General features: G+C 59.6%; 392 protein-coding genes, 6 pseudogenes and 1 riboswitch (2 of these 399 only partly in view). Of the genes and pseudogenes, 195 read left to right on the top strand and 203 right to left on the bottom strand.

The window, feature by feature from the left end; translation table 11 throughout:
* On the top strand, nucleotides 1–310 hold the 3' portion of the coding sequence (locus Pan181_RS03780) for a DUF1559 family PulG-like putative transporter (RefSeq protein ID WP_145245557.1). 698 nt of this gene lie to the left of the window's left edge; the window shows 310 of its 1,008 coding nt (coding positions 699–1,008); its start codon lies off the left edge, out of view; its stop codon occupies nucleotides 308–310.
* 137 nt (nucleotides 311–447) lie between these two features.
* Here the strand turns inward: Pan181_RS03780 and Pan181_RS03775 are convergent, their stop codons facing one another.
* Nucleotides 448–1,155 carry a cytidylate kinase-like family protein gene (locus Pan181_RS03775; RefSeq protein ID WP_145245556.1) on the bottom strand — a complete coding sequence of 236 codons (708 nt, stop codon included), beginning with the start codon at nucleotides 1,153–1,155 and terminating at the stop codon, nucleotides 448–450.
* A 705-nt stretch (nucleotides 1,156–1,860) separates the two neighbouring features.
* Here Pan181_RS03775 and Pan181_RS03770 point away from each other — a divergent pair.
* From Pan181_RS03770 to Pan181_RS25885, 3 genes are read left to right on the top strand one after another with little or no spacing between them, the layout of a single operon-like run.
* Nucleotides 1,861–2,499 carry an RNA polymerase sigma factor gene (locus Pan181_RS03770; protein ID WP_197528886.1) on the top strand — a complete coding sequence of 213 codons (639 nt, stop codon included), beginning with the start codon at nucleotides 1,861–1,863 and terminating at the stop codon, nucleotides 2,497–2,499.
* Complete coding sequence (locus Pan181_RS03765; RefSeq protein WP_145245555.1) at nucleotides 2,453–3,133, top strand: hypothetical protein; 681 nt, start codon at nucleotides 2,453–2,455, stop codon at nucleotides 3,131–3,133. The genes Pan181_RS03770 and Pan181_RS03765 overlap by 47 nt, the downstream gene beginning before the upstream one ends.
* A 30-nt stretch (nucleotides 3,134–3,163) precedes the next feature.
* The gene (locus tag Pan181_RS25885; protein ID WP_197528885.1) at nucleotides 3,164–3,316 is read left to right on the top strand and encodes a hypothetical protein; all 153 of its coding nucleotides are present in this window, start codon (nucleotides 3,164–3,166) and stop codon (nucleotides 3,314–3,316) included.
* A 149-nt stretch (nucleotides 3,317–3,465) separates the two neighbouring features.
* Here Pan181_RS25885 and Pan181_RS26850 read toward each other — a convergent pair whose 3' ends face one another.
* Nucleotides 3,466–4,035 carry a hypothetical protein gene (locus Pan181_RS26850; protein WP_315861137.1) on the bottom strand — a complete coding sequence of 190 codons (570 nt, stop codon included), beginning with the start codon at nucleotides 4,033–4,035 and terminating at the stop codon, nucleotides 3,466–3,468.
* Nucleotides 4,036–4,466: 431 nt separating this feature from the next.
* On the opposite strand from Pan181_RS26850, the gene Pan181_RS03755 reads away from it, so the two are divergent.
* Nucleotides 4,467–5,159: a tetratricopeptide repeat protein gene (locus Pan181_RS03755; protein WP_197528884.1), complete on the top strand. Its 693-nt coding sequence runs from the start codon at nucleotides 4,467–4,469 to the stop codon at nucleotides 5,157–5,159.
* Here Pan181_RS03755 and Pan181_RS03750 read toward each other — a convergent pair.
* Nucleotides 5,156–6,433 (bottom strand): glycosyltransferase, encoded by a 1,278-nt coding sequence (locus Pan181_RS03750; protein ID WP_145245553.1) that lies wholly within the window; start codon nucleotides 6,431–6,433, stop codon nucleotides 5,156–5,158. The two genes, Pan181_RS03755 and Pan181_RS03750, sit on opposite strands and share 4 nt — an antisense overlap.
* 114 nt (nucleotides 6,434–6,547) lie before the next feature.
* Between Pan181_RS03750 and Pan181_RS03745 the strand changes: the two genes are divergently transcribed.
* Together Pan181_RS03745 and Pan181_RS03740 are read left to right on the top strand one after the other, a co-directional pair.
* Nucleotides 6,548–7,030, top strand: coding sequence for a hypothetical protein (locus Pan181_RS03745; protein ID WP_145245552.1), 483 nt, complete (start codon nucleotides 6,548–6,550; stop codon nucleotides 7,028–7,030).
* Between the two features lie 103 nt (nucleotides 7,031–7,133).
* A complete protein-coding gene (locus tag Pan181_RS03740; protein ID WP_145245551.1) occupies nucleotides 7,134–7,883 on the top strand; it encodes a sulfite exporter TauE/SafE family protein in 750 nt (249 codons plus the stop codon).
* Between the two features lie 32 nt (nucleotides 7,884–7,915).
* Here Pan181_RS03740 and Pan181_RS03735 read toward each other — a convergent pair whose 3' ends face one another.
* Nucleotides 7,916–9,691, bottom strand: a complete 1,776-nt coding sequence (locus Pan181_RS03735; RefSeq protein ID WP_145245550.1) for a DUF885 domain-containing protein — start codon at nucleotides 9,689–9,691, stop codon at nucleotides 7,916–7,918.
* A gap of 178 nt (nucleotides 9,692–9,869) precedes the next feature.
* Here Pan181_RS03735 and Pan181_RS03730 point away from each other — a divergent pair, with 178 nt between their 5' ends.
* From Pan181_RS03730 to Pan181_RS03715, 4 genes are all read left to right on the top strand, one after another.
* The gene (locus Pan181_RS03730; protein WP_145245549.1) at nucleotides 9,870–10,994 is read left to right on the top strand and encodes a c-type cytochrome domain-containing protein; all 1,125 of its coding nucleotides are present in this window, start codon (nucleotides 9,870–9,872) and stop codon (nucleotides 10,992–10,994) included.
* A gap of 104 nt (nucleotides 10,995–11,098) precedes the next feature.
* Nucleotides 11,099–12,250 carry a glycosyltransferase gene (locus Pan181_RS03725; protein WP_145245548.1) on the top strand — a complete coding sequence of 384 codons (1,152 nt, stop codon included), beginning with the start codon at nucleotides 11,099–11,101 and terminating at the stop codon, nucleotides 12,248–12,250.
* A 2-nt stretch (nucleotides 12,251–12,252) separates the two neighbouring features.
* On the top strand, nucleotides 12,253–12,984 hold the full coding sequence (gene nfi / locus Pan181_RS03720) for a deoxyribonuclease V (RefSeq protein ID WP_145245547.1): 732 nt from the start codon (nucleotides 12,253–12,255) through the stop codon (nucleotides 12,982–12,984).
* Between the two features lie 2 nt (nucleotides 12,985–12,986).
* Nucleotides 12,987–13,415 (top strand): VOC family protein, encoded by a 429-nt coding sequence (locus tag Pan181_RS03715; RefSeq protein WP_145245546.1) that lies wholly within the window; start codon nucleotides 12,987–12,989, stop codon nucleotides 13,413–13,415.
* 169 nt (nucleotides 13,416–13,584) lie between these two features.
* Here the strand turns inward: Pan181_RS03715 and glgP are convergent, their stop codons facing one another.
* Together glgP and Pan181_RS03705 are read right to left on the bottom strand one after the other, a co-directional pair.
* Complete coding sequence (gene glgP / locus Pan181_RS03710; RefSeq protein ID WP_145245545.1) at nucleotides 13,585–15,780, bottom strand: alpha-glucan family phosphorylase; 2,196 nt, start codon at nucleotides 15,778–15,780, stop codon at nucleotides 13,585–13,587.
* Nucleotides 15,781–15,995: 215 nt separating this feature from the next.
* Nucleotides 15,996–16,286, bottom strand: a complete 291-nt coding sequence (locus Pan181_RS03705; RefSeq protein ID WP_145245544.1) for an RNA recognition motif domain-containing protein — start codon at nucleotides 16,284–16,286, stop codon at nucleotides 15,996–15,998.
* A 383-nt stretch (nucleotides 16,287–16,669) separates the two neighbouring features.
* Here Pan181_RS03705 and Pan181_RS03700 point away from each other — a divergent pair, with 383 nt between their 5' ends.
* Nucleotides 16,670–17,941, top strand: a complete 1,272-nt coding sequence (locus tag Pan181_RS03700; RefSeq protein WP_145245543.1) for a molybdopterin-binding domain-containing protein — start codon at nucleotides 16,670–16,672, stop codon at nucleotides 17,939–17,941.
* A 36-nt stretch (nucleotides 17,942–17,977) separates the two neighbouring features.
* Here Pan181_RS03700 and Pan181_RS26470 read toward each other — a convergent pair whose 3' ends face one another.
* A complete protein-coding gene (locus Pan181_RS26470) occupies nucleotides 17,978–18,454 on the bottom strand; it encodes a Dabb family protein (protein WP_231943742.1) in 477 nt (158 codons plus the stop codon).
* A 330-nt stretch (nucleotides 18,455–18,784) separates the two neighbouring features.
* On the opposite strand from Pan181_RS26470, the gene Pan181_RS03690 reads away from it, so the two are divergent.
* Together Pan181_RS03690 and Pan181_RS03685 are read left to right on the top strand one after the other, a co-directional pair.
* Nucleotides 18,785–20,998 carry a hypothetical protein gene (locus tag Pan181_RS03690; RefSeq protein WP_145245542.1) on the top strand — a complete coding sequence of 738 codons (2,214 nt, stop codon included), beginning with the start codon at nucleotides 18,785–18,787 and terminating at the stop codon, nucleotides 20,996–20,998.
* A 225-nt stretch (nucleotides 20,999–21,223) separates the two neighbouring features.
* Nucleotides 21,224–22,882 carry a formylmethanofuran dehydrogenase subunit A gene (locus Pan181_RS03685; RefSeq protein ID WP_145245541.1) on the top strand — a complete coding sequence of 553 codons (1,659 nt, stop codon included), beginning with the start codon at nucleotides 21,224–21,226 and terminating at the stop codon, nucleotides 22,880–22,882.
* Between the two features lie 20 nt (nucleotides 22,883–22,902).
* Here Pan181_RS03685 and Pan181_RS03680 read toward each other — a convergent pair whose 3' ends face one another.
* The 6 genes from Pan181_RS03680 to Pan181_RS03660 form a co-directional block, all read right to left on the bottom strand.
* Complete coding sequence (locus Pan181_RS03680; protein WP_145245540.1) at nucleotides 22,903–23,295, bottom strand: hypothetical protein; 393 nt, start codon at nucleotides 23,293–23,295, stop codon at nucleotides 22,903–22,905.
* Entirely contained in the window at nucleotides 23,292–23,456 is a 165-nt protein-coding gene (locus tag Pan181_RS25880) for a hypothetical protein (protein WP_197528883.1), read from the bottom strand. The genes Pan181_RS03680 and Pan181_RS25880 overlap by 4 nt, the downstream gene beginning before the upstream one ends.
* A 22-nt stretch (nucleotides 23,457–23,478) precedes the next feature.
* Nucleotides 23,479–25,464: a cytochrome b N-terminal domain-containing protein gene (locus Pan181_RS03675; protein ID WP_145245539.1), complete on the bottom strand. Its 1,986-nt coding sequence runs from the start codon at nucleotides 25,462–25,464 to the stop codon at nucleotides 23,479–23,481.
* 124 nt (nucleotides 25,465–25,588) lie between these two features.
* On the bottom strand, nucleotides 25,589–26,158 hold the full coding sequence (locus Pan181_RS03670) for a QcrA and Rieske domain-containing protein (RefSeq protein ID WP_145245538.1): 570 nt from the start codon (nucleotides 26,156–26,158) through the stop codon (nucleotides 25,589–25,591).
* A 99-nt stretch (nucleotides 26,159–26,257) separates the two neighbouring features.
* Nucleotides 26,258–27,250 carry a DHH family phosphoesterase gene (locus tag Pan181_RS03665; RefSeq protein ID WP_145245537.1) on the bottom strand — a complete coding sequence of 331 codons (993 nt, stop codon included), beginning with the start codon at nucleotides 27,248–27,250 and terminating at the stop codon, nucleotides 26,258–26,260.
* On the bottom strand, nucleotides 27,250–28,209 hold the full coding sequence (locus Pan181_RS03660) for a bifunctional riboflavin kinase/FAD synthetase (RefSeq protein ID WP_145245536.1): 960 nt from the start codon (nucleotides 28,207–28,209) through the stop codon (nucleotides 27,250–27,252). The genes Pan181_RS03665 and Pan181_RS03660 overlap by 1 nt, the downstream gene beginning before the upstream one ends.
* Before the next feature lie 141 nt (nucleotides 28,210–28,350).
* Between Pan181_RS03660 and Pan181_RS03655 the strand changes: the two genes are divergently transcribed.
* The gene (locus tag Pan181_RS03655; RefSeq protein ID WP_145245535.1) at nucleotides 28,351–28,686 is read left to right on the top strand and encodes a DUF433 domain-containing protein; all 336 of its coding nucleotides are present in this window, start codon (nucleotides 28,351–28,353) and stop codon (nucleotides 28,684–28,686) included.
* Nucleotides 28,686–29,024 (top strand): DUF5615 family PIN-like protein, encoded by a 339-nt coding sequence (locus Pan181_RS03650; protein WP_145245534.1) that lies wholly within the window; start codon nucleotides 28,686–28,688, stop codon nucleotides 29,022–29,024. Before Pan181_RS03655 ends, Pan181_RS03650 begins: the two co-directional genes overlap by 1 nt.
* Before the next feature lie 101 nt (nucleotides 29,025–29,125).
* On the opposite strand, the gene Pan181_RS03645 is transcribed toward Pan181_RS03650, so the two are convergent.
* The gene (locus tag Pan181_RS03645) at nucleotides 29,126–30,007 is read right to left on the bottom strand and encodes an NAD(P)H-hydrate dehydratase (RefSeq protein WP_145245533.1); all 882 of its coding nucleotides are present in this window, start codon (nucleotides 30,005–30,007) and stop codon (nucleotides 29,126–29,128) included.
* Nucleotides 30,008–30,148: 141 nt separating this feature from the next.
* On the opposite strand from Pan181_RS03645, the gene Pan181_RS03640 reads away from it, so the two are divergent.
* The 8 genes and pseudogenes from Pan181_RS03640 (at nucleotide 30,149) to hisS (ending at nucleotide 39,531) form a co-directional block, all read left to right on the top strand.
* Nucleotides 30,149–30,919, top strand: coding sequence for a hypothetical protein (locus Pan181_RS03640; protein WP_145245532.1), 771 nt, complete (start codon nucleotides 30,149–30,151; stop codon nucleotides 30,917–30,919).
* Nucleotides 30,920–31,392: 473 nt separating this feature from the next.
* Entirely contained in the window at nucleotides 31,393–32,553 is a 1,161-nt protein-coding gene (locus Pan181_RS03635) for a tetratricopeptide repeat protein (protein WP_145245531.1), read from the top strand.
* 138 nt (nucleotides 32,554–32,691) lie between these two features.
* Nucleotides 32,692–33,960, top strand: coding sequence for a serine hydrolase domain-containing protein (locus Pan181_RS03630; RefSeq protein ID WP_145245530.1), 1,269 nt, complete (start codon nucleotides 32,692–32,694; stop codon nucleotides 33,958–33,960).
* Nucleotides 33,961–33,998: 38 nt separating this feature from the next.
* Nucleotides 33,999–35,405, top strand: a complete 1,407-nt coding sequence (locus Pan181_RS03625) for a sulfatase-like hydrolase/transferase (protein ID WP_197528881.1) — start codon at nucleotides 33,999–34,001, stop codon at nucleotides 35,403–35,405.
* A 57-nt stretch (nucleotides 35,406–35,462) separates the two neighbouring features.
* Nucleotides 35,463–36,593 carry a hypothetical protein gene (locus Pan181_RS03620; protein ID WP_197528880.1) on the top strand — a complete coding sequence of 377 codons (1,131 nt, stop codon included), beginning with the start codon at nucleotides 35,463–35,465 and terminating at the stop codon, nucleotides 36,591–36,593.
* A gap of 111 nt (nucleotides 36,594–36,704) precedes the next feature.
* Nucleotides 36,705–37,151: a YkgJ family cysteine cluster protein gene (locus Pan181_RS03615; protein ID WP_145245527.1), complete on the top strand. Its 447-nt coding sequence runs from the start codon at nucleotides 36,705–36,707 to the stop codon at nucleotides 37,149–37,151.
* 174 nt (nucleotides 37,152–37,325) lie between these two features.
* Nucleotides 37,326–38,074 (top strand): annotated as a pseudogene (locus tag Pan181_RS03610) (IS5 family transposase).
* Nucleotides 38,075–38,196: 122 nt separating this feature from the next.
* Nucleotides 38,197–39,531, top strand: coding sequence for a histidine--tRNA ligase (gene hisS, locus Pan181_RS03605; RefSeq protein ID WP_145245526.1), 1,335 nt, complete (start codon nucleotides 38,197–38,199; stop codon nucleotides 39,529–39,531).
* A 64-nt stretch (nucleotides 39,532–39,595) separates the two neighbouring features.
* Here hisS and Pan181_RS03600 read toward each other — a convergent pair whose 3' ends face one another.
* Entirely contained in the window at nucleotides 39,596–39,967 is a 372-nt protein-coding gene (locus Pan181_RS03600; protein WP_145245525.1) for a hypothetical protein, read from the bottom strand.
* Between the two features lie 519 nt (nucleotides 39,968–40,486).
* Between Pan181_RS03600 and Pan181_RS03595 the strand changes: the two genes are divergently transcribed.
* Together Pan181_RS03595 and Pan181_RS03590 are read left to right on the top strand one after the other, a co-directional pair.
* Nucleotides 40,487–41,536, top strand: coding sequence for a hypothetical protein (locus tag Pan181_RS03595; protein ID WP_145245524.1), 1,050 nt, complete (start codon nucleotides 40,487–40,489; stop codon nucleotides 41,534–41,536).
* A gap of 310 nt (nucleotides 41,537–41,846) precedes the next feature.
* A complete protein-coding gene (locus Pan181_RS03590; protein WP_145245523.1) occupies nucleotides 41,847–42,377 on the top strand; it encodes a hypothetical protein in 531 nt (176 codons plus the stop codon).
* Between the two features lie 125 nt (nucleotides 42,378–42,502).
* On the opposite strand, the gene Pan181_RS03585 is transcribed toward Pan181_RS03590, so the two are convergent.
* Complete coding sequence (locus Pan181_RS03585) at nucleotides 42,503–43,429, bottom strand: ABC transporter ATP-binding protein (RefSeq protein WP_145245522.1); 927 nt, start codon at nucleotides 43,427–43,429, stop codon at nucleotides 42,503–42,505.
* A 47-nt stretch (nucleotides 43,430–43,476) separates the two neighbouring features.
* Nucleotides 43,477–45,996 (bottom strand): hypothetical protein, encoded by a 2,520-nt coding sequence (locus tag Pan181_RS03580; protein WP_197528879.1) that lies wholly within the window; start codon nucleotides 45,994–45,996, stop codon nucleotides 43,477–43,479.
* Nucleotides 45,997–46,359: 363 nt separating this feature from the next.
* Here Pan181_RS03580 and Pan181_RS03575 point away from each other — a divergent pair, with 363 nt between their 5' ends.
* Entirely contained in the window at nucleotides 46,360–46,890 is a 531-nt protein-coding gene (locus tag Pan181_RS03575) for a helix-turn-helix domain-containing protein (protein WP_145245520.1), read from the top strand.
* Between the two features lie 44 nt (nucleotides 46,891–46,934).
* On the top strand, nucleotides 46,935–48,353 hold the full coding sequence (locus Pan181_RS03570; protein ID WP_145245519.1) for a sulfatase family protein: 1,419 nt from the start codon (nucleotides 46,935–46,937) through the stop codon (nucleotides 48,351–48,353).
* Nucleotides 48,354–48,361: 8 nt separating this feature from the next.
* On the opposite strand, the gene Pan181_RS03565 is transcribed toward Pan181_RS03570, so the two are convergent.
* On the bottom strand, nucleotides 48,362–49,204 hold the full coding sequence (locus Pan181_RS03565; protein ID WP_145245518.1) for an ATP-grasp domain-containing protein: 843 nt from the start codon (nucleotides 49,202–49,204) through the stop codon (nucleotides 48,362–48,364).
* 33 nt (nucleotides 49,205–49,237) lie between these two features.
* On the bottom strand, nucleotides 49,238–49,561 hold the full coding sequence (locus Pan181_RS03560; protein WP_145245517.1) for a P-II family nitrogen regulator: 324 nt from the start codon (nucleotides 49,559–49,561) through the stop codon (nucleotides 49,238–49,240).
* Nucleotides 49,562–49,798: 237 nt separating this feature from the next.
* On the opposite strand from Pan181_RS03560, the gene Pan181_RS03555 reads away from it, so the two are divergent.
* Nucleotides 49,799–51,109, top strand: a complete 1,311-nt coding sequence (locus Pan181_RS03555; RefSeq protein ID WP_145245516.1) for a sialidase family protein — start codon at nucleotides 49,799–49,801, stop codon at nucleotides 51,107–51,109.
* 11 nt (nucleotides 51,110–51,120) lie between these two features.
* Here Pan181_RS03555 and Pan181_RS03550 read toward each other — a convergent pair whose 3' ends face one another.
* The 7 genes and pseudogenes from Pan181_RS03550 to def all read right to left on the bottom strand — a co-directional run bounded on the left by Pan181_RS03550 (nucleotide 51,121) and on the right by def (nucleotide 57,273).
* Nucleotides 51,121–51,765 carry a DUF6891 domain-containing protein gene (locus Pan181_RS03550; RefSeq protein ID WP_145245515.1) on the bottom strand — a complete coding sequence of 215 codons (645 nt, stop codon included), beginning with the start codon at nucleotides 51,763–51,765 and terminating at the stop codon, nucleotides 51,121–51,123.
* A gap of 80 nt (nucleotides 51,766–51,845) precedes the next feature.
* Nucleotides 51,846–52,594, bottom strand: a pseudogene (locus Pan181_RS03545) (IS5 family transposase).
* Between the two features lie 155 nt (nucleotides 52,595–52,749).
* Nucleotides 52,750–54,249: a tRNA (N6-isopentenyl adenosine(37)-C2)-methylthiotransferase MiaB gene (gene miaB, locus Pan181_RS03540; RefSeq protein WP_145245514.1), complete on the bottom strand. Its 1,500-nt coding sequence runs from the start codon at nucleotides 54,247–54,249 to the stop codon at nucleotides 52,750–52,752.
* A gap of 125 nt (nucleotides 54,250–54,374) precedes the next feature.
* On the bottom strand, nucleotides 54,375–54,554 hold the full coding sequence (locus Pan181_RS03535) for a hypothetical protein (protein WP_145245513.1): 180 nt from the start codon (nucleotides 54,552–54,554) through the stop codon (nucleotides 54,375–54,377).
* 138 nt (nucleotides 54,555–54,692) lie between these two features.
* Complete coding sequence (fmt, locus tag Pan181_RS03530) at nucleotides 54,693–55,637, bottom strand: methionyl-tRNA formyltransferase (RefSeq protein WP_145245512.1); 945 nt, start codon at nucleotides 55,635–55,637, stop codon at nucleotides 54,693–54,695.
* Nucleotides 55,638–55,832: 195 nt separating this feature from the next.
* Nucleotides 55,833–56,581: pseudogene (locus Pan181_RS03525) on the bottom strand (IS5 family transposase).
* 104 nt (nucleotides 56,582–56,685) lie between these two features.
* Entirely contained in the window at nucleotides 56,686–57,273 is a 588-nt protein-coding gene (gene def, locus Pan181_RS03520) for a peptide deformylase (RefSeq protein ID WP_145245511.1), read from the bottom strand.
* A gap of 181 nt (nucleotides 57,274–57,454) precedes the next feature.
* Between def and Pan181_RS03515 the strand changes: the two genes are divergently transcribed.
* The 4 genes from Pan181_RS03515 (at nucleotide 57,455) to Pan181_RS03500 (ending at nucleotide 60,794) form a co-directional block, all read left to right on the top strand.
* Nucleotides 57,455–58,417: a vWA domain-containing protein gene (locus Pan181_RS03515; RefSeq protein WP_197528876.1), complete on the top strand. Its 963-nt coding sequence runs from the start codon at nucleotides 57,455–57,457 to the stop codon at nucleotides 58,415–58,417.
* Nucleotides 58,418–58,487: 70 nt separating this feature from the next.
* Nucleotides 58,488–59,465: a tol-pal system YbgF family protein gene (locus Pan181_RS03510; RefSeq protein ID WP_145245509.1), complete on the top strand. Its 978-nt coding sequence runs from the start codon at nucleotides 58,488–58,490 to the stop codon at nucleotides 59,463–59,465.
* A gap of 102 nt (nucleotides 59,466–59,567) precedes the next feature.
* Entirely contained in the window at nucleotides 59,568–60,338 is a 771-nt protein-coding gene (locus tag Pan181_RS03505) for a MotA/TolQ/ExbB proton channel family protein (RefSeq protein ID WP_145245508.1), read from the top strand.
* Nucleotides 60,339–60,383: 45 nt separating this feature from the next.
* Nucleotides 60,384–60,794: an ExbD/TolR family protein gene (locus Pan181_RS03500; RefSeq protein ID WP_145245507.1), complete on the top strand. Its 411-nt coding sequence runs from the start codon at nucleotides 60,384–60,386 to the stop codon at nucleotides 60,792–60,794.
* A gap of 31 nt (nucleotides 60,795–60,825) precedes the next feature.
* Here the strand turns inward: Pan181_RS03500 and Pan181_RS03495 are convergent, their stop codons facing one another.
* The 4 genes and pseudogenes from Pan181_RS03495 to Pan181_RS03480 form a co-directional block, all read right to left on the bottom strand.
* Nucleotides 60,826–62,157, bottom strand: a complete 1,332-nt coding sequence (locus Pan181_RS03495; protein WP_145245506.1) for a hypothetical protein — start codon at nucleotides 62,155–62,157, stop codon at nucleotides 60,826–60,828.
* Nucleotides 62,158–62,784: 627 nt separating this feature from the next.
* A complete protein-coding gene (gene glnD, locus Pan181_RS03490) occupies nucleotides 62,785–65,433 on the bottom strand; it encodes a [protein-PII] uridylyltransferase (protein WP_145245505.1) in 2,649 nt (882 codons plus the stop codon).
* A 144-nt stretch (nucleotides 65,434–65,577) separates the two neighbouring features.
* Entirely contained in the window at nucleotides 65,578–65,916 is a 339-nt protein-coding gene (locus Pan181_RS03485; protein ID WP_145245504.1) for a P-II family nitrogen regulator, read from the bottom strand.
* Between the two features lie 144 nt (nucleotides 65,917–66,060).
* Nucleotides 66,061–67,331: pseudogene (locus Pan181_RS03480) on the bottom strand (ammonium transporter).
* A 499-nt stretch (nucleotides 67,332–67,830) separates the two neighbouring features.
* Here Pan181_RS03480 and Pan181_RS03475 point away from each other — a divergent pair.
* Nucleotides 67,831–68,241 carry a thiol-disulfide oxidoreductase DCC family protein gene (locus tag Pan181_RS03475; protein ID WP_145245503.1) on the top strand — a complete coding sequence of 137 codons (411 nt, stop codon included), beginning with the start codon at nucleotides 67,831–67,833 and terminating at the stop codon, nucleotides 68,239–68,241.
* Between the two features lie 116 nt (nucleotides 68,242–68,357).
* On the opposite strand, the gene Pan181_RS03470 is transcribed toward Pan181_RS03475, so the two are convergent.
* The 6 genes from Pan181_RS03470 to Pan181_RS03445 form a co-directional block, all read right to left on the bottom strand.
* Nucleotides 68,358–70,655 carry a glutamine amidotransferase gene (locus Pan181_RS03470; protein ID WP_145245502.1) on the bottom strand — a complete coding sequence of 766 codons (2,298 nt, stop codon included), beginning with the start codon at nucleotides 70,653–70,655 and terminating at the stop codon, nucleotides 68,358–68,360.
* Nucleotides 70,656–70,697: 42 nt separating this feature from the next.
* A complete protein-coding gene (locus Pan181_RS03465; RefSeq protein WP_145245501.1) occupies nucleotides 70,698–72,827 on the bottom strand; it encodes a BatA domain-containing protein in 2,130 nt (709 codons plus the stop codon).
* Between the two features lie 16 nt (nucleotides 72,828–72,843).
* Nucleotides 72,844–73,233: a four helix bundle protein gene (locus Pan181_RS03460; RefSeq protein ID WP_145245500.1), complete on the bottom strand. Its 390-nt coding sequence runs from the start codon at nucleotides 73,231–73,233 to the stop codon at nucleotides 72,844–72,846.
* Nucleotides 73,234–73,303: 70 nt separating this feature from the next.
* Nucleotides 73,304–74,200: a DUF58 domain-containing protein gene (locus tag Pan181_RS03455; RefSeq protein WP_145245499.1), complete on the bottom strand. Its 897-nt coding sequence runs from the start codon at nucleotides 74,198–74,200 to the stop codon at nucleotides 73,304–73,306.
* 185 nt (nucleotides 74,201–74,385) lie between these two features.
* Nucleotides 74,386–75,102, bottom strand: a complete 717-nt coding sequence (locus Pan181_RS03450) for a DUF1963 domain-containing protein (RefSeq protein WP_197528875.1) — start codon at nucleotides 75,100–75,102, stop codon at nucleotides 74,386–74,388.
* A 152-nt stretch (nucleotides 75,103–75,254) separates the two neighbouring features.
* Nucleotides 75,255–76,250: an AAA family ATPase gene (locus Pan181_RS03445; protein WP_145251980.1), complete on the bottom strand. Its 996-nt coding sequence runs from the start codon at nucleotides 76,248–76,250 to the stop codon at nucleotides 75,255–75,257.
* Nucleotides 76,251–76,466: 216 nt separating this feature from the next.
* Here Pan181_RS03445 and Pan181_RS03440 point away from each other — a divergent pair, with 216 nt between their 5' ends.
* Together Pan181_RS03440 and Pan181_RS03435 are read left to right on the top strand one after the other, a co-directional pair.
* Nucleotides 76,467–78,785 carry a DUF4159 domain-containing protein gene (locus Pan181_RS03440; protein WP_145245497.1) on the top strand — a complete coding sequence of 773 codons (2,319 nt, stop codon included), beginning with the start codon at nucleotides 76,467–76,469 and terminating at the stop codon, nucleotides 78,783–78,785.
* Nucleotides 78,786–79,065: 280 nt separating this feature from the next.
* Nucleotides 79,066–79,896 carry a methyltransferase gene (locus Pan181_RS03435; RefSeq protein WP_197528874.1) on the top strand — a complete coding sequence of 277 codons (831 nt, stop codon included), beginning with the start codon at nucleotides 79,066–79,068 and terminating at the stop codon, nucleotides 79,894–79,896.
* Here Pan181_RS03435 and Pan181_RS03430 read toward each other — a convergent pair.
* From Pan181_RS03430 to Pan181_RS03420, 3 genes are all read right to left on the bottom strand, one after another.
* The gene (locus Pan181_RS03430) at nucleotides 79,893–80,264 is read right to left on the bottom strand and encodes a hypothetical protein (RefSeq protein WP_145245495.1); all 372 of its coding nucleotides are present in this window, start codon (nucleotides 80,262–80,264) and stop codon (nucleotides 79,893–79,895) included. The two genes, Pan181_RS03435 and Pan181_RS03430, sit on opposite strands and share 4 nt — an antisense overlap.
* A 117-nt stretch (nucleotides 80,265–80,381) precedes the next feature.
* Nucleotides 80,382–80,876, bottom strand: a complete 495-nt coding sequence (locus Pan181_RS03425; protein ID WP_145245494.1) for an RDD family protein — start codon at nucleotides 80,874–80,876, stop codon at nucleotides 80,382–80,384.
* Nucleotides 80,877–81,091: 215 nt separating this feature from the next.
* Nucleotides 81,092–81,559: a hypothetical protein gene (locus Pan181_RS03420; RefSeq protein WP_145245493.1), complete on the bottom strand. Its 468-nt coding sequence runs from the start codon at nucleotides 81,557–81,559 to the stop codon at nucleotides 81,092–81,094.
* Between the two features lie 244 nt (nucleotides 81,560–81,803).
* Here Pan181_RS03420 and Pan181_RS03415 point away from each other — a divergent pair, with 244 nt between their 5' ends.
* From Pan181_RS03415 to Pan181_RS03400, 4 genes are all read left to right on the top strand, one after another.
* Nucleotides 81,804–82,703: an ABC transporter ATP-binding protein gene (locus tag Pan181_RS03415; protein ID WP_197528873.1), complete on the top strand. Its 900-nt coding sequence runs from the start codon at nucleotides 81,804–81,806 to the stop codon at nucleotides 82,701–82,703.
* A 17-nt stretch (nucleotides 82,704–82,720) separates the two neighbouring features.
* A complete protein-coding gene (locus Pan181_RS03410; RefSeq protein WP_197528872.1) occupies nucleotides 82,721–84,025 on the top strand; it encodes an ABC transporter permease in 1,305 nt (434 codons plus the stop codon).
* A gap of 11 nt (nucleotides 84,026–84,036) precedes the next feature.
* The gene (locus Pan181_RS03405; RefSeq protein ID WP_145245491.1) at nucleotides 84,037–84,510 is read left to right on the top strand and encodes a hypothetical protein; all 474 of its coding nucleotides are present in this window, start codon (nucleotides 84,037–84,039) and stop codon (nucleotides 84,508–84,510) included.
* A 161-nt stretch (nucleotides 84,511–84,671) separates the two neighbouring features.
* Nucleotides 84,672–86,048, top strand: coding sequence for a hypothetical protein (locus Pan181_RS03400; protein WP_145245490.1), 1,377 nt, complete (start codon nucleotides 84,672–84,674; stop codon nucleotides 86,046–86,048).
* 17 nt (nucleotides 86,049–86,065) lie between these two features.
* Here the strand turns inward: Pan181_RS03400 and Pan181_RS03395 are convergent, their stop codons facing one another.
* Both Pan181_RS03395 and Pan181_RS03390 read right to left on the bottom strand, forming a co-directional pair.
* Nucleotides 86,066–88,243 carry an HAD-IIB family hydrolase gene (locus Pan181_RS03395; protein WP_145245489.1) on the bottom strand — a complete coding sequence of 726 codons (2,178 nt, stop codon included), beginning with the start codon at nucleotides 88,241–88,243 and terminating at the stop codon, nucleotides 86,066–86,068.
* Between the two features lie 12 nt (nucleotides 88,244–88,255).
* On the bottom strand, nucleotides 88,256–90,739 hold the full coding sequence (locus Pan181_RS03390) for a sucrose synthase (RefSeq protein WP_145245488.1): 2,484 nt from the start codon (nucleotides 90,737–90,739) through the stop codon (nucleotides 88,256–88,258).
* Between the two features lie 319 nt (nucleotides 90,740–91,058).
* Between Pan181_RS03390 and Pan181_RS03385 the strand changes: the two genes are divergently transcribed.
* Nucleotides 91,059–91,511 carry a hypothetical protein gene (locus tag Pan181_RS03385; RefSeq protein WP_145245487.1) on the top strand — a complete coding sequence of 151 codons (453 nt, stop codon included), beginning with the start codon at nucleotides 91,059–91,061 and terminating at the stop codon, nucleotides 91,509–91,511.
* 17 nt (nucleotides 91,512–91,528) lie between these two features.
* On the opposite strand, the gene Pan181_RS03380 is transcribed toward Pan181_RS03385, so the two are convergent.
* Nucleotides 91,529–93,505: a redoxin domain-containing protein gene (locus Pan181_RS03380; RefSeq protein ID WP_145245486.1), complete on the bottom strand. Its 1,977-nt coding sequence runs from the start codon at nucleotides 93,503–93,505 to the stop codon at nucleotides 91,529–91,531.
* 944 nt (nucleotides 93,506–94,449) lie between these two features.
* Here Pan181_RS03380 and Pan181_RS03375 point away from each other — a divergent pair.
* Together Pan181_RS03375 and Pan181_RS03370 are read left to right on the top strand one after the other, a co-directional pair.
* Nucleotides 94,450–97,581 carry an LPS-assembly protein LptD gene (locus Pan181_RS03375; RefSeq protein WP_197528871.1) on the top strand — a complete coding sequence of 1,044 codons (3,132 nt, stop codon included), beginning with the start codon at nucleotides 94,450–94,452 and terminating at the stop codon, nucleotides 97,579–97,581.
* 5 nt (nucleotides 97,582–97,586) lie between these two features.
* Nucleotides 97,587–97,988: a diacylglycerol kinase family protein gene (locus Pan181_RS03370; protein WP_145245484.1), complete on the top strand. Its 402-nt coding sequence runs from the start codon at nucleotides 97,587–97,589 to the stop codon at nucleotides 97,986–97,988.
* 35 nt (nucleotides 97,989–98,023) lie between these two features.
* Here the strand turns inward: Pan181_RS03370 and Pan181_RS03365 are convergent, their stop codons facing one another.
* The 4 genes from Pan181_RS03365 to Pan181_RS03350 all read right to left on the bottom strand — a co-directional run bounded on the left by Pan181_RS03365 (nucleotide 98,024) and on the right by Pan181_RS03350 (nucleotide 102,950).
* A complete protein-coding gene (locus Pan181_RS03365; protein WP_145245483.1) occupies nucleotides 98,024–98,758 on the bottom strand; it encodes a hypothetical protein in 735 nt (244 codons plus the stop codon).
* A 29-nt stretch (nucleotides 98,759–98,787) separates the two neighbouring features.
* Entirely contained in the window at nucleotides 98,788–99,483 is a 696-nt protein-coding gene (locus tag Pan181_RS03360; RefSeq protein WP_145245482.1) for a hypothetical protein, read from the bottom strand.
* Nucleotides 99,484–99,572: 89 nt separating this feature from the next.
* Nucleotides 99,573–100,727, bottom strand: coding sequence for a DNA topoisomerase IV subunit A (locus Pan181_RS03355; protein ID WP_145245481.1), 1,155 nt, complete (start codon nucleotides 100,725–100,727; stop codon nucleotides 99,573–99,575).
* A 117-nt stretch (nucleotides 100,728–100,844) separates the two neighbouring features.
* Nucleotides 100,845–102,950, bottom strand: coding sequence for a DNA topoisomerase VI subunit B (locus Pan181_RS03350; RefSeq protein ID WP_231943741.1), 2,106 nt, complete (start codon nucleotides 102,948–102,950; stop codon nucleotides 100,845–100,847).
* Nucleotides 102,951–103,325: 375 nt separating this feature from the next.
* Here Pan181_RS03350 and Pan181_RS03345 point away from each other — a divergent pair, with 375 nt between their 5' ends.
* Together Pan181_RS03345 and Pan181_RS03340 are read left to right on the top strand one after the other, a co-directional pair.
* Nucleotides 103,326–103,757: a hypothetical protein gene (locus Pan181_RS03345; protein WP_145245480.1), complete on the top strand. Its 432-nt coding sequence runs from the start codon at nucleotides 103,326–103,328 to the stop codon at nucleotides 103,755–103,757.
* Nucleotides 103,758–103,855: 98 nt separating this feature from the next.
* A complete protein-coding gene (locus tag Pan181_RS03340; protein WP_145245479.1) occupies nucleotides 103,856–104,224 on the top strand; it encodes a hypothetical protein in 369 nt (122 codons plus the stop codon).
* Nucleotides 104,225–104,345: 121 nt separating this feature from the next.
* Here Pan181_RS03340 and Pan181_RS03335 read toward each other — a convergent pair whose 3' ends face one another.
* Nucleotides 104,346–105,488: a hypothetical protein gene (locus Pan181_RS03335; RefSeq protein WP_197528870.1), complete on the bottom strand. Its 1,143-nt coding sequence runs from the start codon at nucleotides 105,486–105,488 to the stop codon at nucleotides 104,346–104,348.
* Between the two features lie 486 nt (nucleotides 105,489–105,974).
* On the opposite strand from Pan181_RS03335, the gene Pan181_RS03330 reads away from it, so the two are divergent.
* The 3 genes from Pan181_RS03330 to Pan181_RS03320 all read left to right on the top strand — a co-directional run bounded on the left by Pan181_RS03330 (nucleotide 105,975) and on the right by Pan181_RS03320 (nucleotide 108,936).
* Nucleotides 105,975–106,700 carry a lipoate--protein ligase family protein gene (locus Pan181_RS03330; RefSeq protein ID WP_145245477.1) on the top strand — a complete coding sequence of 242 codons (726 nt, stop codon included), beginning with the start codon at nucleotides 105,975–105,977 and terminating at the stop codon, nucleotides 106,698–106,700.
* A gap of 94 nt (nucleotides 106,701–106,794) precedes the next feature.
* Nucleotides 106,795–107,370 carry an NUDIX hydrolase gene (locus Pan181_RS03325; RefSeq protein WP_145245476.1) on the top strand — a complete coding sequence of 192 codons (576 nt, stop codon included), beginning with the start codon at nucleotides 106,795–106,797 and terminating at the stop codon, nucleotides 107,368–107,370.
* A gap of 192 nt (nucleotides 107,371–107,562) precedes the next feature.
* A complete protein-coding gene (locus Pan181_RS03320) occupies nucleotides 107,563–108,936 on the top strand; it encodes a hypothetical protein (protein WP_145245475.1) in 1,374 nt (457 codons plus the stop codon).
* 44 nt (nucleotides 108,937–108,980) lie between these two features.
* On the opposite strand, the gene Pan181_RS03315 is transcribed toward Pan181_RS03320, so the two are convergent.
* The 8 genes from Pan181_RS03315 to Pan181_RS03280 form a co-directional block, all read right to left on the bottom strand.
* A complete protein-coding gene (locus Pan181_RS03315) occupies nucleotides 108,981–109,697 on the bottom strand; it encodes a DUF2459 domain-containing protein (protein ID WP_145245474.1) in 717 nt (238 codons plus the stop codon).
* A gap of 85 nt (nucleotides 109,698–109,782) precedes the next feature.
* Nucleotides 109,783–110,451, bottom strand: a complete 669-nt coding sequence (locus Pan181_RS03310) for an esterase/lipase family protein (protein WP_145245473.1) — start codon at nucleotides 110,449–110,451, stop codon at nucleotides 109,783–109,785.
* 75 nt (nucleotides 110,452–110,526) lie between these two features.
* Nucleotides 110,527–111,141: a Uma2 family endonuclease gene (locus tag Pan181_RS03305; RefSeq protein ID WP_145245472.1), complete on the bottom strand. Its 615-nt coding sequence runs from the start codon at nucleotides 111,139–111,141 to the stop codon at nucleotides 110,527–110,529.
* 55 nt (nucleotides 111,142–111,196) lie between these two features.
* Nucleotides 111,197–112,531 (bottom strand): 2-oxo acid dehydrogenase subunit E2, encoded by a 1,335-nt coding sequence (locus tag Pan181_RS03300; RefSeq protein ID WP_145245471.1) that lies wholly within the window; start codon nucleotides 112,529–112,531, stop codon nucleotides 111,197–111,199.
* A gap of 106 nt (nucleotides 112,532–112,637) precedes the next feature.
* Nucleotides 112,638–115,349, bottom strand: coding sequence for a pyruvate dehydrogenase (acetyl-transferring), homodimeric type (gene aceE / locus Pan181_RS03295; protein WP_145245470.1), 2,712 nt, complete (start codon nucleotides 115,347–115,349; stop codon nucleotides 112,638–112,640).
* A gap of 90 nt (nucleotides 115,350–115,439) precedes the next feature.
* On the bottom strand, nucleotides 115,440–116,858 hold the full coding sequence (gene lpdA / locus Pan181_RS03290; protein ID WP_145245469.1) for a dihydrolipoyl dehydrogenase: 1,419 nt from the start codon (nucleotides 116,856–116,858) through the stop codon (nucleotides 115,440–115,442).
* Nucleotides 116,859–117,307: 449 nt separating this feature from the next.
* Nucleotides 117,308–120,451, bottom strand: coding sequence for an efflux RND transporter permease subunit (locus Pan181_RS03285; RefSeq protein WP_145245468.1), 3,144 nt, complete (start codon nucleotides 120,449–120,451; stop codon nucleotides 117,308–117,310).
* Nucleotides 120,452–120,463: 12 nt separating this feature from the next.
* Nucleotides 120,464–121,795 carry an efflux RND transporter periplasmic adaptor subunit gene (locus tag Pan181_RS03280; protein WP_145245467.1) on the bottom strand — a complete coding sequence of 444 codons (1,332 nt, stop codon included), beginning with the start codon at nucleotides 121,793–121,795 and terminating at the stop codon, nucleotides 120,464–120,466.
* A 236-nt stretch (nucleotides 121,796–122,031) separates the two neighbouring features.
* Here Pan181_RS03280 and Pan181_RS03275 point away from each other — a divergent pair, with 236 nt between their 5' ends.
* From Pan181_RS03275 to Pan181_RS03250, 6 genes are all read left to right on the top strand, one after another.
* Entirely contained in the window at nucleotides 122,032–123,270 is a 1,239-nt protein-coding gene (locus Pan181_RS03275; RefSeq protein ID WP_145251974.1) for a matrixin family metalloprotease, read from the top strand.
* A gap of 274 nt (nucleotides 123,271–123,544) precedes the next feature.
* A complete protein-coding gene (locus Pan181_RS03270; protein ID WP_145251972.1) occupies nucleotides 123,545–125,257 on the top strand; it encodes a DNRLRE domain-containing protein in 1,713 nt (570 codons plus the stop codon).
* Between the two features lie 127 nt (nucleotides 125,258–125,384).
* Nucleotides 125,385–126,371: a DUF1559 domain-containing protein gene (locus Pan181_RS03265; RefSeq protein WP_145245466.1), complete on the top strand. Its 987-nt coding sequence runs from the start codon at nucleotides 125,385–125,387 to the stop codon at nucleotides 126,369–126,371.
* A gap of 46 nt (nucleotides 126,372–126,417) precedes the next feature.
* Nucleotides 126,418–126,864: a hypothetical protein gene (locus tag Pan181_RS03260; protein WP_197528869.1), complete on the top strand. Its 447-nt coding sequence runs from the start codon at nucleotides 126,418–126,420 to the stop codon at nucleotides 126,862–126,864.
* 42 nt (nucleotides 126,865–126,906) lie between these two features.
* Nucleotides 126,907–127,371 carry a helix-turn-helix domain-containing protein gene (locus Pan181_RS03255; RefSeq protein ID WP_145244956.1) on the top strand — a complete coding sequence of 155 codons (465 nt, stop codon included), beginning with the start codon at nucleotides 126,907–126,909 and terminating at the stop codon, nucleotides 127,369–127,371.
* A complete protein-coding gene (locus Pan181_RS03250; protein WP_145244957.1) occupies nucleotides 127,359–128,006 on the top strand; it encodes an IS630 family transposase in 648 nt (215 codons plus the stop codon). Before Pan181_RS03255 ends, Pan181_RS03250 begins: the two co-directional genes overlap by 13 nt.
* 69 nt (nucleotides 128,007–128,075) lie before the next feature.
* Here the strand turns inward: Pan181_RS03250 and Pan181_RS03245 are convergent, their stop codons facing one another.
* The 4 genes from Pan181_RS03245 to Pan181_RS03230 form a co-directional block, all read right to left on the bottom strand.
* Nucleotides 128,076–128,999: a TIGR01777 family oxidoreductase gene (locus Pan181_RS03245; RefSeq protein ID WP_145245464.1), complete on the bottom strand. Its 924-nt coding sequence runs from the start codon at nucleotides 128,997–128,999 to the stop codon at nucleotides 128,076–128,078.
* 80 nt (nucleotides 129,000–129,079) lie between these two features.
* Entirely contained in the window at nucleotides 129,080–130,084 is a 1,005-nt protein-coding gene (locus Pan181_RS03240) for a formylglycine-generating enzyme family protein (RefSeq protein WP_197528868.1), read from the bottom strand.
* A 35-nt stretch (nucleotides 130,085–130,119) separates the two neighbouring features.
* Entirely contained in the window at nucleotides 130,120–131,037 is a 918-nt protein-coding gene (locus tag Pan181_RS03235) for a rhomboid family intramembrane serine protease (RefSeq protein ID WP_145245462.1), read from the bottom strand.
* 149 nt (nucleotides 131,038–131,186) lie between these two features.
* Nucleotides 131,187–132,395 (bottom strand): hypothetical protein, encoded by a 1,209-nt coding sequence (locus Pan181_RS03230; protein WP_145245461.1) that lies wholly within the window; start codon nucleotides 132,393–132,395, stop codon nucleotides 131,187–131,189.
* Between the two features lie 931 nt (nucleotides 132,396–133,326).
* Between Pan181_RS03230 and Pan181_RS03225 the strand changes: the two genes are divergently transcribed.
* Nucleotides 133,327–133,809, top strand: a complete 483-nt coding sequence (locus tag Pan181_RS03225) for a DUF4265 domain-containing protein (protein WP_145245460.1) — start codon at nucleotides 133,327–133,329, stop codon at nucleotides 133,807–133,809.
* Between the two features lie 163 nt (nucleotides 133,810–133,972).
* Nucleotides 133,973–134,650, top strand: a complete 678-nt coding sequence (locus tag Pan181_RS03220; protein WP_145245459.1) for a hypothetical protein — start codon at nucleotides 133,973–133,975, stop codon at nucleotides 134,648–134,650.
* A gap of 32 nt (nucleotides 134,651–134,682) precedes the next feature.
* On the opposite strand, the gene Pan181_RS03215 is transcribed toward Pan181_RS03220, so the two are convergent.
* Complete coding sequence (locus tag Pan181_RS03215; RefSeq protein ID WP_145245458.1) at nucleotides 134,683–135,243, bottom strand: cob(I)yrinic acid a,c-diamide adenosyltransferase; 561 nt, start codon at nucleotides 135,241–135,243, stop codon at nucleotides 134,683–134,685.
* 93 nt (nucleotides 135,244–135,336) lie between these two features.
* Nucleotides 135,337–136,428: a redox-regulated ATPase YchF gene (ychF, locus tag Pan181_RS03210; RefSeq protein ID WP_145245457.1), complete on the bottom strand. Its 1,092-nt coding sequence runs from the start codon at nucleotides 136,426–136,428 to the stop codon at nucleotides 135,337–135,339.
* Between the two features lie 251 nt (nucleotides 136,429–136,679).
* Here ychF and Pan181_RS03205 point away from each other — a divergent pair, with 251 nt between their 5' ends.
* Nucleotides 136,680–138,566: a tetratricopeptide repeat protein gene (locus Pan181_RS03205; RefSeq protein WP_145245456.1), complete on the top strand. Its 1,887-nt coding sequence runs from the start codon at nucleotides 136,680–136,682 to the stop codon at nucleotides 138,564–138,566.
* Here Pan181_RS03205 and Pan181_RS03200 read toward each other — a convergent pair.
* From Pan181_RS03200 to Pan181_RS03190, 3 genes are all read right to left on the bottom strand, one after another.
* Nucleotides 138,563–139,114, bottom strand: coding sequence for a dihydrofolate reductase (locus Pan181_RS03200; protein ID WP_145245455.1), 552 nt, complete (start codon nucleotides 139,112–139,114; stop codon nucleotides 138,563–138,565). The genes Pan181_RS03205 and Pan181_RS03200 overlap by 4 nt on opposite strands.
* A 5-nt stretch (nucleotides 139,115–139,119) precedes the next feature.
* Nucleotides 139,120–139,914 carry a thymidylate synthase gene (locus tag Pan181_RS03195; protein ID WP_145245454.1) on the bottom strand — a complete coding sequence of 265 codons (795 nt, stop codon included), beginning with the start codon at nucleotides 139,912–139,914 and terminating at the stop codon, nucleotides 139,120–139,122.
* A gap of 84 nt (nucleotides 139,915–139,998) precedes the next feature.
* Complete coding sequence (locus tag Pan181_RS03190; RefSeq protein WP_145245453.1) at nucleotides 139,999–140,262, bottom strand: hypothetical protein; 264 nt, start codon at nucleotides 140,260–140,262, stop codon at nucleotides 139,999–140,001.
* A gap of 466 nt (nucleotides 140,263–140,728) precedes the next feature.
* On the opposite strand from Pan181_RS03190, the gene Pan181_RS03185 reads away from it, so the two are divergent.
* Nucleotides 140,729–141,427 carry a hypothetical protein gene (locus tag Pan181_RS03185; protein WP_197528867.1) on the top strand — a complete coding sequence of 233 codons (699 nt, stop codon included), beginning with the start codon at nucleotides 140,729–140,731 and terminating at the stop codon, nucleotides 141,425–141,427.
* A 169-nt stretch (nucleotides 141,428–141,596) separates the two neighbouring features.
* On the opposite strand, the gene glnE is transcribed toward Pan181_RS03185, so the two are convergent.
* Nucleotides 141,597–144,770 carry a bifunctional [glutamate--ammonia ligase]-adenylyl-L-tyrosine phosphorylase/[glutamate--ammonia-ligase] adenylyltransferase gene (glnE, locus tag Pan181_RS03180; RefSeq protein ID WP_145245452.1) on the bottom strand — a complete coding sequence of 1,058 codons (3,174 nt, stop codon included), beginning with the start codon at nucleotides 144,768–144,770 and terminating at the stop codon, nucleotides 141,597–141,599.
* Between the two features lie 216 nt (nucleotides 144,771–144,986).
* Entirely contained in the window at nucleotides 144,987–145,574 is a 588-nt protein-coding gene (locus tag Pan181_RS03175) for a hypothetical protein (protein ID WP_145245451.1), read from the bottom strand.
* A 366-nt stretch (nucleotides 145,575–145,940) separates the two neighbouring features.
* On the opposite strand from Pan181_RS03175, the gene Pan181_RS03170 reads away from it, so the two are divergent.
* From Pan181_RS03170 to Pan181_RS03160, 3 genes are all read left to right on the top strand, one after another.
* A complete protein-coding gene (locus tag Pan181_RS03170; RefSeq protein WP_145245450.1) occupies nucleotides 145,941–149,471 on the top strand; it encodes a PKD domain-containing protein in 3,531 nt (1,176 codons plus the stop codon).
* Between the two features lie 26 nt (nucleotides 149,472–149,497).
* A complete protein-coding gene (locus Pan181_RS03165) occupies nucleotides 149,498–154,771 on the top strand; it encodes a protein kinase domain-containing protein (protein ID WP_145245449.1) in 5,274 nt (1,757 codons plus the stop codon).
* 208 nt (nucleotides 154,772–154,979) lie between these two features.
* On the top strand, nucleotides 154,980–155,924 hold the full coding sequence (locus Pan181_RS03160; protein WP_231943740.1) for a carbon-nitrogen hydrolase family protein: 945 nt from the start codon (nucleotides 154,980–154,982) through the stop codon (nucleotides 155,922–155,924).
* 879 nt (nucleotides 155,925–156,803) lie between these two features.
* Here Pan181_RS03160 and Pan181_RS03155 read toward each other — a convergent pair.
* Complete coding sequence (locus Pan181_RS03155; RefSeq protein WP_145245447.1) at nucleotides 156,804–157,547, bottom strand: SDR family oxidoreductase; 744 nt, start codon at nucleotides 157,545–157,547, stop codon at nucleotides 156,804–156,806.
* Nucleotides 157,548–157,768: 221 nt separating this feature from the next.
* Between Pan181_RS03155 and Pan181_RS03150 the strand changes: the two genes are divergently transcribed.
* On the top strand, nucleotides 157,769–158,794 hold the full coding sequence (locus Pan181_RS03150; RefSeq protein ID WP_145245446.1) for a metallophosphoesterase family protein: 1,026 nt from the start codon (nucleotides 157,769–157,771) through the stop codon (nucleotides 158,792–158,794).
* A 31-nt stretch (nucleotides 158,795–158,825) separates the two neighbouring features.
* Here Pan181_RS03150 and Pan181_RS03145 read toward each other — a convergent pair whose 3' ends face one another.
* The 4 genes from Pan181_RS03145 to Pan181_RS03135 all read right to left on the bottom strand — a co-directional run bounded on the left by Pan181_RS03145 (nucleotide 158,826) and on the right by Pan181_RS03135 (nucleotide 162,398).
* Complete coding sequence (locus tag Pan181_RS03145) at nucleotides 158,826–159,668, bottom strand: FAS1-like dehydratase domain-containing protein (protein WP_145245445.1); 843 nt, start codon at nucleotides 159,666–159,668, stop codon at nucleotides 158,826–158,828.
* 18 nt (nucleotides 159,669–159,686) lie between these two features.
* Nucleotides 159,687–159,863 (bottom strand): hypothetical protein, encoded by a 177-nt coding sequence (locus Pan181_RS25875; RefSeq protein WP_197528866.1) that lies wholly within the window; start codon nucleotides 159,861–159,863, stop codon nucleotides 159,687–159,689.
* Nucleotides 159,864–159,978: 115 nt separating this feature from the next.
* Nucleotides 159,979–161,205: a DegT/DnrJ/EryC1/StrS family aminotransferase gene (locus Pan181_RS03140; protein ID WP_145245444.1), complete on the bottom strand. Its 1,227-nt coding sequence runs from the start codon at nucleotides 161,203–161,205 to the stop codon at nucleotides 159,979–159,981.
* A gap of 128 nt (nucleotides 161,206–161,333) precedes the next feature.
* Nucleotides 161,334–162,398 (bottom strand): extracellular solute-binding protein, encoded by a 1,065-nt coding sequence (locus tag Pan181_RS03135; protein WP_197528865.1) that lies wholly within the window; start codon nucleotides 162,396–162,398, stop codon nucleotides 161,334–161,336.
* 15 nt (nucleotides 162,399–162,413) lie between these two features.
* On the opposite strand from Pan181_RS03135, the gene Pan181_RS03130 reads away from it, so the two are divergent.
* Complete coding sequence (locus Pan181_RS03130; RefSeq protein WP_145245442.1) at nucleotides 162,414–163,169, top strand: MBL fold metallo-hydrolase; 756 nt, start codon at nucleotides 162,414–162,416, stop codon at nucleotides 163,167–163,169.
* 6 nt (nucleotides 163,170–163,175) lie between these two features.
* On the opposite strand, the gene Pan181_RS03125 is transcribed toward Pan181_RS03130, so the two are convergent.
* Nucleotides 163,176–164,459: a methyl-accepting chemotaxis protein gene (locus tag Pan181_RS03125; protein ID WP_145245441.1), complete on the bottom strand. Its 1,284-nt coding sequence runs from the start codon at nucleotides 164,457–164,459 to the stop codon at nucleotides 163,176–163,178.
* A gap of 449 nt (nucleotides 164,460–164,908) precedes the next feature.
* Here Pan181_RS03125 and Pan181_RS03120 point away from each other — a divergent pair, with 449 nt between their 5' ends.
* The 4 genes from Pan181_RS03120 (at nucleotide 164,909) to Pan181_RS03105 (ending at nucleotide 168,587) form a co-directional block, all read left to right on the top strand.
* On the top strand, nucleotides 164,909–167,089 hold the full coding sequence (locus Pan181_RS03120; RefSeq protein ID WP_145245440.1) for an alpha-amylase/4-alpha-glucanotransferase domain-containing protein: 2,181 nt from the start codon (nucleotides 164,909–164,911) through the stop codon (nucleotides 167,087–167,089).
* A 157-nt stretch (nucleotides 167,090–167,246) separates the two neighbouring features.
* Entirely contained in the window at nucleotides 167,247–167,507 is a 261-nt protein-coding gene (locus tag Pan181_RS03115; RefSeq protein ID WP_145245439.1) for a hypothetical protein, read from the top strand.
* 8 nt (nucleotides 167,508–167,515) lie between these two features.
* Nucleotides 167,516–167,833 carry a type II toxin-antitoxin system RelE/ParE family toxin gene (locus Pan181_RS03110; protein WP_197528864.1) on the top strand — a complete coding sequence of 106 codons (318 nt, stop codon included), beginning with the start codon at nucleotides 167,516–167,518 and terminating at the stop codon, nucleotides 167,831–167,833.
* A gap of 211 nt (nucleotides 167,834–168,044) precedes the next feature.
* Nucleotides 168,045–168,587, top strand: a complete 543-nt coding sequence (locus Pan181_RS03105) for a hypothetical protein (RefSeq protein ID WP_145245437.1) — start codon at nucleotides 168,045–168,047, stop codon at nucleotides 168,585–168,587.
* Here Pan181_RS03105 and bioD read toward each other — a convergent pair.
* Nucleotides 168,566–169,267 (bottom strand): dethiobiotin synthase, encoded by a 702-nt coding sequence (bioD, locus tag Pan181_RS03100; protein ID WP_145245436.1) that lies wholly within the window; start codon nucleotides 169,265–169,267, stop codon nucleotides 168,566–168,568. The two genes, Pan181_RS03105 and bioD, sit on opposite strands and share 22 nt — an antisense overlap.
* Nucleotides 169,268–169,357: 90 nt before the next feature.
* On the bottom strand, nucleotides 169,358–170,191 hold the full coding sequence (locus tag Pan181_RS03095; RefSeq protein WP_145245435.1) for a hypothetical protein: 834 nt from the start codon (nucleotides 170,189–170,191) through the stop codon (nucleotides 169,358–169,360).
* A gap of 172 nt (nucleotides 170,192–170,363) precedes the next feature.
* On the opposite strand from Pan181_RS03095, the gene Pan181_RS03090 reads away from it, so the two are divergent.
* The 3 genes from Pan181_RS03090 to Pan181_RS03080 all read left to right on the top strand — a co-directional run bounded on the left by Pan181_RS03090 (nucleotide 170,364) and on the right by Pan181_RS03080 (nucleotide 173,076).
* A complete protein-coding gene (locus Pan181_RS03090; protein WP_145245434.1) occupies nucleotides 170,364–171,224 on the top strand; it encodes a hypothetical protein in 861 nt (286 codons plus the stop codon).
* 103 nt (nucleotides 171,225–171,327) lie between these two features.
* Nucleotides 171,328–172,146 (top strand): hypothetical protein, encoded by an 819-nt coding sequence (locus Pan181_RS03085; RefSeq protein ID WP_145245433.1) that lies wholly within the window; start codon nucleotides 171,328–171,330, stop codon nucleotides 172,144–172,146.
* Nucleotides 172,147–172,305: 159 nt separating this feature from the next.
* Nucleotides 172,306–173,076: a hypothetical protein gene (locus Pan181_RS03080; RefSeq protein WP_145245432.1), complete on the top strand. Its 771-nt coding sequence runs from the start codon at nucleotides 172,306–172,308 to the stop codon at nucleotides 173,074–173,076.
* Between the two features lie 16 nt (nucleotides 173,077–173,092).
* Here Pan181_RS03080 and Pan181_RS03075 read toward each other — a convergent pair whose 3' ends face one another.
* The 13 genes from Pan181_RS03075 to Pan181_RS03015 form a co-directional block, all read right to left on the bottom strand.
* Nucleotides 173,093–173,872: a class I SAM-dependent methyltransferase gene (locus Pan181_RS03075; protein WP_315861136.1), complete on the bottom strand. Its 780-nt coding sequence runs from the start codon at nucleotides 173,870–173,872 to the stop codon at nucleotides 173,093–173,095.
* Between the two features lie 59 nt (nucleotides 173,873–173,931).
* A complete protein-coding gene (locus Pan181_RS26930; RefSeq protein WP_145245431.1) occupies nucleotides 173,932–174,126 on the bottom strand; it encodes a DUF5522 domain-containing protein in 195 nt (64 codons plus the stop codon).
* Between the two features lie 3 nt (nucleotides 174,127–174,129).
* Nucleotides 174,130–174,975, bottom strand: a complete 846-nt coding sequence (locus Pan181_RS03065; RefSeq protein WP_231943739.1) for a PEP-CTERM sorting domain-containing protein — start codon at nucleotides 174,973–174,975, stop codon at nucleotides 174,130–174,132.
* A 13-nt stretch (nucleotides 174,976–174,988) separates the two neighbouring features.
* The gene (locus Pan181_RS03060) at nucleotides 174,989–176,128 is read right to left on the bottom strand and encodes a DUF4465 domain-containing protein (RefSeq protein ID WP_145245430.1); all 1,140 of its coding nucleotides are present in this window, start codon (nucleotides 176,126–176,128) and stop codon (nucleotides 174,989–174,991) included.
* A 2-nt stretch (nucleotides 176,129–176,130) separates the two neighbouring features.
* Complete coding sequence (locus Pan181_RS03055; protein WP_145251964.1) at nucleotides 176,131–176,946, bottom strand: DUF1559 family PulG-like putative transporter; 816 nt, start codon at nucleotides 176,944–176,946, stop codon at nucleotides 176,131–176,133.
* A gap of 121 nt (nucleotides 176,947–177,067) precedes the next feature.
* Nucleotides 177,068–177,281, bottom strand: a riboswitch (cobalamin riboswitch).
* 99 nt (nucleotides 177,282–177,380) lie between these two features.
* On the bottom strand, nucleotides 177,381–178,595 hold the full coding sequence (locus tag Pan181_RS03050; RefSeq protein ID WP_145245429.1) for a permease: 1,215 nt from the start codon (nucleotides 178,593–178,595) through the stop codon (nucleotides 177,381–177,383).
* 21 nt (nucleotides 178,596–178,616) lie between these two features.
* A complete protein-coding gene (locus Pan181_RS03045; protein WP_197528862.1) occupies nucleotides 178,617–178,934 on the bottom strand; it encodes a DUF5615 family PIN-like protein in 318 nt (105 codons plus the stop codon).
* Nucleotides 178,935–178,936: 2 nt separating this feature from the next.
* Nucleotides 178,937–179,155, bottom strand: a complete 219-nt coding sequence (locus Pan181_RS26925; protein WP_145245428.1) for a DUF433 domain-containing protein — start codon at nucleotides 179,153–179,155, stop codon at nucleotides 178,937–178,939.
* A 91-nt stretch (nucleotides 179,156–179,246) separates the two neighbouring features.
* Nucleotides 179,247–180,449: a DUF3592 domain-containing protein gene (locus Pan181_RS03035; RefSeq protein WP_145245427.1), complete on the bottom strand. Its 1,203-nt coding sequence runs from the start codon at nucleotides 180,447–180,449 to the stop codon at nucleotides 179,247–179,249.
* Between the two features lie 75 nt (nucleotides 180,450–180,524).
* Nucleotides 180,525–180,911, bottom strand: a complete 387-nt coding sequence (locus tag Pan181_RS03030) for a hypothetical protein (protein WP_145245426.1) — start codon at nucleotides 180,909–180,911, stop codon at nucleotides 180,525–180,527.
* A 23-nt stretch (nucleotides 180,912–180,934) separates the two neighbouring features.
* Complete coding sequence (locus tag Pan181_RS03025) at nucleotides 180,935–181,474, bottom strand: alpha/beta hydrolase family protein (RefSeq protein WP_197528861.1); 540 nt, start codon at nucleotides 181,472–181,474, stop codon at nucleotides 180,935–180,937.
* A complete protein-coding gene (locus Pan181_RS03020; RefSeq protein WP_145245424.1) occupies nucleotides 181,474–181,887 on the bottom strand; it encodes a hypothetical protein in 414 nt (137 codons plus the stop codon). Before Pan181_RS03020 ends, Pan181_RS03025 begins: the two co-directional genes overlap by 1 nt.
* 136 nt (nucleotides 181,888–182,023) lie before the next feature.
* The gene (locus Pan181_RS03015; RefSeq protein WP_391483988.1) at nucleotides 182,024–183,592 is read right to left on the bottom strand and encodes a sigma-70 family RNA polymerase sigma factor; all 1,569 of its coding nucleotides are present in this window, start codon (nucleotides 183,590–183,592) and stop codon (nucleotides 182,024–182,026) included.
* A 1,047-nt stretch (nucleotides 183,593–184,639) separates the two neighbouring features.
* Here Pan181_RS03015 and Pan181_RS03010 point away from each other — a divergent pair.
* Nucleotides 184,640–185,173 (top strand): hypothetical protein, encoded by a 534-nt coding sequence (locus Pan181_RS03010; protein ID WP_145245422.1) that lies wholly within the window; start codon nucleotides 184,640–184,642, stop codon nucleotides 185,171–185,173.
* A gap of 194 nt (nucleotides 185,174–185,367) precedes the next feature.
* On the top strand, nucleotides 185,368–187,455 hold the full coding sequence (locus Pan181_RS03005; RefSeq protein ID WP_197528860.1) for a polysaccharide lyase family 8 super-sandwich domain-containing protein: 2,088 nt from the start codon (nucleotides 185,368–185,370) through the stop codon (nucleotides 187,453–187,455).
* 33 nt (nucleotides 187,456–187,488) lie between these two features.
* Here Pan181_RS03005 and Pan181_RS03000 read toward each other — a convergent pair whose 3' ends face one another.
* From Pan181_RS03000 to Pan181_RS02990, 3 genes are all read right to left on the bottom strand, one after another.
* A complete protein-coding gene (locus Pan181_RS03000; protein WP_145245420.1) occupies nucleotides 187,489–188,778 on the bottom strand; it encodes a hypothetical protein in 1,290 nt (429 codons plus the stop codon).
* 28 nt (nucleotides 188,779–188,806) lie between these two features.
* Complete coding sequence (locus Pan181_RS02995) at nucleotides 188,807–189,604, bottom strand: class I SAM-dependent methyltransferase (protein WP_231943737.1); 798 nt, start codon at nucleotides 189,602–189,604, stop codon at nucleotides 188,807–188,809.
* 149 nt (nucleotides 189,605–189,753) lie between these two features.
* Nucleotides 189,754–190,422 carry an O-methyltransferase gene (locus Pan181_RS02990; protein WP_145245419.1) on the bottom strand — a complete coding sequence of 223 codons (669 nt, stop codon included), beginning with the start codon at nucleotides 190,420–190,422 and terminating at the stop codon, nucleotides 189,754–189,756.
* Between the two features lie 292 nt (nucleotides 190,423–190,714).
* Here Pan181_RS02990 and Pan181_RS02985 point away from each other — a divergent pair, with 292 nt between their 5' ends.
* The 4 genes from Pan181_RS02985 (at nucleotide 190,715) to Pan181_RS02970 (ending at nucleotide 193,539) form a co-directional block, all read left to right on the top strand.
* Entirely contained in the window at nucleotides 190,715–191,509 is a 795-nt protein-coding gene (locus Pan181_RS02985) for an IS5 family transposase (RefSeq protein ID WP_145245101.1), read from the top strand.
* A 46-nt stretch (nucleotides 191,510–191,555) separates the two neighbouring features.
* Nucleotides 191,556–192,059, top strand: coding sequence for a hypothetical protein (locus Pan181_RS02980; RefSeq protein WP_145245418.1), 504 nt, complete (start codon nucleotides 191,556–191,558; stop codon nucleotides 192,057–192,059).
* A 235-nt stretch (nucleotides 192,060–192,294) separates the two neighbouring features.
* Nucleotides 192,295–192,633 (top strand): DUF4288 domain-containing protein, encoded by a 339-nt coding sequence (locus Pan181_RS02975; RefSeq protein ID WP_145245417.1) that lies wholly within the window; start codon nucleotides 192,295–192,297, stop codon nucleotides 192,631–192,633.
* Nucleotides 192,634–192,834: 201 nt separating this feature from the next.
* Nucleotides 192,835–193,539 carry a hypothetical protein gene (locus Pan181_RS02970; RefSeq protein ID WP_145245416.1) on the top strand — a complete coding sequence of 235 codons (705 nt, stop codon included), beginning with the start codon at nucleotides 192,835–192,837 and terminating at the stop codon, nucleotides 193,537–193,539.
* Nucleotides 193,540–193,644: 105 nt separating this feature from the next.
* On the opposite strand, the gene Pan181_RS02965 is transcribed toward Pan181_RS02970, so the two are convergent.
* Nucleotides 193,645–194,163, bottom strand: a complete 519-nt coding sequence (locus Pan181_RS02965; RefSeq protein ID WP_145245415.1) for a hypothetical protein — start codon at nucleotides 194,161–194,163, stop codon at nucleotides 193,645–193,647.
* Between the two features lie 818 nt (nucleotides 194,164–194,981).
* On the opposite strand from Pan181_RS02965, the gene Pan181_RS02960 reads away from it, so the two are divergent.
* Nucleotides 194,982–197,288: a VIT domain-containing protein gene (locus Pan181_RS02960; protein WP_145245414.1), complete on the top strand. Its 2,307-nt coding sequence runs from the start codon at nucleotides 194,982–194,984 to the stop codon at nucleotides 197,286–197,288.
* A gap of 29 nt (nucleotides 197,289–197,317) precedes the next feature.
* Here Pan181_RS02960 and larB read toward each other — a convergent pair whose 3' ends face one another.
* From larB to priA, 9 genes are all read right to left on the bottom strand, one after another.
* Complete coding sequence (gene larB / locus Pan181_RS02955; RefSeq protein ID WP_145245413.1) at nucleotides 197,318–198,010, bottom strand: nickel pincer cofactor biosynthesis protein LarB; 693 nt, start codon at nucleotides 198,008–198,010, stop codon at nucleotides 197,318–197,320.
* A 10-nt stretch (nucleotides 198,011–198,020) separates the two neighbouring features.
* Nucleotides 198,021–200,363 carry a PEP-CTERM sorting domain-containing protein gene (locus tag Pan181_RS02950; protein ID WP_145245412.1) on the bottom strand — a complete coding sequence of 781 codons (2,343 nt, stop codon included), beginning with the start codon at nucleotides 200,361–200,363 and terminating at the stop codon, nucleotides 198,021–198,023.
* Between the two features lie 135 nt (nucleotides 200,364–200,498).
* Entirely contained in the window at nucleotides 200,499–201,323 is an 825-nt protein-coding gene (locus tag Pan181_RS02945; protein WP_145245411.1) for an ExeA family protein, read from the bottom strand.
* Nucleotides 201,324–201,366: 43 nt separating this feature from the next.
* Entirely contained in the window at nucleotides 201,367–202,299 is a 933-nt protein-coding gene (locus tag Pan181_RS02940) for a P-loop NTPase family protein (RefSeq protein ID WP_145245410.1), read from the bottom strand.
* Nucleotides 202,299–203,366 (bottom strand): hypothetical protein, encoded by a 1,068-nt coding sequence (locus Pan181_RS02935; protein ID WP_145245409.1) that lies wholly within the window; start codon nucleotides 203,364–203,366, stop codon nucleotides 202,299–202,301. Before Pan181_RS02935 ends, Pan181_RS02940 begins: the two co-directional genes overlap by 1 nt.
* Nucleotides 203,367–203,574: 208 nt before the next feature.
* A complete protein-coding gene (gene recG / locus Pan181_RS02930) occupies nucleotides 203,575–205,665 on the bottom strand; it encodes an ATP-dependent DNA helicase RecG (RefSeq protein ID WP_145245408.1) in 2,091 nt (696 codons plus the stop codon).
* Nucleotides 205,666–206,257: 592 nt separating this feature from the next.
* The gene (gene rnhA / locus Pan181_RS02925; protein ID WP_145245407.1) at nucleotides 206,258–206,704 is read right to left on the bottom strand and encodes a ribonuclease HI; all 447 of its coding nucleotides are present in this window, start codon (nucleotides 206,702–206,704) and stop codon (nucleotides 206,258–206,260) included.
* 82 nt (nucleotides 206,705–206,786) lie between these two features.
* Nucleotides 206,787–208,646, bottom strand: coding sequence for a HAMP domain-containing sensor histidine kinase (locus tag Pan181_RS02920; RefSeq protein WP_145245406.1), 1,860 nt, complete (start codon nucleotides 208,644–208,646; stop codon nucleotides 206,787–206,789).
* 156 nt (nucleotides 208,647–208,802) lie between these two features.
* Nucleotides 208,803–211,088 carry a replication restart helicase PriA gene (priA, locus tag Pan181_RS02915; protein ID WP_145245405.1) on the bottom strand — a complete coding sequence of 762 codons (2,286 nt, stop codon included), beginning with the start codon at nucleotides 211,086–211,088 and terminating at the stop codon, nucleotides 208,803–208,805.
* 167 nt (nucleotides 211,089–211,255) lie between these two features.
* Between priA and nadD the strand changes: the two genes are divergently transcribed.
* Nucleotides 211,256–211,870, top strand: a complete 615-nt coding sequence (gene nadD / locus Pan181_RS02910; protein ID WP_145245404.1) for a nicotinate-nucleotide adenylyltransferase — start codon at nucleotides 211,256–211,258, stop codon at nucleotides 211,868–211,870.
* A gap of 7 nt (nucleotides 211,871–211,877) precedes the next feature.
* On the opposite strand, the gene Pan181_RS02905 is transcribed toward nadD, so the two are convergent.
* Nucleotides 211,878–212,900, bottom strand: a complete 1,023-nt coding sequence (locus Pan181_RS02905) for a tetratricopeptide repeat protein (RefSeq protein WP_145245403.1) — start codon at nucleotides 212,898–212,900, stop codon at nucleotides 211,878–211,880.
* Between the two features lie 294 nt (nucleotides 212,901–213,194).
* On the opposite strand from Pan181_RS02905, the gene Pan181_RS02900 reads away from it, so the two are divergent.
* The 4 genes from Pan181_RS02900 to Pan181_RS02885 all read left to right on the top strand — a co-directional run bounded on the left by Pan181_RS02900 (nucleotide 213,195) and on the right by Pan181_RS02885 (nucleotide 217,671).
* Nucleotides 213,195–214,133, top strand: coding sequence for a DUF1559 domain-containing protein (locus Pan181_RS02900; RefSeq protein WP_197528859.1), 939 nt, complete (start codon nucleotides 213,195–213,197; stop codon nucleotides 214,131–214,133).
* A gap of 60 nt (nucleotides 214,134–214,193) precedes the next feature.
* Nucleotides 214,194–215,612 (top strand): PQQ-dependent sugar dehydrogenase, encoded by a 1,419-nt coding sequence (locus tag Pan181_RS02895; RefSeq protein WP_145245401.1) that lies wholly within the window; start codon nucleotides 214,194–214,196, stop codon nucleotides 215,610–215,612.
* 305 nt (nucleotides 215,613–215,917) lie between these two features.
* Nucleotides 215,918–217,108 carry an AAA family ATPase gene (locus tag Pan181_RS02890; RefSeq protein WP_145245400.1) on the top strand — a complete coding sequence of 397 codons (1,191 nt, stop codon included), beginning with the start codon at nucleotides 215,918–215,920 and terminating at the stop codon, nucleotides 217,106–217,108.
* Nucleotides 217,105–217,671: a DUF4276 family protein gene (locus Pan181_RS02885; RefSeq protein ID WP_145245399.1), complete on the top strand. Its 567-nt coding sequence runs from the start codon at nucleotides 217,105–217,107 to the stop codon at nucleotides 217,669–217,671. Before Pan181_RS02890 ends, Pan181_RS02885 begins: the two co-directional genes overlap by 4 nt.
* Nucleotides 217,672–217,718: 47 nt before the next feature.
* Here Pan181_RS02885 and Pan181_RS02880 read toward each other — a convergent pair whose 3' ends face one another.
* Both Pan181_RS02880 and Pan181_RS02875 read right to left on the bottom strand, forming a co-directional pair.
* Nucleotides 217,719–219,413: a glycine--tRNA ligase gene (locus Pan181_RS02880; protein ID WP_231943735.1), complete on the bottom strand. Its 1,695-nt coding sequence runs from the start codon at nucleotides 219,411–219,413 to the stop codon at nucleotides 217,719–217,721.
* Between the two features lie 175 nt (nucleotides 219,414–219,588).
* The gene (locus Pan181_RS02875) at nucleotides 219,589–220,341 is read right to left on the bottom strand and encodes a 2-phosphosulfolactate phosphatase (protein ID WP_145245397.1); all 753 of its coding nucleotides are present in this window, start codon (nucleotides 220,339–220,341) and stop codon (nucleotides 219,589–219,591) included.
* 141 nt (nucleotides 220,342–220,482) lie between these two features.
* Here Pan181_RS02875 and ubiE point away from each other — a divergent pair, with 141 nt between their 5' ends.
* The 12 genes and pseudogenes from ubiE (at nucleotide 220,483) to Pan181_RS02815 (ending at nucleotide 232,147) form a co-directional block, all read left to right on the top strand.
* A complete protein-coding gene (gene ubiE, locus Pan181_RS02870) occupies nucleotides 220,483–221,253 on the top strand; it encodes a bifunctional demethylmenaquinone methyltransferase/2-methoxy-6-polyprenyl-1,4-benzoquinol methylase UbiE (RefSeq protein WP_145245396.1) in 771 nt (256 codons plus the stop codon).
* Nucleotides 221,250–221,930, top strand: coding sequence for a UbiX family flavin prenyltransferase (locus tag Pan181_RS02865; protein WP_145245395.1), 681 nt, complete (start codon nucleotides 221,250–221,252; stop codon nucleotides 221,928–221,930). The genes ubiE and Pan181_RS02865 overlap by 4 nt, the downstream gene beginning before the upstream one ends.
* Before the next feature lie 154 nt (nucleotides 221,931–222,084).
* On the top strand, nucleotides 222,085–223,356 hold the full coding sequence (locus tag Pan181_RS02860) for an IS4 family transposase (protein WP_145245135.1): 1,272 nt from the start codon (nucleotides 222,085–222,087) through the stop codon (nucleotides 223,354–223,356).
* Nucleotides 223,357–223,589: 233 nt separating this feature from the next.
* Nucleotides 223,590–224,642, top strand: a complete 1,053-nt coding sequence (locus Pan181_RS02855) for a UbiA-like polyprenyltransferase (RefSeq protein WP_231943734.1) — start codon at nucleotides 223,590–223,592, stop codon at nucleotides 224,640–224,642.
* Nucleotides 224,643–225,076: 434 nt separating this feature from the next.
* On the top strand, nucleotides 225,077–225,487 hold the full coding sequence (locus Pan181_RS02850) for a helix-turn-helix domain-containing protein (RefSeq protein ID WP_145245393.1): 411 nt from the start codon (nucleotides 225,077–225,079) through the stop codon (nucleotides 225,485–225,487).
* 233 nt (nucleotides 225,488–225,720) lie between these two features.
* Nucleotides 225,721–226,581, top strand: a complete 861-nt coding sequence (locus Pan181_RS02845; RefSeq protein WP_145245392.1) for an SGNH/GDSL hydrolase family protein — start codon at nucleotides 225,721–225,723, stop codon at nucleotides 226,579–226,581.
* A gap of 145 nt (nucleotides 226,582–226,726) precedes the next feature.
* Nucleotides 226,727–226,906 carry a hypothetical protein gene (locus Pan181_RS02840; RefSeq protein WP_145245391.1) on the top strand — a complete coding sequence of 60 codons (180 nt, stop codon included), beginning with the start codon at nucleotides 226,727–226,729 and terminating at the stop codon, nucleotides 226,904–226,906.
* Between the two features lie 263 nt (nucleotides 226,907–227,169).
* A pseudogene (locus Pan181_RS02835) lies at nucleotides 227,170–227,918 on the top strand (IS5 family transposase).
* Between the two features lie 254 nt (nucleotides 227,919–228,172).
* Nucleotides 228,173–228,544 carry a hypothetical protein gene (locus tag Pan181_RS02830; protein WP_145245389.1) on the top strand — a complete coding sequence of 124 codons (372 nt, stop codon included), beginning with the start codon at nucleotides 228,173–228,175 and terminating at the stop codon, nucleotides 228,542–228,544.
* A 580-nt stretch (nucleotides 228,545–229,124) separates the two neighbouring features.
* Nucleotides 229,125–230,270 carry an aminofutalosine synthase MqnE gene (gene mqnE / locus Pan181_RS02825; protein WP_145245388.1) on the top strand — a complete coding sequence of 382 codons (1,146 nt, stop codon included), beginning with the start codon at nucleotides 229,125–229,127 and terminating at the stop codon, nucleotides 230,268–230,270.
* A 102-nt stretch (nucleotides 230,271–230,372) separates the two neighbouring features.
* Complete coding sequence (locus Pan181_RS02820; RefSeq protein ID WP_145245387.1) at nucleotides 230,373–231,116, top strand: hypothetical protein; 744 nt, start codon at nucleotides 230,373–230,375, stop codon at nucleotides 231,114–231,116.
* Between the two features lie 224 nt (nucleotides 231,117–231,340).
* Nucleotides 231,341–232,147, top strand: a complete 807-nt coding sequence (locus tag Pan181_RS02815) for a sensor histidine kinase (RefSeq protein ID WP_145245386.1) — start codon at nucleotides 231,341–231,343, stop codon at nucleotides 232,145–232,147.
* A 23-nt stretch (nucleotides 232,148–232,170) separates the two neighbouring features.
* Here the strand turns inward: Pan181_RS02815 and Pan181_RS02810 are convergent, their stop codons facing one another.
* Complete coding sequence (locus Pan181_RS02810; protein WP_145245385.1) at nucleotides 232,171–233,004, bottom strand: hypothetical protein; 834 nt, start codon at nucleotides 233,002–233,004, stop codon at nucleotides 232,171–232,173.
* Nucleotides 233,005–233,600: 596 nt separating this feature from the next.
* Here Pan181_RS02810 and Pan181_RS02805 point away from each other — a divergent pair.
* Nucleotides 233,601–236,300 (top strand): CHASE domain-containing protein, encoded by a 2,700-nt coding sequence (locus Pan181_RS02805; RefSeq protein WP_145245384.1) that lies wholly within the window; start codon nucleotides 233,601–233,603, stop codon nucleotides 236,298–236,300.
* Here the strand turns inward: Pan181_RS02805 and lpxK are convergent.
* Nucleotides 236,297–237,307: a tetraacyldisaccharide 4'-kinase gene (gene lpxK / locus Pan181_RS02800; RefSeq protein WP_197528858.1), complete on the bottom strand. Its 1,011-nt coding sequence runs from the start codon at nucleotides 237,305–237,307 to the stop codon at nucleotides 236,297–236,299. The genes Pan181_RS02805 and lpxK overlap by 4 nt on opposite strands.
* A 249-nt stretch (nucleotides 237,308–237,556) precedes the next feature.
* Between lpxK and Pan181_RS02795 the strand changes: the two genes are divergently transcribed.
* The 5 genes from Pan181_RS02795 (at nucleotide 237,557) to Pan181_RS02775 (ending at nucleotide 248,992) form a co-directional block, all read left to right on the top strand.
* Nucleotides 237,557–241,384, top strand: a complete 3,828-nt coding sequence (locus Pan181_RS02795) for a hypothetical protein (RefSeq protein WP_145245382.1) — start codon at nucleotides 237,557–237,559, stop codon at nucleotides 241,382–241,384.
* A gap of 112 nt (nucleotides 241,385–241,496) precedes the next feature.
* Nucleotides 241,497–243,131 (top strand): L-aspartate oxidase, encoded by a 1,635-nt coding sequence (gene nadB / locus Pan181_RS02790; RefSeq protein ID WP_145251960.1) that lies wholly within the window; start codon nucleotides 241,497–241,499, stop codon nucleotides 243,129–243,131.
* 224 nt (nucleotides 243,132–243,355) lie between these two features.
* Nucleotides 243,356–244,102 carry an ABC transporter ATP-binding protein gene (locus Pan181_RS02785; protein WP_391483975.1) on the top strand — a complete coding sequence of 249 codons (747 nt, stop codon included), beginning with the start codon at nucleotides 243,356–243,358 and terminating at the stop codon, nucleotides 244,100–244,102.
* A 69-nt stretch (nucleotides 244,103–244,171) separates the two neighbouring features.
* Nucleotides 244,172–246,952 (top strand): Gldg family protein, encoded by a 2,781-nt coding sequence (locus Pan181_RS02780; protein WP_145245381.1) that lies wholly within the window; start codon nucleotides 244,172–244,174, stop codon nucleotides 246,950–246,952.
* A gap of 69 nt (nucleotides 246,953–247,021) precedes the next feature.
* On the top strand, nucleotides 247,022–248,992 hold the full coding sequence (locus Pan181_RS02775) for a DUF4340 domain-containing protein (protein WP_145245380.1): 1,971 nt from the start codon (nucleotides 247,022–247,024) through the stop codon (nucleotides 248,990–248,992).
* Between the two features lie 72 nt (nucleotides 248,993–249,064).
* On the opposite strand, the gene Pan181_RS02770 is transcribed toward Pan181_RS02775, so the two are convergent.
* The 8 genes from Pan181_RS02770 to Pan181_RS02735 form a co-directional block, all read right to left on the bottom strand.
* The gene (locus Pan181_RS02770) at nucleotides 249,065–249,391 is read right to left on the bottom strand and encodes a BON domain-containing protein (RefSeq protein WP_145245379.1); all 327 of its coding nucleotides are present in this window, start codon (nucleotides 249,389–249,391) and stop codon (nucleotides 249,065–249,067) included.
* Between the two features lie 516 nt (nucleotides 249,392–249,907).
* Nucleotides 249,908–250,561 carry an adenylyl-sulfate kinase gene (gene cysC / locus Pan181_RS02765; protein ID WP_145251956.1) on the bottom strand — a complete coding sequence of 218 codons (654 nt, stop codon included), beginning with the start codon at nucleotides 250,559–250,561 and terminating at the stop codon, nucleotides 249,908–249,910.
* 1,610 nt (nucleotides 250,562–252,171) lie between these two features.
* Nucleotides 252,172–252,732 (bottom strand): ankyrin repeat domain-containing protein, encoded by a 561-nt coding sequence (locus Pan181_RS02760; protein WP_145245378.1) that lies wholly within the window; start codon nucleotides 252,730–252,732, stop codon nucleotides 252,172–252,174.
* 409 nt (nucleotides 252,733–253,141) lie between these two features.
* The gene (locus tag Pan181_RS02755; RefSeq protein WP_145245377.1) at nucleotides 253,142–253,630 is read right to left on the bottom strand and encodes a PEP-CTERM sorting domain-containing protein; all 489 of its coding nucleotides are present in this window, start codon (nucleotides 253,628–253,630) and stop codon (nucleotides 253,142–253,144) included.
* Nucleotides 253,631–254,221: 591 nt separating this feature from the next.
* Nucleotides 254,222–254,527 carry an outer membrane protein assembly factor BamE gene (locus tag Pan181_RS02750; protein WP_145245376.1) on the bottom strand — a complete coding sequence of 102 codons (306 nt, stop codon included), beginning with the start codon at nucleotides 254,525–254,527 and terminating at the stop codon, nucleotides 254,222–254,224.
* 38 nt (nucleotides 254,528–254,565) lie between these two features.
* A complete protein-coding gene (locus Pan181_RS02745) occupies nucleotides 254,566–254,931 on the bottom strand; it encodes a hypothetical protein (RefSeq protein WP_145245375.1) in 366 nt (121 codons plus the stop codon).
* A gap of 51 nt (nucleotides 254,932–254,982) precedes the next feature.
* Nucleotides 254,983–257,163 (bottom strand): PhnD/SsuA/transferrin family substrate-binding protein, encoded by a 2,181-nt coding sequence (locus Pan181_RS02740; RefSeq protein ID WP_145245374.1) that lies wholly within the window; start codon nucleotides 257,161–257,163, stop codon nucleotides 254,983–254,985.
* Nucleotides 257,164–257,332: 169 nt separating this feature from the next.
* Nucleotides 257,333–259,000, bottom strand: a complete 1,668-nt coding sequence (locus Pan181_RS02735; RefSeq protein WP_145245373.1) for an NHL repeat-containing protein — start codon at nucleotides 258,998–259,000, stop codon at nucleotides 257,333–257,335.
* A 459-nt stretch (nucleotides 259,001–259,459) separates the two neighbouring features.
* Between Pan181_RS02735 and Pan181_RS02730 the strand changes: the two genes are divergently transcribed.
* Nucleotides 259,460–260,911, top strand: coding sequence for a serine/threonine-protein kinase (locus Pan181_RS02730; RefSeq protein ID WP_145245372.1), 1,452 nt, complete (start codon nucleotides 259,460–259,462; stop codon nucleotides 260,909–260,911).
* Between the two features lie 97 nt (nucleotides 260,912–261,008).
* Here the strand turns inward: Pan181_RS02730 and Pan181_RS02725 are convergent, their stop codons facing one another.
* The 6 genes from Pan181_RS02725 to Pan181_RS25870 all read right to left on the bottom strand — a co-directional run bounded on the left by Pan181_RS02725 (nucleotide 261,009) and on the right by Pan181_RS25870 (nucleotide 264,218).
* A complete protein-coding gene (locus Pan181_RS02725; protein WP_145245371.1) occupies nucleotides 261,009–261,176 on the bottom strand; it encodes a DUF1328 domain-containing protein in 168 nt (55 codons plus the stop codon).
* A gap of 283 nt (nucleotides 261,177–261,459) precedes the next feature.
* Nucleotides 261,460–262,071, bottom strand: coding sequence for a PRC-barrel domain-containing protein (locus Pan181_RS02720; protein WP_197528857.1), 612 nt, complete (start codon nucleotides 262,069–262,071; stop codon nucleotides 261,460–261,462).
* Nucleotides 262,072–262,177: 106 nt separating this feature from the next.
* Nucleotides 262,178–262,393, bottom strand: coding sequence for a CsbD family protein (locus tag Pan181_RS02715; protein WP_145245370.1), 216 nt, complete (start codon nucleotides 262,391–262,393; stop codon nucleotides 262,178–262,180).
* A 353-nt stretch (nucleotides 262,394–262,746) separates the two neighbouring features.
* Nucleotides 262,747–263,334, bottom strand: coding sequence for an ANTAR domain-containing response regulator (locus Pan181_RS02710; protein WP_145245369.1), 588 nt, complete (start codon nucleotides 263,332–263,334; stop codon nucleotides 262,747–262,749).
* A 216-nt stretch (nucleotides 263,335–263,550) separates the two neighbouring features.
* Entirely contained in the window at nucleotides 263,551–263,853 is a 303-nt protein-coding gene (locus tag Pan181_RS02705) for a hypothetical protein (RefSeq protein WP_145245368.1), read from the bottom strand.
* Nucleotides 263,854–264,065: 212 nt separating this feature from the next.
* Nucleotides 264,066–264,218 carry a hypothetical protein gene (locus Pan181_RS25870; RefSeq protein ID WP_197528856.1) on the bottom strand — a complete coding sequence of 51 codons (153 nt, stop codon included), beginning with the start codon at nucleotides 264,216–264,218 and terminating at the stop codon, nucleotides 264,066–264,068.
* A 360-nt stretch (nucleotides 264,219–264,578) separates the two neighbouring features.
* Between Pan181_RS25870 and Pan181_RS25865 the strand changes: the two genes are divergently transcribed.
* The 5 genes from Pan181_RS25865 to Pan181_RS02685 all read left to right on the top strand — a co-directional run bounded on the left by Pan181_RS25865 (nucleotide 264,579) and on the right by Pan181_RS02685 (nucleotide 268,368).
* Nucleotides 264,579–264,719 (top strand): hypothetical protein, encoded by a 141-nt coding sequence (locus Pan181_RS25865; protein ID WP_197528855.1) that lies wholly within the window; start codon nucleotides 264,579–264,581, stop codon nucleotides 264,717–264,719.
* Nucleotides 264,720–264,906: 187 nt separating this feature from the next.
* Nucleotides 264,907–265,215, top strand: coding sequence for a winged helix-turn-helix transcriptional regulator (locus Pan181_RS02700; protein ID WP_197528854.1), 309 nt, complete (start codon nucleotides 264,907–264,909; stop codon nucleotides 265,213–265,215).
* Between the two features lie 492 nt (nucleotides 265,216–265,707).
* Complete coding sequence (locus tag Pan181_RS02695; protein ID WP_197528853.1) at nucleotides 265,708–266,274, top strand: RNA polymerase sigma factor; 567 nt, start codon at nucleotides 265,708–265,710, stop codon at nucleotides 266,272–266,274.
* Nucleotides 266,275–266,304: 30 nt separating this feature from the next.
* Entirely contained in the window at nucleotides 266,305–266,979 is a 675-nt protein-coding gene (locus tag Pan181_RS02690) for a hypothetical protein (RefSeq protein WP_145245365.1), read from the top strand.
* A gap of 54 nt (nucleotides 266,980–267,033) precedes the next feature.
* The gene (locus Pan181_RS02685; RefSeq protein WP_145245364.1) at nucleotides 267,034–268,368 is read left to right on the top strand and encodes a coiled-coil domain-containing protein; all 1,335 of its coding nucleotides are present in this window, start codon (nucleotides 267,034–267,036) and stop codon (nucleotides 268,366–268,368) included.
* A 194-nt stretch (nucleotides 268,369–268,562) separates the two neighbouring features.
* Here Pan181_RS02685 and Pan181_RS02680 read toward each other — a convergent pair whose 3' ends face one another.
* Nucleotides 268,563–269,378, bottom strand: a complete 816-nt coding sequence (locus Pan181_RS02680; RefSeq protein ID WP_145245363.1) for a formylmethanofuran dehydrogenase subunit C — start codon at nucleotides 269,376–269,378, stop codon at nucleotides 268,563–268,565.
* An 82-nt stretch (nucleotides 269,379–269,460) separates the two neighbouring features.
* Here Pan181_RS02680 and Pan181_RS02675 point away from each other — a divergent pair, with 82 nt between their 5' ends.
* From Pan181_RS02675 to Pan181_RS02660, 4 genes are all read left to right on the top strand, one after another.
* Nucleotides 269,461–269,961, top strand: coding sequence for a hypothetical protein (locus tag Pan181_RS02675; RefSeq protein WP_145245362.1), 501 nt, complete (start codon nucleotides 269,461–269,463; stop codon nucleotides 269,959–269,961).
* A gap of 215 nt (nucleotides 269,962–270,176) precedes the next feature.
* Complete coding sequence (locus Pan181_RS02670) at nucleotides 270,177–270,701, top strand: sigma-70 family RNA polymerase sigma factor (RefSeq protein ID WP_197528852.1); 525 nt, start codon at nucleotides 270,177–270,179, stop codon at nucleotides 270,699–270,701.
* A 107-nt stretch (nucleotides 270,702–270,808) separates the two neighbouring features.
* A complete protein-coding gene (locus Pan181_RS02665) occupies nucleotides 270,809–271,591 on the top strand; it encodes a hypothetical protein (protein WP_145245360.1) in 783 nt (260 codons plus the stop codon).
* 77 nt (nucleotides 271,592–271,668) lie between these two features.
* Nucleotides 271,669–274,809, top strand: coding sequence for a YfbK domain-containing protein (locus tag Pan181_RS02660; protein WP_145245359.1), 3,141 nt, complete (start codon nucleotides 271,669–271,671; stop codon nucleotides 274,807–274,809).
* Between the two features lie 85 nt (nucleotides 274,810–274,894).
* On the opposite strand, the gene Pan181_RS02655 is transcribed toward Pan181_RS02660, so the two are convergent.
* Both Pan181_RS02655 and Pan181_RS02650 read right to left on the bottom strand, forming a co-directional pair.
* The gene (locus Pan181_RS02655) at nucleotides 274,895–275,287 is read right to left on the bottom strand and encodes a hypothetical protein (protein WP_145245358.1); all 393 of its coding nucleotides are present in this window, start codon (nucleotides 275,285–275,287) and stop codon (nucleotides 274,895–274,897) included.
* Nucleotides 275,288–275,418: 131 nt separating this feature from the next.
* Nucleotides 275,419–277,743 carry a TolC family protein gene (locus Pan181_RS02650; RefSeq protein WP_145245357.1) on the bottom strand — a complete coding sequence of 775 codons (2,325 nt, stop codon included), beginning with the start codon at nucleotides 277,741–277,743 and terminating at the stop codon, nucleotides 275,419–275,421.
* Nucleotides 277,744–277,961: 218 nt separating this feature from the next.
* Here Pan181_RS02650 and Pan181_RS02645 point away from each other — a divergent pair, with 218 nt between their 5' ends.
* From Pan181_RS02645 to Pan181_RS02635, 3 genes are read left to right on the top strand one after another with little or no spacing between them, the layout of a single operon-like run.
* Complete coding sequence (locus tag Pan181_RS02645; protein ID WP_145245356.1) at nucleotides 277,962–279,995, top strand: efflux RND transporter periplasmic adaptor subunit; 2,034 nt, start codon at nucleotides 277,962–277,964, stop codon at nucleotides 279,993–279,995.
* Between the two features lie 39 nt (nucleotides 279,996–280,034).
* The gene (locus Pan181_RS02640) at nucleotides 280,035–280,898 is read left to right on the top strand and encodes an efflux RND transporter periplasmic adaptor subunit (protein ID WP_145245355.1); all 864 of its coding nucleotides are present in this window, start codon (nucleotides 280,035–280,037) and stop codon (nucleotides 280,896–280,898) included.
* Nucleotides 280,899–280,953: 55 nt separating this feature from the next.
* Nucleotides 280,954–283,125, top strand: coding sequence for an HlyD family efflux transporter periplasmic adaptor subunit (locus Pan181_RS02635; protein WP_145245354.1), 2,172 nt, complete (start codon nucleotides 280,954–280,956; stop codon nucleotides 283,123–283,125).
* Between the two features lie 16 nt (nucleotides 283,126–283,141).
* Here Pan181_RS02635 and Pan181_RS02630 read toward each other — a convergent pair whose 3' ends face one another.
* Both Pan181_RS02630 and Pan181_RS02625 read right to left on the bottom strand, forming a co-directional pair.
* A complete protein-coding gene (locus tag Pan181_RS02630) occupies nucleotides 283,142–283,789 on the bottom strand; it encodes an IS630 family transposase (protein WP_145244957.1) in 648 nt (215 codons plus the stop codon).
* Nucleotides 283,777–284,241 carry a helix-turn-helix domain-containing protein gene (locus Pan181_RS02625; protein ID WP_145244956.1) on the bottom strand — a complete coding sequence of 155 codons (465 nt, stop codon included), beginning with the start codon at nucleotides 284,239–284,241 and terminating at the stop codon, nucleotides 283,777–283,779. The genes Pan181_RS02630 and Pan181_RS02625 overlap by 13 nt, the downstream gene beginning before the upstream one ends.
* A 262-nt stretch (nucleotides 284,242–284,503) precedes the next feature.
* On the opposite strand from Pan181_RS02625, the gene Pan181_RS02620 reads away from it, so the two are divergent.
* The 3 genes from Pan181_RS02620 to Pan181_RS02615 all read left to right on the top strand — a co-directional run bounded on the left by Pan181_RS02620 (nucleotide 284,504) and on the right by Pan181_RS02615 (nucleotide 286,625).
* Entirely contained in the window at nucleotides 284,504–284,884 is a 381-nt protein-coding gene (locus tag Pan181_RS02620) for an FxLYD domain-containing protein (RefSeq protein WP_145245353.1), read from the top strand.
* A 4-nt stretch (nucleotides 284,885–284,888) separates the two neighbouring features.
* Nucleotides 284,889–285,065 (top strand): hypothetical protein, encoded by a 177-nt coding sequence (locus Pan181_RS25860; protein ID WP_197528850.1) that lies wholly within the window; start codon nucleotides 284,889–284,891, stop codon nucleotides 285,063–285,065.
* 168 nt (nucleotides 285,066–285,233) lie between these two features.
* On the top strand, nucleotides 285,234–286,625 hold the full coding sequence (locus Pan181_RS02615) for a carboxypeptidase-like regulatory domain-containing protein (RefSeq protein WP_197528849.1): 1,392 nt from the start codon (nucleotides 285,234–285,236) through the stop codon (nucleotides 286,623–286,625).
* On the opposite strand, the gene Pan181_RS02610 is transcribed toward Pan181_RS02615, so the two are convergent.
* A complete protein-coding gene (locus Pan181_RS02610) occupies nucleotides 286,612–287,754 on the bottom strand; it encodes a lipid-binding SYLF domain-containing protein (RefSeq protein ID WP_231943732.1) in 1,143 nt (380 codons plus the stop codon). The two genes, Pan181_RS02615 and Pan181_RS02610, sit on opposite strands and share 14 nt — an antisense overlap.
* 278 nt (nucleotides 287,755–288,032) lie before the next feature.
* On the opposite strand from Pan181_RS02610, the gene Pan181_RS02605 reads away from it, so the two are divergent.
* The 7 genes from Pan181_RS02605 (at nucleotide 288,033) to Pan181_RS02575 (ending at nucleotide 296,364) form a co-directional block, all read left to right on the top strand.
* Nucleotides 288,033–288,536, top strand: a complete 504-nt coding sequence (locus Pan181_RS02605) for a hypothetical protein (protein ID WP_145245350.1) — start codon at nucleotides 288,033–288,035, stop codon at nucleotides 288,534–288,536.
* Between the two features lie 203 nt (nucleotides 288,537–288,739).
* Entirely contained in the window at nucleotides 288,740–289,270 is a 531-nt protein-coding gene (locus Pan181_RS02600) for a hypothetical protein (RefSeq protein WP_145245349.1), read from the top strand.
* A gap of 1,312 nt (nucleotides 289,271–290,582) precedes the next feature.
* Nucleotides 290,583–290,834 carry an Imm63 family immunity protein gene (locus Pan181_RS26920; RefSeq protein ID WP_145251952.1) on the top strand — a complete coding sequence of 84 codons (252 nt, stop codon included), beginning with the start codon at nucleotides 290,583–290,585 and terminating at the stop codon, nucleotides 290,832–290,834.
* 664 nt (nucleotides 290,835–291,498) lie between these two features.
* Complete coding sequence (locus Pan181_RS02590) at nucleotides 291,499–292,179, top strand: HEAT repeat domain-containing protein (RefSeq protein ID WP_145245348.1); 681 nt, start codon at nucleotides 291,499–291,501, stop codon at nucleotides 292,177–292,179.
* Between the two features lie 481 nt (nucleotides 292,180–292,660).
* The gene (locus tag Pan181_RS02585; RefSeq protein WP_145245347.1) at nucleotides 292,661–294,469 is read left to right on the top strand and encodes a hypothetical protein; all 1,809 of its coding nucleotides are present in this window, start codon (nucleotides 292,661–292,663) and stop codon (nucleotides 294,467–294,469) included.
* Between the two features lie 169 nt (nucleotides 294,470–294,638).
* Entirely contained in the window at nucleotides 294,639–295,562 is a 924-nt protein-coding gene (locus Pan181_RS02580) for a DNA integrity scanning protein DisA nucleotide-binding domain protein (RefSeq protein WP_145245346.1), read from the top strand.
* Between the two features lie 97 nt (nucleotides 295,563–295,659).
* On the top strand, nucleotides 295,660–296,364 hold the full coding sequence (locus Pan181_RS02575; RefSeq protein ID WP_145245345.1) for an NAD(P)H-hydrate epimerase: 705 nt from the start codon (nucleotides 295,660–295,662) through the stop codon (nucleotides 296,362–296,364).
* A 1,737-nt stretch (nucleotides 296,365–298,101) separates the two neighbouring features.
* Here the strand turns inward: Pan181_RS02575 and Pan181_RS02570 are convergent.
* On the bottom strand, nucleotides 298,102–298,467 hold the full coding sequence (locus tag Pan181_RS02570) for a zinc ribbon domain-containing protein (protein WP_145245344.1): 366 nt from the start codon (nucleotides 298,465–298,467) through the stop codon (nucleotides 298,102–298,104).
* A gap of 297 nt (nucleotides 298,468–298,764) precedes the next feature.
* On the opposite strand from Pan181_RS02570, the gene Pan181_RS02565 reads away from it, so the two are divergent.
* The 5 genes from Pan181_RS02565 to Pan181_RS02545 all read left to right on the top strand — a co-directional run bounded on the left by Pan181_RS02565 (nucleotide 298,765) and on the right by Pan181_RS02545 (nucleotide 304,376).
* Nucleotides 298,765–299,160: a GntR family transcriptional regulator gene (locus Pan181_RS02565; RefSeq protein ID WP_145245343.1), complete on the top strand. Its 396-nt coding sequence runs from the start codon at nucleotides 298,765–298,767 to the stop codon at nucleotides 299,158–299,160.
* Nucleotides 299,157–300,092, top strand: a complete 936-nt coding sequence (locus Pan181_RS02560; RefSeq protein ID WP_145245342.1) for an ABC transporter ATP-binding protein — start codon at nucleotides 299,157–299,159, stop codon at nucleotides 300,090–300,092. The genes Pan181_RS02565 and Pan181_RS02560 overlap by 4 nt, the downstream gene beginning before the upstream one ends.
* Nucleotides 300,089–301,516, top strand: a complete 1,428-nt coding sequence (locus Pan181_RS02555; RefSeq protein ID WP_145245341.1) for a hypothetical protein — start codon at nucleotides 300,089–300,091, stop codon at nucleotides 301,514–301,516. The genes Pan181_RS02560 and Pan181_RS02555 overlap by 4 nt, the downstream gene beginning before the upstream one ends.
* Nucleotides 301,517–301,976: 460 nt before the next feature.
* Nucleotides 301,977–303,899 carry a PAS domain-containing sensor histidine kinase gene (locus tag Pan181_RS02550; RefSeq protein ID WP_145245340.1) on the top strand — a complete coding sequence of 641 codons (1,923 nt, stop codon included), beginning with the start codon at nucleotides 301,977–301,979 and terminating at the stop codon, nucleotides 303,897–303,899.
* Between the two features lie 18 nt (nucleotides 303,900–303,917).
* Nucleotides 303,918–304,376 (top strand): response regulator, encoded by a 459-nt coding sequence (locus Pan181_RS02545; RefSeq protein ID WP_197528848.1) that lies wholly within the window; start codon nucleotides 303,918–303,920, stop codon nucleotides 304,374–304,376.
* Between the two features lie 28 nt (nucleotides 304,377–304,404).
* Here Pan181_RS02545 and Pan181_RS02540 read toward each other — a convergent pair whose 3' ends face one another.
* Complete coding sequence (locus tag Pan181_RS02540; protein ID WP_145245339.1) at nucleotides 304,405–305,244, bottom strand: Fpg/Nei family DNA glycosylase; 840 nt, start codon at nucleotides 305,242–305,244, stop codon at nucleotides 304,405–304,407.
* A gap of 255 nt (nucleotides 305,245–305,499) precedes the next feature.
* On the opposite strand from Pan181_RS02540, the gene trpB reads away from it, so the two are divergent.
* From trpB to trpA, 5 genes are all read left to right on the top strand, one after another.
* Nucleotides 305,500–306,723, top strand: a complete 1,224-nt coding sequence (gene trpB / locus Pan181_RS02535; RefSeq protein WP_145245338.1) for a tryptophan synthase subunit beta — start codon at nucleotides 305,500–305,502, stop codon at nucleotides 306,721–306,723.
* A 47-nt stretch (nucleotides 306,724–306,770) separates the two neighbouring features.
* Nucleotides 306,771–307,370 carry a YegJ family protein gene (locus Pan181_RS02530; protein WP_145245337.1) on the top strand — a complete coding sequence of 200 codons (600 nt, stop codon included), beginning with the start codon at nucleotides 306,771–306,773 and terminating at the stop codon, nucleotides 307,368–307,370.
* 163 nt (nucleotides 307,371–307,533) lie between these two features.
* Complete coding sequence (locus tag Pan181_RS02525; RefSeq protein ID WP_197528847.1) at nucleotides 307,534–308,931, top strand: hypothetical protein; 1,398 nt, start codon at nucleotides 307,534–307,536, stop codon at nucleotides 308,929–308,931.
* 152 nt (nucleotides 308,932–309,083) lie between these two features.
* Nucleotides 309,084–309,332, top strand: coding sequence for an acyl carrier protein (gene acpP, locus Pan181_RS02520; RefSeq protein ID WP_231943838.1), 249 nt, complete (start codon nucleotides 309,084–309,086; stop codon nucleotides 309,330–309,332).
* Between the two features lie 63 nt (nucleotides 309,333–309,395).
* Nucleotides 309,396–310,193 carry a tryptophan synthase subunit alpha gene (gene trpA / locus Pan181_RS02515; RefSeq protein ID WP_145245334.1) on the top strand — a complete coding sequence of 266 codons (798 nt, stop codon included), beginning with the start codon at nucleotides 309,396–309,398 and terminating at the stop codon, nucleotides 310,191–310,193.
* Between the two features lie 33 nt (nucleotides 310,194–310,226).
* On the opposite strand, the gene Pan181_RS02510 is transcribed toward trpA, so the two are convergent.
* The 3 genes from Pan181_RS02510 to Pan181_RS02500 all read right to left on the bottom strand — a co-directional run bounded on the left by Pan181_RS02510 (nucleotide 310,227) and on the right by Pan181_RS02500 (nucleotide 313,682).
* Nucleotides 310,227–310,532: a DUF3566 domain-containing protein gene (locus tag Pan181_RS02510; protein WP_145245333.1), complete on the bottom strand. Its 306-nt coding sequence runs from the start codon at nucleotides 310,530–310,532 to the stop codon at nucleotides 310,227–310,229.
* A gap of 259 nt (nucleotides 310,533–310,791) precedes the next feature.
* Complete coding sequence (locus Pan181_RS02505; protein WP_145245332.1) at nucleotides 310,792–313,212, bottom strand: hypothetical protein; 2,421 nt, start codon at nucleotides 313,210–313,212, stop codon at nucleotides 310,792–310,794.
* A 23-nt stretch (nucleotides 313,213–313,235) separates the two neighbouring features.
* A complete protein-coding gene (locus Pan181_RS02500; protein WP_145245331.1) occupies nucleotides 313,236–313,682 on the bottom strand; it encodes an ExbD/TolR family protein in 447 nt (148 codons plus the stop codon).
* A gap of 115 nt (nucleotides 313,683–313,797) precedes the next feature.
* Here Pan181_RS02500 and Pan181_RS02495 point away from each other — a divergent pair, with 115 nt between their 5' ends.
* The 3 genes from Pan181_RS02495 to Pan181_RS02485 all read left to right on the top strand — a co-directional run bounded on the left by Pan181_RS02495 (nucleotide 313,798) and on the right by Pan181_RS02485 (nucleotide 315,635).
* Nucleotides 313,798–314,232 carry a hypothetical protein gene (locus Pan181_RS02495; RefSeq protein ID WP_145245330.1) on the top strand — a complete coding sequence of 145 codons (435 nt, stop codon included), beginning with the start codon at nucleotides 313,798–313,800 and terminating at the stop codon, nucleotides 314,230–314,232.
* Nucleotides 314,233–314,364: 132 nt separating this feature from the next.
* Nucleotides 314,365–314,928, top strand: a complete 564-nt coding sequence (locus Pan181_RS02490; RefSeq protein ID WP_145245329.1) for a hypothetical protein — start codon at nucleotides 314,365–314,367, stop codon at nucleotides 314,926–314,928.
* A gap of 167 nt (nucleotides 314,929–315,095) precedes the next feature.
* Nucleotides 315,096–315,635 carry a hypothetical protein gene (locus Pan181_RS02485; RefSeq protein WP_145245328.1) on the top strand — a complete coding sequence of 180 codons (540 nt, stop codon included), beginning with the start codon at nucleotides 315,096–315,098 and terminating at the stop codon, nucleotides 315,633–315,635.
* A gap of 15 nt (nucleotides 315,636–315,650) precedes the next feature.
* Here Pan181_RS02485 and Pan181_RS02480 read toward each other — a convergent pair whose 3' ends face one another.
* Both Pan181_RS02480 and Pan181_RS02475 read right to left on the bottom strand, forming a co-directional pair.
* On the bottom strand, nucleotides 315,651–316,958 hold the full coding sequence (locus Pan181_RS02480) for a DEAD/DEAH box helicase (protein ID WP_391483986.1): 1,308 nt from the start codon (nucleotides 316,956–316,958) through the stop codon (nucleotides 315,651–315,653).
* Nucleotides 316,959–317,177: 219 nt separating this feature from the next.
* The gene (locus Pan181_RS02475) at nucleotides 317,178–317,480 is read right to left on the bottom strand and encodes a hypothetical protein (protein WP_145245327.1); all 303 of its coding nucleotides are present in this window, start codon (nucleotides 317,478–317,480) and stop codon (nucleotides 317,178–317,180) included.
* A gap of 1,580 nt (nucleotides 317,481–319,060) precedes the next feature.
* On the opposite strand from Pan181_RS02475, the gene Pan181_RS02470 reads away from it, so the two are divergent.
* Both Pan181_RS02470 and glgA read left to right on the top strand, forming a co-directional pair.
* A complete protein-coding gene (locus Pan181_RS02470; protein WP_145245326.1) occupies nucleotides 319,061–320,254 on the top strand; it encodes an amino acid aminotransferase in 1,194 nt (397 codons plus the stop codon).
* A gap of 195 nt (nucleotides 320,255–320,449) precedes the next feature.
* Nucleotides 320,450–321,931 (top strand): glycogen synthase GlgA, encoded by a 1,482-nt coding sequence (gene glgA / locus Pan181_RS02465; RefSeq protein ID WP_145245325.1) that lies wholly within the window; start codon nucleotides 320,450–320,452, stop codon nucleotides 321,929–321,931.
* 22 nt (nucleotides 321,932–321,953) lie between these two features.
* Here glgA and Pan181_RS02460 read toward each other — a convergent pair whose 3' ends face one another.
* From Pan181_RS02460 to Pan181_RS02370, 19 genes are all read right to left on the bottom strand, one after another.
* Nucleotides 321,954–322,577 carry a hypothetical protein gene (locus Pan181_RS02460; RefSeq protein WP_145245324.1) on the bottom strand — a complete coding sequence of 208 codons (624 nt, stop codon included), beginning with the start codon at nucleotides 322,575–322,577 and terminating at the stop codon, nucleotides 321,954–321,956.
* Nucleotide 322,578: 1 nt separating this feature from the next.
* Nucleotides 322,579–322,788 carry a hypothetical protein gene (locus Pan181_RS02455; RefSeq protein ID WP_145245323.1) on the bottom strand — a complete coding sequence of 70 codons (210 nt, stop codon included), beginning with the start codon at nucleotides 322,786–322,788 and terminating at the stop codon, nucleotides 322,579–322,581.
* A 50-nt stretch (nucleotides 322,789–322,838) separates the two neighbouring features.
* A complete protein-coding gene (locus Pan181_RS02450; RefSeq protein WP_145245322.1) occupies nucleotides 322,839–323,237 on the bottom strand; it encodes a hypothetical protein in 399 nt (132 codons plus the stop codon).
* A complete protein-coding gene (locus Pan181_RS02445) occupies nucleotides 323,237–324,085 on the bottom strand; it encodes a LamG-like jellyroll fold domain-containing protein (protein WP_145245321.1) in 849 nt (282 codons plus the stop codon). The genes Pan181_RS02450 and Pan181_RS02445 overlap by 1 nt, the downstream gene beginning before the upstream one ends.
* Nucleotides 324,086–324,089: 4 nt before the next feature.
* The gene (locus Pan181_RS02440; RefSeq protein ID WP_145245320.1) at nucleotides 324,090–324,596 is read right to left on the bottom strand and encodes a hypothetical protein; all 507 of its coding nucleotides are present in this window, start codon (nucleotides 324,594–324,596) and stop codon (nucleotides 324,090–324,092) included.
* Between the two features lie 164 nt (nucleotides 324,597–324,760).
* Nucleotides 324,761–325,930, bottom strand: coding sequence for a phage major capsid protein (locus tag Pan181_RS02435; protein ID WP_145245319.1), 1,170 nt, complete (start codon nucleotides 325,928–325,930; stop codon nucleotides 324,761–324,763).
* Complete coding sequence (locus Pan181_RS02430; protein WP_145244898.1) at nucleotides 325,921–326,862, bottom strand: IS5 family transposase; 942 nt, start codon at nucleotides 326,860–326,862, stop codon at nucleotides 325,921–325,923. Before Pan181_RS02430 ends, Pan181_RS02435 begins: the two co-directional genes overlap by 10 nt.
* A gap of 392 nt (nucleotides 326,863–327,254) precedes the next feature.
* Nucleotides 327,255–328,076: a hypothetical protein gene (locus Pan181_RS02425; protein ID WP_145245318.1), complete on the bottom strand. Its 822-nt coding sequence runs from the start codon at nucleotides 328,074–328,076 to the stop codon at nucleotides 327,255–327,257.
* A 195-nt stretch (nucleotides 328,077–328,271) separates the two neighbouring features.
* Entirely contained in the window at nucleotides 328,272–328,457 is a 186-nt protein-coding gene (locus Pan181_RS02420) for a hypothetical protein (protein ID WP_145245317.1), read from the bottom strand.
* Nucleotides 328,458–328,599: 142 nt separating this feature from the next.
* Complete coding sequence (locus tag Pan181_RS02415) at nucleotides 328,600–329,946, bottom strand: phage portal protein (protein WP_145245316.1); 1,347 nt, start codon at nucleotides 329,944–329,946, stop codon at nucleotides 328,600–328,602.
* 427 nt (nucleotides 329,947–330,373) lie between these two features.
* Nucleotides 330,374–331,939 (bottom strand): hypothetical protein, encoded by a 1,566-nt coding sequence (locus tag Pan181_RS02410; RefSeq protein WP_145245315.1) that lies wholly within the window; start codon nucleotides 331,937–331,939, stop codon nucleotides 330,374–330,376.
* 58 nt (nucleotides 331,940–331,997) lie between these two features.
* Nucleotides 331,998–332,450: a hypothetical protein gene (locus Pan181_RS02405; protein ID WP_145245314.1), complete on the bottom strand. Its 453-nt coding sequence runs from the start codon at nucleotides 332,448–332,450 to the stop codon at nucleotides 331,998–332,000.
* The gene (locus Pan181_RS02400; protein ID WP_145245313.1) at nucleotides 332,447–333,661 is read right to left on the bottom strand and encodes an ABC transporter ATP-binding protein; all 1,215 of its coding nucleotides are present in this window, start codon (nucleotides 333,659–333,661) and stop codon (nucleotides 332,447–332,449) included. The genes Pan181_RS02405 and Pan181_RS02400 overlap by 4 nt, the downstream gene beginning before the upstream one ends.
* A 280-nt stretch (nucleotides 333,662–333,941) precedes the next feature.
* A complete protein-coding gene (locus Pan181_RS02395) occupies nucleotides 333,942–334,493 on the bottom strand; it encodes a ParB N-terminal domain-containing protein (RefSeq protein WP_145245312.1) in 552 nt (183 codons plus the stop codon).
* Between the two features lie 332 nt (nucleotides 334,494–334,825).
* Nucleotides 334,826–335,107: a hypothetical protein gene (locus tag Pan181_RS02390; protein WP_145245311.1), complete on the bottom strand. Its 282-nt coding sequence runs from the start codon at nucleotides 335,105–335,107 to the stop codon at nucleotides 334,826–334,828.
* Nucleotides 335,108–335,221: 114 nt separating this feature from the next.
* A complete protein-coding gene (locus Pan181_RS02385; protein WP_145245310.1) occupies nucleotides 335,222–336,076 on the bottom strand; it encodes a hypothetical protein in 855 nt (284 codons plus the stop codon).
* Between the two features lie 34 nt (nucleotides 336,077–336,110).
* Nucleotides 336,111–336,473, bottom strand: a complete 363-nt coding sequence (locus Pan181_RS02380; protein ID WP_145245309.1) for a hypothetical protein — start codon at nucleotides 336,471–336,473, stop codon at nucleotides 336,111–336,113.
* Nucleotides 336,415–337,548, bottom strand: coding sequence for a S1 family peptidase (locus Pan181_RS02375; RefSeq protein ID WP_145245308.1), 1,134 nt, complete (start codon nucleotides 337,546–337,548; stop codon nucleotides 336,415–336,417). The genes Pan181_RS02380 and Pan181_RS02375 overlap by 59 nt, the downstream gene beginning before the upstream one ends.
* A 75-nt stretch (nucleotides 337,549–337,623) precedes the next feature.
* Nucleotides 337,624–338,202 (bottom strand): hypothetical protein, encoded by a 579-nt coding sequence (locus Pan181_RS02370; RefSeq protein ID WP_145245307.1) that lies wholly within the window; start codon nucleotides 338,200–338,202, stop codon nucleotides 337,624–337,626.
* Nucleotides 338,203–338,527: 325 nt separating this feature from the next.
* On the opposite strand from Pan181_RS02370, the gene Pan181_RS02365 reads away from it, so the two are divergent.
* Both Pan181_RS02365 and Pan181_RS02360 read left to right on the top strand, forming a co-directional pair.
* The gene (locus tag Pan181_RS02365; RefSeq protein ID WP_197528846.1) at nucleotides 338,528–339,826 is read left to right on the top strand and encodes a basic secretory protein-like protein; all 1,299 of its coding nucleotides are present in this window, start codon (nucleotides 338,528–338,530) and stop codon (nucleotides 339,824–339,826) included.
* Between the two features lie 15 nt (nucleotides 339,827–339,841).
* Nucleotides 339,842–341,473: an ABC transporter permease gene (locus tag Pan181_RS02360; protein ID WP_145245305.1), complete on the top strand. Its 1,632-nt coding sequence runs from the start codon at nucleotides 339,842–339,844 to the stop codon at nucleotides 341,471–341,473.
* Here the strand turns inward: Pan181_RS02360 and Pan181_RS02355 are convergent.
* On the bottom strand, nucleotides 341,466–342,524 hold the full coding sequence (locus tag Pan181_RS02355) for a DUF1570 domain-containing protein (RefSeq protein WP_145245304.1): 1,059 nt from the start codon (nucleotides 342,522–342,524) through the stop codon (nucleotides 341,466–341,468). The genes Pan181_RS02360 and Pan181_RS02355 overlap by 8 nt on opposite strands.
* Nucleotides 342,525–342,770: 246 nt before the next feature.
* On the opposite strand from Pan181_RS02355, the gene Pan181_RS02350 reads away from it, so the two are divergent.
* Nucleotides 342,771–344,105: a hypothetical protein gene (locus Pan181_RS02350; protein ID WP_145245303.1), complete on the top strand. Its 1,335-nt coding sequence runs from the start codon at nucleotides 342,771–342,773 to the stop codon at nucleotides 344,103–344,105.
* A 291-nt stretch (nucleotides 344,106–344,396) separates the two neighbouring features.
* Nucleotides 344,397–345,215: a PEP-CTERM sorting domain-containing protein gene (locus tag Pan181_RS02345; protein ID WP_145245302.1), complete on the top strand. Its 819-nt coding sequence runs from the start codon at nucleotides 344,397–344,399 to the stop codon at nucleotides 345,213–345,215.
* A gap of 9 nt (nucleotides 345,216–345,224) precedes the next feature.
* On the opposite strand, the gene Pan181_RS02340 is transcribed toward Pan181_RS02345, so the two are convergent.
* Nucleotides 345,225–347,024, bottom strand: a complete 1,800-nt coding sequence (locus Pan181_RS02340) for an alpha-amylase family glycosyl hydrolase (protein ID WP_145245301.1) — start codon at nucleotides 347,022–347,024, stop codon at nucleotides 345,225–345,227.
* A gap of 165 nt (nucleotides 347,025–347,189) precedes the next feature.
* Here Pan181_RS02340 and Pan181_RS02335 point away from each other — a divergent pair, with 165 nt between their 5' ends.
* From Pan181_RS02335 to Pan181_RS02315, 5 genes are all read left to right on the top strand, one after another.
* Nucleotides 347,190–347,807, top strand: coding sequence for a sigma-70 family RNA polymerase sigma factor (locus tag Pan181_RS02335; protein WP_145245300.1), 618 nt, complete (start codon nucleotides 347,190–347,192; stop codon nucleotides 347,805–347,807).
* 71 nt (nucleotides 347,808–347,878) lie between these two features.
* The gene (locus Pan181_RS02330) at nucleotides 347,879–349,624 is read left to right on the top strand and encodes an anti-sigma factor family protein (RefSeq protein ID WP_145245299.1); all 1,746 of its coding nucleotides are present in this window, start codon (nucleotides 347,879–347,881) and stop codon (nucleotides 349,622–349,624) included.
* A gap of 90 nt (nucleotides 349,625–349,714) precedes the next feature.
* A complete protein-coding gene (locus tag Pan181_RS02325) occupies nucleotides 349,715–349,924 on the top strand; it encodes a CDGSH iron-sulfur domain-containing protein (protein WP_145245298.1) in 210 nt (69 codons plus the stop codon).
* Between the two features lie 232 nt (nucleotides 349,925–350,156).
* Nucleotides 350,157–350,966 (top strand): hypothetical protein, encoded by an 810-nt coding sequence (locus Pan181_RS02320; protein ID WP_145245297.1) that lies wholly within the window; start codon nucleotides 350,157–350,159, stop codon nucleotides 350,964–350,966.
* Nucleotides 350,967–351,228: 262 nt separating this feature from the next.
* The gene (locus tag Pan181_RS02315) at nucleotides 351,229–351,651 is read left to right on the top strand and encodes a TA system VapC family ribonuclease toxin (protein WP_145245296.1); all 423 of its coding nucleotides are present in this window, start codon (nucleotides 351,229–351,231) and stop codon (nucleotides 351,649–351,651) included.
* A 20-nt stretch (nucleotides 351,652–351,671) separates the two neighbouring features.
* On the opposite strand, the gene Pan181_RS02310 is transcribed toward Pan181_RS02315, so the two are convergent.
* The 8 genes from Pan181_RS02310 to Pan181_RS02275 form a co-directional block, all read right to left on the bottom strand.
* Nucleotides 351,672–352,049, bottom strand: coding sequence for a YidH family protein (locus Pan181_RS02310; RefSeq protein WP_197528845.1), 378 nt, complete (start codon nucleotides 352,047–352,049; stop codon nucleotides 351,672–351,674).
* Nucleotides 352,042–352,632: a GNAT family N-acetyltransferase gene (locus Pan181_RS02305; protein ID WP_197528844.1), complete on the bottom strand. Its 591-nt coding sequence runs from the start codon at nucleotides 352,630–352,632 to the stop codon at nucleotides 352,042–352,044. Before Pan181_RS02305 ends, Pan181_RS02310 begins: the two co-directional genes overlap by 8 nt.
* A gap of 23 nt (nucleotides 352,633–352,655) precedes the next feature.
* Nucleotides 352,656–354,530, bottom strand: a complete 1,875-nt coding sequence (locus Pan181_RS02300) for an ABC transporter ATP-binding protein (RefSeq protein WP_145245294.1) — start codon at nucleotides 354,528–354,530, stop codon at nucleotides 352,656–352,658.
* Nucleotides 354,531–354,631: 101 nt separating this feature from the next.
* The gene (locus Pan181_RS02295; protein ID WP_145245293.1) at nucleotides 354,632–355,735 is read right to left on the bottom strand and encodes an ABC transporter permease; all 1,104 of its coding nucleotides are present in this window, start codon (nucleotides 355,733–355,735) and stop codon (nucleotides 354,632–354,634) included.
* 10 nt (nucleotides 355,736–355,745) lie between these two features.
* The gene (locus tag Pan181_RS02290) at nucleotides 355,746–356,726 is read right to left on the bottom strand and encodes an ABC transporter permease (RefSeq protein WP_145245292.1); all 981 of its coding nucleotides are present in this window, start codon (nucleotides 356,724–356,726) and stop codon (nucleotides 355,746–355,748) included.
* A 36-nt stretch (nucleotides 356,727–356,762) separates the two neighbouring features.
* Nucleotides 356,763–358,724 (bottom strand): ABC transporter substrate-binding protein, encoded by a 1,962-nt coding sequence (locus tag Pan181_RS02285; RefSeq protein WP_231943731.1) that lies wholly within the window; start codon nucleotides 358,722–358,724, stop codon nucleotides 356,763–356,765.
* Nucleotides 358,725–358,958: 234 nt separating this feature from the next.
* Nucleotides 358,959–359,453 (bottom strand): hypothetical protein, encoded by a 495-nt coding sequence (locus tag Pan181_RS02280; RefSeq protein ID WP_145245291.1) that lies wholly within the window; start codon nucleotides 359,451–359,453, stop codon nucleotides 358,959–358,961.
* On the bottom strand, nucleotides 359,450–359,929 hold the full coding sequence (locus tag Pan181_RS02275; protein ID WP_145245290.1) for a hypothetical protein: 480 nt from the start codon (nucleotides 359,927–359,929) through the stop codon (nucleotides 359,450–359,452). Before Pan181_RS02275 ends, Pan181_RS02280 begins: the two co-directional genes overlap by 4 nt.
* Before the next feature lie 128 nt (nucleotides 359,930–360,057).
* Here Pan181_RS02275 and Pan181_RS02270 point away from each other — a divergent pair, with 128 nt between their 5' ends.
* The gene (locus Pan181_RS02270; protein WP_145245289.1) at nucleotides 360,058–360,501 is read left to right on the top strand and encodes a hypothetical protein; all 444 of its coding nucleotides are present in this window, start codon (nucleotides 360,058–360,060) and stop codon (nucleotides 360,499–360,501) included.
* 19 nt (nucleotides 360,502–360,520) lie between these two features.
* Here Pan181_RS02270 and Pan181_RS02265 read toward each other — a convergent pair whose 3' ends face one another.
* Together Pan181_RS02265 and Pan181_RS02260 are read right to left on the bottom strand one after the other, a co-directional pair.
* Nucleotides 360,521–360,982 carry a hypothetical protein gene (locus Pan181_RS02265; RefSeq protein ID WP_145245288.1) on the bottom strand — a complete coding sequence of 154 codons (462 nt, stop codon included), beginning with the start codon at nucleotides 360,980–360,982 and terminating at the stop codon, nucleotides 360,521–360,523.
* A gap of 76 nt (nucleotides 360,983–361,058) precedes the next feature.
* Nucleotides 361,059–362,258, bottom strand: a complete 1,200-nt coding sequence (locus tag Pan181_RS02260; RefSeq protein ID WP_197528843.1) for a leucine-rich repeat domain-containing protein — start codon at nucleotides 362,256–362,258, stop codon at nucleotides 361,059–361,061.
* A gap of 444 nt (nucleotides 362,259–362,702) precedes the next feature.
* Here Pan181_RS02260 and Pan181_RS02255 point away from each other — a divergent pair, with 444 nt between their 5' ends.
* Both Pan181_RS02255 and Pan181_RS02250 read left to right on the top strand, forming a co-directional pair.
* Nucleotides 362,703–364,037 (top strand): Gfo/Idh/MocA family protein, encoded by a 1,335-nt coding sequence (locus Pan181_RS02255; RefSeq protein ID WP_145245286.1) that lies wholly within the window; start codon nucleotides 362,703–362,705, stop codon nucleotides 364,035–364,037.
* Between the two features lie 133 nt (nucleotides 364,038–364,170).
* Nucleotides 364,171–364,365, top strand: coding sequence for a hypothetical protein (locus Pan181_RS02250; RefSeq protein WP_145245285.1), 195 nt, complete (start codon nucleotides 364,171–364,173; stop codon nucleotides 364,363–364,365).
* A 31-nt stretch (nucleotides 364,366–364,396) separates the two neighbouring features.
* Here Pan181_RS02250 and Pan181_RS02245 read toward each other — a convergent pair whose 3' ends face one another.
* Nucleotides 364,397–365,338: an IS5 family transposase gene (locus Pan181_RS02245; RefSeq protein ID WP_145244898.1), complete on the bottom strand. Its 942-nt coding sequence runs from the start codon at nucleotides 365,336–365,338 to the stop codon at nucleotides 364,397–364,399.
* Nucleotides 365,339–365,397: 59 nt separating this feature from the next.
* Here Pan181_RS02245 and Pan181_RS02240 point away from each other — a divergent pair, with 59 nt between their 5' ends.
* The gene (locus tag Pan181_RS02240) at nucleotides 365,398–366,429 is read left to right on the top strand and encodes a hypothetical protein (protein WP_145245284.1); all 1,032 of its coding nucleotides are present in this window, start codon (nucleotides 365,398–365,400) and stop codon (nucleotides 366,427–366,429) included.
* 29 nt (nucleotides 366,430–366,458) lie between these two features.
* On the opposite strand, the gene Pan181_RS02235 is transcribed toward Pan181_RS02240, so the two are convergent.
* From Pan181_RS02235 to soxR, 3 genes are all read right to left on the bottom strand, one after another.
* On the bottom strand, nucleotides 366,459–368,342 hold the full coding sequence (locus Pan181_RS02235; protein WP_145245283.1) for a collagen-like triple helix repeat-containing protein: 1,884 nt from the start codon (nucleotides 368,340–368,342) through the stop codon (nucleotides 366,459–366,461).
* Nucleotides 368,343–368,417: 75 nt separating this feature from the next.
* Nucleotides 368,418–369,053, bottom strand: a complete 636-nt coding sequence (locus Pan181_RS02230) for an RNA polymerase sigma factor (protein ID WP_197528842.1) — start codon at nucleotides 369,051–369,053, stop codon at nucleotides 368,418–368,420.
* A 436-nt stretch (nucleotides 369,054–369,489) separates the two neighbouring features.
* Nucleotides 369,490–369,939, bottom strand: a complete 450-nt coding sequence (gene soxR, locus Pan181_RS02225; RefSeq protein WP_145245282.1) for a redox-sensitive transcriptional activator SoxR — start codon at nucleotides 369,937–369,939, stop codon at nucleotides 369,490–369,492.
* A gap of 119 nt (nucleotides 369,940–370,058) precedes the next feature.
* On the opposite strand from soxR, the gene Pan181_RS02220 reads away from it, so the two are divergent.
* Both Pan181_RS02220 and Pan181_RS02215 read left to right on the top strand, forming a co-directional pair.
* Nucleotides 370,059–370,790, top strand: a complete 732-nt coding sequence (locus tag Pan181_RS02220) for an SDR family oxidoreductase (RefSeq protein WP_145245281.1) — start codon at nucleotides 370,059–370,061, stop codon at nucleotides 370,788–370,790.
* 77 nt (nucleotides 370,791–370,867) lie between these two features.
* A complete protein-coding gene (locus Pan181_RS02215; protein ID WP_145245280.1) occupies nucleotides 370,868–371,473 on the top strand; it encodes a superoxide dismutase in 606 nt (201 codons plus the stop codon).
* Nucleotides 371,474–371,593: 120 nt separating this feature from the next.
* Here the strand turns inward: Pan181_RS02215 and Pan181_RS02210 are convergent, their stop codons facing one another.
* Nucleotides 371,594–373,093, bottom strand: coding sequence for a leucine-rich repeat domain-containing protein (locus Pan181_RS02210; protein ID WP_197528841.1), 1,500 nt, complete (start codon nucleotides 373,091–373,093; stop codon nucleotides 371,594–371,596).
* A gap of 287 nt (nucleotides 373,094–373,380) precedes the next feature.
* On the opposite strand from Pan181_RS02210, the gene Pan181_RS02205 reads away from it, so the two are divergent.
* Nucleotides 373,381–374,169 carry a PhzF family phenazine biosynthesis protein gene (locus Pan181_RS02205; protein ID WP_145245278.1) on the top strand — a complete coding sequence of 263 codons (789 nt, stop codon included), beginning with the start codon at nucleotides 373,381–373,383 and terminating at the stop codon, nucleotides 374,167–374,169.
* A gap of 128 nt (nucleotides 374,170–374,297) precedes the next feature.
* Here Pan181_RS02205 and Pan181_RS02200 read toward each other — a convergent pair whose 3' ends face one another.
* The 3 genes from Pan181_RS02200 to Pan181_RS02190 all read right to left on the bottom strand — a co-directional run bounded on the left by Pan181_RS02200 (nucleotide 374,298) and on the right by Pan181_RS02190 (nucleotide 376,635).
* The gene (locus Pan181_RS02200) at nucleotides 374,298–375,380 is read right to left on the bottom strand and encodes a tetratricopeptide repeat protein (protein WP_145245277.1); all 1,083 of its coding nucleotides are present in this window, start codon (nucleotides 375,378–375,380) and stop codon (nucleotides 374,298–374,300) included.
* 113 nt (nucleotides 375,381–375,493) lie between these two features.
* Nucleotides 375,494–375,766 (bottom strand): hypothetical protein, encoded by a 273-nt coding sequence (locus tag Pan181_RS02195; RefSeq protein WP_145245276.1) that lies wholly within the window; start codon nucleotides 375,764–375,766, stop codon nucleotides 375,494–375,496.
* Between the two features lie 119 nt (nucleotides 375,767–375,885).
* Nucleotides 375,886–376,635 carry a sugar phosphate isomerase/epimerase family protein gene (locus Pan181_RS02190; RefSeq protein WP_145245275.1) on the bottom strand — a complete coding sequence of 250 codons (750 nt, stop codon included), beginning with the start codon at nucleotides 376,633–376,635 and terminating at the stop codon, nucleotides 375,886–375,888.
* A gap of 289 nt (nucleotides 376,636–376,924) precedes the next feature.
* Between Pan181_RS02190 and sppA the strand changes: the two genes are divergently transcribed.
* A complete protein-coding gene (gene sppA, locus Pan181_RS02185) occupies nucleotides 376,925–378,004 on the top strand; it encodes a signal peptide peptidase SppA (RefSeq protein ID WP_145245274.1) in 1,080 nt (359 codons plus the stop codon).
* Nucleotides 378,005–378,194: 190 nt separating this feature from the next.
* Nucleotides 378,195–379,574 carry a HAMP domain-containing sensor histidine kinase gene (locus tag Pan181_RS02180; RefSeq protein WP_145245273.1) on the top strand — a complete coding sequence of 460 codons (1,380 nt, stop codon included), beginning with the start codon at nucleotides 378,195–378,197 and terminating at the stop codon, nucleotides 379,572–379,574.
* A 929-nt stretch (nucleotides 379,575–380,503) separates the two neighbouring features.
* Here Pan181_RS02180 and Pan181_RS02175 read toward each other — a convergent pair.
* The 7 genes from Pan181_RS02175 to Pan181_RS02150 all read right to left on the bottom strand — a co-directional run bounded on the left by Pan181_RS02175 (nucleotide 380,504) and on the right by Pan181_RS02150 (nucleotide 386,274).
* The gene (locus tag Pan181_RS02175) at nucleotides 380,504–381,559 is read right to left on the bottom strand and encodes a hypothetical protein (protein ID WP_231943730.1); all 1,056 of its coding nucleotides are present in this window, start codon (nucleotides 381,557–381,559) and stop codon (nucleotides 380,504–380,506) included.
* Nucleotides 381,560–381,580: 21 nt separating this feature from the next.
* A complete protein-coding gene (locus tag Pan181_RS02170) occupies nucleotides 381,581–382,522 on the bottom strand; it encodes an IS5 family transposase (protein ID WP_145244898.1) in 942 nt (313 codons plus the stop codon).
* Between the two features lie 118 nt (nucleotides 382,523–382,640).
* Nucleotides 382,641–383,288, bottom strand: coding sequence for an IS630 family transposase (locus Pan181_RS02165; protein WP_145244957.1), 648 nt, complete (start codon nucleotides 383,286–383,288; stop codon nucleotides 382,641–382,643).
* A complete protein-coding gene (locus Pan181_RS02160; protein ID WP_145244956.1) occupies nucleotides 383,276–383,740 on the bottom strand; it encodes a helix-turn-helix domain-containing protein in 465 nt (154 codons plus the stop codon). The genes Pan181_RS02165 and Pan181_RS02160 overlap by 13 nt, the downstream gene beginning before the upstream one ends.
* A gap of 421 nt (nucleotides 383,741–384,161) precedes the next feature.
* A complete protein-coding gene (locus Pan181_RS26845) occupies nucleotides 384,162–385,223 on the bottom strand; it encodes an ABC transporter ATP-binding protein (protein ID WP_145245272.1) in 1,062 nt (353 codons plus the stop codon).
* Nucleotides 385,224–385,276: 53 nt separating this feature from the next.
* Nucleotides 385,277–385,555 (bottom strand): zinc-binding dehydrogenase, encoded by a 279-nt coding sequence (locus Pan181_RS26840; RefSeq protein WP_315861135.1) that lies wholly within the window; start codon nucleotides 385,553–385,555, stop codon nucleotides 385,277–385,279.
* Nucleotides 385,556–385,560: 5 nt separating this feature from the next.
* Nucleotides 385,561–386,274, bottom strand: coding sequence for an NADPH:quinone reductase (locus Pan181_RS02150; RefSeq protein WP_315861134.1), 714 nt, complete (start codon nucleotides 386,272–386,274; stop codon nucleotides 385,561–385,563).
* A gap of 180 nt (nucleotides 386,275–386,454) precedes the next feature.
* On the opposite strand from Pan181_RS02150, the gene Pan181_RS02145 reads away from it, so the two are divergent.
* The 3 genes from Pan181_RS02145 to rlmN all read left to right on the top strand — a co-directional run bounded on the left by Pan181_RS02145 (nucleotide 386,455) and on the right by rlmN (nucleotide 390,713).
* A complete protein-coding gene (locus Pan181_RS02145) occupies nucleotides 386,455–388,011 on the top strand; it encodes a YcjF family protein (RefSeq protein WP_145245271.1) in 1,557 nt (518 codons plus the stop codon).
* A 213-nt stretch (nucleotides 388,012–388,224) separates the two neighbouring features.
* Nucleotides 388,225–389,571, top strand: coding sequence for a YcjF family protein (locus tag Pan181_RS02140; protein WP_145245270.1), 1,347 nt, complete (start codon nucleotides 388,225–388,227; stop codon nucleotides 389,569–389,571).
* A 98-nt stretch (nucleotides 389,572–389,669) separates the two neighbouring features.
* Nucleotides 389,670–390,713: a 23S rRNA (adenine(2503)-C(2))-methyltransferase RlmN gene (rlmN, locus tag Pan181_RS02135; protein WP_145245269.1), complete on the top strand. Its 1,044-nt coding sequence runs from the start codon at nucleotides 389,670–389,672 to the stop codon at nucleotides 390,711–390,713.
* Nucleotides 390,714–390,824: 111 nt separating this feature from the next.
* Here rlmN and Pan181_RS02130 read toward each other — a convergent pair whose 3' ends face one another.
* From Pan181_RS02130 to folK, 4 genes are all read right to left on the bottom strand, one after another.
* Complete coding sequence (locus tag Pan181_RS02130) at nucleotides 390,825–391,793, bottom strand: PDZ domain-containing protein (RefSeq protein WP_145245268.1); 969 nt, start codon at nucleotides 391,791–391,793, stop codon at nucleotides 390,825–390,827.
* Nucleotides 391,794–392,047: 254 nt separating this feature from the next.
* Nucleotides 392,048–393,334, bottom strand: coding sequence for a prolipoprotein diacylglyceryl transferase (locus Pan181_RS02125; RefSeq protein ID WP_145245267.1), 1,287 nt, complete (start codon nucleotides 393,332–393,334; stop codon nucleotides 392,048–392,050).
* Nucleotides 393,335–393,371: 37 nt separating this feature from the next.
* Entirely contained in the window at nucleotides 393,372–394,217 is an 846-nt protein-coding gene (gene panC, locus Pan181_RS02120) for a pantoate--beta-alanine ligase (RefSeq protein WP_231943729.1), read from the bottom strand.
* Nucleotides 394,218–394,385: 168 nt separating this feature from the next.
* Nucleotides 394,386–395,174: a 2-amino-4-hydroxy-6-hydroxymethyldihydropteridine diphosphokinase gene (gene folK, locus Pan181_RS02115; protein ID WP_145245265.1), complete on the bottom strand. Its 789-nt coding sequence runs from the start codon at nucleotides 395,172–395,174 to the stop codon at nucleotides 394,386–394,388.
* Between the two features lie 822 nt (nucleotides 395,175–395,996).
* Between folK and hemE the strand changes: the two genes are divergently transcribed.
* A complete protein-coding gene (hemE, locus tag Pan181_RS02110) occupies nucleotides 395,997–397,916 on the top strand; it encodes a uroporphyrinogen decarboxylase (RefSeq protein ID WP_145245264.1) in 1,920 nt (639 codons plus the stop codon).
* 14 nt (nucleotides 397,917–397,930) lie between these two features.
* Nucleotides 397,931–398,497 carry a hypothetical protein gene (locus tag Pan181_RS02105; RefSeq protein WP_145245263.1) on the top strand — a complete coding sequence of 189 codons (567 nt, stop codon included), beginning with the start codon at nucleotides 397,931–397,933 and terminating at the stop codon, nucleotides 398,495–398,497.
* 94 nt (nucleotides 398,498–398,591) lie between these two features.
* Here the strand turns inward: Pan181_RS02105 and Pan181_RS02100 are convergent, their stop codons facing one another.
* Together Pan181_RS02100 and Pan181_RS02095 are read right to left on the bottom strand one after the other, a co-directional pair.
* Nucleotides 398,592–399,221 (bottom strand): PDZ domain-containing protein, encoded by a 630-nt coding sequence (locus Pan181_RS02100; protein ID WP_145245262.1) that lies wholly within the window; start codon nucleotides 399,219–399,221, stop codon nucleotides 398,592–398,594.
* A 295-nt stretch (nucleotides 399,222–399,516) separates the two neighbouring features.
* Nucleotides 399,517–399,762 carry a hypothetical protein gene (locus Pan181_RS02095; RefSeq protein WP_145245261.1) on the bottom strand — a complete coding sequence of 82 codons (246 nt, stop codon included), beginning with the start codon at nucleotides 399,760–399,762 and terminating at the stop codon, nucleotides 399,517–399,519.
* Between the two features lie 465 nt (nucleotides 399,763–400,227).
* Here Pan181_RS02095 and Pan181_RS02090 point away from each other — a divergent pair, with 465 nt between their 5' ends.
* Together Pan181_RS02090 and Pan181_RS02085 are read left to right on the top strand one after the other, a co-directional pair.
* Nucleotides 400,228–402,843, top strand: a complete 2,616-nt coding sequence (locus tag Pan181_RS02090) for a Tex-like N-terminal domain-containing protein (RefSeq protein ID WP_145245260.1) — start codon at nucleotides 400,228–400,230, stop codon at nucleotides 402,841–402,843.
* A 140-nt stretch (nucleotides 402,844–402,983) separates the two neighbouring features.
* Nucleotides 402,984–403,463, top strand: a complete 480-nt coding sequence (locus Pan181_RS02085; protein WP_145245259.1) for a hypothetical protein — start codon at nucleotides 402,984–402,986, stop codon at nucleotides 403,461–403,463.
* Nucleotides 403,464–403,505: 42 nt separating this feature from the next.
* On the opposite strand, the gene Pan181_RS02080 is transcribed toward Pan181_RS02085, so the two are convergent.
* A complete protein-coding gene (locus tag Pan181_RS02080) occupies nucleotides 403,506–404,309 on the bottom strand; it encodes a polyprenol monophosphomannose synthase (protein ID WP_145245258.1) in 804 nt (267 codons plus the stop codon).
* Between the two features lie 169 nt (nucleotides 404,310–404,478).
* Complete coding sequence (locus Pan181_RS02075) at nucleotides 404,479–405,027, bottom strand: TPR end-of-group domain-containing protein (RefSeq protein WP_197528839.1); 549 nt, start codon at nucleotides 405,025–405,027, stop codon at nucleotides 404,479–404,481.
* A gap of 1,360 nt (nucleotides 405,028–406,387) precedes the next feature.
* On the opposite strand from Pan181_RS02075, the gene Pan181_RS02070 reads away from it, so the two are divergent.
* From Pan181_RS02070 to Pan181_RS02020, 12 genes and pseudogenes are all read left to right on the top strand, one after another.
* Entirely contained in the window at nucleotides 406,388–406,648 is a 261-nt protein-coding gene (locus tag Pan181_RS02070) for a hypothetical protein (protein ID WP_145245257.1), read from the top strand.
* 148 nt (nucleotides 406,649–406,796) lie between these two features.
* Nucleotides 406,797–409,163 carry a hypothetical protein gene (locus Pan181_RS02065; RefSeq protein WP_145245256.1) on the top strand — a complete coding sequence of 789 codons (2,367 nt, stop codon included), beginning with the start codon at nucleotides 406,797–406,799 and terminating at the stop codon, nucleotides 409,161–409,163.
* Between the two features lie 124 nt (nucleotides 409,164–409,287).
* Complete coding sequence (locus tag Pan181_RS02060; protein ID WP_145245255.1) at nucleotides 409,288–409,920, top strand: hypothetical protein; 633 nt, start codon at nucleotides 409,288–409,290, stop codon at nucleotides 409,918–409,920.
* A gap of 98 nt (nucleotides 409,921–410,018) precedes the next feature.
* Nucleotides 410,019–410,231: pseudogene (locus Pan181_RS27110) on the top strand (type II secretion system protein); the annotation flags it as partial.
* 93 nt (nucleotides 410,232–410,324) lie between these two features.
* Nucleotides 410,325–410,714 (top strand): H-X9-DG-CTERM domain-containing protein, encoded by a 390-nt coding sequence (locus Pan181_RS27105; protein WP_315861143.1) that lies wholly within the window; start codon nucleotides 410,325–410,327, stop codon nucleotides 410,712–410,714.
* Nucleotides 410,715–410,782: 68 nt separating this feature from the next.
* Nucleotides 410,783–411,466 carry a PEP-CTERM sorting domain-containing protein gene (locus Pan181_RS02050; RefSeq protein WP_197528838.1) on the top strand — a complete coding sequence of 228 codons (684 nt, stop codon included), beginning with the start codon at nucleotides 410,783–410,785 and terminating at the stop codon, nucleotides 411,464–411,466.
* 97 nt (nucleotides 411,467–411,563) lie between these two features.
* Nucleotides 411,564–412,433 carry a hypothetical protein gene (locus tag Pan181_RS02045; RefSeq protein WP_145245252.1) on the top strand — a complete coding sequence of 290 codons (870 nt, stop codon included), beginning with the start codon at nucleotides 411,564–411,566 and terminating at the stop codon, nucleotides 412,431–412,433.
* Between the two features lie 184 nt (nucleotides 412,434–412,617).
* The gene (hpf, locus tag Pan181_RS02040; RefSeq protein ID WP_145245251.1) at nucleotides 412,618–412,974 is read left to right on the top strand and encodes a ribosome hibernation-promoting factor, HPF/YfiA family; all 357 of its coding nucleotides are present in this window, start codon (nucleotides 412,618–412,620) and stop codon (nucleotides 412,972–412,974) included.
* 109 nt (nucleotides 412,975–413,083) lie between these two features.
* Nucleotides 413,084–413,560, top strand: coding sequence for a PTS sugar transporter subunit IIA (locus tag Pan181_RS02035; RefSeq protein ID WP_145245250.1), 477 nt, complete (start codon nucleotides 413,084–413,086; stop codon nucleotides 413,558–413,560).
* 68 nt (nucleotides 413,561–413,628) lie between these two features.
* Nucleotides 413,629–413,925, top strand: coding sequence for an HPr family phosphocarrier protein (locus Pan181_RS02030; RefSeq protein WP_145245249.1), 297 nt, complete (start codon nucleotides 413,629–413,631; stop codon nucleotides 413,923–413,925).
* A 578-nt stretch (nucleotides 413,926–414,503) separates the two neighbouring features.
* Nucleotides 414,504–416,246 carry a phosphoenolpyruvate--protein phosphotransferase gene (ptsP, locus tag Pan181_RS02025; RefSeq protein ID WP_145245248.1) on the top strand — a complete coding sequence of 581 codons (1,743 nt, stop codon included), beginning with the start codon at nucleotides 414,504–414,506 and terminating at the stop codon, nucleotides 416,244–416,246.
* A gap of 38 nt (nucleotides 416,247–416,284) precedes the next feature.
* On the top strand, nucleotides 416,285–418,573 hold the full coding sequence (locus tag Pan181_RS02020; protein ID WP_231943728.1) for an Rne/Rng family ribonuclease: 2,289 nt from the start codon (nucleotides 416,285–416,287) through the stop codon (nucleotides 418,571–418,573).
* Between the two features lie 194 nt (nucleotides 418,574–418,767).
* On the opposite strand, the gene Pan181_RS02015 is transcribed toward Pan181_RS02020, so the two are convergent.
* Nucleotides 418,768–419,448, bottom strand: coding sequence for a hypothetical protein (locus Pan181_RS02015; protein ID WP_145245247.1), 681 nt, complete (start codon nucleotides 419,446–419,448; stop codon nucleotides 418,768–418,770).
* Nucleotides 419,449–419,701: 253 nt separating this feature from the next.
* Between Pan181_RS02015 and rplU the strand changes: the two genes are divergently transcribed.
* The 6 genes from rplU to Pan181_RS01985 all read left to right on the top strand — a co-directional run bounded on the left by rplU (nucleotide 419,702) and on the right by Pan181_RS01985 (nucleotide 428,961).
* A complete protein-coding gene (gene rplU, locus Pan181_RS02010) occupies nucleotides 419,702–420,013 on the top strand; it encodes a 50S ribosomal protein L21 (RefSeq protein ID WP_145245246.1) in 312 nt (103 codons plus the stop codon).
* 266 nt (nucleotides 420,014–420,279) lie between these two features.
* Entirely contained in the window at nucleotides 420,280–423,900 is a 3,621-nt protein-coding gene (locus Pan181_RS02005) for a mechanosensitive ion channel domain-containing protein (RefSeq protein WP_231943727.1), read from the top strand.
* Between the two features lie 105 nt (nucleotides 423,901–424,005).
* Entirely contained in the window at nucleotides 424,006–425,112 is a 1,107-nt protein-coding gene (locus Pan181_RS02000) for a DegT/DnrJ/EryC1/StrS family aminotransferase (RefSeq protein WP_197528830.1), read from the top strand.
* A gap of 147 nt (nucleotides 425,113–425,259) precedes the next feature.
* Nucleotides 425,260–426,219, top strand: coding sequence for a YybH family protein (locus tag Pan181_RS01995; protein ID WP_145245243.1), 960 nt, complete (start codon nucleotides 425,260–425,262; stop codon nucleotides 426,217–426,219).
* A gap of 66 nt (nucleotides 426,220–426,285) precedes the next feature.
* Nucleotides 426,286–428,037: a hypothetical protein gene (locus Pan181_RS01990; RefSeq protein ID WP_145245242.1), complete on the top strand. Its 1,752-nt coding sequence runs from the start codon at nucleotides 426,286–426,288 to the stop codon at nucleotides 428,035–428,037.
* A gap of 195 nt (nucleotides 428,038–428,232) precedes the next feature.
* The gene (locus Pan181_RS01985) at nucleotides 428,233–428,961 is read left to right on the top strand and encodes a hypothetical protein (protein ID WP_145245241.1); all 729 of its coding nucleotides are present in this window, start codon (nucleotides 428,233–428,235) and stop codon (nucleotides 428,959–428,961) included.
* On the opposite strand, the gene Pan181_RS01980 is transcribed toward Pan181_RS01985, so the two are convergent.
* Nucleotides 428,939–429,523: a hypothetical protein gene (locus Pan181_RS01980; protein ID WP_145245240.1), complete on the bottom strand. Its 585-nt coding sequence runs from the start codon at nucleotides 429,521–429,523 to the stop codon at nucleotides 428,939–428,941. The genes Pan181_RS01985 and Pan181_RS01980 overlap by 23 nt on opposite strands.
* Nucleotides 429,524–429,645: 122 nt before the next feature.
* Nucleotides 429,646–430,128, bottom strand: coding sequence for an NUDIX domain-containing protein (locus Pan181_RS01975; protein ID WP_197528828.1), 483 nt, complete (start codon nucleotides 430,126–430,128; stop codon nucleotides 429,646–429,648).
* A gap of 478 nt (nucleotides 430,129–430,606) precedes the next feature.
* Here Pan181_RS01975 and Pan181_RS01970 point away from each other — a divergent pair, with 478 nt between their 5' ends.
* Nucleotides 430,607–431,530, top strand: coding sequence for a hypothetical protein (locus Pan181_RS01970; RefSeq protein WP_145245238.1), 924 nt, complete (start codon nucleotides 430,607–430,609; stop codon nucleotides 431,528–431,530).
* A gap of 4 nt (nucleotides 431,531–431,534) precedes the next feature.
* Nucleotides 431,535–432,986: an alpha-L-fucosidase gene (locus Pan181_RS01965; protein WP_231943726.1), complete on the top strand. Its 1,452-nt coding sequence runs from the start codon at nucleotides 431,535–431,537 to the stop codon at nucleotides 432,984–432,986.
* A gap of 37 nt (nucleotides 432,987–433,023) precedes the next feature.
* Here the strand turns inward: Pan181_RS01965 and Pan181_RS01960 are convergent, their stop codons facing one another.
* The 13 genes from Pan181_RS01960 to rsfS all read right to left on the bottom strand — a co-directional run bounded on the left by Pan181_RS01960 (nucleotide 433,024) and on the right by rsfS (nucleotide 445,751).
* Complete coding sequence (locus tag Pan181_RS01960) at nucleotides 433,024–435,735, bottom strand: M56 family metallopeptidase (protein WP_145245236.1); 2,712 nt, start codon at nucleotides 435,733–435,735, stop codon at nucleotides 433,024–433,026.
* Nucleotides 435,732–436,115 carry a BlaI/MecI/CopY family transcriptional regulator gene (locus Pan181_RS01955; protein WP_145245235.1) on the bottom strand — a complete coding sequence of 128 codons (384 nt, stop codon included), beginning with the start codon at nucleotides 436,113–436,115 and terminating at the stop codon, nucleotides 435,732–435,734. The genes Pan181_RS01960 and Pan181_RS01955 overlap by 4 nt, the downstream gene beginning before the upstream one ends.
* A 162-nt stretch (nucleotides 436,116–436,277) precedes the next feature.
* Nucleotides 436,278–436,763 carry a hypothetical protein gene (locus Pan181_RS01950; RefSeq protein WP_145245234.1) on the bottom strand — a complete coding sequence of 162 codons (486 nt, stop codon included), beginning with the start codon at nucleotides 436,761–436,763 and terminating at the stop codon, nucleotides 436,278–436,280.
* Between the two features lie 31 nt (nucleotides 436,764–436,794).
* On the bottom strand, nucleotides 436,795–437,136 hold the full coding sequence (locus Pan181_RS01945; RefSeq protein WP_145245233.1) for a hypothetical protein: 342 nt from the start codon (nucleotides 437,134–437,136) through the stop codon (nucleotides 436,795–436,797).
* Nucleotides 437,137–437,251: 115 nt separating this feature from the next.
* Nucleotides 437,252–437,860, bottom strand: coding sequence for a Tll0287-like domain-containing protein (locus Pan181_RS01940; RefSeq protein WP_197528826.1), 609 nt, complete (start codon nucleotides 437,858–437,860; stop codon nucleotides 437,252–437,254).
* A 1-nt stretch (nucleotide 437,861) separates the two neighbouring features.
* Nucleotides 437,862–438,179: an ArsR/SmtB family transcription factor gene (locus tag Pan181_RS01935; protein WP_197529248.1), complete on the bottom strand. Its 318-nt coding sequence runs from the start codon at nucleotides 438,177–438,179 to the stop codon at nucleotides 437,862–437,864.
* A gap of 102 nt (nucleotides 438,180–438,281) precedes the next feature.
* Nucleotides 438,282–438,878, bottom strand: a complete 597-nt coding sequence (locus Pan181_RS01930) for a thioredoxin family protein (RefSeq protein WP_197528824.1) — start codon at nucleotides 438,876–438,878, stop codon at nucleotides 438,282–438,284.
* A gap of 222 nt (nucleotides 438,879–439,100) precedes the next feature.
* The gene (locus Pan181_RS01925; protein ID WP_197528822.1) at nucleotides 439,101–440,417 is read right to left on the bottom strand and encodes an MFS transporter; all 1,317 of its coding nucleotides are present in this window, start codon (nucleotides 440,415–440,417) and stop codon (nucleotides 439,101–439,103) included.
* Nucleotides 440,414–441,196, bottom strand: a complete 783-nt coding sequence (locus Pan181_RS01920; protein WP_145245230.1) for a class I SAM-dependent DNA methyltransferase — start codon at nucleotides 441,194–441,196, stop codon at nucleotides 440,414–440,416. The genes Pan181_RS01925 and Pan181_RS01920 overlap by 4 nt, the downstream gene beginning before the upstream one ends.
* Nucleotides 441,197–441,589: 393 nt before the next feature.
* Nucleotides 441,590–442,267 carry a methyl-accepting chemotaxis protein gene (locus tag Pan181_RS01915; protein WP_145245229.1) on the bottom strand — a complete coding sequence of 226 codons (678 nt, stop codon included), beginning with the start codon at nucleotides 442,265–442,267 and terminating at the stop codon, nucleotides 441,590–441,592.
* Nucleotides 442,268–442,273: 6 nt separating this feature from the next.
* Nucleotides 442,274–442,819: a hypothetical protein gene (locus tag Pan181_RS01910; protein WP_145245228.1), complete on the bottom strand. Its 546-nt coding sequence runs from the start codon at nucleotides 442,817–442,819 to the stop codon at nucleotides 442,274–442,276.
* A 348-nt stretch (nucleotides 442,820–443,167) separates the two neighbouring features.
* The gene (gene argS, locus Pan181_RS01905; protein ID WP_145245227.1) at nucleotides 443,168–445,138 is read right to left on the bottom strand and encodes an arginine--tRNA ligase; all 1,971 of its coding nucleotides are present in this window, start codon (nucleotides 445,136–445,138) and stop codon (nucleotides 443,168–443,170) included.
* 202 nt (nucleotides 445,139–445,340) lie between these two features.
* The gene (rsfS, locus tag Pan181_RS01900) at nucleotides 445,341–445,751 is read right to left on the bottom strand and encodes a ribosome silencing factor (protein WP_231943725.1); all 411 of its coding nucleotides are present in this window, start codon (nucleotides 445,749–445,751) and stop codon (nucleotides 445,341–445,343) included.
* A gap of 177 nt (nucleotides 445,752–445,928) precedes the next feature.
* On the opposite strand from rsfS, the gene bcp reads away from it, so the two are divergent.
* The 12 genes from bcp (at nucleotide 445,929) to Pan181_RS01840 (ending at nucleotide 460,494) form a co-directional block, all read left to right on the top strand.
* Entirely contained in the window at nucleotides 445,929–446,402 is a 474-nt protein-coding gene (bcp, locus tag Pan181_RS01895) for a thioredoxin-dependent thiol peroxidase (RefSeq protein ID WP_145245225.1), read from the top strand.
* Nucleotides 446,403–446,669: 267 nt separating this feature from the next.
* On the top strand, nucleotides 446,670–447,083 hold the full coding sequence (locus tag Pan181_RS01890) for a hypothetical protein (RefSeq protein ID WP_145245224.1): 414 nt from the start codon (nucleotides 446,670–446,672) through the stop codon (nucleotides 447,081–447,083).
* Nucleotides 447,084–447,383: 300 nt separating this feature from the next.
* Nucleotides 447,384–447,809, top strand: coding sequence for a hypothetical protein (locus tag Pan181_RS01885; RefSeq protein WP_145245223.1), 426 nt, complete (start codon nucleotides 447,384–447,386; stop codon nucleotides 447,807–447,809).
* A gap of 196 nt (nucleotides 447,810–448,005) precedes the next feature.
* On the top strand, nucleotides 448,006–449,058 hold the full coding sequence (locus Pan181_RS01880) for a DUF4974 domain-containing protein (protein ID WP_145245222.1): 1,053 nt from the start codon (nucleotides 448,006–448,008) through the stop codon (nucleotides 449,056–449,058).
* Nucleotides 449,055–449,963 (top strand): glycosyltransferase family 1 protein, encoded by a 909-nt coding sequence (locus Pan181_RS01875; RefSeq protein WP_145245221.1) that lies wholly within the window; start codon nucleotides 449,055–449,057, stop codon nucleotides 449,961–449,963. The genes Pan181_RS01880 and Pan181_RS01875 overlap by 4 nt, the downstream gene beginning before the upstream one ends.
* 42 nt (nucleotides 449,964–450,005) lie before the next feature.
* Nucleotides 450,006–451,142 carry a hypothetical protein gene (locus Pan181_RS01870; protein ID WP_145245220.1) on the top strand — a complete coding sequence of 379 codons (1,137 nt, stop codon included), beginning with the start codon at nucleotides 450,006–450,008 and terminating at the stop codon, nucleotides 451,140–451,142.
* Nucleotides 451,143–451,214: 72 nt separating this feature from the next.
* On the top strand, nucleotides 451,215–452,120 hold the full coding sequence (gene fhcD / locus Pan181_RS01865; protein WP_145251930.1) for a formylmethanofuran--tetrahydromethanopterin N-formyltransferase: 906 nt from the start codon (nucleotides 451,215–451,217) through the stop codon (nucleotides 452,118–452,120).
* A 258-nt stretch (nucleotides 452,121–452,378) separates the two neighbouring features.
* Nucleotides 452,379–453,989, top strand: a complete 1,611-nt coding sequence (locus Pan181_RS01860) for a 30S ribosomal protein S1 (protein WP_145245219.1) — start codon at nucleotides 452,379–452,381, stop codon at nucleotides 453,987–453,989.
* A gap of 240 nt (nucleotides 453,990–454,229) precedes the next feature.
* Entirely contained in the window at nucleotides 454,230–455,048 is an 819-nt protein-coding gene (locus Pan181_RS01855) for a glycosyltransferase family 2 protein (protein WP_145245218.1), read from the top strand.
* Between the two features lie 85 nt (nucleotides 455,049–455,133).
* Complete coding sequence (locus Pan181_RS01850; RefSeq protein ID WP_145245217.1) at nucleotides 455,134–456,243, top strand: hypothetical protein; 1,110 nt, start codon at nucleotides 455,134–455,136, stop codon at nucleotides 456,241–456,243.
* 1,114 nt (nucleotides 456,244–457,357) lie between these two features.
* Nucleotides 457,358–458,812 (top strand): dGTP triphosphohydrolase, encoded by a 1,455-nt coding sequence (gene dgt / locus Pan181_RS01845; RefSeq protein WP_145245216.1) that lies wholly within the window; start codon nucleotides 457,358–457,360, stop codon nucleotides 458,810–458,812.
* Nucleotides 458,813–459,294: 482 nt separating this feature from the next.
* Nucleotides 459,295–460,494 (top strand): response regulator, encoded by a 1,200-nt coding sequence (locus tag Pan181_RS01840; RefSeq protein WP_197528820.1) that lies wholly within the window; start codon nucleotides 459,295–459,297, stop codon nucleotides 460,492–460,494.
* A gap of 43 nt (nucleotides 460,495–460,537) precedes the next feature.
* On the opposite strand, the gene Pan181_RS01835 is transcribed toward Pan181_RS01840, so the two are convergent.
* Nucleotides 460,538–461,373, bottom strand: the 3' portion of a protein-coding gene (locus tag Pan181_RS01835; protein ID WP_145245214.1) for an ornithine cyclodeaminase. Its footprint extends 415 nt past the window's final position; only the last 836 of its 1,251 coding nucleotides appear in the window; the start codon falls outside the window, past its right edge; it ends in the stop codon at nucleotides 460,538–460,540.

Genomic DNA, 461,373 nt, shown 5'->3' with positions numbered 1-461,373 from the left:
CAACACCGGGCGATACATCAATAGCGACAACGCTCCCTGCCCGGGAGGTATCGAGGACTGCAAGCGACACGACGCTACCCCACTGCGGTCCAGCAGTTCGTCGACGCACTCGTACCAACTGATGATGGAAGCCGACGCACGCCCCTCCAGCAATCATCCCGGCGGAGTCAACGTGACCTTCGCCAGCGGGCGGGCTCAGTTCCTACAGGAGAAAATCGACTACAAAGTGCTTCGCGCGTTGATGACTCCCAACGACCGCAAATCGAACTCTCCCTATCGCAACATCGTACTCGATGGCTCCGACTACTGAGCGGAACGGCCTTGTCATTCGAAGGGAAGCTGCAAAAAAGAACAGTCAACCGAAGCTTACCACGTGGGTAAACCGCCTACTTCGGTCGACTGCTGGATGGTTTTGCGTATCTCTTCCTTTGCTGCCTGGTTCCGCTCTCACTCCGCCGCTTTACGCGCTGCGGCGGTGCGGCCGACCATGGCAAGTTCGATGAGTTCGCAGCAAGTCACCGCGTCGACTCGTGAAGTGTCGATGGTCAGGTCGTAGTCGTGGCAGTTGTTGACGTCTTTGTGGAAGTACTCCTTCACGAACAACCGCCGGTCGCGATCCGAGTCGTGCACGTGCCGTTCGGCCGCCTGACGGGTGACCAGCGTTTCGAGCACGCGCTCCACCCGGTACTCGTAGGGGGCGATCAACCGCACGCGAATGGTGCGTTCGAGTGGCAAAATCTGGGCGGCTCCGCGGCCGAGCACGATGCAGTTGCCTTGCATGTACAACGCGCAAAGTAGCTCGTGCAGCAAGGCTGCGTAGCCGGCGGCAGTCATCTGCTTGGCGGGGCCGAGCGACTGCAGCACCTCGGAGAACCAGGCCGGCCTCGATTCGTCCAGCTTGTTGAGCTGGTCCTCGTGCACACCGGAACGCTCGGCGATGTGCTCCAGAAGTTCTCGGTCGTACAACGGCCAGTCGAGCCGTTCAGCGAGCAAACGAGCGACGGTTCCGCCGCCGGCGCCGCGTTCGCGACTGATGGCAATCGTAAGCCTAGTGGGATCGTGCCGCTCGCCCGAGCGGGTTAAAGAGCCACGTTCGCGCCAATGTCGATAAGCCCGGTCGAGACTCTGTCCAAGACGATTTGCCTGCGTAGTCATGGTACGTCTCCTTTCATCAGCAAGTCGACTGACGGCAATTTAGGGTGCAATTCGCATGCCGCCCTGCGGTGCCCGCCGCTGGTTCGATCGGATCTTGAATTTCCCACCAATTCGGAGCAGCAGCCATTCGAGCGGCCGGTACCGGGTGTGCTAGTCCGCTCACTGACCCCGAGCGGGAGGTGCCAGCCGCGGCGGAATCGAGCGAGCGAACAGGCCGCAAAGTTGCCGCTTTTTTCCTAGATTTTGGCCACCTGCGTTGCTCTAATAGGGAGGTGCGATGCGCGGCCAGTGGCTGCCATGGCCCACGGAACAACCTATTGCCACCGGAACAAATGAAATCGAACCGACTGGACTCGAACCGACTGGCCCCCGCCGCTTGGGGGGGATCGACCAGCCGCCCCGCTAGCTGTTTGCAGCATGGCGGGTTTTGCCCCCACGAATCGATATTGCCAAAATGGGGGCAAAACGGAAACTGTTAACAGGCAACCACTTAAGTGCCATCGAACCGCCCCCAGCCCACACCCCCTGGGGGCAAAAACCCACCCAAGGCCGAGAAAACGGGGGATTTGGTGCGTACGAACACCATCGCTCCCCTACACTCCCACCCGCCGGCGATCCCCTTCTTGGGCGAATCCACAAGAAAGTGAAACCGCTGGCGAATAACCTAGGTATCCCTCTCCAGAAGCTAGCAGCCAAGGCCTTTCCTTGACCAGACATCGAGACAACACCGACTCCGACGCCGTGGATCGCGCGCTTGCCCTGGAGATACTCTCCGGCGAGCAATCGGCCATGCGTGCGTTGGTGGAACGTCACGAGGAAATGGTGCTTCGGGTTTGCCAGCGGATGCTCGGCTGTCGGCACGACGCAGAAGACGTGGCGCAGGAAACGTTCCTGCGGGCGCTGCGAAGTCTGGCCAGCTGGGACCGCTCGCGGCCGTTGCGTCCCTGGTTGCTGGCGATTGCGGCAAATCGGTGTCGCACGGCGCTCGCGAAACGCAAGGCGGTCGCGTGCGACGGACAGATCCTGGCCGAAGAGCTTCCCGCTCGCGGCTCCGGCGACCAAGACCATGGACAATTGGTGGAGGAAGTCGATTTGGCCCTGGCCCAGGTTCGTAGCGAACACCGACAAGCGTTCGAGCTGTTCCATCAGGATCAGCTTGCTTATGCCGAGATTGCGGAGGTCATGGAAGTGCCCGTGGGCACGGTGAAGACTTGGATTCACCGCACCCGACAAGAAGTAGCCGCCCGACTTATTCGTCGCGGCGTGGTAGAGAGAGTGGATCACAGCGAGAATGAACATGCGATGCGACCAAGCCGAGCTGCGACTGCAAACGCTCTTGGATAATCGCCAACAGGTGGAAGACGACACCGCCCTGACCGAACACCTTGCCAGCTGTGGCGAGTGTGCGACGTTGGCGTCGGCGTATCAGGCATTGGCTGCCGATCGTTGCGAGCCGTTGCCTTCGTCGAACATCAGTCTGGCCGATCGTGTGATGAGCGAAATAGCGGCCGACCCCCAGCCCACCAAAACTATAGTTAGAGAGCCTTACGCCCCGCACCAGCACACGAGTGTCTCGTGGTATCGCTGGGCGAGTCTGGCGATTGCTGCCAGCGTGATGGTAGCCATCCTCTTCAACCAAGATCCCTCGACCACCCCGGTGGCTCCGCCGAACAACCCTTCGGCCGTGCCGATGATTGCCGACGCGGTACCGCATACGTCGTACCCCGTGGAGCAAGCTCCCGGCCGCGAGGTGTGGTTTCGCACCGGTCAGGGTCTCGCCTCGATTTCGCTGGTTGGTTTGAGCAATCGCAACATGACGACCCCCGAGACCGAAGCGCCGAGCGACAGCCAGATGTTCCGCTGGCCGCTTCCCAATTCGTTGCCCGAGATGGACTTTTTGCCATCGCCTAGCGATTCGGCCACGCCGAAAGGCGAAACCGGTTTGCTATTCCGCAACGTGACGTACGGCGTAGTGTAGTCGGTTCTTCGACCCGCGCGATTTGAGAAAATGGGGCGGCGCCATCAGGTTGCCGACCACCAGTCCGAATCGTTGCGAAACAAGCAGTTGGTGAGTCGTACGCAGACGTCGTCGCCGCTTCACCGGCGACGCCCCGGTGGACTCACCCCGCTGTTTTCGACCGCTGTGAATGGCGAGATGTGACCCGCGAATACTTGCGAGTTGGTTCGCCTGACGCCGCTGCATGAGCTCTGCCCCTCATTGAACGCGTGGGGCAACGAAGTCGTGAATTAGAAAAAGGACGAGCGGAACCACTTGCCCCATTGCGGTCCCGCCCGTCGCGACATAGATGATTAACCGACGAGTTCGGCTTCGAGCAGCATTTCGTCCTGCTCGCTGGCGGCCTCGGTTTCGGTGTCGGTGTTCGGCTCGTCGGCCGGAGTGCGAGCAGCCAGCTCAGCCGGCGACAATTGCACATAGCCCAGGCCGCGGATGACTTCCAGCACCTCGCTGCAGGTGGGGAACATCCGGCCGCTGCGACGCTTGTAGTCGTCGAGGGCGTTCATGAATTCGACTTCTTGATCGCTGTAGTCGCGTTCGCAGGTAGTCGGATCAATTTGACGACGACGGTTCACCTTTTGACGACGCTCGAGCGGCTTCTTGGTGGCCACCTCGCCTTCGCGACGGTCGCCCCGACGGCGATCGATCGTTACTTGTTCTTCACCCGTAGAGGTTTTCTTAGTGGTCTTCTTAGTCGTGGCCTTCTTTTTGGTAGCAGGGGCTTTCTTCTTGCTGGCAGCGGCCTTCTTAGTGGTCCGTTTCTTAGCGGTCGAAGCACTCGACGCCCGCTTGGGAGCCGTCTTCTTGGCGGTGCTGGACTTGGATGCAGTCTTCTTCTGGCTCGATTTCGTAGACGTTGGCACGACGGAGGTCTCCTGTCGAAACGGGGGACGATGCGGGGTGGGGGAACGCCAGCCGATGGCGAGTCGGCGCTGGGCGCCCGTTTGAATAATTGACCTCCGTGTTAAAATAGGGGATCGGCAAAGGAGCTGGTAAAAATGTAGTTTCTGGGAAAGATCGTCGGATTGCGCAACCGTGCCACCTTTGCGGGGTGTGCTAGCAGCGCAAGCTGTGCGGGATGACCGATACCGTGAGGTTCGTATTGCGTCGGATCGCACGGCTTGGTAGGGTCTTGCCGCTCTCCCTTAGAGCAAGTGGTGTCGGTATGGATGCCGACCCAAGAAAACCCCCGCCAAAAGCTGGCGGATTGCCTCTCGTCCCCCGTCCCGTACGAGGCCACGAAGTGTACCCCAAGTCGATGCGAAGGATCGCCCTTTCGACCCCCCTCCTGCTCATGGTTGCTGCGCTGTCTGGTTGCAATAACCTGAACAGCCAGGCCTTGAACTCCGAAGGGGTCCGACTGTACCAGCAAGGCAACTACCAACAGGCGTCGATCCGGTTCCAGGAAGCCATTGCCAACGACCCGACATCGGCCAACGGCTACTACAACCTGGCCGCTTCGCTGCATAAGTCGGGCACCATGTACAACCGGCCCAACGACCTGCAGCAGGCCGAAACGCTATACAACAAGTGCCTGGAACACGATCCGAACCACGCTGAATGTTACCGCGGCTTGGCCGTGCTGCTGAGCGAAACCAACCGCCAGGATGCCTCGTTCCGCTTGCTGAGCGGCTGGGTGCAAGCGAATCCCTCGCTGCCCGACGCCCGCATCGAACTCGCCCGGCTGTACGAAGAAACCGGTCGTGCCGAAGAAGCCAAGACAACGCTGATCGATGCCTTGAACGTGGATCCCAACAACGCCCGCGCATTAACCGCCCTCGGCCGCCTACGCGACCAATCCGGCGACTACGCCCAGGCGCTGGTCAACTACTCGCGATCGTTGGAGATCAATCGCTTCCAGCCTGAAGTCGCCGCGCGAGTTGCTTCGCTGAACGCAGCGACTGGCAACACCACCGCGACCAGCACCGGCACCTCCGCTACCCAGCTAGGTAGCAATAACATGTGGCAACCCACGGTTCGCTATTAGGCTTCGCGCCCGTTTGGCAGATTTTGATACTTGCCGCCGAGGGCTTCGAGCAAATCCGCCGCACGGTGCAGCCCTTGCCGGTCGCACCTGGCAGCATGCATCTGGCACGCTTCGGCGACCTCGGTCGAGCTGGTCAAACGAGCGAGCGAGGCGACGACTCGGTCGACGCTAAACCGCTTGGGCTTCAGCTGCTCGGCAACACCAAGCTTACACAATCGTTGGGCGTTGTCGTACTGGTCGAAGGCCATCGGCCGCACGAGCTGTGGCACTCCAGCGGCCAGCACCTGCGAGCTGGTACCGATACCTCCGTGATGCACCACCGCAGCGGTTCTCGGCAGCAGCGGCAGCAATGGTACAAACGAAAAGTGCCCGACAGTATCCGGCAGGTTGCTCGGCACTTGCTCGGCAAACTTGGTAAGCAGCATGGCTCGCCGGCCAAGTTGCTGACAGGCTTCGACCGCGGTCGTAAAGTAGTCGGCCGCGTACTTGTTGGCCGTTCCCGGCGTAAACAGAACCGGTGGCTCACCGGCACCGAGAAACTGCTCGACTTCATCTGCCAGCGCACCCACCTCGCTGCCATCCCACAGTGGGAACCCCACCGGCTCGACCGGCCGGGGCCAGTCGGGTTGCACCGGGCCAAACCAGTCGGGGAACAAACAGAGATTCAAATCGGACGAGAACCACCACCCCGGGAATAATCGGGCAACCGCCGGTAACCCTAGCTCTTTGCGGAACACGCTGATCGGTTGCTTGAGCACGGGATCGAGAAACAGCCGAGTGCCTGCCCAGAACTGAAACTCGTTCCACCAACGCGGCCACCCGGGCCCCACTGGCAATGCTCCTAGCTTTGGCGGTTGATGTCGGCTCCAGAGCGCCTGTGGGGCGAGGGTCGCGAGTGCCACTGGGGTTTGGTACCGCTCGCGAAACAACCGGCTGGCCACATCGAGCGGGTGGGCGACCAAGATGGTCTCGCCGGCGACGAAGTGCTGTTCGAGCAAGCCGAACATCCCCCGCATCGTCTCGACCACCGCGTTACGAAACAGGTACGGAACCCCACGAATGGGATGCCAGATCTGGGCGTGGTCGATCAACTGGCGGTAGTCATCGGCCGTGAGCATCGGCAGCAGCTCCAGCCCGGCGGACTCGACAACCTCGGAAAAATAGGGGTTCGTCAGCACCTGCACGCGGTGGCCCCGCTCGCGGAGCCGCTGCCCCAGGCCGACAAAAGGATGCACGTCGCCGTAGCTGCCGATTGCAGTTAAAATAAAGTGCATGGTCGTCGGAGGAGCGTGATCGGTGGATATTGGCAGATTGCGTTCCCCCCAATTAGGCGCTAGGATTCCGACTCCGTAAAGATATCACCCACGACTCCCACGAGCCTTTCAGTCATGCCGTTAGACGACGAATTCGATCGCGAAACCTTCTATCGTGGCAAGGATCCCGAAGCCGACAATGAGGACGACTACGAACTGATGCCGCCCGACGAGGCAGTGATTGCTGGCGAGAAACAGCGGGCAGCCGAAGCGATGGAACGGGCGTCGATGGCCGTGGATGTCGACGAGCTGTACCGCGAAGACACCTCGGTTTCGATGGAGGACATCGAAGCCCAGCTGCGCGACTTCAAGTTCCAGTTCGGCACTAAGCACCTGCTGATCGCGATGACCGTTGTCGCCATCACCATCATCTTTGGCCGCCTGCTACTGGGTGGTTGGCTGCCGATTTTGATTGTGGTCGTGTTTGGTGTGCTGGCCTCGGCCTACGGTTGGATCACCTGGAAGGAGAACCAACATCGCCGCGAGTGGGAAGCCAAACGCGACGAATTGTACCGCCGCAATCAGGCGCGGCATCGTCAGGAATCCGACGAAGATTAACCGTCGGGGATCCGAGTGCAGGTTTGACGAGCACCAGCTGGCAGACGAAAATCGTAGTCTCCCGCCGCTGATGTTTGCCCTCCCCCTGCCCCTCCCCTGCTGATTGGCCCACGCTGTGCAGTTGTTCGATATTCCCCTAGCGACCCTGTTGATTGCCGTGCTGGCAACCACCATTGGTGCTACGGTTCAAGGCTCGGTGGGTTTCGGGCTGGCGATGATTTCGTCGCCGATCTTGCTGATTGTCGAGCCGCGGCTGGCTCCCTGCCCGCTGATGTTCTGCGTGACGATGCTGACCATCATGATCCTGATTCGCGAGCATCGGTCGGTGGTAAAAACCGAAGTCGCCATCTCGTCGGTCAGTCGGTTAATCACCACCATTCCGACCGCCTACGTGGTGAGCGTCGTTGATGCCAAGACATTCAGCCTGCTGTTCAGCACCGCAGTCCTGCTAGTGATCAGCCTGAACTTTGCGGGCCTGAAGGTGAAGTTTAACCATCGCAATCTGGCGATCGCCAGCGGCATCGCAGGCATCAGCAATACGATTAGCGCGATTGGCGGCCCGGCGATGGCCATCATCTATCAGTCGCAGAAAGGCACCCACATCCGAGGCACGCTTTCCGCCATCTTTGCGGTCGGTTCGACGATGTCGATGCTGTCGCTTGCCGCGGTCGGCAAGTTTGGCTGGAAAGACATCCAGCTAGCCATGCTGCTGATGCCTGGCATCCTGATCGGCTTTGGCATATCGCACTACACCGCCAGGGCACTCGACAAACGCAACATTCGGCCAGCGGTGCTCGCGGTCGCGGGGCTATCAGCCTTGGTGATTCTGGTGAAGACCTTGCTGAGCTACTAGCCACCAGCGAGGGACATCCTCGGTCGATCGGGCTACTTCGCTTCGAGCTTTTCTTGCTCGATCCAGTTGCCGACGTTCTCTTCCAGCACGTCGAGCGGCACCGCACCGCTCTCGAGCACCACCGCGTGGAACCCACGGATGTCGAACTTCTCCTGCAGTTGCTCCTCGGCTTCTTTCCGTAGCGCGGTAATGCGAAGCTCGCCGATTTTGTAAGCGAGCGCCTGGCCGGGCCAACCGATGTACCGATCGACCTCGGAGCGAATGTCGAGCATCGACAGTCCGGTGTTTTCGCTCATGTAGTCGATCGCCTGCTGACGAGTCCAGCCTTGGTAGTGCATGCCGGTGTCGACCACCAGGCGGCAAGCTCGCCAGATCTCCATCGAGAGCCGCCCGAAGTCACTGTAAGGATCTTCGTAGAAGCCGACTTCGAGCCCCAACCGCTCGGCGTACAATGCCCAGCCTTCGACGAACACCGTGAAGTTGCTGAACTTACGAAACTCGGGCAGATTGTCCAGCTCGTATTGCAGGCCGATCTGCAGGTGATGGCCTGGCACCGCTTCGTGCAGTGTGAGGGCTTCGAGCATGTAGAGCGGACGACTCGGCAAATCGTATGTGTTCAAGTAGTACACGCCGGCGCGGGTGCCATCGCCCGCCAACGGTTGGTAGTAGGCGGCCGTGGTCTTCGGAGCGATGTAGTCGGGAATCGGCTTCAGGCCGTAGGGGGTGCGAGGAAGCCGGCTGAACAACTTGGGTAGCTCGCCATCGATTCGCTTGCAAACCAGCCCGCATTCCTTCAAAAGTTCCTTGGGAGTCTCGGCGTAGAACTTTGGTTCGTTGCGGAGATGCTCGATGAACTCTGCCAGGCTCCCTTCGAAACCGGTTTGGCGAACCACTGCTTCCATCTCTTTGCGAATACGTGCCACTTCGGCCAGCCCCTGGGCGTGTACCTGCTCGGGGGTGAGTTCGTCGAGGGTCGTGAACTTGCCCACGCAGTAGCGATAGTACTCGGCCCCGTCCGGCAGCATGCGGGCGGCAATGTTCTCGCGGCAATTCGGCAGGTACTCGGTATTCATGAACTCGAGCAGCCGCTTGTAGGCGGGCACAATGCTAGTAGCAATCGCTTGTTTGGCTGCCTGCTGCAAACGCTCGTGCTCGCTGGCCGGCACCGTAGAGGGCAACTCCGCGAATGGTTCGTACATCAGGCTTTGCGTCGGATCGCTAACCACGTGAGCCGAGACCGACTCCTGGCTTCCTTCCATGATGATCGCCGGCATCGTGTAACCTAGGCGAATGCCCTCGCGCATGAGGGCGATGTTCTCGTCGGTGTAGCGACTGAAGTCTTCGAGTCGGGCGATGTAGTTCTCGAAGTCCTTGGTTGTCTCCAACGGAATCAAGTTTCGCATATCAGGAAACTCGATGTGAAAACCAGATCGATTGTTGATCGGCATCAAGTAGGATTTGAAGCGATACTCGGCCAGCGACTCCTTGAGTTCGCGACGCAGCATCAGTTGATTCGCCCGGTCGCCGGATTCGAGTGCCGAACGGTCGATCGCCTCGAGTCGCTCGAGAAACGCACTGGCCTTTTCGGCTCGCCGGGCGAAGTCCTCGGGGCGGACCGAGTCCAAGCGGTCGTTCGCCCGATGATCGCCCACGTAGGTCGCCATCATCGGCGACTCCTCAAGCCGATCGTTCCACACCTCGTCGATCAGCGTTTGCAACTGAGTCGCGGGGTCGTCTCCCAGACTTACGTTGGCCGAAAGCATCATGACGAAAAACACTCCCAGGTGGCAAAGACGGGGCGCAAACATAGGCTTCGAACTCCTCACAGATGGGAAACAGGCGGGCGAGTCGGTATTTTAGCACCCGATCGGTCGCTAGTCAGCCAGTCGTGTTCTGCTGGAGTCGCGACTCGTCGGGAGTTACACTGTGGGGGACACCGATTTGCCTATTGAATTGCATTTTGTCCCTCGGCTTGGAGGTTGATCCATGCGTACTGCCACATTGCTGATTGCTGGTTTCCTGGTCGCGACCGTTGCCCCTTCCGTACGCGGCGAGTCGACCATCGACTACGCGACTCAGATCGAACCGATCTTCAAGGATCACTGCTATAGCTGCCATGGCGAGTCGAAAGGGCTCGGGCGGGTGCGGCTGCATACCGCCGAAGCGATTGCCGAGTCGAGCGAAGCCCACAGCGACCTGTTGACCGCTGGCAAGCCCGACGAGAGCGAATTGTACGAGCGATTGGTGCTGCCAGCCGACAATCCCAAGCGGATGCCTAAAGGGGGCGATCCCTTGTCGGAAAAGCAAATCGCGCTGGTGAAACAGTGGATCACCGAAGGGGCGAGCTACACCTCGGCGGCCGCTACCGAGCCAGCGGCCGAGATGGCGACGCCGGCTGCTCCGGTCGAGCGCCCGGAAGTATCGGCGGCCACGCCGGAAGCGATTGCCGCTGCCGAAGCGACCGGCGCGTTGGTGCTGCCGTTGTATGCGTCGAGCAACGAACTGCGGGTGAGCTTCCCCTCGACTCGCGACCAAGTATCCGACGAGACGGTCGCCGCCCTGCTGCCGCTGGCTCCACAGATCGTGGAGCTCGACCTATCGGGTACCGCCATCACCGATGGCTGCTGCGAGTCGCTAGAAAAATTCACTAACGTCGACACGCTGCACCTGGAGAAGACCGCCATTAGCGATGCGGCTATCCCTTCGCTGGCAGCGATGCAGTATCTGAACTACTTAAACTTGCATTCCACGCAGGTTACCGATCAAGCGATCAAATCGCTGAAGTCGATACCGAGTTTGCGGAAGCTATACTTGTGGCAAACCCACGTGAGTTACGAAGCCACTAAAGGCCTGGAGCAAGCGATTCCGGGGCTGAAAGTGAACCTTGGCTGGAATCACCCTGGTGTGGTTCGCGAGCGGCTGAACGCCGAACTAACGCGAGTCGAGAAGCAGGTGGCTGATTCGGCCGCAGCCATCACCGAGGCCGAACAAGCCTTGCAAGCGGCAAAAACCGAAAACCAAGCGGCTAGCGAGCGGGCTGCTGAAATCAAGAAAGAACTGGAAGCCATCGCCAAGCCCGCAACCGAGGGCACTCCGACGCAGGCTCCCTAGTGCAAGTTGCACCTCCATGTTCTGACGTGACGGACGTTTTTCCCGTGGTACACCAGCAAGTAGCCGACATAGTAACTTTGAAAACGCTCTAAGCAACGGCATCGATGTCGCAACAACCACCTCTTCGTGTACTGCACTACATGGACGCAATCGACCTGGCCGAGGGTGGCGTGGTGCGTTGCGTGCTCGACTTATGCAACGTGCTTTCGCTGCACGACTGCCAGGTAACGCTCGCTACTTATAACGCACAGGATGTTCCCGAGGCCTGGCACGATCGCCCAGGGGCTCCGCAGGTGGTTCACATCGCCGAGGAGCCTGGTAAGTTCCAACAAGCGTTGGAGTCGGCCACGGTGGCTCACCTGCACACGATCTGGGATCCCCGTAACATTACCCTCGCGCGGCAGTTGCGACGCCGACAAGTGCCTTACGTGGTGAGCCTGCACGGCATGCTCGACGATTGGTGCACCGCTCAGAAGGCTTTGAAGAAAAAAGTGTTCCATTGGCTCCTCGGGCGACGGATGCTCGAAGGGGCGTATCGAGTGCACTGCACAGCCTCTGGCGAGGAGCAGCAGGCCCGCAAATGGTATCCGCAGGGTACTTCGGTCGTGCTGCCGTTGCTGGTCGACATGCCATCGCCAGAATTGCTACCAGGGCCCGAACCAGCCCGACAGGCGTATCCCTCGCTCACGAATGGCGACGCCCAGCTGCTGTTCCTCAGCCGTGTGCATCCGAAGAAGGGGGTCGACACGCTGCTGCGAGCTGCCGCGCTGGCCACGCAGCAAGGGGTCGCGTTGCAGGTGAACATCGCTGGCCCGGGCGACGAAGCCTATGTGGCCGAACTGCAAGCGTTGGCCGAATCGCTGGGCATTGCAGACCGCTGCCACTTCCTGGGTCTTGTGACTGGCGACGTGAAATTGTCACTGTACGAAGCGGCCGACTTGTTTGTGCTGCCGACCCATCAGGAGAACTTCGGCCTGGTGCTGCCCGAGTCGCTCGTCTGCGGCACTCCGGTAGTGACGACCAAGGGGGTCGACATCTGGCCCGAGATCGAGGCCGCTGGCGGGGTGATCGTCGAGCCCCACCCCGAGGCCTTTGCCGACCAGATCGCAACGCTGGTAGCCGACCTCCCGGCGCTGGTTGAGCGAGGGCTCCGCGGCCGGCAGTACATCGCCGATTGGCTCGACGCGGAGCGCGTGGTCGAACAGTACAAAAAGCTTTATAGCGATGCGATGGACCACCAACCCGAAGGTCGGTAGCCATGAAGCCGAACCTCGAGCACCCGTGGGACCTTACCCCCCAGCAAGCTCGTGCTCTGCAGAACAAACTCCGCAAGCGGGTCGTGCTCCGACCTGCGAGCCGATTGCCGAAACTCGTTGCAGGGGTCGACGTGAGTGTGAGCCGTGGCCCATGGCGCGAGGCGACTTCGCGGGCCGCGGTCGTCGTGTTCGACTACGAGACTCTCGAACCACTCGAAGTCGCGACGGCCGAAATGCCATCGCCTTTTCCCTACGTGCCTGGACTGCTGTCGTTTCGCGAAGTGCCGGTGCTGCTCCTGGCCTTTGCGAAGCTTGTGCATAAGCCCGACCTGGTGCTAGTGGATGGCCAGGGCTACGCCCACCCACGGCGATTAGGGCTTGCCTCGCATCTGGGCATCGTGCTGAACCTGGCGACCATCGGTTGTGCGAAGACGCGCTTCATCGGCACGCACGACGAACCAGCCGATCCGGCCGGTGGCTACACCGACCTGGTCGACCTCTCGGTGAGCCCCAGCGAAATCATCGGCGCGGTGGTACGCACCCGCGACCGCGTGAAGCCGCTGTACATCTCGGCCGGCCATCGCATGGACACCCCGACCGCGATCGACCATGTGCTCCACTGCTGCGATGGCTACCGACTGCCGGAACCAACCCGCCGCGCCCACCAATGCGCCGCGGGCAAAACGCTCGACGAACTTCAACGTGACTGGAAGCGACAATCCAAAAGGACTTAAAGATGAATGCAGCACGACTATCGATGATCACGCTCGGCGTGGCCGACATTGCCGAGTCGAAGGCGTTTTACGAGAAACTTGGCTGGCGGGCTTCGTCTTCGTCGAATGATAGCGTGGTCTTCTTTCACTCCGGCACCGCGGTGCTTGGCTTGTATGATCGCCAAGCCCTGGCCGACGACGCGACCGTTGCGAACGATGGAGCCGGCTTCGACGGCGTTGCAATGGCGATGAACTTCGCCAGCGAAGCGGACGTAGATGCGGCGTTCGCCCATGCGGTGGAGTGCGGTGCGTCGGCCGTGAAAGCTCCCCAAAAGGTGTTCTGGGGAGGCTACTCAGGGTACTTTGCCGACCCGGATGGCCATCTGTGGGAAGTCGCTCACAATCCGTTTGTGGAACTCGACGAGCAAGGGCGGATGCAACTGCCCGACTAGGGCAAGGGGCAAATCCATGTGCCACCGTGGCGGCCGTTTAGCCCGCGGTTGCTAACCCAATCATCGGAATTGCACCTTTGAAAACGCCTTAGCCCCGCGCAGCAAACGAGCCGCCGAAACAGGTTGCCTCGGCGGCTCGTGATTGCTTTGCTTGTCGGCCAAATGCGTCTTACGGCATTTGGCTACTGAGACCACCAGCAGCGGGCACGTAGGAGTGGCGAACGTAGTCGACCACCATGCGGTGCGAGCTAAACCGAGAAGCCAAAGTGGCGATCGATTCGATCATCATCTGAATCCACTGGCTCGGCAGTCCATCGGCATCGCGATGGTAGAACGTTGGAACCACCTCTTCCGAAAGCACCCTAAACAGGTTTTCGGCGTCGCGTTCGTCGGTAATGCCATCGTCGACGTGCTGCGTTCCGTTGCCAATGGCAAAACCATTGCGGCCGTTGAAGGCCTCGGCCCACCAACCGTCGAGGATCGAGCAGTTCAGACCACCGTTGAGCACCACCTTCATACCGCTGGTGCCAGAGGCTTCGAGCGGACGGCGGGGGTTATTCAACCAAACATCGACACCCTGCACCAAGTGACGGGCGACGTTGATGTCGTAGTCTTCAATAAACACTACCCGACCCGCGAACCGCGGATCGCGACGCAGGTTGGCGATCTTCTTGATGAAGCTCTTACCACCTTCGTCGGCGGGGTGAGCCTTACCGCTGAAGATGAACTGCACCGGGCGCTGGGGATCGTTGATCAATTCGGCGATTTCGTCCAACTTGCGGAGGAACAGGTCCGCCCGCTTGTAGGTCGCAAACCGGCGAGCAAAGCCGATGGTCAACGCACTCGGATCGAGCGCCGAACGGGCGGCTTCGATCGAGGCTTCGTCCTCGTTGCGGCGACGGCACTGACGGCTCAACCGGCGACGAACGAACTCGAGCAAGCGGCTCTTCAGCGCGTGGTGGGTTTCCCACAACTCGCCTGGATCGATCGCGTAAACCTTACCCCAGACCGAGGGCTCCTCGAGCTGCAAACGCCACGAAGCACCGAGTTGGCGCTCGAACAATTGCTGCATGGGATGAGCAATCCAGCTCGGCACGTGCACGCCGTTGGTGATGTGGCCGATCGGAATCTCTTCCTCAACGCGCCAGGGCCACAGGTGGGCCCACATGCGACGCGAAACATAGCCGTGCAGCGAGCTTACCGCATTCGCCCGACGCGAAAGCTTGAGGCCGATCACGGTCATGCAGAACGACTCGTGCTCGTTCTGTGGTTCCACGCGGCCGAGCCCCATGAGCTGCTCGTGCGAAATACCGAGCTGGTCGCGAAGCGGGCCAAGGTGCTCTTCCACCAGGCCCGGATCGAAGCGGTCGTGGCCAGCGGGAACCGGGGTGTGCGTGGTGAACACGGTGTGCTGGGCGACTTCACGCAGTGCGTCGTCGAAGCCCAGCCCATCTTCTTCCATGCGAGCGCGAATGACTTCCAGCGGAGCAAACGCGCTGTGGCCTTCGTTCAAGTGGAAGCAACCAGGTGTGATGCCCAACGAACGCAGGGCCTTCACCCCACCGACGCCAAGCACGAGTTCCTGACGGATACGGGTGCGACGATCACCACCATACAGGCGGGCGGTCAGTTCGCGATCCTGCGGGCTGTTGCCTTCGACGTCGCAGTCGAGCAAGTACAGGCGAACACGACCGACGTGCATCAACCACACCTTGGCCAGCAAACGACCATCGCGGGTATCGATCGACACGGTAATCGGCTTGCCATCGGGGCCGGTGGCCGCTTCCATCGGCAGGTTTTCGACCTTCGTGTTCAGGTACTCCTGCTGCTGATAGCCATCGCTATCGAGGTGCTGCTTGAAGTAACCTTGGTCGTAGAACAAACCAATGGCCACGAGGGGAACGCCCAAGCCGCTAGCACTCTTGATATGGTCGCCGGACAACACGCCGAGACCACCGGAGTAAATAGGTACCGATTCGTGAATACCGAACTCGGCCGAGAAGTAGGCGACTGGCTTCGAGCCGAGGACCCCAGCATTCTGACCACCCCAGGTGGAGTGCATGTCGTCCAGGTAGTCTTTCAACCGGCGATGCGCTTGGTTGATGCGAGTGTACATCACCATTTCGCCGGCCCGTTTGGCCACCACTTCCGGCGACATCTCTGCCAGCAAGGCGATGGGGTTGTGATCCAACTGCCGCCAGCGGACGGGGTCGAGATCGCGGAACAGGCTCAGCACTTCCGGGTGCCAGCTCCACCAAAGGTTGCCCGCCAGGGTTTGTAGTTTGTTGTAGAGGGTCTGTGGCGATGTTTCCGTCCAGTTTACCCGTTCCATGGCCGCCGTAGAGGCATCGTCGACTTGACTCATGACTGTCTCATTATCCTTAAAGGTACTTACGTAGCCTGCATGTGATGCTCGGAGCACGCACGAGGTGCGCACATCTCCCGCCACTAAACGCCGCATTATAGCGTTTTGCGCGGTTAATGCGACGCCGCTTTCTACCCCCATCGGGTGCGGCATGACGCGATCGGCAATCTATTTCCCCAAGTTGGGCAATCTACGCACTTGGGGTTAGCAGTGGTCTACCAGCGACCACCGCCTCCTCCCCCACCACCCCGGCGAGGTCCGGCTGGTTTCGGGCGTGCTTCGTTGACCGTAAGCGTGCGTCCATCCAGCTCGGCGCCGTTCATCGCCTCGATGGCTTGTGAGCCTTCGTCATGGTTAGCCATGGTTACAAAGGCAAAGCCGCGCGGGCGGCCTGTTTCGCGATCGTTAATGATAGCCACTTCTTCCACTTGGCCATAATTGCCGAAGTGTTCTTCGAGCGTGGCCTGCGTCGTGCTGTAGGAAAGGTTGCCGACGTAAATCTTCATCAGATACTCCAAGACGGTTTTTGCAACGAGCCGCCTGCCACGAGCAAATGGCCTCGTCGCCGATACGGGGTTTGCCACTCACGCAACCGAACGTTGGTCATCGTACGCCTGGAGTTTGTTCTAAATCGAACGTTGCTTGAGCAGCGCGAGCGCACCATCAGCTTACCAGATTTGTACGAAGGTCCATATTTTTGTTCCCAGAAAAGAAAATATTCGCACCCATTTATCCAAAAGCAAATCCGTTGCTCCACTACGCTGCGACCACAACTCGGGCAAGCGTGCTAGCATGGAAAAACACAGCGAGCAACTGGCATACGTTCCCCCCCCGTTAGTGCGGATCGCGCACCATGGCTGCGCAACTCCGTTTGGCTAAACTATTTAGCATGGCTAACACACTTACAACTTGTACCGCGTGTGGTTCGACCTGCGACGATATTCAACTGCAGATCGACACGCAGGCGCACGTCATGCGTACGGATAACGCCTGCGAACTGGGCCAGCGATGGTTTGCCACGGAGGGCGACACTCTGCCGCCGGCGACGATTCGCGGACAGCCCGCAACGTTAGAGCAAGCCGTGCATCACGCGGCTCAACTGCTCGACGAAGCGAAGCTGCCGCTGGTTACTGGGCTCAAGCAGGCAACCATCGAGGCGATTCGCGAAGCCACGGCGCTAGCTGATGCATTGGGAGCTTGCATTGACTGGACCACATCGGCCGGCGATGCGGCCGCGATGCTCGCACTGCAAACCGCCGGAGCAGTGACCGCAACGATTGGCGAGGTCGCGCAGCGGGCCGACATGGTAGTCGTCTGGCAGGCGAATCTCACCGCAACCCACCCGCGGTATCACGAACGCTATCTCGACAAGTGCACGAGTCCCTGGATCGACACGCCCGAACAACGAACACTCGTGTGGGTGGGGAGCGAGTTGTGTGAAGAATCGGAGAAGGCCAGCCACGCCATTCTGATCAAGCCGAACTCCTCGTTCGAATCGCTGCTGGTGCTCCGCGCGATCGTAAGTGGGGTCGAACTCGACGCCGAGGCTGTCGTCGAGCAAACCGGGGTCTCGCTCGACGTTTGGCAAGACCTCGCGAACCAGATGAAGTCCGCCCGCTACGGCGCGGTGGTGCATGCGGGAGAACTGGGGGCTAGTCGCGAATCGGTGATCGAGGTCGCTCGGCTCGTCGCCGAACTCACCGCGACAACAAGGTGGGTCGCATTACCCGCTGGAAGCGCAGGCAACAGCAGCGGTGCCGCCAGCGTGCTGGCCTGGCAAACTGGATTTCCGCTCGCGGTGAACTTCGCCCAGCGGGTGCCGAGTTTCGGGCCGGACGAATGGACTACCCGACGAATGCTCGCCCGCGGTGAGGCCGACACGGTGCTCGTGGTGGCTAGCGACTTGCCATCGCAACTCGATAGTTCTGCGGCCGAAGCGCTTGCTGCGCTGCCAATGATAGCACTCGACTGGCAGCCGACGGCAACGCTCAAGGCAGCCGAGGTGGCGATACGCGTCGCCCGCCCGGGAGTCGAATGTGCAGGAACCACCCAGCGCAGCGATGGCATGATGCTACCGCTGCGAGCAGCGTGGGACACCGATTCGCCAACGTGCGAGGCGGTGCTGCGGGCGATTGCTACCAATCTGGCCGCGAGAAGCTAAGCCGCGGAGATTGCACCCCACATGGGGGGGGCATGATTACTTCGGCGAGTAGTCGATCACCAGGGCTTCGTCCAAATGGGGCTTCAGCACCTCGACAAACTCCTTATGGGCCGGATGCGGAAGGTAGGCATCGCGGTCCTTCGCGCTCTTGAAGGTCAGCATAAAGCAATGGGTAAAGCCTTGGGCCAGGCCTTCGGGGCTGTTATCGGTACCCCACTCCAGGTCCTCGACCAGGTCGATCTTGGTCGACAGCCCAGCAAAGGCCTTTTCGACCGTGGCAATCTGTTTGTCGGTAGCATTTGCCTTGAATTTGAGGAGTACCAGATGTCGGACCATCGACTCTTTCTTCTCGGGCGTTTTGGCCTCAGCAGTCGGCTCGGAAGCGTCGGCCTGGGCAGATTCGCTCGATGCTGGTTCGGAAGTCGCGGTCGAATCGGATTGGTCTTGGGCCAAAACGATGGTCGCCAGCAGACACCCCGCAGCGAGAGTGGCGGTCAGATATCGAGTACTCATCGGGAAAAAGGCTCCTTTTTTGGGTGGACGAGGCAAGAACCAAGGACAATCGAGGGGGGAATTCCCCTGAATCGGCGAAACCGCCCCCCTTTTATATCATTTTCTGCCCTGCTCCGGCACAAGTTTGAAACCTGCCCGGCGAAACAGAAGGTATAGTCCTGAGTCCTATACCGCTTTTTTAAGGGGGGATGCCCGGTCGAGGACCGCCAAACGCGGCCCCAGCTCGACTTCGTGGTCGTTCCATTTTACAACAACACGCTCGCAAATACTGGTCCCCGGATCAGTGCGGCCGGAAACGACCATCCCACGAAGCTTTGCAACGGAGATATCATGATGCGTTCCATTTCTCGCTACTTCATCTTGCCGATGGCCGCGCTGGCCATGGCCTTGGCACCCGCCCTGAGCGGATCGACAGCAAGTGCTGCCGACATGAGGGACCACGCCCAGTCGCTCAACGGAGTGCCGCAGGACGCCGCGTTTTACGCCGCATGGGTAAAGAATCGCCAGCAAATCGAAGTGATTACCCAGTCGAATGCCTGGAAGAAGCTGATGAGCATTCCGCTCGTGCAGATGGGCTGGATGCAAGCACAGACCCAATGGCAGTACCCCACCGAACCCGAGGTGGTGAAGTTCAAGAAGTGGTTCGATAGCGACGAAGGGCAAGATGTTTACGCCCTGGTGACCGAAATGCTGTCGGACGAAGTCTTCGTCTACGGCGACGAGTCGCTCGCTTCGCTGATCGACGTCGCCATGCAGATGAACTCCGAAGTCTCGCGGGCGCAGTTCCAATCGCTGCGTGAGTATGGCACCGAGCGTGCCGAAGATATGGACGAAGTGCTGCAAGAGAAGCTCACTGAGCTGCTCGACGAGTACGAGGACGATCTTGACGTACCAACCGTGGTCATGGGCTTCCGCATCCAAGATCGCGAACGGGCGGTGAAGATGCTCGACCTGGCCGCAACCCGTTTGCGTCAGGCCATGGAACAGGAGTCGGAGATCCCCGCCTGGGTGGCCGAACAACTGGAACGTCGCCAGGTGAATGGTCATGAGATGCTGATTCTCACCATCACCGGCGAGCAGCTTCCTTGGGACGAGATCGAACGGGATATGGCCGACGCACCAGAGTTCTACGAAGAGCTTCGCGAAGTGGTCGAGGGCAAGACCCTGGTTCTTACTGCGGGGATCGTCGAAGAATTCGTGGTGTTCGCGGTGACCGATTCGATCGAAATGTTCGAGCACCTCGGCGAAAGCGAACTGCTGGTCGATTCCGAAGCGTTCAGTACGCTCAACAAGCACGCCGACGAGCAAATTACCACGATTGGCTACGCCAGCGAATACTTCATGCAGTCGCTCGCATCGCAAGAACTTTCGTTCGGCGATATGAAGGTCATGGCCAGCGGTCTGATCTCGATGGTTGGTGTCGATGAAGATCGCATGAAAGCCATCGACAAAGACCTGTCGGATCTGTTCGACGACATCATCGACTACCTGCCCGAGCCGGGCGCAGTGGCTGGTGTGTCGTTCATGACCGACCGTGGCATCGAAAGCTACACTTACAACTGGGGCGAAATGCCCGCGACCGTCGATGGCACCCAAAAGCTCACGCTGCTCGATCACCTCGGCAGCGACTCGCTTGGCTGGTTCGTCACCCGCGGCAAGCAATCGCCGGAAGGCTACGAAAAGTTCGTCAACTACTTCCTGCGTGGCCTGGGTCACTTCGAAGCCATTGCCGAAGAGAAAGCCTCGGAGGAAGAATGGGACGAGTACAAAACGGTTCGCGACGAAGTGATGCCACTGCTGGCGAAACTGGACGAAGCGAATCGCAACTACCTGATTCCCGGCTTTGCCGATGGCCAGAGTGCCTTAGTGCTGGATGCCTCGATTGCCGACAAGGAATGGTGCGACTTCATGTCGCCCGCCCAAAGTGAGCTGCCGATGCCGACCCTGGCCATTGTGTCGGGCGTGAGCGACTCGGATGCGGTGAAGTCTGGTGCGAAGATCTACTTCGATGTCATCCAGACGATCATCGACAAGGCTCACGAAGCAAACCCCGAAGAAGTTCCTCCGTTTGTACTTCCGGCCCCCGACAGCAAGTCGACCTCGACCGGAACCATCTACTCGTACAATCAGCTGGCTACTTTGGGAGCCAACGAGCGAGTCGCTCCGAACGCGGGTCTCAGCGACTCGGTGCTTGTGCTGAGCGTACTGCCTGAATTGACCGAGAAGCTGCTCGATGGTTCGAAGCCGGAACTCGAAGGCCCCGCGGCCGAGTTCGATCGCCCACTCGCCTCGGCGGGTTACTTTAGCTTTGCCAAGGCGATCGATCTGTCGAAGCCTTGGATCGACTACGGTATCCAGATGGTGGTCGAGCAAGCTGGCGAAGATGGTAGTAACGTGGTGATGACCGTTGGCCTGTTCAAAGGTCAGTTCGATCAGCTCCTCGATATCCTCAAGGTGATGGATAGCTACACCGGCGTATCGTACAAGGAAGGGGATGCCTGGGTGAACCATGGCGAGCTGCGGCTCATCGACCTGGAAGACTAAGCACCCTGCTTGCTCCTACATGCAGTGAAACTTACAAGCCTCCTGCCGTGGTATGCGGCAGGAGGCTTTTTTCGTGCTTGCACCGAGAGCGCCCAACTGCATCCGTCGACGACTTGGCGAGCGCCGAGTTGTGCGTCACACTAGGGAGCGGTACCTCACTGCGGTGGGCGTAGCTTCGGGAGTTTGCTACGCTGCGCCGGATCGCCTTCCCGACCCTCAGCATCCATGGCCTCGCTCACTAAAATCGCCGGCGGCACGTTGTACGATCCCGCGAACGGAATCGATGGCCAAGTGCGCGATCTCTGGTTTGCCGACGGCAAGATCGTAGCACCTCCCACGCCTGGCACGAAGCCCACCCGCACGATCGACGCGGAGGGTCTGGTGGTGATGCCGGCCGGGGTCGACATGCATTGCCACATCGCTGGGCCGAAAGTAAACGTCGCCCGCAAGCTCCGCGCCGACGATCGCAGCCATCCCGACCAATTGCTGGAGCGAACCCGCCTGGCCGCCGGTGGCAGCACTCGCAGCGGCTCGCTCGGTAGTGTGCCTTCGACGTTTGCCACTGCTTACAAGTACGCCGGGCTTGGCTACACCACCGCGTTCGACGCAGCAGTTCCACCGTCGGGAGCCCGCCAAGCCCACGCCGAACTGGCCGATACTCCCTCGATCGATCGCGGGTTTTACACACTGGTCGGCAATAACCATTACCTAATGGAACGCATCGCTGCGGGGGACCAGGCTGGCACCCAAGCGTTCCTCGCCTGGCTGCTGACCGCCACGCGAAGCTACGCGCCGAAGCTCGTGAATCCTGGTGGAGTCGAAACATGGAAACAACAGGGAGCTGGCCACTCGACCGGGCTCGACGACCTGGTGCCGACGTTCAACGTGACCCCGCGGGCGATCATTCAAGGCATCGCCCAGGCGGCCAACGACCTCGCCCTGCCCCACCCGCTGCACGTGCATTGCAATCAGCTCGGCATGCCTGGCAACTGGCAAACCACGCTGGCTACTATGCAATCGCTCGGCAACCTGCAGGGGCACCTCACCCACATTCAGTTCCACAGCTACGGCGGCGGCCAAGGCGAAGAGCAATCGCTCAAGAGCGAAGTGCCACTGCTGGCCGAGTACATCAACTCGCACGATAACCTGTCGGTCGATGTCGGTCAGGTGCTGTTCGGTAACACCACCAGCATGACTGGCGACGGACCGCTCGGCTACTACTTGCGAAACATCTATGGCGATCGCTGGTACTCGGCCGACACCGAAGTGGAAGCTGGCTGCGGGGTGATGCCGATCGAGTACAAGAACAAGAACTTGGTGCACGCCCTGCAGTGGGCGATCGGCCTCGAGTGGTATCTGCTGGTCGAAGATCCCTGGCGAGTGGTCATGAGCACCGACCACCCGAACGGCGGCTCGTTCCTGGCCTACCCCGAGATCATCCGCCTGCTGATGGATCGCACCTATCGCAACGACGTGCTGGCTACCTGCCCTGCCGAGGTTCGCGAGCGGACCAGCCTGGGAGATCTCGACCGTGAGTACACGCTAGGCGAGATTGCCATCATCACCCGCGCCGGCCCCGCCCGCCTGCTGGGGCTCACGCAGAAGGGGCATCTCGGCGTCGGAGCCGATGCCGACATCACGCTGTACACGCCACACGACAACTGGGCCGAGATGTTCCAGCTGCCAAGGCTGGTATTCAAACGAGGCGAGGTGCTCGTCGAGCAAGGCGAAATCCGCACGGCCAACGTCGGACAAACGCTGCACCTTACGCTCGACTACGATCAAGACCGCCTGAAGGCGCTCGCTGACTGGTGGCGGGCCCATTATTCGTTCGAGCTGGAAAACTTCTCGATCTCCGACCAGGAGTTCGCGCAGCTCGGTTGAGATTCCTCTGCAAGGTTGCCTTAAACCTGTTTGTCGAGCCAATCGAAGAACTGAATCGCCAGGTGTACGACAACCACTAGCACCGCATGCCCAAACGCCCAGCGTGTTCGCCAGTGCCAGAGCTTGGCGATGAGCTCGGGGGTCTTCGTATAGCAAGTGACCGTGAGCAGCAGAAACCCGTAAGCAGCGTAGGTGAACGCTCCCGAGAGCACCATTAAGATCACTAGCTCCCCAAGCGACGCTTGAGGATTGCCTTCGATCAACGCGATCGAGAACACGGTTCCCAGGATGAATTGCTGAATCCACCAGAGTGCAATCAGCGGCCGCAGCAGCCGCGGCCAGTCGGGTTGTCGCAGCGCAGTCGCCAGGGCGACTGGCAGGGTTGGCCGAACGATTCCCGCCACGGTAGTCACGACTTGCCAGCCGGAGAGGATGAATACGAAAGTCCCCCCATGATCACCAGAGGGCTGATCGGCGAGAATTCGATGATACCCGTCACCAGCAACAGCACTCCGACGATCACGTACCCGGTGCCCAAGAAGGTACCAGGCAGCGCGATCAACGCGTCGCCCATCGTGACTAGAGACGAAGCTTGCTCAAGATTCCTCGTTGGAAGTTTCGGCAGTATCTTCAGACTCCTCCTCAGCGGGAACATCGGGCGCAGGTTCGGCAGCGGGCTCGTCAGCTTCCGCGGACTCTTCGGCGGCTTCATTCTCGGCTACCGGCCAGTCGCGGCGAATCCAGCGGACAATCAACGAGATCTCCTCGTCCGATAGCGTATTCAGATCCGGGTCGTCGGCATGCGTCGCGTAGCCCGGCATCAGACGGTCGGCCTCGTCGTAATTGTCTTCGGAATAGTAGAACCGCTCGGTCCGCGGATTGCGAATGAATTCGGTCAACCATTCTTCCGAAGCGTAGTCGGTGAGATCGGGGCCAGCGCCGGCTTCTTCGTCGCCGAGCGTATGGCAGTCGATGCACGAGAGCTCGTTGAGCACGATATCCATGCCCTGCTCCAGCTGCTCGCTCTGCTCTTCGTCCTTTTCCTTCTGGTAAGGCAGCTCCGCTAGGCCCGAAATCGCCCAAGCGGCGGCTCGCACCTGCATTTTGAACGCTTGCTTCTCGTCGTCCGGCAGATCGGCCAGCTCGTCGGTGATGGTTCCCTGCACCCAGTAAACCATGTCGCCTTCGGCAAAAATCGTGTTACCAAAGAACTCGGGACCAACCAGCTTCTCGTGATCGAGCATCCCTTCCATCCACTCGCGACTGCCGAACTTGTACAAGTTGGCTGCGGTCGGCTCGTCGCAAACCACGGTGGTCAGCGGATCGCCCTCTTCGTGAGGATTCTCCAGGCTCACATCGTGATGGCTATGGCAACTCGCGCAATGAGCCTTGAACAATCGCCGGCCAGCGATCAGCGGGTCGCGGCGGGTTTGTCCCCGCGCCCCATCGACCGGAATGCCCATCGAGGCCAGCTCAATCGAGCGTTCGGCTTCGGCGTGGGCCAAACGCAGGTCGGCCAGGTAGTGCTTCGACTTCTCGGTTTTGCCGTTGTAGTCTTCGTTGAACGACAGTGCGGTCAGCACTCCAATGCCCGCGAATACCGACAGCACGAATAGCGTGTTGAACCACCGCCCCAGCTTCCAGTTGCCGATAAACGGCATCAATAGCAGCACCAGCATGATGATACCAGGAATCAGCTGCGAAGCGATAAACATGCCGGACGCGCCGGGGAAGTACTTGAGCAACTGGAACAAGAAGCGGAAGTACCACTCGGGCCGGGCGGTGTTGAACTCCACCGAGCCATCGCTCGGCGGGCCAAGTTCCGCGGGGAATCGCATCGCGATCCACACCACCGTGGCGATCACCGCCAGCGACACCACCGCATCGCGCAGCGCCTGATCGGGCCAGTAGACTCCGTCGGGCTTGTCGGTTTCTTTCTCCGGCGGGGTGAGTCCCTGCCGGCGGCCGACGGCCGCGTGCAGCACCAGAAAGAACACCAAACCAGCAGGCAGCACGCCCATATGCAGCGCGGCGAATCGCGTGAGGGTGTGATGCCCCAGGTCGTCGCCCCCTAAGGCAATCGCTTTGACGTCGTCGCCGATGCTCGGCGAAGCCCCGGCAATGTTGGTCGCCACCTTGGCTGCCCCGAAGCCTCGCTGGTCCCAGGTCAACAGGTAACCGGTCTGCCCGAGTCCCAGCAGCATGACCATCGCGCCGAGTCCGAGCCAGTAAGTCACTTCCCGCGGTCTGCGATACGCCCCATGCACGACTACCTGCAACAAGTGCAGCGACATCAGCAGCATGACCGCCGACGAGGTGTAAAGGTGAATGCCCCGCAACAGCGCGCCGCCGGTCATCTCGTGCTGAATGTAGTACACGCTCTCCCAGGCGGTTTGCGTACTCGGGCTGTAGTGCATCCATAACACAATGCCGGTAATGAACTGCACCACCACGGCAAACAGCAATGTGGTGCCCCACACGTAACGCCAGCGGGCACCACCTGGAATGCGTTGATAAAACACCGACGCGATGGCTTGCTTGATACCAGTGCGGTTATCCAACCAATCGATAAGAGATTTCATGACAGAGCGGGCGGGGTGAGGAACCAGGGAGAGAGGTTCGGAGGGGGGAGGATAGAGGGAGAAGATTCTCAGGCAGGTCGGTAGGCAGGGTGCCAGCAAGCGACTTGGCTGGCTGGGCGAATCGTTAGGCTTGTTGCTTTTCGGCAATGCCTTCCTTGAAACGCTGGTAGTTCACCAGCACGTCGCCGGTCGCCTGGTCGACACGCACTTCGAGCGTATCGAGATCGCGAGGGCTTGCGCCCGAACCACCATCCTGCTTGCCAGTGGTGCTGAACTCTGCGTTATGGCAAGGGCACACGATCTTGTCGATGTCGGGGCGGAAACCAACAATGCAGCCAACGTGGGGGCACGTGCTGCTGATGGCCACGGGGGTCGCCTCTTCGCTTTCACGAATCAACAACACCGGGCGTTCGGGCTGGGGATCGTAGCGATTCCACTTATCGGTCGGCGAGGGATCGATCACCGCAAACTGGTGCGGTTTGCCATCGGCAGGAATCTGACTGAGCGAGGTCACGCGAATCCAGTTGCCGGAGTCGGTGCCCCCCTGCTTCTTCTTTTTGAAGATCGGGTCGAACAGCACGCTGACGCTCGCAGCCACTGGGGCCGCCAGCGCGGCCAAGCCCAATAGGGCCGCCATTACGCTAGATAGGAACGAACGCCGTGGCACGTCCGAGGTGTTGTTTTCATCCGCCATCGCTTTGGTACTCCAGCAAAGTCTGTATGATTAGGTTTTGCTTTCGAACGTCGTTCGTTACGACAATCGCAGGAAGTCTACCAACTTTTCGCGCGCCGTTCAGTCATTCATCTTACTCAACATTGCCTCAACGACCGCTTTGCGGGCATCCTCAAAACCAGCCGAAATTCTAAGCCCGGCCGCAGCCCGGTGACCACCCCCGCCAAAGGTTTCGGCAACCGCCCGCACGTCGAAGTCGCCACGACTCCGCAGGCTGACTTTGGTGAGTTCTGGCTCCAGTTGTACTAATAGTGCTGCAACTTCAACGCCTGCAATGGTTAACAACCGATTCACGACGTCTTCGGAGTCGGAGGGATCGGCGCCGGTTTCCGACAAATCGTCGAGCGTTGCCCCCGAGTGGGCGAACCGCCCGTCAGGGGAGACTTCGATTTTTTGTAGAATCTGTCCCTGCAGATAGACCCGCGCGAGTGAGTTTTGCTCGTACAACTGACTGAAGATGTGGGCCGGATTCGCCCCGGCCGAAACCAGCTTCGACACCGCCGAGTAGGTCGCGGGTCCCACCGATTGAAAGCGGAACCAACCAGTGTCGGTCGCTATCGCGGCAAACAGCGCGCGGGCCATGGTCTCGGTCACTGGCACCCCGAGCGCGGCAATCGCGTCGAGCACCAACCGACCGTTGGCCTCGGCCGAGTCGTTCTTGAACACGACCGCTCCGAGGTCGTCGCCGCTTACGTGATGGTCGATCACCACCTTCTTGGCACTCGACTCGCGAAGCACGTCGCCCATCGGGCCGAGTTGCTGCCAGGCGCTGGTGTCGAGCACCATCATCAGATCGACATCGCTCGCGAGCACCTGACTCGGTAGCACGTCCTTGCCGAGCACTTCGATACGACTCGAGGGATCGATGAACGAGATATTCTCGGGCACCGGATCGGCATTGATGATGCGCACCTTCTTGCCGAGCGACTCCAGGGCCTCGGCCATGGCGATCTCGCTACCGAGCGCATCGCAATCGGGCCGCTGGTGCGACGTAAGTACAAACGATTCGTGTTCGCTTACCAAATCAACGAACGGTCGCCAGACGATCGGCATCAAATCCTCCTTGCAGGTCGACCTCGTTGGGCCAGATATTCATTTGCCATTTGTTTTGCCGTGGCCACGTCGGCCGTGACTTGATGTTTTAGCTCGTCGACCGAAGCAAACGGGCGGGTGTCGCGCAGGCGGTCGAGAAAGTCGACTTCGAGTATGTTGCCATACAGCGCGGCGTCGCAATCGATCAGGTGCACTTCCACCTTGGTGGCCATGTCGCCAAAAGTGGGATTCGGCCCCAAGTTCACCGCCGCAGCGGCGGCACGCTCGGCCACCCAGGCCACGGCTGCGTAGACCCCGTGGGCGGGAAGCAACGTGTCGATGCCTTCGAGGTTGGCCGTGGGGAACCCCAGATCGGTGCCTCGGCCAGCGCCATGGGTTACCAGTCCGCGGATGCGATACGGCGCGGTCAGCCACTCGTGGGCCTGGTGCACTCGTCCCAGGCTGATGAGGTCGCGGACGCGGGTGCTGCTCACCACGGAGCCTTCCACCTCGAGCGGTTCGACGACTTCGACCGCGATGTCGGCCTCGGCGGCAAACTGCTTAAGGGTCTCGACGTTGCCGCCGCGGTTTTTGCCGAAGAAGAAGTTCGGGCCTTCGACCACCGCCTTGGCACCGAGCGACTCGAGGATCACGCGATCGAAAAACTCGCGGGCCGAGAGTGATAGCAGCCCCATGTCGGTCGGGTAGGCCAGCACCCAGTCGATGCCTAGATCGGCCAGCAAATCGGCCTTGCGCTCGGTCCACGTCAGCGGCGGCGGGCAAGCCTCGGGCCGCAACAGCCGGGCGGGATGCGGGTCGAACGTGAACACCACCGCCGGACCGCCTACCTGCTCGGCCTGCGCCTGCAACCGCGAAACGATGCGGGCGTGTCCCTGATGGACCCCATCGAAATTGCCAATGGTTACCGCCCCTCCGCGGGCAATAGGTGGCAAGTCGTGAACATGGCGGACAATCGGCACCGGCGTCTTTCAAATCTCGGCAAAAATAGTACGGAATATAGTATCGAGTCCCCGCCGCAACAGGTCAACGCGGGGCGGGCTTCTGGAGACACCCCTCTACCAATCTGGTAGAATAAACCAGGTCCCCGGAGCAATCCCATTATGAGCGATGCACTTTCTCAAGTCGAAGCGATACTGCCGCAACTATCGAGCAGCGAGCGGATTCTGCTGATTCAGAAGCTCAACGAGGAAATGGGCACTCACCCTGGCTCCGGCATCGACATTCAACCGGGAGTTTGCGGCGGCGAAGCACGTATTATCCGCACTCGCATTCCGGTCTGGCTGCTTGTACAAGCCCGTAATTTAGGCAAGACAGACACCCAGTTGCTGGCCGCCTACCCCTCGCTACGGCCAGACGATCTGACGAACGCCTGGACCTACGCCGCCCGCCACGAGGCGGAGATCGAGGCCCAAATCAAAGAAAATGAATCGGCATAATGGCTCGGCTTTATTCGAACGAAAACTTTCCTCTGCCGGTCGTTACGAGGCTTCGCGAGTTAGGGCACGACGTAATGACCACCGACGATGCCGGTCAGAGCGAACAAGCGATTCCCGACGATCAAGTGCTAGCCTTTGCCATAGCTAACTCTAGAGCGATTCTCACGCTAAATCGCAAACACTTTGTGAAGCTTCATTCATCAACTCCAGAGCATCTTGGAATCGTTGTCTGTACGTTTGATCCTGATTTCGTGGCCCAAGCAGAGAGGATTCACTCGGCCATCGAAGCTTCTAGTCCACTAACCGGACAATTGATCAAAGTTAACCGGCCGGCATAACCTTCCATGCCAACCAATTTGGACGACATCCTGAAGCCGGCCCACCTTCTCCCCGGTGTGAGAACGAAGAATTCGCTATCGCGTGATCCCGACTGTCGGTGCTATTCGCTCGCTAAGCTCTGAAACGCCGCTGGCAAGTAATCGAGCAGGTCGCTCGCGACGAGCGACACTTGCCCCAGCTTGTCGGCGGCCAGGTCGCCGGCTAGTCCATGCACGTGCACGGCCAGTCGCGCGGCGGGCCAGGCTTCGAGTCCCTGGGCGAGCATCGCTGCTACGATGCCGGTGAGCACGTCGCCCGAGCCGCCGGTCGCCATGCCGGGGTTGCCGGTTGCATTCACCGCATATTGCTGGCTGTCGGCCACCACGGTTCCCGCCCCCTTGAGCACTACCACGGTCTGGCCAGCGGGATCGCGTTCGGCCATCGCAACGGCCGCCTTCACTCGGCTTGCGTCGCTTGTGCCGGCGGTGGTCTGCATCAGCCGGGCGTATTCCCCTGGGTGCGGAGTAAGAATGCGAGGCCCGGCCGGCCGGTTCAGAGCTTTGGGCAGCTCGGCCAACGCGTTGAGCCCGTCGGCATCGACCACCATCGGGCACGGTAGCTGCTGGTACAACCGCTCAACCAGGTACATCGCCGGCGACGCTCGCCCGATGCCCGGACCGATAGCGACGACGTCGACCTTGCTGGCCAGTTCGACCACTACCTCATCGGCACGGGCCGACAGGGTTCCGTCGATCTCGTCGTCCCACAGAGCAACGGTCATGTAGTTAGGCGAGAAGCTCGCGACCGTGGGTTGCACGCATCGTGGAGTAGCAACGGTCACCAGCCCCGCTCCGCTCCGCAAAGTGGCCATGCCAGACAGCGAGATCGAGCCCGCCATGCCTCGCGAACCACCTACCAGCAACACGCGACCAAAGCTCCCCTTATGCGAGTCGTGCTCGCGGCTCGGCAACGTTGGCAAGGCTTGAGAGGTTCGGTCGTGCATTCCAGCATTGTAACACAGCGGGATTCGACCCCGCGATAGTCGCCTGTTTTGCGGAATGCTCGCTCTCTGGACCGTTTGGTATACTGCGAACAGCGCCCCGCGACCGAGCGGCGTGCGCCTACACACTTCAGGGGTCCTTAGATGAGTCATCCAACGCGTATCTACCTATTCAGCAGCCTGGTCGTCGCTATCGTGAGCGCCGGCTGCAACGATCCGAATTCCTCTCTGCAGCAATCGACCGGAGCCAACAATCTACCTCCGGGCGTTGCACAGCAACTCGCGAATATTGAGAAGGCCAACGCGGCCGTTTCGGACGAAGTCGACCAGCTATTTCGCGACATTCAAGCGGAGAAGATCAAGCAGATCTACGAACAGACGCTGTCGCCCAAATTCCGCGAGGTCGCAACGCTCGAAGAGTTCGAGACCATCACCGAACGCCTGCGAACGCGTCTGGGCGCGCTGCAGAGCAAGACGATTTCGACATCGGAGGTCAACCCGTACGAAGGCACGTTGGTCGCTTCGGCCAACTACGAGGCAACGTTCGAAAAGGGAGCCGGCAGCCTGCTCGTAAGCTTCGAACAACAGGGCGACGAGTGGCAACTGCTCCGTCTGAGGGTCAACGCCCCGCAGTTGCTCGACGATCCCAGCACTTTTCGGCAACCGACCGAACTGTTTGTCGACAATTCCGAGCCGGTGATGCCGGGTGCGATGGTCGATCTGGTCGACAAGACGGTCGACCCGCCGAAAGTGGTGCTCGAGAATGTTCAGGTGCTGAATGTTCGCTGGAAGGTCTCGGGCCCGTCGAGCAAGCCGACGGCTCCGGCCAGTGGTTTTGTGACCGTGGGCCTTAAACCCGAAGAGGCTAGCACGATCAAGAGCATCGACTCGCTCTCGGTCGCCCCCCACCAATAGGCCTGGGCGAAGCTCGGCAGTGGGCCGACAGCACTCTTCCCCACTTGCGGAGTTTGTGGTCGCAATTGGCCACCTCTTGGCATAGAATCGAGCATGGACAGGTGTGCGCCCGTACAGACACCATCCCCCCAAGTGGGTGCGAGGGCGCGAAGCCGTGAACAACTTACCCAGAGTACCGAACTACCACCGCCTGCGAACATTGCGAGCCAAAATAGATTCCCAGCGGTGGGAATCTATTCTCGCCAGTTCCGAACCACTTACGTCGAGGGACTATGTCGTAACCAACGATCAGCATAAGGTTTAAGCCAATTGGCGACGACGCAAGTAGCGTTAAAAATAGATTCCCATCCGATCGTGTTTCCCCGAAATGGGAATCTATTCGCCGGGCGGGAATCTATTTCGCCAGCTCGACCAGCACCGACCGAGGGCCATCCAATTCCCCCTCTCCCCCAGGCCCGTTAGACTTATCCCTTATGGAATCCAACGCACCGACCACCGAATTGAAACTCACCGGCGAGCGCATTGCGCTGGTCAGCAAACTTGTCAGCATGCCGCGAAACGAAGCGTCGAAGGTCATTTCTGCGCATGGCGGACACCTGCAGGCCAAGCCCGACGAATCGACCACACTGCTCGTCAAAGGAGACGACATGGCCACCACGGCGGTCGCCGAGCAGCTGCCGGAGGAAGTGCGGCAACGCGTCGCCGCGGGTCGGGTGACGCTGGTCGACGAGAGCCAACTGTGGCGGCGGCTCGGCCTGGTGGACGAAGAGGTCGGCGTGAGCCGGCTTTATACCCCCGCGCTGCTGGCCGAGATGGTCGAGGTCGAGGGTCGCGTGATCCATCGCTGGCACCGCCGCGGCTACCTGGAGCCAGCGTGCGAGGTTCGCAAGCTGCCGTATTTCGACTTTGCCGAGGTCCGTGTCGCCCGCCGGCTCGCCGAACTGGTGCACGCCGGGGTGTCGCTGGCTTCGATCGATCGCCAGATGGCCGACCTCGCCCGCCTAGCGCCTGACGTCGACCGGCCGCTCGCCAATCTGTCGATCGTCGTCGAAGGAGGCAAGATTTACTTACGCCGTGGCAGCGACCTGGCCGAACCGAGCGGGCAGTTGCTGATCGACTTTGACGCAGCCGAAGAAGAACCAGTGCCGGAGATCGCCAACCCGGGCCAAAGCGAAGTACCGCCGAGCGCCGAGGAACTCCGCGCCCGAGCGCTCGACCTAGCCGACGAAGGCGAGGTGGCTCCGGCCATCGAACTGTACCGCGGCGTGATGCTCGCCGGCGAAGCCGATGCCGAGGACCACTTTATGCTCGGCGACCTGCTCTACCAGCGGGGCGACTTATCGGCCGCACGCGAGCGATACTACATGGCCATTGAGCAAGACGAAGAATACGACGAAGCCCGCGTGAACCTGGGCTGCGTGCTGCTGGAACTCGGCGACATCGCGATGGCGGCCGACGCGTTCCGCGGCGCCCTGGCCGGCAACCCCCACCTGGCCGACGCCCACTACCACCTGGCCGGCACGCTCGACCGCCTAGGCGACAACGACTCCGCCCGCGAGCACTGGCAAGCGTTCCTCGAACTGGCACCCGAAAGCCCCTGGGCCGAAGAAGCCCATGAGCGGTTGGGGGAGTAGCAGGAAGCAGCGAACAACAAGGAGAGAATTTGGTACGAGACCCGACTTGTCATTAGTATTGAAGACAGCGACGCCCCTCACGACGAAGCATAGCTCGTCGACGATTCCCCAAACTCCCAACTCCGATCTTCAACCTCCATGCCACACTTCTGCACCAGCCTACTTCTGTTTGCCTGCCTGACTTCGGCGGTTGCTCTTGGTCAAAGCGAACCCGCTGCGACTGAGCCAGAAGTAATCGATGGTATTCCGATCACTGGCACCGCGAATCCCGACTTACGGCCGGTCGATGAGATGATGGTCGAGCTGATCAAGAAGATCGACGCCCCTGGCGCCAGCGTCGCCATCTCGCGCGATGGGGTGCTGGTGTACGCCCGTGGGTTCGGGTACCAGGACGAAGAGCAGGCCGAGCCGGTAGAGCCGAACACCCGCTTTCGCATTGCGAGTATCTCGAAGCCGATTACCGCGACTGCCATCATGGCCCTGGTGCACGACGGCAAGCTTTCGCTCGACGACAAGCTGGTCGACCACCTGACCGACGAAGAGCGGGCGGTGGTGAATGAGGAGCTCGCACCGGTCACGCTTCGCCAGTTGTTGCAACACCGCGCCGGCTGGAATCGCGACAAGACGTTCGATCCGATGTTCAAGTCGCGCAGGCGCGACGAAGCTCTCGGCATCGAAGGGCTGGATACCACCGACAAAATCATCCGCGGCATGCTCCCCTTACCGCTGAGCGACGAGCCCGGCAGCAAGTACTCTTACTCGAACTTTGGGTACTGCGTGCTTGGGCGGATCATCGAGCGAACCACCGGCCAGCCGTACGACGAGTACGTCAAGCAGCGAGTGCTGGCTCAGCAAGGCATTTCGACCATGGCCATCGGCAGCACGCTCACTCGCGGTGAGCACGAAACCCGCTATCACACCAACGATGGCCGCAAAGGTCCTGGAGTGGTTGAGGGAGTCGTCGGCCAACGGGTACCGGTGCAGTACGGCGCGTGGTGCCTGGAGAACATGGACGCCCACGGCGGGTGGATCGCTACCGCGGCCGACCTGGTTGCGTTTGCCGATGGCTATAACGACAACAGCCGGTACGACTTCCTGACCGACGACCTGCTCGCTGAAGTCGTCAGCCCCTGCCCGGCCGACGAAGGCAAGAACTCGTACTACGGGCTCGGATGGCTCGTAGTGCATGTCGGCGACAAGCAGCACTACAACATGTGGCACAATGGCTCGCTGCCTGGCACGTCGACCATCCTGGTCCGCCGGCACGATGGCTTCAACTGGGCGGTGCTGTTCAACACCCGCGACATCGAAGGGGGAGGTGCTCCCTCGGGCAAGGTCGACCCGCTCATGCACGAAGCGGTGAACAAGGTGCAGCAGTGGCCCGCACAACCGGTAAGCGTCGAGTAGCTGCTCGACCCACGTAAGCGATGAAGAAAGACCCACCCATGCGATACGCTCCTCTCGAATCACTACGGCCAACGCTGCTGATGCTCGCCCTCGCGTTACTCGCATCCACTCAAGTGCTGGCGGCCGACACGCGTCCGAACATCGTGGTGCTCCTGGCCGACGACCTCGGCTACGGCGACGTCGGCTTCCACGGCAGTTCGATTCGCACGCCGAACCTCGACCAGCTCGCTGCCACCGGGGTGACGCTTGAGCGGTACTACGTCGCGCCGATGTGTTCGCCGACGCGGGCGGGGCTGATGACCGGGCGGTACCCGATTCGGTTCGGCATGATGCGTTCGGTGGTGCCGCCATATCGTGATTTTGGACTCGATCCTGCGGAGGTGACGATCGCCGATATGCTGGCGACCGCTGGCTACGAACATCGCGCAGTGATCGGCAAATGGCACCTGGGTCACCGCCGCACGAAGTGGCTGCCCGGTTCGCAAGGCTTCACCCACGCGGTCGGCTGTTATAACGGCGCGATCGACTACTTTACCCACCAGCGCGATGGGCAGCTCGACTGGCATCGCAACGGCCAGCCCGACCTCACCGAAGGTTACGTGACCGACATGGTAGGCGACGCGGCCGTGGAGTTCATCGAAGGAGTTCCCCTGAGCGAGCCGTACTTGCTATACGTTCCGTTCACCGCGCCGCACTCTCCGTTCCAGGCGAAAGACGAGGACCTGGCCAAGTATCCTAAGCTCAAAGGCAAACAGAAAACCTACGCGGCGATGGTCGACTCGCTCGATCAGGCGATCGGTCGTATCCTGACCGCCATCGACGAGCGGGGCGATGCCGAAAACACGTTCGTGCTGTTCTCCAGCGACAACGGCGGAGTCGCCAGCGTTGGTAGCAACGGCCCGCTCAAAGGACACAAGCTCACTCCCTACGAGGGTGGCGTTCGCGTGGCCGCCGCGGCTCGCTGGCCGCAAGGTCAGGTAGTCGGTGGACGAACCATCGAGCAGCCGATGGGTTACCTCGACGTGTTTCCCACGCTCATGCAAGTCGCCGAAGTCAGCGAGACGCCTGGCCATCCGCTCGACGGAGTCGGCATGCTCCCCACGCTGCAAGGCGATACGACTCCGGTAGAGCGGCCCTGGTACACGTACATGGATCAAAACGGGGGTCGCCGACAACACGTGGCCGTGCACCATGGCCCCTGGAAACTGGTAGGCCACCGCCCCGCGCCCGATGCCGCGCAAGGCAAGACCGTGTACGAACTCTACCGCCTGGCCGACGATCCGAACGAAACGACCGACGTCGCCGAGCAGCATCCGGAAGTGGTCGAGCAATTGAAAGAGAGCCTCGAGCGATTCTTTAGCTGGCAAGCCGCCCAGCAAGTCCCCCGCTACGACGAAGGCCGCGACGAACTGCCGCCGCTTGAGAATTGGACGCCGAGGGAATAAGGGTTGGAGCGTCGCACCACACCAAGCACCGCACCCAAGTTAGAAAGCAACACTACTTTGAATCGTTATGCAGAGATTAGTGATACTCAGCTGAGAGGCTTTACGCATCCGGTTGAGTTGATTGCGAAATATCATCGCGGTGACCCAAACGACTTAGCCGTAGGGTCGTGTTGCAATACAACACCTGTCGACGAGTTATATCAGGAGCTCAGCACGGCTGGCCTGGAACGATTGATTCAATATGGTGAAACACTCATTTGCGACGGAGATGGTTTTCGTTTTAGAAATCTATGCGCATCGCTGGCAGCATTTACGGAAGCTGACTTGGAGCCGCTTCTAAGAAGTATGATTGAAGCAGACCTCTACGAACCAGATTTTGCTTTTAACAAGGCGTCAAAGGATCTGGCAAGTCGTCTTCTTGACCAGCTGAAAACCGATGAAGACAATCGCCTTGAGATTCTCTTTGCCCTTGCTTGGACAGGGGATGTAGAAGCAATCGAGTGGTGCACAAGGCAAGGCTGGCAACTACCAGCTAAGTGGACTATCCCAGCTTGCACAAAGGTCGCGGGGTGGGAACTGGACAGCAAAGGTGCTCGGCGTGACCTCTATTACACTCAATGCTACGCGTTGCGTTATGGCAAGTCGCCCGATCCCCAGCAGTTTCGCGCAATCACCCCACGCACCGACAACTGCCCCTGGTGCTCGCGGCCGCTGATCAACTTATTGGAACTGGGAGCCACGACTCTTGCGAAGCTAGGAATCACAGGCTTTGAACAGGGCCTCCAGATCGCGACGTGCGACGTATGCACTGCCTTCGCATCTAGCCTGTTTGGCGAGCTGAATCAATCAGGCTATAGCGAATGGTCGCTGCACAATGTGCGTCCAGATTACTTACCTGACGATGCTGATTCATGGGAAGGCTTGCCGACTGATTGCTTACACTTAGCCGCAGAGCGTCCACCACTATTTGCGGCAAACCAATTTCTTTCTACCACGTTCTCACAACTTGGTGGACACCCAACTTGGATACAGTGCGCCGCCTATCCAACGTGCCCGGAATGCAAGCAGACGATGATGTGTCTGGCCCAGATCGATCACTCAGAAATCGAGGAATACGCCGAAGGGACCTATTACGCGTACCTTTGTCCTGAGTGCCGAGTGACTGCAACCAACTACCAACAAACCTGAGTCCCCGCACGGCTCCCCCAATCGCGGGCGATCCGTTACAATCCGTGCATGTTTTTCCGGCGAGACCTAGCTCGTTGGCCCATCGAACTTTCAACTCCTAAGTTTCCACTCATGTCGCAATCCGCCTTCGGTACCGTGAAGATTCGCCGCGAAGATCTGCCTAAGGGAGGCAACCTGTGCGAACATTGCACGGCCAAGTGTTGTCATTACATCGCGGTGCCGTACGAGACGCCCGACTGTTTTGAGGACATGGAGTACATCCGCTGGATCGTGCTGCACCACAACGCGACGTTCTTCAAGGACGACGAAGACTGGTACCTGCTGGTGCATACCGTGTGCGAAAAGCTGGCCGACGACTACCGCTGCGGCATCTACGAGAACCGCCCCCAGATCTGCCGCGACTACAGCTTTGAGAATTGCGAATACGACGAGGACTGGACCTACGACTTCTACCTGGAAACCCACGACCAAGTGTGGGAATACAGCGAAGCGTGCTACAAGTCGAAAGGCAAAAACATCCGCAGCAAGAAACCCGACCTGCTGCCAGTGATGGCTTAGGCGATTGGCTGCCGGTCGTTTAGCCCCGAGCCGCAGGCGACGGCACCCGACGACAACGTCCCTCTCGGCCTGATTTTTTTGGAACACTAGGTCGTGTTGACATTTATGTAGCGTAGATTTTGTCGAAATGGTATCACGGTGTCGTCCCCTACCTGCTCATGGAGGAGCGAATAGATGCGACGGCACGAACTGACAGACGAACAATGGTTGAAGATTCGAGGCCATTTGCCTGGCAAATCCGGCGATCCCGGTCGAACCGCGGCGAGCAATCGTCGGTTCGTGAACGCGGTGTTGTGGATCGCCCGCACAGGCGCGCCGTGGCGCGATCTTCCCACTCGCTTTGGCCCTTGGAATTCGGTATTTCAGCGTTTCAATCGATGGTGCAAGCGTGGCGTCTGGCGGCAAGTCTTGGAGACTCTGGGCGAAGAGCCCGACTTGGAGCACTTGCTACTCGACTCGACAACGGTCCGAGCCCATCAACACGCAGCGGGCGTAAAAGGGGGCTCGGTGGCGAAGCCATGGGCCGCTCGCGCGGAGGTTGGGGAACGAAAGTCCACGCCGCGGTAACGGGCGATGGCCGCCCGGTTCGTCTGACTTTGACGGGTGGCAACCGACACGACATGCACCAAGCAGAAACGCTGCTGGAAGGACTAACTCCCGAATACGTCGTCGCCGACAAAGGGTATGATTGCCATTGGTTTCGCGATCAGATTCGTCGCCAAGGCGCGAAGCCGGTGATTCCGACTCGCCGTGGGTTTCGACAGAAAAGGTACGATCGCACACGCTATAAACTCCGAAATGTCGTGGAGCGGTTCTTCAACCGGTTAAAACACTACCGTAGGGTCGCTACACGATACGATAAAACTGATCGAAACTACGATGGATTCCTCTGCCTGGCGTCACTCATGATCAGCTTGGCATGAATGTCAACACGACCTAATCTTCGCTAATAGTCGCTGATGGGATTAGTAAAGATTAGCGGTTATTAGCGTAGATTAGTGTTCCCCCTCTCCGAACTTTATCCCCGACACCTCCCCCCTACCCCATGATCCAGCCCCGTACGCTTAAAGGTTTCCGCGACTATTTGCCTCAGGCCATGCTGCCTCGCGAGGCGCTGATGCAGACCGCGCGGGAGGTGTATCGTTCGTACGGGTTTGCGCCAATCGACACGCCGGCGCTCGAGTACCTGGAGATCCTGGCCGGCAAGGGCTCGGACGAGACCGACAAGCAGCTCTACAAGTTTACCGACGCCGGCGGGCGGGAGGTCGGCATGCGGTTCGACCTCACGGTGCCGCTCGCCCGGTTCTCGGCCCAGTACGCCCAGGAACTGGGGCTGCCATTCAAGCGGTACCACATTGCCCCCGTCTGGCGCGGCGAGAACACCCAGCGGGGCCGCTACCGCGAGTTCATCCAGTGCGACTTCGACACCATCGGCACCGAGTCGGTCGCCAGCGACATTGAGACCGCGCTGGTGATTCACGATCTCTTGACCCAAATCGGCTTCGGCGGGCAGTTCACCCTGCAGGTGAATCACCGCGGCGTGCTAAACGGCGTGCTCGAATCGCTCGGGCTGTTGGATCAGTCGACGCACGTGCTGCGAGCCATCGATAAGCTGGCGAAGATCGGCCCAGAGAAGGTCGCCGCCGAAATGCAGTCCACGGCCGGCGCGACCGCCGAGCAGGCCGACAAGGTGCTGGCGTTTGCCGCCCTCAGCGGTACCAACGACCAAGTACTCGAGCAACTCGCCCCGATGGTTGAAGGCTCGGAAGTCGGCCAGGCGGGACTCGCCCGATTGACTGAAGTGCTGGCTGGCATTTCAGCCGCTGGCGTGGATCCCGCGCGGGTGAAGCTCGACGTGTCGATCGCCCGCGGGCTCGACTACTACACCGGCATGATCTACGAGACCACGCTCGCGCAGCTGCCCGACATCGGCAGCGTTGCCAGCGGTGGGCGGTACGACAATCTGGCCCAGATGTTTACCAAGCAGCGGCTGCCAGGCATCGGCGCGTCGCTCGGCCTCGACCGCTTGCTATCGGCCATGGAAGAGCTGGGCCTGCTGCCCGAAGTACGCACGCCGGCCGAGGTGTTTGTTCCGCTGTTCAATGCCGAGCTGCTGGGTCCGCTGCTGAAACTAGCGGCCGATCTGCGAGCCGCCGGCCTGAAGGTCGAACTGTATGGCGAGCCCAAAAAGCTCGGCAAGCAGTTGCAATACGCCGACAAACGCGGCCACCGCGTGGCAGTGATCGCCGGCCCCGACGAAATAGCAGCCGGACAGTGTCAGGTAAAGAACCTGAGTGATGGGTCGAGCGAAACCGTCGCACAAAGCGAAGCGGCCGCGAAGATCACCAAGATATTGAGTGAGGCAAACGCCGGCGAGTAGCCCGTGGCCCATGGCTTACGGCTTACGGCTTACGGCTTACGGCTTAAAGCCTACATCCCACGCGCTACTGCTCCATGAAGTGTCCACACTTCGGGCACTTGGCGTACCACATCGGTACCGACTGGTTGCAGAACTCGCATTTCACATGATGCCGGATCACGCTCGAGCCGAGCAGACTGCCGCTGGTGCTCGAGTCCATCTCTTGCGGCATGTCGTCGAAAATCGAGGAGCTTTCGTTGTCGGCTGGATGATGCATGTGCCGCTGTTCGTCGACCACCGCCTGACGATAGGCCTTCTGCATTTTGTCCGCGGCATCCAACGCGGGTACCTCGACAATGACCTGCCCGATGCAATGCGGGCATAAGCCGCGTTTGCCGGCATACTTGTCTTTGACCTTAAAGATGTGCCCATGCGGACACCGCACCTGAATGCCCATGACCAGCACTCCTGCTTTGTAGCCACTGGCATTCCCGCCAGCAGCATTGCATCTTGCTGCCTCCCCTGGCTGCAAGACAAATAGAAAAGAACCGCTGTCGACTATCAGCATACCGGCAATTGCATCGCAAAGCAATAAAATCCTGGGCAATGATTTTCGAGATCGATTGTCTACCTCCGACGGAGGGTTTGCCCGGGGTGGCGGTGCGCGGGCGCGCGAGGGGGCGACCCTGCTTATCAAGTAAACTAGGTAACCAGCTTGACTTTTAGCCGCTCTACTCCACAATGCTGGCAGCAGAAACGTTTCTATTTGCCGATGCGAATCCTGAGCATTTCCCACCCCGATTCCCCCCATCGTATCGGCTTTTATCGCACGCACGCGACAGTAGCGACCGCTGCTGATATGTAAACTGGAACGCATCGATCACTTACAGTCCGCTAGCGGCCGGCGCTACCAGTGCGCAGGGGGCCGTACGGCTGCAAACATGCGTTTTATACTAGCTTTGGGAATCGCAACTAAATGGCAAGGAAAGCCCCGACTTCCAGCACCTACCGGCAAGTAGGCACCTATCAGCGACTCTGCAAGCAGCTGTTCGAGCTGCCCGATGACGGACGTCTGGACAAACAACTCTCGTATTGGGTACTCCCCACCGACCGGCGGTTGCCGATCGCTTTTCTCGACCGCGACCTTCGCACGCTGCTCGAAGTGCCGTTTGAGCAATTGATCAAAACGCCCGGCGTGGGACAAAAGAAGATCGAAGGCCTATTCACTCTGATTCGGCGGGCGATCAAGGCCGACGTGTGCAATACGCCGTTCGGGATGGACGAGCGTCACGCGACCGGCACCGACCTTGGCACAGGCTTCGATCCCACCGCGGTCTCCGAGTCGCTTTGGGCCAGCTGGTGCGAGTCGGTCCGTCGGCATGAGTTCGTCGACTACAAGCTAGGCCAGCTCGCTCCCTCGCTGCAGATGCTGCCGACCGTGATCTGGCACAAGTCGCTCGGGGAGTACGTCGACAAGTCGCTAGCCGAGATTCGCCGCATGCGCACCCACGGCGAGAAACGGCTGCATGCCATTCTCGAGGTGTTCTGCACCGTACACGAGGCTGTGTCGACCTCCACGCCGAGCCATACGCTCGACCTGCAACTGGTGCCGCGGTTCGTGCCGCCGGTGGTCGATTGGCTGACCAGCGTACTCGACCTACCCAAGCCTCCTACGCTGCCTGAAGTACGTCGCAACCTGGTGACTCCATTGCTAACGCAGATTCGCACCGACCTCGGCGAGCAAGTAGCCGACCTGGCGAGCGAACGCCTGCAGACCGATGGCAACACCCCCACGGTAAAGCAACAAGCCGAGCGACTTGGGGTGACCCGCGCTCGCGTCTACCAGTTGCTCGAAGACTGCAGCAAAGTGATGGAAGTCCGCTGGCCCACGGGGCGGTGGCTGCTGATTCCGCTCGAAGCCCGGGCGGTCGACGCGTCGCCCCGCGCTCAACAATTAGTGCGGGCGGCGTGCGAGCTGTTCTACCCCCGCTCGACCTCCGCTTCGCAAACGTTGGCGACCTCGTAGTCGTCCGCTCCTTTGGCGGCGATGGTTTCGCACTCGAATCCTCTCGCCGATACCTTCTACAAGCCTTCCGTGGGTGTCGGCCCAATTGCTTTAAGTGCTTACCCCACTGCAAGTTGCGACTACCTGACGACGGCGTGTGGGACATATGCGCGAGAGACGTTTCTTCCGAAAATTGGACACCTTCACAGGCGGGAACTACTATTGAACTGGTGGTTCTACTGCTGTTAAAGGTAGAGTCGCTACAGGTGGAACCACAGGCGCCCAAACTGCAAAGGCAGGATTGCATGCAAGTGTGAGGAGACCTTCTCAGATGCACGAACATCCACGAGGTAAACAGGTTCGTCAGTTCTTTGCCGGCGTGACCGAGTACGTTTTCCAGACTCGACTGGGGGTGGCCGATCCACCGTTGGTCGATTATCTATCGGAGCTCTTAACGCGTTTCCTACGTCTCGACGACGTCTATTCGGTACGCACCCCGCGTGGCGATCGACTGACGCAAGTCGCCGACATGCTGGTGGAAGTCTCTCAGCGGCAAGGACCTGCGAAGCGGCAACTGCATCGCCATATCGGCGACTTCACGCTGTTCTGGACCGGTGTTTATCCCGAGGTGGCCGATCGCATGCGTAAGATCGGCGGCAAAGACGTGATGCTCGACTACCGCGATCAAGGCAAACGCAACTACCGTCTGGCGAGCACGATTCCCGTGGAGAAAGAACTCGCCCCGTCCGAAGTGCTGCAACGACTGTCGGACTGCTTCGACATCTGCACCGTCGGCCTGGCTGAAGTTCGCAAAGAGTGGGAGTCGGAAGAAAACAGCGCCGGACCGATCTTGTTCGAGTAGCCCGGCTGCTAGTTTCTTGTACTCTCCGAGTTTTTTTGGCCACGGATGAAACACGGATCAGCAATCGGCCCACATCCGTGTTCAATCTGTGTGAATCCGTGGCTAAAAAACACCCCAGAAGCCCGTTAGGTCACAAGGCCCTTGGTTACCATCATGAACACATCTTCGAGCGTCGGTTCTTTGTCGGCGAACGAAATCAGTCCGACGTCGGACGTTGCTAGCTGACGCATCAGGCGTTGCACGTCGGTGTCTTCGCCCCCCATTTCGACAATGCAGTTGCGGCTGTTGACTTGGACGCTTCGCACGTGGGGATCGCTGCGAATCAAGCTGATGCCAGCTTCCATGTCGCCGGCGAAGCGAATCTCAAGCCGGTGGTTCTGCTGAATCTGGCGGTAGACTTCGTCGATCGGGCCGTGGAGCAGCAGCTGCCCCCGCTCGATGATGCCGATCGAGGTACAGCAGTCGGCCAGTTCGGTGAGGATATGGCTCGAGATAAGAATGGTTTTGCCCATTCTTCGTAGCTCTTTGAGCAGTGCTTTCACCTCCAACCGGGCGCGGGGGTCGAGACCACTGGCTGGTTCGTCGAGAATCAGCACCGGAGGATCGTGCACCAAGGTCTTGGCCAGGCACAAACGCTGCTTCATGCCGCGCGACAAGCCGTTGACGTAGTCGTCGCGTTTGTGGGTCAGATCGAGCAGCTCCAGCACGTCGCCGATCACGCCCTTGCGCTGGCCCTTCGGTATCTGGTAGGCGACCGCAAAGAAATCGAGGAACTCCCAGACCTTCATGCCGTCGTACACGCCGAAGGTGTCGGGCATGTAGCCGACGCTTTGCCGCACCGCCAGTGGGTCGCTGGTAACGCTATGCCCGTTGACCGTGGCCTCGCCAGTGGTGGCACGCAGCAGCGTGGCGAGAAAGCGAATGGTCGTGCTTTTGCCGGCCCCGTTCGGGCCGATGAAGCCAAACATCTCGCCCGCGGCGATGTCGAGATTCAAGTTCTCTACCGCGACAAAGTCGCCATAGGTCTTGCCAAAGTTGCGAATCGAAATCATGGCGTGCAGCGGGGAACCAAGTTCAGGAAAGGGAAAGCAGGAATCACTTAGAGTCCATCGGGACCAAAATAGTCGTCGATCGAGTTGCTCGACGGTGCGGAAGAGTCGACCACATCCAACGGCGAGTTTTCGTCGGGCACAGGGAGCGGCAACGCGTCGTTGCCCAAGTGGGCTACGACCAACGCGGCCCCGCGCACCTGGGCGGCCGACGGTGTGACCGCAACACCTGGCAGCACTTCGTCGACACGGGCGACGAGCCGCACCTCGCCATCTTCCATGTGCAGCGAATCGAGCGCCAGGGCGAACATCGGTTCGAGGTCGAGCCGATCAGCGTGCTGTTCGTTCTCCTGCTTCCGCTCCGAGTCAAATCGATTCTCGTCGAGCGGAACCATGCTTACGGTCATCGACCGCTTCGGATCCAGGCTGCCGACCCAACTGCCAAGCAAACGGCGTTCGCCATCCTTGTCGCTCCGCCGAACAATGGCGACGCTCTGCAGCTTGAACTGCGACTGATTCACCAGGTTGCCGCTATTCTCCGACTTCCGCTCGAACAGAATCGGGCCGTCGAGCGCGATCATCTGTTCGCTGTGAAGCATGTCGGTCGTTGCACTCGAGACTTGCATGCCATGCAGGGTCGAGGTCTTGTTCTGGGCCAATTCCATTTCGCTACGCGACTGCCCGATCAGCATGCGGAAGTCTTTACCGCGTGGGAACGGTGCCGCCAGGGCGTTGGGGTCTTCGAATTCGGCATCGTACGAGGTCGAGAGCGACGTATACAGGGCGGTATAACGCGACAGGTGGGCGCGAGGATACTCGCCTTGCACTTCGAGCAGGGCGATTTCGGTTTGGGCACGCACGAAACCGATGTCGAGCTGAGCCTGCTTTACCACGACCGCGGTGCCGATCAGCGCGATGATCGGGGCCGCAATCCAGGCGTACTCCACCTTACCCAAGGCTTTAAAGAACAGCCAATTCAGTGGCACCAGCACCACCAGGTACACGGCCAGGCAGTTCACCACGAACGAAGCCGGCGGCACCCGCACGCCGGCCGCCTTGCGAAGCGATTCGCGAGCCGCGCTGCTCGTTGCGTTGAAATCGTTCCACGATCCGATACCGCCGGGAATCGGCGCCTCGTACTTGAGGTCGATTGCATCGTCGTTGGACACGATCACTTGATTGGTTGCCTCCGGATCGTCGTGCACGTCGCGAGAGAACAACCGATAGTTTGTTACGTACTGAGCGTCGCGCATCCGGTCGGGCACTCCCGCCCACTCGGCATGTAAATCGCTAAACGAATTGCCAAACGAGCTGGTCCTCCAGGTACGAGGAAGCCGCCGCATGACGCCCGCGTTGAAGAAGTCGTCGTAGTGCGGCGACCACGACAACAGATCCCGCTGGGCAATTTGGATTCTCGAAAGCACAATCCGCCCGCGGCCCACCTGCCGTTCGACGAACAGCCCACCGGTCGCTGCGGCCAGCCCTTCGTCGGTGCTCACTCCCTCGGCCATGTTGAGCTTGATACCCGACCAATCGCGGGTGAGCTTCAGCGGCTTGGTCTTCGACCGCGACTTGCTGGTCCAATAGGTGTTGAGGGCTTCGATGTCGTCCTGCGTAATCACTTCAGCACCGCCATCGGTGGCTGGCAGGTAGGGAGCCAAAAAGCTGCCTTCCAGTAGCTTTAGCGAGTCGGGTCCGTTGACCACCAACTGCCCGCCCCAATGCAACCAGTCGATCAGCGCCTCGCGGCGCTGGCGGTCGAGCTGATCGGGATCGACCTCGTCCCACAAAATGTAAGCGATGGTCGACCAGCATAGCGGATTGTCGGGCAGCGGTACCTGCTTCGAGATATCGGGCAACAGCACCTGGTAGTGATTGATGTCGGTATTACTGAAGTTCACGTCGTCGGACGATTGCGGAACCGTGACCCCATTGAGCGTTTTCAGGAACGTATAGCGATTGCGTTCCTTGGCCAACACGACAAAGAAGTACTGATACGACTCCATCATCCTCAGCGGTGCTCCGAGCGGTAGCCCACCGACCACCGCCCCGTAATTGCGTTCGCGCAGCGTACAACGCACGCTGGCCGACTTGCCGGTGCTCGGGACCAGGAACACGTTTTCGACCTGCCGCGGCCGGCCTTTGGCTAATGCCACCGGGCGGGTGCTGCTGAGCGTGAAGGCGGTAAGCTCGATCGGCACAGGATTGCCCTGGCTGTCGGTCACCTGCAGCGTGGTGTCGCCTCCCCAGTCGTCCTTGTTCGACTTCATAAGCTGGGTAACGGTCATCCAGTGGCCCCGCTTGGCCAGCGACCGCTGATTCTCAGTATCACTCGGCTTGGTGACCGGCGGCTCGACGATGAAGGCCTGCTTCTTTTTCTCTTCTTCCTTCCGCTTGCGTTCCTCCTCTTCCTTCTTCTTTTTCTCCGCGGCTTCCTTATCGAGTCGGGCCTGGCGCTGCTGCGGGGTCTCGTTGCGACAGCCGCCACAGCCGGTAGCACCGATCAGCATGCAGATCACCATCAGGCAGAGCAAGCTGCGGACAAACGATCGCGTGAACGAAGTGAGCATGAGTCGAAGCGTGGGGGGTCGAATTTCGGCGGTCGGTATCGCAAAACTATCCACAGCATGGCAAACACCGGCACCTGGGTATTCGGCGGCCATCCGCTGGCTTATTTCTTAAGCCTGTAATTATAGCAGTCTTCGAATCCCTGTTGGCAACGGGGGCCCGCATTGGATTCTGCGTTCAGGCGACTCGGTAGCCGCTTCAGCCCACGATTCGGGGCAGGAAACCGGCTTTTTTCTGTTCGCCTATTCGCACCAGGACGTTAAATCTTTGCCAAGCACCCGTTTTTCCCTTGACTCTCCCTTCCGAAGGGTGTGTACTTATGTACACACTTCGACTCATTTCCCCGACTACGAGCCGCATTTTTCATGTCTGCAGCGTCGACGAGCCTGCCGCCGGCTGTTTCAGCAGCCACCGTTGCTGGTAATTTGCGTCGTCTGATGGCCAAGTATCACCTGACCTACGACGACGTGGTCGACGCCTCGGGGCTCGACGAGCGGACCGTCCGCGGCATCGCCCGTGGCGAAACCCGCCCCCACGCGCGGTCGCTGGCCCGTCTGGCTACTGGCCTCGGGGTGGAGGTCGACCAGCTGTTTGTCGATGGCCCCAGCATCGCTGCTGCAGGCTTCGATCTGGCGACCAATCCGGTGGTCAGCCAGGTGATTGAATCGCATCCCGAGTTGTTTCGCGATTGGGCGGCTGCCGACTTTGCCGAGCTGGCCAGCCGGTTCGGGCATGGCGGGTCGCTCAACGAACAGGGAGCCGTTGCCGCAGCCGAGCAGATGAATCGCAAACGCGAAGTGCTACAGCAGGTTCGCGTGATTCTGGAGTCGACCGACGGGCCGCTGCTCGAAGATTTTGTCCGCTTGCTGTACGACCGCGTGCAGGTCGACCAGTAACCAGCTACGATGGGAGCATCTCCACTCCCCCTCGAGTGCTCGCCATGATGAAACTGCTACCCACCCTGCTCGCTCTGGTTGCCTTCGTGCAGGTCGCGGTTTCGCCGCCGGCCATGGCCGTGTCGAACCTGCTGCTGATTACTGTCGACGACATGAACTGCGACTCGATTGGTTCGTATGGCTGTCAGGTGCCAGACGTGACGCCGAACATCGACCGCCTGGCCACCGAGGGACTCAGCTACGATCGGGCGTTCGTGAACATCGCCATCTGCCAACCAACGCGGGCGGTCTGGATGACTGGGCGGTATCCACATCGCAACGGAGCATTGGGGTTCAACACCATTCGGCCCGACGTGCCAACGCTGCCCGAATCGCTTCGCGAGTCGGTTTTCTACAACGCACTGATCGGCAAGCACAACCACGTGGTCCCTTCCCGCGCTGATGCATTCGACTTGATTCGCAAGCAGTCGCAGCTAAACTTCGGCCGCGGCAAGCAGCAGTACATCGAAGCGGTCGACGAGGCGATCGCTGCTGCCCGCCAGGCGGAGAAGCCCTGGTTCATCATGGTGAACTTGCACGACCCGCATCGCCCGTTCGCTGGTAGCAATCAAGAAAAGTACGACCCTCCCCCTGAGTTTCCGCGGATGTTTCGCCCCGACGAGGTGCCGGTGCCAGGCTTTCTGCCCGACTTGCCGCCGATTCGCAAAGAGCTGGCCGAGTACTTCGCTTCGGTGCATCGGGCCGACGACATCGTGGGCGGTGTGCTCCAAGTGGTCGACCGCCTGGGCGAGCGCGACAACACGCTGGTGCTGTTCACGAGCGACCATGGCATGCCGCTGCCGTACGCGAAAACCAATTGCTATTACCAATCGAACCACACCCCCTGCATCGTCCGCTGGCCCGGGCATATTGAACCAGGGCAGCGCGACACCGTGCACTTTGTAAGCGGTATCGATATCGCCCCCACGTTGCTCGAAGTCACCGACTGCAGCCCCCTGCGTGGGTGCGATGGCAAGTCGCTCCTCCCGCTATGGCAGGGAGAAAAGCAGCCGCAGCGCAATCACGTGTTCACCATGATCAACTCCACGAGCGCCAAGCGTGAGTACCCCATGCGAGCTGTGCAGGACGAGCAGTACCTTTACATCTGGAACGGCTGGGCGGGCGGCAACTACCCGTTTCGTAACGAGTCGCAGAGCGGCCGCACCTGGCGAGCCATGGTGAACGCGGCGAAAAACGACGACGCGATCGCCGAGCGGGTGAAGTTCTACTCGTTCCGCGCGACCGAAGAAATGTACGACTTACAGGCCGACCCGAATTGCCTGAACAACCTGCTGAAAGAGCCCAACGACCAATACTCGCCGCGGGCCAGTGCGATGACCAAACGCCTGTGGCATTGGATGCGCGACACGAACGATCCGCAACGCGGGCTGTTCGAACAACAAGTCGAGCTAGCACTCGACTAGCAACGCAGCTACTTGGCTTGCTCCCACAGTCGCATCGCGACCTTCGACACCGCGGCAACCACATCGGCCTTGTTGCACGCATAGAGATTCGCAAAGCTAAAGCCGCCGATCTCGAGCAAGCGATACGCCCCTTTTTTGGTGCGACAGATATCGACAATCCATACCGGATCGGGTTCGTACCCCTGGCTGGCAACCTGCTGAGCCAACTCAAACGCCTGAGCGTCGTACTCCGGCTCAAGCACGTTTTTGCCATCGGCTGTGTAGAGACAACCAGCAACCACTTGCTGATCGGCCACGACAAACCGCCACTCGCGGGTGATCTTCTGCGGAGGGCTCACCACGACCAGCGACTCCACGGGAAAATCGTAGAATCCCATGAACTCCAGATCGGCCTCAAACCGCGAGGTGGTCACCATCTGACCGGCAAACAACTTGAGCGGCGAGTCGGGGCGGATAAACACCTTCCCTTCCTGACCAAAAAAGTCGAGCAACCAATCGCGGCGACGTCCCAACTCTCCAAACGGCAGCATCGCGTAGTCGCTATTCAGCAGGTACTCGCCAAAGTAGCAGTAGTAGTTCGAGCAGAAATAGTTCGGCACGGTCCCAAAAACACCCGGCGTCCAAATCTGCTCTTGCCCGATGCGAGTGACCAGTTCGATATCGCCATGGGCGACCACGCACGAGCCCGCGGGGAACTCGTCGCGATAGGTATGTTTTAGATCGTCCCAGCGGTACGGTGGTTTCGGCGCACCAATCACCTTGGCTTCGAACCCCTGTTCGGTAATGGCGTCGAACAGTTCCTCCAAGTAATTGGGGAACATCTCGCCATCGATCAGCCAACTAAGCTTCATCTCTATTCCCTCCGGCAAACCCTTGCGCGGGTTTTACTTGCCGATGTTCACCACTTGCTCGTGGCTTTGTGCTGAGAGGACAAAGATCTTACCGTCGCCCATTCTTCCGGTGCGAGCCACTTCGACCACCTTGCGGATGACTTCCTCGGCCCGCGAATCGGCGACCCACAGAATGATCTCGACCTTCGGCAAGAACGCCTGGCTGTACTCGGTGTCGGTATACTGATCGAGGTAGCTCTTTTGTTTGCCGTAGCCTTTCACCTCGCGCACTTCCACCGCTTCGAGCGGTGCGCGGCGGAGACTGTGGAGGATCTCCTCCACCAAAAACGGCTTCACAACTGCTATAATCTGCTTCACGGCAACAACGCGGGGCACAAGAATCGACGGGCACCTGTGCTCACTATCATAATTCATGTCGACATAAGGCGGAATAGCTGCTGTCATTGGATTTTCTTAACCGCATGAAACTCTTGAAAAACACCGGATTCTACATTCCAGCTACGGTCGACACGCGATGCTCCCCCCAATCGACTCTCATCCATTTGTATTTCGCATCGGTCATGAAGCAGCAGTTCACCCAAGGGGAATCACGAGATGAATGGCAAAGTAGTCAACTCGCGTCGAAGGCACCTAACGATCTTCTGCAGAACTCTGCTGCTGGTAACTCTCGCGGCAAACCTGCATGCGTTGACGGTTGCTCAAGCGGCTGACCGCCTTACCGAGGCGATCAATCAACACCCTCCAGCAATCCCTATTGCTAGTGGGTTCGAAATCCCGTCCGAGGGCTACTGCGATCAGCCCTACGTGGTGAAGTTGCCCGATGGCACATGGCTCTGCACCATGACAACTGGCGAGGGGCATGAGGGGAACAAGGGACAGCACGTTGTATCTACCCGTAGTACCGATCGCGGGCGGACCTGGGGGCCACTAGTCGATATCGAACCGGCCGCAGGGCCCGAGGCGTCGTGGGCGATGCCTTACCTGACCAGCTATGGTCGCGTGTATGCGTTTTACATCTACAACGCCAAAAACATGCGTGAAGTAATCGCCGGCACCGACTACGCCCGCCAGCGAGTCGATACGCTCGGCGAGTACGCGGTGAAGTACAGTGACGATGGCGGCAAGTCGTGGTCGGCCGAGAGATACTACATTCCCGTGCGAATGACAGCCATCGACCGCCGCAACCCCTACCAAGGCGAAGTCCGCTTTCAGTGGGGCGTGGGCAAACCGATTCGCCACAAGAACGCCATGATCTTTGGGTTCACCAAGATCGAGAAGTTCGGCGCGGGGTTCATCGAACGAAGCGAGTCGTTCTTCATTCGCTGCTCGAACATCGAAACCGAGCGCGATCCTGACAAACTCAATTGGCAAACCCTGCCCGAAGGAGAGACGGGTCTCAAGTCGCCTGAGGGGCCAATTGCTTCGGAAGTGAATCTCACGTCGCTGTCCGATGGCAGTTTGTTCTGCACCTACCGCACCGTGGCCGGCCATCCCTGCCATGCCTACTCACGCAACGATGGCCGAACCTGGACACCCCCGGCGTTCATGACCTACGGCCCCAGTGGCCAGTTGGTCGACCACCCGCGGGCGGCGAACTTCGTCCGCAAGCTTACCAAGGGCCCATACGCGGGACGTTACATCTACTGGTTCCATAACCATTCGGGCAAAGACTACGCCGGCCGCAACCCGGCCTACCTGCTGGGGGGTGTGGAAGTCGACACCCCCCGCGGCAAGGTCATCGAGTGGGGGCAGCCAGTCGCGGTGCTGTACGACGAGAACCCCGAAGTGCGAATCAGCTACCCCGACTTTATCTGGGAACAAGGGCTGTACATCACCGAAACCCAAAAAACAATCGCGCGGGTGCACAAGGTGCCGGGTGAGTTGTTGGCGAAGCTGTGGGAGTGAAGACCGTACTTCTATGAGAGCCGCCGACGCCACTCGATGGGAAGCTCAATCACTTTTGCTGGATCGCCACTCCAATCAGGTTCCAAGCCGTGATCGCGAAGGGCTTCCGTCACTGCTTTGCCGATCATCATTGTCTTCCTATCAGTCCTCCACCAATTTGCCATCGTATCATACCGAATCGACAGTTTGCCATTAAGCAAGGCTTGGACTAAATCCTGACTTTGATAGAAGCAGTATCCACGCCATCTAGAAATCCCTTTAATCTCGTTATAAAGCCCCGTACCATCTGAGGCCATGTAGCCGTAGTTTTCGACGGCGCGAATCCCCGTTTCATTCAGTTGCTCAAAGGCAGCGGTCAATCGATCGTTGTCGGTCGTAGCGGGCCAGGTTGCAGTTGCTTCCTCTAATTCTTTCTTGGCGGTTTGCAATATCTCACTTATTTCCGCTTCGACAGTATCGGGGTTGAGCCCTGAGTCTGGCTCGTCACTAGCAATCTCGTGAAAGAAATCGTGAATTTCTTTCCCTGAGTAGAACCCCGACCTAAACATTGCACTAACTGCTTGCTCAAGCCCTTCGTCATACAGAACTAGTTCGAACATTGCATTATGCCCAGACACCCCCCACCAGCGTCCATCAGCGGCTTCCATTTTCTTCATGCACGGCGTGAAAACTTGGCGTGCAGAGAATAGAGGACGCACGAAGATGACATTATAAGAACACTAGGTCGTGTTGACATTCATGCCAAGCTGATCATGAGTGACGCCAGGCAGAGGAATCCATCGTAGTTTCGATCAGTTTTATCGTATCGTGTAGCGACCCTACGGTAGTGTTTTAACCGGTTGAAGAACCGCTCCACGACATTTCGGAGTTTATAGCGTGTGCGATCGTACCTTTTCTGTCGAAACCCACGGCGAGTCGGAATCACCGGCTTCGCGCCTTGGCGACGAATCTGATCGCGAAACCAATGGCAATCATACCCTTTGTCGGCGACGACGTATTCGGGAGTTAGTCCTTCCAGCAGCGTTTCTGCTTGGTGCATGTCGTGTCGGTTGCCACCCGTCAAAGTCAGACGAACCGGGCGGCCATCGCCCGTTACCGCGGCGTGGACTTTCGTTCCCCAACCTCCGCGCGAGCGGCCCATGGCTTCGCCACCGAGCCCCCTTTTACGCCCGCTGCGTGTTGATGGGCTCGGACCGTTGTCGAGTCGAGTAGCAAGTGCTCCAAGTCGGGCTCTTCGCCCAGAGTCTCCAAGACTTGCCGCCAGACGCCACGCTTGCACCATCGATTGAAACGCTGAAATACCGAATTCCAAGGGCCAAAGCGAGTGGGAAGATCGCGCCACGGCGCGCCTGTGCGGGCGATCCACAACACCGCGTTCACGAACCGACGATTGCTCGCCGCGGTTCGACCGGGATCGCCGGATTTGCCAGGCAAATGGCCTCGAATCTTCAACCATTGTTCGTCTGTCAGTTCGTGCCGTCGCATCTATTCGCTCCTCCATGAGCAGGTAGGGGACGACACCGTGATACCATTTCGACAAAATCTACGCTACATAAATGTCAACACGACCTAGTCTACGCTAATAAGCACTAATCTCATCCTATCAGCGACGATTAGCGTTCATCAGCGGTTACCAACCCTCAGCTCAACGTCACCAACTCCGGCGTCAGGTGCTGGGTGACTACGGAGCCGAACAGCGTGTGGGCGTTGGCGTCGTAGATCGCAATGTCGATGGTCTCGCCCACTTGCCGGCGGTTGCCATCGAACACCACGATGCGGTCGCACATGGTCCGCCCTGTGAGTTGAGTCTGTTGCCCTTGTGGGGCCATCCCATGGCCTTCCCCTCCCCCTTGCGGGGAGGGGCTAGGGGAGGGGGTAATTTGCTCGTTGGCGTTTTGCAGTTCAGCTTCCTTTTTGATTGCCGCTTTACTGAGTCCTTCCACCAGCACCTCGACCTTGCCGCCGAGGAAACGTTGGTTGTCTTCCTCGCTAATTTCGTTCTGCAGGGCCAGCATCTCTTGATTACGAGCCCGCTTTACCGCGTCGGGTACGTCGTCAATCATGTGCTGGGCCCCCTTGGTGCCGGGGCGTTCGCTGTACTTGAAGATAAAGCTGTTCTTGAACCGCGACTCGCGGACCAGGTCCATCGACATCTGGAAGTCTTCGTCGGTCTCGCCGCTGAAGCCGACGATAAAGTCGCTGGTGACCGCCACGTTGGGAATCATCTCGTACGTGCGGGCGAGCATCTCGCGGTACTCGGCCACGGTGTAGCCGCGGCGCATAGTCTTGAGCTGGGCGTCGCTGCCGCTCTGGGCAGGCACATGCAGGTACTTGCAGCACTTTGGCAGATCGCGAACCGCGATCAACAGATCGTCGGTCATATCTTTGGGGTAGTTCGTCACGAACTTGATGCGATCGATCCCCTCGATGTCGTGCAGCGAGGTAATCAGGTCGCTAAAGCGCGTGGTGGTTTCGCCTTCGGTGTATTTGTAGCTGTTCACGGTTTGCCCGAGCAGCGTGATCTCTTTGCAACCCTCGTCGGCCAGCTGGCGGGCTTCGGCTAGAATGTGCTGCGGCGACCGGCTTTGCTCCGGCCCGCGAACACTCGGCACTATGCAGTAGGTGCAGAACTTGTCGCAGCCGATCTGAATCCGCACGTACGCCTGGAACGGAGTCGGCCGCATCGTCGGATCGCGAAGCGGGTCGAAGCTCTCATGGCTGCGAGTGATGTTCTCGCGCGAGCCATCCTTGCGGCCCAGGCTCACTTCGAGCTGCTGCCCGCTCCCTTGCTGCACCTTGCGAATGAGCTCCGGCACCTGATGCAACTGGCCAGGGCCGACCACCAGGTCGACGTACGGCGCCCGCTCAAACACGGTCCGCTGGTGATTCTGAGCCATGCAGCCGATGACGCCGATCACCTTCTCGGGATTCGATTGCTTGGCGTTCTTCAGTCGTCCCAAGGCGCTGTAGATTTTTTCTTCGGCATGCTCGCGAACACTGCAGGTGTTGAAGATCACCGTGTCAGCGGCGGCCGAGTCGCTCGTCAGCTCGTAACCTTCTTTACGCAGCGCGGCAACCACGAGCTCGCTGTCGAGCACGTTCATCTGACAACCGACGGTTTCGATATACAGCTTGGGCATAGGGATGGCAGGAGGGGGCTCAAGGGACAACTAGGAACTTGGAATGTGCGATTCGGGGGGGGCCGTTCAGTGGCCGGCGGCTACTCGCGTGGCAAGCCTGACGCCTTGCGGCGACCGACATCCGCTTAGGCCCGCCGGTTCGCCTTTTCGGCATTGGTCAGCTCCGCTTCCCGGCGGCGATGGGCGTCGAATTGCTCTTTGACTTTTGCTAACAAAAAGTCGCGACGGGACCGCATCATCCGCACCAGCGACGCAATGGCCACCCAGACGCCGATAATTAGCAATATGATGTCCCGACGATCCATCGCGGCAATCCTTGCGGTGGGGCACAAAATCCAGTCGGTCTATGGTACTCGCCCAAGCGGAAAGGCGAAAGGCGAACTAGCCAAAACGCGAAAACCAGCCCACATCGCGGCCGCGTAGTGCTCGATCTGCCAATCCCCTTACTCCGGCGAACCTGGCTGGTTCACAAACCGCCCGCCGCTGTACCCCCGCAGAAAGTCGGCTGCCGCCATGGCCCGCTTGCCGGCTGGCTGCAAGTCGATGATCTCGAGCCAGCCGTCGCCGGTGGCGACCAGCAGCTGATTGCCATCGGTGATAGCACTGCCAGGCTCGACCGACTCGGCCCGCTCGACCAGCTGCACCCGATCGATCACCACCCGCAGTGGCTCACGACCCTCGATTTGCCAAAACCCATACGCCCGCGGCCAGGGCGACATCGCCCGCACGCGGTTTTTGATCGCCGCGGCCGAGTCGCTCCAGTGCAGCTCGCCATCCTGCTTGGCCAGCCGAGGGGCTTTGCTCCGCTCGGCATGCACTTGCTCCACCGGCTCGGCGGTGCCATCCGCCAGCTTGGCGACCACCTCCACAACGGCCTCGGCTCCCAGTTCGGCCAGCCGCTCCTCGAGCTGCCCGGCCGTCTCGTCAGGATCAACCGGCACCCGCTGCTGAGCCAGGCACGGGCCGGCGTCGAGCCCCGCGGTCATCTGAATCACGGTATTGCCAGCGACCGGGTCGCCGTTGAGCACGGCCCACTGCACCGGCGCGGCCCCCCGGTACTTCGGTAGCAACGAGCCATGCAGGTTGATGCCCCCCAGCCGCGTGGTGGCCAGGGCGGCCGGTTTGAGGATCTCGCCGTAGTCGCACACCACCAGTAGGTCGACGTTGAGCGACTCGAGCCGCTCGACCGACTCCGGCAAGTTCACACTCTCCGGCGTCCACAGCTCGATGCCCAGCTCGACGGCGGCCTCGTGCATCGGCGGCTTGGGGGCATTCTTCCGCCCCCGAAACGGCCGCGACACCACGAGCGGCACCGAGTGCCCCGCCGCCACCAGACGACGCAACGTGGGAACCGCAAAAGGACCAGTGCCAAGCATTAAGAGTTTCATTGCGACGGGAGCGGGGTTGGGGATGGATACCACAAAGTCACGAAGGTCACAAAGAAAATTGGAACCGCTGATCGACGCCAATAAACTCTATCAGCGAAGATTGGCGTTCATCAGCGGTTCCCCTTGTTCTTCATGCGCTACGGGAATTGAAAACGCACGAAAACGATTTTTAGGAACACTAGGTCGTGTTGACATTCATGCCAAGCTGATCATGAGTGACGCCAGGCAGAGGAATCCATCGTAGTTTCGATCAGTTTTATCGTATCGTGTAGCGACCCTACGGTAGTGTTTTAACCGGTTGAAGAACCGCTCCACGACATTTCGGAGTTTATAGCGTGTGCGATCGTACCTTTTCTGTCGAAACCCACGGCGAGTCGGAATCACCGGCTTCGCGCCTTGGCGACGAATCTGATCGCGAAACCAATGGCAATCATACCCTTTGTCGGCGACGACGTATTCGGGAGTTAGTCCTTCCAGCAGCGTTTCTGCTTGGTGCATGTCGTGTCGGTTGCCACCCGTCAAAGTCAGACGAACCGGGCGGCCATCGCCCGTTACCGCGGCGTGGACTTTCGTTCCCCAACCTCCGCGCGAGCGGCCCATGGCTTCGCCACCGAGCCCCCTTTTACGCCCGCTGCGTGTTGATGGGCTCGGACCGTTGTCGAGTCGAGTAGCAAGTGCTCCAAGTCGGGCTCTTCGCCCAGAGTCTCCAAGACTTGCCGCCAGACGCCACGCTTGCACCATCGATTGAAACGCTGAAATACCGAATTCCAAGGGCCAAAGCGAGTGGGAAGATCGCGCCACGGCGCGCCTGTGCGGGCGATCCACAACACCGCGTTCACGAACCGACGATTGCTCGCCGCGGTTCGACCGGGATCGCCGGATTTGCCAGGCAAATGGCCTCGAATCTTCAACCATTGTTCGTCTGTCAGTTCGTGCCGTCGCATCTATTCGCTCCTCCATGAGCAGGTAGGGGACGACACCGTGATACCATTTCGACAAAATCTACGCTACATAAATGTCAACACGACCTAGTGTTCCCCCCTTTCGCCTAAGTCCGGGCCTTTTCCAGCTCGCTCCACAGCTCGGCGACTTGTTCTTCGGTGGGGGCTTCGCCAGTGTTCAGGCGGCTTTGGAAGTCGATCTCGAATTCATGCACCAGGTGTCGCACGTCGGCTAGTTCGCCATCACTCAGGCGGTCGATGAACAGGATGCCGTCGAGGTGGTCGGTTTCGTGCTGCACCACCCGCGAGGCGAAGCCGTCGAGGTCGGCCACAATCAGGTTGCCCGACAGGTCGTACGCTTCCAGATGAATCGCGTTGCTACGCACCACGTCGGCGTGCACGCCTGGCAGGCTCAGGCAGCCTTCGTTCCCCTTTTGCTGTCCCTTGGCCTTCGAGATCACCGGGTTGATCACCACCTGTTCCTGGTCCCGCTGCTGGCTGTCGCCGGTCGGGTTCATCACGAACAGCCGGTACGGCAGATCCACCTGATTGGCAGCCAGCCCCACCCCTTCGTGCTCGTACATCAGGTCGAACATCTCCTCCACCCAGGCCTTGAGCTGCTTGTCGACTCGCTTGAGCGGCAGGGACTTGTGACGAAGCGTCGGATGCGGGTAATGGATGACGGAAAGCGACATATGCTCAGGGGGAATGGGGAAAGTGGGCGGGGAAAACCGTGATTATACGAAAAACATCGCACCGATGGCAGCCTTGCAAGCAGCGAACTTGCGTTGACCCTGCTGGTGAGCGATTCTAGAATCCCAGCGGACCGGGCGTTTGCCGACCTTGCCTATCGACTTTACCCTTTTCTTCTCGCCCATGTATCTCGACACCGCCGAAAAGCGAGCCATGATCCCCTCGTGGATTATTTCCACGTTGATCCATACCGCCCTGATTACGCTGCTGCTGTTCTGGATTAGCCGCATGCCGCAGGGCTCGGCCGAGGTCACCTCGCGAGACATCGGCATCGTGCTCAAACGCTCCACCGCCGATGGAGTGAAATTCGAAGGCGAGGACGATAACCTGGCCGACCAGAATTCCACGAACAATAGCTCGAACCCCACGCCGAGCGATCCGGTCGAAGCCCTGCCCGAGATGACTGCCAATAGCAATTCGGCGGAGTCGCTGCCGGAACTGCCGGATGCGGTTGGCACCATTCAGGAGTCGGGCGGAAGCTCCACCGCGGCGGCCGAAGCCGGCGGCACCACCGGCGGCGTTCATGGCGACATCGGCGACAAAGCGGCGGTGCCGTTCTTCGGTGTCACCGGCACCGGCACCAAGTTCGTCTACCTGGTCGACCGTTCGGCCAGTATGGAAGGCCCCCCTCTGCAAGCTGCCAAACAGCAGGTTGGCGAAAGCCTGAAATCACTCGACGAGATCCACCAGTTCCAGATCATTTTTTTCAACATGCATGCGTATCCGATGACCATCAACAACCGCCAGCGCGTCGCGTTTGCCACCGAGCAAAACAAGACAATCGCAGGCAAGCAGGTGCTCGGAGTCACGGCCGCGTTGGGTACCGATCGGATCAACGCACTCAAGGAAGCGTTGCGACTAGGGCCCGACGTGATCTTCTTTCTCACCGACGCGGATGGCCCGATGTCGGCTGGCGAACTCGACGAGGTCGCTCGCATCAACCAACGCTACAATGCCATGATCTGTGCTGTAGAGTTCGGCGTCGGCCCCGATCCGCGGCGGAATAACTTCCTTCGCGAGCTGGCCAATCGCACCGGCGGCCAGTACTGCTACGTGAACACCAACAGCCTGCGATCGAGTCCCTAACCACACTGGCCGCCAGGCCAGGTGAGCTTACCTTCCAAGTTTTGCTGCTGTGCGTCCCCCGCTGAGAAACATGAATCGAATCCTGTTTGCCATCGCGCTACTGCTCGCCTCGCCCGCGGTGGCCGACACCGTAACCCTGACCGGCAGCGACGACGGTGCCGGGCGGATCATGGTCGACGGCCAGGTGGTCGATTACACCGGCAGCAAGCTCACCATCAAGAGCGTTGCCGGCTCGGAACGCAGCTTCCCCGCATCGCGTGTGGTGAAGATCGATACCAAATGGCCCGACGGCTGGCACGACGCGCTCACCGCGATCGACGCCCAGAAGTATCGCGAGGCGGTCGACCTGCTGGCCAAGGCCGCCCGTACCGATAACCGTCCGTGGGTTCGCCGGCTGGCGATGCAGCACCTGATGCACTGCTACGCGGCGACTGGCGACTACATGACTGCGGGGCGGTTGCTGGTGGAACTCGCCAGGAGCGATATCGCGACCCCCGCGCTGGCCGAGGCCCCACTGGCCTGGTACGCGGACGACTCGATCCCTGCGGCCGCGACCAACGAATGGCTCGACAACACCGAGGTGCCGATCGCCCAGCTTCTAGGTGCGAGTTACGCGCTGGCCACTGCCGAGCGAGGTCGGGCCGAGCAAGCCATCGACAAACTACTGAAGTCGCCCGATCCATCAATCGCCTGGTTGGCCGAAATGCAAAGCTGGCGGCCACAGATCGTCACCGCCAAGGCCGACGATGTCGCCCGCTGGGAAACCCGGGTTCGCCAAGCCCCCGAGTCGCTGCAAGCTGGCGGCTGGCTGGTACTCGGCGACGCCCGGCGGCAACTCAAACAGTACGATCCCGCGGCCCTCGCGTACCTGCGGGCGAGTATGCTCGCCAAACCGCAACCGCAGTTGGCCGCCCACTCGCTCTGGCGGGCCTCCGAGGTGCTGCGGCTGGCCGGGCAAGTGGAGGAAGCCACCAAGCTGGCTCGCCAGGTGGTCGACGAGTACCCGCAAACTGCCCCCGCACGAGAAGCCCAAGGTGTGTTACACTAAGCCGCGTTGCACAACCATGTTTGTTTTGGGCGGTCGACGACTCCCCCCGACGACGGGCGGCCACCGCTCGTTGTAAGCACTGCTAAACAAGGACGACTTAGCTTGCCTCGCCATCTTCTTCTACTGCTCACCACGTTGGCCACCGCTGGAATGGCCAGCACCAGCTACGCCCAGAACGACGGCGCAGCTCAGCAGCCCGCCGCTTCGGCCGACTCGTTCATCGATATCATCTTCTCCGGCGGCATCGTCGGTTTCCTGATCGTCTCGCTGCTGGTGCTGCTATCGATCGCCGGCATGGCGCTGGCCGTCGAGCATCTGCTGACGATTCGCCGCAAGAATCTGATTCCCGACGAACTGGTCGCCGGACTCACCGAGAGTCTCGCCCAAGGACAGGTGGGACACGCGGTGCAAAAGTGCGAATCGTACCCCTCGGCCTTGGGAGCGATGACCAGCGCGGCCCTGGCCGAAGTCGAAGCCGGTTGGCCCGCCATGGAGAAAGCGATGGAAGAAGAAGCGGCCGAACAAGCGGGGCGGCTGTTTCGCAAGATCGAGTACCTTAGCCTGCTCGGCAACATTGCTCCGATGGTGGGACTGCTCGGCACCGTGGTCGGTATGATTCTCGCCTTCCGCGAAGTGGCCGACACCCAAGGGGCCGCCCGCGCGGGGCAACTCGCCTCGGGCATTTACCAGGCGCTCGTCACCACGGTCGGCGGCCTGCTGATCGCCATTCCGTCGCTCGCTGCGTACGCGGTGTTTCGGAACCGGGTGGATGGCCTGATGGCCGAAACCGTGTCGACCACCCGTCGCCTGCTGGTGCCGGTGAAGAAAATCCTGCTGAAACGCCAGAACAACCAACCAGGGCAATCGACCTAGTCGCCCCTTTGCTATCAGCACGTCGTTGCCCACGGTTCCCTCACGATGCGAAACGATCAACATCGCAAACCGGTTTCGATGAACATGACGCCGATGATCGACGTCGTGTTTCTGCTGATCATCTTCTTTCTGGTTAGCAGCCACCTAGCACAACAAGAAACGCAGATGGAACTCGACCTGCCGACCGCCAGCACTGGCGACGAGTCGGTAGAGACCCACACCGAGCGGATTACCATCAACCTAAAAGCCGATGGCACCGTGCTGCTCGGCGCGAGCGAAGCCACTCTGGCGGAACTCGACACCCGCCTGGCCTACGAACGGGGCCAAGCTGGCCGCCCGCTCGAAGTACGCATCCGCGCCGACCAGGGCATCGCCTTCGGCGAGGTCAAACCGGTGCTAGTCGCGTGCGCCAAAGCTGGCATCTGGGACGTATCGTTCGCCGTGACCGAAGAGTAGCTGCCGAAGAGTAGCGGAGCACTTCGGCCGGTTAAGCCGCTTTGGTGCGTGGCCAGCGGTAAAGGGCGAACGCCAGCAGCGATGCCGCAAGCAGTCCACAAGCACCTGGCTCGGGAACCGGCAGGGTCACTACCCAACTAGCGTATTCCCCGTCCGGATTCACACCGGCACCAGCGATGGTTTGCCCGTTGGCGGAAATCGCCGCGGCCGAAGTGAGTGTCCAGCCTTCGAGCTCCTCGGCCAGGCCCCATTCGTCCGAGAGCCAGTCTTGCAGAATGTGAAGCTGACCATCACGCCAAATGACGGCTCGATTGTCGAGAAGTAAGTCTGTTTGCATGTCCACATTAACGAAGAGCGGGTAGTCCTTGACTTCGAGGATGGCATTTCCGACGATTGTCCCCCCGTCGCCAGAAACGCCGATTGCCGAGCCCGACTCGAATCCAGCCGGCAGTGGCAACTCGCTGGCAATACCATCGCGCCAGACGGTGGGCACCGATAGCCTTATTTGGTTGGATGTCGACGGCAAGTAGTTGTAGGAACTGCCAATAACCGCGGTTCCATCTTCCGACAAGCGGGTAACACTTAGATGCTCGTTCCCCTCCACTGGCGTCAACTGGTACGATTCCCCCGAATCATGCCAGACTGCCGCTCGTTGCGACCATTCATTCGATGCTAGAACCGAAAGCACCAAGGGATTCACTATCGATAGGAAATAGTCCGAATCCGATAACAACATCGTTGTACCATCACCCGAAACTTGGGAGGGAATGAAGTTCACCTCGGGATCCACCACGGGAGCGGGTTGCAGGCCAGTCTGCTCCGTCCATACAAATCCACTGGAACCATGGACACCGACAATCACTCCACCGTCCGACGACATGGACGAAGCACTTAGATAGTCCCCTACGACGATATTGTCGCGCAGGTAGTTTTCTCCCTGCGGGGTCGATAGGTACGACTCATAATGACGATACTCGCCAAGCAGCAATGCCTGCTGGCCGTCATACGAAAGATCGCGTACCGATACAGGTGCGCCACCGATATAGGTGTCGGTGCGGGGACTCCCTTCGAGTATCACTCGCTCCCGATCTTTTAGCGAATAGGCAAATCCACCCGATCCGCAATCAAACCTGGCACAATCATAGATCGCCCCGACTGCGTGACTCGAACCGGCGACCACCGTCCCGTCGCCTGAAATGGCCGTGATATTGTAAGAATTCGAAAATATCGAAGACGCGTGGCCTAACACCGTTTGGTCGTTGATGGGAATAAACTCGGCAGCATGGCTGGCAGACGCATAGCCGGCTGCGATAAAGATAAGTCCCCAGACGGTCCACGAGCGATCGCGTGATGTTGTCGACATGGTTTGCCCCAAAAGGTTAATTGCGCTCTTCCGCATTCACTTCTTCACACTAGTACCGGGACTCGCCGGTGTCAATAGACATTGCCGCGTCGGCGACAGCATTCCTCTCCCCGGGGGACATGCTTTTCCAGGGGGGTAACGGGTGACTCTCGCTCGGCCAAGTGGCCAAAAATAACGCTTGCAATCGCGTCTTCAACTGCTCTAATAGATATACACCTGAACCCTACCGTTCTTTGACAACTCGCCTGCTTCCCTCTTCTCGCAAACCTGTTCGGGGCGTGCTTCGACTTGCGTATTGCCCCCACTCGAAATCGCCTGGGGGCAAAACCGACGCCCCCAAAAATGGAGGCTTTGCCGTAAGTCGTGCTGCGACTGGCACTTAGGACGACGGGTTTGCTCGCCAAGAAGCGAATAAAGCCCCCACGAATCGATGTTCGCCGTTAGCGAGTGGGGGCAAAATCGTAACCTACTGCGACTGCACGAGTTACGACGATTCGTTTAGCCCCCACCTGATCGCGTGGGGGCAAAACCTCGGTTGAGTGCGGAATGGCTCGCCGGTGAAGCGACTTGCTTGTTGAGCAACTTACCTGCTGAGCGAATTGCTTGCTGCGGTATTCGCCCGCTGCGTTACTTGCTTGCAGGGGCTGCTTCGATGACTTCCATCATTCGCAGGTAGATGCCATGCAGCCGATCGTGCCCTGCTGGCTTCGACCCATTGCGCTCGGTCACGTAGAACACGTCGACCACCTGGTCGAGGTGCGTGCCGATCTTGGCAAAGCGAATGCTGAGGTTCATCTCGTGCACCGCTCGGGCGAGTTCGTACAACAGCCCGATGCGATCGAATGCAAAGACTTCGATGATGAGACTGTCTTCGGAGATGTCGGTGTTGAGTCGCACTTCCGACTTAAGGGTCGATAGCTCTTCCGCGTCGTTATGGGCGTCTTGTCCCCAGATGCGGCGGAACTTCGGCGGCTCGTCGGAGTCGATCGCTTTGACCATCGCCTTGCAGAGTTTCTCGAGACGCTCTGGCGCGCTCGGCTCTTTGCTATCCTTGTGATCGGTGTCGGTCGCCTGGAAGCGAAGCAACAGGATGTCGTCGTGCAGCGCGGCGGTCTCGGCGGCCAGGATGCTCATGCCTTGGCTCCGCAGCACGCCGGCCATGGCCGAGAAGATACCCCGCCCGACGCCTTGGCTCACACCGGCAATGAACTCGACGGTTTTCGACTCGGCAATGTAGTTGGCGAACGCGATGCCTTGCCGCTCTTCGAGCGTGGCAAAACTGCGCAGCGCCTGAGCGATGGTTTCCGGCGCAACGGTCGTGACGAACGACTCGGGCAGCCCGCGGAACATTTCCTCGTACCAGTGATCGTGCTGTTCCTGCTGCTTGAGCTGACTCCAGACCGCGTGCCGGGCGGCCTTGCGGCGAGGCAACTGCTCGACGTCCGGCGTGTCGGTAAGCAACGCCCGGGCGCGACGATGCAACTCGCCGAGCACGTTAACCTTCCACTGGTTGAGCACGCCGGGGCCGACTGCCGCCAGGTCGGCACAACTCAATGCGTAGAGCATGTCGAGCTCTTCGGGAGTCTCGATCTTGCTGGCAAACTGCCGCACGTAGTCGGCGTTGCTCGTATCGTGCCAGAGCGCTGCGTGGGTCATCCACAAATGCTTCTGCACCAGCCTGGCAGCCAGGGCGGTTTCCTCGTCGGTCAGGTTGAGCCGCGGCCCGATACGACGGGCGATTTCGGCTCCGGTTTCACTATGGTCGCCTGGCAAGGCCTTCCCCAGATCGTGCAAGAGCAACACCAGATGCAACAACCACTTTCGCGTGAGCTTCCGATACACATGCCCCGCGTGGTCGCTCCGCTCGCCGAGCTTAGTCGCCTCGCCGACGGAGCGAATGCAATGCTCGTCGACCGTGTACTTATGATAACGATTGAACTGCAACAAACAGCGCGCTGCGGTGAAATCGGGCAGCACCTTTTCGAGGATGCCAAGCTCGTGCATCCGCCGAAGCGCTTCGACCAGCAGCAATGGGCTGTCGAGCATCTCGCGAAACCGCCGCACCGCCAGCGGCGTGAGTTCCATCGAATACGCTGGTGCGGAGCGATAAACGTGGTACCACGTTTCCTGGGCGATGCGTTTGTCGTACAAGCGCGCCAAGTCGACCAGCTTGATCGCATCCTCCAGGTTCTTCGCCAGCTTCGTGGTGCCAAGCTGCGTGGCCGAGATCTCCCGCGTGCCCATGCGGAACTCGGCCGACAAAGCTTTGCTAAGCATCGGCTCGAGCACCCACGACATCACCGGCGGCGGCGACACCAGGTCGCACATGCGGGTGGTCAGGAACGACACATGGCTGGTATGCCGAAAGTAGTCGCTCATGAACAGCTCGACCGGCAGCATCGCTCCTTTGTCGCGAATCTGGAACTTCTCGGCAATGCGTTTTTGCTCGGTGCGAGTCAGCACGTCGCTGCCGCTGTTGGAGCCGAAGTGCATCTCGTTTCGCACATGCAACAAGTAGCTTTGGGCCGACATCAAACGTCGATGATCGAAATTCGAAATCACCCCTTTTTGCAACAAGCGATTGGGATCGGACTCGCCGCTTTTGGCAAACCACAACCAACGCAACAAATGAATATCGCGAAGACCACCCGGCGTGCGCTTGATGTTGGGCTCCAACAGATAAACCGTTTCGCCAAACTTATGACGCTCTTCCTTGCGAGCCATAATGAACTCGCGACAGAACGCGGTGCCGCGACGTTCGACCATTTGCTGGAACGTCCGGCGGAACTCCTCGAACAGCGGCAAACTGCCGATGACCAAACGCGACTCGATGAGCGACGTACAGATCACCGTATCGCTGCGGGCCAGGCGGACCGCCTCGGCAACGGTTCGCAAGCTGTGCCCAGGCTTGAGCCCGGTGTCGAACAGGTCCTGAGTGAGTCGCTGCGTGAACTGCCGAACGGCATCGTCCTGAGCCCCGGCGTACAGGATCATAAGATCGACGTCGGAACAAGGTGCTTGCTGCCGGCGACCATAGCCGCCTACCGCGACCAGCGCGACCCGCTCGCGGAGCTTCTTGCCTTGGTCTTCGGGCATGCTGTCGAGCGAGGCTTCGAACAGCTTGAGCAGCACCTGGTCGATCACCGACGAAATGCGGGCGCAGACCTGCACGCTAGCCAGCCCCGAGTCGTGCAACCGACGAACTTCCTCCAGTCCCGTCTGCACTTGCTCGCGGGCGACGAGTACCGTGTTGCGGAGTCGAATGGAAGAAGCCATGTCGCAGGTGGATATTTGGACGGGTTTACTCGGAGCGCGGATCGCCTGAATTCACTCAAACGTAGCTCACGCAGGGCGCGTCGCACACGGTTGCTGCTCCCCCACAGAGCCGCTGCGATCCACAAGATCAAGACAATTGGGCGATTACAACGCCTCGGTGCCAGTTTCGCCAGTACGGATGCGAACCGTATCGAGCAGTTCGGATATGAAGATTTTACCGTCGCCGATTTGTCCCGTTTGAGCGGCATGCATGATCGTATCGATTGCCGACTGCAGACGTTCGTCGTCCACGACGACTTCGATTTTGACCTTCGGCACGAAGTCGACCGCGTACTCGGTGCCGCGGTACATTTCGGTATGGCCTTTTTGGCGACCAAAGCCGCGGACTTCGGTGATGGTCATGCCGACCACCCCAAGCTCGGAGAGGGCGTTCTTTACGTCTTCCAGTTTATAGTGGCGAACAATCGCCTCGATTTTCTTCATGTCCGCTACTCCTCGAAACGGGAAGGCTTGCCAGAGCGGGTGCCCTGGGTCCGTTTAATTCTAGCAAATTTCTGTCGACAAGCCCAACCACACCTGGTGGCCTGCGGATGTTCCCTAAAAGTGGGTTTGTACGGCAGTTTCGGGCTAGAAGAGGATATACCCCTCTTCTTCGTGCTGGCTGACGTCCAGGCCGGAACGTTCGTCTTTTTCGTTGACTCGCAGTCCCATGACCACGTCGATCAGCTTGAGCAAAACATAGGTTACGATCACGCTATAGACCCAAGTCACCAGCACGGCCACGATTTGCCCCAGCATGATGTCGCCATGCTCGAGCAATCCCAGCGGCTTGCCCTGCCCGGTGATGTCCCAGCAGGCCCGCGTGGCGAACACGCCGGTCAACACGGCTCCCAGCGTACCGCCTACGCCATGCACGCCGAAGGCGTCGAGCGAGTCGTCGTAGCCGAGCTTGTTCTTCAGGGTACCGCAAGCAAACGCACAGACTACGCCGGCCAGGGCCCCATGAAGAGAGCAGGCATCGGGTTCACGAACCCTGCGGCCGGCGTGATGCACACGAGCCCGGCCACCGCGCCCGACGCGGTCCCCAGCACGCTTGGCTTGCCGCGCGAGATCCACTCGTACAGCGCCCAAGCAACTGCTCCTGCCGCGGCCGAGAAATGGGTGACCGCAAACGCGCTGGAGGTCAGGTGGTCGCTCGCCAGTTCGCTACCCGCGTTAAAGCCAAACCACCCCACCCACAGCATCGCTGCTCCCATGGCCGTGTAAGTAAGGTTATGCGGGCGCATGTCGTCGTGCCCCCACCCGATGCGGCGGCCAAGCATGATGGCACAAATCAAGGCCGAGATGCCCGAACTGATATGCACTACCGTACCACCGGCAAAGTCGAGTGCACCGCCAGCCCACGAATTTGTCCGGGCGCCTTCGAACATATAGTTATCGGCGTCGAACGCCAGGATGCCGCCGTCCCATACCCAGTGACACAACGGGCAATAGACCAGCGTACCCCACAGTACGACGAACACGACCATCGAGCTGAACTTCATCCGCTCGGCAAACGCACCGCAAATCAGTGCAGGGGTGATGATGAAGAACATGCCTTGGAACAGCATGTGGGTGAGCAAGGGAATCTGATACGTCTCGCCTTCGTTGAACATCGGCTCGACCAGCTCGCCCCCCTCGGGCCAACTGCGTTGCACGTTCTGCATAAACAAATACTCGCCATTGCCGATGTACGGATTCTCTCCGTTGTCGTTGCCACCAAAAGCCAACGAGTAGCCATACACGGCCCACAGCACGGTCATCAGTCCCATGAGGAACAAGCACTGCATCATCACGCTCAGTACGTTTTTCTTGCGGACCAAACCACCATAGAACAGCGCGAGCCCCGGGGCGGTCATGAACAGCACCAGCGCTGTGCTCGTGAGCATCCAGGCGTTGTGCCCCGCCAGGGCGGCTTCTTCGGCCGTTTTCTGGGCGGTCTTCACCTGTGCCTGCAGATCGACATCGGAGGGGTCCTGAGCCAACGCCGATGCTCCGCAGAGCACGAGTGCTACGAGCCCAAGCACCAAACCTCGTCGCAATAGAGCACCATCGCTCATTGCCAAACCTCCAATATGAGAAAGCTAAGGATCAGATCGATTTGCAAGACAAGCATTTGGCGAGCAGCAGGCGGTTCCCCCCGGCCGTTAACTGCCAAACGTGCGGCTTCTAACATAGCGATATCGATGCCATTTCGTAAAGGTACGGCGTTTCGCAGGTCCGACTGGGGAGCGTCCACTAGAAGAAAAATGAACGAAATTCCCGACGACTACCCCACCCTGATCGACTACCCACCGCCGGTGGACAAACTAAGATTCCTTAGAGGAGTCCCCACCCGCACGACGGAGAGTTTCCAAGATGCCCTCGCCGACGACCGACTACGACATCGAAGTGTTCTACGACGGACTCTGCCCGCTCTGTGTCCGCGAGATGGACATGCTGCGTCGGTGGGACCGCAACGATCGCATCCGCTTTACCGACATCACCGCCGAGGGCTTCTCGGCCACCGAGTTGGGCATCGACTACCAGCAGCTCATGGACCGCATTCATGGCCGGCTGCCCGACGGCACGATCGTCACCGGAGTCGAGGTGTTCCGCTATCTGTACGGTGCGGTGGGCTTTCGCTGGTCGGTGGCCGCCAGTCGGTTGCCGATCGTCAAGCAACTGCTCAACGCCGCGTACGTGGTGTTCGCCAAGAATCGCCTGCGACTCACCAGGCGATGCGATACCAAGGGCTGCTCGCTGGAAGGCAATCGCCCTGCGTCCTAAGCTCGGCGGGGAGCTTGCTACAAATTAGAGCGTTTTCAACGTACGTGTTCCGGCTACTCGATTGTAAGCTGCGGGAAAATCGACCGCCATGTAAGAACATGGATAGGCCATACGCACTAGACCAAGCCCCATCGCTTTCGCAGGTACCACTCGAGACCTACCAAGCCGACCATCGCGAGCAGCACGGGCCACTTATCCCAGTAAGTGATCCGACGAACGACTTCCGTTTTGAGTTCCGGTTTTTCGTCGGCCAGCTTCTTGAGCAGCGAGGGCAGCTCCTCGGGGGCAAACGCCTGACCGCCCGACTCGTCGGTCATCTTCGCCAGGCTTGCCAGCAAAGCTGGCTCGGCGCCGGGGCGGTCGAGCTCCAGGTCTTGGCTCGGCACGAGGAACCGCGCCTGGGCGGTGCCGATCACTTCGCCTTGAATGCTGGCGATGACCTGCGCCAGGTAGTCGCCTGGTTGGTCGGTCGTGGCAAACGTGCCGGCTCGTCGTCCGGCATCGGTCGCTACGGTTGCCAGCGGAGCGGTGGTACCGTCGGGCAGTGTGATGGTGACTTCGAAGTCGATGGTCGCCTGCGGGTTGTCGGAATCGCGCGGAGTGGCTCCGACTTCCATGTCCAACCGCCCACCGCGACTGATACGCCGCGTCGCCAGATCGATCCAGACCTCGCCCTCAGGCGTGCCATCTTTCTTGGCGAGCCAGAGCACGACCTGTCGCCAGAAACGGCGGAACTCGTCGCCATGGTTTTGCATCTTCCAGCGCCAGGTGGTATCGCCGGCGAAGGCGAGCGTGCGACCGTTGCCCGCCTGACCGGCGACAAGCAGCGGATGCCGCGCGGCGTCGGCACTTTCGGCCAGAACCTGCGAGTTCGCCTTGAGCGAATTGCGCGACAGGCGATTCGCCCCATCGAGCGGCGGCAAGGCCTCCCAGCCGCTGCCCGGCGCGGCGTTCGGCAAGACCTGCATCACCGGATGCGTCGGCCCCACGTTGCCCGAAGGACGCATCGGCAGCGGCCCTGCGATGTGCATGTCTTGTCGCAACGAGTCGCGGAAAATCTGCCGCTCGGCCAGCCCCATGGTGATCGGCAACACGTCGGCCATCGCCGTATCGCGATGACCACCGGGGCCGAAACTATGGTAGCCACCGGTCATCAGCAAGCCGGCTCCCTGCTGCACCATGGCGGCCAGCGCGGTCCAGCTTTCCATGTTCAACGCGTCTTTGTCGACGTTCGCCAGAACCACTACGTCGTACGCACCGGGTACCAGTTCGCGGCGCAGGTCCTGCTGCAAGCGAGTGTAGTTGAACAGCTTGGTGGTCACGAGGATGTCGGGCGACTCGGCAATGGTTCGCGGAACGAACGCCTGCTCCACTCCGCCGCCGCCACCGATTCGCGAAGCACCATACAAGTAGAGCACCTTGATGCCCCCTGCCCTGACCGTGACGAACGTACTCGACTCGTTATTGGTAGTAATCAGTTCGCCATCGGGGCTTTCGGCCCGCATGGTCAGCTTGTACTCCCCAGGCTCGGCCGGGGTGTATCGCAGCACCACTGGCATCCGGCTATCGGCGGTCACCACCGCTTGCCGAGTGGTGTCGACCACCTCCATCTTGCTGGTGCCGTACGCGGCTTTCTTCTCCCACAAGAGCTGCACGGTCGCGTCGCGATTGTTGTACCCTTCGGCGTGCAACTGCCCACGGACCTGCATCGGCGCGTTGGCAAACACGGTGCCGCTCACCAGCAAGTCTTCAATCGCCAGATCGGAGCGATCGCTATTGCCGGGCTGGCCAAAGTAGAACGTATAGAGCGGAATGCCCTCGGCAGCGTACTGGCGGGCGATCAACTGCGGCGCGGCATCGAGCGGTGGCACCGCCCGCTGGGCACCGTCGCTCAGCACCAGTACTCCCCGCAGGCGTTCGTCTCCTTCGGTGTCGAGCAACTCCTGCAGCGCCGCTCCCAATGGCGACTGCTGCCCATCGGGCGTGGCTGGCAGCTTGATGCGCCCCCCTTCCATCTCGGCTGGCTCTACGGTCTCCGCGAACGAATACGCCCGCACCTTCCAGTGCTCGCCCATCGAGTCGAGATCGCTGGCCGACGAGTTGAGCAAACGCTTCATGGCATCGAACCGCGAGCCGTTGTCGACCGCGTCGGCCACCTGCATGCTTCGCGAACGGTCGGCCAGAATCAGCAAGGTGGCTTCCTCGGGCGTGCTCTCAGTAAACGTGAGCGTGGGTCGCAGCATGGTGAGCAACAACAGCACGATCGCCAGCAGTCGCAACAGTTTGAGCGTCAGCAACCGTCCGTAGGGAACTTCCACGTGCCGCGGAACCACTCGCGCAAGCACCACCAGCAGCATCGCAGCGACAATCGCTACGAAGACATAACCGCCGACGGGATAAAACGTGAGAGACATGAACGAACGAAAAAAACGGAAGTGGACTATTGGATTCTGTGGTTACTGCCTGGCATAAAAACGGTCGGCCAAAAACTGCTCGGCCCCCAAGGCCAAGGCCACCAACGCAATCAGCCACCCAAACAGCTCGCGACCTACGCTACCGAGGTCGATGCTGCGGGCCAGGTTGCTATGGCCTTCGACAAGCTCGGCACGATCCTTCCCGAGCGCGGCCACCAACTGCGTGGCATCGGCTCGCTGCAGGCGACCCACGCTATCGGCGGTGTTGATGCTGAAGCCTCGATCGAACCGCGCCTGAGACCCGCCCGACTGCACGCGATAGTTACCGATCTCGCTGGTGGTGGTCACCACAATCTCCTGCTGTCCGGGCGACAAGCTCTGCGGCAGCGGATCGCCAGTCGGCGGGCGGAGCACGAAGGTCGCCAGGTCGCTACGGCGCGGCAACGGCAACGTCATCACTCGCCCCGCCAGATTGTTCAGCGGCTGGGTATCGGCTCCCACCAGGTAGTCGGCGGTACCTTCGGTCAAAGCCAGGAAGGGCCACGGATCGGGATTCGTCGGCAACAGGTTCCAGGGGTCGTCGCTCGCGCGATCCGCTCCGGTGGTCGTAAACAGCAACACCCGACCTGCACCGAGAAAGCCTTCGACAATCGCTGGCGACCCCTCGGCATAGGTGGCCACCACGTTGGCGGCCGGATCGGGGATGCCGATCGACCAAAATTTGAACACTGGGAACGCGGGCCACGGGGTCGCGGCACCGATGTCGGCCAGTTGCTTGAGCACCGGATGGTTGTAGTTGTTCGGCGACAGATAGGTACTGCTAGTAGTCACCCACCGCAGCTCCGCAGGGAGCAACAGCTTGGAAGCAGGCGTGTTAAACGCTTCGAGCTGCCCCACCGAGTGACGACCAAGGTACACCGCCAGCCCGCCGCCCGATTGCACGAAGTCGCTAAGCTTCCGCCAGCTATCGTCGTGCAGCGGAGGTGGATCGAGCAACAGCACCGCGTCGTAGCTGGCCATGTTGGTAGCTGGCAGTTGGTTGTACGAGATGCGATCGCAGCCAAAACGAGCCGCGGCGGTTTGGGCCAACACCGAGGGGGCCAACGCTTCGGACATCAACCGAGTGGCTGCTTCGTCGATGCCAACCAGCAGCAACTGCGGAGGGGCTTCGACTTCCACGGTGAAGTATCGCGTGTTGTCGATCGTCAGAGGATCGTCGCCCGAGAGTCGCACGTAGCCTTGATGCACCCCACCAGCCAGACCAGCCAAGGGGAACTCTACCGCTTCGTTCGAGGTGCTCAGCGTCACCGAGGCGTCGCCGCGTTTGGTTGGTTTCTTGCCTGGTTCGTCGAGCCACAACTCCACACGGCGACTGGTGCCAGCCACCTCGGCGGTGGAGGTCACATAGGTCCGCAGCGTGACCGACTCGCCGGTGGCCAGATGCTCGGCCGAGAGTTCCAGCTCGCCCAGCCCGGCGTTGATCGACTTCGACTCGCCGACGTCGACCAGATAGAGTTTGGTCGCGGGGTGTTCGTCGAGCGCGGCGACCAGTTGCGTGACCGCGGCATCGTTCCAGGCGGCTTCCGCCAGGTCGGTGAACACGTAAATCTCACGACGATGGTTCTCTCGCTCCGCCACCAGGCGAATCGCTTCGTTCACCGCATCGGCCAGCGACGGTGCCGACGTAGCGATCTTCGCCCGCTCGACTCGCAGCAACGCCGAGTCGCGATCGCCGAGCTTCGCCCGCCGCGAACGGCCCGGCTCGACGACGGCCAACTCACTGTCGGCCGGCAACTGTTCAATCAGCCAGGCGGCGGTCTCTTTGGCTTTGTCGAGCCGCGTTTGATTGTCGGAGAGGTAGCTCATGCGAGGCGAGTTATCCATCACCACCGCGGCCGCCAGGCCTTCGCTACCAGCGGCCGACAACCCCGTGCCCCGCCATACGGGACGCGACAACGCGAGCGCGAGCAACACGATGAACGCACAACGCAGCGCCAGCAGAATCCAATGCCGCAACTGCAACCGCGTTTGATTCGTGCTCTGCCGCTTGCGAACGAAACGGAGCGCCGGAAACTCCACCCGCTTCGGCTCCCGGCGCATCACCAGATGCAAGATAACCGGAAGGGCTATCAAAGCAGCGCCAGCAAGCAAGGTGGGAGCGAGGAAAGACATGGGGAATGGCTATCGGCTATCGGCTGTCGGCTGTCGGCTGTCGGCTGTCGTTCGGATCTCGCAGCCTCTTCAGGAGCGAGGCAAGCATTCGTTTAACTCGTTGTATTTCTGCTTCCAATGTGGCATGCAATTCGGCTTTCAACAACTGCAAGTCCCTGGCCAAGAGCAAGTGGTATTCGACTTCGCTCGCTGACCCAAGTGCCACTTGAACAAACCTAGCAAAATCTGCATCTGTGCCTCGACCACATCCCTCAGCCAGGTTGGCACCAATCGAAGAAGCTGCTCGCCGAAGTTGAGAAGTCAAACCAAACCGTTCATCACTGGGAAACGAGCGAGTCTCGAGATAGACCTTCAACGTAAATTCATGCGCAAGCTTCCACACATCAAGATTTCGAAAGTTCTGCATCTTAGGTTGCTCAATTCTGCTCGGTGTTTTCTTGCTTGCCGACAGCTGATAGCCGATGGCCGACAGCCTCTTACGCCCTCTGCCTGCGTGTCACCAAATACTCCATCAGCGCGCGGTCGAAGGGCATGCTGGTGTCGAGGGGAACGTAGTCGATGCCCGACTTGAAGCACTCGGCGCTGTACTGATCGCGGAATGCCTTGAGCTCTTCGGTGTAATCCTTTTTAAAGTTATCGGCGTCGACTTCGAGTTTTTGTTTGGTTTCGGGATCCTCGAGTTCCATCAATCCATGGAAAGGAAAAGCAACTTCGGCTTCGTCGAGCACGTGGAACAAGATCACATCGTTGCCGCCGTGGCGGAGTCGGCGGAGCGACGAGATCGTGTCGTCGGCGTCCCCTAGCAGGTCGCTGAATACCATCACCAGGCTGGCATGCTTGATCATCGCGGCCAGTTGCGTGAGGCTCTTGGAGATATCGGTCTCGCCGACAGGTTCGAGCTTCGCCAGCACCGACAGCACGCTGGCAATCTGCTGGCGTTTGCTCTTCGGCGGCAAGAACTGCTCGATCTTCTTGCCAAACGTCACCAGCCCGACCGGGTCGTTCTGCTGGATCATCAAATAGCAAAGCGCGGCCGCCAGGCAGATGGAGTAGTCGAACTTCGTGAGCTCCTGCCGGTAGGTGTAGGCCATCGACCGGCTTTGATCCATCACCAGGTAGCCAGTGATGTTGGTCTCGGCCTCAAACTTTTTGGTGTAGTACTTATCGGTTTTCGCGTAGACCAACCAGTCGATGTCCTGCGGATTGTCTCCGTGCGTGTACTTACGATGCTCGCTGAACTCGACCGAAAAGCCATGAAACGGACTGGCATGCAGCCCCTGCAGAAAGCCTTTGACAATGAACTGCGCGCGCAAGTCGAGCCGCTTGATCTGCTGAATCACTGCAGGCTTCAGGTATTGCTCGACTGTGGCCATAAGAACGTTCTAGGGGATCTCGTTGCTGTTTTGGGAACAGTAATCTTCGCTAATCATCACTAATGAATGGATATCAGCGTCGATTAGCGAAGATTAGCGTTCCCCTTCTTACCACTCGCTGCGTGAGATCCTTCGGTCGCTGGAAGCTCCTTCAGTATGACACATCGCAATCCTCGTAGTTCGCGTTAAGTGGTTTGAATCACCATGTCGGCTTGCTGTGGTTCGTCTTCGTCGTACTCGGAAACAAACAGATAGACAGCTCCGCAACCCCATGCATTCTTGGCGCTTTCGGAGCCGCACAGCTGCCCAACAAAACTCATAACGCTTCCGTCATCGTCTTCGGGGTACTCAGGATTCTGATACCAGCTAGGCCATCCTCCCAACTTCGAACACTCCTCATTCAGTCCAAGAATGCTGTCGTCCATCTCGAAATCTTGTGATTGTGTCGCCGGAAAGGTCTCCCAAATATCAAACAAGTTCAGAGTCTCACTCCCGTCAAGCCGTTGCACTTTAGCGACCGGAGCACGAGACTCTGCGACCACCTGTAATCCATCGGGGACGCACTCAAGATCGGAGAATAGCTGGACACTATACCGCAACTGATGCCCCTGATCCGTCCAGCCAAAAGGCATTTTGCCTTCGAGAGTGCAACTGTCGCAGTAATGGAACGATAACAAGGTTGGCGGCTGATCGAATCCAGGTACTTCATCCACACGGATTTGCATGACGAATGACATGAGATGTCCGTCGACGCATTTGGGGCGGTCAACGTTGCTAGGCCACCACGGCGTGCCACCAACTTTCGTCGTTGCTATCGCGCCCAGGTCGCCGGACACAAATTGCAGTCGCTGATACGGACGCTCGTACTCTTGAAGCAATTTTCTCAATCGTGAATTTGTCATGCTCGCGCCAACATTGCATCCAGAGAAACACACCAACGATCCCAAAGCAGAGCCAGCGAGGAAACACCTTCTTGTTAGATTCCTGCCATCACCTCTCATCCGCGTCGATCCTGCCAAATCCGCGAATATCCGCGTCCCATCCCAAAGCATAGCTACCCCTTCTCCTGAAACTTCGGAATCTCGGGCGTGGGGATATCTTTTACCAGGCGGTTCACGACGTCTTCGTTGGTCATGCCTTCGGCCTGGGCTTGGAAGTTGGTGCTCACGCGGTGCCGTAGCACGGGGATGGCGCACTTTTGGATGTCTTCGATCGCGACACTGAAGCGGCCGTCCATGGCGGCCAGGGCTTTGCCGCCGTGGATGAGGAACTGCCCCGCGCGGGGGCCGGCCCCCCACTCCACCAGTTCCTTCACGAACTCCGGAGCCGATTCGTCGCGTGGGCGGGTGGCCCGCACCAGCGAGGCGACATACTTGATGATGTACTCGCTGACCGCGACACTGCTGACGAGTTTCTGCAGGTTGAGAATCGCCCGGGCGGAGAGCACCTTATTTGGCTCGTGGCGCTCGCCGCGGGTGGTCGACGCGAGAATCCGCTGCTCTTCGTCGAGCGTGGGATAATCGATTTTGATGTTGAACATGAACCGGTCGAGCTGGGCTTCGGGCAGCGGGTAGGTGCCTTCCTGCTCGATGGGGTTCTGGGTCGCGATGGTAAAGAACGGCTCCGGCAGGTTGTAGGTTTCCTGGCCCACGGTCACCTGACGCTCCTGCATGGCCTGCAACAGCGCGGCCTGCGTCTTGGGGGGAGTACGGTTGATTTCGTCGGCGAGCAGAATGTTGGTGAAAATTGGCCCTTCGACAAACCGAAAGTTTCGCCGGCCTTCGTCGTCTTCCTCCAGCACGTTGGTGCCGGTGATGTCCGAGGGCATCAGGTCGGGCGTAAACTGGATTCGCTTGAATCCCAGGTCGAGAATCTTCGACAGGGTGCTGACCATCAAGGTCTTCGCCAGCCCGGGCACGCCCTCGAGCAGGCAGTGGCCACGGGTAAAAATGGCGGCAAACATCTGTTCGATCACCAGGTCCTGGCCGACGATCACTTTTTGCAGTTCCTGCTGCATCACCATGCGATGCTGCCGAAATTCTTGCAAAATGTCGCCTAAATTACGTGGCTTGTTTTGTTCGGGAGGCGGCGTGGTGCTCAATTGCGATATCCTGTGCTGACGGCCGAGGGCGGCAAACGTTTCATTCTATCGGTGCTTGCGACTAGCGACAATCTGCAATAGTTAGGGTGGTGGCCGAGGTAAATAACGTAGCGTACGATACTTAGGCTCAACGTTGGTTGTTCGCCCTGCACCGAGGAGTACGACATGCGCGACGCGCGCACTTTACTAATCGTTACGATCGCCGCACTCCTCCTATTCCCACCATTTGCACGGGGAGCCATCACGGCGGCCGATGTTACTGCGGCCATCGACCGGGGACGCGACTATTTGCTCCGCGAGCAATCCCCCCGCGGCACCTGGAACGACTCGGTCGGCACCCCCGGCGGTGTCACCGCCCTGGCCACCCTCGCCCTGCTGAACTCGGGGGTGGATGTCGATAGCGTGGCGATGCAGAAATCGCTGAAATACCTGCGTACTAGCGAGTTCAATGGCACCTACACCGTGGCCCTGCAGACCATGGTGCTGGCTGCGGCCGAGCCGAAACGCGACCGTGCGATCCTCGAGCGGAATGTCCGCTGGTTCGAAGAAACCCAGATCAAGAATGGCGGGAACCGCGGTGCCTGGTCGTACCCCGGATCGGGCGGCGACAAAAGTAACTCGCAGTTTGCCGTACTCGCGCTGTACGAAGCCCAACGCGCTGGCATCAAGGTCGATCCGGCCGTCTGGGCGCTAGCGGCCGACTTCTGGCGACGCACCCAAAATCCTGATGGCTCCTGGGAATATGGCAACAATCCACCCTCCGGCAGCATGACCTGCGCCGGCATCGGCGGGCTCGTCATCACCTCACTTGCGGTCGACGAAGGCGACGCCCGCGTGGCTGCAGGGCGTGTGCTCTGCTGTCAGCAGCACGAAGACGACAAGCACCTGGAAGCCGCCCTCGCCTGGCTGGGGCAACACTTCTCGGTCGAACGCAATCCGGGGCCGCTCGCCATTAGCGAGAGCTGGCACTTCTACTACTTATATGGTGTCGAGCGGGCGGGTCGCCTGAGCGCCCGACGGCTGATCGGCAAGAGCGACTGGTATCGCGAAGGGGCCGAGTACCTGGTGAACCACCAGGACCCGCTCGCCCACTTCTGGAAAGGGAATAGCACCGAAGGCAACCCGCACATTGCCACGTCGATGGCGTTGCTGTTCCTATCGAAAGGTCGCTGGCCGATCGTGATGGGGAAGTTGCAACATGGTCCCGGCGACGACTGGAACAATCACCGCCGCGATGCTGCGAACCTGACCGCGTATGCCGAAAAGAAGTGGGAGTCGAAACTCACCTGGCAGATCATGAACCCCAGCAGTGCGACCGTCGAAGACCTGCTGCAGACTCCGGTGATCTACATCAGTGGCAACCGCGCGCCGGAACTCGAACCGTATGCCAAGAAGCTGCGCGACTACATCGACCGTGGCGGCTTCATCTTTGCCGAGTCGTGCTGTCGCGACTCCGAGCAATTCAACGGCGGCATCCGTCGGCTGATGGCCAAGGTATTCCCCGAACCGGAGTATCGGCTACAGCAAGTGCCAGCGAGCCATCCGATTTGGCGCATGGAGGAAGTCACCCGCCCCGAATCGCCGTACGTCGGCAAACTGTGGAGCGTGGAGTATGGTTGCCGCACCTGCGTGATCTTCTGCGAGGAAGACCTATCGTGCTACTGGGAGCTGAACCGCCCAACGCGCTCCGACGAGTACCCCGTGGCCATCGAACAGCAGATCGACGACGCGATGACCATCGGCATCAACGTGCTGACGTACGCCACCAACCGAGAGCCGAAGACCAAGGAACAAGGTTTTGTCGACGAGTTTGCCGCCGACGCGAAGAACCAGATTCAAGGGCGCGGCACGATCGAAGTTGCCAAGCTTCGCCATGGCGGGGGATGCGACGACGCTCCTGGCGCGCTGGCCAACTTACTGCGTACCGCTTCGCAAGGGCAGATCAAGCTTCGCATTGCCGACGACAATCGCTTGATCAGTGCCGGCGGCGACGACCTGTTCCGCTACCATATGGTGTTCATGCATGGCCGGCACGATTTCCGCTTCACTCCGGCCGAGCGAAACAACCTCCGTAAGTTCCTCGAAAACGGCGGCACCATCCTGGCCGACTCCATTTGTGCATCCGACGCGTTCAGCAAAGCGTTTCGGCGAGAGATGTCGCTGGTGATGCCCGACGACTCGCTCGAGCGAATCGAAGCAACCGACGACCTGCTGTCGACCGCCCACGGCGGTTACGACCTGAAACGAGTGGAAGTTCGCGACCCGCAACCAGCCGAACAAGACACTCCGCTCGCCGCCCGAGTGCGGCAGCGTGAACCCGAGCTAGAAGGCCTGAAGATCAACGATCGGTGGGGAGTGATTTTCTCGCCGCTCGACCTGAGCTGCGCCCTGGAAAAGCACGAAGCAATCGAATGCCGTGGCTACACCCGCGAAGACGCCGCACGAATCGGCGTGAACGTGATTTTGTATACGCTCGATCCTTGAGTGTGCGAATTGCATACGGGCGATCTGCCCCCTCTAGAATCTATCGGCGGGAATTCGCACCTTGCGCCATTCCGCACCTTCGCCTGCTAGCTTGCCAGTATTTCACTTATTATTGCGCACTCACTATTTTTCAGTAGATACATAGCTATTTCGATCTTTGCAAACTGCGTTTCCAGAACGAGATTATTTGGTAGACTCGGTGAACGCCCTCTTCTCATGACTCCGCCAGTCACACCCACCTGCTGTACTTTTCTCAGGCGCTATCGACATGAAGTCACCGATGAAATCGATTGTCAAACGCGCGGTGCGTGTCGATGGCATCTGGGCCGCGCTGAATCACACCGTGGTGCCGGCGGCAAAGTACATGGAGTACGCGAGGTACGTGCTAGCGCCGCAGAAGCTTCCTCCGTTCGATCGCGATATCTTCGCCGACAAAACGGTGCTGCATGGCAACTTCGCTGGCATGAAATACCCCGACATGCTTTCGATCGGCAGCATGCTGTATCCCAAACTACTCGGCTCGTACGAGCGGGAACTCGAACCGCTGATCGCGAAGCTCTGCACGCAGCCTTACACCGAGATCGTCGACATTGGTTGCGCCGAGGGGTACTACGCGGTCGGCCTGGCGATGCGCATTCCCACGGCCAGGGTGTTCGCCTTCGACACAAACTCCGACGCGACGCAGCTTTGCAAAGCGATGGCCGCTGCGAATGGAGTGGGCAAGCGAGTGGAGATCGGCGAGTTCTGCGATGGCGAAACACTGCGCACCCTGCCCTACTCGGGCCGGGCGTTGATTGTGTGCGACTGCGAGGGCTACGAGAAGCAACTGTTCGACGAGCCCACCGTACGGGCGATGGCTCCGCACGACCTGTTGATCGAAACGCACGACTTCATCGACATCGAGATCAGCACCACCCTGCAACGGATGTTTGAACCATCACACCACGTGCAGTGCTTCACGTCGATCGACGACATTCAAAAGGCAAAGTACTACGACTATCCCGAGATCGCCGACATGAGCCTCGAGCACCGCCGGCAAGTGGTGCGAGAGAACCGCCCTGCGGCGATGGAATGGTTGTATCTCACGCCGAAGCAGGCCGACAGGGTCTAGTCCACCGCAACGGCCGCATGGCAATAGGGGCAATTGCCATCGGGAGTGAGCGTTGTCGATACCATGTTACACTTTGGGCACTCGAACGCATCGATCGTCTCCCCTCGTAATTCCGGATGCGCTTGCATCAACCGTTGTTCGAGCATGTGCACCCGCATCGACAATCGCTTGAGTTGTTCGTCGGGGTCGCAAAAGTGCGCCACCACGTTTCGAAACGTCGCGTACCCAAACGCTAGCAACAAGCACAAGATCAGCAACTTGTAGTTGGCCTCAAACTCTAGCCTATACTCTGTGACTAGCGACGCGAAGATCACCGCCAACACCACGGTGCCAAAACAGGCGGCAAAACTCTCGTAGAAACGAAGCATGGAATCTCCTGTTCGCCAAACCCACACTGATTGACAACGCCCGCTGCTAATTGGATGAAAGCCGCGGGAGCCTCAGAAAGTTAGCTCATCCGAGTCTCCCGCGGCCGCTTTCCGTCATTATTTCCCAATCACTACCCGTGTGCCCGACCACGAATCGTGCCAGCCCACAGGGCGAGATCCACCCAGAAACGAGAAGGCCTCAAACGGCACGAACCGCGAAAGCGAGCGTCCCAGAAGTTGCTGGAACGAAGGCCGGCGGCCGTCGACATCTACTACTTTGGTTCCAGTCAGCATCTTACCGATGGTCTTCTGGAAGAGACTCTCCATAACCAAGAAGTACACCACCGCAACAATTAACCCCATGATCATCGCGACGACAAACAAGGTGGACTGCTTCTCTGGGGTTATCACCTCCCCCGGTCGAATCATGGCGGCACCCACGGCCACCCCAACCACACGAGACACAATTTGCAGGACGATGTTATCGATAATCAGATTGAGAAGTCGCTTGCCTTGGGTGGCGATCGGCAACTCCACGTCGACATTGTCGACCACGTTCCCCGGGCCCAGCGGATTGGAAACGGGACTTGCATACGGATTCTGCTGGGACATAGCTCACTTCTCCCTCGGCTTGACCATGGTTTACAAGGTGTTCTGCAGGTGGCTGCCCCCCTTCTCAACGGCCTATCTGCCGAGGGAACTCCTACTCTGCTACTGGCAATTACAGATCATACTTCCCTCGGTCCCTTCGTGCCATCACCCCAGCACTTATACCCCATACCGCCCCCACGAGTGGCCGCTACCCTCGCTTTGGACGACGACGTTGACTAGGCTCGCTCGCGTTTCAAGGCGTCGATCATTTTCAGCGAAGCGGTTGCCGCCAGCAGCGTGGCAATCGCATACCCGACCGTCCACAATTGCAGGTCACCCTCCTCCTTGGGTCCCACGACAGCCATGAACACTGCGGCCGGCAAGGCAGTCATCACCCAAGCCAGCGCGAGACGAGAGCGTCGCTGGCCATCCACCATCGTCCACTGCAGCAGCGCGACTACTGCTTCGACTGGAAGGAAGTACCACCCAAACATCGCCACAAAAGGAGTAGCCAAAACATAAAACGGCCCCGACACGATGGCCAACAACGTGGCGGTGCCAATCAAGTGCATCGCGATCGTCGCCAGCAAGATGGCAAGCAAAGCAGTGAGAGCATCGGGTTCTTCCCCTGAAGTCTCTTGCATCGCGCCTGCTCGGTCACACTCCTGCTGCGGTCCCTTACCAGGGGGAATCGATACGCTCATCTATCACTCTTCTCTGAGGCTGTTCACTTCACCACGCACCGGAGAAATCACCAGTGAATCACATTTTCTTTCATGTAACCCAAATGGTATAGGGGTCGCCAGGGAACGATTTTGGGCGGATACCGCATCTTCCCCTGCTCCATGGCGACAGTTCTAATGAAGGCTCGAAGTTCACACGGCCGCTTCGATTGTTTACCTCAAGGGACTTTGGTGGTCCCTGCTGATACCAGGAGCTTCGCCGACAGTGATCGCGTTACGCATTGATGAAGCCAGCAAGTCGTTCGGTTCGCTACGAGCGGTCGATGGCTTAAGCCTGCAGATTTCGCGAGGCGAGACCTTTGGGCTGCTGGGTCCCAACGGAGCTGGCAAGAGCACCACGATCAGCATGCTGGTCGGCTTGCTCTCGCCCGACGAAGGGGCCGTGCATATCGAAGCCGGCGCGAGCGGGCCCCCGAGCTCGCCTGCCGTGCGCCGGCAAATCGGCCTCGCCCCGCAAGCGTTGTCGCTCTACGAAGACATGACCGCGCTGGAGAACTTGCAATTCTTTGGCAAGCTCTACGGGCTGCACGGGCCGCACCTCAAGGAGCGGATCGAATGGTGCTTGGACTTCAGCGAACTCGGCGATCGCAAGCACGACCGGGTCGTTGAGTATTCCGGCGGCATGCAGCGACGGCTCAACCTAGCAGTCGCCCTGATTCACGAGCCCTCCATCGTGCTGCTCGACGAGCCAACCGTCGGCGTCGATCCACAATCGCGGAACCACTTATTCCAGTGCATCGAGCAACTGCAAGACTCGGGCCTGACGATCATCTATACCACTCACTACATGGAAGAAGCCCAGCGGCTGTGCGACCGCGTCGGTATTGTCGATAGCGGTCGTTTGCTGGCTTGCGACACCGTGCCCGAGCTGATTCGGCAGCACGCGGAAACTTCGACCTTGAGCGCGACACTGGTGCATGTACCAGAAAACGTGCAGCTACCAGGCGAGGTGCTCGACGGCCAATGGCAATGCGAAGCGGTCGACGCCATGCAAACCATCTCGCGGCTCGCCCAACAAGGGGTCGAGTTTGCAACGCTCAACCTCACGCAACCCACGCTCGAAAGCGTGTTTCTCACGCTCACCGGCAGGAGCTTACGCGACTGATGCATGCAATCGTCACCATGGCCCTGAAAGATCTGAAACTCCTGATGCGCGACCGCCTGGGCGCGTTTTTCATCTTCGTGTTCCCCGTGCTGATGGGCATATTCTTTGGTGTGGTCATCGGTGGGCTCGGGGGGAACTCGCGGGGCACCATGCAAGTGGCCATGGTCGACCAGGACAACACCGAAGCCTCGGCCAAGTTCATTGAACGTCTCGGCGCGAACAAGAGCATCGAGCTGATAGCGACCGACTTGCAGGACGCCCAACAGCAGGTGCGCAAAGGCAACTACGCGGCCATGATCGTGCTGCCTGAGGGGTTTGGCGACCGCGCAGGCGCACTACTCGGCGAACCTCCCACGCTACAACTGGGGATCGATCCGTCGCGAGTCGCCGAAGGGGCCATGCTACAAGGCTTCGTCATGCAAACGATGGGCACGCTCATCAGCGATCGGTTCGACATCCCCGCCCAGTTGCAATCGTGGGTCACGACTACCAGCGAGCGAATCGCGGCTGCCGAGAACCTCGACCCTCGCGGCCGGCGGGTGTCGCTCGACCTGCTGGAGCAAATCGACAAACTCCTGACGCCTGCCGAGTCGGCTACCGACTCGCCGAACACCGAGGCATCGAGCAGAGGCTTTAAGTTCGAGTTTGCCAAGATCGAATCGATCGACGTCACCCGCGAAATCGATCCGTCAAGCGTCCGCGGGCAACTCAAGAAGATTCGCTCGCGATGGGATGTTAGCTTCCCCCAAGCCATGATGTGGGGCGTGCTCGGGTGCGTGGCCGGCTTTACGATCTCGATCGCCAGAGAGCGAACGATGGGCACCATGGTACGTTTAAGCGTCGCTCCGGTGAGCACCTTCCAGGTGCTAGCAGGCAAAGGGCTCGCCTGCTTTCTTGCCGCCATCGGGGTGATCGTGATGATGACCTGCCTGGGTCTGACGCTCGGCATGCGGCCGTTGAGTTTTGCCAGTCTGGCGGTTGCTAGCTCGTGCATTGCGTTCTGCTTCGTGGGCATCATGATGACACTCGCCGTGCTGGGGCGGACCGAGCAATCGGCCGCTGGCATCGGCTGGGCCTGCAACTTGGTGATGGCCATGTTCGGCGGCTGCATGGTGCCGGTGATGTTCATGCCGAGATTCATGCAAGACTTTAGCGGCCTGAGCCCCATCCGCTGGGCGATCCTTGCTCTCGAAGGAGCCATCTGGCGGCAGTTCACCTGGAGCGAAATGCTAACACCTTGCCTGGTGCTGATAACGGTTGGGATTGCTGGTATCCTGTTAGGCACGGCCTTGCTACGTCGGCAAGCCAAAGTCGCCTACTAACGCGTACCGCAATGGACGATCCGCCTCCTCCCCGCACCTACCGACTTCAATTCTCTGTCGCAGGGTTGTTGATTACGACCACGCTCGTTGCCCTGTTCTGCGGACTACTTTCCATCGGTAGCTTCGAGCTAGCAATACTTGAAGTGTTCGTGTTGAGCCTGCTTCTGATGGTCTTCGGCGCGCACCGCGGACGTGAACACCCCTCCTGGGCGGTGGGATGCCTGGTTGCCGCAGTCGGCTACGCTGCGTTGAACTTCGGCTTACTCGTTTCGACGCTCGCCATCGACGCGTTTGCCATCTTTTCCTCGGGCTACTTTCTATTTGCATTGGTGCTAGTCCCCCTATTCTTCGCTGGAACCATGCTGCTGATGGCCATCGGCCGACGACGACTACACTGGACCAGCGTGCTCGGCTACGTACTCTGGGTAGTTTTCGTCGCGATGGCCCACTTCTGGTTGATTGCCGGTATTTCGGCGAGTGTGTGACGGATCTTGATCACACTCGCTACAATTATGCCTCCGACAATTCCAGCATTCCCACCAAACAGGCGACTTTGTTGGGTGGGGCTGGTTAGGCTACAATCAGCTGTTTGGGGGATGTGCTAGGAATGCCGGCCGTGGACTTAATGCACAGAGAGCTTCTCGCCATGAAAACCTATTCTGTCAGTGCGGTGTGGTTGGTTTACCTGATTGGTTCGGTGTGGTTTCACAGCAGTGCGACGATCTGGTCGCAGACATTGATCGAAGTGCCGCCCGATCTCGCTCCCTCGTCGATTGGTTCCGACACCACACTTCGCGTTGGTACCGGCGGGGTGCTTGGCGAGGATTTCCTGGCCGGCACGACGGACGATTCTGACAACATCTCGGCCTCCATCTCCGGCGGCGTGGTCGGCTCCGGTCTGCAGCTGGCTCCCACCGATCAGTCGGGCGGGTCGGTCACCTTCTCGGTCACTGGCGGATCGCTCGCGAGCCTTACCGCCAACACTGGCAGCCAAGGCATTATCAGCGGTGGTTCCGTTCGCGACCTGTTCGTTCCTGGCGGGCAGGTAGAAGTTGCCGACATGTCACTGCGGAGTATCGAAGTCGGTGGCTCCGGCGGTCAGGCGGTCCTGCATCAGGTCGACTCACAATACGCGACCGTGAAGGGAGGCGCTGCATCGAGCCAACTCGAACTCGATGGCGGAACGATCGATCTGATGTTTGTCGACACCGGTGAGCAAACCTCTGGCACCGCGAACCCGGGAGAAGCCAACGCGACGATTCACGCAGGCACCGTAATCCAGGCCAACGTCGGGACTAGCAGTGGCGGGCGATTGGTGATCGAAGGAGGCGAAGTGCTCAACGCTCGCGTCGGCGGAAGCCTCGATAGTCGACTACTGCAGCACAGCGGCAACGTGACCTTGCTGCAGCTCCGTGACGATGGAGTGCTGACAATGACCGGAGGGCAACTGCAATCGGCCCGCACCGCCGGCGATCGCACGACCATTCACTGGCTGGGGGGCGAGATCGACTCGCTCGACCTCTCCAGCGGCACCGACCATGCAGTGCATCTGTATGGCACCGCGTTTTCGCTGAATAGTTTCGACATCACCGAGTACCTCACTCCGGGCCTGGCCGCGACAATGCCGACCGGGGTATCGATCACAGCCACGCTGATGGATGGCCAGACCTATACGCTGCCGAGCGAGGCCAACATCGCCAGCGAAACAACCGTAACGCTACTGCTGCCTGGCGATTACGACCGCAACGGCACTGTGAATCTCGACGACTACCAGGTGTGGAAGCAGCAATTCGGTAGTGAGGGCGATGCGTTGCAGTTCGCGGCCGATGGCAATTTCGACGGAGTGGTTTCGCTGGCTGACTACACTGTTTGGCGCGACCACCTGGGGACTTCCATCGAAGCGTCCGACGCTCTATCGGTAAGCGCAGTACCAGAGCCAGCAACCTCGACCACGCTATCCGTGATATTGCTGCTAACAACTGGCTGCGGCTATGCAACTCGCCGCACCGCTTCGCAACCTTGATTGATCGCGTTGGTTGATCACATGGTGACCGGAGCTTCGATCAGTCGGTAGTGCTGTAAGCCTTCGATGATGCCAGCCGCGCAGTGGGCGTTGGCAAAGTAGACCTTGTTGGTCTTGCTGTTTTTGAGCGTCGATAGTTCCTCGTCGTAGTTACCAACGACGATGCCAGCAGTCTGGCCCATGAGCATATCGCGATCGTTGCCCGAGTCTCCAGCCGTGGCGACGCGATTGAGCGGTACGTTCCACTTACCCGACAGGTAGCGGACCGCCTTGCCCTTCGACGCTCGATGCGGCAGCAGATCGATAAACGTGCCATGCGAGAACACTAGCGTGTAGCCCACCTTCGCGCGGGCGAGGTGCTCGTGGATCAGCGCGAGCGCGTCGTCGGCGTCGGCCTCGGCGTCGAGGTCGTAGCTTACCTTAAACTCCCGCTGCGTGTGTTCCGCGGTTTGCAGGGTGAGGAACGACAGTGGATCGAGCGCTTCGTGGATCCGATCGGGCCGCCAGCGAGCGCGGAGCTGGCTCGCCCAGCCTTTATCAGGCACGCGGTCGCGGCCGTAGTAGATCTCGCAACCAACCGAAGCGATGACCACATCGATTTCCTCGATGCCGTTATCCTCCAAGGCCTGATTCACGAGCTCCAAGGCCCGCCCCGAAGCGACGCCAAAGCCCATGCGATCGCGGTTTTCGTGAATGATCTCCTTCAGCGACTCCAACGCGGCATCGTCGCCGAGTAGCGTGTTATCGATATCGGTGATCAGCATGCAATCGAGCGTCGCGATCCGCCGCCCGAGCGGCGAGCGAACCGTGGGGGGGGGCTTCGCCACGTCGACCAGTTCGTCGATCACTTCCAGGTATCGCTCGCAATGGCTCTCCCAGGTGTAGAACTCGCGAACGCGGTTCACACCGTTGGTAGACGCTTCGGTCCACGCCATGTTGTCGGTAAGCAGCTTGATCATCGAGCTGGTGAGCTGCTGCTGGTCGTTGACGTCGACCAGCAAGCCGCTTTTGCAGTTCTCTTCGATGTCTTGCGGGCCGCCATTTTCGGTGACGACGAATGGCAATCCAGTAGCCGACGACTCGATGGCCGTGAGGCCGAACAGCTCGGTGAACGCGGTGTTCACGAAAATACCCCGGCTGGCGGCGGCCAACCGATAAAGTTCGGGCACCTCGTACTCCGAGTCGTGATTCTTGGGAATCGCCATCTTGCCGTACAGGTCGTAGCGATCCATCGCCAGCAGCATGTCGGTGAGTACCTGCTGTTCGTTGTCGGGCATCGTTTCGATGTCCTGACGAATGCCGGCAAACACGGCCAGGTTGGCGATGGCTTTCAGCTCGTTGCTTTGACCGTAGGCATCGATCAGCGCACCGATGTTCTTCCGGCGGTCGGGCCGGCAGAGGGCGAGGATCAATGGCTTGTCCGAGGCCAGATGAAATCGGCCCAGGTCGTGATTCATCCGCACCCGTGCTTGCTTGAAGCGTTCGTCGATCTCCGCGCTCGGCATGTCGTACTCATAGTACGGGAAGAACCGCTCGAGGTCGGTACCGGGCGGGATGACCTCGAAACGCAGGTCGCCGTCGCGGAAATAATCGCGATACTGGTGGTCGCGTTCGTGCCGAGTGCTGGTGATCACCAAATCGGCGACTGCCAGGCAATCTTGCTCGACGTTAATGCGTTGCTCGATGGCCAGCTCTTTGTTTGCTTGCTCGATGGTCCAGCCTTCGCTCTCCAAGTAATCGAGCTTCGGCTTGCCTAGCGAGTGTCCAGTGAACACGAACGGGGCGCCGAACATCGAGGCGACTTCCTTGGCCACGTACCCCGCGTCGGCGTAGTGACCATGCACCAGCGCCGGCTCGCGACCTTCGCGGCGGGTGAACGAAATCATCGCGTCGACATACTCGTCGAGGTGCGGCCAGAGACGCTCCTTGCGAATGTACTTACCACCGCCGCACGGCAGTCGCACGATTCGGCAATTCGGCGTCAGCTGCTCGATCTCTTCCGCGTAGTCTTCCGACACCCGGCGATCCTTGATGCGCCGAGTGAACAAATCGACTTGTTCGACTTGTGGAAATTTACTGAGGGTCTTAGCGAGCTCCAGTACATAGCGCACCTGACCACCCGTATCCGCGTCGCGCCCCATCTCCACACTCTCACCACGGATCAGCCCGTGGATACTGATCAATTGCAAATACATCTGCTTCCCTTCTTAGAGCAGGCTCTGAGTGCGAGGTCGGTAAACGGTGTGATACAGCGTATGGATGTACCGGTCGAGAGCCTGACGATTCATGACGTCAAGGTGATTCCAGTAGCTGTACACATTCGCTAGGCCGGTCACGCGTTTCGCGTGCTGTTTCCAAGTGAACTTTTCTTCCACGCGGGCGATGCCTCCTGTGGAGTACGCGCTCCAGCGATCGGTGTCGCTGATCGTGCGGTAAAGTGCTTCGGCAAACTCCTCTTGATGGTTCGGGTTGATCACCTCGCCCGACTCCGCAGGCACGACGATCTCCGAGGGACCACCAAAACAGGTTACCACAACTGGCAACCCACAGGCCATCGCTTCGATGACGGTCAGGCCGAAAGTTTCCATGAACGCCGGCTGGGCGAACACGCCGCCGCGGTCGGCGACGATGCGATATACTTCGCCGGTTTCCACCTTATCGAGTCGAGCCGCACACCAACGGATGTGTCCGTTCAGGCTATACTTCTCGATCAATTCGTAGGTGCGGTTCACCTCTTCGATCTCTTCGTGATCGCTCGAGAGTTCCGCGTTGTTGAGCGACGTGACCAGCAGCAGATTCGCTGAGTCGCGCAGTTTCTCATGCTTGCCAAAAATCTCCACCAGACCTGAGAGGTTCTTGATTTTGTCCATTCTGGCCATGGCGAACACGATCGGCCGCTCGGGATGATCGAGCACCCCTACGTCGCCTTCGGCTGGTTGAGCTTGCATGAACCGCTCGCTCAGCGACTGAGTGACCGCATCGATGCGCTGACCATGATCGGTATTCGGGAAGAAGTACTTGGGACTCGCCCCCGGTGGAACGATGTTGTGCCGAGCGAGTCGCGGATCGAAGCCCGACTGCACCCGGTACAGCCCTGGCATCGAGAACAGCTCGTACGACTCGATCATGCCCATCTCGGTATCGGTTCCCCCCACTTCGCGGTAGGAACTCGACACGATGAAGTCGGCCGAGTTGTACGCAATCAGGTCGGCCGTGAACTGCATGCTAAACGCGTAGTCCTTCTCGAACCCTTCCCAGTGCATATCGCTGAGCAGGTACTTGGTTTTCTCGAGCGCGTGGATGCAGGCGCAGTGCGTCGTGTTCAGGTCGTCGGCCAGGCGGCTGGCTACCAGGTTGCCATCGGTGTAATGGCCGATAATCAAGTCGGGCGGGCCGAGCATCTCGGTGACCACCAGTTGCTTGCTCTCTTCCGCGTACGCTTCGAGGTAAGGCCAGATGCGGAACCGCGAGATCCAGTCGTTTAGTACTTCGCCCTGCATGTCGCGGAACGGAGCGCGGATGATCCAGCTGTCTTCCGAGCCGTGAATCTTCTCCCGCACCATGTTGCAGGTCGTTCCCTCGGCGTTGGGAATCTGCCGCGTGAGGATGGCGATCTTCGGCGTCGCCGACACGCCAGACAGCTCGAACTGCTTGCGAAGTTCTTGCTCCATCGCGAGCGCTTGGTCGAGCACGTAGGTCACCTGACCACCGGTGTCGGGCTTGCCGAGCACGCCATCTTGGGCAAACCACCCGTGTGGCGACACCATCAACACGGTGCGAATCAGCGGCAAGCGGGTGAGCAGTTCGGCGAACTGCGCCGGTTCCGACGATTCGAGCACCTGCTGCAGTAAGTCGAGACTCTCGGCAATCCGCCCCACGGTGCTTCCCCAACCAGGCTCGAAGCCATGGGTTCGCAATTCGTGAGCTACTTCGGCGTACGGTTCGTCGTTGTCGTAATCTTCGAGCAGCGAGAGCACCACTGGCAACTCTTTGAGCAACACCTCGGGCGACGAGAGATGCTCGTTCACAAGAATGCTCACTCCATCAAGTTTGCGGTTTCGCAAAAACCCGAGCAGCCCCTGACGGAACACGCCGGGCTGGCCGTTGAGTTGCGACGCTAAGCGGCGATTTAGCAGCGCGATGCCTTCGCCCATCTCCTGAGGGCGCAACACCTTGGGATAATCGCGGAAGTACGGCGAGAAGTCGAGCACCAGCCCGCGCTTCGAAGCTTCGTCGTAGCCCTGGATTTGCGAGTCTTTGATTTCGAGAAACTTGCCGCGATCGACCTCTTCGAACTTATCGAATTCGGGGTGAATGCAGACGATTTGCTTGAGCCCAATGCCAGGACGCAGCAGCGCGTAGGCCGAGTCGGCCTCGAGCACGATCTCACTGCAACCGCGGAACACGCGGCGGATTGCCTTGGCGTCGCGGGGCGTAAGGTCTTGTTCGTTCTCCAGAAACGCTTCGAGATGCTCTTGAATCTGATCGGCCAGAAACAGTGGTTCGCCGGTCGCTTTGAGCGTGGCCGCGAACTTTTTAATCCGGCCAAACGGGGCACCGAACGACGATAGATCGCGGGTAGTAAGAAACGCATCTTGCCCATTGCCACCATTGCCCGTAGGAGGCGAGGTGCCATTCGGTTGAGGTTGTTTGTTTTCCATCTCCTGTTGCAGCGTGGAGGTAGAAGGCATAAAACACGAACTCTTTCGTATCTAAGGGTCCACAAAGGGTACCGACGCCAAGCCTTTCCGGCATCACTAGACTCCCCTTGCTGGAGGCAGAGTGCGCAAAAAATGCGCAGCGGTCGCACTCAAAGCGCAACCTGCGCCTCCTGAAGCTTCCAGTATTTATTGCAAGTCTGCCCTAATTATAGCGGATTGCAAACAAATGCCCACCTCACGCCCATTTTTCGCCGTAGAGCCCACAAATACCGCCGGTTCTGCGCCATAATCCTTACAGACCACGAGAAATTTGCGCATAACGAAGCATACTCGCTGCTCCTAGAATCCCATGAGTCGCGATTCGCTCGATCACTCGTTCCGCACGACTACGGTTCCCCTCAGCGCGACGATCACCATGCTACGACGCCTACTACAATCCATCGGTTGGTTGATCGCTCTGGTGCTAGCGATGTGGTTATGGGTGCATTCCACCCAACAGTATTATGCGTCGATCGCACCCTCGATGCCTGGCCTGCGTTACTCCGTGTTTCGTGAACAGCACGAACCGGCGTCGAATTACGTATTGACCGACTCGGCTGGCAACAAGTACCTGGAGAGCATCGCGCCGTTGCCGCCGATGTGGATGCTGCCCTCAGGTGCGCCGGCTTACGTGTTCGACGCCAAGGGAGTGCTGGTGACATGGACCAGCGACTCCGGCGACGACCCTACTTACCAACAACGATGGCGAAGCTTGCCGCGCACCAAGTTGCCGGATCTAAAGGCCGATCCCTATCCGCTGTAGTCGGTGATCGATCGCAGCTAGCGAAGCTTGGCGACTGCGGTGAGAATCTCGCCGAGTTGCAGTTGGGCGTCGTGGTTGGTGTCGATGCCGTCGAAGTGCTGATGCACCAGCGGGTGGGCCTTCGACTCTTCGCGGTCGAGCCCGCCGCTCGTATCCGCGTCGGCGGTGTCGAACAGCCCTACGATATCGAGCCCGGTACTCACCGACTTGGCCCCCGCGCGTCGCGAGTCGTCACGCGGCATCATCACGTCGAAGAAGCCGAGCATCATTTCTTCCCAGCTCTGATCGCCCCACCGCACCGATGCATTTGGATCGGGGTTCGCCAGATTGTCGGGCGAGTTGTCGAACAACGCGCGGCAGTAAATCACCGCGCCAGCCGGCAACACGCGGGGCTCCTTGAGCACGTACCGCGTTTGCCAGTTGAAGTCGTACGCAGGCACGTCGAGCAGGATCTCGCGGTCGCCGTTGGGGGTGACCAACTCGTAGCGAAACGCCTTGCCACGCAAGTGCATGTGCGGCGACATCGAGAGCAACGTCACCGGCTCGGCAATCGGGCGACTGGTGGCGGTCACTTCGTACGCGGAGTCCTGCGGAGGAATCTCGAACCCAGTGTTGCCGACCTCCACGGTTACCACTTCGCGCTCGATGGTCGCCGGATCGGCCAGCAGCACGCCCATCTTGGTGACATCGGTCTGCGGCGAGCCAACCGGCGTATAATGCATTTCGAAAATCAGCGTCGAGCCGGCCGGTACCAGCTTGGCCGACTTCTCGGGCAGCCCATCGGCCCGCAGCCCTGGCACATAGGCCGACAGGAAGATCCAATCGCGGCGGCGACGCCCCTCGGGGGGCTGGGCGTACACAATCGTGTGATGCACCACCTGCGGATTGCCTGGCTGCACTTCGGTGGCTTCAATCCAAGTATCCTTCTCGAAGTTCGTTGGCACCTCGAAGTACTGGTAAGGCACTCCCTGCTGTCCGGCGTCGGCCGGCACTTCGAATGGCATCGGCATGGCAAACACCACATCGGGCTGGCGGGCAAGTTGCCACCCTTCGGTGTACTCGCGCGGCGGGGGCACCTCGCTCGAGTCACCCTCGGGGCATCCCGCGGCTACCCACTTATAGATCGTTTGCTTGTCGGCCTCGCTCATGCTGCGATCGTTCGCGAACTCGCCATGCTTGGGATTGGCATGCCACGGCGGCATCCGCCCTTCGCGAACCACCTCGACCACCATCTCGCCCCAGCCGCTCACTTCGTCGTAGTCGGTTAACTGGAAAGGGCCAATCTCCCCTTCGCGATGACAATCCACGCAGTTGGCTTGCAGAATGGGAGCCACATGCTGGCTGTAAGTGATGTTGCTCGACGCTTCCGGCTCGCGAACTCGACCAATGATGCAGCCCAACGCTTCGGTCACGGGCTCCGAAACCGTTTGCCCAGTAAGAAGCTCATCGAGTGCGATCCGCAGGTCCTGGCGATCAGCGTGGGCGCGAACGATGCCGACCACGTACTGGTCGTCGACTCGTCCCTGATAACGAATCGCCCTTTGCTGATCCAACACGAACACCTGCGGCGTCCGCTCGGCACCAAACAGGTCGGCCACGCGATTCGCTTGATCCTTGAGCAACGGGTACTTGAGTTCGTGACGATGCACGTAGGCGGCTAGTTCGCGAAGCGAGTCCTGCCGATTGGCATCGATCGCCACCACCGCTACCCCTTGGGCCGCGTAGTCGTCGGCAATGGCCTGCAGCCGCCCGGCGTAGAGCTTCGCTAGCGGGCACTCGGTGCCAAGGAAAGCGACGACCACCAGCTTGCTGTCGGCGAACTCGGCGAGCGTGTGCGATTTGCCCAGATGATCGGGCAGCTCGAAGCCCGGCACTACCTTGCCAAGCGAGTTGGCCCCCACGGCCGTGCGGCCCATGAGTCCGCTAGCGGCGACCGCCAGCAGCAGGCAGAACAGTTGAAAACGAAAAGCAGACGAGAAGGGTGTTTTGTTCATGGCCTAAATCATACGCGCCGCAGCGCGGTTTGCCAGAGAAAGTTGACGACAAGCTCCAGATTCGCCCCGCCAGCGTGCCAGCAGGCAAAGTAATGGGATCGGATCGGGAAGATTTTCATGGAAAATGGCCACCAATGGTGGTCTAATGAACAGTCATTAAAGCCTGTTGAAAGTTGGAGGTTGGTTGTTCGTTGGATAGGAGGTGGTGAGATGAATTGATGCGACGAGTTCAAACGTTTGGCGACGCGCTGGCGATTGGTTGTTTGCGTTGGGGTTCGCTGCTGCGCGGATGGGGAAAACTCCGCAGGCTGGGTAATCCCCCTCCGCGGAGAGCTTCGCCCCCCATGCATCCCCACTCATAGTCCCCTACCCCGAGTACAGGAGAATTGTTTCCCATAGGTGGGAATCTATTTTGGGCCATTTCAACGGAGGTGTTCACGCAACCTATTACAGAGCAAGGACTTACGATTGTTTCCCAGCCCGAAAATAGATTCCCATCGGATGCGTTTTGGGAAATGGGAATCTATTCCGACGAGAAAACCCCTGGTTTTAAAGGTCGGCGCGAGATTCAATTTTCCCATCGGTGGGAAAATTGGGAATCTATTCGCGGGCGTTGAGGGGGTCGTGTGACTCGGCATGGTAACCCGCTGGGTGCGGATTGTCGTGGCTTCGGGCGACGTCGTCGAGCGATCGCTCTTAAGCCCATGCTGCATAACAGCTTACGCATGCTAGCACCGGGAGCAACGTGGCTTGACCCCACGAACGGGTGCTTCCTATACTCCCGCGCCCCTCTATCTGCGCGAAAAGGACTTCGCCAGAGGGCAGGTGCTCGTCGTTTCGTATCGTATGGCAAGGAAGCCAGGTCCATCGTCCGCTCGTCGTTAAGCTCGAACTGCTGCTGCTCGCGTCGCGTGTGCTTCGCGGTAGCGCTGATGCTGTGCGCGATGCTCGCAACGCCGGTGGTCGAAGCCGAGGTGTTTTTGCCTCGCCCGCTCGGCGATCCGGCGATTGCGATCAGTGCGAACGCGGCGAGCAAATGGCAAGATGGGGCGTACGAAGTCTGGCACCTGTCGGGCGGTTGCTCGCTGGCGCAAGGCGACAACGTGGTGACCGCCGGCGAGGCGATCGTGTGGATCGACCCACCGGAGCCCGACTCGCCGGACCAGGTTCACAAGGTGCTGGTCTACGCCGAGCCGGAGACTGGCCGAGCGGTAACGCTCACCCACCGTAGCAACGCGGTCAGCCAGGCCGAGCAAACGGTTCCGCAGTGGTTCGGCCGCTGGCGTACCGGACCCGGCGTCGCCTGGAGCATCGTGCAGCAGTCGCCCCCGCCGGCGGCCGCTCCCGCGATCTACACACGAGCATCGGCTCAGCTGCAAGCTTCGGCGACGCAAGCGACCGCCGCGATGGCTGCGCCCGTGCGACCGACTGCGAACAGCTCGCCGGTGCAGCAGGTGCAGTTCGAACAATACAACCAACCGCTGGTGGCCCCGCCCGGCCCCGAGGTGCCAAACGCACTCGGAGTTCGGAAGGTACGCATCGTTCCGCGAAGCGACGTCGGCACGCAGTACGACCTGCGTCAGACACCGAGCGGCGAAGCGGCCGTGACCATCAGCGGCGGCGTGCAAGTCATCATCGAAGGACTCAAGAGCGACAAGCTGCCCACCGAGCTGGGATCGGTCGACGTGATCGACATCCAGGCCGATCGCATCGTCGCCTGGTCGGCTGGTTCGCTGATGCTCGGCACCTTTGAACAACGCAACGATGTACCGCTCGAGATTTACATGGAAGGCAACATTGTCTTCCGCCAAGGCGATCGCACGGTCTACGCCGATCGCATGTACTACGATGTGCGCCGCAATGTTGGCACGATCATCAACGCTGAGTTGCTGACTCCGCTGTCGAACCTGAAAGGGGTCGACTACGCAGGCCTGGTGCGACTCAAGGCAAACGTGATCGAACAACTCGACGCGTCGCGATTCGTCGCCCACGACGCCCTGCTCACCGCCAGTCGGTTGGAAGTGCCAAGCTTCCACCTGGGTAGCGGCACCATTACTTTCGAAAACTCGCAACGACCAAAAATCGATCCCTATACCGGCACGCAAGCGGTGAACCCCGTTACTCTAGAACCTGAATACGAGAGCACAAGCTTTGCCCAAAGCCGCGGCAACGTGGTGTACCTGTCGAACTTCCCGATCTTCTACTGGCCAACCCTGGCGACCGACTTGGAGAAACCGAGCTACTACGTGAGCAACTTGCGGGTACGCAACGACCGCATCTACGGGTTCCAAACGCTTGTGGACCTCGACGTTTGGCAAGTGCTCGGCATGCGGAACAAGCCGCCGGGCGTGGATTGGGACGTGAGCCTCGACTACTTGAACAAACGCGGATTCGGCTACGGAACCACGGTCGAATACAGTCGCGATAGCTTCTTCGACATCCTCGGTCCCACTAGCGGACTGCTGGATGCCTGGTTCGTCGACGACAAAGGGGTCGACAACCTCGGCTTCGGTCGCCGGACAATCGCGCCGGAAGAAACGTTCCGCGGGCGGGTGTTCTGGAATCATCGCCAGAAGTTCGCCGACGGGCTGCTGGAAGGCTGGACCTCGCAAGCCGAGATCGGTTGGATCAGCGATCGCACGTTCCTCGAACAGTATTACGAGCAGGAATGGGACGAGCGCAAGGATCAGCTCACCGGCGTGCGACTCAAGAAGGTCCGCGACAACTGGTCGCTCGGCATCGAAGCCAACGGCCAGCTGAATGGCTTCGTCACGCAAACGCAATGGCTCCCACGATTCGACCATTACATGCTGGGGCAAGACCTGGCGAACGAGTCGGTAACCTGGAGTTCGCACACCAGCCTGGCGTACGCGAACCAAAACATCGCGGGGACCCCGAGCGATCCGACGCTGGCAGGGCAGTTCGCTCTACTGCCGTGGGAACAAACCTCAACCGGCGACCGCATCGACGGCAAAGGCGAGCGACTACTCACCCGCCATCAGCTGGCGATGCCGCTGAACTTCGAGCCCTTCAAAGTGGTTCCGTACGCGACCGGCGAACTCGGTCACTGGGGTGCCGACCTCGAAGGCAACAGCCTCGATCGGGCGTACTACCAACTCGGCATGAAAGCGAGCATTCCGTTCTGGACCGCCAACCCGGCGATTCAGGACCCTGTGTTCAACCTGAACGGTCTGGCCCATAAGGTGGTGTTCGACGTCGAGGCTTCCTACTCGGATAGCAATCGCGACATGACTGAATTGCCGATGTACGATGAACTCGACGACGACGTGTTCGACGACATCCGCCGACGGTTGTTCTACTCGCCGTTTGGTGGTCCGCTGGCGAACACCTACTTCGATCCCACGACCTCGCCGACCACGATCGATCGCAAGTTCGATCCTCGGTACTATCTGCTGCGAACCAACACGCAAGGACTGGTCACGTCGCCTGCGATGGAAGTGGCCGACGACCTGTCGCTCGTCCGCATGGGCATGCGGCACCGCCTGCAAACCAAACGCGGCACGCCCGGGCAGCAACACATTGTCGACTGGCTGACCTTCGACTCGAACGTCACCTGGTTCCCCAACGATGGCCGCGACAACTACGGTTCCGACTTCGGCCTGGCCGACTACGACTTGCGTTGGCACCTCGGCGATCGATTCACCCTGCTGTCGGACGGAGCAGCCGATTTCTTCGGCGACGGGCTGCGAACCATCTCGGCCGGCATGCTGATGAACCGCCCCTCGCGAGGCAACATGTACTTAGGTTACCGCACGCTTCGCGGCCCGTTTACGGCCGACGTGCTGACCGCCACGCTGAACTATCGGATGGGTCCCAAGTGGGTTGCTTCGGCCAGTGCGGTGATCGACTTCAGCGAAGCGGGCAACATTGGCCAGTCGCTTACGTTCAGCCGCATCGGCGAGTCGCTCATCGTGAGCGTTGGTGCGAACATCGACGAGTCGAAGGATAACGTCGGCTTCAACCTGCTGATCGAGCCGCGATTCCTGCCATCACTGAATCTGACCAAATCAACCGGCATCGACATCCCCCCTGTCGGAGCTGGTGGATTAGAATAGCGTGTATGAAAGCCAACCATGGGAAAACCGATCGCACGAACCGGCCATCGATCGTAGGACGCTGGACCAGCAAGTTCGCCTGCGCGTTTCGCGGGCTGCGTGCGGCCACCTGGCGCGAGGATAGTTTCCACGTACACTTGCCGGCGGCCGTGGTCGTGTGCGGCGTCGCCGTGTGGCTGGGCATTTCGAAAACCGAGTGGCTAGCCCTGGTGCTCTGCATCACCATGGTGCTCACGGCCGAATTGATGAACACGGCCATCGAGCATCTGTCGCGAGCGATCACCCAAGAAGAGCACCCCGAGATTCGCGACGCTTTGGACGTCGCCAGCGGGGCGGTGCTGGTCGCCTCGCTCGGCGCCGGCGTGATCGGCGTGATCATCCTAATCTGCCATTTGCCGATTCTATAACCCCCACAACAACCAAGCAAAAACACTACCCTCGATCAGGCAGAGATCGCCTGCCGCAGGTAGGTAACCGAGTTCGCATACATCACCCAAGCAATCAGCATGCAGAGCGCTGCGAAGGCAGCCGCCCACCCGCTGGTAAACACCCCCAACTCCAACCTGCCCGTCTCTACTAGGTAAATGGAAATCACCGAACCGTAGAAGATCAAGCACGAAATCGCACCTAGCACCATGGAGAAGACCGCCTTCGTAGCGATATCACGCTGGCTGATGTACACAGCTACTCTGTGAATGAACAGCAAGAAGAACAGCAGCGAGAGTGCTCCGGCCAGGTTCGCTCCGATCCCCCACCAGAACCAGCTATCCATCCCGAATCCTCGCAGCAGCACCGGCACTACCAACGCCAGGATGGCAACGCCTTGCAGCACGAGCGATATAACGACCAACTGCTGGCTGCCTGTCTCCCGAGGAACCGACAAGCACAGCACCTCGCCAGCGAAGAAGAGTATCGCCACGAGTAACACACCGAGAGCAGGAATCCAGTACGGCGCCTGATCGGGGGCAAAGTTGCCGTTGGCGTCCTCCAAACCCATCATAGCGAACACCACCAAGCCGAGCACCGCCAGCACCGAGCAACACAACCCCGCGTACACAAGCGTCAGCCCCAACCGCACTCGAGCCATCGCCTGCGGTTGCGACTGATTCCACTCCGCCTGAGGGCGGTCGCTATTGTCGGTCTGCGGTGCGGCAAACGGATTGAGCGAATCGTCCATAGCTCCCCCCTCCACAACCGATTGATCCGCTAAACGGTAATCGCCTTACGGAGATTGTTCACGCTGTTAGCGAACATCACAAACGATACGAGGAAACCGATTAACACCGGAATGAACAGGGTGCCGAGCGGCTCCATCTGCAGAGCCACACTGAGTACAGCTATGACAATGAAGCAAACACCGGAAACCACACCAACAACCAAAGACATCATGGCCTGCTTCGCAATATCAGGGCGAGCAATGTAGAGTGCCATGGTACGTAAGAACAACACGAAACAAATAGTCGCTGCCAGGTTTGCTAGTCCCAGAATCCAATTGAGTCCCACTTCCACCTGGAACGGCAGATCTATCTGTTCCACAACAAATGACATGACGAAATTGAGTACTTGTATGCCGACTGTTATCTGTGCCAAGAATCTGGCCCCTGATTCCGCAGGAGCGGCCATGCAGAAGCACTCCCCGACAAACACTGCAATCGTACTTATGACCAGCACCACGATACCAGGATACATGATTGCCAAGATACCGGCGATGCCGCCGAGTGCCATCGCCAAGACACTCAACACCATCCCGCAGATACCGAAATACACCAGCGTTAGGCCAGTTCGTACCTTGCGCATGGCGGCCGGATTTTCTCGCGTCCAGGCATCGTCCTGACTAGCAGGATCGAAACCGGCATTGTCAAAGCCCTCCGGCGAGGCAAACGGATTTAGATCGTCAGACATCAAGCCCCCCTGCAATTTGGCGATTGGTTGAATTCGCTCAACGCACTCAACTTTACTCACGCGTATCGCCGTGGCAACGGCAGGACCGGCTAGTCGAGCCAGTCCTGCGCGTCCAGCCGCTCCGGTACGTACTCCTCCGTGGCATAACTTATGCCTTTTGTCATTAGTCCTTCGACCTCAATCTTGAAGTCGTTTTTGAGCATCCGCTGTATCTCGGCTTGCCACTTCTTCTTTTTCTCAAACCAAGGATACTTAGCAATTTGTTTCGCTCGTTTGCGGTCGTTGTCGTTCAACCCAATGATTGCTGCATCCGTCAACTCGCAGCGCTCAAAATCACTACTGCGTACGCCAAGATACTTAGCATCGGGAATCGCCATGCGTTGCGACTCGAACGCCAGATTGATCGAGCCTTGCTTGATCACACTGTAGATGTAGTACCCCCAGGGGTCGTTGTCGAGCAAGCAATAGACAGGCAACTCTAGTTCGTTGTGCATGCGATGCAACAACCGCCGGACCCCCCGAGGAGGCTGACCACCTCCATGGGTTAGCAAACAATTGTGTTTCTCCCAGAATCGATCCTCGTTGAACCGTTGCCACACGGTGTCTTTTTCAACATGCAGGATGAACTCTGCTCCACACTTTTTCTTATCGAGTTCGATAACATGAGACTCAACAATCGATGGAATTCCATACCCCCCCGACCCCATTCTGGCGCAATCAATGACGTCGCCTTTATCGATGAGAGTAAGTGGGCCGACCATGTTGCCTGCTGTCTTGGCGTATAGATGCAACTCTTCACGAATACTACCGATAAGAACTTCAAGATCCTCGATAATCGGATCACACTCGTTTTGATTGTCGAAGGTATTCTCATTCGTTTTTTCAATCTTGTGCTTGAGCATGTAGAACATACCCCGGAGACTGGTAGTCTTCCCCTCGCCAATCAGCTCCTTGCACCCCTTGGCGACGAGCATCGTCCGCATGTAGGCCTTGGCCTGCGACAGGTCGAACAACTGCCGGCGGTTCTTGTTGTTGCCCATCTCGATGATCCGCTTGCGGGCGCTGTAGTGGACGTTCGACAGCGTGCGGCTGGGGATATCGACGTACGGATCGCGTTTGGTTTTTGCCGCTTTCACCACCCCATCGGCCAGGCCGGTGAGCGACGAGAGGGTCTTCTTGTCGCGAGCGGTCAGCTTGACGGGGGCTTTGGTGGGAGTCGGGCGTACGGGGCGTTTTTTGGCCATGGCTTTTTGGGTTGTAAGTTACGCGGTAAAGCGGGCACACGAATGATGGAGGAAAGGAAAATCGAACGACAGCATTCGCCAGTTTCAGGCGTTTGCCAATTTGAAGAGGAGCACTTGTTACTCTTCTTGCTCTTCTTCGCATTCCGCTTCTTCTTCGTACCCTTCCTCCATCTCCTCGTCTTCTTCTACCTTCTCCACACGATTAATCGCGGCTTCGTGCTCGGCCGGGTCGACGATCAGCACGTTGTCGCCCAGGTCCATTTCGGTGGGATCTTCTTCGATCGGGCGACCTCGGTCGTCGAGCTGCATGTCGGCGTCGCTCGTCACCTTTTTGGCCACCTTCAGCAGTTGATCGTAGAGCTCGTCCTTCTCGGCACCGTTGATCGCGCTGACCGCGCCCGAGACTTCCTTCAGATATCGCATGAAGATCTCGCGGCGGTCGCTTTGTTGCTTGACCCGTTGCCGGCGGCGGAGGTACATGCCGAGCTTACGCCCGACTGCCTGCAGGCCGAGGCGAATCTCTTTCTGGATTTCCGGATAGCTGGCAATCGCTTCCTTGCTTTCGCTCGTAAATGGCACCCACACGCTGGCGATGTGCACCATCAGGCTCACCGGTCCTTTGGGCATCGCCCCGCGCGACTGGCTAAGCCCGTAGCCGCGCCAGTTGGTGCCGATCACGGTTTGAGTGACCGCACAGGCGGATTGCTGGAACTGCAGTGGCACGCGATTGGCGTATCGCATCACTTCCATCTGCTGCCCTTCGGCGACGTTCACGTTCTTCATTGCCTCGAACAGCTTCTCACGATCCTTCGGCTTCAGCCCGCTTGGATTCTGGCGTGTTTTGAGCTTGGCTGTCTTTACGATCTTGTCGGCTCCTTCGCCGCCGAGTCCGTTGAACGTGTGAATGAGGAATTGCCGAACCGTGCGGGTGTCGGTCTCTTCCAGCAGTTCGATCAACAGGTCCATCGTGACGTTTTGCGTGGGAGCGCTACCGCCGTAGGCCAACCCGACCTCGATCTGGAACGGGTTGCCACGATACACCGAAGGGGGCCGCGTGGCGGCGGCGTAAAACTCGCCAGGCACCACCTGGTGAAGGCCCTTGAGAATCAGGTCCTCGCCAATCGGGCAGATGCAGTCGGTCGCGGGCGGCGAGATTTTGGTGGTTTGAATCTTCTCGTAGATTTTGTCGGCGTGCGACCGGTTCAGCTTACGAATCCCGGTACGCATGGTCACGCCGGCCGCTTCGCAAAGCTTGCGAGTCACGCCGGGTGTGAGTCGCGAGAACTTGGTGCGAAAGAACTCGCTGGTGGTCATTGGTTCCGACTCTTCGATCATCTGCGCGAGTCGGCCAATCTCCACTCCATAGGGATGCGGCTTGATCTCCTTCGGCTCCGGCGGCAACACCTCGGCACTGCGCAGGTATTCGTACACGTAGTCTTCGGGGTCGGTGTAGTGCAGCGTGATGTGCGGATTGGCAATCGCTGTTTGCTGCAGATACTCGTCGACGCTCCCTCGGCCACGAACGTATTTGGCTTCGAGCTCGATGGTCACCCGCGTTCCGTGTGGCTGGTCGACCCACTCGATGCCATGCTTCTCGATCACCTTCTCGCCTTTGGCGCCGGGAGGGATATCGACCCCCTCCCCTTTGCCATTGAGAATCTTCGGTTCGTTCTTCTTGGTGTCGATCTGAATCTCGTAGTAATGGGCCGGCTTGCGGACCGAGACCTTCGAGATGATTTTGACCGGCTTGCCGGTGGTTTGCACGCCGTACATGCCAGCGGCCGAGATACCAATACCTTGCTGACCACGGCTTTGGCGGAGGCGGTGAAATTTCGACCCGTAGAGCAACTTTCCGAAAATCAGCGGAATCTGCTTCTTGAGAATACCGGGGCCGTTGTCTTGGATGCCGACCTTGTAGCGGTTGGTGCCGGTTTGCTGGATGTGCACCCAGATTTCGGGCAGGATGCCGGCCTCTTCGCAGGCGTCGAGCGAGTTATCGACGGCTTCCTTCACCGTGGTGAGCAGCGCTTTACGAGGGTTGTCGAATCCAAGCAGGTGACGGTTTTTGGCGAAGAATTCGCTGACCGAAATCTCCTTCTGATTGGCCGCCATTGCCTTGGCGGTGCTCCGGCGGGCCGACGAACGCTTGGGGGCCGCGGTGTCGGACTCGGTGCTGTCAGAAGTGGAGTTCGCGGGTTTCTTCTTACGGGAAGCGCTGGCCAAGGCTAGTTGCTCCGAAGACGAGGGATCCAGGTGGACATGTTAAACTTTGAGGGAAATCGCAATTATAACGAGCGAACGCCGCCACTCCCAGGCACATTGCCCCGTCAAACTAGTACGATGTGTTCAACTGTTACAGCTGGCAAATAAAGATTCACCCGCGGGGGTCCTGTTGTCCGATTCCTTGCCTGCGGACCTAACTTAGGCCCCGTATCCTACCGAGGAACAATAACGACCCCCAAACCGCCGGTCGATGTGGCGTGCTGTATGCGGCATGCCGACCCTGCACATCGACACCCCCCGCGGCGGCCCCCTTTCCCCATGGTCCGCCACGCGCGGCGGGCTGACTCAAACCTCCGGAAAAGGAGCACGCCCATCATGCGTTCGCTACAACAAATGGCCCTGGCGGCCGTGGTTGCCGCCGTGGCCTGGCAATCGCTACCCACCCAGACGGCCGATGCCGAATATGGCTGGAACGGTCGCCGTCCGATCAGCTACCAGTACTCCAAAGACCTGTTCTACAACCAGTACGTCGCTCCCGGCCCTGGCGGTGTGCCCGCCGAGATGTATGTGTCGCCGTTGCCGGTACCGGTGAACGTGGGCCACACCTACGGCACCTATCAGCCGTTCTACCCGAATGAGTATTTGTACGGCCATCAACGCTCGTACTACAACTACCACCAGGGATCTGGCTGGACTCGCACCACCGCTCGCTATGGCACGAAGCATGGTTGGTGGATTCCAGGCGTTCTCGAAGGTGGCGGTCACGTCCGCGATGCCGCTTCTTGGCTCGAAGGTTGCCTGCCGTAACCAGCGATTGAGTCTCGCTCAAGTTATTCAGCAACGCCCAACCGGTCGCACGATCGCTGCGGGCTTACGAATTCATCTTCACTCACACGAGAACGATTATGACCAAGTTCACTACGTTACTGGCCCTGGCGGCCGGCGTGGTCGTAGCGACGATCTCCGCCGATAGCGCTCAGGCCATCGATCCTTACAACTGGGCTGGCCATCGTGCCGCCTGCACCAACTGGCACGGCGGCTACGCCCACTCGGCTTACGGTCAGCCAGTTGCCTTGGTAGTTCCCCCGACTGCCCAACTGCAGACCAACTGGGGCTGGGGTGTCGGCAGCTCGCGGATTTCGCGAATCGACCACCAGTTTGGCCGCGACTACCCAGGCCAAGGAGGCTTCGGCGGTGGCGGATTCCAAATGACTCCCCGCTGGCCGCACGACACCACCAACATGGGCGTGTACTACGTGCGGGGCCCCTGGTAACCCAGGTCAAGCTGCAACACAAACACAAAAACGGCGAAGCAGCTAGCAATTGCAAGTGGCTTCGCCGTTTGTGTTTATTAATTATGATTCGGGCCGAGCAGCAACTAACTAGCTCGATCGATTAGCCAGCACAGGCGTCGCAAGGATCAACCGGTACTCGGACCATCACGGTTTTCGGCACGCGAATCGTCGAGGTATAAGGTACCTGCTTCTGCACCACGTGCGGAACCTGCACCTTTTCGACCTTGGTCACGAACTTGCAAACCTGCACCGAGTAAGGCTCTACCTTTTCTTCACGCACCATGCGACAAGTGGTCACAGGTACTTCGCGAACGCGTTCTTCGGTCACCATCCGACAAACCTGAACCGGCACCTGGCGTTCGACTCGCTCGACCACCTGACGACAGGTTTGATAAGGCACCTTGCGAACCTGCTCTTCGGTCACCATTCGGCATACCTGCACGGGCACTTCGCGTGTGTGTTGCTCGGTGACCATGCGGGTGACTTGCACGGGGATTTTCTCGACTACTTGTTCAGGCACCATCTGAGTCATCGGCACCTGCACAGCGACGAGATTGGGCTTCCAGACTTTTTGCACCACCTGCTGAGGAGGCTGTTGCTGGGTTACCCAAGCCAGGCCTGGCCGCGTGGTCTGCACCACTCCGGTCGCGGGATTCACGGTTTGAGTCGGTGGTACATACTGCAAACGAGGCCCTGTGGTCGCGCCGGGTTGCACGCCGACCACCTGGTCAACGTAGCAGCCTTGGTCGACGTATTGCGTACGGCACGTGGTCACGGGACGCATGACCGTGCGAACCTGATCGCGATACGAGGTTTCGACGACCGGACGCTGCACGCAGTACTGCTCTTGCCGCATCTGAGTTTCGACCACGGGACGCTGCACTGTGTAACGCTCTTCTCGTTCGGCGGTTTCCACAATGTTCCGCACCACGTCGTAGCTGGCGTCGCGATATTGGGTCTCAACCACCGGACGCTGCACCGTGTACCGCTCGCGGCGGGTGCTGGTCTCGGTCACTGGGCGCAACACGGCGTACCGCCGCTCACGCTGCTGGGTTTCGTACACCGGCACCTGACGGGTAATTTCCCGTTCTTCGTACGCGGTCTCATTCACGGTACGATAGCAGGTTACCTGCTGCTCCTCGTACACGGTTTGACACACGTACCGATAGGCCGGCGCGCAGCCCGCGTCCTGAGCACTTGCGGGTGCCTGCGGAAGCGAGCCAATTACGATCAAAGCTGCCAAAAAGCAGCGTACGGATTGAGAAGCAGTCATTCTTACACCCAACTACAATGTTCCCCTAGTAGGTGCGACTCCCATGTCGCTGAGCCCTCGATTTCCGGCCTGTTAGCCGGCAGTGGGGCCCTGTTGTTTCGCACTCGCCGCCTTTGTCCCCGCGACGTGCACCCGCTAAAATGGCCTATCTCTGGCGATGGACCATGCTAGAGAAGTGTGCCATGTGAATCGCAGCGCGGCAAATTAATTTCGATCGCTACAGCTGCTAGCAAATCGAAAAGTATCAAGCCACATTGCACTTCCGTCACGAAAAAACTTTCAAGTCTCCAGCATTGTGGGGCGACACCCCGCCTGGCGACAAGGAACAAAACCGACCAACAGCGCGTGTTTCGCTAACCGCTGCCGACTCAATCGTTGCAACCGTCAAAGTCACCAAGAATGGCCCCGAGAGAGACAGAGCGACCCGCGCGCTAAGTGCCTGCCTGCCGAACATCGATGCACCTGCTGAACCTCACCCTCGACCAACCAGCCGCCAACTTGGCCCTCGACGAAGCACTGCTCCACCTGTGCGAGCAAGGAGAATCCGCGGGAGTCTTGCGATTCTGGGAAACCGCCGAACCGATGGTCGTCGTCGGTCGGGCGTCGCGGATTGTCGAGGAAGTTCACCAGCAGGAGTGCCAGCACCGCTTGGTGCCAGTGCTCCGCCGAATAAGCGGCGGGCTGTCGATCGTCACCGGTCCGGGGTGCTTGATGTATACCGTGGTCGAGCCGGTCGCCCCGCACCAGACCGACATCGACGGGCTGCACCAACGGGTGCTCGACAAAATGGTACATGCCATCCGTGGGCTGGGGCTCCCGATCGAGCGGGCGGGCACCAGCGATCTGACCATCGTCGGCGGCGATGGCCACCGCCGCAAGGTATCGGGCAACAGTCTGCGACTCGGCCGCGGGGCCTATCTGTACCATGGCACGCTGCTGTACGACTTCGACTTGCCGTTAATCCCCACGCTGCTCAAACAGCCCCCACGAGCCCCAGAGTACCGCGACGGCCGCAGCCACGACGATTTCATCGCCAACCTGCCAACCACGGCCGACCAATTGCGCCAGGCGATTGCCCAGGAGTGGGATGCGAGTGAACAATTCAGCAGTTGGCCACGTGATAAGATGGAGGCATTGCTAGCCACCAAATACAAGTTGGACGAGTGGAACCGGAGCCGTTAGCCCTGGATACCATAATAACAGCGCTCTTCCCTTGGCTGCTGACGAGTGGAACCGTTGCAGTAATTCCTCAAGTACCTGGTGATGAAACACGATTATGCATCGATACAACCTTCTCCAGATGCTCGAACGATACCTCGCGCTCTACCCCAACGAGCAGCCAATGGTAGCGCGAATTACTGCCTTGGTCGAACAACACACCGACTGTTTTGAGCGAACGTGCAAACCAGGGCATATTACGGGCTCGGCCTGGGTTGTTTCGTCGGATCACCAACAGGCCGCGCTAGTACATCACCGCAAGTTGGGGAAATGGCTCCAGCCAGGCGGGCATGCCGATGGCGATGGCGACGTGGTGCAGGTCGCCTGGCGCGAGGCCACTGAGGAGACCGGCCTGACCGACATCACGTTGTACCAACTCGAAGGTACTCTGGTGCCGCTCGATGTCGACGTGCACGAGATTCCCGCACGCTACGACCAGCAGGGCCAACTGATCGAAGAGGCCCACGAGCACCACGATATTCGATTCTTATTTATAGCAGGAGCCAATCAAACACTCGTCACCAGCGAAGAATCTCATGCGGTCGAATGGTTCGATCAGCAAGAACTTCGCGACCGCATCGAAGAAGAGAGCGTCCTGCGACTGATCGAAAAAGCCGCTGAGTGGCTGGCCTAAGCGACAGCCGATTGGCTACCACCGCCCGGCGTGGTCCCTGTAATCGCTACCACCCGAACGTCGATTGCCCGGCAAGCCCCGACCCGGCTGCGCAGGCATTGAAAACCGTACTGATTCACTTATTCTGCAAGCTGGAGCGAATTACGCGATCCGCTCGACAAGCCTACTTTATCCTCCTACCAACCTGCGTCGATGAGCGAGTTCCTTTATCGCTACGAAAAGCCAGACCCCACAACGTGGGCGTATCTGTCGGCGCTGTTGATTATTGCCCTGTTCTTTAAATTCAACCGCTTGTTCAGCATTCGGAACCTCGATTTGCTGCTGCTGTTGATGTTGGCCCCTGGCCTGCTGTGCCTCCGCCCGGGGCTCGACTCCGTTTCGACCAGCACCGAACTGTTCGGCTATTGGTGGCTGTTCGGAGTGAACGCCCTGCTGTTGGTTCGGGCTCTTTGGGACTCGGCGATGGTCCGTCGACCGATGCTCGAACCAAACATGAATGCCGCGGGGCTGCTGTTCCTGGCCGTCTCGATGTCGGCCTTCCTGATGGCCAATATCATCAACGGTGCCCCTGACGAATCCGACATGTTCTCCGCCCAGCGGGCCGAGCACCTGAGCCACCGCGAGGCTTCGCGAGTCGAAGGGGCTTCACTCGACACGCACGGCCCAGGCTGCGCGCTGGTGTTCTGGCTCCCCTCGATCACGACGTCGGGCGTGCTCGGCGACGAAGGCTCTCAGCCAGTGGTAGTGGAGCCAAAGCCCGCCGAAGCGAATGGCACCGCGAAAGAGAATGCGACCAATGCTCCTGCAACCGACGCCCCGGAGGACGCCGGTTTCACCAACGCTCAGGAGGTGACCGCCAAGGTGGTGACCATCTTGTGCCAGGCTGCAATTGTGTTGGGCATGATCCTGATTGGGGTACGGCACTTCGAAAACTTCACCATGGGCTGCGCGGCTGCGACGCTCTATTTGCTGCTGCCTTACACCGCCATCTGGACCGGCAACGGCACCCACGTGATCCCCACCGCGTTCATGGTTTGGGCCGTGGTGTGCTATCGGTTACCGATTCTCTCAGGCCTGATGCTTGGCCTGGCGTTCGGCACACTCTACTACCCGGTATTCCTGCTACCGCTATGGATTAGCTTCTATCGCCAGCGCGGCGTTTGGCGTTTCCTTATTGGATTTGCGGTGGCCTTGCTGGCGATGATCATCACGCAGATCGCCACGAGTGTCGATTTTCCGATGTTCGTCGAACGCATGCAACAGATGTTCGGCGTAAGGCTCCCCAAAATGGAAAACCTCTCCGGCGCCTGGCAGTACTGGAACCCTGTGTTCCGCTGGCCAGTGCTGGCGACGTTCCTCGGCATGAGCGTGCTGTCGATGCCATTCTGGCCGTCGCCCAAGACGCTGGCGTCGCTGCTCTCGTGCTCGGCCGCGGTGATGCTCGGCGTTCAGTTCTGGCACGCCCACTCCGGCGGCCTGGCCCTTGCCTGGTACTTGCCATTCCTGCTGCTGATGTTGTTCCGCCCGAACCTGGAAGACCGGGTCGCGGTGAATGTGGTCCATTAGCCAAGCGAATCGACTCGCGAAGTGTTCGCTGAAGAGTTAACCGACTAGTCGTCGGTCTGCATAATGCCTACCGGAAACGGAGTCCAACAACCAGTACGCACCCCGGCCACCTGCAAGGCGTCGCCAGTCCAAGCGTTGCAGGTGTAGAACAGTGAGTAGGTGCCGAGACCTTCGTAGAAAGCGTCGTGGTTCACAAAACCACGCCCTGGAATCAGTCGCGGATGCGTTCCCCCCAAGCGAGCGGAACCGTCGAGCCGAAAGTGCGACTCGATGAACTCGACCATCTTCGCATAGCCTTCCGGCGTGATCGTGACCGACCGGTACAGGTGGTTCTCTTCTGGCTTGGTCTTCATCGTCACGTGCATCACCGTGTCGGTCGGCCAGAGCATCGCCCACGCGGTGAGATCCGCTTTTATGTCTTTCCAACGCTGAGTATTGAGAAAAAACTCGCGATCGCCCCAGTCGAAGGCGACGTACGACTCCTTGCCTGTGAGCGACTTAAAATCGCTGGTCGAGAACCATGGGCTCCAGTCGCGGACCTCGTTGCGAAGCGGTACCACGATCTTCGAATGCGCCGAATCGACGTACACAAAGATCTCGACCCCTTCGGCAGGAGCCTGGAAGTCGCGATTCACCGGAATCTGCCCCACGAGCAACGCCCCGCCGAATGCCAGCATCAGAACCACGATCGGCTGGCAAATGCGCCAGGTCCACCGCCACACAGGAGCAAGTCGCGATCGCAGCAGGCCGGGCAGGTACATGACGAGTATCCAGTCGGATTTGCAGGGAGGAAGCAGCAACCACAATTGTTACTTCGCACCAAGACGCGGACAATTGGTCGCTCACCTATTCTACGGCAAGAAATCGGCCAGTTCGCAGGAAATGCCCAACATGCAACGCGGTTTCTGGACGCCAGAGTACCCCAGTGTGAAATCCTCGCAGCACGACTTGGTCGGTTAGGTCGTCTAGGGTAGTGCACTCGGGCCGCACTACCCGGTCGTGCGAAGCCACCACCACGCCGACATCGTAGGGACTCACGCTAGCTGGCAATTGGTTGACAAAACTGTCGGGCGTGTCCGACAGTTCCTTGAGCGTCGGCATCAACCAGCCTGTGGAGTTCGAAATACGCTGGGCAACATCCGAGCCTCGATTCGGAGGCCCCACCATCACGATCCGCCCCAGCGAGTCGGGAACCCGTTCGAGCAACGCGCAGCGAGTCACGATACTGCCCATGCTGTGAGCGACCACATGAATCGTGCGATCGGGATACCGGGCGGCCAAGCGATGCAATCGCCGAGCAAACCGCCGGCCGATCTGCCGGTTGGATCCCCAAAGCGAAAAGTAACTATGCAGCAGCGTATCGAACCCCTGCTGACGTAAACGTCGCGCAAGAGGCAACAAGAACCACTTGCTCGACGAAATGCCATGCGTCAGCACCACCAGATCACGCGAAACAGCGTCATCATGGAGAAGGTCTGCCTCATTTTCCGATGGCGAGCGTAATTCGGTTAGCATCGTCGATGGCCCTTGGGTGAACTACTCCACTGTAGGGCCGCCACCCCCGTACGGCGAGTGGGCAGAACATGAAGTCTACTGCTGCTTCGGCGGCAACCGGCGATCGATTTCTTGCCAGAATGCAGTCAGGTCGAGCACCACCTCGGCAAATTGCGCCGACTGGTACTTACCCGAGTCGTGAGCAACGACCCGATAGCTCTCGCCATCGAGAGTGTGAAATTCAATGATGCGGGAATCGGGATCGACGATCCAATACTCCGGCACCCCCGCCTTGGCGTAGAGATCCAACTTTTCGACGCGGTCGATTCGCCTACTGGAGGGCGAAACGATTTCGACCAGTAGGTCGGGTACCCCTTCGATACGCTGCCCAACTAATTGCTTCTTCTCTGGACGCAAGTAAACCACATCGGGCTGGGCAATCGTTCGCTGTAGCAGTACGACATCCACCGGCGATACGATTGCGATCCCCCCTTGCTGGGCAGCGATATCGTCGAAGACTCGCCAGAGATTCGCGCCGATGTGCTGGTGCCGCGGCGTAGGTGCAGGTGACATCATGGTCAATCTTCCCCTCAATAGCTCCACGCGTTCCCCTTCCGGCAGCGACAGGTAATCGTCTGCGGTGTGGGGGCCCAATGTTGTATGGGGCGACGTTTGGTCAAACGTTGCGTAGACCAGCGAGTCGATGGACATGAGTAACCTCCTGACACTGCATTAGGGATACCCTCATTATACCACCGCCCGAGCTTTACGGTGCCAGCAGCAGACGACCGGGAGCGCCTAGGAAACCCTTCACCTCGTTCAGGAATCGGGCAGCGTCGGCTCCATCGACTACGCGGTGGTCGTACGTGAGCGACAGCGGCATGATCAACCGAGGCTCAATGCTGCTACCGACGATGGTCGGCAGCATGCGACTGCGACCCACCAGCAAGATCCCCACCTCTGGCGGGTTAATGATCGGGGTCGAGTAAGTGCCACCTACTGCGCCCATGTTGCTGATGGTGAAAGTACCGCCACGCATGTCTTCGATGCTCAAGGTTCCTTCGCGAGCAGCGAGGATGATGCGATCGAGCTCGCGAGCGATCTGCGAAATCGACAGCCGATCGGCGTCACGCAGCACCGGTACTCGCAAACCGCTTTCGGTATCGACGGCGATGCCGATGTTCACGTATTCCTTATAGATGACGTTGCCTGCATCCATATCGACCGACGCATTGACGATCGGGTGCAGCTTCAGGCTCGAGGCAATCGCCTTAACCAGGAACGGCATCTGCGACAGATTCAGACCACGCTTCGCGTAGTCTTCCTTCGACTGGCGGCGCATCTCTTCGAGTTCGGTCACGTCGACGTCGTCGAAGTTTGTTAGCTGCGGAATCGTGGTATAGCTCGCTACCATGTTGGCCGCGATGGTCTTGCGGGTGCGGCTCATCTTTTCGATTCGCACGGCGCCCTGCCCGTCGGAGTTGGGAGACCCCGGGGGGGTAACGCTGGCACTGGCTGCTTGCTTGGCTTTCTCTTGCTCGTCTCGCACGAAGCTGCGGACGTCTTCTTCGGTCAAACGACCACCACTGCTCGGACGCACCCGACGCAGGTCGATGCCGAGTTCGCGTGCCAGACGCCGAACGCTGGGTCCAGCCGCGGAGCTAGCCTGGCCATCGCCAGGAATGTTCTGTGCGGACTCCTTCGCCGGGGCTGCGGGAGCGGGAGTAGCAGGTGCCGGGGCGGGCGTTTCGGCCACGGGTGCCGGTGCTGCAGGAGCGGGAGCCGGTTCGGCGGCAGGCTCGGGCTTCGGCTCTTCGGCTTTCGGTGCCGGCTTGGGCTCTTCCTTCGGAGGTGCCGGAGCGGCGCTACCATCGATCTCAAAGATCGGAGCACCCACGTTTACTGTATCGCCTTCGGCGACCAGGATCTTGATGATGGTGCCTGCCGAAGGACTCGGCACAGCAGCGGTTGCCTTGTCGGTTTCGATTTCCATCAAATCCTGGTCTTTGGTAACCGAATCACCTTCGGAAACCAGGATGGAAAGGACGTCGCCCGAGTCGATGTTTTCGCCAAGACTTGGCAGAGTGATTTCAGTTGCCATATTCGTTTGCCCGCTATGTTAATTCTCCCGCGATAAACGCGGGTGGTCATGGATTCGGAATTGGTCGGCACCTGCGGCTGGGCGTTCTGCGACCACCTTCTGTGGGTTAGGCGTACAGTGCCGATTTCTTGTCGGGATTGATACCGAGGTCTTCGATCACTTGCTTCAAGCATGGCAGCCCTTCGGCACCACGCTCTTTGAGTTGCGTGATGGTGGCCAGCGCAACGAACTCGGCGTCCACCTCAAAGTGGCGACGGAGTGCTTCGCGGCTTTCGCTGCGACCCATGCCATCGGTTCCCAGGGCGAAAATGCCACCAGGAATCCAGGGATCGATTTGCTCGGCCAACGCCCGCAAGTAGTCGCTGGCAGCGATGAACGGTCCGTCGAGCCCTTCGATCTGTTGCTCCAGGTAACTGCGTCGAGGCTCTTCGCCTGGGTGCAGCATATTCCAGCGGCGGCACTCCTGGGCATCGCGGCGGAGTTCGGTGTAGCTGGTTACGCTCCACACGTCGGACGAAATGTCGTACTTCTCGGCCAATAGCTGCTGTGCTTCGAGCACGCAACGCAGGATCGCACCGCTACCGAAGAGCTGCACGTGATGCTTACCACGCTTCTCGGCTTGATTGATGCGGTACATGCCTTTGATGATGCCTTCTTCGCATCCTTCTGGCATTTCGGGCATCATGTAGTTTTCGTTCTCGAGCATGATGTAGTAGATGCACGTTTCGTTATCCACGTACATCCGCTTCATGCCTTCGAAGATAATCACGGCGGTTTCGTAGGCGTAGGCCGGATCGTAAGCACGCACCGTGGGGAAGGCGATCGCGTTCACCAGACTGTGACCATCCTGGTGCTGCAGGCCTTCGCCGTTGAGGGTGGTACGTCCAGCGGTACCGCCGAGCATGAAGCCCTTGGCTCGCATATCGGCCGCCGCCCACACCAGGTCGCCGATGCGCTGGAATCCGAACATCGAGTAGTAGATGAACATCGGAATCATCGGCACGCCGTGCGAGCTGTACGAAGTACCCGCAGCGTTGAAGCTGCTCATACTACCCGCTTCGGTAATGCCTTCTTCCAGCAGCTGACCATCCTGGGCTTCTTTGTAGAAGGCCATCTGGTCGGCGTCGACCGGTTCGTACATCTGGCCTGCGTGGGCGTAGATGCCGATCTGGCGGAACAAGCCTTCCATACCAAACGTGCGCGACTCATCCGGCACGATCGGCACGATGTACTTGCCCATCTCTTTGTCGCGTAGCAGGTCGGTCAGCAAGCGGACAAAGCCCATCGTGGTCGAGAACTCTTTACCCTCGCCTTTGCTTACCAGCTTGCTGTGAACCGTCTTGTGATAGTCGGGCAGCTTCGGCACGCTGATCGCACTGCGCGAAGCATTACGCGACGGAACCGGTCCGCCAAGAGCCTCGCGGCGCGACCGCATATACTGCATTTCGGGGCTGTCTTCCGGTGGACGGTAGAACGGAGCCTCGGCGACACGCTCGTCGGAAATCGGAATACCAAAGCGAGTGCGGAACTCGCGGAGTTCCTGCTCGTTGAGCTTCTTCTGGTTGTGGGTGATGTTGCGGCCTTCGCCACCTTCGCCAACGCCATAACCCTTTACGGTCTTGGCAATCACCACGGTCGGCTTGCCATTCTTGAGCGACACGGCTCGGTGGTACGCAGCGTAGACCTTTTCGGGATCGTGACCACCGCGGCGCATCTTCGCCAGGCGTTCGTCCGACAAGTGCTTGATCATCGCTTCCAAGCGAGGATCGGCACCGAAGAAGTGACCACGAATGTAGCTGCCGGGCGATACGGAGTACTTCTGATACTGACCGTCGACGATCTCCATGAAGCGGTTGGCCAGGATACCGTCGTGATCTTGCTCGATCAGCGGATCCCAGTCGCTACCCCAGATGACCTTAATCACGTTCCAGCCAGCACCGCGGAAGGTGCCTTCGAGTTCCTGGATGATCTTGCCGTTGCCACGCACCGGCCCGTCGAGCCGTTGCAAGTTACAGTTGATCACAAAAATCAGGTTCTGCAGTTGCTCGCGAGCAGCCAGCGAGATGGCACCCAGGGTTTCGGGCTCGTCGCATTCGCCGTCGCCGAGGAACGCCCAGACGTGCTTGTTCGACAAGTCCGCCAGACCACGATCGGTCATGTACTCGTTGAAGCGAGCCTGATAGATCGCCATGATCGGAGCCAGGCCCATCGACACGGTGGGGAATTCCCAGAAGTCGGGCATCAGCCATGGATGGGGATACGAGCTCAGGCCGCCCCCTTCCGAGAGCTCTCGGCGGAAGTTCACCAGGTTCTGTTCGGTCAGTCGACCTTCCAGGAACGCGCGGGCGTACATGCCGGGTGCGGCGTGGCCTTGGAAGTAGATTTGGTCGCCGCTGAAGCCATCTTCGCCGCGGCCACGGAAGAAGTGGTTCTGGGCGACTTCGTACAGCGTTGCACTCGACGCAAAGGTCGAGATGTGTCCACCAGGAGACGCAGGATGACGGTTGGCCCGGGTGACCATGGCCATCGCGTTCCAACGGACATAGCTCTTGATACGACGTTCCAGCTCACGATCGCCGGGATAGGCCGGCTGCTCGTTGCGGGGAATCGTATTCAAGTAAGGCGTAGTTGCCGTGAACGGCAGCTCAACGTCGTTGCGGTGGGCGGCTTCTTCGAGCGCACCTAGCAATTGCTTGACTCGCTCGGGGCCCTTGTGCTCGAGAACGTAGTCGAGCGATTCGAGCCATTCGGCGGTTTCCGTCGGGTCGCTATCGTCGGGAATCGGCGAGTGGTGTTGATTGACGTCGATTGAAGACATAGGTTGCTTGTAGGGGCTAAGGACTGCAGGTGGGAGAACCGGGGCTCGGGAACTTGCGTCTGGCGTTCCGAGCGGCCAATGCCGAACACCTTACTTACGTTTGGGTCGATACACTTCGGTGGCGGTGCCCAAATGCACTTCGCCAGCAAAGGCAATAGTTTCGCTGAGTGTCGGGTGCGGGTGGATGCTCTCGGCGATGTCGCGAATGTGGCAACCCATTTCGATGGCCAGCACCGCTTCGCTAATAAGCTCGCCGGCCCCGTTGCCGACAATACCGCAACCAAGCACACGCTCGGTTTCGGGCTCGATAATCCATTTCGTCAGTCCATCCGTGCGGCCGTTGGCCATGGCGCGACCGCTGGCCTGCCATGGGTACTGGGCGATATTCACCGCGCGACCTTGCTGCTTGGCTTCCTCGGCAGTGAGTCCGGCCCAAGCAATCTCGGGATCGGTGAACACCACGGCCGGCATCGCTTGCACGTCGAACGCGGCAGGTTCGCCGGCCAGCACTTCGGCAGCCACTTTGCCTTCCACGGCAGCCTTGTGAGCGAGCATCGGCTCGCCGGCCACGTCGCCGATGGCGAGAATCGAAGGGTCGCTTGTGCGTTGTTGATCGTCGGTCTCTACGAACCCACGTTCGTTCACGGTGACCTTGGTGTTCTCCAGGCCAAAACCGCCGGATACCGGTCGGCGGCCAATCGAAATCAGCACGCGGTCGTACTTGTGCACGCCGTTGTGTTCGGGGCCTTCAAACTCGACTTCCACGCACTCGCCGACATCTTTCAGACCAACCACCTTCGTGCCGGTGTGGATGCCTAGGAAGCGTTCGTGTACGCGTTTAATAAGCGGCTTCACCAGATCGCGATCCGCGCCCGGCAGCAATCCATCGGTCAACTCGACCACCGAAACGTTCGCACCGAGTTCGGCGTAGAACGTGCCCATCTCGAGTCCGATGTATCCACCACCCACGACCAACAGCGAGCCAGGGATGTCGGCCAGCGCCAGAGCGCCGGTCGAGTCGAACACCCGCGGCGAGCCAATATCGAACGCCTTGGGCATCGCGGGCACCGAACCGGTCGCCAGAATGCAGTGATCAAACGTCAAACGCTTGCTCTCGTAGGTCTCGGGGTTGCCCCCTTCGAGTTCTAGGGTATTAGAGTCAACGAACACGCCGCGTGCGTGAATGCGTTTGACATTGCGTCGTACCGCCAGGCTTGCGAGACCGTCGGAAAGGGTCTCGATGATCTTTTCTTTCCGCGCCCGAACTTTGTCGACATCAATCTTTGGCTTATCGAACTCGATTCCCCAGTCGGCCATGTCGCCGGCTTCGGAAATTACTTTGGCCACGTGCAACAGGGCTTTCGAGGGAATACACCCACGCAGCAGGCAGGTACCACCGAGACGAGGATCAGCCTCGACAATGGCGACCTCCATTCCTAAGTCGGCAGCCATGAACGCCGCCGCATATCCACCGGGGCCACCACCTAGAACAACAACTTGTGAATGCATGAGTTAAACGAATCGAAAGCTAGTATGGGTAGAAAGTCCTCTTGTCGGCACCCGCGGTGCGACAGACGGAAAACTATTGGGCGGCAACAGGTTAAGTCGCGCAAGTAGTAAAGTTTAACCCGCAATAGGCCGGCGACAAAGGTCGCCCCCGAAGCAATTGCCATGCTGCTACTTAACATGTTCGCACAGAACAGGTTAGGAGCAATAATCATGCTGCCAACGGGAGGCTGAAACGGGGTTACCGAGCGATTTGACAGCCGAGCCTGCCGAAAATCGGGGATCGACCACCTCGGCCGACCTTGCCGGCTGCCTTGGCCACACTCGGCCGCTTCCACGAGTTTCACGAGTCCCTTGCTGCTGAAAACCGAATCACTCGGCTACTGTATGCTCGCCTGCTGGTTTCGGCGACTCGCCACCCACGCCCAGGGACTCGCAATCAGGGCGCGATGCTAGCGGTCGGAGTCATGGGATAGTTTTCGCCGCCGAGTGACGACCACGAAGAACAATGGGACGAACACCACCGAGAACAACGTGGCAGCGATCATGCCGCCGAACACGGTGGTGCCGACTGCTTGCCGACTGGCAGCCCCCGCACCGCTGGCGATCAGCAGCGGGATGACTCCCAACAGGAACGAGAACGAGGTCATCAAAATCGCGCGGAAGCGAAGCCGAGCCGCTTCGATGGCGGCTGCGACCTTGTCGCGACCTTCTTGATGCAACTGGCTGGCGAACTCGACGATCAGAATGGCGTTCTTACTGGCCATCGCGACGAGCAGCACTAGGCCGATCTGCGTGTAGACATTGTTATCCATCTGGCGAATCGCCACGGCGGCCACCGCACCCAGCACGGCCAACGGCACCACGGCCACCACCGCGAAAGGATTGGCCCAGCTTTCGTACTGGGCCGAGAGCACCAGGAACACGCACAGAATGGCAAATAAGAAGATGAACACCGCCTCGGAGCCGACCTGCTTCTCCTGGTACGACATGCCAGTCCACTCGTACCCCAGGTCGCCTTGCGATTTGTCGGTCACCAACTGCTCCATCAGATCGAGCGCCTGGCCCGAACTGAATCCGTCGGCCGCCTCGCCCGAGATGGCTGCGGCCGGGAACATGTTGTAACGCATGATGGTTTGCGGGCCGGTGATCTCTTCGACTTTTACGAACGTGCTCACCGGCACCATCTCGCCCTTCAAGTTCCGCACGTCGAGTTGCTTGATATCTTCGGGCTTGGTACGGAACTTCGAATCGGCCTGCACCTTCACCTGATACGTGCGGCCAAACTTGTTGAAGTCGTTCACGTAGGCCGAACCCAGGTACGCCTGCAACGTGGCGAACACATCGTCGAGCAGAATGCTCAGCCGCTTTACCTTGTCGCGATCGATGTCGGCAAACAGCTGCATCACGTCTGCTCGGAAAGTAGTATTCGCGTTTTGCACGATCGCTTGCGAGTTGGCGTCGCTCACGACCTCCTCGGCGATCTTGCCGAGGTTTTGGAGGCTCATGTCCCCTTTGCCCTGCAAGCGCATCTCGAAGCCCGCCGAGACGCCGAGCCCCTCGATCGCCGGCGGTGGGAACGCCACGGAGCGTGCCTCCTTGATGGCGTTCAGTCGTTTCCGCAGCGTCGCAATGATGCCAGGCATGCTCGAACTACGCGTCGTGCGTTCGTCCCACGGTTTCAGCGAGATAAACACGGCCGCCCCGTTCGAGGTGTTGGTGCCATCGATCAGCGAGTAGCCGGCGATGCCAGTCCAACTGCGGATGCCGTACTCGTCGCGCATCCCTTCCATGACCTCGTCGATCTCATGCACCACGGCTTCGGTACGCTGCAGCGATGCACCATCGGGCAGCTGCACGTTACACATCAAGTAACCTTGATCCTCAACCGGCAGGAAACCCGAAGGGAGCTGCAAGTACGACCAACCGGTCACCACTCCCAGCCCAACGAACAACAGTAGACCAATCAGCACGCGACGAGTCATGGCCGACACCACTCCGGTGTAGACCTTCTCGGTCTTGTTGTAGCCAAAGTCGAAGCCAGCAAACAAAGGTCGCAAAGTGCGATAGACGAGGCCTTTACGCACCTCGGTTTCAGGTCGCAAGATCAGCGCACAGACCGCTGGGCTCAAGGTGAGTGCGTTGATCGAACTCAGCACCGTGGCCGCCGAAATGGTAATCGCAAACTGCCTATAGAGCTGGCCGGTAATCCCGCCGAGGAAAGCAGTGGGAATGAACACCGCCAGCAGCACCAGCGTGGTTGCGACCACCGGGCCCGAGACCTCTTGCATGGCCAGCACGGCCGCATCGCGGCTCGACTGCCCTGCCGAAATGTGTCGCATCGTGTTTTCGACCACCACGATTGCGTCGTCTACTACGATGCCGATGGCCAGCACCAACCCGAACAAAGTGATCAGGTTGATCGAATAGCCACAAGCGGCCATCACCGCAAACGTACCCACCAGCGACACGGGAATGGTCACCGCGGGGACGAGCGTCGCCCGCCAGTCTTGCAGGAACACAAAGATTACCAGCACCACTAGCAGCACCGCCTGGTACAGGGTAACTTCCACTTCCTTGATGGCCGCGTTGACGAACTCGGTGGTATCGAGCGACACATTGGTCTTCATCCCCTGTGGGAACTGCTGCTCGAGTTCCTTTATCTTGGCTTTCACGCTGCTGGCAACGTCCAGGGCGTTCGCTCCAGGCAACTGATACACCAGGATGGCGACTGCAGGCTTGCCCGAGTCGCTCGAAGCCAGATTGTAGTCTTTGCCGCCAAGCTCAACGCGGGCGACATCCTTCACGCGGGTGAAGCCTCCCTTGTCGTCGGCTTTGACAATCAAGTCTTCAAACTGCACCACATCGCTCAACCGTCCCAGCGTGTTGATATTGAGCTGATACGTCTGCCCGTCTGGCACCGGTGGTTGGCCAATCTGCCCCGCGGCGACCTGCACGTTTTGTTCGCGAATGGCCGCGACCACGTCGTTCGTGGTCAGGTTACGGGCCTTGAGTTTCGCCGGGTCGAGCCACACACGCATGCTGTAGTCGGCACCACCGAACACCACCACTTCGCCCACCCCAGGCAAGCGGGCGAGTTCGTCTTTGACATTCCGCAAGGCGTAGTTACCCATGAACAGGGTATCGTACTCCTCAACATCGCTGGTGATCGTGAGCACCATAGTGATGCTCGTCGACTTTTTCTTGGTCGTAATACCCTGCTGGGTCACTTCGGTCGGCAACCGTGGCTCGGCAATCGCGACTCGGTTTTGCACCATCACCGAGGCGATATCGAGATCGGTGCCAATGTCGAAGGTCACGGTCAGGTTGTAGGAACCATCGCTGGCCGAGGTCGACTGCATGTAGAGCATGCCTTCGACGCCATTGACCTCTTGCTCAATCGGCGTGCCGACGGTCTCGGCAACCACCTTGGAGTTCGCCCCGGGATAGACCGCCGATACCGAAATGGTCGGCGGCGAAATCTGCGGGTACCGCGCCACCGGCAGGCTCCACACCATCACGGCCCCGACGAGCACGATGATGATCGCCAGCACGGTAGCGAAAATCGGTCGATCGATAAAGAAGCGTGAAAACATGATGCGTAGCGCCTACTCGTTGTCGGAGGAAGAGGACTCAGTAGACTCCGGCGTTTGCTCCTCGGTAGTAGAGGAGTCGTCTGCCGTGGCTGCGGCCGCCGCTGCTGGCTTGGGCTGCTGCATCTCGGTGAGTTGCGGAGCCACTTCGCGCCCTGGGCGTGCGTACTGCAATCCGTTCACCACGATGCGATCGTCGGTCGACAGTCCATCGTAGATGACTCGCATGCCTTGGTAGCGATCGCCGACTTTCACGCTACGCCGCTCCACCTTGTTGTCTTCGCCGACCACCAGCACATAAGGCCCTGCTTGATCGCGGGCCACCGCGGGGTCGTCGACCAACATCGCCTGTTCGGGGAACAGCGGCACTCGAATCCGTACGAACGCGCCCGCGGGAATCGCGTTGTCGTCGTTCTTGAACACCGCCCTCACGCGCAAGGTTCCACTACTTTGATCAATCACCGGATCGGCGTAGTCGACGTATCCCTCGTGGGGAAAATCGTCTTCGTCGGCCAAGGCCAATTTGATTGGTGTTTTCCGCTCGTCCATCTCTTCGGGTCGATGGGCTACGAGTCCCTGTCGTTGCCATTCGAGCCATTGCAGGATGTCGGACTCGCTAATATTAAAGTAAACGTACAACGGATTGTTCTGCACAATGGTCGCCAGGTGCGTGGCTTCGTTGGCTCCCACCAGATTGCCGACATCGACCAGCGTTTCGGTGATCCTACCATCGATCGGCGAACGCACGGTGGTGTACTCGAGATCGAGCTCGGCCTCGGCCAGCGCGGCTTCGGCAGCGGTATGCTGCGAGTCGGCCGACGCGCGGGCGGCCTCGGCCGCACTGATCTTGGCGTCGGCAATGCCGACCGCGGCAACCTGCTCGTCGATTTCGGCTTCCGTCACCGCACCGCCAGCAGCGCGGCTGCGGGCGAGTTGCGTTTGGGCGTTCTTCTGCTCGGCCTTAGCGCTGGCCATCTGGGCATCGGCATCGCTCTGCATGGCCTCGGCCACCTTGAGCGCCGCTTGCGCCTGCTGCACTTTTACCTTGAACGGTTCCTGATCGATGATGTACAGCACATCGTCTTTTTTGATCTGATTCGATCCCTCCTGGAACCGGATCTCCTCCAGGAATCCCTTCACACGGGCTTCGATCTTGACCGTCTTAAACGAAGTGGTCGAACCGGTGAATTCCAGCTCGCGACGGATTTCCTGCACTACCGGAGTAGCGACGTCGACCTCCGGCGGAGGGGGTGCGATGTACTTATTCTTGCGGCACCCGCTTAATGGGGACACCAACAAGGCGAGAACCATGGAGAGGAGAAAAGTGGATTTTGTAGTACGTCGCATGAGTATTCACACCTAAAGGAACCGACGGTCCAGCTCATCCTTGAGTCGCAAGTGTAGCACACATTACGGAATACCGGCATTAGTAAGGTGAGATCGTTCTCGGCCTGCCTGCTCCCGCCGACCAATCCCGAGCAATCGCTTGACCGAAACAATCGCAGTGACCATTCTGATTGGAACAATCGGTCGCCAGACCGGCTGCGACCTTGCTTGCCCCTTTGATCGTCCCACCACCCATCATGCATCCCCTCGCCCGCACCCTTGGCATCGCGATCTGCTATGCCTTGCTTGCGCCGCCGGCGTGGGGCTTTGTGCCAGTGAGTCGCTGGGGCGAGACCGCTTCGCACGCGGAGACTCCACTGGGAAAACCCGCAACCATCACCTGGAGCCTGCTGCCTGACGGCACTCCTCTGGGCGACGGCCAAACCAGCGAGCTGGTCGGCATGTTCGACACTCTGTTCGGCATTACCACCAGCGACACCGACTACGAACAGCGGGCGTGGTTTCCGCTAGTATCTTCTACCTTCGACCGCTGGGCCGAACTCGGTGGAGCCAACCTGGTCTACGAATCTGTCGACGATGGTACGACCTTTGGCTCACTCAGAGGCCAACTTGGCCAGCGCGGCGACATCCGCCTGGGAGGAGTCGATATGGATGGCCCTCGCGGCACCCTTGGCACCAGCCAGTATCCCCAAGGGGGCGATATCCTGATCGACACGCTCGGCGGTGGCTACTTGCTCGATCCAGCGGATAACTACTTACGATTCCGCAACGTGCTGACCCACGAAATCGGCCACGCTCTCGGTTTTGGGCACGTCTACTCAAGCGATGCCCACTTCTTAATGGAGTCGGAACTCGACCTGACGATCGATGGCCCTCAGTTCGACGACATTCGCGCGCTGCACTATTACTATGGCGATCACAATGAGCGGACGAACAATGGGCTCGGCAACGACACGCTTTCAGCCGCTACGTCGCTCGGCACCCTCGCGTCGGGTACCCGCATTTCGATTGGCGACCATGCGACGACTGGCTTGTCGATTGAGATCGACGAGACCGACTTTGTGAGCATCTCGAATAGTAGCGACCGCGATTTCTACCACTTCAGCGTCGAGCAGCCAGGCACCTTCGATCTGCTGCTTACCCCCCTCGGCGAGTCTTACTTCCAAGGCACCGAAAGCAACTCGCAAGCCGAAACGTTCCCCATCGCGGCTTCGAATCTGTCGTTCTCGCTGTACGACGGTCAGGGGACTCGCTTGCTAACCATCGATGAGTTTCTACACGGCTCGCCCGAGCAACTCAACGACTACGCCGTATCGGAATCAGCAGACTACTACATCGAAGTTCGCGGAACACGCCAATCCCCGCAGCTTTACCAAGTCACACTCACGCATCATGCGTTGATGGTTCCCGAACCATCCTCACTTTTCTTGGTGGTCCTCGCTCTTGGCATGCTCTTACGTAAGCGTAACGCATAGCATTCGCGACATCGCTGTCTAGTTGTAGCCATTCACTATTGCCCGACGTTTATGCATGTCGGTGCGCAAGCACAAGTTTGTGCTGCGCAACACGCAGTTCGCTTTCCACTTGCGGACACCACTACTTCACAGATTGTTAACAGAACCATAACTGAAACCTACGAGCTACCTTCGCCGTTTCTTCACATACGAGCAGTTTAATGCCCGCTTCGTACCGCCCTAGAAATTGCAACATGGTACGGCAGACTCTGAGACACCTAGCAAGGAGAACACGATGGCGAAGCTGTTCCGAATTCGAGCCACTCGCACGCTGCTCGCAGCGTCGGCTTGCCTGATGGCGAGCGTGGCCACTGCCCAGACAACGGTAAGTTTCCAAAACGGCATCAATGGCTACACCGGCTCGATCGACAAAGTGATCGCCTCGGATGGTATCGATGCTGGCACCGGACTGCCCAATCCCAATATTGAACGAGTCGGTTCGGAAGTACAGAACTACTTCCTCGATGGTGGTTCGCCCGACCGCAACGCGCTTTATCAGTTCAACAGCATTTTCGGCAACGGCGCCAATCAAATCCCCATGGGAGCAACCATTCTCGACGCCAAGTTCAGTGTCGTGACCTCGGGCGAAGGCAACGCCCGCACCGGTGGCAACTTCTTCGTTGCCGGTTTGACGAGCCCCTTCACCACTACCACGACTTACAACGACTACGCTGGTGGCCTTGGTGCTTGGTGGGAATCGGGAACCTCGACTCGCCCCGTCGATGGCGTTGGCCCCACTCGTTCGGGTAATGTTTCGTCGTTCGACGTGACCTCGCTGGTTCAAGACTGGTCGAGCGGAAACCTGGCCAACAACGGTCTGGTCATCCAAGCTGGCCATGGTGGTCACACGACTGACGGTTGGAGCGTTAACAGCACCAGCTTTAGCGACTCGACTCGCCGTCCGAAGCTCGAAATCACTTATACGACTGCCGCCGAAGCGGAAGTAAACGTCTTCCAGGAAGGCGTCAATGGTTACACTGGCAACAGCATGGTACTCGTGGACAGCGGATCAATTGCTGCTCCATCGCCAAGCATCGATGCGAATCCCGTGATCATCGACCCCATCAACGGTGATCAACCCGACGACGTTTCGTACGATGGTTCTACCATTACCGCTGGTGGATTCCTTGATGGCCCTGCTCTCTCGCCTTATGACTCGAATGGCAATCTGAATCCAATCGGAACCGTTGGCTCGCGCGACGTATTTGGTTTGATCAAGTTTGATAACGTGTTCGGCAACGGTGCTGGCCAAGCTCCCGCTGACGTGCCAGTTGGTAAGGCTTACGTAGTGCTAACCACTCACACTTCGAGCACCGACAGCCCTGCGACTGATTCGTACAAGATTCAACCTCTTTACCGCGACTGGAACACCACCGACCTGCCGCTGCACTCCGAATTTGGCGACATCGCTGGCCTGCAACAATCCGACGGCGACGTTGGTGAAGTACTCGACAGCATGGTCGGTGTAGTCACCGGCACGGAAGTTTGGTTCGACGTGACCAGCTACCTTGAAGCGGCTCGTGCCGGCAACCCACTGGGTGGTGCTGACTACGGTCTCGCAGTGACTTCCAATACTACCGATGGCTGGCAGATTGCTTTCAATGGCGACACTGACCTGACCATTCGTCCTCGCTTGGTCGTAGTCTCGGCTCCTTCGAGCATCATCGAACCTGGTTTGTCTGGCGACTTCAACGACGATGGTATCGTCGATCTCGGGGACTACACGCTCTGGCGTGACAATCTCGGTAGCAGCAATAGCCTGAATGGCAATGGCAACGAGAATGGTGCCAGCGCCGGTATTGTCGACATGGCCGACTACGATCTCTGGAAAACCAACTTCGGCAACACCTCGGGTGTGAGCCCTGCTCTGGCATCAGTTCCAGAACCCAGTGCCTTGGCTTTGGTTGCCTTGGCTTTGGGTGCGGTGGCTTTCCGTCGCGTCCGCTAGTTATCAACACGTCTTTAGAACCATCTAGAGACATCGAGAAGTAATGAGGCCGGGGTGCAGTGGCAGCAGCGCCCCGGTCACATTCTTCTCACCCTTCCTACTACTGCCCGCGTAAAGGAACAATCTAGTGCAGTTGCCCGCTTACAGCAGCAATCGTCGAACCTTCCGCGGTTTCACCTTGGTGGAACTGCTAGTCGTTATTGCCATCATTGGCATCTTGGTCGCTCTTTTGCTCCCGGCAGTTCAGTCGGCCCGCGAAGCCGCCCGTCGAACTTCGTGCCAGAGCAACATGAAGCAGATCTGTCTTGGCATTCTCAACTACGAGAACTCCCGCCGAGAACTCCCCCCTCCCCACTGGTCGCAGGCCTATACCAATGGTGGCCAAACCCGTACCGCTCAACACAGTGTGCTGTCGTACATTCTGGCCGAGGTCGAACAAGGTGCCATCGCTGATGAATGGGATTTTACCTGGGACTGGGAAGACCAAAACAACAGCAAGAACTTTCAGCTCAGCCAAACACTGATTCCAACCTTCCGCTGCCCCACGGTTCCTCACACCACTCGTGATGAATCGCAAGAAGGCGAGTCGACATTCGAGCCGACTACTGGTGCGACTGACTATACCGTTTGCGAACAGATTGCCCTGGCCTCTGGCACAGGTGCTTACGAACTGGTGCAGCAACGTTTGATCAAGAGCCGTTCCAATGCAATCGGCAACTGGCAGAGCGTTCTCTCGGTTCGCAGCAAGAGCGGTATCCGTCGGCCTAAGATGAAAGACACCACCGACGGTCTGTCGAACACGTTCATGTTCTTTGAAACTGGCGGTCGTCCCATCTACTACGTGAATGGCAATCCTCGCATGGATGGCACTGGCCACGACGAAACACAAGGTGGCCACAGCTGGGCTAAGTACGACAATTGGCACGATGTTCACAACCGTTGTGGTAACAGCCTGATGAACTGCAACAACAACGAAGAAATCTACAGCTTCCACGTTAGTGGCTGCTTCTTCGGTTACGGAGATGGTTCAGTTCACTTCCACGAAGAATCGATGGACCCCGACGTCTTCGTGTCGCTCTTTACCCGCGACTGCGGTGACATCATCGCTGAGTAGGTTGTTAAACCTAAGAACTACCGTTGACTGGAAATAGAGTATCGCTATGGTTTCGTCTAAGTTTCGTTGCTTGCTTCCTTTCGCATTTTTGGTACTGGCGGTCGGTTGCGACTCCACGCCGGACGGTCAGTTAAAGGTCTATCCCACCTCCGGCAAAGTGTTGGTCAACGACCAGCCTGCCGAAGGGGTGAAGATCGTGCTGTACGGCAACTCGGCCGACCTCCAAGGCACCGGCACGCCGGCTCCTTATGGGGTGACCAACCCCCAAGGCGAGTTCGTTCTGACTTCGTATGAGTACGAGGATGGTTCCCCCGCTGGTGAGTTCAAGGTGACTGCCATCTGGCCGGCTCCGATTCCCGAAGGGGAAGACGAAGAAATGTACCAACCGGAAGACAAGCTCCAAGAGAAATACGTTTCGTCCGAAACCACACCGTTGACGATTACCGTCCCCAAGGGGGGCGGTGAGCTCGAGACGATTCACCTGGAGAACTAGTACGTCTTTCCTGAAATCCATTCCGCTGCTATATGCTGCGGAATGAAAAAGCACATTGTTTGCCTGGACCACCAGGCCCGTGGAGGTTTGGAGCAGCTAGCACGCTCAGGCGCCCGCGCGGCGCAAGTGGTGCGTCGCTGCCAGATATTATTGAAATCGGACTCGGGATGCACCGACGAAGAGATCGCCGAGCATGTGGGCTGCACGACGCGCAACGTCCGAGCCGTCCGAAAGCGGTTCTGCGAAGAGGGCGTCCAGCGGGCGGTGTACGATGCGCCTCGCTCGGGCCGCCCCCCAGAGTTCACCAAGCGGCAGCAGCAACAGGTAATCGCCCTGGCGTGCAGCGAGCCGCCCGAGGGACGGGCTCGCTGGACGCTGGAATTGTTGTGCGAGCACGCGGTGAAGGAAGGCTTCGTCGATTCGCTCAGCGTGACGGAGGTCTCGCTGTGGCTCAAGGAACACGACCTGAAGCCGTGGCGAAAAAAACTTGGTGCGTGCCCAAGCTGAACGACGAGTTCTGTGAGCGGATGGAGGACGTCCTCGAGCAGTACGAGAAGCCGCTCGACCCGAACGAGCCGGTCGTCTGCCTCGACGAGCAGCCCTATCAGAGGGTCGACGACGCGCGGCCGCCCGAGCCCGCGGCACCCGGCAAGATCGCGAAGCAGGACTACGAGTACCGCCGCTGCGGAACCTGCAGCGTGTTCGTGGCGGTCGAGCCGAAGGCGGGCAAGCGATTCGTTCAGGCCAAGCGTCACCGCAAGCGAGCCGACTTCGCCCGGTTCGTCCGCGACCTCTTGAAGCGCTATCCCGACGCAGAGCGGGTTCATCTGGTGATGGACAACCTCAACACGCACAACGAGAAGTCGTTGATCGAAACCTTTGGCGAGGAGGCGGCTCGGCCAATGCTGGAGCGGATTGTGTGGCATTTTACCCCCAAGCATGCCAGTTGGCTCAACATGGCCGAGATCGAAATCTCGGCCATACAGCGACAATGCCTGGGACGTCGGTTGGCTTCGCTCGACAAGGTTCAAAGCGAACTCTCCCACTGTTCACGCGACCGCAATCGGAAGAAAATCAAAATCAATTGGACCTTCCATCGAAAAGACGCCAAACGCGTCTTCCCTGAACTCTATAGGAAATGACTTCCGGGACGACGTACTAGGCTGGCTGCCATTGCTCGCCATGCCTGCTCCACGCTTTTGTAGCAGGTCCTAATTTACCCCCAGCACAGTTTCCAGCGCCGTTTGGATGTTCGCACAAGTGAACTCAAATCCTTCGGCCTGTAAACGGCGGGGGTATATTTTTGCGCCCCCGAGTAGTATCTCGTCGGCCATCTCGCGGCCGGCCATCAGTCGCACCGCGAACGCGGGGGTGTGGACCACCGTGGGGCGGTTGAGCACCGTGCCGAGCATCTTGGTGAACTCGCGATTCGTCACCGGATTCGGAGCCGTAGTGTTCACTGCCCCGTGCAGCGGATCGTGATCCAAGGCGAACTGAATGGCCGCGATCAGGTCGGGCAGAGCGACCCAGCTCATGTATTGCTTGCCGCTGCCGAGCACTCCGCCGACGCCCATGCGGAAGGGTGTGAGCATCTTCGCCAAGGCTCCTCCGTCGGCGCTCAAGACCACGCCGATTCGCATCTGGCAAACGCGAATGCCCGACTCCCACGACGGTTGCGTCGCTGCTTCCCACTCGCGGCAGGTATCGGCTAGAAAGCCGCTGCCGCCGGGCGAGGTCTCGTCGATTACTTCGTCGCCTCGCACACCGTAGTAGCCGATGGCCGAAGCATTCACATGCACCCGCGGTTTTTTACTTAGCCCTGCGAGGGTCTCACTCAACAACCGCGTGCTGTTCACTCGACTGTCGCGAATCTTCTGCTTGTACTCTTCGGTCCACCACGAGTCGGTCAGCCCTGCCCCACCGAGGTGCACCACCGCGTCGACTTCGCTCAGCTTCTCCGCGTCGATCTCGCCTGCGGAGGGCTTCCAGTAGATCTCTGTATTCGGATCCTTCACCGGTCGGCGAACGAGGCGGCGGACTGTGTGCCCATCTTTTTCCAGCGCGGCGGTTAGTGCTGAACCAACCAGACCAGAGGAACCGGCAACCGCTACGATTTGGGAGGGGTAGTTGATCATAGAACAGCCGGGAGGATGCGAGGGGGGGAGCGCGGCGGGCTTTGCGGTACGCTACCCCGCGTTAGCGGGGCGAAGGTAGTTTAGCGTCTCCGTTTCGATTTGGCAGCTATTTCTGTCGCCGGAGGTCCCCCGGCACAGCGGAACCCCACATTGCTGGCGGTGTGGTGCGGGGGGGCGTGCCCGCGGGCGGTTACCGCCAGTTCGCTCCCTGCTCCGCCGGTGCTGAGCCATGAGCCACCGCGCAGCGTGCGGGCCTGGCCGGTTGGTGGGCCGGGCGGATTGTGTAGCGGGCTCGAATAATAGTAGTCGGCCGCGTACCAGTCGGCGCACCAGCACCAGACGTTGCCGGTCATGTCGTACAGTCCGAACCGGTTCGGCGGAAAGCTCCCCACCGGCGAAGGGCCGCGGAATCCATCGAGCCCCAAATCGCGATGCGGAAAACGTCCTTGCCAGTAATTCGCTTCCGGCTGGTCGCTCGATAGCTCGTTGCCCCACGCATACTGGTTGTCGATCAACCCGCCGCGAGCGGCCAGCTCGTACTCGGCTTCGGTCACCAGTCGCTTGTTCGCCCACTCGGCGTAGGCCAGTGCATCGTGCCAGCTGACGTGCACCACCGGCAAATTGCCCCGGTCGGCCAGCGTGCTCAGCGGCCCTTCGGGCGACTTCCAACACGCCATTTCCACTTCGAGCCACTCTCGGCGGTCGTAGTCGAACACCAGCGACGAGCCGCGCCGCTCGGCAGTCGTGCTAAAGTCGGTAGCTTTCACAAACTCGGCAAACTGATCGTTCGTCACCAGCTTCGCGTCGATCCAGAATGGATCGAGCCACACCTCGTGGGCGGGCTGGCGGTCGACGTTGCCAGTCGACGAACTACCGAGGATCGTCCGACCCGCGGCGATGCGGACCATGCCGGATTGCTCCCGCACGCGAGGCGGGCCGGCGTCGACTTGTTGCCACTCGGTCTTGATCTCCGACTCCGGCACCCACCAGCGATAGGCACTTCGCACGCCGACCCACGCCCCATATGGCAGCGGAGCCAGCAGGATGATCAAAATCAGCAACCACACTCGCGACTGCACAGGCACCTCCGTTTACTTGCTGCGCGACTCCTCGTGAACGCTTACTTCCGTTTCTGCTGGTAGTGCTTGCTCAGTTTCTGAAGTTCGCTGAACTCACGCTTGCTCAGGCTATCCTGCCCGTGCTTCGATACCTTATCGAGCAGCTCGTTCAGCCGACGTTCCTGGGCGTCTTCTCGCGGCTCGTCGTCGGGGCGATGCACCCGCAACGGTGGCTTCCGCTTGAAACTCGGCATCTTGAAACTGGTCGGCACGTAATCGGTCAATCGTATCCGCGAGTTGTAATACAGGTAGGCGAACAAGGCGCCGCCAAGGTGGGCGGTAAAAGCCACGTGGCCTGAGCGACTCATCGCCCCCCACATGTCGCCGCCGACCACCAGCACTCCCAACACCCAAGCGGGCATGGGAATCACGAACATGAACAGGATGGTCACCCGCGGGTAATAAAAGATAAACAGCATCAGAACCGCGGTCACGCCGCCCGACGCACCGAGCATCGGCACCCCTAACGGCCCAAACCGCTGATTGCCACCATCGGGCACCATCGACTCAATTAAACACCACGCAGTACCGGCAATCACGATGCCGAGCAGGTAGAACACCAGGAACTCACGGCCACCGATTTTTTGCTCCACGGCTCGACCTGCGAACCAGAGCATGAACATGTTGCCGAAAATGTGCCAGTAGTCCCAAGGACTGTGCAGGAATCCGTAGCTCAGTAATTCAAAGAACCGCCATGGTTCGTAATACCAATGCTCGTGCAGACTGAATAGCGAGTCGAAGTTCGACGGAATCCGCGGATCGTTGCTGCGGAAAATCAACTGCAATACGAACACGATCGCATTGATGATGATCAGCTTGACCACCACCGACTGCGGCGAGCCCAGGGTGTAGCCGGACTGCCCGTAGCCGTAGCTACCTTCGTAGCTGGCGCGTCCGTAATCGCGTTCGTTCAGGCCCATGGCGAGCGTAATCCTCCAGTGATGCTAGCACAGACAGCGGTCGCCTACCGCGCCCGCAGGGTACCATATCGTAACGCGATCAAACGACAAAGAGCGTTCACCGAGCGGGGGCGTTGGCTGACGTGTAGCCGCTACCTTACCCTTTAACTCTAGTTCATCGATTTGGCGAGTTCGGTATTTTGCTGAATGGCCTCCTCCAGTAGGCCTTGAGCGTTCGATAGCTGGGTTTCCACCTGCGAGCGGTGGGCTTCGATCGCCTCGCGATCGCGGGTTACGCCGGCCAGATCGGTCCGCAGCTTCTGCTGCTCGGCTTCGTGAGCCGCTTGCACCTTCTTGGCGCTGGCCAACGCGGTTTCCAGCTTTTTGTTGTCCGCGGTCAACGCGTTGAAGTCGGCTTCCATCTGGGTGTACCGCTTCGAAGCTTCCTGGAACAGCAGGTTGTAGTCACGCAGCGACCGGCGATACTTGAACTGCGTGGAACCGTTCCAAGCGTCGCGCGGCACGTAGTTGCCTTCCTGGTCGTAGCCCACCTTGTTCCAGTCGTCGTCGCCCGGCTGGGTGGGGCCACCCTGGCGAAGGTACTCTTCCACCGATTGCGGCGGAATCAACTGCTTGAGCTGCTCGGCCGATACGTCGGTCAGGATCTCCATCTGGCCGTCCGGGTACTGATCGAGCGGCATATTCTCGTACAAAATCCAAGGCGACTGCGTCGTGCTCAGGCGTTGCACCGAACGTTCGTCGAACTCGCCAGCGGGTTGCAACTGCACCTGCTGACCCGCGACGTCGGAAACGCGGAACTCGCCGATGTAGCTCGGGCCACGCTGATTGAGCGGAGCGGGCTGGCCTTGTTCGAACACGTATAAAATCGCACCCGCTTTGATGCCGTGAGGATCAGGAGCCGGCACCGTGAGCGCGATGGTACCGTTGTTGATACCGGCAATGCTGGCATCACGCCACATACGTCCCCGCGCCCGGGTGACCATACCCAGTTCGTGATCGAGATCCCGCACGCTGAGCATGCGACCAGGTTCGTCTTCGCTCGAGCCTTCCATCATTCGCACCGGCACTTCGTCGGCTTCCAGGCTGTTGATCACGCGAAGATTGTTGGTACCAAACTGCAGTCCGTCGACCACCGGTTCGAGCTGTTCGATGCGGGCGAGGTTCTGCTTGTTGTCTTTGCCGTAGACCTGCTGGATACGAAACACTTCGCCAGCGAGGATCAGAAAGGCCAGGCCCAGCAGAAACACGGTTTCGGCCAGCAGCACTTGCGACCAGTGCCAGACCTTCGAGCAAAAGTAACAGGCAACAAACGAGCCCAGCAGCAACAGTGCCAACGTGAGTTGAAAGACGATAGCCATCGAGGGGAAAACCTTGCTGGACGTGGAGCGGTGCCGCGAACCGAGCGGCGTGTAAAAATGGGCAAACTACCTCCTTCGATGATAAATGGGCACCCGTTGTCGGTCAACCAAACTGTGGGGGCACAAATTGCCGTAAGCTGGCTCTGGCGAACCAGTTACCGCCCCCTGGCTGGCACAATCGCTACGACCGGTCGGGCATCGGCCCCCACAGCCGCCGAGCCGGATCGCACGCTGGCTGACGGAGTGCGATTCGGTTACCCGATCTTGGTACCCGACCGTTTTGCCCCCAAAAGCGGAAAACGCGATCGTGGGGGCAATTCTTACGTCGATCGCGATCGGTCTAACTCGTTCGGTATTCGATAGTTGCGTCGTTGCCATGTGTCGTAAGTCAAAAATAAAGCCCCCAGGGTTGGGGCACTAACTGAGTTGGGGGCAAATAGTTCCACCCGCGAAGTGCGAGCAGAAACCGAAGCCAACGAATTGGGCAGATTTGGTAAGAGGAGGTAACGGGACGGACAAAAACCTATACATTTGTATCCACCATTAGAACAAATCCCGCCCGCAAATCAAGCAAAATATTTGGCCATTTGGCTGGCTGCTGCTCTGGCTGGCACCCCCTGACTGGCCGACCGGCCGTGGTCATGGAGCTGCAGAGTTGGAGAGCCGCGGAGAAGCAAGCGGCGGGAGAAACCGCCGAGCGGCAAGAATCATCCGGCCGGTCCACAGCTCAAGCATGCGCTGAAAAGGAATCGTCGCCCAGCGAAGGGTTGGGCTCCGGCGAGTTTCGCGAGGCTAATCGCTACGGTGGATTGAGCCCAAGCACTGCTGGACAAGCCAGCCGTGGCACACGAGCGATACGTTGGAATATCGGGTAAGCTGTGACCACAGGAACCTCCCCCCATTGCCAATCCGGTTGGCCTGAATAGTAGCGATGAAACCAGAAGAAAACACTCCGATCAAGATCATCGCCAGCTTTAAAGATGGCAAACCAGTGCATGAGGAAGTGCCTGCAGCGAAGGTTGACAACAACCATTACCGCCTGCTGGCTTCTCCCGGTTTTGCGCCGGGCGTGGCGAGCGGCGACGAAATTGCCTTTGTCGACTCGGAGCCCCTGGGTTATCGCCTAATCAAGCGAGCCGGCAACGTATGCGTTCAAATGTTCTTGCTGCAATGTTCGACTCGTGACCGCAACCACATTGCGTCGGTGGTAAAATCGATTGGAGGATGGGTGGATGGAGGCTTGGATCATTCCAATGGCCACCTATTGATACTCACGTTTCCTGTTTTGGTAGGTTTTGAATCCATCGAACAAGCCATGGCCAGATTATCCGCGCACTTCCCGGACTCCCAGTGGATGTATGGCAATGTTTATGAACTCAGCGATGGCACAACGCCTCTCAATTGGTGGCTCTGACAATCACCACAGCTATTCGGCGGAATGAAATAGCAGCGCCGAGACGAATCTTGTTTGCATCGGAATCAATTTGTCATGGCGACGTTTTTTCCTAGTTAACTGCTTTGCAGCCCCAATGCTTATCGCAATTCGCCTACGTCTGCTTGCTATCTTGCCAATCCTATTGGCAACTCCACCCGTCTCTCTGGCGGGAATCTTGATAGCCCCTGGCACGTGGATCGAGCAAGCGGAGAATGTGGATTGCGTGGTGGTTCATATTCCTCCCGTTTCGCTAGAGGAGGAACTGCGGGACCAGGACTCCATCAACGTCGAGCCGACTTTGTGTCGGGCAATCCGCGAGAAGTACCCGCAGAGTGGACTCTACACCAGCGGCGACTCCCCCACCTTACTGTGGGCGTTTCCCGCGCTCTGGTTGGATCACCCGGCGTATGTCGCCGACGATCGGGCGTCGGTAGTCTTGCCGGGGGACTTCACCAAACTCGAGTGGCCGGGGTGTTACCGCGAGATTGCCACGTTCTTGTCGTCGTCGGGCGAGTACCACACGGTCTACTACGACGACATTGCCCCACATCTTTGGTTGAAGCAGGTGCTCGCCGAAGACCATACGATTCGAGTGACAAGTACCGAGTACGACTACCAATACCAGGAGTTTTCGATTCGCACGAACGTCGGCGAGACGATCACGTTCGATGCAGCGACAGGGCAAGTAAAACAGTATCGCGATCCCATCCGCAGCACCCTCTTCGTGCTGGCCTGGCTCCCCGCGCTGGTGCTCGTGTTCTGGATCGCTCGCCGTAGAGTTTTATCGCGCAGGGCAGTGTCTTCGTCCCGCGGAGACTGAGTCGCGAGCGGTCGGAGTACCCTGGGAGTGCCCTACCCTGGTGATTTCTGCCACTCCACGTCGCCGACGCCGGCTTGGTGATTGGCCGCGCGGGCGAGGACGAACAGCAGATCGCTAAGGCGGTTGAGGTAGGCAATCAGTTCGCCGCGGATCGATTCGTCGCGCATGAGTTGGGCGAGTTCGCGTTCGGCTCGGCGGCAGACACACCGCGCAATGTGCAGGCGGCACGAGGCTTCGGTGCCGGCCGGCAGGATGAACGCCTTGAGCGGGGGCAACGCTTGCTCGAAGTGGTCGATGTCGTCTTCGAGCGCGGTGATCGTGGCCGCCTGGATGAGCATGGTCCGCGGATTCGACGTCGGGGTGGCCAGTTCGGCTCCCAGGTCGAACAGCTCGTTCTGCACCCGGGCGACGGAGTTGTCGATGGCCGAAAAACTGGCCGGGTTGGTTGCCAGGGCCGCACGGGCGAGGCCGAGGTGGGCGTTGAGTTCGTCGACCGTACCATAGGTGGCCAGGCGTGGATGATCCTTCTCCACGCGCTGGCCGCCAAACAACGAGGTTTGGCCGGTGTCGCCGGTCTTGGTGTAGATTTTCATGAGGGGCTTTCGGCTGCCGGCCGTCAGCATTTCGAGGTTTCGGCGACCCCGCTGGTGGTGGTCCGCGAAGGGTCGCCGAGAGCCGCTAATCTCTTAAACGTTAAAGAGGAAATGGCAGACGTCACCGTCTTGCATGGTGTATTCTTTGCCTTCGACGCGAAGCTTGCCAGCCTCGCGAATGGCTTTCTCGCTTTGGTACTGCACAAGGTCGTCGACCGAGTAGACTTCGACGCGAATGAACCCCCGTTCGAAGTCGGTGTGGATTACGCCGGCTGCTTGGGGACCCGTGGCACCGATGGGAATGGTCCACGCGCGAACTTCCTTTTCGCCTGCGGTAAAGTAGCTTTGCAGCCCTAACAGGTTGTAGGCCGCCCGGGCCAGTACGGCGAGCGCTGGTTCGGTGAGTCCGACGCTTTCGAGCATTTCCTGTCGATCGGCTTCGTCGAGTTCGGCCAGTTCGGCTTCGAGCCGCGCACAAACCGGCACCACTTCGCCCCCCTCTTCGAGCGCCCGCTCGCGGACTCGCTGCACATGGGGGCCGGTGCCTTCGAGGTCGTCCTCTTCGATGTTGGCGACATACAACACCCGCTTGCTCGTTAATAGCTGCAAGCCATCGATTTCTTTTTTCTGATTGGGGTCGTCGCACTTGATCGTCCGCACCGGCTTGCCTTCGTCGAGCACGGCCTTGCACATTTCGAGCAACTCGACGCGGCGCTTCGCGCCTTTGTCGCCGCTACGGGCGGTGCGGCGAGCCTTTTCGATCTGCGTGTTCACCGATTCGAGATCGGCCAGCATCAGCTCGGTATCGATGGTTTCGATGTCGCGAATCGGATCGACCTTGCCATCGACGTGGGTGATGTCTTCGTCTTCGAAGCAGCGAACCACGTGCAAAATGGCGTCGACATTGCGGATGTGCGACAGGAATTTATTGCCGAGGCCTTCGCCCTCGCTGGCACCGCGGACGATGCCGGCGATGTCGACCAGTTGGAGGATGGCAGGCACCACTTTTTGCGTTTTAATATACTTCTGAATGGTGTCGAGCCGCCCGTCGGGCACCGGCACCGCGCCGACATTCGGCTCGATGGTGCAGAACGGGTAGTTTTCGCTGGCAATGCCAGCAGACGTCAGCGCGTTGAACAAGGTGCTCTTGCCGACGTTCGGTAGGCCTACGATGCCTGCCTCCATAGTGGGGGTTCCTACAATACTGGGGGGCGGGAAAGCAAACGCTCAAGTATATCGAACCCGGCCCTCACGCGGCAGTGGAGGAAAACCGGCCAGCGGCTGCGTTTTGGCCTGAAATTTGGCCTGCGGGAGCGTGGGAAACGGGCAGTCGTTTCGACTTTCCCCCAGCGACACGGATAGCCACCGCCGCGCCCGGTGGCAATAATGGGAACTAGCGTCCCTCGATCGCTTAACCCGAGAAGGAATGGATACTTATGTCTGCTGCCCGCCCCCTGTTTTGGTCGTTTCTCATCCTCAGTGCCTGGCTGCTGAGCGCGGTCCCCTCGATGGCGGATCCCACAGAAACTCCGGTACCAGTCGACGAGCAGCAAGTCGAACCACCGGCCGCGGAATCAACAAGTCCCGAGAATAATTCGGAAACAGCCCCTAGTAACGATGACGCTGCCGACAACGAGGCCTCGCCCGAGGAAGACGCCACACCGGCGGAAGAGGCCAAGCCGATGCCAGGTCAGGAAGACCTGGATAAGGCCACCGAGCTGAAGCTCACCATGAACAACGGTGGCGATGGCCGCCAGATTAGCGAAGTGATTCAACTGCTCGCTTCGGCTCTGAAGAAGGGCCTCGACGACGAGAGCACCAAGTTCGCCCAACAGATGCTGGCCTCGACCCTCATGGAGCGCGGCAAAGGTCTGGCGACCGTGCTGCTCGACCAACCCGTAGCCAACGCCGCTCAGGACCCCCGCTGGGTGCAACTGCGATTCATCGCCTTGTCGGATCTCGCCAACGCGGTGAAGCTCGACCCCACGGAGTTCGAAGGGTGGATCCTGATCGGGCGGCTGCACCTGCTGCCGGGCGGCGATCAGCAGTCGGCCACCACGGCGTTCAACAAAGTGATCGAAGCCGAAGACATCGCGGTAACACTCAAGGCCGAAGCGTACGCCTATCGGGCGGTGTCGCAAGAGAAGGACGAGGACAAGCTGGCCGATCTGACCAAGGCCATCGAGATGGACGCCGCCGAAGGCAAGTACCGCTTGATGCGCGCCAGGCAGTTGATGGTTGGTGACGAACTCGACAAAGCGCTGGCCGACATCGACGCAGTGATCGACGTGACCCCCGACAACTACGAAGCCCACGAGCTCCGCGGCATGGTGCTCACCGAGCAAGGCAAGAGCGAAGAGGCCCTGCAGAGCTTCGATCGCGCGACGGAACTCGACGCCGAGAACATCATGCCTTACCTGCAACGCAGCGAGCTGTATGGCAAGCTCGGCAATCCCGAGCAAGGCATTGCCGAAGCGACCAAGGCGATCGATCGCAACGAAGACAATCTGCTGGGCTACTTGTTGCGGGCGGACCTTTACTTGCGGAATGGCCAGTTCGAGGAAGCCCTCGGCGACGCCCAGCGCGTGGTGAAACTGCGCCCGACGTTCGCTCCTGCGATCTTCCTCAAGGCGCGCATCTACGACGAGATGGGCAACACCCCCAAGGCGCTGGAGCAACTCGAGACCCTCTCGCAGCTCATGCCCGACTCGATGGAAGTGAATCTGCAAATCGCCGTGTACGCGCTGAAGCTCGAAATGCCCCGCAAGGCCATCGAGGCCCTCGACCGGGCGATCGTCATCAACCCGGAAGAAGCGCTGCTCTACCGCTACCGAGGTGACTCGCGACTGAACATCGGCGAACATGTCGAAGCGGTGAAAGACTACAACAAGGCCTTGGAGCTGGAGCCGGAAGACTCGGGCATCATGAACAACCTGGCCTGGACCTTGGCCACGAGCCCCAACGATTCGGTACGCGATGGCAAGCGAGCGATTGAGCTGGCCACCAAGGCGTGCGAGCTGACCAACTACCAGCTGCCGCACATCCTGAGCACGCTGGCGGCGGCTTACGCCGAGACCGGCGACTTCGAGGCGGCCAAGGAATGGTCGCAAAAGGCCGTGAACATCGGCGACCCCGACGACGACGCCCAACTGGCCGAGGAACTCGAAAGCTACAAACGCGGCGAGCCCTGGCGTGAGGACAAGGAAGAAGACGCCGGCGAGCGCGAAGGAGCCGAGAAGCCGAGCGTCGCCGAAGAGCGCCGCACCGAGCTCGAAAAGCCATCGGGCAGCACCCCTGCTCCACGCCGCTCGATCGACTTCTAGCGTGCGGTCATATACGGAAGTCGCTGCCATACTTGCCAGGTGACTGCGTGCTCGTTCTTTTCGTCGCGCGGGTAGCTGGTCGATTCGAGCTTTTGCCACGCGCGAAAGTCGATCATCGGAAAGTGCGTATCGCCGGTTGGGCTGGCTTGCACGATGGTGTAGTACAACCGCCAGGCGTGCGGCAAAGCCAGGCGGTAGATCTCCGCCCCGCCGACGACGAACGCTTCGTGGTGGTCCATTTCGGTCGTGGCGACCAACCCGCGGGCTTCGTCGAGCGTGCGGGCGACCAGCACTTGTGGGTGCGGCGACTTGTACTCCTTTTGCCGAGTCAGCACAATCGTCACTCGGCCAGGCAGCGGGCGGCCAATCGACTCGTAGGTCTTACGCCCCATGATGAGCGCGTGCCCCATGGTCAGCTTTTTGAACCGCTGCAAATCGCCTGAAAGCCGCCAAGGCAGCTCGCCCTGGTTGCCAATTACTCCGTTTTCGGCCACCGCAACCACGATTGAGAGCTGAGTCTCGGAGTGGGTGGAATCGGAATCGCCCATCTGAATCAAACCGCCACGGGGGCAGCAATGTGAGGATGCGGGTCGTAGCCCGTGAGTTGGAAGTGCTCGTACTTAAAGTCGAACAATGAATTGACACTCGGTTCGAGCTCCATGGTCGGCAACTCGCGCGGCTCCCGCGACAGTTGCTTTTGGGCTTGCTCCAAGTGGTTATCGTACAAGTGGGCGTCGCCGAGCGCGTGCACGAACTCACCCGCTTCGAGCCCGGTGACTTGAGCCACCATCAACAACAGCAGCGCGTACGACGCAATGTTGAACGGCACGCCGAGAAACACGTCGGCACTCCGCTGGTAAAGCTGACACGACAAGCGGTTGTCGGCCACGTAGAACTGAAACAACAGATGGCAAGGTGGTAGCGCCATGTGTTCCAGCTCGCCGGGGTTCCAGGCGGTGACGATCAACCGCCGGGAATCGGGATTCGTGCGAATTTGCTCCACGACGTCGGTCAGCTGGTCGATCACCCGCCCGTCGCAACATTGCCAGCTCCGCCATTGCTTGCCGTAGACCGGTCCCAAGTTGCCCTGGTCGTCGGCCCACTCGTCCCAGATGGTCACCTTGTTATCCCGCAGGTACTGCACGTTGGTATCGCCAGCGATGAACCACAGCAGCTCATGAATGATCGACCGAGTGTGCAGCTTCTTGGTGGTGACCAAGGGAAAACCTTCCGCCAGGTCGAACCGCATCTGATGCCCAAACACGCTGCGAGTGCCAGTGCCGGTGCGGTCGCTCTTCGCGGTGCCGGTTTCCAAAACGCGGTGGAGCAGATCGAGATACTGTTGCATGACAGGCGACGCGTAGCAAAGGGAGCACAAAAGGAGCAAGAAACAAACAGCATAACACAGCTGCAATCCGTACCGCGAGCTGGCCTACTTCTGGGCCATCAACTCTTCTACCAGCTTCGCGAGAAGCTGCGGATCGTCCTGCTCGCGGAGGTGCGCGATACGGTCGGGCTTGATTTCGAGCTTCTCCAACGCGGCAACAATGTACTTCCATTGCCGTTCGCGGGCTTTGCCTTCGGCCAGATAGAGTTCGGTCACCAGCTCGCTTAACCGCTGCAGCGAAACCGCATCGCGATTGTCGTAGTACCGCTTGATGATGTTCTGTTGGTATTTCGAATATTCTTTGGCCATCGCCGGAGAGTTCCTTGCTGAACAAAATAATCAGGTCACAGTCGTCCGATTTTACCGGCCAAGTAGCCGATCGCCCAGCCGGTTGAATTGCCTGCTAGTAAGTGCTGTTTTCGAAAGTGCTTATTTTCTGATGTCCCGAATTGCATGCTGCCTGGCATCGGTTCCCCACAATTGATAGCAGTGCCAGTGCAACAAAAACCGTGCTTTCGAATCGAAGGTCGGATCGTACTGAATTTGCCACTCGAGGATCTCAGGAATAGAGGGCCAACAGGCGTTCGTCGCTGCATCAACCGTGCGGGTGAACTAGGGTTTATCGACAGAGAAGAAGATGCTGTATGTCGGCAATCGCTTAGCGACTGCCAAAATCCGTACAACCGTCCCATTCCTCCCTTTAGGTCGCCGGGACAAAGGTCTCGGTACACACGTTTTTATTTCAAGCCAACACCGTTCGTTTGCGAGAAATGCGATGGGTTTTTTAAAGAGTTTTTTCGACGACGTTTTCGCCGACGAACGTCCGGCTGCCGTTTCGGTGCCGCCAACCAGTAGCTTCGAGCAGATCAGCGAGAGAGATCTGGAAGCCCACCTGCAAGTCGATCGCTACGGCGACTTCCTGCTTACCGGTGCTGTGCGCCCTTCCTTTAATCTGGAAGTGGTTCCGACCGCTGGGTATCGGCACGATGTGTATCGGGACGAAGAAAATCGTACCGATGTACCAGTACTCATGGCGGCAGCGTCGCGTGAGTACCTGATGGATATTTTCATGGAACTCATCGAGCAACTCGGCCCCACGGTCGATGTGGTGCTCGAGACCAGCCATGGCCATCGCGCGGGGCATCACACCGATTTGTATCGCGAACATATCGACATGCCGATCCTGCAGAGTACGCTCTGGGATTTCGAAGACCTGCTGCTCAACGACGGCTGCACCGGCATTGCGGTGCTGAATCCGAAAGTGCCGCAGGAAATCCAACTCGACGAGCACAAACTGCTAATCGCCTACGGAGCGAACCTGTCGTCGTACGAAGAGATTCTCGACGAGCACCAACTCCCTTGCCGGGAAGAGATTCGCTTCATTACCGAAGCGGAGCACGTGCACTCGAGCAACGAAAGCTACGTGCGTGAGTTCGAAGAACTCAAGATGCGACTCGGCATGGATGGTGAGTAATCGGTCAAGAGCTTCGTGCAGGTCGCCCGCTCGTCGTAGCGTGCGTCCCCTGCCCTGGCTCGCACCCGAATTGCTCGAAACGTAATCAACAAAAAAGCCGACGCGGCCATGGGGCTCGCGTCGGCTTTTCTTGTTTCGTTTGGTGCCCCCCATGGGGTCGTCAGCGAGTTTAACCACGCTCAGCGGCAAACAGTTTTTCGAATCGCTCGCGAGTTGCGTCGAACATCTCCGCAACACGTTGCTGCAACGCATTCAAATCCGCGTAGTCGAGCAGGTAAGCCAGCTTGGCCAGGTCGTGCTCGTCGCTCGGGATCTCATGCCGACCAGTGGAGTTCATCAACCGAATCCGGGCTTCGACGCTTCGCTGGAAGCGATAGCTCTCGCGGAAGAACTCGGCGTCGTCGGCTGCCAGGTACCCCTGCTGCTCCAGCGCGGTCAACGCCTGCAAGGTGCCAGGCACGCGAATGCTCGCATCGTCGCCGCCGTGCTTGAGTTGCAGCATCTGCACGAGGAACTCGGTATCGACCGTACCGCCGCGGCCCCGTTTCAGGTTCCGCGGAGTCGCGGTTTCTTCCATGCGACTTCGCATCTCGCGAATCTTGTCGGTATTCTCTGCGGTCCATGGCTTGCCAAAAGCAGCCTGATGCACCGCCCGCATGGCGTAGGCCGAAGCGACCGGCGTGCCATAGATGACGCGTGCCTTGCAGAGCGCCTGGCGTTCCCACAGATCGGCCGAACCCGACTCGAAGTACTTCAGGAATCCATCGATCGGCACCGCCAGCGAACCACTCTTGCCGGTAGGTCGCAGCCGGGCGTCGACCTCGTACAGCCGACCAAACGGTCCGATGCGGCTGGCATGCGTGATGATTCGCTGCCCTAGATCGCTGAAGTAATGATTGTTTGATGTGGTGGCCGAACTGCTGATCTTCTCGCCAGAGCGGGCCGTGTGGAAAGTCCGCCCTTCGGCTTCGTACAGAAAGACCACGTCAAGGTCGCTATGGTAGTTCGGCTCGTGGCCGCCGAGTTTGCCGAGGGCCAGGATCACCAGCCCGCACTCTTCGCCTTCGCGATTGGCAAACCGCTCGCGAAGTTCGTCGGATACCTCGGTGTCGTTGGCAAACGACGGAATGGTCGGGGTGCCGAACTTGCTACAAAGCTTTTCGGCTTCGCGGTCGGCAATGTTACGCAGGCAGACTTCCGCGACATCGGACAAAGCGGCTTGGGTGTTCTCGACGTGATCTTTGTTCAAGATGTCGCGAACACCGACTCGCAAATGCTGAGCGTGCTTGAAGCTGTGCAGGATCGGGTCGACGTCTTCCGCCCCGCGAGTCAGCTCGGCCAGCGTGGCTTCCAGCATCTCGGGCGTGGGCAAACTATCGACCAGCAAGCTATCCATCAGCTCGTCGATCATACCAGGATTCGACGTGAGGATACTCGACAGGTACGGGCAGGCCGCACAGAGTTTCACGTACAGGTCGAGCGACGGTCGGTTCGAGCGAAACAGCTCCCACAGGGCCGCTTTACCGCCGAGCGAGTCGCTTACCTGGCTAAGGTTCACGAGTGTTGCGTCGGGATCGGGCGTGGCGGCAATCGCTTGCAGCAACTTCGGGGCGATCGACGCCAGGAAGTGCCGGCACCGACGTGTCGACAGGAAGCGAATCTTCTCGGTCGCCAGGGCCATCAGGTTGCGATAAGCCCCCTGCGTATCCTGGAACTTGTACTTGCCGAGCACCGCGTCGATCTCCTCCGGCAGCGGGGCCGGATTATTCACCAGGTCGATCTCAGGCTCCAGATGAGCATCTTCGCCAAAGGCGTCGTGCAGCAAATGGTTCAGGATCTTACGGTTGATCTCTTTGCGCTCGCGGAAGTCCTCCTCGAACGCGGCCAAGGCCGACCGCTCGAGCGACGGGCGATAGCCCATGCGAATGGCCAGCTTCCGTAGTTCGTCGGGATTCTCCGGCAGCGTGTGCGTTTGCAGATCGTAAAGAATCTGCAGGCGGTGTTCGAGCTTTCGCAGCAAGCAGTAGTTCTCTTCGAGCAGCGTGCGTTCCTGAATTCGCAGGCACTTCGCTTCCTCGAGATTGGCAATGCCTTCGAGGGTGTTGCCGGTGCGGACTTCGGGCAAGGTGCCGCCGTTGAGCATTTGCAGGAACTGAATGGCAAACTCGATGTCGCGGATACCGCCGACGCCGGTTTTAACATCAATTTCGTGCGTGCCATGCTGACGCGTACGAGTTTCGATCTGCCGCTTCAGGGTTTTGATGCCAGTGATGTCGGCCAAACTCAGGTAGCGATGGTAGATCCAGGGCTCGAGTTCCGAAAGCAAACGCTTGCCGAGCTCGATGTCGCCAGCGATCGGGCGGGCCTTGATCATGGCCTGCCGTTCCCAGGTGCGTCCTTTAATATCGTAGTACGCCCGGGCGCGATCGTACGTGATGCAGGCGGTGCCGCGCGAGCCTTCGGGCCGCAGCCGCAGGTCGACACGATAGGTGGTGCCGAGGTCGGTTGGTTCGGTGAGCAGTTTCACCATGTCGCGGGTCAGGCGTTCGAAGAACTCCTGGTTGGTCACTTGGCGACGCCCGTCGGTGTTGCCATCCCCTTCGCTAATAAGGATCAGGTCGATGTCGCTCGAGTAATTCAGCTCAAGGCCGCCAAGCTTGCCGAGGGCGAGCACCACGAACCCGGCCGGGCGGCCTTGGAACATCGGCACCCCCATCCGCTCCTCAAGCGCCCGGCGGGCGAATCGCTGGGCGGCTTCCACCGCGGCGTCGGCCACGAACGAAATCTGGCGGGCGATGGTCGGAATCGGTTGTTCGCGAACAATGTCGCCATAGGCGATTCGAAGTGTCTCGCGGCGTTTGAACGTCCGCAGAATACGCATGGCTTCCGTGGGTTGCTCGACGGAGAGGATCTCGCCGACCAGCTCTTCGACCAGCACCTCGCGGGCGACCGGCTGTCCCTCGGTCATGCGTAGCAGGTCGTACGCACCGCTATCGACGATCAGCAAATCGCTCAAGTACTGGCTGGTGCTGAACATCGTAAGCAATCGCGGCAACGCCTCGCGGTCGCGTTCGAACAACGCACAGGTGGCCATCGGATTGCGGGAAGCGACGATGAACCGCTCGAGGTTGTTCCACGCCATGTCGGCGTCGGCCAGATTGGGAGCCACGTCGGAAAATTGCTGGCAGAGGTCAGCAAGCAGATCGAGCGTAACGCCAGACTCGGCCATGCGGCGCAAATTGCCGTGGCCGGTGTTTGTTTGGCGTAGCCGCAAAGCCTCGTCGAGCCACGGCTTGGCCATCGTGGGCTCGTCCAGGTATTGCCGGAGCAATTCGATCTTCATAACCAGGTCGCAAAATAGAGGCGACCGCCTGGAGGTCCACTCTCTCTCGAAGGATGTATTGTAACCAGCTGACTGGGGAAAGTCACTATTCAGGTAATGTATTTCGCAGGCTAATTATTTAAATACCCAAGTGTTTGCCGCACGTCTACGGGGCTCTAGACCTGCTGTCGGATGTCAGCAAGCTCCGGAGTGTAACACCAACGCTCCCCGAATTCACTAGGGAAGCACAAGGATCATCCAAGCCAGGTTGCCGGCCTCGCTGGCGGCTCCCCAGGGATCGCACGGCCACCAGTGCCGCCGGCGGGGGGCACAGCTACCAGGGCGATAGTGCCCGAGCGTGTACTGGCACTCGCCTGGACAGTTAGCTGCCATTAAATAGGGCAACGCGGGAAGCGTGCCAAAGAAGTGGGCGGTCGACACCGCTGGCTGCAAGGTCCAATGGCAACCGTAGCCGTACCGCTCGGCGTTGATTTCCTCGAAATACAGCGGATTATGACGCGTCGCCGCGGCCTGCCAGCGGTAAACCTGGGTCGGCCAGGGCCGCGGAACGTTGCCGACCAGCACAAGATTGTTTTCTAAGGCAGCAGCTTCGTCGGGTGGCAATTCTCCGTCAGGCAACGAGATATCGATGCCGAGCGTGCCGATCGGCTTGCCATAAATTGCCCGGCTCGCTGCTGGCTTTTCCACCGCCTCGGCCGCCATCGGCGAAACCACCTCGGACTGGAGCATCTCCAGCGACTGCGCATCGGCGACCGCTGCCAGGCATACCAAGATTGCAACGAACCACAGCCTTTGAGCTTGCATCGCTCTTCCCCCCAAGCGCGCGACGAACCGCCCGGTACGGATGCACCGGTGTTGTCAGCATCGACCGAGCGGGCTGGCGAACTTTAGCTAGCCGAGCGTGGTTCGCGAGGCGTGGAATAGCCCGAGCGGCTACGTCAAGCATTTTTTCGGTCGATTTTTTACGAGAAACTCGGGCACCAAAAGTTTGCAGTCGAAGCCATCGCTCGTGATAATGGAGGTCGGTACCTACCTACCCACCTTGTCGCTGCCTGCCCAATTTAACCGCCCACCCGGCGGAGCCCACCCCCGATGCATGCCTGGGCTTGCAGTTACGAATGCTAGCAAGTTGTCTGAGACTGTTCGTTCTTTGAGAAAGCAATCGCTGTGATGAGACGCCGCCCTTGGTTTGATCGACGGAGTGCTACGTCGCGCGAGGGTGTGCGCCGAGAGTCTGCTGACCTGGAAGTACGGGCGCTCGAACAACGTCGGGTGCTCGACGCGAGCGGACCCGCGATTCTGGTTACCCCCACCCCCACGGCCGAAGGGGACACGGTCACCGTATCGGTCGACGCCGGCGAGATCGCCAATCCGCAGTTCGACTGGACCGTGACCGTCGACGCGGTAGTGATCGAAACCAGTAACAGCAGCCTGTTCGAGTTCACCCCGGCCGACAATGGCGACTACAGCATCTCTCTGCAGATCACCGACAGCTACGGCGAGCACTTCAGCAGCGCGACGAACCTGAGCGTGGTCAACATCGCCCCCACGGTGACGCCTGCGGGCAACGTCACGGTCGACGAAGGTGGCCTGCTGGTATTTGGCGACATTGGTTCGATCATCGATCCCGGTTTCCGCAGCGTTGCGACTGGCACCAACGAAACATTCACCTACAGCATCGATTGGGGCGACTCAACCACCCCCAACACCGGCCATGCAACGCTCGATCAAATCGGCTCGCCTGGTCACGTGACGGAAGCCTCGTTTAGCGGGGTGCACATCTATGCCGACAACGGCACCTACACGGTTTCACTCACCGTGACCGACGACGATGGCGGCGTCAGCGGCGTCGCTACGCTCGAAGTCACCGTGAACAACGTGAAGCCAACGCTCGGCGTCGTCGGCGATCAAACCGCGTATGAAGGCGTAGAGCTTTCGATCGACAACCTTGGTTCGATCGTCGACCAAGGCTTCCAGAACCTGGCCAACGGAACCGACGAGACCTTTAGCTACAGCATCGACTGGGGCGATGGCACTGCGGCCGACATCGGCACTGCAACCATCGACCAAATCGGCTCGCCCGGCACCCTGACGCTCGCTTCGCTCGATGGCACGCACACCTACGAGGTCGATGGCACCTACACAGTCACGCTGACCGTTACCGACGACGACGGCGGCACCGCTCAAGGCACGTTCGACGTGCAAGTGATCGACGCCGACCCGGTGCTCACGGTCGTCGGCAATCAATCGGTCGACGAAGGGCAAACGTTTACCATCACCAACCTCGGCGAAGTAAGCGACCTGGTTTACTTGCCAGACCGCGGTGATCAGCTCACCTACACTATCGACTGGGGCGATGGCACCTCGATCGACTCCGGCATCGCGACCATCGATCAGCTCGGCCCCCTCGGCACCCCGACGCTCGCTTCGCTCGATGGCACACACACCTACGCCGACAATGGAAACTACACGGTCACGGTAACCGTGAGCGATGGCGATGGCCGCAGCGACACGGGTCACTTCAAAGTTGCGGTCGCAAACGTCGCTCCCACGCTGAGCGTAGTCGACGACCAGGTGATCGACGAAGGCTCGCTGCTGTCGCTCACCAACCTCGGCATCATCACCGACCCCGGTTTCGACAACACCGCGCTCGGCACTCAGGAAACGTTCACCTACTTCATCTCGTGGGGCGATACTCCGAACCTGGAGTTCGGCCCCACGGCCACGATCGACCAGGTCGGCAGCCCCGGCGTCGCCACGCAGGCGTCGTTTGATGGCTCGCACACGTATGCTGACAACGGGGTGTACACAGTCACCGTAGTGGTGGCCGACGACAACCTCGGCTTTGCGACCGCCAGCTTCACGGTCACCGTGAACAACGTCGCCCCGCAGCTCACCGGGGCCGACAGTACCTTGGTAGTCGACGAAGGGCAGGCATTCACGCTCGACGACCTCGGCATCGGCATTACCGATCCTGGCTTCGATCACCAGTACACCACGATCGGCAGCACCGGCGAGGATCCCTTCTTCCCGTTCTCCGAGGAGACGTTCACCGCGTCGCAAATCGACTGGGGCGATGGAACCGTGACCTCGGTGGTCGACATCATCGATCGCGTGAGTGGATCGCCAGGAGTAGCAACCACCGCCAGCTTCGCCCATGCCGCGCATGCGTATGCCGACAATGGCACCTACACGGTCACGGTCGAGTTCGCCGACGACGACGGCGGCACCACCAGCCAGTCGTTTACGATCGAAGTCAACAACGTCGCGCCAACCCTCACGTTGACCGACGAGTCGTTCACCATCAACGAAGGGGACACGCTCAACCTTCCGATGCTCGGCTCGTTCACCGACCCTGGTTACAGCAATCTGCTGAACCCCAATGGTCCGACCAGCGAGTCGTTCAGCTACACCATCGATTGGGGCGACGGCACTGTGGTCGAAACCGGGCAGCTACCCGCGACCGTGGTCGATGGCTCGCAAGGCACGCCGACCTCCGGCACCCTAACCGGTAGCCATCTGTATGCCGACAACGACGTCGACAACACCTATACCATCACGGTGACGCTCAGCGACGACGATGGCGGCAGCCACACCCAGTCGTTCGACATCACGGTGATGAACGTCGCTCCTACGCTCAACCCGATTTTTGCAACCGACATCGACAGCGGCGGCAACACTCAGCTCACCCTGTCGTTCACCGACCCAGGTGCCGACGAGTTCGAAGTGCTCGTCGCCTGGGGCGAAAACCAAGACTTGCCGCTCTCGGATCGCTGGGTGGTCGAAGCAGTGTACGCTGGGCCGACGCCCGGGACGTTCGTCATCTGGTACCACTACACGGGGCCTCCGAACCCGGCGAACATTTCGGCCGACGTGCCGATCAACGTGGTGATTCGCGACGACGACTACGCGACCAGCGCGATTACCGTGAACGTGGGGCAGAGCAATATCGAGACCGTGCTGATCGGCCAGCCCGGCACCGACGATGCGAAGTTCGCCATCGACCTGTCGCCCGATTTCCCGGTGGTGGAGTTCGCCCGCACGAACGAAGTGGTGATTCCTCCGCAAACCACTTCGAACTACGTGCAACAGTCCGAAACCCGCGACGTTGGCTCGCGAGGCGGCGACGTGTCGGCCACCAGCGAGCGGTACTTCCGCTTGCATGTGGTGCTGCCCGACGGCGCGATGCTCGAAGGCATCCGCCTGCCGGACGGGGCGATGGACGACCTGCCCGCGCTGTTTGCCAAGTTGCCCGACAATCACTATCGCATTTATCTGGTTCGCAGCGAGAATCAAACGCCGCGACTGGTGCTCGACGTGGTGGTTCGCGATCATCATCCGATCGATCCCGACGACGCGTCGGACGGAACTCGCGACCGTCCCCCCATCGAGCAACCCGCGGAACAATCGCCAGCGGTGCCGATCGACCAGGCAGCCCCCGCGGACAAACAAGCCGCGCCGGCAGACGCACCTGCTGTGGTGCCAGCGGGGGAAGAAACGCTGCCGACTCCGGGCATCGACGACTCGAGCGCGATTCCCACGAGCAACCACCTCGGCCGCCGAGCAGCTGCGGTTACCGCGGTAGCGGCCGCTGCAGCAGTGCTCGATCCGAAAACCGACTGGGCGGTACGACTTGACCAGGCGTTCGCAAAAGCCGACAAACGTCGTTGGCAGAACCTGCGCCGCCGGCGTCCACGTTAGTTTCCTACTCGTCCCCTACTCCTCCTATGCCCATCTGTCCTCATTGCCGCGCGACGCTTGCCAACGCCCCGATGCCGGGCGACAAGTGCCCCCATTGCGGTGCGCCGTTTTCGACAATGGACGAAGGGCTGGCCGGTCGCCAGACGTACGAGCTGATCCCTAATCGCCCCCTTCCGGCAGACGATAAGGACCACAGCGACTCCGGCGGGCACGTGCTCGACGACCTCGATTTGTCGGACGACGACGATGCGACGCTGCCATTCGATCAGACCGTGGAGATCGATCCCAAGTCGACTCACCCCGATACGAAACCACCGGAAGACGAGAACTCCAGCACCCTCGAGTTCTCGGCCTCGCAACGCACCTACGCAGGCGATCAAACCATCGACGAGATCGTGATCGACGACTCCGAAGAGGTCGAGCTGACCATCGCTGGCGGTGACGACTCGGAGGACTCGGACGAGGATACCGACGAGTTCGACGTACTCGAAGACGAGCCGCACGACGCGCCGGAGCCACCAAAGAAGGACGACCGCGGGACCGTTGCCGATCACGCCCCCGCGGGCAATCGAGCAACCTCCGACGATCATGGAACAGTCGACTTCGACGCCGACTCCACCATCGAGCTACCCTCGAGCGGCGTTGGCAATTCCACCGTGGTCCCCCCCAAGCCCGTTCGCGAAGATCGCGGCACCGTCGATTTCGACTCCGACAAGACCATCGATCTGTCGAGTAGCGATCCGGAGCTGGCCGCGAAAATGAGCAGCCAGTGGATGGGCACGCTCAACCTCAACGCCTCGGCTGGCCAGACCATCCGCCAGGAGGGTGGCACCGCGACCATTGCCAAACAGAAGTCGACACTGCCGGTGAAGCCGCGTCGGTTTGGCACGCCAGCGAACAAAGGGACCGTTACTTATATCAGCCCCAGCGACGCGCCCGACTACGAATTGCTCAAGCAAATCGGCGAAGGCGGTATGGGCGTCGTCTACGCGGCGCGGCAATCGTCGATCGCTCGCAAAGTAGCGGTCAAGATGCTCAAGCCAGGCGCGAAGTCGGGCGCGGAGCAGCGCGACAAGTTCATTAGCGAAGCGGTGGTAACCGGCGAACTCGACCACCCGAACATCGTGCCGATTTACGATCTCGGCTCGAACGACGACGGGGCGCTGTTCTACTCGATGAAGCACGTGCAGGGCACGCCGTGGGAGGACGTGCTCGCCAAGAAGACGCTCGACGAGAATCTGAACATCCTGCTCCGCGTGGCCGACGCGGTGGCGTTTGCCCACGCCCGCGGAGTGGTGCACCGCGACCTGAAGCCCGAAAACGTGATGCTCGGCGAATTCGGCGAAGTGCTGGTGATGGACTGGGGCCTCGCCCGAGTGACCCAGCAGTTCCCCAACGCCAGTTCGATCCATCAATCCGAATCGCTCGGCGGCACCCCCGCTTACATGGCCCCGGAAATGGCTCGCGGGCCGATCGAGGAAGTCGACCACACGAGCGACATCTACCTGCTCGGCGCGATGCTCTACGAACTCATCGGCGACCGCCCTCCCCACTCCGGGCGCGACGTCATGCAGTGCCTGATGGCCGCGGCCGAAAACGTGATCGATCCGATCCACTACCAAGGCGAATTGCTCGACGTCGCACTTCGCTCGATGAAGACCAAGCAAGCGGAGCGATACCAGTCGGTCAAAGACTTCCAGACTGCGGTGCGGCTGTACTTGTCACACTCCGAGAGTCTGGTGCTGGCCGCCAATGCCGAGCGTCATCTCAGCGAAGCCCGCGAAAAGCACGACTACCAGTTGTTCGCCCGCGCGATGTATGGCTTTCAGGAGTCGCTGGCCCTCTGGCAAGAGAATGCCAAGGCGCGGCAACTGCTCACCGAAACCGAACTGGCCTACGCTACTCAGGCGCTCGAAGGGGGCGACCTCGACCTCGCCGAGTCGCTACTCAATGAAAGCGAGCCAGCTCACACCGAACTGCTGGCCCAGATTCGTCAGGCCCAGCGCGACCGCACCGCCCGTCAAGCGATGTTCGCCTGGACCAAGCGAGCGGTAGCGGCCCTGGTGGTAGCAATCGTCGCCCTCGGCACCTACTCGTACATCAAGATCGCCGCCTCGAACGTGGAGATCAGCAACCAACGCGACAAGGCCAAGGAGCAGGAAGGCATTGCGGTGGCCAACGCCGAGTTGGCGGCCAAGAACGAAGCGACCGCTATCAAGAACGCCAAGGAAGCGAAGCGACAGAAAGACATTGCCGAGTCCGAACGCGACGAAGCCGAACGCCTGCAAAAAGAGGCCGATCGCCTGCGAGACATCGCCGAGAAGAATCGCATGAAAGCCGAGGACAACGAACGCGCTGCGGTGGCCGCTAAGATCGAAGCCGTGGAAGCCCGCGACAGCGAGGAATACGAAGCCTACATCGCCAGCATCGGCCTGGCAGCGGCGAAGATCGACGAAAACGCCTACGACTTTGCCCTCGAGCTACTTACCGCCACCCCGCCGGCGCGTCGGCACTGGGAATGGGGACGCCTGCGTTACCTGTGCGAACTCAGCGAAGCGGTCTACTCGAGTCCTGCACAAGTCGACGCAGTGGCCTACTCACCGGATGGCAAGTGGATCGCCAGCGGCGACCGCAGCGGCAACCTTACCGTGCGTCACGCCGACTCCGGCGAGGTGTTGTTCACCGCGCCGCTTGGTCAGTACGTCTACAGCGTGGCCTTCTCGCCCGATGGCGAGACCCTGGCCGCCGGTACCAGCGATGGCATCATTCATCGGCTGAACGCCAGCGACGGCAGCGAGCAAGCCACGCTCACTGGCCACGCCGATGGAGTGCTCGACGTCGCGTTCTCGACCGATGGCAAGCAACTGGTGAGTGCGTCGTACGACAACACCGCCCGCGTGTGGGACCTTGCGACCGGCGAGTCGACCGCGACGCTCGTAGGGCACAACTGGTGGGTGTGGGCCGCGCAGTTCTCGCCCAATGGTCAGCAGATTGTCACCGCCAGTCAGGATAGCAACGTGATCGTCTGGCAACGGCAGAGCGACGGCAGCTACTCGCCGGCCGCCTACTTTACCGATCACGAAGGCCCTGTGTACGCGGCCGCGTTCTCGCCAACTGGCGATCGCATCGCGACCGGTGGCTACGACAAACGCGTGCGAGTCTGGAGCCCCGACCAGGTTGGCGGGCTCGAGTTGGCCACGCGACTATCCGACGGTCGCCAAGTAGCCTCGCCGGCCATCGTACTCGAAGGCCATACCGGCGCGGTCCGCAGCGTGGTGTTCGATCCGGCCGATCCGTCGGTCGTACTCTCGGGCGGGCACGACAACACGCTGCGACTTTGGAGCCTGGCGACCGCGAGCGAAATCAAAACCTTGCGCGGACATGGTAGCCGAGTGGAGTCGGTCGCCATGGCCCCCGATGGCAGCCACGCAGCGTCAGCCAGTCAGGACTCGACGATCCGCGTGTGGAACGTCGCCGGCTACGCCGAGTCGCATGTGCTCGGCAGTCGCACCCTGGCCGGTCATGCCGATGCAGTGCTGGCAGCCCGCTTTACGAGCGACGACCAGGTGCTCACCGCTAGCCGCGATCGTACTGCAAAAGTGTGGAGCCCGAACGGCTCGCCAGTCGCTCGCTTCGCCCAAGGGCACGAGTTCCTCGCCACTAGCGCGGTGTTCATCGACGCGGGGCAGCAACTCATCACCGGCGCCGGCGACAACACCGCTCGCGTGTGGAATGTCGGCACCGGGGCCGAACTACAGGTGATGCGCGGCACCGGGCGCGTGGGGGTGATCGCTGCCGACACTGAAGGCCGCTACCTGGTAACCGGCGGCACCGGCACTACCGCTCGACTCTGGGATCTCGCGACCGGCCAGCTACTGGCCGAACTTACCGGGCACGCGTCGGAAGTCACTTCGGCTGCCTTTGCCGACGATGGCACCACGTTTGCCACCGGCGACGACCGCGGCACCATCCTCGTATGGCAAACCACCGACACAGGGGCCGACACGCTAGCCGAACTCACCGGGCATAGCCGCACGATTACCGCGCTCGCGTTCGCTCCGGCCGATGCCAACTCGCTCTACTCCGCCAGCGGCGACAACACCTGCACCCGCTGGCAAGTTTCCACCGCCAGCGAGGCCACCGAGTCGCTACTCAAGCACCCCAACTGGGTCGCCGCGATGGACCTGTCGGACGACGGCACCCAGCTGGTAACCGCCTGCGAAGATGGCATCGTCCGTTTATGGGATCTGGTGTCGCACCAAGTTGTCGCCCAAGCGACGCTCGGCGCCGGCAAGGCGACCGGAGTCGACTTTGCTCCCGATGGCTCCGCGGTGCTGGTTACCTCGGCTGGCAATAGCAAGGTCTGGCGATGGCAACCTGCCGATGCTCCCCAGGTCGACCTCGACCAACTACCGCCGCTCGTGACCAATCAAACCGCAGGCACCCTGTGGACCGCCATCTACACGCCCGACGGCCAACGCGTGCTCACCATCGGTGGCAACGACGCCCGGCTAATGGATCTCGCGACCGGCACCTGGGGCGTGCGATTCAGCCCTCACGGCGCGGTCGCCGCGGTTGGCATGTCGCCCAATGGCAAGATCGTCGCCACTGGCAGCTGGGATGGCACCGCCAAGCTGTGGGATAGCGAATCGCAACAGATGATCGGCCAACTCGTCGGTGGTCACCAAGGCTACATCAACAGCCTCGACTTCTCGCCGAATGGCGAGCTAATCGCCACGGCCAGCGACGATGGCACCGTGCGACTGTGGGAGGTAAAGACTTGCCAAACGGTCGGCGAACCGCTCGCCGCGCACACCGTCAGCGTGCACTCGGTGCGATTCTCGTCCGACGGCACTCACCTGCTCACCACCAGCAGCGACCACACGGCGAAGCTGTGGGACGTGAAAACCGCCCAGGTGATTCGCACGCTCGAAGGCCATGCGTGGGGCGTGCTGTGCGGGGAGTTCTCGCGCGATGGCTCACAGGTAGTCACCGGCAGCCAGGACAACACCGCCAAGGTCTGGAACACCGCGACCGGCGAGCTGCTGGCCACGATATCGGGCCACACCTCGGCCGTGACCAGCGTCGCCTTCACGCCCGACGCCGCGCGCGTCCTGACCGGCAGCCAAGACACCACGGCCAAACTGTGGGACGCATCCAACGGCAACGAGATCCTCACCCTCACCGGGCACACGCAAGACATCACGTCGGTCGATTTCTCCACCGACGGCCAAACCGCCCTGACCGCCAGCCGCGACGGCACCGCCATCCTATGGCCGGCGGTGGAGTGGAAGGAGTAGTTTTCCACTCGATGTGTTATTGAAAAATGGGAATCTATTAGGTGCGAATCCCCCGTTGTCATGGAGTTTGCGCAAATTCGCATAGTTGATTCACTTGGCGTCCTAAACCATAGTGGGGAGCAGCTCTCATCCGCTCTCTGGTCAACTGCAACTTCAAGGCAACTTCATGAAGAATGTGCGAGTCTTTCTCAGTCAAGTTTCTGCGTCGTTGTCCATCGTACTCGTGATTGCATTGGCGTCCCCAGTGTTGGCAGCAGAGCCGTCTAGCGATGCCTCCGACGCCGAACGAGCAGCTTCGCCGATCGAAACACTGCGAGTGGCAAGTTGCCAGTTTCCCGTTGGTTCCGACATTGCCAGCAATGGAGAGTGGATCCGTAGGTATATGCGGCAAGCCAAAGAGGCCGACGCCCACCTGTTGCACACGTCCGAGGCTTCGTTGTCCGGCTACGCGGGTGTCGATTTTCGCGATTTTCAAGACTTCGATTGGACAACGCTTCGTGAAGAGACTCGGAAGATTCGCAATCTGTCCAAGGAACTCGGTCTCTGGATAGTTCTCGGTTCGGCACACTACCTCGATGCGGAGACCAAGCCCACGAATTGTCTGTACCTGATCAATCCCCAAGGCGAGATTGTTGATCGCTACGACAAGTCAATGTGCACCGGTCGCGATCAGGACTCTTATACTGCCGGCAATCGTCTGGTCACGCGAACAATCAACGGCGTAAAGGTCGGACTGGCCATTTGCTACGACGGCTGCTGGCCGCAGATCTACGCCGCCTACCACCAACAAGGCGTAACCGTAATGCTGCACTCGTTCCATAATGCACGCAGCGGCGGGCCGAATTGCCTCGACGACCTGGTAATTCGCCAGGTTCCGACGCGATGCTCAGACTATCGCATGTGGGCGGTTGCCAATAACTCCTCGGCGCCGTACTCCCATTGGGCGAGCTTCGTTGCCCGCCCCGATTCCACGATTACGGGTCAGCTTGAACAGAATAAACCCGGCATGCTGGTACACGAATTCCCGGACGGGCTGTCTGAAGGCGGCTGGTATCACAACTTCCAACCCATGCTTCCCCGTGACGACGAGCGTTTCACCAACGGCACGCCAAGCTCCCACCCTCGACAGCTTGATCCGACTTGCGAACCGTAGGTAATTCAGAGCGGAGACGACCCAATCGAGTAACTCCCAACCACTTCCGGATTCGTCTTCGAACTCCTCTGCTTTCAACGCCATACACGCCCGGCTATCCAGCCTCCCCCATGAATGACTCCCTCGTGATCCCGCTGGGTGCTCCTCTTCGTTCGCTACGCTCACTCAGTGAAGCAGCTTAAATCCTATTTTCGACTACAGTAACCTCTGAGGGAAGATACAAGGGTAAATTCGAGGGCTAAACGATTTCTTTCGGATACGGCAGTTTTCGCTAGGAATTGGCCACCTTAGGTGTTCTAATGGATAGGTGAAGTGTTGTCCGTTGTTTGTCGTCTGTGGTCCGTTGTTGGAGGATGGAAAGATGTAACCGAGTGAACATGAAAACCAGTAAGGCCATTCACCAGGCAAGCGCGCTGTAGGAGCGGTCTCTGACCGCGATGCCGCTTGTGTGGGTGTTCGCTGCTGCGCGGTTGTCAAAGCTGTAGGCTTTAGGCTGTAAGCGATAGGCTAGATCTTTCAGTCGCTCGAAGCTCCTTCAAGATGACATTTCTCCATCCAACTCCCAACATCCAACTCCCAACCAAGAATAGTTTCCCACCCATGGGAATCTATTCTTGGGCACTTTCCGCGGAGGTGTTGATGCAACTTGTTACCTATCAACGACTTGCGATAAGTGCGCAGCGGGAAAATAGATTCCCACTCGATGCGTTATTGGGAATGGGAATCTATTCCAGTGCGAAAACCACTGGTTTTGTAGAGTGCGTGCAGATTCAATTTTCCCATCGGTGGGTAAATTGGGAATCTATTTGCACAGCAGTGGGAAACTATGGTTTCCCGGCGATTCGGGCGGCGACCGCGCGATCGTTCCGGCGGATGGCTTTAGCCTTCGCTGCCGCGGGCTTCGACCACGTTTTTGGCGAAGCTCTCGTACTCGCTCCACAGCTGCTTGGCCATCGTGTCGGGGAACAAGTGGTAGTCGCCAGCTGCCAGGGCGGCGACGATTCCCTCGGACACCAACGTGGGGGGTTCGGCCATGTCCTGCAGCCCGGCATCGTCGGCCATGTCGGTCGCGATCGGGCCAGGGTGCACGCTCAGCACCTGGGTCCCCTGCTCGGCCAGTTGCACCTGCAGCGCCTGGGTGATGGAGTACGACGCGGCCTTCGACGCACAGTAGGTGGCGAACGGAGGGAACGACCGCAGCGACGCGACCGAGTTCACCTGCACCAAGGCACCGCCGCCATTGGCTTTGAGCACCGGAGCAAACGCATGGGCCATGCGCATCAGACCATAGACATTCACGTTCATTTCGTATTGCAGTTGCTCGACCGCATCGTCGGCCAGGGCGGACGCCTGTCGCAAAACGCCAGCGTTGTTGATCACCAGCTCGACATCGCTAGCAGTTTCGGCCGCGCTGACGATGGTCGCGGGATCGTCGAGATCGATTCGCAATGGGGCGATCTTGCGACCATAAGCGTCGACCAGCGGATCGGCCGCGTCGGGCTTGCGAACTGCCGCGTACACTTTTTTCACACCAGCAGCAATCAGCGTGTCGACAATCGTGCGGCCGATACCACGATTGGCACCAGTGACCAGAGCAACTTTGTCTTTAACAGCGAATGGCATCGTCGAACTCCTACAGCAGGTATGGGGGGCAATCGGCTACTCGATAGGTCCACTATTGTAGCCGGTTCGCCTGGTGTGCGGGCAGGGCCGGCTGCGAAGCGGGGACGTACGATGACTCACAAAACCTTCATAAATCAAGTTCCGGTTAAGAAAGTAGCACCCCATTGCAGCTCGTGTTAGAACAGCAGACATCGGGCACCAATCTACTTAGGAGAAAAGCGATGCTCCCTACCGACCAGGCGATCACTTCGGCAGCGAAACCAGAATCACTCACCCGTCGAGAAGCGTTAAAGCTGGGGACGGCAAGCGTTCCGCTGCTGGCACTGGCCTTGGCTGCCCGATCGCACGCAGCCCTGCAGAAGCTCGACCGCCCGGTGCGCATCGGCATGATTGCCGACCTGCATCAAGACGTCATGCACGACGGAGTGCAGCGGATCAGCGCGTTCGCCAATGCGATGCAAAAGCAAACGCTCGACGCGGTGCTGCAACTCGGCGACTTCGCCTACCCGGCCGAGAAGAACCGCGAGGTGATCGACCGGTTTAACGGCTCGCACAAGAAGCCGCTGCATGTGATTGGCAACCACGACACCGACTCGGGCCATACCAAAGCGGAGTGCCTGGAAGTGTGGGGCATGCCATCGCGGTACTACACGACCGACGTGGCCGGCGTGCAGCTGATCGTGCTCGACGGTAACGACTCCGGCTCGCCGACTTACAAAGGAGGATACCCCTCGTACATCGGCGAGGAGCAACTCGCCTGGCTCGAAAAACAGCTGGAGGAACTCGCGGGGCCAATCGTGGTGGTATCGCACCAACCGCTCGCGGGACCAGCCGCAGTGGACAACGCCGAGCAGGTGCAGCAACTGCTGAGCAAAGCGGCCGATAAGGTACTGCTGGCGATCAACGGGCACACGCACATCGACGCGATTCGCGAAGTCGAGCATGTTCGCTACCTGCACGTGAACTCGGCTTCGTACTACTGGATGGGGGGCGACTACAAGCACACCAGCTACCCGGCCGAGGTGCACGAGTCGCACCCGTACATCGAGTACACCTGCCCTTACCGCGAGGCGCTCTTTAGCACACTGGTGATCGATCCCGAGAGCCTGACGATCACGCTCGAAGGCAGCAAGAGCGAATGGGTCGGCAAGTCGCCGAACGAGATGGGTTTAAAGGAACAGAACGACCTTGATCTGACGAAGGAGGTTTCGCCAACCATCAGCCCGCGAAAGATCGAACGAAGTTAGCCCTCGCATAGATGCAGCTGCGCGAGCGCGACTACGCCAACTCGGCTTTCGCCTGCATCGCAGTGCGGCCATCGGGGCCTTGGGCGATTAGTTCAACCTCGTTGTCGTTCACGGTTCCGACCAGTCGCACGGGGGCTCCGTCGAACAGTGGGGCTTTGCCACGGAACGAGAACGCGGTGACAGGTCGCTCGGCGTGCTGCAGCACCAGCTCAAGCAGCATGGTTGCGGTGAGCTGCCCATGCACGACCAGCGCGGGATAGCCCTCTTCGCTGGTCACGTAATTGCGATCGTAATGGATGCGATGGGCGTTGAACGTCAGCGACGAGTAACGGAACAACAACCGAGTATCGGGCACGATGGTTTGCGACCAGGCAGCCGAGTCGAGCGGAGGCAACTCTGCAGGCTCCGGCAGCGAGATCGGAGCCCCCTGCTCGCGATAGACGATGTCTTGTTGTTCTTCGAGGCACAGCTCGCCGGCTTGGGTCAAGCGATGGTCGAGGGTGATGAACGCCAGCTGACCGCTGCTGCCCGACTTGTTGGTAATGTTGCTGATGGTGGTTTCGCGCTCGGCTGGCTGCCCCACGCACAGCGGGCGATGGAACTTGAGTCGCGCGCCAGCGAACATGCGCCTCGGAAGCGGAATCGGCGGCATGAAGCTCGCCTCGGTGCGGCGCGGATGACCATCGTCGCCAAGCTGGTTCTGCGGAGCAGTCGCCAGAAAGTAGAACCAATGCCAGAGCCGAGGCAACGCGTCGCCGGCGGCGAACGGTTGGTCGCGGTTCAGCAAGGTAGCCGACGCGGCGCGAGCCACGTTCGGACACAAGGAGTCTTCAACAGTTTGCGTACGGCCAATCCAATCGGCGTAGTCACTCATGGGTGCAAATCGGTTTCGCTAATCCTGGCGACCTTTGAATTCCTTGGTGCGTTTGACCGGTTGCAAGGTAACTAGCATGCCTAGCACAATCGCCAGAATCACCAGCCCCCAGGCAAGGCTGTTCTTGAGATCGGCGAGCAGCGGGTACACAAAGGTGGCCGAGGAGGTCGTCGCCAGGAACAGAGAATTAAGCATGGTCGGAAGGTCGCGTCATACAGAAAAAAGGAGCGTGAAACTCGACGTGAGTTCCACGCTCCCTATTGTACTTAACCGGAGGGCCGATTCCAATCGCTCGGCCAACCCGCTGGAATTAACCCGCTTTCGAGCTCGGCAGGTCGACATTCGCCCCGGCGTTGGGAGCGGTCATCGGCACCGAAACCTGCGTGTTTTGCGTACCACCCAAGGTGCAGTAGTTCGTGATCGACTCGACCACGCGGTCCTGCTCGGCGGTGGTCATTTCGGGGAACATCGGCAGCGACAGCACTTCCAGAGCGGCCAGCTCGGTGTGCGGCAGATCGCCGTTGGTATAGCCCAACGAGGCGAAGCACGGTTGCAGGTGCAGCGGAATCGGGTAGTAGATCGCCGATCCGACATTGTCGGCAGCGAGCGACTGTTGCAGTTCGTCCCGCTTGCCACCGGTGACCCGCACGGTGAACTGGTTCCACACGGTCGCGACCCCTTCGGCTACGGTCGGCAGCAGCAGCGAGTCGCTCAGGTGGCGATCGGTCAGCTCGCTCAGGTAACGCTCCGCATGCGCCCGGCGGGCAGCACACCAGTCGTCGAGGTGGCGAAGCTTCACGTTGAGCACGGCCGCCTGCATGGCGTCGAGCCGGCTGTTCGCACCGATCAGGTGGTGGTAGTAGCGTGGGTGCTGGCCATGGTTCCGCAACCGGCGAAGCACCTCGGCTTTTTCGTCGTCGTTGATGGTGATGATGCCACCGTCGCCGAACCCACCCAGGTTCTTGGTGGGATAGAAGCTAAAGGCACCGTAGTGACCAATCGCACCGACTTGGGTATCGCCGACCGACGAGCCGATCGCCTGGCATGCGTCTTCTATGACCACCAGATTGTGGTCGTCGGCAAGCTGCATCAGCGCAGCCATGTCGGCAGCCTGGCCAAACAGGTGGACTGGAATAATCGCCTTGGTGGCCGGCGTGATCTTCCGGGCGGCGTCCTCGGGATCGATATTGAACGAGTCGGGCAGGATGTCGACAAACACTGGAGTCGCACCGACTCGCGACACCGCACCGGCGGTCGCAAAGAAGGTAAAGCTCGGCAGCAGCACTTCGTCGCCAGGGCCGATGCCTTCGGCCATGAGCGGCAGCAACAACGCGTCGCTGCCCGAAGCACAGCCAATCGCGTGGTTGGTACCCACGTATTCGGCCAGGGCTTGCTCGAAATCGCGGCAAGCAGGGCCATTAATAAACGTGCCATTGCGAGTGACCTCGGCCAACGCGGCGTCGATCTCCTCCAGCAGCGGGGCATTCTGACGGTTCACATCCAACATGGGGACGGGCGTGCTAGCAGCGGCAGGCATCGGAATCTTCCTAAGGCGGAAAGAGTTGAAGTAATCTACGACCCACTTGATCGTGGGCGCGAAGATTAGGAGTTCCGCCGGGGAGGGTCAACGCCACTCAGTCGCAAACTAGGAAATGATGCTAGCACTCATTGAGCTGCCATGAACGTATCGCGGAGAAACGCAGCTGCCGACTCGTCCCATTTGTCGGCCGCGGCTTCGAAATCGACCTCCATCGCTCGAACGGTCGCGGGGGTTTCGACTCGGGCTTCGGCCTTCGAACCGCTGTGCAGCGGAATCTGGGCACTGGGTCCTTCGACCAGTTTGGCCTCGACATCGGTTTGTAACAGGTAATTCATCAACTCGGTCGCCTGCTCGGGGTGAGCCGAACCTTTAATCACAGCGAGGGTATTAGGAATGAACAAAGTGCCAACTTCCCCATCGCGTTGGTCGGGGTACACGATGGCGACCGGCGACCCGGCTTCGATCTCTACCATGGCGTCGTCGGTGTCGGTGAGCCCAAACGCTAGCTGGCCGGCCGCTACGCGGTGGGCGACATCGCGATTGCCCGAGAGGATCTGCGCGTTGGCTTTCACCTGGGTGAAGAACCGCTTGGCTTCTTCGTCGCCCCAGGCGTCGAACAGGCAAGCCGCGTGCGTGGCCGTCGATCCGGCTAATGGTTTGGCGATACCGCAGCGATCGCGCCAGAGCGGATCGATGATGGCCTTAATCGACTTGGGGTACCGGGCTTCGGCCAGCACGTTGGTGTTGACGATCAGCACCCGCGCCCGAGCGGCAAACCCTACCCACAACCCTTGCTTGCTGCGATAGACCGCGGGATAGAACTGAGCCTGATCGACCTCGACCGGCTCGAGGATGCCGAGCTTCGCCAGGCGCATGGTGTGCATGACTTCGTTATTCCAGAACAAATCGCAACGGGGCCGCTCGCGTTCGGCAATGATCGCCTCGGTGAGCCCGATGGTCTTGGTCGACTCGGTATCGGTCTTCGTAAGCACCTCGATTCCAGTCGTGGCCTGGTACTCGTCGAGAATCGGGTGCGAGAAAATGTCGTCGAGTGCGGTGTAGACCACCACCTGCTGGCCGGTGTCCGCAACCGGCGCCGGCTCGCTTTTAAAGCAGCCCGCTACGGCGGTGAGCATCGCACCTGCGAGTAGCGTATAACTGGCACCCTTTGCTAATCGTGCAACCGCCATGGTAGATTCTCCTGCATGCAATTGGTATGTCTTGGCACCACCGGCTTTCATCCTAACGCGCGACGTCAAACCGCGTCGTTCGTTATTCCTGAAGTCGGCGTGGTGCTCGACGCTGGTACGGGATTATTCCGCCTGGCCGACTATCTGGCGACCGACGGAGTGGATATTTTTTTGAGCCATGCCCATCTCGACCATGTCAGCGGGCTGACTTATTTGGTGGAGACTTTCGGCGTGGAAGCTCACGATCGGGTGACGATCCACGCCCGCAGCGAGGTACTCGACGCGGTGCGGAACCATCTGTTTGCACCGGCCATCTTCCCGGTGCCTCCAGGGTATCAGTTTGCGGAACTCGGCAAAAGCTGCGTGCTGCCTGCCAACAACGAAGGTAAAACCGGCACGCTCACCACGTTCCCACTAACGCACCCAGGCGGTTCCACCGGTATGCGGCTCGACTGGCCAGGGCACTCTTTAGCCTACGTCACAGATACGACTGCCAGCGACGAAGCCGACTACATCGATACCATCCGCGGGGCCGACTTGCTGGTACACGAGGCGAACTTCCCCGCTAGCTACGACCAAATGGCCGAACTCACCGGGCATAGCTGCCTAGACAAAGTTGTCGCAGTGGCTCAGGCCGCCGAAGTCGGCCGGCTCGTAATCACCCACGTCGACCCGCTGCTGACCAAAGAGGAAGACTTTGACCTCACCGCGTTCCGCAAGCAGCTAGCAAGCATCACGATCGCGGAAGATTTGGACGTGCAGGAGTTTTGAGGAAGCCTACACCACCAGACGGTAGGCCTCGACTGCTTTCTTGATCATCTCGGGCTCGGGCTTGGTGCGGATCGAGATATAGCCGACGATATTATTGCCTTCGAAGCAGGGGAACACGTTGGCTTTCACCCAATACAGCCGGCCGAGTCGCGAGCGGTTGGCCACGTAGCCTTGCCATAGGTTACCCGCTTCGATCACCGCCCATAGGTCGGCAAACGCGGCCTTCGGCATGTCGGGATGGCGGATCACGTTGTGAGGCTCGCCGACCAAGGTACCGGGTTCGTACTCGGCAACTTCGTAGAACGTGTTGTTCGCAAACGTGATACGGCCCTTCGTGTCGGTGGCCGAAATCAGGATGTCGTCCGACTTGAGCACGTACTCCGGCTCGACGCGAGAGAACCGCTCGGGAGCGCGGAATTCGCTCTTCTCTACCAACGGCAGCAAGCGTTCGAGCGGATTGACCAGGTTCTTGAACACGGTCTTGTCCATCAACTCGATCAAGTAGAAGAACGTGCGACCGATGGTGTCGATTTCTTTGACTTCGTTCTCCACCACACTGCTGGTGCAGTCGAGTTCGCGGAACAGCTCCAACGAAGACGATAAGCGGTGGCCAAACTGAGAGGTTTCGATACCAATGGTCGATGCACTTTGCCGGGCGACTTCCACCGCGGCGATGGAGTGCTCCATCTTTTTGACCGACTGCTCGACGCTTTCGGAGAGCGTGGTCACCGCTTCGGCGATGCGATCGAGGGTTTCTTGCACTTCCTGGTTGGTTTCTTTGGTGGTGTTCGCGAGCTCTTTCACTTCGCTGGCTACCACGGCAAAGCCGCGCCCCGCCTCGCCCGCTCGCGCGGCTTCGATGGTCGCGTTGAGCGACAGCAAGTGCGTTTGATCGGCAATTTCGTTCACCGACCGCACAAGACCGTCGATTTCCTGGAAGTGCTCTTCCAGCACCTTCATTCGTTCGCTGACCAGTTCCAGCTCGTCGGAGCTGCCTTTCGCTTCGCGAACCACGGTACCGATGCTGTTGTCGATATCTTTCACGCTCTGATCGACCACCTGCATCCGCTCGATGATCGAATCGAAGTCTGCAACGCTCTTGCGAATAGTCGCGATTTGCTGCCCAATGGTCCTGGCAGACGATTCGGCAACGCTCGAGAGCTTTTCGCCGGCCGCATGAACCAGCGTATTGCGGAGCCCTTCTTCGTCGAAGCCTTCCAACAGGCCCGGATACTGCGCTTTTATCTTCTTGAGTTCGGTTGCCAATTGAGGAGTGTCGAGTACCGTCATATTGGACTTCCATTCAGTTAAGAGTGCCTACCCCAGTGCGCGTCGCATAAGAGATTGCAACCGTCGCACTCGCAGCAACCATAGGACAGGGAATGCCTAAGTGACGAGAAAAACGTTTGAAATCGCGTAGGTGTGCGAAAACGGCACGCAACCTACCTGGAGTAACCCTGAGTAAACACTTCGGTGCGACCCGCAAAAACCACCTCCAGCATTTAGCACCAAAGACATAGGGGAACTTTGCCGATTGCGTAATCTATCGGCATCGCCGTTGGGATGCGCGGGGTTGCCGGTTACACGGGTAGTCGCTGTTACAAACGTTGTACGAATCGTACCACCATCAGTAGCCTTGATTGCCGGTATTCGGTAGTATCACCGTTGTCCAGGCGGTGACGAGCATCCGCGAAACGCCCCCTTTCTCCGCCACGATCCACCATCTGCCCCGAATCGCCATGAGTTCTCCCATCCGACTCGTCCTCGTTTTGCACAATCATCAACCCATCGGAAACTTCGATGGGGTTATGGAACAAGCCTACCAGGACAGCTATCTGCCGTTCCTGGAAGTGTTCGAGCCGTACGAATCCCTCCGTCTGGCGATCCACACCAGTGGCTCGCTGATCGAGTGGCTCGAGAAGGCCCACCCTGAGTATCTCGACCGCCTGGCCGCCTTGGTAGCCGCAGACCGGTTGGAGATCGTCGGCGGTGCATTCTTCGAGCCGATCCTCACGATGATTCCCCCCCGCGACCGCGTGGGACAGATCTCCAGCTACACCGAATGGCTCAACAACCGCCTGGGTGCCGACGTGCAAGGCATGTGGATGCCCGAGCGGGTGTGGGAGCAGTCGCTCACCAGCGATGTTGCGACCGCTGGCATTCGCTATACCATACTCGACGACTTCCATTTCAAGTGCGCCGGTTGGACCGAAGACCAACTGCACGGCTACTATCTGACCGAAAACAACGGTCAGCTGCTGTGCGTGTTCCCCGGTAGCGAGAAGATGCGTTACACGCTTCCGTTCGCGGAGCCTCAGGAAACGATCGACTACCTGCGTCATGTCGCTTCGATCCAGCCGAACGCGATCGTCACCTTCGGCGACGACGGCGAGAAGTTCGGCACCTGGCCCGACACCAAGGCTCACGTGTACGAGCATGGTTGGCTGCGTCGCTTCTTCGACACCTTGGTAGCCAACCAAGATTGGATTCACGTGACCACTCCGAGCGAAGCGATCAGCTCGGTTGCTCCGCTCGGCAAGATCTACATCCCCGAGTCGAGTTATCGCGAGATGACCGAGTGGGCGTTGCCGGCCGAGCAGCAGAACAACTACGAAGACACCCATCATCACCTCGAAGAGGTTGGCGAATGGGAAGGCATCAAGCCATTCGTGCGTGGTGGTTTCTGGCGCAACTTCAAAGCTCGCTATCCCGAAACCGATGAGATGTACAGCCGAATGCTCGAAATCAGCAATCGGCTCGAGTCGCTCATTCGCCAAGGACAACAAGGCAGCGACCTCGATCAAGCTCGCATCGAACTCTATCGCGGGCAGTGCAACTGCAGCTACTGGCACGGAGCCTTTGGCGGCGTCTACCTGCCACACCTGCGAAACGCGGTGTACAACCACCTGATCGCCGCTGAGAACCTGCTGGATCGCCACGAAGGCAACCTGCGCAGCGACCAGGAGTGGGGCAGCATCGACGCGGCCGACTACAACAGCGACGGTCGTCAGGAAGTTCGCCTGGCGAGCGATTCGCTCATCGCCTACGCAGCCCCGGCCGCTGGTGGGTCGTTGTACGAGCTCGATGTTCGCAACATTTGCCACAACCTGCTGGCCACCCTGGCCCGCCGCCCGGAAGCCTACCACCGCAAGGTGCTCGCAGGTCCCTCGGCCGCTGGTGGCGAAGTCGCCAGCATCCACGATCGCGTGGTGTTCAAGCAAGAAGGACTCGACAAAGAAGTTAGCGTGTACGACGACTACCTTCGCAAGAGCCTGATCGATCACTTCTACGATCTCGACGTCACGCTCGACGCGGTAGCCACCAACGAGTATCGCGAGCAAGGCGATTTCGTCGGCGGTGCCTACGAGGCGAAGCTTCGCCGTTCGGCGGAGAAGAACCAGGTGCTGCTCACCCGCGATGGTCATGTGGATGGCACGCCGATTCGCATCACCAAGGGCATTACCCTGGCCACCGGCGGTAGCGAACTCGAAATCGCCTACCTGCTCGAAGGATTGCCTAACGATCAGCCGCTGCACTTCGGCATCGAGCTGAACTTCGCTGGCTTGCCGGCCGGTGCCGACGATCGGTTCTTCCACACCGGCGATGGCAACTCGATGGGCGACCTCGGCCAGCGTCTCGACCTGATCGACGTGCAATCGTTGAACCTGACCGACAGCTGGCTGGGCATCGATTGCGGCCTGACCCTCGACCGCCCGACCTCGATCTGGACTCACCCGATTGCAACGGTCAGCCAGAGCGAAGGGGGTTTCGAATTGGTTCACCAGTCGGTCATGGTGCTGCCGCACTGGATGGTGCAAGCCGACGAGCAAGGCCGCTGGAGCGTGAAGCTCCGCCTGGCGATCGACACGTCGCTGGCCGAATCACGGATGAACGAAACCGCGTGTGCTGTTGCGGAGTAGCTGTAAGCGATCAGCAAGACAGCAGCCGACGAGCGACGCCTCGTTGGATCAAGCAGTAATAAAGACAAAAAGGGAGCCTCGCACACGCGGAGCTCCCTTTTTTGATTGTTGACGCTGGTTCCCGTTGGCGGCTATGATTGGAGTAGGAGAACCTTCGATGCAGATTCAACTTTCCGAACAAACCGCTGCCCTTGCCGCTCAGCAGGCCGAGCAATTTGGCTATGGGCAGGATGTATCTGCTTATATCGCTCACATCATTGCGACCAGCCAGACACCTCCTCCAGGTGTCCCCTCTCCTCGCTCAAAGGAAGAACTCGACGCACTCCTCGAAGCAGGAATCGCAAGCGGCGTGGCCGATGGCGACTGGAAAGATTTCATGGACGGACTTCGATCGCAAGTTGAAGCGAAGACCCGTTGAGTAGTCCGGTGCCTCGACTCCCTCTCCAACAGACTCGACAAGCACAAGAAGACATCACAAACATTGTGCTGCATATTGCCTCGGATAATCTCACCGCGGCATTAGCCATGCAAAACGCCCTCGGCGAGACCCTCTCTCAAATCGAAAGATCTCCCTACCTGGGCGAGCAGTACGATCATCCGAAGCTGCACAACGTTCGTCGAGTACTTGTGAATCGCTACAGCAATTACTCACTCTACTACCAGGTAAACGAGTCAAGCATTCTAGTCATTCGTGCGATTCACAACGCACGTCAAATAGACTCGGCCCTCGCTACCCCTCCCTAGGTCTGCCAATCAATTCAGAAGGCAATATCGAGTGCCATGCCTGAACCAACCGTTTCTCCTCGGACAAGCACTCGTGCTTCCGTATCGCCCGCCTGGTGCTGTGGGCTATGGTGGTGATTGCGATGTTCTATGGCCGGGACAACAATAGCAAGATTCAAAGTGCAGCGACGAATACCATGCCGTAAACCTTGCTAACCCATTCACGACCATCATGTCCGAATACGAACTTCCCCCACCAAACGTCATGCACCGGCCGGCTCGTGGCCCACGGTTTTCCACTCTGAGCCTGCTCCTACTGCTCACTATCACATCGCTGGTGCTGGCCGCCTACTTCAGCCTGGGGCGACTGTTCGGCATGAGCACCCGAGATATCTTAGACTCGGGAATAGGGCAATTCCTGTACTACATACCGGCGCTCCTGGTCTGGACGATCGGGCTGGTGCTCGCAATCAGTCGTCGACACGAAGATCGCCAGCGTTCAACACTGCTGATCCTTGCCTTCGGTGGGCTGATTGCCACCGCACTGGCGGTCCACCTCGCTCAGATGATCATGATCTTCTACGTCTCGAATCAAGGCGCTGGTTCGTTAAGCTTCTACTTTATGATACTGAGCGCCTGCAGTGTGCTACTGAATGCCCTGTGGTGGATCCTGATTTTGGTGGCTCTGTTCGGCGGCAGTCGGCCACCCGAGTTGCCACCGGTACGACGCTCGATGCCGGAGCCAGACGACACTTACTTCGACGACATCAACTGATCGACCACCTCGGCGACTCCACCTTGATGGCCGAAGCCCACCTCGCCCAGCAGCGGCACGCGAAGGTGTTCGCGAAGTTCGGCCGCGTTCGAGTTCAGGCTTTCGTCGTTGTCGACCTCGGCGGCTTGATTCAGTACCACGCCGGCTACGTCGAGCCCATCGCCAAACACACTGGCGGTGATCACTGTTTGTAGCGTGTCGTTTATCACACCCAGGCGATTGGCCGCGACCACGATCAGCGGCAAGCCCAGGTCGGCTGCCAGGTCGGCGTTGTAGTCGTCGTCGGAAACGGGAGACATCAGCCCCCCTGCCCCTTCGACCAGCACGATGTCGCAAGCGTCGAGCCAGGGTTCGATTCCGGTACGCAGCAACTCCGCGTCGACCTGTGTCCCTTCCATCCTGGCGGCGATGTTCGGAGCCACGGCTGCCTTGAACCTTTGCGGGCAGGCCTGCTGTAGCGTGAGTGGTTCGCCGGCCGCCTGCCAGAGCGCGAGGGCGTCGGTCGCTACGAGTTCGCCGGGAGCAAGCCCCCACTCTCCCTCGCCCGGCAAGCAATCGCTGGCCACCGGCTTGTAAACGCCGATTCGGATGCCACGACGAGCCATTTCGCCGGCGATCAACGCGCCGACGTACGTTTTGCCAACTTCGGTACCGGTACCGGTGATAAAGAAACCACGCATGACAACTGGGGACGTTGGAGAGAGGAAAGGGAAAGGCGAGTCGCTACTGTCAACTTAGTTTCCCGCGCCCGCTTCTGTAATCCCCCTTCGCTACACCCCCAAAAACTCTTCGGCGAGTTCCTGTAGCGGGGCGCGATCGAACCGCATACCGGTCCATAGCTCGAGCGCTAAGGCGGTTTCGCGAGCGAACAGTTCGACCCCGTCGATGATGGTGGCTCCCTGCTCGGTGGCAAACTTCAGCAGTCCCGTAGGTGAACCACGCAGCCGAGTGTCGACGATGGTCAGCGTGCCGCTCGTGGCCGACGTATCGATCAGCGGGCGGTCGACCACCTCGTCGCTGTCGGGAGCGAACACCATGACGTTAGCCGTCGCCGGGGCGTGCACGACGTTGTCGTCCATCGGCACCATCTCGTAAACCGTGTTGGTGTCGACCGACAGCAGCTCTTTCATCGACTCGATAGCGGTGATGTCGTCGCCGGCCAAGAAGACTTGCTGCGCTCCGCCATCGCCGGCAGCCGCGGCCACGGTGCGAGCAACGCGGCCATCGCCGACCACCAGCACCGACAGCTCCGAAAGATCGCCGAGCGACTCGACGAAAGCGGCTCCGTACAAATTGTCGCCGAGCAACTTTCCTTCGCTCCGCACCAGGCAATCGACCGAGCCCGCCCGCTCCGCGCGAGGCGTCAGCATGTCGAGTAACTCGACTGCCGGGCCACGGTACTCGGCCGATAGCAGCACGCCGCGAAAGCCCAGCACGTCGAGGCCATCGAGCGCCCGGGCGAGTTCGGTATCGGCGGCTTCGAACGACAGGAACCGCCATTCGAGTTCGGCCTGCGTGAGCGCCTGTTCCACCATGTAATGCGTGGGATTGCCGGCAGCACTCGCGGCGAGAAACGCACAATGTTCAAGCAGGGTATCGGACACGGATGAGGGTCTGCGGTCGGAGGAGCCAAGGCCAGAAACACTGCAAAACAGGCTTCTGCGTGGGCGAGGTACGCCTCGCCGGGAAAATCACCTAAACTATTCTGACTTGTTCCCCGCTCGGCTGCAACGCCGAGAATTGCCAGCATCGATTCCGCGAGTAGTAGCCGCATTCATGGACGAATCGCCCCGACCGCCGATGGCCGCTCCCGCCGCCCCGCCACCCACAGCCGCCACCGCTTGGCGATTGGGCCCCGTTACCTGGCTGATGGTGCTCGCCTTCGCGGGGGTCGATCTGGCCATCTGCAGCCTGGGGGATGCTATCAGCGGTGACCTTGAGTTCCTGGTCTTCCTAGGCTTCACTTACGGACAAGCAGCGGCTGCGATGATCTGGCTGTTTTCCGATCGCATCCAACGACGGGGACTCACCCTGTTGCTGGCAGAAGTGATTTCGTTGGCCATCAGCACGGGGCTGACGATCTGGAGCTATGGGATCAATCGTTGGGATAAATGGATTGGTGTGACACTGATAGTGATGACCTACACCCACTTGGTGTTGGGATTCATGCTGTTGGGACATCTGGTGCGACACCTATTGCGGCAAAGGTGGCCGAGCCAACAACCGCTTTGGTTCCCTCAATTCCGCATGATCCATTTGCTATTCGCGATGGTCGCCACGGCAACAATCGCTACCTCGCTCCGTTTTGCAAGTGAAGATGACTTGTCAGAACTACTGGACTGGCGAACCTACCTGATCTACTCGTTGTTTGCCCTGGCCGCAGCCTCAGGAGGTATCCTGCTGCTCAATCATCCGCTGCGACTCTGGCGACTCGGGGCGTTTGCCACCAGCACGCTACTTATTTCCTTTGTCGCCTGCTGGCTGTCGGCCGATAGCGACTTGCATTTGTTTTTCATGTCACAGTCGCTCACCGTAGCTGTTGCCTTGCTGATCCCGCGGGTTGATCGCTACCGCATTCACGTTCTGGTGGAACCACCGGACGAGCAAGCGGAATCGAGGGAGACACCCGAGGAGTGACGAGCAAGTCGATCGAGGACGAACACGGACGCGTGGCGGTTACCCAAACAAGAAGCTGCATGGATAGTTGCCAGCCTGCTGTCTGCGAGTCATATTCGCATGCATGGACGAACCATCTCATCAGTCTGCCGATGCGTCAGCAAAGCTCACCAAAGGCCAGATCGGCCCAATGACGAGGGCGATGGTGCTCATTCTTGCCATCGTTGATCTGGCGATATTCTTGGCAAACGATGGCCCGATAGCAGACTCTCGGTACTTGTTGATTATGGGGTTCGCCTACGGACAATCAGCAGCTGCTGGGCTTTGGGTGTTTTCCGATCAGAACCACCGCAAAGGACTCACCATCGTACTGGCAGAAGTCGTTCTGCTAGTAAACGGCTCCATGATTTCTACGATAGACGGTAGCAACCGTTGGGAAGAGTACTTCACCACGCTACTGCAAATATTAGTGTATTCCCACTTGGCAATTGGATTCATGATACTGGATCACGTGCTGCGATGTCTCCTTGATCGTTGTCGGCCCATGGAGCAACCACTTTGGTTCTTCCGATTCCGTATGCTCCACTTGCTAGTGGCAATGTTTGCAACTGCGGCGATCGCTATGCTCCTTCGCTTTACACCAGGTGACTATTTCGAGTACCTGATCAAAGGAAAAACACTCATCGCCCAAGCATTGGCTGCTCTACTGCCGACTGCAGCAGGCATTCTGCTGCTAAACAGTCCGGTCCAGCGGTGGCGAATCGGATTATTCATCGCCATCATGCTGCTCATTTCGCTGACTCTCAACTGGCTGATTGACGCTGAAGAACTATATGGGTTCCTATTATCGAATGCGTGCACCATTGCAGCCATATTGCTGATCCCGAGGCTTGACCGATACAAGTTCTTGAACGAGCACCCACCGCGTGGCGGTCCGGCTTAATCAGGGGGCTCGGTGGCTTCCATGAAATAACGGTTCAGTGGATAGTTGCCAGCCTGCTGTCCGCGAGTCATATTCGCATGTATGGACGAACCATCTCATCAGCCTGCCGATGCGTCAGCAAAGCTTACTAAGGGCCAGATCGGACCAATGACAAGGGTGATGTTGCTCATTCTTGCCATCGTTGATCTCTTGTTGTTTCTGATCGGTGGCGAACTCGATGGAAGGTTTGCGCTCTATCTGGTCTTGGGATTCGCCTACGGACAAGCGGCGACGGCTGCGATTTGGGTATTCTTTGACCGCAATCACCGCCGGGGGCTCACCTTGCTGCTAATGGAAGTAGTTGCGTTGGCTATCGGCTCAGTTGTTTCAAGAATTGACTATGGAGAACTTTGGATCGAGCACTTCATTACACTGCTCCGCCTTTTGCTGTATACCCACCTGATGCTGGGATTCATGCTACTGGGGCACCTGCTCCGCCATCTCCTCCGTCGCTGGCAGATAAAGGAGCAACCGCTGTGGTTCCCCCAATTCCGGATGGTTCACCTGTTGATCGCCATGTTGGCTACTGCAGTGCTCGCCAGCTTGCTTCGCATTACAGGCAACTACTTTTTGGAAGAACTATTCACCTCGCAAACGATTCTTGCCTACTCTTTGCTTGCTCTACTGGGAGCAGCGGGAGGAACCTTGCTTCTCAACAGTCCGCTACGGCTTTGGCGACTCGGTCTATTTGCTGCACTCACCATCCTGGCTTACTATCTGTTTGACTGGTTTATATTCCCTGAAAAGATGCACGTGTTCTTAACCGCGAATACTTGCACCATTGCAGCCATCCTGCTGATCCCCCGGCTTGACCGTTACCAGCTCTTGGACGGACATGCACCGCGCGGCGGTCCGGCTGAGGAAGTGCTGAGCGACGAGAATCTCGGCTAATAGAATCGCCTTGCTTTTACCGAATCAGCCCACGTTCTCCGACCCTGCGGGCTTTGATGCGAACGTAGGGGGCGATGTACTGCGCGCGGTGGGCAAACGTGCCCCGCTCGGCGTCGGCCTCGGCGTGAGCTGGTTCGATGAGATCTTCCACCACGAACCCTGCGCGGCAGAGCCCGCCGATCAGCTGTTCCCAGCGATGCAGGTATTCGGTAGCGCCGACTTCGCGGAGCCGCGATGGCTCGGTGGCCGGCGGCAGCGGCGCGGTGCGATAGTAGGTTTCGTCGATCACGTAGCCAGCCGACGACGGTTTGGCTGCCACCTGCAGGCTAGCCGGTGTCTTGTGCTGGCTCACGTACAGCCCGCCCCCTTGGAGCAAACGGGCGACCTGGCGGTAGACGACCACCACGTCGGGCACGTAGCAACTGCTGACCGGCTGCAGCACCAAGTCGAAATCGCCAGCGGCGAACATCGACAGGTCGGTCATCGTCCCTTCGACGATACGTAGCTTGAGCTTACGCTCGCGGGCGACTGCGGCATCTTGCGCAAGCATTTCGCGGCTAATGTCGAGCACCGTGACGTCGGCACCTGCGGCAGCATAAAGGGCGCTCTGCCGGCCACCTCCTGCGGCCAGACAAAGCACCCGCCATCCCTGGATCGATTCGCCCAGCCAACCCAGCGGGTCGACCGTGCGGAGCGGGTTCGCAAAATCGCGATCGGTCGCCGGGCGAGCCAGCGGGGCCCGCCCTTGAACCATCTTGTCCCACGCGCGGGCGTTCTTCGATTCGAATGTATCCACGAGTACCTATCCGTTGCATTCAGGTCTTCGACAAGCGAAGCGTGTGCGTGACAAAAACGTCACTGGCATTTTAGCGCTGTCTTCTCGGAAGCAACCTGTTCGCTCGTAGAAGTTTTCGGATTGCGATAGGGGCAGTGCCGACAGCCGCTGCCGCAGCACGTGCCCCGTCGCAAAAGGTACTCGGCTGTAAACACCAAGCGACCATTCTCGATTGTATAGTCGCGAGATGTCGTTTCCGTACGTTGCTCTGGCACTACTTAGCCTCGCTTTGCCAAACGGCCACCTGCCACCAAGGCGATGCCCAGCAGTGCTAGCAGCGTGGTCGAAGGTTCTGGCACGGTGTTGATGGCACCTACCGCGTCGAGATCCAAACCGCCGGAACCAGTGGTCACCCAGGCGTCGAAGATCGGGTTGCCAAGCGAGTCGACGAAGTCGCCGCTCCCGGGGATATCGACCAGACGTACGTATTGAATCGCCGACAGATCGACCGCACCGCTCACCACTTCAGCCATGCCGCTCAGCTCTGCCAAGTCGAAGGGAGTGCCTATGCCAGTGGGATGCACGCCTGCCAGGTTGTAGATGTTCGTGGTATCGGCTCCCGCGTAGGCGCGACCGAAGTTAGCGACCAGATCGTCCTCGGTGTTGAGCGAGACCGAAGGGAACCGCACGAAGTCGGTGCCGTTGCTGGAGACTTCCACGTAAGCCAACTCGGCGAAGATCACTGGATCGGTATAAAACTGGCTCGCGTTTTCGAACACTGCCAGGTCGGGGCCGGCCAAGTCGGAAATCAGCGTGTCGAACTTCACGGTCAGGGTGCCGGGAAGATCGCCCGCGGCAATCTGAGCGGCATCGAGATCGCCCAGCGACACGATTCCACCATCGTTGGCAGCCAAGGCATGGGATGCATCGGCGTAAGCGGCATCGACTCCGGCTGTGGGGGAGTAATCAACCACCGAAGTCGCCCAGGCGGAAATCTGTCCGGGAAGCACTTGATGCGAAGTGTCGCTGAACGACGGGTAAGGCCCCGCCACCACGGCACTCGCGGTAACACCCAGCAGCAAGCTAGCTGCCAGGCCAGAAATCACTCGGTTTGCAAACATCATTAGAACTACCTCATCAGTGAGTGAATAAAGCCCGAACCACAAACGTCAGGCCCAGTAAATAAAAACAAACCGCTGCTGCCGAAGGCTCGGGCACCGCGTGGCCAAGTGCGATGTTGCCCGCTGCCGAAGCAGCCGCGAATTGCAGTTTCCAAAGTTCGTAATCGTCGAAGTCGACGACTCCGTCGAGATTGCCATCGGCGCCGGAGCCCACCCAATCGACGGTGCTGCCGAGGCTGTCGCGCCAGAGGGTGTAGTCGGCGAGATTCACCAGACCATCGCGGTTGTAGTCGCCGGCCGGCAAATCGAAGCGAAGCGTTATATCGTCTAACGCAAACGTGGCGGGCGTGTTCATGCCGAACAGCCCTACGTCAGACGACGCAAGGTTAAAGTGCACTCGACGGGCACCCTCGAGAGCGGAGAGATCCCACTCGGTCCAGTCGGCAACGATGTAGTCTTCGCCCGCGTCGGTCGAGCGGAAGTCGGCCAAGTAGAAGTCGACCGACCCATCGAGCGGGGTGCCGGAAGCATCGGTTCCGTAGGCCGTGATTCGCAGCCAATCGGGGTCGGTGCCGAACTCGCCGCCAAAGGCTTTCGCAAACGAGTCGCCATCGCGCATCGACAGCGCTGCGTACGTGGTGTTGGTGATCCAAGTGCTCTCGATCGTGCTGCCGTACGGGAGTTCGAGCGTCGGAAGCGCGAACAAGTGTGCTTGGTTGCTCGGATCGAAAGGCTCGTCGGAGTCGAACGTCTCGTCGAGATCCCAATGCCCAAAACCGACCGCGTAGGTATCGTCAGTGGTGCCATGTCCGCTGCCGGCGCAAGCGCTGAATTGGTTGGTGAAGCCGGCCGTGGTGGTGTCCGTTTCGTTCGAGTAGGAAAAGCCCCGCCAGCTTCCGTAGGTTTGCTCGTAGATATTGGTGAACTGCAATCCATGGCTGGCAAACGTGCCTACCACTTCGGGGCCGTATTCTCCTTCGACGGTTTCGCCTTGTTCAGCAGGTCCGTTCCAATGTGACTCGGGCGCGTCGAGCAGCCCCGCGAAGTCGACCGTTACGGTCTCGGCCGAAGCACTCGCGAGCAACCAGCCGATGCAGCAGCACCAGCAGGTGAGTATTGTTGTTTGGCGAATCGCGATAGAAGATATTGCGTGCATGCTCAGTCCTCACTCGCTCGTGAACAGTAAGCAGCCAGCAATCGGTCGTCCATCTCTTCGGGGAAGAACTTCCCCCCCCCGTCGGCCAGCAAGACTTGCGCGCCGCCTGGGTGATAGCTGCTTAGCTCCTGCCCGAAGTCGGTGAAGTCGGCATCCTCCGAACCACTACGGGTGTTGATGGGGGCCGATTGATCGAACAGGTTGCGGACGCCGATCCAGATGCCGTGAATCCCCTCGGGGGCTTCGCCGAGCAACATCGTGTGCGAGGTGCCATCGGTGATTTCGACGATGGAGATTTCGCGTTCGAAGATCATCGTCCCTCGTTCTGGATTATTGGTTGCCTTAGCCGATCGCAGCCCGCGCTCGCCTTGCATGCCACCATAGCAGGTCGGCCCGTAGCGATTTGGCGAACTCGACGACAGATCGGCCGAGCCCCGTAGCTCGCGTACGTGCGGCTTGCTCGGGCAGAGCAGCATGTCGATCACCCTGCTGCCGGCCGGCAGATTGCTGTCGGAAGTGTAAGGCTCGGTGTGGTCGATCAGGTCGGCGAGCGGCTGTTCTTCGAGCCATGGCAGCAGCTCGGTGGTCCAGCTTACTTGGGCTTTCTTAGGGCTGCCGCCGCCACGGGGGAAATGCCCCTTGGTGTCGTGAAAGCCGTGCATGGCAATGCCGAGCTGGCGGAGGTTGTTCTTGCACGCGGCGCGGTTCGACGCTTCGCGAGCCGCTTGCACGGCTGGCAGCAGCAGCGCAATCAGCACGCCGATGATGGCAATCACCACCAGCAATTCAACCAATGTAAAGCCCGCGTACCGAGGCATGACCTTTGAGCGAACGTAAGCTCCGCGCGCATTGCCACCGGAACAAGGTCCGATGCAAAGAGCACGTGCCACGGGCGCTTTCCTAACGATTGTTACGCAGCGACTGTCCCTCGCAGTCGGTTCTGCATACTTCGCGGTGGTAGGTCTTCTGACTCCCGAGCTTTCCAAGTCACGCCTTCTCGCCCGCGTATTTTCGGGCAATGGCAAAAAGAAACGACTTGCGAAATGTTACTCGGTCACAGCGGCGGGGCCGTCCCGGAATTGCACCGGAGTTCCCTGTACGTCGATCGGCCAAGCCTTCGGCACGATCGACCACCATCGCAACACCTGCGAGTCTACTCCCGTGGTTGGATCGCGTCAATTGGGTAAACCCGACGCCCAACGCATCATTGGCAAAGAATGGGTTTACCGCTTGGATTGGAGTGAGAAACGAATCACGATTCGCCTACTCCGAAACCGGCCGCCTCGACGATCTCTTGAATCCGCTCGCGACTCACCTCGCCGGCAACCACCGCTTGTGGCGGTTCGAGCGTGACGCGGGCTTGCTGGACCTCGGGGTCTCTATTGAGACTCGACTCCACTTTGTTCACGCAGTTCTGGCACGACAGGCCCACCAGCGGAACCGTGGTGGTCGTTGCATCCATATCGCTAGCGATGGGACGGCTGCTTAGCAACTTGCGATTCAGGTCGGTCACCGCAAACCAGACGATCAAGAGCAACAGCACAACAGCGCTTGTCACGTTCCACCAGGTGGCCGGGTGCTCGTGCAGGTGTTCGGTCATGCTGCTGGCGCTAAGCACCTGATCGAACAACAATCCCGCGGCCATGCTACCGACGACAATGGTCGACAAGTAGACGGTCAGCCCGCGACCGCCGAGGGTCCGCTTCACCGCGCCGATCGTCGCCGCGTTGGTCGCAGGGCCGGCCATGAGGAATACCAGCGCCGCTCCAGGGGGCAAACCACCCGCTACCAGCGCGGCAGCAATTGGCACCGACGCGGTCGCACAGACGTACAGCGGCAACGACACCACCAACGCAAACGCCATGGCAGCCAGCCCTCCATACGCTGCCAGTCCCGTGAGCACCGAGTTGGGGACCAACGTCGAGATGGCAGCCGACAGCAGTACGCCAACGACTAACCACCCCCAGATCGATTGCAGTATTTCGAGTGCGTGCTCGACCAAGTCGCGCCAGCCGCGATGCTTCGCGCCGGCCGCCGAGTTAGGACGGGTAACAGGCAACTCGTTGGACTTGGGCTCTACCGCGTCGGTTACCCAGCCGCCGATCAGCCCGGTAACGAGCGCGGCCACGACTTTGAACAAGGCAAATGGCCAGCCAAGCATGGCCCCGCTCACGAGAATCGAGTCGACGCCGGTCTGCGGAGTGGAAATGAGAAAACCGACCGTCGCCCCGCGACTGGCTTGCTGCTCGCGGAGACTCACCGCGACGGGAATCACACCGCACGAACAAAGCGGCAAAGGCACCCCGAGCGCTACCGCCTTGGCCACCCCGGCCCGCCCCGAAAGTTGGCGCCGCACAAAGTCGCGCGGCAACAACACGTGCATCAACCCCGCAACGAAGGCTCCGAGCAAGAGCCAGGGAGCAAGTTCGAGCGTCGTATGCCAAGCGGCTTGGAAGAATGGAAGCATGGGGGGGAAGATTTCTGACTGTTAGAACTCGACTCTTAGTACCTTACCCAACTGACAGTTATTGATCGTCTCTGCAATTTTGTCTACGTGCTTCGATAGTGTGGGCCAGGCGGTAGTGGGCAGGACGATGATGGCCAGCTGCAGGATCGCTATCTTTTGTTGATGCTCAAGATTCTGATCGGTGGTTACCATCACCTCAAACTCTTGTGCTACCGCGGCAGCCAGCAGCTCACCATTTTTCAGCGTGGACCAACCAAGCTCATAAGCGGTGACCACTTGATGGTCTAGTAGACTTTTGCGAAGAGGAACAGGAACCCCTTGATCAAAGAGGATCTTCATGGTCATCCCGCATGTGCTGTGGATGCTTCGCAGTCTAGCACCGCCCGCACCTGAGAAAGAGTGACACCGGGAAACCACTCGATAAACTGCTCGATTGTCGCTCCATCTCGCAAGTTTTCAAACAGCGCCGCTACAGGCACCCGAGTTCCTCGGAACACCCACTCGCCAGACACAAGGCCTGTCTGCTGTTCGACTTCCGCTAATGTTCGCCAATCGGGCATCGGAAAGGTCCTACATTTAGAAGGATAAATCAACTACCTCTATTCTATGGATACTATAGGCAAGCTGTCGAGCAGCGACGAAGCTTGCCCATTACGACTCCGCTCCATCCTGCTGGAAACTTTCCCCGGTTAACGCCGAATCAACAGCAAACACTGGCACCTCGAATTCGAAGTTCGCATTCGGGCCGGGCAGGTTGGCGGTTACCTTCAGCACCCATCGCACGGGATTCCTGGCATGAGGATCGCTCGGCTCGACGTCTGGCGGCAGTTCGAACACTACCGGCACCGCGGTCTCTTCGAAGTTATTGTCGTCGAGCGTTTGATCGATGGTTTGCTTTTGTTCCCACAGCGTGAGATGGGTTGTGTTCTTTCCACGCCGAACGCGACGAGAGCACCGCAGTTGCATGTGAAATCCCTCTGTGGGTCGCACAACTCCCGGTAACAGCAAGACGCCTGCCAGTTTGTCGCCGATCACCCCAGGCACGCGGGCGAGGCGGAACGAGGCCTCGGGGAATCGTCGCCAGCGAAAGAAGCAAATGACCGTGTAGCCTACCTGCGCGATACTTCCCATCGCGAACAACGACAGAAAGATCCAGACCACGGTCGATGGCTGGCGGTTGTCCTGCAGCTTCGCGTAGATGGCGACCCAGCAAATCAGGTTCATGATGACTGCCAGCACCAACATCGCGAAGAATTGCCAGAAGCCGGAGACCACCACGCGGCCATCGGCCCAATCGCTTCGCCAGAGCCATGGCTCGTTGGGCGCGCGACTGGCGATGAGTGCCTCTTGCTTGACCTTCCGACTGTTGAACCAGACCATAAGGATGCCGCCGATGCCGATCACTCCGAAGATACCCCCCAAGCCGGCCTTGAAGGCGACCATCTCCAATCGCAGATCGCGAAGCAGCACCGCACGACTGGGATCACTGGGGTTCACGTAAGCAGTCACGGTCTTCCCCGCCTGCTTAGCTTGCTTTAACTCTTTGTAATGTCGACGCTGGTAGTCGCCGATGTTGTCGGCCATTTCGTCGATGGCAATCCGCGTGCTTTGGTATTGGTGACCGTCGAACGTGTACTCGTACTCGCCACGGATGCGAGTCGACTCGTCGCTCTGCTGCAAGTCCAACGACAACAAGGTCGCAGGGGTCGCTTCCCACGACTGCATCAGTTGCCAATCCCACAAGGTCCATAGGGCCAGCACAATCATCACGACCCCAGCCCCGCCAAACGGAAGCAGAAACAGGAAAGCGCAGCCGGCGCCTTTGTTGGAGGGGAAAGTGGTTTTTGCAGGCATGGTCAGACAGGGAAAAAACCGCGGCGGATCGGGAATTTCCCCAAGTATAGGTTTCTATCTTAAAACCTTACTAGCTCAGTCGCCAGGCGAGCGATAGGGATTCTCCTCACTGGTAACCACCTTTGCACCAGTGGGCTCTACAGCCGTGATTTTTGGCGAGCGGAAGAAGCAGACCGCGACGATGTAGACCCCCAGCGCGAAGCCAGTGGAGAGAAGGGATAGGATCTCCTTCTCTATGCCGCAGTCGCCGTGAATCGCACTCACGGTCCAGGCGGGATGTACCAGCAGCAAGGCGACGAAGATTCCGCTTGCCAGCTTCTTAACGCCCGAGCGAACAGACCGTCCGGCGATGGCGAGCAGCAGCATGGCATCAACCGCAAAACAGTACCAACCAATCGTAGTGGCCAAAGCCATCGCGGCCGGTGCCCCTTCGCCGCTACAAGCGAGTAGTATCTCGTCCATCGCTTCGTCCCCTGCGACCAATCTTACTCGACCTGCAGATCGAGTTCGAAGCTCTTTCTGGTGTCGTTCACCAACTGCTTGGCGATCACCCGATTCAGCGGGGCGAGCGTGCTGAAGTGGTCGTGCCTTTCGACTGGCACGAATTTGATGAGTGGGTTCTCGCTGGCTTCTTCCATGGTCTTCAAGCAATCGACGTTCGAACGCCCTTCGGCTCCTTCGATCACGTACGTGGGATTCTTGATGCAATGCAACCAGCAGATCGGCGCCCGCATGGTCGCTTCGTCGAGATCGTCGAAGTCGAATGCCAACGAGTCGGGACCATAGCCCCGCACGTCGTCGATTGGCCCAAAAGCAATCACCCCGCGGTACTCGTCGCACGCGGCCGCGACCAACAAAGCCAGGGTACCGCCGGTGCTGTGTCCTCCCAGATAGACGCGGTCGGTATCCACGTAGTCGAGGGTCTTAAGCCACTTGGTGGCCGCGATCACGTCGTCGACTTCGCCATAAACGGTTTCAACATAGCCGGGATTCTCGTTGCCGCCGCGCAGCGAAGGGTACATCATCACCATCCCCTCCTGCGATACTGCATGGCCGACTGATCGTTCGAAGGCTCGCTGGGATACCAAGCATTTGCACCAATGCTGTTGCTGAATCCCCCCGTTAACCAAATGATGGCTGGGTGCTTCTTGCCATCTTCAAAGTCGGGCGTCACGTAAGCGGCCATCTTGCCCAGCGGGCTGGGATAGCTTACCACGTCGAACACCCCCTCCGGTGGCTGATCCACCGGCTCGTCGATCTTGACCTCTTGGATCAATTGGGTGGTGAAGTGCTTGCGAGCTTCGACGAAAGCATTCTGCCGCATCGCGTTGCGCCGCTTCGCTACGACGTCGACGCTTTTCTGCTGAGGCTCACTCTGACCACACCCAGCGCAAATTGCAAGCAAGGTCAGTAGTACCACGTTTTTGAACCGAGCCATTCCTCTATCCCTTGATTGGAATCTTCGAACAAAAAAGCCCCCGCCTGGCTTTCGCTCGGGCGGGGGCTCTGGGTCGTATTCTACTGGCCGAAGGCACTCTCGTGCGGAGTCCTTCGGTTGCTGAATCGTCGCAAGATTAGTCCAGGAACCCGAGCAGTTCGGCACTGCGGCTGGGTTGCTGAAGCTTGCGGACCGCTTTGGCTTCGATCTGGCGGATACGCTCGCGGGTCACTTTGAAGATGTGGCCGACTTCTTCGAGCGTGTAGCTGTAGCCATCGCCGAGGCCGTAGCGAAGCTTGATGATTTCGCGTTCGCGGTAGCTGAGGGTCTTGAGCACCTCGGTAATGCGATTGCGAAGCATCTCTTGAGCGGCACCAATCGCGGGACTTTCGGCTCCGCCGTCGGGCAGCAAGTCGCCGAAGTGGCTGTCCTCGCTATTGCCCACGGGGCGGTCGAGGCTAATCGGGTAGCGGCTCATGGCCAACACCCGGCGAGCTTCTTCCACGGTGCAATCTGCAGCCCGTGCGGTTTCTTCGAGCGTCGGCTCGCGGCCCAACCGCTGCAGCAACATCCGCGACACGTTGCGGACGCGGCTCATCGTTTCGACCATGTGCACAGGGATACGAATCGTGCGGCTTTGGTCGGCTACGGCGCGAGTGATCGCCTGACGAATCCACCACGTGGCGTACGTACAGAACTTGAAGCCACGGCGGTATTCGAACTTGTCGACCGCCCGCATCAGGCCGGCGTTGCCTTCCTGAATGAGATCGAGGAACGACAGACCGCGGTTGCGGTACTTCTTGGCGATCGACACCACCAAACGCAAGTTACCTTCCGAAAGACCACGCTTGGCCTTCTGGTAGCGAGCGTAGACTTCGCGAAGGTCGTTTACCCGGTGGCGAAGGCTCGTGGGGGTTTCTTGCAGCGTGCGAAGAATGTTACGGAACTCGGTGACCAGCGGCTTGCGATCCTCCGGCGAGCGGCGATCTTTCTTCATCTGGGCGATTTCCGCCTGCAGCTGATCGACCCGCTCGCTGAATTGAGCCAGGGTATCGATCATCGGCTCGATGCGTTGGGTACGCAGGCCGAGTTCCTCAACCAACCGCACCGCACGACAACGACGGCGGCTCAAACGCTTCCAAGCCGCACGACGTTCGGTCATTTTGTACGACTTGCTGGTGGCCACGCGATAATCATCCACGTTCTGCTCCAGCAGGGTTTCGAGCGTCCGCAGGTTGTGCGGCATGCGGCCCATGATCTGGTCTTTTTCCAACCGATCGGTCACCGACACCTGCACGGTACGGTCGAACGGCAACTCGCCGCGGTGGACGCGCGACAGCACTTTGACCGCGCTACGGATCACGTAGTCGCAGGCCAGCAACTTGCGGCGGAACGCAGCTCGGGTGTTTTCGATCCGGCGGGCGAGTGAGATTTCTTCCTTACGCGTGAGCAACGGAATCTCGCCCATCTGGGTGAGATACATCCTGACGGGATCGTCCGACCAGGAGTCGTTTTCCATGCCATCGAGCAGGCCTTCTTCGTCGTCACTATCGGGATCGACATTGTCGTTGCCGGATGACGAAACAACGCGCACACCATCCTCGTCTTCCCCATCATCGTCTTTCGACGAATTGAGGTGACCAGCCAATTGCGTTACGTCCTCGCTGGAGACATCCGAGTCGTCTTCGAGAGTATGATCGAGCAAAGAGTCGTACAAGATTCAGGCTCCTACCTATGAAACGATTGCTGACGCGAACCGGCCTGATGCCTCTCTAGCAAGGCACCTACCACAACTAGCACGCGACCACTTATTTATGAATGAACAACCCGCTGCGGCACTTTGGCGTACACAGGCTGTCGCTGTAGTCCCCAACGCGAAGGTGCTCTCGAAACCTGCATAGGTAACTGGCACCTTTCAATATTAACACTCATCCAAGGCGCGGCTTTTTTCACCACGTATTTGGAAAAAAGTTCTACTAAGGTAAACATTCGCATCTCTGCCACTTAAACCGTTGGCGGGCTATCCTGCTTCGCGAAACTTTCAACTTGCGTAAATGTTTCGTGAAAGGATCATGGTTTGTGAATCTGCTCAGGCCTGCTCATCCCATCCGAGTTCACTGAAGTTGCTTGTGGTTTCAATTTGGGTAAAGCAACTCACTGCTATCAACTAGGTAAACCTTTTGGATCAGCTAATCGATAGTCAACTCGACACTGGAATCAACACACAACGCCCGGGCAGCAGTGGCGGCGAGTGATCCCCTGACCTCTAAAATTCGATCCGCAAGTTATGTACATCGACCGGGGGCGGCGCCGCGAGCCACGTTATGAGAAAGGCTCCGCGAAGTAATCAACATCACCCGCCAGTTTTCTTGCGTACAACAACTTACGACCCGGTCCGCCAGCGGACGCATGCTTGCACAAGCATGCCGACTGGCCTCGTCCATGAGAATCGCCAACTTTTGCAAGCTAGCGAACACCGGGAGGTACCAAACCGATACCGACAGACGCAAATCTGTCGAGTGATTGGCCGGTCCTAATAATTGTAAACACCCAAACCACCCGGTCCATAGGCAAAAAGGTAAAAACAAGCTACATTCTCAGCAGATTCTCTGTAGTATGGAGGTTGCCGCACCGACGCGCTCCAAACCCTGCCACTGCAGACTCTTACGCCTACGAGCGGCCCCTGGTTCGCCTTGTTGCTTCGGCCTTATCCGCCCCCTGCCCTGATTTTCCCCAGGTATTCCCAATAGCCATGGCCGACAGATACTTAGTTCCCTGCCAGTGCGGTGCCCAGATTCCGGTCGGCGTGCACCAGGCGGGTACCGAAATTCGCTGCCAATGTGGGGCGGAGCTCAAAGCTCCCCCGCTCCGCAAGCTTCGCGAGCTTCCCCTCGAAGAATCCGATGCGGTCGAGACCCCCGGTGCCAACTGGTCGGTTCGTAAAGCCGTAGCTTCGAGCCTACTCCTTTTGGGGGTGCTGCTCGTCGCTATCGGCGTGCAACGCTGGAGCGTGCTGCCGACGGTGCCGGTCTACAGTGCGGAACTGGCCAAGCAGAATTTCGCGAAGCAACTGGAAGACGCTTCGAGCAGCGATCTCTACCGATTTTGGATCAATTTCGAGATGTCGCTCGAAGACGGCGGATTCAAACCACCGGAGGTCGATGTCAAAGGCTTCTACGAGGATCGCCGCGAAGCGGCATTGAACGTCGTGTACGCACTCTTCTCCAGCGGCGGCGTGCTGATTCTCATCGGGCTGGGGCTGTTCCTCACCGCCCCGCGGTCGTAGGCCTGCAGACGCTCGAAGCCTCAGCTTATTGCTCTCTGGCCGCCGAACTCCCGCGGGTCGCTGAGCCAAGCGACTGGCAACCGCCTCGTCGCCGCGCTACGCTGGTTGCATCGGCAAACTGGCTGCATCGCCTGCATTCCCCTAGTGCAAGGCATTGCAGTCACCACGACCGCATGAGCGATGGGAGGAAACCGGTGACGACTTCGACGACCAATCCCCTGCTGACGATCCTCGCATGCGGGTTCCTGCTGCTGGCATCCGCTACGGTGCAGGCCGAGCCCGCGGACCAGACGAACGCAAACCTCCGCCTGGTCATCACCCGCTATCGCCAGATGCTGCTCAACCACCGAGCGCCGAGCCCGGCGGTGGTCAAGCAGACCCTCGACACTCTCCTGCCGGATGGCCGCTGGCCCGACGTCGATTACACCGATCGCTCGGCCGCCAATTGGAAGCCGCGCGAGCACCTGTACCACGTGCGGCAGTTGGTGCTGGCTTACCACACCGAGGGACACCCCTACTATCACGACCCCGCGGTGGCCGACGCGGCCCGGGCGGGGCTCGAGCACTGGGTCGCCAAGCGGTACCAATGCCCCAACTGGTGGTACAACGAGATCGGCATCCCCCGCGAGATGCGCGACATTGCGGTGCTGCACCACGAGCAACTGACCGGAGAGCTCCGCACCGAGGTGCTCGAGGTCATTGGCCAGCATCGTGTCGCTGGCACCGGCGCGAACCTCACCTGGAGCGCCGAGATCGCGATGCATCATGGGTGCCTGGCAGGCAACGAGCCGCAAGTGGCCAAGGCGGCCGCCCGGTTGTTTAGCGCGATCACCGTGGGACAGAACGAGTGCATTCAAACCGATTGGAGCTTCTTCCAACATGGCGCGCGACTCCATACGTTCGGCTACGGGCGGGCGTTCCTCGACGTGGTAGTGCCGATCGCCTGGCAGCTGCGCGACACTCCCTGGGAGATCCCCGCGGATAAGCGGCAGATGATCACCAACTACCTGCTCGAAGGAACGCAGTGGATGTCGCGCGGCATCTACGTGTCGTCCAGCACGTTCGATCGTCAGATCAGCCGCCGGAATCAACACACCCTCGGCGACCTGCGGAAGCAACTCCGGCTGTGGATCGAGGTCGACCCGAGCCAACAATCGGAACTCGAACTTTACCTGGCCCGCCTGGAATCGACCGCCGAACCGCTAGTGGGGCATCGCCATTTCCCGGTGGCCGACTTCACCGCCCACCATCGCCCCGCGGGGACGTTCTTTCTGAAGACACTCTCCACCCGCACCCGGCGCACCGAGTCGATCAATCGCGAGAACCTCAAAGGGGTGCCCTACCTACACTCGGGTGACCTCTACATCCTCCGCGATGGAGCGGAGTATTGCGAAACGCAGCCGGTGCTCGACTGGAATCTACTGCCTGGCATCACGACCTCCGAAGGCGATCGACAGCAGCACAAGTTGCCATTCGTCGGGGGCATCAGCCATGGGCAAACCGGCATGACCGCGATGGACTACCGCCGCGACCGCGAGGGCGAGGCCCTGGCGTTCAGCGTGCGGAAGAGCTGGTTCTTCGCCGACGACGTGGTGATCTGCCTGATGAGCGGCTGGCAAGTCGCCGCTGACTGTGGGGCGATGACGACCTCGGTCGACCAGTGTCGTTACCGCGGGCAGCTGTCGCTAAAGCAACCAGGCGGGGCGTGGACTTCGCTCGACTCCAGTGGTGGTACGCAACCCAACGTGCAATGCGTGCTGCATCACTCTGTCGGCTACCTGGCGCTCGGCGACACACGGCTCGATTGCCAGGCCGCGGAGCAATCGGGCACGTGGGCGTCGATCAACCAAGTCTATCGCGACCAGAGCGAACCGGTCCGGTTGCCGATGCTGCAGGTCACCCTGCCGCACGCGGCCGAGCCAACCGCCGCGGGCTACGCGATCGTGCTCGACGCCAGCCAGGAGCGACTCGACCAGCTCACCAGCAACCCACCTTGGACCGTGCTGCAAAACAGCCGTGATTGCCAAGCGATTGAGTTGCACACGGGTGCGACGATGGCCGCCTTCTTCGCGCCGGGCGAGCTGGAGATCGATGGTCAGCTGCGACTAGCAGTCGATCGCCCCTGCCTGGCGATGGTCGCCGACGATCGCTTGCTGCTTTGCGATCCCACGCACGAAGGTGGGCGGATCTCGGTAAACTGGCAAGGACAACAGCGCGACGTAGAGCTTGCCACCGGTGGTATCGCTACCGAAGTACCCGCGGAGAAGACCGTCGCGAACTAGATTGATTGGGTACAAGCACCGCTAACAACGCGGCTACTCGGTTGCCCCGTCCGACGGTTGGCCAAGCAACTGCGGCCAGTCGGCCTCGGGCACCTGCTCCCAACCACCCGCGAGTCCCTGCCGCATGGCAAGGTGCATCGGCTGCGACTCGTCGCTCGGCACCGCCAACAACAAGCGTCGCCACCAGCCGTGGGCCATTACGCGGAGCACGCCGCCGCACTGGCCGGCGCGAAACTTACCGTACTGCTGCAAGCGTGGATAACGCTCGAGGAGCGGAGCAATGAGTTCGTCGGTCGCTCGGGCGAGTGGCAACTCGCGGCACGCCTGGCAACTGCCAGCGTCGAGCACCGCGGGGCTCACCTGCTGGCCACACGTTTTGCAGGTTGCCATCTCGTCGGTCAGCAACACGCTGTCGCTTACCGCGCAACGGCTGGTGATTTCGGGATCGACCCGTTTGCCGGTGCTGGTGCAGGTCACTAATTCCGAATCCAGCACGCGGGTGCCGGTGTGTTCGCATTCGGCAATGGCCTCGGCCGCGACGATGCGCCCATCTTCGAGCGCTGCCAGGTGGAATGTCTCTCGCCCGCTGGCTGCACACCGAAACGGCGGAGCCGACAGCGAACGGGTCCAGTCGTTAAACGACACCTGGGCGCACTGTTCGCCGATTTCGAATTGAATGGCCCCTTCCGCCCGCTTGGCGATCACTACCGTAGCGGCCACCACGCCTGGCATGGCCTCTTCGATCTGATTCACCAGAACATGCACCGCGGAGCGCGTGAACGACGTGGGATGGTTGCCGAGCGGTACCACCTCGGCCAGCCCGAGCGAGGCGACCTCGTCGTCGCTCACCGGTTGCATCTCGGCGTTGTAGAAACGGTGCACTACTTGTGCAGGGTCGTCGGTCGCGAGTTCGGTAACGCGAAGGAAGGGAACCTCGTTGATCCGGCAGCCCGCCAGATGCATCTGCCCCCCATCCACTTGATAGGCTTCGAACAGCGCGCGGGTGATCTCGTGCACGGCCTCGGGTTGCGAGGCGGGGCGAGCGAGCAGCGCGCCGCGTTCGAGTTGGGCGAGCTTCCACAGCCAGGCGATGCCTTCGGTGGCTGGCACCACTCGGCGAGGCAAATCCGCCGAGTCGGTCGCTACCGAAACACGCACCTGATACGGCCGCGGCCAGGCAGGATGCTCGCGGTGATTGAACTCGAGCGTCACCAAGTCGCCCTCTTGCGACTGGGCGACTCCCACCGCTTCGACGGCGAACTCCAGGAACGCGACCAACGACTCGCGATGCGAGTCTTCCACCACGGTCGGTTTGTCGGCCATCACGTTCATGAGGTATCGGTGGGCTGAACTAGGTTTTCTCTAATACGTAAACCACGTCCTCAGTTTCCGGATCTATTTTAACCGGTCGGTCGATGTTGTAGGCGAAATCGTACATCTCGACCACACGAAACTGGGGTACGCTACTAATCAGATCGGCCATCTGACGCGCCGTGTAGGTTCGAAAATCGGCACAATTTACCAGCCGAAACATACGCGTTGGCGTATAAACGTCAAAACTCATCCTCACCCGCTCGACCCGCTTGCGGAGATTCCGCTCGACGGTCCACACACGCGACAAAACCGTTAAATTCCCCCGCCGACCCGACCAATGCTCCTCGTCCATCGGTTCGCCGCGGGTGGGGGTCAGGTGCAGCCCCAGGAAGTACAGCCCCCCCTTCTTCAGGCAACCGGCAATGCACTCCAGGTGCCGGCGGGCGTGGTCGCCGGAGGGTAAATGGCGAAACGTATTGATCATGTTGAACGCAACATCGAACTTGCGTTTCACCCGAAAGTCGCACATGTCGCCCACTTCGGCGGTGCGGGGAAACCCATGCTGCTCGAGCCGGTCGTTGCAGTAGTCGACCGCCGGCTCGGCCAGATCGTTGCCGGCCACGTCGTATCCGAGCTTCGCCAGGCGATACATCAACCGCCCGGTACCGCACCCCGGCTCGAACAAACGCTTGATCTTGCCGTTGCCATGCTTGGCAAAAGCGGCCTCGAGAAACGCGACCTCCGCGGCCCAGTCGGAACCGAACACCAAGTCGTAGTACTTTGGGTAGTTGTAGAGATTGTCTTGAATGATTTCTTGCATCAGAGCAGCAGCCAACGTTCGAAGTGCGCAGAGAGGAGGGGAGTCCCCTACAGTGTGATCAGCAGCCCCCCTCGAAAATAGTGGGGCCACGGGAAAACATTGAGAAGAACCTGCGGTTCACCTCTACCCGACATCGACTGCAACGACCTCTTCGGAAAGTCGCGTTACGCTCCGCACCGCATCGAAACCGCGTGGCCGCTGCTGCGGTCGCCTCGCGTGGTGGTGAACTCGGAATGCAGGTAGCCGTTCTGGGTGTCGCGTAGATAAGCGAGAAACTCGTCGAGCCCGTCGTGGTCGGTGTTGTCGCTGGCCACCAGGCCGCCTGCTCGAATGTTGGGCTCGATCCGTTTCAGCACGTCGAGGTACATCTCCTTCGCCCCGTCGAGAAACACGAAGTCGATACTCTCGGGCAGGTCGCTCTTGAGCGAATCGAGCGCGTCCCCTTCGCGAAACTCTACCAGGTCGACCAAGCCCGCATCGGAGAGATTCTTCCGCGCCCGCTCGATCTTCTCGGCCTCGAACTCGGTGGTAATCAGATGCCCGCCGCCGTTGTCGCGAAGCGCGCAAGCGAGGTAGATGGTACTCACCCCCATGCTGGTGCCGAACTCGACGATCTCGCGAGCCCCCGACGCGCGGACCAGCGTGTAGAGCAGCTGACCAAAGTCGGCATCGATCGCCATGTAAACCTGACGCATCATGTGATACAACTCGCGAGCGCTCAGCCCGCTCAAAATCTGCGGCCCCGCCTCCCGCGACGGCGGAGGATTGTTCGCCGCGTCGGCATACAACGCCTCGAGCAAGCGAGCGATTTTTTCCGAAGTAAGCGTGGTCATCGCAAGATCCTTCCAAGCGGGTGAGTTTCTATTCCGCCCTCATTGTAGCACGACGCGGACATTCGTCAGGCGAGGGGAACTATCGGGGGGTATTTGGACGATCGGCGAAAACGGGTTAGATTCGTTCGAGTGGCAATAAAGCACGAATGGCACACCGGCGTTAGGATATCTACATACATCCGGGCGTTTAGCCGTTGGTGCCACTCTCAGAACGTGTTTTGAAATTGCCTGATTAAAGAAAAACAGCTACGGCTCCCTCTTTTGGTTAGCAGCCTGAGGAAGGAGCCGTAGCATGAAAACGGAAAGGAAGTATGGCAGTGATGTCACCGATCGACAATGGCAATTGCTTCGTCAGTTGTTGCCAGCACGTTCGCAGTTCGGACGTCGTCCGATTGACCGCCGGCGGATCATCAACGCGATCTTGTACGTCGTCCGCACGGGCTGCCAGTGGCGGATGCTGCCTAAGGACTTTCCGAATTGGAGTACGGTTTACGGCATCTTCTGGCGTTGGAGAAATGATGGCACGTGGCAGAAGATTCATGATGCGTTGCGAGCCAAAACACGCAAAGCGGCAGGCAAGAAGTCGACACCCACGGTAGCGATCATCGACAGCCAATCGGTTCGCACGGCCGAAGGAGGTGAAGAAAGGGGCTACGATTCGGCCAAGAAAATCACGGGCCGCAAGCGTCATGTGGCGGTCGATACGCTCGGATTGTTGCTCGCGATAGTCGTTCATAGCGCGGATTGGCAGGACCAGGACGGAGCCGAATGGGTAATGGACAAGCTGGGCGAGCAATTCAAGCGAATCAAGATTGTGTTTGGCGACTTCGCGTACGGTCGATCAGGGTTGCCCGATTGGACCTGGGAAACGTTTGGTTGGATTCTACAAACGGTGCTCAGGCCAGTCGGCCTAAAAGGGTTTGTGGTATTGCCGAAGCGATGGATCGTGGAACGAACTTTCGCCTGGCTGGCCCGACATCGACGGAACAGCAAGGACTACGAAAAAACAACCGCCTCCAGCGAAGCCATCACCTACGTCGCCATGATCAGCCTCATGTCGAAAAGACTGGCCAGCGCGGAAAAGTGAATTTTAAAACACGTTCTCAGAAGCAACAATTATTGGGACTGAATCAATGACCGACAACCGATTCATGCTTTGCAGCATGGCACTTATGTTGCTTATCGCAGCTCAAGGCTGCCAATCAGAAACAGCTACCGATAAAAAGCTGTCGACGGAAGAGATGCAGCAATTGTTTGCTTCGGATTTCACAAGGGCATTTGAAGAGAATGACCCTGAAGCGATGCAGAAGCTGTTTTACTTTGAAGGAACCCCCAAAGAACTCCAAGCTATCTTGGTGAGAGCAAGCCTGGGCAAGACATTTCTAAAAGACTTCTCTGGCAAACACACGGTCGAGAGCACCGACTTCAAGGACTACGACGCCACCTTAGTTCCCGGCACGCTCGATTTCGATGGCAAGAGCTATGTCGTCAACTTGACTCCCACATGGTTGTTTTCTGCGAAGACTACCGGCCATGCTGGATTTGAGAACTCCCCCAGCACATTCGAGCACCTGGGAGCAACAACCATCCATAATGGAAGAATCGTGTTTTGCGGGGCCAAACCGGCTACTCCGTAATTGCATTGCTGCTGACCACCCATTTCGGATGTCCCCGCCGGCAACTTGGCGTGTACTCGGTAAGCAACCTGCGTGTTCGCCAAACCGGCCTTGGGAAATCTCCCTGCCCCCGGCGTTTCACTGTTATCGCCATTCACGGTAGAACATGGTGGTAAACGCATGGAAATGGAGCCCGGACATCATGCAACCCTCCTGAGTGGCCCGGAGCTATCAACCGTCTTATTCGAGGTTTCCAATGGCAAACCGCTATTCAGCCAAACTGCTGTTTTATTACGACGTCGCCCAGCAATCGACTATTGCTCAGTTTGAAGAGCGGATCGTTACGTTCGAAGCTCGCGGCCCCAAGGAGGCCATTGCCCGGGCAAGAAGAATGGGCAATAAGGCGGAGTACGTATTCAAGAACGCCGCTGGATCTGACACGGCCTTTCAGTTCCTGGGAATCGCCGACATGATCAAGCTCGGAGTGGAATGCTCCGACGAAGAGGTGTGGTACGACGTTTATCGCATGAAGACCTCAAAAGCCGATTCACGCATTCAGCCGGACCATCAATTGCTGGACCGAATAAGGGTGTAAATGCCTGTCGAAACTCAGAGAATACTCTAGGGTAGCGATTAGTCCTGCGGAATTCGCCAGTGCCCACTTGGCTGCGATTCTTCCCGCTATTTCCTTGCGATGGTTGCATCCATCAGTATTTTGCACGACAATGGAACGAAGAGCTCTGCTTCGTGATCGGGCAAACATACTCTCTTCTCACAATGCAACACTGGTGGTGGAATGAATCACTACTTCGTGCGAATCGCCGCGAGTGTCGTAGTTCTTGCTGTTTGCAGTCTCGCGTCGGCTGCTGTCACCGAACGCGACTGGCTTGCCCCAGGAGATGGGCTGCTGACCTTCGACGACATCCACCACAGAGAATGGCTCGATCTCACGGAGTCTCTCACCATCGACTTAGGTAAACGAGCACCAGACGACTCGTTCTCCTTTGACTACGAACGCGATCTGCTTGCCGAACTGGAACCTGGAGGCCGGCTCGAGGGATTCACAGCAGCAACCACCGAAGACATCCTCTCCTTGGCCATGTCGGCTGGGGTAGATACTTCCACCTCCGAGTTTGCGACGAATGCGGTGCCAGTGGGTGGCTTAATGGGCCTCTTGGGCCCAACTTATGCCCGAGGTGAACCCATTGGATCGATCGGCAGCAGTGCTTATTTGTTTGGGCTCAGCAGCACACTCTCGCTGGAGCCTACCAGCCTGGATGATCGATTGCTGGCAAACCTTATGTACAACTACTCCCCCTCTCCATCCGATTCATCCCAAGCACAACTCGTATTTGGCTACGCAAGCGAACTCTCTCGTTCCGACACAACCGGCATGTGGTTGTATCGCAACACGCAGGCGGTCCCCGAGTGCAGTTCTTTGTCACTACTATGCATTGCTGTCGTTTGCGGAACCGCAACTGTTGTTCGCGTGGCCAAGTAGCTTTCTTAGAGTAGTGACAATCGCATCGGCCGGCGCGGCTGACTATGTAGCGATAGGCATGATCGCACTCCGGCGTCGGTCTTGAAAAGCAGGCTCGCCGCTGCATCACTGCGATGAGCGATCGCGATTGCCTTCGTCTTCTGAATTGACTTTGGTTTCCTTTGTGCTCTGCTCCCACTCTTTGAGTTGCGAACGAAAAACAACACCCCGGCGTCGAAGGTAAACTGCTGGAGGAATACTACAAACAACCGCAACCAACCAGAGCTTGGCAAGAAACAGGGGAACCTGGTCACGAGGTGGTCCGCCAAACGTGGCCAGAGCCGCTAGCCAGAACACTCCCACCAGGGAACCTACGCCGTACGCGACGAGGTAAAGTCCATAGCGTCGCAATTTGCCGAGGTGTCGAACCCAGCCACACGACACGACGATCCCAGCCCCTTGGCAGACCACCACGACTTGGCTCAGGCAGAACAACAAAACCGCGATGATGGACCAACCGGGTTGCAGGAGGTAGGCGAAAGGCAGGCTTACCAATAAGGCCAGCGATACCAACAAGTACCCGCTCGGATACAGGCCGGCCACGCGGATGCGCTCCATAACCTTCAAGCATTGATCGTGGTTCATTCGACCATCCGTCCTGCTTCAACAAGTCGTCGCTCCCTTGGCGGAGGAGCTTTCGTGCTGTTCTACCACACCCCCCCTTCCCCTGGAGATGCGAGGGTGAAATTCGCATGGCATTGCGGTTCCCAGTATCTCCACACTTTTCGCTGGGAAATGGCCACCCACAGTGATCTAATGAACATGCTATTTAGGCTGTCGGCTTTCAGCTATCGGCTGTTGGCTTATTAGTGATTGGAGGCTTTTGGAGATGTGATGTTTGTCTTAATGTCCAACTATTGGCGACGCGCAAGCGAATCTTCGGTTGTGTGGGCGTTTACTGCTGCGCGTGTGGCAAAGCTGTAGGCTCTAGGCTGTAAGCGGTAGGCTAGATCTTTCGGTCGCCGGAAGCTCCTTCAAGATGACATATTCGCATTCCGCATTCCCCAATCCGAAATCCGCAATCCAAACTCGCCTCCCAAAAATAGTTTCCCACCCATGGGAATCTATTTTGGGCAACTATCGCGGAGGTGTTGATGTAACTTCATAGCCAATAACGACTTGCGATAAGTGCGTAGCGTAAAAATAGTTTCCCACTCGATGCGTTTTGGGAAATGGGAATCTATTCGGGCGCGAAAACCACTGGTTTTGTAGCGTGGGCGGAGATTCAATTTTCCCATCGGTGGGAAAATTGGGAATCTATTTGCCCAGCGTTAGGAATCAATTCACTTCGCCGGATCGAATCTGGTTAGCGAGGGTTCAGAAGTTCTGGGAACTTTCGTCCGAGGTGGCTCGTCTATATCGGTAGCTGCTTCAATCGCTCCCCGCTTATCAGGAGACATGTGATGCGTCGTGCCATTGGTGTGCTGCCTATTCTCTCTATGGTCGCCATGTTCTGCTTGCTGGGGGTCGCTCGCGGACAAGGGCTGCTGGTCGACGTCAACAGCGGCCGGCATGTTCCGTTGCCGCGCCCGTTTGTGCCGCGGCCGCAGGTGCCGGAGAGTAGCTACAAGATTGATAGCATCGACGTGAACGTGGAGCTGCACGACCAGATCGCCCAGGTCGGCATGAGCCAGACGTTCCAGAACACCGGCAGTCGGCAAATGGAAGTCGCCTTCGTGTTTCCGCTGCCGTACGACGGAGCGATCGACAAGCTCACCTTGATGGTCGACGGCCAGGAGTTCGAAGGCAAAGTGCTATCGGCCGACGAAGCCCGAAAAATCTATGAAGAGACAGTTCGCAAGAATCAGGACCCGGCCCTGCTCGAATGGCTCGGCACCGGCATGTTCCGCACCAGTGTGTTTCCCGTGCCTGCGGGCGCGAAACGCACGGTCACGCTGCGGTACACGCAGGTCTGCCCGCAATCGCAGGGGCTCACCGACTTTTTGCTGCCGCTCCGCACCGCACGGTACACCAGCGGAACGATCGACTCGCTGAAGGTCACCGTGGCGATCGAAAGCAGCGAGCCGATCAAAAACGTTTACTCTGCTTCGCAGGCGGTCGACATCAAACGATCAGGCGATCACCACGCGGTGGTCACCTACGAAGAAAAGGACGCGATTCCAACTAGTGATTTCCGCTTGTTCTACGATGCGACCCCGCAAGGCGTGGGAGCGAGCCTGGTGAGCTATCGCCCCGACAAAGACGATGCGGGCTACTTCCTATTGCTGGCAAGTCCCAAGATTCCCACGCCCGACGAGCAACCGCCCGCCAAGACGGTGTTGTTCGTCGTCGACCGTTCCGGCAGCATGACCGGCGAGAAAATCGCCCAGGCGAAGGGGGCAGCCAAGTTCGTGCTCAACAATCTTCGCGAAGGCGACACGTTTAACATCGTTGCTTACGACAGCGAGATCGAAACGTTCCGTCCTGAGCTGGAGAAGTGCACGCCGGAAACGCGCGATGCGGCCATCGGGTTCGTCGAAGGTCTGTTCGCAGGCGGTAGTACCAACATCTCCGGCGCGCTCGATCGCGCGATGGGCATGCTAAACGACTCGAGCCGGCCAACGTACCTGGTATTCTTGACCGACGGGCTTCCCACCGCCGGCGAGACGAACGAGGCCAAGATTGTTGATCTGGCGAAGCAAGCGAATCAAGTGCGGGCGCGGATCTTCAGCTTCGGCGTTGGCTTCGACGTCAACAGCCGCCTGCTCGATCGATTGGTAAGCGCCAACTTCGGGCAAAGCGAATACGTGCGTCCCGACGAAGACATCGAAGCGAGCGTGAGCAAGCTCTACCGACGCATCGGAACCCCCGTGCTGACCGACGTGAAGCTGGCAGTCGATGTGGAAGGAGCCAGCGAGACCGATGGCCCGATGATCACGCGAACCTACCCGGCCGGGGTGTTCGACCTGTTTGCCGGCGACCAGGCGGTGATTGTTGGCCGCTACGCGAAGCCGGGCGACGCGAAGGTAACGCTCTCCGGCACCGTGGCTGGCAAGGAGCAAACGTACGACTTCCCTGCGAAACTCCAGGAACATAGCAGCGACGACACCAACGCGTTTATCGCCAAACTGTGGGCCGCCCGCCGAGTGGGCGAGCTGATTGACGAAATCGATCTGCATGGCAGTAACAAGGAACTGCTCGACGAGCTAATCGCGATTGCTACGAAGCATGGCATCGTCACCCAGTACACCAGTTACCTGGCCGACGAAACGACCGCCCGCTACACCGAGACTGCGACCAACCGGCGACTCAGCAGCGAAATCGCGGGAGCGTCGCTCTCACAAGCGCAAGGGGAGTATGGTTTCAATCAACGCGCAGCGAAGGCGAACTTCAAGATGGCTCCGCAGGCCGACCTGAGTTCGCTCAATGGTTTTTCGGACCGGCTCGACGCAGGACTGTCGGGTGTCGAGCGAGAAAAGCTGAATCGCGGGCTGTTTTATGGCAACGGCGTGTGGAACGACAACCGGTCGAACCGCGCGGTGGTGGCCGACAACATGCTGCTACGCGGCCGCAAGACGTTCTTCCGCCAAGGCGACAACTGGGTCGATTCGTCGCTCAGCGAAGCCGATCAGAAGAACGCGAAGCATATTGAGCGTTACAGCCGCGAGTACTTCGACCTTGTTTCGCAGCACGGAACCCACGTGAACCAATACCTGTCGATCGACGATCCAGTGATCGTGAAACTCGATGGGCAGGTCTACCAGTGGTAACCCTGCGACTTTAGCAGCCGAAAGCAACGCTACTTGGCGTGGATTTTGTTGACGATCAATCCCGCCAGGTAGCCTGCTTTAAACCCAGCATCAATATTCACGACCGTCACGTTGGCCGCACAGCTATTGAGCATCGAGAGCAGCGCGGCAATACCGCCGAGGCTGGCCCCGTAGCCAACGCTGGTCGGCACCGCGATCACAGGACAACCAACATACCCACCCACGACGCTCGGCAAGGCACCTTCCATGCCTGCAGCGACGACCACCACGTCGGCCGATTCAAACTCGGCCAGCCGACTCGGTAGCCGGTGAGGGCCGGCGACGCCGACGTCGTAAATCATGGTAACTTGCACGCCCATCCAGCCGAGGGTCTCTCGCACCTCTTCGGACACGGGACGGTCGCTGGTGCCTGCCGTAATCACGGCCACATGCCCGATAGCTGCCTGGCTCGTCCCCTCAGGGTCGACCCGCAGCGTGCGACCGAGCTGGTTGTACTGGGCTTGCGGAAACATCGGCACCAGTTCGGCCGCTTGCTCGGCCGATACCCGTGTCGCCAGCACCCGCTCGCCTTGTTCGAGCAACCGAGCGACGATGGCCTGAACGGCCTCGACCGTTTTGCCCTCGGCGTAAATCACCTCGGGAAAACCACAGCGACGCGAGCGATCTTCGTCGAGCGTCACCGCATTTTCGGCAAGGGAAAAACTGGAGTCGCTAGGTGTCATATCCAGGTGCTCAGGAGTTACGTTGCCGCAAAGCGAGGCCAACAACAGCCATCGCGAGTAGCCACAGTGTATTGGGTTCGGGCACCGGTTGCGACCCGACGCTAGAGGAGTTGATGGATTGGCCGAAGTGGCTCTTCCAAGCGGCGTAGTCGCCGGCATCGACGAGCCCGTTGCCATCGCCATCGGCCCCGGTGCCGGGATCGACGGTCGCGCCGAGCGAGTCGCGCCAGAGTGTGTAGTCGGCCAGATCCACGTGGCCGTCGCCGTTGTAGTCGCCGGTAAGGGTTTGGGCAACCAGCCCTTCGAGCAAGATATTACGAAACGCGAACGCTTCGCTCCCCCCGTCGGAAGACGCGGTGAACCGGAGCGTGAGTTGATCGCCAACCAGATCGAGAGATTCGGTAAAAGTATGAAACACGTTGCTAAGGGTAATTCCATTAACCGTTACTGGATCGCTGAGATTGCTGGTTGCGCCGCTTTCGAACTCGTAGGTTTGCGAGCCGGCTTCGTCGATCACCGATGCAAACACCGTGGAATAGGCCCCTCCGTCGAGAGAGACATCGAATTGATAGGAATCATTATTCGACTCGAAATCGCCCATCGCAGCCATGTCGATCGACAACGTCAGATCACCGACGACTTCGGAGATATCGAACGTCCACTCAGCCGACAATGGCCCGGTGTTTTGATCGTTGATGCTATCGGCGACCCCAAAGAAGTTGCCGTAGTCGCTCGATTGGATGATGCCGATGGAGTCGCCGCCGAGGGTCGAATCGTCGAGCACGCTCGACGCTGGATTGTCGTTGCGATCGACGATGCCGAACAGATCGTCGGCGCTCGAGAAGTTCAGCATGCGGGCGTCGGAACTACCGCCGATGCTGGCCTCGCCGACCGTGTTCGCCCCGAACTGAAAGCCGAGCACGTTCTTATCGTCGGCCATGGTGGGATAGAGCGCGCGGGCGATGATGCCATCGGTCGTGGGGTCTGGATCGGGGTCCGGATCAGGATTGCCATTGCCCTCACCGACTTGGAAGCTGATGGGAATCGTGATGTAGGGATTGGCCGCCGACTGGCTGTTGGTCGACACGATGATCTCTCCCGACTTCGCCCCCTGCGTCGTAGTGTTGAACGAGATCGGGAAGCTCAGGTCCGAACTAAGTGCATAGGCGGTGCCGGCTCCGCCGCCCAACAGGTCGCCAGTCGTGGTGTAAGTGAAGTTCAGCTCGTCGGCTCCCAGCGTGTGAATCACGTTAGCTGCGTTCCGCACCAAGAGGTCGAGACTGTACGACTCGCCCTGGCCAAGCTCCGTGGGCACCGCCGCGGCGAGTTCGGCCTGCATCATCGCAGGAAGCTGGTAGTCGGCCACTACCGGCAGGTGATCGCTCGCGCTCTCCAGCGCATTCAACACCGTGGTCTTGCTGAACGAAGTGATTCCGTCGAAGGTAATCGTGTTGCCAACGTTCACTGCGTCGTTGTAGGTGCTGCCATTGTTGCCAAACGTGTGGTAACTGTTCGTGATGTAAGAGAGACCTTCGCCATCGAGGAACTCGCCGGTCACGAGCTGAAAGTCGAATCGGTCGTCCATTCCCCCACTGGCAAAGCCCGCGGAGCAGTCGTTTTCGCAGGGACTCTGGGTGTGCCAGCGGGCGTAGCTGGAGTTGTTGTGCCAGTTGCCGACCTGATTCACCGGATCGTTCGCTTGCCCATTGCCTGCGGAGATAAGCTCCTGGAAAGCAGGCTCGCTCGACGTATACATGTTGTAGTCGCCTGCGTAGATGGCATGCGTTCCCTGGCCGAGGTCGTCGGAGTTATTGCGAATCGAGACCGCTTCGGCCAAACGCTGCGACTCGTTGCTGCCGCCCTGGCTGGCCTTGTAGTGGCTGTTGTACGCGTAGAAGTCGGCCGACTCGTCGTAGCCTACCGGGCGGAGCTGAAACCGCATGGTGTCGCGGGCCTGGCTCGAAGAGCCGAACGCCAGCTCGTCGATCAGCTCGACCGTTTGCGTGTTGTAGACCACCGTCTGGCGGATGTCGGAATAGCTCGGGCCGCCCGACTCGACTCCGCTCGCGTAGGTGCCGGCTCCGTAGATTCCGTTCAGGATGTTAACGATCTGCTGCGTGCTACCGCCCGAAGCGGTAATGCTGTTCTGCTCCTGCAGCAACAGCACGTCGACCGGTTTCGCAAAGCCGCTGTACGACTCTTCGCCGATGGCCTGAATCACCGTCGAGAATCCTGGGTTCGGCCCCTGCAGCGTGTTATAGGTCACCACGCGAAGCTGCCCAAGGCAACTGCTCGGGGAGGCGAGCAACATCAAGGCCAAGGGAAGGAAAAACGACAGCAGCAGGCGGGGCATGGTGGTCTCTGCGAAGGCAGGAAAAATCAACACAAACGGTCGATTTTACCCACGGACCACCGATCTCACTACGATCGGGTTGTACGAATCACTTGGTTTTGCGGCAATTTTCACAGGATAGCAAAGCGGCGAGAGCTAGGCCGCCCGGGCGAAGGCCAGCTCGTTGGCGACCGACCTTACGAGTTCGGTATCTACCATCGACGCCCCATTTGCGTAGCCGACGAGCAACGCCAGGTCGCCGAGTCGGTTGAGCCGCCGCGGCACGCCGTGGGCGAGCTGATGCAGGGTGTCGACCGCTCCGTCGGTCAACACGTTGCGTTCCGCTCCGGCTGCTGCCAGGCGATGCTGCAGGTAGCTGGCGGTTTCGTCGACGGTAAGTGGTTCGACCAACGCGGAGATGTCGAGTCGCTCCTCCAGCCGCGGCGTGCGACTAAGCGTCGACAGCAACGGCGGTTGCCCCACCATCACGATCGACAGCAGCGGCGAGCCATGCTGCTGCAGGTTGAGCAGCAGCCGAACCGTTTCGAGCGTCCCCGCGTCTTCCAGCAGGTGAGCCTCGTCGACCACCACCACGGGGCGTTCGTCTCGTTCGGCCGCGCCTTGCAGCGACTCTTCGAGCCGCCGCCAGCTTTGATCCACGCTCGGAGTCAATCCCTGGGGATCTTCGTTCGGGGCAATGCGGGCAGCCAGGTAGGCCAGCATCTCGCGAGCGGGCATCTGCGGATATACCAGGTGCACGACCGGCACAAAACTGGCCGGCAACTGGGCGAGCAACTGCTCGACCAACAATGTCTTACCGACCCCGCTCGGGCCAGCGATGAGCGCTGCGCCGCGACCATTTTCGAGCGCGTAGCGAAGCTTGAGCATCGCTCCCTGGTGGGTTTGCGAAGCAAAGTAAAACCGCTCGTCGGCGGCGGGCTCAAACGGTTTGTCGGCAAGTTGCCAGTGTTCCAGGTACATGAGGTTGCTCGCAAGTGGAGGTGTCGAAGTTGTCCCGGCTCAATCAAACAGTCGCTTCAATCACGCCGGCCAGCTTCAACCCGAATTGGTCGAGCGACACCACGGCTTGCGCCAGGTCGTGCTCGGTGGTCGAAGGTGCCGCGGTGGCCAACAAGTAATCGACTCCTAAGGCAGCCGCTAGATCCGCAGCCAGGCCCGACTGCGGAACGACCGCGGCGCCGAAGTCGATGACCACGCGATGATACTTACGACGCAGCACCCCGGCGGCCAGCGATGCACGGAACCGCGAGTTGGGCTCCAGTTCGCCGCCGATCATCGGCTTGGCCAACAGCAAATCGACGCCCGACACATCGCCCTGCAGCAGTGCGGACTCGATCTTGTCGCCAGCCAGCAGCTTGTCGATCCACGACGAGTAGCGAGTGACTTCCAACTGCTCGGCCAGTCCGGCCTTCGCCAGATTGCCATCCAGCAGCAGCGTGTTGTAGCCGAGTGCCGAACTTCGCAGCGCCAGGCAAATCGCAGCGGTCGAGCAGCCCGATGGCGAACTCGCCCCGACGAGGCCCACGAGCGTGCTCGGCGATTCGTTTGGCAGCTTACGCAGTACCGCGTCGAACTTATCGGCCGACCGCGCCAGCACCTGCTGACACACGAGCGGCCAATTGGGTTTCGACGATCCACGTGCGTGCGAAGCATCCTTCCGCAGTCCGAACAAGGTTTCGGCCCGCACTTGCGAAAGCGGTTTGCGTTTCGCTGGCGATTCGGCGGGTTCGCTGGTTTCGGTTGCCACGGCGGTTTCGGGCGCCGAGTCGTCGGCCGCTTCGTCCGACAAGTACGGCATGTCGAACGCATCGGCCAGCACCAATTCACTCGCGCTGAACATTACCGCGGTATCGCCCGACGAAACCGCAGGCGTTGTCAGCGGTTTCGGACGGCTGGCGGTGTTGTAGGCATCGATAAAGGCTTTGTTCGTGCTCATTACTGCCTCTCTTCGTTCACAGGTAGCAGGTGCCCTGGTAGGCGGGCAATCCGCGGTGCTTGTCCGGTTGTGGTCGGTTGGTTGGCAACAGCTGGCGGTCCGTTGAAGACCCTCGTCACAGGATACCCACCTGCTGGCTCCCCGGGACCTTCGTTCGGCTGCGGTGCAGGCGTGTTGTTTTGGATGTGGTTCGGCCCAACAGCGTTCGTATCGTGGACGATCGGTTCGTTCTGCGGAACAATCGGCTCCAGCGGAATCGGCCCACTCGGTGGTACCGACTCGACTTCGGTCGACTGGTTTCGCGAATGCGATTGTGGACCACGCACGACGGCGATCATCTGGTCGGCGTCGTCCGTTCGCAGGGGAGGAATGCTCGACAGATCAAGCTCCTCGGGCTGCGAGGCGATTTTATCGGCGTTGGCCTCATTGCTAGTTGCCGCTGGCTCCGACGAACTACCCTGCCCTTGCAGCATCAGCATCATCAGGCCTGCGGCGGTGAGCAAAGCGACCAACACAATCACGCGGTGATACTGGCGAATCGCGTTATCGACCAGCGACACAATCGTGTGCCAGGTCGAGGGTTCGTGCGTATCGGCTTCCACCACTTCGGGTTGCTCGACCACCGGCTCGGTGCTGGCGCCTACGGCTTTGTCGAACCGCAGGTGCGTGACCACGTTTTTTTCGGTCTCGTTTTCTGCTGTTCGGGTGATGGTTTTGGCCGTGGGGGTGTCCGCTGGGGTGGTCGTTGGTTGTTCTGGAGCAGCGGTCGTCGCAGCAGGTTGCGGCTGCATGGCCTCGTGACTGGCTTGCGGCGATTGCGGCGGATCGAACCGGTACTTCGGCGCCCGATCCACGTAGTCGGTCGTTCCCAGTTCGGGCATGGCGACCACGCTGTGCGGCTGGAACAGCGAGGCATCGATCGCCGGCGCGGCGGGCTCGCTGATCGGAGCCGGTGCGGCTGGCTGGCTCGCCTTGGCAAGCCAAGGTACCCGTGCTAGCACCGGAGGTAATTCCAGCTCGGTGGATTGAATCAGGCCTTGCTCGTTGTTTTTCGTCGCGTTGCTCACTTGCCAGCGTCCCTGTGAATGGCGGTGATCACATCACCCCAGGCGCGGTCGGCCCAAAGGGTTCCTCATCCGTACTATCGGTTCCGGTTAGGTAAGCCTTGAGGATTGGTCAACGAATACCGCCGCTAGCAGCGGATATCCGCTCGCTGGTCGATTGCAATGCTAGTACCTCCTTTCGTTGAGTTCCACGAATGACTCCTCCTTACGATTAGCCGACGTCCGACAGGTCGAGCGCGTCCCCATACTTGCGAAGCATCTGCGAGCGAAGCTTCGCATGGCTCGACAAACCAGGATCGGCCTGGAAGAGTTCGATCGCCGCATCGCGGGCGTCGACGAGTACGTCGCCGTCGCGCACCAGGTCGGCTACTAGCAATGGTGGCAGTCCATGCTGGCGGGTGCCAAACAGGTCGCCCGGCCCGCGGATCGCAAAATCGACTTCTGCTAGCTCAAACCCGCTGTGCGTGTCGGCAAACTTTTGCAGCCTCGCGCGGGCGTCGTCGCTGGTTTCGTCGTCTACGAGCACCGCGCAGAACCCCGCGTGCTTCCCTCGACCCACGCGGCCGCGCAGCTGATGCAACTGGGCGATGCCAAACCGCTCGGGCGAGGCGATGATCATCATCGACGCGTTCGGCACGTCGACCCCCACTTCGATCACCGTGGTCGCGACCAGCACCTGGGTCTCGCCCTGGCGGAACCGCTCCATCACTTCGTCCTTCTCCGCAGGGGTCATCCGGCCGTGCAGGATGTCGACCCGGAAGTCGGCCAGTTCGCCGCTGGTGAGTTGCTCGAACGCCTGGTCGACGCTCGTGGCGGCGATGTTCTCCGACTCCTCCACCAGCGGCGTAACGACAAACGCCTGGCGACCTTCGCGAAGCTTGTTGCGGGTGAACTCCCACCATCGCTCCCGCTCGCCGGGGCCGACCACGTAGCTAGTGACCGGCTGCCGGCCCGGGGGCATGTCGTGCAGCGTCGACACGTCGAGGTCGCCGAACTGGGTCATGCCCATCGTGCGGGGAATCGGAGTCGCGGTCATCACCAGGTAATGCGGCGAGCGATCGCCACGGCGGAGCGACGCCCGCTGCTCGACCCCAAACTTGTGCTGCTCGTCGATCACCACCAGGCCGAGGTTCTTGAACTGCACCTTCTCTTGCAGCAGCGCGTGGGTGCCGATCACCAAATCGGTTTCCCCCTCGACCATTTGCCGCAGCACTTCCTGGCGTTCGTTCGGCTTCAGTCCCCCGACCAATAGCTGGTATCGCACCCGACTTTGATCGAGCAGCTTCTCGAGCGTGTGACTGTGCTGGCGGGCGAGGATTTCGGTGGGGGCCATCAGCGCGGCCTGGTATCCGTGGGCGACGCACACCAGCAGCGCGTAGACCGCGACCAACGTCTTGCCGCTGCCGACGTCGCCTTGCAGCAACCGATTCATCGGCGTGGTCGTCGACAGGTCGTCGGCGATCTGCTCGACCGCTTCCCGTTGCCCTGCGGTCAACTGAAACGGCAGCAGCCGCGAGATGCGAGCGTCGATCTGCGCGGTGACCGGCAACTCCGGCGCGGTGAAGTTCACCCGCTGTTGATGACGCCGGGCTGCGAGGGCCAGTTGCAGCACGAACAACTCCTGAAAGATGAATCGCCGGCGGGCTTGCTCTACCTGTTCGCGATTCTCTGGCAGGTGAATCGCTTTGAGTGCTTCGTGAATCGTGGGCAACTTGTACTTCGCGAGAAGCTCGGCCGAGAAGACCTCGTCGGGCACCTCGGCGAACTCCGACACGATCTTGCCAGCGATGCGACGCATGTGGAACTGCGTGATCCCGTCGCTCAGCGAGTAGACCGGCTGCAGCTCGCTCGTCGACGATTGCTGGTCGGCCTCGGCAAACTCGTCGCCGAGCCATACCGTGTGCGGGTGGGTCATCTCCCAGCGACCTCCCCGCTGCTTCGGCTTGGCCGAAAACTGCACGCGATCGCCGACTTTGAACTTGTCGCGCATGAACGGCTGGTTAAACCAGGTCGCCCGGAGCTGGAACCCCCGATCGGCAATCAGCACCCCGACGCGGGTTTTGCCAAACCCAATGCTCCGGCTATCGACTTCCTCTACGGTACCGCGAACCGTTTGCAGCACGTCCTCTTCCAACGCTTCGATGCCGCGGAGGTCGCTCAGGTCTTCGTAGTCGCGAGGAAAGTTGAACAGCACGTCGCGCACGGTTCGTAGTCCTAGCTTCGCCAGCGGCCGCTTGAGCGGCGGCCGCACGTCGACGGCTTCGGCAACCGGGGTAGCCAGGATTTGAACAGGTGTGGTCATAGCCGCATTGTAGTGAGTCGCCGGGTTGGCTGGCAGTTGTGTCGCCTACCGCGTTGCGGTGGTCATCGTCTGGCCAGCGAAGCAAAGGCTGTTGTGGGAAGCAATGGGAAAAGTGGAAAGCAAGGGAAGCTGCGAAAGCCAAGCGAGCTAGCCGACCCCCTGGATTTTGCCCCCAAAAGCCCCAAACGCAATCGTGGGGGCTTTATTTTCTGGCGAGCGGTCCGGCAATTCGCACGAAACCCTACGTTCACCGAGGTATGGCGCACCGGGCCGCGATGCCGCTGTGTCGATTTCGCCCCACCCTGTTGTCAACGGTTTTTTGCTCACTTTGTCTCCTTTCGATGTTGGCGGTTGGTTCTGCCACGCGCAGCACACCGCACCAGCGATCCCCACGGGCATCACCAGCACACCTGTACACTACCACATCTAGTGGCCAAATTCCACGACAAAGTCGCGACTAGCGGGAGAGAATTGGGGGGAGAGACTAAGGGGATAGCCAGAGCGCAGTCAAGCAACGGACATCGCGATCCGCAACGCTCATTGCGGCCGGAAGAACTCAGAAACGCAGAATCGCTACCCCGCAGTGGGCGAGCTACTTCAGGTACTTTTGATAAGCGGCCACGGCCAGTTCGTCGACGCGGTCGTTCTCGGGATGCCCGCTATGCCCGGCCACGCGGATGTAGGTGACCTGATGCTGCTGCAACAGTTCATCGAGTTTTTGCCAGAGGTCGACGTTCTTCACCTCGGCCCACTTCTTGCCTTCGCGGCGTCGCCAGCCGTTGGCTTTCCACTTTGGCATCCACTCGCTCATGCCTTTGCCAACGTAGACGCTATCGGTAAACAGTTCGACATCGCTCGGCCGCTTGAGGGCCGAGAGTCCCATGACCACCGCGGTGAGTTCCATGCGATTGTTGGTGGTTTCGGGCTCGCCGCCGGAGTCTTCCATCTCTTTGCCGGTCGGCACGTGCCGCATGAGAAAGGCCCAGCCCCCCGGGCCAGGATTACCAGAACAACCGCCGTCGGTGTAGAGATGAATCATATGGAGTGATTTATGATTGGTGATTTATGATTGATGAATGACAAGTCCATCATAAATCATCCTTCATCAATCATAAATCCACCTATCCTGCGTCGACTGGGGTTGGCTTGTCGACTTTGGCGTTGTTGTCTTCGCCGCCGGGGGCCATGTAGTCGCCGGCGTGGGGGCGGTGGAGTGCGGCGACTTGCTCTTTGAGCGCGGCGTCCATGTCGCTCATTGGTTCGATGGTCCAGGGGAGCGTGACCGTGAACGTGCTCCCTTTGCCAACGACGCTCGACAGGGTGACTTCGCCGCCGAGCAATCGACATAGCTCGCGCACGATCGACAGGCCGAGTCCGGTGCCAGAGTGTTCGCGGGTCATGGCGTCGCCGCCGGGGAGCACGGCCGTGCCTTGGCGGAACTTCTCGAACACCAGTTGCTGATCGGCCTCGCTGATGCCGATGCCGGTGTCTTCGACCCGTACGGCCAGCATGCCGGAGTGATCTTTATTGGCCGACAGGATGATGCGGCCGCCGTCGGGGGTGAACTTGATGGCGTTCGAGAGCAGGTTGTTCAAAATCTGCTGCACCTTGGCCTGATCCTGCTCGAGCATCGGCAGGTCGCGCTCGAAGTGGCTTTCGATATCGATGTTCTTGCTCTCGGCCAGCGGGCGGGCCATGTCGCAGAGCGACGAGATGATCGACTCGATGCGGAACTCGGTGGGGCGAACGTCCATCCGCCCGCTCTCCATCTTAGCGAGGTCCAAAATGTCGTTAATCATCTCGAGCAGCATCGATCCGCTGCGGCGAATGTTGCCGACGTACCGCTTTTGTTTGTCGTTGAGCGAATCGATGTCCTGCAGCACGTCGCTAAAGCCGAGAATGCTGTTGAGCGGAGTCCGCAGCTCATGGCTCATCGTCGCGAGGAAGTCGCTCTTGATGCGGTTCATCTCGTACAGCCGCATGTTGGCCTGCGCGAGTTCGTCGAGCTTGCCATCCAGCTCGCTATTCACTTCGGTCAGTTCGTCGCGCTGACGCAGCAGTTGGCGGACCATGCGGTTGAACGCGGCGGCCAGTTCTTCGAACTCGTCGCCGGTGTAGATCTCGGCCCGCTGGTCGACATCGCCTTCGCGAACCGCGTTACTGACGTCGCGAAGATGCTTGACCGGTTTGACGATCACGTACCGCACGACCGCCCATAGCATGAACATCGACAGGAAGCCGGTGATGATGGCCGCGGTCCAGAGAATCGCCTTGCCCGTGGCAATCTTCTGCGCGGTGGGGCCGTTGTCGAACGAGATCTGCATGATCGCCAGCAGCTCGCCTTCCTGCAGCGTTTGTCGGCGGCTGTCGCCCATCCAACGATGGCAGTCGACGCACTCCGCCCGGGCGTAGATGGGGTAGTAGTAGCGATAGAGCTCGGTACCGTCGACCGTAACCAGGTGGTCGTACGGTTCGGCTTCGTCCGGCAGTACTTCCTCTTCCGGCGCGGCGGCTGCCGCCTCGGTGCCCTCTTCGCCGCTCGGCGAGTCGGGGGGCAGCACTACACTGAGGTACTTATCCATCAAACGCTGTTCGAGCCCTGGCTGGGGCGGGTTTAGCTCGTTGTCGTGCGGCGGAAAGATGGCTGCCCATCGCACGCGCCGCCCGTACCGCTGGCCGGCCCTCATGATCTCGTCGTATTCGTCGTACTCGTCCCCTTCTTTCACCTCGCCGGTGGTGCTACCCGAATTGACATGGCTATTGCTTCGACTCAGAAAGTCCTCGTGAGCTACCACGTAGGCCTCGTGCACCAGTTGGCGACCGAGTTCGCGGTTCTGCTTGTAAATCATCTTCTTGGCGAACGCACCGTAGGTGTAGAAGCTCAGAAAGATGAGCAAACCCAACGAGATACCAAACCACCAGCGGCATTTCCGCTCGAGGCTCGATTCGCCGAACACGCGTTTGAAGGTGGAGTAGGACAAGCCGGGGGTCGAACGAGGTTACAGGATCGGGAGGTTGGGCGGGGGATCGGATGAACAGTCGCCATCGGGTCACCCGTCAATTGTAGGGTACGAACCAGATTCGAGCCAACCGCAGAACCGCTGCTCTCAAGTGGCCAAATGCCGGGAAAAACCTGCCTACATCATATCGATCGGGTCGATATCGGCGATCCACTGCACGTCGTCTGGCAGCTTGAGCTTGCCTGCCAGCGGGGCCAGCGTGGCGTGCAGCTGTTCGATGCTGCCGGCCTTGATCAGCAAATGAAAGCGATAATACTCGCGAAGTTTGGCTATCGCACACGGGGCCGGACCGATGACCGACCCGCCCGACTCCGTGGCTTGCATCTGCTCGGCAAAGCCGCTGGCCACGGCCTGGGCCACTTCCTCGTTCTTGCCGCGGACCACGACGCGGGCCATCCGCCCAAATGGCGGGTAGCCTAGCATTTCGCGGTCGGGCAGTTCGTTGTCGGCAAACATTCGGTAATTGTGCTGCATGGCGGCCACGATCGCTGGGTGGTCGGGCGAGAGGGTCTGCACCAGCACCCGCCCGCCGCGGTCGCCGCGCCCGGTGCGGCCGGCCACCTGGGTGACGAGATGGAACGTTCGCTCCGACGCCCGAAAGTCGGGCCAGTGCAACGCAGTATCGGCATTAATCACGCCGACCAGGGTGACGTTGGGGAAGTCCAACCCCTTGGCAATCATCTGCGTGCCGAGCAGGATGTCGACCTCGCCCGCCCGAAAGGAGTCGAGCGCCTGCTCATGGCTGCCCGGCCGGCGCATGCTATCGGTATCCATTCGCAGTACGCGAGCTTTGGGGAACCGGGCGCGGACTTCGGCCTCGAGCTTCTGGGTGCCGAGTCCACCGTAGCGAATGTTGGCATCCTTGCATTCAGGACAGTAGGTCGGCGGTAGCTCGGTGTAGTCGCACCAATGGCACGTGACCTGATTGGCCGCGCGATGGTAAACCATCGATACGTCGCACTGCGGGCACTTGAGGGCGAACCCACACGAGGGGCATTGCACGTGCGTCGAGTAGCCCCGGCGGTTGAGCATGAGGATCACCTGCCCGCCATCGTTGAGCGCGACTCCCATCGCCTGGTACAGCGGTCGGCTGATCGCCCCGCGATTGTGACGATGATCCATATCGCGCAAGTCGACCGCCCGCACGGTCGGCAGCGGCAGATCCGACACGCGATTCTCGAGCGTCACCAGTCGGTACTCGCCGGCCTTGGCCGCGTGCCAGGTTTCGAGCGAAGGGGTCGCGCTGCCAAGAATCAATGGCACCCGATCCATCTTGGTTCGCTGGATGGCAACTTGCCGCGCGTGGTACCGCGGGGCGGTGTCCTGCTTGAACGAGGTTTCGTGTTCCTCATCGATCACCACCAGTCCCAAATGGGGCGTGGGGGCGAAGATCGCGCTGCGGGCGCCGACCACCACCTGCACTCCACCGGCGGCGATGCGTTTCCACTGGCGATGCCGCTCGACGTCGCTCTGATGACTATGCAGCACCGCGACGTTGTCGAACCGCTCGCGAAACCGGCCGACCGTTTGCGGAGTGAGGCTGATCTCGGGCACCAGCACGATGGCCTGCCGGCCGTAGCTCACCACCTTTTCGATGGCTTGGATGTAGACCTCGGTCTTGCCGCTACCGGTAACGCCATGCAGGAGCAAGGTTTGCTGCTCGCGCGATTCGAGCGCATCGGCAATCGTATGCAGCGCGGCCGCCTGCTCGGTGTTCAACTCGTGCGGCGCGCGGCGTTCGACTTCTTCTTCGAGCAGCGGGTCGGTATCGATACGTTCCACGCGCGACTCGACCAGTTCTTTCTTCCGCAGCGCGTTGATCGGCGCGGCGGTGCACTCGGCCCTGGCCATCCATTGTTTCATCGCCAGCGGTTTGCTGCTGGCTGCCAGTACCATGAGCGCCTTGGCTTGCTTCTCCGGCAGGTCGAGTCGCGTGAAGTTGGCCGACACTCGCGTGGGGACCGAGAACAGCGTGGTCTCGCGGGTGCCAGCCTTGCCGCGGACGCCGGCCGGAAGGATGCCCTCGAGCACCTGCCCGAGCGGAGTCAGGTAGTACTCGGCGATCCACCGCCCGAGCTCCAGCATTCGCGGGGTAAGCAGCGGCGACGTGTCGAGCACCGCGGCCAGTAGCTTGAGCCGCCGGCCAGCGACCGGTTCGAGCCCCACCTGCGTGCAGTAGGCGACCACGGGTCGATTGCCCCGCCCCAGCGGCACCTGCACCCGCCGACCCGCTTCAACCAGCATCTCGGGGCGTCGTTCGTCGGCGAAGTTCTCCGGCACCAGGTAGTCGAACTCGCCGGTCGGGCCGGTCGAGAGCACCACCCGCGCAACGAGCTTGGTTTCGGCATCGTCAAGCTCCCACGCCGGCGGGGTGGTATCGAACAAGTTCTGCTGCTGGGCCATGGGAGCGCGTCGAGGGAGGGGAAAGTGCCAACGTCGTGGGAGTTTTTACCGCCGGAGCGTCCGGCCAGGCTCCCCTTGGCGGGCGAGCGCTTGAGTCGGTTCCGTTGTTCCGCAATCATAAACCATTCTGCCCTGTCCCCCGACCCCTGAATTGCGACTGCTCAGCTATGCGTCTTGGTTTGTTTGGCGGAAGTTTCGATCCGGTGCACCTCGGGCATCTGCAGTTGGCCGAATGTTGCCAGCAGCAAGCCGCGTTAGACGAGGTATGGTTCATGCCAGCCGCGACGCAGCCGTTCAAGAAATCGGGGCCACACGCTACCGACGAACACCGCCTGGCGATGCTTGAGCTGGCGACCCAGGCCGAACCGACCTGGCAGGTGAGCCGCATCGAACTCGACCGCGGCGGAGTGAGCTACACGGCCGATACCCTCCGCTGCGTGCATCAGTTGCGGCCCGACGACGAGCTGTTCTTCATGCTGGGGGCCGACTCGCTACGCGACTTCCCGACCTGGCGCGAGCCGCAAGAGATCTTGCGACTGGCCACCCCGCTGGTGGTCGCCCGGGCGGGCGAGCCCGCACCCGACTTCCGTGCGTTGTTGCCGGTGGCCAGCGAGCAGCGCGTCGCCGAGCTGCAAGCCTCGATGGTCGATATGCCGGCCATGCACATGGCGAGTAGCACCATCCGCGAGCGGATCGCCAGCGGCGACGACGTGCAATCGATGCTTCCCGCCGAGGTCTGGCAGTACATCGAGCAGCAGCAACTCTACCTGCTGCCGAATTAGTTACGCGCTACTCGCGAATGGCCTCGGCTGCATCGGCTTCGGCGGCCGGCTGAGGTTGCTGGGCCACTTCCGGCGGAGGCAAGAACACCAGCGCGGGAGTGTTGGGGCCAAGCTGATCGACCACTCGGCGGAATCCCACCTCGGCCGCGGCAGTTTGCCCATCGAAGTGCTGCAGCACCGACAGCATGAACCGCGCGTCGGCGTCGTGCTCATGTTCGTTCAAGTAGGTATGCAGTTGCCGAAAGACTGCCCGCTTCGCCTCGGCGTCGGGGTAAAGCTCTTCGAGCACAAAGCCTGACTCGGGCCAGGTGGAGTCGAGCGACAGCCCGCGCCGGGTGGCCGATACCGCTTCGGAGTAGTGTGCGAGTCCCAGCTCGGCAAACGCCTGGCGGAAGTAAACGTCGGCGATGTCGGCCGCCTGTCCGCTGGCTTTCTCGTAACGCTCGGCCGCTTCGCGATAGTTACCCTTCTTGAAGTGACGATCGCCATACTCCACGAACTTCCATGCCTGGGCGCGGGCCGTGGGATTGCTTACCGGAGGAGGAACTGCCGGCGCGGCCGGAATGCCAGCCCCAGCGACGTTGCCGCCGCCAGCATTGTTATTGTTGTTGGCATTGTTGTTGCCTACGCCGAGAAAGTTCTGAGCCGCCCGCGGACCAAACAACTGCCCACCATCCACCGCAGCGGGTGGTAACACAATCGGGCCGCGATTGTAGTAGCAGGAACCGTTGCACCAGCGGCTACCACAATAAGGGCAATAGTAGCGGCGGCCGTAGTAGTAGCTATCGCCATAGTAGTAATAGCCGCCTGGCGACCAGCCATAGTAATACCCACCGCCAGGCACCACGTAGTTGGTGGTGCGACTCGTGGAGGGACGACGCATGATGCCATTGCGATCGACCCCCGTGCCCGGCTGATAATTAGCCGGCGGTTTGATATCGGGCGCAGTGCGAATGAGTTGAGCAGGCGCAACGTCAGCACTCCCCACAAGAAGCACCGCCATGAATAGCGATCGCCAAAAACCTTGCATCGCAAACCCTCCGTTGCGCGAATGTCGATCAAACTGTAGAGCACACAACAGCGAGCTGAAGTGTTTTGCTGCGTGAAGCACTCAAGTACCGCATTCATAGGAATGAACACAATATGCTCGCGCGGCCTGCACTACGGGAATTATCGCAAACAATCGGTAAATGGCAAGCAAAACGAGTCCCTCGGCTGTTTGCCGGCAATGTTGTGGCGACCAGCTTGGCAATCCACTATACTCTGGCCGTCCCACTCCCCTCCCCTTGCTGCGCGGACCTCCCTCCCACCGTGCTTTGCCTGTATGACCAACGCCCAACAATCGCGTGGCTTTACGCTCGTTGAACTGCTGGTGGTGATTGCCATCATCGGTATTTTGGTCGCTTTGCTTCTTCCCGCGGTGCAGTCGGCTCGCGAAGCGGCCCGGCGGGCCAGTTGCCAAAACAACTTGCGACAGGTGGCCATTGCCATGCATTCGCACAACGACGCCCAGGGACACTTACCCTCAGGCGGGTGGGGTTACGTGTGGACCGGCGATGCCGATCGCGGTAGCGGCCGGCGGCAACCAGGCGGGTGGGCGTTCTGCATTTTGCCGTATCTCGAACAGACCTCGCTCAATCAACTCGGCCGAGGAGCCAGCGAACAGCAGAAGCGAGTGCTCGCGGCCGAGGTCGCCAGCACCCCGATTGCTTCGCTTAATTGCCCAAGTCGCCGCGCGCTGGGGCTCTACCCCTACGGCGGGTCGCACGAGGTTCGCAACGCCGAGCCCGCCGAAATGGTGTTCAAGACCGACTACGGAGCCAATGCAGGCGACCTGGTGATTGGGGACCTTGGCCCCGAGACTCTCGCGGATGCCGAAAATGGGGTGTACGACTGGAAAAACACCGCCGACGCGACAGGAATATTTTACCCCCGCAGCGAGATTCGCCTGGCCCGCATCACCGATGGCACCTCCGATACCTACCTGGTCGGCGAGAAGCGATGCCTCATCGAAGGCTCCGACTGGGGCGACGACCAACACGCGTTTCTTGGTCATGGCAACGACACCGCTCGCTACACCTCGCTCGATTTGCCGCCAGCGGTCGACGGCCAGACGGCCGGGCACAAGCAATTCGGCAGCTCCCACACGGCTGGCTGCTATTTTGCGTTCGCCGATAGTTCGGTGCGTTTGATTGCTTACGATATCGATCCCGAAATTCACCGTCGCTATGGCAACCGCAGCGATGGCCTGCTGTTAGAATAGCCCGCCATTGGCTGGGCCGCCCGCGTTCACGATTCTTCAACCCCGAAATTGAATCTGTCCATGTCCCACGTGTTTCGCTTGCTCTCGCTCGTGTTGCTCGCCACGCTGGCTGGCAACTTGTACGCCCAGTCGTCGATCGACGCCATCTACCAACAACGGTGCGCCCAGTGCCATGGCAAAGACCTGACCGGCGGCAACGCCCAGAGCATGGTCGATGGCATCTGGCAGTTTGGTCGCGGCGATGGCGACCTCACGCGTAACATTAAGTACGGCATCTCCTCGGTCGGCATGCCCGACTACGACAAGGTGCTGTCGGACTCCGAAATCCAAGGCCTGGTAAAGTACATTCGCGACGCCCAAAACCAGGCCGGCATCGAACCACCGCCGATGCCCGAGAAGCTGCTCACCCGTCACTACGACGTTGGGGTCGAAAAGTGGATTGCCGACGGGATCGATACCCCATGGAGCCTGATCTTCCTCGACGACTCGACCGCGCTACTTACCGAACGCCCAGGCCGGTTGCGGGTTGTCATCAATGGCAAGCTGCATCCCGATCCGATCGAAGGCACCCCGGAGACGCTACCGATTAACCAGGGTGGTTACATGGACGTCGCAGCCGATCCCAACTACGCCGAAAACGGCTGGGTCTACCTGGCCTACACGCATTCGCTGGCTGGCAACAATCGCGACGCTCCCGCCATGACTCGCGTGGTCCGCGGCAAGCTCAAGGACCACAAGTGGGTCGAAGAAGAGGTGGTGTTCAGCTGCCCGCCGTCGTCGTACTCGACTACGCGTTTCCACTACGGCAGCCGCCTGGCGTTCGACCACGAAGGGCACCTGCTCGTTTCGGTCGGCGATCGCGGGGCCATGGAACGCGCGCAGGACACCAAGCAACCCAACGGCAAGATCCACCGGGTGAATCCCGACGGTTCGATTCCCGACGACAATCCTTACGCGGATGGTAGCGAGGGACTCAACACGGTTTACAGCTACGGCCATCGCAACCCCCAAGGCCTGGCAGTGCACCCCACCACCGGGCTGATTTGGGAAACCGAACATGGCCCGATGGGTGGCGACGAAGTGAACATCATCTACCCGGCTAAGAACTACGGTTGGCCCAAAAGCACCTACGGCATCGACTACAACGGCACCATCATCTCCGAAGACCTGACGCTCGAAGGCACTCAGCAACCCGTGCTGTACTGGGTACCATCGATCGCAGTGTGCGGGGCCGACTTCGTAACCGGCGACGCGTTCCCGCTGTGGGAAAACAACCTGCTGGTCACCGGCCTGGGCCACGAAGAGCTTCGCCGCTTGGTGGTAGACGAAGACCGCGTGCTGCACCAAGAGCTACTGCTGAAAAACGCCGGCCGAGTGCGCGACGTCGAATGCGGCCCCGACGGCTCGGTGTATGTGATCCTCAACAAGCCCGACGTGGTGCTCAAGCTAACCAACCAAGGCCGCGCGATCCGGCAATAAACGAAAGACCAATCCCCCGCAGCCGATGAGCAAGCTCACCAGTTGCGGGGGATTTTTTGTGCGCATGCGATCGCCCCGAAGGGGCGCTTCTACCAGGAGGTGACGGAAATTCCCTGTTGCCATACTCCCTGGCCCTCGTTGTCGCACCACCTCTACACTTCTCCCATAAATTGCTATGATAAGCTGTAGTTGTAGTGCAGTTGGAGACCTTGTGAGTCTAACAAGTATCCAAATTATTAGTGCTCATAGCTAACACAACAAAGCGGGCGGTTATTTCGTACCCCACTAGCAATTTTGGGTGTCCTATGCGAGTCGAGACCATTCGACTGAGAAACTACAGAGCGTTTCGAGATATCGAAATGACCAACGTACCCGAATTCTGTGTGGTCGTTGGAGCAAATGGCACTGGAAAATCGACCCTGTTCGATGTCTTTGGATTCCTCAAAGACTGCCTGACTTACAATGTCACGCGAGCTCTTCAAAGTCGAGGTGGTTTTCGCGAGGTAGTTTCACGAGGGGCCGAAGATCAATCCATTTATATTGAACTGCAATTTCGACTTACTATCACAGGCGCTGATCGCCTCGTCACCTATTTGCTTGAGATCAGCAATCATCGCGACAAACCAAGAATAGATAGAGAAGTACTGCGTTACAAACGTGGAAGGCATGGCTCTCCCTACCATTTCCTTGATTTCCAGAAGGGGCAAGGATACGCGGTAACAAACGAAGAAGACTTTGACAAGACAGAGGATGATCTCAATCGTGAAGAACAAACACTGAATAGCCCAGATATGCTTGCCATTAAAGGCATTGGGCAGTTCAAACGATTCAAAGCGGCAAACGCCTTCCGTGAGTTAATCGAAAACTGGCATATCTCCGACTTCCACATAAACATGGCACGAGGCAGCAAAGATGCTGCTGGGTACTACGATCATCTTTCTGACTCTGGTGACAATCTACAACTCGTAGCTAACCACCTTTACGAGAACCACCCCAAGATCTTCAAGCAAATCACTACTGCTATGAAGAATCGCGTTCCTGGAATCGGTGAGATCAAGACGGAGTCAACTGCCGATGGGAGACTCTTACTTAAGTTTCGAGATGGTTCGTTTCGAGACCCATTTATTGATAAGTATGTTTCGGACGGCACGATAAAGATGTTTGCTTACCTCGTGCTCTTGTACGATCCGTCTCCTCACCCTCTACTCTGTGTTGAAGAACCTGAAAACCAACTCTACCCACGCTTGCTTTGGGAATTGGCAGAAGAGTTCCGTAATTATGCAAATCGTGGTGGTCAAGTTTTTGTCTCGACCCACTCGCCTGACTTTCTGAATGCAGTAAAGCTCGAAGAAGTCTTTTGGCTTGTCAAAGAAGAGGGTTACTCTCATATAAAAAGGGCTAGCGATGACAAGCAAGTCGCTGCATATATGGAAGATGGAGATCAAATGGGATATCTCTGGAAGGAAGGGCTCTTCACGGGAGTGGATCCTCAATGAGCATGCTGGTTTTCCTACTAGAGGAACCCTCTGCCGAGGAAATGCTTAAGGGCATACTGCCTCAGATACTGCCCTCGAACATCACACCTAAATTCATGGTTTTTGAAGGTAAGCAAGATCTGGATAAGCGTCTTGAACGTCGTGTACGAAATTGGCAGATGCCAGACACCTCTTTTGTTGTGCTACGCGATCAGGACAGCGGAAATTGCATACAGATCAAGCAGGGTCTAAAGGAGAAGCTTGAAAACGCTCGACGGCCAGACTCTTTGGTTCGGATCGCTTGCCACGAACTCGAGAGCTTCTATCTCGGCGACCTTTCGGCCGTCGAAACGGGCCTAGGTGTTCCTAAATTGTCACGAGAGCAAAACCGAGCGAAATTCCGAACCCCTGACACCATTTCCCGCCCGTCAGAAGAGCTTGCAAAGATAGCACCGCAATACCAAAAGGTGGCCGGTTCGAGAGCTATATCCCCGCACTTGAAACTGGACGGGACTAATTCTTCACACAGTTTCAATGTATTGATAACGGGGTTAAGAACACTCGCTTCCAGAATGCCAAAATAAACGCTTGCCTCTCCGCACACTTGGAGGAATATCACACACCTCGCATGTTACCCAATCCGCGATTCGATTTCGTCGACCACGTCGTCGAGCTTGATGCGGATTTGTTCGAGCGAGTCGCGGTCGCGGAGGGTGACCGTGTTGTCGGTCAGGGTGTCGCCATCCACGGTGATGCAGTACGGGGTGCCCGCTTCGTCCTGGCGACGGTACCGGCGGCCGACGGCCCCCTTCTCGTCGTAGAACACGGGGAACTTCGCCTTGAGGGCCTTGTACAGGTCCTTGGCCACTTCGGGCATGCCGTCCTTTTTGACCAGCGGGAACACGGCCGCTTTCACCGGCGCGAGCCGCGGGTGGAACTTCATGACCGTGCGGGTCTGCATCTTGCCCTTTTCGTCGGGTTGCTCGTCTTCGGTGTAGGCTTCGCACATGAAGGCGAGCGTCGCCCGATCGGCGCCGGCCGAGGGTTCAATCACGTGCGGGGTGAACCGCTCGTTGGTCAAATCATCGCGATAGGTCAGGTCGCGGCCCGAGCCTTTGTACTTCGGCTTGCCATCTTCGCCGAGTTCAACCTCGAGCGGGCAGCTCTTTGGATCGAGCTTACCTTCCATATGGCTGCGAAGGTCAAAATCGCCGCGGTGGGCGATGCCTTCCAACTCGCCGAATTCTCCGTCTGCCAGGAACGGAAAGGCGTATTCGATGTCGGCGGTGCCGGTCGAGTAATGGCTCAGCTCGTCGGGATCGTGGTCGCGCAGTTGCAACCGCCCTTCGGCCAGGCCGTGCTCGATGTACCACCGGAACCGGCGGTCGCGCCAGTACTGGTACCACTCTTTCGAGGTGTCGGGATGGCAGAAGAACTCGATCTCCATCTGCTCGAACTCACGAGAGCGGAACGTAAAGTTGCGCGGCGTGATCTCGTTGCGGAAACTCTTACCAACCTGGGCGATGCCGAACGGAATGCGGACCCGGGTGCTGTCGACCACGTTCTTGAAGTTCACGAAGATGCCCTGAGCCGTTTCGGGGCGGAGGAAAACTCGGTTATCTTCGCTCTTGATGGCTCCAGCATACGACTCGAACATCAAATTGAACTCGCGAGGTTCCGTCAGATCGCCTCCACAGTGGGGACATGGCATCTGCAATCCGGTTTGATTCTTCTGCTCGGTAGCCATGTAGCTAAGGACCAGGGACAGTGTCAACTCGCCGGCGGTTCCGTTCTCCACATCCTCTGCTAACCACGACATGGTAACTTCAGGATTTCGCACCAAAGCCAATCCTGGGGAAAGTCTTCTACCAAACTTGCGATGCTTCGCCCAACGCAAGGCGGCTCCACTGTCGAAAGTAGCTCCCCCGTCTGGGCGAGTGACAAAGCACTCGGCGGCAAAGGAATTGGTCCAATCAGCATTATTCAGCATGTCCTGAACATGATCGGCCCGAACAAGCTTCTTACACTGGCGGCAGGTTTGCATCATGTCGCAGAACAAATCGAAGTGGCCGCTACACTTCCACACCTGCGGGTGCATGATGATCGTGCAGTCGAGGCCAGTCATCTCATAGGTGCTGGGGGCCCCGGGGATGACGCTCATGTCGTCGTGCTGCGAGACCATGTCGCGCCACCACGCCTCTTTGACGTTCCGCTTCAGCTCGACGCCCAGCGGCCCGTAATCCCAGAATCCGTTCAGTCCGCCATAGATTTCGCTCGACTGGAACAAGAATCCACGACGGCGACACAGCGAAACGATCTTTTCCATATCCATTGGGAAGCCTCGGACCGGGGGCAATTAAAAGAGGGGCGAAAAACTCGCATTCTAACGCGACTTCCGCAGTGCGGCGAGGGTCGTTCCGTGCACGCAATCACTTCTGGTGCGACCTGCAAGGTGCCAGCAACGCACCGCTTTGCGGGATTCTGTGCTGCATGGCAGCACCCTACAGAACGAGACACCCGCTTGAGCGATCGAGTTCGGGCACCACCGGTCGGCTGTCAATGTCGCCGCAGATTACCAGGTCGTCGTCGTGGCCGATGGCCATCAGGTTCTTACCGCCGGGGGTGTTCTGCAGTTCGAGGGCCAGCTGCTCGCTGGTCGATCGCCCAAACGCGGCGGCCGCGTTCAGCAGTTCCTGCCATTCGCCGCGGGTGGCCTGGGCCCCTTCGTTCAGCCGCCAGTCGCCGCGGGCGGAGAACTCGTGGGCCAGCGCGCCGGCCACGAGCAGGTCGTCGCGCGACACGTGCCCGCCGGTTCCCGCACATAGCAGGTGCACCACGTTCTCGTCGGCTAGCTCATCGACCACGGCCGACAAGTTGCAGGCCGCGGCCATCAGCACCCGCGAGGCGAGCCGGGCGTGGTTGATGGCTCGGGTGCCGTTGGTGGTAGTAAAGTAGATTCGCTTGCCGAATACCACGTCGGCCGTATATTCAGCCGGCGAGTTCCCCAGGTCGAAGCCCTCGATGCGTTTGCCGCCGCGTTCGCCGCCGAGCAGCACCTGCGAGCGCTCCTGCCCGTCGACCTCCCGCAGCACCGCGTCGACCTCGACCAGCGGGCGGACTTCGACCGCTCCGGCGGCCAGGGCATGGCAAACCGTGCTCGACGCCCGCAACTGGTCGATCACTACCACCACCGCATCGGCCAGCTCGTGTTCGGCCACAAACTGAGGCAAATAATGGACGGAGAGCTTCGGCATGACTAACGTACCATAGAAGGTTTAAGCAATTGAGGTTCTATTAGACTGTATTCCCCCTCCGTTTATAAGGAACCACCACAGCACGAATCAGCGCCGTTGGCGATGTTCGTGCGGTCGTGATTCGCAAGTATTATCCGCCCTATGCCCGACCTCGCTACTCCTGTCGATAAGTCCTCCGCTCGCGTTCGCCGGATGTTTGGCGAAATCGCCCCGCGGTACGACTTCCTGAATCACCTGCTCAGCATGAACGTCGACCGCTACTGGCGGTGGCGCACCGTGCGGAAGCTCCGCCCGCAGCCCACCGCGGGGCCGATTCTCGATGTCTGCACCGGCACCGGCGACCTGGCGTTTGCCTTCGATCGGGCGAGCGGCAAGCAGGTGCCGATCGTGGCAACCGACTTTTGCCACGAGATGCTCGAACTCGGCGAGTCGAAGAGCCAAGGCGTCGATAGCACCAGTCGCATCGACTTCATCGAAGCCGACACCCAACACTTGCCGCTTGAGAGCGATACATTCCAGATCGTGTCGGTCGCGTTCGGCTTGCGGAATGTCGCCGACACCGACCAAGGACTCGCCGAGATGGTGCGCGTTTGCAAACCGGGCGGGCAGGTCGCGGTGCTCGAGTTTACCACGCCCAGGCGTCAGCCGCTCAAAGCGATGTACGGCTGGTACTTCCGCAACGTGCTGCCTCGCATTGGGCAACTGCTGATGCGTAACAACTCGGCCGCTTACGAGTACTTGCCAGAGAGCGTCGGCGAGTTCCTTCAGTACGAAGCCCTGGCCGCACGGATGCAAGCCGCAGGCCTGAGTAACGTACGTTTCTTTCCCATGACTTTCGGCATCGCTACATTGTATGTAGGTACGAAAACAGCGAAGGAATCGGGCGTTGCGGATCAGGGCGAATCGATATGAATAGACCCATCGTAGTTGGAATCACCGGCGCCAGCGGCGCGGCCTATGCGGTGCGACTGGTCGAGGTGCTGCTGTCCGCGGGGCGCGACGTACACCTGTCGATCAGTCCCTCGGGGCGCGAAGTGATTCGCCAGGAACTCGAACTGCACATCGACCTCGACGACTTCACCGCCGACACGCTGCTACTTGGCGCCGGACGCTCAACGGGCGGCAACACGCTGGCCGAACTCACCGAAGTCTCGACCGGCGACTCCAACGTACTCGGCAGCGGACTCGTCCGCCGGGGTAAGTTGCACTACTATCACTACCGCAATTTTATGGCCCCCATGGCCAGCGGCTCGTTCCTCACCGGCGGCATGGTCGTCTGCCCCTGCTCGGGCACCACGCTCAGTGCCATCGCGGCCGGCATGGCGGGCAATTTGATTCAACGCGCGGCTGAAGTACACCTGAAGGAGCGCCGCCGGCTGGTGCTGATGCCCCGCGAAACGCCCCTGTCGCTGCCAGCGATCGACAACATGCGCCGCGCGACCGAGGCCGGTGCCATCGTGCTGCCCGCCTCGCCCGGCTTCTATCAAGGCGTCGAGACGGTCAAGGATCTGGTCGACTTCATCGTCGCCCGCATTCTCGACCAACTGGAGGTCGACAACGGACTCACCAAACGCTGGGGCAGCGAATGAATGGAATGCAGAGTTCGGATTGCTGATGGCGGAATGAATCGCCAAGCGATCGGAACACCCCCGGGTGCCACTGGCTCCGCCCATTACTGTCCGGAATTAATCTTAACCGATTCTGAACTTGCGCGGTGGGGAGTGGTGTGGTACGACATAGTCCATGCCTTCCCAGCGAGTTGCTAAAGACGAGCTACCAGTGTGGCCCGAGCAGGTCATTGGGGGGAAGTATGTCCGGCTTTTGGAGAAGTTTCTCAAACAACTCCGCTCGGAAGACGCCCACGGTAATCGCAAGTTATTTCTCGATGACGTGTTCGTAGCCTACCTGCTGGCGTTCTTCAATCCCACCATCCGCAGTTTGCGAACCATCGAAGATTTCAGCCAAACGGTACAGGCTCAGAAACACCTTTCGATTCGCAAGATCACTAGAAGTACGCTCTCAGACTTCAATCAACTGGCCGACCCCGAGCGATTGCAGCCGATTCTCGATGCCCTCCGCCGGCAACTTGCCCGCAAGTCAAAACGGCAATCGATAGGTGACGACGATCTCGACGAACTGCTCCAGCAGACCGTGGCCGTCGATGGCACGTTTCTCCCGGCCGTGGCCGAAGTCGCCTGGGCCATGTGCAATACGAACAATCATGGGGCGAAGAAGCATCGAGCGCGGGTGGATGTCCATTTGCCGGTGAGCACGTGGCTTCCCGAGGCAATCGTCATTCCATCCCCTGGCCAGAGCGAGGCCGATTCAGCCATCGAACGGTTGCAGCCCGGTCGTATCTATCTGTACGACCGCGGCTTCATGAGTTTCGCGCTCTTGGCAGCGCACTACGACGACACACACGCGTTGCAATCGCACTTCGTGGCTCGTTATCGCCCAGCGGGGGGCAATTCGCCCACGCTGCGGGAAGTGAAAAGTCGCGAACTCACCGAAAAAGACAAAGCGGCCGGCGTGCTCAGCGATGGAGTGGGACATTTCAAGTCTTCGAATCCGAGCCGACATCGAGTTCCCCGAGTGCAGCTTCGCGAAGTCATCGTCGCTTGCGAAGAAAAGGGAAAACCGTCGCAACTGCGGTTGATCACCAACCTGCTCGATGTACCGGCGCACGTGATTGCCATGCTGTATCGCTATCGTTGGCAAGTAGAACTGTTCTTTCGGTGGCTGAAGAGCTCTGCGAACTTCGGACACTTGATCAGCCACGCAAGCGAAGGGGTGCAAACGCACTTCTACGTGGCGGTCATTGCCGTGTTGCTGATGTACCTGCACACCGGTTATCGACCGAGCAAGTACCTGTTCGCCCTAATGGGACAGGTCGGCCGCGGGGCGGCAACCCTGGAAGAGATCCTGCCGATCCTCCGCGAGCGAGAACGTCAGAACGAACTGGCCCGGCAGTCGGCCGCGCGGCGGAGCGAGAAAAAGAAACAGCAATCGACTTAGAGACGCTGCCACTCGGCCGCGATTCTCACGCTGCCGCCTGCGCAATGTGAAAGGAAAAAGGCGGCGAGTCTTGATCGCGTAAGCCAATCCATGCAATCATAAGACGCCGCGCAACACTCCCGGAATGCAAAGAACCGAACTCCGGACAGTAATGGGCAAAGCCAGTGGCACACACAAGCGAAGCAATCCGTTGCCCGGCCGCAATCCGCATTGGAAAACCTTAAGGCTCAAACTTGTTTAAGACATTCGCCCACCTCCTGTCGCTCATCCGCTTCAGCCACACGCTGTTCGCGCTGCCCTTTGCCATGATGAGTGCGGTGATGGCGTGGTGGCTGCGAGCAGTTAGCCAGTATCCATCGATTGCCAGAGAGCCGAATTACAGCACTCATATCGTATTTGGAAGATACTCGATGCGTTTCCCCATTGGAAACGCTAAGGTGACTTCAGATGATGAATTTCTGCAAGGAGCGACAGCACTAGAAAGAACCCAAGGCCTCTTCGAATCCATCCGCTGGCAAGAACTCCTCGGCATCTTGCTGTGCATGGTGTTTGCCCGCAGCGCGGCCATGGCGTTCAACCGGTTGGTCGACCGCAAAATCGACGCCGGCAATCCTCGCACCGCGGGGCGGCACTTGCCGGCGGGCATCTTGAGCGTCGCCCAGGTCACCACGTTTGCCGTGGTGTGCGTGGTTGGTTTCATCGCCTCGACGTTGCTGTTCCTGCCCAACCGCTTACCGCTTTACCTGAGCGTGCCCGTGCTGCTGTGGCTGTGCGGCTACAGCCTGGCCAAACGCTTTACGTCGCTCGCCCATTTTTGGCTGGGTGCGGCGCTCGCCATGAGCCCCGTGGCCGCGTGGATCGCCATTCGCGGCGAAGTGGTACTGCAATCCCCCAGCGATTTAATCGCCCCGCTCACACTTGGCGGTGCGGTGCTATTGTGGGTCGCAGGATTCGACATCCTGTACGCCTGCCAGGACTTCGAGTTCGATCGCACCGCCAAGTTGCATAGCGTTCCCGTGAGGCTCGGCCTGCACGGGGCTTTGCGACTCGCGGCCGGTTGCCACGCTGGCACCGTGCTGCTGCTCGCCGCGCTGCCGACGGTTTACCCACCGCTCGGCACGGTCTACTTCACCGGCATCGCCGCGGTCGCGCTGCTGTTGATCTACGAACACTGGCTCGTCAAACCCAACGACCTCGCCCGCGTGAACCTGGCCTTCTTCCACGTGAACGCGATCATCAGCATCGGCCTGCTGGTGGTCACTTGTGTTGACTTGCTCGTGGTTTAGAGATCATCGTTTCATAGCCCCGGGATTCATCCCGGTGAAATCACTGTTTCTCGTTACGCAATGACGGTACGGCTATCACGTTAAGGTCAATGTGGCCTGCAATTAGCCCAGCAATTGCAACCTCCTGGTTCCCTGACAGGTGATACCCTCTCTCTCACGGGCTTTGCATTCTGCAGTGAGTTATCAGTACTAAGAAGCCGTTTCTACATGCGCGACACCGAATACAGTTCGCAAAACCATCACCTGAAACCACAGGTTACTACGCCGAAAAACAATAACACTAAACCCTAAAACCCCGCCGGATTCCAAGAAGACATCCCCGCCGGAAATCAATAACACACCCCGCCGGAAATCAATTGTTTAATAGATACAATGTATATATTCCTGTTTATAGGGTTGACGATCCACTTTTTTGCGAGTTCAATGCACTCACCATGAATGATCAATTTTCAATTAGCAACAGATGGTCACCACAGATTGCCGCGGCTGGGTTCTCTGCAGTTCCGATGAGTTTTCTCCGACACTACGCTCAACTGGGAATCACGCCAACTGAGGCCATGCTGTTAGTCCATATCATGGCCCGAAAGTGGGATGAGAATCTTCCATTTCCATCAGTCAGCAAGCTAGCAGAAGAAATGGGACTGAGTGTAAGCCAGCTACGTGCCAGGCTCTCCACGCTCGAAAAAAAGGGGATCATCAAGCGAGTCTTCCGCAAAGGAAGGTCTAATTGCTATGACCCCACTGAATTAATCAAGAGATTAGAAGCTGCAATTGAGTCGCATCGCCCCAACAATATTATGAGCAATCAAGAGGCACTTGGTGCCATGGCTCAGGTCACTTACTAGACAAGGTTGGATTAGCTGATGAAGTAAGAAGCACAGCAATTTAGAACTGTTTTCCACGGCATGTTCGGCTGCAACCGAACATGTGAGCGTCCAAAGCCCATGGAAGTGGGGTCCAAACCCACGTGCTTCGCTTCATCTTACCTCGTACTGGTCTATTCTCCAAGACAAATCCTAAAACCGGTGAACCCCGGGGCTGAACTGAGAGGGCTACCTCCTCCTTCGCCTCGGCCCACATGAATCCTCTCGTCTATCACATCGCCAGCGGTCATGCGTTCTTCTCCGGTGTCGCGTTACTGTTGCTCGCGGTGGGGACATCGGGGGCCAAGCGTCCGAGGGTGCGTCGTGTCACGGTGCTGTGCGGGGTGCTGGGGCTGATGGCCATTGCGATCTCCTCGACTCCGCTCCCCTACTGGTTCTACGCCATTGCAGGACTGATCACGATGGGTTGGATGGCCAGTCGCTGGAAACCGACCTGGCAGCGCCCGATCCGATGGGCGATGGCAATCGTTTGGTTGGTGGCCATCGCCATCGAGTTGCCTTATCACCTGACACCGACGCTCCACCCGGTCGGCTCGCGAGCGATCGCCATCATCGGCGACTCGGTGACCGCTGGCGTCGGCAGCGACGAGACCGCCGAAACCTGGCCGGCAGTGCTGGCTCGCGAGCACCGACTCGACGTGCAGGACATTTCGCACGTTGGCGAGACCGCTGAGTCGGCCACCAAACGGGTCGCGGAGCATCCGATTTCGGCTCCGGTGGTCGTCGTCGAAATCGGCGGCAACGATATCCTCGGTTCCACGTCGCCGGCCAAGTTTGCCACGACGCTCGATGCCTTGCTCGCCAGCCTGGCAGCCGACGATCGCCAGGTGATGATGCTAGAGCTGCCGCTGCCGCCGTTCTATCACGAGTACGGGCGGATCCAACGCCAGCTAGCAGCCAAGCACCAGGTAAAGCTTGTCCCGAAGCGGGTGTTCCTCTCGATCCTGGCGGGCAGCGATGCGACCCTCGATACCATTCACCTCTCCCAGGCGGGGCATCAACGCATGGCCCACTGCGTCTGGCAGCTGATCGCTCCTGCGTACCCGGAGCCATGATTCCGCGTGGGTTGGCAGGGTCCGCACCGCCGACTCCAGAGCACTGCCGCAAACACGGCGTTTTTGCTGCGACAGGTTGGCATTGTGCCAGTTCGCCGCAATCGCTACTCTCTCGCACCTGTACTCCTACGCGGCAAGGCACCCCATGCGAAAACTCCTGATCCTCGGCCTGATGCTGGCATTCGCCACCTCGCAAGCGGGGTGCTCGTGGAATCGGCTGAACGTATGGGACGGCGCCCTCACCAAAGCCATCAGCGGCCGGGGCGAGAAACCCCGCGAACAAAAACGCCGCTCCCCCACCTACCAAGGTGGCTTTGAGTTCTAACGCGAGCGGCTGCAGAACCAAACTCTCGCACCAGTGATTGGCGGAGATTCGCATTCCCCTCAAACCGCGTTTGCTCCCAACTACATTCTCACGCAGAGACGCCGAGTCCGCAGAGACTCATGGGGCACCGCCCAATACCCCCGCCGCGACAGCGATTAGCGTCGATCAGCGAAGATTAGGTCGTGTTGACATTTATGTAGCGTAGATTTTGTCGAAATGGTATCACGGTGTCGTCCCCTACCTGCTCATGGAGGAGCGAATAGATGCGACGGCACGAACTGACAGACGAACAATGGTTGAAGATTCGAGGCCATTTGCCTGGCAAATCCGGCGATCCCGGTCGAACCGCGGCGAGCAATCGTCGGTTCGTGAACGCGGTGTTGTGGATCGCCCGCACAGGCGCGCCGTGGCGCGATCTTCCCACTCGCTTTGGCCCTTGGAATTCGGTATTTCAGCGTTTCAATCGATGGTGCAAGCGTGGCGTCTGGCGGCAAGTCTTGGAGACTCTGGGCGAAGAGCCCGACTTGGAGCACTTGCTACTCGACTCGACAACGGTCCGAGCCCATCAACACGCAGCGGGCGTAAAAGGGGGCTCGGTGGCGAAGCCATGGGCCGCTCGCGCGGAGGTTGGGGAACGAAAGTCCACGCCGCGGTAACGGGCGATGGCCGCCCGGTTCGTCTGACTTTGACGGGTGGCAACCGACACGACATGCACCAAGCAGAAACGCTGCTGGAAGGACTAACTCCCGAATACGTCGTCGCCGACAAAGGGTATGATTGCCATTGGTTTCGCGATCAGATTCGTCGCCAAGGCGCGAAGCCGGTGATTCCGACTCGCCGTGGGTTTCGACAGAAAAGGTACGATCGCACACGCTATAAACTCCGAAATGTCGTGGAGCGGTTCTTCAACCGGTTAAAACACTACCGTAGGGTCGCTACACGATACGATAAAACTGATCGAAACTACGATGGATTCCTCTGCCTGGCGTCACTCATGATCAGCTTGGCATGAATGTCAACACGACCTAGTGTTCCCAACCGTACTACGTCCGAACTCGCCAGTCGCTGCGATCTGCCGACGGAACGGATTATCGTGTTACAATGCAGTCCGTTTGGAATCTAGTTCACTCGACAGCTTCTTTTCGTGGTGCTCCCATGCAGGCCTTTCGCTGCTCAAGTTGTCCGTTGGTGTTTGAAATCGGCCAGTACACTTACTGGGATGTCAGTGGCCACACGAACCGGCTTGTCTGCATCGACTGTGGTACCATGCATTGGCTGGAATTGAGAAAACCAAGTGCGGGCGAAGTCGTTCACCAAGGAGTCACTACCTATCGGGCGCTCCCTGGCCCGATCCGCGATTTCAGCGACCCTTCCGAGCAATCGGAAAATTCTGCCATCTTGGGGGAATACGTGTGGCCATTCGGCGAAGACGATTGGCTCACGATCGACACCTGGCCCGGTCACCGACCACTCGAATCGCTCTCGTGCCATTATTGCCAAAACAGCGGAAGCCTCATCTCGCTGGAGCATCCCACGCTAGACGGACGCTGGCCGATCTTCCGCAATCAGCAAGACGAGTACCACTGCCCTGTGTGCCAAGGGAACTTAGAACTCCTATACGACGTAACCATCAACTAGCGAGGTTAGTCTGCTCCGCCAACCTCCCCCCCGCCGCACCGGCGATTAGCGTCGATCAGCGGAGATTAGTGTTCCCGAAACAGTTGCCTCAGCGGGCCAGATTTTTCTTGAAAATGGCCGCTGGTTTGGTCTAATAGCTGCATGACTATTTGTACACCAATCCTTCGGCTCCCCGGTCCGTCGCGTCCCGCCCAGGGGACGGGATGCGCCAAAGTGGACCTGGCGGCTATAATACGAACCCGCGAAAATAGATTCCCACGTGGGAAAATTGAATTTTGACTTGCGTCGACACCCATCCGCGTAAACGCTTAACAGTACACGACTTACTTCGAACGAGAGCCGCGTAAGAATTTACCCATCGAATCGTGTTTCCCAGAGCTGGGAATCTATTCGGTGGGAAACTATCTCGACCAACCGATCCGCTGCCCCCATTTGCCGCACACGCTTGCCCCCTACTCGCGAGGGGGGGAACCTGCAGCGGCGGTGGAAATGGGCGTCGAGTTGCGACGAGATACGCTGCTGAATCAGCCCGACGCCGCGATGGCGGCTCGCGGCGAAACACCGAACTTCACAAACTGCCATGCTTCAAACGACTTCCCCCCTGCTGAAACCGATTCGCGAAAAAGTGGAAGCCGGCGAGCGGCTTTCCGCCGACGACGGGCTGGTGCTCGAATCGCCCGAGGTGCCGCTGCCCGAGCTGGGCGAGCTGGCCAATCTGGTGCGTGAGCGGAAGAACGGCAACGCGGCCTACTACAACATCAACACGCACATCAATCCCACGAACATCTGCGTGTACCGCTGCACGTTCTGTGCGTTCCGTAGCGACCTGCGCGAGGCCAAGGGCTACTGGATGAACGACGAGCAGGTGCTCGCCCGCGGGCAGGAAGCCATCGACAACGGCTGCACCGAGATGCACGTCGTCGGCGGTCTGCATCACCAGGCCAAGTACGATTGGTACCGCCGGGTGGTCGAGGTGCTGCATACGGCTTACCCCACGCTGCACCTGAAAGCGTGGACGCCGGTTGAGATCGACTGGTTCTGCCGGCTGACGAAGAAAGACGTTCGCTGGGTGCTTGAGGACATGATGGAAGCGGGACTGGGGAGCATGCCGGGCGGCGGTGCCGAGATCTTCCACCCTGAAGTGCGGAACCACATCTGCGAACACAAAGCCGACAGCCGGCGATGGTTCGAGACGCATCGCACCGCCCATGAGCTGGGGCTAAAGACCAACAGCACCATGCTGTATGGTCACATCGAGCAGCCGTACCATCGCATCGACCATTTGATTCGCCTGCGCGAGCTGCAGGACGAGACCGGCGGCTTCCAGACGTTCATCCCGCTAGCATTTCATCCCGAGAACACCAAGCTGGGTGCCGAGCGAAACATCAAGCGCCCGTCGGCGCTGGTCGATCTCCGCACGATGGCGGTGAGCCGATTGATGCTCGACAACTTCCCCCACCTCAAGGCGTACTGGATCATGCTCGGCATCGGCACCGCCCAGGTGGCCCTGGCCTACGGAGCCGACGACATCGATGGCACCGTGCGTCACGAGCTGATCTATCACGACGCGGGGGCGACCACTCCCGAGGTGATGTCCGTCGGGGATATCGAACAGGTGATCCGCGAGGCGGGCCGCGACCCGATTGAGCGCGACACCTTGTACCATCGCGTGGAGCGAAGCAGCGAAGGTTGGCAAACCGGGCAAGCGATTACCGCGAACGCCTAGCAGTGCTACCCAGCCCGCAGAATCGTCAAAGTTTCGCAGGCCGGTGGGTCGATAGCCTAAGTGAGATTCCCTATCGACTCCGACGCGAAGGATTGCGCGACTATGTGGTGCCAGCAATGTGGTCAGGACGTACCAGCGATATCGACCGAAGGGGGCGTGCCCGGTGCTTGCCCTCGTTGTGGTCATGCGAGTGCTCGCACCGCTAGCAAGGTGGCCGAGCCGGTGTTGGTAGCCGAGGCGTCGGACGACTGGCACTCGGAGCGACGGATGCGCCACATCGGCCGCTCGCTGCGTACGCCGCTAGCAGCGGGCAAACGCACTGCCAGCGACGACGCGATTCACTGGCTCGACATGACTGCGGTGCCCAGCACCGACCAATCGAAGCGTAACTATCCGTCGACCAAGTCGACTCGTCGCAAGAAACTGATGAAGCGACCAGCCGACTACCGCATGCAGTGGTTCGCCTGGTTCGCGGTGTCGGTCGGTCTCGGCCTAGTAGCCGGCGGTGTCGGCCTGATGGGCATGGGACTGTTCGGCGAGGACAACGGGTTCTGGCAATGGGGCGTCGGTGTCGCCCTGGCAGGTCAGGCCCTGTTGATCGCCGGACTGATACGCGTGCTGACAAGTTTGTGGAACAACAGCCGGCTGGCAACTCGGCGGCTGATCGACATCGAACAGGACCTGGCCGAAGTCGGGCGCACCGCCGAGGCGATCATCGCCCGGCAAGCAGGCGGCTCGAGCGTGTTCTACGGCGAACTAGCACGCGGCGCAAGCCCTACGCTGTTGATGGCAAACCTCAAAGGACAAATTGATCACCTGGCCACTCGGCTACATCAGGACGTGTAACGTAGCGCGGATTGGATTCTGCCGCGATGTCCTTGAGTTCGCCCCACGGCACCGACGATAGGTTGTTGTAGGGGCTTGTTCGACAGCGAAAAAACAAGCGAAGCCCGACCTGTCAGGTAATCTTGGCGACAGACTAAGGCCAGGAAAGCTAGGCGAACCGTCGGCGACGAAGTGAAGTTTAAGGATACGACCCGGGTCGTAAAAAAGTGAAAGTGGAGAATGCAATGCACAGCGGCGATTCGGTAACCGCCAGTGAACTCCAGCAGCAAGTCAAACTACTGCAAGAGGAGCTGCGTGAGTCGCAGAGCATGGCCGCGCTCGGTGAACTTGCCAGTACCACGACTCACGAGTTCAACAACGTGCTGACCACCATCCTGAACTACGCCAAGCTGGGGCTGCGTCACAAAGACGAACCAACCCGCACCAAAGCGCTCGAGAAGATCATGGGCGCGGCCGAGCGGGCGAATAAGATCACCAACAGCGTGCTCGGTTTGGCGCGGAACCGATCGAACGATCCGGCTCCGACGAACCTCTCCGAGCTGATCGACGAAACGCTGGTGCTGCTCGAACGCGAACTGTCGAAGTACCGAGTCGCAGTGCAACGCGAGTTTGCCGAAGTGCCGAAGGCCATGGTGATCGGCAATCAGATTCAGCAGGTGCTGCTCAACCTGCTCACCAACGCCCGTCAGGCGATGCCGAACGGAGGGCAGGTGCTGATCAAACTGTCGCACGAACCGGAGGCTCCGCTTGTGGAACTCACCGTGCGCGACACCGGCAGCGGCATCGACGCGGCGAGCTTACCAAAGATCTTCGAACGTGGCTTCAGCACGAAGCGCGGTCCCGACGAGTCGGGCAAAGGTGGAGCCGGTCTGGGACTGGCTGCCTGCCGAGAGATCGTAGAAGCCCATGGCGGGCGGATTCGCGTTGCCAGCACCGTGGGACGCGGAACCGCGTTCACGCTGCGGTTGCCAGTGGCATCGGAAGCAGCCTCGAATCCCACCTCGCAACCAGTGGTCGCCCTCGGGGTGTAGTTACCTCCAAGAGCACGCACGTGTTACTGGGTTGGCGTGACCGACATCGTACCGCGCGGCACATCGGCCAGGCGGTCGCGAATCTCTGCGAGCATCTTCTGCTCGAGCGGAGTATCGCGTCCCAGCGGAATCCACACCGACGACCATTTCGTGCGGCTCACCGGCGCCCGGGCAGCTGAAGGTAGCGAGCTGTCGTTACGCAGCGAAGCAGCGCCGGCGGTCGCCCGCTCGGGCTGCGGCAAGTCTTCCAGCTCACGGACCACCTGCAAGTCGATTAGGTAGCCATCGGGTTCAGGCACCACACGAACCACCGCCCTGCGACGAATGGTTTGCAGCGTGCTTTGCCATTTATTGAACGAACCGACGCTATCCTTCCGGTGCGGCTCGAACAACGTGGCTCCGACCTGATAGGGCGTCTCAACGCGGCCTTCGGTCCAGAGCTGCTGGTCGATGTGTACGCGTTGCTCGTACGCGATCGGAAAGTAGTCGGCCACGACGTCGACCACCTGATCCCAGGCGTAGTCGTGATTGTTTACCGGCACTTTCATGGGGTTCGGCAATGCGGAGCTCACCGTTTCCGACGCAGGCAGACCAAGCTGCGGGGCGATGGCTGTACCGCTGTTGGGCGTGGGGCCTGCGAACACGGTCGGCGCGTTGGCCATCGGCTCAGGAAACCCAGGCACTCCAGCAGGCTGCGCCATGGTCGGCGTGGGCGAAACGATCACCGGCCCGTTCGGGGCAACCATCACCGGCTCGGTCGCGATCCAGGCAGGTTCGTTCGAAGGCAATCCCTGGCAACCTGCTAGCAGCAAGATGCCCAGCGAAATAGTTGACAGGGTAACGAACGAAACACGCATATCAGGAGACCAGAGTGCTGGAGACCTTGCACGGAAGGTTAACAAGCCCGCGGCACGGATGCCGCCCTTTATTTCTTGGCTATACAGTAGCGCGGGGGATGGTCGCGAATATCCCACCCGCTGGCAAGAGCAGTCGCGGGAGTGCTAGCACTCTGGTCCCGTATTCGCCCGACGGCTGCGGCCTGACAAATCATTAGTCGACAGCGATCAGCTAGACGAATAGTGGCCTTTTCTGAACCCCGTCGGTCTTGCGGGCGGTACCGATTAGGGGACCCCTAACCGGGGGCAAAGTGGGTGGAGCAGCAGTTTTCGCATTCGCGAACCTGCGGGGCACGCTAGCTTTCTTTGCAAGCAACTGAGCGTCTGGCCCGGGGGGAAGATACCCAATCTTCCAGCCAGCACACAAAGTTACGCAATTAATCGGTGGGGCAAACCGTGTTACTTCAACTACCAAAACACCGCTTCACACATGCGCAGCATGATGCCAAGGGAAATGTTACAGAGTGTCATGATAGCTGCGGGAATAGTAACGCCGGTAAGTTACTCCCCTACCACCGACTTCTAATGCAAGTATTCGCTTGCCAAGGAGCCGGCGCATGATGTGGCAATTTCCGAGATCATGGATCCGCAGCCTTCCTGCGCTGCTCGTCCTGCTGGGAGGGATCACCGCAACGGTGTTCGGTGTATGGCACGAACTCGACAATATAAAGCGGAAGAATCACTCTCGCTTCGATCGGCTCTCGAATCAGGCCTGTACGCATATCCAAGAGCGGATCGCACACTACGGGCATGGGCTGCAAAGCTTACAGCTGCTGTTTGGTGGTAGTGAATCGGTGACTCGAGACGAGTTTCGGCAGGTCTGCAAATTCGTCAATCTCGAAGCAGAATTCCCGGGTTCCATCGGCATTGGTTGTATCGCCCGAGTCCCCAACTCACCGGACCAGATCCAGGCGTTTATCAACAAGAAACATCAGGATGGCATGGTCAATTTCGACATCGTGCCTTTTCCTGATGCTTCACCTCTGGAATCAGCGCTAACCGACGACCTGATGGTTGTCGACTACGTTTTTCCAGAGACAAAGCACTTGCATGCTATTGGTCTGGACATCGGATCGCATCCGGCACGTCGAAGGGCAGCCGAGCAATCGATGATGAACAATCAGGCAACCCTCACGGGGCCGATCCATCTTTACTTAGAGCCTACCGAGGAAGTCGATGCAGCCATGCAGCGTGGTTTTCTAATCATGCTGCCTTATTGGAAATCGGGAGTGCGTCCTCATACACCGGAAGATCGCGTTGCCAGCACCGAAGGCTGGGTGTTCATGCCGTTGGTTTCAGAGCGTGTATTCAGCCAGCTTACCAAGGTGACAGATCAAGAGCTGGATATCCAGCTCTATAATGGAACCAGCAAACAAGCCGAACTAATCTTTGAAACCGCTACTAACCAGCAAGCTAAGAACACGCTCGGTCTCAATCATCTGGTTCATCTTCGACTAGGGGACCAGGACTGGTCGGCCAACATCACTCCAACTACGAAGTTTGCCTATGCCAGCACCACTCTGGCCTGGGTACTCGGCCTCGGCGGCACCTTTGTCACACTGCTACTGAGCTACACCCTGCTTACACATCAGCGAGAGATTGCCAACGCGGAACGTTTAGCGAACCACATGACCGAAGAGATTCGGCGGCTGGCCATGGTTGCTGAACGCACGACCAATGGGGTCATCATCACCGATGCAAATCGGCAAATCGTGTGGGTCAACGAAGGCTTTACTCGCATTACCGGGTTCACGTTCGAAGAAGTCCAAGGAGAAGTTCCAGGGCGTTTGTTGCAGTGCGAAAAAACCGATCCTCAGACGATTGCTGAGCTCCGCGAAGCGGTCACCAAGGGACTCGGCTACCATGGCGAGATTCTAAATCGCAATAAGTTTGGCCGTGAGTACTGGATTGACCTCGAAGTTCAACCCCTCACCAACGACGACAACGAAGTCACCGGTTTTATCGCGATCGAAAGCGATATTACCTCCCGCATTCAAGCCGAACGCAAAGCAACCGCTTTTGGGCAACTGATCAAGGAAGCGCCACAAGAGATCTATATTGTCGATCCGAAAACCTTGCGATTCGTCGAAGTAAACGATGGGGCCTGCGAAGCAGTCGGATACAGCCGCGAAGAACTGCTCACCATGACTCCTTCGGACGTCAATCCGGACTTTTCCCAGGAGCACTTTACTCAAGGAATGGAGTCGGTCGTCGATGGCGACGTGTTCGAAAAGAGCTTCACTGGTCGGCATCGACGCAAAGACGGCTCGGATTATTCGGTACACATCAAGGTGCACTGCGCTACGTTTGAAGATCGCAAGGTGTTTGTCGCTTTTGTGACCGACCTAAGCGAACGCATGAAACTCGAGCAACAACTGGCGCAAGCTCAGAAGCTCGAATCGATCGGGCAACTCGCCGCAGGCATCTCACACGAAATTAATACACCGATGCAGTGCGTCGTGACCAACGTGGAGTATTTGAGCGAGATTTGTACCAATCTGTTCAGCGTGACCGATGCCTACCGCGAAGCACTGCAGTCTCACGACATGAGCGACCACGATCGAGAGTCCAGACTGCAAGAACTCGAGCAGAAGTATAACTACCAGAAACTGCGACAGAACACTCTGGAAGCCATCGTGGAGTCGGCCGAAGCCGCTTCGCGAGTAGTCGAGGTGGTGCGAGCCATGAAGTCGATGTCGCATCCGGGCTCCGCCGAACGGATGAGCATGGACGTGAACGACATGATTCGCAACGCGGTCACGGTATCGAAAAACCGCTGGAAGTACCATGCAACTCTCGATTTGAACCTCGACGAGTCACTACCTTGCTTGCCGCTGCTCTCAAGCCAAATGAATCAGGTGTTCCTCAACCTGCTGGTGAATGCGACCGATGCGATTGCCGATCGGATGGAAGCCGAACACTCTCACGAACTCGGACACATCGAAGTGGCCAGCTGGCAAGAATCCGATGGCATTAAGATTCGTGTTCGCGACACCGGGTGTGGGATGAGCCCCGAAGTGCAGCAGCGGGCGTTCGACCCGTTCTTCACGACCAAGGAAGTGGGCAAAGGCACCGGGCAAGGCTTGGCCATCAGCTACGACGTAGTCGTCAAGAAACACAAGGGCCGCATTGAGATCGAAAGCGAACTGGGCAAAGGGACCGCGATCACGATTTGGCTGCCCAATGAAGATTCGACCGACTTTGAGTTTGACGAACTCGAGTACGTCGAGCCGATCCACCACGGATCGAGCATCTAATCGTCCAAATCGGGCGACTCGGTCACTTGCAGCGAAGTAAGATGACCAAGCATCTCAGCTTCGCCGGCGAGAAACTCGATTTCGACCACCACGGCCCACAGCGGAATTACTTGCAGTTCTGGCACTCGCAGCTTCACCAGGTCTTTCTGCGTGCAGATGGCCAGTTCGGCGCCCGACTTTTCTATCTCACTAATTAGTCGAGCGACGTCGTCGCTGGTGTAAGCATGATGGTCTGGTAGTTCGGCCCACCCCACGACGTTCGCCCCCGCGGATTCCAACGTTTGGCGAAACGCGGCCGGATTGCCGATGCCGCAGAAGCCGAATACCCGCGCGTCGCGCAAAGTGTCTAGTGGCTGCTCCTCGCTGAGCGAATTGAGCAACATCGCGGGAGCATGCGACACCTCACACCAACTCGCCCCGGGTGCCAGCTTCGCTGCTCGAGCTCGAATGGCTTCCCGCTCGTCGGGGCCGATGAGATTCGCCCGGCTCAGGCAAACCACGTCCGCCCGGGCGAGCCCTTGCACTGGCTCCCGCAGCATGCCCCGCGGAAAGACGTGGTCGAAGCCAAATGGCTGTGTTGCATCGAGCAGCACGATGTCCAAGTCGCGAGCCAATCGGCGGTGCTGAAAGCCATCGTCGAGCAGCAGCACCTGGCTCTCCAGTTCCTCGATGGCGGTGCGGGCGATCGCCACCCGATCGGGCGACTGCAAGTGCGGCACGTCGGGCAGCGACTGTTCGAGCTCCAGTGCTTCGTCGTTTTTCGCTCCTTCGACCGCTCCGTAGCCGCGACTGAGGATGGCGACCCGCCAGGACTGCTCGCGGAGCCGGCGAGCGATCCACTTGACCATGGGAGTCTTGCCGGTGCCGCCGAGCGTGAGGTTGCCGACGCTGATCACCGGGGCATCGACCGACTGCACCGCGTCGCCGCCGCGGTCGAACTGGCGATTTCGGTAGGCGACCCCCTGCGTGTAGGCGAACTCGCCGATTCGCAGCCCGGTGCGTAACATCGCCGGCCATACCCCCCTACGGCGTCCGCTCACAAGTTCGTAAAAATCAGTAGGCTGCATCAGAAGCGGTAGCAAAGGGGCAAATTTTGTCAAAATAGGCAGAAAACGGCCCCACTGCGGAATTACGAGCCGCCGGGCCGAAGAATCGTATAATAAGAAGTAACGCACCCGAGGGCTATCGCCGCCCAGCGAGCCCCCGGTGCCGACGGTCAGCTGTCGAACCGCCTAAACCCACGCTTATCTTCCAGTATGTCTACCCTGCAAACTCCCGCGACCCCCCGCCCGAAGTCCAAGGTCGACTACATTGAGTACGACAAGTACATCGATCAGCAGGTGGAGCGGACCCGGCGAACCGTCAAACGGATCGATCTGGTGCAGTCGCTGCTGGTGCTGACCATCGGGCTGCTCGCGATGCTGCTAACCTCAGCGGTGATCGAACATTGGCTCACCGCTGAAGGCCTGGGGCTGTTCGGGCGACTGCTACTGTTTACCGCGCTGCTGGGCAGCGGCGGCTACTACCTGGTTCGCCATGTATGGCCATTGCTCGTGCAGCCGATCAATCCCACCTACGCGGCGCACGCGATCGAGCGGGAACATCCCACACTCAAGAACAGTTTGGTCAACTTCCTGCTGTTCCGTGGCATGAAGAAACAAATGCCGTCGGCCGTGTATGGCACTTTGGAAGAGCAAGCCGCACAGCGATTGTCGCAAACGCCGATCGAAGGGTCGGTCGACCGCTCAGTGCTAGTGAAGCTAGGGTACGTGCTGCTGGGAATCGTCGTGCTGTTCGCAGGCTACTCGGTGCTGTCGCCGAAGAGTTCGTGGACCACTGCCGCGCGAGTGCTGATGCCATGGGCCAACATTGCCGCGCCGAGCCGGGTGCGGATCGATCATGTCGATCCCGGTGCGGCCGAAGTGGTGCAAGGCAATACACTCGAAGTGCATGCTCACGTCAGCGGGCTACGCGAAGGTGAGTTGGTCGAGCTGTCGTTCGACACCGCCGATGGTCACCTGCTCGATCAGCGCATTGCGATGCAACTGGTCGACGACGCGGGTCACTACCAGGCTCTCTTGCCTGGCAAGAGCGGAACCACCGGGCTGGCAGGCATCGATCAAGATATGAACTATCGAGTGCTGGCTGGCGATGGACGGAGCATCGACTATCCCATTCACGTGCTCACCGCTCCCACGATTCGCGTGGCAAGCGTCTACTACGACTTCCCCGACTACACTGGCTACGTCGATCGCGAGATCGAACACCGCGGCGACATCCGCGCAATCGAAGGCACCAAAGTCACCGTGCACGCCCAGGCGAACACGCCGATTAAATCGGCCGACATCGACCTGTCGTCCGACGGCAAGCCCGACCTTCGCATGGTGATCGAAGGCGACACCGCCCGCGGTGGCATCAATCTCTCGCTCGAGGGCGACCGCCAGTCGATTCGCACCACTAGCTACATGCTGCGGTACACCAGCACCGAAGGCCTGACCAACAGCGATCCGCCGCAGCACACGCTCGAGGTGTTGCCCGACTACGCCCCGGAAGTCGCGATCGTCGAGCCCGAAGCTCGCGCGCAAGAAGTGCAGATGAACGAAGTGGTATCAATTGCCGTCGAGGCCCACGATCCCGATTTCGCACTCAAAACCGTAACGCTTCAGTTCACGAAGCAGCAGAATGGCAGCCAGGTGCACGTCGAGTCGCTGCTCAACGCGCGGCACGAAGGGCGTTTGGCCGCCAAATGGGAGTTCAGCCCCGCCGAGCTAAAGCTGCAGCCCGGCGACATCGTGGAGTACTGGGCCGAAGCCACCGACGTGCGAACGCCGCAAGCGAATCGTACGACGAGCGAGCGGAAGCTGTTCTACGTGGTCGGCGATCCTCAGGACAACAATCAGCCGAACGACAACAATCAAAATGGCGACGGCCAGCGTGGCGAAGGACAACCCGACGCCGGGCAAGCGGGCGAAGGTCAGCCGAACGACGACTCGCAGCCTGGCGAGAATGGCGAAAACGGTCAGAACGGCGAGTCTGGCCAAAACGGAGAGTCCGGCCAGAACGGCGAGAACAGCAACCAGGGCGAAGCAGGCGAAGCGGGTAACTCCGGCGACTCTGCAAACAACCAACAGGGGGCTAACAACCAACAGGGGGCCGACAACCAAGGTGCCGAGAACCAACCGGGCAACGCCGATCAGCAGAATGGTGAGCAAAACGGCGAACAGCAAAACGGCGAGTCGGGCAACCAAAATGGCGAAGCCGGCAAGTCGGACCAGAACGACCCCCAAGGCGGCCAGCAAGACTCCAGCAATGGAATGCAAGGCAACGAAAACGAGCAAGGCAACAACGGTCAGCAGCAAAACGACTCCGCCAGCGGCGAAAACGGAGCGACCGGCCAAGGGAGCGAAGCGGGCAACGAGGGCGACTCCTCCGCCACCGGTGGCAATCAAGCCGACGGGCAAGCGGGCGAGAACTCCGACTACAACGCGGGCCAAGGCAATCGTAGTCAGGCCCAACCCGGCAACACCGGCGAAGGTGGCGAATCGAAACCGACCGCCAGCGATGGCAGCAACGACGCCGAAGCGTTCGAGAAAATCAGCCGCAGCCTGACCGAAAACGAACGCCAGAACGCAACCCGCGGCCAACGCGAAGGCGACGCCGACCCCAACGCTCCGAGCGAAATCGATTCGGAGAGCGGTAACCCCCAAAACAACAGCAGCGAGCGAACGACCAACCAACAAAAGCCTGAACAATCGTCGTCGGGCGACTCACAGCAGTCAACCGGCGAGTCCGAATCGCAGGATGCCAACTCCAACGGAGAGAGCGAAGGCCAGCAAGGCACCAAGAACGACCAGCAGGCCGAAGGGACCGGCGCCGACTCCAAGGCCGACACCCCCGAGGCCGAGGGTGGCCAGGCATCGGGCAAAGAGCCCGACGCCGAGAGCATGTCCGACGGCGGCGAGGAGCGGAACGCTTCGGGCGAAGCCGGCGGCGGTAGCGACAGCCAGCCCGATGGCTCCCCCGACTCCCAGCGCGAGATGCAACAACGCGGCAAGCGTCCAGACTCGAGCGAGGATCAAAACACCGACGAGTCGGAAGCCGGCACGCCCGGGCATAGCAAGCACGAAAGCGATTCCCGCGGCGAAGAAGGTGGCGATCGCGCCGGCGGCGGCGAAAAAGGTGGCGGCCAAGAGTCACCCCACGAGGGCACCGGCAGCGCCGGGCAAAACCAGGCCGCCGACGAAGGTGCGGGACAATCGGGCGACCGTGGTCCCGGCGAAACTGGCAAGCGAGGCGGAGATAGCGAAACCGCCGATGGCCAAACTGGCGAGTCGGGCGACGAGCGCGGCAACGGCTCGACCAGCCGCCAAGGCCAAGGCAACGAGCAAGCCTCCAGCAACAACGACCCCAACGGTCAGCAGCCCGAGGGTCAGCAACCGCAATCCTCCGGCGGAGCCAACTCCGACAACGCCCAAGGCAGCGAGTCGGCAGCCAGCGAGTCGAAGCCGAACGACGCGAATGCCGAGAACGCCAGCCGCAACAACAACGCGGGGCAGCCCTCCGACCAACAGCAGAACGCCGAAGGCGATCCGCAGAACCCAGCAAGCAACCAGCCTGGCAACGCCCCGTCGACCTCCGGCGCGCAAGGTGGCAACGCCGGCGAAGAGTTCGGCAACAGCAGCCCGAGCAACGCTCAAGCAGCCGAAGCCGACGAAGCCAACCTGGAGTACGCCCGCAAGCAAACCGACCTGGTGCTCGACAAGCTTTCGGATCAACTGGATAAGGGCAAAGTCGATCAGGACATGCTCGACGACCTCGGCTGGAGCGAGTCGGACCTGCGTAAGTTTGTCGATCGCTGGAACCGGCTTCGCAAAGAGGCCGAACGCCCCGACGGCGGCGATGCTCAGCAGGAACTCGACGCGCGACTCCGCAGCCTGGGTGGCTCGCTCGGCACCAAGGGTGGCAAAATCAAAAAGACCACCGACGACTTCCGCAATCTGAGCGAAGGGTACCAGAGCAAGGTGCCGCTCAAGTATCGCGAATGGCAAAAAGCCTACACCGAGGGCATTTCGCGCGAGAAATAACCGTTTGGCTCATGGTGCAATCGGCTGCACGAGTGTCGCGGTGCGTCGTACCGCCGAACGCTGGGCAGTTCGCCACTTGTCACTCGGTGCTCGCCCTCCCCATAATCAAGGCATGCACTTCTCGCCGCCTCGTTACTTGGTCCCGTTCCAGCCCAAACGCATTCCGCACCACTTTGCGGACGTGCTAATCATTGGAGGTGGCATCGCAGGTCTGCGGGCCGCGATGGAGATCGATCCTCGGCTCTCCACACTGGTGGTGACTAAAGATCTGATGCGCGAGTCGAACAGCACCTACGCCCAAGGTGGCATTGCCGGCGTGATCGACTCGACCGACAACTTCGAGAACCACGTGGCCGACACCCTGACCGCAGGGGCCAACCTGTGCGATCCGCAGGTGGTCGAAATGGTAGTTCGCGAAGCTCCCCACGAGATTCGCAAGCTCATCGAATGGGGCACCAAGTTCGACCTCGACTCCAAAGGCGAGTTGATGCTCGGCCGCGAGGGTGGGCATAGCCATCACCGCATCGTCCACGCGATGGGCGACTCGACCGGAGCCGAAATCATCCGGGCGATGATCCACCAGGTTCGCGAAGTGCTCCAGGCTCAGGTCTGGCCGAACACGTTTACCATCGACCTGCTGACCACCGGCGGAGTTTGCCGCGGGGCGCTGGTCTGGAACGCTCACCATGGCAAAACCTTTGTGTGGGCCAAGCAAACCATCGTCTGCACCGGCGGCGTGGGGCAGGTGTATCGCGAATCAACGAATCCTCCCATCGCCACCGGCGACGGCCACGCGATGTGCTTCCGCGCCGGCGCGGTGCTCGGCGACATGGAGTTCATGCAGTTCCACCCCACGGTGCTGTATATCGCCGGGTCGAGCCGCATGCTCATCTCCGAAGCCTTGCGCGGCGAAGGAGCGCAGTTGGTAGATGCTTCGGGCTACCGCTTCATGCCCGACTACGACGAGCGGGCCGAGCTGGCCCCGCGCGACATCGTAAGCCGTTCGATTGTCGAGCAGATGGCCAAGACCAACCAGCCTTGTGTCTACCTGAAGCTCAGCCATCTCGATCCCGAGCACGTGCACAATCGGTTCCCCGGCATCGCCAAGGCATGTGCAAGTTTTGGCATCGACATTGCCAAGGACTCCATTCCGGTTCGCCCTGGTGCCCACTACATGCTGGGTGGAGTACGGGTCGACTCCGACGGGCGCACGTCGATTCCGCGACTCTGGGCCGCCGGCGAGGTGACCTCCAGCGGACTACACGGCGCGAACCGCCTGGCATCGAACAGCCTGCTCGAGGGACTCGTGTACGGGGCTCACGCCGGACGGGCGATGAGCGATGCCGCGCTCGACGAGCCCGACATGTTCCAGGCCATTCCGCTGGAAAATGCCGAAGTCCCCCGCCCTGCTGCCCGTCTCGACACCGACGACATTCGCAACTCGCTCAAGAGCCTCATGTGGCGCGACGCTGGCGTTTGGCGTGACGAAAAGGTGCTGGCCGACGCCAGTACGAATATCGACGCCTGGATTCGCTACGCGCTCGGGCGGCAATTCACCGATCCGGCCGGCTGGGAGCTGCAAAACCTGCTCACGGTTGCCCGCGTGATGATCAACTCGGCTCGGCTGCGTACCGAATCGCGGGGGGTGCACCTGCGGGCGGATTTTCCGACCAGCGACGACGAAAACTGGCGTCGCCATATTTTGCAGCGTAAGGGATCGGAACCGGAATTCGCCGATGTCGGCTAGTCCACAAAAAAATTAGGCGAACCTCCAAAACCCGGCGATCGTAGCCTAAATTATTGCGTGGGATAGACATCCGCCCCGACTGCGGGTTACCCTGTTGGGTTCAACCAGCGGGGTTTCGGGCGGCCGGCGCGTTGGCTCCCGTGCCTTGGTGATTGCCGCGCCTTCCCACCTACGGACTCTCGTGCCCCCTCCTAGGACTCGGCCTCACAGCGGAGCGAATGACGATGCAAGATACCTCGTCGACAGATGCAAACGATGTAATGATCGAGGCGGTTCGCCTCTCCAAATACTACGGCCTGTTTGCCGCGGCTCAGAACGTGAGCTTCCAGATTAAGAAGGGCGAAGTTGCCGCCTTCCTGGGACCCAACGGCGCCGGCAAAAGCACCACGATGAAGCTGCTGACCGGGTACCTCTCCCCATCAACCGGCAAAGCACGCATCGCAGGTTTCGATACCCAAACCGAGCGACTCGAAGCGTCGAAGGTACTCGGCTACCTGCCCGAAAACGGCCCGCTCTATCCCGACATGACCCCACGGTCGCTGCTGAAGTTCTTCGGCCAAGCCCGCGGCATGACCGGCAGCCAAATCCGCCGCCGGATGGAAGAAGTGATCGAGCTGTGCAATCTACAGCAGGTGCTCGGCAAGCCGATCGGCAAACTCTCGAAAGGTTACCGCCAGCGGGTCGGCATGGCCCAGGTGCTGCTACACGAGCCCGACGTGCTGATCATGGACGAACCGACCTCGGGCCTCGATCCCAACCAAATTCGCGACGTGCGAAACCTGATTCGCAAACTCGGCGAGACCAAAACCATTTTGCTGTCGACTCACATTCTTCAGGAAGTCGAAGCCATGTGTAACCGCGTGGTCTTCATTAATGAAGGTCGTGTCGTGTTCGATGGCCACCCTAACGAGCTTGGCTCGAACCCCGCGGAACTAGACAACAAGTTCCACGAGCTAACCGGCGCTGTTTAGCCAATCACGCTTGGCTGTTAGGTGTTCCCCCCGCAATCGCATCTTCCTCCTACGGATTTTTGAGCTCCCATGAATCCCACCGTCACCTCGGCGATTTTTAAGCGCGACTTCATCAGCTATTTCTCGAATCCCACCGGATACGTGTTTATCTGTGTGTTCGTCATCCTTAGCTCGATGGCCACGTTCGTGCCGCCTGCGTTCTTCAACAACAATCTGGCGAACCTCGATCAGCTCAGCACCTGGATGCCTTGGATTCTGCTGGTGTTCATTCCAGCGATTACCATGAGTTCGTGGAGCGAAGAACGTCGCCAAGGCACCGACGAGTTGCTGCTCACGATTCCCGCGTCCGACTTCGACGTGGTGATCGGCAAGTACCTGTCGTGCGCGGCAATTTTCACCGTGTCGCTGCTGTTCTCGATGTTCTCCATCTGGATCGTGTTTAGCTGGGGCCTCGGCTCGCCCGACATGGGCCTGTTTTTGTGCACCTACCTCGGCTACTGGTTCCTCGGCCTGGCGATGCTCTCCATCGGCATGGTGGCTTCGTTCCTTACCAAGAACCTAACCGTCGGCTTCGTGTTTGGCATGCTGCTGAATGCCCCGCTGGCGGCATTCAGCATTGCCGACTGGTTTGTCAAAGATCCCAAGTACGCCCAGATGATCAGCCGCTGGAGTGCCGACGCCCAATTGGCCGACTTCGAGCGCGGTGTCATCAGCCTTTCGGGGGTCTCGTACTTCCTGAGCCTGATGGTAGTGATGCTCTACGTCTGCATGGTGCTGATCGGCAAGCGTCACTGGGGCACCGGCGACGATGGCGACTCTCGCTGGGCTCACTATTTCGGCCGGGCGATCGCACTGGTCGTGATCTTCGGCGGCCTGAACGTGTTCATCTCCAACTACAACTCGCTGCGTGCCGACATCACCACCGAGCGAATCAACTCGCTCTCCGAGTCGACCATCACGCTGCTCGACGAGCTGCGCAATAACGACGAGGTCGACACCATTTTGGTGGATGCCTACGTGAGCCCCACAGTGCCAAGCGAGTACGCTGCCCATAAGCTGAACTTGCTCGGCACGCTGCAAGAACTGCAGTCGATGAGCGGCGGCAAGATCCACGTGAGCGTCTACCAGATCGAAAACTTCAGCGAACAAGCGGCCACGGCCGAAACACGGTTCAACATCGTTCCGCAACCAGTCATTACCAGCACCCGCGGAGTGAACTCGCAAGAGGAAATCTTCATGGGCGTCGCCGTGCGGCATAAGCTCGACAAGGTGGTGGTGCCGTTTATCGACAAGGGTATTCCCGTGGAGTACGAGCTGGTCCGCTCGATCCTCACCGTGGCCCAGGACACCCGCAAACGGGTCGGCGTGGTCAAGACCGACGTACAGCTCTTCAGCAGTTTCAGCATGCAAGGCGCTACCGAAGAAAGCCAGCTGATCACCGAGCTTCGCAAGCAATACGAAGTGGTGGAAGTCGATCCCGAAGAACCCATCGTCGGCGATTACGACGTGCTGCTGGCCGTGCAACCATCGGCCATGAGCCCGCAAGCAATGGACAACCTGGTCGACGCGGTGAAGGGTGGTATGCCGGTCGCGGTGTTCGAAGACCCGATGCCGATGCCATGGGCCTGGGACGTGCCCGGCACCAGCGAAGATCGCACGATGGGCGGCCCCATGGCTATGTTCGGTGGCGGCCAAACCTTGCCGAAAGGCGATATCCAAAAGCTGTATAGCCTGCTTGGTCTGGAGATCGATCCCGAACAGGTCGTACTGCAGAAATACAACCCTTACCCGCAATACCCCTTCCCCGAGTTCTTCGTGTTCATCGACGAAGGCCTCGAGGCGTATGGCACTCCACAGCCGTTCAACCTGAATCAGCCGATCTCCTCGGGCTTCAAGCAATTACTAACAATTGCTCCGGGGCATCTTCGCAAGGACGAAACCACCAAGCTCACCTACTCTCCGCTGCTGGTCACTGGCAACCTGACCGCCGAAGTGCCGTTCTCGGTCGTCGGCCGGATGAACAACATCGTCGATATGGTCAACCAGCAGAAGCTCTCGAAGGAGTCGTTCACGGTCGGAGCCTTGATCGAAGGCGAATACGAAGACACCGACGACCTGATGGGCGACCTTGCCGAACAAGCGGCGGCCGAAGAGGACGAGGAAGAGACTCCCAAGCTCGATGAAACCGGCAAGCCGATCGAGAAGACCCCGATCAAAGCAGTGGTCATTACCGACATCGACTGGCTGTTCGACGAGTTCTTCCGCATCCGCTCGCAGGGCGAACAGAACATCACGAACCTTCCAGACATGAAGTTCCAGAACGTTTCGTTCGTACTGAACGTGCTCGACTACCTGGCCGGCGACGATCGCTTCCTCGACATCCGCAAGCGATCGCGCTCGCACCGGGTGCTCACCCTGATCGAGAAAGCGACCTACGAAGCTCGCAAAGAATCGCGAGAGACCATCGACGAAGCCCAAACCGAGATGGAGGAAGCGATTGAGCAAGCCCAACAGAAGTTCCAGGGCAAGCTCGACGCGATTCGCCAACGCAACGATCTGTCGCCTCAAGAGATGGAAGTGATGATCCGCCGTGTCGAGGTGACCGAGAATCGCAAACTCGAGCGTCAGATCAGCCAGTTGCGGAAAGATTTCCAGCGCACCCAACTGCAAACCCAGCGACAACTCGACCGCGAAGTTCGCGGCGTGCAAGACCGTTACAAGACGTATGCCTGGATTTTGCCTCCGATTCTGCCGATCCTGCTCGGCGTGCTCGTGTACTTCCACCGCCGCGGTGGTGAGCGTGAAGGCGTTTCGAAAACCCGCCTTCGCTACAACCAACGCGAAGAGTAACCCCCTGGCTCGCACGCCGACCATCGTTTCACCATACATCCCCCCTCCCCGATTCCGAATCGTTCATCCATGTCCGAACTCAACAAAACTACCTGTTACTTCGTAGCGGCGTTGGCTGCCGTGGCTCTGGCCATCTTCACTCGGCCATCGGTCGAGGAGTTTGACGTCGAGCAGCGACTAGGCGAAACCTTGGTGGAGGACTTCCCCACCGACGCCCCCAAGCGGCTCCGCATCACCCACATGAACGAAGAGACCGGCGAGCTCGACTCGTTCGAGGTCGCCGAAAAGTCGGGCGGGTGGATCATCCCCTCCAAAGGCGGCTACCCGGCCGACGCGACTCGTCAGCTAGCCGAGGCAGTCGAAGGAGTCGTCGGGCGTGAGATTCTCGAAGTGGTCGACGCCGACTCCGCCCAGCATGTTACCTACGGAGTGGTCGCTCCCGAAGATTCCTCCGCCGACGCCGGATTCGGCACCCACGTCGAACTGGTAGGCGAGAACGACCAGTCGCTCGCCGACCTGATCATCGGCGAGCAAGTCACCGACTCCGAGCAGCAGCACTGGGTCCGCCGCTCCGGGCAGGACGTCGTGTACGCGGCCGAAATCGACCTGTCGAAGTTCTCCACCAACTTCGCCGACTGGATCGAGAAAGACCTGCTTAAACTCAACACGTTCGACATCTCCGAAGTCTCCATCAACGACTACTCGGTTCAGGTAAATCCGGTACTCACCAACCGTGGCCTGCAGTTGCAGGTGGTCGAGGATTACCGCAACAAATTCGACCTCGTATTCGACGACGACCAAAACCAATGGTTGCCGAAGAAGCTCGAAACTTATAACACGGAAACCAACAGCTACGATCCCCTCCGCCTGGCCGACAACGAAGTGCTCAACGCCGACTCGCTTCGCGAGCTCAAGTCGGCCCTGGAGGATCTGGTGATCGTCGATGTCGAACGCAAGCCCGACGGCCTGAGCGGCGACCTCAAGGCCGGCGAGGAGTTCATGAGCAGCGACGAAACCAAAATGTCGCTCGCCCAACGCGGCTTCTACCCCCTCAGCGAGAACGGCGGCGTCGCCCTCTACTCCAGCGAAGGCGAAATCGTCATCACCCTCAACTCCGGCGTGGAGTACGTGCTTCGCTTCGGCGAACTCCAGGCCGACTCCTCGGCCGAAGGCGAAACCGCCGAAGACGCTGCCGAGACCGAAGCCGAGCAGACCACCGACGACACCGAAGGCAACGCCGGGCTGAACCGCTACCTGTTTGTCATGGCTCGCTTCAACGAGTCGGCCATCGAGCCACCCGTGCTCGAAGACCTCCCCGAGCTCCCTGCTGCCGACGAAGCAGCCAAGGAGCCGGCGACCGAAGAGCCCAGCGACGAAAACGCCGAATCGACTTTCGATGAGTCCGCCGAGGAAGCAACCGACGAAACAACCGACGCTGCCGACTCCACGGAGGAGACCACCGACCAGCCGACCACTGAGCAGATCGAAGCCGAGCGGGCTCGTATCGACCTGAACAACAAGCGGGCTCAGGACGAATACAACGAAAAAATCGCTGCCGGCAAGAAGCAAGTCGAGGAACTCAACGACCGCTTCGGCGACTGGTACTACGTGATTCCGAACGACGTCTTCAAAAAGGTGCATCTCGGTCGCGAGCAGGTGATTACCACCGCTCAGCCCGAAGCCGGCGGGCAGGCTCCTCCGGCCAATCCGGCGAGCCCCAACACCATGATCCCCGGTTTGCCGGGTCTTGAGTCGCTCATGGGCGGTCGCGGCGCTGCTGCTCCTCCAGCTGCTGCTGAGGAGTCCGACGAGCTGCCGGCCGTTGAAGCACCAGAGTCGACTCCCGACGCGAGCAGCTCGCCTGATGCAACTGCTCCGGAAGCCGAAACTTCAGAAGCCGAAGCTGCCGAAGCCGACAAGACCGAAGCCGAAGCTGCTCCAGCCGACGAGCAACTGGCCGCCTCGGAGTCCGAGTCGACCGAACCCACCGATAGCGAGTCGCCCGCCGAAGAGTCGGCCGACGCTCCCTCGTCGAACTAGGTTCGCACACTCCGCGCAGCATCCGCAATCTATCCAGCTCTCGCAGGCTTACCCCGCAAGCTCGACGCACGTCTATCCGACGTGCACCTGGATGCGGTTATCAAGACTACGACTCTCGATCACGTCGAGCGCCGCGTGTTGGGCAAGCTGCTTGGTGTAGAACGTCGAGCAGCGGCCGCTGAGCACCACGCTTTCGGGGGAGACCTCGACCTCCAGATCGTACACACGCACCCCGAGTTGTTGGTGGATGCGGTCGCGTACAGCCCGGCTAAGGTCACAAGTGCCGTTGGTTTTTACATCGCGCGGTGTAATGGTTTTACCTCCCTGGTAGAACGCGTCCCGATCACAAGTGTGATGCGTCTGGGACCCAGCTCCCTGTTCTGGCAAGCGTCTGTTCATGGCAGCGTCGCCTCCGTGTCCGGCCTACTATCCCATGTCGTAGATGGGTGCCAATGGTACGAGTGTCGATCGTTTCGCGGCTCGGTGCAGGAAATGCTCAGAGCGTTGGTTGCCGCGAGTACGACTCCTCCATGCAATTCATCATCGAATCGAAGAACCATCAGTAATCTAGCGCTACAACCTACCATATGTCAATCCAATTTCGGTGGAGACTTCATGAATCGGTCTATAAATCACAGCTATTTTTGGTAAGCAATGCCTATCGTCGAGCGACAGTTTCTTGCGCGCCTCGCGTCGTCGTTAAGCTTTAACACCGCGCGACCTTCGATGGTTGTCCCCTGATTAGTGAAAACCTCGGCGAACCGCGCCATGCGTTGTCGAATCACGAAACAAGGTTTAGCGATTCACACGCTCACTAAGATTCGCATCGCGCAAATGCACCATGCTAGCATCCGTAGTCAACTTGGCTCCAGCATTAGCAGCAGGTGGTTGCTGGTAATTCGCTCGCACGTCGAGTTACTTGCCCAACTTGCCAGCACCACGAAGATATTCCACCACTTTGTCGGCCAGCTCCTCGGCCGGCAGATCACCGCCGGGCAGTACCAACTCGGCTTCGCTCGGGGCTTCGTACGGATCGTCGATGCCGGTGAAGTTCTTGATCGCTCCCGCCCGGGCTTGCTTGTAGAGACCCTTGGGATCGCGGGCTTCGCACACTTCGAGCGGGGTGTCGACAAACACCTCGACAAAGTCGCCGTCGGCCAGCATGCTTCGCACCGCATCGCGATCGCGTCGATAGGGACTCACGAACGCCGTGAGGGTCACCAGCCCCGCATCGCAGAACAACTGGGCGACCGCGCCGACCCGGCGAATGTTCTCCTCGCGATCCTCGGCACCGAACCCAAGCCCAAACCGCGTGGCGAACGACTCTTCGTGCCGCTCGGCCAGCATCTTGGGAGTCGCGTTCAACCCGTGCCGCACGTTGTCGCCATCGAGCAGGTAAGTGTGCACCGCAGCGGCGTGCAGCTTCTCGACCACCAGATTGGCCACGGTGCTCTTGCCCGAGCCCGAAAGACCGGTGAACCACACCACGCAACCACGATGGCCATTCAGCGACTCCCGCTGCTGGCGGGTAACCGAGTGTTGGTGCCAAACGACTTGAGGATCCGACATAGCAATCTGCACAGGCAATAAGAAAATGGGCAAAGTGAAAACCATCAAGCGAATCATGATGGCGAATCCCCCGGTCGCAGGCAACCGCCAGCGGTCCCGGCCCCCGGCCGCGGGATAGATTCCCACCGCCCCCAATAGATTCCCACCGCTCGGCAAATAGATTCCCAATTTACCCATCGATGGGAAAATTGAATCCGCGCCGACGCTATAAAACCAGTGGTTTTCGCGCCCGAATAGATTCCCATTCCCAAAAACGCATCGAGTGGGAATCTATTTTCGCAGTGGGAATCAATCGCAAGTCGTTTGCCAGCAATGAGTTGCATCAACACCTCCGCGATAGTTGCCCAAAATAGATTCCCATGGGTGGGAAAGTATTTTGAGTTGGGAGTTAGATGTTGGGAGTTGGATGTAGAAATGTCATCTTGAGGGAGCTTCCAGCGACCGAAAGATCTAGCCTCTCGCTTACAGTCTAAAGCCTACAGCTTTGACAACCGCGCAGCAGCGAACGCCCACGCAAACAACCATTCGCCTGCGCGTCGCCAGTAGTCCGACATTTGGACCAGCATCACATCTCCATCACCTCCAATCACGAAAAAGCCAACAGCCGATAGCTGAAAGCCGATAGCCAACGATCACCTGTCCATTAGAACACCACAGGTGGCCAATTCCTAGCGAAAACTGGTGAGAATCCAAGCACCAAATTCACCCTCCGCTGGCGGAGGGTCGGGCTATCAGGCCCGGGGAGGTGGGAAGTAGAGGAGATGTGTCACTTATCGAGAAGTAAAGGTCTCCGGATGTCACCGACTTCCAAGCCGACCCCGCCCGACACTTCAGAGCATCCCCCCACACAGTCGGGCAAGCCGACGGTGGCAGCCGAAAGCGTCGGCTAGCGACGGGAACCTATAGAGCCACCACAAGAATTCTCACGCAGAGAGTCGCCGAGCCCGCGGATATTTTGGGTAGCACCGACAGCTGGGCGCACCACGCATGGCCACTTCGCAGAACGCACCACGCCCGGTTGTCGGTGGGCGAAGCCCAAGAGGCTATTCCATCCGTGATGATCCGTGCTCATCCGTGGCTAGCATCGTTACCCAGCGTAGATTTTTGGCTCGTGGAACTCACCGAAAACCAACGCTGGGCTGATAGACGATTCCCTTTCAGGGAAGAAAGTAGCACGACTCTCCGAGTCGTTGGAATTTGGCAAAGCTTTGCCTGAGGGAACGTTTGTCGATTGGCGAATCTCTCCCCAGGGATTACGACACGGAGTGTCGTGCCGCAATGGGACGAGTTGACACCACGCACTGTAGCCCAGGCCCTTGTGGCCTGATTCGGGGGCCGACTTTGAATCGATGTCGTCGATTACTGTACGGTCCCTCGGCTTCGCCTCCTACCAAGAATCCAATCCACTGCTGGTGATTGGGTAACATGGCGGATCACAAACTAGCCGTTGCTACTGCCATGCGATCTGGAAAGGCCGTCCGCGAGGAGCCAGCAGTGGCACACAAAAAAATGAATGGCTAAGAGTGCTGCCCAGACGCGAGAGTAATCCTCCGAGCCAGCCGGCTGAGTGTTTGGACCACACGGCATACAGTCTTTGGGCTCTACGAGCATCACTGCGCCAGCAGCTCTTCAATTTCTGCAAACTTTTTTTCTCTAGCTATATCCAAAGGCGATTTGCCATTGAACGATATATCCTTATTTGCTCCCGCCTTAACAAGCAACCTTACGTTTTCAGCCAGTCCGAACCATGTAGCCTTGAGCAGAGCTGAGCTTCCTGTGTTCGTGGTTTTGTCTAATTTTGCTCCATGATTAATCAGCTTCTCAACTACTTTAGGATTCATGCTATACCCAGCCCCCAATATTAAAGCAGTGAATCCCTCATCATCTGCGTGGTCTATTTGTGCACCACACGATAGCAATTTGCTGACTATCTTATCTCTACCCTGTCTTGCGGCTACCATCAGAGGGTTATAACCTTTTGCGTTCCCCAAATTCACGTCCGCTCCCTGTTCGCACAGATACTCAACAACTTCAACACGACCAGCGTAAGCTGCATTGTGCAACGCAGTAAGATCATTACTATCCTTCGAGTTAATGTCAGTCCCTGACTCAATCAATGCTTTAACAGCATCTAAGTCACCTTTTTCAGCTTTATTGTGTAGTTTACTCATAGCTATGGACCGTAGTATATGTCGTCTGGAAGTTCACCCGAGTGAGAACGATTAGAACTAATAGAAATTGGGGACACCCAACCAAGCTTACTACCACCAGTGTACTCATCACTGCGTCAGTTAAACATATGGAGATGCGTCCGGCAGAGGTTGCACAGAATCCTTTGGGATAGCCGCCAACGGCAAGGCTCGGCGCCGCATTGCCTCGTGCCGCCTTAAGGTAGCTTGGGAGTCACGCGATCTAGGCCGCGTCGAGCAGGTCGCACCGCCCGGGGCGGAAAGACTGGGCCTGATAGCCCGACCCTCCCGCAAGCGGGTGGGTGAAAGCATGAGTGGGCGAGGTCGCCCAGCGAAGGGTGGCGCGCCGGCGAGCTCCGCGAGCCGAATCGTTACCCTGGCGTGTGAATCATCATTCGCGTCGATAAGAACGACGCACTGCTACCAGCAGCAGAGCAGCAGTGCCGACCAAGGCAATCGAACTCGGTTCTGGCACCACGGTAAAGCTTGCGGTGTCGACCTTGTAGTAATCACCGTCGATAAACTCTGACTTCACCTCATACTTCCCGGGCGAGAGCTTGCCGAGATCGAACTCTCCGTGCAGAGCCATGTAGCCGACCAAACCATCGGGAATGGTATCGGGCGAAATGACCGTAAACACCACGCTGATGTCATTGTCGGAGATATCTAGCGTGGACTCGAACTCTTTGTAGTCAGGTACAAACACCGTGAAGGTCGAAATCTCGAGCAGTGTATTCGACTCCGGAGTTGGCACTTCCGGGTTTACTTGAATGAAGAAAGGGGGAAATCCAATGACATCGTCAGCTTGTGTGAGCGAAGGCATCGCCAACACCGATCCCAGACAAGCAAGCATCACGAAATACGATATGCGGTGCGACATTTCCCGGTCCCCTGTTTGTTCCCAATCGACCTCCGCCCACAGAGCACTTCTAGCTTTGGGCGAGTTTGCTGTGGAAGTCTATTCTAGTTGTGCGATTGTCCCCTGTCAGCAGCGATCGCCCTGACAATCGCCTTATTTTGCTAGCGTAAAACTGCTAGGAACATACCCCCCCCCCCAAAGTGGGAGGAGTCACGGATTCCCCATACTCAAAACCAGCGTCAAAGCCCCAGGCCCTCCCCGGGCCTGAGAGCCCGACCCTCCCGCAAGCGGGTGGGTAAAGGCATGAGTGGGCGAAATCGCTTACCTAAGCCTACCCCACTCCGGGTGCCACTGGCTTCGCCAGTGAAGAAACTCCGTGGGGGCACCTGGCTATCGGAAACGTGTTGTTCGGAGCAATACAGCCCTCTCTCACTGCATCAGGTGACACAACAAACCTTCCCGCATGCAAACACTGGCAGAGCCAGTGGCACCCAAGACAATGCACTACATCGATTCCCAGCCTCCCCATTCCCTGTAAGAGAATCGTCGCCCAGCGAAGGGTTCCGCGAGCCAAAGCGCTCCCCTGGGATGCAGCACCCCCGCGAAAACGGACTACCTATCAACCACCACCTCGGCAAGTTGGTCGTCGTCTGAGAACCGCAGCGTGATGATGGGCCATGAGAGCCGCCGGATGTAAACCCACTCTTTGCCACTTTCGCGCAGGAGGGTTGGAGGGGGGACAAGTTGCTCGACATCGCGCCTAGTCATGCCGACCTGCAACTGCTGAAGCACTCGTGGTTCGAGAGGAAGCTTGTCGAATTCGAGAATCACATAAGTTGCCGAAACGAGAACGAGCAGCAAGGCACCAGCAATCGTAAGTTGGATGGTCTTCTTCATCGGCTCCGTAACTACTTCCATAGAGCACCCAAGCGGGGAGGTAACCACCTAAATTCCGTTCACAACTCTTTCATCGGCGAGTAACACCATTGGAGCACACAGAACACCAGGAAGCTACACACAATGGCGATCAGATCGGCATTGTCAAAGGTGTTCTCGTTCCATTTTTGCAGCACTTCGTGCGCCAGGGTTCCTGCGGTGACGACGATGGCGGTCACCCACACCATCGAAGCTGATTTCGGCTTGATCACCGCCAGCAATAACATCAGCAAAGCCAACACCCCGAAGAAACTTGGGGCGGATCCCAACAATCCCCGGCCTGTTGAAGACTGCCCGAAAGCTGTCTGCCGCAGGGGATTAACAGAGAGAGCAAAGAGGGCACTCCCTACTCCTGCATAGAAATAGAGCGATCGTTGCTTGCCCATGATGGATCAGCCGAACGGATTGTCGCAGGTCATCTACTGGTTATCGTTGGCTCATTCACCAAGATCGAAGCGTGCGAGGGTCGTCTCGCCGCGGACGTAGAGGTGGTTGCCGACGAGCGCGGGGTGGCTGTAGAGTTCGGCCTCGCGGGTTTGGGGATCATCGAACAGATAGGTGCGGCTGGTGATTGTTGGCTCGGGGCCGGTGATGTCGATCAGCAGTAGTTCGCCGCCGTGGGCGAGCACTAGCAGGCGCTCGCTGTCGGCCAGAATGGGTGCGTAGTCGTCGAGCGAGCGGTCTTCGAGTCGGGCGACTTCGACCAGGGCGTTGTCGAGATCGAGTTCATAGAGATGCCGGCAGACGCAAAACACCCGGCGGCCGACCACCACCGGGGTGCTCATGTCGGGGGCGAGCTGCGGTTGCACCGCTTTCGGCTCGGCGACGATCCGCCCGGCGTCGTCGAACGCGTAGAGACGGGTGCCGTTGCCTTCGGTGGTGACGAGCAGCTGCCCGTCGATGGCAATCGGAGTCGGTACGTTGAAGTCGCCTTTCCGCGGCGGCACCAGGGTCCAGAGTCGCTCGCCGGTTGCGACGTCCCACCCGCCGAGCGAGGTGCGATCGTGCCCAACGATTTGCAGGCGGCCCCCCAGTTTGGCGGTGATCAGCGAGCCGTATCCCGACGTGTTGCCGGGCGTTTGCCAGATCGGCAGGCCGGTCGCGAGGTCGAGGGCGACGATCGACGCTTCGGGCGCGCCGGGATTAACGATTAGCTTGTCGTCGACCACCAGCGGCGACGAGCAGGTGCCCCACACCAATTCGTTGTCGGCGCCGAACTCCTGGCGGATGTTCTTTTGCCAGTAGATGAGCCCGGTCGCGAGGTCGGCGCAGGTGAGGTCGCCGAACGCCCCGAGTAGGTAGACGCGCGGCGACTCCATGACCGTGCCGGGCTTGCCGGCCACGATGAGCGGGGTCGCCCGCGGGGTGTTGTCGTAGTCGAGGTGGCCTTCGGCCGGGTAGTCGACCATCCAGAGCAGCAGCCCGGTATCGGCATCGTAGCAGCGGAACTCGTCGCCGGTGTTCGGCAGGTTGCGATCGCCGATGACCACGTACTTGTCGGTGGCCGCGACCCCGCCAAGCCCGGCATGGGCGAGCGGCACTTGCCAGACACTCGGCAGCAACTCGGGGAGGCTGGTTGGCAGGGCTCGCACGTGGGCATCGCGGTGCGGGCCGCGCCAACCAGTCCACCCGAGGGTGGTACTGGCTGGAGCTGGTTGCTCGGTTTGGGCTGCGTCGGTGGAAGTTGCTGAGTCGGTCGAGGCAGAGTCGGTCGTGGACTCCTGCGACTTCGCAGCTTTCGCTTCGGCAGCTTTGGTTTTGTAAAGCTCTCGATACTCCTTGGTCACCGGCACGAAGCCCTGCAAGGTTTCGAGCGCGAGCATCAGTTCGGGATCGTCGAGCGAGTTGACGAGCGCCTGGCGGATTGCGCGGCGGTCTTCCTTTGCGACTTTGCGATGCACAAACGCGGTGACAAACGGCACCGGCTTGGTTTCGCCGACCACGCGGAGATCGCCCTTCTGGATGGTTCCGCACCCTTCGAGCAACGGGGCCGCGTAGCTCGAGATCACCGCGGCGGCTTTCTCGGAGTCGCCCCACTCGATGATCTTGCAAGCCCCATCGCTACAGGCAGCACTGGTTTCGGCCTGCTCGGCGGCGACCACGTCGATGCCCGCCTGGGCGAGTAGCTCGCGCGGCGCGGCGAACTTCTCGTCGCACTCCTGCGGGCCGTAGAGAATGCGGTAGCCTTCGAGATCTTCGATCTTCTGCGCCGCGTCGCCGCCACGGACGACGACCAACCCGGTTTGCGTGGTCGAGCCATCTTTACCCGTGAGCTGGGCGACTGGCATCACGCGGAACTTGAGCTTGGCAGCATCGCCACGGACGACGGAGTCTTTGCCAATGATGATGTGGGCGGTTTCGATGTCGCCCTTTTCCATCGCCCGCGAGATCGACTCGCCGAACGACACGGTCACTTCGCGGCCGAGCTTTTCGGTAAGGTACTCGGCCAGCTTCTCGTACTTACGCTGGGCGTAGCCTTCGACGCAGGGGCACGACAGCGGCGCGGCCAGGGGATCCATCACCACCATGTTGAGTGGCTCTTGCTCTGGTTCGTCTGCCGAGGCCCAGGGAGCGAGTCCCAGCGTCAGGCAAGCGAGGAGAGTAAGCGGCTTGAGCATGTTGGGGTCCTTTAATGGTTGGAGTTGAACACGATGCGGTCCCGAAAGCGTGAACGCCCGAAGCAATGCCTGGCGTGTTCCGCGGCATTGCACCGGGCGTTGGTGCTTCCGGATGCCGACACCTTGCTCTCGGTGGTAGCCGAGAGCAAGGCATGGCTTGGCTTCACGGCTAGTTGGCAGGAACCAAGGCACGCAGCACCTGAATGGCGGTGGTGCTGGCCTGGGTGTTCTTGGCCTCGTCTTCTTCCGGCTCGTTGGCCGCCTTTTCGGCCGCAGCGGCCTGGGCCACCATGGCTGCCCGCTCGTCGGCGGGAATGCGGTCCATCATCACAATGTGATCGCGAGTAATGTCTAGCATAAACACGCGATTGCCATCGTGGCTAACCCCAATCGATACCTTTTTGCAGCCAGGTACCAGATCGGCCGAGCCGACGACCTGCAGCAACTCGCCCTTCGACGAGTACTGCTTGATGCGACCGGTGCCGCTCTCGGCGGTGTAAACCGTGTCTTGCGGGCCGAAGGCGACATTCATGGGATTGCAGCAGCTACCGAAGCCGCGGATGCCATCGCGGGCCGCGTGGCCCCAATACACGACTTCTTCGCCATCGAAACCGTAGCAGATTACGCGATCGCGCGAGTTCTCGGCGACGTAGATGCCTTGGGCGTTGGCTTGCACGTCCATCTGGCCGCAGCAACCGCGGAGGTCGCCGACCAGCTCTTCGCCCGACTCGAAATCGTCGCTAATCGCCCACACGCAGTAGCCGTAGCCGACCGACTCGGAGCAAGCAACGTACACTTTATCGCCGACCGCACTAATCGACGCGACCGCCAGCTTACGGGCAATCTGCGACTTGATCTGGTTCTGGATGTCCTCATCGCTTGGCTCGGCGTCGCCGAGTTGCTCGATGCGTTGATCCCACAGTTCGCGGGTCTTCTCCAAGCTGGTCTTCACCCGCTCGAACTGAGTGATTTGCTGAGTGAGCATCTTGCGAACGCGTTCGGCATCCTCATCCTCGGCGTCTTCGTCCTGGGCTTCAAGCTTGGCTTTCAGCTCTTTCACCTTTTCGGTGTAGGTGTCGATCTGCTGGTCGTAGATCTTAGCCTGCTGCTTGTACATCTCGACCCGCTGGGTTAGCTGGGCGATGACCGCTTCGCGCATTTTGGCGGCTTGCTCTTCGCTCACCGAGGCATGCGGCGACTGCTTCTCTAGCTTTACATTACCTGCATCATCAAGCATCACCAGCTTACCATTGCCGGCGACGAACACCTGGCCATCACTGGCGCGGACGTTGATGGCTTCGACCATCACAGGGGTCTTCCACGACTCGACGTAGTCGCCATTGCTGTCGAACACGCGAATCTCGCCGTTCGACTCGTCGGTTCCGCAACCGGCAAGCACCCGGCCATCGAGGGTCATGCAGAAGCAGTTGAGCTTGGTCGACTCGAGACCTTCCTGGTTGGCCTTGAGAATCTTGGTTTGGTGGTGGGTCGGCGTGCCGAGTTCGGCATCGCTACCAGCGGCCGACAGCTCGACACTCACGGTCTGGGCAGCTAGCTTCGCGGGGCAGTTCGCGTCGGTGCAGGTTCCTGCCTCGCACGCTTCACAGGTGGGGCACTCGCCATCGGTGCAAGCAACCTGCGCGGCCGGCTGTAGCCCACGTGGTTCGGCTAGCTTCGTGGCTTTCATTAGCGGAATCGCAGGCACCGCCTGCACGCGTACGGCAGGTTTCGCCGGCTCGGCCTTGGCCGCTTCTTCGGCCTGGCCGAACGGCGCCAGGCACGCAATGGCTGCCAGGCTAGCTGCTCCAAAGAGCAGACCTTTGTGTTGATGCGACATAACTAGAGAGCCTCCGTGGGTAAAAAAGTGTGGGCAGGTGCGGCAAACAGAAGAGTTATTCTCCAGAGACGATCGATTATCGCCCTATCCCCCTGTTATTGCCATGCGAATCGTTAAAAAGAACCCATTTTATTCCAGCCAGTGCTGGCAAATGGTTGGACGAATGCGAAGCCCGGATGGTTCCATGAAAAGTTCAAGAATTTGGACAATCTTCCCCCATTCTGACACGAACAACTTGTTTGCGATAGAATGAAGTATCGCGCCGGGACCTCCGGCGTTGCGTAAGTGGTGACAATCCCTTGGGTTGGGCTTCTGGAGCTTGGTGGAGCCGAAGAGGCGATTCCGCTCGAGCGATGTCTCACTTACCATGGTGTCGGGGCACGACCCCTTGCCTCGGGCAAGCGCGGCGGAGCTGCCCGAAGATGATTCTGTGGCAATTATTTTGCGGATCGACTCTCTTTGTCCGACCTTACTGGCAGGCAACTGAACGACTATCGCGTGCTCCGCCGGCTCGGTCGCGGAGCCATGGCCGAGGTCTATCTTGCCGAACAGCAATCGCTTGCCCGGCAGGTCGCCCTCAAGGTTCTCTCGTCGGAACTCGCAGCCCAGCCGAACTACGTCGAGCGTTTCCAGCACGAAGCCCGCTCGGCTGCCGCACTGGTGCATGCCAATATCGTGCAAGTCTACGAAGTGGGTCAGGCCAACGGGTCGCACTTCATCGCCCAGGAGTACGTGGCCGGACAAAATCTGGCCGAGTGGATGCGACGCCATGGCCAGGTAGAACCAGGGCGAGTGCTCGACATCCTTCGCCAAGTGGCCGCGGCGTTGTCGAAGGCCCACGAACGCTCCATCGTGCACCGCGACGTGAAGCCCGAGAACATCATGCTCTCCCGCACCGGCGAGGTGAAAGTCGCCGACTTCGGACTCGCCCGCGTAACGACCGACAGCGCGAACAATCGCACCCAAGCGGGGGTCACCATGGGGACCCCGCTCTACATGAGCCCCGAGCAAATCGAAGGCCGCCCGGTCGACAGCCGGAGCGACATCTACTCGCTCGGCGTTACCGCGTATCACATGCTGGCAGGCGAGCCGCCGTTCCAGGGCGAAACCCCGCTGTCGGTGGCCGTGCAGCACGTGAACAAGCAGCCGTTGCCGATCACCACCCACGCTCCAGCCACCCCGCCGGCGTTGGTCGCGCTCGTCGAACGCATGATGGCCAAGAAGCCCGACGACCGCTATACCACCCCACTCGAACTCCTGCACGCGCTGCGATCGCTTGCCAAGCAAGCTTCCGACGAAGGCTGGGCCGAAGGCCCCGAGAATTGGTCGGCCAGCGACCTGGCCACGCTGTCGTCGTCGCAGATCGAAGCGACCAGCGAACTCGATCAGCTGATGCGCGGCACCCGCGCGCTGCAACTGCCGAACTTCGAACGCCGACGCATCATTCGCTTGATTGTGGTCGCGGCCCTGGCCGGCGCGGCCCTCGCGTTCCTGTTGCGACGTCCCTACGTACTGGCCGACAGCGAGCCCGACGTACTGAATCACGATTCAGCGATCCAACAATTGTTCCACGCCCGCATGATCGACACCCCGGCCGGGTGGCAAGCGGCCATCGATCATCCCGACGCGAACATCGCCGAGGTGAACCTGGCCAAGCAGGGACTCGCCCGCCATTATCTGCACGAAGGTCAGTATCGCGAGGCGCTCGAACCGCTCGAGGAACTGGCCAACGCTCCCCGCAATCAAAAGAATGTGCGGACGTTTGCCAACGTCGCCTTGGCGATTGCCTACTCGGAGCTAGGCAACCTGGACGAAGCTCGTCGACACCGCCAGCTAGTATCGACGACCGACGTGCAAGAACTTCCGACCGATCAAGAATTGGTCGAACTCTTCTACAGTCTGGATCTGTAACCTTTGGCGCATAAAAAAAGACACGCGACCCGTAGGATCGCGTGTCTTTGATTGTCCCAGAAAGATTCGGCGAATGTGAAATTCGCTTCCTTCTTCGTCATATTGCGGTCGGACGTCGACCAGCCACCAGGCTGACGACAAACAGCACCAGGAATAGCACGAAGCAAACTTTCGCAATCCAGGCTGCCGTTCCGGCCACAACACCGAAGCCGAGAACACCAGCAACCAATGCAATCAAAAAGAAAGTGAGTGCCCAACCAAGCATGGTAAGTCTCCTTTATTTAGTGCCAGTCGCATGGGGCGTCGCGCTCAAACTCGCTAAAGTCTGGAAGGTTTAGAAAGCCGAGCGCGAACATCCCTTGCATTGCGAACTAGCGAAGTACGTCGCATCTACCACCGATTGTTTTACCCCCTGAGAGCAATCCATCGGCGAGATCGCTGGTTACTCGCTGCGTCGCTTTCGTGTGGCCGCGTGATCGCAATCGTGGGGAGACTGCGACCAACGCTGCCACACGTTGCGACGTAGATCGTTGTCGAGGTGAGGTGGATTATTCGTCACCAACATCGACATTGATGCCACGACGGCCAATATCGACGTTTACACCACCATCGCGGTCACGATCGCGATTGCGATCGGCGCGGTCTTTTCCTACGCCATAACGCTTTTGCAAGCTACCGGTGTAATCACGGTCCGAAAAGTCGGGCCACTGATCCTGGTCAAAGCCTTCAGCACCTTCGAGCTGTCGCTCGGTAACGTTCAGCATCAGTACCGGCTGAGCGTCGTGGTTACTCGCGTCGGCATTCGGGTTATGACGAACATGGAGTGCATCGTAAGGTACGGCGAACAACTTGTCGCCCATTCCCAGGAAACCGCCGTACTGGACGGCCACATAATTGATGCGGCCGGTCTTGGCGTCGAGTACCAGATCGTTAATCTGGGCGATGTCTTCGCCTTCGCGATTGACGATGTTCATGCCGATTAGATGGCTGGCTCTTACCGTGTTGCCTCGCGTGGTTTCATCCAGCTTGGCAGACGACACGGTGGCTCGTCGTGCCTGGCGTTGCTGAGCGTTACCGTCCTGCGCCATGGCGGGCGACAGCGAGGTAAGCGAGATAGCGCCAGAAGTAATCAAAGCGGTAGTAAGGGATAGAATACGCATCACTCTGTCCTTTCGGTTTTTTTCTTCAATACGTCGCATACGTTCCGTGCGAAACGTCTTCCCAAACATTTGTGTCTGGGGGGATGGATGAACTAGCTCGTGTGAACTAGCTGCAGCAGGTGGTCTGGCAGGTGCCAGTGAACTCTTCGACTTGCTTGTCCGCTTCTTCGCGGGCGATGCCGTAGCGTTCCTGTACTTTGCCGACAAGCTGATCGCGTTTGCCATCAATCTGCTGCAAATCGTCGTCGGTGAGTTTTCCCCACTTCTCTTTTGCAGCACCACTTGCTTGCTTCCATTTGCCTTCTACTTGATCCCAATTCATCGGAACCTCCTTTGTTAGGGATACGAATATTGTTGCAAATAACGAGCGCAACCTTCGCGTCCAGTTACGAAAAAGCCCGGCATCGGATTTTGTCCAAAGCCGGGCTGTCGTAGGCCGGTGATGCAAGGTTAAAACGACACGCCATGGTCGTCGGTGTTGCATCATTAGTAGCCGCCAATCGTTGCGGCTCTGCAAGTACTATAGGGAGCCTGGCATTGGCGACAACCAAGTGAAACAAGTTTTTTATCTTGTTCGATAGCACTAAACGCAATTTAGAGAATCGCAAACCACGTTGCATTCGGTCACCCGAAGCGACAATGTTTACTCACTCACCAAATGCAGTGATCGTAGTTTTACACTGCATCGAGTTCGGCTGCGGTGAGAATGGCATCGGCCACTTCGACCAGCCGTTTGCGTTTCGATTGGGCGAGCTTCTGCAAACTGCGATACGCCTCGTCTTCGCTCAGGTTCTGCGATGCCATTAAGATGCCCTTCGCCCGCTCCACTACCTTACGGTCGGCCAGCGCCTGACGCAGGTCCTTGTTCTCCGCCCGCAGTTCTTCGAACTGCCGAAAGCGCTGGCGAGCGAGGAAGATGGTCGGCTTGATGTCTTCCTCGGTCACTGGCTCCACCAGGTAAGCCATCACGTGATCCTTGAGTGCCTGCTCGGCATCCGCCAGCGAATCGCGATCGGTCACCACCACGGCCGGAGTCGGTTCGATCTCGCTGATCGACAGCAACGTATCGATCGAGTGGCCATCCTTCAGCATGATGCCAGTGACAATCATCTGCGGAGGCTTGGGATAACAAGCGGCCAGCAGTTCGCTCGTGGTTTCGCAAACCGCGTGCAGCTTGTGCCCAAAGCTCGTCAGGATGTTCGTTAATTGCTCGCGTACTTGCGTGTCAGCATGTGCCAGGACGACGGTCAGCAAGGCTTCCATGAGTGCAGCTCACAACCAAATGATCTTGAAAAGCAGGAACCAGGACACCGCAACCGACTGGCCTGCCGACATCGCCAGCCAAGGTCGCCAGGTGGTTGCTTGCCCACAAGCAAAATCCCGCCCGCCTTGGGGACTTCGCTATTCTGCTTATTGCCTGCGATCTGGGCAAGATAGAGGCCGCGTGTGGCGGCGAAAAATTGCGGCAAAATCGGTGGACTAGACCAGCAGTTTTTCGGTCTCACGAAACCGCTCGCCGTACAGCCATCGCTCCCACCAGCGCGCAGCCCGTAGATTCGGGTCGGCCAGCCGCACCGTGTGCTCTTTGCCGGTGCGCGTGATTAAGAGTACCCGCGCGTCGTCGACCTGTTGTTTCACGACCCAGAATTTATGAACCACGTACGTGTAGCTCTCGCCGAGCGGAGCGGCCGCTACCTGCTTGGCGCGGGGGCCGGGCGAAGTGCTGTACTTCTGCTTGCGGTAGACTACCCAGTCGCCAGGTTGTAAGGGTTTGGTGAACATGTGCCGCTGGTGTACCGCCTACGATCGCGAACCGATTTCACGATCATTGCTGCGTCGTTGATGTTGGTGCCATCCCTTATCTTAGCAAGCGTTTCCTGCGACGCTACACCAGTGCGAACAAGCGCATGGTGGTAGTTTCCTGCTGATTGCCTCGCCCAGCGGTCGAGCGACGAACACCAAACAGATCGCTCGACAACCTGAGAGTGCATTGCTTAAGCAAAGTGATGAGGCGGAACGTCGCTCGCTCCGTCCACGCGGCTACGACGCGCATCGCGCAGCGTATCGCTCACCATCAAACCGCCGATAAACACCCAGGCGACAACAAAGCAGGTTCCAAGTACTGGCAGAACAGCATCGAATGGCATGGCGGGACTCCTCGGAGTGCGTGCGGGGATGGGGCACACTTCCGTGGTGCGGGGACGGCATTCCATGCCTTCTCCAACCTTTATCGAACCACCACCCTGCTGCTCTTGATTCATTGCGGGCGAGCGCCGTGTAGTGTGGGTTGTACCGATTCCTCCGACTGGCCGGCGACCAATGGGCCAGATTCGTGACGCAACGGGCGAACAAGACTCGCGGGTCCACTATCCGCTTTCCAGGCTCGCTGGGGAAATCGGGCCGCTGAATTTCCGGCATTCAACTCGACAAACTCGGCGCAGAAAAGGGACATAAATTTGTCCAGTTCTTGATGGTTTTTGGCCACCTGATCTGCTACCTTTGCGTTCATGAATACTGAACGCACGAACACTACGACCGCGAGGGAAATCCCTGACGAAGCCTGGGATGTTTTCCTGCCCGACGACGAGCAACCCTACCCCGAGGAGGGGGATTTCTGGTTTGACCTGCTCGACATGGACGAGGAGTAATCGCTCGCCCCGCGCGGGGGATCGCTCCCGCCTAAACCGCCCTGCCTGCCCGCTCGGGCTCCTGGCACGCCGGACTGTAGCACCACAAGGAATCGCCTGGTCGGTCGCCCGATTAGGCGATTCCCGCTGAATTCACCTGTTCTCTCGATTCTTGCAACCCACTGCGAGCCTCATGCTTACTCAAACGATGATCAACGAAATTCGGATGTTGCTTGCTGAAGAGAAACTTAGCCAGCGACAAATCGCCACCCGACTGGGGGTTAGCCGCGGTACGGTCAACAACCTGGCCACCGCCCTGCAAACGACCCGCACCCAGCGTAGCGAGGTCGACCACAGCGGGGTGCAGCGGATCGGCCGCTGCCCCCACTGCGGCGCGCGGGTGCAGTTGCCTTGCGTTGCCTGCCAGGCGCGGGCGTATCGTCGGCGTCAGCACCACCGGCGGGGGTTCTGCTCGGCGTCGGTCGGCTTGGAGTACGACCCGCCCTGGGTGGCGTAACCTGCTCGGGGCTTCGGCAGGGGCTCAAGGCTCCTCGACTCCTCCGCTCTGGGATGTTCGGCGGCTTCTCCCGGCTCGCCAATCGGAACAATCGCGCAGCGGGCAAGGTTTTTTCGGGGAACTTTCGCCCCCCTGGCACCCTGCGGGCGAATTGCGGGGCATGATTCACCGGTCTTGCCACTTGGCCACGAAGGGAGCGGCTGCCGATCGATGGAAACCCCACCGACCGGCGGCCGCCCTTGAATTTCGGGCCTCTCTCACCGCATCGCTCGCTGAATCCAGTGAGCCACGTTCGCCTGCAAGCCTGTTCCCCCCCGTGATTTCGCCCCATTCGTTGCGTTTCGGTCGCCCGGCCAGAAATCTGGTAAAAAGCACGTAAGCTTCGGCACCCCCGCGCATCTAATAGGGCAAATGATGGAACTATCCGCCATCCACCGGCGTGCAGCAACGCGACAGGCGGGCGGCTTCGCCCCCGCTTCTGCCCGACCTGCAATGCCCGAGCCCCACCAGCAATCACTGGCCCGCCAGTTTGCCGAGGGCGACATGGCGGCCGCGCAGCACACGATCGACATTCACCAGTCCGACATCACTCGGCTGGTGGTTCGCATGCTGGGCTGGCAACACCCCGAAGCCGTCGACGACCTGGTACAGGAGACCTTTTTACGCGCCCTCGAATCGCGACAACGATTCAACGGGCAATCGACCCTCGCGACCTGGCTCACGCGGATCGCAGTGAACCAGTGCCGGGCGTACCTTCGCAAGCACCGGCGGCGGCACCTGTTGCTGTCGTGGTGGAAGGGTCAACAACCAAACCGCACCGCTCCCGCGGCCGACACCCACTCGCAACAAGACGAAACCAACCAGCATGTGCAGCGAGCGATCGCCGAGCTTTCGGCCACGCATCGCGAAGTGATCGTGCTGCATTACCTCGAACACCAAAGCATCGACCATATTGCCGAAACGCTAGGCATCAGCCCCGGTGCCACCACTACCCGACTCTCCCGCGCCCGCGACGCCCTGCGGACGTTACTCGACCCCGCGCTGATCGATCCCTCGTAGGCGTACGCTTCGTTTTTCAATCCACCCAAAATGCCAACCAACGATTCCCAACTCGAAACCTTGCTCGCTCGCCTGGCCGAGAGCGACCACCCCGCAACGCGCCCAACGCTCGACGCCGAGCGGCTGGTCACCCGCGCTCGCGATCGTCGCCGCCGCCGCACCGTAAGTACCGTCGCTGCAATGATGCTTGGTGGACTGGTAACGCTCGGTGTGCTCGCCCAAACGTCGCACGAACCAAACACCTCCGGCGACTCGCCCACGCTGGCCGAGACCTCGCTGGGGCCTACAACTCCGGCGATGGCTGACAGTTGGGACGCGATTCGCGCCGACCTGGCAAGGCTCGAACAACAAACGGCCGAACTCAATGCACAGTGGTCGGCCAAGGCAGCCGAACTGAACGCGCTGATCGACCAGCCGACAAATGATGCCGAGCTGACGACCGATGATCGACTCCCCGGCGAACCAAGCCTCGCGGAACTTCGCGAGCAAGTCGCCGCACTCGAACATAAGCTGGCGGTCGACACTACCGAGCTGGAATACGACTACCAGCGGTCGCGTTCGGCCGCGTTGCAGTTGCAGTTGGCCGACCTCGACGCGGCCAAGCATCCCGATCGCGCGCAGCAAGCTTACCGCCAGATCGCATCGATCTACCCCGACACCCAGTGGGGCCGACAAGCCCAACGGATGCTGTCGCAAGCACCTTAATACCGTCGACTGCAGAAACCCTTTCTCCTATTTTCTCCCCCAAACGGAGTCTTCATGATGAAACGTTACGCGAACACGATGCTCACCCTTTTCGTACTGGCGGCAGTCGCTGCGCCGGCTCCCAGCTCTGCGCAGGAAGCAGCCTCCTCCTTACCGGGAGTCGTAAACATTTCTACGTCGCTGCTTATCACCGGTGGCTCGTCGGAACCACCGCTCGACGAAAGCTCGCTCAGTGCGCTGTTCACCAGTGGCTTTCGCTCCGAGTTCAAGCAGAAGCTCGATTCGCTGGTCGATGAGGAAACGGCCAACCAGTTTGAAGTCCATATGATGAGGGTTGATGAGGTGAGCCGAGGTGACAGATACCAGCACGCGTTTGGACGCGTCGTTCAACTCCAGGCCGCCATCGTCAACGTCCCGCCCGATTTGAGAACCGAGGTCGAAAACCAATCAGGGCCGCTTTTAGTCGAGATGTTTACCGAACGAGTCGGTCGTGTCTGGCAGTCGGAATATGCTCGTCAGCTGCAGACGTCGAAACAAAAAATGGAGCGTCTCAACCAACTCATCAGCGAGCTACAAAAGAAGCTCGAGATCTATCGCAGGGATTCTGTCGGCCTTAAACTTGAGACCATCGAGGACGCCGACACCCTGCGTAACAACTACCTTGAACTCAAAAACCAACAGCGCGGTGCCCGGCTCGAGCAACTGCAGTTGCAGGCTCGGCGAGAAGCGATTGAGAAACAGCTACAGATGCTGGAGGAGCAAGCGAGATCGATTGCCGAAGAACCCAACGTGGTGCTCACCCAACTGAAGGAACAGCTTGAAAAGAGTCAAGCCAGATTGAAAGAGGAGCTCCCTAAGAACGGAACCTGGCTAAAGGATAAAGAAGAAGCTACCGCTAAGGAAATTGAGAAACTGCAGGAACGTGCCAACTTATTGAAAGACGCTGGAGAAGAGGACTCGGAACTACTTAGACACATTGAACAATTGCGGGCTGCCTTACATACGAACCAGCGGAACTATAGTGAGGCACAACATCTTCTTGAACGCGACGTAGAAAGGTCACGCCTCGCCTATCTGCAAGAGATCGATCGCCTTAAACAGCAAAAGTATGGCGACCGGCTCGCTGAGTTGAACACGATGCTCACGACCGTGTTGATTGACCTCGACCAGCTTGAAGGGCAGGAGGTCCCCATGGCCGATGAAGTCGAGCGGGCGAAGAAGGCGTACGCTCAGCGACTCAATGCCGAAGTCGGCCAGAAGCAATTGGAGTTGGATATCGAAACGCTGGAACGAGAGTTGCGAGGTGCCCAAGCTTCGCTGCAGAATCTTCAGTCAGTGCAAGAACTTTTAGTGCAGCCAGAGCTTCACATCACCCCCTGGGGCGGTTGATCCCAACCACTACATGTCCCTCTCCCCTTCTCCTAACCTCGTTCCCACGCTCCGCGTGGGAATGCAGAGTGGACCGCTCCGCGGTCGCAGATGCAGTGAGCGGCCATTGAATACGACGAGCGCCGCATACGTGGCGACCACCATGGCCGCAGAGCGGCCTTCCGGGTGTTCCCACGCAGAGCGTGGGAACGAGGTTAGGAGAGGGGGTCCAACAACACCAGCAGCTCGCCGCGCCCACCTTCCAGTAGGTCGCCGTTGAACAGCGAGTAGCTTGCCGAAGTGCTCGATACGTCGAGTCCCTGCTCGGCCAGGTCGCGAAGCATCAAGGTGAGCGCCTGCGGGGCGAAATCGCAGGCGTAGCGGAACGTCGGCAGCAGCGTCGGTGCGGTGCCGAGCAAGGCGATGGTCCCGCGACGCATGCCAGAGCCAACCCGCGGGCCGCACTGGCCGAGCACCATGAGGGTGCCGGCTCGCATCTGGTAGCCTGCCCACTCACCGCAGTCGCCGACCACGGTGATCCAGCCGCGTCGCATCCGCTCGCCAGCGTGGGTACCACAGTTGCCATGCACGACGATCTGCCCGCCGCGCATGCCGACCTTGGCTGCTGGCAACGAACCGCCGACATGGTTGCCAGCGTCGCCGGTCACGTCGATGCGTCCACCGCGCATGGCCGCGCCGAGCCAGTCGCCAGCGTCGCCCGAGATGCTCAGCAGCCCGCCGCGCATCCCCTGCCCTGCATGTCGACCGACGTAGCCCACCACGTGCAGCTCGCCTTGTTGCATGTCGGCCGCCAGGTCGTGCGCCGAGGAGCAATCGCCCTCGATGCGGATCACCAAATCCGCGGGGTCGCCGGCCACGTCGAACAACTCGGCCAGCGGCACCTGACGATTGCCTTGCCAGAGGTCGATCCGCTCGATCTCGGCCAGCGACTTATCGGCCAGCGCGTCGGGCACCACCCCGGCCATTGAGACAGGCGTGCGGTCGAGCGAACGGGGGCGAAGATGCAGCACGAAACCACTCGGCTAGTCGGCGTGAACGCAATCGCAGCCGACGAGCTACGCCTCGCCAGGCTGAACCGTTACTATAAGAGAGATGAACGCCAACCGTGAGTCCCCGAACCCCTACCAGGCCCCGCAGTCCGCGGACGAGCCCGCGAAACCGAGTCTCTCGCTCGACGAAAAGCGGCTGATAGCCAAAGAGCAAACGATTGGTTTTGCGGTGCTGACGCTCATCTGCCTAGCTGGTTGCGGCGTTTCGATTTCCATCGCCCACTGGATTCATCAACCCCAGGCGAACGAGGCGTGGAACTCGGTGCTGCGAAACGTGCTGGACGTTGCTTCGGTGATCGGCGGAGTGCTGTTTGGCCCTGCGATGGTTGCTTGCGGCTGCCAAACACTGTTTCGCCTGGGTCGCTGGTGGCACCTGAGCGATCAGATTCGCTGGCAGAAAAAAGAAGAAGAAGAAGAAGGAGTCGCAAGCCGCCGAGGATCCCGCGGAGTAAATGATCCCCCGGCAGAGCCGGGGGCTTTCAAGTGTACGCCCGGAGGGCGTGCTCATTTGTTTAATAAGTGGAAGTACGGCGTAGCCACCTGATTGTGACCACGTCCAGAGGACGTGGTTTTCCTTCAGAATAAACCACCTGGCTTATCGAGAACTCCAACTGGCGAGGGGTAGATCGCTACTGCGATTCTCCGGCGAATTGCCCCAGCGACACAGGCTTCCGCTTGCTACGGCTCGATGATTTTGCCATTTTTTGATTTCTGTACCCCCTTTTCTCCCGCCGCTGGCACTCTACTACCATGACCGCCGTGAGCGTCCCCATTTCGCCATCCGCCGTAGTGCCAGATTTGGCCCAGTTGATCGAGGATCATCAGGCCACGGTCTGGCGGTACGTCCGCTACTTGGGGGCGGATTCCACCGAGGCGGACGACTTGGTGCAGGAGACCTTTCTGGCTGTTCACCGCTCCGATTTCGTGTACGAATCGGCCCGCCAGGCAGCTAGCTACCTGCGAACGACCGCCCGCAACCGCCTGCTGATACTTCGCCGCCAGCAGCGTCGCGAACCAAGCCAAGTAGAACTCGAAGCGGCCGACGCAGTGTGGGCCGAAATGGTCGGCGACGGCCCAGTCGATCCCTACCTGGAGGCCCTCGACCACTGCCTCGAAACCCTCGAAGGCCGCGCCCGTCGGGCCCTCGACCTGCATTACACCGACCGTCGTAGCCGAGTGGAGATTGCCACCGAACTGGAGATGAAGCCCGAAGGGGTGAAAAGCCTGTTGCGCCGCATCCGCGAGCTGCTGCGGGATTGTATTGAACGAAAAATCAAATCGTAGAGTGCAGGCAATGCACCGAGAGTAACGCTTCGCCAGATGGTTGCCTGCGTTACGACAAAGCATCCCCCAATTTTGGTGCATTCCATGCACCCTCCAGGAACCTAAGTATGCTCAACCGATCCGCCTTACTCGCTCTCCCGCTGATGGCTGTTTGCCTGGCGATGTCGTTCGCCAGTCGCACAAACGCGATGGGGGGAACCAGCATGGTTGCTACCGAAGGCCAGCCGGCGTTCATTTTGCCTGGCCTGCCCGAAGGAACAGCCGCGGTGCTCAACGATCCCGCGCGGACGTTTGGCTGGAACTCGTGGTTCAGCGAATGGCCGAACGACGTGAACCAGTACGCGTTCAAGATCGAATCGACCGACGACGTGAATCGCCTGCTCGAACTGCTCGCGGCCATCCAGTGCGACGTGCGGCAAGTAAAGCTGTCGCACCTGAAAGAACCAAGCGGGCTGGGCTGGGTAACGAAGCTCGACGAAGGCAACGACACGCCGGTCGTGTTCTCGGTGGGCAATCAAAAGCGGATCGATCAATGGTACGCGCAGGTGCGAAAACCCTTCGGCGTGATGGAGTTCACGGCCGCTCCGGTCGCGGTACCGCCGACGCTCACGCTGTTTGTGCAGAACGAAAAGATCAAGCTCGATGAACTGAAAATCCCCGACGGACTGGCCGTCGACTTCGGCTACGTACCCACGGTGTTTCACCAAGCGAATACTAAGCTCGAAGCCGGGACCGAGAAGCCAGACTCCACGAGCCTGATCGAAAAGGCGAAGGAAGCAGCCGACCAACCAACCAGCGAAACGCTGGACCACATTGCGAAGTACCTCGAAGCCCGTCGCGAACAGCAGGCGGGGCAAGAGGAACCTTGCGTCGAAACCAACGAAGAGTAACCCATCGTCCCATCGTGGGACGTCAGGCGTCACGATTCCAACATTCACTCCCATTGGTGCACTGCTTGCACCCCACTATGTCAGACACCCCTTCCAACATGCCCCCCGACGATTGGCGCGACCGTTTGGTCGATCGCGGGCTCGCCGAAAAACTCGGCGGAGAAACCCCGCCCGACTTGTCGGACGACATTCTCGCCGCGGCCAACCTCGATACCACCTGTTCCCTGGGAGAACCGATCATGACAAAGGCGACTGGCGTGCGACGTTTTCGTGGTTGGGCCCTGGCAGCCAGCCTGCTGGTGAACGCCGCGTTGATCACGGTGCTAATGACCTCGAAGGGCAACTCGCCCGAACTGACGATGGCCCCCCCGTCGCCGGAGGATTCCTCCCCCACCGCTGCACCAGCTGAGAACGAGCCAGCCGGCGAACATTATTACCCGCTAGGCAACGTGGAGCTGAATGATCCTTCGGAAGAAGCAAGCCGTCCCTGGTCCGAGATGTCCGAGTTGTCCGAGTTGTCCGAGATGGCTGTGCCCGCGATAGAGTTGCCCGTCGAAGACTCGTCCGACGTGATTTTCTCAAAATCCATCAAAGTGCAGAGCAGCCGCTTTGCGACCAGCAATCCTCATCAAACGTCCGCCAGAGGAAGAGACTCTGCGCCGGCGACGATCGCAGCGAGTCCGTCTCACGACTTATATGCTGGTGTCGCGGAGGAGATGGAAGGGTTCGATGTTGCCGATCCCCCGGTTGTTTATCCAGATGAAGAAGTTTGGGAAGAACTCAGCAATCGGCGTGAGAGATACAAGCAGGTGGAATCTAGTGGTCAAGCCGGAGAGGCGAAGCTCGACGACATGGAGATACTACCTGAATCAGGAGAACATTCATCATTCTCGCTCGCTGAAGCTGCAGCACGCCCCACGGCACCGAGGAGATCGAAGCCGCAAGGGCCAGCTACCTTCGGCGCGGAAGTTGGCAAGGGTCTGGCGGATGACTTGAGTTTAGAAATTCCGGAGATAACCATCTTGCCTGAAGAACCATTGCCGACCGCAGATTATGCCGGAGGCGATGGTCGCGGCGAGTTTGGCATGGATCTTGGTCTGCAGGGACCACTCGCATTCGACGACGAGGTCGCTGGCGAAACCGGCGGCGACCGCAAACTGGGGCTACAGGGACTGACGAATAGCGACAACCTAAAGGATGGTATCACCCAGCTTGCAGTAACACCCCACATCATCGATAGCAACATCAATGGCGACGGAGAGCCCCTTCGACGCACCTACACGACTCCCATGTTCGCCAATCTCGGCGAGCAACAACAACTCGCGCGGTCTACCTGGGGATTCCAACCACGTGGCGACTGGCAACGCTGGCCAAACGGCGACTGGCAAGGTCGGCCCGATGGCGAGGGCAATGGCCCCGGGGCTGCGGGCGATCGGTACGAGCGGATCGTCGAGAATCCCTTCCTGGCAGCCATCGGCGGCGACGCGGTCAGCACGTTTTCGATCGATGTCGATACGGCCAGCTACGCGAACATCCGGCAAATGCTCCTCTCCGGCCATCAACCGCCAGCCGACGCGGTGCGGATCGAAGAACTGGTGAACTATTTCGAGTATGGATATGAGGGGCCAGTGGCTGCCGGTACTCCCCCCTCCCCTGAAACTTCAGAAGACACACCCGTCGAAGCAACCGAAGAGAGCAAGCGTCCAGCGCCGGGCGTCGATCCCTTTGGCCCTGGTGTCAGTAGTGCAGACGCGGATGCAGCGGTCGATTCTTCTACCCCCTCCCCTAGCCCCTCCCCGCAAGGGGGAGGGGAAAGTAATGTGGCCGAAAGCGATGCCTCCTCCCCCGCAAGTGGGAGAGGGGAAGAGCATCCTGCAAGCGGTAGCGAGCAAGTGGCTCCTTTTGCCGCCCACGTCGAAACCGCGGCCTGTCCCTGGCGGCCGGAGCATCGGCTGGTGCGGATCGGCATCAAAGGTCGTGAGATTCCTGAATCGCAGCGACCGGTTTCGAACCTGGTGTTCCTGGTCGACGTGTCGGGCTCGATGAACGACCCCGATAAGCTACCGCTGGTGAAGCATGGTCTGCGCAAGCTTACCGAGAAACTCGGCGAGAACGACCGCGTGGCGATCGTGGTCTACGCGTCGAGCGAAGGACTCGCACTGCCGAGCACGCCAGGCACGGAGCAGGAGACGATTCTCGCCGCGCTCGATCGGCTGAACGCAGGGGGTTCGACCGCCGGCGGGGCGGGCATTCGTCTGGCGTATCAGTTGGCCGAGGATCACTTTATCCAAGGGGGCACCAACCGCGTGATCCTCTGCACCGATGGCGACTTTAACGTCGGCCTCACCAACCCCGCCGAGTTGGAGCGACTGGTCGAGCAAAAGGCCAACGACACCAAGGTGTTCCTCTCCTGCATCGGTTTTGGCCGCGGCAACTTGAACGATCAGATGATGGAAAAGATCTCCGGCATCGGCAACGGCAACTACTACTACGCCGATAGCGAAGCGGAAGCCGAGCGGATCTTCGCCCGCGGCATGACCGGCATGCTGGTCACGATTGCCAAGGACGTAAAGATTCAAGTCGAGTTCAATCCGGCCAAGGTGGCTGGCTATCGCTTGCTGGGCTACGAGAATCGCATGCTCAAAACGCAAGACTTTAACGACGACAAAAAAGACGCCGGCGAAATCGGCTCGGGACATACGGTCACTTGCTTGTACGAGGTGGTTCCTGCCGGCGAACCGGTGGCGGCCCCTCCGATCGACGAACTCAAATACCAACACCCGGCTGGTTTGACCAACGAGGCCGACACCGGCGATCTGCTCACGCTCAAGATGCGTTACAAGCAGCCCGACGAAGACGTGAGCAGCAAGCTCGAATGGCCAATTTCCGACAGCGGCCACACGTTCGGTCAGGCGAGCACCGACTTCCAATTCGCCTCGGCCGTGGCTGGCTTCGGCATGCTGCTTCGCGACTCGCAGTTCAAAGGCCTGGCCAACTACGACGCGGTGATCGAGATCGCCGAGTCGTCGCTCGGCAGTGATCCGACCGGCGATCGGGCGGAGTTCGTCGAACTGGTTCGCGCGGCCAAGAAGCTGATGCCAGAACCCGTGGCCGAGCAGCCCGTTGTTGAAGAACCAGTGGCTGATGACTCCGCCGAAGCCGAAGCGGCGGAAGCCGAAGAGTCCTCCGCGGAAGTGGCTCCTATAGTGCAAGAGTAGCAACCGCAAACGAATCGCGCACGAAACAAGCCGACCTCTGACAACTGCCAGAGGTCGGCTTTGTGTGGTTTATGTTCTCCGAGTTTTACCAACCGTAGTGGCCACTGGGGGTGTAGTAGCAGCTAGGGGAGTAGTTGTAGCTCGGAGTATAGTAGCAGCTCTGCGAGTAGCTGTAGGTCGGCGTGTAGTAGTACTGCGGAGTGTAACAAGTTTGGGTGTAGCAAGGCTGTGTGTAACAAGGTTGCGTGTAGCACGGCGTGGGGGTGTAAGTCGGCGGGCAAACCGGCTTATAGACTTTCACCGGGGTCACGCAGTGCGTTTTGACCGGGGCATGGTACGAAGCGTAGCTGTAGCGGTATCCGCCATAGCCACCGCATCCGCCGGCTTCGGCCGAAGAGGCCGCTGCGAGCGAGGCCACCAGGGCCAGAGCCAACACACCAAAGATCGCCAAAGCCTTCGAGTCACGTAGAGTCTTCATCGCATTTCTCCAGAATATAAGAGGGTTTTTTGTGGTGCAGGTGGTTGTTTCCTGCTTCACTCCCTCATACGCCCGCCATAGCGACTGTTACAAACTGGCGAACATTTTTTCTGAAGCCGCGTAAAAGGGCCTTATCGAAATAAGGTTTCCTCAATCGAATCGGTCGCCAGCCGAGGCAACTCGATGCTGGGAGCCTGAATGGCCGGGGCCTCGATCCCTGGCAGTTCGGGGCTTGCTAGTGTCGCACTGGGCTGCCCGGTCGAGAGGAAACTCGGCCCTGCGGTCGCTGCGAGCGGCAGTTCGCTCGGCGCGGTTGGCATCGCAGTCGGCATCGAAGTCGGCATCGCCGAAACCGCTCCTGGCAGCACCGGGGTGGTGAGAGTCGAGGGTTGCTCGATTTCGTCGCTCGGCGTCAGCGGCAACTCGGTAGGTGCTTCCTTCGGCTCGGGCAGCACCGACTCGGTCACAGGAGTCATCGTGCCGAGCGAGTGCTCGCTCGGGTGTTGATCGTGTGCCCCATGGGCGACGACCGGCGCCCGCGACGAAGCGTAGTTGAGCGGCCGGGGCCGCCCACGACGCCGCTCCAGGTCGGCCGCATCGCGATACGCCTTGGCGGGCCAAGCCCCTTCGGCCAGGTAAACCCCATCGTACTCCAGCAGGGTTCCCTTACTGAAATGCACGTTCTTAATCGCAATCGCGTACTCGGCCAGCGTGCGGTAGTACCGCGTTTCGGCCTCGGCCACCCGCCGCTGGGCGTCGAGCAGCAAGTCGAGCGACGCTTTGTCGGCCTCGAACGCGGCTTCGATCGCGGCCAGTTGCTCGCGACTGGCTTGCAACCGGTTGTAGCTGGTTTGCGAAACGATGAGCGCCCGATCCATTTCGGCGATGCTCGCCGCAGTGGCGTGCACCACTTCTTCCTGCTGGTCGCGGAGGATGGCTCGCGAGCGGGCGAGTTCCATCTCGGCGTTGCGAACCGCCGTGTGCGCCCGGCGGAAGCCGATCGGCATGTCGAGTTCGAAACCGGCTTGCCATTCCTGGAAGTCGCCGGTCATCAGGTCTTCGTACGCGTTGTCGAACCGCGGCAAGGTGCCGCCGTTGCTATCGATCAGGTCCTTGCCGAAGCCGCGGAACCGATACCGCCCGACCACATCGAGTCTCGGCATCAGGAAGTTCTTGCTGGCGATCAATTCCAGCTCGCGACGACGCACCTGGAATCGCTGTCGGCGAAGTTCCGCCCGGCGAGCGACTGCTTCGGTGCTGATCTCGTACCAGTCGAACGCCACGGGGGCGAGAATCGGCTCGTCGGCAGGTCGCAGCAGTCGTCCATCGCTGGCAGGCAAGTTCAGCAACCGACGCAACCGGCGTTCGGCCACGAGCACACCGCCGGTGCCGCGGAAGGTGCCACCCATGCTGCCATTGTTGGTGCGAGTGCCATCGAACAACCGCCCCGCCAGCGAGTTTTGCACCTCTTCCTGGAAGCGATAAAACTGCTCGCGGGCTTGGGCTTCTTTTTCGGCCTCGCCGCCGCGCCGGCCCGACTCGTACAACGCCCGAACCCGTCGCCAGGTTTCGAGCGAAGCATCGCGGGCGGCCACCTGGGCATCGAGATCGCGGTAAGCAAAGTACAGATCCCAGTAGGCGTTCTCCACGTTGCTCACGTAATCGCGCACGGCGACTTCGAAGTCGGCCAGCTCCACGTCGGTACGAATGCGAGCGATCACCACGCCAGTGTAATTGCCAGGCGTTTTGGTCGGTCCCGCGATGCGATTGAACTGGGTACCGCTCCCTTGCAGCAAGGGATGACGCACTTCGCCTTCAACCTTTACGGTCCAGGCGTCGTCGAACAGGTTACCAGGCGCGTTGTTGCCGTCGAACTCCACGATCTTGCGGGCCGACAGCTCGGTACCGGTGACCGCCAGCTTCGAGAGCTGGGTCTGGAACGCGCCGACGTTCTGCTGCAAGGTGCGAATGCCGCCGCCGAAGAACTCGTTGTTGATCTGGCGGTCGTTGTTCTCAAAGTACATGCTCGTCGTCCACTGGGCGTCGAACACGCTCAGGGCCGATTCGATGCCTTGGGCCGGATTGGTTTCGACGATGCCGGGATCCATCTGAGTACGGGTGGTATCCGGCGAGCGAACCACGGCCGCACCGACATCGCGAAGCACGTCGGAGTTGGCAAACGCCAGCTCCACGACCTCGGCCAGGGTGACGTCCTGGTACTCGGCCGGTTCGTCGGTGGCCAGCGTGCGCGGCGCAAGCGAGTCGATCGTCGTATCGCACTCTTGCTGCGTACAGCTATTGGTCGCCGGATACTCGATCTCGGCACTGACCAGCTTGTAATGAGAATCGCACGACTCGCTGCAGGCTTGGAAATTGCGCACTTGATTGCTGCGGCACCCGACAAAACTGGTGCACAGCATCAGCAGCGAACAGTAAATGCGTAGTTGGCGATGCATGTTCGGCAGGTTGTTAAGCGAGCACTACCCACGGCGCCCCCCACGGTTGCCGCTGCGATAGCACTCTCGGCGCACTACGCTTAGGCAGGCGCTGTTGTTGTTCATCGGTCTCGGCGAGCCGTACATCCACTACAACCGGCAAAAATTGTCGCCCTTCCACTGGCAATCCACTTGATAAAACCGCGGCAGAATCTGCGGGCACCACTATACTGAAGGCTATGCGTTCCACCTCTTCCGACACTTCCGATGCCCCCTCGACCACCGATCAAGCGGTATGGGACGACCTGTCGCTGGTGCTCGACCAGGTAGACGACGCCGCGCGCACCGCCGAGGCACCCAGCGACTTCTATCGCGCGGTGCTAGCAAAGATGGCTCCGTTGCTGGCTGCCAGTCGCGGAGCGGTTTGGATCGTCGAAGCATCGCAAGCCGTGCGGCCGATCGCCCACACGTCGACCTGGCTCTCGGCGATTGCCGATCACGAAGCGCACCAGGCGTTGGTCTCCGCAGCCATCGCCAGCACCGAGGTGCTTGAGCTGCCGCCGGGCGCGTCGATCGGCGAGGCTACGAACCCCACGCCCGACTACTTATTACTTGCCCCGGTGACGCTCGCCGAGTGGACCCACCACCAGCGCGGCGTTGTAGCGGTGGTGGAACTCGCGCTGCCAGCGGGGCGGGCCCCTTCGAGCTATCGCGGCTCGGTAGAGTTGCTTCGCACACTCACGCAGGTTGCCGCCGAGTACCATGTGCGTCGCGAACTACTACGCCTGGGCACCGCGGGGGCCGAAACCCAATCGCTACTCACCTTTGCCGAACGCATCGGCGGCCACGTCGACCTGCAACGCACCGCCATGGCGATCGCCAACGAAGGGGGGCGGGTGATCGCCTGCGACCGCATCAGCGTGCTCACTGCCAGTTCGCGGAGCGCGCGGCTGTGGGCCACTAGCGGGACCGATCACGTGGAACGCCGCGGCCGCGCGGCCAGGGCGCTCGAGCAACTTGCCACCATGGCGGTGAAGCTCGGCGAGCCGATCGACTACACCGACCACGCAGGCGACGACGCCGAGTCGCTGCCGCAAGTGGCCGAGGTGCTTGGTCGCTACGTCGACGAGTTCCACGCCCGCTCGCTGATCGTGATGCCGGTGCCGATGGACGACGAGCAGGCCGAGCGGACTTCGCACCGCGGGGTGCTGGTAGTCGAACAGTTTGCCAGCGACTCGACTCCACTCAACCGCATGCACGTGGCCGAACTCGCCCGCGCGGCGGCCCCTGCGCTCTCGACCTCCCTCGCCTGGCACGAGCTTCCCCTCGGCGGGCTGCTCCAAACCATCGGCTGGCTACGGATGCCGAGGACGCTGTTCCGGTTGTCGGCCGCAGTGCTAGTGATCGCAGCGGTAGCGACTGCACTCTGGGCGATTCCCGCACCGATGACGGTCGACGTCCGTGGGCGGCTGGTGCCGACCGAGCGACAAGAAGTGTTCGCTCCCCGCAGCGGGTTGGTCGATCGCCTCGACGCGCTGCATGGCGAGTCGGTCACCGCTGGCCAGGTGCTCGTCGCGCTTCGCGATCCGGAACTTGCCATCGAAATCGAACGACTCGCCGGCGAGCGACAGCAGCTTGCCCGCCAGCTCGAGTCGGTTCGCGCCACGCGCACCACGGCCGATGTTCGTCAGCGCGATCCGCTGGAGCTCTACCGCTTGAGCGCCGAAGAAGAAGAGCTAAAGACTAAACTCGAAAACCTGACCGCCGAGCAAACCCTACTTGAGCAGCAAGCCAAGTCGCTGGTGGTCACCAGCCCCCTTACCGGGCAGATCACCACCTGGCAAGTCGAAGAGCGGCTCGCCCTTGGCCGGCCGGTCGAGCGAGGGCAGGTGCTCGTTTCGGTCGCCAACACCGCTGGCGATTGGCAACTGGAACTCGACCTGCCCGACGAACGACTCGACCTGCTCCGCACTGCCGACGATTGGCCGCTGCAGGTGGAGTATCGACTCGGTAGCGACTCTAGTGCACTGCACCACGCCACGGTGACTCGTATCGCCGACCGCGTGGAACATCGACAACAACCAACCGGCGGCGAAGCAGCCACGGTGACGATCGAAGCCACCCCGACCGATGAACTCCCAGCCGAACTTCGCGAAGCCGCCTTGCGCCCCGGCGGCACTCTCCGCGCCCGCATCGTGGTGGGCAAGCGTTCGCTCGGCTACGTGCTGACCAGCGATCTGTGGCGGGCGGTGTGTAACTGGTGGGAGTTTTAACCTGGCACCGCGTAGGCGTTTGCCGCGAATCACCGAATCATGAAACACTATCTACTCACCTTCTGCCTGCTCACCTGCTCGGCGCTTTCGGCCACGGCTACCGAACCGATTGTCGTGGAGTCGGCGGTGCTGCAGTTGATCGACCACGCCGACCTGGCGGCAGGCGAAAGCGGGTTGCTGGTGGAACTCAACGCGAGCGAAGGCAAAACGTTTGCCAAAGGGGACGTGATCGCCCGCATCGACGACACCGACGCTCGCATTGCCGAACAAGCGGCCGAGGCCGAGTTGGCGCTAGCCAAGGCCAAAGCCGAAAACGACGTAGCGATTCGCACCGCCGCCGCAGCCCAGCGCGTGGCCGAGGCCGAACTCGCCCGCAGCGAAGAGTCGATCGCCAAGTTCGCCAAGAGCGTGTCGCAATCTCAGATGGACATCGAACGGCTGAACGTCGACAAGCTCAAACTCGAAGTCGAAGCCGGCAAGCACGAACTGCACCTCGCTCGACTGTCGCAAACTGTCGCCCAACGCAAGCTCGAAGCCGCCCGGCTCGAGATCGAGCGGCGGCGGGTGCTTGCTCCCATCGCGGGTGTGGCCGTGGACATCGAAGCCAGTGTCGGCGAGTGGGTGGAACCGGGTCAGAAACTGGTCCGCGTGGTCAGCACCCATCGCTTGAAGGCCGAGGGCTTCGTGGCCGCCGATCAAGCCGCCCAAGGACTCGATGGCTGGCAGGCCGAGATCGAACTGGCCGACGGCTCCCGCGTGACCGGGGGGGTGGTGTTCGTGAGCCCCGAGATCGATCCGATCAACAAGCAAGTTCGCTTGTGGGCCGAAGTGGAAAACAGCGAAGGTCGCTTGCGTCCCGGCCAGACCGTGAGCATGCAGCTGCAACCGCCGGTCGATCGTTAACGCTCGCGACTCGAAGACTCCTTACTGTAAGTCGACACCTGCTTACTGACATCCCATGGCCATCTCCTCGACGAACGACGCCTTGCTAACGCTTGCCGCACGACGCGACGTGCTGGCCACGGCGGTGCCGGTCGCGGGTCGGCGGATGTGGGTGGTGAAAGACCCGATCACCCTCGAGCATCACGAACTCGGCGAGGCCGAATACCTGTTGCTCACCGCGCTTGAGCGACCTGCGTCGCTTCGCGATCTCAAACAACTCTACGAGCGGCAATTCGCCCCGCGAACGATCCAGCCGACCGAAATCCACACCTACCTGGCCCAGTTGCATCGCGCCGGGTTGCTGGTCGCCAGCGGTAGCGGGCAGGCGGCCGAGCTTGTCGAGCGAGCCAACGAGCGGCGGGCGACGCGGTGGCGGTGGGCCTGGACCGAGCTTTTGGCCTTGCGACTGCGCGGTGTGAATCCCGATCGCCTGCTCGACGCGTTGTTGCCAGCCGCCAAGGTGCTGATGAGTCCCCTGGCCCTGTTCGCCTACGCACTGGTGGTACTGGCCGCGCTACTGCTAATGGCATCGCACGCCAGCGAGTTTCTTGCCCGCTTGCCGGCACTCGACTCGCTGGTTGCTCCCAGTAACTGGCTGTGGCTCGCAGTGGTGGTCGCGGTCGTGAAGGTGCTGCACGAGCTGGCTCACGCGATGGTCGCCAAACGCATGGGGGCCGAGGTGCACGAGATCGGCGTGTTGCTGCTGGTGTTCGTGCCGACGCTCTACTGCGACGTGAGCGACATCTGGAATCTCTCGAACAAATGGCATCGCATGGCGGTGTCGGCCGCTGGCATGGCGATCGAACTGCTGCTGGCCGCTATCGCGACATTCGTCTGGTGGAACAGCGAGCCGGGCCTGGTGAACCTGCTGGCGATGAATGTGATGCTCGTCGCTTCGGTCGGCACTCTGCTGGTGAACGCCAACCCACTGATGCGATACGACGGTTACTACCTGCTATCGGACCTGGTCGAAGCCCCTAACCTTTGGCAACGCTCGCGCGACGCCTGGCATCGGCTCGCTGGTCGCTGGTTCTTCGAACCGACCAGCCACCAATCGCCCCGCGAGCCCTGGTGGATGCCATTGTACGGTGGGCTTTCGTCGGCTTACATGATGCTGGTACTCGTCACCATTTTTTGGACTCTGCTCGTCGCGCTAAAGCCACTCCATCTCGATACCCTCGCGTACGGATTAGGACTCGTGATGCTTGGCGGAGTGGTTGCCGGCCCCGCTCGGCAGTTGCATCAAACGCTCGACAATCCACTGAAGCGGCGACAATTCCGCCCGCTCGCTTCGTCGCTGGTGTTGCTCTCGGCCGCGGTAGTGTTTGCCGCGTTCTGGTGGTGGCCGCTGGCCGATCGCGTGCAGTGCCAAGCCCGCGTGGTCGCAGCCAGTCCTGCGCCGATCGTCGCGACGCTCGGCGGGCGACTCGAACAGGCCGCCCCGGCTGGCAAGTTGGTCGCTGCGGGCGAGGTGGTTGCCACCCTTACCAACGACCAGCTGCAAGTCACCGGCGAACAACTGGCCGCCGAAGTGAAGCTCGCCGAACTCCGGGTGCAGCAACTTCGCACGCTTCGCGCTCGCGACGCGCAAGCGGCTCGCCAGCTACCAACGGCCGAAGCCGCGCTCGATGCCGCCCGCGAGCAACTTCGCGAACATCAACAACAGACCGAGCGATTGACGCTGCGTGCGGCCCACGCCGGTCGAGTGATGCCGCCGCCGAGTGTGCTGCCCGACGAGCAGAGCCTGACGCTCGCCCGCTGGAGTGGTACCCCGCTCGATCGCGAGAACCAAGGTGCCTGGATCGAGCCGGGCACGCCGGTCGCGATGGTTGCCGACGCCGACACGCGCGAAGTAGCGCTGGCGATCGACGAGAACGATGTCGAACTCGTGACGCCCGGGCAGCGAGTTCGTGTGCAACTCGCAGGCGTTGGTTCGACTCCGCTGTGGGGATCCATCCGCGACATCGCTCGCGTATCGACCGCTGCAACGAGCGAGTCGACCGGCCCTTCTCGTTGGGGCACCCCAACGATCGATGCCCGACCGCTTTACGAAGCCCGCGTCGTGCTCGATGATCCACGGCTCGAGTTGCCGCTCGAAAGCGGTGGGCGGGCGAAGGTCGAAACCGGGCGGACCACGCTCGGTGCCTGGGTTATTCGCGAACTCCGCGACGCTTTTCGGCTTCCCTAGTACGTCGTCCCGGAAGTCATTTCCTATAGAGTTCAGGGAAGACGCGTTTGGCGTCTTTTCGATGGAAGGTCCAATTGATTTTGATTTTCTTCCGATTGCGGTCGCGTGAACAGTGGGAGAGTTCGCTTTGAACCTTGTCGAGCGAAGCCAACCGACGTCCCAGGCATTGTCGCTGTATGGCCGAGATTTCGATCTCGGCCATGTTGAGCCAACTGGCATGCTTGGGGGTAAAATGCCACACAATCCGCTCCAGCATTGGCCGAGCCGCCTCCTCGCCAAAGGTTTCGATCAACGACTTCTCGTTGTGCGTGTTGAGGTTGTCCATCACCAGATGAACCCGCTCTGCGTCGGGATAGCGCTTCAAGAGGTCGCGGACGAACCGGGCGAAGTCGGCTCGCTTGCGGTGACGCTTGGCCTGAACGAATCGCTTGCCCGCCTTCGGCTCGACCGCCACGAACACGCTGCAGGTTCCGCAGCGGCGGTACTCGTAGTCCTGCTTCGCGATCTTGCCGGGTGCCGCGGGCTCGGGCGGCCGCGCGTCGTCGACCCTCTGATAGGGCTGCTCGTCGAGGCAGACGACCGGCTCGTTCGGGTCGAGCGGCTTCTCGTACTGCTCGAGGACGTCCTCCATCCGCTCACAGAACTCGTCGTTCAGCTTGGGCACGCACCAAGTTTTTTTCGCCACGGCTTCAGGTCGTGTTCCTTGAGCCACAGCGAGACCTCCGTCACGCTGAGCGAATCGACGAAGCCTTCCTTCACCGCGTGCTCGCACAACAATTCCAGCGTCCAGCGAGCCCGTCCCTCGGGCGGCTCGCTGCACGCCAGGGCGATTACCTGTTGCTGCTGCCGCTTGGTGAACTCTGGGGGGCGGCCCGAGCGAGGCGCATCGTACACCGCCCGCTGGACGCCCTCTTCGCAGAACCGCTTTCGGACGGCTCGGACGTTGCGCGTCGTGCAGCCCACATGCTCGGCGATCTCTTCGTCGGTGCATCCCGAGTCCGATTTCAATAATATCTGGCAGCGACGCACCACTTGCGCCGCGCGGGCGCCTGAGCGTGCTAGCTGCTCCAAACCTCCACGGGCCTGGTGGTCCAGGCAAACAATGTGCTTTTTCATTCCGCAGCATATAGCAGCGGAATGGATTTCAGGAAAGACGTACTAGTGCAACCACGGTTGCTTCTCGAGCCGCGCAACCGGCGCAAGTCCTACACGCTGACTGCAAAAGATAGCAGGAATCGGAGATCCACACCGTGCGCCCGACCGCACGACTTGCGTTCGTGAACTAAGCTTGTGATGAACGGGCAGAAAACAACTCACTGTTACCCCCGCTACTCATCGTTTTTCCTTTTCACCGAAAGCTTTACCCATGTATCGGACCGTGTTGTCCGCCGTCGCGTTATCGATTGCTTGTTGCCTGGCCACGTCGGCCGAAGCCCGCGAAATCAAGAGTGTTAAGTTCGAGGTACTGGATTCGTCCAGCGTTGGTTTGCCATTCACTCCACGCAAAGTGGAATGGGTACTCGGCAAAGTTCGCGTAGAGGGAACGGTTCGTAACACGAGCCCCGACGACTACGAATGGATCGAAGTGGTTTACACCGCGCTCGATCGCAATGGCAACGTTCTCGGTAGCGACGTCTGGCATGTTACCCCGCTGCAACTCGCCAGCGGCGAGATCGGCGAAGTCGACGGCGACCTGATCAACACCAAGGGACGCATCCCTAGCGTGATCCAGGTAGAGATCGTCGGCGAGACTCCTTAGCTGGGTGCAAAGCCTCCCGCGCTCAGGCGAACGATCACTTGACCAAGCAACGAGTCGGGTATATCACAGCAGCCTGTTCTTCCGCTTGGGCTTCGAGGCCCAGCAGTACACCTCGGTTCGCGACGACGAGGAAGACTACTCGCTGATCGGCTGGACCACCGGCATCGGCATTCGTCGATAATTGCCGAAGTTGGCAACTTTTTTGCCCCCTTTCGAGCGATTCCCGGCACTTATGCTTAGGTAACAACGTCCAATACGCAACTTCCTTCCCGATTGCTAGCAAGCACTGCGGTGGAGGATGCTCTGTTGGATCACCTACTACCTTTGCCTTCGCCCCCGGAGTTTGCTCATGCTGCGACGCTCGACTCCCCTGCTGCTGGTTCTGCTGCTGGTCACCTCGCCGGCTTCTGCGCTCATCACTGGCAACGTGGGCAACGACCCAATCGACATTCCCGACTGGCCGGCCGGCGCGGCCGAGTGCTTTAACCTTCCGCAGCGAGTCGCTTACTGGGAAGGCCCTCCCTTCGGCGGCGGTCAGTACCATGGCGAGTTCCGCGGCGATACCGATGCGCTAAACACCGCGCTCGAGAAGTTCGCCGCAGTCGAGAGTCCCAACAAGCGTATCATCGTCGAGAGTGGCGTCGGCGGCAGTTTCTGGCTCAATTCCAACCGCTATTCCAACAAGGTCGATCAGGCGAAGATCGACTGGACATTCGTTGTCTGGCGTTCGGAATCGTGGAACCACCTGTCGGCTAGCCCTCCGATGATTAATCCCACGTCGGCTGCCGATCGCGAAATAGGCGCCCCGGCCGAGTTCACGATCTACACCGGCGGCAACATCGATTGGGATCAAGTGCAGCTCCCTACTGGCATCAAGGTGATCGATCGCCGCCTCGAAGCGCATGGCTACTCGCTGGAAGATGGTCTGGTGGTCGAAGGTACCCTGACCGACCTGGCAACCGGCGAGCCGCTCGTCGGCACCATTCAGATCGACCCTGCCGGCGACCTGCAGGAACGCAAGCCCACGACGCTGACAACCGATGACCAGGGCCACTGGGTGAGCAAGATCCAAACGCCCGGCACCTATCGCGTGACCGCCAGTTGCGACGAATACGTTTCGCGACAAGTCGGATACGTGGTCTACCGTAATCAACCGCAGTGGGTCGACCAGTCGACTCAACTCTCCCGCGGCGGCGAAATTGCAGGGCGGGTGCTCATCAGCAGCGACGAACCGCTGCCGGGAGCCACGGTCGACCTCCGCCACTTCGCCACCCCTGCAGGCGAGCGCTACGACCTACCCGAGCGAAAGCTTACTACCACGACGAACGAGCGAGGAGAGTTCCATTTCTCGTCGATCCCACTCGGCTCGGTGACCGTTGCCTTCGGCAAACAAGGCTACAGCCAAAATGGCTTGTCTCCCAGCGTGAAGGTGCCGAGCGACGACAACGATTTACAGCTGGTTGCTGCTGGCAATCTGACCGTGACCGTGCAGTTTGCCTCCGGTGAGAAACCAGACGAGTACCTGGTAGAGATCGAACCCGAAGGGGGCAACGCGGTTGGCAAATGGGGCGGCAGCTCGCAAATCGACGCCAACAACCAGGCGACGTTCCAAAACATCCCGCCGGGCACGTACGAAGTTTGGGGCCATCCCAATCCGACGAACGAAAGCCAACACACCGAGCGTCAGACTGTCGAAATCAAAGGGGGCGAAACGCTCACCCGCGAGATCAAGGCGAAATAACCGGCGCTAGGTTCGTCGACGTCGGTGGCGGCGGCAAGTTCAACACCGACTCTTTCCGCACCAGTGTGCTCTCGTAATGCTTCAGTAGCCCGTAGGTCGACTGAAACGCCGGCAACGACGACAACGCCTGGTACGACGGATTGGCAATCACCTGCTCGTAGTTGCGGAGCGATTGCTGAATCGCCTCGACCGGCGGGTGCGATTGGTTGGTAAACACCTCGGCCGGCAACGCCAGGTACGTCCGCCATTCGGGCGTGAGCTGGTCGAACAACTTCGGCGAGGTGCTGCTGAGCTGCCCGCGAATCACATCGGAGTCGGGCGTCGCGTACCGCTGGGCGAGCAACTGCGGTTGCCCTGGCACCGCTTGCAACGGGGCTTGCTGCGTCGGCATCGGTTGCTGCACCATCGGCTGCGTTGTTCCCGGATTGTTCGGCACTGGTACCGCGTTGTTCGCTACCGCACCAGGCTCGACCGGAGTGACTCGCGACGTGCTATACGCATCGACCTGTCGAACCAACTCGACCGCGGCCGGAGGAATGGCGACTGGCTGCTGCGGATCGAGATTCTGGTAGTAGGCCGCGTTGGCCATGCCATCGACCTTGAGCATCGAACCATCGAGCGACGCCCCGAGGAACAGCCCGCGACTTCGCGCGTACGAATAAATCTCGGCCTGCAGTTGAGCATCGGTCGCTGCGGCCGCTTGCCGCCCCACGGGTCCGGCCGCCGCGGCAGCATCGACACCGAGCGTAAACTTGTTGGTGAAAATGCCGTTGATGCTCTTTTTAGTTTTGAACACCAGAATCACGTCGGTCGACTGCACGCCCGCCTGCCAACCAACGCTACCGCCGGTGAGGGTCACGAACACCGGAGCGTGCCAGCCGCCGTTATCGTCGCGGACGATCAAAGTGCCACGGCCATGCCGGGCGCCGATCACGAATCCCCCTTTGATCACATTGGGAATAATCGCGATGCCTTCAGCCCCTTCGAGCATCCGCTGCGGAATCGCCTGGGCGGGGATCGCCATCACCTCGTTCAGCACCTGAATCGACGCCCGCACCGCCTCGTCTTCGCGCGCCTGAGCGTAGGCACTCGACTCGATGCCCGCGGCGACCAATAGCAGTGCTATCACTCGAACGGTCCTCGGCATTCGCAAGTTCAAAAGGCTAGGCATATCTCATCGTGCTCCAGGAAAAAGTGCGGGGATTGGCCGATTCTGAACGCGAACGGCTCCGCAAGTCAACCTCAATCACCAAGAGATACGCAGCCGGCTCGGTTGCAGTTCGGGTGGAGAAGTTGGGAGATAACGGAGTGCAAAACGACTCACCCCCCCCATCGAGTATCCCACCTGGCTGGTTGCTATAATCAATAACGCTTGTGTTAGCCTACTATCTATCCTCCGCAAATCGCATGACGTCTCGTTTCTGGCAAATCTCAATTCGCGAGATTCTGATTCTTACCGTGGCCGTCGCGGCTGTCGTCGCGATGCTGGATTCGAAGCGAGGATACACGCCGAGTGAGTTCCTCACATCGCTCGACAGCAAGCAGATTATCACGAACGCTTGCGACTTGTTGGACCTTGATTACACACTATTGGTTGCCTCAAATGGTCAAGTCCAGCAGTTAAAACACAGCGCATGGCGAGAAGCCGTTTTCGAAGTACAAACCGCCGACATCGACCGATTCGTAGATCTAGTCCCCCAAGTTGCGGCTGAGTCGCTACATACGACATGCCCTCAGTACTCTGGAACTACCGCAGTTGCGATCCAACGCAGAGCTTCAATGAATGCCCGCAACTTCACCTACGATAGTAGAAAGACGCATGGTGTCGTATCCGTACGTGTCATCAAGGAGACCGATCAACGAGCCCTCGTGCTAATACGTGTCGATGAGAGCGAGGGAATAAGTCCGTAACCGATGACTGACTTTGAAGACAAGAATAGCCTATGGTACTTCAGCGATGAGTACTGCGAGACTCTCTCGGCGCAGGAACGGGAGTGTCTTAAAGTTCTTACGCAGTCCTCGTGCTCGACTCTGTGGAACAAATACGTGCCGGAGCAACACCGACACTTGATTCTAGTCGGCAATGACTCTAGTTCACTATTGACTACAGCAACATGGAACTCCAGCAGCAACACGAATGGCAACGGTTTCGTGAGCACGCGGTGGATCACTTGCGTAGCTTTGCCCATGTCGACACCACCAAGTATCGCCCTGCTGCGCAGTTTTTGATTCTCCCTTCGTTCTCCGACACTCGCTCGATCGATATTCTGCAGCAAGACAACACGCTACTGGCGTTTCATACCGTGTGGAGAACGACCACCGACCTCCCACGCTTCGCCAACCCGGTCGAACGTCTGAAGCACCTCCCGCAGCCGATACCGACCTACGAATCGGTTCCGTTAAACATCGGCGAACCAACGCTGCAGCACCTGCTTTCGGCCATCGGTGAAGTCGACCTCACATCATCGCCAACCGCGAACACCGCCAGCCTCGACGGAACATCGTACGAACTCTACGCTGGCCCCGAAACTGACAGCAAGCGACTGCGATGGCACTCCACCCTACCGCCCGAATGGAAGTCGCTGCACCCCATCTGCGAGAAGTTCCTCGCGATGGAACGGGAATCGGAGCTCTATGCGGAGTGAGGCCCTACGATGAGTGCGAAATGCACGACCACACTGCGCATGCTTTCCTGGAGTTCCCACCATCGGCTACATTGCAAGGAGTGCAGATCAGTGAACGCAACGAATGAAATGAGTACAACTCTCCTTTCGTCAAGGAAGATAGGTTACGCCATGACATCGAAGGCACATTACGGTTGGCTGAAAACCGGGGGCTGTCTGGCAACCTGCGAAGAAACGATTCCCCGGAAGTATCTGGATCACCTCTCTGGCAGTCTGGATATCTTGCTCTCGATGCGTTGGGTAGGACCGGTGCGATGCCGTCGCTCCAACAGAAAAAGCCGAGGAGTCTAGCCCCCGGCCTTTGAGTCTTTCTGGAATTGATTCAGAAGTAGAACATTCTACTTCCGCGCGGAGAAGCTCCCGCGAAAGCGGACGGCTGCGACTCACGAGCATTCCCGTGAGTATCGCTCTGAGACATACAGTCGTCGCATCATGGCAAAAACGATCGCACCAACTATCACCATGCTCGCTGTACTTGGCTCCGGAATTTGCGAGATCTTGAAACTACCTGAATTGTCAGAAGTAGGCGAGTCATAAATACGAAATTGAAGAGTAGTGCCAGCTGGCAGACCAGAAAATCCCGATATGTCGAAAATGTCGCCTAGCTCTCTGTTGAGGACTAAGCTCTCTGGTGGGGCTGCACTGCCGAATCCATTTTGCTCATCTACCTCAAGCAAAGGGAAGTATCCAAGTGAGTCGTTCCCCAAACTCAAACGCAGCCAACCAATGTCAACGAATTGTGGGTCTGAACCACCTACAGTCAGTCTCGTTGAACGTGTTCGGACAACCACTCCCGCAGCGTTCCAGTCGGCACTATAGTTGGCTCCATTATCTGAATCAAAATCTACTGTCCCTGACACTAGAGCTCGAAATGAATCAGCTGGTTCTAGGTCAACCGGGAGTACAAATGATGGCCCACTAGTTGCCGCCATCGAAGATACAGTCACTTCGGGGAGGTCGAATACAGCTCCATGTAGATGCCCGCTGAAATTAACCACAAACGCTAACGACAAAACTCTGAGAAACGTATGCATCGGTAAATTCTCCTGATGGACTGTTAGGGCAAACTATTCTTGCTGCCAACAAAAATGCCATACGCGGAAATAAGCCTGCCCCGAACGTAATCGCCAGTCTGGGGCGGCTCGAACGCACCCCACCCGCGATACGGAATGCCGAATCTAAGATCAGGACGCTAGGAAGTCAAGCAAAAATGGAAGAGCCCTGGTTTCTCGGGTTCATGGCCTTTCTGCCCTAAGCTAATGATTTCGCTTCACTGGTATTCACACCCGAGCTTCAACGGCAGACGACCGCCGATGCAGAAGAGCTGCTATTCTGGCTGGTCACTGATCTGACCTGTGCGATGGCAACCGATTGGGAGTTGCGGCACCGCATCGAAGGCGAAGACTTTCGGCGGCAGCAGTTCCGGAAACATGTAGAGCTACTCTCGTTGGTCTCCGAAGAATGGTGCCAGCGGCAATCCCAAGCATACGAGAGGATTCTCGCCGAGCATTCTTTCCGCGACTGAAGTCAGTACAAGCAGCCTCCTTCCTACCTTCCCGCACTTCTCCACTTTTTGCTTGCAATTGGAGCGGAATGTGATCTAATGTACACATGTCAACTTCACACTCCAATCCGTCTGCTAGCAGTTTGCCGGGGTCGCCTGTCGGGGCGATTCGCGAGGGTGCTAGCATTGTGCGGTGGGGGAGCCGGGGTGGTGCTTTCTTGAGTGGGGGCCTGAGAGGGATATGGTCGAGGGTGTTTCGTTGCGCGTGGTTCGCGGGGGGTTTTGCCCCCGTTTGGTTGGGGGTGGGGCGAAACGCTCTGGGGCGGATTTTGGTGGCTCGCGGCAACTTATTTGTTCCTAAGTACTTACGACGACCGTGGGGAGAGCGGCGGCGAGAATAAAGCCCCCACGAATCGATTTTGGGCTTTTGGGGGCACATCGACGGTGGCTCGGAGGCCATGCGAGCGGGCGTTGTTCGACCCACCGCTGGCAGTTCCGATGGCAGTTCCGCGCGAGGTGCGGCTAGCGGCGATAAATCGCTGTAGACGCTCGGCCGATGCTTCTGCTATGGTCCTGCCGCCTGTTTCTCTGCCGGGTTTGGTTCGGCGTGGAAACATTCCTTTTCCGAACGCTTTCGAAGCATCCAACTGTTTATCGCAAATACTAGCCAACTGCAAAAACTGGTATGACTTTTCCACGATTACTGCTGTCGGCGTTGCTTGTTCCGCTCGTCGGCTGCACGACCGTTCCCAAATACATGCAAGCGTTTCAACGCAGCGAGAAAACCACCTTTCACACCGCCTCGATGCGGGTGGATGCCGTGCGGGCGTACCGCTCGAAGGCCACCGGTGGCGACACGCCCGACCAGCAACAGATCGTTACGCAGCTAGCCCAGCAGATTCAGGTAGAGCCGGATCCGCTGGTGCGAGTGGCGATTATCGACACGCTGGCCGCGTTCCGCACGCCGCAGGCGGCCACGGTGATCGAGCTTGGGCTGGGGGACGAGGACGTGGATGTTCGTCGGCACTGCTGTCGAGCGCTCGGCGAGCGAGGCGACCCGGCCGGCGTGCCAGTGCTAGCTCGGGTGATCAACAGCGAGCCCGACTTGAACGTTCGCGTTGCCGCGGTCGATGCGTTGGGCGAGATTAACTCCCCGGATGCGTACACCGCGCTGGCTGTGGCGATGGAGGATCGTGATCCCGCGCTGCAATACGCGGGGGTGAAGAGTATGAAGTCGATTAGCGGGCAGGACTTCGGCGGCCGCGTCGAAAGCTATCTGCAATACGCCCGCGGGCAAACGCCGACCAACACCGAAAGCGACGAGATCTCGGTGGCAGGTCGGGTGCGCGACATGATGCCGTTCTAAAGGCGAAGAGAGGAACTCTCGCTTCGGATCATGGTTAGGGACAACAAAACGATGTGTCGCCCACCTGTTGGGTGGTTGATCGCTGCTTAGAGCTAGCCTTATTGGGTGGGGTAATCCACCGAATGGCTGTCGGCTATATGCGGATTGATCTTGTTAGTGGACATGTTTTTTTGACGTCGGACTTCCGAGAGTTTGCGTGCTAGCACAACGGCTTCCCGGCTAAGCTGAGTAAGCTGGGCGAACGAGTTGTACCGAGCGAGTAGCAAGGAGCGTCATCAAGCCGAAATGCCGCGAGCCATCCGGAGAACCGGATTTAGCTGGCTGGAGTTTCGGGGGTCGTCACCCGATACAGTGTGCAAGGGGGCCGGCGAGGTTCTCGCGTCCATTGCATGGACTGCTGTCAGGCGACAAGGTGTCGTCTATCGGATACGACTTACGCAAGCGGGGGGGAACGGTGCGCACCAAACTGTGTACTGTAGATGTGGAGCGTACGCACGGTTGGAGTCGCGGACGGGCCATTCGTGTGGTTCTGACGCTGACACTGGTGCTGGGAACAACTCCGCTGACAGCCGACACGTACCGGATCGATAAACCGACCACACTGAGCCCGAATGCTGGCACTCGAAGTGCGAAAGGGCTGCCGGTCGAAACGCTCGGCGCCGTGCATGGACTCGACCTGAGCGCGCCGGCCAAGGCGAAGCTGCCGGTGCTGAAGATGCCGGTCGCCAAAACGCCAACGCTGGCACCGCCGGCGCAAGCGGATACGTCGGACGAGTTGACGCTGAGCATGCCAGCACTGATTGCCCCGCAGATCGACGCCCCGCGGGTTGCCCAGCTTCCCGCAACCGCCGAGCCGAGTAGTGAGCAGCCGACCGAGGTCGAGCCAGCCGCGCCGTTGCAATTGGAGCCTGAGCAGAGCGACGAGCAAGAGAGCACGCCGGAGGAATTCAAACCGGCCTGGCGGTCGCCGAAGCAACTGAGCACCGAAGAAGAATCGGCCGAGCATACGCCTGCTCCGCTGAAAGAGGTGCTGCCGAGCGATGAGTCGACCACCGAAGCGACTCCGATCGACGAGCCCAAACATACCGAACTGCAACCGCCGAAGCGCAACACACAAGAAGCGGATGAGCCGCCGATTGCTTCGTTCGAAGTGTCGGACGACCTCGACCAGCAGGACGACGAACCGACCGCGGAAGAGTCGCCCCGCACCCGCGTGGTCGACATCAAACCTCAACCAGTCAAACAACTGCCGCCGCTGACTCGCAATCAGATTTACTTGCGTAACAAAATGCGACGGGTGCTGACCTATTACTATCGCCAGATGCTGAACACCGAAGAGCACGACTCGTGGAAAGTGATGCACAACATGCTCGCTTTCGAACTGCACAGCCAGGTGCGGGTGGGTGGTCCGAACGGCCAGGCAATGACCTCGGTCGGCTGGCTCTGCTACAACAACGACTGTGCTGGCCATCGCATCATGGCACTCAGCGACCAAGGCCTGCCGCACGGCGTGTACGGCGTTGGCAAAGAGGGTCACTCGGGGCAGTTCCTGTCGATGCTCGCCCAGTGCAACGTCGACCCGAACTATCCGATCCGCGTCGAAGGCAAAGAGTTCACCATCCACGACCTGATCGCAGGCGAGCAGAAGACCTGCCAGCCGAACAGCGAGCTGAGCTTCAAACTGATTGCACTGATGCACTACTTGCCTTCGGATACGACCTGGGTGAACGAACGGGGCGAGGTCTGGAGCATCGAGCGGCTGGTCGAGGAAGAACTCGCCCAGCCGATTCGCGGCGTCGCCTGCGGTGGTACCCACCGCTTGAACGGGCTCAGCCTGGCAGTGAAGCAGCGGGAAGCCCGCGGCGAACCGATGGACGGAGTCTGGCTCAAGGCCAAGAACTTCACCAATCAATACGAGCAGTACTGCTATCGCCTGCAGAACAACGACGGCAGCTTCAGCACCGAGTGGTTCCGCGGCCCTGGCGACGAGAAGAGCATCGACCGCCGGTGTCGGACCACGGGGCACCTGACCGAGTGGGTTCTGTATCACGTGCCCGACAAGAAACTCGACTCGTACCGCGTGGTGAAAGCGGTGAACTACCTGACCAACCTGCTCTACAGCAACTCGAGCAACGAGTGGGAAACCGGCGCGTTGTGCCATGCCCTGCATGCGTTGACCGAGTACGACACCCGCAAGTTCCAACCCTACGACGAGCAGGCCAAGGCGGCCCAAGCACAGTCGGGGGGCAACTCGGTAAGCCGCCAGAACAACTCGGCCACCAGAAGGTAGTGGGACCGCTAGCGGTCGGGTTTGGGATTGATTGTCGCTTGCCAAACCATGAGCTACACTAAGGAAGCAGCGTCGCTGGGTTCTGTGCCCCCGCTGCATAATTAGGAAGTTCAAGATTATCGATCCCCGGCAACCGGTCGTTGTCAGGGGAGTTTGGCGGCGGACCTGCATGGCAAAGTTCAGCGAACAACTGCAATCGTTCTGCGACCTGGCATTACGCCTGGCAGAGCTGCATGATGTGGACGCCGTGCTGTTTGTGTTCGAGCGGCCAACCGACTGGAAACAGCTGCAAAAAGCGGTATCTAAGTCGAATGTGGTCATCGCCGGCGATACCGAGGAAGTCGTCGCCGGTGCGGCCGACGAGGGCTTCGACACCATTGTGCTAAACATGCCGGCCGACGCTCCCACCTACGAGCGGCTCACCCAAGCCCTGCTCGAGGGCGTTGCCGAGGAGTTCTTCCCCGAAGGTGCCTCGGTCGTAGCGGCCTACAGCGGCTTCGAGGCCGGGCCGATCGACTCGGTCAGCCTGATCAAGCTCGACGAGCACCTCGGCCGACTCACGGTTCGCGACCTCCGGCAGCTCAAAACGAAAGTACCGGTCGAAACGATTAAACTGGTCGTCGACCTGGCGGTGGAAATCGGTCGCGAAGGCCGCGAAGGCAAGCCGGTCGGCTCGCTGTTCGTCGTCGGCGATCACCGCAAGTGCATGGAGTTCGCCCGCCCGATGGGCTTCGACCCCGTCAAAGGCTACACCCGCCAGGAACGCCGACTGACCGACGCCAAGGTGCGGGAAGGGGTGAAAGAGATCGCCCAAATGGACGGCGCGTTCGTCGTTGCCGCCGATGGTACCGTGGTCGCGTCGGCCCAGCACCTGGCTGCCCCGAACACGCCCGACCTCACCCTCTCCAAAGGGCTCGGCGCCCGCCATTGGGCCGCCGCTCAAGTGACCAAAGCCACCGGCGCGATTGCCGTGGCCGTGAGCGAGTCGAACGGCACCGTCCGCGTGTTCCAGGATGGCGAAGTGAAGCTCCGCATCGAGCCGTTCCGCCGCGCGATGAAGTGGAAGTCGTTCGACACCGACGGCCCCACCTAGCACCGCGGCCAGCAGCCAACGAGCGACGCCCGCGGGTTTCGAGTTCGTAGTCATCATTCGGCTCCTCGGCATTTCGTTTCTTGCGTCAGGCGGCACCATGGACCGGCGACCCTTTCTCACTCGTCAACAATCTCGCGAAATCGATCGCATCGCGATCCACAACTACTGCATGCACGGGCTCGTGCTCATGGAGAACGCCGGGCGCGGGTGCGTCGACCTGCTCGAGCAGCTCGGCATCGCCGGCCCGATCTCCATCCTCTGCGGCAAAGGCAACAACGGTGGCGACGGATTCGTCATGGCTCGCCACCTGGCGATTCGCGGCCACGAAGTGCAGGTGCTGCTCGTTCCGCCGGCCGCCGAACTGACGGGCGACGCGCAAGCCAACTACGAGATCCTGCACCGCGCGGGGTTGCGGATCGTGCACCTGGCCGCCGAAGGAGGCCCGGCCGCCCTGCCCGACGCACTCGACTACGCGAGCCACCGCTGCGACTGGTTGGTCGACTGCCTACTCGGCACCGGCGCAACCGGCTCGCCGCGACCGCCGTACGACTCGATCATCGAGTGGATGAACGCCGAACCAGCCAAACGCCTGGCGATCGACGTCCCCAGCGGCCTCGATTGCGACACCGGTCGGCCATCGCCGACCACCGTGCAAGCGACCGCCACCGCGACGTTCGTCACCAGCAAAATCGGCTACCAGCAACCAACCGCCCTCCCCTACCTGGGCGAGGTACACGTGATCGACATCGGCATCCCCCCGATCATCCTGCAACAAGTCGCCGACCAGCCGAGCGAGCAGTAGCCGACCGGATCGAGCGCGGAATCCCATCAACGCACAGTAGCGAACGCCCACGCCGGCACCCTCCACCTGCGCGTCGCTAGAAGTTGAACATGAAAACAAACATCACATCTCGATCACCTCCAATCATCAAAAAAGCCAACAGCCGATAGCCTCAATTAACCTGTTCATTAGAACATCACAGGTGGCCATTTTCCAGCGAAAACTGCCACATCCAGAAAAATCGTTTAGCCCGTAGCCGAAGGCGATGGTTGGCGATGTGGTATGAGCAACGAGTACGATTCCTCGCGAAGAGCCGCGGAGCATTTGGGTACCACCGACAGCTGGACGCCCAACGAGTGGCCACTTCACAAAACGTACGACGCCCAGCTGTCAGTGGGCGAAGCCCAAGAGGTCGTGAGGCAACCCCAACCGTGACGATCTGGTTCATCCGTGGCTGGAAGCGACTAGAAGGGTAACGTCGTCCAGAAGTAGAATTTAGCACCGGCGAGCTCGACGGGCCAAAACGCCCCCCCTGGCAAGTGAATACCAATGGAATGTACCGGCAAGCAACCAATCACAATAGCCGACAGCTTTGATTACCCATTCATTTGATCACTAACGATAGTTACTCCCCTGCAACACCTGTGCCCCCCATTACCTGCCATTTATCAGCATTGTCAGGAACACTAGTAAGAGCAAGACTAAAACTACTAGCACAATAGCTGTGAAGATGTAATCCATCGCATCACTCTTCGTTGAGTGATTCAGCATTTTCTTCGGTATTATGCCCCTTCTTCGTGTTGACTCTGAAGATGAAGGATATGTGCTAGTAATCGATGGATGCTTTGAGTGGCTTCGCACGGGCGGAGCGGATGTTCCAGATTGCTCACGATTGCTATGTGGAGCTTTCTCGACCAGAACAGGAACTTCCTCATCTAATGGCCCCGGCCCAGATCCGCCACTATACATCAATCCCCTATTCAGGAAATCCGCTACCAACCCCGCCGATAACTCACTTCCATCTTCGTAGCCACGTCTTCGCAACTCTTCCACTCCCTCAAGAGATACTTGGAATGTTGACATCGCATTGTTCTGTCGTCTACGTACATAGTATCCGCCGTCCGTCTCTCTACGATGGAGTTTTGGCATGCGAGAAAGTACCTGTATACCCAAAAGAACAGTCAGCAAGCATCGAACTCTGCTGCAGAACTCAACGACCAATCCGTCCAGCCTCTACGAACTTAGATTTCGCTAGTGACTCTCTTCTTGATCCTTGCGTGTCGAATACCCCACAGACTTGTGATGAAGTGAAAATCGGCAATACCAATACGGTGCCTACAGTGATGAGGATCTACTTCTGGCGTGAGGACCATTCTACCGCCCACAGTCTTGAGTGGGGAATTGACTGAAGTCAAGTGAAGAAGAGTTCAATTTTTGTCCGAGTTTTCTCCTATCGCCCCATTGTTCCCGTACCATCCTACTTCAAGTAGCAATAGCAATGAAACGGTTTGTTTTGCCTTATACCCCACCAGAATGTATCTAACGTGTTTCTCCCCATCGTCCAACTTCTGACCGACATAGATTTTGAGACATGGCCTAGGCGATCAAGTTGCTACTCAACCAAGCGATAAACATCGAACGTGCTCAGGCCTCGAGAATGGCCCCCTTTGAATGTTCGGCCACCTTGGAAAGCGATGGGTACCACTCCACAATACATGGCACGCTAGCCCCCCCTATTACCCCGACACCCTACCCCGCTTAGCTGCGGAAGAGTTGGCGGAAGAAGTTTTGCATGCCGGTGCGTTGTTCGAGGATCGATAGGTTGTAGAACTCCGCGTAGCCGCAGCGGTCGCAGCTTACCGCGAGAAAGTCCTTGGCCAGCATGCGGCCGTGGCCGTGGCCGGTGCCGCGGCCTTCGATGCGTTCGAGTACCGACTCGTCGTGCCCGCACTTCGCGCAGCGGTACTGTTCGATGAAGCGGAGCGAGTCGGTTTCACTAAGCTGGCTGTTGCTCGAATCGCTGAGCATATCGGTCGCGAGATTCGCGGCGCGGCTGCAGCCGCACTTCCAGCAAGCGTCGAATTGATCCTCTAGCAACTCTCGGCATTGATTGCATTGCCACATCGTCGTGCTCCCAGAAACTTTCGCCCAGGTGACCAGCAGGTCGCTATTAATTCGCTGCGTCTGTTATGTTCGCTGGGCATGGCTCCAGCTTGCCTTGATTTTAACGAAATCCGCCAGCGACTACCTACTCATTTAATACTACCTCGCAAACCAGCCTGTAGTCGCCTATTTCCGCTGGCGCGGAGGGGGTGTCGCGCGGCGGCTGCGGGGCACTCTCCCCAGTCAAACCGAGGAAAACAGGAGCGACCTCGAAAATTCCGCTTGCCTCCCCCTTGGTGTATCACTATATTAATACACATGGGCACCTCACCTCACCAATTCGACATCGCCCCCTCGAGCGGCGTACCGATCTATCGACAGATTGTCGACCAGGTGATTGCCCTCGTGGCCGGCGGGCGGCTTACGCCTGGCGATTTCCTGCCAAGCGTTCGTCAGGTAGCCCAAACGGCCGACGTTAATCCCATGACGGTCAGCAAAGCCTACGGCCTGCTCGAGGCCGAGGGGGTGGTCGAGCGGGTCCGCGGCCAAGGGATGTGCGTATCGGCGAGCGCCGCTAGCGGTCCCCTCGCCGAGCGGCGGAAGCAAGCCCAGGAGCTGCTCGCGCCGGCCATCCACCGCGCTCGCCTGCTAGGGCTGACCGACAAACAAATTCGTGCGTTGTTCGATGCGACTCTCAAGGACTCTTCCCCATGAACGATACCGCTCGATTCCCCGTGATTGCCGACCGACTGTCGAAGAGCTTCACGGACAAGCCGGTGCTGACGAATCTCGACCTGGCCATCGAGCCAGGCACGGTGCTCGGGCTGCTCGGGGCAAATGGCTCGGGCAAGACCACGCTCATCAAGTGCCTGCTCGGCTTGCTCCGCCCTAGCGGCGGACAGGCAACCGTGTTTGGCGACCCCGCGTGGGACCTCTCGGCTGCTACGAAAGAACGCATCGGTTACGTTCCGCAGGAGGTAGCGACCTACCCCTGGATGCGGGTGCGGCATGTCATCGACTACACGGCCGCGTTCTATCCGAAGTGGAACCGGCAACTCGTGGCCGACCTGTGCCAACGATGGCGATTGCCGCTCGACGATCGTTCGGGCACGCTTTCGGTCGGTCAGCTTCAAACGCTTGGTATCGTGCTCGCGATGGGTCACGAGCCGGAGCTGTTGATCCTCGACGAACCGGTCGCGAGTCTCGACCCCAGCGCGCGGCGGGAGTTTCTGCGGATGCTGATCGACCTGGTGGACCACCCCAACCGAACGGTGCTGTTCAGCACGCACATTACCAGCGACCTCGAGCGGGTCGCCAGCAAGATTGCTTTGCTCCGCGAAGGACATATCGAGTTCTGTGGCGACCTTGATCTGCTGAAGGATCGCGTGAAGCGGTTGCGGATCATGGCCGACCACGACTTGCCAGCGAGCTTCGGCATTGCGGGCGCGCTGTCGTGTCAGGTGGATGGGCGGATGGCCGTGGCCACGGTGGCGGACCTTTCGCCGGACGATATCGAAGCGATTCGCACTACCTGGAAGGCCGACGTTACGGTCAGCGACCTGAACCTGGAAGAGATCTTCGTAGAGTTGCACGAGCATAACGCCCCGCGACTCGCCGAGACCGAATTGACGGGAGCCATCGGATGATCGACCAATGCCTTGCGGTACTGCATACCTACACCACCCGGCGAATGCTAATGCTGGCGCTCGCGGTCGGGGGGATTTTTGAAACAGCGATGCTGATCATGATGACCGGCGGGTCGGGCCCGCCCGACAAACACATGAATGGCCTGACTGGCATGAACCAGCTGGGCTTGCCACTGATGCTCGGCGGTTTCCTGATCGCGGTGCAGGCGAAGTTCCAGTTCGTGCACCCACGCGCCCGACTAATGCCAAACTACCGCGCGCCGCACCTCGCAGTGCTGGTGCTACTGCTAACCTGCCTGGGGGTAGTGCTGCCCTTGCTCGTGAGTGCCTGCGGGCAGCATGCGGTGCTTGGCATACTCGCATTCAGTTGGTTATTCCTGGCGATAGTGATCTGGCAGATGCAGACCATGAGCGGGGTGATGACGATTGTGTCGTTGGCCCTCTACTTCAGCTTCTTCAATGCAACAGCTGCTTACTTCTGGATGGCCGACGACGCTGCGCTGCTGTGGCCGCGGATCGGATTGATGCTCGTCGGCCTGACTGGCATCGTCGCCTGGTTCTGGCGGCTGACACAAATGCGCGAGCAAGATAGCGACTACCTGGTCCCAGTGCAGTCGGGCTTTACGCAGCAGTCGCGAATGGAGAAGTCGGAAGGCCGGCAACTGATCTCACGCTGGGTGACGCGGCGTCCGCTGATGCGGTGGATCACCGACAGCTGGCACGACCGCCTGGCAACTATCTCGACGCCCGACGAGGCAACCCGCCCGCGACTGCTTCGCTACGGCATGGGCATGATGCCGGCTCCGGTGATGGCAGTGAATGTTCTGCTGATCGTTCTTGCGATTACCACTGTGCAAACCTTTATCGTAGGCAGCATGAACCAAGGCGATTCCGGCGCAAGCAAAATCACCATGCTGCTCGCGACGCAGGGTGCAATTTTCTGTGCGATGGCACCTATGTTTGCCAGCCAGGCGATTGCAATCCGTCGGACACGCTTGGGGCAAGACCTGCTCTTACCGCTACGTCGCGAAGCACTAGTCGACGGATTGCTGCGTCAGTTCGTCCTGCTAGTACTTTGGGCGATCGTACCGATGGCAGCGATGGTGCTGGCGACCACCATGGCGTTTGCCCCCGAACAACTTACTGCACGCAACATCGCAGCGGCACTGATCACCGGCCTGGCGATGCAACCGCTGCTCGTTGGGTTGCCATTCCGCTTCTCGCTAATCAGTTCTGGTTTGAAGCGGCTGGTGCTCATGATACTCACGTTGTACCTGTTGTTTGGTATCGCAGCGGGCGTGTTCTTGTCGCTAAAGTTTGTTGGATACGCAATGGGAATCTGCTTGGCCGCCGCGGTGGTGGTGGTCGGTTTGCTCAGCGTGCGGTGGGCGCGATCGGTTTGGCTTGCCGCCGAACTCGGCTAAACAGGCTTTATCACAAAAAATTCTTGCAGGTGTCAATCGATCAGCCGTGCCTGGGTGTACCCCCAGGATAGGGCATCGCACACAACACACACCTTGCTGCTAGGCATTGCTCGCCCTACGCCATAAGTACCGCTCTCTGCGGTAAATGCACGGCTACCGACTGGCAAATACCCACACCCGCATTCTCAAGTATTGCGGGTTCCCTATCGAATTCATGATTGGGCGAGAACTTTCCTCAATTCAAGGTATGGTTGTGCAGTCAGGTTGCTCTTCCTAACGATGCATCCCTGGGGGGGGCAGCAACGGTCTTTCATCGATCGACTCGAAACGTCAGGCTAGAATGCTGTTTTTTTATTCCGGCCTCTTGTACGATGTCCAAAGTCAGTCGTTACATTGTTGGGTGCCTGGCCATCACGCTTATCGCCCGCGCATACGAAGCATTGTTTCCGAGGACTAAACTATGCCTGTTGTTGAATCACGAGACCTCTCTCGAACGAGAACCAACACACAGGGTCAGGTTCAAGACGAAGCCCTCCTGCAAGAAATGCTCGGGTCGATCCAAGACCATGCCATCTTCATGCTCAATGCTTATGGCAAGGTGCGAACTTGGAACGACACCGCGAAGAAGCTTAAGGGATACGAAGCCGACGAAATCATTGGCAAGCACTTCTCGCTATTTTTTACCCCTGAAGATATCGCTGCGGGAATTCCGGAAGTCGAACTCGAACAGGCGCGCAAAACGGGTAAATTCGAGAACGAAGGTTGGCGAGTACGCAAAGATGGTTCCCAGTTCTGGGCGCTCGTGGGACTTTCGGCCGTCTACGATTCGTTGGGGCAGATTACCGGGTTTTGCAAGGTCACCCAGGATATTACCCACCGCAAGCAACAAGAAGACGCACTGCGCGACGCCAAGTACCGGTTGCAAGGCATCTACGACAGCTGCAGTCACTTAGTCGGCCTGCTCGACATCGATGGCACCGTGGTCGACGCGAACCGAGCTGCTCTGCAGCTCTTAGAGGTCCCGCCGGAAGAGGTTTATGGCAAACACTTCAGCGATACTCCGTGGATCTCTCACTCCCCCGAATTACAAGACCGCGTCCGCAAGGCCATCGAGCAGGCTGCCGCTGGACAGGTGATGAATCTCGCCGCGGACCATCCCATGAAGGATGGCACGCTGGTGCACATCGACCTGCGCATTACACCGGTGTTCTCGGACGATGGCGAGGTGATCTATCTGATTCCCGAAGGGGTCGATGTCACCGAACGGATCGAGCAAGAACGCAAGATTCAGGGATACATCGAAGAGTTGGAGAACCGCAATCGCAAGTTGCGGGAAATGTCGCAGCTTATCCACCTGAGCCACGATGCGATTCTGTCCTGGGAACCAGGGGGTACGATTCGCAGTTGGAACCAGGGGGCTGCCAGCTTATATGGCTACAGCAAGCAAGAGGCCATCGGCACCCGGCCTCACGAACTTTTGCGGGCGGTCCAAACTATATCTGGAGAACAAGTTGAAGATCAGGTGATGCAGCAAGGTCACTGGGGCGGCCGCATGATTCACCGCACCAAGGACGGGGAGGAAATCGAAGTATTTAGCCGTCAGCAACTCATGCATCTTGGCGAGACCAAGGTGATTCTTGAAACCAATCGCGACCTTCGAGAATGGCGTCAAGTGGTTGACCTCAAGGGGCTCAACGAGAAGCTTAAGCAGAGCAATCAGGAACTCGAGCAATTTGCCTACATCGCTTCTCACGACCTGCAAGAGCCGCTCCGCAAGATCACTGCGTACGCAGAGCTTATCGAAGAAGATGAACACACCATACTCAGCAGCGACAGCAAGAGTTACCTAAAAACTGTGCTGAGCGGAGCCCGTCGGCTTCAACACCTGATCACCGATCTGCTACAATACTCGCGAATCACTTCCCGCGGAAAGGCTTTTTCCAAGGTCGACCCCGGCGAGTGCTTACGAGCGGTGATCGAATCGCTCGAGCTTCGCATCAAAGAACTCGGCGCAATAATCACTTATGACGAACTACCGGTAATTCACGCGGACGAGAGCCAGCTGATTTTGCTGTTACAAAACCTCATCAGCAATGCCCTTAAATACCGATCGGACCAGCCTCCCAAGATTCACATCGCTGCGAAAAAGACATCCGAAGGGTTTGAGTTTTCAGTCAAAGACAACGGTATTGGCATCGAGCCCCAGTACCGGGAACAAATCTTCGAGATTTTCAAACGACTTCACGCGAGACGCGAGCGCGAAGGGGGAACCGGCATCGGCCTGGCCAACTGCCGGCGGATTGTGCAGCGACTTGGGGGACAAATCTGGGTCGAGTCGACCCCAGGCGAAGGAAGCACTTTCCACTTTACCGTGAAACAGTAGCGACACGAAGGATACTACATGTCTATGAACCGAGTCCGTCCCGTTCGAGTGCTGCTGGTCGAAGACGACGAGGAAGATGTCGTGCTGATCAAAAAAACGCTCGAACGCGATCGGCTTCTCATCGAGTTCCATCACGCTTGCGACGGGGTCGATGCGATGTCGCACTTGCACGACTCCAATGAGAACCCCAAATCGCACCTGCCCGATCTGATTCTGCTCGACTTGAACATGCCGCGGATGGATGGGCGCGAGGTACTGCGGCAATGCAGCGAAGATCCCAAACTCCGCTCGATTCCGATCGTCGTATTCACCAGCTCCGATGACGAACGCGACGTGCTCGAAAGTTACAATCTCAAGGCCAGTAGTTTCGTGAGCAAGCCAGTCGACCTGGCACAGTTTCGTAACGTGCTCCGTGAAATCGGCGAGTATTGGTTCTGCATCGTAAGGCTTCCTCCGGTGACCGGAGCCGCTACCTGAGAAACTTGATCGCTAGCCCCGCTTACCTTCAGCGCTTTTTCTGACAGCCCGCGCAGAAGAACGTCGCCCGCTGCGCTTGCACGATGCGTTCGATCACCTGCCCACAGCGGGGGCAGGGAGTCCCCTGGCGAGCGTACACGCGGTGCATGTTTTGATAGCTGCCATCCTTGTTCAGCGCGTTGCGATAGGTTCCATCGCCGAGCGTGGAGCCTTCGTACCGAATCGCCTCTTCGAGTACCGCGAGCGACGCCTCAGCGAGTCGTTGCCAGTCGCCTCGGGTGAGTCGATCGCACCGCTTGGCCGGATGAATCGCGGCGACGTGCAGCAGCTCCGAAGCGTACAAATTGCCAATGCCCGCGACCACCCGCTGGTCGAGCAACGCGACCTTCACCGCCCGGCGACTGCTTCGCAGCCGGGTGCGATACTCGTCGGCGGTCATCGCCAGTGCATCGGGTCCCAGGCGATCGGGCCCGAACTCGGTGGCAAACTCTTCGGCCGAAAACAGGCGAACATTCCCCAGTCCCCGGCGGTCCCAATAATAGAACGACGGAATCCCTCGCCCGGCCAGGTCGATTCGCAGCCGCAGGTACAACGGATCGGGCGGATCGGCCACGAGCACCAGCCCGGTCATGCGGGGCTCGATGACGAGTCGGTCGCCAGAGTCGTCGAACACCACGACCACCCGCTTGCCAACGCGTTCTATGGCCGCGACCTGCTGGCCGACGATGCGTCGCCGCAGGTGATCGATCCGCGGAGCGACCGCAATCGGCTTGCGGGGGCACGCCAGGCGTTGGGCGTCGGCCACCCGGCGACCTACAATCGGGAGCAGCCCCCGTCGCATGGTTTCGACTTCAGGAAGTTCAGGCATTCGTAGTGCGGTGAGGATCTAGGAGTGAGGAAACCGTGAGCAGAAATACGACTCGTCGATGGCCGGATGTTGCCCCTGCATTATGGTGCCTCGCAAGCAAAAGACGAGGCCCGTTGCTGCTCGCCGGCTCGATAGAATAGCCAGCACCGGTGCTGCTTCCCCCCTGCCCTTGCTGGTGAATCGGGCCCTTTTTTCTCCACACTTGATTACACCCCGGCGGCAGTCGACAATCATAGGTTCCACAGCCCTTTACAGATGCGAGTAATCCACCCCATGACAGCTTCTCCTGCGGTACCCGATGCAGCGGGCCGGTACGGTTCGTTCGGCGGGCGTTATGTACCCGAGACCCTGGTTAAAGCCCTCGACCAGTTGACCGAAGAGTACGCCAAGGCCAAGGCCGATCAGGCGTTCCACGACGAACTGGCGGTGCTGCTCCGCGACTTCGTTGGTCGGCCGTCGCCGCTGTACCATGCGAAGCGGTTGAGCGAGCAATGCGGCGGCGCACAAATCTACTTCAAGCGCGAGGACGTGAACCACACCGGCGCGCACAAAATCAACAACACCATTGGTCAGTGCTTGCTCACCATGCGGATGGGCAAGGGCCGCGTGATCGCCGAAACCGGCGCCGGCCAGCATGGTGTCGCCACCGCGACCGCGTGCGCCCACTTTGGCCTGCCGTGCGTCGTGTACATGGGCGAGGAAGACATCCGCCGCCAGAAGCCGAACGTGTTTTCGATGAAGCTGCTCGGCGCCGAGGTGCGCCCGGTGACCAGTGGCTCGCGCACTCTTCGCGATGCGATTAACGAAGCGATGCGCGACTGGATGAGCACCGTAGGCGAGACCCATTACATTCTCGGCTCGGTGGTCGGTCCGCATCCGTTCCCGCAAATCGTCCGCGACTTCCAATCGGTCATCGGCCAAGAAGCGATCGCCCAGTGCAACGCACGACTCGGCCGCCTGCCCGACACCGTGGTGGCCTGCGTCGGCGGTGGCTCGAATGCGGCCGGCATGTTCTATCCGTTCGTCGAACACACCGACGTGGAACTCGTGGGAGTCGAAGCTGGCGGCCGCAGCAACCAGCCAGGCGATCACGCCTCGCCGCTCACGTATGGTCAGCCAGGCGTGCTGCATGGTTCGTTCAGCTACGTGATGCAAGATGAAGATGGCCAGACCTGCGATGTCCACTCGATGAGCGCCGGACTCGACTACCCTGGCGTCGGTCCCGAGCATAGTTACTGGAAAGAAACCGGCCGCGTGAAGTACACCAGTTGCGACGATACTACCGCGATGGATGCGTTCGACGCCACCGCAGCGAGCGAAGGCATCATGCCAGCGCTCGAGTCGTCGCATGCGGTCGCCAAGGCGATGGATATCGCGAAAGGCAAGAAGCCCGACGAAGTGGTGCTGGTCTGCCTGAGTGGTCGCGGCGACAAAGACGCGATGGAAATCGCCCGGCTCAAAGGCGTCGACTTCGGTTAATCACCAGCACGTGGCAATCAGTCTCAGGCGACTCAAGGGGGAATACGATGCGAAACGCGTTTTTACTGTTGGTGCTGTTTGGCACCGCGATGGCTGTTGGATGCACCGAAATGACCTATAGCGTCGAGGTGCAGGAACCAGACGACCCGGTGATCGACGTCGCAGAAGATGATGTCGACATGAATGCAGCCATTGACAAAGCGCAGGCGACAGTCGACGTCGAGGTGCAGGAACCAGACGACCCGGTGATCGACGTCGCAGAAGATGACGTCGACATGAATGCAGCCATCGACAAAGCGCGGGCGACAGTCGACAAGTTCATCGAAGCCTTGAACCAACCGGAGTCGGAACGCGACTTCTCGGTGAAGCTGCTTATCACCGATGGCGACGCCCACGAGCATATGTGGCTCACGCCGGTCCGGCTGGAAGGAACCACGTTCATCGGCGTGCTCAACAACAAGCCCGGGCTGGTGTCGAACGTCGAGTTCGGCGACGAGCTGAAGGTAGAAAAAGACCAAATCTCCGACTGGATGATCGTCGACGGCAAGAAAATCTGGGGCGCCTACACGCTCCGCGTGCTCATGGAGAAGCTCCCGCCCGAAGAGCGGGCAACGATGCCCCGCTCGCTGGAGTTTCTTGAGCTTTAGTTTCGTGGGAACACGAGGGAAATTGGAAGCCTAGCCGCGCCACCGAAATAGTTCGCTTTGCCGCAGCAAAAAAACTGGCAGAACGATGAAACTCCCGGGGCGGTCGGTGGGTAATACAGTATCTACCCCCTCCCTCGAATGCCCTCCCTCCGGAACCTTCCCGATGACGCGACTGGCGACTCTCACCCTGGTTTTGCTCCTGTTTATTGCGGTTTCGCCCACCCAGGCGGCGCTCACTCCCGACCAGCTCGAAGCCGCGAAGGCCTGGCTCGAGAAGCCAGCCGACGAGCGACCGGCCGTGGATTCGCTCGATCTGCCGAGCGACCTGTCGAAAGAGGACGCCGCGCAGGTGACCGAGCAGCTCTGGAAGCTGATGCAGGAAACCGACCCGGTGGAAGGCTCGGCCCTCGGCCCGCTGCCGAAGTCGGTTCAGGAGTCGATCAAAGATGGCAAGCTCGAGCTGCACGCCAGCACGTTGCCGCTTGGCGAGCACACGATGCCATTCGTGGTGCTGCGTCGCGAGCAGCAACCCGCGCCCGAAGCAGGCCGGCCGCTGTTCCTTTGCTTCCACGGCGGCGGTGCGAAGCCCGATGCCGATGGCCCCCACTCGTGGGCGATCAACACCCGCGAGCTGCAAGCTCAGGTGCAACTGTCGCTCGGCGTGTATCCCTCGGAGGGCATCTACTGGATTCCTCGGATGGCCGACGATCGCCTTGGTCGCTGGTGGCACTACCACAATCAGGTGGCCATCGACGCGGTGATCGACCACGCGGTGCTGCACTGGGGAGTCGACCCGAACCGCGTGTACATTCTCGGCATCTCCGAGGGTGGTTATGGAACCGACATCCTGGCTCCCTACATGCCCGACCGTTTCGCCGGGGCAGCCGCCATGGCCGCAGGCGTGGGCCTTGGCAACCCGGTAGCCAACTTGCGTAACGTTGCATTCAGCACCGACGTTGGCGAGAAGGACACCATGTTCGATCGCCGGCCGCTGGCCGAGAAGTTCCACGCCGCGCTCGACGACTTGCACGAGGAAGATCCTGAGGGATACGTCCACCGCTTGGACGTGCAAGCGGGGCGCGGCCATGGAGTCGATTACAGCCAAGGCACCGGTTGGATTCCCAAGTACACCCGCAAACCGTTCCCCAACAAGTTTGTGTGGATCGATCAGCCGCTCGACAATCATCGTCGCAGCCGGATGTACTGGGTGAACTACCCCGAGTCGGAACAGGAAGGCCTGAACCGCATTGTCGGCACTGCCGATAGCGAAGCGAATCGTATCGAGCTGAAGGCCGAGAAGCTCTCGGAGAAAGTCGCGGAGGGTCACCCCACGCACATCGATCCCCCCGAGGGTGAGATCAAGCCGCTTAGCGGAGCCAAGCTCACGCTGTTGCTCTCCGACGAACTGGTGAACCTCGACAAACCAGTAGAGGTCGTGGTGAATGGCAAGAGCCAAACCGTGGAGCCCAGCCGCTCGGCCGGAGCGATTCTCGCCACGCTGGCCGATCGTCCCGATCCCACGATGGCCGCCACCTGCGAAGTGGAAGTCACCGTCGATTAATTCACTCACAAACCTCGGGGGCTCGGGTTATGAACATTGCTTCCCGCACCCCCGAGGGGTTTCCGAGTGAGTGCCCACTGTGCGGCGCGAAAGTGAACTTGGAATTCTCCGAACCAGCGGGCGATGCTCCTTGTCCGCAGTGTGGCTGCTTACTGTGGTTCGCAACGTCGGCATTTGAGCGCATCCAGAAGCTCTGGAGCGAGCAGCTCGGCGTAGCACCAGAGAAGATTACACCGCAGACTTCGTTCGCAGACCTTGGCAGTGACTCGCTAGAGGTCGTCGAAATCGTGATGGAACTCGAAGAAGAGTTCGATCTTAGCATCCCAGAAAAAGAAGCCGAGGATATCCAGAACGTCGAGGACGCGATACGATATTTACAGCGCCGGATTCGCAAACCGTAGTCGCGGCCGGCCGTACTTATTGCACTTCCCTGCCCCCTCAAAGCGTCTCTGCGTCCAATCATCATGCCCGCCATCGACGACCTGTTCCAGAAGCTTCGTTCCGAAAACCAGAAGGCGCTGATGCCGTTCGTCACCGCGGGCGATCCCGATGTGGCGTTCACTTCCGCGGTGCTGCAGGAGATTGTCGGGCGCGGCGCGCACCTCTGCGAGGTTGGCGTCCCCTACAGCGACCCGATTGCCGACGGGCCTGTGATTCAGGCCAGCTACACTCGGGCGCTCGACAACAAGGTGAAGCTGGCGTCGATTCTCGACATGCTGGGCGAGACCACGCCGAAGCTCACCGCTCCGGTGGTGACGATGATTTGCTACGCGATCATCTACCGCCATGGGGTGACCGCGTATTGCGACCAAGCCAAACAGGCGGGCATCGACGGGCTGATTGTGCCCGACCTGCCGGTGGAAGAAGCTGCCGAGCTGGCCGCCATTTGTCGCGAACGCGATCTGTCGCTCATTCAACTGGTCACGCCCACTACCCCGCGCGAGCGGGCGCTGAAGATCTGCGAGACCTCGAGCGGCTTCGTGTACTACGTGTCGGTCACCGGCATCACCGGCGAACGCACCGAGCTGCCGCCCGACATCGTGGAGAACGTTAGCTGGCTCCGCGAGCACACGTCGCTGCCGATTTGCATTGGCTTCGGCATCAACAAGCCCGAGCACGTTAAGCTGCTCGCCCCGGTGGCCGACGGACTGATCGTCGGCTCGGCCATCGTCCGCCGAGTCGCAGAAGCGGCCGAACGCTCGCGCGACGAAGTGCTGAAAGACGTCGGCGATTACGTCGCAGAACTGCTGGCCGCGTTCTAGTAGCGCCAGCGTCGTTGCTGCATCTCTCTGGCGTTAATCCGACAGCCGAATCTTCACTCCGCCAACCAGGCTCGCAACGATGTTGTAGATGCCTGCGAAGAGGAGTCCGTTTATGAATCCACCGAGGCCATAAACAATCGGGGCGGCAATAATCACCCCAAAGCCAATCATCAGCATGGGGTCTGTTTCTCTGAAGCCTTCGGAGAGGTCGGCAAAAGGTCCCCAGTGGGTCATCACCGCAAAGATCACCCCACCGATCAAGCCGGCCATCGCCCCTATCGCTCCGCCAACCTTCCCACACGAGAACAGGTCGATCTGTTTGACTTCGCGCAATCGCATCGACGAGGGGATTCCAGTCGTCGGAGGTCTCGTAACGTCAATTTCGACATCCGGGACTTGACTGCTTTCGTAAGGGTTTTCCACGGCGGTCGGTGCCTCGCGTCTTGCTACAGGATCGTCCCAACTCACCACATCAAGCGAGCTGGCTCCCGTTATTCGAAACCGATTCGGTGATCTTGGCAAGAGATGCGAGACCCCACAGCCGGACCGCGTGCGCGGTCCGCGTCTATGAATCGATGAAATCTCACCTGCGACGACTCTACTTGCCACCCGAGAGCAGTCGCGTGAGCTTCTCCAGCTTCTCGGCTTCCTGACGACGCCCTAGCTTGTTGAGCAGGTCGATACGAGCCTGACGGGCGCGGTGCCAGCGTTCGCCGCCGCGGGTGCTGCCGCGTTCGAGTTGGCTCCACACTGCCAGCGCGGCTTCGCGATCGGCCGCAGTGCTGCTCGAACCGAGCACCCGGGCGTACTCTTCGCGTAGCTCGCCATCGTTGGGATACTTGGCAATGACTGCCAGGTACAGCTTACGAGCTTCCTGCACGTTTTCGATCGCGGCGTACGCAGCCGCCCGATAGCGATCGGCCGACAGCTTCCAGGTGCTGGTATTGGTGCCAGCTACGTCGATCACGGCCAGCAACAACTGCCCCATGGCTGCTCTCTCGGTCGTGCGCGGCGGTGTCGCCCTGGCATAGACATTCAGTTGGTCGGTCAGTTGCTCGGCGAGTCCTTCGAGCGATCCGGCACCGACTCCCCCGCCGGCCGAGTTGCGCAGCAGATCGATGGCCTCCTTCGTCTTACCCCCCAGCACGTAAGCCATCGCCAGTACGGGAGTCGCTTGGTCGACAAACCCCGGCGGCGGGTCGCGCTGCATGGCCGCCTGCAACACCTTTTCGGCATACGAAGTGTTACCCGAGTCGAGCGTGATACGGGCGAGCTCTAATGCGCAGGTTCGTTGGGCGTCGGACCACTCGGTGGGCCAGCCGACCGAGTCGCCGGTGCCGACGATCGCCGGCAACAGTCGCTGCACCGCTTGCGAAGCCAGCTTGGTCCGCTCGGTCGACTCGGTGAGTTCGTTGATGCGCCCGCGATACGCCACCGCCAGCAAGGCGTAGCAATCCTCTGCGTAAGGCATGCCGACTTCGACGGGGGCGAGCAACTCGATCACCGCTTGCCATTGATCGCGGGCGACGAGCGCCTTGGCCAACCACCAACGCACCTCGGGCATCGTGGTTCCTTCGGGCCAATGCCGCAGATGCTCGCGACACGCGTCGACGTACACCGACAGCAACTCGTCGCGCGTTGTGCTATCGGCTCGACGAGCCATCTCGGCCAGGCAGAGCAGTGCCTCGCGATGATCGATGGCCGAGTCTTCGCGATCGAACGAGCCGAGGGCCAAGCGTCGGAACCGAGCGGCCGCGTCGGCATACTCCCCCTGCTTCTGCACAATGGCCGCGGCCGCACGCTCGGCGGCAAACGCCTGATTGCGATCGCGATCGTTGCGAAACTGCTCGGCGGCCTGATCGTAAGCTGCGATGGCCGAAGCCAACTGCCCCGCCCGATACAAGTGCTCGGCCGCATGCACCCGCGCGATCGCCGAATTCGCGTCGCTGGCGGCCGCGAATCGCTGGCCTACCATCGCCTCGGCCTGACGCACGTACCGCGGGGCGTGCTGCCGGCGAATCGTCGCCAGCAACGCTTCGAGCGGTTGCTGCTGGCCGCTGGTCGTGCTTAGCAATAGTTCCAACCGAGCCAGGTCGACCACGGGAGAACGTCCCACCGCAAACTGGCTGGCCTGCAACCAGGCGGTCGCCTGCTGGGTTTGATTGGTCGCAATCAGCAGCCGCGTCTGGGCGGCAACCAAAGCGGCCTGCTGATCGGTTGGCACCTCGCCCGACTCGCGCCAGCTCGCAATCGCGGCCATCGCCTGCTCGCCTTGGGCCAGCTCGGCCATCGCTTCGAGCCAGGCAATGCGGGCTTGCCAGGTTAGCTCGTCGACTGGTTCGGCCGTGCTGAGCGACCCCAACGACTCGGCCGCTTGCTGCAGCGAGTTCACCCGATCGGCCGAACCTTCGGCGTACGTGCGGGCTTGGGTGTGAAACGCTTTGGCCAGCGAAAGTTGTAAGCTGCGTTCGAGCCCCGCAAGTTCGCGATCGGTTAGCTCCGGCTCGCCGCGGGTTCTTCGCATCGCGATCTCCTGCCGGCGAAGCTGCACCTCGTCGAGCACTTCGCGCAACAGGCCGATCGAGTTTCGCAGATCGCTTTGCAGTTCGACCATCGTGTCGTCGTCGATCGCTCCCACCTGCTCCAAGGTGGTTAACTCGGCTCGCGACAATCCGTTGAGTCCGGTCTGCATCTGCGCTAGCAACCGATACGCCCGATCGGGCACCTTGGTCCATGGTTCGAGCACACGATCGGCAGTGCGCCAGTGCGGCTCTCGGGCAACGGGGGCAGAGTCGTACGCCTGGGCCACAGCGACGAGCGACCATTCCACGGCCAGTTCGATTTGCTCGCGGTCGGTCAGTTTGGTATCGGCCAGTCGATCGCGACAGTACAACTCGGCCAGGCGATACATGCCGCGCTCGCGAAGCTCGGCCAGGTAGCGTTGCTCAAGCGACTCCCCCTGCACCGCAGGCGACGTGGCGAGCAACGAGCAAACAAGCAGTAGCAACAGAGAACGCATGGCAAGCTGGGGAGAACGGTAACTTAGGGGGCGTCGGCAGCGAATTGAACCTTGCTGAGTCCCAACGAACGAGCCAGGTCGTACACCTCGATCGCCTGGGCCAGCGGTACCGCATCGCCGCAGTCGACCACCACCGGCAACGACGCATCGACCGACGCAATCGCTCCAAGCAGTTCAGTAAGCGTCGCGATCGAATCGCAAGGCTGGTCGTTCACCAACCATCGTACGCGGCTAGCATCCCCCGCGACCACCACGACGATCCGCTCCAGGTCCTCAGGGGGCTCGATCGGCACGTCGACCGTCGCCGAACTGCTGACCAACAGGCTGCTCGGCAGCACCATTTCGACCGCCTGAAAGCTGGCCGTGCAGACAAAGAAAATCAGCAAGAGAAACACCACGTCGATCATGGCAGTCATCGACAGTTCGCCCGACTGCTTCGTAAAACGGGGATGTCGCCAGGATTGGGCCATGAGTGAGGGTGGGTGGTTATACTGGAACGAAAGGTTTTAGCCGCCGCAAAGCAGCAGCCGTGTCGCATGACGCAGTGTAGCAAAACTTTGCGATTTCGATTAGTTCGATCCTCGTATGTTCCGTCTTAGTCCAGAAGCCCTGCTGGTGTTTGCGATTGTCTCGGCCGCCGCGGTGGGCTTGATGCTCCTCCTCAGCCCGCATGACACCCTGCGAGGGCTGCGGGAGCTGTTCGACCTGAAGATCATCGGTCGTGCGGTGCGGAACGCGTGCCTGAGGTTCTCGTTGCGGACACTGATGATAACAATTGGCTACCTGGCGAGTGCCTTTGCTTTTGTCGTGTATCAGAGCCGCTACAATTACGATGGAGAATGGTTCCCCGCTCTGGCGTACGTTCTCTTTTTTTCGATCATTGTCTTGCCGTTACTCGTGTACTTCTACTTCGATGTGAAGGGGAACGATCGCCATAAACTACCGAAGGAGCCCCCAGTGTTCGACAACCTTGTCGTTAAACCGAACAACGACGACAAGCGAGAACCTGACTCCGAATAGCCCGACACTGATAAGCATGCCGAGTACCACAAGCGACGACTCTCCGGTGTCTTCCGCTGCTTTCCCAGCTTATCAAGCGTTAGAATACTCTCAGCGGCGGAAGTCACCCACTCGAACGCCGGATTCCCATCCATGGCCCCTGCAACCGAAAGCTCGTCTTGGCGATTTAGCTTCCGATGGCTGCTGGGAGCAATGTTGCATGCGTGTATCGGCATGACACTGTGGGGGTTTGTCACTCACAGCACGATCAATGCTGTGGAAGCCAACCTGGTGGCGACCGACTTCTTGTTTTCGATGCTGCCAGAACGACTTGTGCATGTTGTCCGCGCATTGGCCATGTCCTCTCCCCTCATCTTTTTCGGCAGCGTGCTCATCGTTCTGGCACTGCAAGTGGCGACGCCTGCCAGGACAAAATGCCTGTGGTACTTCCTGGCAACCTCGGGGGCGCTCATTTTTCCAGTGCTCTACCTCCCTATCATTCATCGGATGCAGGAAGTTTTGTGCAGACTGCTTCTGGTTATGGCTTGGACTTCGCTCGGAAGCTACCTAGAGCTTTGGCTGCGTCGGAGTAGGCAGCACTCAGACGAGGTGACGCAAGCGGAAGAGAAGACAGCCTGGTTGGCCAGTTACTGTTCCACACTCTCTACCTTCGTATTTTGGACGCTCACCTTTAGAGAGATGTTCATTGTTCTCTAAGCCTGTATTTCACGAAGATGCCAAACTGCTAACGACACGGCGTTAGCTTCCGCTGCTTTCCCAGCTTATCAAGCATTAGAATACTCTCAGCGACGGAAGTCACCCACTCGAACGCCGGATTCCCATCCATGTCCCCTGCAACCGAAAGCTCGTCTTGGCGATTTAGCTTGCGATGGCTGCTGGGAGCGATGCTGCATGCGTGTATCGGCATGACACTGCTGACGCTCGTCACCCGCGGCACATGGATCGACGCGACATGGCTCGTCGAGCAGTCCATCTCGCTGCTGGTGGAGGAACTTCCGGAAGGGCTGATGTTTGGTGTTGCCTATTTCGGACTGTTCTTCGGACCCTTTGTCTTTTTTGGCTGCGTGATCTTTATTCTGGTCTTGCAATTGACCACGCCTGCGAACACAAAGTGCCTGTGGTACTTTCTCGCCACCACAGTGACACTCTTGTGCTTTTACTTCCTTCCGATCGAACCAGACTCCACGATCGAGCAAGAGACCGGGTGCCGGCTGCTATTGCTCCTGGCGTTGACTTCGCTGGGAAGCTTGGCGGAGCTATGGCTACGACAAAGACACCGGCCATCCTCGGAGACTCCCCCACCAAGAGAGGAGGCTGTGTGGTTGGCCAGTTACCTAGCCCTGCTGGCGGCATTCGCTGCCTGGACGGCGCTTGCTGGGGCTTTGATTTTTGCAGGCTGCTAAGACGAGCGACCGTGGCTACAGCGCTCGGCGGTGTCGGCGGCCGCGGCGGGAGCCTGGCAGTGGAGCCGGCTTGGGCTTCTCTTCTTCCTTCGGCGCGTCGGCGGCACCAGACGGGCCGGCTGGACCGGACGGACCGGCGACGGGCTCAATCACGGCAAAGCCTTCGATCTCATCACGCTTCAGGAGCCTGTTGATGAGCATTTCGATGCGGGTGAGTTCCTGCCCCTCTTCGGGCGTTACAAACGTGTACGCGACGCCCTCGCGGCCCATACGGCCTGTACGGCCAACGCGGTGCACGTAATCGTCCGACGCCTGAGGGATATCGTAGTTAACGATGTGCGAGATGCCGCTCACGTCGATGCCACGGCCGACCACGTCGGTAGCGACCAGCAGCTTGATCTCGCCAGCTCGAAACCGCTTCATCACCTTATCGCGAGCCCGCTGGTGCATGTCGCCATGGATGCAATCGGCGCCGGGAAAGCTCTTGGAGAGCTTCCGCTGAATGCGATCGGTGCCCCGCTTGGTGCGGCAAAACACAATCGCCTGCTCTGGTTGCTCGCGTTCGAGCAGTTTGACAAGCAGGTCGTACTTCTTCGATTGCTCGATGGTGAAGTAGTACTGGTCGATCGTGTCGACGGTCTTGGTCTTGTCGCTGAAGTCGAGCACCTCGGGATCACGCATGTAGCGCTGGGCCAGGCGTTCGACGGCCGGAGCCACGGTGGCCGACAACAGTAGCGTTTGCCGGGTCTTGGGGCACCGGCGGAGGATCTTCTCGATGTCGGGACGAAAGCCGATATCGAGCATGCGATCGGCCTCGTCGAGCACTACCATCTTCAGGCCTTCGAGCACCAGGGTGCCGCGGCTCATATGGTCGAGCACCCGGCCGGGCGTGCCGACCACGATTTCGGCTCCCTTTTCGAGCTTGACGACCTGCTGACGAATCGGTTTACCGCCATACAGGGCGAGCGTACGCACCTTACTCCCGTGACTGAGCTTGTCGATCTCGTCACGCACCTGCACGGCCAATTCGCGAGTCGGCACCAAAACTAGCGCCTGCGGCGGGGCGCTACGGCCCTGACGCTCCAGGCGTTCGAGAATGGGAATGCCGAAGCTGGCGGTTTTTCCCGTACCAGTGCGGGCCTGGCCGAGCACGTCTTTCCCCTCAAGCGCAAGAGGAATGACCCCCGCCTGCACAGGGCTAGGCTGGTGGTACTGGGCTTTTTCGAGCGACGCCAACATGACTTCCGAGACTCCAAGCTCGGAAAACTGGGCACTCGAGTGGGAAGAAGACGACGGATTGGTGGTTGGGGTGAGATCGGACACTTGGGACAAGATTGCTCCTAACTCGTTGTTTCGTTTGAAGTTAGGTTAGCACTGAGGGCCTAAATAGTCAATGTTGCCCGGCGATTGCCCGCCATACGCCCTGGCGAGCTCCCCCGGGTGGGGGTACGAAAAAAGGCTGGTGCGGCACTCGAAGAGCACCGCGTCCAGCCTTGTGGGTTGCTGCATCAGTCGTCTAAAGGCGACCGGTCGGGAGCAAACTTAGCTCTTCTTCTTGGTGGCCTTTTTCTTGGCTACCTTCTTTTTGGTCGACTTCTTAGGAGCGGCCTTTTTGGTGGCCTTCTTCTTGGTCGACTTCTTCTTGGTCGACTTCTTCGGGGCGGCCTTTTTCTTGGCTACCTTCTTCTTGGTCGACTTCTTAGGAGCGGCCTTCTTCTTGGTTGCCTTCTTTTTGGTCGACTTCTTCGGGGCAGCCTTCTTCTTGGCTACCTTCTTTTTGGTCGACTTCTTGGCGGCCTTTTTCGGAGCAGCTTTCTTGGGTGCTGCTTTCTTCTTTCCTGCCATTTCCAATGGCTCCTTCTTAAACGTGCCCTAGTTGTCAAAGTCTCTTCCTTGGGCACTCGAAGGAAGGAGAGAGACTGGCGTGTGCGCCTCCGATGCGAGGGCAGGTTGGCTCTTTACAAAGACCACAAGCCAACCTCTCTGCGCGAATTGAAGCAAGTCGCCCCTGCGCTTGTCAAGTGGAATCGGCAAAAATGAGGGGCGGCACCACACAAAATTGAACCGCGATGCGCGCCATACGCATCGAACGAACGTCGCGCAACCGTGCTAACGACACACGCGACGACCGTTGCGCGCACCATGTTCGAAACGCGCGATGCGCGGCGCTGCGTCCCCCTTCGTTGTAGCGGTTCGCAACCAACTCGAATCGCTCTCTCGCGATGGTCGCCGACCCCTCTTCGCAAGGTGTTCGCGATGCTTTGACAGCCGCTGCCAAAAGCGTTCTGCAGCAGGGGTTGGAGCTTACGCGCAACAACCGTTTCGAACGCCTCGAATGTTTCAAAGTACTGTAAATCCCGACAAATACGCAGAACACTTGCCAAGCGGCTGGTTTGCCAAGCGTGGTTACAACACGATTCCCCTCCTGCTATAGCGGGTGAATGGGGCTCGTTGCGAGCAGCTATTGAGAACCGAAACTCACCCTCGAAACCATGGTCTCTTGATGGGTGCTGCGACGCCGATCGCGAGGTCGTCAAAGCGGCCTTGGCAACACGTTGAGTACGCTTGCGAGCGGGTTGGATCATCACTGGCGAGGGGGCGAAATTCATCCTCCTGCAACCGGTTATCAGGTCGTGTTGAGAGTACCAAAATTTTTTTTCGCATTCGGCCACTTTCATCCCCCCAAACGTGGTCACCTTGGAAGTAAATCTTACAAACGACAGTGAGTGTTGTTGTGCGATGCGCGGTTCGATTCGACTCGCGCGCAACGAGTTGGTTGGTCGATCTATCGGTTCATCGCGCGCGAATCGATCGCAAGTTGACCAACGTCGATCGCATCGCTCCACGTCGCGCGATCGCTTGGTGTTCGGTCGATCGGCAGGTGGGTTCAAAGGAGTGTCGAGCATGGCTTGAGTGCGAAGTGTCGACCTCGGTGATTCGACCCGATGGAGGTTCGATACTGGTCGATCAACGACCAACTCATTCGCTTCGCGCGGTCTCGTTGGGTCTCCATGCAACGATATCTGTGCGATCGGGTGGGGATACGACTGCGAACCACCGCAGCTTTTGGCGAGCAGCACTTGTAGTGCAAGCCGCGCTGGAGTGCCGATCGTGCCCCCCCTTGGGTAAGCTTTGGGGTGGCAAAACGAGTTGCCATTCGATACCCGGCGGATAGGGTTCCCCTGAGGTGGCATGCGACGGTTGGCGGCTAAACTGTCAGTTGCTGTCACGATTCCGCACACCCGACCGAACGAACCGGGCGAACCGCGGTTCCGCCCTGCCCCGCAGCCCCCGGAACTGGCGGCGAACACTAGTTCCATGGCTGCTGTCACCTTATAACGATTGTCTACGGGCGGTAGTCGAGTGGCATAAGGCTCCTGCTCTTTGATCCCCTTTTTTTGCCCCTCGAGAACTTGCTTGCTCCTATGTTCGAATCCGTACAAGCTGCTCCTGCTGACCCCATTCTTGGACTTACCGACGCCTTTCGTGCCGACCCGAATCCAAACAAAATCAACCTCGGCGTTGGTGTGTACCAGGATTCGAATGGTAAGACCCCCGCGCTCAAGTGCATTCAGCGGGCGACTCAGTGGATTGCTCAAGCCAAGACGGCGAGTTCGTACCTGCCGATTCCTGGTCTGGCCGAGTACACCGCTGCGGTGCAGCAACTTGCTTTTGGCGAATCGCACGAAGTGGTGACCGAAGGTCGCGCGTTCACCGCCCAGACCCCCGGCGGCACCGGCGCACTCCGCGTGGTCGGCGACTTCCTGGCGCAGAACTTCGCCGGCACGACGCTGTGGATTACCGACCCCACTTGGGCGAACCATGCAAACATCTTTACTGCGGCTGGCGTGTCGCTCGCCAAGCTTCCGTATTTCGATAAGGCAACCAACAGCCTGGCCTTTGGCGAATTGATCGAAGCGCTCGGCAAGATCCCTGCCGGCGATGCGGTGTTGCTGCATGGCTGCTGTCACAATCCCACCGGTGTCGATCCCACGCAGGAACAGTGGAGTCAGATCGCCGACGTGATGTACGCTCAGAAGTTGCTGCCGATTCTCGACTTCGCCTACCAAGGCTTCGGCGACGGTATCGAAGAAGACGCGGTCGGCCTGCGAACCATGGCCCGCGAAGGTGCCGAGTTGATTGTGTGCAGCTCGTTCTCCAAGAACTTTGGCTTGTACAATCAGCGAGTTGGTGCTTCGACGTTTGTGTGTGCGGATGCGGATCGCGCGAAGGTGGTCGGCAGCCAGGTGAAGCGGGCGATTCGTTCGAACTACAGCAACCCGCCCGCGCACGGTGCCCGACTCGTCGCCACGGTGCTGGCAGACGAGGCACTGCGCGAGGAATGGCACACCGAACTGACCCGCATGCGGAACCGTATCAATGGCATGCGCGTGCTGTTGGTATCGAAGCTCAAAGAAAAAGGCGTGGAAGGTGACTTTTCGTTTATCGAGCGCCAGCGAGGCATGTTCTCGTTCTCGGGCCTGACCAAAGATCAGGTGCTGGCCCTGCGCGAGAAGCATGCGATCTACATTGTCGACTCGGGTCGAATCAATGTGGCTGGTATCACCGAGGTGAATGTCGACCGTTTGACCGAGGCAATTGCCGACGTGGTGGGGTAACCCCCAGTGGGACTCGATTCGAGGGATCAGCGACAAGTAGGGTTGTTTGCCTCTTAACGATTGCACCGCCCCGCGCGAAGCTTTTCGTATTATGCGCAGAGCGCAAACTAAATCGGCCGCCAAGGGTGTGCCGATCGTGGTATTGTTGTTGTATATCGCCTGCTCCCCGCACCGCTCCAACCCCCCTTCGCCCCTGTGAACGTCCTGTTTGTTTCCGCCGAAGCTGTTCCGTTCGCTAAAACGGGAGGGCTCGGCGACATTTGTGGCAGTCTGCCCCGCGAGCTTGCCGCCCGCGGCGTGCGTTGCACGTTGGTCATGCCCGCGTTTCGCCAGGCCCTGAACTGTGGTCAGCCGATCGAACCGACCGGCGTGGAAATCGTGGTGCCGATCGCTGGCCGCCCGGTAAAAGGTCGCTTGCTCAAGAGCACCTTGCCCGATTCCGACGTTACGGTCTACCTGGTCGATCACCCGGGGTATTACGACCGGGCCGAGCTGTATCGCGAAGATGGCGAAGACTACAAGGACAACTGCGAACGCTTTGTGTTCTTCAATCGCGCGGTGCTCGAAGTCATCGAACGCTTCGTGCCCGACACCCAATTGCTGCACGCCCACGACTGGACCTCGGCCCTGTCGACGGTTTACCTGCGTACCGAGCGTGGTCGCACAGTCGATTACAGCAACATTGCAACGCTCTTTACGATTCATAACCTGGCCTATCAGGGTTCGTTCTGGCACTGGGACATGGAACTCACAGGGCTCGACTGGAAATACTTCAACTGGCAACAGATGGAGTTCTACGGCAAGCTCAACTTCCTGAAGAGCGCGCTGGTGTTCGCCGATACGGTGAGCACCGTGAGCCCGACCTACGCGAAAGAGATTCAGCACGCCGAGCATGGTTGCGGACTCGAAGGGGTGTTGCAGGATCGTGCCGAAGACCTGTTCGGCGTACTCAATGGATGCGATTACGGGGCTTGGAACCCCGAGACCGATCCGTTTATCGCTCAGCAATATTCCTCCGAGTACTTCGTTTCTGGCAAAGCCGCTTGCAAGCAGGCGCTGCAGCAAGAGCTTGGATTGCCGACGCGTCCGGAGATGCCGATGATTTCGATCGTCGGTCGTTTGGCCGATCAAAAGGGGTTCGATTTGATCGCCCCGTTGATCGAGACCTACGCCCAACGCAACGCCGTGCAGTGGGCGATCCTCGGCACCGGCGAACCGAAGTACCACACGCTGCTAACCGAACTGGCGGCTCGCTATCCCGAGCAAGTCGGCGTGCGGCTCGAGTTCTCGAATCCGCTGGCCCATCGACTCGAAGCCGGCGGCGATTTTTTCTTGATGCCGAGCCGGTACGAACCGTGCGGGCTCAACCAAATGTACAGCCTGCGTTACGGCACCGTGCCGATTGTCCGGGCCACCGGCGGTTTGGCCGACACGATTACCGACGCGACGGACCATGCATTGAACAATGGCACCGCCAACGGGTTTTCGTTCTTCGAATACAACAGCGACGCGTTGGGCTCGACCATCGAGCGGGCCTTGTCGCTGTATCGCAGCCCCGACCCCTGGCGACGACTCGTCCGCACCGGCATGAACCAGGACTGGAGCTGGCGAACCAGCGCCGAACAGTACCTGCACGTGTACGAAGAAACGATGTCGCGGTTGCCAACCGCCGTGTAACGACGGGATGTGGGCCGAAACATTACTCCCTCTCCACCACCGCAACCGGTAGCGCGTCGATTCGTTTTGCGTTGGTGAAACTCACCAGGCGATAAACGGCTCCGTCGCTGTCGACCAGGCGGTGATTGTGGTCGAGCTGCAGTTCTGGGTCTTCCAGTAGCACGCGATACCGCGTGGTCGAACTGCTGGAGTCGTCCACGGTGGTTTCGCTGGGCTGAACGCAGGCGCGGATCGCTGGGCGGTAAGTGGTCCAACCTACGAGGGTTTCAGCGTCCCATTCGGCCTGTTCGATATCCATCAGGCAGTCGAGACGATGGGCAACGCGCAGGTTGCGAGACTCGACCTTCAGTCGCGTGTTGCCACGCAGGCGGTGGATGGCCAGTAGCGTGTAGTGCTCGCCAGCCGCATCGATCAGGCGATCGCCGAGTTGTGGCAGTTGCACGTGATCGGGCCATTCGAACTGCCACTCGACGTCGGCTTGTAGCACTCGCCCATCGGTCGGTTCGGCCTCGGCGCGGCGATCGACCACACGCCAGGCTTTGTCGATCGTCGCCCGCGGTGCTCCGCCCCGCCGCACGAGGGTGAGCGGTTCGCTCGCGTCGAGCACGGTGCTAAAGTCGCCGGCCATGTTCCAAGTAATCGCCATGTTAAACCCCTCGCGAGCGGATTTCGAATAGCTCCTGCGCCAGGATCTTCTGGTCGCACCAATCGACGGTCGCCTGCAGCGACTCGACGTACTCTTGCCAATGCACCCGCTGGCCGTCGAGCCAGTAGGTAGGTTTCGGGTCGGCGCGAATCTCTTCGATCTGCGAAAGCGTGAGGGAGCGAATCGTCTCGAGTTGTTGGGTATCGTTCATCGTCGTCTTGGGGGATAGAGTTCGTGAGAGAATGCCAGCGTGCGCTGACGCTAGATGCAGCGGACTGCGAAACGGAACACGAGCTTCTGCCCGCTGGTGGGGATCACCTCGTACCGCACCTGGTAGTCGGCTCCCGCGATGGGGAACGCCTCGTCCGAGTCGACCGGCAAGTCGTGGCGAAAGTTGTAGCCGGTCTCGTCGACCGACCATGGCCCGCCGGTTTGCAGGGTGTCGTAGAACACATCGGCCACGGTGAGCGACACCTCGGCGTGCCCTTCGACGGCGGTGAGCGCGTCGGGATCCACCGGGTCGACCTGGTAGACGCTGTAGCGAACGCTCGCTAAGTCGCTAGTAGTGACCGCGGTTCCCTCGGGCCCGACGATGCGAGCGAGCAGCACGGCCGAGCCATGCTTGAAAACGGTTCCGCGGATATCGTGTGCAGTTGGCATTAGCTGTTTACCTCGCCAGAAAGTGAAAGGGAGCCGGCCACCGCACCGGGCACGCCGATGCTGCCGGTCAGTAAGCCACCGAGGGTGAGTTCGCCCTGCTCTCGGCGGTACGGTCCCGCGAGCGTGGTGGTTGTGACCACTCGCGCGGCGGCCGCCATGGCACTAGTCCAAGGCAACGTGCGCGGGTGCGAGAGGGGTGCGATGCTGCCGGAGGTCGAGACCACAGATCCGACGCCGGGGCGATTCACGCTGCGGATGAAGTCTTGATAAAGCACCAATCGCGAGAGCGAACCGGCGACCGAAAGCGGCGAGAAACCGGCCGCCAGGTGGGCGACTTCCGCGTCGGCCAGCGGGCTGTTCCAAAACGAGAACTCGGCCATGCCGCCTTGAAACTGCCGCGCGGTGTCGGCAAGTCCGAGCGTCGCAGCCGAGGTGTTCACCACCAAGTGGTCGTGCCCCACGGTGCTTTGGTGATAAGGGTCGCGAACCCCATCGATAAACAACCGCAGCCCATCCGCCTGGTCGGCTTCGAACACCATCGCCAGGTGATGCCATTGGGTCGCATCGTTGAGCGTGTTGTCGGCCGATTCAACGCGCAACGTCCCCACGTTGGTGTTCACGATGCCGGCGAGCATGTTTTCGCGATAGCTTTGCGAACCAACCTGGTCGCGCCAGAGCATCCACGCGGCCGACGTCGAGAACGTGCTGCCGCGGACCACGATGGCAGAATCCCCCGACAAGTTGTTCAGGCGAATCCAGCCAGCGATCGACATGGCGGATGCTCCGCTGAGTTCGCTGAGCGAGCCAAGGCTCACGACCGCGGGGCCACTGATGAACTCGAGTGCCATTGGGTTAGACCTCCCGCAGTTCGACCGCGACTAGCTCGGCATCGCCGGTCAGGGTGTCGGAAGCATCGCTCGCCAGGCGGGTGATGCGGAGTCGGTAGGTTTCGCCAGCGGCCGGCGAGTCGGCATCGCTGGCGGTGAGACTAATCGTGCTTTGTGCGATCTCCCCCGCGGCCGAGGCCACCGCGGTGGTCACGGTACTCGAGGTGCCGAAGCTATCGTCGTCCAAATCGTGCGTGCCGAACGTTGCATCGTCGATCGGGTGCCGCTCGAACTCGGCTTGCCAGACCACGCTGCCGGTGGTCGCCGAAGTGGCCGCCCAGGTGACGATCGCTTCGAAGTCGCCAGCAGTGTAAGTGGTTGGTAACAGTCCGACGAAGTCGATCGACTCGGCCGCCGTATCGTCGAAGTCGAGCACAAGGGTCGCGTTACGCAGGTCGAGCTGCGGGTAGTTCGCCGCCGGCGGGCGGCCAGCCGCGGCGTCGAACATCGCTAAGGTGTGAGAAGTTGGCATCGTGATTCCAGGGAGAAACTTGGGAAAGGGTAAGCAGCAACCACTCTTCTCTGCCGCGCCGCGTGAGGTAGCAGAGGCCCCCACCCCGCGCCTGAACTTGCAGGCGGGAGCGGGGGCGCATCGCGCGCGCGGGGCGGGAAAGAAATCACATCATTTCAAAATCGCTAGCCGGTGCATTTCACCACGTAGCGGGGATCGATCACCGCGGCCGCACCCCGTTCGCTCGCTTTGAACCGCATGACGATGTCCTGCGTGAACTCGGCTTCGCTGCCGCGGGGAGCCTGGGTGACCGTGATCGGCCAGTTTTCCATGTAGGCGAACGCCTTGCGGAAGTCGCCGAGGAACCACCACTTCTTCGCGTCGGCGGCCGACTCGCCAGTCGCAACGACGCGCCGATACGCCAGGCGGCTTTCGGCCACGGTGTAGTTGCCGAGCGGATTGGCCGCGACGGTCGAGGTGTCGCTGCCGGAGCCGGCGTACTGGATCTCGGCTGCGTTGAACACCCGATGCGCGGCATGACGATACGCTGGCATCACCAGCACGGTGGTCCCGCTCACCAATACCGGCTCGCCGGTGTTGGGGTCGAGAATATCGGCCAGCAACTGCTCGGCCGCATCGACGTTGGTCCAGTCGACCAGCTCGTTGCCGCTAAGCTCGTTGATCCATTGGCCGCTCGTTTGGTAGGTGTCGTACGTGGTGCCGCGCCATTTGTAGTTGTTCACCGCACCGATCACCACGTCGAGCAGCCGCTTCTCTTTGTTGAGTCCCAGCAACTCGCCGACCTCGGCCGCGCGGCGAAGGATCAGGTTCGTGCGATCGAAGAAGATGGCCTCCTTCGTCACCGGCACGATGAAGCCCCGCTTGGTGGTCGCCGGGGTTTCGATGTAGTCCTCGCCGAAACCGACGTTCGGGAAAGGCATGCCAGGCCCCACTTCGCCATCGATGTCGGCGGTGCGGGCGATGCCGGGAATCTTCTCGCCGTCGAGCCGGGTCGGCACGGTGCTCACCAGCTTGCTCACGACAAACGCTTCCTGAGCGAACGCTTCGAGAATCTTGGAGTAGATCACCTGCCCGGCGATGTTTTGGAACGCGGTGGTATCGACCCCGTCCGAGGCTTCGAGCAAGTGAGCCCCGCTGCGTGGATCGAGCCCCCGCACCCACTCACTGCCGTCGGGCACCAAGGCCTCGGCCAGGTCGCGAATGCTAAAGTCGTCGGGCGCGAGATGCCGCTCGCGTAGGGCCTCGCTCAGGTGCTGCACGGTGCGGTCGGCCCCGTCGAGTTGATAACGCCGTTTCAGTTCTTTGTATTGAATGGCCTTGTTGACTAACTCCACTCGAACTGTGGAAGCCCGAGTTGGGTGAATTGATTGATGATTTTACAGCGCAAGCGGGCTTCCGTTTGTTGGTTTTCGAATACTCGGTTTTTGAGATGGCTCCCAAAGCTTTGTTTCACTCGGTACATGGTCGTTTCCGCCAAGCTTCTACGATGATAGCCCACTTCCTCTTTCCAACTCCTACGCCCCTTGCGTCGAATCTGACGAATTGCCTCGTCCCGGGGCAAAGGCTCCTCCGCAGAGTTGCCATGTTGTTTGATCTTGGCGTTGTGCTGCGGCGGAATCACCGGCTCAATGCCTTCGGATTCCAGCCCTTCATAAACCTTCCACTTGTCGTAACTACCGTCGCCGTGAAACTTTTTTACGGGCTGCTCCACCTGCTCCAGCATTTCGGGAACCGCATCGGCATCGTGGCAACTGTTCTCGGTCAAAATCTCCGCCACAATCTCGCGGGTGTCAGGATTCACCGACAAATGCAGCTTCCGCCATGTCCGCCGCTTCGACTTGCCATGCGTCCGCATCTTCCATTCGCCCTCGCCAAACACTTTCATGCCGGTGCTATCCACCACGATATCGATGTCGCCCCTCTTGTTAGCGATATCGAGCGAAACATTCAGCTTGCTGGCTCGCTTGGCGAGCGAAGAATAATTGGGAATCGCTGCCTCGACGCCCAACATCGCCACCAGCGAGCGGCCGAATCCCTCAGTCTGCCGATAGGGAAGTTTCAGCAGTTCGCGAATCGTCAGCAAGCACTCGATCGCCGTATCGCTGAAGACAAAAGGGCGACCGACTTTTGTCTGGTCGTTAGGATGTTCCCAGTTCTCCAACGCCTCGTCGCTAAACCAAATAGTGATGTTTCCACGCTCGATGAGCGACTTGTTATACTCCTTCCAGTTCGTGACTTTGTAGGTTCGTTTTTCTTTCGTAGCCATGTTCGATCTCCGTAAAAAAGGTACGTGGTTCCATTCCACGTTAGTTTTTACGGAGGTTTGTGACTAATTGTTCAACAAGGCCGTATTGAATCGTCATAGAGTTACTGTTGGGTGGAAAGGAAAGTGGAAGATGAAATTCGTTGGTTGGGATCAGTGAGCCCCCTCGTTCCCACGCTCCGCGTGGGAATACCTAGGCGGCCGCTCCGCGGCCATGCGTAGTTAAGGTGCAATGACCGCAGAGCGGTCTGTCGTCTGTGCCCACGCGGAGCGTGGGTACGAGGTTTGGTTGGAGTTGTTAGTGGTAAAGCACTGCGTGGGTGCCCCCCTCCCCTAGCCCCTCCCCGCAAGGGGGACGGGAATTAAATGTGGGTACGAGGGAAAGAACGTTCGCGTTACCGTCGCAGGGCGGCGGCGAACTCGGCGGCGGTTTCTTGTTGCCCTCGCGTGTCGGTGAACCAATGTTGTTCGCGCGACGTGACCGGCGTGCCGAGTGGCTGGCGAACCAGCGCTGCGCGGTCGGCCACCAGTGCTTCGAGCGTCGGCTCGTCTTTCGCCGTGGTGAGCGATTCGAGAAACGCCGGCGACACTGCCGGGTTGATTGCACCGGCACTTGGCAGCGGCAATCCATGCTTCGCCAGCAGTTCGACGATCCGCAGTTCGCGTTTCAGTCGCGCGACTTGCTCGCGGAGCGTCGCCTCAATTGTCTTCGCCTCAGTGTTCTTCGATTCGGTGGTATTCGATTCAAACAGCCCCCGCGTCGTCGCTGGGTCGGCGACCAGATCCACGCTTTCGACCTTCGTAATCTCCTCGACCACCAGCGTGTTGCCATCGTGCGAAGTGCGGGCCAGCACGTTGTGCGACAGCCCCACCTGGCTCGGCGCGTGCTCGGCATCCCAGGCCAGCTGCGGGGCCAGCGGGTGTTTGGGGTTGAAATGCAAGTCGGCGAATAGCCCCTCGCCTTCGCGGTACACCACCTGGCGGACCGCGCCCAGCCGATCTTGGTAGTCGCGCGGGCTGCTGCCCGACTTGGGATGGTTTACGTTTACTTTGGCCCCTTCGTACAACGCAGCGGCCGCGGCCAGCGCCTGTGGTTGGTAGGTGCGGCCGTTCTTCGAAGTGAGCCCCAGCAGCTTCACGCCGCGAAGCACGCCATGGTCGGCATCGACCCGCAGCGTCTGACCAGAGGAATCGACATACTCTTGAAGTGTTTGCATGGTGTTTGAGAGTGACTTGTTAAAGGTGATGAAACGAAAAAAGCCCACCACGTTCCGACTACTTGCGTAGTGCCGATCGTGGTGGGCTCGATGCGATACCGCTGCTTCGTTAGCGCGCGGCTCGGATGCGATACCGGGAAAGTAAGAGAGGTGCCGAGCGAAAAACTGCCGCTCAGCGTTTGCAGCTCATGGCTGTTACCTCACCATCCTTTCGAAGTGGATTTTCAGGTGCTGGATGTGTCCGTCTTGCACGCTCAGCGTGATGCCGGCGGTGCCGTGGAACCCTCGTGCCGACGCACTACTCAGCAGTTTGGCAAACTCTTCTTGAGCTTGCAGGGCCTTGGAGGGGGATGTCGATGGTTTACGAGTTGCAGTTGTCATACGTCTCAACATAGCAAAAGGAGCAGGGATTTCTACAACGATTTTTGGCCGTTTTATCGCTGCTTTTGGCCTGCCAAAGCAACTTCGTGCTTGACACGTTTCGTAGCGACTTGCCACTCTGCCAGCGAGTCCATTTCAGCGACTAACTTTGCTTTTCGTGCACGCGGAGGTTCTGCTGTTCCTGCTCGTAGTCGAGCCCTAATCGGCGGCTCCACGTTTGCGGCGACACCAGCCGATTCTCGTACGCCATCTGCATCACGCGGGCTTCGCGGAGTGCGTCGCGCGTTACCAACGTGGGCGGAGTGATCTGCACGTCGATCAATTGCCGCACGTTCACCGGCAACCGTCCCGCGGTGGTCGCGTGATCGATCACGCGCCAGAGCAATTGGGCGTCGTCGCGAGTCATGCCCGCCTGCAGTCGCTCGAACATTCGCACCGCGGGACCTTCGGCCACCATGGTCGACGCGTAGTTGGCATTCGACGCATCGCTGGTGAACATGAACTCGGGCATCACCAGCCGCGCGGCAATCGCCCGCAGTTCGGCCTGCAGGATTTCGACAAACGCCGAGGCGTCGACGCCGGTCGCTGGGAACTCGTACTCCACGTGCGACGGGGCGTCGAGAATGGTGCCAGGGCCGTACTGCGTGAGTTGCTCGATGCGCCCCGACGGCTGAGCCACCGTGGCATCGGCCTGACTCACGACGAACTGCTCGACCCCGGTACGCGTGGCCGCGCGATGCTTGCGAATCAGCGCGATGGCCGATTGAATTTCGGCGACCATGCTCATGTTGCGAAGCAGCTTCTCGGCCCTCCGAAGGTTCTTCCGCACCGGCAAGTACAACGGCAACCCACGCTTTACGTTGCGATCGACATTCGCCCGGCGGTGCTGCACTTCGGCGGCCGGCACCAACTCGCCATCCACGAAGTAACCATGCACGGTTTCAACGTCGTGCTTGCTGGTGAGAATGCCGAGGCTCGCTGCGGGATCGTTGAAGCGGGCATTCGGAGTCGCCACCTGCTCGGGCTCCACGAAGCGAACCTGCGTCGCCCCTTCCGCGGTGGCGAACAATCGAATGAAGGCTTCGCCATCGCGATCGGTCCGGCGGACGATTTCCTGCTGGCGATTGTGCCAGTCGTTGGTCTCGAGAAACTCATCGATCACCTGCTGCACCTCGCTGGCCAGCGACTCGGGCGCGGTCGCATGCTTTCGCACCACCGCCTGGTAAGTATGCCCAGGTCCAACGATGTAGCTAATGCGATTCTCGATGCCGTTGATGGCGAACTCGTTACTGACCAGCAGCTCACGACACTGCTGACGAACGTCGGCCAGACGCTCGGCCGCGATGGGACTGGTCGCCGCGCCGGCCGAAAGCTCCTGCCAGGCCAACCCGTCGTCGCCAGCAAACGCATCGCGCGGATCGACAAAGTCGCTCCACAACAGCTCAAACGCTTCCTGCAACCGCTGGTGAACCAGATGGTCGCTCTTCATAGGACTCTCCTTGGATAGGGTGATTGTTGGTTGTGATTGCTTGTAGGAAATGACTCACACCCTCGTTCCCACGCTCCGCGTGGGAATGCCATGGCGGCCGCTCCGCGGCCATGTGTGTTGAATATGGCTGGTTCTGTGACCGCAGAGCGGTCTTGCGGGTGTGCCCACGCGGAGCGTGGGTACGAGGTTGGTAGTGGTTGGTAGTGGTGAAGCACTGCGTGCCCCCCCTCCCCTAGCCCCTCCCCGCAAGGGGGAGGGGGAATAGTAGTACTCCCTCGTTCCCACGCTCCGCGTGGGAATGACTAGGCGGCCGCTCCGCGGCCATGTGTGTTGAATATGGCTGGTTCTGTGACCGCAGAGCGGTCTTTCGTCTGTGCCCACGCGGAGCGTGGGTACGAGGTTGTTATTGGGGAGTGAAATAACATTTCTACCGCCATAATTCCTCCGCTAGTCGCAGGGCCATTTCGAGGGCGTCGGGGCCGTCGTCGTGGGTGCCGCCGGGGAAGTCGCGGAGTTGGTCGACGAGCAGCCGGGTGGAGGGGGAGTCGCGTTTGAATCGCAGTCGCCGCCGCGATAGATAGGGACCGAGTCGACGGATGCGGACTTGCTTGTTCGTCGTGTTGGTGATCGCCGCTGGTTGGATGTCCCAGCGTCCTTGCCGGCGGAACTCGGCGACGAACTCCGCTTCGAGCAGCTCTTGCCATTGGTTGGCCTCGACGCCGAACACCGCGGGGCGAAACCGCTCGCACAGCGCGACTCCGTCGGTCACCATCTGCGGCGTGCCCCGACGGGCAAGGTCGGCCTCGACGTACAGCGTGCCATCGCTGCCGATGGCCAACATGGCGTAGGCCGAGTAATCGCCGCGGCGGGCATCGGTTCCTTTGCTCGGATCGAGCGCGATGGTTCGCAACCGCACGTCGTCGGGCCAGGTGTCGAACCACAGATGCTCACCAAAATATTCCTCGGGCCATTCGCAGCCGTCGGGGTCGATCGGCGCGCCTTGCTTCTCGCGTTCGAACGCGGTGCGACCACTCTCGCACCGCATCGTCATCAGCGTGTAAAGGTCTTCGACTTCCGGCCATAGCAGCTCGGCGCCTGCTTCCATTTGCTCGCGATGGCGTTCGTAAAACTCGCGGGCAGTGTCGGTGGCAGCCTGGTCGGTCGCTTTGTCGTAAAGCTGCTGCCAGTGTTGCCACAGATCATCGCGGCGCGGCCAGCGCTCGATCGCCCGAAACAATCGCGAGTGCCAACCAGGCGTGGTTTGCAGTTGCATGGCGAGCGCGTCGCGATGCAAAGCCGTGGCCAGATTCACCACGTTGGTGTTCGGCGTGCCGGCCTTGAGCAGCGTGCCATGGAACCAATCGCGCGAGCTGGCCCGCTGCAGCCCGCTCGACATGTGCCCGTCGTTTTGGATGTCGTCGCAGACGATCAGCGTGGGGCGATGCTCGTTGCGGCGGCGGCCTCGAATGCGTTGCCCGGTGCCATAGGCTTCGAGCGCGACCCCGTTGGCCAACTCCACCGCGGCCGCTTGCCAGCGACCACCTGGCCGGCAAGCGAGCGGATAACGAGCGGCGAGGCGCGGGTTGCCCGATAGTTCTGCCTTGACGTTCTCCAGATGAATCTGCGCCTGCTGGCGCGTGTCGGAGACGATCCAAACGTAAGGCTCCCGCGCCTCGCACGCCATGCGTAACACATAGGCCAACGTGGCAATGGTCGACTTGGCCCCGCCGCGGGGGCCGATAACGTTGAGCTTCGTACCGCGGCGGGCATGAAGCGTATTGAGCTCGCCCGCCAGCCAGCGATGCATGCCCGACGGAGGTGCTACGAAGTGCGTGGGCAAGTACTGCCGGCCCCAATGCAGCAGGTCGACTGACTCGCTGGCCGAAGTTCGCCGCCGCAGTGCGGTTTCCAAACCACGGGCAAGCCGCGACCACCATCGCTGCGTTGTCGCGTGCGTCAGGGTCGTACGTTTGGCTTCGGAGTTGTTCATCATCAGCTCGTTAGTTCCATGGATGTTGGCAATAGGGGACGCTTGTGATACCGGAAGCAGGTTACGACGCTTCGTCGGTCTCCGGTTCGCTTTCCGCAGCGGACACTTTCTTGCGGGCTTCGAGTCCTCGGATGCGGGCGACCAACCGGTCGTGATCGCGATGGTCGCGGACTTCGCTGCTCACCAGTTCGATCAACTCGGCGACGAACTTCTCGAAGTCGGCCTCCGGCACCGTGTTCGGAGCCCGGCGGCCATAGCGATCGGGCATCACACGCTCGAGCCACCACACGCTCGCCCGCCAGTTCTTCACGTCGTCGGCCGCTTTGCGAATCGACTCCATATGGCGAATCTCCGGCGTCGCCCGCGCTTGCAGCACGCGACGAGCAAACGCCGGGTTCGCGAGCATCTCGTCCTGAAGACTCTGCTGTTCGATGCCGGCCAGTTCGACGGCCGTGTCGAGCGGGCAACCAAGTTGCAGCGTGCCGACGACATGTTGTTGTTGCGATTCGTTCATGCGATTTCCTGTTGGATTTGTAGTGGGGAAGGCTCACCGAGGTACGCGAACGACACGACCGCTCGCCCGGTGCTGCTGCGATAGTTGCTGAATCCGCTGCCGTGGCGTTTCGCCTGGCCAGCTTTCTTGACGCTTACTGCTTTCCAACGCATCGACCGCCGGCAATGCCCGATAAGTGCGGGGTGGCTGCTGGTGACACTCACGCGATGCCCGCGCTGGCGATGCAACTCGGCCACCGCGGCGACGCTTCGCATGCCGATGCCGATGCCTTGGTAGTCGGGCAGCGTGACGATGCGGGTGAAGCGTCGACGGCCGCGATAACCGATCACCGGAATCGTAGCGCAGAAGTTCACCGGCTCGCCTTGCCAGGTGGTCAGGTAGCACTCGCTTTGCGGAGCGAGCGAACCACTTAGATAGTGATGGCGCGCAAACAGCGGCCACGCACGAGCGTCGGTGCGGTGTACTTGTAACTCGACGGGGGGTCGCCGAAGACACCTCCGCGTGAGCGTGCGACTCGCCATGTCGAGCACCCAATCGGCCTCGAGCCACTCGGCCACGTCGTAGTGACAAGTGACCGCGACGAATCGACACGCGACCCGCTGTTGACGCACCGCCCGAGCGACCGCGGCCGAGCAGACCTTGGCCACGTTGCGATCGACCACGCTGGTGAACTCGTCGAAGGCGACGATTTTTCTCGGTGGTTTGCCCCCCTCCCCTCGCCCCTCCCCGCCAGGGGGAGGGGAAAGAGATACGGCCTCCCCGCGCGTCGCAGAGGAAATTGGTTTGGCCTCCCCTCGATCGTTCGTGTGACTCGTGGACGCGAGGCTTCGGGCCAGGTCGCAGCGGAAGCGTTCGCCGTTGGAGAGCACCTGATACGGTTTAATCCACGACGGCGGCGAGCTAAGCCCGACCGCTGTTAGCAGCTCGGTAGTCTGGCGGACCGACAGGTCGCCGAAGCCGTCGATCACCGCCCGGTCGGTCGGCCAGGGCCGCTCGGTGTAGAACGAGTCGCCAAACGCACGGCGGGCGACGCTCGTTTTGCCGCTGCCGCTGGGGCCGACGATCAGCCCGACTTGCCAGGGCTCGTCGTCGCCGGGCAGTTCGACTTCGAACGACTCGGTCAATCGCTCGGCCAACGGCACGTCGAACATGCCGGCCAGTTGCTGCACGCGAAACGACTCGTGCACTGGACAGGAAAGGGAGATATGCATGGGGAGTTGGAGGTTGGAGGTTGGAGGTTGGGGGTTGGGGGTTGGGGGTTGAACGAATAAACCTCGTTCCCACGCTCCGCGTGGGAACGCCTAGGCGGCCGCTCCGCGGCCATGTGTGTTGCCTATGGCTGGTGCAATGACCGCAGAGCGGTCTTTCGTTTGTGCCCACGCGGAGCGTGGGTACGAGGTTGGAGATGGTGGAGCGCTGCGTGGGTTCGCCCCCCTCCCCTCGCCCCTCCCCGCAAGGGGGAGGGGAAATAAACGAGTAAAGGCATATCGTTTACAACGACAGGACGCGGCACTTGTAGCCTTCGTCGCGTAGGCGTTCGTAGAGCGACTGTTGTTCGAGTTCGTTCTCGCACTCGGCGACCACTTGATACAGCTCGGGGATCTCGACTTCGGGGCGGTGGTCTTCGGTCGTTGGGCTGGGGGTCTCCGCTTCGAGCTTCTCGAGCATTGCGATCACCGAATCGTGTTCGAAGGTCACGTCGCCCATCAGGCTGGTGAAGTTCGTGCGATCGACCGTTGCCATCTCGGCCAAAGCGTCGTGCGTCAGCAGCACTTTGGTCGCTTGCTGATCGTCGAGGTCGACCACCAGCACTGGCACCAGAGCGTCGCCCATCGTCTCGGCACGCAGGTGGCCGTCGACTAGTTCCAAGGTGCCATCGGGTAGTTCGCGGGCGACAACCGCGTCGGCAAAACCAACATCGGCCAGCACGCCGCGCAATGCGTCTTGCTGCTGAGCAGGATGAATCCGCCAGTTCCGCGGGTTCGGTTTTAACTCGCTGGCCGGCACGCGCCGCAGCTCTTTGACTCGATCGATAATGTGCATGGGGGAAATTAGTTGGGAGTTTGATGTTGGGGGTTGGGAGTTGAATGAATGAATGAATAAACCTCGTTCCCACGCTCTGCGTGGGAACGCCTAGGCGGCCGCTCCGCGGCCATGTGTGTTGCTGGTACTGTGACCGCAGAGCGGTCTGTCGTGTGTGCCCACGCGGAGCGTGGGTACGAGGTTGGTCGGGGATGATGGAGCGGAGCGTGGGTTCCCCCCTCCCCTAGCCCCTCCCCGCCAGGGGGAGGGGAAAGAGAGATGGCCTCCCCGCAAGGGGGAGGGAAAATAAATACGGCCTCCCCGCGAGCGAGAGAGGGGAAGATTGATGGCCGTTATCGCTCGTCGTTCAGCGTGGAGAGTCGGGTGACGTCGTTGCGGATTTCGTCGACTTTGCTGTCCAAGCGGTCGAACAGTTGGCAGTTGCGTTCGAGTCGCGACTCGACCACTCGCATGCGGGGGTCGAGTCCCTGCACCTGCGCGGTGAGCACGATGCCTTCGATCACGAAGCCCAACAACAGGGCGACGCCGCCGAGGGCGCCCCAGCGAAAGAACATGGCTTGCACGCTTTGCTCCACCTTGTCGATGGAGTTGCTCGCGATTTGCGTTTTGGTCATGGCAGTCCTTTGAAAACAGGCCGACGAGCTACGCCTCGCCAGCATGAGTTGGTGATTGGTGGTGGTTGGTGTTACGACAAGGCGTAGCTTGCCAGTTCAGCCTCGCGCGAGTCGCTACGGTGCGGGGGCCGCGGGAATTACCGGGCCGGTGACCGTGGTCGATTGGCTCGTCGCACCAGTGGTGGTCGACCCACTCGCAGCGCTGCTGCCAGATCGCAAGGTGGAGTAGAAGTTCGACAGATTCGTGGGCCATGGTCCGATGTCGGCGGGCAACTCGGTAACCAGAATGCCCTCGGCCAGTAGCTCGAGTCGGTCTTCGGTCATCACGTAATCGAGCCGCGGGACCGTATCGACCATTTCGGTCGACGTGAAGAACGACGCAGGGTTGTAAGCAGCGAAATCGGCTTCGGTCAGGATGAACCCGTCGGCCATGGCCTCGGTACGGGTCTTGCCGAACAGCTCGATCGCCATGTTCGCGTAAACGCGTCGCAAGTACTGCCCGACCATGCCAGCGAACGCGGTGCTTACTTCCATCTCTTTGCGATTCTCGGTGTGCTGCATCGCCTCGGAGAGCGACAGCAGCACTAGCTCGGCCCATCGCTTGAGAAACGAATTACGCACCTTGAAATACGGCACCGGATAAACGCGAAACACCTCGCCCGCGGGCCGCACGTGGCTGACTTCCATGTTTCGCTCGCCAGGCGGCACCGCCCGACCAGCCAGGATGTTCGCCGCTCGCAGGTAGAGTTTGTGGATGCGTTCGAGCGTATTGCGCGAAGGGGGAATCCGCAGATCGACGTCCTCGTGGTGCATGATGTGAAACAGGTTGCGGCCGACCAGCTGCACCCAATCGACGATCGTGGGGTTCAAGCTGCCGACGTCGTTCGACCAGTTCGGCACTGCGTAGCCGGCCTGTCCGAAGACACCTACGTTGTAGTGAAGAATCGCATCGGTGTTGGTAATGGGCATCAGAGTTCTCAAAGGGTTTAAGGAAACAAAACAGTTAGCATTCGTTGGACACTTCCGACGACTTGTCGGAACGCTGGGCGTTGACTTGCTGACGAATCAGGCTGTCGAGCATGCGGAGCGTTTCGACCGCGGCCGGCAATTTGCGGGCGACCTGCTCGGCCGCCCAGGTGTAGGCGTGTTGAAAATGATTGGTCTCGTACGGAACGTAGCGATTGGTCTCGATTACTTCGGTTTTGGCTGGCGGCTGCTCGATGGCAATCGGCACCGCCCGCTGCTCGCGCGTGTGCCAGGCGTAGCGATGTTGCGACTCGCTCGGCTCGGCGCTCTCTGGCGTGTCGTTACTGGGAAGCGTGGGGCTGGTCGCGGGGAAAGTCGTCGTCGCGCGGACCTCCGGCACCGCGCACTTCGTGCGATCGCTTGAGTCGCAGCATCCAGCCGAGGCCGACCATCGCCAAGCCGATGGGACTGGTGACGCCCATCCCAGCTGCGATGATTTGCAGCCAGGGAATCTCGGTTAGTAGCGACGTTCGCTCCTCTGGCTGTTCTCGTGTAGGCAACTCCCGTGCGGGCAACTCACTAGCCGGCGACTGCTGCGGCTGTGGAAGTTGCCGCTGCTCGAGTCGGTCGAGTTGCTGCTGCAGTTGCTCCCATCGCTCGTCGCAGTCGCAGCTTTCGCAAATCCTCTGCGGAGCGACTGGAGAAGGAGTATCCGTCGCAGGAGTCGTGGCCGGGGAACGGTCGGTCGGCCCGGGATCCATGCGGGGTGCGAGCGGCTGGTTCTTGGGAAACGCAGGTGCAGGGATCGCGCGGTTCTGCACGCGGTCGATCAACGCCCGCACGCAAGTCACGGGGACGAAGGCGGTACCGCCATCGGGGTTGCCCCACACGACTCCCACCAGTTGACCGTTGTAGTAGACCCCGCCGCCTGAGTTGCCAGGCACGCTGTTGCCGGTGGCGAAATAGCCGCGACCTCCATCGCCGCTGTAGTACTCGCTTCGCACGTGGCCAAGGTACTTGCGAAAAGTCACGCCGGCGTCGAACGCACGAAACTGCACTGGGGTGCCGATCAACGTTTCGCTCCCCAATATTGCGCGAGGCCATCGCTCGGCCACTAGTAGCAGCGCCAGGTCGTTCTGCTCGTCGATCGCGGCCACCTCGGCCGTGCAGGTCCGCCCTGCCCCGTTGTGCAGCACCACTTGCGACTGACCCACGATCACGTGATGGTTGGTAACCACCAGCGTTCCCCCGCTATGGTCGAGCGCGACCGCGGTGCCGCTTCCGCGGGCAGTGGGACACTCCACCTGCACGTCCATCGCAGCGGGCTGCGCCGGCGGCTCACGTGGTTGCACCGGAGCCGTCGGCAAGCACTGCCAGGTGCCGTTGGGGAGTTGAATGCACTCGCTATGCGTCGAGTCCGTCGTGAGCAAACTCACCAGGCACAGCAGTAGCGAGAACGAAATCGGTCGGAACATGGCGAAGGGTGTCCGTAAGCGTGGAATAGGAAGGGCAATTCGCAGGACGCAACAGCAAGCGTTGGTTGCGGGCGTTTAGATCAGCGTTAGCTGGTATTCGTAGAACGGGCTTTGCGCGAGATCCGCGGGCTCGGTAAGTCGGTCGGCAAGGTGCGGCACGGGGTCGACTCCCCCGGCCAGGCGATCGGCCATCACCACCGCCTGACTGCAAAACGGCGGCCGACTGCCCACTTGCTGATCGTCTAACGAGGGACGAGTCCAGAGTCGCAGCAGCGGCAAATGCAGCAACGCAGCTTGCAACACGTTTGCGTAGCCATAGTCGCAGCCGGCCAGGCGTCGCATGTAACGAATCGACGCAATGCGGTCGTAACTGGGCCAACGCAACTGAGGATTGGTGCGGAACACATCGATCCGCCCTGGGTATTTGCGGACCTGACTTTCGAGCGTTACCGCGCGGCCGCCATGCCATTCGCGGACCTCGAGACAGAAGGGTTCGTCCCCCCACCAGGCGACCTTGCCGGCATGGCTATGGGTGCCTCGACCCGCAATGGCGATGAGCGCGCCCAGCGAGTACCGGCGATGACGAAACAGCAGCAGGTCGCCGTCGTAGAGATGAGGGCGAGCGGCAGTGAGCGAGAGGAATTTTTGTGTCATTCGTTCTAAATCAAGTTTAGAGTTACGAACCATCCAGGCACAAAAAAAGCCCGCCGCGAGAACGAATTCTCGCGGCGGGCTCTAAGAGATACCTGACTCGCACAGGGCGAGTCGTGGCTCCTTGGGATACCGTTTAAGTTGTGCGTTTAGCCTACCAGATTAGGTGGCCATTTCCAATCGAAAACTGCCAAGGTTTTGCCGCTATTCCTGTCTCGGGTTGTGGCACCCAGTAAATGAAGCAAGTAGACTGGTCTGTGGTTTCCACGATGCACCCCCTTGGTGCATGTGGCGTAAAGAAACAGAGAAGAACGCGAGGAACAAGAGCATGCGATATGTTGTTGGTTGTTTGTTGTCGTTGGTAGTCATCTCTACCAGCACCCTGCAAGCCGAAGTCACCACCACGGTAGATGCACTGCCGCTAGAGAAGGCGACGGCCGAGTTCAAATTCGAGCAGGTGCCGGCCCCTTCGGCCACCGACGCGGCCAACATCGCAACCATCAAAGCGACTCCGCGTCGCCGGTTCTTCCGCAGCACTCCTGAGTTCGCCCTGCACGATGGCAAACTCGCAACGACGCAAGACGATCCCTCGAACAGCTTCTTCTTTTCCACCGGTGGTGGATTCGTGCTGTTCGACCTGGGCAAGAACGTCGACATCAAGCAGATCAACAGCTACTCCTGGCATCCCAATCTGCGTGCCGCGCAAGTGTATACGGTCTGGGGAGCCGCCGAGGGGACCGAGAACCTGAACCTCGACGCCGAGAACATGGAAGATCCCACGGAGTCCGGATGGACCATGGTTGCAAAGGTCGACACCCGCCCCGCCATGCAAGGCGAAGGAGGCCAGGTCGGCGTGAGCATCGCAGATAGCGAAGGCGCCAGCGTCGGCAGCTATCGCTACGTGCTGCTCGACATCGAACCCACCAACAATCGTCAGCGCTACGCGGATACGTTCTACACCGAAATCGACATCGTCGATGGCAACGAGCACCCGCAACCTAAGCCCAACGCCCACATCGACTCGATCACCATCAACGACGAGTTCGAGATCACGTTCGACACGACCGGCGCCCCAGAGCTTCGCGGGTGGGTCGACAAGGTACTGAAGCCGGTTTGCCAGGAGTGGTATCCCAAGATTGTCGAGATGCTGCCGAGCGAAGGCTACGAAGCCCCGAAGAAGTTCACCATCTTCTTCCGCAATAATATGGATGGGGTCGCTTACACGATGGGCACCGAAGTGCATTGCGCAGGGGTTTGGTTCAGCCGCAACCTCGATGGCGAAGCAGCCGGCGCAGTAGTGCACGAGATGGTGCACGTGGTGCAGCAGTATCGCTCGCGTCGCAACCCAGGTTGGTTGGTCGAAGGCCTGTGCGATTACATCCGCTGGTTCATGTACGAAGACTCGGCCATTCAGCCGCGGGTGAACTTCAGCCGGGCGAACTACGACGACAGCTACCGCACCACTGGTGCGTTCCTGAACTACGTGGTCAGCAAGCATGGCGAAGAGATCATCCCGAAACTGAACGCTGCGATGCGGCAAGATAAGTTCAGCAACGACTTGTGGGAAGAATACACCGGCAAGTCGGCACCAGAGCTTTGGGAAGATTTCTCGAAGGCCCAGAAGTAAACGCCGGACCCGCGCGTGATTTCGTTGCCAGCCTTTCGCTCTAAGCTTCCCTTCGCCGCGGCGGCGTTCGTCGCCCTGGCTGCGCTGCTTGCGTGCGGCGAGCGGGTGCGCGGCATCACGCTCAACACATTGTACCTGGCCGTGGCCGTCGCCTTGGTGGCGGTTCCGGCCGGTATGCTCGTGGCCCTGCTGCTCACCAAGACCAACCTGCCTGGTCGCCGAATCTTGCTGGCGGCTTTCGGGGTGCTGCTGTTCGTACCGCTTTACCTGCATGCGGCCGCCTGGCAAGCCGCGCTCGGGGTGTCTGGCTGGCTGACTCCACCAGGCAACGGGCTCGACTCGTGGGCCTGGATTGATGGCTGGCGCGGCACTATTTGGATTCACTCGATCGCAGCCATGCCATGGGTCGTGTGCCTGGTAGCGGCCGCCACGCGGCGCACCAACGGCGAGGCCGAAGCGGCCGCGTCGCTGTCGGCTCCCCCCTGGCGCGTGCTCTGGTCGATCACGCTGCCGAGCCTCCGCCCGACCATCGCGATCGCAACGCTCTGGACCATCGTCGGTGTAGCGGTCGAGATGACCGTGACCGACTTCTTTCAGATCCGCACGTTCGCCGAAGAAGTCTACACGGTCGCCGCCACCGGGGGCTTTCAGACCGATAAACCGCTTGACGACTACGCCCCGCAGTCGCCCTGGCTGATGAACATCAGCCTGGCTGCCGGCACACTGCTGCTGGCAACCATCGCGTTCACCATTTTGCTAAGTGTGTATCGTTACCTCCGCGAGTTTGCCGACCGTCCGAGCAGTCGCACCTGGCGCTGGGAGCTTCGTCGTGGAGGTCGCTGGGGTGCTGGTAGTTTGGTGCTGCTCGTACTGCTGGCGATTCTCGGTCTGCCGATCCTGGCGTTGATCTACAAGACCGGTCTCGGTGCGCAGCAAACCAGCGATGGCTGGCAACGCGTATGGATGCTTAGCGAACTGCGAGCCGAACTGTCGCGAGCCCCAGGCAGTCACTATCGCGAAGCCCTGCAGTCATTGAAGCTCGGCCTGGCGGTCGCTTCGGCGGTCACGCTGCTTGGCATCGCCATCGGTTGGCGATTCCGCACCGCCCGGCGGTGGCCCGTCGTGCTGTTGTGCCTGCTCTCGCTCGCCCTGGCGGTGCCTGGGCCGGTGCTGGGGCTCATCGTGATTCGATTGCTGAATCACTCGTACGACTCCCACCTCTACTGGCTCACGCAGCTGTACGACCAAACGCTGCTGGCTCCCTGGCTGGTGCAATCCGTGCGACTGCTTCCCGTCGCCTCGATGGCCATGGCCGCCGGATTCGCTGGCGTGCCGACCGCGCTGATCGAAACCGCTCGGGTCGAAGGGGCCCGCTGGCATCAGCAGCTACTTCGCATCGCTTTCCCACTCACCTGGCGCACGGTGCTGGCGACCTGGCTGATGACCTTCGCCCTGTCGATCGGCGAGCTGGCGGCGACCATTCTGGTGATGCCACCCGGGCGGCCGACCTTGGCAATCCACCTGTTCAACCTGCTGCACTACGGAGTGGAAGACCAGGTATCCGCAGTTGCGTTGCTGCTGCTCGGGTTGCTGATGCTGATCGCGACCGCGGTGGTCGCAATCGTCGGTTGGCGGCGATCTACCTGAGTTCGTCCATCCACGACGCCAGGTTCGATTCGAAAATCGACAGGTCGTCGCCGAAGGCTTCGCGGAAGTCGCGCACCCTCTCTGCGGCCGGGTAAAGCGTCAGCGCGGGACGATCGGCCAGCATCTGTAGGTACCGCTCGTACTCGCGAGGTCTGGTCTCGCTAAGATAGAACGTCAGCGCCCAGGCATCCGCGTACGCTTTGAGTGTGTTCGCCTGGAACGGCGTGTCGCTGGCCACCAGTTGTGCGATGTCGCGTTTCTGCACCGGGCGGACGTAGCTGCGGTAGTCGCCAAGGCGGCTGTAATTCACTCGATCCATCCGCGTGTCGGCCGCCCGACTGTGGTGCACGCCGCGGGCTTCGAACATAGTCGCCAGGCCTTCGATCACCCACTTCGGCGTGACCGACGTGCGACTGTGCAGTCCCACATTGAATGCAGTTTGATGCGTTGCTTCGTGCACGATGGTGTTGGCCGTGATCGCCCAATCGTTGTCGCTTTGGGCCACACGGTCGAACATCAGCACGCGGTTGGTACGCGGATCGTAATGGCCCAGTGCTCCCGGGCCGAGATCCTGCCCCGCAACGCGACTCGCTTCGTAGTAATCTTGTTGCGAAGCGTAGATCACCGCGACGAGGGGAAACTTCGGGCGGTTGAGCTGGAACCCACGCACGCGAAAGTAGTTTTGGAACGAGCGATACAGTTCTTCGAACCGCTGACCCCACGCGTCGCTCTCGCCTGGATAGTGGACCACTAGGTAATGGCCGGTGGAGGTGACCGTCATCGACGGGCCGAACTCGCGTTGCAAGGCCGCCCGCATTTCGCTGGTGCCGAGGCTCGTGAAAGGTACCTCGGAGCGATGCGCGTCGGTTGCCTTTCGCGGATCGACCGTGTGCAACACCCCGTCGCGGGCGAGCAGCAGCATCTGGCTCTCGTTCCAGAACAAAGGCGACCCCTCGATCACGTTTCCAGCAAACGTGGCTTCGAACATAAAGTCCTTGGCCGCTACAGGACTGGCGACAACGAGCAGCAAGCAGAGCAACAACTGTTTCATGGCTGGATCATTCTCCGAGAACCGTTGCTGGAAAAGTTCGCAACCGACTATCCACTGCTGGCAGCCGAACGAGTCGCTCACCCCCTGGGGAAAACCACCGGGAGTTCGCACTCACAAGCTTACCTTGCAAAACAGGCAAGACAGCGACGCTCTTCTGACTTAGAATACGGTGAGCCGCGACGATGTTGCCAAGATGCAACATCGTCGGAATCCGATTGCAACTTTCGAGCCACAGGGGTCCCCGAAATGTTTTCCCGTACGACACGAAGCTTACTGGTTCTCCTGTTCGCAGCGACTCTGATCGCTCCCCCCTACACCACCAGGGCCGATGAGGTCGACGATATTCTGGCCGAGCAAATCGAGGAACTCGTTGCGGGGCTCGATGCCGACACGATTAGCGAACGCGATATTGCCGAAGAAAACTTGCTGCGACTGGTGGATGTCGAGGGTGTGGGGCCCGAGAAGTTCCTGCAGGTGCTCCCCAAGCCCAACGACAGTATGCCAGCTTCGGTGAGCGAACGCCTGGCGATCATTCGCAAGCAGGTCGAGACCCGCATCGCTTCCGACTCGGTGAAGCCGACCCTCGTTACGATGGACGCGGTTGCGTGGTCGCTGGAAGACACACTCAAAGAACTCGAAAAGCAAACTGGCAACAAAATCATCTGCGACCGCGAGGAGAACCTCGACACCGGCCCGCTGTCGCCAGGCGAGATCGTGCTGCAAGTGAAGGACGAGCCTTTCTGGTCGGTGATGGACCAGGTGATGGACCAGGCCAAGCTCAGCATGTACCCATTCGCTGGCGAAAATGCGGTGTCGCTGGTCGAGCGTGGCGAAGGCGAAGGCTCTCGCTTCGGCCGGGCCAACTACACGGGGCCGTTCCGGTTTGAAGCCACGGAGATCTCGGCCATTCGCGGCTTGCGACAAGTCGACAATCAGGCGCTCAACATCGACCTCGAAATCTCCTGGGAGCCGCGACTTCGCCCGATTGCCATCACGCAGTCGCTCGATCAAGTCGACGTGGTCACCGCCGGCGGCAACCGGCTGGATGCCAAGCAATCGGGCCGCGTGTACAACATCGAAGTGCAGGAAGGCTCGTGTGCGTCGACCATCACGATGCCGTTCGCGCTCCCCTCGCGCGACGTTGACGAAATCATGCTACTCGGCGGCTCGATCCGCGCCCTGATGCCTGGCAAACGCGAGAAGTTCCGCTTCGACGAACTTAGCAGCAAGGAGCCGATTGTACAGACCGTGGGGGGAGTCAAGGTAACCCTGGAGCGGGTGTTCCAGAACGGGCCCGTGTGGGAAGTTCACATGAGCTTCGTGCTCGAAGACGCCCACGACGCGCTCGCTTCGCACCGCGGCTGGGTGTTCAACAATCTCACCTATCTGGTCGGAGCCGATGGCGAACCGATCGACCATGCGGGGTTCGAAGTGAACAAGCAAACCCGCACCGAGATCGGCATCGCCTACTTGTTCGACCTGCCGGATGGCGTCGAAGGCCTGAGCTGGGTGTACGAGTCGCCGGTGTCGATTGTCGAGCAGGAATACAAGTTCCAGCTCGAAGGGGTGAAGCTCCCCTAATCAGGGCCCCTAATCAGGGGAGGACGCGGCGGTTTTTCGCCCAATATTTTACACTTCCGGTGTAACCGGGCGGTGTATCAGGGTATAAAAGAAGTGCGGCATTCCGTTCTCCCCTGCTTGGACCTTACCGGTGGGAGAGCCTAACGCAGCAGACCTTCTAGATGGCCTGCTGCGGAGGCATTTTTGCTACAGGCGAAGAAATTACCTGCCCTAGAACCACGCTCCTGCAAAGTCGGGAATCCATGGTCCACAGCAAGCACGCCGCACCGCGGCGAACGGAGAAGGCACACGATGATTCTGCGCAATACTTTGGTAGTGTTGTCCCTGGTTGGATTCTGCGGAGCAACCCACGCGGATACGCTCTCGCAAAATGTTACGTTTCCCTCCGAGACGTTCTATCAAAGCAACTCGCCAGCTGGCGGGGAATTCACAAAAGGCTTCTTGGCAACCTACGACCAGTTCAACCCCGGTCTCGGTACGCTCAATAGCATTTCGTTCACGCTCGACTTCGACTTCGATGTCACCCTGCTGGGGGGCGGTGGTGGTTCGGTCACTGGCATCGTCTACGTGAACGACATCGAGGATCCCGCTTTTACCGGCGGTGGCAACGGTGCCGGTGGGGCACCTGGGTCGTACCCCGTAGATCAATTGTACGAGCAAACCATTACGCTCTTTGGTAGCAATGGTTCCGACATGCTGTTCGACGAGTTCATCGGAACCGGCAGCGTGGATGTCGAAGCCTTTCTGAGCACAGACTTCACTGGGGTCGATTACATCGCCGAGCTAATAAGCGACCTGGGTGATCCCTACATGCAACTGGAGTACGACTACACTCCAGCGTTTGTACGGAATGGCGACTTCAATGCCGATGGCAAAGTCGACTTGGCCGACTACACCATCTGGCGCGACAACCTGGATAGCGATAAAGTGCTGCCAGGCGATACCTCGCCTGGTTCGGTCACCATGGAAGACTACGACGTGTGGAAGTACAACTTCGCCACCGGTGCTGGGTCGCTCTCGACGGTCGCTGTACCCGAGCCGATGTCGCTGGTGCTGCTCGCCATTGGGCTGGCACTGCCAGTTGCTCGACGCACGCTTTGCGCTGCTTAAGCCGAGTACCTACTTGGCGTTGAATACCAGCACGCTCCATTGCGGCAAGTTGATATTCAAGTGTCCGTCCTCGCCGGTCAGTTCGGCCGAGCCGTTGCCGGCATTGTCCCAACCTCCGTAGCGTTTTTCTTGCGTGCAGAGGATTTCTTTGAATTCGCCAGCAAGGCTGCCGGTTCCCACCTGGTAGCTCTTGTTGGTGAAATTCCGATCGCCCGCGTTCACGACCACCAGCACGCGGTTGTCGTAGAACTCACGGGTAAACGCAATCACGCAGTTCTCGCGATCGACATGCACTACGTTGTAATCGTCGCACCGTAGCGCGGCATTTTCCCACCGCACCGTGTTGGCGGCCGCCACCAGGCGTCGCATTTCGAGTCCCAGCGCGTCGCCAGCGGTATGCCAGTCGAAACGGTGGTCGCCCCATTGGTCGACGCCGTCGTGCCAGTATCCCCAGGCAACGTGCGGCGAAGCGAGCATGCACTCGCTCCCCATAAAGCACATCGGCGTGCCGGGCATCGTTACGTTTAGCGCCCAAGCGAGTCGGCACTTGGCCCGCGCCCACTTGTTGTGTCGCCCGCCGAGCAGGTCGACCAGGTAGCGATGGCGATGGTCCCAATCGCGGTGGCCATTCTCGGCGTCGCCGTTGTTGGCATCTCCGATGTCGTCGTGCGAGCCGAGCAGGTAGTTCACCAGATTCCAGCTATGCTCGAACGGCTCGGGGTTCATGGCCCCTAGCAACCGATCGACGGTTTGATCACCGACGAGCGCCCGCTGGGTTTCGTGATGCGCGGACGCGTGCCAGGTCGCGTTGAAGTTGCCCGCGGTGATAATCCACGGATGGGCTGGCAAGTGTTCGGCAATCAGGTACTTCTCGGGGAAGTCTTGTCGCAACCGCCAGAGCACGTTGCGCAGGTAGTTGCCATTGATCATGGTGGTCGCGTCGAAGCGCAACCCGTCGGCATGGTACTCCTCGAAGTACATCCGCGCGTTCTGGTAGAAGAAGTCTTGCACTTCCCACTTCCACCAGGCGGGTCCGCGTCCCCAGGGGGTCATGCCGCCCCCTTCGAAGTACACGCCCCCTTCGTGTTCGTATCCGTCGTACTGCCAGAGCACGTTGTCGCCAGGGCCGGCGTGGTTGTAGACCACGTCGAAGATCACCGCCAGGCCTTTGCTGTGGGCCGTGTTCACAAAGTGCTTCAGTTCGCTCGGCGATCCATACGCACTTTCCGGAGCAAAGTACGAAGCGGGGTTATAGCCCCACGAGCGGTCGAAGGCGAACTCCTGAACCGGCAGCGGCTGCACGGTATTGAACCCGAGCGAGCGAATGTAGTCGAACTTCGCTTCGACGTCGCCAAACGTGGCAATCGGTTTATTGAAATGATCGTTGCGGCCCGCAAAGCTACCAATATGCAACTGGTAGATCAGAAAGTTCTCGAAGCCCGGTGTCTTGAACGGCTCCCAAGGGTATGGCTTGTTCTCGACCACGATCGACGCGTTCTCGCTATTGCCATCGGCTCGCGTGAGGGCCGAGCTCACCACGTCGCGAGCGGCAGGATCGAGCCGCTGGGTGGTTCGTCCCTGGTAGGTGACCTCGAACCGGTAGAGCGTGCCTGGTTTGACCTCCGGCACCGTGGTGCTCCAGTAGCCATTGGCGGCCCGCTGCATGTCGATCTCGCGGGCAGGTTCATGGGGCTGCCAACGCTCGCCTTGTTGCAGCAGCAGCCTCAGGCGCTCGGCATGGGGAGCCCAAACGCGGAAGAAACATCCTTGGCCCGTCAGGTGGGCACCTATTCTTTCGTCGAGCAGCATGGGTGACACTCAGAAATGCGGGGATTTTCGATTGCACGTGCTAGTGTAGCTTGCTGGGGGGCCGGTTGAATATCCACGCACCAGGAATCTGCAGGTTGGACGTTTGACTTTCCCGCTCGAATGGGCGAAAAATGCACCAGCGGGCGCCCGCTTTCCCTTATTCGGATGGAACTTTCTCAAAACGCCCTGCGTCAAACCTTCAGAAGTCGGACATCCGTCACCGTGCAACCCGAACCGACCGATGCCGACTGTATTGCCCGCGTCCGCCAAGGCGATCGGGCGGCGTTCGACACGTTGGTGGTCCGCTACCAGGACCGGCTGTCGACGACGCTCACGCGTTTGATGGGCTCGGCCGACGATGCCCTGGATATCGCCCAGGACGCGTTCGTACAAGCGTTTACGAAACTCGACAGCTTTCAGCAAAACTCCGCGTTTTACACCTGGCTATACCGCATTGCGTTTAATTTGGCCATGAGCCACGCCCGAAAGCGGAGGCCAGTGTCCATAATGCACACCGACGACAGAACCTGCACAATCGAACCTGCCAGCACCGAATCGAGCCCCGACGACCTCCTGCAACAGTCGGAGCGGGCCGCTCAGGTGCATGCAGCCATTCAGCAGTTGCCCGAAGAGCACCGCGTGGTGGTCGTATTGCGCGAACTCGAAGGATGCGATTACCAACAAATTGCCGATATTTTGGATATCCCGGTGGGAACGGTCCGCAGCCGGCTGTTCCGCGCCCGCACTCAATTGAAAGAGAAACTCGCGACCATGGTGGAATAAGTTGCCAACCTTGGCATTCCATCGAATGATTAATATAGCCCTGTATCCCCCTTTTTTGCCTGACGTTTGCTGTGTCTGAATCTTCCTTCCAATTCGACGACGAACTGCTGAGTGCCTACCTCGATGGGCAGCTCACCGACGACGAACTGCGCGAGGTGGAAAGCTGGCTGGCTCGCGACGAAGCTGCCCGCACCACGCTCGAGGAGCTGCGGAGCGTGTCGCAAGAAGTGCAGGCGCTCCCACGGCAATCGGTCCCGAGCGAGTGGACCACCGCGCTGGCCGCGCGGCTCGACGAAGCGGCGCAACGTAAAGACGATTCGCCCCCCTCGAGTGGTGGGGTGAGCCTGCCGGTGATTCCGTTCGGGCGGTCGCTCCGCGGGCTCTGGTGGTCGGCCGCTGCGATTGCTGCCGCGATTGCGATCATGGTCGCGATGCCCCAAGACGAGCCTCCCCAGGTCGTCATGTCGGGCGGCCTGAAGAGCCCCAAAATGGCGAATGGGGCGGAAATCGCTGCCGACTCAGCCAGCGAGCCTGCGATGGAAGATTCCGACTCCGACGTCCCCACGTTCGAATCAGCCGCTCCAGTCGAACGCATGGCCGAAGCGGCAGTCGCACCGAGCGACTCGCCAGTGCGATCGCTGCCGGCGGGCAATGGCCCCACCCTTTACCGTGGGCTCGAAACGGATGCGGTAAGGATGGCCGATCGAGCCATCAGCAACGAGCCTTACCTGGTAGTGTGGGCCGAAGTTCCGCCGCAAACGCTCAAGCAAAACCATATGAACGAAGTGCTGGGGGCCAATGGCATCCAAGTACAGCTGAAAGCCGAATCGTGGGACACCGCTGCTGAGCCGCTTCGCCAGGTGCGTCAACAGATCGAAAGGCGAAACGCTGGCACCCGCGACGATTCTCTGACGCTAGGAGGAATTGCAGGAGAAGTGGCCGACGAAGTGCCTACTTCTCGGTTCCCCACGCCGGAGGAATCGAACCGTTCGACTCGAGAGGAAAGCGCTCCCGCCTCGATTGCTGCCAGTAGTACTCCTTTGGATACTCGTGGTACGGACGACCAGGAGCAAGCCGATCTGAAGGTAGCCGAGCAGACTCCTACCGAACCCGAAGGCGAGACCATTCTAGTCGAAGCCACCGCGGGACAGATCATGGGGTGTTTGTCGGCCATGGAAATGGATCCCGATAACTTTGCCGAAATCACGGTCGAGTCGATCGGCAATCTGTCGATGGTCAATTCGCTTCGCTCAGGTGAGTCGTTAGGCTTCGGTGGTTTCGGAACTTCCCGGCGGATGCTGGGAGTCGAACGTGGCTCCTCTTCCGCCAACGAATCCGACTCTGGCGTGCTGGCGCAACAACCACTGGAATCCGAGGCCATGTCGCGAGCCCAACGTGTCGAGACTCCCGACAACACGCAAGTGGAGTCGCTCCCCAACCTTGTGAATAACAAACTACCCGAAGGTAACGCCCGTCGATTGAAGCAGACCAAAGGTTGGTACTTCCAGAATTCGGCTCCTGTGAATGCCGACAACGCGTATCAACTGCGTGAGCCTACGATGGCCAAGATGTCGAAAGCCGAGGTCAACCAATTCGAGCAGCGGCAAGATCTGCGGCAACAACAACTCGCCGAGTTCAACATGCGGCTCAACTCCCTCGACCCTGCTGGCAACACCAGTAACCTCATCGAACCGTTGCACGAAGCACAACCCGTGCAGGTGCTGTTCGTATTGCGCAATCGCTACCTGCCAGAGACAGCCTCCCCGGCCGCCGAGCCGCCGCCTGCTGCGGAAGCGGAATCCAGCGAGTCTCCCTGAGTTGGCTACCTGCAATGGTCAACACCTGGCAGTAAGCTTAAACTCTTCATGCAATGCGTTTCTAATTCCCCAGGCATGAGGAGATACACGATGGCTGATACCAATATCCAGATGCGCGCGAATGGCCCCTTCCTGGTAAAGGGTTCGTTTACGGTTACCGATTCCGAAGGTAACGAGTTCAACATTCCCAAGGACAAACCGGCCATTTCGCTCTGCCGTTGCGGGGCGTCGGCCAACCGTCCCTTCTGCGACGGGGCGCACAAAACCGCCAATTTCGAATCTGACGAAAAGGCAAGCTAGTCGGCATCGACACGTTATCCACGCCTGGAGCCGTTTATTCGTTTTCCAGAGAAAACGATCCTGTCGATTGTTTCGCGGCATTCGGGCGTGATGCGTGAATTCCTGCCTTGAATCAAGCATTTCGTATCTGTGCGCTGGCGTTGCTAGCGTGCTAGAATCGCCGCCCGCCAGTCGCGGATACCGCGCTGGCGGTGCTCGATTCGAAACTCTGATTGCTTGCAGGAGGCACTGAATGGCCGAGGCCGATACCACTACCGGAACTCAAGAAAATACGACAGCCGTGGTCGACGATGCGTCGCGCCCCTTCGTGGGAAAATGGCACACACTCGTTAGCACGACTAACTGGGAGAAAGGCCGCATCATCAGCGAATGGCGGGCCGCAAAACAAGAAGCCGGCGAGGAAGTCAACGAATACTCCGACGAAGCCTGGGCCAATCTGGTTGGCGAAGTCACCAGCCAGCATGTGGGTCGGCTGCGTCGCGTGCACGACAAGTACGGCGACCGCTACACCGATTACGAAGGCCTTTACTGGAGCCACTTCCACGCGGCCATCGACTGGGACGACGCCGAAATCTGGCTCGAAGGTGCGTTGCAGAAGAGTTGGTCGATCTCGCAGATGCGCAAAGCCCGCGACAAAGCTCACGGCAAGTCCGACGAAGATGCCGGCGTCAGCTCGTCGACCATCTCGAAGGCCGAACTCGAACCCACGTCCGGCGGTGAACTGGCCGCGGTGATGGATCCCGAGGACGAAGATGGTCACGAGGATCACGATGGCGAAGTCGCCACCGCGGAGCGCACGACCGATTCCGAGTCGGCTGGCCCAAGCGAAGAGATGCCGGCCGCAGAGCGCTCGACCTCGATGCCGAAAAGCCGCCCGTTCGAGTCGCTCGGCGACTTGCCAGACGACCTGGCCGACGCGTTCGAAGCAATGAAACTGGCCATTCTGTCGCACAAGATGACCGAATGGGAAGACGTCTCCTGCGACGACGTGCTCGCTTCGCTCGACGCCCTCAAAGCCCTGGCCGTCGCTCCTTCGGAGTGATCGCCGATCAAAATGCTTGATTGACCGAGTTCTATACTGAATAATTGAAGCATGGAATACTCAGGTCACGTACAAAATGGTGTTATCATCTTGGACCAGGGTGCCGTTCTTCCTGAAGGCACCCTGGTTATTGTTGCTTGCTCTCACGATTCAACAACATCAGTGAGTTCGAATCCAGTTTCGTTCCCACTCGTACACTCAGAGCACCCCGGCTCGGTCGATCTCACTTCCGAAAAGATCGCCGAACTACTAGGGGAAGAAGATGCTTCTCCCTGACATCAACGTTTGGATCGCTCTGGCGTTTGATTCTCATCTGCACCACGCAGCAGCTTTAAAGTGGTTTCAGACTTCTAACGACCTACCACTTTATTTTTGCCGTTTGACCCAACAGGGTTTTCTAAGAATCGCTACCAACCCGAAGGCAGTTGGTGCCGATGCAGTTACCTTGAACAATGCTTGGTCGCTGTACGACCAGATGCTTGGAGACGACCGCATCGTCTACAAAGATGAACCGAAAGGCATTGAGCCGGTCTGGCGGCGACTTACGGTCGACTACAAGTTCTCGAATAAGGTATGGAGTGATGCCTACCTGGCCGCATTTGCAATCCAAGGTAGCCTGAGACTAGTTTCCTTCGACAAAGGCTTCGCAAAGTTCCCAGATCTGCAATCGCAGATTCTTTCCTGAATAGTTGCATCCTTGCGCCGCTACTCTCCCGCCACGCTAAGCATTAAGTACGCCGCCAGCGCTACTCCGGCGGTGGCCACCAAGGCTGAGACCCACAGACTCAGCGCTGGCCACCGGCGGGTGGGCGGGAACGAGCCCTGAAACTCACGGACGAACTGCCGGTGCTGCCAGGCTGCCAGTGCGATCATCACCGCTCCGAGCAGGATGAACGCGATGCCGATGATCGACGACGCCATTTGATGGCCACCCATGACCTGCCCTCGCACCATCGCGAGAAACATGCCGAAGCGGGCGACCAGGAATCCCAAGCCAATCACGGCAATGCCGCTCCGCAACCAGGCCAGTAGCGTTCGTTCGGCCGCCAGGTAGACGCGTGGATCTGAGGACTCGTTACTCATGAGATTCCTGCCACTGTTGTTGGGTGAGTCGGTACACAACATGGGTGCGTAGCGGATGCCCTTCCGGCACGAGCGGGTGTTCAAACGTGTCGCGGTCGAGCTGCATGCCGAGTCGCTGCATCACCCGCTGCGAGGGAAGATTGATGGTCGCGGTGTACGATACGATTTCGTCGAGCCCCAGGGTTTCGAAGCCCACGCGTAGCGCTGCCTGGGCAGCTTCGGTAGCATATCCGAATCCCCAGTATTCCTGCAGCATCCGCCAGCCGATTTCGACACAAGGACCAATGGGAAGCGCGTAATCGGGTCGATTCAGCCCCACAAACCCCATGAACGCTCCGGTGTCGCGAAGCTCGACCGCCCAAAATCCCCAGCCCTGCTCTGCGATGCGGTGCTGTAGTTTTATGGCTAGCGCGTCGCTTTCGCTGCGAGTGAGTGTCTTGGGAAAATATCGCATGACTGTCGCATCGCCATTCAGCTGGGCGAACGGGGCGAGGTCCTCCTCGCGCCATTGGCGGAGCAGCAGTCGATTGGTTTCTGGTTCGATGAGTGCAGGCATCCAGCTATCGGTTGCTTTGCGAAGCAACCCGACCTCCTATCGAGCGTTCATCACCCCTGGTTACGCACTTGCTTGCGTTGCTCAGTGAGCTGCCGAATGTGCTCCAGGCTGTCGCGAGGAGTCGCTTCGATGAGTCGCCGAGTGTAGGCTTCTTTCGGCAGCGCGTAGATATTATCGCTGGGACCAAACTCAACGATCTTGCCCTGGTTCATCACGGCCATCATGTCGGCCATGAACTTCACCACCGACAAGTCGTGGCTAATAAAGATGTAGGTCAGCCCGCGATCTTCCTGCAGCTTCTTCAGCAGATTCAGCACCTGCGCCTGCACCGACACGTCGAGAGCCGAAACCGACTCGTCGCAGATGATGAAGTCGGGCTCGACGGCCAAGGCCCTGGCGATCGAAATCCGCTGACGCTGCCCACCGCTGAATTCGTGCGGGTAGCGACGCAGGTGCTCGGGCTTTAGGTCGACCTCTTCCATCAAGGCAGCGGCCTTCTCTCGCCGCTCGGCCCGCGATGCGGCCAGTCCATGAATCACCATCGGCTCGGTGAGCGTCGCTTCGATGGTCATGCGTGGGTTCAGCGAACCATAGGGATCCTGGAAGATGATCTGCATGTTGCGCCGCATCGCACGCATTTCGCGCGAGCCCATGGCAAACACGTTCTTGCCGTTGTAGTTCACGCTTCCGCCGGTGTAGTCGACCAATCGCAAGATCGCCCGCCCGGTGGTGGTCTTGCCGCAACCGCTCTCGCCGACCAGACCGAGAGTTTGGCCGCGATAGACGTTGAAGCTCACTCCGTCGACCGCCTTTACGTTCCCCACGACTCGCGAGAACACGCCCCGGCGGATGGGGAAGTAAACCTGCAGGTCTTTCACCTCCAACAGCGGCTGGGCATCGTCGGGCACCATGGTGGAGTCGGGCGAGTGGTGCCCTTCCTCCCAGGGATGGCCCATCGCCTGCAACTCGGCCCGCGGGTGGAGCAAACGCCCCCGCCCGTGAGTCATCAACTGATTCAGCCGCTTCTCGTCGAGCGTCTTCTCGATGATCTTTACCTCGGGACCTTCCGGCGTTTCGATGGTTTCGGTCGCCATGAAGTCACTCACGGTCGGCAGCAAACGATACTTGGTATCGAGCCGCGGCCGACACGCCAGCAAGCCCTTGGTGTAAGGATGCTGCGGATTCTCAAAAATCTGCAGCACGGTGCCATACTCCACCATCTTGCCGCGATACATCACCAATACGTCGTCGGCGATTTCGGCGATCACGCCGAGGTCGTGCGTGATGAACAGGATGCTCATGCCGCGGGTGTCGCGGAGTCGGCGGAGGATGTCGAGAATCTGTGCTTGGATGGTCACGTCGAGCGCGGTGGTCGGCTCGTCGGCAATCAACAACTGAGGATTGCACGACAGCGCCATGGCAATCATCACCCGCTGCTTCTGCCCACCCGACATCTGATGCGGATAGCTATCGACTCGCACCTCGGGCTCGGGGATGCCGACCTCGCTGAAGAGCTCGATCGTCTTCTTGCGGGCTTCTTCCTTCGATACTTTTTGATGCAGCACGATGGCTTCGGCCACCTGATCGCCGACCGTAAACACGGGATTGAGGGAGGTCATCGGCTCCTGGAAGATCATGCTGATGTCCTGCCCACGGATTTCGCGCATCTCGGGCTCAGGAAGCTTCACGAGGTCTTTGCCAAGAAACGAGATGCTGCCCGACTCGATATCGGCCGTCGAAGCGAGTAGCTGCATGATGGAGAGCGAAGTGACGCTCTTGCCCGAACCGCTCTCGCCGACGATGCCAAGCGTATGGCCCCGCTCGACGCGAAACGAAACGTCGTCCACCGCCCGCACCACGCCTTCTTCGGTGTGGAAGTAGGTGCGAAGGTTCTGAATATCAATAACCGCGGCGGTGGAAGTCATAGTGGGAACCACAGCAATCGCTGTGAAAGCTTGAAGGAACGCTTGCCTGATTTACAAAACCAACTCTGCCTGCAACTCCTCGAAATGCGAGGGGTGAGGTCTTAGTCATCATTACGCAGCCGCGGGTCGGTTGCTTCCTGCAGCCCTTCGCCGATCAGGTTGTAAGCCAGCACGGTGAAGAAGATGGCCAAGCCAGGGAACAGGATGAGCCACCAGGTTTGTTCGATGGTGCTCTTTCCTTCGCGAAGGATATTTCCCCAGCTAGGGTTCGGCGGCGGGGTACCACAGCCGAGCAGCGACAGCCCGCTCTCGAGCAAAATGGCCGAAGCAATGCCGAACGTAATCGGCACCAATACCGGAGCGAGGCTATTGCGTAAAATGTGCTTAAAGATCACTCGCATCTGCCCTGCCCCCAGGCTCTTGGCCGCGGTGACGTAGTCGGATTGCTTGAGTCGCAGAAACTCGGCTCGCGCCAGGCGGGCAATGCCGGTCCAGCGGGTGAAACCGATCACCGCCATGATGTGCCAAATGGTCGCCTTCTCGACAATGGCCAGCATCGCCAAAATGAGCACGAGCGCGGGGATGCAGAGTACTACCTCGATGAGTCGGCTGATGATGATGTCGACCCAGCCACCGAAATAACCGGCCAAGGCACCGAGTGTGATGCCGACCGTCGCGGCGATGCCCATCGACACGAAGCCCACTAGCAACGCGATTCTCGTGCCGTGCACCATCATGGCAAACACGTCGAATCCTTGCTGGTTGGTCCCGAACCAGTTGTAGCGACTCGGCACACCATCGGCTCCGGTTGGATTCTCCGGCTGGCCGGGCCATTCGTCTTCGGTGATCCGGCGGAACGGATCCTGGTACACCAGCGGCCAGATGGCCCAACTTTCAGGATCCTTCTCTTTCAAGTTCTTGGGGTACCGCTTACGGAAGCGGTCTTTCTGAAACACGGGGTTTTCCCACTTTGGATTGAAGTAACCGAGCGCGGGAAAGTAGAGGTTACCTTTGTACTTGCAGACCACCGGCTTGGTGCCCGCGATGGCTGGTGCGAACAAGGCAACCAGGGCCATCAGCAATACGTAGGTCAACGCCAGCATGGCGGCCTTGCGGCGACGGAATCGCTGCCAGGTCTCGCGCCAGAACCCTGGAGATTTCGGAGCTTTTGTCACCTGCTCGGTGACTGGTGGTTCATCTGCCATGGAACGTGGGCTAATTGTAAGTGACGCGTGGATCGACAACCGAGTACAAAACATCGGCCAGCAATTGGCCAACCAGAGTGAGTACACTAAACATGAGCGTGAGGCCCATGATGGTCGGGTAGTCTCTCTCACTTAGCGACTCGAAGAACAGTCGGCCCATGCCGGGCCAGTCGAAAATCATTTCCAGAATAATGGCTCCCCCCAGCAAGCTGGGAAGCGTCAAGCCTACCAGAGTTACCAGCGGGATCATCGTGTTGCGGAAGGCATGCTTCACCAGCACCGCCCACTCGCTCAAGCCTTTTGCTTTCGCAGTACGGATGTAATCCTGGCGAATCACTTCCTGCATGTTCGACTTGATGAACCGCGAATAGTAAGCCAGCGAACCGTAGGTAAAGCAAACGATTGGCAACAGTGAGTGCAGGAAGATGTCCCACACTTTGCCAAACGTTGTCATTTCGGCGTAGTCCATTGAGACAATCCCGCGCAGTGGCAAGATCTCCAGCTTCACCGCAAACAGAATTTGCAAGTAGAGTGCGGCCACGAACGAAGGTAGCGAGTACAGCATGTAAAGCAACAAACTCACGCTACGTTCCGCCGTGGTATTGCTTCTGGCCGTGGACCACAGCCCTAAAGGAATCGAAAGCAAATAGCTCAAAATCAAAGACGATACAGTCAGCACCAGCGTGGCTCCCACCCGCTGACGAATCAACCGAACTACCGGTTCCTTGCGTGAGAGACTATTGCCCAGATCGAGCCACATTGCCTTGCCTGCCCACTCCATGTAACCAAGCGGCCAAGGCTTATCGAGTCCGTAGGCTCTCTCTAAGCGTTTCATATCGGCTTCGCTGAGCTGCATGCTCGGATCGGCCGCCGCCTGAACCACCGTGAGTGGTGTGCCGGGCATATTGCGAATTAGCGCGTAAACCAAAAAGGTGATTAACACCAAGGTAACTGCACCAATGAGCAAACGACGAATGAGATAATTAATCATAGTTGTCGGAGAGGTGGATCGCTGTGTTGCTCGCGGTTAATTCATTTTCCAAATGCCGTGGATACCTGGGCTGACGCCGAAGGGATCGCGGGGGCTGAAGTTAAAACCTCGAATCTCTTTATTCAGACCATACAACGTGGGACGGTAGAACAACCACAAGTAAGGCTGATCATCCCAGAGAATCTCGTGGATCTCCGAGTAGTACTCGGCTCGTTTTTCGCGGTCGAACTCCAACTCGCCTTGTTCGAACAGTTTATCCACACGCGTGTTGGAATACTCTCCATAGTTACGTCCCCCACCTGTTCCAAAGACATTCTCCAGTGTCGATGGATCGGCACCCGATCCCCATCCCGCAATCATCGCGTCGAACTGATGCTTGAGCGATTTATCCTGCAATACGGTGAACTCCATTGGTTTCACATCAACCTGGATTCCAATCTGGTCGAGATTCGACTTCATCTGGGTGCAGATCTTGATTGAATTTGGTGTCGTGGAACTGAGCAAGGTAAATCGGAATGGAATGAGTCGCCCGTTAACTTCCTTATCGCGAATGCCATCGCCATCGCTATCGTCCCAACCTGCTTCGTCGAGCAGGTCTTCCGCGGCGTCGAGATTTCGCTCGTAGGCCTTTGGCTTGTCAGACGCCATCCATCCGGTCGGATGAAATGCCCCCAAACCTGCCGGTGCCAAGTTGTAGTGAATGCTTGAAAGCATTTCTTGATGATCGAAAGCGAAAGCCATGGCCTTGCGCACGTTCTTGTCTTCGAAGTAGGGCCGCTTGACATTCCACACAATATGGAACTCGGTCCACTCCATACCACGCACTTTGGTGTTCTTCTCGTAGAAGTCCGCGTTATCTGTTTGTGTGAGCCATTGCTCGGCATTCAGGCGACAATCGTCAATGTCGCCCGTTTTAAGTGTCAGCAGAGCCGTATTGGGATCGGTGATCACTTCGCAGCGTATCTCTTTGAAATACGGCTTTTCACGAATCTGCTTGCCATCTTTTTGCCAGTAGTCATCTCGACGGGTAAGAATAATGTTCTGACCTCGTGCACGCGACTTGTACTCATAAGGGCCACAAGTGAGCGGCTTATTGATAAACTGTTGATGGTACTTGCTATTCTCCATCGTATAGTCATCAGCAAGGCTATCCTTGTAGATGTGCTCAGGCACAACTGGATAGGAGATGTTACCGCTGTTCGATGCCAGTGGCTTCTTGTGAAAGAACACCAACGTGTGGTCATCGTAGGCTTCGACCCACTTGAGTTTCTGGGTACTCGATCGTACTGCCGGAATCGTCACCTTGGGATTCATGATCGTTTGGAACGAGAAGACAAAGTCGTGGGCCGTAACCGGCTCGCCATCCGACCAATAGAGATCGTCTCGCAGCACAAACTTATCCATCATTTGGTCTTCGCTGGTTTGCCAAGACTTGATGGTTGACTTCAAACCAAACCAATTGAAATCGGCATCGAAACCAATGAGTGCGACTCCCGTCAGATCCAAGAGTTCCATCTCGACCGAAGCGCTGATCATCAACGGATTCAGGCTTTTGAGATCGCCGTTTAAGAAATGCACCCACGTCGCATCAGCATCGACTTGCTCGTCGCTCTCGGGCAATTGTCGCATAACGCTGTATATTTTGTCGTTGGCCTCTGGCGAGTCGTTTTTGAGCGACATCGCTTCTTCTGCTGGCACCAAGGGAGGACTGTCCTTTAGCCGTTCGACGAGCGGATCACGAACTTCCTTGAGTGGTCGGTCGACCCAGTTGGCCGAAGCGTCGATCTCATCCAGCGAGGGAGGATCGTATTTCACCAGTTCCTCGAACACTTCGTTGTTCTCGGTCTCGTTGCCCGAGTCGCTGTCGGCCGACTCCTTCGCGGCTGGCGCGTTGGACGTGGGGCGCTCGAAGCAGCCGACCACCGGAATGAGCAACGCTAGCACGAGCAGACTGAGCGAGCTGGCTCGCCCGACGTACGACCACATCCACGAATTCATCGTTTAATCCATATCTGTTCCAGAGAGAGACCCGACTGGCCGTCGGGGAGCCGATTCCGCCAAGATTCATCGACTACAGAAAATTCCAGCGAGAATGGAAGGGTCCCGCTCTGGCCGATTATAACCAACACCCTGTTTCATGCGAACAGCCATCGCACCGGGCGGGTGGGCGAAATGCCAGATCGGCAACCTCGACTCGAAAATCGTCGGATTTACGCAATCACCCCAGGGCACCTACTCCAGCATATAGCTGAAATCGCTGATGTAAATCTCGTGGATCAGCAGCTCCGGAAACGCCCGCCGCAGCCGTAGGTAGATGCGGCGGCGAAACGCATGCAGCGTGGGATCGTCGAATAGATTCGGGTCCATCAGCCGGGCGGAGGTGATTATCTGGTTGCGAACCCGGTGTTGTCTGACGTCCCAGATCTTCTCAAATAGCTCGTTATACTCGTCTTCGACCTCAGCATACACGGTAAACGACAACGTGACCTTCTCCCGCTCTACCGGTCGGTAGTTCTTTATATGGAAGTCTCCAAGCTTGTAAGCATGGGGAGGAGGCACCTCGGGCTCGGCCTCTTTGTCCTCCTTGTCCCCCTTCTTCGCCTTTGCTTTGGCGTCGGCAGCGCCGGCCAGCGGGGCGCAGCTGGCACTGAGCAGCAGCACCGCTAGCAGCAACAAACCGCAACGTGGTGCGAATACCGAGGGAGTGGAGGAAGCTTGGTAGGTCACAGTCGTTTCACCTGAGGATCAGCAATGTGAATGCGTTCGATATGCGAATCACCAATGAAGGGTTTTAGCTCGTCGGCCAGACGAGCCTTGAGGGTGGTCAACGTGGGGTCGAGCAGATCTTCCATCGCGGTGTTGCGACAGACCTCGATCACCTTGTTCCGAAACCGCCCCTGCAGCCGTTCGAAGTTGCTGGTGAGGGTTCGCTCGTACTCGGGCAAGACAGCCGCGTAGAGCTCGAACTCGATCTGCACCTGCGTCGCCGCGGTCGGGCCGGCTCCGTCGCCCGGGTAGACCGGGATGGGAACCACATACTCACCGAGGTCGACCGTCGAGAGGTCCTCGACGGTGGGTAGCCGCTCGAAACGCTCGAAAGGCGACTTGCCCGACGAGCCACAGCCAGTCAGCACCGCGCAGCCGAGCGCGATTGCCGCGCAGCGGGCCACCTGCACCATCGGTTTGGCGGGGAATCGTCTCATATTCAAGCATAGCTCGCCGTAGCGCACCGGCGGCAAGCTAAACTTGCTTGAGCGGAGTACACTGCGTGTGCGATGGTCGCACGCGTTGTATCGATTATGCTGCCGCTCGGCTGATTCCCTCTGGTGCCATGCGTTATCCCCGTGCGATCCTCTGCCTAGCTCTAACCACCCTCGTACTGGGTGGAGCAGCTGGCTGCTACGACAGCAAGAGCCTGATCGACGAGGTGCGCAATAAGGCCATTCGCACCCGGCTCGACGAACTCGACCTCGGCTATTTTCGCACCACGCTCCCGCGGAGTGCGGTTGACGACTCGCCGATGGAAGTGGAAGTCGAGATGTACGGTACCGTCGTACGGCACAAAATTCCGGCGTTGGAAGAAGAGCTCAAAGAACAAGAGTATCGCTTGCGGCAGGAAGTCGTGATCGCCCTCCGGCAGACGAACGCCAACGAGATTGCCGACCCCAACCTGGTCACGTTCCGCGAACGACTTCTGACCGTCTACAACACGGTGCTCGAGAACGCTCCGATCGAGTCGCTTGGCTTCCGCCAGGTGCGATTTATCCCTCTATAAGTGCTCCGCCCCAGTCTGTTTAGCGGGATAGCAGCTTGTGCGAAGCACGCTGCGATGTTGCGGTGATCTGCTTGGGCGCTCCTAACTGCTCCGCAAATTTCTGCAGTCCTGCGGGTACGAACGCGGCGGCCGGCACCTGGATCGACGTCGTGTGCCAGAGTCCTCGCTGCTCGGCGTCGGGCACGATGGTCACCTGGGCGCCTGCCAGGCCGGCGCTGGTGAGCCGGCGGTCGACGTAGCTGGCGAGTTCCGGGCGGCTGACCTGCGGCAACTCCGAAAACGCACTCGCCTGCTTGAGCATCGCCTGCAGGCGGTACTCTGCTCGCACGATGAGCACCACGTGCAACAGCAGCACGAGCCAGGCTCCGATGGCCAGCAGCGCGACGGCTGCCTGCAGCACCCACAGCATGCCGCGGGTCGGCAGGTCGCGGTCGGCGGCAACAGGAGGATCGGCTTGGGGAGGAGCGTATGGCGAGAGCATGGCTCCAGCCTAATCACGCATCGCTCCCCTGGCAACGAAATCGCCGTGTGAGCCAATCATTCCTGAATAGGACGACCTATTCGTCCCACTCAATCGTTACATTCGGCAGTGCCTTCTTCAGCTCGGCAACGCCCTCTTCGGTAATGAGCGTCAGACGTGCCGACACCCGATTGAGGGTCTTGATCTTGCCAAGCGCGGCGAGACCTTCGTCGCCGACGTCGCACGCCTCGATCGACAGTGTGGTCAGCGCGGGAAGCGAAGCCAGCTTGGCCATGCCTTCGTCGTCGACCATCGTGTTATCGAGGTTCAAGTACAGCAGATTCAGGTCCTTGATGGCGTCGAGCCCGTCGTTCGACACGGGGGTGTTCCAGAGATTCAGGTAGACCAACTTTTCCTTGTCGGTCAGGTACTCGAGTCCCGCGTCGTCGACCCCTGTTTCGCTCACGTCTACCTTACGCAGCAACTTGCAGTCCTGCAGGGCGTCGAAGCCAGAACCGTCGATGTAAGTGCCCCGCAGGTTCAGGTGGCGAATCTTGGTCATGCCGGCCAGGTACTTCAAGCTGCTGTCGGTAATGGCCGCTCGCATGAGGTCGAGGTCGTCCATGTTGGTCATACCAGCGATGTACTGCAGCCCTTCGTCGGTGATCGACGAATCCTGCAGCATCAGGCCTTTGAGCTTGGTGAGCTTGCTGATGGCCTTCAGGCCTTCGTCGTCGACCGAGTTGCTGCGGATTTTAATGGCCGCGAGCGAGGGGATTTCGGCCAGGCTCTTCATGCCTTCGTTGGTGATGGTGCACCCGCGGAGGTCGAGCAAGCGGAGCTTGGGGGCCCCTACCAGGTTTTTGACACCCTCGTCGTTGATGCGGTTGAACAGCAGGTGCAAGTAGGTGAGGTTCGGCATCTCGGCCAGATCGACCAACGCGTCGTTGGTCATCTGGGTGGTCCGCTCGAGATTGAGCGACTTGAGCTTGGGCAGTTCCTTCAGGCGAGCGATGCCTTCGTCGGTAATCTGCGTGTTGCGAAGCGACAAATCCTGGAGATTCGGGAATTTCAGGATCGTGTCGAGCGCGTCGTCGGTGATTTCGGCTCCCCACAATTTGAGGGTCGTCAGCTTGGTGGCGTCGAGCAGCGGCTCGAGATCGTCATCGCTCACCGGGCGTTCGTCGAGGTCGATGCCCACCAAATCGCCTTCGGCGTTCGTGGTAAGCTTTCCGAGTAGCTTCAGGGCGTGCTCGGACGCGGAGTCGGCCATCACAGTCGCCGAGAGCGACATCATTACGAGAACCGACCAAATAACTGCAATAAATCGAAGCGGCGTAACCATAGGTCTCCATCCACCATCAAAGGGAATGCGGTAAAAGAAAGTGGATTGACTCGAGAATCGAGTCATTAGGGCAGGACTACTATTTATACCTTGTGACCGTGTGCAATGCGACCTGCTGACCGTACTAGCAGTGAGAAAAAGTCGATAATTCGGCACCAAGGGCTGTATTTCCCCCGATTTTGTTCCCCCAATCCTGGGGACTGCGTGTCGCCGGATTAGGGGTGCGGCGGCGAAACTTTTTTGTTCGGCAAAGGTTTTTTTGTAAATGGTCGCCACTTTGGATATGATACTCCTTGGCGATACAATACATCGTTGCCTTCCTGTCCGGTCATCACTGCCCCTAGACCGGCACTCACACTCTGTGATTTCCGTATCTATTTGAGGAGTTCCACAAACATGGCGAATAAACAAAACCGACGTGACTTCATGCAGAAGACTGCTGCCGTGGGGGCAGGCTATTGGGCCCTGGGCGGTGTTGCTCTGGCACAAAGCAAGTCCGCAAACGAGCAACTTCAAATTGGTTGTGTAGGCGTTGGCGGTAAAGGCGATTCGGATACCAAGAACGCCAAGAAGTTCGGCAAGATTGCCGCGCTTTGCGATATCGACGACCAAACCCTCACGGGCATGGAATCGTTGATGAAGACCGGTAACACGTTCAACGATTACCGCGAGTTCTTCGACAAGATGGGCGACAAGCTGGATGTCGTCACGGTCAGCACTCCCGACCACATGCACGCCATCATCGCGGCTACCGCCATGAAGCTCGGCAAGCATGTGTACTGCCAGAAGCCAATGACTCGTACCATCTACGAAGCTCGTCGTCTCGGCGAATTGGCCAAGGAGAATAACGTGGTTACCCAGATGGGCAACCAGTTCACGGCCTACAACCCGATGCGTGAAGCAGCTCATCGCATCAAGGAAGGCAACCTTGGCAACGTGAAGGAAGTTCACATCTGGACCAACCGTCCTGTGTGGCCTCAAGGTGGCGAACGCCCTGCTGGCGCTCCCGTTCCGTCGCACGTGCATTGGGACCTGTGGCTCGGTGTTGCTCCCAAGCGTGAATACGCTCCCGGCGCTTACCACGACTTCAAGTGGCGCGGTTGGTGGGACTTCGGCACCGGTGCTCTCGGCGACATGGCTTGCCATACGTGCAACCTGCCGTTCATGGGCCTCAACATGCGTGACCCGGTGTCGGTCGAAGCTCAAACTTCGGGCCACAACGGCGACAGCTATCCCGAATGGTCGACCATCAAGTTCGAGTTCCCCGAACTCGACGGTCGTGCTCCGTTCACCATGTACTGGTACGACGGTGGCAAGAAGCCTGATAACGCCCTGTTTGCCGACGTGACCGTGAAGAACGGCGATGGCACCCCGGCCCCCTCGGCCTCGGGCTGCATGATCATCGGCGACAAGGCCAAGATGTACGCTGCTGGCGACTACGCCGAGCAGGGCATCGAGATCCTCGGCGCCGATCCGCTGAAGGTCGAATACCCACGTTCGCGTGGTCACGAGCGTGAGTTCTACGATGCGATCAAGGATCGCTCGAAGACTCCGATGTCGAACTTCCCGAACTACGCCGGTCCGCTGACCGAAACCATCCTGCTCGGCAACCTGGCCGTGTGGAGTGGCAACCGCGTGGAATGGGATGCCAAGACCATGACCCCGCTGAACGACGACAAGCTGAAGAAGATCGTCAAGCCCGAATACCAAAACGGCTACGAATTGATCTAACCAGCGTCTGTCGCTGCAATGTTTCGAACGAGCCCGGCTTCCACTTGGGAGCCGGGCTTTTTTTGTGTCGACCCCGCCGACTTTGGCCAGGAATTGATAGCCGACCACCCCACCAAGTCGATAGAATAGAAACATGGACTTGCAAGCTTTCTCCAATTGGACCGGAACCACCGACGAACTGTTCGATCGCCTGACACACGAACTCGCGGCCGCCGGCAGGTGGCACGAACTGTTCGAGGCCAGGCTCATGGCTGCTCGGGCGAGGTTAGGTATTCCACTGGCCTTGTTGACTAACTCCACTCGAACTGTGGAAGCCCGAGTTGGGTGAATTGATTGATGATTTTACAGGGCCTTGTTGACTAACTCCACTCGAACTGTGGAAGCCCGAGTTGGGTGAATTGATTGATGATTTTACAGCGCAAGCGGGCTTCCGTTTGTTGGTTTTCGAATACTCGGTTTTTGAGATGGCTCCCAAAGCTTTGTTTCACTCGGTACATGGTCGTTTCCGCCAAGCTTCTACGATGATAGCCCACTTCCTCTTTCCAACTCCTACGCCCCTTGCGTCGAATCTGACGAATTGCCTCGTCCCGGGGCAAAGGCTCCTCCGCAGAGTTGCCATGTTGTTTGATCTTGGCGTTGTGCTGCGGCGGAATCACCGGCTCAATGCCTTCGGATTCCAGCCCTTCATAAACCTTCCACTTGTCGTAACTACCGTCGCCGTGAAACTTTTTTACGGGCTGCTCCACCTGCTCCAGCATTTCGGGAACCGCATCGGCATCGTGGCAACTGTTCTCGGTCAAAATCTCCGCCACAATCTCGCGGGTGTCAGGATTCACCGACAAATGCAGCTTCCGCCATGTCCGCCGCTTCGACTTGCCATGCGTCCGCATCTTCCATTCGCCCTCGCCAAACACTTTCATGCCGGTGCTATCCACCACGATATCGATGTCGCCCCTCTTGTTAGCGATATCGAGCGAAACATTCAGCTTGCTGGCTCGCTTGGCGAGCGAAGAATAATTGGGAATCGCTGCCTCGACGCCCAACATCGCCACCAGCGAGCGGCCGAATCCCTCAGTCTGCCGATAGGGAAGTTTCAGCAGTTCGCGAATCGTCAGCAAGCACTCGATCGCCGTATCGCTGAAGACAAAAGGGCGACCGACTTTTGTCTGGTCGTTAGGATGTTCCCAGTTCTCCAACGCCTCGTCGCTAAACCAAATAGTGATGTTTCCACGCTCGATGAGCGACTTGTTATACTCCTTCCAGTTCGTGACTTTGTAGGTTCGTTTTTCTTTCGTAGCCATGTTCGATCTCCGTAAAAAAGGTACGTGGTTCCATTCCACGTTAGTTTTTACGGAGGTTTGTGACTAATTGTTCAACAAGGCCTATTCCACTCATCAATTCTCCAAGGCTCGACGATCTGGAAGAGCCGGTTCGTGTTCAACTTGAGGACGACTACACAGCTGCTTGCCGCGAAGTCGGCGGGTTGCTGGTCGACGCCGGGCGGCTTCGCGAAGGCTGGCAGTACCTGCGTGCAGCCGGCGACAAGGCTCCGCTGCAGCAGGTCCTAGGCCGAGCGGTGCCGAACCCTGACAACATCGAGGAGCTCATCGAGCTCGCTCTTCACGAAGGCATCGATGTCGAGCGAGGCTTCGCCTGGTTGCTTGGCCACTTCGGCACCTGCAACGCGATTACCACGCTCGAAGGCATCGCCCCGCAGCTTACGCCGGCCGAGGTTATCTCGTGCGCTACCGCGCTGGTGCGGCATGTCGATCGCGAACTCCGTAGCGGACTTCGCACGCACATTACCGATCAGGAAGGCACCGCGCCGGCTGCGAACGACACCGTGCCGCAGCTGATCGCGAACCGTCCCTGGTTGTTCCAGTCGCAAGCGTCGCACGTGGATGCTTCGCACCTGGCAGCGACCGTGCGGTTTGCGCGAGTCATCACGCATCCGCCGCTTGTGCGCCTGGCGCTCGAGCTGTGCGACTACGGGCGGCAGCTCGACCCTACGCTGCAATACGCGGGCGACTTACCGTTTGCCGAGCTGTACCCGGCCCATCGGTTCTTTTTTCAGGCCTCGCTCGGTGAAGCCACCGACGAAGCCCTGGCATTCTTCCGCCAGCAGGCCGAAAACAGCGATCCGGCCAGCGATGGCACCGCAGCCATCGAAACCTTGATGGTGCTGCTCGATCGCTGTGGAGCGGCCGACGAAGCCATGGCCGTGTACGAGCGATTGGTGCCCGAAGGCATTCGGCTATCGCCTTACGCACCACGACTGGTGGAACTGGCTGCCAAGTGTGGCGACTGGCAACGCTACGAAGCCATTCTTTGCCAGCGTGACGACCCGGTGGGCATCGCCTTGGGCGTGCTCAAACGTAGTCCTGTTAGCTAACCGAGCCTAACGACCAAAGGTCGCTCGCGTTACTCGGTAGTACTCTCTGAAGTACCCGCGGGCGACTCGCTGGATTCAGCAGCCGGACTGGCGGGCGTGTTGTCTGCTGCATCCAGATCAGCAGCTGGTTTGTTGTCAGTAGCATTCCGCTCGGCGGGGGGAGCATCGTTCGGCCGAGGCCCAGGGCCTGGCTGCTCGTCGGCAGGTCCCCTCGGTCCGAAGGGAGGACCGCCCTGGTTACCGCGAGGCCCCATTTCGCCGCGGGGGCCACCTTGCTCACCGCGTGGGCCACGTTCGCCGCCGTTGCGGGGACCGCCGCCACGTTCGTTACCGCCGGGGCCGCCACGGTCGCCATTCTGCATGGCGTCGGAATCTTCGCCACGAGGACCACCGCGGTCGTCGCCACGGGGACCACGATCGTCGCCGCCGCGGGGGCCTCCACGTCCGTTGTAACGCCCCCCTGGCCCACGTCCCCAGGGACGCTGACCAAAGCTGCGGAACACTTCGTCCATGCGGTCGCGTTGCTCTTCGTCGGCAAAGTATTCTTTGTAGTACCGGAATTGAAGCTCGGTCATCATCTGCTCTTTCGGCATCGCCAGCAGCACCGCCTTATCCTCGTCCGACAGGTCGCCGTTCGAGAAGTACTCTTCCAGCGTGGCAACATCGAGCTTGCTGGGACGATCCTGCGAGGCAATCCAGAGCCAGTAAGTGAGCAATCCGCGGCGATGCCCTTCATCGAAGCCCCGCAGTCGCGAGGCCGCTTCGTCGTCCAGAGCGCTCATCAAGCCATCTTCGATCGCCTGGCTGTAGGCTTCGAACTTGGGAAACACTCCCTTCGCAGGCTGGGCGCCTGCCGAGATCCACAACACCCCCCGCATCGCCATCTGCGGCGAGGTTTCTTTCATCCGGTTTAGCCCTTCGATCAATCGAGGGGGGAACTGTTCTTCGCGCTGATCCAGATCGGGGATGGCCGCCTGCATTTCGGCTTGCAGCCGCAGGATCTTGGGATCTTGAGCCATGCGATTCATGGCCTTGCGCAGCGCGGCCGCATTGGCCGGAGTCAGTCGACTCAGGTCTTTCTGCACCGCCTCTCGGTGCATTTGCTCGACGCGGGCCACTCGTTCGTCAGCCGGCAGCGCTCGCAAGCGGAACTGATCGCTCTCGGGAATGCGCGACAGCCAGGCGTAATAAGCCAGCATCGTTTTCTGCAGCACTTCCGCATCGGGATCGCTGGCCATCGTCTGGTGCCAGCTGGCGAGTTCGGCACGCTTATCGGAGCTAAGACTCTCGTACCGCTGATGCTGGCTGGCGAGTTCGGTCCGCCGATCCGCGGGTAGGTTTTCGACGAATGTCACGCGATCGCGGTAGCTGGCCGTGGTGAGTTGTTCGAGCGACACGACGTCGTCGTCCACTTCCGAAGCCCATTCCTTGAGCAGCCAGTCGCCGCAGTTCGCATGCAGCAGGCGCAGGAAGTCGACATCATGCGCTTCGCTGTAAGCGTCGAGCTGCATGATCACCGGCAAATTGTTGTAGAGCTGCAGATTTTGATTCGGCGCTAGCACGCCGAGCGCGGCGAAGCCAACCACCACGGCCGCGGCGATCATGCCAATCGTCTTGAGCCGGCGGTTCCGCTTGCGGACCGGCAGCATCGCGGTTTCGGCCGCGAGTTCCTTTTGGGCTTCGACGGCCGCCATCTCGATGGTGGTCTTCGTAAAGCCGTCGCCCACTTCCACCCGAGGCAATTCGTCCAGTGCATTCCAAATGCGATCGAACTGTTGCAGTTCTTCCCGCGCGAAATCGTCCTTGCTAATGCGAAGCTCTATCGACTCGCTATCCGCGGCCGACAACTCGCCATCGAGATACGCAACCAGCTCTTCGCGGAGCATCTCGTCAGATTGTTGAGGACTGGACATGGAAAATGGAGGGGGTGGAGTTGGTTAGTATTCGATAATCGGGAGTTGGGTTGAGTTGCGTGTGCCGAAAGTGGATTAAACCTTCACTTCGCCCTGTTCCAGGTAGGGCTCGAGTACTTCTCTTAAGTTGGCTCTAGCGCGACTGAGCAGCGACTTGATGGCCTGCGGGGTGAGGTCCATGATCTCGCCAATCTCGGCGTAGCTGAGTTGTTCGAATTTGGCGAGCAGCACCGCCATGCGTTGCCGCTCGTTGAGGCTCTCGATCGCCTGACGCACGACCTGCGACATCTCCGACTTGTCGAGTTGCCGGGTGGGCATCAGGCCGCTGGCTGCTAGCGCGGTGTTCTCGATGGGATTCGCCCCCGAGGCATTCGGCGAAGCCGGCGTTACGTTCACTTCTTTGCGCCGCGAGAGCGATCGCAGCGCGTTGGAAGCCACGTTGTTGGTGATGGTGAAAAGCCAGGTGCTAAACTTCGAAGCCGGCACGTACCGCTTGCGAGCACGATAAATCCGCAAGAACACATCCTGTGCCAGGTCCTCGGCCATGTCGCGTCGTCCCACCAGGTGGGTAAGTACCGCGACCACGCGATTCTGATATCGCCGCATCAGCTCTTCGAACGCATACGCATCGTCGGCCGCGACGCGCAGCATCAGCCGTACGTCGGGATCCGCCTGCGTATATCGGTCGATGGTTGCTTGGCTGACGCTCACGTGGTGTTGGTTGGTTGTTAGTTCGGTTGACCTGGAAAGTTAAACCCCGAGGGGTACGACTAGTTTCGTGGTAGCAACGCAGGTGCTTCGGGGATTCCGCCCGAAGTGGTTTTGCCCCCAAAACGGGAAAATCGATGGGTGGGGGCATTTCTTACGTCGCACCCAAGCTGCGTAAGTCGTTTGCAACGCACTATTTACATCGAGCACCATTGTCGCAAGTTGGTTGCGGTGATTACAGGGTGGGGCGAAATCCGCCCCTTCGGGCCGCTACCACGCTGGTAGCCGACCATCCTCCATTAGACCAAACTCTTCCGGCAAATCCAGCGCGATTATTGGCCACTTTCGGCGGCAAAATACGGGAATTGGCTTGCCAAAAGAGCCACCCCGTCGCCAGTTTGAGCCCATCGCCAGTACCTTGAGAGGAGCTTCGTACCGGCTACCGCAGCAAGTGAGGTCCCGGACCTTTCTCGGCAAGTTCGTCGCTCGGATTACGTAGCGGGCAGTCGTTCAGCGACAGGCACCCGCACCCGATGCACTGGTTCAGCTTGTTCCGCATCCGCGTAGCGAGTTCGATCTTTGCCTGCAGTGCTTCGTCGAGCGCGCGACTCACCCGTTGCCAGTCGCGGGTTGTGGGAACCCGATCGGTAGGGATACCGCTGAAGGCCTCGCCGATCTCGTCGAGCGTGAATCCCAGGTCCTGGGCCACTTTGATCAGGCCAAGCACGCGGAGTTCGCGACGCGAAAAAAGCCGTTGATTCCGCTTGTTTCGAGTGCTGCGGACCAGCCCTTTCGACTCATAGAAATGGATGGCCGACACGGCGATGCCGCTGCGTTGGGCTAGCTCTCCGATCGCTAGCAAAGTCTCGTCGTTGTCCTGGCTAGACATAAGCCGGCCCTTCACCTAAAGTTAACTTGAGGTTATACCTCAAGCTTGGTTGAGGTGACTAGTCCTTCCAATTCTGGTAGGCCGCAACCTAACCGTCAACAGTTCAAGGAAAAAGAGAGATGAGCGAACAAGAACAAAAGATCGCCTTGGTTACCGGAGCATCCGACGGAATCGGCAAAGAGACCGCACGCCAGCTAGCGCAGCAGGGTCTGCAGGTGCTGATTGGCTCGCGAAGCCTGGAGAAGGGTCAGAAAGTGGTCGAGGCGTTTGCCGCAGCCGGACTCTCAGTCGGCCTGGTGCAACTCGACGTGACCGACCGGGAGAGCATCGAGAAAGCAGCTCAGCAGGTCGGCGAGCAGTACGGTCGGCTCGACGTGCTGGTAAACAACGCCGGCATTGCGTTGGATCGCACCCCGCTGAGCGAGATGTCGATCGAAGACTTCACGCTCACGTTCCAAACCAATGTGATCGGCACCTTCTCGGTCACCAAGCTCTTCTTGCCGCTGATTCGCAAGTCGTCGCAAGGACGCATCGTGATCGTCTCCAGCAGGTTAGCGTCGCTGTTGAACATGTCCGACGAGAACAGTCGCTACTACTCCGTCGTGCTGCCATCCTACGCGGCATCGAAGGCGGCGCTCAACGCTTTGACCATTCACTTCGCCCGCGAACTGAAAGACTCCGGCATCAAGGTCAACGCAGTGGAACCTGGTTTGACCGCGACCCGCTACGTGACCCTCGAGGGGGCGCAACCGGTGGAAGTCGGCGCTGAATCGTCGGTGAAGTACGCCTTGATCGGCGACGACGGCCCCACCGGCGGGTTCTTCGACCGCGAAGGGGTACACGTGTGGTAACGCGTTTGCCGTGCCGCCGCGGCGCGGCCAGCACGCTCCCCCCTCTCAACACTCTCCCTATCAAGGATTAAACGATCATGCCATTTGAACTACCCGCCCTCCCCTACGCGACCGATGCGTTCGAACCAGCCATCGATCGCCTGACCATGGAGACCCATCACGGGAAGCACCATGCAGGCTATGTCGCCAAACTGAACGACGCCTTGGCGGGCACCGGCTTCGAGGATAAGCCGCTCGAAGAGATTCTCGGCAACCTCTCGGCGATCCCCGAGGCCAAGCGTACCGCGGTTCGCAACAACGGCGGCGGTCACGCCAATCACTCGTTGTTCTGGAGCGTGCTGACCCCTGAAGGAATCACCGCGCCGAGCGGCAAGCTGCACGAAGCCATCGAAACGACGTTTGGTAGCTACGAGTCGTTCAAGACCGAGTTCGCCAACGCGGCAACCAGCCGTTTCGGCAGCGGCTGGGCCTGGCTGAGTGTCGACTCCGGCAACCTCGTGGTCGAAAGCACCCCGAACCAGGACAGCCCGCTGATGGAAGGCCGCACGCCGATCCTGGGGCTCGATGTCTGGGAGCACGCCTACTACCTGAGCTACCAGAACCGCCGGCCCGACTACGTGTCGGCCTTCTTCTCACTCATCCACTGGCAAGAAGTCTCCCGGCGCTATCTCGAAGCCATCTAGCCGCCGCCGATAGAGCCCCGATACCCGCCAGCGGGAATCACTCCAGCGATGGCTCTCGAACTTTGGCCCCGTCCGAAGCAAGAGAGCCATCGTCGTGCCCGCGGCGGAACTAGGTTCGCTCTAGCCATAAGGACAAAGCTTGCGGAAATCGCACCAGGCAACCATCTTGGGTTCATAGGTGGCAATCTGGCAGTCGGGCAGTGCTAGCCGAAGCCTGGCCAGCGAAGCGGCCGAGAACCGGTCGCCCCAGAGGAGCAGGTATTTCAGGTTGCGGAGCGATTGCAGCGGCGACAAGTCGGCAACTTCGTCGTCGATCAACAGTACTTCGAGTTGCTGTAGCTCAGCGAGCGGACGCCAGTCGCTCGCGCCCGCCGAGCGGACGGCAAGCCGTACCAGACTCGGACAGTTCGCCAGCACCTGCAGTCCGTCGTCACCTATTCGCGAGTGCAACGAGAGCGATTGCAGCCGGCCGCCGATCAAGCAACGCAGCCCCTCGCCAGTGATCGATGTGTGGTCGAGGAATAGCTGCTCGAGGCTGGAGGATTGCACCAAATGCCGCAGCCCTCGATCGGTGAGTTTCGTGCCGCGCAGATCGAGACTCTTGAGCGCGGGAAACTCCGCCGCGTCGGGCATGCCGACGTCGGTCACATCCGTGTAACCAAGTCCCAAGTGCTCGAGCCAGAGATCGGAGAGCCATACCAAGCAGGTATCGGACACTTTGGTCCGAAAAAGTTCGAGATTTCGCAACTGACCGCAAGCGGCTAACTCACGCACGCCGTCGTCGGTGACCTGCGTGTAATCCAAGCGAAGATTCTGAAGCGACTTGTATTGGGACAAATGCTGACAACCAGCGTCGGAAACGACCGTGTCGATCAGTCGCAACTCTTGCAGCAGGCAATCCGCGGGAAACGCGGCAAGCGTTGCGTCGCTAACCACGGTATTCGACAAATCGAGATCGCGAAGCGAATGTACCTTGCTCGACATCAAGCGGATCATCGCATCGCTACTGATCGCGGTATGTTCGAGTCTTAGTTCCACTAACCACTTGAGCGACTCGAGGGCGTCGATGCCGTGGTCGGTGATATCGAGATAGCTGAGCGTTAACCTTTGCAGGCCAGGCATCTCGGGAAGCGAGTGTAGAAGCCCACGATCGTTCACGTGGGTTGCTTGCAAGTTCAATCGACGGAGCGAGATGCAGTCGACCAATACCGCCAGTCCCCGGTTGGTAATCCGGTTTCTCAGCACCGCGGACACTGGCATCGGTCGCTGGCCTGCAGGAGAACATGGCTGCGCGCAACCGAGATTCAGCCGCTCGAGCCTGGTAAGCTCCAGGAGCTTCGCAAGACTGCTATCGGAAACAAGCGTACCGTCGACGTTCAGCGACTCAAGGTGTTGCATCTTGCCCACGTGCACCATGCCAGCGTCGGAGATCGTGGTACCTTCCAGATTTAACTTGCTGATCCCAGGATAGAAAACCAGGCTTTGCAAGTCGTCGTTGTCGACCTTGGTGCGCGAGAGGTCAACAAGGCCCAATGAGCAGCCATCGGAAAAGTCGATGCTCCTGCCATGCTGCGACAGCATGTTACGAGCTTGATCGGGAATCTCTTTTTCATCGCTCACAACAGCACGCTCCTTACCAGGATTTGTCTGCATCGATCGCGAACAGTTCCAGCGATCCTACCACAAACGGATCGACTAGAAATACTTCCCTAAAAAACAGTGGGACTATTCCCTCATAAAAATTCATTCTCCCCAAAACCAGCCCTCCCATCTGTCCATCGAACCACCCTGCGGGGTGGCTTGTCTTCTGGCTGTCGGAGGTCACCGGGCGCGTGACGCGACTTCGGCTTACCGATAGAATGGTAAGTTCCCCCTTAGCTCCCCCGCCTGGCTTCGAGCAAATTGCCATGAGCATTCCGTATTATCAGGTCGATGCATTTACTTCCCACGTGTTTGCCGGTAACCCGGCTGGCGTTTGCGTGCTAGCCGAGTGGCTGCCCGACGAGTTGATGCTGTCGATCGCCGCCGAGAACAACCTTTCGGAAACCGCCTTCGTGGTGCCCCGCGGCGAGTACTTCGACCTGCGATGGTTCACCCCCGCCCGCGAGGTCGACCTCTGCGGGCACGCGACCCTGGCGACCGCCCACGTGGTAATGCAGCACCTTGGCTATCGCAATGAGCGACTCGACTTCGAAACCTGCGCTGGGCGGATCGCCGTGCAGGCGTCTGGCGACCTAATGACGCTCGACCTTCCCACCCGCGCTGGCGAGCGGTGCCAAGCACCGCAAACCTTGATCGATGCCCTCGGTGCCGAACCTCATACGGTGATCAAGTCGCGCGACTACATGGCGGTATTCGAATCGGAAGATGACGTGCTCAATCTGAGCCCGAACATGACGTTGCTCAAAGAGCTGGATTGCCTGGGGGTGATCGCGACCGCACCAGGACACCAGGCCGACTTCGTCTCGCGGTTCTTCGCCCCTGGTGCCGGCGTGCCGGAAGACCCCGTATGCGGCTCGGCTCACTGCACGCTGATTCCGTACTGGGCCGAACAACTCGATCGCAGCCAACTATGGGCGCTACAAGTCTCGCAACGCGGCGGCGAATTGAGCTGCGAACACCGCGGCGAGCGAGTCGCCATCGGCGGCCGCGCAGTGACCTACAGCACCGGCTTCCTGCACGTCGCGTCGGCTTAGCACTGCTGGGCGAATCGCCCTACCAACCAGCAATCCCCAGCTGCAAGCAGCCGAGTAGCAGCAAGGCCAGGCGATTTTGACTTCCCATCCCGATACCCCCCTTGAGTTCCCTACGATGAAGCCGCGCGTTACTTCCAGATCTGCCAGAACTTCTTCTTCCGTTTCACAGGAACTTGGCTGAGCATGGCCTCGGTCAGCGAGCGAGGGGGTGCCGCGTGGCCTTGTTCCACCTGGAGGATCAGTGAGTAGATGTGTTGATTCACCTGATCCTGCTCGTTGAGCGGCATCGCCGCTCGAATGGTCTTCGACGCTTTTTCCATGCGCCCTGCCAGCAAATAGGAGATCGCCAGATTGCCGAGCACCTGGGGATCGTCGGGCTTGGCGCTGGCGGCCGTTTGGGCGTAGCCGACCGCTTCGTCGAATCGTCGCGCGGTCAGGCAGAGTCCAGCTAGTTCGCGGAGGATCGCTTCCTCGTTGTTGTTGAGCTCCAGCGCCGTGCGGAACGACTTGTACGCCTGGGCGTTGTTGCCGAGCGATTGATAGCCTTTCCCCAGCATCCAGTGCAGATTCCACTTATCGCGATGCTTCTCACGGATCGACTCCAACTGCTCAACCACCTGGCTCATCTTGGTGTGCAGTTCTCCCGTGAGCGGGCGCCGGCCGGGTTGTATCATGTGCTGACCGATGAACTCGCTGGCCGACTTGAGCACCGCCTGCAAGCTTGGTGTCTGGCGGCCGATGTACAACAGCTTGCCCGACTCCTTGTCGCGATAGACTTCGATGTTGCCTTCTAAGCGGACGAACTCCAGCTTCTCTATGTCGTATTGCGTACCATACGTGAGCCCCGATCCTTTCTTGGGATCCCATCCCTCGCGGGCGGTCACGCTGTCGGGCTTGGTACCAGCCCTCCAGGCGATGATTGCCTGCTCCCACGTGGCAAGCTGCAGCCATTCGCAGTAGGGTGCGACCGACTGGTCGAACTCGCTGGCGAGCACCACATCGGGGTCCGGCCCCTGCGTGGTGTTCAGCTCCAAGGCCGCTAGTTGCTCGACGAAGTCGATGGCGTCCTGCTCGGCCATGAACGAGCACCGCCATAAGTGCTCGTCCTGCAGCACGGTGCTGTTCGGCGGCGTAATCTTGCCTTGCTCCAAAAGCGCGGCGACACGCTGCTTCAGGAGAACAACCGTGTAACCTTCGATCGGCAGTGCCATGGCTCGATGCCTGCGGGTGGGTGCGGGAGCGGGTACTCACGCATTAGAGCAGCTGCTCCGCTGCAAAACCACCACGATTCATCGATCACGCCGACTTGCGAACAAGCAGGTCGCTACTCTTCATTGGCTGCTGCGTAGCCGAGTTGCTTGCGGGCTTCTTCGGCCGAGATGCCGTACTTCTCGGCGTGCTCGGCGATGGCTGCCTGCTCGGTCTTATCGCGGACCTCTTCGATCGCCTGCTCGTAGGTGATGTTGTGCCGCTCGGCGTACTTCTGCACATAGTTTTCACGCACCCCGTAATTTCTGCCGACTCCCACGTTGGTGAACATGGGCCCGGTGCAGCCGAGCGTCGATACCATCACCAGGCTGAGTAACGCGAGTCGCATGGTTGGCTCCTTGAGAAACGTCCTTGTTTCGTGACCGTTCAAACGAACCGTCGTCAGGTGGCTTTTTGCCACAGCAGCAAGCGATCGAGTACCCGTTACAAAAGGCGATCGAACACCCCTTACAGCAGGCTATCGAGCAACAGTCGCATCTTGCGCATTTCGCCGAAGTGATCGACCCCTTCGCTCGGGGTGATGTGCACGCCGAGTGCTCGGCTGTAGCCTTGCTTGGTGAGCATGGTCGCGAGCCGACCGTAGTCGATCTCGCCCTGCCCCACGCGAACCTGCAGGCTGTCTTTCGAGGTATCACGCAAGTGCACGTGCTGCACGTACTTCAGTAGTTTGTCGTAACTGCGTCCCTGGTGCGGGCCGGCAATGTAATGGCTGGGGTCGAGCGTCAAAGCGAGACCCTTCACGTTGTCGCAAATCACCGCAGCGGTGTCGGGATCCTGGGTCATGCAGCCGATGGTGGTCTTCATCGAAACCACCGCTCCTTCAAATGCGGCGATGCCGACCAGGTTCTTGAGTCGCTCGATCTCTTCGTTGAACGGGGTGCCGAGTTCCGACGAGGGAACCACCAGCGTGACCACCTTGATGGCCTTGGCCAGCTTGCAGATCGCAGCAAACTGCTTGTAGTAGTCGTCGCCGGTCGCGTGAATGTCGACCGACAGCGCGGCAATGTGCATGCGATGAGTGTCGCCGCAAGTTTGCACCGCGCGCTCGAAATCGCCGAGCACCTCGCTCGGCTTCATCCAGCCATTTTCTTCATGCAGTGCTAGCTCGACGGCCGTAAATTCCAGATCGACCAGTTGCTGCAAGACTTCCTTGGGTCCCAGTTCGGGAAAACACTCGGTCGAAGCACAAATAAACACGATGCCAGTCCTTTGTCGCTTTTTTGTGGGGGCCTGTAGACGCTGGGTCTATTATTCCATAATTCGTTGGGGAACTGGCGTACTGTACCTCTGAATCCAGCTCAAAGGCAACACCCGTCGCCCCGGGGACGTGCTACACTTGCGGATACTACCGACTTAGAATGAATGGTTCCATCGCACCTGTGCTAGCAGTGACTTCATCCTCATCGTCCTCTGGGGATGACTGTTTGCGAGCGATCCACCCGACTCGAATACCTAGGATCCCTGCCGCCGGCGGGGACTGAATAACATGAGTGGAGAAAACCCGATGCCGTCCGATCAGCCTTCGCCTCAGATCATTATCCAGCAAAAAGAAAGCATGTTCGGCCGCTACGGCAAGTTTCTTATTGCCGGTCTTGTACTGGCAATTATGGTGATCATCGGCATGCGAACCGCCTACCAAAGCTACTTCAACGAAGCCGGGGGGCCGCAAGAACGCTATCTCCATGGCGAGCGTTTCGCGCAGAAAAAGATTGCCGTGATCAAAGTCTCTGGCACCATCAGCGAAGCCGACACGTTTGTCAAAGAGCAGATCGACCGCGTTGCCAAAGACGACCAGGTGGTCGCCGTGGTGCTGCGAATCAACTCGCCCGGCGGAACCGTCACCTATAGCGACTACCTGCACCACAAGCTGCGTCAGCTCGCGACCGGCGAAATCCGCCAAGGCGCCGGCAAAGACCAGCCGCTGCCGATCGTCGTGAGCATGGGCAGCCTGTGTGCGAGCGGCGGGTACTACATTGCCTCGGCCGTCGGCGACACGCCCGACAGCATCTTCGCCGAGCCTGCGACCATCACCGGTTCGATCGGCGTGATCATCCCCCACTACGACCTCTCGGGCTTGCTCGCGAACTGGAGCATCGAGAACGACTCGATTGCCACGCATCCGCTCAAGGAGATTCTCTCGATGACCAAAGAGATGACCGAAGAGCAACGCGAGATCCTGCAGACCTTGGTCGATGAAATGCTCGACGACTTCAAGGACAAAATTAAAGCGGGTCGTCCCGTGTTCCAGGAGCATCCGCAGGACCTCGACGAGATTGCTACCGGGCAGATCTTCTCCACCGACCAGGCGATCGAGTTGAAGCTGGTCGACAAGAAGGGTTACCTCGAAGACGCCATGGCCCGCGCGGCCGAACTCGGCGGAACCGACCTCCAGAACGTTCGCTGCGTGGATTACAAGCGTGCTCCCAGTGCGTTCGACGCGTTGACCGGCAACGCCAAGATCGAGTCGAAGGCCGATCCCATGTCGATCCAGACCCTGCAGAACATGGCAACCCCGCGGGCTTACTTCCTGTACGGCGGTTTGCCTGGCCTGGAAGCCATCGAGTAAACACCCTCGTCTACCCAATCCTCGGGCGGCCGGCGCACTCGCCCGCCGCCCATGGTTACCTGCAACTTGCGTTTGTTTTTGACCCTGCACGCTCTTCACCCTGCATAATTCGTATATTCGTGTCCGCCCGCTCGGCAGGTGCGGCTGTTTTACTCTTCGCAACTTGCCGGTTTCAGGGCATGATAGGTTCATGTTTGTCCGCTCACGCCTGTTTGTCCGTCGCTTCATCGCCACCTTCGGAATGGCGCTGGTCGTGACCGTACTCACTGCGATGCTCGCGTATCGCTGGCGCGACGAACCCGATTTGGCAGTTCGCCTGCAACGACTCGTACTCGTCGAACTCGTAGCCGCGGCGGTGTTTACCTCCTGGGTGTTACGCGGCGTCGTCGCTCCGATCCTTGCGCTCGGTCGCGCGACCCGCACCATTGCTGCTGGCGACTACGCCGAACGGGTGCCGGTGCAGTCGAGCGACGAACTCGGCGACCTTGCCCGCTCGCTCAACCAAATCGGCGGTGAGCTTGTTGCCCAACTCTCGCGTCTGCGCGATAGCGACGAACGCCAGGCGGCCGTCCTCACAGGCATGGTCGAAGGCGTGGTCGCCGTCGGCGACGACCTTCGCGTGCTGTTTGCTAACTCCGCAGCCGGCAAGCTGTTTGGCTTCCTGCCGCCGAGTGCGGTCGGTCGCCCGCTGCTCGAAGTGGTTCGCGACCACCAACTGCACGACTCCGCCCGGCAGGTGATCGAGACTCGCAAGCCGATTGAGTTCGAGCTCGAATGGCAACTCGACACCCCTCGTATCTTTGCGGTGCAACTAAACCCGCTGCCGCAGTCGTCGGACGTTGGTGCAGTGATCGTGCTGCACGACAACACCGAACTGCGCCGGCTCGAGAACATCCGTCGCGAGTTCGTTGCCAATGTGTCGCACGAGTTAAAGACTCCGCTTAGTAGCATCATGGCTTACACCGAAACCTTACAACGGGGTGCAGTAAACGATACCGAAATTCGCGATAGCTTCCTCAGCCGTATCGCCGAGCAAGGGGGCCGACTCAATAACCTGATTCAGGACATGCTCAGCCTGGCTCGCATCGAAGACCAGCAGCAGACCTTCGACATCGAAGCGGTCGACATCGCCCAGGTAGTCATGCGGTCGGTCGACGACTCGCGCCCGCAGGCCAACAGCAAGTCGATCGAGTTGGTCACGCCCGAAGACCTGTCGCCAGTCGTGGTGCAAGCCGACGAGGAAGGCGTGCGGGTCATCTGCAACAACCTGATCGACAACGCGGTGAAGTACACCCCCGCAGGCGGCCGAGTCGAAGTCCGCTGGAGCAAGCAAGGCCCCCAGGTTCTGTTCGAAGTAATCGACAACGGGCCAGGTATCCCCCGCACCGACGTCGCCCGCGTGTTCGAGCGATTCTATCGGGTCGACAAAGCCCGCTCCCGCGAACTCGGCAGCACCGGCCTGGGCCTGGCAATCGTCAAACACCTGGTGCAATCGTTCGGCGGCACCGTAGGAGTCGACAGCACCGTCGGCCACGGCAGCCGATTCTGGGTGCAACTCCCAATGGTCTAACCAAGCGACACCTGCAAGTGCCAGCGAGCGATAGTTTCCCACCGCTCGGCAAATAGATTCCCACGACACAGCAATAGATTCCCAATTTACCCACCGATGGGAAAATTGAATCTCCGCCCACTCTACAAAACCAGTGGTTTTCGGCTGCGAATAGATTCCCATTTCCCAAAACGCATCGAGTGGGAATCTATTTTCGCAGTGGGAATCAATCACAAGTCGTTTGTTAGCAACAAGTTGCATCGACACCTCCGCGATAGTTGTCCAAAATAGATTCCCATGGGTGGGAAACTATTCTGGGGAGGAGACACGAATGGGGATTGCGGAATGCGGAATGCGAATATGTCATCTTGAAGGAGCTTCCGGCGACTGAAAGATCTAGCCTATCGCTTAAAGCCTAAAGCCTAGAGCTTTCACAACCGCGCAGCAGCAAACGCCCACGCAAGCAACCATTTCGCCTGCGCGTCGCTAGAAGTTTGAGACGAAAACAAGCATCACCTCTCCATCACCTCCATTCACTAAAAAGCCGACAGCCAACAACCACCTGTCCATTAGAACACCACAGGTGGCCAATTCCCAGTGAAAACTGGAAAGATCCGAAGAACCGTTTAGCCCGCAGCCGAAAGCGATGGCTAGCGATGTGGAACAAGAGCGACCGTAAACATTCTCACGCAGAGTCGCGGAGCCCGCGGAGCAACTGGGTAGCACCGACAGCCGGGCGCACTACGCGATGCCACTCCGAAAAACGCACTACGCCCAGTTGTCGGTGGGCGAAGCCCAGGAGGCTGCCCCATCCGTTATGATCTGTGTTCGTCCGTGTCTAGAATAGTTTCCCACACAGTCAAACACAGTACGACAACACTCCTGGCTACCTAAAGCTCCCCTCCGAGCGGACAGTCAGCCAAGTGAAATAGCGGTAAGAACTAGCATTCTCAAGTGCTAAACAAACTTGGTTGATCTTCCGACGGTGAAGCAAATTCTTGCGCATGTATTAAGACACGATTCGGATCAGTCAACCCTGAAATGCCTTTGTAGAGATCAAGCAATTCCGGATAGGTTAGAGTTTTCGAACCAATTTTACCTGTGGTAAATAGCCCCTCAAACTCTTCATGAGACAGTGATAGTCGTCTTACATCGTTGTATGTAAGACACTCGCCACCCTTCACTCCTTCAGATTTAAGTCGATCGATTTGGCAAACAGGAATGTGCTCACCACTGGAAGCCAATTTCTGGTCTTCCATTTGAAGGCGATCGGTTGGCCTGAGAAACCCCGCGCAATATGGGAACCTAAATGGATGGTCTTCGTGACCGGCCACACAAACATTCTTGTCACAGAAAAAACTCTTAAGCTTGAGTAATTGCTGTTTCATCCTCGGGTCATTAAGGTACAAAGTCCTATCTTCCCAGATTTTATATTGTATGGCCGCAATGCTGGCTTTCTGCTCCTTAGGGTGATGCTTTTCATAAATAACATCCGCACCGCTCACATGCTCAGCATTGTCAGGATGAAAAACTCGCAACCGAAGAACCTCACCATCAGACAGAAGGAAATCGCGGCAAGCATTCCCCATGCCTAACTCAGGTACATCTCTCTCGACATTATAAGCGTCGCGAAAGATAATAGCATGTTCAGTCTGTCGCTGTGGAGCGATCTCTCCTCTCGCTCTTCTTAATTCAGTAAGACGCCGTTTGAGTCGGTCGGTTTTCTGTTGATTCTTTGCCGTATTGAAAAGCGACTCCAACTCAGCTATTTCTACATCCAGGAGCTCAAGTGCTTCGACCTGCTTACCTTCTTTCAGCGTCTTTGCTTCGGCCCGTTGCCGATACTCCCGAGCAGTGTCGCTTTCACGGTTACGTCGAATCAGACTGACATCGGGCCCCAGGATCTCCGGACAGATCAATGCACCTAACTCCAACGCTTGGTCGTACGTACTTTTCCTACCATCACCTTCCGTTGCGAGTCGAATCAGCTCGCGTACTGCATTCACAGTTACCCACGGCCTTGTTGACTAACTCCACTCGAACTGTGGAAGCCCGAGTTGGGTGAATTGATTGATGATTTTACAGCGCAAGCGGGCTTCCGTTTGTTGGTTTTCGAATACTCGGTTTTTGAGATGGCTCCCAAAGCTTTGTTTCACTCGGTACATGGTCGTTTCCGCCAAGCTTCTACGATGATAGCCCACTTCCTCTTTCCAACTCCTACGCCCCTTGCGTCGAATCTGACGAATTGCCTCGTCCCGGGGCAAAGGCTCCTCCGCAGAGTTGCCATGTTGTTTGATCTTGGCGTTGTGCTGCGGCGGAATCACCGGCTCAATGCCTTCGGATTCCAGCCCTTCATAAACCTTCCACTTGTCGTAACTACCGTCGCCGTGAAACTTTTTTACGGGCTGCTCCACCTGCTCCAGCATTTCGGGAACCGCATCGGCATCGTGGCAACTGTTCTCGGTCAAAATCTCCGCCACAATCTCGCGGGTGTCAGGATTCACCGACAAATGCAGCTTCCGCCATGTCCGCCGCTTCGACTTGCCATGCGTCCGCATCTTCCATTCGCCCTCGCCAAACACTTTCATGCCGGTGCTATCCACCACGATATCGATGTCGCCCCTCTTGTTAGCGATATCGAGCGAAACATTCAGCTTGCTGGCTCGCTTGGCGAGCGAAGAATAATTGGGAATCGCTGCCTCGACGCCCAACATCGCCACCAGCGAGCGGCCGAATCCCTCAGTCTGCCGATAGGGAAGTTTCAGCAGTTCGCGAATCGTCAGCAAGCACTCGATCGCCGTATCGCTGAAGACAAAAGGGCGACCGACTTTTGTCTGGTCGTTAGGATGTTCCCAGTTCTCCAACGCCTCGTCGCTAAACCAAATAGTGATGTTTCCACGCTCGATGAGCGACTTGTTATACTCCTTCCAGTTCGTGACTTTGTAGGTTCGTTTTTCTTTCGTAGCCATGTTCGATCTCCGTAAAAAAGGTACGTGGTTCCATTCCACGTTAGTTTTTACGGAGGTTTGTGACTAATTGTTCAACAAGGCCGTTACCCACTCGGAATCTAGTACGTCGTCCCGGAAGTCATTTCCTATAGAGTTCAGGGAAGACGCGTTTGGCGTCTTTTCGATGGAAGGTCCAATTGATTTTGATTTTCTTCCGATTGCGGTCGCGTGAACAGTGGGAGAGTTCGCTTTGAACCTTGTCGAGCGAAGCCAACCGACGTCCCAGGCATTGTCGCTGTATGGCCGAGATTTCGATCTCGGCCATGTTGAGCCAACTGGCATGCTTGGGGGTAAAATGCCACACAATCCGCTCCAGCATTGGCCGAGCCGCCTCCTCGCCAAAGGTTTCGATCAACGACTTCTCGTTGTGCGTGTTGAGGTTGTCCATCACCAGATGAACCCGCTCTGCGTCGGGATAGCGCTTCAAGAGGTCGCGGACGAACCGGGCGAAGTCGGCTCGCTTGCGGTGACGCTTGGCCTGAACGAATCGCTTGCCCGCCTTCGGCTCGACCGCCACGAACACGCTGCAGGTTCCGCAGCGGCGGTACTCGTAGTCCTGCTTCGCGATCTTGCCGGGTGCCGCGGGCTCGGGCGGCCGCGCGTCGTCGACCCTCTGATAGGGCTGCTCGTCGAGGCAGACGACCGGCTCGTTCGGGTCGAGCGGCTTCTCGTACTGCTCGAGGACGTCCTCCATCCGCTCACAGAACTCGTCGTTCAGCTTGGGCACGCACCAAGTTTTTTTCGCCACGGCTTCAGGTCGTGTTCCTTGAGCCACAGCGAGACCTCCGTCACGCTGAGCGAATCGACGAAGCCTTCCTTCACCGCGTGCTCGCACAACAATTCCAGCGTCCAGCGAGCCCGTCCCTCGGGCGGCTCGCTGCACGCCAGGGCGATTACCTGTTGCTGCTGCCGCTTGGTGAACTCTGGGGGGCGGCCCGAGCGAGGCGCATCGTACACCGCCCGCTGGACGCCCTCTTCGCAGAACCGCTTTCGGACGGCTCGGACGTTGCGCGTCGTGCAGCCCACATGCTCGGCGATCTCTTCGTCGGTGCATCCCGAGTCCGATTTCAATAATATCTGGCAGCGACGCACCACTTGCGCCGCGCGGGCGCCTGAGCGTGCTAGCTGCTCCAAACCTCCACGGGCCTGGTGGTCCAGGCAAACAATGTGCTTTTTCATTCCGCAGCATATAGCAGCGGAATGGATTTCAGGAAAGACGTACTAGTCGGTCGCGTTCGTTATTAGTTGCCATTGTATCTGGCCATTAAAGATGGTTGGCAGTTAGTAGGTTTCTGGGCATTTTGAAAGCGACCTTTGTACTATCAGATATCCATGGTCGCATTGCGGAAAACGAAAAGCCTCGCAACCAGCGTTGCGATAATCCAAGCATTTCGGACAGACTGAAATGCGCTGGAGAATTGCAATTAAAAATGTCTTCAAGTCAGCTTCTCGCTCATTGCTGGAAGATGATCTCACTACACGGAGCAACTCAATTACATCGATGTCGCTGATCACAGCGATTCAGCATTACACTATCACTAAAGCTTAACCACACCGGTGCTTTTCCGGTAGTTATCACTATCGCCTGCAGACTTCCCCCCTATCCCTCCAGTACCAAGCCTTCTTCATCCGCGGCGAAAAGGTGGTGCTCGTGACTGGTCACGGTGAGCTTCACGGGTTGGTCGGTGGTTAGCGGGCGGTTGGTGGGCCAGCGGGCGATGAGCGTGGTGGTTGGCAGCGTGAAGTGCAGCAGCAGTTCGTGGCCCAGGTGTTCGACGAAGGTCGGCTTCTGCTCCACCAGCGGGGGCTCGTTGCTGGTGACTGGCACCAGATGCTCGGGGCGGATGCCGAGCACGGCGGGGCCTTGATGACTGCCGCCGACGGTCCAGGTTAGCTCGCCGGAGCGGAACACGCCAGCATCGACCTGGCCCGCGATCAGGTTCATCGGTGGGCTGCCGAGAAACGAGGCGACGAACCGATTCGCGGGGCGGCGGTAGACTTCCATCGGCGGACCGATTTGCTGCACGACTCCGCGATCGAGCAGCACCAGGCGGTGCCCGAGGGTCATCGCTTCGACCTGGTCGTGGGTTACGTACAACATGGTCGCTGCCAGCTCGCGTTGCAGTTCGGCCAATTCGGCCCGCATGCCGGCGCGGAGTTGGGCGTCGAGGTTCGCGAGGGGCTCATCCAGTAAAAACACGGCCGGCCGGCGAACGATCGCCCGCCCTAGCGCGACCCGTTGCTGCTCGCCCCCCGAGAGTTGCTGCGGCTTGCGATCGAGCAGCTCGGCGATGCCCAGCAGGCTGGCGGCTCGCTCGACTCGGCTGGCAATCTCGGCCCGCGGGGTGCCTTGCATCTTGAGACCGAACGCCATGTTGTTGCGGGCGGTCATGTGCGGGAAGAGCGCGTAGTCTTGGAACACCATGGCGACATCCCGCTTGGCTGGCGGAAGGTCGTTCACCCGCGCGTCGCCGATGAACAGCTCGCCGGCGGTGGGGGTCTCGAGCCCGGCCAGCATCCGCAGCGCGGTGCTCTTGCCGGAACCACTCGGACCGACCAGCACTACCAACTCTCCCTCGTCGATGCTCGCGGTCAAATCGCAAACAGCCGGCGACGCTCCGCCATACGATTTGGTCACCTTGGCGAAACGAACGGAGGACATGCAGCGTGGGGGTGGTTAAACAGTGGTCGAAGCAAGAACGGGCGGGCGCGAGTTTAGTCGCCGATGGTCACCACGATTTTACCACGCAGCGTGTCTTTGCCATGCAGGGTGTTGTCTTCCTGCAGGCGATGGGCGTCGGCGGTTTGTTCGAGCGGGAAGGTCGCCCCGATTGGCACCTGCAGCTTGCCGGCCGCCAGCCATTCGTTCATGGCAATCGCGGCCGCGCGTTGTTCGTGCCGGGGAGCTTTGAACACCACGAAGCCCATCAGCCGGCACTCTTTCACGTAGAACGGTCCGACGGGGAACTCAGGATGCGCGTCGCGCCCAGCCATGACGATCATCCGCCCGCGCGGGCTAGCAGGTCGACCGTGCGGCGGAAGTCGGGCTCGCGAAGCGTTTCCCACCAGACGTCGACTCCCCACGAAGCGAACTTACGCACCTCGGCCTCGACGTCGTCGGTGCGATAGTTGAGCACCAGGTCGGCACCGTACTGGCGGCAGATTTCGGCCTTCTCGTCGGAGCCGGCCGTCGTGATCACCGTGGCCCCGAGCAGCTTGGCCATCTGCACGACCATCGAACCGACACCGCCGGAGCCACCGTTGACGAACAAGGTTTCGCCCGCCTGCAAGTTGGCTTCGCGAACCAGTCCCAAGTGGGCGGTCATGCCGACCAACGATGCGGCGGCCGCCTGCTCGTCGCTCACGTTGCCCGGCGTTTGGTACACCATGTCGGCGTCGGCCACCAGGTACTCGGCGAAGCTCCCCTGCCGGCCGAGGAGTCCTTGGTTGGTGCCCCACACCCGCAGCCCGGGCGGAAGCTCGTCGACGCCGGGCCCCATGGCTTCGATCACTCCGGCGAAGTCACTGCCGATCACAAACGGCTTGGGCAACTCGGCGGTCACCGCTCCGCTACGAATGTACGTGTCGATGGGATTCACTGCGGCGGCGGTCACACGAACCAGCACCTGCCCTTCGAGCGGCTCAGGCGTCGGCACCTCGCCTACCTGGATTACGTCGGGAGAACCGGTGTCATTGATATAAGCTGCTTTCATGATGGATCGCGCCCTGGTTGAGTTGGAAATCGCATTCTGCCATCTTCCCGCGATAAGCGATGTTTGGCAATCGCCGCCGAGGCTTTTAGGAGTATACTTAGTGGTTCGATTATTCCGCCGAGGGAGAGCTCGGTGGTTGCCCGCTAGTACGCTCCGACCACTGAACTCTATCTTTTTTCCATGCCCAATCGCACGACCACGTTCCGATTTTTACTGCTAGCAGTAATCGCCGTGGCGGCGTATCTGGCGGTCACGTTACCGCCGAAGGTCCTGGAACAGTACAACGCTGCGATGGAGCAGAGCCAGCTCGTTGGCTACGGCTACCTGGCGGTGGTGTCGCTCGGCGGGTTAGTGCTTGCGGGACTTGCCGCATGGACCATGTGGAAGCTGTGGATCAACACCCGCACCCGCCAGCAGAGCGAACGCCGGCGGTCGACCGATCCCAACAAACTATCGGCTGCAGATCGTCGCGCGGAACTTGACGACAACATCGAAGCAGGTCGCGACTATGCTGCCACCGGCGGCATCGGCGACGCAGTGCGGGCGGAGATCGAGCGGGCAGTGGCCGAGATGGAAGCCAAGCGCGAAGCCGAACGCCTGGAGATCGTCGCGTTCGGCGCCATCTCGAGCGGCAAGAGTTCGCTGCTCAACGCCCTGGCGGGGCGCGATGTGTTCCGCACCGGAGTGGTCGGCGGTACCACCACCGCGCAAAGCAACATCGAATGGCCCGGCAGCGATCGCGTGGTGCTGGTCGACACGCCTGGCCTGGCCGAAGTCGCCGGCAGCGAGCGAGGCCAGCAAGCCGCCGAAGCCGCGAAGAACGCCGACCTGGTGCTGATGGTGATCGACGGGCCGATTCGCGACTACGAACACGAACTGCTCGAGGCCCTGGCCTCGATGGGCAAACGCGTGGTCGTGTGCCTGAACAAAGCCGACTGGTACACCGACAGCGAACGGGCGGAGCTGTGTGCCCAGATTGCCGAGCAAGTGCGAGGGCTGGTTGCGGCCGACGACGTCGTAAGCGTGCGGTCGCGGTCGGTCGAGCGGCCGATCGTGCGGATGCTGGCCGATGGCACCCAACAGCCCGACACCGTGACCGAACCGCCCGACATCGTGCCGCTGGCGAACCGCTTGCTGCAGATCGTCAAAAAGGAAGGCGAAACACTACTGCTGGCCAACCTGCTGATGCAATCCCGGGGATTGGTCGACGACGCGAAAGAGCGGGTGCTGGCCGCGCTCGACGAACAGGCGTCGCGAGTGGTTGATCGGTACATGTGGGCCGCGGCCGGCGTGACCGGGGCAAACCCGGTGCCGCTTCTCGACATCGCTGGCGGTACGGCTGTCACCGCCAAAATGGTGATCGACCTGGCAGCGATCTACAAGCAGAAGATCGATTCGGAAACCATCATCGAACTGCTGGGCCAGCTCACGAAGAACCTGCTCGCCATCCTAGGTGTCAGCGCCATCACCGCCGCGCCGGCATTTACCAGCGCGGTAGCCACGGTGCTGAAAACCATTCCCGGCGTCGGCACCATCGCAGGTGGGCTGCTGCAGGGACTCGTGCAGGCGCTCGTCACCCGTTGGATCGGACGGGTGTTCATGCAATACTTCCGAAACGAAATGAAGCCCCCCGAAGGAGGCATCGCCGAACTCGCCCGCCGCCAATGGTCAGAGGTCACCAGCCCCGAACAGCTGCGAAAACTAATCACCATGGGACGGCAAAAACTCGACGACTGATACAATTGACACAACACCTGTTACTGTCATTCTGAGGGAGCTTCCGGCGACCGAAGAATCTAGTGGATCGAACAGTATGTTCTTTGAGGCACATAGTACGCAGTAACATTGCAGGGTATCGGCCCACAAAAGGGCCGACCGTAGCCTGAGATCCTTCAGTCGCTTAGGCTCCCTCAGGATGACAAGTGACTGAACAAGCTCCCCCCAACCAACATGACCAACGAACCTACCCCTTCGAAAGACGACGACCAGTTGCTTGATGCGCTGGGGGCGGTGGAGCATGCGCTGGGGCAGCTTGATGATTGCACCGACAAAGAGAAGGAAGCCTTGTCGGCCGATATTCGCTCGCTCCGCGACATGCTTGCGAAGCTGCAAGCGGGGCGGGTGGAGATTGCCGTGTTCGGCGAGATCAGCACCGGCAAGAGCGCGCTGATCAACGCCCTGGTTGGCGAGCAAGTGGCTTCGGTCAACATCCGCGGCGGCTGGACCAAAGACATCTGGGACGTTCCGTGGAATGCCGACGGCTACGTGGTGCCGGGCTTTGCGGATTCGTCGGTGGTACTGCTCGACACGCCGGGCCTGAACGAGGTGGATGGCAAACGCCGGGCCGACATGGCTCGCGACACCGCCGAGCGGGCCGACCTGGTACTGTTCGTTACCGACTCCGACCTGAACGAAACCGAGTACACCGCCCTGGCCGAACTCGCGACCGGGCACAAGCCGATCATCCTGGTGCTGAACAAGGTCGACCTCTACACGCCGAAACAGCTCGACGATCTGATGTCGCTCTTCCGTGGCCCGCGACTCAAGGGTCTGGTCGAGCCAGAGAACATCGTGCAAGTCACCGCCGATCCGCGTCCGGTGGAATACCACATCGAGTCGGCCGACGGTTCCGTGCGTCAGGAATGGCGCGAGCCCGAGCCGAATGTCGACGCACTGCGGGTACGCATTCTCGAAGTGCTGCAACACGATGGTTCGGATCTGATTGCCTTGAACGCGTCGATGTTTGCTGCCGACCGTAGCGACCGTGTCGGCGCGATGCGGGTGAAGATGCGCAACGATCGGGCGAACAGCATTATCTGGAGCTACGCGGCCGTGAAGAGCATTGCCGTGGCCGTGAATCACTTCCCCGTGCTCGACGTGGTCGGCGGCACCGCGGTCGACGCGGCGATGGTGGTGACTCTCGGCAAAGTGTACGGCATCAACATCACCACCGATAACGCCCGCGACCTAGTGACCTCCATCCTGAAAGCGGCTGGGTGGATGATGGCCGGCGAAGTGATCGTCAGTTCGGTTTCGAGTTTCTTCAAGGGACTCACCTGGGGCGCCAGCACCGCCATCAGCGCGTTGCCCCAAGGCGCGGCTGCCGGCTACGGTTCGTACATCGTCGGACAAGCCGCCCGCTACTACTTCGAACACGGCGCAAGCTGGGGCGAGAAAGGTCCCAAGCGAGTGGTCGCTCGCATTCTCGAAAACACCGACAAGCAGTCGGTGATCGAACACCTGAAGAACGAGATCAAGAACAAGCTGTCGAAGAATCGCTATTCGACCAAGGGATAGACAGTAAGTCAGCATTTCTGTCATTCTGAGGGAGCTTCCGGAATGACATCCGGCAACGGCAAACTAGCCTCCTACTCGATTCTCCATACGTCCAATTTATGCACCTGTTAAACGACATCGACGGACAACTGGCCGAGTGGGCTGCTGCGCGTAAGCTGCCGAAGTTTCGCATCAAGCAAGTTCGGCGATGGCTGTTCGAGGGTCGTGCTGGCGACTTCGAGTCGATGAGCGACCTGTCGAAGAAACTTCGCGACGACCTGGCCGACACCTTTACGTTGTGGACCTCCACGGTTGCCAAACATACCCAGGCCGACGATGGCACCGAGAAACTGCTGCTCACCCTCGCCGGCGGGGGGCAGATTGAGTGCGTGCTGCTCCGCGATAAGGTGCGTCGCACGCTTTGCATCAGCACCCAGGTTGGTTGCGGTATGGGCTGCGTGTTCTGCGCCAGCGGACTCGATGGGGTCGATCGCAACCTGACGACCGGCGAAATCCTCGAACAAATCCTGCTGCTACAACGCCTGCTCGACGACGACGAGCGACTGAGCCACATCGTGATAATGGGCATGGGCGAGCCGCTGGCCAACTTGCCAGCGCTGTTGCCGGCCTTGGAGTACGTTGCCCGCGACGATGGACTCGGCATTAGCCACCGCCGGATCACCGTGTCGACCGTGGGATTGCCGAATTCGATTCGCAAGCTAGCCGATCTCGATACACGATACCGCCTGGCGATCTCGCTGCACGCCCCGAACGACGCGCTCCGCGACGAGATCGTACCGGTGAATCGCAAGATGCCGCTCGATGATATCTTGAACGCAGCCGACTACTACTTTGAGCGTAGCGGGCGGCGGCTTACGTTTGAGTACGTGCTGCTAGCCGACCTGAACGATCGCCCGGAGCACGCCCATCAACTGGTCGACCTGCTGCAGGGACGCACCGCGCTGGTGAACGTGATCCCGTACAACCCGGTGTCGGGCTTGCCGTATCGCACTCCGTCGAGCGACGCCCAGCAAACGTTCCGGCGGATTCTGGAAGAGGGAGACCTCGCGGTGCGGTTCCGGCATCGCAAAGGGGATAAGATCAACGCCGCGTGCGGGCAGTTGCGCAGAGGAACCAACGAGTCGCTTACTCAGATCGATTAGGGCAACACTTCACGGTCCTTTTGCGCATGAAAAAGGGGCCAGGGAAAGCAGTGAATGACTTTCCCCAACCCCCAGGTGCTAGTTGACGATTATTCGCTAGCGGATCTCTGTTCAGGCCCGCTCGTCTTCTTCAATCTGGTTGTCGAGTTGCTGCTCAAGCCGGCGCAGTTGGTTTTCCATCTGCTGCATCCGCTCTTGCATCTGGCGTTGCAGTTCGTCCATTTGCGGCATCGGCTGCGCCGATCCACCTGGCTGCTGCGAGAAGAACTGGAAGTTCATCTGACCGTTGGCTTCGCTGTTGAGCATCCGCTCGACGACCGGTTGCAGATCTTCCGGTAGCTCATCAATGGCTGCTTGGTCGCCGCCATCGATTTCCCACCGCTCGCCATCGCGCTCAATCACGATATGCGGGGGACCATTGTCTTGTCGTTGAACCTGCACCGACATGCTGTTGGTACCCGGTTGTAGTCCGTTGAACCCAAACCCAGCGTTCGGCATCGCATGCGGCAGTAGCGGATGCTGCTGCGACTGCGGGCGCTCGGTCGGCGTGACAAACACGGTTTGTGGCTGGCCATGGCGAATGATATCGAGCGAAAACCGTGTGAACTGGTCGCCCGAGTGATCGTTTACCGCATTCACCAAATCTTCCATCGTACGCAGGTCGCTACCATCAGCAGCAACTAACACGTCGTGCACTTCGATGCCCGCTTCTTCGGCTGGGCTACCTTCCCACACATGCTCGACGACGAGTCCCACTTGCTCGGGAAGATCAATGTGCGCCCGCAGGTGATCGCTCGCGGGAGCAACCGCTACACCAATGTAGTAGGGAGAGGTTTGTCGAGTGATGTCGGCTGGGTTACCAGGGAACAAAAACATGCCAGGCCCATTGGCCGAGCGACGCTGCAGCACCTGAGGGCCACCGAGGATGCCGGGCAGCGGATCGTTTTGCTGTGGATCGACCGGAACCACTCGCCCTTCGTCGGCGCCATCGTCCTGCGCGACTGCCAGCGACAGGGTGACTCCTACCGCCAGCAAGCTGGCCAAGGCTACCGACAATACTCTTTGCCATGGAATGTTCATTTTCTGAGTCTCCTTTGTTTGCTCAAAAACCGACTCGTGCGTTTACGTTCAACCAGGCGTTCCGCCATTTGCAAGCATAGCTTGCTGGTAGTGCGTATAATGCAACGCTGCCGCCTCGAATCGGGGGCTCCCCCCAAGGGGGGGGTGCGTTCGATCAGAAACGGCAGTGTCTGTGTGGTGCCATCCAGCTGTATTTCAGCTCACCATAGATCTTCTACGCAGCCCACTTGGCGGTGGTTCGCAGGGAGAAAAATTTAAGCGGGCAAGGCTGCGGGGCTTTCGGCGTCGAACACCCGTTGCCGCGGTTGGCGGCTGAGATACAGCCAGAGCAGCCCGGCCGATGCTAGCAACAGCAGGCTCACGTTTTGCGAAATGCTCAGCCCGGTACCGAGGAACGAGGCCTCGTCGATGCGAATCATCTCGAGCAGGAACCGGGCGATCGGATACAGCGTGATCATCAAGGCAAACACCTCGCCATCGCGCCGGCGGGCTGGGTAGAAGCTCCACAGCAGCCAGGCCATCAGCCCTGCGTTCACCGAACTGTAGATCTGCGTGGGATGCACCGGGAGCGACCGGGCGGGAAGCGGTTTTGCCGGCAGCGTGATATCGGGCTTGTCAGCCAGATGCACGCGGAGCGGCACCGGTTCGACCATCACGTTGCGAAACGTCTGCCCGACGTCATCGAGATTGCTCACCTTGTAACCATCGAGCCCCACGAGCACGTCGTCCACGGCGATGCCAGCGTCGGCCGCCGCCGAGCCTTCGGTCACCCGACTGATCACCAGTTGCCCCTCGCGCTCGGTGACGTACATGCCAAAGAACTCGCCATGCGACAACTGCGTGCCGTACGGAGGGCTGTAAGCCATCTGCCCTTCCTGGGGAAACGTCACCGCCCACGGCAAATCGACCACGCCACCGAAGCAGCAGCCGTTCAGCAGGCAGCCGATTCGTCCGAGCGACAATCCAATCAACAAACTGGGGGCCAGCAAGTCGGCCATCGCGAGCATCGGCAGCTTGTGTCGCCAGGTGAACCACACAAAGGCCACGGTCGCGCCGAACAGCGCCCCGTAGACCACGAGCCCACCATTGGCGTACTTCAGCGCTTCGACGAGCGCAACGTTCAGCGGCAACGGGGCGTACACCCGCTCCCAGTATTCGATCACGTAGAATAACCGACCACCGGCGATGCCGAGCACGAACATCGTTAAGGTGAGCGAAAACAACAGATCGGTATTCAGTCCCGCTTGTTTCATGCGAACGTACGCCAGCAGCAGTCCTGCGGCCGACGCGGCGACGAGCATCACCCCGTAGCCACGCACGGGAAACCCGCTGGGAAACACCCGCGGCATGAACAAGATGCCGAGCGCGACGATGCCGAGCACCGGCAGCGCGCCGAACACCTCGGCCTTGCCGTTGGGCCGCCGCCAGACGATGGCCGCCCACACCGCAGTGACCACCACCAGCAATGCTAGCAACAGCCCCACGCCAAACAGGGGAATGCCGAACAGCTTGCTCGGTACGATGAATAGATTCGTGCACATGGTGAGTCACTCGGTGAAGAAAGGCAATTCGCGGGTTTTAGCCGATCACCAAGTTATCGATCAACCTTGTTTGTCCCAAATGGGCCGCAATCAGGATGACCGTCGGGCCGGTCACCTCGTCTACCAGTTCCACGGTATCCTGGCGAACGAACGCGATGTAGTCGAGCACGAACCCGCCGACCTCGTTCAGATGCTGTTCCATCGCTGCGGTAAGTTTGGCGACGCTCCGCTCGCCGGTGCTAGCAAGCTGTGCAGCCAGCTGCATGCTGTCGTGCAGCGCGGTGGCCCGCTTGCGCTCGTCGGGGCTCAGGTACGCATTGCGAGAACTCATCGCCAGTCCGTCGGTTTCTCGAACGGTTGGGCAGACCACGATGTCGATCGGCACGTTCAGATCCCGCACCATCTGACGCACCACCAACGTTTGCTGATAGTCTTTGTGGCCAAAGTACGCCCGATTGGCTGGCACCAGCTGAAACAACTTGAGCACAACGGTCGCCACGCCGGCAAAGTGCGTAGGTCGGCGTTCCCCTTCGAGCGGCCGCGACACGGCGCCGACGTCGATCGAGGTGCCATAGCCTTGCGGGTACATCTCGTCGACCGCCGGGGCGAACACGATGTCGCAACCACACGAAGCGAGCTTCGCCGCGTCGGCTTCGAGGTTGCGCGGGTAGCGTTCAAAGTCTTCCCCAGGCGCAAACTGCGTCGGGTTCACGAAAATCGTGGCCACCACCAAGTCGCATTGCTCGCGGGCGGCGTCGATCAAGCTCAGGTGCCCCGCGTGCAAGGCTCCCATGGTCGGCACCACGCCGACGCGCTTGCCAGAGAGTTGGGCCGAGTGAATGAGCTGGCGAATCTCAGCGCCGGTATGGACAATCGACGGCATCTTGGTACTGGTCATAAAAGCAAAACACGATCAAACGGTGGGCAAACGCTGCGGCGGCCGGCAATTCGGCGGGAAACACTGCTGGCATTCTATCCGCTACCCCACGATGCACGAAACGGTCGCGCTTACGCCGCTTTAAAGGGCAGAAATCAAATCGCCCCGCCCGCACTACGCGCGATCCGCCCTCACTTCACTGCGACACAACTCGGGCCAGGCCAACTCGACTGCGGCAATTGTGTCGAACAGCACCTCACTTCGCGCATCGGCCATGACCGAAAGCGTCGGGACACCTGGTCGCGTCGCCCCGCGGCGCACGACTAGCTCGATCGCCAGTCGTGGAGTCGGCAATGGCTCGCGACTTTCCCCCAGCACCAAACGCAACGCATCGCGACCATCGTTTTGGATGCGCATTGCGGAAAACTCTTTGGCAATTTGTTCCGCGTGATACTGCCGCGCGTCGCTGCTGCCGCCGTAGATCGACAAGCCGCCGTCGGCTGTGATGAGCGTCGTCAACAAGTCAGAAAGGGTAGTTTGCAACCCAGGGTGCACCCAGTCGCCGGCGATTTCAACGGCTGGCTGTAGCACGAACGGGCGAAAGCTCATCCGTGGGTGAGGCAGCACCAGCGTTTCGCTAACAAGCTGTTGTTGATCGACCAGCAGCAAATCAATGTCCAGCGTTCGCGAGGCCCACCGCACCATGCGCTCGCGGCCGAATTGCTGCTCGATGCCGTGCAGAGCCGCTAGCAGCGCGGCGGGCTCGAGTGTGGTCTCCACCACCGCAGCTGCGTTCACAAACATCGGCTGCCCAGTTGGTCCGCCGACGGCCGAAGTTGCATGCAGCTCGCTGCGTCGCACCAACGAGGTATGCGGCAAATCGTCGATCGCTGTTAGTGCGTTTTCGACGGTTGCTTGAGAGTCACCCAAGTTGGAACCGAGGGCCAACAACGAGTGAACCATGCGAGATCAATACAGGAGGGGCGAAGGTGAAAAGTGCTACGAATCGCAGCGAAAAGCCCCACAGCTAAAAGATAAAGGGGAGGGTATCCTGAGCCCACGACTAATGTCGCCAAGGTCGATCCATCAGTTGAGCTCCCCGTTACACATTAGCGCACTCCGTGCGCAGTTGAGCATAGTGGGGAAACGAAAACCGCAGTCATAACCCATCGTCAGTCCGTTCCCTTGACCGACGTCCGCCAGGAAAAGTAGTTCTCGTTACCGACAAGCCGCGATGCGAGTTTCAATCGTTGAACACGACAACTGCCGAACTCCGTCGACGTGCTGCCGCTACTGCGCGCGGTACTCAAGAATGTCGGCCAAAGGTCGTTCCAAGCCAGTGGCCATTGATTGAGAAACTACTCCGAAAGTTATGAGTAATCGAAAGGATAAACCCTATTTGATTTAATATCAACAGGTGAGTTTTATCGATTCGTGAACTAGTACAAGGTTGGTTCGTCAATTGGTTGTCACGTCCACTGGGAGCTATTGTGCGAAGTCACCAAGAATTGTCAACGTCTCTATTCGTTCTTTTTTTAAGCCCTTGTTTTCAAAACAATTTCGCGCGCTCCTGCGATATCCTAGATGTAATTATCAAGTTTGTAGACGATTGATTTCGCGATATGGCTTACCGCCATCTCCAATTGCCGACCATGGTTGCGCGATGAAAACTCACCTACAATAACCAGGCGACAAGGATTGACATTTTCCGCTCCCGGCGAACCATTGCGGACTCCATTCACTATCCATACGTTTAGTATCACTCCCCCTCGGATCACTCACTCGATGCCTGACCAATCGCGCAACTTCGCTGGACTTCACGTCGCTTCGTTTGAAAGCCGTCGCGCCGACGACATGCAGCGACTCATCGAGCGAGCTGGCGGGCAGGCCCACGTGAGTCCCTCGATGCGCGAGGTGCCGAATCCCGACCCCCGCCCGGCCATCGAGTTCGCCAATCGGCTGATGACCGGGCAGATCGATCTGTTCGTTTTGATGACCGGCGTCGGCACCCAGCATTTTGTCGATCAGGTCGAGCGGCACGTCGGCAAGCAGCGATTGCTCGACGCGATTAGCGACACCACCACGCTAGTCCGTGGTCCAAAGCCAACCGCAGTGCTCAAACAACTCGGCATCACCCCGTCACTCCGTGTTCCGGAACCCAACACCTGGCGCGAGCTCCTGAACACGCTCGACGCGAGCTTCCCCGTGGCCAACCTGACGGTCGGTCTGCAAGAGTACGGCGTCTCGAACCCAAGCTTGATCGCCGGGCTCGAAGCCCGCGGTGCGAAGGTCGACCAACTGCAGGTCTACACGTGGGACTTCCCGGAAGACTCCGCCCCGCTCGAAGCCAACATTCGCTTGCTGGCCGATGGCAAGCTCGACATCGCCATGTTCACCTCGGCCAACCAGGTGCACAACGTGCTGAAGATGGCCGACGACCTGGGACTGGCCGATGCAGTGCGGCAAGCAGCGAGGCAAACTGTGTTCGCTTCGATTGGTCCCACCTGTAGCGACGCGCTCCGCGAATTGGAACTGCCAGTCGACTTCGAAGCGTCGCCACCGAAGATGGGCATCCTGGTCAATCGCCTGGCCGAGCAATCGCACGAACTGGTCGCTCGAAAGCAACGCGTCGCGACGCTCTCCACACTCACCCCGCCTGCGGAGCAGGCCGACCAACCGTACCAGCAGAGCGCGTTCCTCAAAGCCTGCCGCGGCGAGCCAACCGATTACACGCCGGTGTGGTTGATGCGACAAGCAGGCCGCTACATGCCTGAGTACCGTGAAGTCCGCGCGAAGGTCAGCTTCCTTGAACTCTGTCGCAACCCTCAACTCTGCAGCGAAGTGATGTGTACGGCGGTCGAGTTTCTCGGCGTCGACGCGGCCATCATCTTCTCCGACCTGCTGCCGATTCTCGAACCGATGGGGCTCGACCTCGAGTTCGCTCCTGGCGATGGTCCCGTGATTCACAATCCGGTTCGCGAAGCGAGTGATGTCGATCGGGTGTTCGACCTCGAGAGCATCGACTCGCTCGACTACGTGATGGAAACGGTCAAGCAAACGCGGGCGGACCTGCCTGCCGACTTGCCGCTGATTGGCTTTGCGGGGGCTCCCTTCACGCTGGCCAGCTATGCCATCGAAGGGGGCTCGAGTCGCAATTACCTGCACACCAAAACGCTGATGTACCGCGACCGCTCGGCCTGGGACGCCCTGCTGAGCCGCCTCGCCCGCTCGGTCGCGTCGTACCTGAACGCTCAGATCGCAGCCGGCGCGCAAGCAGTGCAACTGTTCGATAGTTGGGTCGGCTGTCTTGGCCCCAGCGACTACAACACCTACGTCGCGCCGCACGTGAAGTCGCTCATCGCGAGTCTCACGCCGGGCGTGCCGGTCATTCACTTCGGCACCGGCAACCCCGAACTGCTCAAGCCGATGGCCGACGCTGGCGGGCACGTAGTAGGAGTCGACTGGCGAATCGATCTCGACGAAGCGTGGCAACGCGTTGGGCACGACCGCGCGGTGCAAGGCAACTTGGAACCGCTGGTGCTGCTGGCCGATCGCGATACGATTCGCGCCCGCACTCAACAAGTGCTCGACCAAGCGGCCGGCCGCCCGGGGCACATCTTCAACCTCGGCCACGGCGTACTGCAACAAACCCCGCCCGACAACGCGCGGGCACTGGTGGATATGGTGCACGAGTTGAGCTCTTAAGAACACGTGCCACGATGGAAAGATCAACTGCCATAAAATTTCGATATGCTATCGGAATCACCTTGGTGAGCTTCGGTATCGTGACGCTCGTGATTCTAGCGGTCGGGCTCACGACGCTTACGAATCAAGGCCTGAAACCTGAAGAGTGGATTGCCATGGCGATTTTGGCAAGCATTGGCACTCTTCTACTAACCTTTGGTATTCGGCAAGTCCGAATTGCTGAACGAAGCGAATCCAATTCAACCGAAGCAACAAATGACCATTTCAAAACACTGCAAAATCGCTTCGTAGAAGACCTAAGTAAGCATCCAACCATTCGGAGCTCAACTCATGCAAGCCTTCAGCATAGGTTCGCCAACTTCGACTTAGGCAGACTTAACTTGTGGGGATGGTTGCTTTTCCTCGCCACGCTTACCTTCCTGGGACTGGAAATCGCTGTAGTGGTTACTTTGTTTGCTGGCAACATCGACAGACGCCTCATGCATGGAATTGGTCTGGTCTTGCTAATCACGACCGTTGGTTTCTTCGCGGCAGCCAAATCTCTTCTTGCTGCAGTCGGTATTTCCATCTGGCTCGATTGAGCTTCACCTCACTCGCAGCGCACAAAAAACCGGTCGGCATCCCGCGGGACACCGACCGGTTGGTTATGTAGAACGCCGTACGGCGGTTGTGGTCTTAGTTACCCTTCTTGATCAGGTTACCGAGATTGGGAAGCTGAACCTTGGCGACGTTGCCGACCTGGATGGTGGTTCCGGGGTTGTAGTTCTGAGCACTACCATGACCATGGTTGCTGTTCTTGGGCACCTGGTGCTTCAACGTGGGAGGGGCCACTGGCATGCTCTTCGGGGTGATGGGGCCAACCGGGTTGCCGATCACGCCGCCGCCGAGGTAGGTGGTGCGATACACGACTGCTCCGGAGCGAACGTCGCGGATAGCCAAAGTTACCGAACCGCCCTGTTGCATGGCACTGTAAAGGGCCTGATTCCAAGAACCGTGGTAGGTCAGCGGGATGCCGTTGAGCGTCAGGATGGTGTCGCCCGGCTCCAAGCCGAGCTGCGATGCGCGGCCGTAGCAGTTGACGTGAGTAACGCGTTCGCCGTAGCCGGCGATGTTGTAGCTCTGGAAACCGAAGGCAGGCAACGGAACCGTATCGGGAACCGGTTGCACGAAGGGTTGCACTCGAGGCTGAGGCTGAGCCTGAGGAGGACCACCGATGAACATCTTGGCGGTTTGAGCCGAGCTAGTAGCGGCGAACGAAACGACAGCAACACAAACAAGAGCGGCGAAAGTAGTGAAACGTGACATGACTGGGTCTCCCATGCGAAAGAAGGTGGAAAGTGGTTTCCGGCGTTGGCCGGTCATGCCATACCGTTAAGGCAACCACAGTGCCAGAAGCCCCGACCGAAGCCGCGACAATCGCATTAAGTTGTTTTCAGGAAACAACTTAGGAGAAAACCAGGTTTTTCGGCACGTCGCACCATCGCGGCGCATCCATCTGCAAGCGCAGTCGTTATGATCACACGGAGAACCAGCCTGAGACTGCCAGGCCCCCTAATTCGTGCCGAACACGCAAGGCGAGCCTGATGACGCGGGTTGCTGACTATGCAGGACGATTGAAAAAGCGGTACGCGAGCAACACTTCGTACAGATCGTTGGAGATGGTGATGTGATCTTCGTCGAAATCGGACAACCAGGTCCTTCTACTCGCATACGCGTCGGCTAGCAGTGCCATGACTTCGCCTGCCGGCCGAGTCACCTTCTTCCGCTCCGAGCTTTGCAGCTCTGGTTCGGCACCTTCGGTGGGTTGTTCCGGGCCACGATACAGTCGAAGTCTGGTAGCAGGCATCGGCGTGAATCCTTCACTTCAATCGTTGGGGGTAGACGAGCGGCCGGCATCTTTCCGGCTCGGTTAACATCGGGTAGCCCATCAGCGAGCAATTAGCCCGATTGGCGGTATAGGCCGGTTTTGAGGAAAAAAACTGTTTTAACCGCTAGCAATGCTGCCGGGATTTCTTGACAGGTTCGGCCCGAGCCATTCAAAATACCCTGTGAAAACCTGTATGATGAATCTTTGATAGCATTGCATTCCCATCCCATCGTTGAGCGAGAGAACCGAACCATCGCATCCTCTTCTCGATCTACCTATTGGTCACTCGCCGACGTTTTGAATAATCCCCCCATTGTCTTTTGAATTGCATTCGTAAACTTCAGACCTTTCCTTTCTGTTCGAGCCACGAGCCACTAGCTACTAGGTTCGTCTATCACCCCTTCCTCGGGTGACACGTGTCGCTCGCCTGTCACAAGGCTTTTCATGGATTCCTCTCTCGCAGTCGATCTCACTAGGGTTGCCCGGTCCACTAAGTTGCCAGTGGAACAAGTGCGCGCCACGGTCGAGCTACTCGACGCAGGTAACACCATTCCGTTCATCACCCGCTACCGCCGCGATCAGACTGGCGGGCTTGATGAAGAACAAATCGAACACATACGCGCCGCGGTGGCCGATCTGCGAAACTTGGAGGCACGCAAGGGAACCATCCTTCGCTCGCTTGAGTCGCAGCACAAACTCACCGACGAGTTGCGGGCCAGTGTCGAGGCGGCCGAGACGCTCCGGCGCCTCGAAGACCTCTATCTGCCGTACAAGCCAAAGAAGCAGTCGCTGGCTTCCAAGGCTCGCGAGCAAGGGCTCGAACCGCTGGCCATGGAGATTCTCGACCAGGCCGAAGCGGCCCAGGATCTCGACGCCCGGGCGGCTCAGTTCGTTAGCGAAGATCGCAAAGTCGAAAACGGTGCGGCCGCGCTGATTGGTGCTGGCCACATCCTGGCCGAGCGGTACAGCGAGCAAGCGGAGTTGCGTCAACGACTGCGCAAACTGTATCGCAAGACCGGCAAGTTGGTTGCGACCAAGATTTCGGACGATCACAAGAAGAACGCCCAGTTCAAAGACTATTTCGACTATCGCGAACCACTTTCGCGGGTGCCGCCCCATCGGGTGCTGGCCATCAACCGCGGCGAGAAGGCCAAGGTGCTTCGCGTCGGCGTGGAATGCGACGCCGCCGCGCTCGAGCAGTTGGCCATCGAGCAAGCCGTGCCCGCCGAGCACGCGCATGCCGAGTACCTGCGGGGCTGCATGAAGGACGCCCTCGAGCGGCTGGTGTTGCCGAGCCTCGAACGCGAATCGCGCCGGGAGCTGACTGACAAAGCCGAGACCCACGCGATCGAAGTGTTCGCGCGCAACTTGCGGGCGCTGTTGCTGCAACCACCGGTGCCGGGGCGACGCGTACTGGCGATCGATCCTGGTTATAAGAACGGCTGCAAGCTGGCCATGATCGACGAGCATGGCAACCTGGTAACCATCGGGCTGGTGAACATCACCGGCAGCGAAGAGAAAACCGCCGAGGCCCGCACACAGTTGCTCGAGTTTATCCGCGAGCATTCGCCGTCGGTGATTGCCATCGGCAACGGCTCGGCTTGTCGCCCGACTGAGAACATGGTGAGCGAACTGCTGGCCGGCGAACTGGCCGACACCGAAATTCAGTATGTGATTGTTAACGAAGCCGGCGCCAGCGTGTACTCCACCAGTGCGATCGGCCGCGAGGAGTTCCCCGACTGCGAAGCGATCGACCGCAGCGCGATTTCCATCGGTCGCCGCCTGCAGGATCCGCTGAGCGAGCTCGTGAAAATCGATCCGGCCAGTATCGGCGTTGGTCTCTACCAACACGACGCGAAGCCGGCCCATCTGAAGGACACGCTCAACCAAACAGTCGAGTCGTGCGTGAGCTTCGTGGGTGTCGACGTGAACACCGCCAGTAGTGCGCTGCTGAAGAACGTCGCAGGTCTCAACCAGTTGGTCGCCCGACGCATCCTAGAACACCGCACCGAGAAAGGCCCGTTCCAGTCGCGTCAGCAGCTGCTTGACGTCAACGGGCTAGGCGAGGCGACGTTCGTGCAAGCCGCTGGCTTCTTGAAGATCGACGGCGGCGACAATCCGCTTGATACCACTTGGGTGCACCCCGAAAGCTACGCAGCCGCCGAGCGATTGCTGTCCGAGCTTGGCATCGAAACTTCCGAGGTTGGCCGCGAAGGTTGGGCCAAGAAGTTTGCCGCCGCGCTCGAAGGACGTGACCGCGCCGAACTGGCAGCCAAGCTGGAACTCGGCGAGCACTCCGTTGCGCAGTTGATCGAAGCCCTCGAGCGTCCCGGCCGCGACCTGCGTAGCGACTTGCCGCCGCCGGTGTTCCGCCGCGACGTGGTGAAGCTCGACGACCTGGAAGTCGGCATGAAGCTCAGCGGCACTGTGCTGAACGTGGTCGACTTCGGAGCGTTCGTCGACGTCGGCCTGTCCGACTCAGGTCTGGTTCATGTGAGCCAGATGCAGAACGACTACGTTCGCGATCCGCATCAGGTCGTATCGGTCGGCGATCAAGTCGACTGCTGGGTGACCGCGATCGACACGGAGCGCCGTCGGGTCGCGCTGACGATGATCGAACCTGGCACCGAACGTCCTAAGCCCGAGAAAGCTCCTCGGCGACGACCGAAGCGGCGACCGCAAAAGCCGAAGACCGACAGCTCCGGGGCAAAACCAGGAGAAGCCGCTCCGGCCGCTGGCAGTGGCGGTGGCGAGCAAGGCGCTTCCGCCTCGACCTCCTCGCGCCCACCCCGCAGCGGTGGTGGTCGTCGCGACGACTCGCGCGGCTCGGCTGGCGGTGGCGGCGGCGGACGCCGGGGCGATCGACGTGGCCGCCGCGGCGAGAAGCCTCAACGACCCCGCACTGGCAGCTTCGAGAAGCGAGCCAAACGCGAGGTGGTGCCGCTCACCAAGGAGATGGAAGAGGGCAAAGAAGCGATGCGAAGCTTCAGCGATTTGCTGCAATTCCACAAAAAGCAGTCGACGAAAGACAAGCAGGACGATTCGAACAGCGGCAGCTAATCTTGCCGAGATTTGCCGAAGGCCCGCTGGCTACCGATCCCCGTTCCGCACGGAACGGGGTGGGCGGAGCCCCGTCGCTGGCGTAGAATTGGCTGTTTCGCCCTTTCGCCCCCCTGCCCTATCCCCCTTGTTGCCGCTCTATGGATTTTCGCCAGCGATTGCAGATTGCCACCGAACGAGGAAAACGCGCCCGCGACGAACGCGAGCAGCGCGAAGCGGCCGCGGCGATGAGCGAGGAGGAACTCCGCCGGTTGCACTCGAACTATCGGTTGGAACTGACCGATCACATCGAGCACTGCCTTGCGCAACTGTCGGATAACTTTCCCGGCTTTCGCTACGAGACCGTGATGGAAGAACGCGGCTGGGGCGGCGCCGTGACTCGCGACGACCTGGTGCTCGACCGCGGCAAACGCAACAACGCTTACAGCCGAGTGCAACTACTGGTCGGCACCTTCAACACGTACCACGTGCTCGAGCTGACCGCCAAAGGGGCGGTGCGGAACAAAGAGAACTTCAATCGCCAGTTCTTCCGCAAACTCGACGACACCGACCTCGATGAGTTCAAGCAAATCATCGAACGCTGGGTACTCGACTACGCCGAACTCTTCGCCGCCGCTTAGCACGAAGCTAAGCTTCTTCTTCCATTGCTGTTAGCGGAACACTCACGAAACTCCTTCCGCTTCACTCACACTCGCTTTCGTCACGCGTTTACTGGTCAGGCTTTCGAGGCTTAGGCTGGCGATCACCCTCAAGGCAGCGAAGACTTCGCCGTAGTTGATTTTCGACTGCCCGTAGCGGCGGTCTTCGAACACGATCGGCACCTCGGCAAAGCGGCAACCGATCCGCCGACAGCGGTACAGCAGCTCTTCGAGCACTGCGTAGCCGCGGGCTTTGAACAGGCTGAAGTCGAGCTCGCGCAACCGATCGAGTCGGTAGCAACGGTAGCTGCCGCTGGTGTCGCGTACCGGCAATCGCAGCAGCGTGCGAGCGTAGGTGTTGATGGCCCAGCTCATCGCCCGGCGTTTGAATCCCCAGTCCACAGTACCGCCGCCGGGCACGTAGCGCGAACCGATCACTACGTCGGCGTGGCCCATCGCTGCGCGGATGGCGGGTATGTACTTCGGATGATGGCTAAAGTCGGCATCGAGGTTAAGCCACTGGTCGTAGTGATGCTCGATGGCGTAGTTCACCGCTGCCAGGATGGCGGTGCCGAGCCCCTGCTTGCCGGCTCGGTGCAGCACACGAAACCGAGGGTCGCTCTCGGCCAGTTGGTCGGCTAGCTCGCCGGTGCCGTCGGGCGAGCCGTCGTCGACTACCAGTATGTGGGCGTCGGGTGCGTGCTCGTGAATCGACTCCACCAGCGGCGGTAGATTCTCGCGCTCGTTATACGTGCAGATCGATACCAGAAGCTGCGGACCAGGCTCCGACGACAACGAGGCAGACTCAGACGATGCGGCAGTATTCAACGGACTCTCAGCGATAAACGTGCGGAGCGGCGCGATGGTCGCCTGTACCTGCTACAGGCCACCCGTTCTACGCAAACCTACCAGTTCCGCGGAGAGCGTTCTAGCGGGCCGGCGATCGTATCGCCGGATGTTGCATGCAGCCGAGTAGCTGACTTGACTAGCGAATCACTCACACGATCAGGCTAGTGAGCAACTGAAAGTCGGGATCATCACGCATCGCGTCAAAGTCCGACTCGTAAGGCACCAGGTCCAGGTAGTTGCCATCGAGATCGAGCGCGCGACTCAAGCACCGGAGCGCCCGGCGACGATTGCGAGCCAAGCTCCAATAGCAAGCCAGGTTGTAATGCAGAATCGCTTCGCGGGGGTCGCTCTCCAGGGCGACTTCCAAGGTCTCGATCGCATGCTTCAGCCGACCGGTTCGCTTGTAACACCATGCCAGCGCGAGGCTCGCATGCATGTCTTCGGGCATGAGCTCGATCGCCCGTTCGAGTGGTTCCGCGGCTTCGTTATATCGCTCGACTTCGCGCAGTGCTTCGCCAAGCAGGTAGTTGGCCCTGGCGCTGTCGACAACGACGGTTTGCCGGCGACGCAGCACCATCGCTGCGTACTCAGGGAGTCCTAGTTCCAAGTAACCTTCCGCTTCGCGGATCGCACGAGTTGTACGTGAATTGCGTTGGGGCATGATGATGTTATGCACGTGAGAGGGCAGCTTGTTCACAGGCCGAAAGCTTCCTTGCACACGGCACGCGCTCTGTGGTGTGAGTGCATTCTATGCACTCATTCCGTAGGACCCAAGCACTAATTTTAAAATCGCGTCGCAAGTACTTGGCATTACTCGACTAACATCCAAAAAACGAGTTGCGCGAAGCTACTGCTTGTAATCGCCTGGTAATCTGTGGCGCATTGGACACTCTCTTGCTGCGCGCACGGATGCAAATTTTCGGAATTACTGAAGCAATAATTGGTGCCGAATAGCGAGGCTGTAAAGCACCAACCAACACCGCGCGAAGATAAATAAAAATGCGATTGCATACTCGTTCGTACAAGCCTCGCGAAAGCGGACCGAACCGCAAGTTGCGGATTGGCAGCCTCAGCAGGTTGGGCATGCCTGCTTGCCTTTGCACTCCACCCAAGTCCGCTAACTTGCCGCCGGATCAGAATAGATTCCCACGCCGTGCGAATAGATTCCCAATTTACCCACCGATGGGAAAATTGAATCTTCGCCCACGCTGCAAAACCAGCGGTTTTCGCGCCCCAATAGATTCCCATTTCCCAAAACGCATCGAGTGGGAATCTATTTTCGCGATGGGAATCTATCGCAAGTCGTTGACCGGTAACAAGTTGCATCAACACCTCCGCGATAGTTGCCCAAAATAGATTCCCATGGGTGGGAAACTATTGTTGGGAGGAGTCAGGATTCGGGGGTCAGGAGATAGGGGATGTCATCTTGAGGGAGCTTCCAGCGACTGAAAGATCTCAGCGAGTCACTTCACACGCATTACCAACGCGCAAGTTGTAGGATGCGGTCCAGGAGCGACAGCGACGCAGCCCCATCACCCAAATTACCAACACGCGCAGCAGCCAGCGCCCACGCCAGCAACCATTCGCCTGCGCGTCGCTATGAGTCTGCCATTCAAACAAGCATCACATCTCGCAAACCTCCTTTCACCGAAAGCCAACAGCCGAAAGCGGATAGCCAAAAGCCTCAAATACCTATTCATTAGACCACTATCAGTGGCCAATTTCCAGCGAAAAACGGCCCAATTGTCGAACCGGTTTGCCCTCGGCTACTCGGCAAGCGGCTCGTTGCTTCCTAGCGACACGTGGCACTTCCGCGACGCGCACCCACAGCGATGAGGTGCTTTTGCCACACCAGCGACTCGGTGCATTGGGCGGCGAAACGCCCTAAGTGCCGTAATCGCAAGCACTTGCATCGCATCGCGAGCTTCCCCCCGCGGCTCTGGCACGACGGCTGCGTTTACCCATCCCCAGCATCCTTCTTTCGTCTCCAGTGGTGCTGCCTGGGTTCTCTCTGGCAGCACCACTCGAGCGATTCTCTTCGCTGGTGGGCAAGTCCGTTGCGTAGCATCCTTTTCATCACGTTGTTTTTGCTATCGGTAGGAGCGATAGCGGCCGTGGTGCCAACGCGCAACGATCTCGAGACTGAAATGGCCCACTCTCCCACGCAACTCACGTGGGTCCGCACCGTCGACGGGTGGGAACAGCCGAGCAGTTGGCAAACCCCGCCGCCGGTCGAGCCGCCGCTGCATCCCTTTGTGGTCACAGGGTTTGTGACGTTGGCTGGCATCGCGGTGCTGGTGGCAACGCACCGCTCGTAGCGATTTTTTCGCCTTTGTGGCATTTTCTTGCACGGATCGGTCGCCGAGTTGCCACTAACTCTTATGGATACGCGCGGTTCCGCGTACCCTCGCCCGCACGCAAGCCGTACGGCGAACCGAGTGATGCCTTTTACTCCCTGCGAATACCATGCGACTTACCCTACGCACCCTACTGGCTTATATGGACGATATTCTTGATCCCGCAGATCAAGAGAACTTGGCCAAACAGGTAGCTTCCAGCGAGAACGCGACCGAACTGCTGCACCGCACCCGCGATGCCATGCGGCGGCTGCGTCTGGGCGCCCCTCCGGTACTCGGCGATGGCATGGACCTCGACCCCAACGCGGCAGCCGAATACCTCGACAGCACGATGTCGGCCGACGACATGTCGGAATACCAGCAGGTCTGCTTGGACTCCGATGTGCATCTTGCCGAAGTGGCTTCTTGCCATCACATCCTGACAATGGTCCTCGGCGAACCGGCCGAGATCGACCCCGCCATGCGCGAGCGGATGTACGGCATCCCCACCCGTGTCGACGAGTGGCGCAAGCTGCGACTCGATGCTCCCCACCCCATGGCCGGCGCAGCCACCGCCGAAGCGGAGGCCGAAGCCCCGGTGGAAACCACTCCCGCCCCGGCCGAGAAGGTCACCCCCAAGAGCACGCTGGCCGAGCCCCACAAGTCGGAAGTGCCCGACTACCTGCGGGCGAGCGAATCGTCGTCGATGGGTCGCTACGCGCTGATGTTCGCGGCTGCCCTGCTGCTTGGCTTCGGCGGCTTCATGCTGTTCGGCCCCAACGGCATGCTCAACTCCGACAACTCGTCGGAAACAGAGGTCGCCCAGGCCGATGCGAACACCCCCGCGCCCGATGCTGGCACTCCTGCAGCGCCGGTCGATCCCGAAGAGAATGTTGAGCCCGAGGTACTTACGATTGATGCTCCCACCGTTCCAGGTGGTCCCGACGAACTGACTCCGGCTCCCGCAACCGAAGACGAGCAAGACGACTTTGTACTACCGGTGATCACCGGTCTGGATGGCCCGCTCGAAGATCCGACTCCCGAAGCCGTCGTCGAAGAAATGGTACCGGTCGTGGAACCAGCCGACGGTGACGAAGCGATGGTCGACTCGACTCCGGCGATTGAAGTACCACCGCTCGAAATACCCGACACGGCTGTCACGCCTGACGTGGTGGTGGAAGAGACCACCATCGTCGAGCAACCTCCCGTGACCGATGCGGCCGACACCACCGAACCTCTCATTGCGATGAATCCCAACAACGTGGTCGATCCGTTGGTGGATCCGCTAGTGGATCCGACGGCCGACCCCTCGGTCGATGCCGCCGAGATGGAATCAGCCACCGACGAAGCCACTGAGCCTGCTGGGCCGATGCCGCTGGGCACCGTGGTAACTTCGCAGGAAGTGCTGCTCCGCTGGGACGAAGCGAAAGGGGCTTGGCTCCGTTTGCCGACTCGCCCGAGCATCATCGAAGGCGACCACCTGCTGTCGCTGCCGACCTATCGACCCTCGCTCGCGTTGGCCTCGGGTGCCTTGCGTGTAGAGATGTGCGACGGGGCGAATGCAGTGGTTAGCTATGGCGACGATGGCAAGATGCCGCGGATCGCGGTGACCTATGGCCGCTTCCTGCTGCTCAACACCGGGATGGAACCGGTAGAAGTGGAACTAATGATCGGCGACGAGTCGAAGAAGGTAGTGATGGAATCGACGGCCGTGCTGGCCTTGGATGTCGATCGCCCCTTCATCCCCGGCGCGGATGTCGAGAACTCGCTGGGTGCATTCCACGCGATGCTCTACGCTCCCACGGGCAACCTGACCTGGGGCACCCTGCCGGTGGCCACGGCCTCGCAATGGGAATGGCATGATGCCGCGCCGGTGGCGTTGACCGACGACGCGGGTTGGCTCGAAGGCAAGTCGCTCGACTACCTGGAGAAGAACGTATCGAGTTCGTTCGAAGAGCAACTCGACACCGAACGCCCCGCCCGCATTCAGTTGCTGGAACTGTTCGAAACCTCTCGCCGTCGCGAAGACAAAGCACTCGCGGCCACGTGTGCGACGCATGTTGGTCAGTTCGTACCCTTCGTGCAAGCGTTGGCCGACACGCAGCAGCAATCGAACTGGGACGACCACATCACGCAACTTCGCTTGGCGATGTCGCGTAGCACCCAAGCGGCGAAGCTGGTTCACCAGACGCTTACCGAGCAACGAGGTGCCGACCTGGCCGACGACTTGTTTAACATGCTTCGCGGTTACACTCCCGCGCAAATCGGCACGACCCCCGATCAGGTCAAGAGCGGCATCACCCGCCAACTGATCGATTGGCTCGAGCACGATCGCCTGGAGTATCGCGTGCTGGCCATCCATAACCTTAAGCAAATCTATGGTGGCAAGACGTTGGGCTACAATCCGGTAGTCACCGAGCCTAATCGTCAGCAACGCGCGGTGAAGCTCTGGCGGACCCGTTTGGCCGACAACGAACTCGTGCCCGGCGGACGGTAACCCGACCTATATACCCACCTCCTACGGGTGGCTAACTGCGACATTCTGACACACTGGCTAGCGAAGTGTGCGTGAACTGTAATAATGGTCTGTTTTCGCACACTCGCCCCGTTTGTCGGTTGCTATGTCGCTGGTTCGCCACCGCCGATTCATCGCTGCGCTGCTGCTGACTGCCTTCGCAGTCGCTGCGGTGGGGGTGCCGCTCGACTTGCCGCGGATTGCGAAACGCACGATCGAACGCTATCCGTGCGAAAACTGTAGCTGCGGCTGCGATTCGGCGCTGGTGTGCTGGACCAACTGCTGCTGCCATACGCTTGCCGAACGCCTCGCGTGGGCGCGCAACGAAGGTGTGCGGCCGCCGGAGTTCGCCCTGGCCCTAGCCCGCGAGCAACGGCTGAACGTCGCCCCCTGGATCGAGGAACCAACCGTTTGCGAGTCGACGACAAGCTCGCCCGAGACATGTGCAACCAGCACCAAGTCGAGCAAGCCTTGTTGCTGCTGTTGCCAATCCGCCGAAACCGCTGCGACGGAAGAAGTCGCCGATGCCGCGGAGCCTTGCAGTCGCACCTCAGCCTGGCAAGCAGCCACCTGTGGCGGAACGCTGAAGTGGTGGCTCTGCATGCTGAAGACCACTCCGCCCGAAATCCAAATAGCCTGGCCAGCCGCGTCGCCTGAGCGACTCGTACCGCTGGCTGGGAGTCTTTGCAGCTCGATGTCTTACGAGCCTGCCACGCCCCCTCCTCAGCACATCAGCTGAATCGCGACAATTTTTACTGTCCGCATTCACCGCGCTCGAGCTGCGCGCCTTGCCGACCTGGCTTGGCCTGACGTGAGAGCGTGCGCGAAGGAGATTCTATGTCCACTCGACGTGGCTTTACGCTCGTCGAGCTGCTGGTGGTGATCGCCATTATCGGAGTGCTGGTAGCGCTGTTGCTACCAGCAGTTCAGGCGGCCCGCAGTGCAGCTCGCCGGACCGAGTGCGCGAACAACCTCAAACAAATCGGCTTGGCGTTTCATCTGTTTCTGGAAGACAACCAGGGCAGATTCCCTCGCAGCAGCCATTCGGCATTCGCCCATCGCGAGTTCCAATGGGGGCAGCGGATTGCGCCGTACCTCGACCCCACGGTCGAGCCAGCCTTGGGCCCCCTGCCCGACGCGCTGATGCGCCAGTCGTTTCGATGCCCTGAGGACGATCGCGACAACCTGCAACTTTGGAGCTATGGCAAGAACGTGTGGTTCGAATTGACGTCGGTCGAAACCGGCAACGTGGAGGGGGTGCGCGAAGGCCCCACCTACCATCGGTTGCGGAGCATCGAGTCGACCAGCCGCACGGTAATGGTCGGCGAGTTACTATCCGACTCGACCACCGATCACATCATGGCCCATTTTTGGAGACTCGGCGGCGCGCCGGAAGTGGCTTTCGACCGACATCAAGGCGTCAGTAACTACCTGTGGGTCGATGGACACGTTTCGTCGCACCTGCTGAACGAGACGTTCGACATGGAGCAATCGATCGATCGCTGGGATCCCGGCATGGCCGGCCTGCGCTGACGTTCGACCGCTCTACTCTCTCACAACACTTCAACAAGCTCATGATATTTCAACAAGGAACCAGCCAAGTGAATATTCAACGTACCAGCTTCTTACTACTTACCTTGCTCGCCTTGGGTGCCAACGCGGGGGCGGTGCTGCCACCGCTGCCGAGTGCCACCAATGGCGATGGCATCGTCGCCAACAATGGCATGAAGCACCTCTCGATCGACTTCGACGAGTCGAGCGTTACCGTGCACGCAGCCACCACGATGGTCACCATGATGTCCGGCGAGGGAGTCGACTACACACCCGACCAGTTCGATGTGATTGAGAACCAGTACTTCAACAGCCAGTACGGGTGGAACTTCGACAACATCGTGGTGCTGCCCGAAGACTCGGCCATTTGGATTCGCCGGATGGATCAAACCACCCCGGCCGGCGCGACGCTCCGCGTGTACGAAGGGGGCATGGGAATGGGCATGGCAAACTGGACGATGCAGCCGTTGTATCTCAACGATGGGGATCGCTGGATGTGGGATGGCGACATGCAGCACGACATGTACGTGGCCGACATGCCAGGCGAGTACTCCATGACCTATGAGGTCTATCTAGGCGACCCGACCACCGGCGAGGCGCTTGCGTCGTATGGTTCGGCCACGACGACCATCGGCTGGACGGTTCCAGTGCCGGAACCAGGTACTGCCGCGTTGTTAGTGCTCGGCATCGCTGGAGGTATCGCGGTAATGCGATCGCGCGCTTCGTGCTGGTAAGCGTTTGCTCGTTCGAGGTGCGGGGCCAAAGTTCGTCAGGACGGCCCCGCCCTCGATTGGCTTTGCCTGATACTCTTCACAACCAGGAACCAACCTGATGCGATATTTGACTTACTGTTTGCTCGCAGCGGCGATGTTCGCCGCGCCGGCCGGTGCAACCTACGTGGAACCCACCATGGGGGGTGGCCAGTCGGCCTGGGGCGAGGTGGCCATGAAGCATGCGGACATTTCGTTCACCAATGGCACGATCGACGTGGTGATCGACGAGTCGGTACCGATTCCCTGGCTGGTGCCGCTCGAAGAGGGGCTGAGCTTCGACCCCGAAGGCATTTGGGGCATGATCAACGGCGATGCGTACAACTTTCAGTACGGCTGGAACCCAAGCCGATTTGATGCCTATCCGCCGGACAATTCGAGTATTTGGATCGAGCAGCTCGACGCCTCGCCCGAGCTACGCACCTACCAGCGCCCGCCGGCGAATCCCGAAGGCCAACCAATATTTGGTACCGATGGCAGCAGTTTGCGATGGCGGTGGAGCGGCAGCATGACCCACAATCTCTACGCGATCGCTAATCCGCTGGAGTCGGAATACTTTGCCACCTACCGGGTATACATTGGCGATGATAGCACCGGGGAACCGCTGGCGGGCTTTGTTGCCGACGAAGTGACCTTTACGTTCTTCACCAATCCGGTAATTCCGGGCGATTACGATCGCAGTGGCACCGTCGACTTGGCCGATTATGCAACATGGAAAGCGAGCTTTGGGCAGTCAGCGCCCCCCGGCAGCGGGGCCGATGGCTCGTTGGACGGTACGGTCGGGCTGGCCGATTACACGGTATGGCGCGACCACTTTTCCGCAAATGCCGGCGTTTTCGCCCCCTCGGAGCAGGTGGCCGAGCCGAGCACCGAGTGGAGCCTGTGCCTGCTGCTAGCCGCCGTAGGATTAAGCCGATTTCGCCGAGGCTGAAAATCCGGAAAAAGGTGTGGTAAGCTGCAAAATGGCCAGAGATTTGCTCGGTTTCCAGATTCTCCAGAGGGTGGTAGACTAGAGGGTCTGCTAAGGGGAATCCCAGGCGTGTTTCGCGTTTCCCCCCGCTTTTCAGCGGCACCGGCAGAAGCTAAGACAACAAGGCCCCCGAAGGACATCATCGGTGCAAGTACGAGTATCGACGCGTCACGGACATCTGAGTGAAGCCAGCAAGGAGAAGATCACCAAGAAGGTGGAGAAGCTCCGGCGGCTTTTCGACCGCTTGAATGATATTCAGGTGGTGGTGGACCTAAAAGACGAACACAATCCGATTGTGGAAGTGCAAGCTTCGGCCGAAAAGGCCAAGGATTTCGTGGCCAGCGAGAAGTCTACGGAGATGATGGCCGCTTTGGACCTGGTGCTCGATAAGCTGGAGAAGCAATTGCGCCGGTACAAAGAAAAAGTAGTAGAACGACACCGTGATCGCGATCGAGAAGGCCGGCAAGCAGAGAGCGAGTACACCGCGGACGAAGAAGAATAGGCCCGTAGCGGTTTGCACGATTGACTTCTTGCCAGTCGGCCCTCGCTGCAGGCTGCTTACCCTATCGGGGCCCAAAGGTTGCCCCGCTTGATACAAGGAATTGTTAGGAATGAAGTTTTCTGAGTTCATCACTAAAGACGCCATTTGCACCAATCTATCTTCGACGGATAAGGAATCGGTGATTCGCGAGATGACCTCTGCACTGCAAACGGCTCATTCGATCGCCGCAGACCAGATGGAGAGCGTTGTCGAAGCCATTCTCAAGCGAGAAGAACTTGGCAGCACCGGCATCGGTCGTGGCGTCGCCGTCCCTCACACCAAGCATCCCACGGTCGACAAGCTGTGCGGAGCGGTTGGTATTAGTGAAGAGGGCGTGGAGTTCGATAGCCTGGATGGCGAAAAGGTGCACCTGCTGTTCATGCTGGTGTCGCCTCCCGATCGCCCTGGCGACCACCTGCGAGCCCTCGAGAATATCTCGCGTCAGCTCCGCAACGATACGTTCTGCCGTTTCCTCAAGCAGTCGAAGACCGATGAAGACGTCTGGACCCTGCTGGAAGAGGCCGACAACAACCAGTTCGGTTCGTAACCTTTGGAGCCCAGGCGTAAGGCGGTGCTGTTGCTAAGACCGCAATGTACCTCACGGCGAGCGAAGTTATGGCTGAAACCGTGATCACTGAAACGACGGTGGTGACCTGCGAAAACGGGCTCCACATCCGACCCGCCGAACAATTGGTTCGGCTGGCCAACCAGTTTACGTCTCAGATTGGCATAATTTACGAGAGTCAACGCGTGGATGCCAAAAGCATCCTAGAATTACTCACTCTGGGTGCCCAACAGGGCGCGAGCGTGGTAATCGAAGCGCGTGGCAACGACGCGGAAGCAGCGGTAGAGTCGATTGTGCACCTGTTTGCCAGCGATTTTGCCAACGGCGACTCCCCTAAGCAACAATAATGCCGGCGGATTGCCGAATGATTGATGTAGAGAACCATCGCCCCCTCCGGTGCGTATAACGTAATGGGAGGGTATCGAGCGGTCATGCATCGATAACCAGAACAGCGTAACCACCCCATGGGGAGCCCCCTGCTGGCAGCCGCATCGCACGGCTCGCAGCCTCCGGCTTCCGCGGGGTACCAGAACATTAACCCACTACATTACCCATTTACTGGCACACCAGTGCTGTCCGCTGCGGTAAGGCAATGCCTGCCTGATACCCACGGAAAGCCCTGCGAAGCCAGCCATGCAAGTGTTCGGCTTATCGTCGCACGTCCCACCGACACCACCTTGGGGTGTGCAAAATCCGACACGAATGCAACGCAAGGTCGCCAATTGCGGACCGTCGCGGAACCACACTGGTCGCGTTCGCTCCGCCTACCTGCTGCTTGCCGTTGCCACTTGCTGGTTGCCTTCCGAATTAGCGAATCCGAACGTGAATGCTTGCTTTGCCCTACCTGATCCGGTGAACTTCCGACCATAAACGGCTAGAGCAACCGCATACTTGCGACGGCGCTGGGTGCCTTGACGAGTGCTTTATGCAGCGCTTGCAAGGAATTGCCGTATCGCCTGGCGTTGCCATCGCCGAGGCTGCCGTATTTGGCAACGAGGGATTTCGCATCTCTCGGCGCTTCCTTTCGCGCGAATCGGTGAACACCGAAATCGACCGCTTGGATCAAGCGATCGCCGCTGCTGCCAAAGAGCTCGACACCAACCGCCAGCGGGTCGCCGAACAACTCGGCGACGACTACGCGGCCATCTTCTCTGCCCACCTGCAGATGCTGCTCGATCCCAAGCTCCACAACGAGTTGGAGCAGATGATCCGCGACCGCCATTACTCGCCGGAGTACTCGGTGAGTCGGGCGATGCGGCGGTATGCCAAGGTGTTCCTGTCGCTCGAAGGCGACACCATGGCCGAGCGGGCGAACGACATCTTCGATATCGAAAAACGCTTGCTCCGCCACCTGCTTGGCGAGCGACGCGAGGGCCCCACACAGCTTACCAGCGAAGTACTGATCCTGGCCCACAACCTTACGCCGAGCGAAACGGCCAATCTGAATCCGGACTTTGTCAAAGGATTCGTGACCGAAGTCGGCGGCCCCGGTAGCCATACCGCCATCGTGGCCGAAGCGCTCAACATTCCCGCCGTGGTCGGCGTGGGATCGTTCCTCACCGAAGTCTCCGGCGGCGAAACCGTGATCGTCGATGGCGACAACGGTCTGGTGATTCTGCAGCCGGATGAAGAGACCATTGCTCGTTACCGTCACGAAGTCGACGAGCAACTGAGTCTGGCGGCCAAGCTCGAAACGTTCCGCGACCTGCCGAGCGATACCAAGGATGGCGTGCATGTCACCATGCTTGGCAACATCGAGCTACCGAGCGAAGTGAAGCAATGCCTCGACCGCGGTGCCGAAGGCATCGGCCTGTACCGCACCGAGTTCCTGTTCCTCACCCGCGAAGTACAGCCTGACGAAGAGGATCACTACCAGGCTTATCACGAAGTGCTACAAGCCACTGGTGGAGCCCCCGTCGTGATGCGGACGCTCGACCTTGGTGCGGACAAGATTCCAAACTTCCCGCTGCCCGACGACGAACGCAACCCGTTCCTCGGTCTCCGCAGCACGCGACTTGCATTGAAACACGTTGATATGTTCCGCACCCAACTTCGCGCGATGCTCCGAGCAAGCGTCGAAGGCCCGATGCGGATTATGTTCCCCTTAATCACGAACCTTATTGAGTTGCGTCGCGCAAAGATGGTGCTCAGCGACGCGATGGAAGATCTCGACGAAGAAGGCATTCCCTTCAGCCGCGATATCCAAGTCGGCATGATGGTCGAGGTACCCTCGGCCGTGGTGATGATGGATCACTTCGTGGAAGAGGTCGATTTCTTCAGCATTGGCACCAACGACCTGATTCAATACGCCTTGGCAGTTGACCGCAGCAACAAGGACGTCGCTTCGCTGTATACCGGAAGCGACCCCTCGATTCTGCGTTTAATCAAAATGGCGATCGATACCGCCAACCAACACGACCGCCCAATTAGCATGTGCGGTCAGATGTGCGGCAACCCCATTTACACGATGGTGCTGCTGGGGCTTGGTCTTCGCACCTTTAGCGTTGTGCCAGCAGCCATTCCCGAAATTAAACGCGTCTGCCGGTCGGTAACCATTCCGCAGTGCGAAGAACTCGCCGCGCGAGCCTTGTCTCTCGAGAGCGCGCGCGACGTACGCACCGCCCTGCGCGATGAGATCATCCGCATCCTCCCCGACCAACCGGTGTGACGAAACACCTGAAACCTACAGGCACATCAAGAGAACTCATGGACAAATCCAACACCCCTAACGACGAACTCCAGCCAGACGATCCGGGTGGACTTCGTGCGGTAGCCGAAACTCAGGTTTCGACCGACGAAGCGCCCGAAGATCAAACGCTCGAGCAAGCGAATCTGGAACCAGACGACGCAGCAGACCAACTTCCCAGCGACGAAGCACCGCAGGACGAACCGGTAGCCGCCGAAGTAGAACCTGAGGAAGAGGCCGAAACCGACGAGACAGAAACCTCGGAGGAAGAAGCGGCCACTGAAACCCCCTCGGAACAAGACGAAGCCGACGCAGCCTCCACCGACGAAGTGGAGGACGAGGAAGACTCGATTGCTGACGACGACACCGAAGTGATCGAAGCGGAGACTTCCGCAGCGGAAACCGATAGCGACACCGAAGCCAAGTTGGAGACGACCGACGAAGCGGAGGAGTCGGACGCGAAAGCCGATGACGACAAATCGGCCGAAGACAACGCGGAAGCAGCCACCGCCGAAGAAGGCTCGGGCGAAGCGCCGACCGAAGGCGAAGGCGAGGGTCGCCCCAAGCGTCGCCGCCGTCGAGGAGCGCGTCGCAAGAAGAAGAAGGTCGCCAAGAAGGCGGCGGAAGTCAGCGACGACGAAGAGTCGGGCCGCCCCACCGTGAAGCAAGAGATGCTGATCAACGTGGCCCAGCCCGAAGAGTGCCGCATCGGCATTCTCGAGGATGGCATCCTCGAAGAGTTGTACGTGGAGCGTAGCAGCCAGGACAACTACGTCGGCAACATCTACAAGGGCAAGATCGTTAACCTCGAGCCCAGCATCCAAGCCGCGTTTGTCGACTTCGGTGTCGGCCGCAACGGGTTCTTGCACATCAGCGACGTGGAACCTCAGTACTTCCGCCAAGGTGGGTTCGACCCCGACAAGCCAATTCAATCCGACGGCACCCAACAAGGTGACCAGACCGACTACGATGGCGACGACGACATCGACGACGATGATGTCGACGAATCGGGACCACGCCGTCAGCGGGGCAACCGTCGCCACCGCCCTGGTGTGCGTCCGCGGATCAAGCCACCGATTCAAGAGATCTTCCAACGCGGCGACGAGGTCGTGGTGCAGGTCATCAAGGAAGGCATCGGTACCAAAGGCCCGACCCTTTCGACCTACATCAGCATCCCCGGTCGTTACGTGGTGCTGATGCCCGCCCTCGGGCGGATCGGCGTGTCGCGGAAGATCGAGAGCGAAGAAGATCGCCGCCGGTTGCGCGACATCCTGCGTGAGCTGAATCCTCCCAAGGGTCTCGGCTTCATCGTCCGCACCGCTGGTACCGACCGTACCAAGAAAGAGATCTCCCGCGACCTGGCGTACCTGCTACGGCTGTGGAAGACCATCGTCCGGCGGATCAAGAGCGCCGAAGCGCCGACCGACATCTACGAAGAAAGCGATATGATCATTCGCACGATCCGCGATATCTTTACCGCGGACGTGGATGCGATTCACATCGACGAGCCTTCGGCCTACGAGCGGGCGAAGGAGTTCCTGCAGATCGTGATGCCGCGGTACGTGAATCGGTTGCATTTGTACGAGGGTCGCGAACCACTGTTCCACAAGTACAAGATCGACGAAGAGATCTCGCAGATCAATCAACGCAAGGTGCCGCTTAAGGGTGGTGGCTCGCTGGTGATCGATCAAACCGAAGCCCTCGTGGCGATCGATGTGAACAGCGGCAGCTTCCGCACCGATGGCACCGCCGAAGAGTCGGCCTTCCAGCTCAATCGCATCGCCGCGAAAGAGATCGCCCGGCAGCTTCGCCTCCGCGACCTGGGCGGAGTGATCGTCAACGACTTCATCGACATGCGTCGCGATCGTCATCGTCGGATCATCGAGCGAACGCTTCGCGACGCGGTGAAACGCGACCGCGCCCGCACCAAGATCCTCCGCATCAGCCCCTTCGGCCTGATCGAAATGACCCGCCAACGGGTGCGGCCGAGCTTGAAACGGAGCGTGTTCAAGGAATGCCCGAGCTGCAGCGGCGCCGGCCTGGTCAAGAGCGCCGAGAGCATGTCGATCGAAGTGGTCCGCAAGCTGATAATGGCCGCTCAGATCGACCGCGTCGCCAAGATCACCGTCACGGTGGAAGAGGAAGTGGCCACCTACTTGAACAATCGCAAGCGCCGCGAGCTGACCCGCCTGGAAGACGACAGTTCGCTAACGATCACCGTGATCGGCCGCGAAGGCATCGCGCCCGAGCATTTGGATATCTCTTGCGAAGACGAAACTGGACGACTGCTGGCGATCGACCGGATCTAGCTTCCACCGCCAGAAGATCATCCAACGCGAACACTCCCGAGGGGTACGACACGAGTCGTGCCCCTCGTTTTTTTGCATATCAAGCGTGGCTTACCTCCACTCCTTCACCAGCTGTTGAACAGCGATGTTCGACGAGCCGCGTGAGTTCTCTTCGCAACCGGTGAGTTGTTCGCACCAGGTCATCTAATAACTTCCTAGAAACTAACGGATGTGTCATCGACGGAGGGATCAGGCAGGTCGATCGATTGGGCCGTGACCATCTCGGCCTCGCGTTTCATTCGCGAGGTGGAAATGAAGAAGTGAATAAACGGAACGAGCATCGCCAGCAGAATTGGGATTGCCAATACTCCCAAGGCAATTCCGAAGTTGGGACCGAGGAATATCGCCAGCAGTCCGACCACACGCATAATGCCGAGCGGAAGCACCAACAAGAACAAGGCCAGCTGCATGGTCATGCGCCAGCTTTGGACTGATCGCACCAGACCATAGGTTTGCGATAGTTGCTGCATGCACAAACAAAACAGTACCACGGCCAGCAGTGTTGCGATACTGATGCCATCGGACAACAGCGAGAGCGGAGTCGGCTCCGGAAAGATAAAGTGCTCCTTCAGGGCTACCAGGCAATTGAGTACTGACACCACAAACACAAATAACATGAAGCTTTGATAACTGCCCGGAAGCTCAAACTTCCGAAGTTTCGAAACCCCACAAGTAACGATGATCATCCCCAGAAGGTCGTTGAGAACATCGAACCGAAAACCCGAGACCACCCCATTCACCTCCTGGGTAGTACTGAACGCGAAATCGAACACGCACAGCATGAGCCCCCAGAAAATCCATCTTAACGGTTGAATCGCGTGCGAGATTGGTAGCATGGCCGTCGGTGGGGGCGAGAGTCAAAGGGGTAAATTCCCCCGCACAGGCGGGGGGTTCGTGTGTTGCGGTATTCGTCATCTCGGCCAAAACCTTGGCAAAGGGGTAGGTTTTTGCCGAATTTTCGTCCCGCAGAGCGGCAAAATCAATGGTTGTTCGTTTGGGGTCACCCCTTCCACTTCCGCGACTGCTCCGTTACAATTCGGGACTCTCAAATACCCATTATTTGCGGCCCTACGTTAGGAACCGAAACCGATGTACGCCATTATTGCTGACGGTGGTCGGCAGCTCAAAGTCGAAGAAGGTCAAGAACTGAACCTGGCTTACCGCGATGCAGCCAAGGGCGATAAGCTTACGCTCGACCAAGTGCTGGCCATCGGCGGAGTCGACGACGTGAAGCTCGGCGCACCGACCATCGAAGGTGCTAGCGTGACTGCCGAGATCATCGGCACCACCCAGGGCGAAAAGGTGGAAGTTCAGAAGCTTCGCCGCCGCAAGAACAGCCGCCGCCACACGGGCCACCGCGCGATGTTCACCCGCGTGAAGATCGAGTCGATCTCGGCCTAGTCCGACGCGACCAATTACATGCTTGCACGCCGCGGTCCGAATGCTTGGGCGCGCGGCGTTTGCATGCGCGGGGTTTCGTGATTTGCCAATATGCTTCATGCTGTTTGGCAGCGGACGACTATAGTCTATCGTCCGATCGATTCAGGCCACCGTTTCACCCGCACTGCCCCCCGTCTACCGAAGGATGGGGGTTTATGGATATGCCACGCTTGCACCTTTTTGTTTCTCTCGTCATTCTCAGTTGCTTGCCACTGACGAGCTGGTCGTTGGCCCAAGACTCGGAGCCGATCAATCCGTTGCGTGCGGCCGAAACGCCCGCCGCGCAGCCGGCTGCAGCGGCGACCGACACCAACAACGCCGCGGCTCCGCCGGCCAATGGGGAGTCGGCTCCGCAACCGACCGCGAATGGCGATGCAGCCGCTCCGGCAAACCCACCGACCGAACAAGCTCCAGCCGAGGTGAAGAAGGAGTTCACCAAGGCCGAAATCGAGGCCATGCAATCGGGTCTCGACGCGCAGGCGGTTCCCGAAGAAGAGAAAACCGAAGCCAAGCAGTATTACCAGGACGCCATTCAGTCGACCAACGAGTTGCAACTAAAGCGTGAGGAGCTTCGCAGGTTCGCGGCCGACCACCTGGAAAAGCCGGACGAGAAGGATCCCGATGGCCCCAAGCAGTACAGCAAATCCTGGTACGAACGCCGCCTTGCGCTGCCGGTCGAACACCCGTGGGTGTCGGAAATCGAGAAGTTCGACGTTCGCACGGCCGATCAGGCGTACCTGGAGAAACGGGCTGCCGAGCTCGAACAGCGGTCGAACGAATGGAACAAGAAGCTCGAGAAACTGACCACCGACCCCAGCAAGTACAAAGCGTTTCTCAATAGCTTCCCGAGCACCCGCCAAGCAGTTGAAGAACGCCTGTCCGAAACGCAAAAAGAACTGGAAGAACTGACCGCCAACGGCGGTTCCAGCACCATTAGCAACGCAAAGCGAGTCGCCTTACTGCAACGTCAGGCGAAACTCACCGCCGAGCTGCAAGCGCTCGACGCCCAGCGCGATGCCTACCAGCGGGCCTTGAGCGTGTACGACGTGGAGCTGAAGTACACGCAGCGTCTGGCCGACGCGTACGACAAGCGACTCAAGGACGTCCGCGGAGAGATCAACGCCCGTCGGCAGCGAGCCGCCAACGAGCAGGTACAGGAAGCCGAGGCCGAAGCGAATCGTTACAAGGCTTTGATCGAACGCAATCCCGACTCGCTTGGCACCCTGGCAACCAACAATCAGGCGCTGGCCAAGGACATTCAATCGCTGGTCGAACAAGACCAGCAGGTGATCGAAGAAACGACTTCGGCCACCAAGCTGCAAGGCGAAATCAGCACCGACTTCACGGAGTTCAAACAACAGTTCGGCGACGACTCGCAACTCGCCCAGGCGTCGGGCGAACTGTTGCGCAAGCAGCGCGAGCGACTCCCCCGCCCTTCGCAACTACAAGGCGAGATTCTCAAGCGGACCAACCAGCGAAACAACATTAGCTTCGTGCGTTTCAATGCGACGCAAGAACGCAAGAACCTGAGCAATCGCGATCAGGTAGTCGCTGAAATGCTGCAGAAAGTTCGCGCGGAGGATCGCAGCGCGGCCGCCAAAGTGATTCGGCAACTACTGGAGAGCAAAGCCGAGTATCTGGAGAGCTACATCGAGAACCTCGACGAACTCGAGGTGAATCTCAACGCGCTGATCGCTGCGCAGATTCGTCTGAAAGATACCGCTCAGGATTTTCGCGACTTTATCGCGGAGCGTGATTTGTGGATACGTAGCTGCGGTCCGCTATGGGCGTCGGATGTTCGTCTGACTCACGATGCGAACCTGAAGAACTGGCGGCCATTCTATCTCGATCCCACGCTTGAAGCCTTGGCCTGGAGCCTGAGCCCCGAAAACTGGCTGCAGGTGCTCAACGATCTGCAGTTGGCCGCCTCGCGCCAGCCGTTTATCGCGTTGAGCCTATCGGTTGCCTTCCTGCTGCTGTTATGGGTGCAACGACGCTCACGGGTGCAGCTTCGCGAGCTTGGCGAAGAAGCGGAGAAGAAAACCTGCACCGACTTCATGCTATCGCTCCGTGCGTTGTACCTCACGGTGATTGTTTCGCTGCCTTGGCCGCTCTTGTTATGGGGCATTGGTAAGCTGCTGGAAGGTCCGCCGGTGGAGGCCGACTTTTCGCTTGCCCTGTCACAAGCACTGCAACTCACTGCCTGGTTGCTATTGCTTACCGAGTTCACTCGCCAATGCTGTCGAGCCAACGGACTGGTCGAGGCTCATCTCGACGCGCAGCGTTCGTGGCTCGCCCAGCTACGACGTTACCTTCGCTGGATGCCGATCGTAGCCATCCCGCTGGCGTTCTGGCAAATCGGCCTCGACGCACAAACTGGCGAATCGCTCCGTAGCGACTCACTCGGCCGACTGTTGTTTCTCGCCATCCTGGCTTACTCCACCTTCGTGCTGTATCGCTTGCTGCTATCACATAACAGTTCGCTCTATCAGTTCGTGATGCGCGGCACCTCGAACTGGATCGTGAACCTGCATAAGATCTGGCGACCGCTGTTCGTCCTGGTGCCGATCGTGCTCGCGGTGATGGCAACGCTGGGCTATTACTACACCGCCGAGCAACTGGCCCAACGCATGCTCGGTACGCTGGCGATGCTGCTGTTGCTGCTCATCGCGGGTGGCTTGCTGCGACGCTGGGTGCTACTGAACCGACGCCTGCTCGCCCGCGAGCAGGCAATGAAGCGTCGCGCTCAGTTGCTGGCCGCGGCGACCGAAGGAGACGAAGTCGCGAGCATCGCAGAGATCGTGGAAGAAACGGTCGACCTTTCCGCGTTGAGTCAACAAACCCGCAAACTGCTTCGCGTGATGCTATTCGTCATCGGTGTGGTCGGGGTCATCATGATCTGGCGAGATGTTTTCACCGCGCTGGCCTGGCTCGACGAAAACGCCCTGCCCTGGTCGCGCGGCGAGCATCCCACCACTTGGGGCGACCTGCTTCGCTCGCTGCTGGCCGCGCTGGTTACTTACGTTGCGGTTCGCGACTTACCGAGCCTGCTCGAACTGGTGATCTTGCAGCATTTGCCGATCGACTCAGGCGTGCGTTATGCGACCGCGACGTTGGCTCGCTATTCGCTGCTGGCGATCGGCATCGTGGTATCGGCCGCCGCGCTCGGCATCGATGGCACCAGCATCAGTTGGCTGGTCGCTGCGATGGGCGTCGGTCTCGGCTTTGGTTTGCAGGAGATCTTTGCCAACTTCGTGTCGGGCATCATTCTGCTGTTCGAACGCCCGATCCGCGTCGGCGACATCATCACGCTCGGCGACAAAACCGGTATCGTCAGCCGCATTCGCATCCGGGCGACCACCATTACCGACTGGGACCGCAAAGAGTACGTGGTACCCAATAAGGACCTGGTGACCGAGCGACTACTGAACTGGACTCTGTCCGATCAGATTAATCGCGTCGTTATCGAGGTCGGCATTGCTTACGGGTCGGACACCGACCAGGCGTGCGACCTGCTTCGCCAGATCGTTAAAGAGCATCCGATCGTGCTCGACGATCCTGCACCGCTGATCAATTTCGATGGCTTTGGCGACAGCACTCTGAACCTGATCGTCCGGTGCTACCTGCCGAACCTCGACAATCGTTTGCAGACGATTCACGAGCTGCATACGATAATCAATCGTCGTTTCAACGAGGCTGAGATCGAAATTGCCTTCCCGCAACGCGATTTGCACATCCGCTCGATGCCGCCGAACTGGGAATCGCCAGAGAAGCTGCGCAATCCAGCACGCGGCAATTCATCGGAATCGGGCGACTCGGCTGAAACAAGCGGCTCGAACAACGAGTAAACTAGAGAGGGAATCGCAGTTGTCGATGCAGCTCCTCTTTTCGCTTTGCCAAACATGTACCCACGCCTGGCGTTTGATATCTCGTGGAGGGATTTACTGCGGGCGATGTCCCTTTGCCTGCGCCCGCCGCGGGAACCGGTAGCGCTGCCGACCGCTGCGGAGCACGCCGGCGAAGCGTTGGCGACGCTCTCGGTTCGTACTGCGTTCGACCTGCTGCTGACCTCGCTCGAGTTGCCGCCTGGCAGCGAAGTGCTGCTGAGCGAAATCACGGTGCCGCACATGGAGCGCATCGTCCGCGAGCATCGCCTGGTGCCGGTGCCGGTGCCGGTCGACGCCCGCACGCTGGGGGTCTCGCCCACCGACGTCGCCAGTCGCTTGAGTCCGCAGAGCAAACTGCTGATGGTCGCCCACTTGTATGGTTCGCGGATGCCGCTCGAGGACCTCGGCGAGCTTTGCCAGCAGCACGAACTGCTACTCGTGGAAGACTGTGCGCAGGCGCTCACTCGTGGTCCACTCACTCGGCACCCTGCGGCCGACGCCAGCCTGTATAGTTTCGGGCCGATCAAAACAGCGACCGCGCTCGGGGGAGGGATCGCCCTGGTGCGCGACGACTCGCTTCGCGAGCGGATGCAACAAGTCGCCAGCACCTGGCCACGGCAATCGGCTCGTAGCTACTGTCATCGGGTGCGAAAGTTCATGCTGCTCAAGTTGCTGTCGCAGCCTTGGTTGTTTGGTCCTCTGGTATGGTGGATCGATCGCACCGGCGGCAACGCCGACGCGTTTGTCGGCCACTCGGCGAAGGGGTTCCCCGACGAAGGACTGTTCGACGCCTTGCGTCAGCAGCCTTGTCTCGCGCTCGAAGCCATGATGACTCACCGGCTGCAACACTTCGACGAGCAGGCGATTGCCGAGCGAACCCGCCGGGGCCAGCAGCTGGCCGGAGCCCTGGAGCCTTCGATGATGGCCGCGGGTTGCAATAATCCAACGCATACTTACTGGGTGTTTCCGCTAATCACCAGCGAGCCGGAGCAAATGGTGGCAAAACTACGACAAGCAGGCTTCGACGCCTCGCAGATCTCGGGCCTCACGGTGCTGGGAGACGACTCGGACGATCATTGGTTCCGGTGTACCACGTTTGTTCCACATGCAATGCCTGTACCGAGTCGCCGAGTTGCTAGTATTGCCGCATCGCTCGCCCGGCATTCGCCGTGAAACTGGGGTAGTTTCGCGAAAGAAAACTGGACCCTCCACGGCATCGGGCGATAATTAGGTGCCCCATCTCGGCCACAATGCTGTTCGCCTTGGCGAGCGTGAGGTATCCTACAGCGTAATCCGAACACACCCAGCGGAGGATCCATCATGCGGCACCTTACTCGCTTGTCTCTTGTGGCTCTATTGTTCAGCGGTGCTCCGGTGCTTGGCCAGACGCCCGAATCCGACTCCGTCGCCCCGCCAGCGGCCGAAGCTGCTCCCTCAGAAACACCCACTCCCGACGCTCCTGCGGCCGACGACCCCACCCCCGCCATTCGCAAGGTGGTCGACTCTTACGTCGCCGCGTTCAACGGGGCCGACGCCAAGGCGCTAGCTGCGCACTGGTCGGAATCGGGCGAGCTGATTACCTCCGACGGAGCGGTGGTCAAAGGTCACGATGCCATCGAAAAAGCCTTTGCCGCCTACTTTGCCGAGAACAAAGAAGCGAAGATCGAGATCGTCGACATGGTGGTCGAGAGCGTCTCGCCCTGCGTGGCCATCGAGTCGGGCGTCGCCCGCGTGATCGCGCCCGATAGCGAGCCGGAAGATTCCGAGTACCAAGTGGTGCACGTCAAAGGCCCAAGCGGCTGGAAGATGGATAGCGTTCGCGAAGGAGCTCCGCTGGAGCTTCCCCCCTCGCACTACGAGCAGCTCACCAGCTTGGAATGGATGGTCGGCACCTGGAGCAACGACTCCGACGAGTCGACCTTCCTGAGCACTTGCCGGTGGAGCACGAATCGCAACTTCCTGATTCGCAGTTTTCAGGTCGTCATCGGCGACCAGGTGGATTTCGAAGGCACGCAAGTCATCGGCTGGGACCCACACACCGATACGATTCGCTCGTGGGTGTTTGACTCCGACGGTGGTTTTGGAGTCGGGCTCTGGAGCCAGGATGGCAATCGCTGGATCGTACAAACCCGGCACCACTTGCCGGACGGTCGCGTAGGAACCGCGATGAACATCTACGAATTGGTCGACGACAACACGGTGCGTTTCGAGTCGACCGCCCGTCAGGTGGATGGTGAGCTGATGCCGAGCATCGACGCCGTCGAACTGGTTCGCCAGTAACCCGGCTTGCGGCGCCCGACACCTTTTCACCTTTCAATATCATACTCGTTATAACGGAACATTCTCATGTACCGACGCACTCTACTTGCGATTGTCGCCGTGGTTACTTCCCTCGCCCTGGCGTCGGCCGACGTTGGTTGGGCCCGCGGAGTTGGCCGTGGCGGAGGTGGTGGCGGCGGAGGCCGCGGGGGTGGCGGCATCAGCCGACCCAGCGGTGGCTCCTCGCGCACCCCGTCGATGAGTCGACCCTCGCCGAACATTAGCCGCCCCAGCGGTGGCAGCAGCCGACCCTCAATCAGCCGCCCGAGCACCCCTTCGGTGAGTCGCCCCTCCGTGAGTCGACCCAACACGAGTCGACCCAGTGTAAGCCGACCTGCAACGAGCCGACCCAGCTCTGGCAGTCGCCCTTCGATGAATTTGCCCAACTCCGGTGGATCACGGCCCAGCGTGAGTCGACCCAGTGTCACTCAGCCAGGCACGTCGCGCCCGTCGATCAACCGCCCGAGCACTGGCTCCGGCAATCGTCCCAACCTGTCGGGGCGACCTTCGACGAACGACGTCCGCGATTTCCTCGGCATCCAAGGGGGCAGCACCCGCCCAGCGACCCGCCCTGGCGACTCGCAACGTCCTAGCATTAACCTGCCAGGCAACAACTCTCGCCCGAGCACTTTGCCAGGGAACATCGGCAACCGTCCCAGCATTGGCGACCGACCCAGCGTGGGTGATCGGCCTGGCATTGGCGATCGGCCCAACGTTGGCGATCGACCCAGCATCGGAAACCGCCCCGGCGGCGACCGTCCTTCGACACTACCCAATCCGCCGACCACGCGCCCCGGCGTTGGTGACCGCCCCGTGATTGGCGACCGACCTGGCGGCGATCGGCCGAACGTCGGCGACCGACCGGGCAACAATCGGCCTGGCGTCGGTGATCGCCCCGGCATCGGCGATCGACCGGGCGATGGCAACATGACCAAGCCGGGCGACCGTCCTGGCGAAGGCAATCGACCTGGTAACCGTCCAGGAGACCGACCTGACATCGGCGACCGACCCGGTGGTGGAGATCGTCCTGGCGAAGGTGGCAATCGCCCTGGCGACCGACCCGGCGAAGGCAATCGACCTGGAAACCGCCCCGGCGACCGCCCAGGTGATATCAACCGCCCGGGGGATCGACCTGGCAACCGTCCAGGGAATCGTCCGCCGTACGTTGGTCCTCCGCCACGCCCACCATGGTACTGGCACGACCACTGGAACAACTATCCGAATCGCTGGTACTGGCGTCACGCGGCCTGGCCCGCGGTCGGTAGCTGGTTCGTGTGGAACAGTTGGAACCAACCGGTGGTCTACGACTATGGCACCTCGGTCGTGTATCGCGACAACTACGTGTACGTCGACGACCAGCAGGTAGCAACCTCCGTGGAGTACTACGATCAGGCAGCCACGATTGCGGCCAGCGTGCCCGAAGAGATTCAGCCCGACGCGGTCGAGTGGATGCCATTAGGCGTCTACGCGATTGCCAAGCAAGGGGGAGTCGACACCGGCATGATCCTGCAACTCGCGGTCAGCAAGGAAGGCATCATCGCTGGCACCTTCTACCTGAACGAGGAGGACGAAGGCCGCCCGGTCGAAGGCATGGTCGACCAGGAGACGCAGCGGGCTGCCTGGCGATTTGCCGATGGCACCAACCTGCAAGTGGTCATGGAGACTACGATCCACAACCTTACGCAGGATCGCACGACCGCGCTGGTGCATTACGGCGAGGATAATACCGAGACCTGGGAGATGGCCCGGTTCCCGGAAGAAAACGACGAGAGCAAGTAGCCACGGCCGAGATGGTCGGCGAACATTTCGCTGCACTTTCACGCCAGGAGCATCGCATGGTGCTCCTGGCGTTTTTTTGTGATCGCTTTGCTCGGCTTTTATGGTCGCTTTGCTCTGCTTTTATAGTCGCATTGCTCCGTAACAACTGGCCCCCTACGGTGTTTACCCATTATCATGGAACCCGAGGGACCCATCATGTCGACAGCCGCTACGATTCCATCGAACCGATCGCACGCCCTGGTGCTGGCCGAGCATCCCCAATCGGCGACCACTGCCATTGCTGGCATGGCCATCGCAGGCTTGGTCTTTCCGGTCGTGATCTACCTGCTACTCTCTTTCGGCGGCGCACTCGCCGGCGACGAATGGTTCCTCGCGTTTCTCTTTCTCATGACGACCGCCACGGGTGCGTCGGCCATACTGTATGCGACGCTCGGCTTAATCATGTCGCTGTTCGTGTGGGGCCTACTTCGTACACTAGGGTTTTGCATGCCGGCCAAGTGGCTGTATGCGATAGCAGGCGGAATGGCCGGCTTTCTGATGGTCGCAATATTCATCGATTTCGCTAGCGATTCCTCACCGACAAGCACCCCCTTTTTTGCCGGCGTTGTAGTCCCGGGCATCGCGATGGTACTCGGCCAGTTTGGTGGGGCGCTGGGGGCCACGATTCGCGACTACCGACTGGTCGAGCGCCCCGAGCCGCGCCCGGTGCAATTCCAGGTGCGTCACCTGCTGATCGCCACCGTGTGGGTCGCGGTATTCGTCACCCTGGTGCAACTGCATGCCTTCCCAGAGACAACCACTTACCCCTGGCTGGCATGCTGGCTCCTCGTGCATGCGGGATCGCTCTTCGTCGTCATCCGCCTGGTCGACATGGTGCTCGCTCGGCGGTGCCAACGACTGGCTACGTTAGCCCAAGCGACTTGAGGCCATAATCACCTCCATATTCGTAGACCTGAAAGTCGGTGCTCGCGAGCTTTTCGAAGGGAACGCAGAGCGTCGACATCATATGCAAAATGCCCGACTCTAAATTGTCGTCGTCGAGTTCCGCTTCGGCTGGCAACGGCTCCCCTTCGCTGAACACCACCTCGGATTCTTGACTCAAGAATCCACGCTTCAGGACTCCTGCTTTGTACCAGGTAAACCCGTAACTGCAGCTTGCCCCTTCCAGCAGGATGCCAAGTGCCTTGCTCCCTCCGGCAGTCTTCTCGCAGAGTACTTTGTCGACCGGCACCGGCCACAAGCCATTCGTCATCGGTGGCTCAGTATCCACGGCAAAGTTGACCTTATAGAAGAACATGCCATCGCACAGCACGGTCCACCCATCGACATGGGCTACCGATTTATCTTTGTAACTCGAACTGGTGGCCGATTCGAAATCGGTGATTCCGTTGGGCTTACAATCGGCAAAGCCTAGCTCTTCCAGCAACTGGCCAAAGTCGGAAGGTGTCTGCTCTTCGATCAGCAGAATGCTGGTGTGCCACGACATGATGGACCTCAAGGGTAAGCGAACCGGCGATGCGATCGTGCGACCGACATCTGAACGGGGCCGATTTTACCCCTCGTGCCTGCCATCAGCAATAAAGCGGACGAGCTGCAACACTCATCCTTTCACCCCACTTTGTCTCCGTCGCTCGCTTCGACGGGCCAGTCGTCTTCCACGCCCCACCAGGTCGCCCGCTCCCCCGAGAGCCAGTCCACGAGACACCGCTTGGCGGTCTGCGGGTAGATGGCTTGCTGCGGCACCTGAGCGACCTCGACCCACACCAAATGCACTCCTTCGTCCTCGCACTCTGGCGTGTAGGTGGGGGTGAGCGCGGGGCACTCGGCCGCGAAGAAATGGTTGAGATCGTGCACCGGACGGCTGGCTTCGTACCAGCGATGCTCCACCGCGCCCAAGTAGTCGAGTTGCTCGATCGGTGCGCCGGTCTCCTCCATGATCTCCCGCCGGAGCGCCAGGTCGAGTCGCTCGCCGCGCTCCACCCGCCCACCTGGCAGGAAGGCGATGTCGCGATCGTCGTGTCGACACAACAGCAGATGCCCTTCCCGCACGATGACCGCCCGCACACGAAGTTTGCGTTTACGTTTTTTCATGGTCATCCATTCATCCAGACAAACAGCTATTCAACCCAGCAACGAAGCATCCACGTGTCGCTTCTCTACGCGTCATCGTACCGCTTCGATTTACACCAAGTCGACCCATTTTCTTCGTTGCTGTTTCTTGTGATTTCTTGGTAGTAATTGGCCACTTGAGGCCTCACAATGGAGGGTCCGGTGGGTAACGCCGCGCGGCAGTCGTCGCGGCCGACACCGTGGATGGGGGACATTATTTTGCCCCCACTTTTGCCCACGTGGGGCAAAACTAGCCGTAGACGAGGTCCGATTTTAGGCCCGAAAGGATGAAAACAGCACTAGAAAACAAGATATTTTCGCTACTTCACCAAGATCGCTCGCTGAGGGTCGAAAAGCCCCCACGAATCGATTTTCCGGCAACTGGGGGCTTTATCCCCCTCCGCCCGCCTGGCTCGCACCAACTCGCACTCGCAGCGAACCGAAGGGAGCACCTACTCGCATGACGCCAGCACCGCTCGCAAACAATCCTGCATCTCCACCAAAATCGTATCGGCTCGCCATCGCCTGGATAGCGTTCCTGGCGGTGTTGCTCTCGGCCAGCGCGTACAAGGCGCAAGAGAACCGTCGCGACCTCGCCCAGCAGCAGGCCTGGCACGAACGCATGGCTCAACTGCAGGAAGATGCGCAGCAAGAAGTCCAGCGAGTCGACACGTTGCTGGAGTCGCTTTGGAAGCAACCTGGTGCGCGGGCAACGTTGGAACAAGAACTAAACAACGGCCAGCCATTCGAGGTGCACGAGAGCGAAGGTCGCGAAGTCGCAAACTGGGTGCATCCTGAGTACAACTTACCTGTGCAGCTAAGTTTTTCCGGCGACGAGTTGCGAGGGTTCTCGCTTCGCGGAGCGAATCCCGGTGCGTTGCCAGAGAACGCCCAACCGCGGATGATTCGGCTCAAGAGCCGGGCCGAACGGATTCGCCAAGCGGTCCGCCCGATCGCGATCGCGTGTTTTGTGGTCGCGGTGCTGATCGCCTGCTTTGTGCATCGGTACTCCTGGATCGCAGCGAATCTAATGATGTTCGCCGCGCTCACGTACGGCGCGGCCACGGTGGTTGCTCCCAACTACAACCTCAGCGTGCAAGGCATCGTTTCCAACGACGCGATGTTCTTCGCAGTCATCATGTACCTGATCGCCTTGGCCGCGATGGCGAGCACCTGGCCCACGGTACGTCACGAGCTGCAGTTCCGGCTGCGGGAGTTGCTGGTCGCGTTCACGCTGGCGGCCATTTTGCTGTCGATGGGTCCGTTGGGATACTTTGCTTTGGTGGTGTTCGCCATCGGCAGTGGCCTGCTCTTTACGCTTGTTCGGCTGCGGACCAAGGCCGATGGTCGTGCGGGAGGATTATCGAATGCTCCGCAAAACTAAGCCTATGAGTACGAAAAAACGGAGTCTCGCCAGGTTGCATTCCGGTTCGTCCCGCGGCCAGAATGGCGGGCGTAGCTTGGACAACTCATCTCACCAATGGAGCGATACGATGCTCAAACAACTCATGATTGGTCTCGTGGCCCTTACTATGGCAATGCCAGTGCTGGCCGACGAGCCGGCCGCTAACGCGATCGACCAAGACCAACGCATGGAGTGGTGGCGCGACGCACGCTTCGGGCTGTTCATTCATTGGGGACTCTACTCCATTCCGGCCGGCGAGTGGCAAGGCAACACGAATCACGCGGAGTGGATTCGCCATACCGCCCACATTCCGTTGGAGACGTACAACCAGTACACCGACGAGTTTAACCCCACCGAGTTCGACGCCGACGAGTGGGTAAAGATGGCTAAGCAGGCAGGCATGAAGTACCTAGTGATCACCAGCAAGCATCACGATGGCTTCTGCTTGTGGCCCAGCGACCAGACCGAGTTCGACGTGTCGTCGACTCCTTTCGATCGCGATATCATGGGCGAGCTGAAAGAAGCTTGCGACAAGCATGGCCTGAAGTTCTGCATGTATCACTCGATCATGGACTGGCATCATCCCGACTACCTGCCGCGCCGCGAATGGGAGAAGGATCGCCCGGCCGACGATGCCGACTACGATCGCTACGTCACGTACATGAAAGCCCAATTGAAAGAGCTGATCGAACGCTACGATCCGGCCGTGCTGTGGTTCGATGGCGAATGGGAAGGCACCTGGACCCACGAGCGCGGCATCGACCTCGACGAATACTGCCGTAGCTTGAAGCCCGATATCATTGTGAATAACCGCGTCGACAAAGGCCGCCGGGGCATGGCTGGCTTAAACGCCGAGGGCACCGACTGGCGAGGAGATTTCGGCACGCCCGAACAAGAGATCCCCGCTACGGGTGTCCCCGGCGTCGATTGGGAATCGTGCATGACTATGAATGGTCACTGGGGTTACAACAAGCTCGACAAGAACTTCAAGAGCACGACCGATTTGGTTCGCAAGCTGATCGATATCGCCAGCAAAGGTGGCAACTACCTGCTGAACGTCGGCCCGATGGCCAACGGCGAGTTCCCCGAAGAGTCGATTGAACGCCTGGCCGAAATGGGTGCCTGGATGGACAACAACGGCGACTCGATCTACGGCACCACCGCCAGCCCTTGCCCGATGCCGGAGTGGGGTCGCGTGACCCGCAAAGGGGATCGGGTGTTCCTGCACGTGTTCGACTGGCCAGCCGACGGCAAGCTAGTGGTTCCGTTCGCCGCCGAAGTAACCAGCTGCAAACTGCTGGCCGCCCCTCAGCGGACGTTCGAAACGAACGCCACGCCGAAGGGCTTGGAACTCATGCTCACCGGCGACGCTGAGAACAGCATCGCCAGCGTGGTGGAACTCACCATCGACGGGGAGGTAAAGCCCATCAAGTAGTCAGCACCAAGCAATTACCAGCAAGTACCGACACCGATTACGGACGCTGCACAACTTCGCGCCCGCTCTTGGTGATCATGGCTCGAATATTGCCCTCATCGGCCTCTTTAGAGACGACCTGCACACTGCCATCGCTAAGCGCGACTAGATAGATGTTCGGCATCCACCCGCCAAGCTCTGGAAGTGGGATGTCGGACGCATAAGGCAAGTCTTCGGGCTTGGTCCAAGGAATATTACGCTTGGCTTCCACAAACATGATCGTGTTGCTTGTTCCATCGGTAATGGTGCTAAATTTCGTTCCTTTGTTATCGGAGAAAATAGTATCGGGTCCCGTCAACGCAAAGTAACTTGTGTTGGTCGAGCCCGGGCTATCAAACGGCGATTGGTAAATCTTCACGACCGTGTCGGCGATTTGCTTGTTGGCCGGACTATCCCATGGTTGGTCGAACTGATACCGATCGTAGAGCGCTTGTTGCTCCATGAACGGTAGCAACGCTACCCGCCAGCTGTGAGGGTACTTGCTACCCTCGGCGTAGTTTTGCGCTGCGGGGAAGTGCCCGTACGTGTCGTGATAGTTGTGCATCGCCAGAGCGAGCTGCTTCATGTTGTTCATGCTCATGGTGCGTCGAGCCGCCGCGCGGGCAGCAACGACACCTGGAATGAGCATTTGCACCAGCATTTCCGACTCGCCTCGCGAGATGAGGTCGCACTGGTAGTCGATGCTGGCAACGTCGCCCTCGGCCGTGGGGTGGGCGTTGGCAATAAAGTGCCGAGCGACTTTGAACCACTTGTCGCTTAGTGTTTTGATATTTTGCTGCTCGTCGTCAGGCATTTGCTCGAGTTGCTTTTTGAGCATTTCGACCTGCTGATCGAGCATCCCGCCGCCTAAGGTGACGAACGCCTGGGCGATGCTGGCAACCTGCTGGGCGTGTTCCGCCGAATCGCACTGCGCGTGCACCTGAGCGTGCAAGCCTTGTTCGATATCGATGGAAGCGACCGCCCAGTCGGTGTGCTGCACCACTGGCGCTACTGAGCGAAGCAGGAAATTGTTCGGTTCACGATCCATGCTGTCGACTTCGTCCTGGAACTCAGCACGGAAGGCGGCAGCATTGACCGCCGAGCACAACTCGCTCTCCATAGCACTGGCCCACTGCTCGGCCCAAACCGGCTCAGCACTGTTTTCAAAATCCTTGTGATCCGGCATGCCGTTTAGCACACGGTCGATGGCAAACGTAGTGGCATCGAGCTGTGTGTACTGCGTCTCGCCGGCGCGAGCAACCAACCTACGATCATCCCGTATTCCGAGAACCGCATTTTGTGCTTTCCGCGTGGCAGCTGCAAAGGCCTTACGACAGGCATCCGCCGACTTGAATCGAAACAAAAACCGCGGCTCGTACGGGGCCTTGTTTGGCACGATGAACATGATTTCCGAAATATCAGAGACCGACAAATCCGCCTCGCCCATGAAGGTGTCGGTGGTCAACTCATCGATCTCCGCCGCTAACTCAGGACTTTTGATGATAGAACTTACTCGAATCGACGTAACACACATCGCCTTAGGAGGAACGTACTTGAGCGGTATCCGCTGCGGCATCTCCACGACATCGTATTCCACCGGGGCGGTCTTGTCGGACTTGGTGGCGGACTCTTCCTGGCTGGCCACCGGTTGCCGGAACCCGGCAACCGCGACCGCGACCACTGCCAGAAAACCGATCGCGACTCGGCGCAACGTGGCATGGCTGCCCAACGATCGCAATGGGGGGGATGTTCGAAGCATCTCGACTCTCCTCATTAATAGGGAACGGTTGGGAATCAGCGTGCGGGCGGGTCCCGCGGTTCGATACATCGGCGTCGATAACGCCAAGTGTGCCAGGCACTCGAGGTACTGCTGGCGATCGCCCACCAATTGGGCGGCGTTGGCATCCGCAGCCAGCTCTTGCTCCAGCTGCAAGCGGCCCGCCAGCCAACGCACCAGCGGGTGATAGAAGTGAATGGCAACCGCCAAGCGGGCAACAAGCCACGAGCGGTAATCGCGAGCGGCCACGTGCGATAGCTCATGAGCCAACACCGCCCGCAGTTGCTGCTCGCTCCAGTCGCGCCAAGCAACCGGCAGCAGCACGTACTGGGTCCGCCAGCCAAACGTCGCCGCGGTCGCCAGATCGGACGACTCGCGAAGCTGCACTTGGCCGGGCAGCTGCAAACGCTCGGCAAGCTGCGCAAGCGTCGCGTTCGGCCCGTCGTCGGTAATCGGTTGACTCGTTTTTAGCAGCGATTGCACGTAGTGTATGCCACGTAGCAAACGGAGGACACTCACGACCAAACAACCCATCAGCAGTACTCGCACTAGTAGCGAAACACTCCAGTTCGACTCGCTACTGATGGCCGCGCTCGCTTCGCTTGGTGTGGTCACCGTTTCGGCAAACGCCTGCCAGGCGGCCATATAGGCCGAAGGCAGTTGCTGGTCGGTGGTCGGCAAACTGGGGGATTCCTCCTCCGGCAAGTTGACCTCGGCCGCGGATGCGTCGGGCGCTGTGAGAGTAGTTGCCGACTCGGTAGTCCACGACCATCGCGGCCAAGGACTCGCTGCCAGCAGCGTAAGCACTAGCACCAACCCCAAACTACCCACCAGCACCCCGCTCGCTAGCGTTGCCGCGTACCGACGAGCAGCGAAGTACAACACGCCAGTTACCAGCGAAAACAACGTGACCTGAATCACACACCAGAGAATCGTAATCAAAGATGGACTCATTGCTTACCCTCCCGCAATACTTGCTCCAGCAGTTCACGCTCTTTGTTCGACAGCTTCTTGCCATCGAACAAACGGACGAGAAGCTGCTCGCGCGAACCACCAAACACCCGCTTCACCAGATCGCCCACCAGGCGGGTCGAGACATCTTCGAACGAACGAATCGGCTCGTAGGTAAACGGGCGATGCTCCCCTTGCTGCTTGAGATACTTCTTCTCCACCAGGATCTTTACCAGCGTCGCGACCGTGGTATACGCCAGGTCGCTCCCCGCGTTGGCAAACCGCTCGCGAGCCTCGGCGGCGGTCATCGCCCCCGAGTCCCAAAACACTTGCATCAATTCGAGTTCACGCTGGGTGAGCTCAGGCGACTTCGGCCGGGCCATGGAGTTCCTCGCAAGCAGGAAGTTATTTGGTTTTTTAGATTTGGTTTTATCGTAGCGGATTCCCGCGGAGTGTCAACAGAATTTCCACCACTATTTTTTCATAGAGAAACACGACTTGGCCGCGCAAACCAAAGCGACTCATACACCTGCGGTGCTGGTCGCTTACGCTTCGCCGGAACTGGTCGCCGGTGGCTGCATTGCCTGGATCGCCTCGTAACGAAGCGGCGTTCGCAGCGGCTTGCTACTACTGCACGCCCGACAGAATCGCGGCCAGACTTGCACCCAATGATGCTCGACCTCGAAGCGATTGAACTGGTCGCGTTTGTCGAACTCGAACTCCACCTCGCAGCGCGGACAAGTAAACCGCACCGAAAAGTAAGCGAAGTAGGGCCAGCAACGATAGAACTCCTGCTGCTTGGGATGAGCGAGTATCGCCCTGCCCTTCTCGATGCAAGTGTCGCACGCCCAATGCACGTACTGCCGCGACGATCCCCAATCGGGATTGCCGCCGGTAAGGATTCCCGCGAACACCTGCTCGCGACTGGGACCATGTGAAACAGCGATATGCTGCTCGGCAAAGCATTGCTGCTGCGAGAGCTTTACTTCGTACCTGCAGACGGGGCATTCGCCCATGCCACGATGAGCCATATTGCACCTTCTCACGACGTTCGAGCGCGGTCTACTCTTGAACTGCCAGGAGGTTCGCGAGCGGATCGTTCCACCGCTCAAGCATGTTACTCCGAAGCGAACAACACCATGCACCCCCAAAGAAACTCAACGCTACGTACCTGGATTCCAAAACGGTCATGCCTTGAAGTGGTGCTTCGACCTGCGAAGCACGCTCGCCTGCGTTCCACCCGAATAAAGAGAGTTGCACCATCTGCATCGGTTCCCAAAACCAATGCCCCTGATGCTGGTCGAACTGCCAGCGGTCGTCCAACACACGGGACGACAGCATGCCGATCACGATGCCACCTGCAGCGAATAAGGAGGATTCGATAAGTGCGAAAATGACATTCATGATAGCAGCCCCAAATAAAACGAGGCTTATGGAAACGAGACGTTCGCCGTCAGGGGACCATTATAAGGGTGGCTCCCAGAGAGGCCAGTTAATTCATGGTGATGAATCCATGAATTCAGTTGGCAGCCGAATTGTCGGCATCGACTTCCACCCAGAACCAACCTCGCAAGTCGCCTTCGCTGAAGCCGCGAGCCTGGTCTTGAGGATACCGCGAAGCGAGGGCGGCGGTGACTTCCGGGGCTATTTTCGCCGGATCGCCGTGACAGAGTAGACACGCGGTCTCGAGCCGAATTGGCTGCAACACCCGCAGCCCGTAGGCCTGTCGCAACAGCACCTGCTCGGGCGTCTGGGCGTCGACGTACGACTCAGCCCACTCGGGGGGTGCGTTGGATGGATTGCGAAGCAGATGCGAGGTGCGACCGATTCGCACCTGATGGTCGCTACCGGCGGTGGCGGCGATCTCGGGGGCGGCTTCGGAGCAGACCGCAATGGCGGCCGCCGGGCCTTCGGAGGAGAGCGTTTCGACGAGCTTGGCCTTGAGGTTAGTCGCCAGAGACTGCCGAGCTTCGTTCGCCCGATCGAGCATTTGCTGTTCGGCGTCGGTAAGCTCTTCGGGCGTGATGCGCTCGGTCGACGAAGTCGGCACCGAAGCCTCGCGTCCACAACCGATGCTCGCCAGCATCGCTAGCAAGCAACACGACCACCAAAACGAAGAGAAACGCATGTTAACAATCGGGCTGAAACCGACCCTCAATGCAATCGAGCATCCGCTCCAAGTGCGGTTCGGCCACCCGGTAGTACACTCGGCGGCCATCGCGCTCGCTGGTAAAGAAACCACAACGCTGCATCAATCGCAAATGTTCCGAGGCAACGTTTTCGAGCACTCCACAGTCTTCGGCCAGTTCACCCACGGTATAGCGGTTGTGCAACAAGAGCTGCACCATGCGAATCCGCACCGGGTGGGCGAGGGTCCGCAGGCACTCGGCCGCCTGGCCGAGCGCTTCCATATCGGCTTGCTTCAACGGCCGACCGGTATCCGCCATATCGTTCGGCGACTGCTCGATGGTTGTCGTACTCATCACAAATCCTCCGCTAGCACTCTATCAGCAAGTAGCTTTTGCATCCAGATGAATTACCGCACCCGGTTAGTCCTGAATCGTCACCATGTTCTGGTCGGCAGGTGCTTCGTGCATGTTTCGCAGACCGATGCGTTGCGATTGCATTTCGGCTTGCCGTCGCCGTGCCGCCGCGGCTTGCAGTACTTCGCGACGCTCCAGCTCGGCCTGTTGCAGTACGGGCCACACCTGCTCGGCAAAGTCCTTGGGCTCGACAAAGCCTTCGATCTTGTGCAGCAATTTGTTCTCCGGCGAAATCACCAGCGTGGTGGGGAACGCACGCACGCCAAGTTTCTTCGCCAGCTCGGGCGTCTCGGAAGCATTGAAGGCCACCGGCTCGGAGTAAGCCGACACGCCCGAACGAATCTGAGGATTCGTGTAGGTCTCCTGAATCATCTTCTTGCAGAAGTAGCAGTTGTCGGAAGTCACGTACAAGAACATCGGCTTGCGACTCTGCTGCACGGCCGCCCAGGCTTCGTTGACCGAAGCATGGCGGAACAGCGGCTGCGGCTCGGCCTGACGCGCCGAAACCGGCTTGGCGGACACCGGAGTGCGAGGAGCTTGCGCTTGAACTTGTGAATACGAAACAACCAGAACCGCCGCGGTAGCGAGTAGTGTACGAACCATGACTAACCCTCCAAATGGTGGTAGTAGACGTAATGGAAAACGAGTCGCTGCCATCCGAAGCGGCGAGCGTGACTCGGTTACTCCATATATCGTCAGGTCACGAGATGTCGGTTAGTCGAAAGTTGCGGAATCGGTCAACTATCACAAACCATTTAGAGGACACGACTTAGAAAAGAAGATATGCCCATCGATTTACAGCGTGCGATAGCACTCGTGGCCGATTTACCCCGCTCGAGGAGCCACCACCCGACGGAACAGCACCCCAGCGACGATCCCCAGCAGCGCGAAAGCCATGACCGAAAGGTAGACGTAATGATGCCCCACACGACCGGGCCACGAATCGGTCAGGTAACCGATGAAGGGAGCCATGAAGATCTCCGGCGTGTAGCCTACCACCGAGGCCAGCCCCACCGCCCGGCCTGTGAGCAGCAGCGGAATCTTGGCTTCCTCCATGATGGCGAAATAGAGCCCTCGCAGCGCGTAAGCTCCGATGCTCACACTAATCACATTCACCATGAACAGCGTGTAGGTATCAGCTCCCCAGGCCTGACCAGCGAGGCCGATGCTGCCGAACAACACCAGCGCGAAGCAGACGATCACCAGGTACGAGGCTTTCAAGCGATCGGCCAATACTCCGAAACCAATGGCTGCGATCGGCCTCATCCACAGCGACAGATTATACAACTTGGCCGCCTGCACTTCGTCGGCGCCCAGCACTTGCGTGGCGTAGAGCGAGAAGTCGGCGGTCGCTTTGAATGCTGCGTAAGCGGCTACGATGATCGCCGCTTGCAGCCAGACACTCGGCATGGCCAGCACGCGGGCAATCCCCAACCTTGCCTGCTCCATGCGTTCAGCCAGAGTGCCCTCGCTTACGGTATCGTTCTCAGCGGTCATCTGTTTAGGAATCACCACCAGCACCAGCAATCCCGCGAGAAGACAGCAAGTTGCCGTAATGCCAATCACCCATTGAAAGGCCAGGGTCCGCTCGGCGAGTGTGGCGGCGGCCACGTCGCTCGGCAACAGCGACGCGTACACCCAAACCAACACGGTGCTGATCGCCACGGCCAGCAGCCCGCGACCTCCGTCGAGCACCCCAAAGGCAGTGCCTTGCGACATTTTGCCGCCAAGCTCGCGGGTGGCTTTCATCAGCGCCGCCCAAAACAGGGCGATGGTGGTGAATCCCCAGTACGCGTACAGCACCTTCAAACTGGTGAGCGAGGGAATTTGCCAGAGCATGGCTCCACCGAGGGCGGTGGTTGCCAAGGCAATGGCCATTTGCGTACGCGGCTTGAAGACATCGGCCAGCGGGCCGCCGAGGGCGTAGGCGACCACAGCAACGATGCCATAAGCGGCCTGGGCGGTGCCGAGCTGAAGATTGGTAAGCTCGAACACTTCGAGCAACGTCGGGCGAAATGTACGGGGCAATAGAAATGGCAAGAAGAAGATCGACTCGCCGGCCACGATCAACGTGGTCAGCACCGCCGCCCGGCGAGCGGGCGACAGCACTGGTGTGCCGGATTGCGTGGGCTCACTACTCAATTGCCATTTGCCTCGACTCGATCGAGAAAGTCATCGGGAATCGCCGCGGTAAGGCGGCCGACCAAGGCGTAGTACTTGAGCGGCACCCCTTCCATCGACAACCGATGGGTATACCGTTCGAGGATGTGCACGTCCATATATTCGGAGAAAATCAGCTCGCGAACCATCCGCGAGAACCCGGTGCGGTCGGAACGATCGAGGAAGGTCTCTTTAATGTTGAACGCCACCCAGCCGTTGGTTTCGATGAGTTTGAGCGCCGAGAAGAACGCCAGCGGAGGAATGTCGCCAAACCCTAGCGCGGCGACCGAAGTCAAGCAATCGAACCGCCATTCGATCAAATCTTGAGTGACCGTTTCCGGCAGATCGGTGAAGTCGGCCACCACGTAATCGTCGTACACGTAGGGACGATCGCGATAGGCGGCTTCGCGAGCCTCGGGAATAATGTCGGCTCCCACGATGCGAGCGACTCCCAAGTTGCGAAGCTGCTCGGCCATCATGCCGTTGCCGGCTCCCAGATCGAGCACGCGCAACTCGTTGCGGTTCGCCCATTCAGCAATCAGGCTTACCTCCAGCAACTTGGCCACTTTCTGTGGCGAGTTACATTTGAGCCGCTCGTAGAACAGTTGTTCGTATAAGCCTGGTTTGGTGTAGATACGATCGTAATCGTGAAAGAGATATTTACGCTGTGTGCCGTCTTCTACAAGATTAAAGTAAGCTTGGTCTTGGTCGAGATTGTGCTCTTGCGCGGCGGGAAATTGCAGCCTGTATCGGTGAGGCATGGTTCCTTGGGGGTGAAGGATGCTGAATTAAGAGACGCTTAGAAAAGACACTTGAGCGGCAAGCACGCTTGGCAATATGCCCCGCTCACCTTCATTGTCAAGTAATATTGTAATCTATTAGCGTGTCGAATCGAAGCCTTGGCTACTTCAACCTGATGCATGCACTGAACACCCGTTCCTATCACACTACCGATGGAACTAGCCGGCAAGTTGGTTCCACAGGTTCACCTGCTACCAAACGCAAATGGGGAGCTTTCCGCCTTGCGACGAAAAGCTCCCCGGCGCGCTCGCCCAGCTTGCACGAGAATGGTTGCTCGACCTACGAGCGGTTGGCTTCCAGCTCTAGCTGATCCAGCGTCTTGAATAGCTCGCTGGTGAGTTTGGGGAACTCGCTCAGCTCCACGGCCGCTTCGCGACAATCGCCTTGGTGATAGAGATCGACGATCTTCCGCGCCATGGCGTGTACGGCTGCGTGCTGGGCTTCGATTTTCGCGAAGCTCGGCAGGTTCCCAAGATCTCGGCCAGCTTCACCCGCCATTTGCCGTGGGCGGCCTTGATGGGGATAGAATCGAACCGCTTGTGATTGGCTTTGCGATGCTTACCGAACTCCAGTAGCTCGTCCGAAATCGCTGTGAGTTCATCACTTGCATGCTGCGACTCACCAGCTCCGGTTACTACTTTCTTTACCGCGCTGTCGATCTCCACCACACTCTTGGTGATCATGCCGCAGACCGTGGCCGACTCGGAAACCTGCCGAGCGACACTTTGCGCGGCCGAGGAATTCTCGGCAACGTTGCGGGCGATCTCTTGCGTGGTGGCTCGCTGCTGTTCCAAAGCGGTCGCAATCGACTGCGAGATCAGGCTCATGCCTGATACATCTTCGCTGATGCTGGCCACCGCCTGCTCGGCTCGACTTACTTGATCCTGCACATATTCGATCCGCTTGCGAATGTCTTCACTAGCGTCGGCCGACTGCCGGGCGAGTTCCTTGACTTCGGTTGCGACTACGCCGAAGCCACGTCCGACATCGCCAGCGCGAGCGGCTTCGATCGTTGCGTTCAACGCGAGCAACTTGGTCTACTCGGCAATGTCTTTGATGGCTTCTACCACTTTGCCAATGCCGAGCGCGGCTTCGCCTAGCTCACGCATGGTTTCATTGGCTTCCTTGGCCCGCGTCGATGCCGACTCGGCGTCGTGGGCGGAACGATCGGAGTTTTTGGCGACTTCGATAATGGAAACCGACATTTCTTCCGCCGCGGCAGCAAGTGTCTTGGTGTTGACCGACATCTGTTCGGCGCTGGCTGCGATGCTGGCCATGTTGGTGTTCAGCTCTTCGCTAGCGGTAGCGACCGAAGTGACTTCCTGACAGATTAACTGCGTCTCCGAAGCAATCTGATTGGCGTTCGAAGCCAGCTCCACCGTGCACACCTCAAGACGCCCCGTACGGGTGTCGACCCAATCGACGTCCTGCATCCAACCATCAAGCACCGTGTTGAGTGCAGTCGTGGCTTCGGTAGTAGCATCTTGGAAACGAAAGGTGAGATCCCGAGGTTCGTTTTCGAGCGCTACGTGGAGCGGTTCGAGTACGAGTGCTGACTCGATACCAGGAAGCGTGCCATTCATCTTCGGGTCCCCTCTGCGGACTTTGTGTGGATGATCTCAGCCCCCACACATGCGAGCGATTCTAGTCGTCTTGATATGCCTATATTGCTAGCGACAACTGTGCAAACATAGATCACCGCAGCGTACCTACCGCAGGCGGAACAAGAGAAAAGTCAGCTTCTTCATCACACGACAAGGTTGATGCTCCCGACTGGGTGTCGCCAGAACCGCTCACCCTCGCGCGCCGGTATTTCAAGTGCCGCTGACTCTTGCGACTGGTTACTTGGTGAGCCACAAAGAGCAGAGTGCGCAGCTTCGCACACTCCAGTTAGAGAAGTCGTGGGGAATGCGCAATCTGGACCTCGCGGTCTACATCCGCTCCACGCACTCAATACCAAGTAGCCCCATGCCTATTCCCAAGGTGCGGGCGGTCAGCGCGCAGAGGGCCAGGCGACTCGTTCGTAGCGAATCGGTCTCGGCCTTAATCACTGGGCAGTTCTGGAAGAACCCAGCATACGAGCTTGCCAGATCGAACAAGTAACTCGTCAAATGATTTGGTCGGTACTCTTCTAACACCTTGTCGAGCGATTCGGCAAATCGGCAAAGCATCATCCCGAGCGCCCGTTCTTCGGGCGAGCCGAGCACCAGTTGGTCGGCGCCGGCCAGGGCCTCGGTTTCGGTGACTTCGGCCTTCTCGAAAATCCCCCGCACGCGGGCGTAGCTGTACTGCATGTAAGCAGCCGTGTTGCCATTCATGGCCAGCATCTTGTCGTAGTCGAACTTGTAATCGCTGGTTCGATTGTGGGCCAGGTCGGCGTACTTGATTGCACCGATGCCGATTCGCTCGGCGACTTGCTGCCGTTCCTCGTCGGTCTTGAGCATGGGACTCGCGTCGGCCAGCGATCGGGCGCGGTCGACCGCTTCGTCCAACAAACCCATCAAACCAACCGCGTCGCCGCTGCGGGTTTTATACGGCCTGCCATCTTTACCGAGTACGGTGCCGAAGCTCACGTGCATTAGTTCAACGTTCTCGCAGCCGCACTGCTTGGCCGTGGCGAACAATTGCTCGAAGTGCAAACCTTGCCGATGATCGACCACGTACAGGATGGCATCGGGCTGCCACTTCTCGAGCCGGTAAGCGATGGTCGCCAAGTCAGTCGTGGAGTACAGGAAGGCACCATCCTGCTTCCGCACAATAAACGGAGCCGCATGACCTTCGAGGAACACGCACATCGCCCCCTCGTTCTCGGTCGCCAGCCCGCGGGCGACCAGGTCGTCGACCACGGCTTGCAAGCGATCGTGATAGAAGCTCTCGCCAAGCGTATGGTCGAACGTAACGTTCAGCCGATCGTATGTTTTCTGGATCGCGGTCAGGCACGCTGGCAGGAACGTCTCCCACAGCTCTTTATTCGTCGTGTCGCCAGAGTGAAGCTTGGCAGTCTCGTCGAGTACCGCCCGCGCGATGTTCGTGTGTTCCGTTGCCAGCGGGGCGAGCTGAGGGTCGTCGTCGATCTTGGCGAGCTTCTCTTCGAGCGACTTTTGCTCGCCGAGCAGATCGTTGAGGGAGTTCTCCGCCTGCCGTAGCCTTTTGGCGGCCGCCTTGTCGGCTTTCTTGTCGCCGGTCGGCTCGACGGCCTTGAGCTCGTCGACAAGCTGCTGCTGGGTGGCGAGCTTCTCTTCGAGGGCCGGCAGTCCGTTATTCTTCGCGTTGTGGTACTCCACCAACGTGTTCACGAGCCGATAGAGCCGGCTCAGTTCGGGCACGGGATCTTTGGCGATGGCTGCTTCGTCGGCGAAGTGCTTGTAGCCGTAGATGATCATGCCGAACTGGGTGCCCCAGTCGCCGATATGATTGTCGGTGATCACCCGATGGCCCAGGAAACGAAGCACGTTGCCAATGGCCGCCCCGATGACGGTCGATCGAATGTGGCCCACATGCATCGGTTTGGCCACGTTGGGCGACGAGTAGTCGACCACCACGGTGCGCGGCTTCGCGACGGTCGGCACACCGAGGTGCTCGGTATCGGCGGCCGCGGCCTGCAGTGCTCCCACCAAGGCAGCGTCGGTGAGCTTGAGATTAATGAAGCCCGGGCCGGCGATCTCGGGCGGTTCGCACAGGTCGGACACGTCGAGCGCAGCGACCAGCGCGGCGGCAATCTCCCGCGGCGGCTTGCCAAGCTGCTTGCCGAGCGGCATCGCGCAATTGGCCTGGTAGTCGCCAAACTTGGCATCGTTGCTCGAGCGAATCAATTCCAACACAGGGGCAACGTCGCCGGTGAATCCATCGAGCGAGGCCAGGCTGTTGGCAAACCGTTCACGTAGTTCGGCGAGAAAGTTCATGATTTCCGAGGGGTGGGAGAGTGTGCCTAGGCGACCGCAAAACCTAGTTTGTACCCTAGCGACGGGCGAGCATGGAGGGGGCTCGCGCTACGGGCCGCCAGGCAACAGATCGCGATACGCAGCTGCGCAGGGCGGGCTACAGACACAGCAGCCCCCTAGGAGTAAAGTCTGGGAGTGGACGGAAACTACAAACCGCTGCGGTTTACTCGCCGGCGGTCGGCTCGTCGTCCTGCCAGGGAAGCTCTACCGGCTTCGAATCCTGCCAGAGATCCTCGAGGGCGTAGTAGTCGCGGGTTTCCTGATCGAACAGGTGCACGACCACCGAACCATAATCGAGCAAGATCCAGCGGCTTTCGCTGTAGCCTTCGATGCCTATCCGCTTGTCGCCGAGGTCGTCTTCCAGGCAGTGATCGATCTCTTCGCTGATCGCGTGCAGCTGCCGGCGACTATTACCGGTGACAATCACGAAGTAGTCGAACTCGGGCGTGACCCCTCGCATATCGAGGAGACGGATGTTCTGGCCACGGTTATCGGCGGCGGTGCGGGCAGCGGCTATCGCGAGCTGCAAGCTGCGCTCGGCACGTGTGTCGCTGGCGGGGGTGGGTTCAGACAAGGGGCTCGTAAGGTTCATTGGAGTAAGGGGAATTGTTGTCCTAAGCTCTGCATTTTATCGAACAATCGGCGGCGGAACAATTGCGGCGGCCCGGTCGGGGCTCCTCACTCGCCCGCAGACGCCTACAATTACAGCGTTTCGCGTTGTGCAACTCACAAATATTTTAAGGATCGAACGATGGCCGATTGGGTGGAGGAAGGCAAAAAAGCCCCCGCATTTACACTGACCGCCGACGACGGGTCGAAGGTTCGCTTGTCGGAACTGGCGGGCTCGCCGGTGGTGCTCTATTTCTACCCCCGCGACAACACGCCCGGCTGCACCCGCGAGGCCTGCGCGTTTCGCGATGCGAAAGCCGAGCTCAAGAAACTGGGAGCCGTCGTGCTCGGCGTGAGCACCGACTCGATCGAAAGCCACGTGAAATTCCGCGACAAATACGAACTGAACTTCCCGCTGCTGGTCGATGAGGATCACAAAGTCGCCGAAAAATACGGTGCCTGGCGCGAGAAGAACATGTACGGCAAGAAGTCGATGGGCATCCAACGCAGCACGTTTCTCATCGACGCCCAGGGCAAAGTTGCGAAGGTATGGAAGCGGGTGCAAGTGGATGGGCACGACGAGAAAGTGCTCGCGGCGCTGAAGTCGCTCGAATAACCACCTGCCGGCTTGCAGAATCAGCGACCTCGGCCCGCAACTGCGGATGGCCGAGGACCGCTGGTTCTTGAAAAACACGTCTGGCATCACGCCCGCTAATTCGGCTAAACTACGAAACACTCTTCTGGACTTGCAACTTCGACTTAGGCGGTCGTCACTTTTTCCATATCTCGCGCAACCAATCCGGCTGCCCGGTTTGCCCACTTGGATTGCGTAGCGATACCGCTGCACCTCTTTCAAAAAGTCGTTGGTTCGGAGGCTTGTTCGATGAATTGCGATCAGGTTTTCATGATTCTCACGAGTGGTCCCTTTCCCACAGGCGATCGTTCGGACATCGAAGTGGAAAACCATCTCGACCATTGCCCCACTTGCTGGCGCATTGCCGAAGCGTTGCGCCCCGCCCACGACGTGTTTGAGGAGTCGGTTCCCGCCTGGGAAGGCCGCGACCTGCCTGGCTACTGGGGCGAGTCGCAGCCCGCACGCGCGGTAATGGCCGAACTGCAACAAACGGCTTTGCGCACCACGGCCACGCGGCGGCAGTCGCGGACGTTGGTTCAAATGCCGCTGGCAGTCGAACAGCAGCGTCAGGCGATGGCCGGCTGGCGCGACGTGTTTGTGGTCGCTGGCATCGTCGCCGTGATGTGCGGCATCGCCCTTTTGGTCTCGAATCTGGTTCCGTAGCGAGCCCAAACGACACACCTCTGCCAGGTCCGCACACTCCTATTATTCCGCAAGCTCCTGCGTTTGCGCGTTTGCCGATTCTGCCGGAAAATACTTCCTACCCCTTGCGCGAAGTGCCAAAACTTCGTTGGCAAAGCTCTGTTTGGCAAGCTACTTTTCACTGGTTCGCCTCGGTAGACCCAATCTACTCGTGCCGTGGGCCGCTCGTCCCACCACCCGCTTCTGTCACGACCGACGCGAAGCCCCCTCCTCCTTTTGCCCGATGTTGCGCTCGGGCTGCACCGTCTGGAATTCGCATTCATGGCTTGGATTGGTAACACCCCTACCGGCGGACTGACGTGCCAAGTTCCTCGTATGCTTGGATCGCAAGTCGCAGAACTCCTCAAGCGGCTACAACCAAAAGTTGGCCGCGAACGTCGCAGCACCACGCGACATGCAATCCCCTATATCTTTGAACTCTCACCGCGCGACGAACTGCCGCCGGAGCTTGCGCAGTCGTTCACCGTGGTCGGCAAAGACGTATGCGACCGTGGGATCGGATTCTTCCACCAGAAACCGATTCCCTACCGCCACGGGATGCTCGAAATCGAACTGCCCGACGAAGGCATCGTGCAACTCGAGGTCGACCTGCTTTGGTGCCGGTTCACCAGCTTTGGTTGGTACGAAAGTGGCGGTCGCCTGCTTGGGGTTACGAGTGGACTGTCGCCCGCTTGCAAGGCCGGCTGAGCCAGGCTTGATGCTGCTTTCGCTTAAAGCAGTCCTCTCTACGCTTGCAAGCCACTCGAGCGATTTGCCTACTCCTTGGTACTTTGCAGGTTTTGCGGAATAAATCTCCCCGCGCGCTGCGATTCCCGTTATCGTGGCAATCAACCGGCTTCGCCATTTCCGGCGAGGTCAGCGCTAATCCAAGGGGAGATCGACGATGAGTATTTCGCGTCTGGCGGCACCCGTATTTCTATTGGCAGCCTGCACTTTTGCGATGAGTCCCACGCTCACGCAGGCCCAGGACCCTTTCGGCGGCCCTGGCGAAGAGAACCCTTTCGACGGACCTGGTGGCGATAATCCCTTCGGCGAAGGTGATAATCCCTTTGGCTTTGGTGGATCCGAGTCGGCTCCTACTGCCGAGGCACCTGCCCCGCCGGCCCCGCGTCCACAGGAGCGCGATGCTCGCCCCGCCCCGCCCAAACCGAAAACGCCCGTCTACTGGGCCGATGGCGATTCGGAACGGCACAAAGCCATCCGCTACGCCCTGGCCCAGCCGCTGAATCCTCTGGGACTTGAGTTCCAAGACGCCCCACTGTCGGAGATCGTTGATTTTCTTCGCGATGAGTACAACATCGAAGTTCAGCTCGACATCCCCGCCCTCGACGATCTAGCAATCTCGCCCGATGATCCAATCAATGTCAACATGCGCAACATCACGCTCGGCTCGGCACTTCGCCTGATGCTCAAGCCAGGGGAGCTGACTTACGTAGTCGACAACGAGGTGCTGCTGATTACCTCCGAAGAACAAGCCGCCACGATGATGACCGTGGCCGTCTACCCGGTCGGCGATATTCTCTCCGACCCCAACAATCCCCGGATGCCCCAAGATTTCGACAGCCTAATTGGCAACATCCTCTCGACCGTGGCCTCCGACACGTGGGTCGAAAACGGAGGTCCCCTGGCCGAGATGCGACCGCTGCAGCCTGGCCTTTTGGTCATCTCGCAAACGCAAGCGGTGCACGAACAGGTGCAGCAGTTACTCGCTGCGCTTCGGTTGGCGAAGCAAGACGATTACGCAGTGCCCTCCCCCCAACCACCGCGTAACGAAGGATTTGGCGGCGGTTATGGTGGCGATGGCGGCTACGGTGGAGGAGAGTTCGGCGGCCGCGGGGGCGGAGGGTTCGGCGGCCGTGGCGGAGAGTTTGGTGGAAGAACAGGCGCAGGAGGTCGAGCACGTGAGGTCGAGCCCCAAGAGAGGGAATCTCGATGAGTTCAGTGAAAACCACATTACTTGCCCTGCTGGTGATGGTGGCGGTGCTGCCGACGCTCAGGGGTCTCGGCCAGCCCCCGCAGGCCCCAGCCCCGCTCACTCGCTCGCCGGAGCTGGATGCCGAGATCACCAAGCGCCTGGGGGGTCCTGTGTTTTGGGCCGACGATCTACCCAAGCGTTGGCAGGAGGTCGAGCAAATCATCGACCGCCCGCTGCATCAGGAGGGCCTGGAGTTTCAAGACGAATCACTATCGGAAGTGCTGCGATATATTCGCCAGGAATACAAGCTCGAAATCCGACTCGACCTCGATGCACTCGACGACCTCGGCTTGTCGCCCGACGATCCGGTAACCATCGACCAGCAGCGGGTGACGCTTCGCAGCGCCTTGCGTCATCTGCTTCGCCAGTTGGATCTGACCTTTCTGGTGGAGAACAGCGGGGTGTTAGTGGTGACTTCCGAGGACGAAGCCCTGTCGCAATTGAAGGTGATCGTCTACCCAACAGGCGATATCATCGAGCCGATGCAAGTCGACGATGGTCAACTGGCGAGCGATGCTCAAGGCAACCCCAAACTGCCGATCCAGGTGTTGCAAGAGATCGTCGTGGCAAACTGCAATGTGGATGGATGGCTGTACAATGGCCACCCTGGATTGATTCGCTATGCCAAACCGAACTTGATCATCGTTTCGAATACGTACGAGGTGCATCAACAGGTGCAGAGCCTGCTGCAGGCTATTCGTAAGGCCCAGCAACACGAGTATGCCCAACCAAGCCGCATTGGGCCACAAGCCCGACTTCCGTCGCAAGGCTTCGACGAAGACGACACCGCGTACCAGGCGCGCCTGCGTCGAATCGCTCCGACAGCTCGCGACCTGCGAGACGAGGCATCTGCTCCTCCGCAGTAAGCTTTGGCTCGGTCCACCAATTCCACAGGGGTATAAAACATCATGAGCGTTCAACGAACCATTCTTTCACTGGCGGCCATCCTGGTCGCTGGGTGCCTGCTCGCCCCGCAGTTTGGGCATAGCCAGGACGATCTGTTCGGCGGATCTCCGGCAAACGACGAACGAGAGACGGATCTGTTCGGTTCGTCGGAAGATGACCTGTTCGCCCCCTCCGACGGCAACGCGAGCGATGACGATTTGTTCGGCTCCCCAGAGCCGGACCAGATGGGGGACGCCGACGGCCTGTTCGCCGCACCGGCCGAAGAGCCTGCCCCCGAATCGCGGGCGAGGGAAAATAGTGCTCTGCGCGAACAGCCTCTATCGAGTAGCCGCATCAATACTCCTGTGTTCTATGCCGAACCGAACGCGTTGGTGAACGAGCGGATTCGGAAGGTGCTCGCCCGCCCGCTGTATAAGAGTGGGCTGCAATTCACCGATACCCCTTTGAGCGAAGTCGTCGCGTTCATTCGCGACGAATACGAAATCGAAGTACTGCTGGATCTCCCAGCGCTCGACGACCTCGCCATTTCCCCCGACGAAGTGGTCTCCGTCAACCTGCGTCATATGTCGCTTGGGTCGGCACTGCAACACCTGCTGCGTCCATTCGACTTGACTTACATGATCTCCGATGAGGTGCTGCTGGTTACTAGCGATGACGAAGCCCTCACCCGACCTAAGGTGGCTATATATCCGGTCGGCGATATTCTGGCAGCAAAGCCTGGTTACGAGAACAACTCCGAAGCAGAGGACAAGAAACGCCGATCCGAAGACATCAGCGCATTGATCGATCTGATTATCTCGACGGTTGCCAGCGACACCTGGGTAGAGAATGGTGGCCCCGAAGCAGAGATTCGCGCCATACAGCCAGGGCTACTGGTTATTTCACAGACCACCGACGTGCACGAGCAGCTCACCCATTTGTTCGATGCCCTAAGGCGGGCGAAGCAACACGAATATTCCATACCACACGTCGACCTTTCCTACCAACAACAACTGACTGCTCAACGTCACTATGAAGCTTCCATGCAAGAATATTTTCGCCAGCTTCGAGAACATCGCGAAGCTACCGGCGACGACAGCACGAATGCCCCGGAGGCTCCTCAGCCCCCCATTCCTCAAGGTGGCGGGGGATTCTTCTAAACCAAGCGATCTCGATTTCCGACAACTTGCCTCGGCTTGTCGCGGTTGCTTTGTCCGGCGATGATGGACCGCATGCAGATAGGTCCTACGTTTGTTGTCGATACCTTTGCCGAAGCGTTTCGCATGCGTTACGCGCGGCTCATCGTGTCGGCCATCAACGACTACTGGCTCGACGCTGCGACTCGCGAGCTGTGCGGCTACGGTTCGAGCGTCATTCAGTGCGATGCCGAAATTGCCGTGGAACGCCGCCTGGCGGCTGACGAATCGCCCGACGGCCGGCCGGCCGCGGCGGTGCTGGCGTTTGGGTTCTCGACCGACGCGCTGGCCAAGGCCTTGCCGAAGCGGGTGGGTCAGTGCGTGATGACCTGCGCGACCTCGGCCGTGTACGACGGGTTGCCGCCCGACGACTCCGTGGAGCAGGATCGCATTCCGCTGGGGAGCCACATCCGATTCTTCGGCGACGGATTTCAAAAGAGCAAAAAACCAGCCGATCGGCGGTTTTGGCGGATCCCCGTAATGGATGGTGAGTTCCTGGTGGAAGACTCCCTCGGCGTGCAAAAAGGGGTCGCTGGGGGAAACCTGATCGTGCAGGGAACCAGCCAGCGCGCGGCCCTCGACTCGGCCCGGCGAGCCGTGGAAGCAGTCGCCTCGCTGGCCGAGGTGATAACCCCGTTCCCTGGCGGCGTAGTCCGCAGCGGCAGCAAAGTCGGCTCGCGCTACGACGGGCTGGTAGCCTCGACCAACGACGCGTTTTGCCCCACGCTTCGCGGGCGAGTGGCCACGCAGCTCGTGCCGGAAGCCCAGTGTGCGTACGAAGTTGTGATAAACGGCACCAGCGAATCCGCGGTGGCCGACGCCATGCGGCTAGCCCTGCATGCGGCCGCTGGCCCGGAGATTCCCGCCCTGTCGGCCGGCAACTACGGAGGTAAGCTGGGCAAGTTCCACTACCATTTGCGTAAGATACTGGCGCCTGGGTAAATGGCATCTGGGTATACCGCTGATCGCCCAGCGACCACCCTCTGGTAGGGACTCTCACAGGGCTTTGCGTACGTTCTGGGGAGCTGTCGCATGGTCGGGCCCCCCTGGGTCGATTGGTCGCCAGCAGCGCGAGTTTCGCAAAACGCATGAAAAATTGTTAAACACTCCCCATTGGCCAAACAGCTTGTTAGAATGCGAGGCTCTGCTGGGTGGTGGGCCCAGCCTCCTTAAAACTCTTTGTTCTGCTTTGCTGAAACGATGTCTGACTCCGCTCCCGAGCGCCCTGCCGACGAGGCACAAACGAACGTTGAACAAGTAACCGAAGTCGCCACCGAGGCTGCCGAGGCTACTCCGTCTGAGCCAACTCCTCCGGCCGAGGCCACGCCCGCGGCGGAGCAAAAGCCAGTCGACGAAGCGGCCCCGACTGGCGAGCCCGCTGGCGAAACTGCTGGCGAAGAGGGCGACGATCGCCCTGGCCACCGGATTCGGATCGGCACGCAGCGTCCTGAAGACGCCGAGTCGAAGCCCAAGGCCCAGGCCACCGCTCCCCCGGCGATGCTCGATCCCGAGGTCGCCGCCCGGCAGCGTGAAGAGGCCCCCGCCCCGACCGGCAAGATCTATCCCCCACCGAATGTTCGCGATCGTCTGTCGGCCGACTTGGAGCAAGAGCTCGAAGCCGCGCTGGAAGGTCAGTCGCTCGACGACATTATCTCTTCCAAAGAGGCCAACGAGCCTGGCGAGCTGCCCGAAGGAACCCGCCTGATGGGTCGCGTGGCCAAAGTGTACCAGGACAACGTGTTCGTCGACCTCGGCGGCCGCAACCAAGGCGTGGTCGCCTTCAAGCAGTTTGAAGGTCGCGACCTGCCGGAACCAGGTAGCGAGCTCGACGTGACTGTCGTCAAGCTCGGCGACGACGGGCTCTACGAAATCACCCTGCCAGGCGGGGCCGTCGACGTTGGTAACTGGGAAGACGTGGAAGAAGGTCAGGTGATCGAAGTCACCGTGACCGGCGTAAACAAAGGTGGCCTCGAGTGCCAGGTCTCCGGCCTGCGAGGCTTCATGCCGATGGGTCAGATCTCGATCTACCGCACTGAGAACGCCGAAGAGTACGTCGGCCAAAAACTCAACGCAGTGGTCACCGAAGCGAATCCTGAGCGCCGCAACCTGGTGCTCAGTCATCGCGCGGTAATGGAACGCGAGAAGTCGGAAAAACGCGACCAGTTGCTCAAAGAGCTGGCCCCCGGGCAGATGCGCGAGGGGATTGTTCGCAGCCTTCGCGACTTCGGTGCGTTTGTCGACCTCGGCGGCGTCGATGGTTTGATTCATGTGAGCAAGATGAGCTGGGATCGGGTGAACCACCCCAGCGAGGTGCTCTCCGAAGGTCAAACCGTGAAAGTGAAGATCGATAAGATCGACCCCCAGACCGGTAAGATTGGTCTCTCGTACCGCGAGAGTGCCGAGAACCCCTGGGACAAGGCCGAATCGACCTACTACACCGGAGCAACCGTCGAAGGCTCGGTGAGCAAGATCATGGACTTCGGGGCGTTCGTCAAACTCGAACCCGGCGTCGAAGGCCTGATCCACATCTCGGAACTCGCTCACGGGCGGGTGTTCCGCACCAGCGACGTGGTGTCCGAAGGCCAGGCAGTGCAGGTTAAAGTGCTGAGCTTCGACCGCGAGAAGCAACGCATCGGCCTGAGCCTCAAGGCGTTGATGGAAGCCCCCAAGCGGAAGGGCGAGGAAGAATCGGCCGAAACCGATTTCGCTCCCCCGCCAGACGCCCCGAAGGCTCCCCGCAAGCACGACGGCAAGCTCAAAGGCGGCATCGGCCGCCCCAGCGGTGGCGAGCAATTCGGCCTGAAGTGGTAGTCGCGACTCGGCAACCCACTCGCTGCTAGCTGCAATCCCGCTACACTGCTGCGCCCGCGATGCGCCTGTCGCGTTCTGAAAACAGAGCTCTCTGCGCATTCGGCTGCGCCGAATGCTAGCATGGCCGCGGTTTCTCTTTCGGCATCTCTTCCATTTTGCTACGGTCCCCGGGTTGCACGCCCGACGAGCGGACCCTCGTCGGCTTTTCCAAATCAGAAGCGATAAACTGAGTCGAAAGCGATGGCCGGCAAACTCACTGTATTGATCCCCTGCAAGAACGAGCGGATGAACATTCGCCCGTGCATCGAATCGGTGCAGTCGATAGCCGACGAAGTGTTGGTGGCCGATTCGGGTTCGACCGACGATACGCTGGCGATCGTGCGTTCGATCGACGGCTGCCGACTGATTGAGCGCGAGTACGTTTGCTCGGCCGATTTCAAAAACTGGGCCATCCCCCAAGCCGCGCACGAGTGGGTGCTGATCGTCGATGCCGACGAGCGAGTCACCCCAAAGCTCGCCAAAGAAATCCGCCGTATCGTCGATGGTGCTGACGATGCAACGAAGGATGCTTACTGGATCGGTCGCGATAATCATTACCTGGGTCACCCTATCAAACGTTGTGGCTGGAACAACGACGGAGTCGTGCGACTGGTGCGGCGCGATGCTTGTCGCTACACCGATCGCTGGGTGCATGCCGAGATCGATGCTCCGGCCGAGCGAGTCGGCAGGCTCCAAGGCCGCTTCGTGCACTACACCACCTGGGACTCCGATCACTACAGCCGCAAGATGGTTCGCTACGCTGAATGGGGCGCGCGAAACTACCATCAAGCTGGCAAGCACCCCAATTTGCTGAAGCTGGCCCTGGCTGCTCCCGTGCGGTTCCTGCAGCTCTACTTGCTGCGTGGTGGGTTCCTCGATGGAATCCCCGGACTGCAAGTCTGCATGCACTCGGCCTACTACTCGTATCAGAAACAAGCCAAGCTGTGGGAGATGCACTACGCCCTGCCCCAGCCCGACCCGGAACTAGAGCGAGACAACCACAACCAACAAGCGGCTTAGCACTTTGTCGGCACGAGTCGACGGAGCTACCGAAGTCGACGCTGCCGGTCCCCACTAGCTTCCATCGTTTCATGAAAGCCACCCCATGAACCCACGCAATCTTTGGAAACCCGAGCAGGTGTTCATTGAGATTGGTGCGGAGAACGCCGATACGGCCGACGCCTTGCGGGCGAATGGTTTCGATCGGTACTTGGGGATCTGCAACACACCGCTGCGAGCCGAGTCGCTCGATGCTGCGCGTTCGGATCTGGAAAACTACTTTACCTACACCGACGACAATCAGGTGGTCCGCCGGAACAACGCCGAAGTGCTGATGCTCAGCGGACCAGCCACGCTGCAGGTTTGGTACTATCGTAATGTGCGTCATGTGGATCAAGTTGCCTGGAGGGCGGAGATTTCGCTCTGGACTTTGTTCGGGTTGCTCGGCTGGCTCTGGCACCTGGTGACCGGGCGTTACTCGATGGCTCGCATGGCGACGCTCCGCCGGCCTGGGGCGTTAACCCAGCGGTTCTTCGTCGCCCACATTCGGCATCGCAAAGCACGTGGTCCTAGCGGGCTGCATTACATTCCTCAGCGACTCGGCATCCGCGGTATGTTCGCCGAGCTGAATGGCCGCGACCTCGACTACGTGGTGCTCCGCGGCTGGGAGCGACTGCCGAGGATCGATTCGGAAATCGGCCTGGCGATTCTCGCTTCCGACGACGCCTGGGGCACGTTGGTCGACCTGCTCGACGCCGCGCCTGGCATCAAACCGTGTCAGGTGCATGGCGAACAACAGGACGACGCCTGCTTGCCGGAGCACCTGGCCGATCAGGCGATGCGGGGAGCGATTCGCCATCGCGATCTCTGCCTGGTGCCGAACAAACGCGATTACTTTCATAGCCTCGCCTACCATGCGGTGTACGTGCTCGGCACCAAGTCGCGGTTGCCGATCGAAGGTTCGCGGAAGCTGAAAAACTCGGCCACTGCGAGCGACTACAATTCGCGACTCCGCCGACTGGCTGACGAAATGGGCATCGGCGTCGAAATCTCCCTCTCCGGGCTGCACCATTACCTGATGCGCAACGGCTGGCACCCCCCGATCGACACGCTCGCCCCACTGGCCGAATCGCGCCGCCACCGCTGGCTGGAACCACTGGTGCAAGACGCTGTCGCCGCCGAAGAGGCGATGCCACCCATGCGCCGAGCCGCGTAGGGATATAGATTCCCACTGCTGGGCAAATAGTTTCCCAATTTACCCACCGATGGGTAAATTGAATCTGCACGCACTCTATAAAACCAGTGGTTTTCACCCTCGAATAGATTCCCATTCCCAATAACGCATCGAGTGGGAATCTATTTTCCCGCTGGGAAAGCATCGCAAGTCGTTGATAGATAACAAGTTGCATCAACACCTCCGCGATAGTTGCCCAAAATAGATTCCCACCCATGGGAAAGTATTTTGGGGAGGAGTCAGGGATCAGGATTCGGGGGTCAGGGAAGTTTTGGGGATGCGGGTAAGCGGATGTCATCCTGCGGGAAGCTTCCAGCGACCCGAAGGATCTCAGCTGGCCACTTCGAACGTGTCACCAACGAGCGCCCGTAGGATGTGGTCCAGGAGCTTCCAGCGACGCAGACCCATCACCTGCATTACCATGCGCGCAGCAGTAAACGCCCACGCAAGCAACCATTTCGCCTGCGCGTCGCTAGTCGTTCGAGTTCAAAACAAGCATCACATCTCACAAACCTCCAATCACTAAAAAAGCCAACAGCCGATAGCTGAAAGCCGACAGCCAACGACAACCTGTCCATTAGAACACCACAAGTGGCCAATTCCCAGCGAAAACTGGAGAGAATCTAAACACCAATTTTCACCCTCCGCTGGCGGAGGGTGAAAACAAGAGCGACGATAAGAATTCTCACGCAGAGGCACTGAGCCCGCGGAGCAACTGGGTAGCACCGACAGCTGTTCGCACTACGCATGGCCACTTCGCGAAACGAACCACGCCTAGTTGTCGGTGGGCGAAGCCCAAGAGGTCGAGAGGCTTGGTGCTTCGAGTGTCGCAGCACGCCGCGCCAGGCATCCAGCCCACTGCTGGTGATTGGGTAACGTGGCGGATCATGATCGAGCCGTTGCTACTGCCATGCGACAGGTAAAGGCTGTCCGCGACAAGCCAGCAGTGGCGCCCAAAAAGCCGAGGCCAGAGCAGTGCCACACTGGCGTCCCCCGCGGCTGAGCCTAGAACTCGCCCCACGGTTGCGGGTATCGTAGGCGGCTGGCTGTTGGTCGGCCGGAAGGGGTTTTCCGGTGGCGTGGCCGGAAGCATGGCATGGAGAAAGGCTGCAGCGAGAGCATGAGCGAGGCGGACAAGCTACACTGGACACGGCTACTCTCTCCCCGGCGGATCTGCACCAGCGCCGATGGCTACTCGGCCGACCCGACTCGCGACGAGTTCCACATCGACTACGATCGCATCGTCTACAGCAGCGACTTTCGCCGATTGAAAGACAAAACCCAGGTCTTTCCGTTGTCGCGCAACGACTTCACCCGCTCGCGACTCACGCACAGTCTCGAGGTCTCCTGCGTGGGACGGACCTTGGGGCGGAAGCTGGCCGAGTTGCTCACGCGCAAAGGACTATTGCCCGACACCGAGTCGGACATCGGCACCATCGTCGCGGCCGCGTCGCTGGCCCACGACATTGGCAATCCGCCGTTTGGGCATTCGGGCGAGAGTGCCATTCAAACGTGGGCCAAGAAGAACACCGCTTGCGCAGCGAATAATCCCGACCACCGCCCGTTCGAGGTGGCCACCGAGCAGGAGTTGCTCGACCTGCATCGCTTCGAAGGCAACGCGCAAGGCCTGCGGGTGCTGGCCCGTTTGCAGGCGAACCGCCGCAAAGGGGGGCTGCGGATGACGGTCGCCACGCTGGCGGCGATGATGAAGTACCCTTGCAGCTCGTCGCTCTCGGCCGAGTCGAAAGCGGCCGCCAAACAAGCAGGCTGCAAACCGCCGGCCGAGCGGAAGAAGTTTGGCTACTTTAGCGACGACGCCGAGACGATCGTACCTGAGCTCCGCGAAATCGGCATGGAAGAGACCGAGCCAGGTGGCTTTCGTCGCCATCCGCTGGCTTATCTGGTGGAAGCGGCCGACGACATCTGTTACGCGGTGATCGACCTGGAAGACGCGGTCGACCAGCGATGCATCAGCCATGCCGAGGCAGTAAACGCGCTGCTACCAATCGCGCGCCTGGTGGTGCCCGACTTTGCCCCCTCCGATCCCGCCAACACCCCGCTCGGCTGGGTGCGGGCGATCGCCATCGGCGGACTGGTGCATGCCTGCATGACGATCATCGAATCGCGGTTCGATGAGTTCACTGCAGGCACGTTGCCGAAGAGCCTGATCGAACTGTCGACGATCGCCGACCAGTACAAGGAAGCCTACGACCTGGTGGTGAACTTCGCGTACCGCAACCGGCGGGTGCTCGAGGTCGAAGCGGCTGGTTACAAAGTGATCGGCGGGCTGCTCGATTTGTTTGTGCCAGCGCTGGTGAACGATCACGATCGCGGGGCCGACCAGTGGAAGCTGTTGAGCTTGTTCCCCGAACGGTTCCTTCGCGAGTCGGTGTCGAGCCGACCGTTGTCGCCGGACGCCGCACAGCAGGCGCTCACTCCGTTGTCGACCTATCAACGCATTCTGGCTGCGACCGACTTCATCTCCGGCATGACTGATAGCTACGCGGTCGACATGTATCAGAAGCTCTCAGGCATCAAATTGCCGGAGTAGCTTGCGGCCTTGATGGTACTGCTCGACGCAAACATCGCTGTTGGAATTCGGGCAACATCGGGTAGTAGATCTACTGGATCGCACGAAAACAACTCGCTTGCGATCCCTACGACCGCTTCGCCCCGCCTGCGGGCGCCCGAGCGCCTGGGGTGGTATTCACAGGCGACACCTGTGGTATCGCAGCGGGCAAATCGACGAAAAACCGCAGAGTTATCGGCATCTGCAACGTAGCGCTGCTCGGCAATCGATATGACCTGCACAGGGGGTGCAGAGCCTGTGCTCGACGGTCGCCCCCCTTCTGCGGGGGCCGCTGATTTCCTTTTCTGGCTGACCTTTGGGGAGCTATTCGTGACCTAGACTTTAGGGACACCGCGGTGGTCAGGCTGGCTCCCTACGCTGGCTCTTCGTTTCCGTATGCCTCTCGACCAGCACGCTGGCAATGAGGCCGCACCCCGTTCATGCATGAAGGCAGAGCAGTAGCGATGACCGATATCTTGTTTGTCGACGACCAACCAGAGGAACTAGCGGATCTCGAAAAATCTCTTCGCAAGTTTCGCCAAGACTGGTACATGGAATTTGCCCAAGGTGGCGCCGAAGCGTTGAAGATGATTAAGGCCCGCGGATACGACGCGGTCGTTACTGATCTCGACATGCCCGACGTCTCGGGCCCCGCGCTGCTGAAGGAAGTTCAGAAGTACTCTCCGCAGACGGTTCGCATTTTGCTTTCGTATCGTCGCGAGCGGACTCAAGCGGTCGAGTCGACGAGCGTCGCCCATCAACACCTGGCGAAGCCCTGCGACGTCGACCTGCTCGAAATGGCGATCAACGACGCGCTCGCCTTGCGGTATCACATGGATAGCCATGCGATTCGCGATCTGGTCGGACGCGTGGACCACTTGCCGACGCTGCCCGACACTTACTTGAAGCTGGTCGAGGAACTCGACTCGCCGCAATCGAGTCTGGCTCGCGTGGGCGATATCGTTCGCAACGACGTCGCGATCACCGCCAAGATTCTGCAACTGGTGAACTCGTCGTACTTCGGCCTGCCGGTGCATGTGTCCGACATTTCGCACGCGGTCGCTTTGCTCGGCGTGAACGTCGTGAAGCCGCTGGTGCTGTCGTCGGGCTTGTTCGAACAGTTCTCGCCTGGTTCGTTGGGGCAGTTCTCGCTGCCGACGCTCATTGAGCATAGTGCCGAGGTAGCGATGGCCTCCCGCTGCATTTCGCAACTCGAAGGCGCGGTGACCGAAGACTGCGACGACGCTTTCATGGCTGGCATGCTGCACGACTTGGGTCAGGTAGTGTTGGCCAGCAACTTTACCGCCCAGTACGACGAACTGCGGGCTCACGCTTTGGAAACCGAGACTCCGCTCCACGAGCTGGAGCTGGCCGAGTTCCAAGCGAGCCACGCTGACCTGGGTGCTTACCTGCTGGGTCTGTGGGGCCTGCCAGCTTCGATCGTCGAAGCCATTGTCTGGCACCACACTCCGTACCATTCGACTCACGACCGCTTCACTCCGCTGGCTGCAGTCCACGCGGCTGAATGCCTGCTGGGTGCCAATCGTAATCCGATGGGCGAAGCGTCGGAGATTTCGCACGAATTCCTTGATCGCTTCCATCGCAACGAGCGAATCGGCGTGTGGTCGGCTGCCCTCGGCACCGAAACCGCCGCTACCGAGTAACATCGTCTACACACGGGGGGGAAGCGAGCGGCCGCTGCGGCGGCTAGCTCGCCCCCTCGAGTGCGTCGAGCTCGATCAAGAGCGAGCGAAAGAAGGGTTCGACGTCGGTCACCAGACCAACGGTTTGAAAACTTCCGCGATCAGCAAGCTTGATGACTGTCGATGGATTGATGTCGACACAAACCACCTTCACCCAAGCTGGTAGCAAGTTGCCTACCGCTACGGAGTGAAGCATCGTGGCGACCATCAAGCAGAAGTTCACGCCAGCGAGACTTTCGCGCATCCGGCGTTGAGCGACGAGCACATCGGTCTCGACGTCGGGCAGTGGTCCGTCGTCGCGAATGCTCCCTGCGAGTAGGTACTCCACGTCGTACGCGACGCAGTCGTGCATGATGCCCGAGGTGAGCACCCCGGTGTCGACCGCCTCGGCGATGGAGCCAGCGCGGCGAATGCGATTGATCGCACGCAAATGGTGCTCGTGTCCTGCTTCGGCAATTTGCGCGTCCTGCACGTTCACGCCGAGGCTGGTGCCGAACAGCGATTGCTCAATGTCGTGCGTCGCCAGAGCGTTGCCTGCAAACAGCTTGTGCAGGTAGCCGCGTTGGATCAGTTCGCTCACCAGCGGACCGCTGCCGGTGTGGATGATGGCCGGACCGCCGACCAACAACGACTTGCCTGGCCCATTGCGATTGGCCAGCAGGTTGCGAGCGATCTCCTGCACGACCACTCGCTTGGGCTTTTCGGTGCTGACCGAACTGTTCATGAACGAGAAAGAATGCGCGGTGTCGATGCGCTCGAGCGGAAACACCCGCACGCCCGCGTGCCCCAGCACCACCTGCATGCCGCGACGGATGTCGGTCATTGGCAAGCAACGAGCGG

The organism is Aeoliella mucimassa (assembly GCF_007748035.1).
In the GTDB taxonomy this organism is placed as follows: Bacteria; Planctomycetota; Planctomycetia; order Pirellulales; family Lacipirellulaceae; genus Aeoliella; species Aeoliella mucimassa.
The sequence above is the reverse complement of the archived record's forward strand: the minus strand, read 5'-3'. Positions and strand labels throughout refer to the sequence as shown.

Excerpts from the sequence above, each read along its gene's own strand:
- Pan181_RS03585 (WP_145245522.1), bottom strand. The coding sequence starts at position 43,429 with ATGATTTCGATTCGCAACTTTGGCAAGACCTATGGCGACTTTGTCGCG.
- Pan181_RS02615 (WP_197528849.1), top strand. The coding sequence starts at position 285,234 with ATGCTGCGACGCTCGACTCCCCTGCTGCTGGTTCTGCTGCTGGTCACC.
- Pan181_RS02580 (WP_145245346.1), top strand. The coding sequence starts at position 294,639 with ATGGCAAAGTTCAGCGAACAACTGCAATCGTTCTGCGACCTGGCATTA.
- Pan181_RS03430 (WP_145245495.1), bottom strand. The coding sequence starts at position 80,264 with ATGCTTCGTTTCTACGAGAGTTTTGCCGCCTGTTTTGGCACCGTGGTG.
- Pan181_RS02725 (WP_145245371.1), bottom strand. The coding sequence starts at position 261,176 with ATGCTTGGTTGGGCACTCACTTTCTTTTTGATTGCATTGGTTGCTGGT.
- Pan181_RS25870 (WP_197528856.1), bottom strand. The coding sequence starts at position 264,218 with ATGCCATTCGATGCTGTTCTGCCAGTACTTGGAACCTGCTTTGTTGTC.
- Pan181_RS03025 (WP_197528861.1), bottom strand. The coding sequence starts at position 181,474 with ATGATGTACCCTTCGCTGCGCGGCGGCAACGAGAATCCCGGCTATGTT.
- ptsP (WP_145245248.1), top strand. The coding sequence starts at position 414,504 with ATGCAGCGCTTGCAAGGAATTGCCGTATCGCCTGGCGTTGCCATCGCC.
- Pan181_RS02410 (WP_145245315.1), bottom strand. The coding sequence starts at position 331,939 with ATGATGAACAACTCCGAAGCCAAACGTACGACCCTGACGCACGCGACA.
- Pan181_RS01840 (WP_197528820.1), top strand. The coding sequence starts at position 459,295 with ATGACCGATATCTTGTTTGTCGACGACCAACCAGAGGAACTAGCGGAT.
- Pan181_RS03360 (WP_145245482.1), bottom strand. The coding sequence starts at position 99,483 with ATGTCTGACGATCTAAATCCGTTTGCCTCGCCGGAGGGCTTTGACAAT.
- Pan181_RS02375 (WP_145245308.1), bottom strand. The coding sequence starts at position 337,548 with ATGTTCCGACCGATTTCGTTCTCGCTACTGCTGTGCCTGGTGAGTTTG.
- hisS (WP_145245526.1), top strand. The coding sequence starts at position 38,197 with ATGATCCAGCCCCGTACGCTTAAAGGTTTCCGCGACTATTTGCCTCAG.
- Pan181_RS02270 (WP_145245289.1), top strand. The coding sequence starts at position 360,058 with ATGCGTTATCCCCGTGCGATCCTCTGCCTAGCTCTAACCACCCTCGTA.
- recG (WP_145245408.1), bottom strand. The coding sequence starts at position 205,665 with ATGACCACACCTGTTCAAATCCTGGCTACCCCGGTTGCCGAAGCCGTC.
- ubiE (WP_145245396.1), top strand. The coding sequence starts at position 220,483 with ATGCCCGACCTCGCTACTCCTGTCGATAAGTCCTCCGCTCGCGTTCGC.
- Pan181_RS02500 (WP_145245331.1), bottom strand. The coding sequence starts at position 313,682 with ATGGCCCAATCCTGGCGACATCCCCGTTTTACGAAGCAGTCGGGCGAA.
- Pan181_RS02810 (WP_145245385.1), bottom strand. The coding sequence starts at position 233,004 with ATGCGTGTTTCGTTCGTTACCCTGTCAACTATTTCGCTGGGCATCTTG.
- Pan181_RS01965 (WP_231943726.1), top strand. The coding sequence starts at position 431,535 with ATGAGTACGAAAAAACGGAGTCTCGCCAGGTTGCATTCCGGTTCGTCC.
- Pan181_RS03115 (WP_145245439.1), top strand. The coding sequence starts at position 167,247 with ATGCAGATTCAACTTTCCGAACAAACCGCTGCCCTTGCCGCTCAGCAG.
- Pan181_RS02745 (WP_145245375.1), bottom strand. The coding sequence starts at position 254,931 with ATGGGCAAGCAACGATCGCTCTATTTCTATGCAGGAGTAGGGAGTGCC.
- Pan181_RS02510 (WP_145245333.1), bottom strand. The coding sequence starts at position 310,532 with ATGCGATTGCGCGAAGTCAAACAGATCGACCTGTTCTCGTGTGGGAAG.
- Pan181_RS02495 (WP_145245330.1), top strand. The coding sequence starts at position 313,798 with ATGTTCCGTCTTAGTCCAGAAGCCCTGCTGGTGTTTGCGATTGTCTCG.
- Pan181_RS03170 (WP_145245450.1), top strand. The coding sequence starts at position 145,941 with ATGAGACGCCGCCCTTGGTTTGATCGACGGAGTGCTACGTCGCGCGAG.
- ychF (WP_145245457.1), bottom strand. The coding sequence starts at position 136,428 with ATGGAGGCAGGCATCGTAGGCCTACCGAACGTCGGCAAGAGCACCTTG.
- Pan181_RS02145 (WP_145245271.1), top strand. The coding sequence starts at position 386,455 with ATGCCCAATCGCACGACCACGTTCCGATTTTTACTGCTAGCAGTAATC.
- Pan181_RS01885 (WP_145245223.1), top strand. The coding sequence starts at position 447,384 with ATGGCTTGGATTGGTAACACCCCTACCGGCGGACTGACGTGCCAAGTT.
- Pan181_RS03715 (WP_145245546.1), top strand. The coding sequence starts at position 12,987 with ATGAATGCAGCACGACTATCGATGATCACGCTCGGCGTGGCCGACATT.
- Pan181_RS02760 (WP_145245378.1), bottom strand. The coding sequence starts at position 252,732 with ATGAGTAAACTACACAATAAAGCTGAAAAAGGTGACTTAGATGCTGTT.
- Pan181_RS02400 (WP_145245313.1), bottom strand. The coding sequence starts at position 333,661 with ATGCATATCTCCCTTTCCTGTCCAGTGCACGAGTCGTTTCGCGTGCAG.
- Pan181_RS01985 (WP_145245241.1), top strand. The coding sequence starts at position 428,233 with ATGTCGACAGCCGCTACGATTCCATCGAACCGATCGCACGCCCTGGTG.
- Pan181_RS02550 (WP_145245340.1), top strand. The coding sequence starts at position 301,977 with ATGCCTGTTGTTGAATCACGAGACCTCTCTCGAACGAGAACCAACACA.
- Pan181_RS03120 (WP_145245440.1), top strand. The coding sequence starts at position 164,909 with ATGAGTTCTCCCATCCGACTCGTCCTCGTTTTGCACAATCATCAACCC.
- Pan181_RS03775 (WP_145245556.1), bottom strand. The coding sequence starts at position 1,155 with ATGACTACGCAGGCAAATCGTCTTGGACAGAGTCTCGACCGGGCTTAT.
- Pan181_RS26845 (WP_145245272.1), bottom strand. The coding sequence starts at position 385,223 with ATGTCCTCCGTTCGTTTCGCCAAGGTGACCAAATCGTATGGCGGAGCG.
- Pan181_RS02560 (WP_145245342.1), top strand. The coding sequence starts at position 299,157 with ATGAACGATACCGCTCGATTCCCCGTGATTGCCGACCGACTGTCGAAG.
- Pan181_RS03155 (WP_145245447.1), bottom strand. The coding sequence starts at position 157,547 with ATGCCATTCGCTGTTAAAGACAAAGTTGCTCTGGTCACTGGTGCCAAT.
- folK (WP_145245265.1), bottom strand. The coding sequence starts at position 395,174 with ATGGTTCACTCGTTGTTGGCCCTCGGTTCCAACTTGGGTGACTCTCAA.
- Pan181_RS02215 (WP_145245280.1), top strand. The coding sequence starts at position 370,868 with ATGCCATTTGAACTACCCGCCCTCCCCTACGCGACCGATGCGTTCGAA.
- Pan181_RS02805 (WP_145245384.1), top strand. The coding sequence starts at position 233,601 with ATGATGTGGCAATTTCCGAGATCATGGATCCGCAGCCTTCCTGCGCTG.
- Pan181_RS02975 (WP_145245417.1), top strand. The coding sequence starts at position 192,295 with ATGGCAAACCGCTATTCAGCCAAACTGCTGTTTTATTACGACGTCGCC.
- Pan181_RS02625 (WP_145244956.1), bottom strand. The coding sequence starts at position 284,241 with ATGAAAAAGCACATTGTTTGCCTGGACCACCAGGCCCGTGGAGGTTTG.
- Pan181_RS03475 (WP_145245503.1), top strand. The coding sequence starts at position 67,831 with ATGCCCTCGCCGACGACCGACTACGACATCGAAGTGTTCTACGACGGA.
- Pan181_RS02665 (WP_145245360.1), top strand. The coding sequence starts at position 270,809 with ATGCTCAACCGATCCGCCTTACTCGCTCTCCCGCTGATGGCTGTTTGC.
- Pan181_RS02430 (WP_145244898.1), bottom strand. The coding sequence starts at position 326,862 with ATGGCTACGAAAGAAAAACGAACCTACAAAGTCACGAACTGGAAGGAG.
- Pan181_RS03420 (WP_145245493.1), bottom strand. The coding sequence starts at position 81,559 with ATGAGCGTATCGATTCCCCCTGGTAAGGGACCGCAGCAGGAGTGTGAC.
- Pan181_RS02565 (WP_145245343.1), top strand. The coding sequence starts at position 298,765 with ATGGGCACCTCACCTCACCAATTCGACATCGCCCCCTCGAGCGGCGTA.
- Pan181_RS02195 (WP_145245276.1), bottom strand. The coding sequence starts at position 375,766 with ATGCGACTCGCGTTACTCAGCCTGGTGATGGTATCGACGCTCGGCTGC.
- Pan181_RS02880 (WP_231943735.1), bottom strand. The coding sequence starts at position 219,413 with ATGGAAAAGATCGTTTCGCTGTGTCGCCGTCGTGGATTCTTGTTCCAG.
- Pan181_RS03665 (WP_145245537.1), bottom strand. The coding sequence starts at position 27,250 with ATGCCGATCGTCTGGCGACCGTTCGTTGATTTGGTAAGCGAACACGAA.
- Pan181_RS02865 (WP_145245395.1), top strand. The coding sequence starts at position 221,250 with ATGAATAGACCCATCGTAGTTGGAATCACCGGCGCCAGCGGCGCGGCC.
- Pan181_RS03225 (WP_145245460.1), top strand. The coding sequence starts at position 133,327 with ATGAAACCAGAAGAAAACACTCCGATCAAGATCATCGCCAGCTTTAAA.
- rnhA (WP_145245407.1), bottom strand. The coding sequence starts at position 206,704 with ATGATTCATCTCTACACCGACGGCGGTTGTTCTGGTAATCCTGGCCCG.
- Pan181_RS03590 (WP_145245523.1), top strand. The coding sequence starts at position 41,847 with ATGCACGAACATCCACGAGGTAAACAGGTTCGTCAGTTCTTTGCCGGC.
- Pan181_RS02020 (WP_231943728.1), top strand. The coding sequence starts at position 416,285 with ATGGACAAATCCAACACCCCTAACGACGAACTCCAGCCAGACGATCCG.
- Pan181_RS03595 (WP_145245524.1), top strand. The coding sequence starts at position 40,487 with ATGGCAAGGAAAGCCCCGACTTCCAGCACCTACCGGCAAGTAGGCACC.
- Pan181_RS02885 (WP_145245399.1), top strand. The coding sequence starts at position 217,105 with ATGAGCATGCTGGTTTTCCTACTAGAGGAACCCTCTGCCGAGGAAATG.
- Pan181_RS02125 (WP_145245267.1), bottom strand. The coding sequence starts at position 393,334 with ATGTGCACGAATCTATTCATCGTACCGAGCAAGCTGTTCGGCATTCCC.
- Pan181_RS01920 (WP_145245230.1), bottom strand. The coding sequence starts at position 441,196 with ATGCCTCACCGATACAGGCTGCAATTTCCCGCCGCGCAAGAGCACAAT.
- Pan181_RS02235 (WP_145245283.1), bottom strand. The coding sequence starts at position 368,342 with ATGTCCAGTCCTCAACAATCTGACGAGATGCTCCGCGAAGAGCTGGTT.
- Pan181_RS02180 (WP_145245273.1), top strand. The coding sequence starts at position 378,195 with ATGTTTGTCCGCTCACGCCTGTTTGTCCGTCGCTTCATCGCCACCTTC.
- Pan181_RS03205 (WP_145245456.1), top strand. The coding sequence starts at position 136,680 with ATGTCTGCTGCCCGCCCCCTGTTTTGGTCGTTTCTCATCCTCAGTGCC.
- Pan181_RS01950 (WP_145245234.1), bottom strand. The coding sequence starts at position 436,763 with ATGGCTCATCGTGGCATGGGCGAATGCCCCGTCTGCAGGTACGAAGTA.
- Pan181_RS03580 (WP_197528879.1), bottom strand. The coding sequence starts at position 45,996 with ATGCTCACTTCGTTCACGCGATCGTTTGTCCGCAGCTTGCTCTGCCTG.
- Pan181_RS03145 (WP_145245445.1), bottom strand. The coding sequence starts at position 159,668 with ATGAGTGACTACGCCGATTGGATTGGCCGTACGCAAACTGTTGAAGAC.
- Pan181_RS02840 (WP_145245391.1), top strand. The coding sequence starts at position 226,727 with ATGCGAAAACTCCTGATCCTCGGCCTGATGCTGGCATTCGCCACCTCG.
- Pan181_RS01935 (WP_197529248.1), bottom strand. The coding sequence starts at position 438,179 with ATGGCGGATACCGGTCGGCCGTTGAAGCAAGCCGATATGGAAGCGCTC.
- Pan181_RS02770 (WP_145245379.1), bottom strand. The coding sequence starts at position 249,391 with ATGAACAGACGCTTGCCAGAACAGGGAGCTGGGTCCCAGACGCATCAC.
- Pan181_RS01850 (WP_145245217.1), top strand. The coding sequence starts at position 455,134 with ATGAACCCACGCAATCTTTGGAAACCCGAGCAGGTGTTCATTGAGATT.
- Pan181_RS03465 (WP_145245501.1), bottom strand. The coding sequence starts at position 72,827 with ATGTCTTTCCTCGCTCCCACCTTGCTTGCTGGCGCTGCTTTGATAGCC.
- Pan181_RS02475 (WP_145245327.1), bottom strand. The coding sequence starts at position 317,480 with ATGGCAGGAAAGAAGAAAGCAGCACCCAAGAAAGCTGCTCCGAAAAAG.
- Pan181_RS01890 (WP_145245224.1), top strand. The coding sequence starts at position 446,670 with ATGAATTGCGATCAGGTTTTCATGATTCTCACGAGTGGTCCCTTTCCC.
- Pan181_RS01880 (WP_145245222.1), top strand. The coding sequence starts at position 448,006 with ATGAGTATTTCGCGTCTGGCGGCACCCGTATTTCTATTGGCAGCCTGC.
- Pan181_RS02780 (WP_145245381.1), top strand. The coding sequence starts at position 244,172 with ATGAATCCCACCGTCACCTCGGCGATTTTTAAGCGCGACTTCATCAGC.
- Pan181_RS03270 (WP_145251972.1), top strand. The coding sequence starts at position 123,545 with ATGGCGAAGCTGTTCCGAATTCGAGCCACTCGCACGCTGCTCGCAGCG.
- def (WP_145245511.1), bottom strand. The coding sequence starts at position 57,273 with ATGTCGCTTTCCGTCATCCATTACCCGCATCCGACGCTTCGTCACAAG.
- Pan181_RS02700 (WP_197528854.1), top strand. The coding sequence starts at position 264,907 with ATGATCAACGAAATTCGGATGTTGCTTGCTGAAGAGAAACTTAGCCAG.
- Pan181_RS03185 (WP_197528867.1), top strand. The coding sequence starts at position 140,729 with ATGGGTTTTTTAAAGAGTTTTTTCGACGACGTTTTCGCCGACGAACGT.
- Pan181_RS03755 (WP_197528884.1), top strand. The coding sequence starts at position 4,467 with ATGGTTGCTGCGCTGTCTGGTTGCAATAACCTGAACAGCCAGGCCTTG.
- Pan181_RS03150 (WP_145245446.1), top strand. The coding sequence starts at position 157,769 with ATGCTCCCTACCGACCAGGCGATCACTTCGGCAGCGAAACCAGAATCA.
- Pan181_RS03045 (WP_197528862.1), bottom strand. The coding sequence starts at position 178,934 with ATGAAGATCCTCTTTGATCAAGGGGTTCCTGTTCCTCTTCGCAAAAGT.
- miaB (WP_145245514.1), bottom strand. The coding sequence starts at position 54,249 with ATGCCCAAGCTGTATATCGAAACCGTCGGTTGTCAGATGAACGTGCTC.
- Pan181_RS02755 (WP_145245377.1), bottom strand. The coding sequence starts at position 253,630 with ATGTCGCACCGCATATCGTATTTCGTGATGCTTGCTTGTCTGGGATCG.
- Pan181_RS03670 (WP_145245538.1), bottom strand. The coding sequence starts at position 26,158 with ATGGCGGATGAAAACAACACCTCGGACGTGCCACGGCGTTCGTTCCTA.
- Pan181_RS02260 (WP_197528843.1), bottom strand. The coding sequence starts at position 362,258 with ATGATGTCGCTCTCGGCGACTGTGATGGCCGACTCCGCGTCCGAGCAC.
- Pan181_RS02600 (WP_145245349.1), top strand. The coding sequence starts at position 288,740 with ATGGAACTCCAGCAGCAACACGAATGGCAACGGTTTCGTGAGCACGCG.
- Pan181_RS03340 (WP_145245479.1), top strand. The coding sequence starts at position 103,856 with ATGACCAAGTTCACTACGTTACTGGCCCTGGCGGCCGGCGTGGTCGTA.
- Pan181_RS03470 (WP_145245502.1), bottom strand. The coding sequence starts at position 70,655 with ATGTCTCTCACGTTTTATCCCGTCGGCGGTTATGTCTTCGTAGCGATT.
- Pan181_RS02455 (WP_145245323.1), bottom strand. The coding sequence starts at position 322,788 with ATGAACGATACCCAACAACTCGAGACGATTCGCTCCCTCACGCTTTCG.
- Pan181_RS03090 (WP_145245434.1), top strand. The coding sequence starts at position 170,364 with ATGGACGAATCGCCCCGACCGCCGATGGCCGCTCCCGCCGCCCCGCCA.
- Pan181_RS02685 (WP_145245364.1), top strand. The coding sequence starts at position 267,034 with ATGATGAAACGTTACGCGAACACGATGCTCACCCTTTTCGTACTGGCG.
- Pan181_RS02255 (WP_145245286.1), top strand. The coding sequence starts at position 362,703 with ATGGCGAATAAACAAAACCGACGTGACTTCATGCAGAAGACTGCTGCC.
- glnD (WP_145245505.1), bottom strand. The coding sequence starts at position 65,433 with ATGGCTTCTTCCATTCGACTCCGCAACACGGTACTCGTCGCCCGCGAG.
- Pan181_RS02540 (WP_145245339.1), bottom strand. The coding sequence starts at position 305,244 with ATGCCTGAACTTCCTGAAGTCGAAACCATGCGACGGGGGCTGCTCCCG.
- Pan181_RS02340 (WP_145245301.1), bottom strand. The coding sequence starts at position 347,024 with ATGCTGCTCGACGAAAGAATAGGTGCCCACCTGACGGGCCAAGGATGT.
- Pan181_RS01990 (WP_145245242.1), top strand. The coding sequence starts at position 426,286 with ATGTACCGACGCACTCTACTTGCGATTGTCGCCGTGGTTACTTCCCTC.
- Pan181_RS02945 (WP_145245411.1), bottom strand. The coding sequence starts at position 201,323 with ATGTACCTGGAACACTGGCAACTTGCCGACAAACCGTTTGAGCCCGCC.
- Pan181_RS02650 (WP_145245357.1), bottom strand. The coding sequence starts at position 277,743 with ATGCATCGCCAACTACGCATTTACTGTTCGCTGCTGATGCTGTGCACC.
- Pan181_RS03365 (WP_145245483.1), bottom strand. The coding sequence starts at position 98,758 with ATGGACGATTCGCTCAATCCGTTTGCCGCACCGCAGACCGACAATAGC.
- Pan181_RS03085 (WP_145245433.1), top strand. The coding sequence starts at position 171,328 with ATGGACGAACCATCTCATCAGTCTGCCGATGCGTCAGCAAAGCTCACC.
- Pan181_RS26925 (WP_145245428.1), bottom strand. The coding sequence starts at position 179,155 with ATGCCCGATTGGCGAACATTAGCGGAAGTCGAACAGCAGACAGGCCTT.
- Pan181_RS02095 (WP_145245261.1), bottom strand. The coding sequence starts at position 399,762 with ATGCCTGCTACCAGACTTCGACTGTATCGTGGCCCGGAACAACCCACC.
- Pan181_RS26840 (WP_315861135.1), bottom strand. The coding sequence starts at position 385,555 with ATGGCTGGGCGCGACGCGCATCCTGAGTTCCCCGTCGGACCGTTCTAC.
- Pan181_RS02895 (WP_145245401.1), top strand. The coding sequence starts at position 214,194 with ATGTCCCACGTGTTTCGCTTGCTCTCGCTCGTGTTGCTCGCCACGCTG.
- Pan181_RS02785 (WP_391483975.1), top strand. The coding sequence starts at position 243,356 with ATGCAAGATACCTCGTCGACAGATGCAAACGATGTAATGATCGAGGCG.
- Pan181_RS03105 (WP_145245437.1), top strand. The coding sequence starts at position 168,045 with ATGTCCGAATACGAACTTCCCCCACCAAACGTCATGCACCGGCCGGCT.
- Pan181_RS03080 (WP_145245432.1), top strand. The coding sequence starts at position 172,306 with ATGTTGCTCATTCTTGCCATCGTTGATCTCTTGTTGTTTCTGATCGGT.
- Pan181_RS01980 (WP_145245240.1), bottom strand. The coding sequence starts at position 429,523 with ATGTCGTGGCACACCAGCATTCTGCTGATCGAAGAGCAGACACCTTCC.
- Pan181_RS03555 (WP_145245516.1), top strand. The coding sequence starts at position 49,799 with ATGAATGGCAAAGTAGTCAACTCGCGTCGAAGGCACCTAACGATCTTC.
- Pan181_RS02655 (WP_145245358.1), bottom strand. The coding sequence starts at position 275,287 with ATGAAGACTCTACGTGACTCGAAGGCTTTGGCGATCTTTGGTGTGTTG.
- Pan181_RS02045 (WP_145245252.1), top strand. The coding sequence starts at position 411,564 with ATGCGATATTTGACTTACTGTTTGCTCGCAGCGGCGATGTTCGCCGCG.
- Pan181_RS02085 (WP_145245259.1), top strand. The coding sequence starts at position 402,984 with ATGGATTTTCGCCAGCGATTGCAGATTGCCACCGAACGAGGAAAACGC.
- Pan181_RS02990 (WP_145245419.1), bottom strand. The coding sequence starts at position 190,422 with ATGACCACGCTTACTTCGGAAAAAATCGCTCGCTTGCTCGAGGCGTTG.
- Pan181_RS02265 (WP_145245288.1), bottom strand. The coding sequence starts at position 360,982 with ATGCTCTCGCCATACGCTCCTCCCCAAGCCGATCCTCCTGTTGCCGCC.
- Pan181_RS02735 (WP_145245373.1), bottom strand. The coding sequence starts at position 259,000 with ATGTCGCATCAACACAAAGGTCTGCTCTTTGGAGCAGCTAGCCTGGCA.
- Pan181_RS02850 (WP_145245393.1), top strand. The coding sequence starts at position 225,077 with ATGAATGATCAATTTTCAATTAGCAACAGATGGTCACCACAGATTGCC.
- Pan181_RS02415 (WP_145245316.1), bottom strand. The coding sequence starts at position 329,946 with ATGAAGAGCGACCATCTGGTTCACCAGCGGTTGCAGGAAGCGTTTGAG.
- Pan181_RS02570 (WP_145245344.1), bottom strand. The coding sequence starts at position 298,467 with ATGTGGCAATGCAATCAATGCCGAGAGTTGCTAGAGGATCAATTCGAC.
- Pan181_RS03140 (WP_145245444.1), bottom strand. The coding sequence starts at position 161,205 with ATGCCTGCCGCTGCTAGCACGCCCGTCCCCATGTTGGATGTGAACCGT.
- Pan181_RS02740 (WP_145245374.1), bottom strand. The coding sequence starts at position 257,163 with ATGCTCAAGCCGCTTACTCTCCTCGCTTGCCTGACGCTGGGACTCGCT.
- Pan181_RS03765 (WP_145245555.1), top strand. The coding sequence starts at position 2,453 with ATGCGATGCGACCAAGCCGAGCTGCGACTGCAAACGCTCTTGGATAAT.
- Pan181_RS03745 (WP_145245552.1), top strand. The coding sequence starts at position 6,548 with ATGCCGTTAGACGACGAATTCGATCGCGAAACCTTCTATCGTGGCAAG.
- Pan181_RS03020 (WP_145245424.1), bottom strand. The coding sequence starts at position 181,887 with ATGGCTCGGTTCAAAAACGTGGTACTACTGACCTTGCTTGCAATTTGC.
- Pan181_RS03550 (WP_145245515.1), bottom strand. The coding sequence starts at position 51,765 with ATGAAGAAAATGGAAGCCGCTGATGGACGCTGGTGGGGGGTGTCTGGG.
- Pan181_RS02635 (WP_145245354.1), top strand. The coding sequence starts at position 280,954 with ATGGCCATCTCCTCGACGAACGACGCCTTGCTAACGCTTGCCGCACGA.
- dgt (WP_145245216.1), top strand. The coding sequence starts at position 457,358 with ATGGAGAAAGGCTGCAGCGAGAGCATGAGCGAGGCGGACAAGCTACAC.
- Pan181_RS03645 (WP_145245533.1), bottom strand. The coding sequence starts at position 30,007 with ATGCACGACCGAACCTCTCAAGCCTTGCCAACGTTGCCGAGCCGCGAG.
- Pan181_RS03635 (WP_145245531.1), top strand. The coding sequence starts at position 31,393 with ATGGAATCCAACGCACCGACCACCGAATTGAAACTCACCGGCGAGCGC.
- Pan181_RS03315 (WP_145245474.1), bottom strand. The coding sequence starts at position 109,697 with ATGTACCTGCCCGGCCTGCTGCGATCGCGACTTGCTCCTGTGTGGCGG.
- Pan181_RS03575 (WP_145245520.1), top strand. The coding sequence starts at position 46,360 with ATGTCTGCAGCGTCGACGAGCCTGCCGCCGGCTGTTTCAGCAGCCACC.
- Pan181_RS02425 (WP_145245318.1), bottom strand. The coding sequence starts at position 328,076 with ATGCAAACACTTCAAGAGTATGTCGATTCCTCTGGTCAGACGCTGCGG.
- Pan181_RS03305 (WP_145245472.1), bottom strand. The coding sequence starts at position 111,141 with ATGTCCATCGACTCGCTGGTCTACGCAACGTTTGACCAAACGTCGCCC.
- Pan181_RS02250 (WP_145245285.1), top strand. The coding sequence starts at position 364,171 with ATGGACTTGCAAGCTTTCTCCAATTGGACCGGAACCACCGACGAACTG.
- Pan181_RS01930 (WP_197528824.1), bottom strand. The coding sequence starts at position 438,878 with ATGGTTCGTACACTACTCGCTACCGCGGCGGTTCTGGTTGTTTCGTAT.
- Pan181_RS03485 (WP_145245504.1), bottom strand. The coding sequence starts at position 65,916 with ATGAAGAAAATCGAGGCGATTGTTCGCCACTATAAACTGGAAGACGTA.
- Pan181_RS03640 (WP_145245532.1), top strand. The coding sequence starts at position 30,149 with ATGAGTCATCCAACGCGTATCTACCTATTCAGCAGCCTGGTCGTCGCT.
- Pan181_RS03175 (WP_145245451.1), bottom strand. The coding sequence starts at position 145,574 with ATGCAAGCTCAAAGGCTGTGGTTCGTTGCAATCTTGGTATGCCTGGCA.
- Pan181_RS01955 (WP_145245235.1), bottom strand. The coding sequence starts at position 436,115 with ATGGCCCGGCCGAAGTCGCCTGAGCTCACCCAGCGTGAACTCGAATTG.
- Pan181_RS03615 (WP_145245527.1), top strand. The coding sequence starts at position 36,705 with ATGTCGCAATCCGCCTTCGGTACCGTGAAGATTCGCCGCGAAGATCTG.
- Pan181_RS02830 (WP_145245389.1), top strand. The coding sequence starts at position 228,173 with ATGCATTGGCTGGAATTGAGAAAACCAAGTGCGGGCGAAGTCGTTCAC.
- Pan181_RS03390 (WP_145245488.1), bottom strand. The coding sequence starts at position 90,739 with ATGCCTTCTACCTCCACGCTGCAACAGGAGATGGAAAACAAACAACCT.
- Pan181_RS03570 (WP_145245519.1), top strand. The coding sequence starts at position 46,935 with ATGATGAAACTGCTACCCACCCTGCTCGCTCTGGTTGCCTTCGTGCAG.
- Pan181_RS03455 (WP_145245499.1), bottom strand. The coding sequence starts at position 74,200 with ATGGCCACAGTCGAGCAATACCTGAAGCCTGCAGTGATTCAGCAGATC.
- Pan181_RS02205 (WP_145245278.1), top strand. The coding sequence starts at position 373,381 with ATGAGCATTCCGTATTATCAGGTCGATGCATTTACTTCCCACGTGTTT.
- Pan181_RS02940 (WP_145245410.1), bottom strand. The coding sequence starts at position 202,299 with ATGAGCACGAACAAAGCCTTTATCGATGCCTACAACACCGCCAGCCGT.
- Pan181_RS02845 (WP_145245392.1), top strand. The coding sequence starts at position 225,721 with ATGAATCCTCTCGTCTATCACATCGCCAGCGGTCATGCGTTCTTCTCC.
- Pan181_RS02875 (WP_145245397.1), bottom strand. The coding sequence starts at position 220,341 with ATGCCGAAGCTCTCCGTCCATTATTTGCCTCAGTTTGTGGCCGAACAC.
- Pan181_RS03000 (WP_145245420.1), bottom strand. The coding sequence starts at position 188,778 with ATGGCCGACAAACCGACCGTGGTGGAAGACTCGCATCGCGAGTCGTTG.
- fmt (WP_145245512.1), bottom strand. The coding sequence starts at position 55,637 with ATGAAACTCTTAATGCTTGGCACTGGTCCTTTTGCGGTTCCCACGTTG.
- glnE (WP_145245452.1), bottom strand. The coding sequence starts at position 144,770 with ATGAAGATCGAATTGCTCCGGCAATACCTGGACGAGCCCACGATGGCC.
- Pan181_RS02980 (WP_145245418.1), top strand. The coding sequence starts at position 191,556 with ATGACCGACAACCGATTCATGCTTTGCAGCATGGCACTTATGTTGCTT.
- Pan181_RS02530 (WP_145245337.1), top strand. The coding sequence starts at position 306,771 with ATGCGAAACGCGTTTTTACTGTTGGTGCTGTTTGGCACCGCGATGGCT.
- Pan181_RS02705 (WP_145245368.1), bottom strand. The coding sequence starts at position 263,853 with ATGTTCACCAAACCCTTACAACCTGGCGACTGGGTAGTCTACCGCAAG.
- Pan181_RS02275 (WP_145245290.1), bottom strand. The coding sequence starts at position 359,929 with ATGAGACGATTCCCCGCCAAACCGATGGTGCAGGTGGCCCGCTGCGCG.
- Pan181_RS03690 (WP_145245542.1), top strand. The coding sequence starts at position 18,785 with ATGATGCGTTCCATTTCTCGCTACTTCATCTTGCCGATGGCCGCGCTG.
- Pan181_RS03630 (WP_145245530.1), top strand. The coding sequence starts at position 32,692 with ATGCCACACTTCTGCACCAGCCTACTTCTGTTTGCCTGCCTGACTTCG.
- Pan181_RS02965 (WP_145245415.1), bottom strand. The coding sequence starts at position 194,163 with ATGAACCACGATCAATGCTTGAAGGTTATGGAGCGCATCCGCGTGGCC.
- Pan181_RS03030 (WP_145245426.1), bottom strand. The coding sequence starts at position 180,911 with ATGGACGAGATACTACTCGCTTGTAGCGGCGAAGGGGCACCGGCCGCG.
- Pan181_RS01875 (WP_145245221.1), top strand. The coding sequence starts at position 449,055 with ATGAGTTCAGTGAAAACCACATTACTTGCCCTGCTGGTGATGGTGGCG.
- Pan181_RS01945 (WP_145245233.1), bottom strand. The coding sequence starts at position 437,136 with ATGAATGTCATTTTCGCACTTATCGAATCCTCCTTATTCGCTGCAGGT.
- Pan181_RS02310 (WP_197528845.1), bottom strand. The coding sequence starts at position 352,049 with ATGAGTAACGAGTCCTCAGATCCACGCGTCTACCTGGCGGCCGAACGA.
- Pan181_RS02860 (WP_145245135.1), top strand. The coding sequence starts at position 222,085 with ATGCCTTCCCAGCGAGTTGCTAAAGACGAGCTACCAGTGTGGCCCGAG.
- Pan181_RS01855 (WP_145245218.1), top strand. The coding sequence starts at position 454,230 with ATGGCCGGCAAACTCACTGTATTGATCCCCTGCAAGAACGAGCGGATG.
- Pan181_RS03440 (WP_145245497.1), top strand. The coding sequence starts at position 76,467 with ATGCGCGACGCGCGCACTTTACTAATCGTTACGATCGCCGCACTCCTC.
- Pan181_RS02490 (WP_145245329.1), top strand. The coding sequence starts at position 314,365 with ATGGCCCCTGCAACCGAAAGCTCGTCTTGGCGATTTAGCTTCCGATGG.
- Pan181_RS01940 (WP_197528826.1), bottom strand. The coding sequence starts at position 437,860 with ATGCGTTTCTCTTCGTTTTGGTGGTCGTGTTGCTTGCTAGCGATGCTG.
- Pan181_RS03060 (WP_145245430.1), bottom strand. The coding sequence starts at position 176,128 with ATGCACGCAATATCTTCTATCGCGATTCGCCAAACAACAATACTCACC.
- Pan181_RS02395 (WP_145245312.1), bottom strand. The coding sequence starts at position 334,493 with ATGCACATTATCGATCGAGTCAAAGAGCTGCGGCGCGTGCCGGCCAGC.
- sppA (WP_145245274.1), top strand. The coding sequence starts at position 376,925 with ATGAGTGGAGAAAACCCGATGCCGTCCGATCAGCCTTCGCCTCAGATC.
- Pan181_RS02065 (WP_145245256.1), top strand. The coding sequence starts at position 406,797 with ATGCGACTTACCCTACGCACCCTACTGGCTTATATGGACGATATTCTT.
- Pan181_RS02660 (WP_145245359.1), top strand. The coding sequence starts at position 271,669 with ATGTCAGACACCCCTTCCAACATGCCCCCCGACGATTGGCGCGACCGT.
- Pan181_RS03260 (WP_197528869.1), top strand. The coding sequence starts at position 126,418 with ATGGTTTCGTCTAAGTTTCGTTGCTTGCTTCCTTTCGCATTTTTGGTA.
- Pan181_RS03055 (WP_145251964.1), bottom strand. The coding sequence starts at position 176,946 with ATGCCTCGGTACGCGGGCTTTACATTGGTTGAATTGCTGGTGGTGATT.
- Pan181_RS02970 (WP_145245416.1), top strand. The coding sequence starts at position 192,835 with ATGAATCACTACTTCGTGCGAATCGCCGCGAGTGTCGTAGTTCTTGCT.
- Pan181_RS02160 (WP_145244956.1), bottom strand. The coding sequence starts at position 383,740 with ATGAAAAAGCACATTGTTTGCCTGGACCACCAGGCCCGTGGAGGTTTG.
- bcp (WP_145245225.1), top strand. The coding sequence starts at position 445,929 with ATGGCCGATTGGGTGGAGGAAGGCAAAAAAGCCCCCGCATTTACACTG.
- Pan181_RS03625 (WP_197528881.1), top strand. The coding sequence starts at position 33,999 with ATGCGATACGCTCCTCTCGAATCACTACGGCCAACGCTGCTGATGCTC.
- Pan181_RS02605 (WP_145245350.1), top strand. The coding sequence starts at position 288,033 with ATGACGTCTCGTTTCTGGCAAATCTCAATTCGCGAGATTCTGATTCTT.
- Pan181_RS02890 (WP_145245400.1), top strand. The coding sequence starts at position 215,918 with ATGCGAGTCGAGACCATTCGACTGAGAAACTACAGAGCGTTTCGAGAT.
- Pan181_RS03510 (WP_145245509.1), top strand. The coding sequence starts at position 58,488 with ATGAATCGAATCCTGTTTGCCATCGCGCTACTGCTCGCCTCGCCCGCG.
- Pan181_RS02245 (WP_145244898.1), bottom strand. The coding sequence starts at position 365,338 with ATGGCTACGAAAGAAAAACGAACCTACAAAGTCACGAACTGGAAGGAG.
- Pan181_RS01975 (WP_197528828.1), bottom strand. The coding sequence starts at position 430,128 with ATGAAAAAACGTAAACGCAAACTTCGTGTGCGGGCGGTCATCGTGCGG.
- Pan181_RS02030 (WP_145245249.1), top strand. The coding sequence starts at position 413,629 with ATGGCTGAAACCGTGATCACTGAAACGACGGTGGTGACCTGCGAAAAC.
- Pan181_RS03750 (WP_145245553.1), bottom strand. The coding sequence starts at position 6,433 with ATGCACTTTATTTTAACTGCAATCGGCAGCTACGGCGACGTGCATCCT.
- Pan181_RS02170 (WP_145244898.1), bottom strand. The coding sequence starts at position 382,522 with ATGGCTACGAAAGAAAAACGAACCTACAAAGTCACGAACTGGAAGGAG.
- lpxK (WP_197528858.1), bottom strand. The coding sequence starts at position 237,307 with ATGTTACGCACCGGGCTGCGAATCGGCGAGTTCGCCTACACGCAGGGG.
- soxR (WP_145245282.1), bottom strand. The coding sequence starts at position 369,939 with ATGTCTAGCCAGGACAACGACGAGACTTTGCTAGCGATCGGAGAGCTA.
- larB (WP_145245413.1), bottom strand. The coding sequence starts at position 198,010 with ATGACACCTAGCGACTCCAGTTTTTCCCTTGCCGAAAATGCGGTGACG.
- Pan181_RS02675 (WP_145245362.1), top strand. The coding sequence starts at position 269,461 with ATGAACGCCAACCGTGAGTCCCCGAACCCCTACCAGGCCCCGCAGTCC.
- Pan181_RS02130 (WP_145245268.1), bottom strand. The coding sequence starts at position 391,793 with ATGAACATTCCATGGCAAAGAGTATTGTCGGTAGCCTTGGCCAGCTTG.
- Pan181_RS03310 (WP_145245473.1), bottom strand. The coding sequence starts at position 110,451 with ATGCTAACCGAATTACGCTCGCCATCGGAAAATGAGGCAGACCTTCTC.
- Pan181_RS03655 (WP_145245535.1), top strand. The coding sequence starts at position 28,351 with ATGAGCGATGCACTTTCTCAAGTCGAAGCGATACTGCCGCAACTATCG.
- Pan181_RS03700 (WP_145245543.1), top strand. The coding sequence starts at position 16,670 with ATGGCTAACACACTTACAACTTGTACCGCGTGTGGTTCGACCTGCGAC.
- Pan181_RS02150 (WP_315861134.1), bottom strand. The coding sequence starts at position 386,274 with ATGAAAGCAGCTTATATCAATGACACCGGTTCTCCCGACGTAATCCAG.
- Pan181_RS03735 (WP_145245550.1), bottom strand. The coding sequence starts at position 9,691 with ATGTTTGCGCCCCGTCTTTGCCACCTGGGAGTGTTTTTCGTCATGATG.
- Pan181_RS02355 (WP_145245304.1), bottom strand. The coding sequence starts at position 342,524 with ATGAAACAGTTGTTGCTCTGCTTGCTGCTCGTTGTCGCCAGTCCTGTA.
- Pan181_RS02420 (WP_145245317.1), bottom strand. The coding sequence starts at position 328,457 with ATGACAACTGCAACTCGTAAACCATCGACATCCCCCTCCAAGGCCCTG.
- Pan181_RS26470 (WP_231943742.1), bottom strand. The coding sequence starts at position 18,454 with ATGAGTACTCGATATCTGACCGCCACTCTCGCTGCGGGGTGTCTGCTG.
- Pan181_RS03675 (WP_145245539.1), bottom strand. The coding sequence starts at position 25,464 with ATGAAATCTCTTATCGATTGGTTGGATAACCGCACTGGTATCAAGCAA.
- Pan181_RS03400 (WP_145245490.1), top strand. The coding sequence starts at position 84,672 with ATGAAAACCTATTCTGTCAGTGCGGTGTGGTTGGTTTACCTGATTGGT.
- Pan181_RS02555 (WP_145245341.1), top strand. The coding sequence starts at position 300,089 with ATGATCGACCAATGCCTTGCGGTACTGCATACCTACACCACCCGGCGA.
- Pan181_RS03500 (WP_145245507.1), top strand. The coding sequence starts at position 60,384 with ATGCGAAACGATCAACATCGCAAACCGGTTTCGATGAACATGACGCCG.
- Pan181_RS03065 (WP_231943739.1), bottom strand. The coding sequence starts at position 174,975 with ATGATGTTTGCAAACCGAGTGATTTCTGGCCTGGCAGCTAGCTTGCTG.
- Pan181_RS01960 (WP_145245236.1), bottom strand. The coding sequence starts at position 435,735 with ATGAGTCCATCTTTGATTACGATTCTCTGGTGTGTGATTCAGGTCACG.
- Pan181_RS02775 (WP_145245380.1), top strand. The coding sequence starts at position 247,022 with ATGTCCGAACTCAACAAAACTACCTGTTACTTCGTAGCGGCGTTGGCT.
- Pan181_RS02140 (WP_145245270.1), top strand. The coding sequence starts at position 388,225 with ATGACCAACGAACCTACCCCTTCGAAAGACGACGACCAGTTGCTTGAT.
- Pan181_RS03135 (WP_197528865.1), bottom strand. The coding sequence starts at position 162,398 with ATGGCGGTTGCACGATTAGCAAAGGGTGCCAGTTATACGCTACTCGCA.
- Pan181_RS03215 (WP_145245458.1), bottom strand. The coding sequence starts at position 135,243 with ATGAAAATCTACACCAAGACCGGCGACACCGGCCAAACCTCGTTGTTT.
- Pan181_RS03435 (WP_197528874.1), top strand. The coding sequence starts at position 79,066 with ATGAAATCGATTGTCAAACGCGCGGTGCGTGTCGATGGCATCTGGGCC.
- Pan181_RS02985 (WP_145245101.1), top strand. The coding sequence starts at position 190,715 with ATGAAAACGGAAAGGAAGTATGGCAGTGATGTCACCGATCGACAATGG.
- Pan181_RS03300 (WP_145245471.1), bottom strand. The coding sequence starts at position 112,531 with ATGGCAACTGAAATCACTCTGCCAAGTCTTGGCGAAAACATCGACTCG.
- trpA (WP_145245334.1), top strand. The coding sequence starts at position 309,396 with ATGCCCGCCATCGACGACCTGTTCCAGAAGCTTCGTTCCGAAAACCAG.
- Pan181_RS01995 (WP_145245243.1), top strand. The coding sequence starts at position 425,260 with ATGCGGCACCTTACTCGCTTGTCTCTTGTGGCTCTATTGTTCAGCGGT.
- Pan181_RS03330 (WP_145245477.1), top strand. The coding sequence starts at position 105,975 with ATGCACCTGCTGAACCTCACCCTCGACCAACCAGCCGCCAACTTGGCC.
- fhcD (WP_145251930.1), top strand. The coding sequence starts at position 451,215 with ATGCAGATAGGTCCTACGTTTGTTGTCGATACCTTTGCCGAAGCGTTT.
- rlmN (WP_145245269.1), top strand. The coding sequence starts at position 389,670 with ATGCACCTGTTAAACGACATCGACGGACAACTGGCCGAGTGGGCTGCT.
- Pan181_RS02290 (WP_145245292.1), bottom strand. The coding sequence starts at position 356,726 with ATGATTAATTATCTCATTCGTCGTTTGCTCATTGGTGCAGTTACCTTG.
- Pan181_RS03405 (WP_145245491.1), top strand. The coding sequence starts at position 84,037 with ATGGACGATCCGCCTCCTCCCCGCACCTACCGACTTCAATTCTCTGTC.
- Pan181_RS02440 (WP_145245320.1), bottom strand. The coding sequence starts at position 324,596 with ATGCCAACTTCTCACACCTTAGCGATGTTCGACGCCGCGGCTGGCCGC.
- Pan181_RS02385 (WP_145245310.1), bottom strand. The coding sequence starts at position 336,076 with ATGCCCATTACCAACACCGATGCGATTCTTCACTACAACGTAGGTGTC.
- rplU (WP_145245246.1), top strand. The coding sequence starts at position 419,702 with ATGTACGCCATTATTGCTGACGGTGGTCGGCAGCTCAAAGTCGAAGAA.
- Pan181_RS02905 (WP_145245403.1), bottom strand. The coding sequence starts at position 212,900 with ATGCAAGGTTTTTGGCGATCGCTATTCATGGCGGTGCTTCTTGTGGGG.
- Pan181_RS02100 (WP_145245262.1), bottom strand. The coding sequence starts at position 399,221 with ATGTCACGTTTCACTACTTTCGCCGCTCTTGTTTGTGTTGCTGTCGTT.
- Pan181_RS03600 (WP_145245525.1), bottom strand. The coding sequence starts at position 39,967 with ATGGGCATTCAGGTGCGGTGTCCGCATGGGCACATCTTTAAGGTCAAA.
- Pan181_RS02320 (WP_145245297.1), top strand. The coding sequence starts at position 350,157 with ATGGCCGAGGCCGATACCACTACCGGAACTCAAGAAAATACGACAGCC.
- Pan181_RS03345 (WP_145245480.1), top strand. The coding sequence starts at position 103,326 with ATGCGTTCGCTACAACAAATGGCCCTGGCGGCCGTGGTTGCCGCCGTG.
- Pan181_RS02350 (WP_145245303.1), top strand. The coding sequence starts at position 342,771 with ATGTTTTCCCGTACGACACGAAGCTTACTGGTTCTCCTGTTCGCAGCG.
- Pan181_RS02390 (WP_145245311.1), bottom strand. The coding sequence starts at position 335,107 with ATGACCAAAACGCAAATCGCGAGCAACTCCATCGACAAGGTGGAGCAA.
- Pan181_RS03275 (WP_145251974.1), top strand. The coding sequence starts at position 122,032 with ATGCATCCCCTCGCCCGCACCCTTGGCATCGCGATCTGCTATGCCTTG.
- Pan181_RS02545 (WP_197528848.1), top strand. The coding sequence starts at position 303,918 with ATGTCTATGAACCGAGTCCGTCCCGTTCGAGTGCTGCTGGTCGAAGAC.
- Pan181_RS03685 (WP_145245541.1), top strand. The coding sequence starts at position 21,224 with ATGGCCTCGCTCACTAAAATCGCCGGCGGCACGTTGTACGATCCCGCG.
- Pan181_RS03190 (WP_145245453.1), bottom strand. The coding sequence starts at position 140,262 with ATGGCCAAAGAATATTCGAAATACCAACAGAACATCATCAAGCGGTAC.
- Pan181_RS02715 (WP_145245370.1), bottom strand. The coding sequence starts at position 262,393 with ATGAATTGGGATCAAGTAGAAGGCAAATGGAAGCAAGCAAGTGGTGCT.
- hemE (WP_145245264.1), top strand. The coding sequence starts at position 395,997 with ATGCCTGACCAATCGCGCAACTTCGCTGGACTTCACGTCGCTTCGTTT.
- Pan181_RS02505 (WP_145245332.1), bottom strand. The coding sequence starts at position 313,212 with ATGCGTTCTCTGTTGCTACTGCTTGTTTGCTCGTTGCTCGCCACGTCG.
- lpdA (WP_145245469.1), bottom strand. The coding sequence starts at position 116,858 with ATGCATTCACAAGTTGTTGTTCTAGGTGGTGGCCCCGGTGGATATGCG.
- Pan181_RS03280 (WP_145245467.1), bottom strand. The coding sequence starts at position 121,795 with ATGCGACGTACTACAAAATCCACTTTTCTCCTCTCCATGGTTCTCGCC.
- Pan181_RS02200 (WP_145245277.1), bottom strand. The coding sequence starts at position 375,380 with ATGGCACTGCCGATCGAAGGTTACACGGTTGTTCTCCTGAAGCAGCGT.
- Pan181_RS03235 (WP_145245462.1), bottom strand. The coding sequence starts at position 131,037 with ATGGGCCTGAACGAACGCGATTACGGACGCGCCAGCTACGAAGGTAGC.
- Pan181_RS03255 (WP_145244956.1), top strand. The coding sequence starts at position 126,907 with ATGAAAAAGCACATTGTTTGCCTGGACCACCAGGCCCGTGGAGGTTTG.
- Pan181_RS02640 (WP_145245355.1), top strand. The coding sequence starts at position 280,035 with ATGAAACACTATCTACTCACCTTCTGCCTGCTCACCTGCTCGGCGCTT.
- Pan181_RS02795 (WP_145245382.1), top strand. The coding sequence starts at position 237,557 with ATGTCTACCCTGCAAACTCCCGCGACCCCCCGCCCGAAGTCCAAGGTC.
- aceE (WP_145245470.1), bottom strand. The coding sequence starts at position 115,349 with ATGTCTTCAATCGACGTCAATCAACACCACTCGCCGATTCCCGACGAT.
- Pan181_RS03385 (WP_145245487.1), top strand. The coding sequence starts at position 91,059 with ATGAGTCGCGATTCGCTCGATCACTCGTTCCGCACGACTACGGTTCCC.
- Pan181_RS03050 (WP_145245429.1), bottom strand. The coding sequence starts at position 178,595 with ATGCTTCCATTCTTCCAAGCCGCTTGGCATACGACGCTCGAACTTGCT.
- Pan181_RS02325 (WP_145245298.1), top strand. The coding sequence starts at position 349,715 with ATGGCTGATACCAATATCCAGATGCGCGCGAATGGCCCCTTCCTGGTA.
- Pan181_RS01910 (WP_145245228.1), bottom strand. The coding sequence starts at position 442,819 with ATGAATGGCACGCTTCCTGGTATCGAGTCAGCACTCGTACTCGAACCG.
- Pan181_RS03230 (WP_145245461.1), bottom strand. The coding sequence starts at position 132,395 with ATGGCTATCGTCTTTCAACTCACGTTGGCACTGTTGCTGCTGGGCTCG.
- Pan181_RS02285 (WP_231943731.1), bottom strand. The coding sequence starts at position 358,724 with ATGAATTCGTGGATGTGGTCGTACGTCGGGCGAGCCAGCTCGCTCAGT.
- Pan181_RS03460 (WP_145245500.1), bottom strand. The coding sequence starts at position 73,233 with ATGCAGAACTTTCGAAATCTTGATGTGTGGAAGCTTGCGCATGAATTT.
- Pan181_RS02900 (WP_197528859.1), top strand. The coding sequence starts at position 213,195 with ATGACCAACGCCCAACAATCGCGTGGCTTTACGCTCGTTGAACTGCTG.
- Pan181_RS02105 (WP_145245263.1), top strand. The coding sequence starts at position 397,931 with ATGGAAAGATCAACTGCCATAAAATTTCGATATGCTATCGGAATCACC.
- Pan181_RS03130 (WP_145245442.1), top strand. The coding sequence starts at position 162,414 with ATGCAATTGGTATGTCTTGGCACCACCGGCTTTCATCCTAACGCGCGA.
- Pan181_RS03245 (WP_145245464.1), bottom strand. The coding sequence starts at position 128,999 with ATGATCAACTACCCCTCCCAAATCGTAGCGGTTGCCGGTTCCTCTGGT.
- Pan181_RS02335 (WP_145245300.1), top strand. The coding sequence starts at position 347,190 with ATGGAACTTTCTCAAAACGCCCTGCGTCAAACCTTCAGAAGTCGGACA.
- priA (WP_145245405.1), bottom strand. The coding sequence starts at position 211,088 with ATGGCCCAGCAGCAGAACTTGTTCGATACCACCCCGCCGGCGTGGGAG.
- Pan181_RS03705 (WP_145245544.1), bottom strand. The coding sequence starts at position 16,286 with ATGAAGATTTACGTCGGCAACCTTTCCTACAGCACGACGCAGGCCACG.
- Pan181_RS01970 (WP_145245238.1), top strand. The coding sequence starts at position 430,607 with ATGACGCCAGCACCGCTCGCAAACAATCCTGCATCTCCACCAAAATCG.
- Pan181_RS02575 (WP_145245345.1), top strand. The coding sequence starts at position 295,660 with ATGGACCGGCGACCCTTTCTCACTCGTCAACAATCTCGCGAAATCGAT.
- Pan181_RS02445 (WP_145245321.1), bottom strand. The coding sequence starts at position 324,085 with ATGGCACTCGAGTTCATCAGTGGCCCCGCGGTCGTGAGCCTTGGCTCG.
- Pan181_RS02365 (WP_197528846.1), top strand. The coding sequence starts at position 338,528 with ATGCGATATGTTGTTGGTTGTTTGTTGTCGTTGGTAGTCATCTCTACC.
- Pan181_RS02960 (WP_145245414.1), top strand. The coding sequence starts at position 194,982 with ATGCGTCGTGCCATTGGTGTGCTGCCTATTCTCTCTATGGTCGCCATG.
- Pan181_RS03535 (WP_145245513.1), bottom strand. The coding sequence starts at position 54,554 with ATGGATCGTCGGGACATCATATTGCTAATTATCGGCGTCTGGGTGGCC.
- nadB (WP_145251960.1), top strand. The coding sequence starts at position 241,497 with ATGCACTTCTCGCCGCCTCGTTACTTGGTCCCGTTCCAGCCCAAACGC.
- Pan181_RS03410 (WP_197528872.1), top strand. The coding sequence starts at position 82,721 with ATGGCCCTGAAAGATCTGAAACTCCTGATGCGCGACCGCCTGGGCGCG.
- nfi (WP_145245547.1), top strand. The coding sequence starts at position 12,253 with ATGAAGCCGAACCTCGAGCACCCGTGGGACCTTACCCCCCAGCAAGCT.
- Pan181_RS02710 (WP_145245369.1), bottom strand. The coding sequence starts at position 263,334 with ATGGAAGCCTTGCTGACCGTCGTCCTGGCACATGCTGACACGCAAGTA.
- Pan181_RS03200 (WP_145245455.1), bottom strand. The coding sequence starts at position 139,114 with ATGGGCGATTCCGATTCCACCCACTCCGAGACTCAGCTCTCAATCGTG.
- Pan181_RS03515 (WP_197528876.1), top strand. The coding sequence starts at position 57,455 with ATGTATCTCGACACCGCCGAAAAGCGAGCCATGATCCCCTCGTGGATT.
- trpB (WP_145245338.1), top strand. The coding sequence starts at position 305,500 with ATGCGAGTAATCCACCCCATGACAGCTTCTCCTGCGGTACCCGATGCA.
- Pan181_RS25885 (WP_197528885.1), top strand. The coding sequence starts at position 3,164 with ATGGGGCGGCGCCATCAGGTTGCCGACCACCAGTCCGAATCGTTGCGA.
- Pan181_RS25875 (WP_197528866.1), bottom strand. The coding sequence starts at position 159,863 with ATGCTTAATTCTCTGTTCCTGGCGACGACCTCCTCGGCCACCTTTGTG.
- argS (WP_145245227.1), bottom strand. The coding sequence starts at position 445,138 with ATGAACTTTCTCGCCGAACTACGTGAACGGTTTGCCAACAGCCTGGCC.
- Pan181_RS02345 (WP_145245302.1), top strand. The coding sequence starts at position 344,397 with ATGATTCTGCGCAATACTTTGGTAGTGTTGTCCCTGGTTGGATTCTGC.
- Pan181_RS02695 (WP_197528853.1), top strand. The coding sequence starts at position 265,708 with ATGCCCGAGCCCCACCAGCAATCACTGGCCCGCCAGTTTGCCGAGGGC.
- Pan181_RS03450 (WP_197528875.1), bottom strand. The coding sequence starts at position 75,102 with ATGACAAATTCACGATTGAGAAAATTGCTTCAAGAGTACGAGCGTCCG.
- Pan181_RS03495 (WP_145245506.1), bottom strand. The coding sequence starts at position 62,157 with ATGTCGACAACATCACGCGATCGCTCGTGGACCGTCTGGGGACTTATC.
- Pan181_RS02060 (WP_145245255.1), top strand. The coding sequence starts at position 409,288 with ATGTCGCTGGTTCGCCACCGCCGATTCATCGCTGCGCTGCTGCTGACT.
- Pan181_RS25880 (WP_197528883.1), bottom strand. The coding sequence starts at position 23,456 with ATGGGCGACGCGTTGATCGCGCTGCCTGGTACCTTCTTGGGCACCGGG.
- Pan181_RS02750 (WP_145245376.1), bottom strand. The coding sequence starts at position 254,527 with ATGGAAGTAGTTACGGAGCCGATGAAGAAGACCATCCAACTTACGATT.
- Pan181_RS02450 (WP_145245322.1), bottom strand. The coding sequence starts at position 323,237 with ATGCCAACTGCACACGATATCCGCGGAACCGTTTTCAAGCATGGCTCG.
- Pan181_RS03125 (WP_145245441.1), bottom strand. The coding sequence starts at position 164,459 with ATGACGGTACTCGACACTCCTCAATTGGCAACCGAACTCAAGAAGATA.
- Pan181_RS03425 (WP_145245494.1), bottom strand. The coding sequence starts at position 80,876 with ATGTCCCAGCAGAATCCGTATGCAAGTCCCGTTTCCAATCCGCTGGGC.
- Pan181_RS02315 (WP_145245296.1), top strand. The coding sequence starts at position 351,229 with ATGCTTCTCCCTGACATCAACGTTTGGATCGCTCTGGCGTTTGATTCT.
- Pan181_RS03035 (WP_145245427.1), bottom strand. The coding sequence starts at position 180,449 with ATGCCTGCAAAAACCACTTTCCCCTCCAACAAAGGCGCCGGCTGCGCT.
- Pan181_RS01860 (WP_145245219.1), top strand. The coding sequence starts at position 452,379 with ATGTCTGACTCCGCTCCCGAGCGCCCTGCCGACGAGGCACAAACGAAC.
- mqnE (WP_145245388.1), top strand. The coding sequence starts at position 229,125 with ATGCTTCAAACGACTTCCCCCCTGCTGAAACCGATTCGCGAAAAAGTG.
- Pan181_RS03325 (WP_145245476.1), top strand. The coding sequence starts at position 106,795 with ATGCATCGATACAACCTTCTCCAGATGCTCGAACGATACCTCGCGCTC.
- Pan181_RS02525 (WP_197528847.1), top strand. The coding sequence starts at position 307,534 with ATGACGCGACTGGCGACTCTCACCCTGGTTTTGCTCCTGTTTATTGCG.
- Pan181_RS02000 (WP_197528830.1), top strand. The coding sequence starts at position 424,006 with ATGTCCCTTTGCCTGCGCCCGCCGCGGGAACCGGTAGCGCTGCCGACC.
- Pan181_RS02370 (WP_145245307.1), bottom strand. The coding sequence starts at position 338,202 with ATGACACAAAAATTCCTCTCGCTCACTGCCGCTCGCCCTCATCTCTAC.
- Pan181_RS02590 (WP_145245348.1), top strand. The coding sequence starts at position 291,499 with ATGACTTTTCCACGATTACTGCTGTCGGCGTTGCTTGTTCCGCTCGTC.
- Pan181_RS02720 (WP_197528857.1), bottom strand. The coding sequence starts at position 262,071 with ATGCGTATTCTATCCCTTACTACCGCTTTGATTACTTCTGGCGCTATC.
- Pan181_RS02645 (WP_145245356.1), top strand. The coding sequence starts at position 277,962 with ATGCGTTCCACCTCTTCCGACACTTCCGATGCCCCCTCGACCACCGAT.
- cysC (WP_145251956.1), bottom strand. The coding sequence starts at position 250,561 with ATGTCGGATCCTCAAGTCGTTTGGCACCAACACTCGGTTACCCGCCAG.
- glgP (WP_145245545.1), bottom strand. The coding sequence starts at position 15,780 with ATGAGTCAAGTCGACGATGCCTCTACGGCGGCCATGGAACGGGTAAAC.
- Pan181_RS01870 (WP_145245220.1), top strand. The coding sequence starts at position 450,006 with ATGAGCGTTCAACGAACCATTCTTTCACTGGCGGCCATCCTGGTCGCT.
- Pan181_RS03650 (WP_145245534.1), top strand. The coding sequence starts at position 28,686 with ATGGCTCGGCTTTATTCGAACGAAAACTTTCCTCTGCCGGTCGTTACG.
- Pan181_RS03010 (WP_145245422.1), top strand. The coding sequence starts at position 184,640 with ATGGCCGACAGATACTTAGTTCCCTGCCAGTGCGGTGCCCAGATTCCG.
- Pan181_RS02300 (WP_145245294.1), bottom strand. The coding sequence starts at position 354,530 with ATGACTTCCACCGCCGCGGTTATTGATATTCAGAACCTTCGCACCTAC.
- Pan181_RS03285 (WP_145245468.1), bottom strand. The coding sequence starts at position 120,451 with ATGTTTTCACGCTTCTTTATCGATCGACCGATTTTCGCTACCGTGCTG.
- Pan181_RS03725 (WP_145245548.1), top strand. The coding sequence starts at position 11,099 with ATGTCGCAACAACCACCTCTTCGTGTACTGCACTACATGGACGCAATC.
- Pan181_RS02295 (WP_145245293.1), bottom strand. The coding sequence starts at position 355,735 with ATGGCAGATGAACCACCAGTCACCGAGCAGGTGACAAAAGCTCCGAAA.
- Pan181_RS02470 (WP_145245326.1), top strand. The coding sequence starts at position 319,061 with ATGTTCGAATCCGTACAAGCTGCTCCTGCTGACCCCATTCTTGGACTT.
- Pan181_RS03395 (WP_145245489.1), bottom strand. The coding sequence starts at position 88,243 with ATGTATTTGCAATTGATCAGTATCCACGGGCTGATCCGTGGTGAGAGT.
- bioD (WP_145245436.1), bottom strand. The coding sequence starts at position 169,267 with ATGCGTGGTTTCTTTATCACCGGTACCGGTACCGAAGTTGGCAAAACG.
- Pan181_RS02220 (WP_145245281.1), top strand. The coding sequence starts at position 370,059 with ATGAGCGAACAAGAACAAAAGATCGCCTTGGTTACCGGAGCATCCGAC.
- Pan181_RS03375 (WP_197528871.1), top strand. The coding sequence starts at position 94,450 with ATGCTCGCAACGCCGGTGGTCGAAGCCGAGGTGTTTTTGCCTCGCCCG.
- panC (WP_231943729.1), bottom strand. The coding sequence starts at position 394,217 with ATGCCGTCGATTGTCCATACCGGCGCTGAGATTCGCCAGCTCATTCAC.
- Pan181_RS02015 (WP_145245247.1), bottom strand. The coding sequence starts at position 419,448 with ATGCTACCAATCTCGCACGCGATTCAACCGTTAAGATGGATTTTCTGG.
- nadD (WP_145245404.1), top strand. The coding sequence starts at position 211,256 with ATGCGTCTTGGTTTGTTTGGCGGAAGTTTCGATCCGGTGCACCTCGGG.
- Pan181_RS02090 (WP_145245260.1), top strand. The coding sequence starts at position 400,228 with ATGGATTCCTCTCTCGCAGTCGATCTCACTAGGGTTGCCCGGTCCACT.
- Pan181_RS02405 (WP_145245314.1), bottom strand. The coding sequence starts at position 332,450 with ATGAACGAATCGCAACAACAACATGTCGTCGGCACGCTGCAACTTGGT.
- Pan181_RS02460 (WP_145245324.1), bottom strand. The coding sequence starts at position 322,577 with ATGGCGATTACTTGGAACATGGCCGGCGACTTTAGCACCGTGCTCGAC.
- Pan181_RS03165 (WP_145245449.1), top strand. The coding sequence starts at position 149,498 with ATGCCCATCTGTCCTCATTGCCGCGCGACGCTTGCCAACGCCCCGATG.
- Pan181_RS02950 (WP_145245412.1), bottom strand. The coding sequence starts at position 200,363 with ATGCCCCGCCTGCTGCTGTCGTTTTTCCTTCCCTTGGCCTTGATGTTG.
- Pan181_RS03730 (WP_145245549.1), top strand. The coding sequence starts at position 9,870 with ATGCGTACTGCCACATTGCTGATTGCTGGTTTCCTGGTCGCGACCGTT.
- Pan181_RS03320 (WP_145245475.1), top strand. The coding sequence starts at position 107,563 with ATGAGCGAGTTCCTTTATCGCTACGAAAAGCCAGACCCCACAACGTGG.
- Pan181_RS03565 (WP_145245518.1), bottom strand. The coding sequence starts at position 49,204 with ATGAAGCTTAGTTGGCTGATCGATGGCGAGATGTTCCCCAATTACTTG.
- Pan181_RS03370 (WP_145245484.1), top strand. The coding sequence starts at position 97,587 with ATGAAAGCCAACCATGGGAAAACCGATCGCACGAACCGGCCATCGATC.
- Pan181_RS02815 (WP_145245386.1), top strand. The coding sequence starts at position 231,341 with ATGCACAGCGGCGATTCGGTAACCGCCAGTGAACTCCAGCAGCAAGTC.
- Pan181_RS27105 (WP_315861143.1), top strand. The coding sequence starts at position 410,325 with ATGCGCCAGTCGTTTCGATGCCCTGAGGACGATCGCGACAACCTGCAA.
- Pan181_RS03195 (WP_145245454.1), bottom strand. The coding sequence starts at position 139,914 with ATGCAACAGTATCTCGATCTGCTCCACCGCGTTTTGGAAACCGGCACC.
- Pan181_RS02820 (WP_145245387.1), top strand. The coding sequence starts at position 230,373 with ATGTGGTGCCAGCAATGTGGTCAGGACGTACCAGCGATATCGACCGAA.
- Pan181_RS02035 (WP_145245250.1), top strand. The coding sequence starts at position 413,084 with ATGAAGTTTTCTGAGTTCATCACTAAAGACGCCATTTGCACCAATCTA.
- Pan181_RS02690 (WP_145245365.1), top strand. The coding sequence starts at position 266,305 with ATGCCAACCAACGATTCCCAACTCGAAACCTTGCTCGCTCGCCTGGCC.
- Pan181_RS25865 (WP_197528855.1), top strand. The coding sequence starts at position 264,579 with ATGAATACTGAACGCACGAACACTACGACCGCGAGGGAAATCCCTGAC.
- Pan181_RS03355 (WP_145245481.1), bottom strand. The coding sequence starts at position 100,727 with ATGGCCAAAAAACGCCCCGTACGCCCGACTCCCACCAAAGCCCCCGTC.
- Pan181_RS03380 (WP_145245486.1), bottom strand. The coding sequence starts at position 93,505 with ATGAACAAAACACCCTTCTCGTCTGCTTTTCGTTTTCAACTGTTCTGC.